Origin of the sequence: Pseudomonas sp. 5P_3.1_Bac2 (genome assembly GCF_025465995.1) — a bacterium.
In the GTDB taxonomy this organism is placed as follows: domain Bacteria; phylum Pseudomonadota; class Gammaproteobacteria; order Pseudomonadales; family Pseudomonadaceae; genus Aquipseudomonas.
Window position 1 is genome coordinate 736869 of sequence record NZ_JANLNY010000006.1, and the last position, 461373, is coordinate 1198241.

The following is a 461373-nucleotide window of genomic DNA, read 5'->3' on the forward strand; positions in this document are numbered from 1 at the left end:
TTCGCTAATCCTGACAACGTGGCGCGGGCGCAAGCTATCGAGGCGCAGCTGCGCGAGTTTGGTATGCACTGGCACAGCGAGCAGCGGGTGGTCAGTGGCTTGCCCTTGATGGGGCAGACTTGGGTGCTGACCGGCACGCTGGAGCAGATGAGTCGCGATCAGGCCAAGGACAAGCTGGAAAGCCTGGGCGCTAAGGTGGCAGGTTCGGTATCGAGTAAAACCACCTGTGTGGTGGCGGGCCCCGGTGCCGGTTCCAAGTTGGCTAAGGCTAGCCAGTTGGGGGTGGCGGTGATGGATGAGGAGCAATTCCTCGCCGCATTGGCCGGTTACGGCCTGAATTAAGGCGCTTGGCTAAGGCCGCCAGCGACTGGCGGCCTTAGCCCGGCAGTTAGTCGCCGCGGTACACACAGCCACTGGTGCAGGTTTCGTGGATGCGGATCTGCGACAGCTCAGGCAACAGAGGCTTGAGCTCCTGCCAAATCCACTTAGCCAGCACTTCGCTGGTGGGGTTTTCCAGCCCTGGAATATCGTTCAGGTAGTTGTGGTCGAGGCGCTCGTAGATCGGCTTAAAGATGGCCTTGATCTCGGAGAAGTCACGAATCCAGCCTGTGTACGGATCGACCTGGCCTTCGATATGGATCGCGACCTTAAACGAGTGGCCATGCAGGCGGCCGCATTTGTGCCCGTCCGGCACGTGGGGCAGGCGGTGGGCCGCCTCGAACATAAACTCTTTAAACAATTCCACAACAATTCTCTCTGCTGCTACCCGGCGCCAGCGCCGTTAAAGGCGCGAATGGTAGCAGTTCAGCGCCGGCTTACCGAGTACCACAGAGCAATGTTGCTGGCTTTAGGGCTGATTGCGCTCCAGTCGATAGCTGCTCACGGCCTCATAGACGGCTTTACGCAGGCGATTGATGCCACCGATAGGGCGGTGCTCGGGCAGCGCATGCCAGGGGTTAAACGACAGGTTATCGCACATCAGGTTTTGCTCGCGGCTGTCGAAGTCCTGACCCGGGACAAAGATGCTCGCCACGGTTTGAAACGGCGCCTGGCTCTCTTGCCACTGCACGCTGGTGTCTTCGATTGGCATGTACAGCTGCGGGTTTTGCACCTGCACTTGCAGGGCGAAGCAGGCCGGTGCGCGGTCTAGGGACAGTTGCTGATACAGGGCGGCGCGGAGGAAGTTCGGCAGTTGCTGATTTTGCTCGGGCACTTGGTAATCCGGGCATGCCTGTGGCTCTGGGGTCACCCGATACTTGATGTTGTGCTCGCCGAGTTTAAACGGTGCGATGGAGTTGTAGGTGGTGGCAAGCGGGCTCTGCGGCGCGGCAGACAGCGTCTGCAAGGCGATGATCAAGTGGCGGACTTCCCAGGTGCGCGGATCCCAACTGGGAAAGAACGCCAAGACCTTCTGGCCATTGGCCTGGGCAGCGAAATTGCTTTTGTACTCGGCCACATCGCGCACGAAAAACGTCGTGTTATTGAACATCACGAAGTCTTGTTCCGTGCTGTGCGCCGCGCCACCGCTGAGTTTGGCTCCAGGCACGTCGAGCAGCTTGAGGGCCATGCCACGGGCGTCGCGCACACGGTCAAATTGCGGGTAAGCATTGCCGTTGGACAGACGCATCCAGGCTTGCCAGGTCTTGCCTGGCTCGGCGAATACACCACGTTGCAGACTGGCCGGCAACTGCGGGCTGACGGTGACTTGCGCGCGCACGCAGCCATGGGCCTTGGCATGGGCATCGCGCAGCACGCGGGTGTTGTCGCGGTGTTGTTCAACCACACGGATGGCGTCTTCGATGATGCTTTGGGTGAGTGCGGCTTCTGCCGGTGGAATGTGTTCCTCAGTGGACACCGGGCCGGAGAATTTCCACCCGTAGTAGAGGCTACCGATTAACCAACCACCAAGGCCGAGCAGCAGCACCAGCAGCAACAACTTGCCGAGAACACGGCCCAACCACAGCCAGAGTGACTTAAACATGCGAGGCTCCTTTAAAGCTGCGTGGCGGGTTGGCAAACCGGACCCGGATTCCAGGGTTTGGCGCTAACTGGGGTGAGTTGTTGCTCAAGCTCAGCATTGCCGAGCACCTTGAGATACTCGACCAAGGCCCAACGCTCAGCGGGGGCTAAGGCGCGGCCAATCACGCCATTGCCGCGGCAGCCGGCGCGGAATTCATGGCCGAAATTGCTGTTGCCGGTTTGGCGGGTATCAAACAGAAAGCCGCCTTTAAAGGGCTGGCTGTGAAAGCCCACCTGCTTGGGATCAAACTCAAAGTCGCCGAGCCAAAACTGGCTTTGCCGCTCAGCGACCGGCGACAACAGTTGGAAGAGAGTCGGCACCGAGCCGTTATGCAAGAACGGCGGAGTCGCCCAAATGCCGTCCAGCGGGCGGGCCTTGTAGCCGCGAATCTCCTGCACCGCGATCGGCAGATCGTAGCCATTCATTTGCCCTTGCTGAGCCGGGCTAATACCTGCATCCGCGTAAGCGCGCTTCTCCACGTAAGCGGTGATGTAAGCCAGGCCTTTGGCGCTGGAGATCGATCTGAGATCCAGGCTGTTGACGTCCGCATCCTTGAGCTGGACGTTCAACTGCTTAAGCTCATCGAGGTTCCAGCCCAGCTTGCTCAGATCAAAGCGATGGTCGGCGATGTTATCGGCAGCAGTCGAGTCAGTGCCGATCACGCTGGTGGGCACGATCTTCATCAGCCATTGCGGATCACGACCGCTGGCCGCGCTCTGCTGCGGATCAGCCACATGGGGCGCGTGGCAGTAAGCGCAGTTTTCCGTAAACAGGGCGCGGCCTTGGCTGGCCAGGGGCAGATCGATTGGCGCAAACAGCTGCTGCGGCCAGGTCGGCGGCTTGAGCTGTTGCAGGGTGTTTTCCAGCTTATGCAGCTCTTGCACGCGCACGCTGGAGGCGTAGCGGTCATCTTCGTTTACGGGCTTACCGTCATCTTCAAACAGGTGCACGGTGGCGCCCACACCCAACGCCTCGCCGATGTTACGGGCCATCGGCTGCATGGCCGAGCCGTTCCACTGTACCCAATCGAATTTCCAGATGTCCCACAGATGCGGGTAGCTCACCGGTGCGTTGGCGACATGGTAGTTACTGGGGTCGATACCATCACCAAACACCGTGTTGGCGATGCGGCCAAAGGCATCGGTGCGGCCCAAGCCTTCCTGGGTGGGATAGAGGCCGCGCCACCAATCGTTGCGGGCGGTACCGAGTAGGCGCGAGAGCACGGCTTGGAAGTCGTTCCGCAGCTGTTTCTTTTGCTTCGCGCTGTAGTTCTCGCCGAGCACGCTATGGGCGAAGCGATTGAACTTAAGCGGGTTGACGTAGGTGAAGAGCATGCTCATGCCCAGCGCTTGGCCGAAGCTGCCGCCGCGCACAGTTGGCACCGTACTGGCTAAGGAGTGCATGGCCGCGCCACCGTCGATACGCACGGCTTGGCCTTTATAGCGCAGCTCGCCGGTGTGGCAAGCGGCGCAGGTGATATCTAGATAGTGTTTGCCGCTTTCCGGGTCTTTGTGTTGGGAGAAGCCCAGCGGTAAGTTGCCGGGATTGAGCGCGCTGGCTTGTTGCTTGGGATCGACCAGAAAGCCAAAGCGCGCCAAGTATTCCGGGCGGGCGAATTTGTCTTGGCTGAAGGGCAATTCCAGGGCGGTGAACCAGTTATAGCGCAGGCCTTTTACTTGCACGCCTTGGGGCGTGTAGTAATAGGTTTGGCGCTGTTCGTCTGTCCACTGCTCAGGGTAATGGACTTGGCTGGGCGGCTGATACTCGGCCAGGTTTGGGTTGGCGACGTAGTACAGCAGCACGGCCAGAACAATGAGAACGAGTACAAGGAGGGTTTTACAAACACGGCGGACGATGCCCATGGGTTGGTCCTGTTGGCGTTTTTATTATTCTTTCGCTTATGCCAACAACTGGTTTTAATGGCAAGTCGCTATTGCAGTGCCTGCTAGCCAGTACCGGTAGTTATAAAGTGTGTGTGATTTTTTTGTGCGGCACTTCGCGTTTTGCTCGTCGTTAGCCCTTAACGGCCAGCTCGCACGGCTCCGCCAGCCACTGCTCAACACAAGCCAGTGCCTGCTGGCTGCGCTGTGCCCAGTCGCCATTAATGCCAATAAAATGCTGCTGATGGCGGATCAGCCAGCTTTGGCACTGCTGGTAAAAATCCCAACGCTGGGCCAGCTCCGGTTGACAGCGTTGCCCGTCATCCAGCCAAGGCACATCGCGCGGATCAAGCAGCAGGTGCAGGTGATAGTCGCGCGCCAAGAGCGCCGGCTCCATCCAGCTCGGGCAGGCGTTGAACAGAACCTGGCTCCAGAGGATGTTGCTTAACAGGTGGGTGTCGAGAATTAGCAGCTCGGGTCGCTGCGCGCGGGCCGCATCTTCCCAGGCCAGCTGACCGCGGGCGATGGCCTCGATATCGGCATAGCAGGTGTCGCGCTGTTCTTGCTCAATAAAGTGACGCACGTACTCGCCGACGATCAAACCGCCAAAGCGCGCTTGGAGCTGCTGGCTTAACCAGCTTTTACCGGTGGACTCTGGCCCGGTCAGCACCAGGACCTTCATGCCGGCACCAGCGCGCGGTCGCGTTGCCAGCTGCGCCAACCATGTATCGCTAATAAGGTGAACAGGCCATAGAGCGCGGCGGTTAAGTACAACTCTTGTTGCACGAACAGGGCGACAAAGAGGCTGTCGAGTACGATCCACAGCAGCCAGCACTGCACGCGTTTCTGCGCCATCCATACCTGCGCCACGAGGCTGAAGGCGCTTAAGCTGGCGTCCTGCCAAGGAGCGGCCGCATCGGTAAAGGTCGCCATCAGATAACCGAGGATAAGCGCACCGAGTCCGCCGCAGAGGAGTCCCGCGCCAAGGCCGCTAAGGCTTAAGCGACTGACCACTACACCGGCTTGCTGGGCGCCGCCGCGAGTCCACTGCCACCAGCCATAGGCCTGCAGCAAGGCGTAAACGCCCTGCAACAACATGTTGGAATAGAGCTTGCCGTCAAAGAAGATCCAGCCGTACATGATTACCATGACTAAGCCGATGGGCCAGCACCATGGATTCTGCCTTACGGTTAGGTAAACCGAGATGACGCCGATGGCTGCTGCGATGATTTCTAGGGGAGACATAGGTAAAGCCTGATGGAGTTGTAAACAGTGTAAGGCTTAACGCTTATGCCCGGGAAATGCGCTTGCTGAGTGGCTTTATGCTATTGGAATGCCGATATACTGCGCGCCTACTTAGGAGAGTCCTTGTGCTTTGCTCCATTTCCAGACTGCTGATGGCAGCGATTTTTGCCTTGTGGGCGCAGATTAGTTTTGCTTCGCCCCAGAGTCATGTGGTCACGCCGAAGCCAGCCGCTAAGGTGGTATTCCTCAGTCCTGGGTACTCGGATGAGGAGTTCTGGCTCAGCTATATCGATTTTATGCAGGCCGCTGCTGATGATCTGGATATGCAGCTCGAGGTGGTCCACGGTGAGCGCAGCAGCGAGCTCCTGCTCAGTGAAGCGCGCAAAATACTGACCTCTAAGGAACAGCCAGATTACCTGTTGTTCGTCAATGAACTGAGCGTGGCGCCGGAGCTTTTGCGTATTTATGCCGACAGCTCCATCAAGCTGTTCTCCTTGCACAGCACCCTCACCGATGATCAGCAAGATATTATTGGCGGCACCCGTGGCCGCTACAGCAATTGGATCGGCAGCTTAGTCGCCAATGATGAGCAAGCCGGCTACATCGCAGCCAAGGCGCTGATCAGTGAGTTGCAGGGCCAGCCAGCCTCGTTGTTGGCATTTGCCGGGGTGCGTAATACGCCTAACTCCAGTTTGCGGGCTAAAGGCCTTAAGCGAGCTTTACACGAACACCCTGAGATCAAGTTGCAGCAGATGGTGTATGGCGAATGGAGCCGGCAGCGCGCCTATGAACAGGCGAAGTTATTGCTGCCGCGCTATCCCAATGTGCGCTTGGTCTGGTCGGCCAATGATCAGATGGCCTTCGGGGTGATGGATGCGGCGCAAGAGCAGGGTAAGGTCCCAGGTAAGGACTTACTGCTGTCGGGCATCAATAACTCACAGGAAGTATTTCAGGCTCGTCTCGATGGACGCTTGAGTGTGCTGGTGGGCGGTCACTTCACCTTAGGTGGCTGGGCCATGGTGATGTTGCACGATTACCACAAAGGTAAGGATTTTGAACTGCGCGGCGGTAAGGATCGGCTCGACCCGCTATTTACTGTGCTCAACCCTGAGCAGGTGCGGCGCCTGCAACAGCGCTTAAATAGGCCGGGCTATGGCCTTGATTTTCGCCAGTTCAGCTCGGTCTACCATGAAGACATGCAGAACTATAATTTCTCGCTGCAACCCTTGCTGGATTGACTCAGACCCCAGCTAAGTGCAGCACGATTTGCACCACGGTAAAGATCACTAAGACAAACACCGTGGTGAACAGCACGCCCAGAATAATAAAGTGGCTGGGCTTGCCCCGGGAAAAATCGCGCGCACGGTTTTTCCCGCTCTGCACGCCCAGGGCTGCGCTGAACACGCTTTGCAGCATTTCTTTGAGGGTTAAGGGCTTTTCGTCTTCGTCGTGCATAGCCACCTCCTGCTAACAGCGTAGCTGGATTGTCGACCTGTGCGCCGCGAATACGGCCCAGCACTGGACTATGGCTGGGTAGAAGGCACCGTGATCACGGCAAACCTTAGCCGGGCAGGGCAATAACCTGCCTAGGAATTAGGGCTCAGCTGATATACAGCAGTACTTGTACAGCCAGAGCCCTTAATGCAGCCGAATTTACTCCGGCATGCTCCAAGCTTCCAGGGCAAAACCTTGCTGGCTCAGTTGCTCACGGGACTGCTGGAGCAAGTCAGCCAGTTGCGCTGGATCGCTGTAGGTGCTGCACGACAGTTGGGTGCGGCCGAGCAGGCGGGTGCTGGTGCGATCAATCACGCTCAGGCTCAGGGTGCCGCTGCCATCTTGCGGCGTCCAGGCCACGCACTGGAACGGTTGGAAAGCACGATCAGCAATTAACAGGGCTTCGTTAACGCGCAGGGGTGCGTTCATGGGGTCATTTTCTCCGTAGTGATCCCAAATACACAAAGGCATGTGGCGCATCCAGCATGCCGGTCTTGAATGTTGATGATCTGAGCTGCCTACGAAGTCACAAGTCTGTTTAAGAAAACTGCAGAAATGTCGGAAAAGGCTAGCTTTTGTCCATTTACGACAGCATAGACGCTTATTCCAAAATTGCAGGGTTAGCCGTATTTAGGGTTTTAGAGCGGCTGCAGATGCTGGCCGATGCGGTCTTTTTCCACCAGTTCAAGAAACTCATCGCCTAGGCGCTGACTCTCGCTGATGGCCTGGCGCCAATACTGCTCGCGCTGGCTGTCGTTGCCGACAAAACGGTGGAAGTCCTTGCGATCCGGCAGCTTGCCGTAGGGCAGACGTGCCAGATATTCAGGAGCAGGCGCCAGCAGCACTACATTGCGCAGGCGTTGGCCATCGCCACGGCGCCATGGCGTGGATTTATCGAACCAGCCAGGAATCACCTTATCGGTGAAGTGCGGGTAGAGCACGATGTCCTCGCCTTGATAGGGCAAGTCCAAGTGATAGTCGAGCAGGCCGCCGTCACGATAAGTACCCGGGCCTGCGCCAGGAATATCGCGCACGCCCTGCATGATCATGGGAATCGAGCCCGAGGCGAGCAGGGCATGGCGCAGGTTGTTGGGTGCGAGGGGTAAGCTGCGCGAGGGGAAGTCGGTTAACTCGGCCAGTGGCGGGGCTTGTCGCTGATCATGGAAGATCACCCGTTGAAAATGCTTGCCCAGGCGTTTGCGCCCTAGCCAGTTATTGCCAATCACCCCGGCTAAGCCAAGGCCGAGGCTGCCCTTATGGTCGTGGCTGAGTAAGCCGTGACTCTTTACCGTCAGGATGTTTAGGCGGTAGTGGGGATTGCTCAGCAGGCTATTGCCGTGCTCGCCCAGCAACTGATCGAGCATGCGCTCACAACTCTCTGACACCTGCTGCATGCTCACGCCCTTGGCAAAGCGCTGCGCGGTGTACAACTGCGCCAAGCGGCGCAAACCCTCGGCTGCATCGGGCAGACAGGCGCTGGCAAAGCGCCAGGCACCAATCGAGGCGCCGATCAACGCGCGCTGCCGTGGCGCACGCGGGAACCAGTCGGCGAACAGGGCTAAGTCCAAGCCCTGAATGCCTAAGGGTTTGGGGCCACCCGCCGCGCCGGGGATAATCCCCACGTCTTGCGGCTGCAAACCGTCGCGATGAATACGTTGAAGCGCGCTGTGGCCGGCTTTAATGGTCAGGGCAGGGGACTTGATGTGGATTGCACTCATGCGGGGCTCCATCGGCGAGGCGCAGATTATAAAGCGCTACTGGCGCAGGCCAAGCCTGTGCCTGCAGTCCGGCGGCTGAAGTCGTGTGGCTGGCAAATTCAGCTTGAATTAAGTGTGACGACTTAGGCTTGTCTCTGTCGCTAGACCCCTTCACAAGGAGCTTGATCATGAAAATATTGACTGCTGTGTCTGCCGCCGCTGCCATGAGCCTCATTGCTGGTTTGGCTCAAGCCCGCGATATTAGCCCTGATGAGGCGCAAAAACTGGTGCAAGCAGGTACCATCAAGTCGGTAGAGCAGCTCAATGCCGCGGCCCTCGCCAAGTACCCCGGCGCCCAGGTCGAAGACAGTGACCTGGAGCAAAAGCTCGGGCGCTATGTCTACGAAGTTGAAGTGCGTGACGCCCAAGGTGTGCAGTGGGACTTGGACTTAGATGCCGCCACTGCTGAAATCATCAAAACCGAACGAGACGATTAATGACGGCAGTGTCCCTGCTTTCGCGCTGGTTGATCAGTGCCGTGTTGCTGGTAGTTAGCAGCAGTGGCAGCGCGCGCGATCTTAATCAGGATGAAGCGCTGAAACTGCGCCAAGAGGGGCGTATTTTGCCCCTCGAACAACTGCTGCAAACCGCCTTGCAACGCTATCCCGGCGCCGTATTGCTGGAGGCCGAATTAGAAGACGAAGATGGCCGGCTGGTTTATGAAGTGGAGCTGGTCACCAGCCAAGGCGTAGTGCGCGAGATCGAGCTGAATGCCGGCAGCGGTGAAGTGATCAAGGATGAGGTAGACGACTGATGCGGCTGTTGTTGGTAGAAGATCACGTACCCTTGGCCGATGAGTTACTGGCTAACCTTAAAACGCAGGGCTATGCCGTGGATTGGCTGGCCGATGGCCGCGATGCGGCGGTGCAGGGCGCTACTGAGCCCTATGACCTGATCATTCTCGATCTCGGCTTGCCAGGCTTGCCTGGGCTTGAGGTGTTGCAACAGTGGCGCCAGCAGCAGATCGCCACCCCTGTGTTGATCCTTACCGCGCGTGGCTCTTGGTCCGAACGGATTGAGGGACTTAAGGCCGGCGCGGATGATTACCTGACTAAACCCTTTCACCCTGAAGAGCTGCTGCTGCGCATTCAGGGCTTGTTGCGCCGTGCCCGTGGCTTGGCTAACCAGCCGCAATTGCTGGCGGCCGGTCTTGAGCTGGATGAAAGTCAGCAGCAGGTCACGCGTGGCGATGAAACGGTGCAACTCACCGCCGCAGAGTTTCGGTTGCTGCGTTACTTCATGCTGCATCCGGGGCAATTGCTGTCGAAAAGTCACTTGGCCGAGCATCTGTACGACGGTGAAAGCGAGCGTGACTCCAATGTGCTGGAAGTCCACGTCAATCACCTTCGGCGCAAGCTCGGCCGCGAAATCATCGAAACTCGTCGCGGCCAAGGCTATCGCTTTGCTGGGGACAGTCATTGAGGTCGATCCAGCAGCGCATGAGCTTGGGGCTGATCAGCATTCTGCTGATCGTTGGGCTGCTTTTGGCCCAAGGCAGCCTGTGGCTGTTTGATCGCAGTCTGCGTAACTACCTGCAAGCCAGCCTGCAAGACGAAGCCCAAGGCCTGCTCGGCGCCATGGAGCGCGGCAAAAGCGGTATTGAGCTGGATGACCGGCGCATGAGCGCGGCTTATAAGCGGCCTTATTCGGGGCTGTATTTTCGGATCGAATTTGCCGACCAACATTGGCGCTCGCGCTCGCTCTGGGATCACGAACTGCCTATGGCCAAGCAGCTGGGCTTACAAGAACACCTCGGTGACGGCCCGCAAGGCCAACAGTGGCTGGTGTATCGGGCCGATTACCAGCGTTTTGGCCAGCAGATCGTCATCGTTGTCGCCCGTGACTATAAGCCGGTGCTGGATAGCTTTCGCCAGGTGCAGCGCCTGATCTTGGGCTTGGGCATCGGCGCGCTGCTGCTGATCCTGGTGTTCCAGCGCCTGTTGATTGCCCGCGCATTACGCCCGTTGGAGCGTACCCGGCAGCAGATCTTGCAGTTGCAAGAGGGCCAGCGTAATCAGCTGGATCAGGCGGTGCCGCAAGAGCTGGAGCCACTGGTGGCGCAGATCAACCATCTGCTGGTGCAAACCGAGGACACCCTTAAGCGCTCGCGCAATGCCTTGGGCAACCTAGGTCATGCGCTAAAGACGCCTTTGGCCGTGTTAGTCAGCTTGAGTAGCCGTGAAGAGTTGCGCGCCGTACCTGAGCTGCAAAGCAGCCTACAGGCGCAGTTAGAGCAGATTCAGCAGCGTATATCCCGTGAGTTGGGGCGTGCCCGCCTGGCTGGCGAAGCATTGCCCGGTGCGCATTTTGACTGTGCCAAGGAGCTGCCGGAGCTGTTTAATACCCTGGGCATGATCCATGGCGGCCACTTGCAGCTGGACTGGCAAGCCGAAGAGCGGCTGCGTTTACCTTGGGATCGCGAAGACTTACTGGAGCTGCTCGGCAACCTGCTGGACAACGCCTGTAAATGGGCCGACAGCCGCGTGCAGCTGACGATCCAGCGCAGTGCGACAGGTTATGAGCTGATTATCGATGACGACGGCCCCGGTATTGCCCCCGCGCAGCGTGAGGCGGTTCTCAACCGTGGCAGTCGCTTGGATGAGCAGGTGACCGGGCATGGTCTAGGGTTGGGCATCGTGCGCGACATCGTCGATGCCTGGGGCGGTCAGCTGATTATGAGCGACAGCCCCTGGCAGGGGCTGCGCGTGCAGATCAGTCTGCCGGCTAAGCGTGCCTAAGCAACACGCTTGGCAACGGCTTACATGCCGTTGGTAAAGGCCGGGTTATTCATGTCGATGCTGGCGCGTACCGGGCGCAGGGCATAACCGTATTTAGCGAATATATCCAGTGCGTAATCGATACGCGGGAACAGGCGTTCATCGTCGGCATTGGCCGGTTGGGCGCTGTTCAGCACATTGCTGACACCGCGAATAATCAGGTGCTCAGGCAGGTAGCTGAGGCGGCAGTTTTTGTAGCCCGAAGCGCGCAGCTCGCTGATGGGGTAAGAACCGCCCACCGAAGCTGATACGCCGACCAGCAGGCCAGGCTTGTGCGCTAGCTCGGTTTTGCTGGCATAGATAAAGAAGTTTTTGATCGCCGGGCTGGCCATACCATTCCACTCAGGGGAAATAATCACCACCGCATCGGCAGCGCTCAGCTGCGCGCTGTACTGCGCCCATGGACCGCTATCGTCCGCTGGCCACAGGGGCAGGGGGCCAGTGCCTAAATCAATAACTGTGCTCAGCTCGCTGCTGGTGTGGCCTAACTCGATCAAGCGGGCGCGCAAAAAATTCGCCACTTTGGCCGACTGGCTATTAACGCGGCTGGAGCCAGCCACCAAGGCAATATTGAGCATCGTGAATCTCCTGAAAATAAAAAAGCAGGCTAGCGATAACCAGCCTGCATCACAAGACAGCGTCCCAAGGTGTCAGTTGCACCAGGGCGCAGGATTAAACGCGGAACTGATCCATCAGGCCTTGCTGGTGATTGGCCAATTGGTTCAGACCCTGGCTGATTTTCGCCGACTCCGAGGCTTGGCCGGTGATCGACTCGGTCACATCGCGGATCGAGGCGACGTTGCGGTTGATCTCCTCGGCCACTGAACTTTGCTCTTCCGCCGCGCTGGCGATTTGCAGGTTCATGTCGGTGATTACGCTGACTGCTTGGTTGATGTGTTGCAGTGCCACCACCGCTTGCTCAACCTGGGTCACACTGCCTTGGGCTTGGCGGTGGCTGCTGTGCATGCTGTTAACCACTTCCTTGGTGCCTTGCTGCAAGCCTTCGATCACCTGACGAATTTCTTCTACGGAGTCTTGGGTGCGTTTGGCCAGGTTACGTACTTCATCGGCGACTACGGCAAAGCCTCGGCCGGCCTCACCAGCGCGCGCGGCTTCGATCGCGGCGTTGAGTGCGAGCAGGTTGGTTTGCTCGGCGATAGCGCGGATGACTTCCAGCACCGAGCCGATTTTTTCACTGCTGATGGCTAAGCCTTCGACTTCTTCCATGGCCACATTCATTTCGCTGGCCAGCAGCTCAATGGCGGTGGTGGTTTTGCTAATGACGCTGAGGCCCTCGTTACTTGCCTGATCGGCCGTACGCGCGGCATCGGCAGCTTGCGCAGCGTTATGCGCGACGTCTTGGGCGGTGGCGCTCATTTCTTGGAAGGCGGTGGCCAACTGGTCGACTTCGCGATACTGCTGTTGCATGCCGGCGCTGGTTTGGTTGGCTATCAGCGAAGACTGATCCGCGGTATTGCGCGCGTCCTGCACACTGCGTTTGACGTCGGCAATGATCGGCTGCAATTTATCGAGGAAACGGTTGAACCAACTGGTCAGCTCGCCCAGCTCGTCCTGTTTTTCGTATTGCAGACGGCGGGTCAGGTCGCCTTCGCCGCTGGCGATGTTTTTCAGCATGGCGGCTACATGCAGGATCGGCTTGGTCACGCCCAAGGCCATCAACCACATCAGCAGCAAGCCCAGTACCACGGCAGCCAAGCCCATGGCGATGGAGATGAGACTGCTCTGGGTGCTGATGCTGTCCATTTTCGCCTCCAGCTTAGCCACAGGGCTTAGCAGAGTGGCTTGTGGCACTTGCATCAGCACGCCCCAAGGTTGTGCCTCTGGCGTCGGCAGCAAGGGTTGTAGCACCTGCAGCATGCCGTCCTGGATGACTGTCAGGGGTTGGTTGTCGGCTAATTGCTTGAGCATCTGTGTCTGCTGACCGCTGAAGGCGGTTTGCAAGGGTTTGCCGAGCAGTGTGCTGTCTTCGCTGTGCCCAGCCAGCAGGCCCTTGGCGCTGATGATGCTGACATGCCCGGCGCCGTCGAATAGCTCCTTATGGGCCGCGTTGCTCAGCTCCTGCAAGCTACTGAGGCTGATATCAACACCCAGCACGCCGATGACATTGCCGTTCTCGAAAAGCGGGAAGGCAATACTGGTCATCAGCACTTGATGGCCCGCAGTGTCGTCTAGGTAGGGCTCAAGCAAACACACTTTTTTGGTCTGTTTCGGGCAGGTATACCAGGCGTTGTAAGCCATGCCGCTGGCACCTGGAGTGGCATCGCTAAGTATTTTCTCACCCATGCTTTCCGCGACCAGTTCCTGTTTCTCGTTGTGCGCCCAGTAGATCGAGAAACGGCCGATTTCATTACTGCCTAGCTCAGGCTGATCGACGAACAGCTCGTCTTTGCCATCCAGCGCGTTCACCTCGAAAGTGGCATAAATACCGATCAGGCTGGGGTTGTTTTCGAGGGCGCTGTGCAGGTGGTGGGTGAGGTCTTCGCGCAGATCAAAGGGGTCGACGAAGCGCTTTTGCGCTTGTTCGCGCATTAACGTGACTTGCGCAGCCGTGCCACGGCCGTATTGGTAAGCATCCATAAAGTAGCGCTGCATCTTCAGCGCCTCAGACTCTCCGCGGGCCTGCATGCGCTGTTGCGCGGATTCTTCAAGGATATCGGAGCTGAATTGCTTAACCAGGCGGGCGCTGCGGGTGCTTTGAATAACCGAGGCGATTTCTAGCACCACAACTATGGCGAGCAAGCACAGGCCAGCCAATAAGGTAATTTTCAGTTGGATCGACATTCGGTTGAACAGCATGCAGACGTCCTAATTTTTATCAACGATCTAAAGCATCATCGGCACTTAGCGCTATTTCTTTAAGTGACAGGTGAGTGGGCCAAGTTATTTTGCGCAGAAATGCCAACTGCGTGGCGCGACGTGCTTGGCAAGATCGCCGCCTCAGGCTCTACGGCAGTCGTCAGGGCATTTTGACAGCCCGGTCAGCATTAGGCAGAGTAGCCGCCCTTCGCCCTAAGCGCGCAGCCAACACAGACGGCTCAGGCGAATCCTATTCATGGCGGGAGTAAATTGATGAACGCAGTTGTTGCGGCGGTGGGGATCATGCTGGTTCTCAGCTTGTGCCGCGTCCACGTAGTAGTGGCACTGATTGTCGGCGCGTTGGCCGGCGGGATGATGGGGGGGCTGGGCATCCAGGGCTCACTGGAAGCTTTCAATAAAGGCTTGGGCGGCGGTGCGACTGTGGCGCTGTCCTATGCCTTGCTCGGCGCCTTTGCCGTGGCCATTGCCAAATCCGGCTTGGCCCATGCTTTGGCCGATAAGGTCCTGCGCATGGTCGATAAACAGCACGCCAGCGGCGCAGGCTTACTAAAGTGGCTGCTGATCTCCTTGCTGCTGGTGGTGGCGATTTCCTCGCAAAACGTCCTGCCGATTCATATCGCCTTTATTCCGCTGCTGGTACCGCCGCTGTTGTACGTGTTGAGCAAGTTGCAGATGGACCGGCGCTTGATCGCCTGCGTACTGACTTTTGGTTTGATCACACCTTATATGTTCTTGCCAGTGGGCTTCGGTGCGATCTTCCTCAACGATATTCTGGTGGCTAACGTGACGCGCAGCGGCGTGGACGTGACCGGCTTGGACGTCACCCATGCCATGACCATTCCGGCTATTGGCATGGTGGTGGGGCTGCTCATTGCGCTGATCAGCTATCGCAAAAAACGCGTGTATGACCTCGAAAAAATCCAGCAGGTTGAGCGCGGTGAAATCAACTACAACCCGCGTACCTTGCTAGTAGCGCTGGTTGCCATTGCCGCCGCCTTTATGATTCAGCTGTGGCTGGACTCGATGATCATCGGCGCGCTGGTGGGCTTCATTATCTTCTCGGTATCCGGCGTGGTGCGCTGGCGTGAAGCGGATGATCTGTTCACCGAAGGCATGAAGATGATGGCCATGATCGGCTTCATCATGATAGCGGCCGCCGGTTTCGCTGAGGTGATGAAGGCCACGGGCGAAGTTAAAAGCCTGGTCGACAGCTCCGCTACTCTGATTGGCCACGACAAATCCCTCGGCGCGCTGCTGATGCTGCTGGTGGGCTTGCTGGTGACGATGGGGATCGGCTCGTCGTTCTCCACGGTGCCAATCATTGCGGCGATCTTTGTGCCGCTGGGCGTTCAGCTGGGCTTTAGCCCAATGGCCATTCTGAGCATCGTCGGCACGGCCGGTGCCTTGGGCGATGCGGGCTCGCCGGCATCGGACTCGACCTTGGGGCCAACGGCTGGTCTTAACGTCGACGGTCAGCACAACCACATCTGGGACAGCGTGGTGCCGACCTTCCTGCACTACAACATCCCACTGCTGGTATTCGGTTGGATCGCGGCTATGGTGCTATAGCCGCTAACACCGATTGTAGAGCGGTTAAACAGCAAAAAAGTATTAAATTTGACAGCGGGGCTGGCGATAACATCGTTAGCCCCGTTTTTTTTGTACTCCACGCACAGCAAGGATTAGCTCATGCGCATTTCATTGAAGGGAAAAGTACTGCTGTTAGCCTTACTGCCCGTGCTGTTGTTCTCACTGCTGGTCAGTGGTATGGCGTCCATCGTGCTGCACAGCTTGGCGGTGGCCGAGGTCGATGAATATCGCCAGCGCTTAGAAGAAAGCGCCCGGCGAGACTTAGAGAGCCAGATTCAAATCGCCGTAGGCGCGATTAAGCCACTCTACGATGCGGCCGCCCCCGGTGATGTGCAGAGTCGTGCTCAAGCCATCGCGCTGCTGGCGACCATCAAGTACGGCCAAGACGGTTACTTCTTCGGCTATGACGGTCAGGTTAACCGCCTGTTTCGTGGCGACAGCCCAGTCGATGTAGGCGTCAATATGGCGCAGCGGCGTGACGCCAATGGTGTTTACGTCAACCGTGAGTTGGTCAACGTGGCCAAGAACAACAGTCATTACCTCAACTACAGCACGCCCTTGCCCGGCAATGAGGCGGTGCAGGTGCCAAAGCTGGCCTACAGCTACTTCTTACCTAAGTGGGATATGGCCTTGGGCACGGCGGTGAATATGGATGACGTCGCTGCCCAAGTGCAGAAGATGCAGTCCGCCATAGACCACCGGATCAGCACCATCATCACTTGGATATTGGTCTTAACCGCGATTGCGCTGCTGATCTTCGCCGTGGTCGGTCTGTTGCTAAGTCGGGCGGTGCTGCGGCCATTGCAGCAGATTAAAGATAATCTGGATGACATCGCGGCCGGCGATGGTGATCTGACCCGCCGCCTGCCGGTTACCGGTAAGGATGAGTTGGCCGAGGTGGCGCAGTCGTTCAACCGCTTTGTCGAGAAGATCCATCATTTGGTCGGCCAAGTGGTGAGCATGACAGGCCAGCTCAGCACGTTGGTGGCGCAGATTTCCGCGCAAGCCCAGCGCTCAGAGCAGGCCACGGAGCGTCAGCGGCATGAGACCGACTTGGTCGCCACGGCAATTAACCAGATGTCTGCCGCTGCCCATGAGGTCGCTAACAGCGCCCAGGGTGCAGCCCAGGCCGCGCAGCAAACCAATAGCGAAGGGCAGGCGGCCAAGCAGGTGGTGGCGGGCAGCATTGCGCGCATCCATACCTTGGTTCAGGACATACGTGAAAGCGGTGTTTCCCTGGATAACCTGCGTAAAGACGTCAGCTCCATCGTCAGCGTGCTGGATGTCATTCGCTCGATTGCCGAGCAAACCAATCTGCTCGCCTTAAACGCCGCCATCGAAGCTGCCAGGGCAGGGGATGCCGGTCGGGGTTTTGCTGTGGTGGCGGATGAAGTTCGCGCGCTGGCCAGTCGCACGCAGCAAAGCACACAGGAGATCCAGGGCATGATCGAGCGCTTACAGCAGGGCGCGCAGAATGCCGTGGGCGCCATGCAGCGCTCCAGCGCAGCGGGGGAAGTGACCAGCGAGCAGGCCAACCATGCTGGAACCTCGCTGGACAGCATTGCTGAGCTGATCGCCACCATCAGTTCTATGAGCGCGCAGATCGCCAGCGCCGCCGAGGAGCAAACGGCGGTGGCCGAAGAAATTAACCGCAGCGTGCATCAAATTGTGCTGGGTGTGGATGCGGTTGCCACTGAGGCGCAGCAAGGAAGCCTGACAGTCAAACAGTTAAATCAGGTGGGGGCGGACTTGAGTCAATTAGTTGGTAAATTTCGCATATAGTCGGACAAAAGTCGTCGAACGTGCCGAGAAACTTGCCTGCAACGCAACTGGTCTACACTGAGCAAGGAAATTCTGAAACGGATTTTTAGCGTCCTTGGATGCCTTGTTGAACTGTTGTTTTGTACTCATCTATCACCGATCACCTGCCCCGGTGGCAGCCTTAAAAATCTGTGCCGGGTGATCGCGTGTGGGCTTTTAGCGCAAAGTTCTGGAGGCTGTATGCAAAAACTTACCCGACTGCTCATCACTGCTTTGGCTGCTCTGCCATTGCAACTGGCCGTAGCCGCTGACAACGGTCAGAGCATTGATGTGAGCCCCTATAAAAATCGAATCAAGTTGCCTGATTTTACTGCCACGGCGTGCCCGAACACGCCACGGGACTTAGTCCAGGTAAAGGGCAACCTTTACCGCCATACCACCGGCGCAGGGCTGGCGGTGCACAGCGGGCTGGTGCTGATTACCAAGGAGGGTGCTTTGGTGATTGATCCGGCCATGGCTTGTACCTCGACCTGGCTATACAACGAAATCACCGAGCGCTTTAAGGTACCGGTTAAGTATGTGGTCTATACCCACGCCCATGCCGACCATATCAGCGGCGCCAATGTGTTTGCCGAGCACGGCGCAACCATCGTCGCTAACCGTCGGGCGGTTGAACCCATAGTCGGGGAGAAGATCGACACAGCGTTGCCCACCCGAGTGTTCGATGAGGACATGAAGATCACCCTGGGTGGCGAAACCGTGTTGCTGCATCACGTCTCGCCCAGTCACTCGGATAGCATGAGCATGGTGCTGTTCCCTGACTACAAGGTATTGCAATGCACCGATGTGTGTGAAAGCAAAACCATGCCGTACAACGACCTGCTCGACTTCTACTACACCGGCTGGATCGACACCTTGGATTGGGTCGCCAAGCAGGATGTCGAGTTTATCGATGTCGGCCACTACACCCCGGCGACCAAGGCCGATCAACTGGCGCTGCGCACCTATATGGTCGATTTGCACCAGCAGGTGTTGGATTTGGTTCGCGCAGGGCAGTCGTGGGACCAGCTCTATCGCAACGTTAAATTCAGCCCTGAAGTGCAGCAGTGGACGGGTTTTAACAATATGAAGATGGCTAACATCCAGGGCATGTACCGCTGGGTTGAAAACCATCGTCGCGGTGTCTGGTAACCCCTTGCTAGGCCAATACAAGCGATAAAAAAAACCCCAGCCTAGGCTGGGGTTTTTTCATTCAACACACTCAACTTTGATCGTGGTCTGGGTTGAGTGAACCGGTTCTTAGTGGAACTGGTTCATGGTGTTGTCTTTACCGCTGGCTTTCAGAGCTGCTTCACCAGCGAAGTACTCTTTATGGTTGTCGCCGATGTCGGAGCCAGCCATGTTTTGGTGCTTAACGCAGGCGATGCCTTGGCGCAGTTCTTCACGCTGTACGCCTTTAACGTAGGCCAGCATGCCTTGATCAGCGAAGTACCCTTTAGCCAGGTTGTCGGTGGACAGCGCGGCAGTGTGGTAAGTCGGCAGGGTGATCAGGTGGTGGAAGATACCGGCGTGGGCCGAGCCGTCACGTTGGAAGGTACGGATCTTCTCGTCAGCAACCTGAGCCAGTTCGGTGGCATCGTAGTCGATGCTCATCAGTTTGGCGCGGTCGTAGGCGGAGACGTCCTTACCTTCAGCAACGAAGGCATCGTATACCTGTTGACGGAAGTTCAGGGTCCAGTTGAACGATGGGCTGTTGTTGTAAACCAGCTTGGCGTTCGGGATGACCTTGCGGATTTCGTCAACCATGGCTGCGATCTGGCCAACGTGTGGCTTCTCGGTTTCGATCCACAGCAGGTCAGCACCGTTTTGCAGGCTGGTGATGCAGTCCAGAACGCAGCGTGCTTCGCCGGTGCCAGCGCGGAACTGGAACAGGTTGGAAGGCAGGCGCTTCGGACGCAGCAGTTTGCCGCCACGGTTGATCACGACGTCGCCGTTGCCCAGGTCGGCAGCGGACACTTCTTCGCAATCCAGGAAGCTGTTGTATTGGTCGCCCAGGTCGCCAGGCGCGTTGGTCACAGCGATTTGCTTGGTCAGGCCAGCACCCAGGGAGTCGGTACGAGCAACGATCACGCCGTTGTCGATGCCCAGCTCGAGGAATGCGTAGCGAACTGCAGCGATCTTCGCCAGGAAGTCAGCATGTGGAACAGTTACTTTGCCGTCTTGGTGACCGCACTGTTTCTCATCCGATACTTGGTTTTCGATCTGGATGCAGCAAGCGCCTGCTTCGATCATGCGCTTAGCCAGCAGGTAAGTGGCTTCTGGGTTACCGAAACCAGCATCGATGTCAGCGATGATTGGCACGATGTGCGTTTCAAAGTTGTCGATTTGCTTTTGGATTTCTGCGGCTTTGGCGTTGTCGCCAGCAGCGCGGGCAGCATCCAGAGCGGTGAACAGCAGGTCCAGTTCACGGCTGTCGGCTTGACGCAGGAAGGTGTACAGCTCTTCGATCAGGTCGGAGACGGCAGTCTTCTCGTGCATCGATTGGTCAGGCAGCGGGCCGAAGTCCGAACGCAGAGCAGCAACCATCCAGCCGGACAGGTAGAGGTAGCGCTTGTTGGTGGTCTTCAGGTGCTTTTTGATCGAGATCAGCTTTTGCTGACCGATAAAGCCATGCCAGCAGCCCAGGGATTGGGTGTAGACGGAGGAGTCGGCATCGTACTCGGCCATGTCTTTACGCATGATATCGGCGGTGTATTGCGCGATTTCCAGGCCAGTTTTGAAGCGGTTCTGGGCGCGCATGCGAGCCACGGATTCCGGGTTGATAGCGCTCCAGCTGCTGCCGTTAGTCTCTTTCAGAGCGGCGACTGCCTTGATGTCGTTTTGATAAGCTGACATGGTCAATCCTTCAAAGAATGTGTTTGGTTGAGCACCGGCTTCCCCACTGCATCTGTGTTGCCGGAGGTTGTTGCTGCACACTGCGGATCGCCGAGAAATCGACTTGGGGCGGAGTGAATCCGGGAGGAGGGTGACGAGCTAAACAGTGCGTGAGCGGCAGTGGTTGCAAATGACGGGGTCATTTGGCGACCTGCGGTGCATGGTGACCGGAGGACGACTCAACCTGCTGTGGCATAAAACGTACTGCTGTAAAGCGCTTCCCCGTCCCTCAGGACAACTTCGTTCCAGTCGCAATCTCATTGAACAGCCTTGTGGGCTTCACAACACGAATCGCCTCGGACGGTAAGTTAGAGTGCGACTCGGAGGGCCTTTCGGCGCCTCTGATTAGCGGGAGCGAGGCCATCATGCCTATGGCAAACGGGTTCGTCAATTATTTTGTAGTGCTTTTTTTTCGCTACTACATAATCCGTTTAGCGACCGCATGGTCATCTTTTGCCCCTAGCTAGAGGGGTTGAGGAGGGGATGGCAGGCGCCAATGAGCGTGATCTCGGGCATTAGCGCGGCCAGCAAGGGCGCAGGGTTATTCGACCAGGTCGACCTTGACCCGCACGTTCATATCGTCGCGGCCTTGGGTGCTGCGATGCTGCAGCACGTCGCTGCGATCATTGGCACTTTGTTGGCTGACGCCACTGAGGCTGATCCATTGGCCGAGGCGGCCGCTGACCCGCGTGTCAGTGTTTTGCACATCAATCACGCCGGGCTGGCTTTGGCTCAGGCGATCGTTGTTGCTGCTGATGCTTAAGTGGACCAGCTCGCCACTGACGTTGGCCGTGACATAAAAGCCCCGGGTAACGTCGCGATATTGCGTGTTGCTATAGGGTTGGCCGTAGGCATCGAGGCCGCGGTTGCGCAGCGGCACGCTTTGCCCGACTTGCACCAGTGCTGGGTAGCCTTCGGTGGCTTGTACCTGTTGGCTGCCGCCGCTGCGACTGTTGGTGCTGCGGCGGATGATGCGCACCTGATCGCGGCCGTTGACTTCGCCCTGGCCTATGCTGATCTGGCCATTACCGCCGCTGAGCGTGCCGTCCACCCGGTAGCCTTGATCGTTGCCGGTACTCGATTCATTGCTGTCGACGGTGATCAGCAAGCGCCGGGGTGCGGTATCAAGTTGCTGTAAAAGCTGGCGAACTTCGTCGATCTTGGCAGGTGAGGCGTTGACGATCAGCTGATTACCGTAAGAGTTGGCTTTGCCCTCGTTACCCAAGGTCGACTGCACGATGGCCAGTACGTCATCGGCAGTGCGGTAATTGAGTGGGATCACCTCAGTTGCAGCGCGCAGCGGCAGGCTGCAGCTCAGTAGGGCTAAAGCAAGCAGGGCAGAACGTTTCATAGCGCAAGGCTCACAGTGGAAGTCTTAAAGTAAAAAACTGCGCAGATTGCTGTCGCTCAGGCTGGTCTCCCAGGCACGATCAAACTGTTCCTGGCGCTGCCGGTTGCGCACGCCGTCTTGGTACAGAGCATAGCCTTCGGCACGGCTGGGCTGGGGCAGGACCAGTAAACCGCTGCGGTCGGCTAAGAGAAAACTGATCTCTTCGCTAGGGTAGTCGGGGTGCAGTTTACGAATATGGAAGTTACTGGATAGGCGCTTATTCAGCTGCAGCAGGCGGTGGCCATCGTGCACCGCACGGCTGGAATCACGCAGCAAAATACGCAGCTGATTGCGCGGATGGGCACGTAAAAAGTCGCTGCAAGCCTGCTCCACGCTGCTGTGATTGAGCAGCCACGGTTCCAGCTCGTGGCTGTACAGGCACAGCGTGCGCCGTGCTTGTTGCAGCAAGGCCAGGCAGTGGGCGCGGACCAGCTCGAGGTTGCTGAAGCGCTCCATAGGCAGATGTTGGCCTAGGGTGAAGGGCGCGGGTTCAGCCTGGGCTGGGTCGTTGCTGAAGCTCTCGGGGTTATGCACGGCAAAACGCCCCGGCGACTGAAACTCGATACTGTTTAACTCAGCTGGAGCAGGCGGCGGGGCGTTTTCGTCGTGCATGGAGGCCTCTATGTGCTGCTGCGCACCATATCGACATGGGGCAGACCCGCTTCTAGGTATTCACCGCTAACAATGGTAAAGCCGAGCTTTTCATAGAAACCACAAGCGTGCACCTGGGCGCTGAGCATTTGTTGATTGAGGCCGCGTTTTTCCGCTTCGGCAATCACCGCTTTGATCAGTGCCACGCCGACGTTAAGACCACGCCAGTCCTTGAGGACGGATACCCGGCCGATATGGCCGTCAGCCAGCAAACGTGCCGTACCAATCGGGTATTCGCCTTCCAAGGCCAGAAAGTGTACGGCGTCAACGTCTTCAGCATCCCATTCCAACTCTGCGGGCACCGCTTGTTCACCGATAAACACGGTTTCGCGGATGCGGCGCAGATCAGCATTGTCCTTGTGCCAGTCGGCTAGCCGTACACGGATCTCATTCATCGGCAAACTCCAGGCTGCCTTGTTTCACCAGCTCGACCAGCAGGCAGCTGGCTTCTTCGTTACCCAGCCACTGGCCAAGGTTGTCGATATGCAGGGCGTCAGCCGAGCAGACCAGCTTCAGCAGTTCGCGCAGATCGGCCGAGAGCAGACGGCTCTGGCCGCTGGCGAACAGCACTAGATCCTCGCCGACTTCCGACCAGGCCATGCGCGCGCTGGGGTTGCGAATCAGCACGGCGCCATCTTCGAGGTTGCTCAGCAGGTCTTGCAGCTCGATTTCGGTGCCGCTGATGCGTTCGGGGTAGCGCGGCTCGGTCATATATTGGCCAAACCAGGTCATCAGCAGGCGCTCGTCACCCATGTGCTCATTGAGCAGGGCTTTGAGGCGTTCCAGAGCATCGCGCTGGATTTGCGTCGGGTCTTCGCTGGGGGCAGCATCAGCATCGCTGTAGCGCTCTTCTTCGGGCAGAAACTGGCCGAGGAAGTCAGTGAAATGGGTCAGGACTTCAGCGGCGCTTGGCGCCCGGAAGCCTACGGAGTACGTCATACAATCATCCTCAGCGGTGCCACAGTGGGCCAGGAGTGGCGGCAGATACAGCATGTCGCCGGGCTCGAGCACCCATTCTTCAGTTTTAACAAATTCAGCCAGGATCTTAAGATCCGCGTGTTGCAGCATCGGGCTTTCGGAGTCGCAGACCTGGCCGATTTGCCAGCGGCGCTTGCCTAAGCCTTGCAGCAGAAACACGTCGTAATTATCGAAGTGCGGACCCACGCCGCCGCCAGGCACGGCGAAGCTGATCATCACGTCGTCGATGCGCCACTTGGGCAGAAACTTAAATTGCTCGATGACTTCGGCCACTTCCGGAACGAATTGGTCGACCGCCTGCACCAGCAAGGTCCAGTCGCGCTCCGGCAGTTCGCTAAATGCGTCCTCGGCGAACGGGCCACGGCGCAGCTCCCACGGCTGGCTGCCGTGCTCAAGGACAAGGCGCGATTCAACTTCTTCTTCCAGGGCCAGGCCAGCCAGCTCATCCGGCGAGATAGGACTCTCAAAGCCAGGAATCGCTTGGCGCACCAGCAACGGTTTTTTCTGCCAGTAGTCACGCATGAACTCGCGCGGGGTCAGGCCGCCCAGTAGTTGTAGCGGAGTATCAGGATTCATCGCTAAGCCTTTGATCTAATTCAATAGCCGTAAATAAAAACGCCCGGCTCAGCCGGGCGTCGGAGTGGCTGACGCCATTTAGATGCGTTTTGCCTGGGCAATTGCATTGCCGATGTAATTGGCTGGAGTCAGCAGCTTGAGCTCAGCTTTGGCTTGTGCAGGCATATCCAGGCCATCGATAAAGCTCAGCAGTGCTTCTGGGCTGATGCCTTTGCCACGGGTCAGCTCTTTGAGCTTCTCGTAAGGGTTTTCGATGGCGTAACGGCGCATGACGGTTTGGATCGGCTCAGCTAAGACTTCCCAGCAGGCGTCCAAGTCTTCAGCAATGCGTTGAGCATTGAGCTCTAACTTACTGATACCTTTGAGACTTGCCTCATAAGCCATGATGCTGTGAGCGAAGCCCACGCCCAGGTTACGCAGCACGGTGGAGTCGGTCAGGTCACGCTGCCAGCGCGAGATCGGCAGCTTGCTGGCCAGGTGTTGCAGCAGAGCGTTGGCGATGCCCAGGTTGCCTTCGGAGTTCTCGAAGTCAATCGGGTTGACCTTGTGCGGCATGGTCGAGGAGCCGATTTCGCCAGCGATGGTCTTCTGCTTGAAGTAGCCCAGGGAGATATAGCCCCACACATCGCGATCGAAGTCGATCAGGATGGTGTTGAAGCGGGCGATGGCATCAAACAGCTCGGCAATGTAGTCGTGCGGCTCGATCTGGGTGGTGTAGGGGTTCCACTGCAGGCCCAGGTCTTGCTCGATAAATTCGCGGGCGTTGGCTTCCCAGTCTACTTGCGGGTAAGCCGACAGGTGCGCGTTGTAGTTACCGACGGCGCCGTTGATCTTGCCCAGCAGGGGTACGGCCGCTACCTGCGCGATCTGCCGCTCTAGGCGGTAAACCACGTTAGCCAGCTCTTTGCCCAGAGTGGTCGGCGAGGCCGGCTGGCCGTGGGTGCGCGAGAGCATCGGCACTTCGGCAAACTTGATCGCCAGTTCGCGGATCGCTTGTGCTGTTTGACGCATCAGCGGCAGCAGCACTTCGTCGCGACCAGCGCGCAGCATCAGGGCGTGGGACAGGTTGTTGATGTCCTCACTGGTGCAGGCGAAGTGAATGAATTCGCTGACCTTATCCAGCTCAGGCAGCTTAGCCGCTTGCTCCTTGAGCAGGTATTCCACGGCTTTAACGTCGTGGTTGGTGGTGCGTTCGATCTCTTTAACGCGCTCGGCGTGCTCAATGGCGAAGTTATCTGCCAATTGGTTGAGCACAGCTTGGGCGTCGGCCGAAAAAGGCGCTACTTCGTTGACGCCAGCGTGGGCGGCGAGGCGTTGTAACCAACGCACTTCAACGAGGACGCGAAAACGGATCAGGCCGTATTCGCTGAAAATGGGGCGCAGGGCGCTAGTTTTGCTGGCGTAACGGCCATCAACAGGGGAAACCGCGGTGAGCGAGGAAAGCAGCATGGGAGGCGTTCTCGGACAATCGGCCATTGAAAAGGGCGCACATCATACATGAAAACCGCTGCTTAACCGCGTTTGCCTGCAGCCGTTTAGCAGCGATAACCGCCCCAAAGTTGTCGGCGCCTGCTGCGCAGGTGCGCCTGAGCCTCTATTAGGCGGCTTTAGCGGTTGTCATGTTTCGCTGCGCAGCAACGGATACAGCTCTTTGAGCAGCTTGCGCCGGCTAAACACCAACTGCCAACGATGGCCACCTAATTGCCGCCAGAGGCGGGCACTGCGGATGCCAGCGAGCAGGAGGGCACGGATTTTCGCCGCATTGTTGGCTTGCTGCAGGTGACGGGCATCACCTTGCACCTGAATACGCTGACGGAAGGTGCTGATGGTGTCCTGATACAGGCTGCCGCAATTGGCAATGACGTTGTCGTGGCCCGGGCCGAAGAGCTCAACCTGTTGCTGTACCTGAGCCAGGCGACTGCCCATCAGGTCTAACAAGTCATTGCGCTTATCCAGCTTGCGTTCCAGGGTCAGCAGCGCCAAGGCGTAGCGCAGCGGCATGCGTTGCAGGCTGGCAGGGTCGCGTTCTAAGGCGCCAACCAAGGCGCGGTAACCGTCGCGCAGGTTAAGGTCGTCCCCGCCGTACACGTCCAGGGTGTCCTTGGGATCGCGCACCAACAGGCTGTTGATCAGGCAAGTCACGGCCGGTTCATGGACTTGCCCGGTGCGGGCCAGCTTGTCGACTAAAAAGGCCGCTTGAAAGACGCCGGCGAGGGCGATCAGTTGATCGCGGGTGTTACTCATACGGTCTGCTCGCGGCTGGTCCAAGGTTCGGCGGTTTCGATCACGCCGCCGCCTAAGCATACTTCGCCGTCGTAAAAGACTACCGACTGGCCGGGAGTGACGGCGCGCTGCGGCTCGCTAAACACGGCGCGGTAGCCGTTGTCAGTGCGCTCCAGCGTGCAGGCCTGGTCGCCTTGGCGATAACGCACCTTGGCGGTCAGTTGGCGCGGGCTGCTCAGGTCAATCGGGTTCACCCAGTAAATCTCTGAAGCGAGCAGGGCGCGGCTGAACAGCCAGGGATGTTCATTACCTTGGCCGACCACCAGCACATTGCGGCTCAGGTCTTTATGCAGGACGTACCACGGCTCATCACCGGCGCCCTTCAGGCCGCCAATACCCAAGCCTTGGCGCTGGCCAATGGTGTGGTACATCAGGCCGTGGTGGCGGCCAATGACCTCACCGCTGGTGGTTTCAATATTGCCGGGTTGGGCGGGCAAGTACTGCTTGAGGAAATCGCTAAAACGCCGCTCGCCGATAAAGCAGATACCCGTGGAGTCTTTCTTTTTGGCCGTGGCCAGTTGGTATTTCTCGGCGATGGCGCGTACTGCCGGCTTTTCCAGCTCACCCACCGGGAACAGGGTCTTGGCGATCTGCTCGCCGCCTACGGCATGCAGGAAGTAACTCTGATCCTTATTCGGATCGAGGCCTTTAAGCAGCTCGGTGCGTCCCTCGATATCGCGACGGCGCACGTAATGGCCGGTGGCGATCAGGTCTGCGCCGAGCATCAGGGCGTAGTCGAGGAAGGCTTTAAACTTGATTTCGCGGTTGCATAGAATGTCTGGGTTAGGCGTGCGCCCGGCTTTGTATTCGGCCAAAAAGTGCTCGAATACGTTGTCCCAGTACTCCGCCGCGAAGTTAGCGGTGTGTAGCTTGATACCGATCTTGTCGCACACGGCTTGGGCATCCGCCAGATCGTCCATGGCGGTGCAGTATTCAGTACCATCGTCCTCATCCCAGTTTTTCATAAACAGGCCTTCGACCTGATAACCCTGCTCAAGCAGCAGTAGGGCTGAAACGGAAGAGTCGACGCCGCCGGACATGCCGACGATCACGCGTTGGGAGCTAGGTGCTTGCATGGGAGTCTGCGAGTAAAGCCTGAAAAGCCGCTGATTCTAACAGAAAGGCGGCGGGCTACGGCTAGCCGAGCAGGGCGGCTAGTCGCGCACTACGTCAAGGCTGACTGCGGTACCAGCCAGATAATCATCCACGCAGCGCGGGATCAATTCACTGCGCCAGCGGCTTGGATCGCTGAGCAGCTCGTCGCGGCTGAGCCAGATGGCGCGGCTGATGCCTTCATCTAGGGCGCGCTCGGGGTGGTGGGCAATGGTTTTGGCGGTAAAACAGACGCGCTGGTAAGTGACGCCATTGCTCGGTGCGGTATACAGATAAATGCCCAGCAGCCCGGTAAGTTCGACGTCCCAACCGGTTTCTTCGAGGGTCTCGCGGATGGCAGCTTGGCGCAGGGTTTCGTTGGGCTCAAGGTGGCCGGCGGGCTGGTTCAGCACCAGGCGGCCGCCTTTGAGTTCCTCAACCAAGAGAAAGCGACCGTTGTCTTCAATCACGGTGGCTACGGTGATATGGGGGTTCCAGTCCATCTGGGGTTCTCTTTGTGCGTGCTTTAGAAAGCAGAAACCCCGGTGCGTGGCCGGGGTTTCTGGGTCTTGCTCTACAGCGTTACGCTAAAGAAGCCAGCGCAGCGTTGAAGGTGGCGCTTGGGCGCATCACCTGGCTGGTTTTCTCCGGGCTGGAGCGGTAGTAGCCACCGATGTCGACCGGTTTGCCTTGGACGGCAGCCAGTTCGGCAACGATAGTGGCTTCTTGCTCAGTCAGGGTTTTCGCCAGCGGGGCGAATTGCGCTTTCAGCTCAGCATTTTCATCTTGTGCAGCCAGCGCCTGGGCCCAGTACAGGGCCAGGTAGAAGTGGCTGCCACGGTTGTCCAGCTCGCCGACCTTACGGGCTGGCGACTTGTTGTTATCCAACAGTTTGCCAGTGGCTTGGTCGAGGGTTTTACCCAGTACTTTGGCCTTGGCGTTGTTGGTTTTGATCCCGGTGTCTTCCAGGGAAACCGCCAGAGCCAGGAACTCGCCGAGGGAGTCCCAACGCAGGTAGTTTTCTTCGACCAGCTGCTGCACGTGCTTAGGCGCAGAACCACCCGCACCGGTTTCGTACATGCCGCCGCCAGCCATCAACGGTACGATGGAGAGCATTTTCGCCGACGTACCCAGTTCCATGATTGGGAACAGGTCAGTCAGGTAGTCGCGCAGCACGTTGCCGGTGACCGAGATAGTATCCAGACCGCGGATCAGGCGCTCCATGGACACGCGAATGGCTTGGTTGTAATCCATCATGCGGATATCCAGGCCAGTCAGGTCATAATCCTTCAGGTACAGCTCAACTTTCTTTTGCAGCTCGCGGTCGTGGGCGCGTTCTGGGTCGAGCCAGAAGATTGCTGGAGTGTCGGACTGGCGAGCGCGAGTGACGGCCAGTTTGACCCAGTCGCGGATCGGCGCGTCTTTGGTCTGGCAGGCGCGCCAGATGTCGCCAGCTTCCACTTCGTGCTGCATCAGTACGGAGCCATCGGCCAGCACTACGCGCATGCTGCCGTCGGCAGTCATCTCGAAGGTTTTGTCGTGGGAACCGTACTCTTCGGCTTTCTGCGCCATCAGGCCAACGTTCGGTACGCTGCCCATGGTGGTTGGGTCGAATGCACCGTTGGTTTTGCAGAAGTTGATCATCTCTTGGTAGATGCGCGCGTAAGTGCTTTCTGGCATTACCGCTTTGGTGTCTTTCTGCTTACCGTCTTTGCCCCACATCTGCCCGGAGTTACGGATCATCGCCGGCATCGAGGCGTCAACGATCACGTCGCTTGGGATGTGCAGGTTGGTGATGCCTTTAACCGAGTCCACCATGGCCATTTCTGGGCGCTCGCTGTAGCAAGCGTGCAGGTCGTGGAGGATCTCTTCTTGCTGGGAGATCGGCAGCACTTTGATCTTGTCGTAGACGCTGCTGATACCGTTGTTCGGGTTTACGCCCAGCTCTTCAAACAGCTTGCCGTGCTTCTCGAACGCGCCTTTGTAGTAAACGCTGACGGCGTGGCCGAAGACGATTGGGTGGGAGACCTTCATCATGGTGGCTTTGACGTGCAGGGACCACATCACGCCGGTCTCTTTACAGTCTTGCAGGGTGCGCTCGAAGAAGTTGCGCAGCTGGCGGCAGCTCATGAACATGCTGTCCAGCACTTCGCCTTCTTGCAGGGCCAGTTGCTTCTTAACTTCTACCTTGCCGTCTTTGCCGACGAACTCGATGCGGACATCACCGGCCTTGGCCATGGTGATCGACTGCTCGCTGGAGAAGAAGTCGCCGCCGCGCATGTAATCCGCGTGGGACTGCGAAGCCATGCTCCACTTGCCCATCGAGTGCGGGTGTTTGCGGGCATAGGCTTTTACCGCAGCAGGGGCGCGGCGGTCGGAGTTGCCTTCACGCAGAACCGGGTTTACTGCGCTGCCGAGAATTTTGGCGTAACGCGCGCGGGTTTCTTTTTCCGCGTCAGTTTGTGGGTCTTCTGGGAAATCAGGGATGCTGTAGCCTTGGGCTTGCAACTCGGCGATGGCGCCTTTGAGTTGTGGAACCGAGGCACTGATGTTTGGCAGCTTGATGATGTTGGCATCAGGCTCAGTAGCCAGGATCGCCAGCTTGGCGAGATCGTCGTCAATGCGCTTATCGGCGGCCAGCTGGTCGGCGAATGTCGCAAGTATGCGTCCTGCAAGAGAGATGTCGCGTGTTTCTACAGAGATGTCAGCCGATGCAGCGAAAGCTTCAACGATGGGCAGAAGCGAGTAGGTAGCAAGGGCGGGGGCTTCGTCGGTGAAGGTGTAAATAATCTTCGAAGGGGTGGACATTGGTAGTTAACTCTCTTCTTTGCTGTGCGTGCACAGAAACTCGACATGCGCAGATAGACGCAGAAGCCAGTGTTTGACCGGCTCAAAAGTCGAGGACTCGCCGCGGTGATGATGAATGCACCAGTAGAGGGCCGAGCGGTTCGAGCTGGAAGGCCGTGGTGACGACCACCAGTATCAAGAGGTGTGAGTCTCGTGCGAGACACTGACCCCTTATGACTTGTTAGCCACCTAAGTAGTATACCACTGCGACAGCGCGTCGCAGAATGCTTATCTACATAAGACTATTGCATATGGTTGCCACTGCTCGATTTGCGCTACCCTCGGCAAGCGAGCTGCTGTATCAACGTCAATGACAACGGAGTCCAGCATGGGATACCAAAAGATCCAAGTGCCAACTACCGGTGACAAAATCACCGTCAATGCCGATACATCCCTGAACGTCCCCAACCATCCGATCATTCCTTATATAGAAGGAGACGGCATCGGCGTGGATATCAGCCCGGTGATGATCAAAGTGGTGGATGCTGCCGTACAAAAAGCCTATGGCGGCAAGCGCCAGATCTCGTGGATGGAAGTCTACGCCGGCGAGAAGGCCACCCAGGTTTACGATCAAGACACTTGGTTGCCGCAGGAAACCCTCGATGCAGTCAAAGACTACGTCGTCTCTATTAAAGGCCCGCTGACCACTCCGGTGGGCGGCGGTATTCGCTCCCTCAACGTAGCCCTGCGCCAGCAGCTCGATCTCTACGTTTGCTTGCGCCCGGTGCGCTGGTTCGAGGGTGTGCCTAGCCCGGTGAAAAAACCGGGTGATGTCGATATGACCATCTTCCGTGAAAACTCCGAAGATATTTACGCCGGTATCGAGTGGAAAGCCGGTTCGCCTGAGGCGAACAAGGTGATCAAGTTTCTTAAAGAAGAAATGGGCGTCACCAAGATCCGCTTCGATGAAGACTGCGGCATTGGCGTGAAGCCAGTGTCCAGGGCGGGTACCCAGCGTTTGGTGCGCAAAGCCCTGCAGTATGTGGTCGACAATGATCGCGACTCGCTGACCATCGTGCACAAAGGCAACATCATGAAGTTCACCGAGGGTGCCTTCAAAGAGTGGGGCTATGAGATCGCAGCCAAAGAATTTGGTGCGACCTTGCTCGACGGCGGCCCTTGGATGCAGTTTAAAAACCCCAAGACTGGCAAAAATGTCATCGTCAAAGACGCTATCGCCGACGCCATGCTGCAACAGATTTTGCTGCGCCCGGCGGAGTACGATGTCATCGCCACGCTCAACCTCAATGGCGACTATCTATCGGATGCCCTGGCGGCAGAAGTGGGTGGGATTGGCATCGCTCCGGGTGCCAACTTGTCCGACACCGTCGCCATGTTCGAGGCGACCCACGGCACGGCACCTAAGTACGCCGGCAAGGATCAGGTCAACCCAGGTTCGCTGATTCTTTCCGCCGAAATGATGCTGCGCCATATGGGCTGGACTGAGGCCGCTGATCTGATTATCAAGGGCACCAACGGCGCCATTGGTGCCAAGACAGTGACCTATGACTTCGAGCGCCTGATGGACGGGGCAAAGTTGCTGTCGTGCTCAGCCTTTGGTGATGCCTTAATCGCTCATATGTAAGGCGGCAGCCAGAAAAAAAGGCCGGTCAATTGACCGGCCTTTTTAATGGGCGCAGGTTTTGCGCTAGTTCAAGCCTCAGTGGCTGAGGTAGTGGGCTGGCTAGGGCTATCACTGGCCGCGTTAGGCGCACTGATATTAACCGCGTGCAGCCCTTTAGGTCCTTGGATAATATCGAAGCTTACCGGCTGTCCGGCCTTGAGTGTTTTATAGCCGTCCATCTGGATAGCCGAGTAGTGGGCGAACAGGTCCTCATCTCGACCATCAGCTAGGATAAACCCGTAACCTTTGGCGTTGTTGAACCACTTGACCTTACCGCTGACCATGCTGATATCCCTCTGCAAAGGACTCCATCACTGGAGTATCATCCACTTCCACTCCACAAGCTGTTTGGCATTACCAGGCAGCTTTGTGAAACCTTTTTTTAATACCCAAATGGGTGTCCTTTGTTTGTAACACCGTTTTGCCGATAGTCAAGGCAATGCTGCATCTGGCTGAGAAGCCGTTCAAACTCTGTCAAGTACAGAATATTCGCTCACCAAAGAAGCAATTGCGCATGCATGCACATAGCCACATTCGACTAACCTTCAATCAGGATCAGCCTGACGGGCATGACGAAGACTCAGCGGGCGTCGCTATCCAAGAGTCAAAGCCTGCGCTGCAGACTCCTCCGATGTACAAGGTTATTTTGTTTAACGATGACTACACCCCCATGGATTTCGTCGTCGAGGTGCTTGAAGTTTTCTTCAATCTCAATCGTGAAACGGCGACTAAAGTGATGCTGGCCGTTCACACTGAGGGACGAGCGGTATGTGGTGTATTTACTCGTGATGTCGCTGAAACCAAAGCGATGCAAGTGAATCAATATGCAAGAGAGAGCCAGCATCCGCTACTCTGTGAAATAGAGAAGGACGGTTAATTCCGGCCGCCTGGGCATGAGGTGAAGCTATGTTAAATCGGGAGCTCGAAGTCACCCTCAATCTGGCTTTCAAGGAGGCTCGAATCAAGCGTCATGAATTCATGACGGTTGAACATCTGTTGTTGGCACTGCTCGACAACGAAGCCGCTGCCAGCGTTTTGCGTGCTTGCGGGGCTAATCTAGACAAGCTGCGCCAGGAGTTGCAGGAATTTATCGACTCCACCACGCCACTTATTCCTCAGCACGATGACGAGCGCGAAACCCAACCTACCTTGGGCTTCCAGCGGGTTCTGCAACGTGCCGTATTCCATGTGCAAAGCTCGGGTAAGCGTGAAGTCACCGGTGCTAACGTGCTGGTCGCGATCTTTAGCGAGCAAGAAAGCCAAGCGGTGTTCCTGCTCAAGCAGCAAAGCGTGGCCCGTATCGACGTGGTCAACTTTATTGCCCACGGCATCTCCAAGGTGCCTGGCCATGGTGGTCAGCCAGAAGCTGATCAAGACAGCCAGGATGAGGAGGGCGGCGAACCTACTGCCTCCGGCAACCCGCTGGATGCCTACGCGAGTAATCTCAACGAGCTGGCTCGCCAAGGGCGAATTGATCCACTGGTCGGTCGCGAGCAGGAAGTGGAGCGTGTCGCGCAGATTCTCGCGCGTCGGCGCAAAAACAACCCGCTGCTAGTCGGTGAGGCAGGGGTGGGTAAAACCGCCATCGCAGAAGGCCTGGCTAAGCGTATCGTCGATAACCAGGTCCCTGACCTGCTGGCTGAAAGCGTGGTGTATTCCTTGGATCTCGGCGCATTGCTGGCCGGGACTAAGTACCGTGGCGACTTTGAGAAGCGCTTGAAAGCCCTGTTGGGTGAGCTGCGCAAACGTCCCCATGCGATTCTGTTTATTGACGAGATTCACACCATTATTGGTGCGGGCGCCGCTTCGGGCGGGGTGATGGATGCCTCTAACCTGCTTAAGCCCATGCTGTCTTCCGGTGAAATCCGTTGCATCGGCTCGACGACTTTCCAAGAATTCCGTGGGATTTTTGAGAAAGATCGCGCCTTGGCGCGGCGTTTCCAGAAAGTCGACGTGGTCGAGCCTTCGGTGGAGGACACCATCGGCATCCTGCGTGGCCTTAAGGGGCGTTTCGAGCAGCATCACGGCATTGAGTACAGTGATGAGGCGCTGCGCGCGGCTTCCGAACTGGCTTCGCGCTATATCAATGACCGCCACATGCCCGACAAGGCTATCGACGTGATTGACGAGGCCGGCGCCTATCAGCGCCTGCTGCCACAAGATCAGCGCGTGAGTCGCATTGATGTGGCTCAGGTTGAGGATATCGTCGCCAAGATCGCGCGGATTCCGCCTAAGCACGTCAGCAGCTCCGATAAGGAACTGCTGCGTAACCTTGAGCGCGATCTCAAGCTGACCGTTTTTGGTCAGGATGCGGCAATCGATTCGTTGTCTACCGCGATCAAGCTGTCCCGTGCCGGCCTTAAAGCGCCGGACAAGCCAGTGGGCTCGTTCCTCTTTGCCGGCCCTACTGGGGTGGGTAAAACCGAGGCAGCGCGGCAATTGGCTAAAGCCCTTGGGGTTGAGCTGATTCGCTTCGATATGTCTGAGTACATGGAGCGTCACACTGTGTCGCGCCTGATCGGTGCGCCACCGGGCTATGTCGGTTTTGATCAGGGTGGTCTGCTGACCGAGGCGATTACTAAGACGCCACATTGCGTACTGTTGTTGGATGAGATCGAAAAGGCCCACCCGGAAGTCTTTAACCTGTTACTGCAGGTGATGGATCACGGCACCTTGACTGACAATAACGGGCGCAAGGCGGACTTCCGCAACGTGATTCTGATCATGACCACCAACGCCGGTGCTGAGACTGCATCGCGGGCATCGATTGGTTTCACCTTCCAGGATCATTCAACCGATGCCATGGAAGTGATCAAGAAGAGCTTCACCCCTGAGTTCCGCAACCGTCTGGACACCATTATTCAGTTCGGCCGCCTGAGTCACGAAGTGATCAAAAGCATCGTCGACAAGTTTCTCACCGAGCTGCAAGCGCAGCTTGAGGATAAGCGCGTCACGCTTGAGGTCAGTGGTGCGGCGCGGGATTGGCTGGCCGAGCATGGTTATGACGTGCAGATGGGGGCTCGCCCAATGGCACGCTTGATCCAAGATAAGATCAAGCGTCCGCTGGCGGAAGAAATTCTCTTCGGCGAGTTGGCTGAGCATGGTGGTGTGGTGCATGTCGATATGGACGGCGATGAGCTGACCTTCGAGTTCGAGACCACGGCTGAAATGGCTTAAAGCATTTCAGTGCAAACAAAAACGCCCGGCTATGCCGGGCGTTTTTACTTAAGCTGCTTAAGTCAGAGGCGATTTGTACTCGCCAATCGCACTTAGCGGGCGCGGTAGGTGATGCGGCCCTTGCTCAAGTCGTAAGGGGTAAGCTCAACGCGAACTTTGTCCCCGGTCAGAATGCGGATGTAATTCTTGCGCATCTTCCCAGAGATGTGCGCGGTAACGACGTGCCCGTTTTCCAACTCCACACGAAACATGGTGTTGGGCAGGGTGTCGACGACAGTACCTTCCATTTCGAAGCTGTCTTCTTTCGACATGCAGTAAAGCCCTCGATATTCAAAGAATGGCCCAGCGCAATTGGCGCTCGGCAAAAGCGGCGTGCATTGTGCCCGAAAACAGTCGTCGGCGCCAAGAAATTCAGTTAAGCACTACCCAGCGCTGATTTACGAACAGCTCAATAGGGCGGTATTGGGTCTTGTAGTTCATCTTGCGGCAGTTCTTGATCCAGTAGCCGAGGTAGAGCGCATGCAGGTTCAGGCGTGCGGCCTCAGCTATTTGCCAGAGGATGGCGAAGCGCCCAAGGCTGCGCCGTTCTTCGTCTGGATCATAGAAGGTGTACACCGCCGAAAGTCCATTGGGCAGGACGTCGGTGACGGCGATAGCGAGCAAACGTCCGTCAAGACGGAACTCATAGAAGCGCGAAAAGGCCAGATCGCGGACTAAAAAAGTACTGAACTGCTCGCGATTAGGTGGGTACATATCGCCGTCAGCATGGCGTAGCTCTATATAGCGGGCATACAAGGCGTAATATTCCTCGCTGAACGCCGGGCGCACCATGTTGATCTGTAAGTCTTGATTGCGATTAAGGATTTTGCGCTGTTGCCGATTGGCAATAAATTGCGCGGCGGGGATTCGCGCCGGCACGCATGCGGTGCAGCGCTGGCAATGCGGGCGATAGAGGTGGTCGCCGCTGCGCCGAAAGCCCATTTCCGAAAGGTCAGCGTAAACCCCCACGTCCATCGGCTGGCTGGGATCGAGGAATAAAGTAGTGGCCTCTTCCTCGGGCAGGTAGCTGCAGGCGTGGGGCTGAGTGGCATAGAACTTAAGGCGGGCCAGCTCGGTCATGGTCGACTCTCGAAATCAGTCTTCTAGCAAGTGTATGCCAGCCTGGCGTACTCGCCTAGGCGAGCCAGTTAGCTTGTGAGGGCTGATCAAGGTACTCGCTTAAATAGCGGCTGAACTGCTCGCGGCTAATGCTCTTGGCGCCCAAACTGTACAAATGTTCGGTAGGCATCTGGCAGTCGATCAGAACAAAGCCCCAGGTCTGCAGGTGCTGGACTAAGGTGATAAAGCCCACCTTGGAGGCATTGTCCGCGCGGCTGAACATGGATTCACCAAAGAATAATTGGCCCATGGCCAGGCCGTAGAGGCCGCCAACCAGTTCATCGTCCCGCCAGACCTCGACTGAATGGGCGATACCGCGCAGATGCAGCTCAAGGTATGCGCGTTGCATCTGCTCAGTGATCCACGTCTCGTTAGCGTAGCTGCGCGGTGCGGCGCAGGCGGCAATGACTTGCGCGAAGGCCTGATCGAAGGTGACGCGATAACGTTGCTGGCGCAGCAGTTTGGCCATGCTGCGCGAGACGTGCAGCTCTTGGGGCAAAAGCACTGTGCGCGGATCGGGTGACCACCACAGGATCGGCTGGCCATCCTGAAACCACGGAAAGCAGCCGTGTCGGTAAGCCGCGATCAAGCGTTCAGGGCTAAGGTCGCCACCTGCAGCGAGCAAACCATTGGGTTCGCGCAGCGCTTTTGTCAGGGGTGGGAATTGATGGAAGTCACGTTGTAGCCAAGTCAGCATGCAGAAGGCCAAAGTGAGTCGAGCGGGAGTGGGGGAGGGCGGATGGTGAGTCCGCCCTGGTGTGAGGTTTAGTCCTCAAGGAATTTCTCAACGTCCAGCGCTGCCATGCAGCCCGCGCCTGCCGAGGTGATCGCTTGGCGATAGACGTTATCGGCGACGTCGCCGGCGGCGAACACGCCTTCAATGCTGGTGGCGGTGGCATTGCCTTGATTGCCGCCTTTAACGGTCAGGTAACCGTCGTGCATGTCCAGTTGGCCGACAAACAAGTCGGTGTTCGGCTTGTGGCCGATGGCGATAAACACGCCAGCCAGCGGCAGATCAGTGGTTGCGCCGGATTGGGTGTTTTTCAGGCGTGCACCGGTAACGCCGCTGGCGTCGCCCAAGACCTCATCCAGGCTGTGGTTCCAATGCAGCACCACGTTGCCGTTGGCCGCCTTGTCGAACAGCTTGTCTTGGAGGATTTTCTCCGAGCGCAGCTTGTCGCGGCGATGCACCAAGTGCACTTCTTTCGCGATGTTAGACAGATACAGTGCCTCTTCCACCGCGGTGTTACCGCCGCCGATGACCGCGACCACTTGGTTGCGATAGAAGAAACCGTCGCAGGTGGCGCAAGCCGATACGCCCTTGCCGGCAAAGCTTTCTTCCGAAGGCAGGCCGAGGTACTGGGCCGAGGCGCCAGTGGCAATGATCAGCGCGTCGCAGGTGTAAGTGCCGCTGTCACCTTTGAGGGTAAAAGGGCGCGATTGCAACTCAGCGGTGTGGATATGGTCGTAGATGATCTCGGTATCGAAGCGCTCGGCGTGCTTCTGCATACGCTCCATCAGGCTAGGGCCGGTAAGACCTTCAACATCACCTGGCCAGTTATCAACCTCAGTGGTGGTGGTCAACTGACCGCCAGGCTGCATACCGGTAATGATCACCGGCTTGAGGTTGGCGCGGGCGGCGTATACAGCAGCGCTATAACCAGCAGGCCCGGAACCCAGGATGATCAAGCGCGAATGCTTGACTTCACTCATAAAAACACCTCATAAGCCTTTGTCACAAAAGAGAATGCATGCTCCAATTGAGCCGCACGGAAGATGTTGGCAAATATGCTACACCGAAGCGGGCGTGGAACGGGAGTCGACCCGGTCTGTTCACCCGAGGTTATCTGGGTGCCTGTTATACGCTGGCTAAACCCGTAGAATCACTGCATATTTTGCCATTAACTAAATAGTCGGCGCCTATGGCGCAGGAACAGATGCGTTTTGAAGAAATCTAGCCCAACTGCACAACTTCCCCTCTGGCGTCAGCAACTGCCTTCTAGATTGAAGGAGGGCGCTTTGATTGGCCTGGGCGCGTTGTGCCTGTATCTATGGATGGCTCTGCTGAGTTACGACGCCGGTGATCCCGGTTGGACTCATACCAGTACTAACTTAGGCCAAGTGCACAACGCGGCCGGGCGCGCCGGTGCGTGGTTTGCCGACGTGTTGTTTATGGCGCTGGGCTATTTCGCTTATTTATTCCCGCTGCTGCTGGTAGCTAAAACCTGGCAGATGTTCCGTCATCGCCATCAGCCGTGGCTGTGGAGCGGCTGGTTGTTCGCCTGGCGCTTTACCGGCTTGGTCTTCCTCGTGTTGTCCGGCGCCGCGCTGGCTTATATCCATTTCCATCCGAGTACCGGCATGCCTGCCTCCGCCGGCGGCGCGGTAGGCGAGAGCCTGGGCCAGTTCGGCATCGAAGCCCTGAATGTGCAGGGCAGTACGCTGCTGTTTATTGCTCTGTTCCTCTTCGGCTTGACCGTATTCACGGATTTGTCGTGGTTTAAGGTCATGGACCTGACCGGCAAAATCACTTTGGATTTGGTTGAGCTGATCCAAGGCCTGGCCAATCGCTGGTGGAGTTCACGCCTGGAGCGTAAGCAACTGGTCGCGCAATTGCGTGAAGTGGATGCGCGCGTGAGCGAGGTCGCCGCCCCGGCGGCTATGGATCGTCGTGAGCAAGCCAAGGTTAAAGAACGCCTGATTGAGCGTGAAGAGTCCCTTAACAAGCACATGGTGGAGCGTGAGAAACAGGCACCACCCGTGATTACCCCAGCTCCGGCCAAGGCGCCCGAGCCGAGCAAGCGCGTACTGAAAGAGAAGCAGGTGCCGTTGTTCGTCGACAGCGCTGTAGAAGGCACCTTGCCGCCGATCTCGCTGCTGGACGTGGCTGAAAAGAAAGCCCTGAATTATTCGCCAGAATCCTTGGCCGCAGTTGGTCACTTGCTGGAGATCAAACTCAAAGAGTTTGGCGTGGAAGTAGCCGTGGACTCGATTCACCCAGGTCCGGTGATTACCCGTTACGAGATTCAGCCTGCGGCCGGGGTTAAGGTCAGCCGTATCGCTAACCTAGCCAAGGACTTGGCCCGCTCTCTGGCCGTGACCAGCGTACGGGTGGTGGAGGTTATCCCTGGCAAGACTACCGTCGGTATCGAGATTCCTAACGAAGACCGGCAGATCGTGCGTTTCTCGGAAGTGCTGTCGACGCCGGAATACGACAATTTCAAATCCCCAGTGACCCTGGCCTTGGGCCACGACATTGGTGGCAAGCCGGTGATCACCGATCTGGCCAAGATGCCGCACTTGCTGGTGGCGGGTACTACCGGTTCCGGTAAGTCGGTGGGGGTCAACGCGATGATCCTGTCGATCCTGTTCAAGTCTGGCCCCGATGACGCCAAGATGATCATGATCGACCCGAAAATGCTTGAACTGTCGATCTACGAAGGCATTCCCCATCTGCTCTGCCCAGTTGTCACCGACATGAAAGACGCCGCTAACGCCTTGCGTTGGAGCGTGGCGGAAATGGAGCGGCGCTACAAACTGATGGCAAAAATGGGCGTGCGTAACCTGGCGGGTTTTAACGCCAAGGTGAAGGAGGCTCAGGAAGCCGGCGAGCCGCTCAGCGATCCGCTGTATAAGCGCGAAAGCATCCACGACGAAGCGCCGCTGCTGCAGAAGCTGCCGACCATCGTGGTGGTGGTCGATGAATTTGCCGACATGATGATGATCGTCGGTAAGAAGGTTGAAGAGCTGATCGCGCGTATCGCCCAGAAAGCCCGGGCGGCAGGGATTCACCTGATCCTGGCGACACAGCGGCCATCGGTAGACGTGATTACCGGTCTGATCAAGGCCAACATCCCGACCCGTATGGCCTTCCAGGTTTCCAGCAAAATTGACTCGCGCACCATCATCGACCAAGGCGGCGCCGAACAACTGCTTGGCCACGGTGACATGCTCTATATGCCGCCGGGCACCAGCTTGCCGATCCGTGTGCACGGTGCTTTCGTTTCCGATGATGAGGTCCACCGTGTAGTGGAGGCTTGGAAACTGCGCGGCGCGCCGGAGTACAACGACGACATTCTCAACGGTGTGGAAGAGGCCGGCAGTGGCTTTGAAGGCAGCAGTGGTGGTGATGGCGATGATGCTGAAACCGACGCGCTGTATGACGAAGCCGTGCAGTTTGTGCTGGAAAGCCGCCGCGCTTCGATTTCTGCGGTACAGCGCAAGCTTAAGATTGGCTACAACCGCGCTGCGCGGATGATTGAAGCGATGGAAATGGCCGGTGTGGTCACCGCCATGAACACCAACGGCTCCCGCGAGGTGCTTGCACCTGGCCCGGTCCGCGATTAACTCAAAGCAAGGATTGTCATGCGCCTAGTACGCCTGTTGTTACTCACTGTATTGAGCTTTACCAGCGTTGCCGCCCTGGCTGACGACGCCGTGGCGGTCAAGCGCCTGACTGAGCTGCTGAATCAAGCGCAAACCATCACCGCCCGTTTCTCCCAGCTGACCTTGGATGCCGGTGGCACCCAGCTGCAAGAAAGCGCCGGGCAGATGGTGCTCAAGCGTCCGGGGCTGTTCCGCTGGCACACCGACGCGCCGATGGAGCAACTGCTGGTGTCTAACGGCAAGCAGGTTTGGCTGTACGACCCGGATCTGCAGCAGGTGACGATTCAGAAGCTCGATCAGCGCCTGACTCATACCCCGGCGTTGTTGTTGTCCGGTGATGTGTCGAAGATCCAAGAGAACTTCGAAATCACCCACAACGAAGGCGGCAATGTGGTCGATTTCATCCTCAAGCCCAAGGCCAAAGACAGCCTGTTCGATAGCCTGCGCCTGTCGTTTCGCAACAACACGCTTAACGATATGCAGTTGATTGACAGCATCGGTCAACGCACCAATATCCTGTTTCTCAACGTCAAAATGAATCAGCCGCAAGCCGACTCGCAGTTCACCTTCGAGATCCCAGCCGGCGCCGACGTGATTCAGGAATAACGGCATCACCATGGACCTGTTTGGCAAGGCCCCCGTTGCGCAACCTCTGGCCGCTCGTTTACGCGCGACCAGCTTGGATGAGTATGTGGGCCAGGAGCACCTGCTGGCTCGCGGCAAGCCGCTGCGGGAAGCCTTGGAGCAGGGCGCTCTACACTCGATGATCTTCTGGGGCCCGCCGGGCGTGGGTAAAACCACCTTGGCGCGGCTACTGGCGCAGGTCACCGATGCGCACTTTGAGACCATCTCCGCGGTGCTCTCTGGGGTTAAAGAAATTCGCCAAGCCGTAGAAGTGGCGCAGCAACATGCCGCCCAATACGGCCGGCGCACCATCTTGTTTGTCGATGAAGTGCACCGCTTCAATAAGTCCCAACAGGATGCGTTTTTGCCTTACGTGGAAGACGGTACGCTGATCTTTATCGGCGCCACCACGGAAAACCCCTCGTTTGAACTGAACAACGCCTTGCTCTCTAGGGCGCGGGTTTATGTGCTCAAGAGTTTGGACGAGGCAGCGCTGCGCAAGTTGGTAGAGCGCGCTTTGGCAGACCCCAAGGGGCTGGGTGAGCGGCACCTGCGCTTGCCGGATGAGAGCTTTAAGATTTTGCAGTCGGCCGCTGATGGCGATGGCCGGCGCTTGCTCAACTTTCTTGAAAACGCTGCTGACTTGGCCGAGGACGGTGGTGAGATTGGCACTGAGCTGCTGCTCGATTTGCTCGGTGACAGCCGCCGGCGTTTCGATAAAGGCGGTGAGGCGTTTTACGACCAGATCTCCGCGCTGCACAAGTCTGTGCGTGGTTCCAGCCCTAATGGTGCGTTGTACTGGTTTGCCCGGATGCTCGATGGCGGTTGCGACCCTTTGTATATCGCCCGCCGGGTGGTGCGTATGGCCAGCGAGGATATAGGCAATGCCGACCCGCGCGCCCTGACCCTGTGCCTCAATGCTTGGGATGTGCAGGAACGCTTAGGCAGCCCGGAAGGCGAGCTGGCGGTGGCTCAGGCCATTGTTTATTTGGCTTGCGCGCCGAAAAGCAACGCGGTGTACAACGCCTTTAATCAGGCTAAGCGCGACGCCGCCGAGTTCGGCTCGCAAGAGGTACCACTGCACCTGCGCAATGCTCCGACCAAGTTGATGAAAGAGCTGGGTTATGGCGATGAGTATCGCTATGCCCACGATGAGCCAGATGCCTTTGCCGCGGGTGAAGATTACTTCCCTGAAGACTTCGCCCCCCGCGATTACTATCAACCGGTACCGCGTGGCCTGGAGCTGAAAATTCGCGACAAGCTGGCCCACTTGCGCAATCTCGACCAGGCCAGTCCGCGGCAACGGAGAAAGCCATGACTCGCCTTATTCTCGCCGTGGCTGCAGGCGGCGCGCTAGGCTCGGTGCTGCGCTTGCTCACCGGGCAGTGGGTGGTGGCGCAGTTCCCCCGGCAATTTTATCTGGGCACCTTCACCGTCAATATCCTTGGCTGCCTGCTGATCGGGCTGTTGTCGGCACTGTTCTTGGTGCGCAGCGATTTACCCATTGAGCTACGCAGTGGCTTGATCGTCGGCGTGCTCGGCGGCTTCACCACCTTCTCATCTTTCAGCCTGGAGCTGTTTAAGTTGTTTGAAGGCGGGCGCATCGGCGAGGCCTTGGCTTATCTGTTGTGCAGCGTCTTGGGTGGAGTGCTGGCGGTGTGGGCCGGTTTTGTCCTGGCGCGGATTTGGCAATAAATCGCGGCCCAAGCCCATTGCAAGTGGCAACAACGCCTGTTTAACCCTTAAACTGCCAGCTATTGCGCGTATGGCCGCACGCCATGCAAATCTTTTTGATGTATTGAGATAAAACCATGCTCGATTCCAAACTCGTTCGTTCCCAACTCCACGAAATCGCCGAGCGCTTAGCCACTCGCGGTTTCGTTTTGGATGTCGCGCGCATCGACGCGCTGGAAGCCCAACGCAAAACGGTGCAGACCCGCACTGAGCAGCTGCAGGCCGAACGTAACAGTCGCTCCAAGTCCATTGGCCAGGCCAAGCAACGCGGTGAAGACATCGCGCCGCTGCTGGCTGAAGTGGACAAAATGGGCAGTGATCTGGAAGAGGGCAAGCGTCAGCTGGACAGCATCCAGGCTGAGCTGGACCAAATACTGCTGAGCATTCCTAACTTGCCGGACGCCTCGGTGCCGGTCGGCGCCGATGAGGACGATAACGTCGAAGTGTCCCGCTGGGGCACGCCGCGCAGCTTTGATTTCCCCATTCAGGATCACGTGGCGCTGGGTGAGAAGTTCGGCTGGCTGGATTTTGAAACCGCCGCCAAACTCTCTGGCGCGCGCTTTGCCTTGTTGCGTGGGCCGATCGCCCGCCTGCACCGCGCTCTGGCGCAGTTTATGATCAACCTGCACACCGCTGAGCATGGTTATGAAGAGGCCTACACGCCTTATCTGGTGCAAGCACCGGCCTTGCAAGGGACTGGCCAGCTGCCTAAGTTCGAGGAAGATCTATTCAAGATCAGCCGCGAAGGCGAGGCCGATCTGTACTTGATCCCGACCGCCGAGGTGTCGCTGACCAATATCGTGGCCGGCGAGATTCTCGATGCCAAGCAACTGCCGATTAAGTTCGTGGCGCACACGCCGTGTTTCCGCAGCGAAGCTGGTGCTTCGGGCCGTGATACCCGCGGCATGATTCGCCAGCATCAGTTCGACAAAGTCGAGATGGTCCAAGTGGTCGATCCGGCTACCTCTATGGAAGCCTTGGAAGGTCTGACTGCCAACGCCGAGCGCGTACTGCAATTGCTGGAGCTGCCGTATCGCAAACTGGCGCTGTGCACTGGTGACATGGGTTTTAGCGCGGTGAAAACCTATGACTTGGAAGTGTGGATTCCAAGCCAAGACAAGTACCGCGAAATTTCCTCGTGCTCCAACTGTGGAGACTTCCAGGCGCGGCGCATGCAGGCCCGTTACCGCAACCCAGAAACTGGCAAACCTGAGCTGGTGCACACCCTTAATGGTTCGGGTCTGGCGGTAGGTCGCACGCTGGTAGCGGTACTGGAGAACTATCAACAAGCCGACGGCAGCATCCTGGTACCTGAGGTGCTCAAACCGTACATGGCGGGCATTGACGTCATCGGCTAAGGCGTAGCAAGCGCGTCGATAACGGGGTGGCTTGGGCTGCCCCGTTTTTGTTTTTACTGATTGAGAGTGGCTGTCATGGATTTCCTTCCGCTGTTTCATAATCTGCGTCAGCGCTGGGTGTTGCTGGTGGGCGGGGGCGAGGTGGCGCTGCGCAAGGGCCGTTTGCTGGCGGATGCCGGAGCGCGTCTGCGCGTGGTGGCACCTCAGATTCAGCCAGAGCTGCTGGAGCTAGCAAGCCAAAGTGGCGAGGTGCGGTTGCGCGATTATCAGCCAGAGGATTTAGCTGGCGTGGTGCTGGTTATCGCCGCCACAGATGACGCGCTGCTCAATGCCCAAGTCTCGGCGCAAGCCCAGGCATTGGGCGTACCGGTTAATGTGGTGGATGCTCCGGCGCTGTGTTCGGTGATCTTCCCGGCCATTGTCGATCGCTCACCACTGATTGTGGCCGTCACCAGTGGCGGCGATGCGCCGGTGTTGGCTCGTCTGCTGCGGGCCAAACTGGAAAGCTGGCTGCCGGCAAGCTACGGACAACTGGCGGGCTTGGCGAAGAAGTTCCGCGCCAAGGTCAAAGACTTGCTGCCGGATGTACAGCAGCGCCGGGTATTCTGGGAGGACGTATTCCAAGGCCAAATCGCCGAGCAGGTATTTGCCGGCAAGCCGCAGGAGGCGCAGCGACTGCTGGCGGCCAAGATTGACGGCACCCACAGTCAATCTTTGGGTGAGGTGTATTTGGTGGGCGCCGGGCCGGGTGATCCTGATCTGCTGACGTTCCGGGCGCTGCGCCTGATGCAGCAAGCGGATGTGGTGCTCTACGATCGCTTAGTGGCTCCGGCGATCATCGAGATGTGCCGCCGCGATGCACAGCGCATTTACGTGGGCAAGCAGCGCGCCGAGCATGCGTTGCCGCAGGAGCAGATCAATCAGCGTTTGGTCAGCTTGGCCAAAGAGGGTAAGCGGGTACTGCGTTTAAAAGGTGGCGATCCCTTTATCTTCGGACGTGGTGGCGAAGAGATCGAGGAACTGGCCGCCCATGGCATACCGTTCCAGGTGGTGCCGGGTATTACCGCCGCGTCGGGTTGCGCGGCCTACGCGGGGATTCCCCTGACTCATCGCGACTATGCGCAGTCCGTGCGCTTTGTCACAGGCCACCTCAAGGACGGCAGCAGCAACCTGCCTTGGGCTGAGCTCAGCGCTGGCAGCCAGACCTTGGTGTTTTATATGGGCTTGGTCGGCTTGCCGCAGATCTGTCAGCAGCTGATTGCCCATGGCCGCGCCGCCAGCACGCCCGCGGCGTTAATTCAGCAGGGCACTACGGTCAATCAGCGGGTGTTTACCGGCACCTTGGCCAACTTGGCCGACCTGGTGGCGCAGCACGAGGTGCATGCGCCGACCTTGGTGATAGTCGGCGAAGTGGTGCAGCTACGGGACAAGCTGGCTTGGTTTGAAGGCGCTCAAAGCGCCCTGTGATCCCGCGCAGCCCATAGCTGTTCGGCCCGCGCCAAGGCAGCCTCACGGGGTTCGCCTAAGGCGCGCAGAGCCAGCGCCATGGTGCTGATCACGGCCAGTTGACCGTAGCCGTCCTGACTCTCGCCGCGCCATAGGGCGACAAGCTGCGCGGGGTCGAGGGATTCAGGCTTAACGTGGCGCTGAGCGGCGAGGGCAGGCCACTCTTCATCCCAGTTTGCGCCTTGCGTCGTGCCGTACAGCTGGCTGTTGACGTCCGGATTAATCTCGATCTCGCCGCCTTCGCCTTTGATGACTAAAGCCGTATCGCCCAACAGCTGGCTAGCCTCACGGTGCACAGCCTGATAGCCGGGGTGAAAGATACTTTGCAGGCCGCAGCGCGCACCCAATGGGTTGATCACCCGGGTCAGGGAGTGAATCGGCGAGCGTAGGCCGAGGATATTGCGCAGGTCGATCATTGCTTGCAGGCGCGGCATCCAACTGGCCAGCGGGATAAACGCCAGCTGTTGCTGCTCTAGCGTTTGCGCGACTTCAGTCCAGCTGTGGCAGGGACTGATCTTTAACCGCGCCAGTAACTGCTCGCTGTACAGGCGCCCCGCGGTATGTGCGCCGCCACCATGCATGACGATCCGTACGCCGCTGGCGGCCAAGGCCTTAGCGGCCAGCAGATACCAAGGCAGGTGGCGTTTTTTCCCGGCGTAGCTTGGCCAGTCCAAATCCACGGGGATGGCCGGAGCCTTGATCCGCTCACGCACCGCGTCGACAAAACCGGCCATTTCCTCGGCGCTTTCTTCTTTATGGCGCAGCAGCATCAAAAAAGCGCCGAGCTGCGTTTCGGTCACTTCACCATCGAGCAGCATGGCCATGGCCGCCTGGGCTTCGGCTCGGGTAAGGTTGCGCGCGCCGCGCTTGCCCTTACCCAGGATGCGCACAAACTGAGCGAAGGGGTGTTCAGCGGGAGTGGTGAGGTTCATAAGCAATTAGTCGGTTTGGGTAGGCCGGCGAGTTTGGCTGCCAACTTGGCCGGCGTGCCGCTGAACAGGCGATTAAGGTGCAGGCTGTTGCCTTTGTCGACGCCGAGATTCAGTGCCACGTATTTGATCAGCGGACGATTAGCCGGCGATAACTGAAACTCGTCGTAGAAGCGCCGCAGCAGATGCAGGACTTCCCAATGCTCGGCGCTAAGCTGGATGCCTTCGGCTTGAGCCAGGGCCTCAGCGGCCGCCTCTGACCAGTCGGTTAGCTGCTGCAGGTAACCGTCCTTATCTAAGGGCAACGCTTGGCCATCGACAATAAGCGCTTCTACAGCCATGTGTTGACCTTGTCGTATTGGCAGCTCAGGGCGACAAAGCCCGAGTAGTCCACCTGGGTGGCGCGCTCGGGGAGCGCTATGGCGCGGGCTTGGACATCCTCATCCAGGGTGTACAGGCTGATGCTGTCTGGCATGAGCTGCAAAGCCTGTAGTTGCGCGGTGCCGGCTTGCAGGGCGTATACCGCATCACCGCAGAGCAACAGTGCATCTTGGCTACCCAGCAGACGCAGGCAACTGCTTAAGCGACTGTCGGTGAAGGGGGAATGGGATAAGACGTGCAAAGTAGCCATCAGAGGGTGATCACCTGGTCAAAACGGTCCAGCAAGCCGGATAGTTGCGCGTCATCTAAACGCTCGACTTGCATTGTCCATTGCTGCTCCGTCAGGCCGCGCTCCGCCAAACTGCGCTGGCAGGCGTATAGCTGCTCCACGCCAAACATGGGTAAGGCTTGCAGATTGGCACTCAGGTTTTTCTGTTGCAGGCTGGTGGGTTGTTGAGCGTTGCTCAGCTGTAGCACGCCGTCGTCGAGAAATAGCAGGGCAATGGGTAAATCAAAGGCGCCACCCGCTAAGGCAATATCCAACGCTTCGCGAGCGCTAGGTCCGGCCCACGGCGCTTGGCGGCTGATAATCAGTAAAGACTTAGCCATCTTACGGCCCCCCAAAGCAGATCAAACGATCGGCCAGTTGCGCCGCTTCATGCAGTTGGCCCAAGCCGGATAAATCCCACGGGGCCTCCAGATTCACCGCGTTGCGGTTGTAGCGCTGCGCTTCTTGCTCATTTAGCACACCACGGCGCAGGCCGGCGGCAATACACACCACGGCATCCAGCTTGGCGCTTTGCACGAACTCGCGCCACTCTTTGGGCAGGTCCAGCTCATCTTGGGCGCTGACCAGGTTGTTGGCGGCGCTGTAAACACCGTCCTGATAAAAAAACAGGCGCACGATCTCATGTCCGTCAGCTAGCGCGGTTTGCGCAAAGCGCAGAGCACGGCGCGAGGAGGGCGCGGAGGGGGCGGCGAAGAGCGCGATGGCAAACTTCATGATTAACCTGAGCAGCGAATGTGCGGCAAATGATAAAGCCTGTATCGCAAATATGCTCGGCGCAGGCACAAAAAAGCCCGCCGAAGCGGGCTTTTGCCGAGCCAGAGCGATTAGTCGTCGCTCATGATGCCGAAGATTTGCAGCAGGCTGATAAACAGGTTGTAGATGGACACGTACAGGCTGATGGTAGCCATGATGTAGTTGCGCTCACCACCGTGAATGATGGCGCTGGTCTGATACAGGATGCCGGCCGAGGAAAACAGCACAAAGCCTGCGCTAATCGCCAGTTGCAGGCCGCTAATTTGGAAGAAGAAGCTCGCGATCACTGCGGCCAGCAGCACAAAGAAGCCGACGGTGATAAAGCCGCTTAGGAAGCTCATGTCCTTGCGCGTGGTCAGCACATAGGCTGACAGCCCGGCGAAGACCACGGCGGTCATGGTAAAGGCACTGCTGATGATCTCTGCGCCGTTGGCGGTGCCCATATAGCGGTTGAGAATCGGGCCCAGGGTGTAACCCATAAAGCCGGTCAGAGCCAAAGTCGACAGTAAGCCCCAAGCAGAATTGCGCAGCTTGGCGGTGAGGAAAAACAGACCGTAGAAGCCCACCAGTACGACGAAGATATTCGGGTAGCCAACGTGGGCACGCTGTGCCAAGTAAGCCACTAGGCCGCTGAAGGCGAGGGTGATTGCCAGCAGGCCATAGGTGTTGCGCAGTACCCGACTGACTTCTTGCTGTTCGACCTGGCTATGGTCTAAGGCGTAGTTGCGTTCGTTCATCGTGATACTCCGGTTTGAGTGGTGAATCTTTGGACAATACTGCGCCGATACTAGCAGAGCAATTGCAGTAAGCTAAACGTAGAGTTTGACAGCTTATTTCGTTCGGGTAAGATTGCCGCCCGCAAACGCCGGAAGCGTGGCAGAGCGGTTGAATGCAACGGTCTTGAAAACCGTCGAAGGGGAAACTCTTCCGTGAGTTCGAATCTCACCGCTTCCGCCATATTAATTGCCCTTTTCAAAGTATTTCTTCCTGGGTTTATGCTCGAGTCGGAGCGATTTGGGAACACTTTGGGGATGGTAGTGAATGAGGAGGCCCATTGCAGGCCTCCCGTTTACCTCTCTAGCTCGCTCTGAGCTGTCGCTGAAGGCCTTGGTACTGAGGCTCATTTCTTTATTTTAGGCTTAACGCCTTGTTGATCAGGCCCACTATGTCCGGGCCGTCTTCGCTTATCCACGTCGCGCAGTGTTTGAAGATCATTGCCGTTGACGTGTGGCCCATTTGTTCTGCAATCCATTCTGGTGATGCCAGGCCGCTGGTTAGCCGTTGGCTGGCAAGCGTGTGCCTGCATTGGTTGGGGCCGCGTGGGCGTAGACCAGCGTTTTTGATTTGGATACGCCTGCGCACAGTTTTGTTGTGCAGCTTGGTCATCAATTAGGGTTAGGTGGCCGCAACAGTGTGAAGTACCAAGTTGCTGCGCCATTTGCTTGGCGTCAGCTTCCCTTTTGTGCAATTTTAAGTCGCCCTAGCTGAATTTTCTATGCTCAAAACGTCCGACAATCATCCTTAGGCGATGGAGTAGCCGCCTTCCATATGATTAATATTCAAGGATGAGACCATGTCTTACTGCATTGATAGGATTCGTGTTGCCCATAAATACCTAAGTTACTCAGTTCTGGCTTTAGCGCTCACGCAGGCCCAGGCTCTGGCCGCTGAGCAGATCGAACTACCACAAAAAGTCACCACCACTTACGGTCAGTTTATTGTTGAACCCCATTCACGCAGCCAGATCAGCAAGCACTATATTGAGCACAAAGGTGCCATCAGTCTTACCCTGAAATTTGATTCAGTCGAGTTACCAGACGGCGCCTATGTCGAGATTATTGATGACTCGGGAACCAGCCAGATTTTTTCCTCAGTACAAGACTTGGAGTATGGCGTCACAATCAGGGGCGAGAATGCCACTATCCAAGTGTTATCCAATGGCTTGCAGAGCGCATCACTGCGCCTGAGTAATGTCACGTATCAGCCAGGTCCAGCACGGAGGCAGTCACGTACGATCCTCGGCACAGACAATCGCCGTGATCTGGAGTGCTACGCCAATACACCGTTTTACACTCCCGCATTGGCGGCAGTTATGGTAATCAACAATGGCTCAGGCTCACTGGTCGGTAACGGACGTTATGCATTGACCAATGCGCATGTGACACCAAGTTTAGGGGCCGATGGCGGGCCAACACCGCTTGACAATGAAGTGCGCCTGGGTTGGTTCAACAGTACGTGCGATGCACCTGTTGCCCTCAATAGGCAGAGTACTATTAGCTTGCGTACGACCAGGCTATTAGTCCGCGGCAATCCCGCTTCCTCAACCGACTACGCGTTATTGGAGCTTGATACATTCGACGTCGAACACTCTCACGCGCTCGATGTATTTGGCAGCCTAAAAATATCCGAAAAAACGCCTCAGCAACCCGGTACAGCGATTTACATACCCCAGTACGGCAACGGCGGACTTCGCCCTATGATGATCGCAGCCGAGAATGATGCAGGGCTGAAAACCACCATCGTCGCAATCAATGCCCAAAATTTCCAACTCAGTCATGATGCCGATACCCAGTCAGGCAGCTCTGGTTCACCTGTTATCGAGCAAGAGAGCTCGCAAATAGTTGGCCTTCACTGGGGGAGCTCCATCCCCAACGTAGCAGTCGGTTTACCCGTATTGCAGCAGCAGATCACTCCACTGCTTGGCTCCAATAACATCAGCGTCCCCGGGGAAGGCAAGTTCAAAGGCTATAACTTAGCGTCCGCACCTTATCTTCAGCCGATCACGCAGGTAGACATTCCATCAGGCGGGCGCATTGAAGCCTATACAGACTTGGATCTCGAGCACCTGAGCAACTACTCAAACGTTCGAATTGCCGTAAAAAACCCGGTCAGCAAGTCAATCGATCATCAGCTGCTACAGCTCTCGATTAAGGATGACAGCGGCATCCATGATCTGAGTACGCCAGCAGCTGATAACGCCAAATTACTGGTCAATTTTCCGGAGCCTATTCAGAGCTCCGCTCCGCAAACCCATAGAGGCTGGCTGCCATTAAGGATTAACGATGAGCTGGGGCGCAGGGTACAAAACCTCATCGTTGCGCTGAGCGTCACAAGTTATAACCCATTCCAGTCCCCGTTCGATGGCGTGAATACAATCACGGTTAATCTGGATATCCCGGATGCAGGCAAGAAGGCCTCTGTGTCCAAACTCATGACAGGTCAGCAATACGGTTATGTGGCGACCTACCTCCTACAAGGCCCCAATACAACAGGATCGCCCGCCATTGGCAGCTCAGCATTGATCACTGTTCCACTGCGCGACAGTTTAGGTAATGTCCAAGTGGTTAAGCTCAGAGGTTATCGCCGCACCGCATGCAATACACGTGCGATGAACGCCAGTGTTGGCTGCGCCAGCACCCCGCTGCAGAGCACCCTGGTTGTTGAATATCTGCCGGAAGATAACACCGATCTGCCTCCAGAGACCTACAGCGGCATCCTGCCGGTGAACGCCATCGCCGAAACAGAAAGCCGCGAGATACTGGTCAACATCACGCTGGTAAAACCCTGACCTTCCCCCTCGCTTCTAATCAACAACTCCTACTAGGTTAAGCCGGTCCTTACCGGTTTAACCTAGCGAGTCGGATGGATGAGGCCTTATCCATCCACCATTGCCCGGCATCAGCGGCCAAACCACCCAATCCAGCATTGAGGGTGTCTTCGGCTTTGCAGCGTTTGCCTATTAGGGATTGGAGCAGGTAGGGGAGTGTACAGGCCATATGTCCGCACCCACTCAGCCCGTCGCCTAGGCGCTGCGCCGGGAGCTGGTGATTAGCTATACGATGCGGTTGGGTCAGTTGTGGACGATGCGGGCGAAGGGCGTGCGTGCAACGCCTGATGAAGAGGCCGGCCATGAGGCGGATTTTCTATTGCCCACAATCATCTCGCCAGAAGGTTCAGTACCGGGGCGCCGTCGTCCCCGCTACGCCTGCGGGCTAAATGGGTGGCATTTGCTGCACCGATGCAGAGCTAGGACGCTGAGGTATTGCCGGCGCCGTTAGGGCAAATGTATGCAAGCTTTTACCTTCGGATACCTGCACCTGCGGGTGTTTTGAGAGTCGTTCGGCAATCACCTGGTGGCCATTTTCTGGATGGCTGCGAGGACAAGGTAAGCAGGCAAAATAGTGCTGGAAAAACGGCTGTAGCCTTAATTCTGCGTGGGTTTTGACAAATCACAAGTAGGCTAATGCTGGGTGGCAGCTAAGGTGGGGCTTTAATAACTATATGATTTATATGGAATTATTTTTAAATCTCACACGGGGCATTGGGTCATGCTCATTACGCCAATATTCCCTAAAAATTCCCCGATCGCCGCATGCTCAAGATGCTGATTTAGAAGGGTTTACCGGCTGCCTAGAGAAATATCTCAGCCGTATTACCTTTTTCCCACGTCTGAATGAAAAAAGGTAGAATGCCGGCCGCAGAGCGTTCCTGGTCGACCATCTAGAGTCTGCTGGGAACAATTATTCTTGGTTTTTGCAGTAGTTTGAGCGTGTTTACTGGGCTGCAGCCTAGGTCTTGGTGTTGGCCATGAGTTCGAATCTCACGGCTTCCGCCATTTCTCTCTAGCCGTTAATATCACTGCCATTATTGCGCTTGATCTTTAACGGTTATGCGCCAAGCTGGTGTATACCAGTCAACCTCGTCGCCGACTTCGGTGGCTCATTCAAAACGGGGTGTCGCTTGATCAGGGTGCTAGTCGTTGACGATCATGACTTGGTGCGTACGGGTATTACTCGCATGCTGGCCGATATCGATGGCCTGCAAGTAGTGGGTCAGGCCGACTCTGGCGAGGAGTCACTGAAAAAAGCTCGTGAACTTAAGCCTGATGTGGTCTTGATGGATATCAAGATGCCTGGCATCGGCGGCCTTGAAGCCACGCGTAAGCTGATTCGCAGCCATCCGGACTTGAAGGTTATAGCTGTGACCGTGTGTGAGGAAGATCCGTTCCCTACGCGTTTGTTACAGGCCGGCGCTGCCGGTTACCTGACCAAGGGCGCCGCGCTGGAAGAGATGATTCAAGCGATCCGTTTGGTGTTTAGCGGGCAGCGTTATATCAGCCCGCAAATCGCTCAGCAGCTCGCGCTGAAGTCCTTCCAGCCGCAGAGTAGCAACTCGCCGTTCGATCTGCTTTCTGAGCGTGAGATTCAAATTGCGCTCATGATTGCCGGCTGTCAGAAGGTGCAAAGCATCTCTGACAAGCTGTGCCTGTCACCGAAAACGGTAAACACCTATCGCTATCGCATCTTTGAAAAGATGTCGATTACCAGCGATGTGGAGCTGGCATTGCTCGCCGTGCGTCACGGCATGATTGATGCCAGCAACTGAGGCGCCGCGCGCCGTCTTTGATCACAGCGCGTTTCTGGCAACTTGCAGCGGTCACCCTGGGGTGTACCGCATGTTCGACGAGCAGGCCAAACTGCTCTATGTCGGCAAAGCCAAGAATCTTAAAAAACGTCTAGCCAGCTACTTTCGTCAAAGTGGTTTAGCGCCGAAGACTGCTGCGTTAGTCAGCCGTATTGCGCAGATCGAAACCACCATCACCGCCAACGAAACCGAGGCGCTGCTGCTTGAGCAGACGCTGATCAAAGAGTGGCGGCCGCCTTATAACATCCTGCTGCGCGATGATAAGTCCTACCCTTACGTGCTGTTGTCCGATGGTGAGTTCCCGCGCCTCAGCTTGCATCGTGGGGCGAAAAAGGCGAAGGGCCGTTACTTCGGGCCATATCCCAGCGCTGGGGCGATTCGTGAAAGTCTCGGTCTGCTGCAAAAGACTTTCTTTGTCCGGCAGTGTGAGGACAGCTTCTATAAGAACCGTACCCGGCCTTGTCTGCAGTACCAGATCAAGCGTTGTAAGGCGCCCTGTGTCGGCCTGGTTGAGCCCGCTGAGTACGCTGAGGATGTGCGCCATTCGGTGATGTTCCTCGAAGGGCGTAGCAACGCCTTGACCGAAGAGCTGGGGAGCGCCATGCAAGCTGCGGCGATGCAGTTGGACTTTGAGCACGCGGCGCAACTGCGTGACCAGATCTCCTTGCTGCGTCGCGTGCAGGATCAGCAGAGCATGGAGGGCGGTAGTGGCGATGTCGATGTGGTGGCGGCCATGGTCAACCCAGGTGGCGCCTGCGTGCATTTGATTAGCGTGCGTGGCGGGCGGGTGCTGGGCAGTAAGAATTTCTATCCGCAAGTGGCGATTGAGGAAGAGGGCAGCAGCGTGCTGTTGGCGTTTCTGGAGCAGTACTACCTCAATAATCAAGAGCGTGATTTGCCCGGTGAATTAATCGTTAACGCTCAGCACGAGGATTTCCCGGTATTGATCGCGGCAATTGATGAGCTGCGCGGCCGTGAGCTCAGTATCAGCTATCGTGTGCGCGGCACCCGAGCGCGCTGGCAGCAGTTAGCGGTGACCAATGCGGAGCAGGCTCTGGCGGCGCGCTTAGCCAACCGTCAGCACGTAGCGGCGCGTTTTGAGGCCTTGGCCGAGGCGCTGGATATGGATGAACTGCCGCAGCGTCTGGAGTGTTTCGATATCAGTCACTCCAGTGGCGAAGCGACGGTTGCCTCCTGTGTCGTGTTTGGTCCCGAGGGGCCGCTGAAGTCCGATTACCGCCGCTACAACATTGAAGGCGTCACCGCTGGCGATGACTATGCAGCGATGCGCCAGGCCCTGACCCGGCGCTTTAGCAAGGTTAAAGACGGCGAGGGCAAGCTGCCGGATATTCTCTTAGTCGACGGCGGCAAGGGCCAGTTAGCCATGGCCCGTGAAGTACTGGAGGAGTTGGCTGTGCCCGAGCTGATCCTGCTCGGGGTGGCCAAAGGCACTACACGCAAGCCAGGCTTGGAGACGTTGTATCTAAATGATGCCGCCCATGAATTTACCTTGCCGGGCAACTCGCCAGCGCTGCATTTGATTCAGCAAATTCGCGATGAGTCCCATCGCTTTGCTATTACCGGGCACCGTGCGCGGCGGGGTAAAGCCCGGCGGACTTCGAGTTTGCAAGAGATTGAGGGCGTAGGTCCAAAGCGCCGGCGTGAGCTGCTTAACTACTTTGGCGGCCTGCAAGAATTGTCCCGTGCCAGTAGCGAAGAAATAGCCAAAGCCCCGGGAATTAGTAAAAAACTAGCTGAGTTGATTTATGCTGCCTTACACAGTGAGTAGAATGCCGCCTCTCTTTATCGCCAAGTTGCGCCCATGAATATCCCTAATCTACTCACCGTTATCCGCGTGTTGCTGATTCCGGTCTTTATCCTGCTGTTCTATTTACCCTTTAGCTGGAGCTATGGCGCCGCTAGCTTGGTGTTCGCCATTGCCGCGGCCACCGACTGGCTGGACGGTTATCTGGCTCGGCGCTGGGAGCAGAGCACGCCATTTGGGGCGTTCCTCGATCCGGTGGCAGATAAGCTTATGGTGGCCGTGGCGTTGGTGCTGCTGGTCGATGAGCACTCGAATCTGTGGCTGACTTTACCGGCGGTCATCATTATCGGGCGTGAGATTGTGGTGTCGGCTCTGCGTGAGTGGATGGCCGAGCTGGGGGCACGGGCCCACGTTGCGGTGTCTAAGTTGGGTAAGTGGAAGACTGCTGCGCAGATGCTTGCCCTGGTGATTTTGCTGGGTAACCCGGCGGACTTCACGGTTTGGGTGTTGTTAGGTTATGCGCTGCTGATGATTGCTGCGGTACTGACACTGTGGTCCATGGTGCAGTACCTGTACGCCGCATGGCCCCATCTGCAAACCACCGCAAAAAAGAAATAAAGTTTTTTGAATCAAGGGGTTGACGTACGCTGCTGAAGATATAGAATGGCGCCCGTCAACACGACAAGCGGGAATAGCTCAGTTGGTAGAGCACGACCTTGCCAAGGTCGGGGTCGCGAGTTCGAGTCTCGTTTCCCGCTCCAGTTTTCCACGGGCCGTTATTAACGGTCCGTTTAGTTTCAAGGCTGAGTAGCAGAGTGGTTATGCACCGGATTGCAAATCCGTGAACGCCGGTTCGATTCCGACCTCAGCCTCCATTTAGAAAAGCCCTGTAGATCACTGATCTTCAGGGCTTTTTCATTCAGATAAAGTCTTGCTTGGGCCGATTGGGCTGTATATAGTCCTCAACCAGCAGACAGCGCTACCGCCCGAATGGCGAAATCGGTAGACGCAAGGGACTTAAAATCCCTCGAGGGTAACCTCGTGCCGGTTCGATTCCGGCTTCGGGCACCATACATATCAAGGGCTTGCATGAGACTTCTCAGGCAGGCCCTTTTTGTTTGGGCTTATGTATTGAGATGGCCGCAACGCCTGCGGTTGCGCTATTTGCAGCCTGCCTTCAGGCCGTTTCTTGGTGGTTCTGGCCATGCGCAAAACTGAACAATCCGCTTTGACCTTTGTCCTTTATCACGAATAAGTGATTTGGCATTGATGTAACCCATTGTAAGGGCCATACAGGCTGATAAACTTCCCGCGCATTTCCCCATTCTTCCAAGGTCAATCATGATCAAAAAATGCTTGTTTCCCGCAGCCGGTTACGGCACTCGCTTCCTGCCTGCGACTAAAGCCATGCCCAAAGAAATGCTGCCCATCGTTAACAAGCCGTTAATTCAATACGGTGTTGAAGAAGCGCTGGAAGCCGGTCTGACTGAAATCGCCATGATCACCGGGCGGGGCAAGCGGGCGTTGGAAGACCATTTCGATATCAGCTACGAGCTGGAAACCCAGATTCGCAACACCGATAAAGAAAAGTATCTGGTCGGCATTCGTCGCCTGATCGACGAGTGCAGCTTTTCTTACACCCGTCAGGTGGAGATGAAGGGTTTAGGTCACGCAATTCTGTGCGGCCGCCCTTTGATTGGTGACGAGCCCTTTGCCGTGGTGCTGGCGGACGACCTGTGCCTGAACCTGGACGGCGACGCGGTGCTGACCCAGATGGTCAAGCTGTACAAACAGTTCCGTTGCTCCATCGTCGCGATCCAGGAAGTCGACCCACAGGAAACCCATAAATATGGGGTGATCGCTGGCGAGATGATCCGTGACGATATCTACCGTGTGCACAGCATGGTGGAGAAACCTAAGCCGGAAGATGCTCCGTCGAACTTGGCGATCATTGGCCGCTATATCCTCACTCCGGATATTTTCGATCTGATCGAAGAGACCGAGCCGGGCAAAGGCGGTGAAATTCAAATCACTGACGCGTTGATGAAGCAGGCGCAAAACGGTTGCGTGATGGCCTATAAGTTTAAAGGTCGCCGTTTCGACTGCGGTGGTGCTGAAGGCTATATCGATGCCACCAACTTCTGCTTTGAGAACCTGTATAAGACCGGTAAAGCCTACTAATAAGGCTCTGCCCGTGTCGTCTACACAGCCACCTTCGGGTGGCTGTGTGCGTTTGGGGATGGCACATTAGGCGCTCATGCATAAACCATGGGTTATGCTTGCAAGCTGCTTTGGAGGCTGAAATGACTGAAGACTTTGACCTGTTAGTAATTGGCGCCGGTTCCGGCGGAGTACGCGCAGCACGATTCGCGGCGGGCTTTGGCGCACGCGTGGCAGTGGTGGAAAGTCGCTACTTGGGCGGCACCTGCGTCAACGTCGGCTGTGTGCCGAAAAAGTTGATGGTTTACGGTGCACATTACGCCGATGACTTCGAGCAGGCCCAAGGTTATGGCTGGAGTTTAGGTGCGGCTAGTTTTGACTGGGCCACGCTAATGGCCAATAAGAACCGCGAAATTGCACGGCTTAATGACATCTATCGCAACCTGCTGCTTAACAGTGGCGTTACCTTGCTTGAAGGCCATGGCCGCATTGTTGGCGAGCATGCAGTAGAGGTCAGTGGTAAGACTTACCGTGCCAAACATATTCTGATTGCCACCGGTTGCTGGCCACAAACGCCGGATGTACCTGGCAGCGAGCATGCCATCAGTTCCAATGAAGTGTTTTACCTTAAGCAACTGCCCAAGCGCGTATTGATAGTCGGTGGTGGATATATCGCCGTGGAGTTTTCCTCGGTGTTCCATGGCTTGGGGGCCAAGACCTCGTTGCTGTACCGCGGGGATTTATTTCTGCGGGACTTCGATGGTGCTTTGCGGCAGCACCTTAAAGAGGAAATGCTTAAGCGCGGCATGGACTTACAGTTCAATACCGACATCTCGAGGATCGACAAACAAGCCGATGGCAGCCTGCTAGCCACCCTTAATGACGGACGCAGTTTGGAAGCCGACTGCATCTTCTACGCCACGGGTCGGCGCCCGATGTTGGATAATTTGGGCCTAGAAAATGTCGACGTGCAGCTAGATAAGAACGGCTTTGTGGCGGTCGACGAGCACTACCAAAGCAGCACACCCTCGATCCTGGCCATCGGCGATGTGATTGGCCGGGAGCAGCTTACGCCCGTGGCCTTAGCGCAAGGCATGGCCGTGGCCCGTCGGCTATTCAAGCCCGAGCAATACCGTAAGGTGGATTACCGGATGATCCCCACGGCGGTATTTTGCCTGCCTAACGTCGCCACCGTCGGCTTGAGCGAAGAGCAGGCACGTGAAGAGGGCTACGCCGTCAGCATCTTTGAGAGCCGCTTCCGGGCGATGAAACTGAGCATGACTGACAGCCAAGAGCGCATGCTGATGAAACTGGTGGTCGATAGCCACACCGATAAGGTGCTGGGTTGCCATATAGTGGGGCCGGATGCGGGAGAGATCATCCAAGGTTTGACTGTGGCGATTAAAGCCGGGGCAACCAAACAGATCTTCGATGAAACCATCGGTGTGCACCCAACCGCCGCAGAAGAGTTCGTCACCATGCGCAGCCCGGTCGAGAGTTAATTGAGCGTGGAGCAGCTGTTTTACCTGTCGGATCTGTTCGGTGTGGCGGTGTTTGCCGTCACCGGTGCACTGATGGCGGGACGCAAGTCGATGGATCTGTTTGGCGTGATGGTGATTGCCACTGTCACCGCCTTGGGTGGCGGCACCTTGCGTGATCTGATTCTGGATAACCATCCGGTCAGTTGGATCCGTAACGACCTGTACATCGTCGTTGCGGCGTTAGCCTCCATTGGTACCGTGTTGTGGGTGCGCATGACCCGGCCCATCCCCGAGACCGGCTTGCTGGTGGCGGATGCCTTTGGCCTCGCGGTGTTTACCGTGATTGGCTGCGAAGTCGCTCTGCAACATCAGGTGCCTGTCAGCACGGCGGTGATTATGGGTGTGATGACCGGCGTGGCCGGCGGGGTGATGCGCGATGTGCTGTGTAATGACATCCCGCTGATCTTCCACAAAGAGATCTATGCCACCGCCTGTTTGGTCGGGGCCTTGGTGTTTATCGGCTTGCGCGAGCTGTCCACGCCACATTGGCTCGATACCAGTGTGGCAATGCTGACCGTGCTGCTGATTCGTTTAGCGGCCATCCGTTGGCATATCGCCTTGCCGCGCTTTCATTTGCTGAACCGCAATGAGTGAGCGCGCGCAATGCGTGCAGCATGAGCTGTTGCAGACCTTCTTAGGGACAAGCCTCTGCCTATGCTGAAGCACTAAAAAAGGCGCCGTTTGGCGCCTTTTTTGGCTGAAGCAGATTAACGTGTTTGCTTAACGGCAGGGGCGCTCCAGCTGCCGTCGAGCACTTCTGGTTTGGGCAGATAAAGGCGCAGGGTGAGTTGGAAGTTACCCTCTGGGGTAGGCAGCCAGTTATTTTCTTTGTCTTTAGCCGGGGCTTTGTTTTGCAGATACAGCTCTAACGAGCCGTCTTCGCCGTACTTAAATTTGTCGTAGCTGCCTAGGGCAAAACGATTGATGGGGTTAGAGACTTGGAAGCCTTCATGGTCGTACAGCGTAAGTGACCAGAACGCGCCAGCGGGAGGCAGTTGGCCGGGTTCAAAGCGCAGAACATAGTCGTTCTTGCCTGAGTAGGGTTTGCCGTTGGCGTCGCGGAAGTTATTGGGGTAGATGGCATCTTCAGGTGGGTTAGCCCCAAGTCCAGCTAAGGCTACGAGGGCCCGCAGGCGGTAGTTGGTGCCGTAAGTGCCTAAGTTGTCAGCCCAGTTCCAGCCATTTTTATATTTGCCCATAGAGGCGCTGCTGATCGCGTCAAAGATCTCTTGTTGGCTGGCCTTCGCGGCATCACGCAGCACCTGTAATTGTTCCGGGCTAAAGCGGCTGGTATCGAAGTCTTTCCCTGGCTCCAAGCCCAATGCGCGCATGCGGTGCAGGATGGGGTAGTCATTGGCATGGGGCTGATGCGTTTTCAGCAACTGGGCAAAGCGAGTCAACACCTGCACCCCGTCCATGGCATTAATTTGATGCTGCGGCGGGGTCTTATTATCGATAGTGGCGTCTACGGGCTGCTTAACCGGCGGCGTGTAGTCGGTGCCCCACAGGCTCAGTGGGGTGATTTTCAGGTGATCTTGAAATTGGTGCACATTGGCGTAGTCGGCGGGGCCGTTGGTCAAGATACGTGTGATCAGCCAGGTCAGGCTGGTGGGTGATTTGATCTCTTCGACGCCAGCCGGTAGTTCGCCTTTCCATCCTGGAGCGGTAATCGCGTAATTACCGGCCTTGTTGCCGGTGGTGCGTGTGCCGGGGACGGCATAAACATCTGTCCACATATCCAGCAGAGGTGCCAAGTAGTAACGCCCTTGGCTGTCTGGCAAGCTCAGAATCATTGGCTCTTTAGACACATCAAGCCAGGCTAGGGAATAGAGTGTGTCGAAGTTAAAACGCACAACTTCCTTGGCTTCGGCGCTTGGGTACTCACGGTAGTGGGCAAATTGGTTGATGGGTGCCCGTCGTGCAGTGGTGTTGGCGTCGGGAACGTTGGTTGATTGGCGCATCGTCAGGTCCATGACGACCAGCGGATAGGCGTACATATAAACGTCGCGGGCCAAAGTTTTAAATTGTTCCTGGTCGTAGGCCGCTGCTTGTGCAGTCGGTGCGACTGAGTTGGCAGCGTAAGCCGCGAGCGGCAAAGCGCTACCGGCAGCAAGGCTGATGGCGAGGCTCAAGGGCAGGGATAGCTTGCGCAGTGGCATAGACGAGTCTCCAGTTGGTTTTGTTATTGTGCTAGGACGAGTTAAGACGATACGTCGAAGTGCTGCTCAAGCCCCAGGCCCAACGACAGGTCGGGGCAGGGGGCAATGAGGCTTAGCAGCGAGCGCCGCTCAGCTGGCATTGGCTGACTGCGTAGCGCTTTGAGGCCACTGAATCTCTTGATACTGCTCGCGCAGATCTTTCTTGCTGACCTTGCCGGTAGCGGTATGCGGCAATCCCTCCGCCAAGATGCACAGATCGGGCAGCCACCATTTCGCCACACGATCTTTCAAGAACTCAAGCAGCTCGCTGGGCTCGACCGAATGGGTTGGGCGTGGCACCACGACCAGCAGCGGGCGCTCACTCCACGTTGGGTGTGGCAGACCGATGACTGCTGCTTCCAGTACGGCAGGGTGTGCCATAACCGCGTTTTCTATGTCGATGGAACTGATCCACTCGCCGCCGGACTTGATCACGTCTTTAGTGCGATCGACGATGCACACGTAGCCTTGTGGGTTGATGGTGGCGACATCGCCAGTATCAAACCAACCTTTGCTGGGTGTGCCGCCATAGTAGCCGCAGGCTACCCAAGGCCCACGCGCCTGCAGAATGCCCGAGGCTTTCCCATCGCGGGGCAGGCTTTGGCCATCGGGGCTGACAATGCGCAGGCGAATACCAAAGACCTGCCGTCCAGCCAAGGTGACCTGGCGTTGATATTGCTCGCTAGGCAGTTCGTCATACCAAGGTTGTCGGCGGTTATAGCTGCCCAGCGGGCTGGTTTCAGTCATGCCCCAGCCGACCTCCAAGTCGATACCTTGGGCGCGCATCCGCTCGATTAAGGCTAATGGGCAAGCGGCGCCACCGGACACAGCGCGACGCAGGCTGGATACTTGCTGACCGCTGCTCTCTAAATGATTCACCAAGGCCAGCCAAACGGTCGGTACGCCCATGGCGTAGGTGACCTGTTCTTGGTTGATCAGGGCGGTCAGCGTCGCGCCATCTCCGGCCTTGTTGCCCGGTAGAACCAGTTTGCAACCGGTGATGGCGGCACTGTATGGCACGCCCCAGGCGTTGACATGGAACATCGGCACAATCGGCAACACCACATCTGCGCCAGACAAGTTAGTGGCATTGGGCAGGCACCCGGCCAGCGTGTGCAGTAAGGTGCTGCGGTGGCTGTAGAGCACGCCTTTGGGGTTGCCAGTGGTGCCGGAGGTGTAGCACAGCCCGCTTGGCGTGCGCTCATCCAATTCAGGCCACATGTAGCTATCAGGGTGAGTGGCGATCAGTGCTTCATAGCTGATGAGGTTCGGCAGGCTGGACTGGGGTAACTCATCGGCCGCGCATAACACCACGATGTGCTGCAGCAGTGGCAGCTCGGAGTGAATCTTCTCCAGCAGCGGGACGAACTGCGGATCTAAGAAAACAATGCGGTTTTTCGCATGCTTAATGATGTAAACAATCTGCTCGGGAAACAGGCGTGGATTGATGGTGTGGCAGATACGCCCAGAACAAGGCACGGCGTAATACAGCTCAAAATGTCGGTAGTCATTCCATGCCAGGGTGGCGACGGGCTCTTGTGCGGCTATTTGCAGCTGGTCTAAGGCATTGGCTAGCTTGCGCGCGCGCTGAAAGGCATCCGCATAGGTATAGCGGTGCTGTTGGCCGTTGCTAAGTACAGAGACGATTTCGACATGCGCCGCGGTTTGCTCGGCATATTCCATGACCATGCTGATATTCAGTTGGTCATCCATCATTAGATTGAGCATTCAAACCTCGCAGGCAATCGCACAGAGCGGGGCTGCGCGTTGCGATTTTGTTATTGGACTTAGGCTGAGGGTGACCTTCGCGGGCGGTACTTTTTTGACATACGGCGCCAATCATTTGATTAAAGCCGCCGTGCAGGACTGGCTATAGGCAGTTATAGACATTGCTGATAGTACAGAGCGAGGCAAATTGGGTTTTCGTCGCGAAGGCTTGAGATAGCGCGGTGAGGGCGCGGGTTTGCTGTTATCAGCTCAGCCGAAATTGGCTGCTTGATCTCAGAATGCCGCCACCGAATGGCAAATTAGTGGCGGCACATGTCAAGTTTGTCTATGGGTAGCAGCGCAGCATGGGGGCACCTGACGTTCGGGGACCTAATGAGGAGAATAACAATGCCCATGCCAAACATCGTCTATGACCACAAGTCGCTGCTGTCGCTGAACATGAACGAGCTGCCAATCTACAAGGACGCCATGCCTGGTGTACCGGGTATCGACTCGCAGCCGCTGTTCATGGACCCGCATAATGGTACGTGGGTGATGCGTATTTTCTTCCACCCCGGCGTGATCATGCCGGTGCATTTCCACACGGGTACCGTGCATCTGTGGACGCTGTCCGGGCGTTGGATGTATGTCGAATACCCTGATCAGCCGCAAACAGCAGGTTGCTACTTATATGAGCCGGGTGGATCGATCCACCAGTTCATGACCCCCGCCGATAACACCGAAATCACCGAAACCATCATGGTGGTGAGCGGCGCCAATATCAATTTCGATCAGGACGGTAACTACCTGGGTTTGTTGGACGCTAGCGAAGTGATGAAGCTGGTCGATCACCTGATCCGTGATCGCGGCTTGGAGCCGGCCAAATACATCTTGGGTGGTGCGGGTCGCTACAGCACCGATCAAGCATAACCCCCTAAATACCCTGAAACGCCTCTGGACTGAGCCTTTGCTGCGGTGTGAGGCATGGGTAAGTGGGCGCGTCGTGTAACGGCAAAATATTGGTACTAATGATCTAAAATCCCAAGTGTTCAGTTGTAAGATTGCTGGACTAGTGCTCGGGGTGCAACGCGCGCTGCATTGCCTTGATGCAGCGCGAGTTGAGGCACAGCTGCGCTCATAGATGCCTGTATCTATTGGCCTTTGTGCTCGCTGGGCGCCTTGTCTGAGTGGTCGATGATATGGGGTAAAGCCCCTCTACTTATTCACGGAGAGCCTTATGACAAAAATAAAATGGCCCGTAAAAGTTCTGCCAAACCCATTGGCTATCGCTGTTGCTTTGGGCTTTTCAGCCCCAATGGCACAGGCAGTGAACTTCAATATTGGTCCGATTGAAGCTCAGCTGGATTCATCCCTCTCGGTGGGGGCTAGCTGGTCGATGCGTGGGGCTGATCCTGATCTGGTTGGCCAGACCAATGGCGGCAAAACAGCCGCAACCGCCAACGACGATGGCCGTTTAAATTTCAAGAAGGGCGAAACCTTCTCGAAAATCTTTAAAGGCTTGCATGACCTCGAATTGAAATACGGTGACACCGGCATCTTCCTGCGCGGCAAGTACTGGTATGACTTTGAGCTGAAAGACGAAAACCGTCCGCACAAAGACATCAGCGACAGCAACCGCAAAATTGGCGCCCAGTCTTCAGGGGCTGAGTTGATGGACGCGTTCATCTACCACAACTACAGCATCGACGATCTGCCAGGCAGTGTGCGCTTGGGACGGCAGGTGGTTAGTTGGGGGGAAAGTACCTTCATCGGCAACAGCATCAACGCGATCAACCCTATGGACGTCGCCGCATTCCGCCGTCCAGGGGCCGAGATTAAAGAAGGTCTGATCCCCGTGCAGATGCTGTTTGTTTCCCAGGGTATTACCGATCAGCTGTCGGCTGAGGCGTTTTATCAGTTGGACTGGGAGCAGACCGTTGTCGATAACTGCGGCACCTTCTTTGGCAGTGACACCATTGCTGACGGCTGTACCGATGGGTTCACCGTAGGCCCAGCGCGCAACGTGGGTTTCGCCCGGCCTTTTGCGGGTGACATGGGGGTCAATATCACCCAAGAAGGTCTGGTTATTCCTCGTGGCGGTGATCGTGATGCACGCGACAGCGGGCAGTGGGGCTTAGCCCTGCGCTGGATGGGCGAGAACACCGAATATGCCGCCTACGCCATGAACTACCACAGCCGCCTGCCGTATCTGGGCTTCACGACGCCCAACGCGGCCGATATCGGGCTGGGTTTGAGCATGATGCAGCACACGCCACTGCCGAACCTCAATAGCCTGTTGATGCAGACGTCGTTACTGGGCAACAGCCAGTACTTCTTTGAATACCCAGAAGACATCCGTCTTTACGGACTGAGTTTTTCTACCACCCTGGAGAACGGTACGGCGTGGTCGGGTGAGATCAGCTACCGGCCGAATATGCCGCTGGCCATTAACGCCCACGACGCAACCAACAGCCCAGTCTTGGAAGTGGTGAATGGCTTCCTGACGGGAGGCCTGAACGGGGCGTTCGGCACCGCCAATCAGGACCTGCAGGCGTACTCGCGCAAAGAAGTGACACAGGCGCAAACCACGCTCACGCACTTCATTGAGCGTGTGGCCGGTTCTGATCGTTTGATTTTGGTGGGTGAACTGGGTGTGACTCAGATCGGTGCGTTGGAGCCACGCAGTGAGCGGCGCTACGGCCGAATCGCCGAAGTCGGTGATTACGCGGCAGGGGATGAAAACGGCTTCTTCACCAAAACCTCTTGGGGCTATCGCGCTCGCGCCATCATGGAATACAGCAACGTTTTCGCTGGGGTCAACCTCAAGCCGAACGTCGCCTGGTCGCATGATGTTGACGGTTACGGACCGACGTTCAACGAAGGCTCTAAAGCTGTCAGCGTGGGTATTGAAGCGGACTACCGCAGCATTTACACCGCGAGCCTGTCTTACACCGACTTTTTCGGTGGCGACTATAACAACCAAATTGATCGCGATTTCTTAGCTTTCAGTGCTGGTATGAGCTTCTAAATTTAATTTAGAGAGAGTCCATAGCGATGAACACAACAAGAAAACTCATAACCGGACTGGCCCTGTCAGCACTCAGTGTGACTGTCCTCGCCGCGGCCTCGCCTGAAGACATAGCCAAACTTGGCAACACGCTGACACCTCTAGGCGCGGAAAAAGCCGGTAACGCCGACGGCACTATTCCTGAGTGGACTGGCGGCCTGGGCAAAAACGCGGCGCCAGTGGATAGCAAGGGGTTCTTAGGCAACCCGTTTGCTTCCGAGCAGCCGCTGTTTGAAATCACCAAGCAGAATGCTCAGGAGTACAAAGACAAGCTCTCCGAAGGTCAGTTGGCGATGTTTGCGCGCTATCCGGCCACCTACAAAATGAAGGTCTATCCCAGTCATCGCACCACCAGCATGCCTGAGTCTGTGTATGCCGCTACGCGCGTGAGTGCAGAGAAAGTCAAACTGCTCGATAGCGGTACGGGCTTGAGTGGTTTTACCGAATCGCGGGTCAATGCCTTCCCGATTCCATCCAATGGATTGGAAGTGGTGTGGAACCACATCACCCGTTACAAGGGCGGCAACATCTACCGCGAGTCGACCAACGCCTCTCCACAGAAAAACGGCGATTACACGCTGGTGCGCATGTATGACTCCGTGGCTTATCCGTCGAGCATGACGGACTTGTCGGAGAAAGATGCGCAGAACCTGCTGCTGGTGTTCAAGATGAACACCATCTCTCCAGCCCGCTTGGCGGGTACTGTGCAGCTGGTCCACGACACCCTTGATCAAGTCCGCGAGCCGCGCATGGCCTGGGCCTATAACCCCGGTCAGCGGCGTGTGCGGCGGGCGCCGCAAGTGGCTTACGACAGCCCGCTGGCAAACTCCGATGGCACCCGCACATCCGATGACTTCGATATGTATAACGGCGCTCCTGACCGCTACGACTGGACGCTGGTGGGTAAGAAGGAGATGTACATCCCTTACAACAACTACCAGTTGGCCTCACCCTCGGTGAAGTACCAGGACATCTTGCAACCCGGCCACACCAACCAAGAGTTGGCGCGCTATGAGCTGCATCGGGTGTGGGTTGTCGAGGGCAATTTGAAAGAGGGCAAGCGCCATGTCTATGCCAAGCGCCGCTTCTACATTGATGAGGACTCTTGGACCATTGTCGCCTCTGAGCACTACGACGGCCGCGGCCAACTATGGCGTGTGGGGCAGTTGATGCACTTGCAGGAGTACAACGCACAGGCGCCTTGGTATGCCTTTGAAGCGCTCTACGACGTGCTCTCGGGACGTTACGGGGTGTACGGCATGATCAACGAAGAGAAGCATTGGCTGCGTTTCGGCGTACCCGCTTCGGCTAAGGAGTACACGCCAGCGGCACTGCGTGCCACCAGTGTGCGCTAACTAGGCTCGCCTGACATGAATGCCGCATCCTCTGTGGTTGCGGTATTGGTGTCACGGGGAAAATTAAAAAAAATAGCTACTTAGAACTGTCTAGACTCTTGGCTGCACATGCCTGGAACCTAGGGTTATCGAGTCAAACTGAGGGTAAAACCATGAAAAAGCTTATCTGGGCGATGGCGTGCTGGGGCGGGTTAGCCGCTCCGGTTCTGGCCGCGACAACGATCTCCAAAGAAGATGCCCAAGAGCTTGCCCGTGACGCCTACATCTACGCCTATCCGCTGGTGCTGATGCAGGTGACCCGCGAAACTGCAACCAACGTTCTTGAGCCGCGTGGTTTAACCGCCCCGGTTAACCAACTGGCCCATGCCCGGGCGTTCCCGGATCACAACTTCACCGTTGTGGTTCGTCCCAATGCGGACACCCTCTATTCGGCCATCACCTATGACGTCAGCAAAGAACCCCTGGTGGTTGAGCTGCCGGACTCCCAAGGCCGCTACTACCTGATGCCGTTGCTGGATTATTGGACCGATGTGTTCAGCGTGCCGGGCACGCGCACCACAGGTAATCAGGCACAGCGTTTCGCCATCGTCAGTCAAGACTGGCAAGGGACCTTGCCCGAAGGCGTGCGTGAGTATCGAACGCCGACTAAGTCGGGCCTGATGATTGGACGTATTCAAACCAACGGCAAAGCCGACTATGCCGCTGTGCATGCTTTCCAGGACGGTATGCGCGTTTATCCTTTGAGTGCTTATGGCAAGGATTACACCGCGCCTAAAGGCGTTATCCGCGAGCACCAGGATATGACGGCGCCGCCGCTGCAAGTTAAGGCCATGAGTGGCGAGCAATTCTTCAATAAATTTGCCGCGCTGCTTAAAGACAACCCGCCCCATAACAACGACTACCCGATGGTGGATCGGCTCAAGCGCTTGGGGATTGAACCTGGTCAGGCGTTTGACTTCAGCCAAGCCTCTCCCGAAGTTCAAGCAGCGATGCGTGATGCCCCTGCTGCTGCGTTGGGTTTGATTGAGCAATCGTTCAAGCAGTCGGGAGTGTTCGTAAACGGCTGGCGCACCAACTTAACGGCAATTGGCACCTATGGCGCCGATTATCTGCGCCGTGCGGGGGTGGCCTATGCAGGCCTTGGCGCCAATCCGATCGAGGATGCGATTTACCCAAGCGCCTTCAATGACTCAGAGGGCAAGCCGCTGCAAAGTGATCAGCGTTATGTGCTGCACTTTAAAAAGCTGGAGCTGCCACCGGCGCGTGCTTTCTGGTCGCTGGCCATGTATGACGAGCGCCAGTTGTTCACTGATAACCCCATTGGCCGTTATTCCATTGGCGATCGTGACGAGCTGAAATACAACGCAGACGGTTCGTTGGATATTTACATCCAACGCCAATCACCGGGCGCCGAGCGTGAGGCCAACTGGCTGCCGACTCCAGCCAGCGGAGGTTTCAGCATGAATTTGCGCCTGTATTGGCCGCATACCAGTGCCCTGACTGGTGGCTGGACGCCTCCGCAGGTCAAACGCATCCCCTAACACAGCGCTGCGCGCCAAGAGCTTTAAACGGCTCTTGGCGGTTAGCGGCGAGTGGCTATCAGGCGGCGCTTACTGAGATGGCTGCCTTGGTTCTTTTGCCATTGTCGTGGACTCATGCCATACCAGCGCTGGAAGGCTCGCGAAAAAGCGCTGAGCTCGGCATAGCCCAGCAGCTCCGAGAGCTGCGTGAAGCTCATATTGGAATCGGTCATGTAACGGGTGGCTATCGCCCGTCTGGTTTGATCGACGAGCTGGTTAAACGAGGTGCCTTCTTCGGCCAGATAGCGCTGCAGGGTGCGGGTACTGAGGGCAAGATAATCCGCCACATGCTCAATTGAGGCGCGGCCCTGGGGTAAAAAACTGCGCACGACCTGCTGCACGTGGGAGGGCAGGTCCTCAACCGTGATTTGCCCGAGGTTGTCCAAGTGCTGACGAATCAAGCTTTGCAGCTCATGGTCTGCAGAGATCAACGGAGTCTCCAGCAGTTTCGCGTCGAAAACCCACGCATTGGCTGGGGCGTTAAAGGTCGGCGTAATGCCCAGTAACCGGTGATAAGCGCTCAAGTCTTTAGCTGGAGCGTGTTGCAGCATTAAGGCTTGGGGTTGCCAGCGGTTGCCCAGCAGCATGCGCATCACTTGTAAGCCACCGCCTAAAACCAGCTCGGTGATCGGCTGCATGCGGCTTAAGTCCAGCGTAGCGGCGGGGGAGTAATAAAAAAACGCATGGCCTTCTTCGATTTCAATATGCACCCGCGCAGAGCTGGCATGCACTTGGTAATAGCGGCTGAGTTCTTGCAGCGCCTCGCCACAGGTGCCGGCATTACGCATCACATACAGCAGCGGCCGAATGCTGGCGGCCAGGTTTTGTTGCATACCAAACTGCAAAGCAAATAACGGATTGTTTGAGCTCAAGGCACCTTGCTCAAGAATCTTAAGCAGGCTTTGGTAGGTGATCAGGTTTTCTGGGTAATCCAAGATATCCGGTGATAAGCCGGCACGTTTAAACAGATCATCGACACTGACCTGCTGGGAGCTGGCGAACTCTGCAATCCCATGGAGGCTAGAGGCTCGGGCATAGTCGGTCATGGCTGAAGCTAAGCTCCGTCTTATTGTTTTGTCCTCGATCAGACCTGTTTTGGCGCTTAGTGTCAAATTTGTAGGACGCTCTGCATTGCCGGATATTCGTAAGCGGCCGGCAAACACACCTTGCGATGGAAGCACATAGCTTGATTGTTGGCTCACTCACTCGCCTTTGATTGCTGATGAGTCAAATCTGAAATCGCGGCGACGACATTTATCACCATTTCTGCGACCGCGATTTCTCCGTTTAATCTAAGGGTTGGTTTAGTCAGTTGCTTGAGCCACAGCTCATGCCTAGGCCTACTACGACCCGCTCTGGTGCCTGCTTCATAGCTTTCAGCCCATGTGAGAAATTTTTGGTGGTTCGCATACATGTCGCCGCCTAGCAGAATTCGGTGGCCGTACAGTTGTGATTCACGTGATCTCAAGCGTTCCATTCGCAGGGCTGTTGGAGTGTCAATGAACACCACCAGATCAGCGCTTTGAATCACCTCAGATCCCCAGTCATCTAATGATCCGGACAGTGCCCAGGGGAAGTCAGCCAGCGCCTGTTTTAACAGAGCAAGTCTTTCTTCAGGCGGGCGTGATTTCTCAAAGGGTGGATCAGTCGGGTACCAATAGTAATCATCAACATCAAAATGAGGCACTCGAAGCCTGTCAGCCAATGCTGCTCCTAACGTGCTTACTCCAGCCCCCGAAGCGCCGCTGATATAAATCCGTTTACTCACCGCTTGATCTCCTGTGTTGCGAAATAATCAGCTGGAAGGCATCCGCCAATTATGCGGCAGTAACTGAGCAACACCATTCGCCCGATGCGTTGCCAAGGTAAACCGAGCACCAAGGCTTGAAGTTGCTCTGCATCCAGCTCGACTTCAGAGCCGTGCCGCACGCCTGGCCAAAAGAAGCGCCCTTGATTCAAGCGCCGGGCTGCAAGCCAAATTCCCACGCCGTCATGCACCAGTACTTTCATACGATTGGCGCGGCGGTTGGCGAACAGATAAGCACAGTGCGGCTTCGCCGCACCGAACACCGCGACAACTCGCGCCAGCGCGGTTTCAGTGCCGGCGCGCATGTCCATGGGCTCGATGGCGAGCCAGATGGTGTCGATGCGAATCATCGCAGCAGGTCTCGCAGGAAAGCGGAGCACGCCGCTGCATGTTCTACCGGCCAATTCACAACGACTACGCCTTTTGAATGAGGCACTTCGATTCGGATCGTGGACGGAAGAACTTGAGGTGCCGCTGCCGACGACAATGCCTTGACCGGAATAAACGCGGTTTGCCGTGCAAGGTTTTTCTGCGCATGCACCCGAATCCATTTATGGACGAGGTTGGCGTTAAGGTTGTGGGTCAATGCGACATGGGCAATTGAGGTGTCAGGCTGCGCACATTCGGCAATGACTTGGGCCTTGAAGGATTTGGAATAGGAACGGCGTTCTTGTGGCATGGGCGTCCGCTTAAAAAGGTTAAAGATGGTGTCCACTTAGATTTAGGTGGACACCATCGCCTCAAGCGACGGTGTCAGGAAGGTGTGTTGCCCGGACGCTTACGGATATTCAGCGGGAGTCGAGCGCCGTCCACGATCCCATTGCTATGCGCCGATGATCAGCCAGGCCCTCTAAACCCGTTGTTGCGCCGAGCGGCGGCGATTGAGAGGAGGGACCTGCTCTTAGTCGATTGGCAGCACACCAGCGCCTCAGTGTGCCTGCTTAGCCAGAAGGACTCTGTGCTGCTCGCTGACGCCGGTAGACAGGGCGTAGCGGCGCTTCAGCAGGCCACGGCCAGCCATGGCACTGGCTTAAGGTTGGGCAGCTCGACACGGCGCCCGGGAATAGCACCGAGCAGTTCGCGGGTGTAGGGGTGCTGGGGGTGGTGCAGCACCTGGGTGGCGCTGCCATGCTCCAGTACTTGACCGTTACGCAGCACCAGCACCTGGTGGGCGAGGCGAGCCACTACGGCTAAGTCGTGGGAGACCAGCACATAGGCGATACCCAGTTGCTCTTGCAGGTGCGCCAACAGGTCGAGGATTTGCCCTTGCACCGTCACATCCAACGCCGACACCGGTTCATCCAGCAGCAGTACATCGGGTTTTAGCGCCAGGGCGCGGGCGATGGCCACCCGTTGTCGCTGGCCGCCGGAAAGCTCGTGGGGCAGGCGGTCGAGGAAGCTGACCGGCAGTTGCACCTGCTCCATCAGCTCTTGGGCTGCCTGCTCTAAGGCGCGGCCTTTCAGGCGAGCGAACGACACCAGCGGCTCGATCACGCTCTCATAGATGCTTAAGCGTGGGTCCAGCGCGGCAAAGGGGTTTTGCTGCACCAGTTGGATACGTTGGCGTAGCGGGCGGAAGGCTTTCCAGCTCAAGCCGTTCAGGCGTTGCCCGGCAAAAGCCACCTCGCCACTGCTGGGTTGCTCCAGGCCTAAAGCGATACGCAGGCTGGTGCTTTTACCCGAGCCGGACTCACCGACAATGGCCAGGGTCTGCCCGGCATAGAGCTCAAGATTAAGCCCTTGCAGCGCCTGAAAGCTTTGCGCTGGACCGGAGTGCCGGGGTAGGGCAAAGCTTTTGCTGACATCGACAAAACGCAGCAGCGGCTGGCCGTTAGGCGCGATAGGCGCTTTGACCTGAGTACCAGAGAAGGCCGGCGCAGCCGCCAGCAGCGCCTGGGTGTAGGGATGTTGCGGGGCTTGCAGGACCTCTGCCGCCGGGCCTTGCTCGACCAGCTCGCCACTTTTCATCACCAACACGCGATCGGCCCGGTCGGCGGCTACGCCCAGGTCATGGGTAATGATCAACAGGGAAATGCCGCGTGCTTTAACCAACTGCTCCAGGTGATCAAGGATGCGTTTTTGCACGGTTACATCCAGGGCGCTGGTGGGCTCGTCAGCAATGATCAACTGCGGATTGCCAGCCAAGGCGATGGCGATCAGCACCCGTTGGCGCATGCCGCCGGACAACTCGTGGGGGTACTGACGAGCGCGCAGCAAAGGGTTGTCCAGGCCAACTTGACCGAGCAGTTCCAGCACATCGGCATCCAGCGCCGGATAGCGACTGCCGTGGGCCAGCGCCAGGCTTTCGCCAATTTGCTTGCCGATGCTCAGGGTCGGGTTAAGGCTGACCATCGGGTCTTGCGGAACCAAACCGATCACCCGGCCGCGCAACTGGCGTTTGCTCTTCTCGCTGGCGTGGGTGACGTCCTGCCCGGCTACATGCAACTGACCGCTGCTGATCTTGGCGCTAGCCGGGAGCAGCCCCAGCAGTGAGCTGGCCACAGTGGTTTTACCCGAGCCAGACTCGCCGACAATGGCCAGAATCTCCCCGCGCTCAAGGGTAAAACTCACCCCACGCACTGCCTCGGTGATGCGTCCGGCGCTGTGGTAACTGATGCTCAGATCGCGCACGTCGAGTAACAGGCTCATCGTTGGATTTCCTCAAAAGTGCGGGCGATATGATTGAGACTAAACACCACCAAGGCCAGATACAGACCCGGCAGCAGCGAAACCCACGGCGCGGTGATCAAAAAATGCCGGCCGTTGGCGATCAAGGTGCCCCATTCGGCAGAGGGCGGCGCGGCGCCGAAGCCTAAAAAGCTCAGGGCGGCGGTGGCCATAATGGCTACGCCAATATCCAGCGTCGCCAGCACAGCTACCGGGCCCCAGGCGTTGGGCAGCACATGGCGCAGCAAGGTACGTGGCCAACTGGCCCCGCCTAAGCGCGCGGCCTCGACATAAGGCAGGGTTTTGATCCGTAGTACTTGGGCACGGATGGTGCGGGCAAAACCGGGAATGATGCCAACCCCCACGGCGATGGCTACCGGCACTGTGCCAAAACCAATGGCGGCGACGATGGCCAAGGCCAGCAGCAGGCCGGGCAGTGCCAGCAGCACATCGATCAGGCGCATCAACAATGCATCCAAGCGCCCGCCAATAAAGCCGGCGAGCACGCCGATGGCCGAGCCGCAAATCAAGGCCAGGCCCACCGCAATCAAGGCGGCGCTCACCGACAGCCGCGCGCCGTAAAGTACGCGGGTGTAGAGGTCGCGACCCAACTCATCGGTGCCAAACCAGTGCTGGGCGTTGGGCGCGATGAGCTTGGCCGCAGGCAGGGTGGCATAGGGATCGAAGTGGCTGAGCAGGCTCGGCAACAAGGCGGCGAGCAAGGTAAACAGCAACAGCGCGGCCGCTAAAACAAAGCCTGGACGGCGCAGCAGCGGCTTGAGCTGATCCGCCACGCGCTGGTAGCGGCCGCGCGGTCGCCATGGCGCGCTAGGTTTCGCTGGGGCGAGTTTGCTTTCAAAAGCCGTCATCTCAGCTCACCTCGGGTGTGTGGGTGATGCGCGGGTCAAGCACTGGGTAAAGCAAGTCGACCAGCAGATTGATCAGAACAAAGGCCGCTGCCGACACCGCGACCACCGCCAGTACCACGGGGAAGTCCTGACGCAGCACCGCCTCTTGCACCAAGCGGCCGACGCCGTTACGGGCGAAGATGGTTTCGACTATTACTGCGCCGGATACTGTGTTGCCAATTTGCAAACCGACCAGTGTCAGCAGGGGCAGGGCGGCGTTGCGCAGACCATGGCGAGCTTGCACTTGGGCGCGACTTAAGCCCTTGGCAAAGGCGGTGACGATATAGGGTTCGTGCCACACCTCCTGAAAGCCACGCAGTAGCACTTGCGCATATACCGCGGCACTGGGGATGGCCAGGGTCACGGCGGGCAATACCAGGCTGCTAAAGCCCTGGCTGCCGGTGGCGGGGAACCAGCCGAGGCTAAAGGCAAAGATTTGGATCAGCAGCAGCCCGGTCCAAAACACCGGCACTGCCACACCAAAGCTCGGCAGACGTGCAAGCAAGGTTTTTAACGGAAGCCAGCGCACATAGGCCACCACATAGGCCAGGCCAATGCCGCCCAGCAGTGACAGCAGGATCGCTGAACCGGCCAGCGCCAAGGTTTGGGGCAGGCGCTCGGCAAGGATGGCCGTGACTGGCCTATTCAGGCTCATTGACTGGCCCAAATCCCCGTGCAGCACGCCCCACAGCAAACTCAGGTAACGCTGCAGCACGCCTTGATCGAGGCCGTAGTAATGCCGGGCCTGGGCCAGTTGCTCGGGGCTGAGTGATGCGATCTCCTGGCCGGCGCCGCTGAGCATGATCGACAGCGGATCACCCGGCAGCAGGTACAAAATAAAGTAGGTGATGCTGTAGGCGCCCCACAGCACCAAAGCGGCCTGGCCAATGCGGCTGAGCAGGTAGCGCTTCATGGTTTGAGCTCAATATCACTGAGGAAGGCAAAGCCCTCGGCGCTCCAACGGAAGTTGCTCACCCGAGACGAAGTGGCGGCTTGCCACAGCCGTTCGTAGATGGGGAAGGCCAGGGCTTGATCGATCAGCAAATCTTGCACTTGGCCGTAGGCGTCGGCCCGCTGCGCATCGTTGGTAGCGGTCAGGCCGGCGTCAAACAGCGTTTGCGCTTGGCTGAGTGTTTCGGGGCTGTAAATATTGCGCGCCACCGTGGGGGTGTTGGCCGTGCGTGGGTCGATGATGTTTTGCAGCACGATCGGATCAGCGCGGGTCATGTAGGTGGAGGTCAGGTCGTATTGGCCGGCGGCATTGGCGGCGGACCAATCGCCATAGGTGCGCACCTTGAGTTTGAGCTCGATGCCGACTTGGCGCAGTTGATCTTGCAGCAACACGTCGCCGGGGGTTTCGCGCAGTACGACGTTGTCCTCCAGGCTCAGTCGTTTACCCGCTTTGCTGCGATAACCATCGGCACCTAACTGCCAGCCTGCTTGGTCGAGCAAGCGTCCAGCCTCTTGCGGGTCAAAGGCGAGTTTGGCGCCTTGGCTGCGGAAAAACGGCGTGGTCACATCCAGCACGCTTTGCACCACCGGGAACTCGGGGCTGTAGCTGGTGCTGGCGTAGGTTTTGCGGTCGATGGCTTTTTGCAGGGCGTGACGCACCTGAGGGTCGGCCAAAATTCGTCCGTCAGTGGTGTTGGGGTATAGGCCCCAAGCTGGGCCAGGCAGGGAGCGACTTTGAATAGTGGCGTCATGCTGTTTAAACAGCGCGATATCTACTTCCGAGAACGGTATGCGCGGCCACACGATGTCAACCTTGCCTTGCACAAACAGGCCGTTGCGTACGCTTTCCTCGGGGATATAGCTGGCCTCGATGGCATCCACCAGTGCTTCGCCCTGGTTTTTCAGATTGGCCGAGGCCCAGGCGTAACCTTGGCGCTTGACTAAGCGCACACCGGTTTCCGGGGTGTAGTTTGCCAGCACAAAAGGGCCGGTGCCGATAATCGCGCCCAAGGAGCGCTCTTTGGCAGTTTTGCCGTAGGACTCAGGCGCCAGAATCGCCAGGTTAGTGGTCGAGGTGGCCTGTAAAAAGCCGGCATTGGGCTTGGCCAGCACCAGCTTGATGGTCTGTGCGTCGATGATCTCAGCGTGGTCGTAACCGGCTAAATAGGTCGCACCAAACACACTGGGTAGCTCGGCGGCCAAAGCCTTGTTGCTATCGAAGGCGGTTTTCACGGCTTGGGCGTCAAACACTTGGCCGTTGCTGAACGTCACCCCGGAGCGCAGGTAGAAGGTGTATTCGCGGGCGTCGTCGCTGATGCTCCAGCGCTGCGCCAGCCAAGGGATGATTTTACCGCTGGCCGGGTCTTGATCGGTGAGGGACTCCACCACATTGCGCAGCACCACGCGGTGCTCGATCCAGTACACCTGAAACGGGTCGAGGCTGACCAGTTGGGTGTTGTCGCCAGCGAAGGCGATTTTCAGCACGCGACTGGCGTTGGCAGCGGGCTCCGACGGCGAGCAAGCGCTGAGTAATAGGCTTAATGCCAATAGGCCGGCGCTGTAGATACGGGGCAGGGACATGGGCAATTCCTTGTGCTTAGGCAGGCCGCGTGGCGACGAAGATTTTTGAACAGGCGCCGGCTAACCACTGAGCGGTTGCCCAGGGCGTGGTGGCGGTAATACATGGGCGGCATTGATTCATGGTGCGCAGATTCCGTTGCGGCAGCACTGGCCCGGTGCGGGGGTACAGCTGTAAGCCTGTAATGGTGGGCTTGAGGGCGTGTTTAAGGTCCGTTGAATCGATAGTATTTTTATAAGAACGGTGAAGGAAATTCTTTTTGGGTATATAAATATTATTCTTTTTATCTATTTACTAAATTTATGGATATGCGGATTTTTAATAGATAGGCCTGTTAGGGCGGCATTGCGCCGCCCCGCTGCAATTAAAGGTCGTAGCGCAGGCTGAGGGTGATGGTGCGCGGGTCGTTGACTGAGTAGTAATTAGTCCGGCTGGCCGCGGAGTAGGTAATGCTTTGTGGGTAGGCGCGGTTCAGCAGGTTCTTCACCGCCAGGGTGGTGGTCCAATGCCCGTCGCCGCTGCTGTAGCTGGTTACGGCGTTCCAGAAGCTTTGCTGCGGCACCTCGTAAATCTCACCATTGACCGCATTGGCATAGGATTTGGTCTGGAACTGCCAATCGGTGCCCGCTACCCAGGCGCCCGGCAGGTTCACCGGCACCACCCAGTTCAGGCCCAGCGCCAGATTCCAGCGCGGTGCAAACACCATCCAGTTGCCGTCGGCATCCACACCGGGGCCGGCGGCATTGGCGAAGTCGTCGTACTGGGCTTTGAGGTAACCCAGGTTGGCGGTCAGGGTCAGGTCCTTAAGCAGCAGGGCGGTGTTTTCCAACTCGATGCCATAACTGTGGGCGCTGCCGACGTTGGTACGCAGGTTGGCACTGATGGCCGGGTCCCAGGCGTTGGTTTGCAGGTCGCGGTAGTCGTTATAGAACACGGCGATATTGCTGCGCAGGCGGCCCTTAAGAAACTCGCCTTTGAGGCCGCTTTCATAGGTGATCACGTTCTCCGGATCAAAGCCTTGCAGGGCCGCAGCGCGAGTCGGGGCGCGGTTATCAAAACCGCCGGCCTTGAAGCCCTTGGCCACATAGGCGTATTGGGTCAGTTGCGGCGTCCAGTTGTATTCAATGCCGAGCTTAGGGCTAAACGAGGCCCAGCTTTCGCTGGTTTGTGCAGCAAAATTAAGCCCGGTAATGTCCCGCTCAGGGGTGATGCGGTAATTGTCGTAATCGAAATTTTTATGTTCCTTGGTGTAGCGCAGGCCGGCGGTCAGCGACAGGCGCTCGGTCAGCTTGTAATTGCCTTGGCCATACAGCGCGTAGCTTTCGGTGTCGGTGGTGCTGTATTGGCCACTGGCATTAACCCGGTCGGCCGCCACGGAATAGGTGAGGCTGTCGCGCTCGGCGCGAAAGCGCTCTTTGTAGAGAAACACGCCAAGGGTGTAATTGAAGCGCTCATAGTCGCCGTTGAGCTGGAATTCCTGGGTGGCGTAGCGCTGCTTGTAGTGGATCAGGTTGTTCTGGATTGGCGCGGCGTTGCCGCTGTTGGCTGCACCGGAGTTGTCGTAGTCCACTGGCTGATCGAAGGCCGACCACGCGGTGACGGCCTTAACGCTGAGCTGATCATCAATGTGATAGATCGTGCGCAGCACCGCGCTGCCTTGGTCGAGACGGTTTTTCGGGTCGAGGCTGCTGTAGGTTTTGAATTTATCGAAGTGTCCGGTTTGCGGATCAAATGGCGTATAGCTGGTGGTGTCCCCCCGGTCGAAGGTGCCGGCCAGAGTCAGCTGGGTGTCCCAGGCGGAGTCCACTGGCGCCAGGCGCAATTTGCCGCGATAGGACTGGATATCAATGTTGTTCACGTCCTTGTCGCGGGTGCGGTTGCGCACCGTGCCGTCGCGGCTCAACCGCAGCGCCGAGAAGCTGCCAAACAGGCTGTTATCGATCAGCGGGCCGCTAATCAACAGGCGCCCGTTCTGCGCGTTGTAATTACCTGCACCAAGCTCGACAAAGCCACGGGTTTCCTGCGTCGGGTCGCGGGTGATTACACGGATCGCCCCGGCGGCGCTGTTACGTCCATAGAGGGTGCCTTGGGGGCCGCGCAGTACTTCCACGCGCTCGACATCGTTGAAGTCGAGCATCGAGGAAATCGCCCGGGGGATATACAGGTCATCGGCATACACCGCCACGGCGGCTTCCTGAATCGGGTCGGTTTCGCCGATGCCACGGATGCCATAAGTCTGCGCGCTATAGGAAATCGATTGGCGATTGAGGGTGAGGTTAGGCACCCGTCCGGCCAGATCGCGGATGTTATTGATTTGCTGATCGCGCAGGGTGGTTTCGTCGAATGCGCTGATCGCCAGCGGCGCTTTTTGCAGGTTTTCCTGGCGGTGCTCGGCGGTCACGGTGACGTTGGGCAGGCGTGTATCGCTGCTATCGACGGCGCTGTCGGCCAAGGCAGTGAGGGGCAGCGACAACATCAGGCAGAGGCGGTGGGGCAGATAACTTAAGGCCATGGTCAGTCTTCCTAAGGGCTATACATGCTCGGTTGTGGTTAAACCTGCACGCCCTTAGGGCCGCCATAGCCGGTGAGGGGATGCAGGAATCCTGTACCTCCGCCGGATGGGGTCGGTGTTTCGGGTTGGCGTGTTTCTAATTAGGGCTTATGCAAGGCGCCAGGCGTAGCTGGCGCTTGATCGCACGTTATTGGCTTAGTGCTTGTACGCCTCGGTATGGCGGTCGAGCTGGCGAATCAGCGCATCCCAATGGCGCTGGACCCCCGGGTGGTTGGGGTCGGTAACTGCGGCGCTTTGCTGGGCGACTTTGGCGATGGCGTCGTCCGGGGCAAAGAGTAAGTCGGCATTGCCACCCGCCTGAGCGGCGATCTGAATATTGCAGGCGCGCTCCAACCCATGCAGCTCACGGAAGGCATGCTCGACGCTGCGCCCGGCGGTGAGTAGGCCGTGGTTGCGCAAAATCAGGATATTGCTTGCGCCGAGGTCCGCAACCAGCCGTTCCTGCTCGTCGAGATCCAGCGCCACGCCTTCGTAGCTGTGATAGACCACGCGGCTGTAGTAGGCCAGCGCATGCTGCGACAGCGGCAACAGGCCGCCGCGCTGCGCGGAAACCGCTGCGCCATCGCGGGTGTGGGTGTGCAGCACGGCATGCAGGTCGGGGCGGGCGCGGTGAATGGCGCTGTGAATCACATAGCCGGCCTGGTTGATGCCAAGGCCCAATGGGTCATCGATGATAGTGCCGTCGACATCCACCTTGACCAAGTTGGAGGCAGTGATTTCATCAAACAGCAGACCAAAACCATTGATCAAAAAATGCTCATCAGGGCCGGGCACACGGGCCGAGAAGTGGGTATAGATATGATCGGTCCAGCGAAACAGCGCAGCCAGTTGATAAGCCGCAGCCAGTTTCACCCGCACCTCCCACTCGGCTTCCGACACCCGTTGGCGCAGTGTAGTGGTGCTGGCCGGGACGGCCGATAACGCGGAAAGTGCAGTCATTGCAGGTATCTCCTTATTGGCTGGGGCGTTAATAGCCGCGTTGAAAGTCGACCAGATTGTGTAAGGGCAGACCGTCACTGAAGCGCTGGAAGTTCTCACTGAAGCTGGAAATAAACTCGGCTGGGCCTTCACTGGACAGGGCACAGGTGTGAGGCGAGATAAATACCTGCGGATGCTGGTAAAGCGGATGGCCGGCGGGCAGCGGCTCCGGCTCAGTGACATCGAGGGTGGCGCGACCGACCCAGCCAGCCTCCAGTGCCTCCAGCAGTGCCTGCTGATCGAGCAAACCACCTCGGGCGATATTGATCAGATGCAGCCCTGGCTTGGCGTTGGCCAGCACTTGGCGATTGATCAGGCCGCGGGTTTGCGCGGTGAGTGGGACGGCCAGTACCAGATGGTCGGACTCGGCAAACAGCTGTTCCAAAGACGTGGCCACCTGCACATGGGTTTGGCCAGGCTGGCTGCTGCCTGAGCGATTTAGGACCAGTACTCGCATATCCAGTGCGCTGGCTTTTTGGGCAAGGGCCTGACCAATACTGCCAAAACCAAGGATGCCTAAGGTACGGCCGCGCACGGGTTGCAGCTGGCTAAACTGCCAGCGCTCATCTTTGACCCAAAGATCGGGAAGCTTTTTGGCAGCTGCCAGAATCGCGGCTAGGGCGAACTCGGCGATCAGGTGAGCGCTGACCCCTCTAGCTGTTGTGACTGGGGGGCCGTTGAACAGCCAGTCCGGGTAAAAATCGATCCCTGAGGACAGCAGTTGCACCCAACGTACCGACCAGGGCCAGCCAGGCGGCGGTTGATCGACTCGGCGACCACGCACATTGATCGGCCGTAGGATCAGCACATCAGCGTCTTCGGCCTGTAACTGTTCAATACTTAAGTCCTGTACCTGCTGACCGGGCAGATGTTGGCGCAGCAGTTCGTTACCTGCGGCATCCAACTGACTGGCAATCACCTTCACGTTGCTCATCATCACGCGTCCTTGCTTAGGGCCGCACGGCCTTTATTGATAAACACCACATCGTCCTGTGGGGTATGGATACGGCTGCACAACACATTACGCAAGTGCCGCTCCAGTGCATTACGTCGTGATAATCCTGGGTTGCCACTGGCTTCAATGGCCAGTTGCACAGCGTTAATCGCATTACTGGTGACCAGTTGCTTAAGCTGGCCGGCGCCTTGGCCGTCGATCTGCCCGGCTGCGGCGGCATCGAGCAGGTTGCGGTTGGCAAACAACAACGTTTCGATCTGCCCGACCAACTCTTGAAACCGTGGCAGGCTGGCCAAAGGCTGACCGAGGTTAGACGGCACCCGCTCACGCAGGAATTGCACCAGCCAATCCCGCCCAGCTTGGGCCACGGCGTCATAAATGCTGGACAGCAGCACAGACATCCACACCAACGCCTCGCCATCGAGTTCGGCTTGCGGTGCGCTTAAGGGGCTAACGCTGACAGCATGCTCCAGCGGCAATAACACGTTGCTGAATTCCACCTTATGGCTGCAGGTGGCGCGCATGCCGAGGTGATCCCAGTCTTCAATGATGCGAATGCCGGGGCTGTCCTTGTGCACCAAAAAGCCACCGACCAGCGGGTCGGCATCGTCGCTGCGTGCCCACACCACATACCAGGTCAGGCCGTAGCTGCCGGTGGAGTACAGCTTGCTGCCCGACAGCCGCCAGCCCTCAGGCGTACGCCGGGCGATAGTGGCAGGCAGACCGCCGCGGGCCGGGGTGCCCAGCTCGGGCTCAACGCGAAAGGCGTTAATCAGCGCGCCATGCTCCACCGCCTCTTGAGCCAGACGCAGGCGCAAATGGCTGGGCCAGCGTGGGTCGTCCTGCAAGCGAAAGTGCTGCAGATACTGCATGACCAGAATCAGCGCGGTGGAGGGCTCGCCCTTGGCCACAGCGCTGATCACCTGACGTGCGGTGGCTAGATCCGCGCCACCACCGCCCAATGCACGGGGCACCGTCAGGCTGAGCAGGCCATGTTGATGCAGCAGGGCAAAGTTGGCCGCAGGAAATTCGCCACTGCGATCGTAATCCGCCGCAGTGGCGGCCAGCTGCACGGTGATCTGCGCCAATAAGGCAGTGAAATCCTCAGGTGTGGCCGCAGCAGTGGGGCGGGGCTCGGCTTGCAGTGGTTGGGCGAGGGCGGCGAATTGGGTCATCAGATACTCGGAATCAGCAGCATAGGAAGCCAATAAAGGCGGTTTGAATACGCAACTCCTTATGACCGTATTATTGAGAAACCTTTAAGTAAAAGTCTTTTTATGCATAAGCTAATGGCGAATTAGAAAATTAATACGCATATTAGGATATGAATAAAATGAATTTAAATTATTAGAACTGTCGCGCTAAAGTCACTGCCAGAGCGTGCGAGCCCCTGCTAAATAAGGCCGTACGCTTAAACCAAAAACTATTCAGGGATGATGCCCATGCTGCGCAAAACCGTATTCGCCTTAACCAGTCTGCTACTCGCTGTGCCGCTTTGGGCGGCTGAACCGGTGGAGCTGCGTCTGGGCGATCAGAAGGGCAATATGCGCGCGCAGTTAGAAGCCGCCGATGCACTGCAAAATTTGCCTTATCGCATTCATTGGGCCGAGTTCCCAGCCGCCGCCCCCTTGGCTGAGGCGCTGAATGCCGGGGCTATCGATGCCGGGGTGATTGGTGATGCGCCGCTGTTGTTTGCCCTGGCCTCCGGCGCGCAGGTCAAAGCCATTGCGGTAAACAAGAACGATCCTTACGGCACCGCCTTGCTGGTGCCTAAACAGTCGAGCTTGCAGTCGGCCGCGGACCTTAAAGGCAAGCGCATCGCTACCGGGCGCGGCTCCATTGGCCATTACGTGGCCCTTAAGGCTTTGGATAGCGTGGGCTTGACGGCTAAGGACGTGGACTTCCGCTTTCTCGGCCCGGTGGATGCCAAGATGGCTTTAGCCAATGGTTCGGTGGATGCCTGGGCGACCTGGGAGCCCTATACCGCCCTGGCGGAGGTCAACGGTGAGGCACGGGTGCTGGTCAACGGGCGCGGTCTTTCCAGCGGCAATAGCTTTATCGCCGCCACTGACCAGGCGCTGGCAGACCCGGCTAAGCGCGCCGCGCTGCAGGATTATCTGCAACGCTTAAGCCAAGCGCAGGTTTGGGCTTACGAGCATCTCGACAGCTTTAGCCAAACCCTGGCCAAGATCATCGGCTTTCCGGTTGCGGCTGCACGCTTGCAATTTGAGCGCCGCCAACTGCGCTGGCAGGCCGTCGATAGCCAGGTGATCACAGAGCAGCAGGAAACCGCTGACTTCTATCAAGCCCAAGGCCTGATCAGCCGCAAGCTGGATGTGGCGCCGACGTTTGATCGCAGCTTTAGCGTGAACGCCCCGGCGCCCGCAGCGTTGGCCAAACAGCCCTGAAGCTTAGCCTGGGGCCTGTAGGCCAAACCAATCCTTAGGTTTTTTATGCCCTTGAAGCCAATCGTTTGGTTGTCTTGGGCTGCCCCTTGCTGCCCGCATAGAGATTTAAGCCGCACTCATGCTCCCGGCGCGCAGGCTTGAAACGCTCTGCGCGTGAGAGCCTCGCTTGTTCACCTGTTTATTACACCTGCACAGCAGGACTTGGAGACACGATGGGATTGCTCGCCAAAAGCTTTACCGGTGCCTTATTGGGTTTGACGTTGGCCTTTAGCGTCGAGGCCAGCAGTTTGATTGTCGGCGACCAAAGCTATAACACCCGGGCGGTCATGGAGGCGGCCGGAGTCCTCAAGGATCTGCCCTACGAGCTGGAGTGGCGGCAATTTACCGCCGGCTCGCCAGTGGCCGAAGCGTTAAATGTCGGTAGTCTCGACTTGGGCTTACTCGGTGATGCGCCACCGCTGTTTCTTGGCGCGCTGGGGGCACCGATTAAAGTCGTCGCCATCAGCCAGCAAAGCCTTGCCGGGGTCGCGATCTTGGTACGCCAGGATTCCCCGATCAAAACCTTGCAGGATCTGCCCGGCAAACGGGCGGCGATCTGGAAGGGCTCCTGGAGCCAGCAGTTATTGCTTTCAGCCCTAGATAAGGCCGCTGTGCCGCGGGACAGCGTGGAGATTCGCTACTTAAGCGCCTTGGATGCCTCCCATGCCCTGGATAGCGGTGCGGTGGATGTGATTGCCACTTGGGAGCCCTACGTTACCCAGCAGGAGCGTCAAGGTGCACGGGTGCTGGCCACCGCCGAGGGGTTGATGGCCGGGCAAAGCTTTGTCGTGGCTAATAGCGCAGTGATCGAGCCAAAACGTGCCGAGATCAGTGACTTTTTAACTCGACTGAAACAAGCGCGAGCGTGGGCAACCCAGAGTTCTGAGCACAATGCGCGCTACGCCCAGGTATGGAGTGGTTATAGCCGCGCCGATCAGGCGATTGCCCAAGCCTGGTTTGCCCGCGCGCAGACGGTGTTGCAACCGGTTAGCGAACAGGGGATTCAGGCGGCGCAGCAGACCATCGACTTCTTTAGCGGCTTGGGACTGATCAAGGCCTATCCCGCAGCAAGCTTGTTCGATAACAGCTTTAACCCGGTGTTTGTGCCTTAAGCAGGGGCTGGCGGGTAAAAAACGCTGAGCTGGGCTTGTAGGTGAGTCCAGGCAGGGAGGATTAGCATCACACAGCGCTCGCTGCATCTCTGCGCCAAGGTTGTTATCGCCTTGGCGCAGGTTGCCCTAAGCCTGTTTACGCTGGCCTTGCTCGTAGTTGGCCACTTGTGCGCGAATCTGCGGCAGCAGGTGCTGGCCGTAATCGATGGCGTCGCGCAGTTGGTCAAAGCCACGGAACAAGAAGGTCGTGACGCCCAGCTTGTAATACTCCAGCGCTGCCTCAGCCACTTGTGCGGCGGTGCCCACCAGTGAGGTGGAGTTGCCGGCGGCGCCGGTCAGGGCGGCAATGGCGGTCCACAAGCGCACGTCGTGTACGGTCTTTTGGCTGGCGATATCGACCAGGCGCTGTGAACCACTATTGCTCTTGCCCACATTGCGGTCGCGGCGCTTGCTCTGGCGTTGCTCGATCAAGGTTTTCGCGTCGGCCAGAATCTGCTCAGCGCGGGCCCAGGCTTGTTCTTCCGTGGCACCCAAGATGGGGCGTAACGACAGGCTAAAGCGGATATGGTTTTCCCGCCCGTAACGGGCGGCAGCCTTACGCACTTGGGCGATGCGCTGGCGGATATTGTCCAGTGGCTCGCCCCACATCATGTACACGTCGGCATGCTTGGCGGCGACTTCCACAGCGGCGTCGGAAGCGCCGGAAAAGTAGATCGGCACATGGGGCTTTTGCAGCGGTTTAACCAATGTCAGGTTGTCTTCCACCTGGTAGTGCTGGCCATGATGGGAGAAGGGTTGGCTTTGCGTCCAGGTTTGCTTGAGCACGTCTAAGTACTCATCGGTACGGGCGTAGCGGGCGTCCTTATCGATAAAGTCGCCATCGCGCTGCAAGTCGCCACTGTCCCCGCCGGTGATCACGTTGATCGCCGCGCGGCCACGGCTCAGTTGATCCAAGGTGGCGAATTGGCGGGCGGCAAAGGTCGGCGCCTGAAAGCCCGGCCGGTGCGCCACCAACAAGCCTAAACGCTCGGTATGGGCCGCGACATAACTGGCCAGCACCAAGGAATCAGCCGCGCTGGTGTTAACAGCCAGCAGGGCTTGGTCAAAACCGCCATATTCCTGGGCCTGGGCAAAGGCCTTGATAAACTCCAAATCGACATTGGGCCCACGGGGGGCTTGGGATTCGCTGCCTTCCTGCGGGCCGATCAGACCAATAAATTCGAGACTCATAGCTTGTGCTCCTGTCGCTGGCAAAGGGGGTTAGGCCACGGCGCTGTGTTCGCGCCGCTGGCTGTAGCGATTACGCGGTACGGCAAGGTCGAAATGCTCGCGCAGGGTCTTGCCGCTGTACTCCTCGCGGAACAACCCACGCTGTTGCAGCACCGGCACCACTAATTCGGTGAACCGTTGCAAGCCGTCAGGCAGCAGCGTATTGACGATAAAACCGTCGGCGGCCTGATGATCAAACCAGTGCTGCAAAGCATCGGCGACTTGCTCGGGGGTGCCGACAAAATCCCGCCTTGGCGCGGCAAAGCGCAGGGCCACTTGGCGCAGGGTCAGGCCTTGGTCGCGGGCCAGTTGTTTGAGTTGATCCGAGGTGCCTTTGTGGCTGTTGCTGCCCAAGTCGCCCAGATCAGGGAAGGGCGCATCCAGCTCATGACGGCTGAAGTCGTAATCATTGAAGGGCCGGCCCAGGGCGACCAGCGCGTCGTCAATGCTGGTGAGCGCCAGAGCTTGTTGATAGCGCTCTTCTGCATCGGCCGCATCACGCCCGACTATGGGCCGGATGCCCGGCAGAATCGCTAAGTCATCGGGGTTGCGCCCGGCCTGTTTGGCGCGCAACTTGAGGTCCAGATAATAGGCTTGGGCATCGTTAAAGCCTTCGGGGCTGACGAAGATCGCATCGGCCGTACGGGCGGCGAAATTGCGTCCATCTTCAGAGGTGCCAGCCTGGAAGATCAGCGGCTGGCCTTGGGCTGAGCGCGCGATATTTAACGGGCCTTTGACCTTAAAAAACTCGCCTTGATGATTGAGTGTGTGCAGTTTTTCCGGGTCAAAGAACTGGCCGCTGGCTTTGTCACGGACAAACGCATCGTCTTCCCAGGAGTCCCACAAGCCTTGCACCACGGCCACATGCTCATGGGCGATGCGATAGCGTTCGGCATGGGGCGGGTGGCCGGCCTTGCCGAAGTTATCGGCGGTACCGGACAGCCAAGAGGTGACCACATTCCAACCTGCGCGACCGCCGCTGATGTGATCCAGCGAGGCCAGTTGCCGCGCCACTTGGAAGGGCTCGGTGTAGCTCACGGTAACGGTGGCTACCAGGCCAATATGCTCGGTGACGGCGGCCAAGGCGCTGAGTATGGTCAGCGGCTCGAAGCGGTTGAGGTAATGCGGGCTGGATTTAGCGTGGATATGCAGGCTGTCGGCGATAAAGGCGAAGTCGAATTTAGCGGCCTCCGCCAGCTGTGCCTGTTGCTTGTAGAAACTGAAATTGACACTGGCATCGCTTAAGGCATCCGGGTGACGCCATTCACCCCAGCCATGGCCCACGCCATGGATCATGGTGCCCAGTTTTAATTGTTTGTGGCTCATGCTGCGCTCCTGGAACGGCCCGTGCAGTCGACAACAGCTAAAGGCCGCAACAGGCAATGGAATAGGGGGTATCTCAGTGCGGCTGCTGCTGTGGTTCAGTCGGTGCTTTCGCGTGATAGCTGAACCTTGAGCAACCGGCCTCCGCCAGGAAAGGGGTCGGTCCGGTTAGACCTTATGCTTGCGCGTACAGGCTGTGAAAGTATTTATTCTTCTATGCTAATTATTTATTTAAAGCATTTACTATTATCATCTTTATAAGTACTTAGCATTTTAATTGGTATAACAGTTAGGCGTTTTGGCCGGCTGCTAGAAGTTATAGGTCAGCCGGGTGAAGTAGTAGCCACCGGTAAAGCCATAGGGTGAATAGGCGCCGTAGCCCTTGCTGTTACTTTTACTGGCCGGCTGATTACGCTCAGGGTAAATATCAAACAGGTTGCGTCCGCCGATGGCGATATTCAGCTGTTTGTTCAGCTGATAGGCCAGGTCTAAGTCGGTAATCCAGCGCGCGCCATATTCGCGATCCAGCGAGCGGTTGGCGCTGTCATTGACCTCCCGGTGCGAGCCGTAGCGGGTGAGGCCCAGGTTGACGCTATAGCGGTCGATTTGCCAATTGGCCCCTAGCAGTAACTTGGTGTGCGGCTGCACTTCGGTGATGTTGTTGCGGGCCTGGCGATTCATCAGCTCATAGTCGCGACCCAGAATATTCACGCCTTGTTGATAGTCGAGGATCTCGGTTTGGTTCCAGTTCCACGCGGCGGTCCACAGCACGCTGCCGAATTTACCTAAGTCCTGCTGATAGCTGCTGACCAGATCAATACCCTTGGTGCGAGTGTCGGCGCCGTTGGTGAAGTACTGGCCGCCCGAGGTGGAGTTGATGCCGTTGTCCAGCAGGGTCTGGGTCACCTCTGGGCCGAGCAGGGTGCCGGTGAGAGTGATGCGATCACGCACGTTGATCAGGTAGGCGTCGGCGGTAAAGCTCAGGCGCTCACTGGGTTGGTAGGTCAGGCCCAGGCTGTAGTTGGTCGACTTCTCTGGTTTTAAGCTCTGCGCGCCCAGGGCTTTGGCCGTGGCAGAGTCCACCGGCAACACGCCGTAGTTGATCGACTGGTACACGCCATCGACTACGCCAAAGGTGGTGGAGCGGGCACTGAACAGGCTGTTGGCCAGTGACGGTGCGCGAAAGCCGTTACTCACCGTCGCGCGTACAGCCAACTCTGGGGTGAACTCATAGCGGGTGCTGAGCTTGCCGCTGCGGGTGGCGCCAATGCCTTCGTTGTAATGCTCGTAGCGCAGGGCGGTGTCCACGTACCACTGTGGCAGCGGGTTAAAGCCGACATCGACATAACCGGCGACGCTGTTACGGTGGGCACTGCTGGTTTCCTGCGGCGAGATACCATTGGTGACCTGTGCACCTGAGGCGGCGCAATTGCCCGGAGCCACGCAATAGCCGCCATTAGCCCAACTGGCCCAGTCGCCATCCTGTACCTCATAGCCGTCACGGCGATGTTCCAAGCCAAAAGAGAAATCCAAGGGCTTGCTCAGGCCGATCTCATAGCTGCGGTGCACATCGAGGTTGCTGGTCAGTTGGGTGGAAATCCAGGTGCCGGACTTAAACGAATTGGGCGTGGCTTCGCCCAGCGACGGGTTCTGGTTGTGCCACGTGCCTTGTTCGGCCTCGTTGCGCCCGTAGGTGCTGGACAGGTCCCAATCCCAGTCACCGGCCAGGCCCTTGGCGCCGAAAGCGGCTTGGAAGTCGCGCTCCTCGATATACCAGGTGGGTGTGTAACCCGCTGGATAGCCATTGGGGCCGGTAGTGATGGTGTTGGTGATAGTCGGCAAACGGAAGTTTTGCCCTTGCTCGGCCTTGCGATAAGCCCAAGTGCCGAAGGAGTACAGGCTGAGGTTGTCGTGCACTGGCAGCTCGGCGTTATAGCCCAGGCTGGCCAAGTTGATTTTCGGCGTGCCGTAGCCGCCGTAGGTGACTTTGCCGGCTTTTTCGTAGGCCTCGGCATAGCTGTAGCCGTTGCCACTGGCCTTGTTATCGTCATTTTGGCTGCGGGCATCCAAGGCCAATTGCACGATGCCGCCGTCGCCGATCTCAAAGCCTTTGTTCAAACTTTGCTGCACGGTTTGTTTTTTACCGTCGTAGCCTTGGCCGATGTTAGAAACTGCGGTGCCGCTGCTGTCGGCCTTGAGAATCACGTTGATCACCCCGGCAATGGCATCCGAGCCGTACTGGGCCGCAGCGCCATCGCGTAGCACTTCGACATGATCAATTGCGGCGATGGGGATCAGATCCAAGTCCACCGGCGCCGCGCCGGCGTTAATCCCGCTGATATTTAAGGTGGCGCTGCTGTGCCGGCGTTTGCCGTTGACCAACACCAGCACCTGCGCCGCGTTTAGGCCGCGTAAGCTGGGGGAGCGGGCCATGCCGCTGGCATCCCAGCCGGTTTTTTCCGGCAGGGTGAACGACGGAATCGTCGCGCTTAGGGCCTCCATCAGTCCAGGTTTGCCGGTGTTTTGCAGCTGCTTGGCGCTGATCACATCAATCGGCGCCGGGCTGCTGGTCACCGTCCGTTTTTGGCTGCCACGGTTGCCGGTGACCACCACAGTATCCAGCCGTGGATTGCTGGCGGCGGTTGTGCTGTCGGCATAGCTGTCGACTGGGTTAAAGGCGAGCAAAGTCGCCGGCAAGAGGGCGAGGTAATGGCGGTGGGGGCGTTGGTTAAGGTTCAAGGCAGACATCCTTTTCTGTCCAATGATTAACGCTAGGTTTGTGGCCAGTGCCCGTGTGAGCTCAGTGCGCAGCTGATGGCTTAAGTGCGTGCCACCCGGCTCAGGCTGGCGAAGCTAGCTCTAGGCCTTACGGCGCTTTCGCGGCCACCGCTTCAATTTCCACCAGCGCGCCAGGCAAGGGCAGGGCCACCACTTGTATGGCGGTGCGCGTGGGTTTATTCGGCTGCGCGGCGGTGGCGAAGAAGGTGGTGTAGGCGGCTTGTAAACCGGCGAAGTCGAGCTGGCCGCCTTTGGCCGGATCACCGACTAAAAACACCCGGAGCTGGACGATGTCGCCCAAGTCCAAACCTTGGCTGTTCAAGGCACTTTTCAATTTGCCGAGCACTGAGCGGGTCTGGGTTTCGGTATCGCCATAGGCGGCAACACTGCCCTTGGGAGCCTTGGTATCAGCCACATCGGGCAAGGTGCCGCTGACAAAAGTCAGTTGGGCGCTGGCCGGGACCGTGACCAGTTGCGAGATAGGGAAATTACTGCCCGGCGGGTCAACCCGCTTGATGCTGTCGGCAAAGGCCGTGGGTAGGGTCAGGCTCATAAGGGCTCCGATCAGTAAGGCGCTGCGTGTGCTCATGGTGGTCTTCCTTGCTTGGGTTAAGGGCTTAAGCGGCTACACCGCGGCGGTTTTGCTCGGCATGGGCGCTGATCAAACCGACCACACGCCGGGCTGACTCGGCTGCGCTGTTTTGCCAAATACCAACACCGGTGTGCGCCAAGGCATCGCTGGCCAGCCAGGTGCGCCCTTGGGGTTGATTGAGGGTGTCGTAGGCCGGCTGGGCGACTTCGTCATGGACGATCCAGGGGCTTTCGCTGAAGGGGATTTTTGACCAGTTAACCGCTACGCCGCGGCCCAGCTTGCTGGAGTGGCTAGGGTGCAGTGACTCCACCGCCGCGCGGGATGAAGCCAGTTGCGCAGCCCAGGGTTTGGCCGCGAACTGCTCAGCCACATTGCTGGTGTTATAGGTCGCCACCAAGATGCCTTGGGCGCTATTCAGACGGTCGCTGGGGTACCAGAGGTTGCGGGCTTCGTGGTTGATATAGGAAAGACCGCCGTAAATCTGGTAGTCGGTCTCCCAAAAACGCGGCGATTGCCAGGCCACCTTATTCGCCTTATCGCCTTGTACCGTGCTCAGGGCCTGTTGGAACTCGCTGGTGAAGTTGGTCTGCAGCCGTTTAAGCAGCGGCAGGGGCAGGGCGACCACGGCGTAATCAGCCGTCTCGGTGTGCACAACCCCGGTTTTACGATCACGCCAACGCACGCTGCTGCCGCTGTCGGTGGTCTGCAGGCTGAGTACTTCAGCGCCCAGTTGCACCTGATCTTTAACCTGGCGATAGAACGCCTTGGGGATTTGATCCATGCCGCCCACCGGCTGGAACATGGTCGCGGAAAACTCGGGGATTTCATCAAACACTAAGGGCAGCAACAGGTTGCTATCGAGCAAGCGATCCAGGTCAAGCGGTTCACGAATAATCGCGGTTTGCTCACCCCCTCCGGCAAAGCGTGAATAGCCCGAACGCACGGAGCCGGCGTAGTGCTGCTTGGCATCGAGGTCGCCATAGACCTTAAGGAATTCGAGTAAAGCCTTACGCTGTTCGGTGCTTAACGCTTGATCAAGCCCCTTGTTGTTAAGGCTTTGCACCAGCAGTTCGCTGAGGTGGCCGCGGGTGTCGTTCACCGCCTGGCGCAACAGAATGGGCGGTTTAGATAGATCTGGCTGCGCCAGGGCGTTGCGACTGCTGTTAACCAAAACTTGCAGCTCTACGCCCAGCTCGCGGCAGTAACCCAAGATGGTCAGATGATGGCTCGGCAGGCGCGCGGCGCCGGCGTTAAAGAACAGGCCGTCGTCAAACTCTACCGTCTGTTTGCTGCCATCGTTATGCTCGATTTTGTCGCCGTTGCGTAAGGTCCACACGCGTCCGCCAATGCGTTCGCGGGCCTCCAATAAACGCACGCTGAAGCCGGCTTTGCGCAGCTCGTAAGCCGATACTAAGCCGCTAATCCCACCACCGATAATCAGCACCCGTTTGCCGTTACCAGCCCCCGTGGGCAATTTAAGCGGGCTAAAGCTGGTCGCTTGGGCAGTCTGTGCGGCCAAACCTAAACCGCCCAAACTGCTGGCCAGCGCGGAGTAGCCGCCCACAGCGGCAATACGATTGATCAAATCTCTACGGGTAAGCCCCATAAACGCCATCTCCATATGGCTGCTGCAGGGCGCGTTGAATTTGGCCACAGCCACGCGCAACCTGTCAGTCAAGCCTGAGGTTTGCTGGTCGGCGTTCTGCTGACTACCAGGAGTTGGCTGCGCTTAAGGCAGCTCGCAGGAGGGCACGCGAGCCCACTGGCAGAGGCAGAAATCCATTTTTGCCTCCACCTGGTTGGGGTCGGTGAAGAGAACATAAGCGTCTAGAACGCGCTTGTGAAAGGCTATTTTGATCTAAGATAATAATCAGCAATTAGCATAGTTGATAACTATAAAAATGCAGTTAAAGCATTTTGTGCTGGCTTAGCTGCTGAACTGAAACCTCGCCAAATAACTCCACCGGTCCTTGTAAGTTACCCAGATAGGCCGGATGGAACAGCCATAGATCGACCTGCGGTTTGAAGTCACTTACGTTCAGCACTTCCAGCTGATCACGGTGACGGCTGGCCGCCAGCAGTGGCTCCGGCACCAAGCCCAGACCATGGCCATTGGCGACCAAACCCAGCTGCAGCTCGGTGCCAAAGGTTTCCAAGTTGATATTCAGCGATAGCCCTTGTTCGCTTAAAGCCCGCTGCAGGCCCGCGCGAAAGCCACAACCCTCAGGGTTCAGCACCCAGCCTTGGGTGTAGCAGTCTTTGAGCTTGTAACTGCGTTTAGTCGCCGTGCCTTTGGCGGTTACCACACGCAATTGCATGCGGCCAATGGAACGGCTGCTGATGCCCTCGGGGAAGATTTTGCCGGTGGGGAACAGCGCCGCCGCTGCGTCCAGCTCGCCATTTTCCATTTTGCCAATCAAGGCACTACCCCAGCCGCTCACCACCTGAGTGCGCAGCTCCGGGAATACCTCACGGATATTTTCCAGCGCCGCCAACAGCACCACATCACCAATGGTTTGCGGTACGCCTAAACGCAGAGTACCGCTGGGGGCCCCTTCATTACCGACTAACTCACGCAGGGTGTCGATCTCGCGCAAGATGGCTTTGCACTGCTCATACACCCGCCAGCCCATGGGCGTTGGTTTAAGCGGTTTGGTGTTGCGATCGAGCAGGGTGGTGCCCAGGTCTTCTTCAAAATTCTGCAGGCGGCGGGTTACAGCCGGTTGCGTTAATTGCAAAGCCTCAGCCGCCAGATTGGTCGACTGGCAGCGAATGACGGCGACGAAGGCGTCCATGTCATCGATTTTCATATTCCGTTCTCGCATATTGGGCATGAGGGAAATGTAAACTGAGAATAATACCAATGCACACTGTTTGCTGCTTATGAATGCACAAATTTATCCACGGCAGAGGCTGAGCGCCTATCTCGGCGGGGCAAATTCGGCAACTCTGATGTGCCGCTTTTACAGTCATGCGGCGTTGAGCCTGCGCAGCGTCTATAGCGCTGCAAACAATGGCGCTCTGCTTGTTCACAGTGTTTTTGCATCACGCGGGGTTGGCCTGCATAGGGTGTAAAAATCAGCCGTTACCGGACGCTGCTGCAAGTGTTTAACGCGATAGCGACTGGACTTGATCACGCGATGATTAAGCTTGGAGGAGGGAAGGGCGCATGCGTTCGGGGAGCACACAATACTTGGATAACTCTAGTCAGGAACGAACCAGGCCATAGTGATATCGGCAATAAAAGTGCCGTCTGGCAGCCGGATGCGCTTTTGTAGGCGTCCCTCCTCAACAAAGCCAAATTTTTCGTACAGGCGCCGGGCACGCAAATTGGTTTCACGTACGCGTAGCTCGATCTTAAGTAGGCCGGGCCGGGCTTGGGCCCATTGCAGAAGCGCGCTCATCAGTGCTTGTCCACACCTTGTTCGAGGTTGTTGGGATGCACAACGATAGTCAAGCTATATACGTGGGCGAGCGCCTCAAGCCTATCGGGCTCCAGTAGAGCATGACCGACCACCAAGCGGTTTCGCGCTCAGCGTTGCATAGCACAACTGCGTCAGTGATCAGCGCATTTCGAATGGCTAAGGCGTCCAAGCCGCACCTCCTGATACGTTTAGTCTGCGCGTCATTCAAACGGTAATAGCTGCGTAAGCTTACTAGCTCTTTGCGGCGGCAGACGAGTTAGAAGGGCCTTCATATAAGCCTAGGGATCTGTCCATTTGTCCGTGCCGACTCGATCAGGCTTGAGCGCGGCGCCATCCCTAATAGATGGCACCGCTTGAGGCTTACAGCTTAGGCAGCTGGCCGATACGGCCGACCATTTCCGTAACGATCTGCAAATCCAGCTGGAATTGTTCCAGAGTCTTAAACTCGTTATCGGTATGGCCGGTGTACTTCTCATCAGGCCTGGCTAATCCGAACTGCACACCATTAGGCAGCTCATGCACGGAGGTCGCACCGGCGGAGGTGCCGAACTTGGAAGGCAGACCTAAGTTTTCGCTGGCTACGCTAAGCAGTGCCTTGACCCATTCCCCGCTAGGATCGCGGTACATCGGCGCGGCAATTTTGTAATCCAGGGCCAACTTAACGCCGCTTTGTTGTAGCCACAGTTCCAACTTGCCAGCGATTTTTTCTTGCAGTTGCTCAGGCGTTTGGCCTTTTGGCACGCGCAAGTTGACGGCCAGTTTCAGGCTCTTGTCGTCCAGCGCCACATAGGTCAGGGAGGTGGTCAGCGGGCCCATAAAGTCGTCGCTAAAGCCGATGCCCAGCTTGCCACCAAAATAGTCCAGCCCCCAGTTGTCAGCGGCGTAACGGGCCGCGTCGGTGATGTGGTTGTGCTTCAGGGCAATACTCGGCTCAAGGCCCGCTACAAAATCCAACAGCCGCGCCACCGGGTTGACCCCAGACTGCGGGCTGGAGGAGTGGGCTGATACGCCGGTGACGGTGAGCAGCACCTGCTTATCGACAACCTTGGCGTTGACCGAGAAATCACCGCCATGGCTCTGCACATAAGCATCGCCGGCTTTTTGCAGCGCACTGAGCAACGATTCAGGCTCGTCACTGATAAAGGTCGCGATGGATTTGGAAGGGATCTGGTTAGTCGCCAAACCACCAGTCAGGTTGATGATTTCCGCACCCTTGCCTGTGCCTGCACGGCGCGGGAAGTCAGCCATTACGGTGCCGTAGCCTTTCTCGGCGATCACCACCGGGTAGCCGCCATCCAGCGCCAGGTTGTAGGCCGGGGTAGGGTTGCGGGCAAAGTAGTAGGGGATAGCGTCACTGGTGGTTTCTTCAGTGGTGTCGATCAGCAGCTTGAAGCTACGGGCCAGCGGCAAGTGCTCATCTTTAATCACTTTCAAGGCATACAGCGACACCACAATGCCGTTCTTGTCATCCTCAGTACCACGGCCATATAGGCGATCACCGACCTTAGTCACCTTGTAAGGATCAAGTTTGGTGCCATCTTCCAGCACCCAATTGGCCGGGTTCGCCGGCACCACATCGGCGTGCACATGCAGGCCAACTACCTCATCGCCACTACCGGGCAGCGACACCTCGAACACACGGTTATCGATATTGCGAAAGCTCAAGCCTAACGATTTGGACAGCTGCTCAATATGCTTGCCAATGCGGATAAATTCCGGGTTTTCATGTTGCGCGACGCCATCTACTCGAGCAGTCGGAATGGCCACCAACTCAGTCAGTTTCTCCAGCGCTACCTGACCGTACTTAACCCGGGCATATAAACCGAGCAGCCGGTAAAGCTCTTGTTGCTGCTCGCCGGTAAGCGTTTGTTTGTTTAGATACGCCGTGATGGTCTTGGCCAGCGGCTTGCCCTTAGCCACATCTAAATGGCGAACGCTGCCGAGGAAGGCTTTGAAATCGACCACTGAATCGTTCTTGAAACTCTTGAGGATCTCAGCGTTTTGCGTAGGGCTGAGATTGGCCTGGGCAACGCCGGTGAAACTCGCCAAGCCAGCGCTCAGCATCACAGCCATGGCCAAGGGTTTGAAGCGAAGTTGCATAGATGCATTCCTTTGCAAGGGGTTGGTTTTAACTTAAACGACCCGAGCAAATTAACATCCGTGAATAGCAAACGGCGAACTTTCCCACTGAGTTTTTAGGCATAGGCTTAGCAGTGTTTTGTTGGCGGTGGAGATATATTGGGTGCGGCTGGGGCTCGCCATGTTTGTTGACCATCCACCGCTGAACCGTCAGTAATCCATCTTTGCTCGGGTGAGCTCAATCAGTTATTGCCACATAAGTGGGGCCCGCCGGCAGGTTTATGCGAGGGTCATTTGAAGAAAGCGTAAAGCATCCTTGAAAACCTGATGCCAGCTTGAAGAAGGCTCACTAATCAGCGGGTGCCAAAAAAATCTGAATTCATGACCTCCATCATCTTTTGCAAAATGTACCCATGTATCGGGAAGGTCTTGGGCAACATGACATTCATGAAATGCCCATGTGTGCCCAGTTACGGAGGAATACCACTGCCCCAAATCTCGCCTTACCGTGGATTGAATTCCTGCCTCTTCTAACAGCTCTCGCACAGCAGCCAACTCGGTTGACTCACCTAGTTCGACACTGCCTTTGACCAGTTGTACACCTGCCAATGGATGCTCAAACGCCAATATCTCCAACGTCTCGCGGGCTCGCAGAACCACCGGGCAAGCTTTATCTGCTGTCATATCGCCACACCTTATTCAGTCATCCTTATGTGAGTCTAGAAGCATAAGGGACGCGAGCTACCCTGCGCTGTTTTAGTTTGAAACAGAGGTCCTTAAGACTTTGGGAGCGGCATCAACCTAAACCTGCATCTAGTGGAGCATGCCAGGTCATTTATGTTCCAACGCCGTAGTGTCTTTTGCCTCTTTTTAACATCCTGCAGCACAGCGTTTTGTTGTCGCTACGAAACCTTGAACTCAGCTCCTAACCGATTGCTCCAAACTAATGAGCTAGCCTGCGAGTGGCTCAAAACTATTCAACAAGGAGGTGTGTTCTATGTATGCGATTGACTACAACTCATATCGCACCGTTGGCCCATACGGTAAGCGTGTGCGCTTTTTGGTGTTGCATTACACGGCACTGGATTTTGCCCAGTCGGTGCAGATTCTGACTACCGGAGCGGCGAGCGCGCATTATCTGATTCCTGATGCGTCTGATCCGACTTATCTGGCAGCGGGGTTTAGTTATCAGAGAGTATTTAATTTGGTGGATGAGAATGATCGGGCTTGGCATGCAGGGGTTAGTGAGTGGGCAGGGCGAGTAGGGTTGAATGACACGTCCATTGGTATCGAAATCGTCAATCAGGCGACCGATGTTGAGGGCGTTTTCAGCTTTCCCGATTACCAGCCTTCGCAGATTGCAGCGCTCAAACAGTTGGCGAAGAATATTTTGCAGCGCTACCCGGATATGTCGCCGAAGAATGTAGTGGGGCACTCTGACATTGCGGTTGGCCGCAAGTCTGATCCGGGACCCAAGCTTCCGTGGAAAGAGCTGGCTGAAGAGGGTATCGGCGCTTGGTATGAGAAGTCAGTGAAAGATAAATACCTGTTGCAGTTCAGTTCCGGCGTGCCAGGGCAAGCGGATGTTATTCAGGCATTTGCCCGTTATGGCTATGGCATTGAAAGGCCGGTAACCGATACGTTTTTCAGCTCATTGGTGCGGGCTTTTCAGTTGCATTTCCGCGCGGATAACTATGACGGTGTGTTGGATGCTGAAACGTGCGCGATCTTGTATGCGCTGAATGAAAAGTACGCTTGAGCGATGCTGGGTGAACGGTTTAAACGCAAAAGTCCCTGAGAACTTTATGCATCAGTGGCTTTTGCGTTTAGGGGCGTTCAGACTTGACCTGTGTAGCGTTATCGACCCTTGTTTACGAGCAAGGTCAGTCCCCCTGAGGGGCCATCAGGGTGTTCAGCTCGCCGTAGGTATGGGCCTTCAAAGTATGGATGTCGAGTTGCCCACTCTCCAGGAAACTGCGGGCCAATCCGTCCATAACGCCATACAAGAACTCGGCGATGCTCGAGCCGGCACTCAGACGCCTGACACCAAGACGTTGTAGCTCGCTGGGAGCGGCCAGCCCCGCGCGCCAGAGTAGGTTGACCGGCAAACTCGACTCCCGGCACACCGCGGCGATTTCATCAGGTTCGACCACGCCTGCGGCGAACAATCCATTCGCGCCCCCATTGGCATACCGAGCCGCGCGCTTGACGAGCTCTTCCAGGCGTTGCTCGGTGGGCACCAGGTTTTTCAGGTAGACGTCGCAGCGCACATTCACGAACAGGTTGACCCCGTGCTGATCGCCAACCCTCTTGGCGGCGTCGATCTTGTGCACAAGCAGCTCGGGGGAGGCCGCACCGTCTTCGATATTGATTCCTACCGCGCCCGTGGCGATGACGGCCTCGACGACTTTGGCGACCTGTTCGGAGTCGTCCGAATAGCCCCCTTCGATATCCACCGTCAGTGGTACGCCGAGAACCCGCGTCATCGAGCCGATGGTGGAACTTAGCAGCTGCAGCGGAGTTTGTTGCCGTCCTGATAGCCGTGGGACCAGGCCATCGCCGCGCTGCTGGTGGCTACTGCCTGGCTGCCCAGACGCTCGACCAGACGCGCGCCGCCAGCATCGGCCACGTTGGCCAGGATCAGCAAACCTTGCTGGTGGAGGCCATGAAAAACGTTATCCAGTGCTGCCATTTAAGACTCCTAAGCAGGGTGTTCAGATGTGTATCAACACCCAAGATGACTTCGTTATCGTCCACGGGATCGTTACGAGAACGTATTACCAACCCCATGCGCAGGACAAGACATTCAAGATGCAGTGCAAGGCTCCTATCGGCTAACAGACACTGAGCCCAGCAATACATCGTCCAATGATTGCGTGCTACGCGGGAGTGTACTGTGACCGCTTGTGGGATGACGCTGGGGTTGCTCGGTCCTAACTGGATTCAACTGTTATAACCCAGTGTGTTGTGGGCAAAAACAGTGCGTTTTGGGATCCGAGAAGAAACTACGACATCATCCTCCTTACGCATATATAGGGTTAGCAAAGTTTCTAGAAAACTGGCATGTCTATTTATGCTGACTGCTAATTATTATCTTAGATCGAAATAGCCTTTCACAAGCGTGGTCTAGACGCTTATATCCTGTTCACCGACACGCCCCCGTCATCCCGAAGCAAGCAGAACTTTCATCATGGACGACCGCGAATGATTAATGACCATCGTACTCGGTTGACGAATTTTTCTTACGACGACGTAAATGAAATAATATATGCAGCCGACGATAAAAGTGCCATAGAAATGCTGCTCGCCTATGTTGCTGGCTTGGCAGCTGTAAGAAGTGCAAAATTGATCGAGTTTGAAAACTTTTCTGTATGGCATATGAAATGCGCAGCCTGAGATTAGGAAGCCGAGGTGTTGCCATATTGGGAGGTATCGCTAGTTCTATAGTAGCGAGTTTGGTTTATCCTTACATTGTCTACTTTCTCACCAAGGAGGAGGGGTTTTCACTTACAGCGGCTGGTTCACTAGTGGGCTTTGCGACAGCTATCAATGTAATCATCCGCATTGTTGCCGGTCGTTTGATTGACAGCGTTCAGCTTTACAAACTAGCGTCAATCGGACTCATCCTCGTACTGGCACTGCCTGTATCCCTTGTTTTTTATCCGATATGGGTAGCAGTACTTGTTGGCCTCGTTGCATACACCGCCGGTGCATTGCTATTTGGTGCATCGATGACTCTGGTAATTTACTCAACTGACGAGCCTGAAACGGAACAAAAGATCAATTTCAGCTATTACTACGCCTCAACCAATCTATTGCTGGGGCTTGCGCCAGTGGCGATATTCTTTTTCGCTGTTGATAATTATAAAGCGGTTTTTATCACTGCGATAATTTTTCAGGTAGCCTCGATTATAGTCGTATTACTGATGCTGGCTCGGACAGGGTCTAGGGAAAGCTCTCGAAAAACGTCTTCAGCTGGCTTGTTAAAATCGTATTCAAGTCTCTTTACAAAAGGGTTTGCGATAATATTTTTAATCGGCTGTTCCTACTCATGTGTATATCAACAATTCACCAGCAACATAAGTGTACTAGTTAAAGGCACTCAAGTGCTGGGCCGAGATCTATACCCCTTGCTAGTAGCCATCAACGGGCTATTTATAGTAGCTATTCAGCCGTTTTACGTAAAAGTACTCAAAAAGTATCAGGCTCAGGATGTACTGCTTCCGGGGGTGGTAATACTGCTTATCTCGTCCGTATTCTTGATACTTCCACTACCTGTAGTTATTTCATTTCTTTTGTTTGCTTTATTTTTTACAATCGCGGAATTCATCATAAATCTTGGGTTAACCGACAATATTATTTCCATTGCTCCCTATGAGGCACGCGGAACTTGGATCAGCTGTTTCGCACTTTCTCGAATGGCTGGTGCGGTCGGTGTGCCTTTGGGGGCTATTTTAATCGAAGACTATGGTGTTAATTTTTATATGTGGTCATTGGTATTGATTTGCTTTGTAGTTCTTATATTGTCTGTTTTGAGTAACAAGATACGAAACGGTAACCGTGATGCTGCAGTCACTGTTGGACCGTAAGGACCGTATGAGCATGGCAGTGGGGCTCGAGTTGCGGGTGCCTTTCTGTGATCATCGTCTGGTGGAATATGCATTCAATATTCCCTGGGAAATGAAAACCTTCGATGGCCGAGAAAAGAGTATCTTGCGAGCGGCGGCACGGGACTTGTTGCCTGATTCCATCGTGCAACGGATCAAGAACCCTTATCCGGCGACCCAGGATCCGGCCTACGAAAAAGAGCTGCGTTCAGCCGTTTCCACTATCGTGGCAGACTCGAATGCACCGGTACGTCAATTGCTGGATCTAGGGAGAGTCAAGGACACCCTGGGCAGAGAGGCGGGGAAAGTCTCGCCGTTGCACGAACGTATGGGCATGGAGCGGGTGGTGGGCATGAACAGTTGGCTCGCCGAGTATAACGTCTCCGTGGATATCTAGCGTAAGTGTAGAACCCACTCACCCAGCGCAGGGTGTACGGGTGGATTCATGATGACTCAGCAGTGAGCTGGAGTGGATATTACTGATGGTCAACTCAGCCTTGCGGATATGGTGTGCGGTCAGTGTGCTGTGTGTGGCCTCGTTCACGATGGTGACGTCCGAATTTGCCCCCATTGGTTTGTTGTCGCAGATATCAGTTGACCTGGATCAAACCCCATCCACGACCGGGCTGACAGTGACGCTGTACGCATGGATCGGCGCGGTCAGCGGCTTGCTGTCCAACTGGTTGAACAACTGGATACCGCGTAAGGCGCTACTGATTGGATTGATGCTGATACTGGCCGTCTCAAACGGCCTGGTGGCGTTATCCTCCGAATTTTCGACGCTGCTCGGCGTCCGCGCCGTCGGCGCATTGGCCCATGGTGTGTTCTGGGCAATCGTGGCGACCACTGCCGCACACATTGTGCCGGCGCAACGCATAGGGTTGGCCACCTCGATCGTGTTGGGCGGCATCACGATCGCTACAGTCATGGGCGTTCCACTGATCAATCTTATTGGGCAGTACGATGGCTGGCGCACGGCCTTTGTGTGCCTGGCCTTGATGTGTGTTACCAGCGCCGGTGTGATAGCCCTCGTGTTGCCCTCCATGCAGATTCATTCACTCGCCCAAGGTGTCGGGTTCGCAGCGGTGCTGCGACGCAAGGATCTTTTGATCACTTACGTCATCACCGGGCTGACAGCGCCTGCGCATTTTGGCGCCTACACCTTTGTCGAACCGTTTATTGGCCAGGTGCCAGGCATCACGTCGTACTTGATTGCTGTCCTGTTGTTTGCCTTCGGCGCAGCCGGGTTTCTAGGCAACCTGTTGAGTGCGTTGATTGTTGATCGCTACTTGAAGATATTCATTCTGGTAGCGTTGATAGCGATGGCATTGGCCCTGATGACCTTGGGCATCTACGGCCCCTTACTGGGTATCGCGCCCGTGGTGTTCTTACTGGTGGTCTGGGGCGTCGCTATTTCTTCCTTATTTACCGGCCTGCAAACCTGGGTCTTGAGAATTGCCGGTGATCATATGCTGCCTGCAACCGCGATCCATACCGCTGTGTTGAACAGTGCAATCGGGCTGGGGGTGATTATCGGTGGGGGAGCATTGAATGTGGCCGGGATCGAGGGCGCAATGCTCGTGGCCAGTGTGGTTATTTTCCCTGCCATCATTCTAATGTTTTCTGAAAGAGTTCGGGCTCGGACAGAACCTGTCTTCTTGTGAAGCAAGAGGCTCTGGATTTCTTTGGCTAAGATCGCAGATGTTAAAGCTTAGGCGGGCAGATTGACACACCAAAGCGGATGCCAGCCTGCAAGGGCAACCGGAAGACCTCGCTCAGGAGCCTGTCTGACTGCTTCGATTTTAAATTATTAGGGATTGTTTATGGCACCTCCTAATGAACCGTATTATGCGGCCTCGAGATGTCTATTGGTGCGGGGGTAGTCCAGACGTACATGGCCCGTTGAGAGAGTAGGCGTCAAAAACGAATTAGTCGAATCAGTGGCTTAGACAGTTCATGAACATCTATGTCATGACCTATAATTTAACATAATATACATTATACGTAGTTTTGTGCTTGGCTACATGGGTGAGGCCTCTGTGCTTTTCACACGCAAACTAGCCTCCAGTTTGGCTTGAGCCAAATCGCTTCAGCTCGCTCGGTCCTCTGGTGTATCTGCATATCTTCGCGATTATTCCTGAGCGCTCGCGAGCAATTGCTCCTTGTGTTTTTATCTGTGGCTTCATGCTGCAAATATCACACGCGCGAAACCTGCAGCTCGCGCCCACTCCGCTAAGGCCCTTAAACTCAAGCGCTAAGGACCGGGTCAGGTTTAGCGTAGTTTTTTTGACTGCTCCGGCAAGGCGCTGAGTTTGGTATCTGCAGCTGCGAAATTTTGCCCAACCAATTCTAAGTCGCGCTCACTGAGCACTCCGGCGAAAAAGCGCAGACGCGTCCAAGCGTTTAGATAGTCGTACTTGGCTTTGCTCAGCTCATTGCTGGCGTTAAACAGTTGTTGTTCGGCATTGAGCAAATCCAGGTTAACCCGTACCCCTGCGGCAATGCTTTTTCGTGTCGCCATTACCAGGGTTTGTGCGGATTCAACGCCCAACTCATAGGCTTTGATCTTGGCGGCACTACTGCTGCTCAAATTAAACATCTTACGCACTTGGTTAAGAGTTTCTGCCACTTTGTCATCCAGCTCATAGCTGCTTTGCTGCATCCGGTGGCTGGCTTGGCGTGTGGCGGCTAAGGTCTCTCCGCCGCTGAACAGTGGAATACTCAGTTGGATACCGACGCTATCGGTGTCGTAGCGCTGGTTATAGGTGTTTTCCGAACCCGATTTGGATTTGCCGCTACTGGCGTACAGACCCAAGCGAGGTAAAAAACCTGCGCGGTTTTGCTCCACCTCGTACTGCGCCACATCGACTGCATGGCGCATTGAAGCCAATTCCGGATTCTCGGCCATGGCCAGATCCCGCCAAGCTTCATAATGGCTGGGTACCAGTGGGTTTACGGTGAAGTGTTCAGTCAGCGGCTCTAGATCGCCTATCTCCAGAGGCACACCGACCAGCCGCTCCAATTCTCGAAGAGCACTGTCCTGGTTGTCTTGTGCTTCGATTTCTTGAGCTTGGGCCAGATTAAATCGGGCTTGGGTTTCCAGAGTGTCGGTCTTGGTGCCGTTACCACGCTCAAACTGGCGTTGATTAAGTTTGAACTGCTCGTTGTAGGAGCGTTTCTGTGAGCGCGCTAAATCTATCTGCTCTTTGGCCAGCAAAGCACCGCTGTAGGCCTCTAATACGCGCAGCAGCAGTTGCTGACTTTGACTCCGAAAACGTTCATCGGCCAGCAATGCCTGGGACAGGCCTTTGCGATAGCGACTGTAGGCCTCGTAGTCGAACAACGGCTGTTGCAGGCTGAAGGTTGAAACGTAGCTGTCGTAGTCACGTTGCTCACTGATGTCGCCGCGGGTAGTGGACTGAGTGACATCCGACCAACTGCGGCCACGGTTATAGCTATATACCAAGCGTGGTAGCAGAGCGGCGCGCCCGAGTGCGCGAAACTGCTTACCGGCCTCATGTTCTTGAATGGCGCCTTGAAATTGCGGATCACTATCCAAGGCCAGGTAGTAACTATCGAGTAGTCCCAGAGCTTGTGCCGGTTGCTGCCACTGCAGCAGTAATGTGGAGATTAAGACCACGGAAAACACACGCAGCATGCTCAACTCTCCGTCAACGCGACGTGAGCGCGATCGAGCAAGGGTTTAAACAGATAGCTCAGCAGCGAGCGTTCGCCGGTGCGCACAAACACCTCAACGCTCATGCCCGGGCGGATCTGCAGACCGGCCAGCTTAGCCATGCCGGCTTCGTCTACCTGGGCGCGCAGGCCGTAATAAGGTTGGCGGTTTTGTTCATCCACCAGCCGATCTGCGGTAACCATACTGACTTGGCCGCTTATGCGAGGTGTTTTGCTTTGGTTGAAAGCGGTAAAGAGCATTTCGACCGGTAAGCCGTCGTGGACTTTATCGATCAAATTAACCGGGAGCTGCCCTTCGACTTCCAAGCTATTGCTGCTGGGTACGATATACATCAGCAGCTCAGCCGGGCTAATCACCCCGCCCTCAGTAAATACTTTAAGTCCTGCGACATAACCGCTGACTGGCGCCTTGACCTCAGTTTGTTGCAGCTCGAAACGAGCGCCGGATAACTGTTGCCATAGGCTGCGAGCATTGACTTGGGTTTCGGCCAATTGACTGCTGACTTCCTTACGGTACTCATCGAGCCGCTGACTAATGCGCAGTTGGTTTTGCGCAATACTTTGCCGCACTTGCCCTGCTCGCCCACCGCTTTCGGCAAGCTGGGCGCTGATGCTGGCCAGTAGGCGCTGCTGCTCTAGCAACTGATTGCGCGGCATATAGCCTTCTTCGGCAAGGTCCTCAGCGCCTTCTAACTGACTGTTGATCAGACTTTGTTGGCGCCGTTGGTCTCGGCCGCTGGCTTGTAGACCTGACAACTCAGACTTGAGGCCCGCGACATTGGCGCCGAGGGCTGCGAGTTCATTAGCTAGTGCTGCCTGGCGGCTCAATAACAGTTGTTTTTGCAGTTCAAAACGCTCAGCGAGGCTTTGTGCATCCAACAGCTGGGGTAGGTCTTCGGGCATCACTAAACTGTGTTTGCCCTCGTATTCAGCCTGTAAACGAGCTTGGTTGAGGCGTGCGCCTACATATTGGTTGAGCAACGCATCCGCATTGGCTTGCGCCAAGGTCGGTTCCATTAAGAGTAAGGTATCCCCCTCACTGACTTGCTGGCCTTCATGGACCAAGATCCGCTTGATGACCCCACCTAGTGGCTGCTGCACCGATTTACGTTGACCACTGATAATGACTGTCGCCGGCACAGAAACGCCTTGATCCAATGGCGCAAAGGCTGCCCACAGCAACGCCCCGGCAAAGCCAACCAGCACAAGCAACCAGCCAATGCGGGCATAGGCATTTTCGTCATATTTGGCACTCTGACTCATTCTGCACCTCCTTTGGCGGCACGTACTTGCGTGGTGCTATAGCCCGTGGTGCGGTAGTCCTTCGCCGGTTCTGCAGGGCTCACCCCGCGCGGATTGTTGAGGGCGTTGAGCACTTGATCGCGTTCGCCGTAGAGATAGAGTTGACCGGCGTTGAGTGCCAGCAGGCGATCGGTAATGGCCAAAATGCCGGGGCGGTGACTGATCAGCAGTACCGTGCAGCCCCGCTCTTTGAGCCCATTAATGGCCGCCATTAAGGCTCTTTCGCCACTGTCGTCGAGGTTAGCATTAGGCTCATCCAAGACCACCAAGGTGGGCGTGCCATACAGCGCGCGAGCCAGGCCGATGCGCTGCCGCTGCCCCCCGGACAACCCCGCCCCGCCCTCGCCTAACTGGGTGTCATAGCCATTGGGCAGACGCAACACCAGCTCATGCACACCCGCCGCGCGAGCTGCTTGCACAACTTGATCAGAATCTGGCTGGCCAAAGCGGGCGATGTTCTCAGCCACGCTGCCAGCGAATAATTCGACGTCTTGCGGTAGATAGCCAATGCGCGGGCCGAGCAGCTCCCGTTGATACTGGCTGATCTGCGCGCCGTCTAGGCGTACGGTGCCGGCGGCTACTGGCCAAATTCCTAAAATCACCCGGGCCAAAGTGGATTTACCCGAGCCAGACGGCCCAACCACACCCACCACATTACCTGCGCCAATCTGTACTGTAAGGCCACGCAAGGTTCTGGCTTTGCTGGTCGGTGGAGAGGCATCAACAGACTCCAGCAATACATGACCTTGAGCATCGGGTAATTGCATCGGAGGCTGGTTTAATGGGTGCTGTACCAGCAGTTGTTGTAAGCGTTGATAGGCTTCTCGAGTGGCGCCCCACTGCTTCCAAACACCGATTAATTGATCAATCGGGCCTAGAGCTCTGCCCATCAAAATCGAACCGGCGATCATCATGCCGGGGCTGATCCGGCCTTCCACTGCCAGCCATGCGCCGAGCCCTAAGACCAAGGACTGCAGGGCGATACGCAGGTATTTACTTAAGGCGTTAATTCGCGCTGCACGCTCACTGGCAATACTTTGCTGTTCGATAAATTCGCTATGCAACTGCTGCCAACGCTTACGCATATTGCTGAGCATGCCCATCGCTTCAATCACTTCGGCATTGCGCAAATTACTGCTGGCCAGATGGGCTGAGCGCATGGACGCGGCACTGGCCTTACTTAAAGGCTCATGGGTCGCATATTGGTTATACCAAGCCAGGCCACTCAGGGAGAGCGCGCCGACTAAAGACAACAGACCTAACCAAGGATCAAAGAGAAAAATCACCAACAGATACAATGGAAACCAAGGGGCATCGAAGAAGGCGAATAAGGTTTGTCCAGTGAGGAATTGGCGAATGGTGGTTAGGTCATACAACGCCTGAGATGCCTCTTGGGCACCACCGGCTAAATTACGCGCATAGGCGGCGTCATACACTCGGGAATGTAGTTTGCGGTCAAAGGACTCGCTGACACGTACAAGGACAAAGCTGCGAATCGCCTCGAGGATGCCCATAAATATGAAAACCCCGAGCACCATCAGGGTCAACATCAGTAGGGTCATTTGGTTACCTGAGGACAGCACCCGGTCATACACCTGCAGCATGTACAACGAAGGCACTAACATTAGTAAGTTAATGACCCCGGAAAACAAACCCACACTGCGTAAGGCCCGACGACTTTGCTGGAGAGCCTGTTTGATTTCGTTGCTGTTAATTGAGTCAGGCTTGCTCATGAGTTCCCGTTCTATCCTTGTCCGGTGACACTGATCAGTACAATCCAGTACTGACTTAATGAGATCGGGCCTGGGTGACCCGATCTCAATTACCTCTATTTAAGCCGCTAAAGCTTGGTCAGACCCAGGGCCACTGCCAATAGTTTGGATGGATGGATCTGTTTCTGCGCCATGGAACAGTACGTTAAACACATTGTCGGCACCGTGTAAACCGGCGTCGAATGCGCTGTCGGCGATTTTGGCCAGCAGATTCAGGTTGTTGTCCAAATCATGCACAAGTTCGAGCTGCGCTTGAGGGCCAGTCCCGGCAACATTCAGACTACCGTTGGCTTGTGCGTAGAGCTTGCTGTCGAAGTGCAGGTCAAGGCTCGGTAAGGTGAAGCTCAGGTCTTTGATAAATGGCAGTTTCCCCAGCACACTGCCCAACAATGGCAATTCGGTGACGCTATGGGTGTTCCAGCTAACCAACTGAACGTTGGTGTAGCTGCCCAATTCCACAGTGGTTTTCGCACTGGCTACACCGGCGTTGTAGCTTGGCCCGGCGATGCCATAGAACTTGGCTGAGAAGCCTTCGGCAGTCACCGAACCCACTACGCCGATACCGCCCAGATTCAACGGTGTAATCAGCGGCACTAACGGCGCAGTAATCGGAACCAGCGACAAGGCGGCAATAATCAGTGGCGTCAGTGTCGCCTCACCGCCGAAGGAAATACCCTCGCCAGAGAAAGATACGTTGATCGGTAGCGCGCCGATGCTGCCACGGGTGTCCGGGATCACGCCTTGATCGGTGTTGCCACCTAAGAGCGAACCGATCAAATTGATACCGAGCACGCCATTGCTATCACCCAAACTGAGAGAGCCTCCTTTATTGGCGAAGTTGTACAGACTGTTAGCGAACTGCAGGCTATCGCTGGAAAACTGGTAGGCATTGCTGACAGTGCTGTATGCGCCCTGACCTAAATCGCCGATCAGTTTTAGATAGTCTTGGGGTTCGATGCGGCCATGCAGCAGATCGTCAACGATTTCCTGGCTGTTATGGAAAGTGTCATCAATGGTGTGCAGCAACGAGCTTGCGGTATCGTCAACGATCTTCTCGACACTGTCGATCGCTGAATGAACCTTTTTATCTACACTGCTGAGGGCGTCTTTAACGGAGTCGACCACGGTTTCTACCTGATCTTTAGCCAGTTCAGTAGTGGTGGTGACTACGGCTTTTGCCACATCTTTCACCGTATCAACGGTGGCTTCTAAGACTTGGCCTGCACGTTCCACTGAGTTACTGAGAAACTTAGTTACGGCCTTAAAAAATCCCATTTTCATTCCCTCGATAAACTTATCAAAAATCTCTAAACAGCCTGATTATTTTACGGGCGTGCCGCTACAGCGGGACCGTAGGACACGCTGCGTGCCGAGAATAACTGAATCTTATTAAATGGGTATCTACTTGTACTTCATATAGATATGAATTTTTTAGTTATTACAAAGAAAAACCTAAAAGTTGTCAGTTTGACTGACAATAAATTAGAGCTTAATAAACACGGCAAATAACTTGATTGATACTGTTAATCAGCAGTCTTTATAACGACACACTAACCTGTGCAGAAGGTAGTTCTGTAAATATTAAACTGTGTTTGAGGCGCAGCTTAAGCAGGAGGGGCTGGGACACCAGCTCGGCACGATAAACCGAGCTGGTAGGCGGTGTTATTGAAAGATATTGCTCTCAATACAGAAGGTCAGCAGGGCTTGATCGTTGGCCACGTCAAGCTTGCGCATGCTGGAGATTTTTTGCGCACTCACTGTTTTGACACTGCGATTGAGCACGCGGGCGATGTCATTGACGGATAAGCCGCCGACTACAAAGTGACGCAGTACTTCATATTCCTTTAGTGACAAGCTAGCAATGCGGCTTTGCGTATCGTCCTGCATGCCTACGCTAGTCGCCGCTTGCACGGCCGCGCCGCGATAGGTGCGCTTGCGCAAGATGGTGTTAAGGGCCACTAGCAGCTCGTTTAAATCACCGGTTTTCAACAGCACCCCTGCTACGCCCAAGTCATACAGACTGGAGAGTAAGGGGCTGTTGTTCATCATGGTGAGGATGAGGATTTTGCTTTGCGGATAGCGCCTCAGCAGGTACTCAATAAGCTTTAACCCATCGCCGTAAGTGGTGTCTCCGGGCATGTTGTAGTCAGTGATGACGATATGTGGCTGATGCTGCTCGTAGAGCTGCACTAACTCACTGGAGTTATGTGCCTCGCCGACTAGCTCGAAGCGTGAGTCACGCTCGATTATCTCCCTGACCCCCATTAAGACGATGGGGTGATCATCTGCTACGACAACTTTGACCTTTTCCATAAAACCGTATCCCGCTACCGAATCCGGCCTAGGGCCAGAACTAATCCATGCGCCGCAGCCTGATGGCTTCGCGCGTTTGTCAGAGGTGCCTAGAGGCTGGCTAGGGCAGCCTCAATCTGCTCCAGCAAGGCGCTGACCCTGTGCAGTCGTGCTTCGCCTTGCAAACTACTGAGTTGGTTCTCGACTTCGCCGCAAGCGGCTTCTAAGTGACGGGCCTGTACCACGGCCAAGGAGCCGCGCATCCGATGTATGCGTTGCCTGACCTGAGTAAAATCCGCTTGGCTCAGAGCTTCGCGAGTCATGCGTAAGTCTTCGCGCATGGTCTGCATAAAGAGCTTATGCATGCGCTGCGGCACTTCCAGGGGCGTTTTCGCGCTGGGTGCCGGTGCCTCTGCCAATGGGCGCTGGCCGACCGCGCGGTGTAAACATTCGTACAGCGCTTGCAGGCTCATCGGTTTAACCAACCAAGCGTTCATTCCTGCATCGCGGCCGCGCTGCACCTCCTCACGCAGGGCATTGGCGGTCACACCGATGATGGGCAGCCCCACTCCGCGGGCGCGTAACGTACGAGTCAGTTCATAACCATTGAGGTTGGGCATGTTGAGGTCGGTCAACACCACATCAAACTCCTCTTCCTCGAAGCGGCCTAGGGCTTCGCGACCATCGGCGCAGATTGTTGCGCTGCAGCCGAGGGCTTGCAGTTGCTCGGCGATCAGCGCTTGGTTGACCGGGTTGTCCTCGGCGACCAAAACCCGCAGCGGCAATTTCTCCAGTGTCGGCTTGGTTTCAGATTGTTGTTCTGGCCAGTATTCGCCACGGATCGTGGCTTGCACCGCTTGGGCTATGCCGCGCAGGCTGTGCAGGCTGACTTGCCAAGCGCCATTGACGTACTGCGGTTTGATGCTGCCATCCGCCAGCAACAGGACTTGCGCAGCCGCTTGCTGTGGGTTGGTCTGAGGCTCTGGTAGCAGCTCAATGATCAGATCCGCTTCGCTGGCATCACGCCCACGCTCATTGCAATCGACCACCAGCCCCCAACGAATTAGCCAGAGGCTGATGCTCTCGCTGAGTTCCCGCAGTGGTGCGCGCAGAAGGATATGGGCGCTGTCGAGATGGATATCATGCAGGGCCGGCATCGCTGGCCGCGCCTCTTGCAGCGGCAGGGTCAGGGTAAAGCTGCTGCCTAAACCCAGCTCACTGACCACCTGTAAATCGCCTTCCATCAAGCTGCACAGCCGCGAGCAAATCGCCAGCCCCAAGCCGGTGCCACTGGTGGTGTGGCTATCGCTGACCTGATAAAAACTTTCGAATAGGCGCACCTGTTGCTCTTGGCCAATGCCAATCCCGGTGTCGGTGATTTGCCACTGCAGTTGGATGCCCTTGGCACTGCGCCCTGCCACTTTTAGGCGCAGCACTACGCGGCCCAGCTCGGTGAACTTGATGGCATTACTCAGCAGGTTGTTGAGGATTTGGCGGATCCGTACCGCATCGCCTAAAAGCCGCTCAGGGACTTCCGGATCTATGCAGCTATACAGCAGCAACCCTTTGTTCGCAGCGGTGCCCGCATAGCTGCGTATGACCTCCTCGAGCATCTGCAATGGGCTGAATTCCAAGTGCTCCAAGACCATCTGCCCAGCTTCGATTTTTGATACATCGAGGATGTCGCTGATCAGCTGTAACAAGGTCACCGAAGAACCTTGAATGGTTTCCAGATAGGTCCGTTGGCGGGCGTTTAAGTCGGTTAAGCCGAGCAGTTCAAGGGTGCCCAGAGCACCATACAGCGGGGTGCGGATCTCATGGCTCATGGTGGCCAGGAACACGCTCTTGGCCTCGCTGGCCGCATCGGCGGCGCGCTTGGCTTGGGCTAAGGTTTGCTCCACTTCCTTATGGGCGCTGACGTCATTGAACACGCAGAGGATAGCTTGCTGGCCTTGGAAACGAGTCTGGGCAAAGTTGCCATGCAGATATCGCTCACCGACCCTGGCGGTGACGGCGTTGAGCGGATCAATCAGCTGATCGGCCTGATCGAAACGGCACAACTCACGGATCAATGTGCTGATCTGTTCAGGGTTGCCCAGCCAGGTCTGGGCCAGGGTGTTATGCACCATCACCCGTTGATCGCTGCGCTGCACCACACACAGGGCCACGGGTGCGGTTTGGATGATGGTGCGACTGAAACTTTCGCTTTCCTGCAGATGTTGGTGCGCAGCACTGGCCGGCTGGATCACTCTGCGCGCATACCAGCGCTTGACCAGCCACCCGCCGAGCACGGCCAGCATCGCCAGCAGCACTGCGCCGAGTAGCTGCCATTTGGCGTATTGAAAAAACACCCGGTAACCCAGGTGATACTGGGCTACCCAGGGTTGGTTGTCATCGCTGATGACTTTGATCACGACACCTTGGGTCGTGAAGTTAAGCCCCGGGTTAAAGCGCTCGTTCGTACTACCCTGCCCCATCAACAACTGCCCTTCGGGACTCAGCAGATCCAAGCTATCGAACACTTGGCGCTCCAGCACTTGTTCGTAATCGTTGATGCGCTGCATATCGAGCAGGGTCACTGCGATAATTTGCCGGCCAGGGTCTTGCTGCCACCATAGGGCGTCAGGCAGCTTGGCCCGCACGTAGCCCATCAACGCTGGATGGCCATTGATAAAGTCTTGGGTGGGCGCCCAATGCACTTGGTCAAGGTCGTGGCGAGTCACCGCTCTCGCCAACAGCTTGCGCATCACCCCCAATGAGCGCGGATAGGTCTGCCAGGTGAGATTCTCATGCAGCGGCATGTGGCCGAATGCAGGCACTGCCAGGCTGGTATGCCCGTGCAAGTCGATGATGGCGGTCTGCGGCGAGGGATAGGCCGATAAACTCCAAAACCTTGAGTAAAAGTTCGCCAGCATCACGCCTAGGGCGAACACGCCTTTGTCATGTTCGACATCGATTGGCGTGTCAGTGCGTGCCAAAGAGAACGGCATGGCGAAGGAGAACTCACGGCCTTCGTAAAACGCCAGGCCCTCGCGCACGCCGACCAGCAGCTGTTGCAGCGGCACTACCTGCCGATCCCGGGCTTGGGTGACCGCGTCACTTTGATGGGCGATGGTGGCTAAGAAACGTTCATGCTCTTGGATATCACCCATGAGCCGGGTGAAGTGGAAATGGATCTTATCTTCGGCTTCTTGCACCACCCTGCTCATCGCCCAATAAGAAGTGGCTAAGAGCAAAAAGGCCAATGCAAATAAGGCAATTAATAAGCGGTTAAGCCGATGTGAAATAGTCGTCAGCTTGGGTACGGACGAATCATCGTATTCCATATAAAAAGTCCCATCCCACAGCACTTCATGTGCGCCTAGCTCCTAATCACTAAAAGCGGGCCTATCCTTAGAAAACCGCCCTTTAGTACTTGCTGCTCGTAGCCATTGGCATTGTTTAATTGCTACCAAAGCCCCGAGCTAGAGCGAATTATGGCCTGTCAGCGGAGAAAATAGCGACCAAGCCGTGAACATTTGTAAGGCTAACTCCCCAGCAACAGCTCAAAGCAGTTACCAGTTAAAACTTAAGCATTAAAAAATCGCTCTGTGCTGGGTCACTCGTTCTTTCAGGCTTGGGCCAGGGCAAAAGTTTGGCCAAAAGCTTGGGTGTTTAATGCTTCTCCAATTAAAAAGCCCTGTATATGGTCACAACCCAGCTGGTTGAGTAAGTCCAGCTCGGCTTGGGTCTCTACCCCTTCGGCAATGACGGTTAGGCCCAGTTGGTGGCCCAATTGGATAATGCTTTGCAAGGCCGAGGTTTTGTGGGCGTCGTCGATGCAGCCTTGCAATAACGTACGGTCGATTTTCAGCTCACTGAATGGCGTTGACAGCAGCTGATACAGGGAACTGTAGCCTTGGCCAAAATCATCCTGAGCCAGACCAAAACCCATCATGCGCAGTCGACAGGTACCAGCATAGTAGTTGACCGGATTGCGCGCGGTGCTGTTTTCCGTTAATTCAAAGCAAATAGCCGCAGGATCACCGCGTAATTCCTGAACAAGCTGAAGCAGGCGATCAGGCAGGCCGGCGTCGTCGAGTAAATGGGTCGGTAAATTAATCGACACCGGAATCGCCAAGCCCATCTCTGTTTGCCACAGCTGTTGGGCGAGCAGGACCTGGCGGGTCACGCTGAGCAACAACAGCTCATCTAGGCCCGCGTGTTCGATGACGCTAAGAAACATGCCGGGTAGCAACACCTCCCCCGAAGGTTTGACCCAACGCAGCAACGCCTCTGCCGCGACGATGCGATTGTGTTGCAGGGATTTTTTGGGTTGAAACCAAGCGGTCAGCTGGCCGCTGGCGATCGCTTGGCGCAGCTCTTCCTCCGTCACGGAGGTTAGCGCTGGGGCTGGCGGCCTAGGCGGCAGATCGATTTGTTTGAGTAAGTCGGCCAAGTCTTTGGCCTGCACGGGTTTAGGCAGCTTGCCTAGCAGCGGCAACCCGAGAGAGCGCGCCACGATACTGGCACTGGTCAAAACCTGTTGAGTGGAAGAACTCATCAGCACAAGCTGCGGCCTTTGTTCCAACTGAGCCAAATGCTGGATCAGTTGTACGCCATCGACCTGCGGCAACATCAAATCACTGAACACCAGGTCAAACACTTCGCGCTCTAAATGACAGATGGCCTGCAACCCATCTTCAGCCCAGGTTAGTTGCATCAGCCCTTGCTCACGCAATAGGTGCAGCAGATGCTCACGCTGAAACGGTTGATCCTCGACGACCAACACCCGATAACCCAATTTGTTCATGCAGGCGCCTGAATAGTGGCCAAGCAGTTGGCCAGAGCGTTTAAGTCAATAGGTTTCACTAGGCACAGATTCATGCCGGCCTGCAGGCAGCGGTCATTTTCGTCCTGCATGGCATTCGCCGTGGCGCCAATGATCGGCGCACTGCAGCCGCGCCGGCGCAGCTCGGTCGCCAGCTCGTAACCGTTCATGCCTGGCATGTTGATATCGGTCAGCACCGCGTCATATTCGGCGGCTTGCCAACTTTCTAAGGCGTGCAAACCGTCGCTGACGAGCTCGACGCAACAGCCCAGAGCTTCCAACTGTTCGCGGATGATCAGTTGGTTGATGATGCTGTCTTCGGCCACTAGCAAACGCAGCCCGAGCATGGGCAGGCGTTCGTTGCACTCGTCCGCTATGGGCTCATCTTTTTGCTCGCCCAAGGCCATGGTGATCGCCCGGCGTAAGATGCCGAGGTCATAGGGTCCGACCAGCCATTCACGGCCTTGGCCGCCTGGGTTTTGCGCGCCCTCATCGCAAATCACCACGCGCCTGCCCTGCCACTCCGGCAAGCATGGCTCGGCGCCTGCGTCGAGGCGCATTTCCAGCAATAACGCATCCTTGGTTTGGTTGTAGCGGCCATCAATCACCTGGCTCTTTGCCCCCCAGCGGTTGAGCCAGCTGCAGATGTTGTCGGAGAGCTCACGCACCGGGGTGTGCACATGGATGAGCGCGCCGCTTAATGACGGCCCCGAACTGCTATTGGAGATGACTTCCAGGGGCACCCTGAGATTAAAACTACTGCCTAAACCCAGCTCACTGATCACACTGAGCTGACCTTGCATCAGCTCGGCTAAACGCATGCAAATGGATAAGCCCAGCCCCGTGCCACCGGCGCGCTGCGGCTGGCTGGCAACTTGGTAAAAAGGTTTGAACAGACGTGGCTGCTCGGCAGCGCTGATGCCCATACCGGTGTCGGTGACTTGCCAGATCAAGGTGAGTTGGTTGGCACTGCGGCTTTCCATGCGCACACGCAGTACCACGCGCCCGCTGTCGGTGAACTTAACCGCGTTACTGAGCAAGTTATTCAGCACCTGACGCAGACAGTTGACGTCACCACGTACCCGCTCGGGGATCTGCGCGTCGGCGCAAAAGTAAAACTGCAAGCCCTTGCTGCGCGCCGATGCGGCATAGCCCTGCATGACTTCCTGGAGCAATTCCAAGGGCGAAAACTCGACTATCCGCAGCACCAGCTTGCCGGCTTCAATCTTGGCCACATCCAGCACATCGCTGATCAACTGCTGCAGCGCGGTGGACGAACGCTGAATGGCATACAGATAGCTTTGCTGCTGGTTATCCAAGGTTGTGCGACCGAGTAACTCCAGGGTGCCCAATACGCCATACAGGGGCGTACGAATTTCATGGCTCATGGTGGCCAGAAATTGGGTTTTAGCCTCGTTAGCTGAATCGGCCAGTTGCTTGGCGCGGGCCAGTTGCGCCTCCACTTCTTTGCGCACACTGATATCGCTGAAGGCGCAGAACAAGACTTCTTCGCGCTGGTAACGGGTGGGCATGTAACTCAGGTAGAGATGGCGGTCATCGATCAGACCAACCTCTTCAAAGCCATTGCTGTTATGGCTGGAAAATGAGCTGACAACCCAGTCGTAGAGGGATTGCCGTGCCTCGACATCACCTAACCATTTTTGCGCCAAGCGGTTTTCCAGAGCCACTTTGCCATCGGCGCGGCGTAATACGCAGAGCGCCACAGGAGAGGCGTCGATGACCGCGCGCAGAAAATTTTCGTTTTCTGCCAAGGCCTCTAAGCGGCGCTGGGCGGGATTGATTAAACGGGTTTCGATGCGTCGACATAAACGCCAGATGACAATCCAGGCGCCGCAGCCGAGCATCCACGCGAGGGTCACCGGCCACCATAACGGCGCCATTAAAGTGCGTAACTCGACGTAATAAATCAGGCCCCAACCGCTGCTGCCCAAGTGCTTGAGCAGTTCAAGGCGAGCCGGCAGCGGACCTAAACCGGCAAAGGCAAAACTATCGCCCTTCCACACATCACCTAAGGTTTTGCCCGGTTTGATTAACTGGCTACCCACCACCTGATGCTGATCTTGATCAAGCAATTGAAAGTTGCCAGCCACCGGAACGTTCAAGGCTTTTTTGACATCACTGCCGCGCGCTTCAATGCCCAGCCAGCCAGCATCCAAGCTGTCGGAAATGCGCGTGAACAAATACACCCGCACCACTGCGCCACTGTCGTCGCTCAGCCAACGCACACCGCCCGGCTGACCTTCGGCGTCCCAGTTGGCTAAGCGCTCCAGTACTGAGCTGGGCACGTCTTGGCCGCCGGCAAAAGATTCATGGAGGCGATACACCGGCTGGCCAAGGCTGGAGTCGACGTACAGCAAGTTGAGTCGCTTATCATCCAACTCCCGTACATCGCGGCCGGATAACAACAGACTCCAGCGTTTGGCCGGATCGCCCAAGGGCTGGTTGATATACGAATGGGCTGAGAGCGGATGATCCAATCGCCCCATCGACTGCAAGGGTTCCACCGCTTGGTAGAGCACGCCACGGTTCAGGTGGGTGAGCAGCGCTTCGCGCTTATACAGGTACAACTGGGCATCGTACATGGCCCCGTTCATGACCCGGCGATGCTGGGAAATTTGCTGGTTGAACAGTGTGGAAAGATAAAAAAATAAGGCTAACGCCAGGCACGCCAAGACCACCCCAGCCAATAGCCGAAGTAATTTACGGGCTGCTCGTGGGGTGGAAAAAATGGAGTCGTTGAATAGCAGAAAGTTTCTGAGTTGCATCTGTTCATGCTGGCTGTATGCCGCTCCAGTCACCATCAGAAAAATCTAATAGTGGCCGAGGGTTATACCTCCAGCTGCTGCGGCCAAAATGTCTCGAAGCCGCAGCGACAGGTAGATGACGCCTATTCGGCGGTTTGCAGAATCACCCGCCCACGGGTTGGGCAGGAATGGATGTAGTTGTGAGCCGCGACGACATCCGTCAACGGGTAGACCCGATCAATCAGAGGACGCAGCAAGCCATCACCGGTCAGCTGATTAATAGCCGTAATGGCTTTGTTCACCGCCACCTCATCTTGGGGGATCGCCAGCTCTTCTTTGCCGGTGAAATTGCCAATGCAGTGGACGAAGAACTGGATGTTTTTCTGGAAGGCGGCGCAGGCCGGAAATGGCGTTTCATTGCCGCCTTGCAGATCAAACAACACCAAGCGCCCACGCGGTGCCAAGGCATCGCCCAGCAGCGACATTTGCGCCCCGCCGAGGGAGTCCATGACCACATCAACGCCGCGGCCGGAAGTGAGTTTTTCCACCCGGGTGACCAGATCTTGTTCCTCGGTGAGGATGATATCGTCAGCCCCCTGCTCTTTCAGGAAGTCCACATCTTCACTGAACGACGTGGCCGCAATCACACGGGCGCCCAAGGCTTTGGCCATCTGCACAATGTTTGGCCCCCAACAGCGACTGGCCGCGGTGACTAACACGCTTTCACCGGCGCGCAATCGGGCTAACTCGGTAAAGCCAAACCAACCGATCATCGATGGAAAGTAATGGCCGGCTGCTTGCACAGCGGTCAGGTTGGCCGGATAACGGGCCAGCGAGCTGCGTGGCAAAAGCACATGATCGGCATAGCAGGGATAGCGGTTGGTGCTTTGCGCAGGGAAGCTGGCGACTTTGTCGCCGATGGCTAAATCATCTACGCCCTCCCCAACAGCCAGCACCACCCCGGCCACTTCGTTGCCCAAACCAGCAGGCAACTGGGCACGGGTGTGGGCCAAATTTTGCCGCCACAGCACATCGGTCCAGCTCACGCCGATGGCCTCCACAGCGATTAATACTTCGCCCGCGGCCGGTGCTGGCGTTGGACGTTCTTCGAGCGTGAGGACTGAAGCGTCGCCAAACTCATGGAAACGTACGATGCGAGACATGACAAACCTCTTCGGGTGACTGGCAGTTAGGGGACATACGCGATACTTTGCTACAAAATAGTGATGCCCCCTCATAAGCATGAACTTTATCCGGGCACAGTCAGCATTTCCACAGGACATGACTGATACTTACCATGCTTGACGCTGATGATCTGCGCTGAGAGCTGTAATAGCCGGCATCTTGCTCCACAACCTGATTCAGCATTAGCCTTAACAAACCTGCCCCCACCGTGCCTTTCCAGGATGGATAGCGGATGAACCGTAACGATCTTCGTCGTGTCGATCTGAACTTGCTGATTGTGTTTGAAACACTGATGTACGAGCGCAGCGTCACACGGGCGGCAGAAAAACTCTTTCTCGGCCAGCCGGCGATCAGTGCCGCTTTGTCACGCTTGCGCACGTTGTTTGACGATCCTCTATTTGTGCGTACCGGGCGCAGTATGGAACCCACTGCGCGGGCCATGGAAATCACCGCCCTGCTCTCGCCAGCGCTGGATTCGATTTCCACGGCGGTCAGTCGCGCAGCTGATTTTCACCCAGAAAGCAGCAATGCGGTGTTTCGTATTGGCCTGTCCGATGACGTTGAATTTGGTCTGCTGCCGCCCTTGATCAAACGCTTGCGCGCGGAGGCACCTGGAGTGGTGCTGGTGATTCGGCGCACCAATTATTTGCTCATGCCCGCGTTGTTAGCCTCGGGGGAAATCTCCGTAGGCGTCAGTTACACCGAGGACTTACCGGCGAATGCCAAACGCAAAGTATTGCGGCGTAGCAAAGCACAATTACTGCGCGCCGATTCGACACCGGGAAATATAAGTTTGGATGACTTCTGCACAAGGCCCCATGCCTTAGTGTCGTTCTCGGGCGACTTAAATGGCTTTATCGATGAGGAATTGGAGAAGGTTGGGCGCACGCGCCGAGTCGTGCTTGCACTACCGCAATTCCAGGGATTAGCCACGCTACTAACCGGCACGAATATCCTCGCGACAGTGCCGGATTACACCGCCGCGGCCCTCACTGCCGCCGGTGGCGTGCGAGCGGAAGACTTACCCATTCCCAGTCGTAGTTTTGAACTGCATATGGTTTGGCGTGGTGCCCAAGATAATGATCCGGCTGAGCGATGGTTACGCTCGCGGATTCAGATGTTTTGCGGCGATCCCGATAGCCTGAATTAGCTCACAGGAGAAACACCTGCGTTTTCATGAAATCACGCGATATCACACCTGATATCGCGAAATCATTAAAAATAATAGTCACTTTTGTAGCGTTCGATTCGTGACATTTCGTTACTGACAGCAGACTCCCGCCTCATAAATCACCTCAGGCGGAAGCTCTACCATGAATCGAAGTCTCGTAAGAACTTGGCCCTTATCCGTAACCTTCGCAGCGCTGTTAGCCCTTAGTGGTTGTGGCAAAAGTGCAGAGTCAGCACAAGCCTCAGCAGCAACCAAAGTGACAGTCGCCGAGGTCATTCAACAGCCCATTATCGAGTGGGATGAGTTTACCGGTCGCTTGGAAGCGCCGGAGTCGGTGGTGATCCGGCCTCGTGTGGCAGGTTACATCGACAAGGTGGCTTTCCGCGAAGGTGATTTGGTTAAAAAAGGCGACCTGTTGTTCCAAATTGACCCGCGCCCTTTCGTTGCTGAGGTCAATCGCCTAGAAGCTCTGCTGCAACAATCCAAAGCCACCCAAGCTCGCGCACAAAGCGAGGCCAGTCGTGGCGAGCGGCTACTAAACAGCAATGCCATGTCGACTGAGCTGGCTCAGGCGCGCACTACGGCCGCCGCTGAGGCTAAAGCGGCGACAGCATCGGTGCAGGCGCAGTTAGATACGGCCCGGCTGAACCTCGAATTCACCCACATCACCGCGCCCATCAATGGTCGTGTCAGCCGCGCCTTGATCACTGAAGGCAATTTGGTTGTCGCTGGCGACACCAGTCTGACCAGTGTGGTCAGCACCGACAAGGTATATGCCTATTTCGATGCCGATGAACAGGTGTTCCTCAAGTACAGCCAACTGGCTCGCCAAGCCGGTGGCCAAGTGCGCAATCCCAGTCCGGTGTACTTGGGCCTAACCACAGAGCAAGGCTTCCCCCATTTGGGCAAGCTGGATTTCATCGACAACCAAGTCAACACCCAGACCGGCACGATCAATGGCCGTGCCGTCTTCGATAACAGCGAAGGCCTGTATACCCCAGGTTTGTATGCGCGCATCCGGCTGGTCGGCAGTCAGCAATATGAGGCCATCCTGGTGAAGGACGAGGCCATCGGCACTGACCTCGGCAAGAAGTACGTGATGGTCCTGAGCAAGGACAGCACCGTGCAGTACCGCGGTGTCGAGATTGGCCCGCGTTTGCTGGGCCTGCGCATCATCCGTAGCGGTCTGCAGCAAGGTGATCGGATTGTCATCAATGGCCTGATGCGCATTCGCTCAGGCAATACCGTGGACGCTGAAGTACAGACGATGGCCGATGCCTCCACCCTGGCGGAGCTCAGCAAACAACGGCAGTTGCTCGAACGCCAGGCTACCGCCCAGACCAACTCTGACAGCACTGCACCGCGCGGTTGATAGGTAGATAGCCATGAATTTTTCTCAGTTCTTCATTCACCGACCGAGATTTGCAGCAGTGCTATCACTGCTCATCCTGCTCGCCGGACTGATCTCGGTGTTTCAACTGCCGATCAGTGAATACCCGCAAGTTGTCCCCCCTACTGTGGTGGTTCGTGCGTCCTATCCAGGTGCTAACCCCACGGTGATTGGCGAAACAGTGGCCGCGCCACTGGAGCAGGCCATCACTGGCGTCGAGAAGATGCTCTACATGTCGTCCCAAGCCAACAGTGACGGGCGCCTTACCCTGACCGTGACCTTTGCCCAAGGTACCAACTTGGACATTGCCCAAGTCCAGGTGCAGAACCGGGTGACTCGCACCATGCCGGTACTACCGGTAGAAGTGCAGCGCCTCGGGGTGACCGTGGATAAAGCCTCGCCGGACCTGACCATGGCCGTGCACTTGATCTCCCCAGATAAGCGCTACGACATGCTGTATCTGTCCAGCTATGCCACGGTCAACATCCGTGATGAGATTGCCCGCTTGGATGGCGTCGGTGATGTGCGCGTGCTGGGCCTAGGCGACTATTCCCTGCGCGTGTGGCTCGATCCGAACAAAGTAGCTTCGCGCAACCTGACTGCCAATGATGTAGTGACCGCGATCCAGGAGCAAAACCGTCAGGTTGCGGCCGGCTCGCTCGGTGCACCGCCAGCCCCTGGCAGTAGCTTCCAACTGTCGATCAACACCCAGGGCCGCTTGGTCACTGAAGAAGAGTTTGAAAACATCATTATTCGCTCCGGGGCTAATGGTGAGATCACCCGCTTGAAAGACATTGGCCGGGTCGAATTAGGCTCAAACCAGTACGCCCTGCGCTCCTTGCTCAACAACGAGGAAGCCGTGTCCTTGGCGGTGTTCCAACTGCCTGGTGCCAACGCTTTGGATGTGTCCTCAGCCGTGCGCAAGCGCATGGAAGAGCTGAAGAAGAGCTTCCCAGAAGGCATGGACTACACCATCGTCTATGACCCCACCGTGTTCGTCCGTGGCTCTATTGAGGCAGTGGTGCATACGCTGTTTGAAGCCATGGTGCTGGTGGTGCTGGTGGTCATCGTGTTCCTGCAAACCTGGCGCGCCTCGCTGATTCCGCTGTTGGCCGTGCCGGTGTCGTTGGTCGGTACCTTTGCCGCCATGCATATGCTCGGCTTCTCGCTCAACGCACTGTCTTTATTCGGCTTGGTGCTAGCGATCGGGATTGTGGTGGACGATGCCATCGTGGTGGTGGAAAACGTCGAGCGAAACATCGCCTTAGGACTGTCTCCGGTCGAGGCGACGATCAAGGCGATGAAGGAAGTGACCGGGCCGATCATCGCGACGGCTCTGGTGCTCTGTGCAGTGTTCGTGCCCACGGCGTTTATTACCGGTTTAACCGGCGAGTTTTATCAGCAGTTCGCTTTGACCATTGCCATCTCTACCGTGATCTCGGCGTTTAACTCACTGACCTTGTCGCCAGCGCTGGCCGCCGTGTTACTTAAGGGCCATGACCAACCTAAAGATCGCTTCTCGCGCTTCTTGGATAAAATCCTCGGGGGCTGGTTCTTCACCCCCTTCAACCGCCTGTTTAGCCGCGCCAGTAACGGTTATGTTGGCGTGGTGCGCCGAGTGCTACGCGGCAGCACGGTGGCGCTGATTGTCTATGCCGGGTTAATGGGGCTGACCTATCTGGGCTTTGCCACAACGCCGACTGGTTTCGTGCCGCAGCAAGACAAACAATATCTGGTCGGCTTCGTGCAACTACCGGATGCCGCGAGCCTGGACCGCACCCAAGCAGTGACTGAGCGCATGAGCGCCATCGCCAAAGCGCACCCAGGTGTGCAGAACGCGGTGGCCTATCCGGGGCTGTCGATTAACGGCTTCACCAATAGCCCGAACAGTGCGGTGGTGTTTACCCCGCTCAAGCCCTTTGACGAACGTAAGGACCCATCCCTCAGTGGGCCAGCCATTGCAGCGGATCTGAACCGTCAATTTGCCGAGATTCAAGATGGCAACGTGGTGCTATTCGGGCCACCGGCAGTACTGGGCTTGGGCACCCTGGGCGGCTTCCGTTTGCAACTGCAAGACCGTGGCAGCTTGGGCTATAACGAGATGTACAAAGTCACCCAAGAAGTCATCGCCAAAGCACGGACCCTGCCGGAGTTAAACCCTAACTCGGTGTTCACCAGCTACCAAGTCAACGTGCCGCAGTTGTACGCCAACATTGACCGGGAAAAGGCCAAGAGCCACGGTATCGACTTAAACGAGGTGTTCACCACCTTGCAGGTTTATCTGGGCTCGCTGTACACCAACGACTTCAACCGTTTTGGCCGTACCTATCAGGTCAACGTGCAAGCCGATCAACAGTTCCGTATGGATGCCGAACAGATCGGGCAACTGAAAGTGCGCAATAACCTTGGGGAAATGGTGCCGCTGGCGTCCATCCTTAAGGTCGAAGAAACCGCAGGCCCGGATCGGGTGATGCACTACAACGGTTTCCTCACTGCTGAAATCAACGGCGCCGCGGCCCAAGGCTACAGCTCCGGGCAAGCTGAAGAGGCCATGGCCAAACTGCTCGATCAGGAACTGCCTAACGGCATGACCTACGAGTGGACCGACATGACCTTCCAGAAGATCCTCGCCGGTAACACCGCGATCATCGTCTTCCCCATCTGTGTGCTGCTGGCCTTCTTGGTACTGGCTGCACAGTACGAAAGCTGGAGCCTGCCACTGGCGGTGATTCTGATCGTGCCTATGACGTTGCTCTCGGCCATTACCGGGGTGATCTTAAGTGGTGGCGACAACAACGTGTTCACCCAAATTGGCTTGATCGTATTGGTCGGGCTTGCCTGCAAGAACGCCATTCTGATTGTCGAGTTTGCCAAGGAGCAGCAAGAGGAAGGCAAGGATCGTATGAGTGCTGTGCTGGAGGCCTGTCGTCTGCGCCTGCGGCCGATTCTGATGACCAGTATCGCCTTCATCATGGGGGTCGTGCCGCTGGTGCTGTCTACCGGCGCCGGTGCCGAGATGCGCCATGCCATGGGTGTCGCAGTATTTAGCGGCATGCTCGGGGTGACCTTCTTTGGTCTGCTACTGACCCCGGTGTTCTACGTGTTGATCCGCGCCTATGTCGAGAAGAAACAAGCGCAAAAAGCAGCCTTGGCTCAAGCCAGTGGAGTCGCAAAATGAGAGCAATTATCCCTGTTCTGATTCCCAGCCTGTTAAGCCTGGCCCTGGCTGCCTGTGTGGTGGGGCCTGATTACAAGGCCCCAAAATCAAGTGCTACTGCGCCGGTTGAGTCAACCGGCCAAGGCTACGACCACTCGCGTTTCGAGGCGAAATGGTGGCAGCAGTTCGATGACCCGACGTTGAATCAGCTGGTTGAGTTAGCGTTGGATAACAACCGTGATCTGGCAGTGGCGTTCTCCCGCCTCAAAGCCGCCCGGGCGATCCGCGATGATGTGGCGAATGACCGTTTCCCTACGGTCACTAGCCGCACTTCGGGCAGCTTCGGCCGCTCGTTAGTGCCAGGCTCAGACAGCGAACGGCAAAAGACCGAGAGCTATGACCTGGGGCTGGACATGATCTGGGAGGTCGATCTGTTCGGCCGCATCCAGCGCCAATTGGAGTCCAGTGAGGCACAAATCCAGGTCGCGGAAGCGGACCTGCAACAGCTGCAAGTCAGCATGATCGCCGAGCTGGTCAACGCCTATGGCACCCTGCGCGGCGATCAACAACGGGAAAAGATCGCCCGCGACAACTTGGCGTACCAGAAGCAGACCTACGACCTCACCGTGCAACTGCGTGACAACGGTGTGGGCGATGAGCTCGACGTGCTGCGCAGTGAAGCCACCTTGGCTGCTACCGAAGCCAGCGTGCCGCAACTGCAGGCCGCTGAAGCGGTATCCAGCAATCGCATCGCCACCCTGCTCGGCCAGCAAGCTGAGCATATGACGGTCGATTTAGCGCCGAAACAACTGCCGGCCATCAGCAAGGCACTGCCGATTGGTGATCCAACGGCGCTACTGCGGCGGCGCCCGGATATCCGCTCGGCTGAGCGGCAATTGGCAGCGGCCACCGCCGATGTTGGCGTGGCAACCGCCGATTTGTTCCCGCAGGTGAGCTTGGGCGGCTTCCTGGGTTTTACCGCCGGGCGTGGTTCGCAGTTGGGTTCATCAGTAGCTCGGGCTTGGAGTTTGACACCATCGATTACCTGGTCGGCGTTTGATCTGGGCAGCGTTAAGGCGCGTTTGCGCGGTGCCAAAGCCACCGCTGAAGGCGCCGTGGCAACCTACGAGCAGCAGGTGTTGTTGGCTCTGGAGGAATCCGCTAATGCCTTTAGCAGCTACAGCAAAAGTCAACAGCGTCTGCTCTCTCTGGTGCGCCAGTCCGAGGCCAGTCGTGCGGCGGCTGATCAAGCCACACTACGCTATCGCGAAGGCCAGACCGACTACTTGACTCTGCTTGATGCGCAGCGCCAGCGCTTAACGGCTGAAGATGCCCAAGCACAGGCCGAGGTTGATTTGTACAGCGGTATCGTTGCCATTTACCGCGCGTTGGGTGGTGGCCTAGCTCCCGACGCTTAACCGACTCTCCCCGAGGTTGGCTTAGCCAGCCCTTTGCACCCCACGACTGTTTGTCTAGTTGTGGGGTTTTTTAATGCCAAGAATTTTTCCTTTCCAGCACTTAGATGTGGAATTTGCGCTGCGCCAGGCAAATCCGCCGCAGCGGTTTTTTGCCTCACTTAGATCGCCGGTATTTGCGCGCATCAGTCTTGCGGGGTTGAGCACGTCAGAGTGCGATTGCTGCGAACAAGAAAAACCCCACAACGGCAGAGCCGCTGTGGGGTGAGAAGTAAGTCTGTGACTTAGAGCGCGGTGTTTTTTCTCAGCACATAGGTCCGCCACATGGCATAGCCGGGCAGGAAATCTTTGTGCCCGATAATGCTAAAACCGGCTTGGCGGAACTCTTGCTCAATGACATCACGGGTGACTAAAAAGCGGTTTTCTCCACCACGCCCCGCGTCTTTGCGGCTCTGTTCCAGACGTTTGCGTTTCCACGCTTTGAAGTTGCCATCTACCCACAGCGAGACGATCACGGTGTCGCGGCTAACCCGGTGAAACTCACGCAGGATGGTTAGGCGGTTATCACTGGATTCGATGTGATGCAGCAGGCGGATACAGAAAATGCTATCCACTGCGTTGTCGGCCAGATCAATCGCAAAGGCAGAGGTTCTCAGGGTTCTGACCCGTTTCACCACCTCCGCTGGCTGTGCGGCCTGAGCCACACTGAGCATGGCGGCAGAGTTATCGGCGGCGATAATCACGCGGCTTTTATGCTCGGCCAACATCGGCCAAAAGCGCCCGGCACCGCAGGGCAAATCGAGTACCAAGTCAGGTTCGCCGGCCATTTTCAGCGCCTGACGGCCAACCTGTACATCGCGCCAATGGGACAAGCGCCGGGCGAAGTTGGCCCGGTGTTTACGCAAATAATGCTGGGAATGTTGCTTGTCGTATTTACGCGAAAATTCCAGTTCAATGGGCGGCGTTTTGTTCATCACACGGTGTCCTTGAATGAATGCGCCGCCAGACTATCCAGCGGCGTATCAACAACGCGTCAAGGTCATGTGAAAAATGCGTTAAATGAATAAATTTAATAACTTACGGCTTATGCAGGGACTGCCGCTGACTCTGTTTGATCGTCAAACAAGATCACATTAAAGCAACTGCCGCCACTAGCCGAGCTATTCAAATTTATCTGCCAGCCTTGGGCCTGGCAGATGCGTTTGACCAACGACAAGCCCAGCCCCAAGCCCTCCCCTCGGTTGTGCTGACCGCGGACAAATGGCTGGAACATATACTCTTGCTGCTCGGTGGGAATGCCGATGCCGGTGTCTTCCACGCTAAAACCCTGTTCGGTGACGATCAAGTTGACGTGGCCGCTCTCGGTGTAATGCAAGGCATTACGCAACAAGTTACTCAGCACCGTGGCCAACAGCGTGGGGTTAAACAGCCCCGGTGGTTGACCCTCATAGCGCAGGTTGAAAGACAGGCCCTTCTGTTCGATCAAGGGGGCCCAATGGCTGACCTGCGCCTCAATGATATTTTGAACCCCGCATTTAATGTCGACACTGGCATTGCGTTTGTCACGGGCCAACTGCAAGAAGGTCTGCACCAAATGCTGCATATCGTCACAGGCACGATTAATGCGCGCTAATTGTTCCTGTTCACGGGGGCTCAACTGGCCTTCGGCGAGCAACTCGCAGGAAGTGGCGATGATCATCAACGGAGTGCGCAGCTCATGGCTGACGTCACTGGTAAACAGGCGCTCGCGCTCCAAGGATTGGCGGACCTGGCCCAGGGTGCTGTCGAACGCTGAGGCCAGTTGCCCGACTTCGTCATCCGGGTATTGCGGGGCCAAGGGCGGCGCTAAGGAGTGCAACTGATCACGGTGGCGAACTTGCCCAGCTAAGCGGCTGATGGGCGCCATCACCTTGCGCGCCATGATCACGCCTAACCCCCAGGAAGCCAGCACGGCAAACAGGAAGCCGGCTAACACCACGTTAAACAGAGCCTGCTCACGGGATTCAAATTCGTGCTGTTCTTGCACTAACAGATAAGTGCGCCCGTTAATTTCCTGGCCATACAAGTAATAAGCCTGGTCGCCCTCGACCATCTCATTGAAGCCTTCTTTAACTTTGCCGTACTGCGGCGGTATGGGGTACTGGTCACTGTCGGAGGCAAAAAAACGGGTGCTGGCATCCAAGCGCGGCGCGCGGCCATGCTTAAGGTCTTCGTGGAGGATCTGACTCAGCTCGCGGCCCAGTTCCTGAGAAACCAAATGGCCCTCGATGAAATGCACCACGGCGACAATGCCTAAGGAAAACAGACCGCTGACGATGGCGGTCATCAGCACAAACGCCACCAAGATGCGCTGCGCAAATGGTTGCTTAGTGTTCATGATCAAGCTCCGCTAAGCGAAAACCGACACCGTGTAGCGTGTGCAGTAAGGGCTTGGCAAAGGGTTTATCGAGGACTTGCCGCAGTTGATGGATATGACTGCGCAGGCTGTCGCTGTCGGGCGTGTCATCGCCCCAGATGGCCTCTTCGAGCACCTCGCGGCGCACCACGGCCGGGCTTTTTTGCATGAGCAAGGCGAGGATTTTCAAGCCCAGCGGGTTGAGCTTGAGGCTTTGCCCGGCGCGGCTGACATGCAAGGTGTCAAGGTCATAAACCAGATCGGCCACCTTTAACTGGCGCTTACGGCTGCCCTGGCTGCGGCGCAAAATCGCCTCGATACGGGCGACCAGTTCGGACAGGGCAAAGGGTTTGATCAGATAGTCGTCAGCACCGGAACGCAAGCCTTGCAGTCGGTCATCGAGGGCATCACGGGCGGTCAGCATCAGGATCGGCACTTCGTTATTGCCGTCTTCGCGTAAGCGTTGGCAAACCTGAAAGCCATCGATGCCCGGCAGCATGATGTCCAACACAATAAGGTCGTAGTGGCCACTGCTGGCCAGGTGTAGTCCACCCAAGCCATCTTGCGCGCAATCCACGGTGAAACCCTTGAGCTGCAAGTAGTCGAGCACGTTGGCGAGGATGTCGCGGTTGTCTTCAATGACCAGAATGCGCATGCATTAACTCTCTTAAATAGTCCCTAAGTAACGAATTTTTCACGGCGTATTGACGCGCCACTCACATGCACTTGGCAAAAATCTGCCGGACTCATCTCACAAGGATTTCATGATGTCCCGGCTTTATTACGCTCAGCTACGGTATCTGTCCATTATCGGACTGTCATGGTTGCTGGTGTTTTTTCTGACCCGCAGCGTCTTACTGCTCACCCACTTAGGCGATGCCCAGGCAAGTGTTAGCCAATTGCTCGGCATCTACGGCATTGGCCTGATCTACGATCTGAGTTTCCTGCTGTACGCCTTACTGCCGTTGGCCATCTATTTGCTGCTGTGCCCTAACCGCCTGTGGCGGCAACGCTGGCATCAACGCCTGATGCTCGGCGTGATGGCGCTCAGTGTGTTCGTTATGCTGTTTACCGCCGTAGCTGAGTGGCTGTTCTGGGATGAGTTTGGCGTGCGCTTTAACTTTATCGCCGTGGACTATCTGGTTTATTCCAAGGAGGTGGTGAACAACATCCTTGAGTCTTATCCCATCTATCCGCTGCTCGCCGCTTTGGCAGTGGTCGCCGTATTAACCGCAGTGCTGCTGTACAAACCGCTGATGGCCGCACTTAAGGCCCCAACTCTGCCCCGCGGGAGCAGCTTTGCGACCCTGGCAGGACTGGCGGTACTGGCCGGCGTCTGTAGCTTGGTGATTGGTCAGGGTGCTCCCCGTGGCATTGGCGGTAACACCTATCAACACGAATTGGCCAGTAATGGGCCTTATCAATTCTTTGCTGCCTTTCGTAATAACGAGCTCGATTATCAGCAGTTTTACAGCACCCTGCCTAATCAGGCGGTAGCCAGCCTGCTGCGCAATGAAGTCAGCGAACCCAACGCGACCTTTGTCAATGACGATCCTATAGATATACGGCGCAAGATCGACAATGGTGGACAACCCAAGAAACTCAACGTGGTGTTGGTCACCATTGAAAGCCTGAGCGCCAAGTACCTCGGCAGCTTTGGCGATCCGCGCGGTCTGACGCCTAACTTAGATGAGCTGCGTAAACAGAGCCTGAGCTTCAACAACTTCTACGCAACCGGCACCCGTACTGACCGCGGTTTAGAAGCTATTACCCTGTCGATTCCGCCCACACCGGGACGCTCTATCGTTAAACGCATTGGCCGTGAAAGTGGCTACAGCAGCCTCGGCCAGCAACTCGATGCGGCCGGTTACGACAGCGTGTTCATCTATGGTGGACGCGGTTATTTCGACAACATGAACGCCTTCTTCAGCGGTAACGGTTACCGCGTGGTAGACCAAAGCAGTATCGATGAAACCAACATCAGCTTTAAAAACGCTTGGGGCATGGCCGACGAGGATCTCTACAAGGAAACCTTGAAGGTTGCTGATAGCGATTTTGCCGCAGGTAAGCCGTTCCTCTTGCAACTGATGACCACCTCCAATCACCGCCCTTACACCTACCCTGATGGCCGTATTGATATCCCTTCAGGCGAAGGTCGTGAAGGCGCGGTGAAGTACACCGACTACGCCATTGGTGAGTTCCTTAAGCAAGCCAAAACCAAGCCCTGGTTCAAAGACACTATCTTTGTGTTCGTCGCCGACCACACTGCAGGCAGTGCCGGGAATGAAGACTTGCCAGTGGCGAACTACCACATCCCGCTGTTTATTTACTCGCCGGGCAATATCGCGCCGCGTGATTTCACTGATGTGGCCAGCCAAATTGATATCGCCCCGACCCTACTCGGTTTGCTCAACCTCGATTACACCTCGACCTTCTTTGGGCGCAACGTGTTACGCGATGACCGCGCCCCAGGCCGGGCAGTGATCGGCAACTACCAGCACCTGGGGCTGTTTGACGGGCAAAGTCTGGCCATTCTGAGCCCACGCCAAGGTATGCGCCGGCATGACGATGCCTTGGGTCTTAGTCATGAGTTGAAGAGCAACAACAGCGATCCTCTGCTACGCCGCGACATTGCCTACTACCAAGGGGCCAGCATGGCCTTCAAGAAACAGCTACTGACTTGGCACCCCCAGGAAGTAAACACACAGCAATTCAGCAAACGTTAACCCCGCCTTGATGTCTGGCACCGCTTGCGGTGCCAGTACGGAGTCGCTTGATGACCGATTTAGCCAATGATTTTCGTTACAGCCCCCAGGCCGTAGCGCAACACTCCTCACGGCCGTTTAATTTTCGCTTATGGCTGAGCATTCCCCTGCTCTGCATGGTGCTACTACTGATCGTCGAGCCCGCGCCCTTGGACTTCGCCCTCGCCCACTGGTTTTACCAACCCGGGGTAGGTTTTATTGGGGCGAAAAGTTTCGTGCTGGAGGACTTCCTCCACGACCGCGCCAAGCAAGCGGTGATCCTCTTTGGCGTACTTGTGATAGTGGGTTTTATCGCCAGCCTCTTTGTTCAACGCCTCAAACCACAGCGCCTCACCTTGGGTTATTTGGTTCTGTCGCTGACCTTGTCCACCAGCATGGTGGCACCACTTAAAGTCCTCACCGCCGTGCAGTGCCCGTGGAACTTAAGTGAGTTTGGCGCAACGGAAACCTACAGCAACTTGCTCGATCAGCGCCCAGTTACCGATAAACCTGGGCGCTGCTGGCCAGGTGGACATGCCTCGTCAGGTTTTGCCTTGCTCGCCTTATTTTTTGCCCTACGTGATCGCCGCCCGCGCTTGGCCCGTGGCGCCTTGGTGTTTGCCTTAGCCTTGGGTACGGTGTTTTCCGTGGGTCGCATGTTGCAGGGCGCGCACTTCCTCTCGCATAACGTCTGGACGTTGTTGATTGACTGGACGATTTGCGCGCTGTGCTATCGCTGGTTGCTCTATCGACCCAAGGGCATCCACCTAGCAACACTGGGTAAACAGTGATGATCACCGCGCGCCTGATTCGCCAAGTTTGTGCCGCTGTGCTGCTGGCGGCTCTGTCCCTCAGTGCGACGCTCAGCCAGGCCAGTGCCGGCAATACACCGCTGCCAACGCGCCCGGCTAGCTGGGCCAGTGCTGTGCAGCCGTCATTCAACTTGTATCGTATGGATGACGGGCTCTATCGCAGTGCCTTACCTGACGCCACTGATCTCCCGACCCTTGAGCAATTGCAGATTAAAACCGTCATCAACTTCTATCAGCACAGTGATAGCGACTGGCTGAACGACCCCAACATAAAGCAAGTGCAACTGCCGCTTCGTACCGATCGCATTAATGACGCTGATGTGCTCAAGGTGCTGCGCAGTATTCGCTTGGCCCAGAGCAATGGCCCGGTATTGATCCACTGTAAGCATGGGCAGAACCGCACCGGCTTAATCGCGGCGATATACCGCGTTGTCTACCAAGGCTGGAGCAAGGAGCAGGCGTTAGCCGAGATGCAACAAGGCGGATTTGGAGGGGAGGAACGTATGGCTGATGCCGAGAACTATCTAACACGCCTGGACATCAATGCTCTGCAGCTCGCTCTGCAAGATGGCTCCTGCAGCACCTCGCCGTGGGCCCTGTGCCAATGGCTAGGAGCACTGACCCGTCACTAAACATGCATGCCAGCCAGCGGTTGCTGGCTGGCACTGGTTTTAGCTGGTTTGTACGCAACTGGGCTTGCCAGCCGAGTACTTAAGACCAGGGCTCACCGCCGCATTAAGTACCTTCAGCGCACGCGAGCCAATCAGCATAGGAAACTGGAAGTCGCTACGGTCAGTGAGGTTGACCTCGATGGTGTTGAGGTCATCACCGACACACACGTCCATCGCGACCACTGGCCGCTCGGTGAACTGCTGGGCATCATTATGTTGCCGATCACCGGCACGGCGTTTGATATAGCTCATGCGCACCAGCGGCTTTTCAATGACTTGTTCGCCCTGCTCATCATCCAAACCCAACTGAAAGCGTACCCACTCGCCTCCGTCGCGTTTAAAGACGTGAATATTCTTCGCGCTCAGTGAAGCTGTCTCGGCGCCAGTATCCAACTTGGCTGGTAATTGCAGCTGCAGCTCAGGCAGGTGCACATACTCGTGCAAACCGAGAATCTGCGGATCGTTGTTCTCTGCGTCGGCCGCTAATGCACTGATGGGCAAAAGCGCGGTAATAGCGCTCAGCCACAGAACCTTCATTGAGCCACCGAAAAAATTGACTGGACCGGGTAGAGCAAACACAGGCAAAACTCCTATTAATCACCAGGGAGAAAGGCTAACCCTCTGGGCTTAAAACAAACTTAAAAGAGCTAAAAGCACAAAGCCCGACAACTGCTTGTCAGGCTTTGTGTGAACACAACCCTAAGGCTGTGAGTGGGGTATGACCTAGTCGAAGCGGCCGAGGTTCATCACTTTGTCCCATGCTGCGACAAAATCACGCACAAACTTGGCCTGATTGTCGTTCTGCGCATAGACCTCAGCGATGGCACGCAGTTGCGAGTTGGAGCCAAACACCAGGTCGGCCACAGTGGCCGTCCACTGCAACTCGCCACTTGCGCGGTTACGCCCTTCCAACACACCTTGCTTGGCCGATTGCTGCCAGGCCGTGCGCATATCCAGCAAGTTGACGAAGAAGTCATTGCTCAGCACGCCTGGACGCTGGGTCAGTACCCCGTAGCTGCTCTGTGCAAAGTTAGTTCCCAGTACACGCAGGCCGCCAACCAACACGGTCATTTGCGGTGCGCTTAGGGTCAGCAGTTGGGCTTTATCGATCAGCAATTCGCCCTGATACCCTGCCACATCGGCGCGGTAGTAGTTGCGGAAGCCATCGGCCAGCGGCTCCATCGCGGCAAACGACTCAACATCGGTTTGCTCTTGGCTGGCATCGGTGCGCCCTGCGCGGAACGGCACGCTGACCGATTGGCCGGCTTGCTGGGCCGCTTGCTCGATGGCGGCGTTACCGGCCAGCACGATGAGGTCAGCCAGGGACACGCGCTTAGCGCTGCTTTGGGCGCTGTTAAAAGCATCCGCAATACCCTGCAGCTTGCTCAGCACAACGACCAGTTGCTCAGGCTGGTTTACACTCCAGTCCTTCTGCGGCGCTAAGCGCACACGGGCGCCGTTGCTGCCACCACGTTTGTCACCACCGCGGAAAGTCGAGGCCGAAGCCCAGGCGGTGCTGACCAGTTGCGCCACGCTCAAGCCTGAAGCCAGAACCTGGGCCTTCAGCGCTGCTTGGTCTTGCGCATCGATCAGTGGGTGATCCACCGCTGGCACAGGGTCTTGCCAAACTTGCACTTCGCTGGGCACTAACGGGCCGAGGTAGCGGGCAATCGGGCCCATGTCGCGGTGAGTGAGCTTGAACCAGGCGCGGGAGAAAGCATCAGCAAAGGCGTTTTGATCCTTGTGGAAACGCAGGGCGATTTCCTTGTAAATCGGATCAAACAGCAAGCCCAGATCCGCTGTGGTCATCATCGGTGGGAATTGTTTGGCCGGGTTGTGGGCATCCGGGATCATTTGCTCAGGCTTAGGATTTTTCGGCGTCCACTGCTTGGCCCCGGCCGGGCTCTTGGTCAGCACCCACTCGTTACCGAACAGCACGGCAAAAAAGCCGTCATCCCAAGTAGTCGGGTTAGGCTTCCAGGCGCCTTCAATACCGCTGGTGGTGGTGTGCTCACCTTTGCCACTGGCGTATTGGTTGATCCAACCCAGGCCTTGGCTCTCGATCCCAGCGGCTTCTGGCTCACGCCCAACCAGCGCGGCATCGCCAGCACCGTGGGCTTTACCGAAGGTATGACCGCCGGCGATCAGGGCCACGGTTTCTTCATCGTTCATGCCCATGCGGGCAAAGGTTTCGCGGATGTCGCGTGCCGAAGCCAGCGGATCGGGGTTACCGTCCGGACCTTCCGGGTTCACATAAATCAAGCCCATCTGCACCGCTGCCAGCGGGTTTTCCAGATCACGCTCGCCGCTGTAACGGCTATTAGGCTTGTCACTGGTGGCCAGCCACTCGTGCTCAGCGCCCCAATAGATGTCTTGCTCAGGCTCCCAGATATCCACGCGCCCGCCGGCAAAGCCGAAGGTTTTCAAGCCCATGGATTCCAGTGCGACGTTGCCAGCCAGGACGATCAGGTCAGCCCAGGAGATGTTGTTGCCGTATTTCTGTTTGATCGGCCACAGCAGGCGCCGGGCTTTGTCCAGGTTGGCGTTATCCGGCCAGCTGTTGAGCGGGGCGAAACGTTGGTTGCCGGTGCCGGCACCGCCGCGACCGTCTTGAATCCGATAAGTCCCCGCCGCGTGCCAGGCCATACGGATCATCAAGCCGCCATAGTGGCCCCAGTCAGCCGGCCACCAATCTTGCGAGTCGGTCATCAGGGCATGCAGGTCCGCGATAACGGCCTGCAGGTCGAGGCTTTTAAACGCCTCGGCATAATCAAAGTCAGGGTCCAGCGGGTTGCTGCTAGCGCCATGCTGATGAAGGATCTCCAGCTTCAGTTGGTTCGGCCACCAGTCTTTGTTGGTGGGCGCCAAGGCAGTCGGGGCTGGTTTTTGGCCGCCTGAGAAGGGGCATTTAGATTCATTAGACATGATGATCTCCTATTAATGACCGCTGACAGATTGACTGAGAATGACGAGCAAGCATTGATTCAGCCAATAGGATTTACGTATCCCATCAATACATCAGGAAAATCTGACTATAACGAGTCAGCTGGCGGGGGCTTGGGCTTTATTGACTTTCATTGACCGAAATCAGTTTCTGTAGAATTGTTTTACATGTTGTTTTGCGCCTTGCTGGCAGTCAATTTAATCCGTTGTCTGGGTGTTACAGACTTGCTTGGCCTGCCCCAGAGGATCATCCTAAGCCGCCCTTGTTACGGTGAAACCCGTCTCGTTTTGCCCCCTGCCTTTCTATTCTTTTGGAGCTTCGGATGTCTCGACCTCAGTCCATCACCCGGCTGTTAAGCCTGATCAGCTTCGCCTGTTTTGCCATGCTCGCCGCAGCGCTGCTGTTGCAACATGTTGCCGGTTGGGAACCTTGCACGCTGTGTGTACAGATTCGTCTTTGGCTGTTGTGTGCAGGGGTGAGTAGTTTGCTTATCGTGCTACTGGAGACGGCTAAGCTGCGCCTGTTAAGCCTGCCGTTTTGGCTGATTCTGGTCGTCGCTAGCGGCTGGGCGGTCTACGACAATACTCATCTGGTGCTGATCGAGACTGGCCTGATCCCCAGCACCAGCTGCTCGCCCTTCCCCTTCTATGCCTTCACCTTACCGCTGCATGAGTGGTTCCCCGACGTCTTTATGAGTGCCGGTGTGTGCGGCGAAAACGATTACGCCATTCTGGGCATTTCCTTTACCTACTGGACTTTGCTCAGTGTCAGCGTGCTCTTGCTGACCGTGCTGTACAGCGCAGTCCGGGCGCTGCGCCGCTAGCTGCGTTTTTTAGGGCGCGGGTGGGGTGGTCGGTTCGAGCAAGTTAGCCTGCTGCCAACCACCCCCCAAAGCGGCAATCAATTGCACGCTGGACGTAAGGCGGCTACCCAACAGGTTTAAGGCCGTGCGTTCGTTGTTCAAAGCCGTGGCTTGGACATTAACCACCGAGTTGTAATCCACAGTCCCGGCTCGGTATTGGTTTTCCATCAACCTCAAAGCCTCGCGCGAGGCTTGCAGTGCCTGGTCCTGGACTACCGCCTCCTCGGCTAGCACCTGCAACTGCACCAGGTTGTCTTCTACCTCACGCAAACCGTCGAGCACCGACTGGCGATACTGCGCCACGGTCTGGTCATAGATCGCTTCCACTTGCTCCAAACGGGCACTGCGGGCGCCGCCATCAAACAGCGTCAGAGCCAGTTGCGGGCCGACCGACCAGAAACGGTTGGGCAGATCGATCCAATCGGCAAAACTGCTACCGCGATAACCCCCGCTGGCCGACAACGTCAAATCAGGAAACCAGGCGGCTTCGGCCACACCGATGTCGGCATTGGCGGCCATTACGCGGCGCTCAGCGGCGGCGATATCCGGCCTACGCTCTAGCCACTGTGACGGTACATCGAGAGGGATTTGCGGCAGTTCAGGTAAGGCTTCACGCGCAGCAATGTTCAACTCAATCGGGGCCAGGCCCACCAGCACGGCAATGGCGTGCTCCAACTGTGCGCGCTGCCACTTAAGGTCGATAGCCTGGGCTTGAGTGCTTTTGAGTTGGGTCAGCGCCTGGCTGACATCCGACTTGGGCACCACGCCTGCGTTGTATTGGTTTTCGGTGAGGGTCAATGAGCGTTGATAGGCCACCACGGTGGCGTCGAGCAACCGCTGTTGATCATCCAGCACGCGCAGTTGCAGATAGTTCTGCACCAGTTCCGATTGCAGGCTGAGCTTCAGCGCCGCCAGCTCGGCAGCACTGGCCTCATAACTGGCGCGGCTGGACTCCAGCGAGCGGCGCAGCTTGCCCCAGATATCCAGCTCCCACGCCGCATTCAGGCTCAGGTCGTAGTTCTTGCTCGGCGAGGCGCGGCCTTCGCCGCTGCGGCTCACGCCCGTGCTGCTCGACAGGGTCGGATAAAACGCCGCCCGCGCACCACGCACTAGGGCTCGCGCTTGGCGGTACTGGGCTTCGTTAGCGGCGAGGTTTTGGTTGGAGATATTCAGGCGCTCAACCAAAGCATTCAGCTCGGCGTCCTGATACAACTGCCACCACTGCCCGCGCTCTAGCACATCGCTGGGTTTGGCCGGCGTCCAGCCCTCGGCCTGTTTAAAGGCCTCTACGGGCGCATGGCTGGGGCGCTGGTAGTCCGGGCCCAAGGCACAAGCGCTCAAAGACAGGCACAGCGCCAATAAGGTTGGCAGATGGGGCAAACGCATCAGAGTCATAGCGGAGTGTCCAAAGCAGCGTCAGTGCGCACGCCACGCCAGCGATTAACTCGGCGGCGCAGGCGTTCGAAATACAGGTAGATCACCGGTGTGGTGTACAGGGTCAGCAGTTGGCTCAGGACCAGCCCGCCGACGATGGTAATGCCCAAAGGTTGGCGCATCTCGGCGCCTTCAGCGCTGCCGAGCATCATCGGCAGCGCCCCGAGAATGGCCGCCAGGGTGGTCATCATAATCGGCCGAAAACGCAGCAGGCAGGCCTCGCGGATCGACTCCGCTGGGCCCATATGCTGTTGCCGTTCCAGATGCAGCGCCATGTCGATCATCATGATCGCGTTCTTCTTGACGATGCCGATCAGCAAGAACAACCCCAGCAGCGAGATCAGGCTGAATTCGATCTTCATCAATTGCAGCGCCAACAAGGCGCCGACCCCCGCCGAGGGCAACGTGGAAAGAATCGTCAGCGGGTGCACATAGCTCTCGTAGAGCACGCCTAGGACGATATAGACCACCACCAAGGCCAGCAGAATCATCAGCGGTTGGTTGTCCTGGGTTTGCTGGAACGCTCCCCCCGTGCCGCCCATGGAGCCTTGTACCTCAGTCGGCAAGCCTAAGTGCGCGACGGCTTTATTAATCGCCGCCGTGGCCTGATCCAGGCTCACGCCTTCAGCCAAGGCAAAGCCGATATTCTCGGCAGCAAACTGGCCTTGGTGGCTGACCCGATCCTCCTCAATGCTGCGTTCCCAATGGGCAAAGCTGGACAGCGCAACACGCTGGCCATCGGCAGTGATCAACTGAACTTGGTCGAGGGTTTCCGGGTATTCGGCAAACTTCGGATTGATCTCCATCACCACGCGGTACTGGTTGAGGCTGTCGTAGATGGTGGAAATCTGCCGCTGGCTGAAGGCGTTGTTGAGCACGGCAGTGATCATGTTCATGTCGATGCCTAGACGCTTGGCCACATCGCGCTCGACCACTAAGCGAATCTGCTGCGCGCCGTCGACCTCCTTGGCATCGATATCGGTCAGTTCCGGCAGCCCTCGCAGAGCTTCGCGCACCGGCGGCAGCCACTTCTTCAGCAGATCCAGATCGCCGGACATCAGCAGGTATTCGTTTTCCGAGCTGCGCCCTTCCCGTCCGCCAATTTGCAGGTCTTGGTCGGGCATCAGGAACATACGTCCCCCCGGCACTTTCGGCATGCTTTTGCGCAAGCGGTTGATCACATCTTGCGAGCTGTCTTGACGCTGCTTGATCGGTTTTAAACGGACGATGACAAAGGCATTGCCGACACCGCCGCTACCGCCAATAAAGCCGGCCACGCTTTCCACTGCCGGGTCGCTCAGAATGGCGCGGCGGTAGATTTCCATCTTCGGCTGCATGACTTGGAACGACAGGCCGTTGTCGCCACGAATCATGCCGATCAGCTGGCCGGTATCCTGCTGCGGCATAAAGGTTTTCGGCACGCTGACAAACAAAAACACGTTGAGCGCGATGGTCGCCAGAAAGGTAAACAGCATCAGCAACGAATGGCGCAGTGCCCAGTCGAGGGTACGCCGATAAAAGCCCAGCATGCGCTCGTGAATACGATTGCCCAGTTGCTCGATACGCCCAGGTCGATGCCCCTCATGCTCGGCCTTAAGCCAGCGGGCGCAGAGCATCGGCGTCAGGGTCAGCGATACCAGCAGCGAGATCACAATGGCCACCGCCAAGGTGATGGAAAACTCGCGGAACAGCCGCTCGATAATGCCGCCCATAAACAGGATCGAGATAAACACCGCGACCAGCGACAGGTTCATCGCCAGCAAGGTAAAGCCCACTTCGCGGGCGCCCTTAAGGGCCGCATCCATGGGTTTCTCACCGGCCTCGATATGCCGTGAGATGTTCTCCAGCACCACAATGGCGTCGTCCACCACCAAACCGGTGGCAATGATCAGGGCCATCAACGAGATGTTGTTAAGGGAGAAATCCAGCAGGTACATGGCGGCAAAGCTGCCCACCAACGATACCGGTACCGCCAGCGCCGGGATCAACGCGGCGCGCCAGCGGCCGAGGAATGCGAATACCACCAAAATCACCAGCGCCACGGCCAGCAGCAGGGTCTGCTCAGCCTCATGCAAGGTGGCGCGAATCACCGGCGAGCGGTCCATGGCCACTTGCAGGTCGACACTGGCCGGAATCACCGCGCGCAGGCTGGGCATCTGCTCGCGAATTTGCGCGATGGTTTCCAGAATATTGGCCCCGGTCTGCCGGTTGATCACCACCAGCACCGCTTCCTGATCGTTATAGAAACCGCTGTTGTAGCGGTCTTCAACACCATCGGTGACTTTTGCCACATCGCCGAGGCGCACCGCTGCGCCGTCTTGGTAACGGATGATCAGCGGGATGTAATCGGCGGCGGTTTCCAGTTGATCGCTGGCCTGCACCTGCCAATGCTGGGTGCTGTCTTCTACCGCGCCCTTGGGCCGTTTGGCGTTGGCATTGCTGATGGTCTGGCGGACTTCATCGAGGGCCACGTTGTAATGATCGAGCAGGCGCGGCTCTAGGCTCACCCGCACCGCGGGTAAGGAGCTGCCACCGACCTGTACCTCGCCGACGCCACTGATTTGCGACAGCTTCTGGCCGACGATGGTCGAGGCCACGTCATACAGCTGGCCTTTATTGAGCACCGGGCTGGTCAGCGACAGCACCATGATCGGCGCTTGCGACGGGTTGACCTTGGCGTAGGTCGGCATGCTGCGCATGCCGCTGGGCAACAGTTGCCTTGAGGCGTTGATCGCGGCCTGGACTTCGCGGGCGGCGGCGTTGATGTCCTTGTCCAGATCAAACTGCACCATGATCCGCGTGCTGCCTTGGCTGCTGCGGCTGTTCATCTGGCTGACCCCGGCGATGGTGCCGAGCGCCCGCTCCAGCGGCGTGGCCACGCTGGAGGCCATGATCTGCGGACTGGCCCCCGGCAAGCTGGCCTGCACGGTGATGGTGGGGAAATCCATCTGCGGCAGCGGCGACACGGGCAGCAAGCCAAAGCTCACCGAGCCCAGCAGGATAATCGCCAGACTCAGCAGCAGCGTCGCCACGGGCCGGCGAATAAAGGGTGCCGACAAATTCATCGCGACACCACCAGCCCTGCTGCGCTACGGCCAGTTAGGCGCCGCGAGAAACGATCGAAATACAGATAAATAACCGGCGTGGTGAACAGGGTCAGCACCTGGCTCACCAGCAAGCCACCGACCATGACCAAGCCCAGCGGCTGACGCAGTTCGGCGCCGGAACCGCTGGCGAACATCAGCGGGATGGCGCCAAACAGCGCGGCCAGGGTAGTCATCAGAATCGGCCGGAAACGCAGCAGCGCCGCCTGATGAATCGCCGCCTCCGGAGCCATGCCTTGGTTACGTTCGGCATCGAGGGCGAAGTCGATCATCATGATCGCGTTCTTCTTCACGATACCGATCAGCAAGATGATCCCGATGATCGCAATCAGCCCCAGCTCAGTGCCGCTTAACAGCAGGCCGAGCAAGGCGCCGACCCCGGCCGAAGGCAAGGTGGAGAGAATGGTGATCGGGTGGATATAGCTCTCATAGAGCACGCCGAGCACGATATACATGGTCACTATCGCCGCCAGAATCAGCAGCAAGGTGCTCGACAGCGAGGCGCGGAAGGCTTCGGCGGCGCCCTGGAAGCGGCTTTGGATCGCCTCCGGCAGACCAATTTGCTGTTCCACCTGCTCAATCACTGCCACGGCTTCGCCCAGGGACACATTGGGGGCCAGATTGAAGGACAGCGTGGCCGCCGGGAATTGGCCGATATGGTTGATCAAAAGGCTCGCGGCGCGCTGTTCCACATGGGCCAGACTGGACAGCTTGACCTGGGTGCCATCGGCAGCTTTTACATAAATCTGCTCCAGCGCCTCTGGGCCGAGCACGCCCGCGCCACGGCTTTCCAGCACCACGCGGTATTGGCTGGCCTGGGTGTAGATGGTGGAAATCTGCCGCTGGCCGAAGGCGTCGTACAGCGCGTTGTCGATATCCGCCACGCTGATGCCCAAGCGCCCGGCCAAATCTCGGTCGATTTGCAGGAACACTTGCAGGCCACGGTTTTGCAGGTCGCTGGCGACATCGGTCAGGGCCGGCTGCTCACGCAGGGCACTGACCAACTTCGGCACCCACTCCTCGAGCAGGCTGATGTCCGGTGACTCCATGCTGAACTGGTACTGGGTGCGGCTGACGCGGTCTTCGATGCTCAAGTCCTGCACCGGCTGCATAAACAGCTCGATCCCGGAGACTTTCGCCAGTTCTGGGCGCAGCCGTTCGATCACTTGACTTGCGGTCAGATCGCGCTCGGCGCGGGGCGTCAGGTTAATCAGCAGACGGCCGCTGTTGAGCGTCGGGTTATCGCCATCAACGCCGATATAGGACGACAGGCTGGCCACCGCCGGATCTTGCAGAATCACTTCGGCCAGGCGCTGCTGCCGCTCACTCATGGCGCGGAAGGAAATCGACTGCGGCGCTTCAGAAATGCCCTGAATCACCCCAGTGTCCTGCACCGGGAAGAAGCCCTTAGGCACCGCCAGATACAGCACTACAGTCAGGGCCAAGGTCGCCACCGCCACCAGCATGGTCAGCGGTTGATGCTCCAGCACCCAGTTCAGGCCACGGCCGTAAAAGCGCACCATTTTCTCCAGCACCTCACCGGAGGCGCGGTAGAAACGGCTCTCGTTTTCTGCTTTATCGGCCTTGAGCAAGCGCGCGCACATCATTGGCGTCAGGGTCAGGGAGATCACCAGCGAGATCAGAATTGCCACCGCCAGGGTGATGGCGAACTCGCGGAACAGGCGCCCGACCACATCTTCCATAAACAGCAGCGGGATCAGCACGGCAATCAGCGAGATGGTCAGCGAGACCAGGGTAAAGCCGATCTGCTTGGCGCCTTTAAGCGCGGCCTCAAGCGGTGTGGCGCCCTCCTCCAAATGGCGGGCGATGTTTTCCAGCATGACGATGGCATCGTCCACCACAAAGCCGGTGGCCACGGTGAGGGCCATCAAGGTCAGGTTGTTAATGGTGAAGCCGGCCATATACATGATGCCGAAGGTGCCGATCAGCGACAGCGGCACCACCACCGAAGGAATAATGGTGGCGGCTAATTTGCGCAGGAACAGAAAGGTCACCAGCACCACTAGGGCAATCGCCAGCAGCAACTCATGCTGCACGCCCTTGACCGCCGCGCGGATGGTTTCGGTACGGTCGGTGAGCACCACCACATCGACACTGCCGGGCAAGCTCTGGGTGAGGCTGGGCAGCATGGCTTGGATCTGATCGACCACTTCGATCACGTTGGCCCCGGGCTGGCGTTGCACGTTGACCAGCACGGCCGCGTTGGCGTTAGCCCAGGCCGCCAAGCGCTGGTTCTCGGCACCATCGGCGATTTGCGCAACGTCTTTTAAACGCAGCGCCGCACCGTTCTGATACCCCAGAATCAGCTCGCGGTATTCCTCGGGGGTTTTCAGCTGGTCGTTGGCATCCAGTTGCGAGACCTTGGTCGGCCCGTCGAAGTTACCCTTGGGTTGGTTGACGTTGCTGGCGGTGATCAGGTTGCGTACATCACTGAGGTTCAAGCCGTAAGCAGCCAGGGCTTCCGGGTTGACCCGCAGGCGCATGGCCGGCCGTTGCCCGCCCGCCAAGCTGACCAAACCGACGCCACTGGTTTGCGCGAGCTTTTGCGCCAGGCGAGTGTCGACTAAATCGTAAACCTTGGGCAGCGGCATGCTTTGCGATGTCACGGCCAGGGTCAGCACCGGAGTGTCGGCCGGGTTGACCTTGTTGTACACCGGCGGCGCCGGCAAATCGTTGGGCAGCAAATTACTCGCGGCGTTGATGGCCGCCTGTACTTCCTGCTCGGCCACATCGATGCGCTCTTCCAAGTTAAAGCGCAGGGTGATCACCGAGGCGCCCCCGGAGCTGGTCGAGGACATCTGCTTCAGCCCGGGCATCTGCCCCAGCTCACGCTCCAGCGGCGCGGTGACGGCGCTGGTCATCACATCCGGGCTGGCCCCTGGATAGAGGGTCATCACGCGGATGGTCGGATAATCCACTTCCGGCAAGGCCGATACCGGCAACAAGCGGTAAGCGATCAGGCCACTGATAAAGATCGCCACCATGATCAAGGTGGTGGCGACCGGGCGCAGGATAAACAGGCGGGAGACGTTCATTATGGACGCGAACCCGGTTTTTGCTGTGGCTCAGTTGGCTTGGGCGTAGCGGCCGCGTTGGGGGTATTGCTGACCACTTCAACCTTATTGCCGGAACGCAGCCGGTCGGTGCCTTCCATCACCACTCGCTCACCGACCTTGAGGCCCTGCTCCACCACGGTCATTTCACCATTGCTGGTGCCGATGGTGACTGGGGTTTGCTGGACTTTATCCTCGCCATCGACAACGTAAGCAAAGGTGCCGTTGGCGCCATATTGCAAGGCTGCCGCAGGCATCAGCACGGCATTGTTCAGGGTTTTAACGCGCAAGCGCACGTTGACAAATTGGTTGGGAAACAGGCTTTGCTCGGCGTTGGCAAAACGCGCCTTGAGCTTAACCGTGCCGGTGGCAGTGTCGATCAGGTTGTCTAGGCTTTCCAGCTCGCCCTCGGCCAGCTTGTTGCGCTCGCTGCGATCCCAGGCTTCGACCACCAGCTTGTGTTTATCGCGTAATTGCTCAAGCACCGCCGGCAGTTCCAGTTCCGGCAAGGTGAAGATCACCGAAATCGGTAAGGTCTGGGTCAGCACCACCAACGGAGTGGCATCGCTGGAGTTAACCAAGTTGCCCACGTCGGCCTGACGAATACCCAGACGCCCGGCGATCGGCGCGCGTACTTGGGTAAAGTCGAGGTTGAGCTGCGCGCTGGCGACATTCGCCTGCAAGCTTTGCAGGCTGCCACGCAGTTGATTGACCTGGGCCTGTTGGGTGTCGAGGGTTTGCTTGGCGATCGAGTCTTGCGCAAACAATCCTTGATAGCGCTGCAGATCCAGCTCGGCGTTGCGCAGCTGCGCTTGGCTTTCGGCTAATGCGCCCTGGGCTTGCTGCAAGGCGATCTCAAACGGACGTGGATCAATTACCGCGAGCAAATCACCGGCTTTCACTTGCTGTCCATCATTGAACAACAGCTTGACCAGTTGCCCATCCACCCGTGGCCGTACGTTGACGGTGTTATAGGCCGTCACCGTGCCCAAGGCTTTCAGCTCGACAGCGAAGTCCGCTTGACTGACCGGGGCTACCCGCACGGGTACCGGACCGCCGTCGCCAAAGGGGCTCGGGCGCTTGCCGCCTGGCCCAGCTGGCACTCCACCTTGTGGTTGGGCTGGCCAGAACCACCAGAGTAAAAGGGCCAAAATGATCAACGCCGCAGAGCCTAAGAGCCATTGACGGGACTGACTGCGCGAGCGGCTGGAAACGTGTGTATCAGACATAGAAGTGATCGCTTCATTTAGGTGCGTGCACGATATGCACAAACAGGCCGTCTGCAAAGCCTGTTTACCCAATCCTTACCTAACTAAAGTAACCATCCTTCAATAAAAACGGCCTGCAGAGCAGGCCGTTGGAATATCTGGCAACACTTAAGCTAAAACGGCCAGCGCGGCGGCGTAATCCGGCTCGTTAGCAATCTCGCTGACCAGCTCGCTGTGCAGCACCTTATCGTGCTCATCCAAAACCACTACGGCGCGAGCCGCCAGACCGGCCAGCGGGCCGCTGCTGATGGCGACACCATAGTTAGCGAGGAACTCGGCGCCGCGCAGGGTCGACAGGTTAACCACGTTGTCCAGACCTTCGGCGCCGCAGAAGCGCGCTTGGGCAAATGGCAGATCCGCCGAGATGCACAGCACCACGGTGTTGTTCAGCGCATTGGCCTTAGCATTGAAGGTGCGTACCGAGGTGGCGCAGGTCGGCGTGTCGACGCTAGGGAAGATATTCAGCACTTTGCGCTTGCCGGCGTAGTTGCTCAGGCTGACATCGCTGAGGTTAGCCGCGACCAAGCTAAATGCCGGAGCTTGTGCGCCGACTTTCGGCAGTTGGCCGTTGATACTGACAGGGGAGCCTTTAAGCGTAACTTGGGACATGACAGCGTTCCTTGTGGCGGATAGAGAATGCGTAAGGGCTGCCAGCTTACCCGGCTTGGCAGCCCCTGCGCAGTTATTGTGAAGACTTAGCAAAATAGTCTTTCGTCAGCTTGATCACCACTGGGCACAGCAACAGCAGCGAGAGCAAGTTAGGCAGCGCCATCAACCCGTTCAGGGTGTCGGCCACCAGCCAGGCAAAATCCAGCTGGGAGATTGCACCAAACGGCACGGCCACCACCCAAATCAAACGAAACGGCAAAATCGCCTTGGTGCCCACCAGGTATTCCCAGCAGCGCTCGCCGTAATAACTCCAGCCGAGGATGGTGGTAAAAGCAAACACCACCAGTGCCACGGTAAGGATATAGGCTCCGACACCGGGCATGGCCGACTCGAAAGCCGCCGCCGACAGCACCGCACCGCTAGCGCCGCTGGTCCAGACCCCCGAGCAGATAATCGCCAGGCCGGTCATGGAGCAGATGATGATGGTGTCGATAAAAGTCCCGATCATGCCGATCAATCCCGAACGCACCGGGCTGCTGGTCGTCCCTGCGGCCTGAGCGATACCGGCAGTACCCAGGCCGGCTTCGTTGGAGAAAATCCCCCGCGCCACGCCAAAGCGAATCGCCGCCAACACCGCTGCACCGGCAAAGCCACCCGTGGCCGCAGCCGGGGTAAAGGCATAGGTAAAGATGGTGCTGAAGGCTTCTGGGATGCGCTCGGCGTGCACGATCAGTACGGTCAGCGAGGCGATGATATAGCCCACGCACATCAGTGGCACCAGGGCGGCTGCCACCGTGCCAATGCGTTTAATCCCGCCAAGAATCACCAGGCCGACTACCGCCATGGTCACCACGCCCGTGAGCCACAACGGGATCTGGAAGGTGTCGTGCAGCGCCGCCGCCATGCTGTTCACCTGGACCATGTTGCCGATGCCAAAACCGGCAAAGCCGCCGAAGATGGCGAACAACGTCCCCAGCCAAATCCACTTGGGGCCTAGGCCATTTTTGATCGCATACATCGGCCCGCCGACGAACTCACCACGCGCGTCCTTCTCGCGGTAATGCACGGCCAGCACCACTTCACAGTACTTGGTGGCCATGCCGACCAAGGCGGTGCACCACATCCAGAACAACGCACCCGGGCCGCCTAAGAAGATCGCCGTGGCCACGCCGGCAATATTGCCAGTGCCGACGGTGGCGGCCAGACAGGTCATCAGCGCTTGGAAGGGGCTGATTTCGCCGCTGTCACTGTCGCCCTTCTGCCGCCCCTGCCAAGTCAGCTTAAAACCCGCGCCGATTTTGCGCAGCGGCATAAAGCCCAGGCGCAGCATGAGATAGAACCCGGTACCGAGGATCGCCACCAACATCGGTGGGCCCCATACCAGTGAGTTGATTGAATTGACCAGACTGGAAATAACATCCATACGCATATCCTTATTCTTGTAGTGAATGCGAGGGCTCTCGCGCGTCCATTGCCCGCAGCGGCCATCGTGCTCTGTGTAAACACGACGGCGGGCCCGCACCCGAGGTGCACGGCCCAGGCAGCGCTGGGGCGCTCAGTATAGGAAGACTGGAATAGACGATTTCACTAATTAGAAGTATTCGCCCGGTGGATTTGAGCGATTGATGCGATTAAAACGCGACTTAGTTAATGAAATCCACCGAATTGACTGTTGTTTACCCGGTCAGAAATCGCGCCGGTAGAACAAATCCAGAGAGCTGGCCAGGCCGCTGGCCGCTTCCAAAAACAGCTTGCGGGTCAGCTCGTAGCGCAAGGCGATGGTGTTGGCGGGCTCAAACACACCCACGCCGTAGCGCAAGCTCAAGCGCTCCGAGAGTTGCCCGCTGGCCACCACGCTGGTGGTCGCCCCCGAGCCTTGGGTATCCAGGCTGAAATCACTGATGCCCAAGTCTTGGGCGACGTTATTAATCAGTGGCGCACCCCCTGCCATGCCCAGAGCCAGGGCGGCCTGGGCGAGCATATTGTTGTCACCACTGCTTTGGTTCAGTGGCCGGCCCAGCACCAGATAGGACAGCGCTTGTTCCTGACTCATGGCCGGCTCGGAGAACACTTCCGAGCTGGGCGCCGTGGCGCTGCCGGTCAAACGCAAACCAGCGGTCACGTCATCGACCTTGCGCACTGCCTCCACATCAATAAAGGGCTCATCAATCGGCCCGGTGAAGAGAATCCGCGCCCGGCGGATATTCAAGCGCTGCCCGTAAGCGCGAAAGCGCCCCTTGTTCAGCGCCAGTTCACCGCGGGCGTCCAGGTCATTGCCGATATGCAGGCGTCCGGCCACCTCAGCGGTTAAGCCAAAGCCTTTAAAGCTCAGGCGCTCCTGACCGACCTGCACGTCAATGTCCATGGCGATAGCCGGGCCTGCGCTGCTGGCTGTGCTCTGCCCGACCACCTTGGCATCCTTAGACAGTTGCACGGTGGACGGCGGCAACTCCCGCACTTCAATGGCACCTTTGGGGATCAGCACGCTACCGCTGACCGCCAATTGCTGCTGGGCCAAGGTCAGGCGCAAATCTGGGCTCACTTCCAGGTTGGCGTAAGGTTCAACACTGACCGGTAGCTGACTGCCCTTGAGGCTAAGCTCGGCGTTTAAGCCTGCGGCCCAGCTCATCTGCCCTTGCAGCTTGGCCTGGCCGACTGCGCCGCTGCGCCATCCGCCATCCAGTTGTAATTGCTGCCCCTGGATCTGCGCCAACAGCTGCACATCCTGCAGATTCATGGGTAATTCACCACCGGCCACGGTGCCGTCAACCAAGCGCAACGAGCCGTTGATTTGTGGCGCAAGCAACGAGCCGCTGATCTCACCATTGCCGCGCAACTGCCCGCTGAGTTGTTCAACCATGGGCACAAAGGGCCGGGCAATGGCCAGATCCAAGCCGCTCAAGTTAAAGCTGCCGCGAATCGGTTTGCTCGCCGGGCGCGGATCAATCTGGCTAGTCACCTGCAACTGGCCGATTCTCGGGCCGCGCAGTTCTAGATTGGCATCGATCCGCTGGGGCTTCAGTTGCACCTTGAGGTTGAGCGCCTCATAGGCGAAGTCCAGCCAGTTCTGCTGCTCTTTGACCCGCCACAGACCGCTGCCGGCATCCACGTTGATGGTGCCGCTCGGCCCAGCCTGAGTGACTTGCAACTGCAGCGTGCCGTTTAGCTCTCCTTGCCAGGCGAAATCAGGCGGCAACCAAGGCTGCAAGCTGGCCATGGAGAGGTTGCGCAGCTGCATATCCAGCTTGGGTTGCGGCAGGATTTGCTGACGTTGACCACAGAGGCTAGCCGCGCCGGAGCGCCAACAGTGGGCACCCACACTCAGGCTGCCGTCGGCTAGGCGCTCGATACTGGCGGGCTGCTGCAAGCGCCAGTCCTGCGGCCCGCTGCGCAGTTGGGCGCGCGCCAAATTACCGCGCCAGTTGCCTTGGCTTAGGCCGCCACTGAGCGCCGCCTCGGCCTGTAGCAGCGGGCCTGTTAAATCTAGTTGCAGCTCCTGGCGAGCCAGATCACCACTGCCTTTAACGTGCAGCTGGCCGATTTGCTGGTCAGCACTGACAATGCCCGCTGCGAGTAAATCCACCTGCGCTTGCTGCTGGCTATTTAAACGCCCGGCGAGGGTCAAGGTGCTGATGCGCTGCTGCTCAAAACCGAGGTTGGCACCTTTTAGATCCAGGCTGCCCTGTGGCGCGTTAAGGCTGCCAGCCAGTGCCAGTTGGCCATTTAACGTCCCTTGCAGGCCCGGCCACAGTTGGCCCAGACGCGGCATGGCGATCTCCAGCTGGCCCTCAAGCTGCTTGGCCCATTGGCCTTGGCCACTGATGCGGTTATCACCCAAGCGCAGCTCTAGCTGGCGTAAAGCACCCGCCGCCAGGCTGCCGCTGTACTGGCCCTGCAACAGGGTCGGCTGGTTACGCAAGCGACCTTGAATCGCCAGCGCCGCGTCGAACTGCTGCAAATCCCCCTTACTGTTGATCGAACCAGCAAGGTTACCGGGCAGCTCCGCCAGCCAATAAGACGGATCAAACTGGCTCAGTTGCAACTGCACCTGCCACTTCAGCGCATCGGCAAAACCTAAGCTCACCTGCCCCTCAGCCTTGCCTTGGCCGGCTTGCAACTGCACTTCGGGCAGATGGACATTGCTTAAGTCGCCACTGACCGGACTTTGCAGGCTAAAGGCGCCGGCGGGGCCATCGAGGTCCGCGCTAAAGTTGCCGAGGTAATTGCCATTGGCATAGGACAACTCGGCGTTTAGCTGTTTGAGTGCGACCTGCGGCGGCTGCTCCAGCGGATAGAGGCGCTGCCAAGGGAAGTCGGTCCAGTGCAGCTTGGCTTCAGCGCTCAGCCCTTCAGCCCAGTTCAACTGGCCAGTAAGCGCCAGTTGTTGCTGCTCATTGGCGCTGAGGTCGAGCGCTTGTAAGTCCAGACCATCGGCCTTGAGCAGGCCTTTTAGGGTTAACGGGATTGGCCCCTGCTCGGCCGCGACCAAGGCACTGCCATTGAGCGCGTAGCCTTTGCGCAAATCACCGATGGCTTCAAGCTTGGTGTGCTCAAGCGTCAGCGAATCCGGCAGCTGTGGGCTGGCTTTAAACTGTGCGACGGCGATCTGTACCTGCGCGGGCAAGTGCTGCAACAGCGGCTCGACCCAACCGCTGACGCTCCCTTGCAGATAACCGCTGCTGCGCGCCGCAACCTGCAAGCGCTGCTGCAAGTCGCCGGCCACTTCGATGGCCAGCTGCCAGGGTTGTTGTTGCACCTCGGGCAAGCTGAGCTGGCCACTGACCTTAAGCGGCCAGTTACCACTGGGGTCTAACTGCCCAGTGGCGTCGAGCTTAAGCCCTGCCGCGCTGAGCTTAAGGCTGTCGATTTGCATGCCTTGGCTATTCCAGTGCGCCACCAACTGCGCGCTTTGCAATTGCTCGCTGGCGTTGTAGCTGAGACTGGCCAGTTGCACGTCACCCAGTTGTATCGCCAAGGGCAAACGCAGCGCCGGCAAACTGATGGGCGCGTCATCCGGGCTGGACTCACTAGGCGCGAAATTCAGGCTGATCGGCCCACTGTGCAGGCGCTCAACACATAGGGTCAGGTGTAACAGGCAAGCCGGTGACCAGCTCATCTGTGGCCCTTGCAGCTCAACGCTGTCGTCACCTTGCTGCCAGCGCACGCGCTCAGCCTGCCAAGTGCCGCCTAACTGACCGCTAAAGCCGTGCACGCTGAGCCCTGGGATTTGCCCTAGCAGCCAGCGGCTCCCCGCCTCACTCGCCAGGGCTAGGTAAACACTGATCACCAGCAACAGCACCAGGCTCAGCAGTAACAGCCCGGCGCGTTTTAACCAGCGCGTCATAGCTCAGGCCCCATGGAGAAGTGCAGACGGATGCCGCCGTCAGCATCCAGCGCGTGGGCTAGGTCCAGGCGCAGCGGGCCTAATGGCGAGACCCAGCGCACGCCAACGCCTACCGCGCTTTTTAGCGAGGGCAAATCGAGGGAGTCGAAGCTGTTACCCGTGTCGTAAAAGCTCGCCAGACGCCATTTTTCGGTGAGGCTGTATTGATACTCGGCACTGGCGGCGAGCATATAGCGTCCGCCGACCTTGTCGCCGTCGCGGTTTTCCGGAGACAGGCTTTGGTAGTCATAACCGCGCACACTTTGGTCGCCGCCGGCAAAGAAGCGCAGCGACGGCGGCACCTTGCTAAAGCCGCCGGACTCAGTGCCGCCCACGGCGACCCGGGCGAGGAAACGATGGTTATCAAATACGGTGGTAAGGCCCTTAAGCTGCACATTGGCGTGCAACACATTGGCATCCGACAGCAGCCCTTGGGCCGCAGCGGCCATTTCAAACTGCACGCGATAGCCGTTGTGCGGGTCGATATTGTTGTCGCTGCGCAGCAATGAGTAGCTTAAGCCCGGCATCAACAGCGTGCTTAAGCCGGAGTCGCCGCCTAAGTTGTATTCCTCACGCTGCCACTTGAGCGAGATCACCCGCTGCCAGCCGTTGGCCTGCTGGCTGTGCCACTCGGGGCCGACCTTTAACAAACGGCTGCGGCTGTCGGTGTTGGCGATTTCCTCTGCTTGGTAGCCACCGGCGATGCGCAACTTATCGGTGAGCGGCGCCTGCAGCGGGATGTCGTACCACAGGCCGACGTTTTGCCGGGGGGCCGACAGCTCCAGCTCGGCGCCGTAGCTGTGGCCTTGCGGGTTGGCCCAGTGCCGCGTCCAATCCGCCCTGCCCCGTGGCCCGACGTCGGTCGAAAAGCCCAGGCCCAAGCCCATGCTGCGTGGTTTGCGGGCCTGTAGCTGGACTTCAACAGGGATGACTTCAGCGGCGGCCTGAGTAGGATTGGCATCCACCTGCACGCTGTCGAAATAGCCGCTGGAACGCAGGGCCTGATACAGCTCGGCGATTAGCGCGGAGTCGTACTCGGTGGGCGTCTTAAACGGCAACATGCGCCGCAGCAGGTCTTCATCGAACGGCGCATCGCCACTAAAGCTCACGGCGCCGAGCTGATAGCGCGGGCCGCTGACGTACACCAGCTCAATATCGGCAAAGCCACCTTCAGGGTCGATCAAGAAATTTTGCTGGGCAAAATGTCCGGCAAAAAAACCGTAACGGGAGGCTTGGTTCTGGATCAGGCGCTTGGCGTCTTCGTAATGGCCGTGGTTGAGCACCGCGCCAGGGCGTAGCTGCTCGCTGTCTGGCAGTTGGAAAGCCTTCAGGCTGCTGGCCGGGCCTTCGACACGCAGGGTCACGTTACGCAGACGCAAGGGCTCGCCGGGCTCAACACGCAGGGTCAGACGTTTGGTTTTGTTGCCGTCCACTTCACTGCTGATTTGCGCATGGTAGTAACCCAGCGCCTGCGCGGCTTTGTTGGCCTGAACTTCGGCGACCCGGCGATAACGCTGCAAGTCTTCCTCATTGCGCTCACCGAGATTGCCGATATGGCCCTCGATATTCTTCTTCAGTGCGCTGTTGCTGGGCTTAACCTCCACGCGCAGCTGAGCCTCGGCCCACGCCGCATCGCATAACAGAATGGCCACCAACCCTAGCGTAAAACGCCAAACACTAATAAAAACAAGCATTAAACGATGCTAGCACAGCTCATGAGTGGCAGGTTTGAGCGACCGATTAACAGATAGTTGCGGGACAGCAGGACAAATAGCCCGCTGCCCTGAACTTTAAGCGGTGGCCGCCTGCAAGTGCGTATCGATCGGATGATAAAACACATGCTCGATGATGGGGCCAATCGCCACTTCGCCCAGCAACTGGTAACCCTGGCGCCGGTAGAAATCCAGGTAATGCGGGTTGCCGGTATCGACCACCACCCCGGACGAGCTGGCATCCTCGGCGCACCAGCCGTACAGCGCCTCTAGCAGTTGCTCACCGTAGCCCTGGCCCTGAAATTCCGGGTGTACACACAGCAGTGGCAGCATGTGATAGCTGCCAACCGGCAGGCAGTTGCGCACGGCCGCTTGATAATCCAAGTAGCGCTTGGTGCAACGAAAGCCGATGGTCAGCAGCATGCGCATCCGCCAAGCCCAGCTTTCATACAAAGCAAAGCGTTGCTGCGGCGGCTGGATCATGGCCATGCCGATCAGGCGGTCGTCGTGGAGCAAACCAATGGCCGGCAAATCCTCGCCAAAGTGCTGTTGCACCAGCTCACGCACCACCGCGCGCACGCGTTGGTCATAGCCGCCGCGCTCGCTCTCAAACAGGTAAGCAAAGGTGGGATCGTGACGATAGGCGTGATACAGCAACGAACGGGCTTCACGACTGAAGGTGCCATCTAACAGACGGACTTCGGCTAGGCAGGTGGGCATCGGGTTGACCTCTGTTCTTGTAGAATTTTGTGGGCCTTGGGCCAACTTAGCACCGACACCGCCCGGCTGCCACAGACTGGCAGGCCCAAGTGCATATGGGCTAGGATCGACGGTTTCCCCACGCAAGCTGCAGGACTGCCGCCCATGAAGATCGTTTCCTTCAATATCAATGGCCTACGTGCACGGCCAGAGCAATTGGCAGCACTGATCGAAAAACATCAGCCGGATGTCATTGGCCTACAAGAAACCAAAGTGGCCGACGAACAGTTTCCCGAGGAATCGATCCGCGCCCTCGGTTATCACGTGCACTACCACGGACAAAAAGGCCACTACGGCGTGGCCCTGCTCTCGCGCCAAGAACCCATCAGCGTGCATAAAGGCTTCCCCGGCGATGAAGAAGACGCCCAGCGACGTTTTATCTACGCCACTTTCAAAGACGCACAAGGTCAGCCGATCACCATCATGAACGGCTACTTCCCCCAGGGCGAAAGCCGCGATCATGCGACCAAGTTCCCGGCTAAGCGGCGTTTCTACGCCGATCTGCAAAGTTTGCTGGAGAGTCAGTTCGATCCGCAGCAAGCGCTGGTAGTCATGGGCGACATTAATATCTCCCCCGAAGACTGCGATATCGGCATTGGTGAGCCGAATCGCCTGCGCTGGCTGAAAACCGGCAAATGCAGCTTCCTCCCGGAAGAGCGCGAATGGCTGGCGACCTTGAAAAACTGGGGGCTGGTCGACAGCTTCCGCACCCTGCATCCGCAAGTTAATGACCGCTTTAGTTGGTTCGACTACCGCAGCCGCGGCTTTGAGGACGAGCCTAAGCGCGGCCTGCGCATTGACGTCATCCTTGCCTCGCAGGCCTTACAAAATCGTCTGCAAGACGCCGGGGTCGACTACGAGCTGCGCGGTATGGAGAAGCCCTCGGATCACGCGCCGATCTGGCTGACGCTGAGCTAAGCCACTGATTACTTTCGCTTAAAAGCCTATAGCGGACAAATGGCTGTCATCTGACAGTCATTTGTCTGTCTTATCTTCCCGGCTGCCCTTTCCTCTAGGTAGCCCGTCAATGCTGCACTTCGCCTCTGCTTGTGAGCGCAATCCCTGGCCACGTTTGATTAGCTGGCTGCTGCTAGCCAGTTGTTGTTATGCCCTGCCCTTGGCGGCCAGGGCTGCAAGCCAAGACACCGATTCAGCGCGCAGCGATCTGCGCATTGAAGGTTCTAACACCTTAGGCGCCGAGCTGATTCCGGCGTTGCTCAAAGGCATGTTGCAACAGCAAGGCATCCGCCAAATCCAGCTTGAGCCGGGGGCTCAGGCCAACGAACAAATCCTGCTGGCCTTAGGCCGCGACGGTCGCCATTTGCGTTTTGATATCGCCGCCCACGGCTCCAGTACGGGATTTACCGCTCTTGCCCAAGGCCGAGCGGATCTCGCCGCCTCCTCACGGCTGATTAAAGCCGCAGAAAGCCAAGCTCTCGCCCACCTCGGCGATATGCGCAGCGCCGCTTCGGAACACATCATCGGCCTCGATGGCTTGGCCATTATTGTGCATCCCGACAACCCGCTTAAGGCCCTCAGCAGCACGCAACTGGCCCAAGTGTTTGCCGGTCAGGTGCGTGATTGGTCCGAGCTGGGCGGGCCCCAGGGCAGCATCGTGCTGTATGCCCGCGATGAGCAATCCGGCACCTTCGACAGCTTTAATGAGCTGCTGCTCAAACCCAATGCCGTGCAGCTCAGCGCAACCGCTAAACGCTTTGAAGACAGCAGCACCCTAAGCGCTGGGGTCAGTCAGGATCGTCAAGCCATCGGCTTTATCGGTCTGCCCTATGTGCGCCACAGCAAACCCCTGGCCGTCAGCGCGCCAGATGCGCAGGCCATGCTGCCCAGTCCTTCGTTGATCGCCACTGAGGACTACCCCCTCGCCCGCCGCTTGTATCTCTACAGCCCGGCACCCTCGAACAATCCGTGGTTGCAGCAGCTAGTGGCATTTGCCCACAGCGATGCAGGCCAGGCCATCGTCAAACAAGCAGGCTTTGTTGGGCAAAATATCCAGGCGATGACGGTCGAAGTCCAGGCCGACATGCCTTCGGCTTACCAACAACTAGCCGCCACGGCGCTGCGCTTATCGGTGAACTTTCGTTTCGCAGAAGGCAGTGCCAGTCTCGACAACAAAGCGCAACAGGACCTCAAGCGCTTACTGAGCTACTTACAGGCCGAACACAAGCTCAGCGGCAAAGTAGTGCTGGTGGGTTTTGCCGATAGCAAATCTGCTGCGCAACGGGCTGAGTTGCTCTCACGCCTGCGTGCCATGGCCGTGCGCCGTGAATTGCAGCGCGCCGGTGCGCAAGTGCAGAACATGCTGGGCATGGGCGCCGCAATGCCGGTAGCGAGTAATACAGGCGATGAAGGCCGGGTGAAAAATCGCCGAGTAGAGGTATGGGTTTACCCCTGACGAAAAGCCCTGCAAATTCTGGCAAAAGGCCATTCTAGAGGCATAAATACAAAGAAAATCAACCTAAAAGCTTGCCAATCCGCACCTGAACTACAAAAATTACCACTGCGTGACGCCGGGCCCCTCTGGCGGTGATTTATCACCGTGATGTCGGAGTCACTGAGTTGCCTCCCAACTTAGTCCGACTTTCAAGGTGGTACTATGGACAGCCTATTAGGCGTGCTCAACACATCCCTTTGGGGAACCCCCAGCTGGCTTTGGCTCAGCTTCCTCCTGGTCGTCGTTGTGCTGATGGTGCTGGACCTCGGCGTCCTGCACCGCGACCAACACGTCATTGAAATGCGCGAAAGCTTGCTGCTGTATGCCGGCTACTTCTCTGTCGGTGTGGCCTTTGGCGGCTGGATCTGGTTTGAGCTGGGCGCCACCAAAGCCATGGAGTTCTACACCGGCTTTTTGGTCGAGCAATCGCTCTCCATGGATAACGTGTTCGTCATGGCGTTGATCCTGGGCTTCTTCGCCATACCCCGGCAATTCCAGCACCGCGTGTTGTTCTGGGGCATTCTTGGGGTGATCGTGCTGCGCGCGATCATGATCGGCGTGGGCACGGCACTGGTGCAAAACGTCGAGTGGGTACTGTACATCTTCGGTGCCTTTCTCCTGTTCAGTGGCATCAAGATGCTGTTTAGCGATGAGCAAGAGAACCCCGACTTTGACCAAAGCCGCTTGCTGCGCTTTCTCCGCCGCCATGTGCGCATGACCAATGACATGCACAACGGCCAGTTTCTGGTACGTCTGCCGTCAGGCAAAAACGGCAAAATGCTCTTGCACGCCACCCCACTGCTGATGGCGCTGATGCTGATCGAACTGGCGGACATCGTCTTTGCCGTAGATAGCGTGCCGGCGGTGCTGGCCATCTCCCAAGACCCCTTCATCGTCTACAGCTCGAACATCTTCGCTATCTTGGGCTTACGCTCGCTGTACTTCGCCCTGGCTGCGTTGATGAGCCGCTTTATTTACCTGAAGTACGCGCTGGCCGTGGTGCTGATGTTTATCGGTGGCAAAATCTTCCTGCACAGCTACATCCACATACCGGCCATACTCTCACTGGGCGTAACCCTCGGAGTGCTGGCCAGTGGCGTGTTACTGTCGCTGCTGAAAACTCGCCCTCACCAAGACCCATAAGCCCATGCAAGCGCCCATCGTCACCATTGAACCTGTGATTAAACAAGGCCAGCCCTTTTGGCAGGTAAGCATGGGCAAGCGGCGCTTGACCTTTAACAACGAACTGGCCGCACGCACCTTTGCGGCCCAGTTGCATTTACGTGTGAAGAGCTTAGCGGCGCCTGCGCACTGATCACTTGCGCGGCTGTACCGCGCTACACGGCACCTTGCCGTACAAACCAATCCAGCCCAGCGCGCGCCTGCACTCAGCTGCTGACTTTGTGCATTTTCTCGAGAATCTGCTTACGCCGGCTTTCAATCTCCGCTGAATAATCCAAGGCTAATGCCTGATCAAAAGACTCAAGGGCAGACGGCAAATCGCCAAGTTCCTCGTAAGCAAAGCCTTTGAGTTTTAGACATTTGGACTTCCACAGGTCGATGCCATCGCTGCCGGTCGCAAATAAACGGTCAATGGCGCTCAGCGTGCTTTGAGCCATGGCGGGGTTTAAATCTGGCGACAGGAGGATTTTTTCCGCGGCAGGCACGCAAATCTCATATTTATTCGATGCCAGCTTGGCGCGAGCTAAAGCGCCCGCGTCGAGGAAATGCCCCGAGGGGCCATAGCGAAACGAGCCCAAGCCTTTAAATTGCGCGACGACCTCGCCGGAGGTTTCGTCAATATCATAGCGATCAGCCCAGCCAGCATCTGGTGCTACGGCGTAAACCAGTTTTTTGCGCACGAGGTCGATTAAAAACAACTTGTTGCCGTCTTCAGTAAAACCATTAAGGGTTTGGAAGACGGCGAACATGCCATTGCGAGATATGGCGCTCTTGGTCAGGGTTGAGCGAACTTTATTTTCGATAATCTGTACACCGCTGGAATCAAACACACGAAAAGTGTCGATCTGATCATTGCCATCGTGCCAGTCTTCGAAACAGAAGTAGCCATTATTAGCGACCTGTCCTGCATTGGGTCGATCTAACTCACCTTTAGCCACAACACTTTGAGTGCGACTATCGACTAGCTGATAGTGACTTTTGCTAGGCGCCTGAGCATTGCTATTGGCAGTTGTAGACTCTAACCATTTCCAAGAAAGCACCCATCTTCCATCCGGTGATTGCGCGCGCGAACCGAAACTATCGTTGTCAGTAGAAAGTGGGTCAATTTGATAGGCGGCATGCGCCACAGGAGAAACAGCAACAGGTGACTTAATCGCCTGCGCCTGAATATCTTCAGGTGGGCTAAGAACTGCCGGCGGTTGTAACGCTGTCGCTATGTGCTTACTTGGCTGCGCAATAGCCAGTAAGTTTTTTATTTTAGCAATCCACTGCATAAACTTATCCTTCATCCTGAAGAACGAAACCACAGTTCTGCACAAGAAACTGTGGTTTTAACTAATTTAGTTGGCTGCAAAGTTGGTACTCAGCAGAATTGTCGGACATTCTAGAGATGACTAAGGCTAAGTGCTAGTACCCCACACTTTTGTGGACCGTTAGCTCTCTTGACTCGTCTCCTCGGATCGATGGTCAACGCCTAGCCCACCTAAAGACCAGTGAAGCCCCGGGAAATCCTCAGAGAAATAGATATTTTTATCTTTAATAACAATTGCTTATGAAAAAATTATAGGCCGTGACTAGGGTCTTAACGAGGCCGCCCATGCTGGAAAATAAGCGCAAAATCTGGCCATAATAACAAGACTAAAGTGCCAAATTTCTGTTAGCACCTTAGTATCTAAATCGCCCCAGCAGCACGCGCCAGCCAAGCTATGGCTCGCCTCTTTTTTGACGTCAAAATAGCCTCGAAACCCTGATCGCAGACGGCTATGCGCCTGAAGACCCCGTAATTACTGAGGTTTACCGCCTGTCGGACAAGTTATATTGTTAGACAAATTATGTTGATCCATGTCGCAAAGTGCTTAATCTGGTATGCATAAAGCCATCACCTTCTACCTTGATCGATCAAGCACGCAGTGATGAGCTTTAAGTTGGCATGGACTAGATCTACCCCCCGAAGGAGTGGGGCTGCCAATCTCCCCTATTAATGACTTTCTACGTTTGATAACGGATGTTGATCATGAAAGCCAAGCCTACTGGGCAACCTGTTTGCGGCCTGAAGCTTTGTTCAGATGAAATGAACGCCTTCTTAGGAGTCACTGCATACACATTAGATGTTATGGGTGTTATTTCTCAGCCTGAAATCTAACCTGCCCTACTCATCTGCAGACTTATATTCGAGTCCGAACTCTGCGCTTTATAAGCTGGCAGAAACTTACTCTGGAAAATTCCGGCATGCCGCCGCAGCTCATCACTGCCGATGCGACTAGCTGTCTATAAGTTCATCTCTAAAATGGATTTTACGATGCACAACCTATTCAAAGCATTCTGTGCGGGTTCGCTAATGACAGCCACTGGCGCTGTATTGGCCGCCAGTACTGCTGATCTAAAAGTAGCCGGTACTATTATTCCCGCCGCCTGCACGCCAGTTTTCTCGGGCGGCGGGACAGTTGATTTTGGGAAAATTTCCGCGAAAGATCTGAGCCCAACTAAGCTTACCGCGCTGCCTAGAAAATTTTTTACCTGGACGATTAGCTGTAGTGCTCCAACACGAATCGCATTGAGCTTCAAGGATAATCGACCGCTATTGATATCCTCATTTGATTTCAACCCAACCAACAAGCCATTAGGTCAGAATATAGGGATTTATTACTTGTACCAAGAACGTCAAGAAACGCTAGCCGACGGCGTCGCTGTCGATACTATTGCGAGTAGTGACTCGGGTGCAGTATGGAACAAACCAACTTCGGCCCTCATACATCGAGACGCCAACTGGCTTTTTTCTTTTGCCAACAAGGACACTCTTACACCTACAGCCTTTAAAAATTTATCGGGTAAAATTAGACTAGACATGGAAGTTCGCAAAACTAACGACCTCGATATAACTAAAGAAATCCCCATTGATGGTTTAGCGACAATGACCGTAACTTATCTTTGATAGTTAACTTGTAGGCTCGCCAGCTTAAGCTTTCACCCTGCATGCCAGACGCCCCTAATCAATGACTGCCAACGCACCATTGATTTTAGATAGCAAGACAGGCAGCCGGCTCGTCAACCCTGTTGAAGTTAAATTTAGCTCCAAAACTCTACCTATCAGTAGATGTGACTGCACCACCACTAAAATGGAATTTAGACATGCAAACTTTATTTAAAACCCTTATCGCCTGCTCTTTGATCAGCGCTACCGGTCTCGCACTGGCCGCCAGTACTGCTGAGTTAAAAGTAATCGGCACTATTATTCCCGGATCTTGCACGCCTACTTTTGCCGGTGGCGGCACGGTAGATTACGGCAAGATTTCGGTTGGCGACTTAAGCCCAACGACCCCGACCACCTTGGCGAAGAAAACGATTGGTTACACCATCGCTTGCGATGCGGCTATTAAAATTGGCACCGTCTGGGTCGATGGTCGTAATACTTCAGCCTTTGACATTCCCAGCATTGCCGCCGTGCAGGAGTTCGGCTTAGGTCTGCAAGGGGCCAATAAGATCGGCGCTTATCAATTAAGCCAAGCACCTGGCTCGGCGACAGCCGATGGCGCAGCAGTTGCACTTATTTCGTCGACGGACAAAGGTGTAACGTGGAAAGCGGCGACTGGCGAGATTGAACATTCCGATGCACTGCAATCCTATGCGGCAACCGGCACCACTGTACCTAAGGCTTACCAAAACTATACCGGCAGCATTAGCGTACAAGCCACTATTGCGCCCACCAGTTCGTTTACCACCAGTGCCGATGTCAAATTAGATGGTTTAGCCACTTTAGAAGTGCGCTACCTCTAGTCCAGATAGGCCCCAAAAAACCTATTAAATCTTCCATTAAATGGCAGCTGTCACCGCAGCTGCCAAGTTTTGGCAGTACCCCAGTGATTTATAGTTGATAAAAAGTGTTCAGTACGAAGGATCGTACGATGAAAATATAAAGCCATTGCTACTTGCTTTGCTGGACCTCGGCAACTGCTTTTTTGCCACCGCTAACGCTGATTTAAAGTGGTAGGGGAAATTATATCTGTTGCTTGCACAGCGAGTTTCGGCGACGGTGGTTTTTTTGATTATGGCAAGACCACAGCTAAAGATCTAAGTGCTGGGTAAAATACTCTGCTGGTAATAAATTGTTGAATGATGGTATCGCGCCCATGCCTGCCAGGCAGCGCTGAAATCTATCAGTATTTTAGGCAGCTTGTACCAGCTCCCTCATGCCTGTACATGCATTTATACAAACTCTGATTTAAAGGATTAAACAGTGAAACGCTTCATGCCAGTGGTTAGTTTTTCAGTAGCGGTAAGTCTGCCAATTTTAGGCTTATCACAAAGCTTCGCTACCGGTATGGTTCCGGAAACCTCTGTAGTAATGGTCAATGTCGAAGATGGCGAGGGCACCATCGATGTGACTAACACCGATAGCCAAGCCGCTCTTTTATACTCTTCGCTGGAGAACCTCCCCGAAGACACCGAAACATTGCTGATTATTACCCCACCGGTGACTCGGCTTGAGGCTGGGGAAAAACAACAAGTGCGTTTTATTGTCCAGTCATCCCAACCTATTACCACTCAGCGACTAAAACGTGTGTCGTTTGAGGGAATTCCGCAAAAAAACCTCAATGCCGGCGCTACAGTGGGAGTGACAGTGCGGCAAAACTTGCCAGTCATTATTAACCCTGCGCGATTAGCCAAAAACAGCGAGCCTTGGAAATTACTCAAGTGGCACTTAAACAGCGACGGGTTAACGGTTAAGAATGACTCGCCTTATGTTATTCGCTTGAGTCAGCAAGTGAGTCTGTTGCCGGGCGATGCCGTGGTCAGTCTGCCTAGGACCTATATCTTGGCAGGCGAATCACTGTCTATTGCCCTGCCCCGATCAAATCAGCCGGTTAAATCGCTGCGTATTTACCCCGCCAGTGCCTACGGCTTTCAAGTTGAATCTTACGAAACGCCATTAGCTAACTAATTGCATATTCAATCATCAAGACGAGCTTCTCAATAAGCTCGTCTTGGCTTTCATTTGCCTGTTTTAATTAGCGCGCTTATTTATGTCGCGATACCCACATTTAATTTTAGCTTGCCTCGGGCTACATACGGGCTTTGTCGGCCAATGCCTGGCGGCTAATAAAAGTCCTGAATTAAGTAGTCCAGGCCAAGATGCGTTGTTTGATCGCGAGGTCATGAAACAACGTGGTCTGGACCCAAGCATCGCTGAGTATTTTCGTAAGTCCGCACGCTTTACGGCGGGTGTTCGGCGGGTGGATCTTGTAGTCAATGGCGCAGCCAGCGGCAAAGTCGATGCGACTTTCAATCACGAAGGGCAACTGTGTTTCGATCGCAAGCTGTTAGATCAGGCCAATTTGAAAATTCCCGCTGAGCATTTCCTCCTTAAGAAACCTAGCGCTGTTGAAAACACTGCGCACTCAGCCAGTTGTTATGACTATCAACAGGCCTTTCCCCAGACTGAAGTAACCCTCAATCCGGCGCGCGAACAAGTTGCTTTGGTCGTTTCTGCGGATACTCTTCGGCCGCCAAACCATGACTACAGCCACTATGCCCGTGGCGGCGTGGCTGGGCTGATTAACTACGATCTGACTGGGCTGCAAAACGACTATGCCAGCGGGAGCAGTTATTACTACGCCAGCAACACTGAAGTCGGTTTTAACGCGGATAACTGGCTGGTGCGCAGCCGTCAGGTGTTTACTGCGCAAAACCAAGCCAACAAATTTCAGTCGCTGTACACCTATGCTCAGACCTCCTTTGAGTCATCGCAGTCGACCCTGCAAATCGGCGAGATCAACCTAAGCAGCGTGGTATTTCCCGGTGCAGCCATCACCGGGTTGCAGCTGGCACCCGAGCAAAGCCTGCGTAAGAACAGTGCCAGCGGCGCCACCGTAACCGGGATTGCACAAAGCCAAGCGCGGGTCGAGGTGCGCCAATTGGGCGCCTTGGTACACACCACGCTGGTGCCGGCCGGGCCGTTTCGCTTAAGCAATATTCAACTGTTAAACGGTAATGCTGATCTAGATGTGCGGGTCATCGAAGCCAATGGCGAGCAGCGCAGTTTCGTGGTTCCGGCCGCCTCCCTGGGCTTGGTTACGCTGTCGGCGCCGGGGTTTTCCTGGGGCGTGGGTAAGGTCCGCACGTTTGAGGCGGATGACATGCAAGCGCCTCTGGTGGCCACCGGCAGCGGTGGTTGGCTGCTGAGCCCAACGACGCTGATGTCTGCCGGACTCATGACCAGCGATAACGACTATTACGCAGGCGGCGTCATGCTCGACGCCGTCCTCGGTAGCGCCACGATGTTCCGGCTGCGGCACAACCTTTCGAGCGACCAGGAGGAAGGTGTCAGCGGCATGCAGGTCGCGGCGAGCCTGAGCACTAAGCTGTCGCAGAATTTGACGCTCAGCACTAACCTGACCCGGCAAACCGCCGGCCATCGCGACCTGTTGGATACCACCCGTACGCAGGCTGCTGACTTTGAAGACAGCCTTAATAAAAGTCAGTACGGCTTTGCCGTGAACTGGACCCATGAGGTATTGGGCGGCTTTAGCAGCAGCTATACCTCATCGGGCAATTTTTCCGGGCGCACCGTGAAAACCTGGACGGCAGCGTGGAGCCGCTCTTTTCGCTACGCCATCATCAGCGCCACCATCGAGCGCAGCCAAGGCAGCTCATACAGCTCGGACGAAAACGCTATGGGCAGCACTTACGACGGCAATGCCTCGTACGTCACCATCAGTATTCCTTTGGGCAGTAACCGTAGTCTCAGAGCCTATTCAAACAAGCGCGACGGCACCACGCGCTTAGGCACCACCTACAACGAAACGCTGAGCGATGTGCTGAATTATCGGCTGTCCGCCGAGAACAACAGCCAAACCCGCGAACGGGATTACTCCGGCAATGTTGATCTGATCTCAAGCGTTGCCCAAATCAACTTGGGTTACGCCAAAAATGGCGAGGACAGCACTAGCTACAACGGCCAAGTCCGAGGTGGCATTGCCCTGCATGGCGAAGGCCTGACCCTCTCGCCCTATCAAATCGCCGATACCTTTGCCATCGCTAAGCTGGCGGACGTCTCCGGGGTGCAGATCGCCACCGGGGCGGGACCGGTGTGGACGGACCATTGGGGGCGTGCCGTGATCCCGCAATTGAGCCCGTATCAAACCACGCGCATTGATGTGGCCGGCAAGAGCCTGCCGCGCAATATCGATATCCAGAACGGCCATAAAACCTTGACCGTCAGTCGCGGCTCAGTCTCAGCCATCGAGTTTCCCGTGGTGGTTACCCGCCGAGTGCTGCTGCACGTGACTGATGGCCAAGGCCAGGCCCTGCAGCGTGGCGCATCGGTAGTCGATAAAGAAGGTGGATTCGTCACCATGGTGGTGGAAGACGGCCAGGTATTCCTCAACAACGCCCAGCCTGAGCAGGGCTTGAGGGTGCAACTGAACGAGCAGCACAGCTGCAACCTGACATACCACTTGCCTGAAGAAGCTAATCTTGAGGCGCACTTTGAAACGACTGAGGCGGTATGCCACTAACGCCTTACCCTTATCTCAGACACGGAGTGTCGCAGAACATGAAGCTATCCCTCGTTTCCAGGTGCATTTTAGGCCTCATTGGCTTGCTGGCCCTGATGCACCCCGCGCGTGCCGAAGAATGCACGGTGCGCCTGAGCAATGCCTTGGTGGAGATCGGCCGCATCATGCCCGACGCAGCCGGGGCCACCCGCCTGCCACCGCGTACCGTCACGTTAACCGCCCACTGTGCGCAGGCTTCGCGATTGCTGCTGATGGTGCAAGGGGCCAACTTAGGCGAGCAGTTTAAGTTTGCGCAAAACGCCCAGTTAAGCTTACGCCTCAGCAACGCCGTGCTCGATGGCCAAGCGGTTGAGCTGGCGCTAGCGTCCCCCTCCGGTGAGCTGAGCCAGGCGGTTCACTCAGTACAGACGGTCAAACCCGGCGATAGCCTCAGTCCAACGCGCAATGGCCAAGCGGTGCAAGGCAGTAATCTCGCCGTACAAATTGAAATCAGCGGGACGGTGCCTGCTGACGAATTTAATGCCCGTGACAGCAAAACCCTTGAGGGGCTGATCAGCTTTTTGCTGCGCGCCTATTAACCGGCGTAGGTGCTGGCAGGCTAGTCAGCGGAATTTCTTCTACGCCAGCCGATAACAACGGAACTTGCCTAAGCCGCCCAGCTCATAGCTAGCGCACCGCTCTCTGCTTATGTCTAGCAATCGATGCGCAGACAACTTGTTTATTAAACAATCCTCTGCTGCTCAAGGATGTTTAGCTGATGAGCCACCCCGATTCCCTCAAGCAATTCACCTCAAGCCAGGCCCGGCAAAGTTTTCGCAGCGGCTGTATCGACTCGCTTCCCATTTGCTTCACTTTTGTCTTCTTGTTTTTCTCGATTGGCGCTGCCAGTCAGAGCGCCGGCTTTACAGCCGTGCAAAGCGTTCTGATGACCCTCGCCGTGCATGCATCGCCGCTGCAGGTGTTGATCACGCAAAACGCGGAAAGCCTGAGCTTTCTCAGCTTGCTGTTCGCCACGCTGGTGATCAATTTTCGCTTTTTGATTATGTCGTCATTGCTGACTAAGGAATTTGGCAACACCGCGCTAAGCAAACAGTTGCTATCGGTGCAGCTGCTGTCCATCTCGACCTTCACCTTGGCCAACAGCCAGAAAGAGCATATCGCCGATCTGTATCACTACTATTTAGGCTGCGGCATCATCACCCTAGTCGCTGCTACTTTGGCGACCCTGGCTGGTTTTTGGGTGGGTGCCGAGCAACATTTCGCCGATGAGCAACTGATCAATATGATTTTGCCCATTCACTTCACCGCGCTCGCCGCCTTGGCCTGGCCAAAACTGCGGCCCCTGTTGGTCACGGGCATGGGCTTTGTGGTCACGCCCTTTGCCGAGCGCTGGCTGGGCGAATACCAGATCCTCATCACCCCGCTGTTATTAGCGGGACTTTGGCTGCTATGGGAAGTTATCAGACAGGGAAAAGCACATGACTAACTGGCAAATTATTGTGGTGGCAGGCGCGACGTCTTATCTCATCCGCAGCCTGCCAATTGTGCTTTTTAACAAGCTGCCCATGGCCCCTGATGGGCTGGTTTATCGCTACCTGAACTACGCCGCGCTAAGCGTGATGGGCGGGATTATCTATACCGCCCTCTATGGCCAAGCGCTTAACGAGCTAACGCTGTTTAGCCCCCATAACTTGCTGAGACTGGCCACGGTGATCCTAGCCGTCGTGCTCACGGCCTGGAAACGTAAGGTGTTTTTGACCTTAGTGTGCTGTCTGGCTTTTTATTATTTTTCGCGCCTGCTCATCGAACGCTAGCGCCCACCGGACACCGGCACAATGGCCCCGGTGATATAAGCCGCCGCAGGCGAAGCTAGCCAACACACGCATTGAGCGACTTCCTCAGGCAAACCTGCGCGGCCCAAGGGGATATGCGGCGCCATGTGCTGCACGCGCTCGGGTAAACCTGCCAGGGCATGCAGAGGCGTATCGATCAAACCGGGAGCTACGCCATTGACGCGAATGCCTTCGCGCGCCACTTCGTTGGCCAGGCCAGTGGTCATCGTATCGATGGCGCCTTTAGTGGCCGCGTAGTGAATCCATTCACCGCCACTGCCCAGTTGCGCGGCGCGGGAAGAGATATTGATGATGCTGCCGCCCTGCCCGCCATGGCGCGTGGACATGCGCCGCACGGCCTGCGCCGCGCAGTAAAAACTGCCCAGCACATTGACGGCAAAGACCTGCTGTAAGCGCTCGCTGCTGAGTTGATCAAGCCGCGCGGTGCCGCCGGTGATGCCGGCGTTATTGACTAGCAGGCTAAGCGGGCCATAGCGCCGGTCAGTGAAGCTAAATAACTCGGCCACCTCCGCCTCTTGGGCGACATCGAGCGCAAAAGCCGCGGCCTGCCCACCGCTTTTGCGGATATCGCTCAGGACTTGCTGCGCGCCTTGCTGATCGCGCTGATACGTGACAACCACGGCATAACCTGCGGCGGCTAAGGCCTTAGCGGTGGCGGCGCCAATTCCGCTGCTGGCTCCGGTGACGATGGCGATTGGCTGCATAAGGTTAGGTTCCGGCTTATTCGGTAACGACCTTTAGTAGGTCAATCAGCCTTAGGCAGAGTTCAGCGGCCAATCCACTTTAGGTATAAGCCGCCAGTTTTTTCGCCGTGGCTAACATAGGCTGCAGAGCCCTCGGCTTAGCCATCCGCACAAGTAGTTGCGCGCTACTGCACCGCCGTTCTGGGCTGGCCAATGTGGCTCCAGGTTCTGTACGAAAGTGCCTGCGCTCGATCAGGCTACGTTAAAAATCGGTTCGTAATGCTCAATTACCACTCTTAAATGAGCATGCGAGCCCAGCCAGTTCCCCACCGATGTTTGCCTTGCCTGATCTTCGCCCGGAGACTTTTCGTAAAGCACCTAGCTAAGCGTTAGTTAAGCCTAGCGTTGCAACCAACGGCCCTGAAAACACACTAAGTATTTCTCCCTGTTCCCGCCCGCCGCTGTCGATAGTCAACTCTGGATTTATCGAGGTCAGCAATGACAAGTGTAAAACCGTCTGCCCACGCTTCAGGTTATCGCTGGGTGGTTCTCTTTATCGCCACCTTGGCCCAGGCCAGCGCCTGCTTTTTTGTCCAGGGCATCGGCGCCATCGCCCTCTTCGTGCAGCAGGATTTACAGCTGTCCAATTTGCAAATCGGCTTGCTGATGTCTGCCGCGCAGTTACTGCCGATCTTAGGTTTGCTGGTGGCTGGTGAACTGCTCGATCGTTACCAGGAACGCTGGGTGGTTGGCATCGGCACCCTGCTGGTGGGCTTTGCCCTGTGTTTGTCGATGCTCGCCAACAGCTACTGGGCATTGCTTAGCTGCTTACTGGTCGTGGGGGCTGCCTATTCCACTGCGCAACCCGGCGGCAGTAAGTCGGTGGCCAGTTGGTTCGGTCCCAAGCAACGTGGCTTTGCCATGGGCATTCGACAGGCCGGCCTGCCTTTGGGCGGTGCCTTAGCGGCGGCCGCGTTGCCAGCCATTGCCCTGCATTGGGGATGGCGCTGGGGCTTTCTAGCCGGTGGCTTGATTGCCTTGCTGGGGGGGCTGCTGTTTATCGCCCTGTACCGGGCGGCCACCCCGGATAAGCCTGCCGGCGCTGCGCCAAGCCTGGGGATTAACGCTTTGCTGCGCGCAAGGCTGGCAATGCTGGGCGAACCGGCCATGGGCAAAATCATGCTGTCGGGCATCAGCCTGGTGTCGGTGCAGTACGGAATTTTGATTTTTACCGCGCTGTATCTGTATGAGCGCCTGGGTCTGAGTATCAGCGCCGCTACGACCTTACTGGTGATTGCCCAAGGCGCTGGGGTGGTTGGACGCATCGTGCTGGCGGCCTGGGGGGATCACAGCAAAGCCGGGCGCTACTTCCCGGTGCTGACCTGCCTGCTCGCCGTGATTATCGGTCTAAGCCTGTTGCTCTTGGCTCCCTTGCAGCAATTTTGGGCCTTGGCGCTGTTATTGGCTTGGCTGGGTTTCTTTGGTTTTGGCTGGTACGGCCCCTGGGTCGCCTATGTGGCTGATTCGGCCCCCGCCGATAAAACCGGTTTTGCCTTGGGCCTTGCCATGGCCGTCAACCAAGTGGCGATTGTCTTGGTGCCGCCGGCCCTGGGCTGGTTACGTGACCTTAGCCACAGCTACGTGCCGGGCTGGCTGATTCTGATCGCGCTAAGCCTGCTGGCGTTGCTGCTGAGCGGGGGTAAAACCACTAAGCCATAACGCATCAGGCCCGCAATGGCGGGCCTGATGTCGATGAGCTAAAGCGCTTAGCGGGCGCTTTTCAGCAGATCTTTGGGCACGTATTTACCGATCTCGAACTTGCCGATGGCGGCGCGGTGCACTTCATCCGGGCCGTCAGCCAGGCGCAGGGTACGCTGCATGGCGTACCAATACGCCAGCGGGAAGTCATTGGATACGCCGCCGCCGCCGTGGATTTGGATCGCCCGGTCAATCACTTTCAGGGCCACGTTAGGCGCCACGACTTTGATCTGCGCGATCTCGCTGGCGGCGACCTTATTGCCGACGGTGTCCATCATATAGGCGGCGTTCAGGGTCAGCAGACGCGCCATGTTGATCTCCATCCGCGAGTCAGCGATCAGATCGATGTTGCCGCCCAAGCGGGCCAACGGCTTGCCAAAGGCAGTCCGGTTGATCGAGCGTTCACACATCAGTTTCAGCGCGCGCTCAGCCATACCAATGGAGCGCATGCAGTGGTGAATCCGCCCTGGGCCAAGGCGCCCTTGAGCAATTTCAAAGCCCCGGCCCTCGCCAAGCAGGACGTTCTCGTAAGGTACGCGAACGTTTTCAAACAGCACTTCGGCGTGGCCGTGAGGAGCGTCGTCGTAACCAAACACCGGCAATGGCCGAATGATTTTCACCCCGGGGGTGTCCATCGGCACCAGAATCATCGAGTGCTGGCTGTGACGCGGCGCATCAGGGTTGGTCAGGCCCATAAAGATCATGATTTTGCAGCGCGGATCACAGGCGCCGGAAGTCCACCATTTGCGCCCGTTGATCACCCACTCATCGCCCTCACGCACGGCGCGGGCTTGCATATTGGTGGCGTCACTGGAAGCCACACCCGGCTCCGTCATGGCGAAAGCGGAACGAATGGTGCCGTCCAGCAGCGGCAGCAGCCATTGCTGCTTTTGCGCTTCAGTGGCGTAGCGCACCAACACTTCCATATTGCCGGTGTCAGGCGCGGCGCAGTTAAACGGCTCCGGACCGATCAGGGAGCTGCCCATGATCTCAGCCAGCGGCGCATATTCGGTATTGGTCAGGCCAGCACCCAGCTCCGAGTCGGGCAGAAACAGGTTCCACAATCCTTGAGCTTTGGCCTTGGCCTTAAGCTCTTCCATGATCGCGGTGGGTTGCCAGCGGTCACCCTCACTCACTTGTTGCTCGAATACCGCTTCGGCTGGGTACACGTGCTCCTGCATAAACGCGCTGACGCGTTCGCGCAATTGCTGGACTTTGGGGGAATAGGCGAAATCCATGGAAGGCTACCTTCTGACTCAAATGGGAAAGGACAGTGGTAAAGAGACTTGAACAGGGCTTAAGATTTACCCAGCCTATTTAATGCGTCCATGATCATTCATCACGGATATATACCTTATTCACGTCGTCACACTGCGGAGCGCACCGGTTATGAATTTAAACAAGGTCGATCTCAACCTGTTCGTGGTGTTTGATGCTATCTACAGCGAGGCCAACCTGACCCGCGCCGGGCAAATTGTCGGCATCACCCAGCCGGCTGTGTCTAACGCCTTGGCCCGTTTGCGCGAGACGTTCAACGACCCGTTGTTCGTACGCACCGCTCAAGGCATGGTGCCTACGCCGATGGCGCAAAACATCATCGGTCCGGTGCGCAACGCCTTGCAGCAGCTGCGTATCTCGGTGCAAGAAAGCCGGGTGTTCAACCCCAGCCAAGCGAATAAAACCTTCCGCATCAGCATGATTGACCTCACCGAAGCGGTGATTTTCCCGCCGTTATTCCAGCGTCTGCGCCGCTCGGCGCCGAATGTGAAGATCGAGAGCCTGCTGGCACGCCGCCGCGAAACCACCAAAGAGCTGGCTGCCGGGCGCTTGGACTTTGCCGTGGATGCGCCGCTCAACACCGATCCGCAAGTGCGTCACGTCAAACTGATGGAAGACCGCTATGTGTGCGCCATGCGCAAAGGCAATCCGCACGCCAAGGAAAAACTGACCCTAGACGATTATATGGCCCTGACCCATATCCATATTTCCAGCCGCCGCAGCGGTCTCGGGCATGTCGATTTGGCCTTGGGTCGTTTGGGCCTGCAGCGCAAGATCGCCCTGCGCTCGCAGCATTACCTGATGGCCACCACCGTGCTGCAAACCACCGATATGGCCATGACCGTGCCGGTGCGTTTTGCCCAGCGCAACGACCTGCACTATATGGACTTGCCCATTAAGGACATGACCGCGCTTGAGACTCACCTGTACTGGCATGAAAGCACTGATCAAGACCCGGCCAACCGGTGGATGCGCGAGCAGATTATTGAGATCGCCCAGCAAGTGGCCGCCAGCTGACGGCCTTTGGCGGCTCGCGCTTAGCGGTGGGTTTCGCGCCAATGCTGGATTTGCTGCTGGATGTTCCAGTTAATAATTAAGCTGTACAGCTGCTCGATAAAGGCGCTGTCGAAGCCTGCGGCATGGGCCCACTGGCGTCTTTCGGTGAGCATGGCAGCCACCCGCTCAGGCGCCGGAATCTCTTGTTCATTGCCTTTAAACTGCGCCGCCGCCTTCACATAGCGCAGGCGTTTTTGCAGGGCATGGAAAATCTCCCGGTCGTAATAGTCGATGCCTTGGCGAATATCGTTAAGACTGGTGCATTCTTGCGCTGTTTTCAGATCCGACATCTGTTACTCCTTAGCAGCAGAGTGCACGCGGTACGCCCACCCTGCCCTGGCTGATTACTGCGCCCCTTATGGGAGCGCAGTCGTTTGCATTAACCGCTTAGAAATCCACGCTGGCGGAGAACATATAAGTCCGCGGAGCGCCTAGACCACCGGACAAGCCGCTGCCGTCGCCGCCATTCCAGGAGCCGATCCAGTAGGCCTTATCCGCCACGTTCTGCACCATGGCCCGCAGGGTCACCGGCTTGCTTTCGATCTTGGTGCTGTAACGCACGCCCACATCGAAGATGGTGTACGACGGCAGCGACAGGCGATGGTCGTTGGTCACGGCGCGTCCATCGGTGTAGTTCACATCGCCAGTCAGGGTCAGCCCGGGCAACGCACTTAAGTCATATTCCGCGCCAAGCTTGGCCATGACCTTAGGCACCCCGGTGACTTGCTTGTCTTTGTCTTTTTCCAGCAGCGCTTTGGTCAGCTCGGCTTTGGTATAGGAGATACCGCCGAGCAAGCGTGCCGCTGGCGTCACCTCGCCAAAGAAACTCAGCTCCACGCCGCGGTTGCGCTGCTCGCCGTATTCGCCATAGATATTGGTTTCGTTGTCCACGTAAGCACTGGGTTTTTCGATCTGGAACAGGCTCAAGGTGGTGGCGAACGTGCCCAGATCGAGCTTGGCGCCGACTTCATACTGCTTGGTTTTGAACGGGCTGGTCATGGTCCCGGAATTCAACGCAGTTTGTGGCGCGGTGCCGCCCTGGCTCAGGCCCTCGATGTAGTTGGCATACAGCGACACATCGTCAGTGACCTTAACCAGCAAGGCCGTGGCCGGCGACACTTTGCTTTTGTCGTATTTGGTCGGCGCCGAGGTTTTCGGGTAATACATGTTTTTCGATTCCACCGACTGGTTCCGCGTGCCGATGGTCCACTGCACCCGGTCATCAAAGAACGACAACGTATCGACCATGGCGAAGCTGGTCAGCTCGGCCTCGGTGCGCTGGGTTTTAGCGCCGTAGCCGCTGGTGTCGGGCTTATTGCCGTAGTCCAGATTCCAATAATTGACCCGCGCCCGACCGCCGTAGCGGGCGTCCTTAAAGCTCCAGGTCGATTGGAAGTTATTCGCCGCCAGCGACCAGGCATGGTTGACCGGGCCAGTGCTGAAGGTGCCGCGCAGACCGATCTCACCGGACTTCTGCCGGCCTTCACGGATCGAGCGAATCGCATTCACCGACATATCACCGTCGTTATTGAGCAGAGTGTTCTGCACCATCTGGCCGTTATAGCCGCCCTCGCGCTGGCCCCAGGCGCCGTACACGGTGACCCAGTCGGTCAGGTCATATTCACCACGCAGGACCAAAGTCTGGGTTTCGTTGAGGGTGTAGCCCCATTTCGGCGCCAGGCTGTGGTCGCCTTTTTTCGGTTTGGGAATGTGGGTCACGGCCTTGTCGATATTGGAGATACCGAAGTAGTTGACCCCATCCATGCGCTCGCGCTGGTTGTACATATCCGCCGAGATACGCCCACGCTCGCCGCGCCAGTCGAGCCCTAAGGACTGCAACTGCATCTTGTGCTGCTGGTCATCCACGGCAGTGTCGCCATCGCGATACACGCCGTTAAAGCGCACGCCGAACTGCTTGTCCTCACCGAAACGGCGGCCAATATCGGCATGCAAGCCACCCAAGCCGTCGGACTCATAGGTGGTGGTCAGGCGGGTCAGCGGTTCATCGGCGGCATGCTTAGGCACCATGTTGATGCTGCCGGCCACGCTGCCATCTGGCGGCATGCCGTTAAGCAATGCCGACGGTCCTTTGAGCACCTCGACCCGCTCCGCCAGCTCGGTGGAGCCACGCATGTTGGGGGCCATGCCGACTAAACCGTTGTAGGTGATGTCGTTGGCGGTGGTGTTAAAACCGCGCATAAAGAAGGTTTCATAGTTGCTGCGTTTGCTGGGGATAAACACCGAGGGGTCAGTGGCGCCGATCACTGAACCGATGTCTTGGGCTTGGCGATTCTCGATAAATTCGTCGGTGTAACTGATGGTGTTGAACGGGGTTTCCATAAAGTCTTTATTGCCCAAGATCCCCACCCGACTGCCGCTGGCCACCTGGCCGCCGGCATAAGCTTCAGGGATGCCCTGCTCGGCACTGCCGCGCACCGTTGCCGCAGCCAGCGACAAATCGCCAGCGGCCGTGGCGGCTTGGGCTGAATCAGCGCCTGCGGCACTGTCCGCTGCTATCACTCTAAAGCTGTTACCACTGCCGCTGGCCTGCAAACCCTGACCGCGCAGAATTTGGGCAAAGCCGGCTTCAACACTATAAATACCCGTTAAGCCGAGGCTGCTTTTACCGGCCAGCAAGCTGTCATCAACCTGTATCTGCACCCCGGCCGCTGTAGCAAAATCTTTCAGCACTTGGCTCAACGAGCCCGCCGCCACATTGAAGGTCTTATCCATGTGCCCGGCAGCACCTGCTGGTTCAGCTTGAATCTGCGGTGCCCACACCGTTAACGAGGCGCCAACCAGCCCGAGCAGCATGGCCATTTGTACGGCGGCGAGGGTTTTATTCAGGGTAAAACGTGGGGCAGCCCGCTGTAGCTCAGGCATGACAGGGAGGTGACGACGGTATTGCGACATGCTGGGTTCCTTTTCCGTTGGCAGAAGCGAGCTCATGCTCACTAAGTCTTCCGTATGAAAAAGCCCAATCCTCAATCTAAATGATAATTATTTTGTAATATTTTTAATAAGGCCTAACTAAACCTGACAACCAAGCGTAAATAGCGCCTTCGCTAGGCCATGGCGCCCGCTCTCGGCGCCGCAGTGGGCGCCGAGAATGGCTAAACGCTTACTGCTTGTAGCCCTGCAGCACTTCGGCGGTGATCCGTTTAATGCAGGTTGGGCTCGCGGTGCACAGGTACCAGGTGTCTGAGTCGACAAAGATCACTTTGTTGTTGGCCCAGGCTTTGGTCTGGCGCAACAGCGGGTTATCCAGGCTTTCGCGGTTCAGTGGCGCGCGGCGCTCCATCACGGCGGTGCGGTCGATGACATAGATGATGTCCGGGTCGGCCTGCTGGATAAACTCATTGGAGATCGGCTGGCCGTGCACACCTGTTTCAATGTCCGCGCTGGCCGACTTCACCCCCAAGGTGTCGAAGACAAAGCCATAGCGCGATTTGACTCCGTAGGAAGCAAAGGCGCCGTTGTTATGCAGCACTAGCAGGGCTTTTTCCGGGCGGCCTTCGGTCACCTTACGGGCTTGGGCAATCTCAGCATCGATCTCGGCGTTTTTCTCCTGAGCCAGCTGCTCTTTGTTGAAGATCCGCCCCAAGGTCAGCAAGTGCTCCTTGGCCACAGCGATCACATCGCCCTGCTTATTGGTCATGTCGATATCAAAGTGCAGGGTTGGCGCGATTTCACTGAGTTCGGCATAGCTTTGCGCTTGCAGCGGCGAGATCAGAATCAGGTCCGGCTTCAGCTTGTGCAGGCTCTCCAGGTTGGGCTGCACGGTGGCGCCGACATCCGCCACCTTGGGGTCATCCTTGTACTTGCTTAAAAAACCGACCACGTAGTCTTTCGCCACGCCCACCACCGGTGCGCCGAGCTGATCGAGGCTGTCCAGCTCGCCCATATCAAAGGCCACCACGCGTTGCGGCAGCTTGGTAATGGTGGTGGTGCCCAGCTGGTGAACGATGCTGATCGCGGGATAGCCCGTGGCACTAGTTTGTTCGGCCGGTGCGGGTTTGCCCGGCTCATTGGCTTTATCGCAGCCGGCCAAAGCCAGGGCTAAGGCGGTGCCGAGGAGCAAAGTGGCAGATCCTTTGAACTTAAGCGTGCGCATAACAATTCCCTTTAACTAGATGGATTGAAGTAGTTGCAAACAAAACCGCGCGAACTTTGCAGAATCTCGAATTGCAGGCCGTAAAGGTCTTGCAGCTGATCAGGGTTAATCACTTGTTGCACGCTGCCACAACAGTGCAGCGCGCCTTGTTTGATGGCGACGATATGGTCGGAATAATTGGCCGCGAAGTTGATGTCATGCACCACCATGATCACCGTGCGCCCCTGCTCATCACACAGGCGCCGCAGCGCACGCATGATCTGCACGGCGTGGGGCATGTCGAGGTTATTCAGCGGCTCATCGAGCAAGATGTACGGCGTTTGCTGGGCGATGGTCATGGCCAAAAACGCCATCTGTCGCTGCCCACCACTAAGCTCATCGATATAGGCCGAACGCAGTGGAATCAGCGACAAAAACTCCAGGGCCTGTTCGATGATCTGCTCATCTTCCGCCGTCAGGTTGCCCCGGCTGTAGGGGAAGCGGCCAAAGGCGACCAGCTCTTGCACGGTCAGGCGCAGGTTGAAGTCCGGCGATTGGCGCAAGGTCGCCACCTGCTTGGCGTAGTCGCGCTGCGACCATTGCTGGATGTCGCGGCCATTGATGCTCAGCGTGCCACGGCTGGGCTTATGCAAGCGCGCCAAGAGCATTAGCAAGGTGCTTTTGCCAGCGCCGTTGGGGCCGATCAATGAGGTGATCTGGCCGCCGGGGAACGCCACGCTCACCTCGCCCAGCACCTGTTTCTGGCCGTAGTCTTTGCCGACCTTGTCAAAGCGAATCATGCGGTACCTCGCGAGCGCACCATCAGGGCTAAAAAGTATGCGCCGCACACCAAGTTAATCAGGATGGTGACAGTGGTGGAGTAGTTGAACACCTGCTCCACCAGAAACTGCGCCAGGATAAAAATACAGATCGCCACCGCGCAGCTCATCGGCAGCGTGATGCGGTGCTGGCTGCTGCCGGCCAAGGCATAGGTGATGTTGGCGACAAACACGCCCATAAAGGCCGTGGGCCCGACCAAACTGGTCGACACCGCCACCAGCACGGCAATCAGCGCCAGTTGCAGGCGCACGCTGGGCCGGTAATCCACGCCCAAGGAGCTGGCCTGATCGCGGCCCAAGGCCAACACGTCCAGCACCGCCAGGGTGCGCCACAGCACCAAGCCGACAGCCGCGACCAACACGCCGCAGTACAGCAGTTGCAGCGGCTGGGCTTTATTGAACGAGGCGTAGTTAAAGCCCTGCAGGATGGAGAACTCGCCGGGGCTGATCTTCAGCTGGATAAACTGGCTAAAGGTGCCCAGCACCATGCTCAACACCAACCCCAGCAGCAACAACAGATAGACGTTGTGCTGATCGCCGCGAAACAGCCAGCGGTGCATCGCCCAGCTGTAGCCGAGCATCAACAGAATCGACAAGCCGGCGTTGGCATCGCGGCCCAGCAGCACCAAGCTGTGAGTCCCTAACAGGAGAATCAGCAAGGCCTGGAACAGCAGGTAGACCGCCTCATACCCCATGATCGCCGGGGTCAGAATGCGGTTGCCGGCGATGGTTTGAAACACCACCGACGACCAGCCGATACAGACCCCGGCGGCGACCATGGCGGCTAAGCGCTGCAAGCGTTTGGGAATCACATAGGCGAAGTCCCAATCGGCGCCGAGCAAGACAAAGCCCACGGCCAAGACCAGCGCCAACAGCCACACGACATAACGGCTGTGGTTACGCATTATTTGTACTTCCACAGGATAAGCAGCAGAAACAGCACGCCACCAACGCTGCCTGCGGTCATGCCAATCGGCACTTCAAAAGGATAGATCAGCAGACGGCCGATGATGTCGCATAACAGCAGCAACGCCGCCCCGGCCAAGGCCACGATGGGCAAGGTCCGGCGCAGGTTTTCGCCGTAACGCAGGGCCACCAGATTGGGAATGACCAACCCGACAAAGGGAATCGCGCCGACGGTGATCACCGTGGCCGCTACCGTCACCGCCACCAGCAGCAAACCCAAGGCCGCCGTGGCTGCATAGTTAAGCCCCAGGCTGCTGGCCATGCCCTCGCCCATGCCCAGCACGGTGAAACGCTGGGCATACAGATAGGTGAGCAGCACGATGGGCAAAATCAGGTAGATGATTTCGTAGTTGCCTTGGACGATCTTGGAGAAGTCGCCGAGCATCCAGCCCTGCATGCTTTGCAGGATGTTATGCCGATACGCATAAAACTCGGCGATGGCGCTGAGCATGCTGCCGTACATCAAGCCCACCACCGGCACCAGCACGGTGTTTTTGAACTTGATGCGGCGGATGATCGCCACATACAGCAAGCTTGCGGCAAAACAAAACAACAAGGCGAACAGCATGCGCACGCCCGTGCCTGCCGCCGGCAAGGCAATCAGCGAAACCAGAATACCCAGCTTGGCCGCATCCAAACCGCCTGAGGTAGCCGGTTCGACAAAGCGGTTACGCACGATCTGTTGCAGGATCACCCCGCACACGGCCAAACCCACACCGGTTAGCACCAGCGCCGCCAAACGCGGCAAGCGACTGGCGCTGAGCGTCAGCCAGGCATCATCGGAGAAGCTGAGCAGGTCCGCCGCGCTCAGCTCCTTCACCCCCACCAGCAACGACAGCAAACACAACAGGGCAAAGCCGCCCAGCAGCCACAATGACTTCAACCCGCACTCCCTACGGCCGCGATTTGCCAGCCCTTACTGGCCTGACGCTGAGCCAGAAAGTGCGCGTACAGGCCATTATTCGCGGCCAACTGTTGCGGTGTGCCCTGCTCCGCCACCCGGCCCTGATCAAGCACGATGATCTGATCGGCCATGGCCACGGTGGACAGTTGGTGGGCGATCACGATTAACGTGCAGCGTCCCTTAAGGCGCGCCAGGGTTTGCGCGATCAGCGCTTGGTTTTCCGCATCCAGCGCTGCGGTGGCTTCATCGACCAGCAGAATCGGCGCCTGTTTGATCAAGGCGCGGGCAATGGCGATACGCTGGCGTTCGCCGCCAGAGAGCTTGGCTCCGCCAGCGCCGACTGGGCTGTCGAGGCCCTCTGGCAAGTTAGCCAGCATGCTGGCTAAGCCAGCGGCCTCGGCCGCTTCCTGCACCTGCTCAAGGCTGGCATCCGGCCGGCCCAAACGGATGTTGTCGGCGATGCTGCCCTGGAACAGGTAGGTGTCTTGGAAAATCTGGCTGATCTGGCTGGCCAGCTGCGCACTGTCCATCTGCCGCACATCCACCGCGCCGATTTTCACACTGCCGCCACTGACCTCAAAGAACCGCGCGATCAGCTTCAGCAGCGTGCTTTTGCCTGAGCCAGAGGCACCGACTAAAGCCGTCATACTGTCCGCCTCGATCCGCAGGCTGAGGCCCTTGAGCACCGGGGCTTGCTCGGCCGCGTAGGCGAAGCTGACATCCTGCAACTGCACCGAGGCATCCGCCGGGTGCTGGCTAACGGCAGGCTCGGGCAGCGGCTGCACGGCAAAAATATCCGCCACCGCTTGCAGTTGATTGCGACTGCCGCGCAATACATCGGCGTAGCCCGCCACCTCCAACAGTGGATCAACCAAACGGCTGACCAGCAGCAGCGCGACGATGGCCGAACTCACGGCTGGCAGGTCCAAATCAGTAGCCAGCAGTTGATTGATGGCGCTGAACAACACCAGCAGCAACAAGGCAAACAAGCCTTGCACGGCCCAGGCGTTAAGCAGCACCGACATAGCGGAAATACGGATTAACTGCTTAGCCGACTGCTCTTGCTCAGCCAGTGCATCGTTGAGCAACCCGGTGCTGCTGCCGGCGCCATTGAAAGCCCGCAGCACCGACTGCGCCTGGGCAAACTCGACCATACGCTGGCTGCTGTTGGCCGCCGCGAGGTGATAGCGCTGGTCGGCGCGCTGGCCCAATGCGGCGGTCAGTACAAACAGCCCCGCGAGCAGCGGCAGCCCCATCAGCGCCAGCAACCCGGCCTGCCAATTCAAGGCAAACAGGCCCACGAGCATCACCAACGGGCTGATGATGCCGGTCAGCACCGGGGTAAAGACGTGGGCTGGTAGCTGGGCGATTTCCATCATGCCCTGGCTGCTGACGTGGCTTAAGCGCGCGGTATTGGCCGGGTTAAACCAGCCGATCGGCAACTGCGCCACATGCTCGCCTAACTGGTTGCGACCACTGCTGAGCACGGCGATGCCTACGGCAATCCCGGCCTTCTCGACCCGCACGCGCAAGCGCCAGCACAACAACGAAGCCAGCAGCAAGGCCAACAGCCAAGACAGGCTGGCGATCAGCTTGCTTTGTAGCAAGGCGTTCAGCATTGGCAGCACCAGCAAGATGCTCACGCCGCAGAGCAGCCCGTAAAGCAGGGCCAGGCTCAGGTATCGGCGCAGCGCACTGACCTCACTGCCGAGTAAACGCTTAAAGGTACTCAGCATGCGCCCGCCTCCTGGCCATAGCCGCCCTGCTGCCATAAGGCGGCATAACGACCGTGCCGAGCCAACAGCTGGTGATGACTGCCCTGCTCGATTAGCTGGCCCTGTTCGAGCAGTAAAATCTGCCCGGCATGCTTGATGGTGTCCAGACGGTGGGCAATCACCAACACCGTGCGCCCTTGGGCAAAGCGCGACAGCGCCTGCTGGATTTGCAATTCGTTGTCGGCATCGGCTGCCGCGGTAGCTTCGTCCAGCACCAGAATCGGCGGATCGAGCAATACCGCGCGGGCGATGCTGACACGCTGCAGCTCGCCGCCAGAAAGTTGCACATCCTCACCCAGTACGGAGTCATAGCCTTTGGGCAGGCTGACGATCAGCTCATGGATATTAGCCAGGCGCGCGGCGGCTTCGATCTCCTCCTGCGTCGCGGCGGGCCGTCCCAAAGCAATGTTGTCGCGCAGGCTGGTGTGCAGCAAACGCACCTCCTGCAAGACAAAGCCAATGCGCTGATACAGCTGACTGCTGTCGATCTGCTTCAGATCGACACCGCCCAAGCTAATGCGCCCCTGCTGCGGATCAAAGAAACGCAGCAGCAAGCGCGCCAGGGTCGATTTCCCCGAGCCGGAGCTGCCCACCACCGCCGTGATGCTGCCGGGTTTCAACTCGAAACTGAGATCCTTCAGCACCCATTGCTGGTCCTGATAGGCATAACTGACCTGCTCAAAACGCACGCGGTTATCCGCCGGCAGTTGCCCGGCGCCGGGCGCGACCTGGGCCAGCAACGGCGTGTGCAGCAAGCGCTGCACGCGTTCGGCGGCAGCGCGGGCACTGCCTAAGTCATGGCTGATATAGCTGAGCAGTAACAGCGGTGCACACAGCCCCGGCGCCACCAGCACAAAGGGCAACACGTCGACCGGGCTTAGCCAATTGAGCAGAACCATCAGCGTACCGCCCGCCAACACCACACTCAGTACGGCCACCGGGGTGATCAGCGCGTGGGCATTGGCCATGGCGCTGACCAGCGGCCGGGTAAAGTCTTTAAAGGCTGCGGCAAAAGCATTCACCGCAGTGCGGTAACTGCTGCTGGCTTGGCCTTGCACGGCAAAGGCTTTGACCTCGGGGATGCCGTTGACGAACTCAACCACGGCGTTGTTGATGCGCGTCATGCCGGCGCCAAACGAGGCCATATTGGCTGCGCTGGCCTTGGTCGCCCGGGCGTAAAACAGGAAGAACAGTGGAAATGGCAGCAACGCCACGATGGCCAGGCGCCAATCCATAGCGAACAGATAAAGCACCGAAATCCCCACCGCGCCAACGCAACGGCCCAAGGTGGTGAAATAGTGTGCGCTAAGGCTATGCAGGGTGCCGATATCGTCCTGCAGCGCTTGCTTGACTTCCCCTGCCGCGCGCTCGGTAAACCAACCTAAAGCCACCTGGCCCAGACGCTGGCTGATGCGTCGGCGCAGGTCCGCGGTGAGTTGGTTATCAGCCAGATGGGCCTGACTTTCGCCCAAGGTTTGCAGGCCCATGCCTAGGAACAGACTGACTAAGCTGACGCTCAGCAATGGCCACAGTTGCTGTGCCTGCCAAGGCCCCGCGCCTGCTTGCCAATGGGTTAAAGCCTGTTGCGCCAGCTGAGTGATGGCAGCCAGCGGCACCAAGGTCAACATCGCGCCCAGTGCCGCCAGCGCGGCGGCCAAGCCTAAACGCTGACGGATTGGCCGTAAAACCTGCTTCAGGCTGCTGGCCGTAGCCGCAACTTGTTCATCCTTGCTCATCCCCACTCCCTGTTGATTAACGCTGATCGGCGTCAATAGCTAATGGCTAGTTAAGCCATGGCACCGCTTGTGACCTGCTGGCAGGCCTTAAGCGCGGCCGCGATGTATTTCTCCACCGATGACACCGAGACCTGTAATTGCTCGGCGATAGCCCGGTGGCCCAAGCCGTCTAAACGGCTGAGCAGCAAGGCATCGCGAGTGTTGGCGGGCTTGTTGTGAAGCAGCGTGTCGATCTCCACCAGCGCTTCGCCGACCAAGGCCCGGGCCTCTTCTGAGGGAGCTTGGGCTTCGGGCACTTCGCCCAGGCCTTGCAGGTAGCAGGTTTCGACGCGGCGCCGGCGATACAGATCAATCACCAAACCTTTGGCGATTTGACTCAAATGGCAGCGGCACAACTCAGCCGTGGGCAGTTGGCCACGGCGCAGCAGGAGTAGGTAGACGTCTTGGGCGAGGTCCGCCGCATCCACGGCGTTACCCAATTTGCGCCGCAGTAAGCGGCACAGCCAGCTGTGATGTTCAACATAGAGTTTTTGTAGTTGTTGCTGAAACGCGAACGATCCGCTGTCCACCTTGGCTCTCCTTTGCCAACCCTGCATCTGCTGACTTTGACTGATCCTAATAGAAATGATAATTACTATCAATTAGTTATTGTCTAGTCGTTCTACACACAGTTAGCACTCATGTGCACGCAGAGGCTCTGGAATAGTGTTCTACAAGATTACAACACTTCAGCATTACCCAGGCAAACCATGCCCGGCATCGCGTCTTAAGCCTAAGGAGTTCAGTTACCTCGCAGTCAGCTAGCACCAACGAGCCTATACATCGGGCGCATGCGCCCATTTTCAGTACCCTAGGTGGAACCTATCCATGATGGAAAACATCCCAAACGCCGCCCCCCATCTGCCCGTCAGCCTGTATCAGGAACAACTCTGGCTGATCCAGCAACAACAGCCCCAGCAGTGCTTTCAGCAACTACGTGCGTGGCGTTTAGCCGCAGCGGTAGATATCAATCGCCTGACTGCTGCCATCCACAGCGTGGTCACGGCCACCCCTGCCCTCAGCAGCCGCTTGGTATTCAGCGACGATGGGGATTTGCAGCATCTGGCGTCGCCCCAGAGGTCCAGTGGCTGGAAGCTGTTGCAAGCGCCCTCCACGGCTGCCGCGCAGCAATTGCTGCTGAGTCAACAAGCGGCGCCCTGGGATGCCGAACAGCAGCCACCCTTTCAAGCGCTGCTGGTGATCACCCCTGAGCAATGTGTGCTGGGCCTGTTAGTGCACCGACTGCTGGATGAGCAGTTCAGTCCTGAGCAAGTGCTGCGCGCCATCGACAATACCTACCACGGCCAAGCGCTGAACCTGGCGCCACAAACCACGCCTTTGCTCGTGCCACAGTCCACCGACAATGCGCCTATTCACTGGCTGCGCAGCGAGCCAAGCGCGGTGCTTATCCGCAGCTCTTACGCCGCGCCCTATAGCCAACCCCTGACTCAGCACTGGCACAGCCGTATCAGCGGGCTTACAGCGACCCAGCTCGCCGTGCTTTTTGCGCTGTTTATCGCCAAGCAAGGCCAGCAACCGGCCCTTGGTTTGCAGGTCCGCCAGCACAGCGGTCTTAGCCGCTTGGTGCTGGGGCCGTTATGCAGCGAACAAAGCATTGGCAAAGCCATCAGCGAGCAGACCGACAGTGATCAACGCCTGCTGAACAACGCACAATTGCCCTGGCTTTATGTTCAGCTTTGCCCGGCAGCCGAGCGGCTACACAGTGAGTTGTTTGATGAAGAACTGCTGCTGCCCAGCGCCGAACAGCGCCCGGATTTAGAGCTGAGTATTACGCCGAACGGCGATCAGCTAGCGCTGCGCTTAAGCACCGGTGCAGCGGTTAACCCGGCCCTTGCGGAACAATTGCTGCGCAGCTTCTTAAGCCAGCTGGCCGGTCATAGCGGCGTGGCACTGCCACCACTTATTGCCCCACCTAGCCAGCCAGCCGGGGCGCTAAGTCCTGAGCAGACCGCGCAAATTATTCTGCAGCAATTTCGCAGCGCGCTGGATGAACCGACGATGCAAGTGGGCGACGACTTTTTTGATTTCGGCGGCCATTCCCTGCTGGCCACGCGCATCATCGGCAAACTGCAAAACCAACACGGCATCGAGCTGCAATTCAATGACTTCTTCAGCGCGCCGACCGCCCAGCAGTTGGCCGCTTGTGCGCAGTTTAGCCAGCCCAAATCCAGCCACGCGCAAACCCCCACCAGCCTTGAGCTAAAAAGCCCGCTGGCCTTGGCTCAGGCGACGTTATGGCGGGCGTATAAGGCCTTTGATTTCGGTAAGATTTTTAACTTGCCCTTTGCCGTGCACTTTCTCGAGCCCGTGGATGAAGAGGTGTTCAAGCAAGCCTTCAGCGATCTGCTGATTCGTCATGCCAGCCTGCGCACCCTGTACAACGAGGCCGACGGTGTGGCCTATCAGCAGTTAGTGCCGGTCGCCGAGCTGGATCAATACCAATGGTTTTGGTCGAGCGCCGAAAGTGTCGGCTTAAGCGTCAAGGACGAAGCTCAGCATCAGTTCGATCTGACCCGCGAGCTGCCGCTGCGCGTGCGTTTCTTTACCGATGCGCAGAGCCAGCAGCAGAGCTTGTCGTTGCTGGTGCAGCATATGGCGATTGATGAATGGTCGCTTAACGTCATGCTCGATGAGCTGGCCCACGCCTATCTCGCCCGCGCCAAAGGTCAAACACCGGTGTGGTCAACGGAGGCGGCGTCCTTCCATGATTTCGCCCGCGAACAAGTGCGTCAGGGTCTGGACCTGCAGCATCTGAAGTACTGGACCAGCATGCTGCGCGATGCCACCCGTGGTCTAAACCTGCCACTTACACCTGAAGAAGCCCAAGCCGGCCAATCTTCCGGGGTGGCCGCCGATTGGTTGGCAATCACACCCAGCCAAGCCACCATCGACAAGCTGTACAGCGTCGCCCGCGAACAGCAGTCGTCGCTGTTTAGTCTGGTCTACAGCGCCATCGCCATTGCCCTGCATAAGTTGGGACAGCTGCCAGACCTGATCATCGGCACCTCCGCCTCCGGGCGCAGTGAGGCGCAGTACCACCAGAGCGTCGGCTACTTCACCACCATGGTTGCCCACCGCGTGCAGTTCAGCGGCCAACACAGCGTGGCGCAGTTGATCAAACAGGTGACCCAGACCATCAATACCTCCATGCCCTACGCCGACGTGCCGCTGGAGCATATCCAGCAGGCCCTGGGCATGACCGCCGCCGATGGCTTGCTGTTTGATGTCTATGTGCAGATCCACGCCGACAACGCCCTAAACGGCGAGCTGCGCAGCCCCGAAGGCAAAGCGATCCGCTACCGGCAAATTGACCCGGATAAAACCGAATCGATGTTCGGCCTGCAGTTCGAGATTATGGAGAACTTCCTCGACGGCCAGCGTTGCCTGCGCTTGCTGCTTACCCATCGTCTGGAACGTTATCCCCATGCCCTGGCGCAGCGCATCAGCCGCAGCATTGAGCAGTTGCTGGAGCGCTTTACCCAGGACGATCTTAACCACCTGAGTCTGGCCCAGATCGAGCTGTAATAAGCACCATACTCCGACCATTAAAAAGCCCTTGCTGAGTTCAATCGGCAAGGGCTTTGACTTCCCCCAAGTTTTGCGCCACTCAAAACTTGGGTTTATCCATAAACTGCATTGAGTTCGGCTGTTGCACAAAATCGACTAGTGTACCCTCCATGACCAAATAATTAAACGCATGTTAACCTGATGTGTTTTTTGCCGGCACGCTTCTATGCAAAATTTCCTAACCGATGTTTTCGTAAAATTAGAAAAGACAAAGCGGTTATGGAGCACGAAATGAGTGCAATTAAACAAAAAACCCTATTTAATGAATAATACTCAAGCAATAACCCAGCAATTAGCGCCCCAAAACCAGACCCAACATTAAAAGCCATGCCTATTAAGGCATTAGCTTCATTAAAAAATTCAGGCTTAAATAAATTCGGAACACTGACAAAGGCAGTAATAAACATTGGCGTCATTGCAAGACCAATAAAGAAGGCGATTACAATAGCAAATATAGAAGAGGCTACAAAACCCATAAAAATCGTGATCAAACCTACAATCGCCGGCATAATCAAATATGCGAAATTAGAAAATTTTTCAGGAATTTTAGCCTTTCCATATAGCAACCCTCCAACAATCCCCGCCAGCGAAATAACAGCAACTAAAATCCCTGTAAAAGAAGCTGTCACATGGCTGCTGGACCAAGCGGCAAATGATATGGTGCAAAATCCTATTACTAATGAAAATCCAAACATAGGTATCGTTAGCGCCAACCCTCCAGTAGATATCAAGAGTGATTTTTTCAGAGTATTTTGAGTTTCAGATTTAGTTGCCTTTTTTCCAAAAACACCCCACACATCTCGTCCTGCTCTAAACGCAAAAAAGAACAGAGAAACTGTGCTCATAGCAACAGCTAAGCCGCCCAATGCGATGGCCCATTGCGGACCTACCGTACTCCAAACCAGAGCAACCAATAGAGGGGTACATACAAATACACATTCCTCTAGAGTCGAGTCTAATGTATGTAGCAACTTTCTCTCGGTCTCATTCTTAGATATTATCGACCATACCGAACGCAACACCACACCATTTAGCGGCGCAATTAAAGACGCAACCATGACAAGAAAAAACCCCAACAAAGAACCTGTAACATCATTAAAAAAGAATGCCGCCGAAACTATCAATATAGTCGTTAATAGCGCCATAACAGGAAGAGTATTCCTGGGGCTATACTTGTCAATAATCCTCCCTCTCCATGGTGAAGTAAGAGATGAAAAAATCATAAAGCAGACTGAAACGATACCAGCCGACAAAAACTTATCATTTTGTAAATAGATTGCACTTAATCCAAACGGAATGAGTCCTGCAGCAAGTCTTCCTAAGCTTACTGATAGCAATAACCCAGCAAACCCCGGCCTCATAAACAACTCTCTATATGAAATTCGACTTTCAATCATCGAAACTTCAACTCTATTATCATTTAAGCCTGCTCCAAATTTTCAAAATATCTACACCTTCATCTATAAACGAATCATCCTCGGGTCCATTCGACTCGCTTGACTCTATCAACAACTACCCCTTCATACGCCTTGGCGCAACTCTAGCAATGATATTATCGCCAGCCAAAATAGGACAAAATAATATTCAAAAACCCTCTTGGCAGCTGGCTTATATGCTTTAAGCAAGTACCGCTTACCAAAAGTTCTTTCTAGTCGCGGCCGATACCATAATAATGAATCGAATGAAGATAAAGGGACTAGTTTATTTTCCCTTAATCCCACATATGAATGAGCACGACTGGAAATACAAGCAGGACACTCCCAACCATCAACAGTAATCGACTTTAAATCCAGTTCACTTACTGCGCCACGGGGTTAGACCGCGTGCTATACGAAATTACTGGGGGGCACACTAAACCTTAGCGCAGCACCCAAGGCAGCCTGCATTTGACCCTCAGTTGCATCCCCACGCTGCGCGTCAGAACCACGACGAAGTACATCGCAACTAGCGTGGCAATACGCAGCCTGGCCACCAAGCTTCGGCAAATAATGGTGGATGGGTAAGGCGCCATCCACCCTACTCGCTGCTTTTTAAGCAGACCTTATCGAGAGCAGGTCTTGCGGGACAAAACCTAGCCCGGCGGTAAGCCGTAGTGTTGGAAGGCACTGCGCGCCAACAGGCGGTAATGCTTGCGGCCCAGTAGCTGGTTGATGATATGGGCGTTACGCCCGGCACCGATGCCCAGGTCCGGCGAGCCGACGCCGTGCTGGAAGATCTCGGCGTTGTGTACAAAGATCTGTCCGGCGCCGCCATCGATGCGCTGGGCGCGGAAGTCGCTATCGACAATGCAGTCGCCCTGCTCATCGATGGCCAGCACGCTGTCTTTAAGACGCTCAAACCACTGCGGCCAGGCATGGGCATAACCGGTGGCAGCCACCACCGCATCGGTGGCCAGACTGCCGGCTTGGTTAAGCTGCTGATGCTGGAACTGCACCTGGGCCCAACCCGTTTGCGTGCCTGCGACTATGTCCTCCACCGCGCAGTTGGAATACAGCGCCAGGCCCGGATCACGGCCGCCGATGGAGCGTTCATAGAGCAGATCGAAGATATCCGCGATGGTCGAGAAGCTGATGCCCTTGTACAGCAGGCCCTGCTTGGCCACCACCTCACGACGGGTATCCCGCGGCAGGCTATGAAAGTAATCCATGTAGGCCGGGGTAAAGCACTCCTGGCCGAGTTTGGAATACTCCATGGGATGAAATCCCGGCGCCCGGGTTAGCCACTGAATCGACGCACCAGCCGCCACTCGCTCAGGTGTGAGCGCACTGAACAGGGCCAGCACGCACTCCGCCGCGCTCTGCCCCGAGCCGATCACCGTAACTCGTTGGCAGCCCTGCAACAGCTGCTGATGCTGAGCAAATTCAGCCGAATGCACCAGCGGCACTTGGTTAACGCTACGCGCCCACTTAGGCAGGTGCGGCACGGTGCCGATACCTAGGGCCAGATGCTGGCTGCTGTACTCACGCTTAAGCCCCGACACGGATTGGCTGTGCAGGACAAAGCGCTGGCGGCCAGCGTCGTACTGCACATCAGCAACCTCCTCGCCAAAGCGGCAACTGGGCAACTGTTGCGAGGCCCAGCGACAGTAATGGTCGTACTCCAAGCGCGGCACATGGAAGTTCTCGTGGTAGTAAAACTGGAACAGCCGGTCGTGCTCGTGCAGGTAATTCAAATAGCTTAAGGGATGAGTCGGCTTGGCCATGGTCACCAAGTCGGCGAGAAACGGCACCTGTAAGGTGGTGCCCGGCAGCAACATGCCTGCATGCCAGCGAAACTCCGCTTTGCGCTCCAGAAACACCGCGCTTAGGTCGCTGTGTTCGGCCAGCAGCGCCGCCAAACCCAGGTTAAACGGGCCAATGCCAATCCCGGCAATATCGATATGAGTCATACTTCCTTTCCTCGATGCGAATCATGAGCACGCAAGGCGGTTAGTCCTTGCCCGCAGGTCGTCTGCCTGCGGTGTTATGGCTTAGGCGACGCCTAGTAATTGTTCAACTTCATGGGCATTGCGGCACGGCAGCAGTTGCCCCGGCGTAAGCGCCACGGCAAAGGCCTCCTGCAAACGGGCAGCAATGGTTTTTAAATGCTGTGGGCGCAGGCCCAAGCTGATGAAGTCCTGAGCGGTGTCGTCACTGCTGGCCCCCAGCACTTGCAGATAGATCGCCAACACTTGTTGCGCCTTAGCGTTACGAGCCGTTGGCGTTGATGTGGGCGCTGCACTGACGGGCTGGGTTGGCTGCGACTGGGTCAATAAGCTGCGCGCGCGGTGGCGATCAGGCTTGCCGTTTTGCGACAGCGGCAACTCTGCCACCTCAATAAAGCGCGCCGGCACATGGGATTGCGGCAGTTGGCTACGGGCCATCTGGCGCAGTTGCGCTTGGCTTAGGCTCTGGCCTGGCTGGGGCACATACAAGACGCCCAACAGGTTGTCGCCGCTAGTGGCCTCGGGGTAATCCACCACCAGCACCTGCTTAAGATCGGGCTGTGTGCTCAGGGCCATTTCAATATCCGGTAGCGATACCCGCACGCCGCGCACCTTCACATAACCATTGACCCGGCTATCGAACAGCAGCGTGCCATCGGCGCGATAACGGCCGCAGTCGCCCGTGCGAAAAGCCCGTACCGGCTCGCCGCGCTCAGTCTTAATCGTGACGAAATCGGTCTGCGAAAGCGCCCCGTCCTGCAAGTAACCCAGGGCTAGATTCACCCCAGCGGTATGGATACGCCCCACCACGCCGACGGGACAATGCGCGCCATGCTCATTGAGCAGGTAGTAGCTGTTGCCCGGCAGCGGCCGGCCATAGGGCACGTTGCCCGGCTCACTGGGATCGATCTCATGCCAGATACTCCAGATGGTGGTTTCTGTCGGCCCCCCCAGAGAAATCAAGCGCGCCTGCGGGCACAGCTGATGCAACTGACTGATCAGCGCCGGCTTGATGTAGTCGCCGCCCTGGGCGAACAAACGCAGACTCTGCCAGCTGTGTTGATTGCGACAGGCCAGGAGCATCTCGAGGATCGCCGGCACCGAGCACCAGAGGCTGACCTGATGCTCGCTGATCAGCTGATTCCAGCGCTGCGCGTCTTTGTCTTCACCCGGTCCCGGCAACACCAGCTTGGCACCGGCGACAAAACTGCCGAGCACATCAAACACCGACATGTCGTGGTGCAGCGGCGTAACCGAAATCAGCACGTCCTCGGCGCTCACCTGCCACTGCGCCAGGGTGCTGCCGAGCACATTGGCGGTGGCGCGGTTATTCAGCACAACGCACTTAGGTTTACCGGTGGTGCCCGAGGTATACAGGTAGTAGGCCGGCGCTTCGCTGCGCGACAAAGCGCTGAAGTCGGTTGCTAACTCCGTGCGAGGCGCGTGGGCCAATAACGCCGCGGGCGTGCTGTGGCGATGGTTAAAGGCCGGCGCCTGCGCACTGACCACCAAGGCCGGTTGGCAGTTATCCAGCAGGTAATGCAAGCGCTCGCTGGGCGACGCCGCATCAATCGGCACCCAGACCAAACCACCCAAGGCGCAGGCCAAGGTCAGCATGCTGTGCTCAGGACTGCGCGGCAGACAAATCGCCACTACTTCGCCGGCCTGCAAGCCTAATGCCTGCAAGCCACCGAGCATGCGCTTAACGCTGTCACCCAGCGCGGCGTAGGTCAGTTGCCGTGAGCCCTGCACCAGGGCGATACGCTGATTGTTTGGGTCGAAAATATGCCCGGCGATACGCCCCAGAAAGTCCTCCTGACTGGCCGCCTGTGCCTGGCTGTTAAAGCGGTAGTGCTCGTTAGTCAGCGCCGGCTGCGCGGCCAGGGCCAAGTCGGCATGGCTCGTGATCGCCGCCACGCTGGCGGCGAAGCTCTGCAAGATAGCGCTGACGATTTGCCCATCGAGCGCTTCACGGGCGTAATCGATCTCCACCCGCAGATCGCCCTGGGCGGTTGCCGAAAAGCGCAGATCCAGTGCCACCTGCGGCGTCTGGGTGAGGCCGTCGACCCACTGCATGGGGCTGCTGGCAGATGCCGCAGGCCACGACAGGCCATTGGTGATCACCACCGGGAATACCGGCCCAGGGTTTTGCCCGTCATACAGCAAGCGGGCCAGATCCACGCCGCTGAAGGCCAGATGTTCCAGCCCTTGCATGACATCCACCTGCAAAGCGGCGGCGCGCTGGATAAACTCAGCATCGCTGCGCGCCCAGTTAAGCGCGATAAAACTCGAATGATTAGCCAGCGCGGCACTGGGCGGTGGCGCCACAGGTACGGCCACCAGCAAGTCGCCTTCACTGAGCCAGTGACTCAGCACCTCCAGCGCCAAAGCCATGACCACGCTGTTTTTAAACAATTGCTGACGCGCGCCCAGCTTGGTTAGCGCGACAAACTGCGCGCGGGGCACCACTTGGCTTAGGCGCGCGTAACGCGATTGCTGAATCTGCTCAAGCGCCACGCGCCACGGCAACCGTGGCCCCGGCCTAAGCCCTTGAAGTTTGCTGCGCCAATAGCGGCTGGCGCTTTTGCGCTGCTCGGCCAACTGCTCCGGCACTGCTGCCTCTACTGGCGGTAATTCGGGTTCCACCACGCCATCGAGCAATTCCAGAAGCAAAGCGCCGATGGAGCGGCCATCGACGATCAGTGCATCGAAGCGGGCAAACACCCGCACAGAGTCATCGGGCAAGCTAAAGCAGCTGATATTCCACGGCGAGCGGCTGAAATCGAACAGCGCGTGGGCATAGTCATCGCGGCGGCGCTGCAATTCAGCTAATGCCTCGGGCAAAGAAAGATGGTTCAGGTCAATCTGCTCGAAGTTAACCTCTGCCTCGTCACTGACCCACTGCACCAAACGTTCAGGATCAATCCGGCGGCGCAGACTTGGGTGGCGCTTGACCATGGTCTGTAAGCGCGCTTGCAGCAGTGCAGGCTCAATCTGCCCGTGATACTCGCGAAACTCCTGCATGGCCACACCGCCGAGCACATGGTCGCTGCGCCGGCCGAGCAGATAAGCCTGCTGCAGGGCATTGAGGGGCTGCTCTACGCGCCGGGGTTTGCCGGCAGATGCCGGCAGCGGCTGATTAAGCGGCTGGCCATCCTGCGCGACCGCCACCAGCAGGTCGCGGTAACGCGCAAACAACTCACTGAGCCATGGCAGTGGCAAGGCATCCAGCCGGGTATCCCAATTGAGCAAAATACCACCGTCACTCAGCGCAGATTGGGCATCGATGGCCACCTGCGGGCCTTGGGACATCAACCAGTTGAGCTGACCAAAAGCCTCTGTGACGTGCCCGCTAAACAGCTCACCGCCGGGTAAATCCAGGGCGGCGGTAAACACCACAGGCGCAAGCTGTGGGGTGCCGTGCCAGCGCGATAAATCGCGCATCAGGCTGACCCCGGAGTAACTGCTGTGGGCCAGCAGATCGACCATCTGTCGTGCCAGTTGTTGGCACAGCTCAGCCACAGTGTTGGCGTGTTCGAGATCGACACTCAGGATCAGCACATTGGCAAATTCCCCGACTGTGCGCTCAATCCCCGGCAGCAGCGGCGCGCGCCAGAAAGTCGGTACGTTCAAGCGAAACTGACGCTGCCCGCATTGCTCGGCCAAGGCCAGAGCAAATACACCCAACAGCAAATTGGACAAACTCACCCGCTGTTGCCGCGCCTGCAGTTGCAAGGCTTGGCGTTGCGCGGCGTTCAACCAGTGACTGAAACGGTGGCTCTGCGCCTGCTCAGCCGGCGTGGGCTGAAACGGCAACTTGGGCGCCTCGGCCACCTGCTCCAAACGCTCGCGCCACCAGCGCCGGTCATGCTCGCGGCGACTGCGCAGCTCGGGGTCAGCGCGCCACTTATCCAGCCAGCTGAGGTAATCGGCCGGTGCCGGCAGGGTCACATCTGGCTGCAGATACAAACGGGCTAGATCTTCGATCAGGATGCGCAGACTGGAAGGGTCAATGGCCACCATGTCGGTGTCCAGGTGCAGGCGAAAACGCTCATCACTGAGCAAGCTGAGGGAAAACCGAGCGCCCTGCCCGTTGGCTAAGTCCAGCTGCTGGTGGCTCCAACGCTCGCGCTTGTGCTGCAACTCACGCTCGCTGGCTAACTGCCCCAGCGTTTGCCAATCGTCCACCTCTAAAACCGCCGCAGGCGTAGCGAGCTGTTGCTGGCCATCGCCGGTGATGCGTACGGCGAGCATCGGGTGTAATTCATACAGTCGCTGTAAAGCTTGTTCCAGTCTGGCCACATCCAGCTTGTGACCAGCAAATTCGGCGTACAAATGGGCCGAAACTCCACCTAACTGCGCATGGGCATCACGCCCAAACCAGCAGGCGGCCTGCATCGCTGTTAACTCTCTCATGGCTCACTCGCGCGGTTGACAAATCCCTGTGTTTGGCGCCTTTTATTTAGGAACGATTATCATTATATTTCAAGACAAAATTTATTCGGACAATTCAGCCAAGGAGGCTTTAGATGAGAACTGGCACGCTGCCATCGACTCCTCGTGATGCAGCACAACCTATTGATAAATATCGTAGTTTCTCGTTTACATCAGGAGATCGCGAACTCATCACCCAAGGCATACTGGAACGCCTGGACACCCCGGCTGCCGGCGGTTTCGACCCACAAAGCGGCTTGCAACAACAACTTAAAATTGCCTTCGAAAACGCCCGACAAAAGGGTCATAAAAACCCCGTGGTGGTCGGCGCCATTCCCTTCGATCCCAGCCAGTCTTCTGCCCTCTTCATCCCCGAACACAGTGAATGGCTCGAGCGTGCCAGCAGCACTCCTGACAGCCTGCAAGGCACCCAGCCGCCGCTAATCAGTCAGCGCAATATTCCCGAAGAAAGCGGGTTTAAACGGTCGGTCAAACACGCCATCGTCAACTTCCAACACAGCGATGTGCGCAAGGCCGTGTTGTCGGTACAACGCGAGTTAGAGTTCGCTCAGGATGTGGATCTGCGTTTGATGCAAAACACCCTGCGGGTACAGAACCCGCACGGTTATCACTTCTGCGTGCCGCTGGCCGACGGCGCGACCTTGATTGGCGTGAGCCCGGAACTGCTGATACGCAAACGTGGCCGGCATTTTATTTCCAACCCCTTGGCCGGCTCGGCCAAACGCATGGCTGACCCGCAAGCCGATCAGCTCAGCGCGCAAAACCTCGCCAACTCGGCCAAAGACCATTACGAGCACAGCTTCGTCACTGAGGACATCGCCGCGCAATTGGCCGGTTTGTGCCAAACCCTGGAAGTCCCGGCACAGCCGTCGCTGCTGAGCACCGCCGCGCTGTGGCATCTCTCGAGCAAGATCGAGGGGCAGTTGCTCGATGAGCAGACCAATGCCCTGCAACTGGCTTGCCGCCTGCACCCAACGCCAGCCGTGTGCGGCTATCCGACGGAGCTGGCGCGTCGCTTGATTCGCTTTGTCGAGCCATTTGAGCGAGGCCTGTTTAGCGGCATGGTCGGCTGGTGTGACGCCGAGGGTAATGGCGAATGGGTGGTGACCATCCGCTGTGGCTTGGTCAAGCGCAATCAAGTGCGCTTGTTTGCCGGCGCCGGCATCGTCGAGGCATCCGTTGCGGACGCCGAGTGGGCCGAGGTGCAGACCAAGCTCGGCACCATGTTGCGCGGCTGCGGCTTAAGCCAATAAGCCCTTCTGACATTCACCCTTTTGAAGTGACGGCAATGACTATCGAATTTACTCCCTGGCCGGCCACCCGCGCCGAGCTGTACCGTCAGCGCGGTTACTGGCTTGCGCAACCGCTGACGCAGATCCTCCAGCAAAACGCTCAGCCGGATGACATCGCCATCCTCTGTGGTGAGCGCCAATTCAGCTACGCCGAGCTCGATCAACGTTCCACTAACCTGGCCGCACGCTTAGCCGAAAGCGGCCTCGGCCATGGCGACAGCGCCCTGGTGCAACTGCCTAATAGCGCCGAATTTTATCTGGTCCTGTTTGCCTTGCTTAAGTGCGGCGTGGTGCCGGTACTGGCGCTGTACAACCACCGGCAGATGGAGCTGCGCAGCTATGCCGAGCAGATCAAACCCAGGCTGTTGATCGGCTGCCGCGAGCATGAAGTGTTCCGCGACGACGCCTTTATCCACGCCCTGAGTGAGCAAGGCATTCGCCCACCGCTGAAGCTGTTTTTGCATGACCGCGATTCTGCTTGCGACCTGACCCGCTGGCTGAACGAGCCCCCCAGCACGCTGTGCCCATACGCCCCTACTCCGGCGGACCAAGTGGCACTGTTTCAGCTGTCCGGCGGCAGCACCGGCACGCCGAAACTGATCCCGCGCACCCACGATGACTACCTCTACAACGTGCGCGCCTGTGCCGAGATTTGCGGCCTGTCGCGACGTACCCGCTTTCTTTGCGCGCTACCTGCCGGGCATAACTTCCCGCTCAGTTCCTCCGGCGCCTTAGGCGTGTTTTATGCCGGCGGCAGCGTGGTGATGGCGAGCAGTCCCGAGCCCAGCAGTTGCTTTGCCCTGATTGCGCGGCACCAGATTAATACCGCCGCCTTGGTGCCCAGTGCCGTGGCCTTGTGGCTGCAAGCGGCGCCCAGCCATGCCGAGCAAATTGCCTCTCTTGAACTGCTGCAAGTCGGCGGCGCCAGCTTTGCCGAAGCGTTGGCGCGGCAAGTTCCGAGCGTCTTGGGCTGCCAGCTGCAGCAGGTGTTTGGCATGGCCGAAGGGTTGATCAACTACACCCGTTTGGACGATCCCCAGGAGTTGGTGTTTACCAGTCAGGGCCGGCCGATTTGTCCGGACGATGAAATCAAAATCGTCGATGAACAGGGCCAGCCCGTGGCTGCGGGTCAGCCGGGGATCTTAGCGACCCGTGGCCCCTACACCTTTTGCGGCTATTACCTGAGCCCTAAACACAACGCCCAGGCCTTTGATAACGAGGGCTTTTACTACTCCGGCGATATCGTTCAGCAGTTGCCAGACGGCTATTTGCAGGTGGTCGGCCGGGTGAAGGATCAGATCAACCGGGGCGGCGAGAAGATCGCCTCGGAGGAGATCGAAAACCTCCTGCTTGGCCACGCCGATATCACCCACGCCGCATTGGTCGCCCTGCCCGATACGTTGCTTGGGGAAAAAAGCTGCGCCTTTATCGTCAGCCGCAATCCTGCCCTCAAGGCCGTGGCGCTACGGCGTTACCTGATGGCGCAAGGCATTGCTGAATACAAGCTGCCGGATCGGGTGCGCCTGCTCGAACAGATGCCTCTCACCGCCGTCGGCAAGATCGACAAGAAACAATTGCGCGAACAGCTCAACCAAGAGCTGGATGCCGCCGCACAAGGATAACTGCCCCATGTCGCAAGCCATTGATTACCCCCTGCCAGGCCGCGCCGAGCTGCCGCCAAACCTGCGCAGCAGCCAGCTGGATGCCAGCCGCGCATTATTGTTGATCCACAATATGCAAGAGGACTTACTCAGCCATTACGCTGCCGATGGCGCCCTGTTGCATGGCGTTTTGCACAACCTGGAGGGGCTGCGGCAATGGGCCGAGCAGCATCAGGTGCCGGTGCTGTATACCCGCCAGATTGATACGGGCGAAGCCGTACCCTCGCCCCTACTCAGCCAACTGCAGCCCAGCGACAGCGGCCAAGTGCTGAATAAGTCCAGCCTCAGCAGCCTGGCGGACGGCCAAGTGCTGGCCAAGCTCAACGCCGCCAACCGCGATCAACTGCTGTTAGCCGGTGCTGATGCGTACGGCGCAGGGCTGGCCACGGCCCTCGCTGGCGTTGATCAGCAACTTGAGCTGTTCGTCGTGGCCGATGCGCTGCTGGCGGACAGTCGTGAACAGCATCAACTGGCGCTTAACTACCTGAGTCAGCGCTGCGCCCAGCTACTGCTCAGCAGCCAGCTCGACGCGACTGCCAATGACCAAGCGCAGCAAGCCCTGTGCACCTGGCTCGGGGAACGGGTGCTGCAACTGATCGAGGATGAAGATCAGCTTGATCCGCAGGAGAACCTGATTTTCTACGGCCTTGATTCGCTACAGGTCATGAAAATCGCTGCGGAGCTGAAAGAGCGTGGCGTGCTCATCAGTTTTGATGAGTTGGCTCGCACGCCAACGTTAGCCCATTGGTATGGCCTGATCGGCCAGCGCTTAAGCGCCAGCTAAGAGCCGCCGCGGGGCAAGCACCAGGCCCCGCGGCAGGCGTTTAAACCTCAGGAATTTATTGGCCGCGCCTGCGCGCCACGATTTAACAGGGAGTGTCTCATGCAGCTGTCCAGCGCCGATCAAGGCAAACTCGAAGACTTTTGGCAGCACTGTTTGACCCATCAATATTTCAATGTGGGCTACCCTGAAGCGGCGGATTTCGACTACCGACCGCTGCACCGCTTTATGCATTTTTCGCTGAACAACTGCGGCGATTGGGATGCCCCGAGCAACTACATCCTCAATTCCTTTAGTTTTGAAAAGGAAGTGATGGCCTACTTCGCCGAGCTGTTTGAAATCCCCTTGCAGGACAGCTGGGGCTATGTCACCAACGGCGGCACCGAGGGCAATATGTTTGCCTGCTACCTGGCCCGGGAGCTGTTCCCCGATGGCGTGCTGTATTACTCGCGGGATACTCACTACTCAGTGGCGAAAATCGTCAAACTGCTGCGCATGCCGGCCCGTGCCGTGGCCACCCTGAGCAATGGCGAGATCGACCACAACGACCTGATCAGCAAGATCGCCATCGATGACTGCGCCAATCCGCTGATCTTTGCCAATATCGGCACCACCATGCATGGGGCCACCGACAATATCAGCCTGATCCAGCAACGCTTGGCGGATCTTGGCATCGCCCGCAACGACTACTACCTGCATGCCGACGCCGCCCTAAGCGGCATGATCCTGCCCTTTGTCGAAGCTCCCCAACCCTATAACTTTGCCCATGGCATCGACTCCATCAGCGTGTCGGGGCACAAGATGATCGGCTCGCCAATCCCCTGCGGCATCGTCCTAGCCAAGCGTCATCATGTCGAGCGCATCTCGGTGGATATCGACTACATCAGCGCTCAGGACAAAACCATCAGCGGCTCGCGCAATGGTCATACACCGTTGATTATGTGGGCCGCGCTGCGCAGTCACAGCCACGAGCAATGGCGGCAGCGCACCTTGCGCTGTTTGGAGCTGGCGCAATATGCGGTGGAACGGTTTAAGGCCGCTGGGGTTGCAGCCTGGCGTAACCACAACTCGATCACGGTGATTTTCCCCCGCCCCTCAGAGCACCTGTGCAAACAACACGGTCTCGCCACCTCAGGCGCCTGCGCACACCTGATCGCCACGCCCCATCATCGCGATCACAGCCGCATCAGTCGCTTGATCGATGACATTACGGCTGATCTCAAACTCAATAGCAGGCGCAACGCGCCGGCGAACCAGCCCTGTGCCGTGCATACCCTGCCAAGCGTTGCACGGCCACGCTCCATGGCCGCGGACTGATACGCAGCTACATGCCCTTGCAGCCCGGCAACAGGCCACTTCTATGGCGGGTTAGTGGCCTCGACGCTACATCATGCTGCTCACGCAGCCGCGCGCAGTCCGGGCAAGTGCACCAGCGACCAACCGGCGTCGGGCGCGCCCAACGGCCGGCGCTCAGCGAGTTCAGGGGCTAACTGCAACAGGCTCTGAGCCAGGTCGCCAATCATCCAGTTCGGGGTATTGGACGCGATGACGCGGCCATCAGCGGCTAGCAACAGCGCTTCGTTCTCCAAGCGCATCAGGCTTTGGATCAGCAGACGCTCGACGTTGTGCAATGACAGATCCAGGCCCGCCACGCCAATAAAACGCCCTTGCACGTACATCGGCACGGTGAAGGTCAGCACATACATATTGGTGCCGTAGAGGTCGATGTAGGGACCTTCCACCACGCTTTTGCCTAAGTCACGCGGGCGGCTGTACCAGAGCATTTCGGTGTAGTCGTAAAAGTTTTCCCGGTTGCGGTCGAAGTTGGGTCGCAGCGGCAGGGTCTTACCGCCGTCCACAAGGTGCCACCACTCCAGATGCATCTTGCGGTCGCCCAAACATCCGGGTTCGACCACCACCCCGCCGCCACAGCCAAAGGTGCCGCAAGCTTGGAGCATCTGTTCGATAGCGGGTCGTAACAGGGCCAAATCGCGGGCATCCGGTTGACGGCCCTCGGCGATAACTCGCTCCCAGAGTTGCAGATTTTCCTCTACTAGGTGCCGAACCTGGCTGAAGATAGCTCCTAAGGTGCTATCGAGCTGCGCCACGCAGATCGATAGAGGGTCATTGTCGCTCTGGGCAAACATGGCATTACCTCACGCAGGTTTTTTACTTTTTTTTATGTGTTGCAACCAAGGGCAGATCGCTTGGGTTCGGGCGCGGGACTGGGTATGTCGAGCGAACACTGCTCGCCCGCTCATACAAATCTCACGCACGTTGGTACTGAGCTCGCATGCTGGTAGATACATCGTACAGCTGCACATAATTTGCACGCTTGTACAGAATCTAAAGCCTTGCGGCGCTCGTGGAAACTCAACTTTGGTCTTTTGTAATACTCCCCCGCTCAACCATCAGCTCACCGGGCACTTCAGTGGCGGGCGACAGAGCGGCGCCTGCTGGCTGCGCAGTGCTCGCCAATAACTCCAGGCGCAACCCGATCAGGCGCTTGATCCCGCGGCTCACATGGGCCTCTGCCAGTGCGCCGGCCAACACGCCATCGCCGCCGACCAGCGCTTGCAAAATAGCCCGATGTTCTTGCTCCACGACGCCGACATCGCCGCCCACGGCCTCCAGCCAGAGCATTTCGCCGACCTCCGATTGCAAGCGCATCTCGGCATGGGTCAGGCGCAATGACTGCGCGGCAGCAGCTACCTCAATATGAAAACGGGCGTCGGCGCGGTGCCGGGCCAAGCGCGTACTGGCTTGGCTCAGGGCATCTATATGTTGGGCGATGCGCGCCTGTTGCTCGGGCGAGCTGCGCTTAGCCGCCAGCCGCGCGGCCGTGCCGGAAATAGCGATGTGCTCATCGCCCAAGTCACGCAAATCCGGCCCGCTCATCTCGCACAAACGCCGTAATAGCAGTGCCTCTGGCACTTCCACCGGCGCGCAGACAAAGCTGCCGCCGTTGCGCCCGCGCCGTGTCTCGATCAGCCCGCGTTGGCGCAACACCACCAGGGCCTCGCGCAAGGTCACGGTGGCGACGCCCAGTTGCAGCGCCAACTCACTCTCGCTAGGCAGTTGCTGACCTTCGGTAAAGATGCCCAGGTCAATGGCTTCCATGAGCCGACGTGCCACCTCATCGGTACGACCTTCCTGGCGTAACCGAATAAAGGCTGTGCTACGCGCAGTATTCAAGGAACTCATGAGTACTCCAGATTGAAGGTAAAAAATTCAGCAGCCGCGACACAAACTGGCCATCCATTCAAGCCAGTCCACTCGCGGGTGTTCCGCACAGGATGAAGCCCCCTGCACAGGCCGGCGCAGTGGCGCTGCTAAACGTACATTTCCACATCTTATAGCGATCACTTGCCGGGGGGTACCGCTTATGCGTGGGCTCACGTCTTCATTCCCTTCATCAATATCGTGCACAAGGCCCTGTAGTTGTCATCTAACATTAAGATATGTTTTTATATGTTTAAGCCCGAGATGGCAAGCGCCTAGTCCTAGGCCACCCCGTTCACTTGCCATCTGTTCCACTTAATAAGACCGACTAAGGGATATGCCATGCAAACCAAACTTCTGATCAACGGCCAACTGATTGATGGCGCAGGCAGTCCTTATGCCGTCTACAACCCGTCTCTGGGTACGGTGCTGGTGAACATTGCCGAAGCCAGCAGCGCGCAGGTCGATGCCGCTGTTGAAGCTGCGGATCAAGCCTTTGCCGCCTGGTCGCAAACCCCGCCCAAGGATCGCGCCAACCTGCTGCTGAAACTGGCCGAGCGCATCGAAGCTGAGGCCGAAACCCTCGCGCGGCTGGAGTCGCAAAACTGCGGCAAGCCCTACTTGGCGGCACTTAACGACGAGATTCCGGCCATCGCGGATGTGTTCCGCTACTTCGCCGGTGCCAGCCGTTGCATGAGCGGTAGCGCCGGTGGTGAATACCTGCCTGGCCACACTTCGATGATTCGTCGCGACCCGCTGGGCGTGGTTGCCTCGATCGCGCCGTGGAACTACCCACTGATGATGGTCGCGTGGAAACTGGCACCGGCCCTGGCTGCCGGCAACTGCGTGGTGCTCAAGCCGTCGGAGCAGACGCCGCTCAGCGCCCTGAAACTGGCCGAGTTCATCGCCGAGCTGTTCCCCGCGGGCGTGGTTAACATCCTCTTCGGGCGCGGTCCGAACGTCGGTGAGCCACTGGTGACCCATCCCAAAGTGCGCATGGTGTCGCTGACCGGCTCGGTCGCCACCGGCAGCCGGATCATCAGCAGCACAGCCAGCAGCGTCAAGCGCACCCACATGGAGCTGGGGGGTAAGGCTCCCGTGCTGATCTTCGACGACGCCGACATCGACGCCGCCGTGGAAGGCATCCGTGCTTTTGCTTTCTACAATGCCGGTCAAGACTGCACCGCCGCCTGCCGCCTGTACGTGCAGCAAGGGGTGTACGAGCGTTTCGTGGAACAACTCGGTGCCGCCGTCGCCACCATTCGCTATGGCCTGCAGGACGATCCGGAGACTGAGCTGGGCCCGCTGATCACCCGCGAACACCTGGAACGCGTCGAAGGTTTTGTTGAACGCGCCAAGGCCCAGCCGCACATTCGTGTCATCACTGGCGGCAAACGCGTCGAGGGGCCTGGCTTCTTCTTCGAGCCTACGGTGCTGGCCGACGCACGCCAGGACGACGAAATCGTCCAGCGCGAAGTCTTTGGCCCGGTGCTGAGCATCACCCCCTTCACCGACGAAGCCCAAGCCCTGGCCTTCGCCAATGACTCGGACTACGGCCTGGCCTCGTCGGTCTGGACCGCTGATGTCGGCCGCGCGAACCGCCTTGCCGCCCGCCTGCAATACGGCTGCACCTGGGTCAACACGCACTTCATGCTGGTTAGCGAAATGCCCCACGGCGGCATGAAGCACTCGGGCTACGGCAAAGACATGTCGATGTACGGCCTGGAAGACTACACCTGCGTACGTCACGTCATGTTCAAGCATTAACAGCGCCAAAAGCGCCCACTGATAGTCCGCATTGCACCCTGGTGGTGCTCTGCGGGCAGCCTTAAGCCCGTGATCCGGGCCTATCGCTACAGCGCAATGCAGGCCAAGGCAGGCCAATACTGAAATACATATAAAATAATATGTTATGGCATGAGTCGTGCTTTCGCTCCGGCCAACGTATTAATACAGCCTTCATTGTTACCTCGCGGCAGCGCCGCGGTAACGCCTTACGAGGTGTGCACCATGCTTATCACCGGCATCAAGAGCCGACCCATCTACGACCGCCTGCAACCCATGGCTGGCGGTTTGCGCCACCTGATCGCAGGTCAGGGCAGCGGCGGTACGGCGATGTTTCGTCTGATCCAGGAAATGACTGCGCAACAACGCGCCAACACCACCCTGCTCTATTCCACCGAGACATTCTCCGGGCATAACCACCTGGCAACACTGCAACAGGCCGATGTCGCGGGCTTGCAGGTATTCGCCAGCAACCAAGCGCTGATCGACGCCCTCGCGCAGCTGTTGCGGGATGCGCACATGGGCACGCGCCTGTATCTCAGCGGCTCGGAAAGCTTTATCGGCACGGCCATGCAGGCCGCCAACGCGGTCGACCTCAATCGCGACGAAGTGCTGCGCGAACACAGCGGCACCTTGGTGCGCCGGGTCTGGTGTGCGCACTGCGACACCTACACCGAGAACGTCACCCAGCGCCTGTTTGTCTGCCCTGGCTGCAAACTCAACTTGGTCGTGCGTGACCACTATTCCCGGCGCCTGGCGGCCTTCCAGGGCATCAAAGCCGATGGTGAAGTCCCGGGCGAACTACCACCTGCCGAGGAGCTGGACACATGAGTAGCCATAACGGAATTCTCAAAGTGCGGGTTGCCCGCATCGAAACCCTCACCCCCGAAATCAAGCGCTTCACCTTGGTCGACCTAGAAGGCAAGCATTTGCCCGCGTTCTCCGGCGGCAGCCATGTGGTGGTGGTGATCGACGACGCGGACAGCACCTATCGCAATGCCTATTCGTTGATGAACTCGCCGTACGACTCCAGCGCCTATCAGATCGCGGTCCGCCGCGTCAGCGAAGGCCGTGGCGGTTCGCGCTTCCTGCACAGCCAAGTCAAGGAAGGCGACTTGCTGCAAATCATGCAGCCAGCCAACCTCTTCCCCTTGGCCAAGCATGCGCGCCAGCACATTTTTATCGCCGGCGGCGTGGGCATCACCCCGGTCTACTCGCAACTGGATGAGCTGCATCTCAAACAGGTCGATTTCGAGCTGCACCTAGCCGTTCGTGGCCCGGAACACGCCACCCTGGGCCTGGAGCTGCAAGCCAAGTACGGCAAACACGTACACCTCTATGTAGATGGCCAAGGCCCACGCATGGATATCCGCCAAGTGCTCGCGCAGCGGCCGCTGGGCAGTCACGTTTACGTGTGCGGCCCGGACAGCATGATCGACGACACCATCGACAGCGCCCATGCACTGGGCTGGACCGACAGCCACATCCATTACGAGCGTTTTGTCGAGCAAGGCTCGCTGGGCGAACCCTTCAGCGTGACGCTGGCGCGTCAGGGCGTGACCCTCGAAGTGGCACCCGATCAGTCCCTGCTCGAAGCCGCCGAAAAAGCCGGCTACGCAGTGCCGTACCTGTGCCGTGGCGGCGCGTGTGGCTACTGCGAAACCACCGTGTTGGAAATCGAAGGCGAGCTGGACCATCGCGATGACTGGCTCAGCGAAGAAGACAAACTGAGCAAACGCAAATTTATGCCGTGTGTTTCACGCGCCAACTGCAGCCGTTTGGTCGTAGACCTCTAAGATAGGAAGTAAAATAATGACCGTATTCAAGCCAATTGAAACCTACTCTGACGACTACACCTACAGCAACTCGCGCGAGGCCGTGACCCGCCTGCCCTTCCCGTACCCGGAAGATCAGTACATGTATTCGATGAACGTCGAACCCCATGTACCTTTTGGCGAAGGCGCACTGCGTGCGCAGTTCGATATCGACGAGCATTACATCTCCGAGTGCCACCACCGCGCCCATATCCTCGATACTCAGCCAGGCGTGCATTACCTGGCCCTGCCGCACATGATGGAAGCCCAGTGGGACTTGCTGGAATTGCTGATGGAGTCGTACTCGCGCGACTTCCCTGAGCACTTCACCTTGAACAAAAACGGCAGCCAATGGCACTGGATCAACCGCCCGCTGCAGATCGATCAGACCTTCACCTTCGGTGACACCAGCACCCTGCCGATGGAGCCGATGGAATACATCACCCGTCAGGCTCAGGGTGAGTTCATCCTGCTTGAAGAGCGTGACGAAACCCTCTACATGGGCGCCGGCATGGCCACTCAGCGTGCCGACTACTCCCTGCGTTTCAACCTTGGCATGAGCTTCATGGAGTTCCATGGTCCGGTGCCCAAGCTTGAAGAAATGGGCATCCTCAGCCGTGCGCTGAAGTTCCTCCTGCGCCTGCGTCCAGGCCACCCAGTGCGCCGTACCAACTGGTCGATCACCGTCAACCCGCGCCTCGAAACTTCGGCTGAAACGCTGCCGGACTGGGCACCGGACCGCACTATCGTCACCCCGGAAAACGCCGGTGAGCTGGTCAACCTGCGCATCGAGTTGCAACCCCTGCACCGTATGCCGCGTAGCAACGCCGTATTATTCCCGGTGCGCACTTACCTAGTCAGCCTCAAAGAGCTGGCCGAGTACGCGCCACAGTGGGCCAAGCGCATGCACCGCGTGATCCGTGATTTGGATCAGGAGCTGGTGGACTACAAGGGCTTTACCCGCTACCGCGATGCAATGGTCGCCTGGCTGTCGCAATACGATGACGGCACGCCGGTCGACGAAAGCAAACAATAAATTTACCCCCCTTGAGCGCGCCCTATTGGCGCGCTTTTTCTTCCCTATGTTTGCCAAAAATTAGGACCCACCCATGAAAACAATACGCAACCTACTGCCAGAGAGTTGGGCTCTGGTGTTCTCCGCCGCAGGCTCTGCCTACGGCGTAGGTTTACTCGGTCTGTGGGCGCTGCCATTTTTGATCAGCGCCATCATCAACGACCTCAAGCTGAACGAGGTCGAAGCAGGCCTGCTGATGTCCGCCGAGTTTGGTTTCACCATGCTCGCCTCGTTGCTGATCGCGCCCTTCATGGGCCGTGCACCGCGGCGCACCCTAGCGCTGCTGGGCACCTTGCTGGCCATCGTAGCCAACCTGATCAGCGCCAACATTGACCACATTTATACGCTGGCGGCAGTGCGCTGCATCGCCGGTATCGGTGCCGGCCTGGCCCTGGCCTGCGGCAATGCCAGCGTCTCCAGCGCCAAGCAACCCGATCGCATTGCCGGGCACATGAACGTGCTCTCGGTAGTGCTGATGATCGTGGTGATGCTCGGCTACGCCAAAGTCATGGCCTTGTACGGGCTGTCCGGTCTCTACTACGCCATGGCCGCCACTATGGCGGTGATGCTGCTGGCCATTCCGGCCATGCAACAACGCAGCACAAGCATCGCGCCAAGCCCGCTGTCGCCCACCGCCAAGAGCGGTTCGGGCAATATCCTGCTGAGCTTGCCGGCCATCTGCATGATGCTCGCCATGTTTGTGTTCCAGGCGCGCGACACCATGGGCTGGGCCTTTGTCGAGCGTATCGGGACCATGGTTGGCTACAGCGGCGCCGAGTTGGGCATGCTGCTGTCGCTGCAGTCGGTGGTCGGCCTGATTGGCCCGCTGCTGGCCGCGATCATCGGCAAGCGCTTTGGCCTGAGCACCCCGGTGATTCTGGCCATCCTGCTCAGCGGTGGGACCAGCCTGGCCTACGTACTGGGCGAACACTCCAAGTTCCTCTACACCGCCGGGGTGATGACCATCTGCGTGACCTACTTCTACGCCTTGAGTTACCTCACCGGGCTCGCCGCCGCGCTGGACCGCGAAGGTCGTGTCGTAGCAGCCGCCAGTGGTTTCCTCAGCCTGGGTCTGGCCGTGGGTCCGGCGATTTCCGGTGGCCTGATCTCCATGGGTGGTTTCACCCTGGCAGCGTGGGGCATTGGTGTGACGGTGGTGCTGACCTTGCTGCTGGTCATCGTGCCGCTGGCGAGCATTCGTCGCGAGCACTCCACAGCCAGCCCTGTGCTGCCTGAGGCCGCTGCCGCCTAAACCGCAGAGGGCTGCGCTGCAGCCTTAGCGCGTTTAATAGACACCTTCTGGGCGCATACCATGCAGCATCAGAAGGTGTCATTAACCCACCCTATCCCACTGTCCCATTGGTTGATCAGCAATAGTCTGACGCTAAGTCGACAAAAGCACTCTGATCAAACTTAAGTTGGCACGCTTTTTTCTTATTAAATCCCACTATGGCGTTTTGACTTGGAAACAGGTTAAAGCCCATGGGCACAATGCACCAGCAATGAGCAACAGACGTTATCAGCGTCTTTTAATGGAGCGAGTAAGAGCCAAAAGCTTATTACTCGTGGTGTCATTAGCAAATAGGGATATTAACCATGCCCACTACTCAGTTACGCCAACAGCACTTAATCCTGTTCGCCGCTCATTTATCTCCCGCCTCTACAGCAGCGCTACTGCTAGTGCCTAACAATCATGCCCCCGGACATAGCGCGAGCGGCTAACTCGCTCTAGCGCAGCACCTACAGCACAACCCCAAGCAGATGCGCAGTCACTGCTGAGGCCTGATCGCGTGCTTATAAGTCATGTGCCAATAAATCCATCGGCGTATTCAATAGCCGTGGCCGAGTGCGCGCTAAATATTCCTAACACTAACTTCTTGTTATTTGCCCAGTGCATATTCCCTTACGCAGGAAGGATCATTCGCAATGAATAACGCACTGCTAAAAAGTGCTCTACCCAGTTATTTAACTGAGCCATTAGCGCCTGCTCAATCCAATACCCGCCTGACTAAGGGCAGGTATAAAGTCAGCCCTTTAACGGTTGCGACCCTGAGCCTCTGGCAGATACTTGGCTTAATCAGTGTTTCTATCTTGCTGCATGTTTGCCTCTGGTATTTTTTCCATAGCCGCGAAGCGCTGCCAGTGCCAACACCGGCGCAAATTCCCGAGATCAGCGTTGAGTTATCGAGCGCGCAACCGCTACCTACGCCGCCCGAGCCCCAGCCCGTCACTTCCGCACCAGCAGAACCGATCCTGGCGCCGCCCATTGAAGATGAAAACGCCTTAAAACCGCCGCCACCCAAGCTCGTTAAACTCAAACCTGTGGCGCCAGCCAAACCCCGGGGAAAACCCAAACCGGCCAAACCCGTCGCGCCGCTCAAATCGCCTGCAGCACCAGCACCAGCGCCGGCACCTGCTGCAGCAGCGCCACAAGCATCAGCAGCCAGCGCGCCTGCGCCAGCCAGCACGGCATCGGCGGGCAGCGCCAACGTTAAAGAAACCGCCGCGATTTCAGGTTTAGCCAGCCTCGGCAATCCACCACCGGACTACCCGCCTCTGGCGCTGCGCCGAAACTGGGAGGGCCGGGTCGTGTTGCGCATCCAAGTGCTTAGCAACGGGCGCGCCGGCAGCGTCGAGGTCAGCCGCTCCAGTGGCAAGCCGCAGCTCGATCAAGCGGCGGTCGAGGCAGTGAAAAACTGGAAATTCATTCCCGCCAAACGGGGTGACACCGCCATTGATGGCTTCGCCACCCAAACCATTGATTTTAAGTTGCCGCAATAACTGTGGCCGCTACTACTTGCCTGCGAGAGGTGTTGTCATGAACGAGTCAATGTCATCCCTAATTGTCCCGGCTGTACTGTGGGCCTTGGTGCTGTTTTCGGTGGTGAGCTGGGCCTTGCTGTTAATCAAGTCCAGCCAATATCTGCAACGCAAACGTCAAGATAAGCGGTTTAGCCAAGCGTTCTGGAATGCCTCTGATCTGCTGAGCGCGGCCGAACATGCCCATCAATACCCTGGTGCATTGGCGCGCATCGCAAGCAGTGGTTTCGAGGCCATTCACGTGACCGAAGCGCCGCGCACCACCCACCAGCTGGCCAGCACGATTAATCGGGCAGATCGTCTCGAACGTAATCTGCGCCAGCAAATTCAAAAAGAACGCCGTGCACTAGAAAGTGGTTTGGCGGTGCTGGCCAGCATCGGCAGCACCGCGCCCTTTATCGGCCTGTTTGGCACGGTCTGGGGGATCATGGAAGCCCTGCAAAGCATTGGTGCCAGTGGCTCGGCCAGTCTTGAAACCGTCGCCGGGCCGATTGGTCACGCCCTGATCGCGACCGGGGTCGGGATTGCCGTCGCCGTACCGGCGGTGCTGATCTACAACTTTTTCCTGCGCAGGCAAAAGCTGGCCTTGGCCAACATGGACGACTTCGCCCATGACTTCGATGCGCTGGCGCAGCGCAGTGCGTTCAACATCACCCGCCAACCGATCAGCGCCAGCAGCACTGCGGCCGTAAGGGAGGCTAGCTAATGTCATTCTCCACTCAAGACAGCGATGAAGTGCTTAGCGAAATGAATGTCACGCCGCTGGTCGACGTGATGTTGGTGTTATTGGTGGTATTCATCGTCACCGCCCCGCTGATGACCAATGCGATCAAGGTCAACCTGCCGAAAACGGACGCCGTGGCCCCGGCCGAGAAGAAAGATCCGCTGGTGGTTAGCGTGGATCAGGACGGCAAGTTCTATCTGGCGAAAAACCAGCTTGAACCAGAGTTATTGGAAGCCAGCCTCAAGCAAGCCAAGGCCGCAGACAGCGAAGTGCGGGTACAGCTGCAGGCCGACACTGCCGTCAACTATGGGCAAGTAGCCAAAGCCATGGCGGCTATCGAGCGCTCCGGCATCACCAAGATTGCGGTGATGACCAGCCGTTAAACAAAGCGCCAGGCAAAGACGCTTAACCACTCGTTAGCGACCCTATTGCCCTCCATAGGAGGGCATTGGCCAAGTTTTATTCACCCATGCCTTAACGCATCTGCAGCGCCAAGGCATGGCCGTTGTTCTTAGCAACAGCACCGCTCCACTCGGACCAAGGAAGGCCCACAAGGCCATGTAGCTCAATGTCTTGATAACTCTGGAGTCACTTTGATGATCAGTCGCTCAGTTATTACACGCCAAGCCCTTGTGTGCAGGCTGCCAAAGGGCAGCGCCGTTGCACGGTTGATCCACACACCGCTGTACCTGATGGCCATGACGCTGGGTACGGCAACGGTTAACGCCGCAGAAACGGATCCGGACAGTAGCGCCGCTGAAGTGGTGCCGAACACCGTCTTGCAACGAGTTGAAGTCACCGGTTCCGCCATTCGCCGGGTGGATGCCGAAACCGCAGTGCCTATCACCATTCTGCGTGCCGATGAGTTACGTAAGCAGGGCGTTAATACCACCGCAGAAATTGTCCAGCGCATAACCGGCAGCCAGTCCCTAACCAACAGTGCCAGCTCTGTTGGCCAGTTGACCGGGGGAGCGTCTTTCGCCGACATGCGCGGTATAGGCTCGAACAAAACCCTCGTTCTGCTCAATGGACGGCGCCTGGCCAACAACGCCATCAGTAGCACGAGCGTGGACCTGAATATGATTCCGTTTGCCGCTATTGATCGAGTTGAAGTACTGCGCGATGGAGCTTCAGCGCTGTACGGCACCGACGCCATTGGCGGAGTAATCAATTTCATCACTAAGAAAACTATGACTGACGGTCAACTCACACTAGGGGGTGAATCCCCCACCCACAGTGGTGGTGGGGCCAGCAAGGAACTCAATGCCAACTGGGGATTGGGTGATCTTGAGGAGGATCGCTTCAACTTATTGGGAGTTTTTAACTACAACAAACAGCAAAACCTGGACGCCAATGATCGTAAATTCGCGCAAAACTACGTGCCTGCTCGCGGCATAGACCAGACCTCAGGCACCTCATTTCCCAGTAACTATTCTCAAGGTGACAACGCCTCCAACCCATTGGCCGCCAGCAACTGTAACGGGCCAAACCTGGTCGCCAGTCAAGGCCTGTGCCGGTTCAATACCCGCGAATATATCGACCTAATCCCCCAGACTGAAAAGACTTCGTTCTTTGGTAAAGCCACAGCCAAGCTGGCTGACCAACACAACGTCAACCTCGAGTATTTCTGGGCCCGTAATAACAATGCCACCACCCTGGGGCCTGCCACACTAACCGGCTTGAGTCTGGACTCATCTTCGCCCTACTACCCCGGCAATGGCGTCACGCCAGCACCGACTAACTTTAGCCTTGACCCCAGCCAACCTGTCGACCTCAATTGGCGCGAAACTGCCGCAGGCCCCCGGGAACTTAAGGATCAGAACACCAGCCAGCGCTTTATCCTGAGCTTTGATGGACTGGTGGCGGGTTGGGACTACAACGTCGGCGCCTCATACAACCAAAACAAAGTGGTGTCCTCACTGAGCAACGGCTTTGTCAGTGACACCGCTATGCGGGACGGTTTATCCAGTGGTCTACTCAATCCCTTTGGGGCGCAGACCGCTGCCGGGCAGTCCTTTATCGATGCTGCGGCCTACCGTGGCCCCTACAGCACAGCGGTTGGCCGGGTTAGCGGCGTTGATGGTCGGGTCAGTCGAGAAATAGGCGACTGGTTTGGTGCAGGGCCAACTGGCCTGGCTTTAGGCGGTGAGTACCGTAAAGAGCAGTTCCATCAAAACCTTGAAGCATTCGCTGGTGATATTCAAAGCGTGGGGGTGGACCCAACGGGCAGTGTCGACGGAGAGCGTAATGTCAAAGCGGCCTACGCCGAGCTTAATGTGCCAGTACTAGACAGCCTGGAGCTTTCGGCTGCAGTGCGTTACGACAAGTACAGTGACTTCGGTAATACCACCAACCCCAAGTACTCGTTCCGCTACCAACCCATCAAAGAGTTAGTGATACGTGGTGCTTACAGTGAGGGTTTCCGTGCCCCCTCGCTGTATGAACTATATGCCCCAAGCAGCATCACGTTTACCCAAGGCACCTTCAACGATCCGGTTCTCTGCCCAGGTGGGGTTGCCCAGGCAGGTGCAAGCGCTGGGCGCGATTGTAATCAACAGTTTCTTCGGCAGATCGGTGGCAATACTGACCTAGCGCCTGAAACGGCACGAAACGTGACGCTTGGTTTTGTCTACCAGCCAATCACCAATCTGTCAGTGGGTCTGGATTTTTGGTGGATCCATATTGCCAACCAAATTAGCGCCTTCCCTGACACTACCGTCTTCGCTGAGCCAAACCTGTACGCAGAGCGCTTTATACGAAACCCCGATGGCAGCTTGAATTACATATCTACCCTCAACGCCAATATGGGTAATGTCAAAACTAACGGCATTGATGCCTCGCTGGACTACCGCTTCCCCAATACGCCCTATGGCCAGTTCGCGCTTACTTTGCAAGGAACCCTGGTCAATCGTTATGACTACCAGAGCACGATCAAAGGGCCTTACACCGATAATGTCGGCGACTTCAGAGATGCTGGCATGATCGCGCGCTGGAAGCACAACCTCACCGGCAGCTGGACCTTAGGCGCGGCCAGGGCCTCGTTAAGCAATCGGTTTACCACCGGCTATAACGACTACGACCCCAGCACCAATAGCCGGGTCGCGTCTTATATGCTGTGGGATGCGGCGGCGGGCTACACCTTCGCCGAGGTATTGGATATTGATGCCGGGATCAAAAACCTGTTCGACCGCGACCCACCCTTCTCCAATCAAGCCTACAACTTCCAGGCAGGCTATGACCCCCGCTACACCGACCCGCTAGGGCGCACCTTGTTCACCCGTATGACCTACCACTTCTAAGCCCGCATTGGGCAGCCGAAGCGTCTAGCCTGCGCCAAAGCGATTGCGCAGGCTAATCGCTAAGCGTTATGTTCGCGGTGACTTTTACTCCTTTCTTGCTTTATCACCGAGACCAAGAGGAAAGCGCAGCTATGCCCATCAGCACCCGCCCCCTGCTGCACCTGTGCTTTTGCCTATGCCTCGGACTGATTGCTGCAGCGCAGGCCGTTGCCGCACCAGGCACTTATGCACTGACGGTGTATGGCGAGGCGCCTAAGTATCCGGCAGATTTTAAGCACTTTGATTTTGTTAACCCGGCGGCCCCCAAGGGCGGTTCCCTGAGCCGGGCCTCGATGGAAATCGGCCAATTCAACTACATCCTCCCCTATCTTGACCAAGGCACCGGCGTCGCGCAGGTGGATCAATGGCTGTACTCGCCCTTGGCTTTTCGCTCACTGGATGAGCCCTACACGGTTTATGGCCTGATTGCCCAGACCATGGAACGTGACCCGAACGGCCTCTGGGTACGCTTCCATCTGAACCCCGCAGCCCGCTTTGCCGACGACACACCGATTACTGCCGACGATGTCGCCTTCACCTACAACACCCTGATGAGCAAAGGCAGCCTGAGTTTTCGCATGCTCTATGGCGATGTGAAAGAGGTCCTGGTAGAGAATCCACAGCAAATTCTTTTTACCTTCAAAACCAACCAAAACCGCACCCTGGCCCTGGATTTGGCCAGCATGCGCATCCTCCCGCAGCACTGGTGGCAAACCCGCAACTTCGCCAATGGCGGTGGCTTTGAAGCGCCGCTGGGCAGTGGTCCCTATAGCGTTGCGCAGGTCGTGCCGGGGCGCAGCATCACCTTTGCGCGCAACCCCAATTGGTGGGCGAAGGACCTACCGGTGAGCAAGGGGCTGTACAACTTCGACCGTCTGACGGTGAATTTTTACATTGATATCGACGTTACTCGCGAGTTGCTCAAGGCCGCTGCGTTTGATTACAACCGCGAATTCTCCGCCACCGGTTTCACTATCGGCTATGAAAGTCCGGCTCTGAGTGACGGGCGCCTGCAACGCGCGGTGTTGGCCAAGCATAAACCGGGGGCGGCGCAAGGCTTTGCCTTCAACTTGCAAAATCCATTTTTTCAAGACCGCCGGGTGCGCCAGGCCATCAGCCTGCTGTGGGACTTTGAATGGACCAACAAGCAGATGATGCGCAATTTCTATGTGCGCCTGCAGAGCTACTTCCCTAAAAGCACCATGGCCGCTACCGAGTTGCCCGATGCCCGCGAGCTGGAGATCCTCGAACCTTTGCGCGGCCAAGTGCCTGAGGAGGTATTCACCCAGGTTTACCAAGCCCCCAAAACCGATGGCAGCGGCAATATCCGCGACAAACAACTACAGGCCCTGGCGCTGCTTAAACAGGCCGGCTGGACGCCTAAAGACAACAAACTGGTGAATGCCCAAGGCGAGCAACTGAGTTTTACCTTCCTCGACGGCCAAGGTGGTTTTGACCGGATGCTTCTGCCGTTCATGCGTAATCTGGCGCAGATCGGCATCAAGATGGAGCTGCGCAAAATAGACGCCGCGCAGTACATCAACCGTTTCAACAGCCGTGACTACGACATGATCGCCGCGCAGTTTCCCCGCAGCGGCCAACCTATCGTCTCGCCCGGTCGCGAGATGTATGACATGTATGGTTCGCGCAGTGCCACCCAGCCCGGTTCCTCCAATAGCATGGTGCTGCGCGACCCCGCCGTCGACCTCTTGCTCGACGGCCTGGTGCAGGCCAACAGCCGTGATGAGATGGTGCACTACGCCCGCGCCCTCGATCGGGTGCTGCTGTGGGGCTACTACATGATCCCCAACTACTACTCGATAGGTACGCCTACGGTGTACCAAAACCGTTTCGGCCGCCCGGCTAAAGAGCCCCTGTATGACGAAGGGCTGGACAGTTGGTGGGAAGTGAGCAAAACCGCGCAGCCCGCTGCACCGTCCACCCAGGAGGGCCAATGACATGCTGCACTACATCAGCCGGCGCCTACTGCTCATCATCCCCACCCTCCTGTGCATCTTGGTGGTCAATTTTCTTATCGTGCAGGCAGCCCCCGGCGGCCCGGTAGAGCAAGCCATCGCGCGCTTGCAGGGCTTTAGTGGCGCGGCAATGGGTGGCGGCGGTGGCGACATGGCGGCCCACAGCAGCGGCAGCAGTCGCGGTAGCCGTGGACTGGACCCGGCGCTCATTGAAGAAATAACTAAGCACTATGGTTTCGACAAACCCATGCATGAGCGCTTGTGGCTGATGCTGAAGAACTACGCCCAGCTGGATTTCGGCGATAGTTTTTTCCGCGGCGCGGCGGTCACTGATCTGATCCTGGAAAAGTTACCGGTATCGCTGTCACTGGGCTTCTGGGCGACGCTGATCACCTACCTGATCTCCATACCACTGGGCATCCGCAAGGCGATTCACAACGGCAGCGCATTTGATCTATGGACCAGTACGGCCATTGTGATCGGCTATGCGCTGCCGGCCTTTCTGTTGGCCATCTTGTTGATCGTGGTGTTCGCCGGTGGCAGTTATCTCAGCTGGTTCCCGGTGCAGGGCCTGCTTTCGGACAACTTCAACGAACTGAGTTTGTTCGCCAAGATCATCGATTACCTCTGGCACTTGGTGCTGCCGGTCAGCGCGTTGGTCGCCGGTGGCTTTGCCACACTGACCATCCTCACCAAAAACAGCTTCCTTAACGAAATCAGCCGGCAGTATGTGGTCACGGCCCGCGCCAAGGGTCTTACTGAGCAACGGGTGCTCTACGGACACGTGCTGCGTAACGCCATGCTGCTGGTGGTGGCAGGGATTCCGCAGGCACTGATCGAAGTATTCTTCGCCGGTTCGTTGTTGATCGAGACCATTTTCAACCTCGATGGCATCGGCCGCATGAGCTACGAAGCGGCCGTGCAGCGGGACTACCCCGTGGTGTTCGGCACCCTGTTTCTGTTCACCCTGTTCGGCCTGCTGATCAAGCTGATCGGTGACATTGGCTACACCCTGCTTGACCCCCGGATTGATTTCACGGCAAGGACTGCCTGATGCTCACACTATCGCCACTCAACCAGCGCCGCCTCGCCCGTTTTAAAGGCCATCGCCGGGGGCTCATATCACTGTGGGTGTTTGCGGCCCTGTGCGTGATCTGCCTCTGTGGTGAGTTGATCGCCAACGACAAACCACTGCTGGTCCACTATCACGACAGTTGGTATTTCCCATCGTTAGTCGATTATGACGAAACCGAATTTGGCGGACAGCTGCCCTTCCAGCCAGATTACCGCAGCACCTATGTACGCGAGCTAATCGAAGGGCAAGGCGGCTGGATGCTGTTTGCGCCGATCCCGTTCAGTGCCGATACGATCAATTATGACCTCACCCAGCCATCACCCAGCCCGCCATCAAGGCAGAACTGGCTAGGTACCGATGAGCAGGCCCGCGACGTGTTGGCCCGGGTTATTTTCGGCATACGCATTTCACTCTTGTTCGCCCTACTGCTGACGGCCATCAGTGCTTTGATTGGGATTACTGCCGGTGCGCTGCAGGGCTACTATGGCGGCTGGATCGACTTGCTCGGTCAGCGCATGCAGGAAATCTGGACTGGCCTGCCGGTGCTGTATTTGCTGATCATTCTGTCGGGTTTTGTTGCGCCGAGTTTTTGGTGGCTGCTGGGCATCATGGCGCTGTTCAGTTGGCTGGCGCTGGTCGATGTGGTGCGCGCGGAGTTCCTTCGCGGACGCAACCTGGAATACGTCAAGGCGGCGCGCGCACTGGGCTTGAGCGACGGTGAGCTGATGCGCAGGCACATCCTGCCCAACGCCATGACCTCAACCCTGACCTTCCTGCCGTTCATTTTGACCGGGGCGATCACCACTCTCACCGCCCTCGACTTTTTAGGCTTTGGTCTGCCGCCGGGCACGGCGTCCATAGGTGAGCTGATCGGTCAGGCCAAACGCAACCTGCAAGCACCCTGGCTGGCCCTGACCGCGTTCTGCACCCTGGCGCTGGTGTTGTCGCTGCTGGTGTTTATCGGCGAGGCCTGCCGCGATGCATTCGATCCCCAAGGTTGACCCAGGAGCACGCCGATGAACGACGTATTAGTGGAGATTCGCGACCTGCGCGTCAGTTTTGCCGATAAGCCGGTGCTGCGCGGGATCAATCTGGATATCCGCCGTGGCGAGTGCCTGGCCTTGGTGGGTGAATCGGGCTCAGGAAAATCGGTAACGGCCCATTCAATCCTGCGCCTGCTGCCGGGCCAGAATGTGCAGACGCAAGGCAGCATCCACTACGCCGGCCTCGATCTGGTCAGCGCCAGCGCCAGCCAGCTGCGCAGCCTGCGCGGCAACCGCATCGCGATGATCTTTCAAGAGCCGATGACCTCGCTCAACCCGCTGCACAGCGTGGAGAAGCAAATCAGCGAAGTGCTGATCACCCACAAGGGCCTGAAAAAACGCGAGGCCCGCGAACGCACTCTGGAATTGCTCGATCTGGTCGGCATTCGCAACCCGCAGCAACGCCTTGCGGCTTACCCGCACCAGCTCTCCGGCGGCCAGCGGCAGCGGGTCATGATTGCCATGGCGCTGGCTAACGAGCCGGAGTTACTCATCGCCGATGAGCCCACCACGGCGCTGGACGTGACCGTGCAGAAACAGATCCTCGAATTGCTGATTAAGCTGCAACAGCGCCTGAATATGTCGCTGCTGCTGATCAGTCACGACCTCAACCTGGTGCGAAAAATCGCTCAGCAGGTGTGTGTGATGCGCGACGGTGAGATCGTCGAGCAAGCCAGCTGCACCGATCTGTTTAGTCAGCCGCAACACCCCTATAGCCGGATGTTGATCGACGCCGAACCCAGCGGTGCGCCGGTGGGCGTCACAACCCAAACTAATTTGCTGGAGGTCAATGACCTTAAAGTCTGGTTTGCCCTGCCCAAGCCCCTGTTGCGCCGCGAGCGCTCCTATATCAAGGCGGTGGATGGCGTCAGTCTCAACCTGCACAAAGGCAAGACGCTAGGCATCGTGGGCGAGTCGGGCTCAGGCAAGTCCACGCTGGGCCAAGCCATCCTGCGCCTACTGCCCTCTGACGGCAGCATTCGCTTTGCCAACAAAGAGCTGAGCATCCTCAGCCAACAATTGATGCGCCCTTTGCGGCGGCAGATGCAGGTGGTGTTTCAAGACCCCTTTGGCAGCCTGAGTCCACGTATGTCGGTGGCGCAGATCATCGCTGAAGGCCTGCTTACCCATGGCATCGGCAACGCCGCGGAGCAGGAAGCGGCAGTGATTCGGGTGTTAGGTGAAGTAGGTCTGGACCCACAGATTCGCCATCGCTACCCCCACGAGTTTTCCGGCGGGCAACGCCAGCGTATCTCCATCGCCCGCGCCTTGGTGTTGGAGCCAGCCTTGATTTTGCTCGATGAACCCACCTCCGCGCTTGACCGCACGGTGCAGAAGCAAATCATCGAGTTACTGCGAGAATTGCAGGCCAGGCGCGGCCTGAGCTACCTGTTTATCAGCCACGATTTGGCCGTGGTGCACGCCCTGGCCCACGACCTGATGGTGATCAAGGACGGCAAAGTGGTCGAACACGGCCCCGCCGGGCAGATCTTTGCCGCCCCACAACATCCCTACACCCGCGAGCTGTTACAGGCCTCCCACTTATCATCCCCCAGCCTTTAACTGATATGCCCGGCAGTCATAGCGCGGGCGCCTGGCTTGCGGCTGTTCGGGCCTAGGCCATAGCAAGCGCGCGGAGCGTCTTACCGGCATAGCGCGCATCGGTGGATTGACTAAAAGGCCTGGCAGGTTTACGTTAACGTAAAGGTTAAGCAAGAGTCTGTTATGTCAGCGCCCACCTACTCCATTTCCGAACTGGCCCGCGAGCTGGATATCACCACCCGCGCCATTCGCTTCTACGAAGAGCAGCACATGCTCAGCCCTGAGCGACGTGGTCAGGAGCGCATCTACAGCGCCAAAGACAAAGTCACCCTCAAGCTGATTCTGCGCGGCAAGCGCATTGGTTTTTCCCTGGCCGAATGCAAAGAGCTGATCGAGTTGTACGACCCCGTACACGGCAACCAAAAACAGCTCGACACCTTTATGGCCAAAATCGCCGAACGCCGTGCGCAGTTGCAACAACAACTGCTGGATATCGAGCAAATGCAGCTGGAACTGGATACCGCCGAGGAACGCTGCCTAGCGGCCCTGGCTGAAATCAAAAAACGCTAACGCTACTCCCCTCTCCAACAACAATTACTGCAGGTGGAATCATGAGTTATCCGTCCCTCAACTTCGGTCTTGGCGAAACCATCGACATGCTGCGCGACTCGGTGCGCCAATTCGCCCAAGCGGAGCTGGCCCCGCGCGCGGCGCAAATCGACCGTGACAACGAATTTCCCATGGATATGTGGCGCAAATTCGGCGATATGGGCCTGCTCGGCATGACCGTCAAGGAAGAGTACGGCGGCACTGACATGGGCTATCTGGCCCACGTGGTGGCCATGGAAGAAATCAGCCGCGCCTCGGCCTCGGTGGGTTTGTCCTATGGCGCGCACTCCAACCTGTGCGTCAACCAGATCCACAAGAACGGCACTGAAGCGCAGAAGCAAAAGTACCTGCCCAAGCTCTGCTCCGGCGAGCATATCGGCGCGCTGGCCATGAGCGAGCCGAATGCCGGCTCCGACGTGGTGTCGATGAAGCTGCGCGCCGAGAAAAAAGGCGACCGCTATGTGCTCAACGGCAACAAGATGTGGATCACCAACGGCCCCGACGCCCACACCTATGTGATCTACGCCAAAACCGATATCAACGCCGGCTCCAAAGGCATGACCGCCTTCATTGTTGAGCGCGATTTCAAAGGTTTCTCCCGTCATCAGAAGCTCGACAAGCTCGGCATGCGCGGCTCCAATACCTGTGAGCTGGTGTTTGAAGACTGTGAAGTGCCCGCTGAAAACATCCTCGGCGCCGAAGGCCGTGGCGTGGCCGTGTTGATGAGCGGCCTGGACTACGAGCGCACCGTATTGTCAGGTGGCCCCACCGGGATCATGACCGCCTGTATGGATGTGGTGGTGCCCTATGTGCATGAACGCCGCCAGTTCAATCAGGCCATCGGCGAGTTCCAGCTGATTCAGGGCAAGATCGCCGATATGTACGCCGGCATGAACGCCTCCAAGTCCTACCTGTACAACGTCGCCAAGGCCTGTGATCGCGGCGAAGAGTCGCGTAAAGACGCCGCGGCGGTGATCCTCTACACCGCTGAAATGGCCACCAAGATGGCCCTGGACACCATCCAGATTTTGGGCGGCAACGGCTACACCAACGAATACCCGGCCGGTCGCCTGCTGCGCGACGCCAAACTGTATGAGATCGGCGCCGGCACCAGCGAAATTCGCCGCATGCTGATTGGCCGCGAGCTGTTTAACGAAACCAAGTAAGTCACTGTTTCGAAGTCTGCAAACGCAGAAGAACGCTAAAAAGCTGGTGGATGGATAAAGCGCGACTACGCGCCCCGATCCACCCTACGAAAAGACGGATCAACGGAGCCGCTCTATGGCCACCCTGCACTCCCAGATCAACACCCGCTCGCCGGACTTTATCGCCAACACGGCGGCGATGCAGGCTCAGGTCAACGACCTGCGCACCCTGCTCGCGCGCATCCACGAAGGCGGCGGCGAGAAAGCCCAGTTGCGCCACACCTCACGGGGCAAGTTGCTGCCCCGTGAGCGCATCAACCTACTGCTCGACCCAGGTTCGCCGTTCCTCGAAATCGGCCAACTGGTCGCCCATGAGGTGTATGGCGAAGATGTCCCCGCGGCCGGGGTCGTCGCCGGTATCGGCCGTGTCGAAGGGGTGGAATGCATGATCGTGGCCAACGACGCCACGGTCAAAGGCGGCAGCTACTACCCACTGACGGTGAAGAAACACCTGCGCGCCCAGACCATCGCCCAGCAGAACCGCCTGCCCTGTATCTATCTGGTGGATTCCGGCGGCGCCAACCTGCCGCGTCAGGATGAGGTGTTCCCTGACCGCGAGCACTTCGGGCGGATCTTCTTTAACCAAGCCAATATGAGCGCCATGGGCATCCCGCAGATCGCCGTGGTGATGGGCTCCTGCACCGCTGGCGGCGCCTATGTGCCGGCCATGGCCGATGAAGCCATCATGGTCCGCGAGCAAGCGACCATCTTCCTCGCCGGTCCGCCACTGGTTAAGGCCGCCACCGGTGAGGTGGTCAGCGCAGAGGATTTAGGCGGCGCCGATGTGCACTGCAAAACCTCAGGCGTGGCCGACCATTACGCCGAAAACGATGAACACGCCCTGGCCATCGCCCGGCGCTGCATCGCCAACCTCAACTGGCGCAAGCTCGGCCAACTCAACACACACACGCCCATCGCCCCGCTGTATGCCAGCGACGAGCTGTATGGGGTGATCCCGGCGGACGCCAAGCAGCCCTTCGATGTACGCGAAGTGATCGCGCGCATCGTCGATGGCAGCGTGCTGGATGAATTCAAGGCACTGTTCGGCACCACCCTGGTGTGCGGCTTTGCGCATATCCATGGTTATCCGGTAGCGATCCTTGCCAATAACGGGATTTTGTTTGCTGAGTCCGCGCAAAAAGGCGCGCACTTTATCGAGCTGGCCTGCCAGCGCGGCATCCCCCTGCTGTTCTTGCAGAACATCACCGGCTTTATGGTCGGGCAAAAATACGAAGCCGGCGGCATCGCCAAGCACGGCGCGAAACTGGTCAATGCGGTGGCCTGCGCCAAGGTGCCGAAGTTCACCGTGATCATCGGCGGCAGCTTTGGCGCCGGCAACTACGGCATGTGTGGCCGTGCCTACGACCCGCGTTTTTTATGGATGTGGCCCAACGCCCGGATCTCCGTGATGGGCGCCGAACAGGCCGCCGGTGTGCTGGTGCAGGTCAAGCACGAGCAAGCCGCCCGCGCCGGCCAAACCTTCAGCGCCGAAGAGGAAGCCAGCCTCAAGCAACCGATCCTCGAGCAGTACGAACGTCAGGGCCACAGCTACTACAGCAGCGCACGGCTGTGGGATGACGGTGTCATCGATCCGGCGCAAACCCGCGACATACTGGCCCTGGCCCTCTCCGCCAGCCTCAACGCGCCCATTGAGCCCACCACCTTTGGTGTGTTCCGCATGTAGCCAAGCGCCGGAAGGTGGGTGCAACCCACCATTGCCACCCCATGAACTGAATACCCCGCTGGAGTTCCGATGAGCGACTTCACCACCGTACAACTGGCCAAAGACCCACGCGGCTTTGCCACCCTGTGGCTTAACCGCCCTGAGAAGAACAACGCCTTCAACGCCGAGATGATCCGCGAGCTGATCCTCGCCCTCGACGCCGTGGCCAGCGATAAGAGCCTGCGTTTCTTGCTGCTGCGCGGCCACGGCAAGCACTTTAGCGCCGGCGCCGACTTGGCTTGGATGCAACACGCGGCCACTCTCGACTACAACGCCAACCTGAATGACTCCCGCGAGCTGGCCGAGCTGATGTACAACCTCTACCAGCTGAAGATCCCGACCCTGGCCGTGGTGCAAGGCGCGGCTTTTGGTGGCGCGCTGGGCCTGATCAGTTGCTGCGACATGGCCATCGCCAGTGAAGACGCCCAGCTGTGTCTGTCCGAGGTGCGCATTGGTTTGGCTCCCGCAGTGATCAGTCCCTTTGTGGTCAAGGCCATGGGCGAGCGCGCGGCGCGCCGTTACGCCATCACCGCCGAACGCTTTAACGGCGTACGCGCCTATGAGCTGGGTCTGGTCGATGAGTGCTATGCCGCCGAGCAACTGGATCAGGCCGCCAACGATTGGATCGCCAATCTGCTGCTCAACAGCCCGCAAGGCATGCAGGTGACCAAGGATCTGATCCGTGAAGTCACCAGCAGCAGCCTGCCACCGGCCCTGCGCCGTTACACCGAGAACGCCATTGCCCGCATCCGCGTAAGCGCCGAAGGTCAGGAAGGCTTGCGCTCGTTCTTGGAAAAACGCCAACCCAACTGGCAGGAGCCGTCCGTATGAGCCTTAAGCCTATCGATACCCTGCTGGTGGCCAACCGGGGCGAAATCGCCTGCCGGGTAATGCGCACGGCAGCGGCCATGGGCATTAAAACCGTGGCCGTGCACAGTGCCATCGACCAACACGCCCGGCATGTGCGCGCAGCGGATGTGGCAATCAACTTAGGCGGCGCCAAACCCGCCGACAGCTACCTGCTGGTCGACAAGTTGATCGCCGCCGCCAAGGCCAGCGGCGCCCAGGCGATCCATCCCGGTTATGGCTTTCTTTCGGAAAACGCCGGCTTTGCCCGCGCCATTGAACAGGCCGGGCTGATCTTCCTCGGTCCACCGGCCACGGCCATCGACGCCATGGGCAGCAAGTCGGCCGCCAAAGCGCTGATGGAGGCCGCCGGCGTGCCCTTGGTGCCCGGCTACCACGGCGCAGAACAAGACGTCGAAACCTTCCGCGCCGCCGCCAGCCGTATCGGCTACCCGGTGCTGCTCAAAGCCGCGGCCGGTGGCGGTGGCAAAGGCATGAAGGTGGTCGAACAGGAAAGCGAGCTGGCCGAAGCCTTGGCCAGCGCCCAGCGCGAAGCGCAGTCCTCGTTCGGCGACTCGCGCATGCTGGTTGAAAAATACGTGCTCAAGCCGCGCCATGTGGAGATTCAGGTGTTCGCCGACAGCCACGGCCATTGCCTGTACCTCAACGAGCGCGATTGCTCGATCCAGCGCCGCCATCAAAAGGTCGTCGAGGAAGCCCCGGCACCGGGCCTCGCGCCCGAACTGCGGCGCGCCATGGGCGAAGCGGCGGTGAAGGCCGCCCAGGCGATCGGCTATGTCGGCGCCGGCACCGTGGAGTTTTTGCTGGATGAGCGCGGCGAGTTCTTCTTTATGGAGATGAACACCCGCTTGCAGGTGGAACACCCGGTCACCGAGCTGATCACCGGGCTGGACCTAGTCGCCTGGCAAATCCGCGTGGCCCGTGGCGAAGCGCTGCCGATCACGCAGGAACAGGTGCCGCTCAATGGCCACGCCATTGAAGTGCGCCTGTATGCCGAAGACCCGGATAACGACTTCCTCCCCGCCACCGGCACCCTCGCCCTTTATCGTGAAGCCAAGGCCGGCCCGGGCCGGCGCATCGACAGCGGCGTCAGCGAAGGCGATGCCGTCTCGCCGTTCTACGACCCCATGCTCGGCAAGTTGATTGCCTGGGGCGAGAACCGTGAAGAAGCGCGCCTGCGCTTGCTGGCCATGCTGCGCGAAACTTATGTGGGCGGGGTGAAAACCAACTTGGCTTTCCTTGAACGCGTGCTGGCCCATCCGGCCTTTGCCGCGGCCGAGCTGGACACCGGCTTTATCCCCCGCCATCAGGCGCAACTGCTGCCACCGGTGAATGAGCTGCCAGCTGAGTTCTGGCAACTGGCCGCCGAAGCCTGGCGACAAAGCAGCCCCGGCGCGACGCGCAGTGACGACCCGCATTCGCCTTGGCCGCAGGTCAGCGGTTTGCGCCTGGGCCTGCCGGCGCAGAGCGATTTACACCTGAGCTGCCAAGGCCAGCGCCAGCTGGTGCGCCTGCGCCATGCGGCGCCCAGTACGTTGACGCTTAACGGCGAAGTGCTGAGCGATCACAGCAGCGAACAGCGTCAGCAATACAGTGTGCTACGCCGTGGCGCCGACCTGTACCTGCACTATGCCGGCGAGCTGCGCCTAGTACAGTTGGTTGACCCCATCGCCGAAGCTCAGGCCGGCCATCAGCAACAAGGCGGCCTCAGCGCACCCATGAACGGCAGCATCGTGCGTCTGCTGGTCGAGCCCGGTCAGCAGGTGGAAGCCGGTACGGCCTTGGTAGTGCTGGAAGCCATGAAAATGGAACACAGCATCCGCGCGCCGCACTCAGGCACGGTCAAGGCCCTGTACTGCCGCGAAGGGGAAATGGTCAGCGAAGGTGCCGTGCTCGTAGAATTAGCCGCAACCGAGGCTGAATGACAGGGTGGGTTACGCCGCTTCGCGGCTAACCCACCCGGTTAGCTCGTAGGGTGGTTAGCTCGTAGGGTGGTCAACGCGAAGCTTGGCCACCGCTACACCGCGATTACGCAGCACACGCCCGATGTGGCCAGCGCTTAACCGGTGGATGGCGCAACCCCATCCACCTAACGGAGAACTCAGATGTCCCTACCCAAACAAGTCCGCCTGGTCGAAGTCGGCCCACGCGACGGCCTGCAAAACGAGAAGCAACCGATCAGCGTCGCCGACAAAGTGCGCTTGGTCGATGACCTCAGCGCCGCGGGCCTGAGCTATGTCGAAGTCGGCAGCTTTGTCTCGCCCAAATGGGTGCCGCAAATGGCCGGCTCGGCCGAGGTGTTCGCGCAGATCAAGCAACAACCTGGCGTCACCTATGCCGCATTAGCGCCGAACCTCAAAGGCTTTGAAGACGCGTTGGCCACCGGCGTGAAAGAAGTTGCGGTGTTCGCTGCGGCCTCCGAAGCCTTCTCGCAAAAGAACATCAACTGCTCGATCAGCGAAAGCCTGCAACGCTTTGTACCAGTGCTGGAAGCCGCTAAACAACAGGGCATCCGCGTGCGCGGGTACGTGTCCTGCGTGCTTGGCTGTCCTTATGACGGTGAAGTCGATCCGCTGCAAGTCGCCGCCGTGTCCCGCGAGCTGTATGCCATGGGCTGCTATGAAGTGTCGTTGGGCGACACCATTGGCACCGGCAACGCCGCCTCCACCCGCCGCTTGATCGAAGCCGTGGGCCGTGAACTGCCACGGGAGAAAATCGCCGGGCACTTCCACGACACCTACGGCCAGGCGCTGGCCAATATCTACGCCAGCTTGCTCGAAGGCATTAACGTCTTCGACAGTTCGGTCGCAGGCTTAGGTGGCTGCCCCTACGCCAAGGGCGCCAGTGGTAATGTCGCCTCGGAAGACGTGGTCTACCTGCTCAATGGCTTAGGCATCCACAGTGGTATCGACCTGAATGCGCTGGTCGCCGCTGGCCAGCGCATCTGTGAGGTGTTGGGTAAAGCCAACGGCTCGCGAGTGGCCAAGGCCTTGCTGAGTCAAAGCATGGCTTAGGTAAAGCATGGCTTAGTTAAAGCAATGTTTGGTCAAAGCATGGTTTGGTCAAAGCTCCCCCTGACTAAACCCGATAACCCATCTCCCAACTGATGGCCTGGGAGGTCTGGCGCAACTGCGCCGCCGCACTGCCCTGCTGCTCGGCCTTAAAGATGCCCGCGGTGCCCACAACGGTGAGCACTGCGGCAATCTCGCCACGGGCATCGAAGATCGGCGCGGCCAGCGCCTCCACACCCGGCATCAACAATCCATGCACGGCATGCACGCCTTGCTCACGGATGCTCGCCATCAACGCTTCATAGGCCTTGGCATCGGCCAGGGGATGAGCGACTTGCTGCGCCAGCTCCGCCTCCCGGAGCGCCTGCACTTCGGCTGCAGGCAAATGCGCGGCAAACACCAAGCCGCTGGCCGAACCTAAAAGCGGCAAGACCGAGCCCACCTGAGTGACCACCGTAATCGCCCGCACGGCTTGCTCGACCTGCACCACGGTCGGCCCGTGATTGCCCCACACCGCTAAAAAGCAACTCTCGTTGAGCGTATCGCGCAGTGTCACCAGCGCCTGCGCCGAAAGCTTCAGCACATCCACCGCATCCAGCGCCGCCAAGCCCACCAACAGCGCCTCACGGCCCAAGGAGTAATGGCTGCTGGCGCTGTCTTGGCGGGCAAAGCCGCTGGCCAGCAAAGCTTGCAGATAGCGATGGACCTTACTCGCCGGCATGCCCACATGCTCTGCCAAACGCGACAGCGACGTCGCCGGTGAGAGTTGCGCCAAGGCTTTAAGAATGTCGGTGCCGACCTCCGCCGACTGCACCTTTTGCTTATTGCTGGGCGGCGGGGCAGATTTTTCTGACTGGCGGCCATGTGCCTTGCCAGCCTTGGTTTGGCGCGGGGTTGCTGGGGTATCGGACGGGGCCATGCACTGAGCTTCCTGAAAACGAGTGGGTCTTTATAGCTTGACGCGGCTTTTTGGCCAAATTACGTTATTCGTAACTAGATTACGAATAATTATAACCCTATACGCAAAGTGTTATAGGTTCGCGCCAAGGAGGACTCGATGCATACCGCTGCCCCTGCCTATCAAAGTGGCTTTGCCAATCACTTCAGCTCTGAGGCACTGCCCGGCGCCTTACCCCAAGGGCAAAACTCGCCGCAACAGGTGCCCTACGCCCTCTATACCGAACTGTTCTCCAGCACCGCCTTCACCATGTCGCGCAGCGAAGTGCGGCGCAGCTGGTTGTACCGGATCAATCCTTCGGCCAAGCATCCGGCTTTTACCCGCCTGCCCAAGCAGATTAATGGCCAAGCCCTCGATCGGCCCAATCCCAATCGCCTGCGCTGGGACCCACTGCCGCTGCCGACGAGCCCCACGGACTTCCTCGACGGTTTGGTCTGTATGGCCGCCAACAGCCCTGCCGATAAAGTCGCCGGCGTCACCCTCTACCAATACCTGGCCAACCGTTCCATGCAGCGAGTGCTGTTCAATGCCGATGGCGAGTTGCTGCTGGTGCCGCAGCAAGGTCGTCTGCGTCTGTATACCGAGATGGGCTTGCTTGAGCTTGAGCCGCTGGAAATTGCGGTCATTCCTAGAGGCATTAAATTCCGCGTTGAGCTGCTCGACGGCGAAGCTCGCGGCTATCTCACCGAGAACCATGGCGCACCGCTGCGCCTGCCCGAGTTAGGGCCACTGGGCAGCAATGGCCTGGCCAACCCGCGCGACTTTCAAAGCCCTGTGGCCTGGTATGAAGACCGCCGTGAGCCGGTGCAACTGGTGCAGAAGTTCCTCGGTGAGCTATGGGCCTGCGAACTCGATCACTCGCCATTGGATGTAGTGGCTTGGCATGGCAACAGCGCGCCGTACAAATACGACCTGCGTAAGTTCAACACCATCGGCTCCATCAGCTTTGATCATCCGGACCCATCGATCTTCACCGTATTGACCTCGCCCACCAGCGTGCCCGGCCTGGCCAACATGGATTTGGTGATCTTCCCGCCGCGCTGGCTGGTGGCAGAAAACACCTTCCGTCCGCCGTGGTTCCATCGCAACCTGATGAACGAATTTATGGGCCTGATCCAGGGCGTGTACGACGCCAAGGAAGGCGGCGGCTTTATCCCCGGCGGCAGCTCGCTGCATAGCTGCATGAGCGCCCACGGCCCCGACGCCGCCAGTTGCAACAAAGCGATTAACGCCGATCTGCAACCGCAAAAAGTCGACCAGACCATGGCCTTTATGGTCGAGACCAGCCAAGTGCTGCGCCCCAGCCAGTTCGCCATGCACAGCCGCGCCTTGCAGAACGATTACGACGCCTGCTGGGCAGACCTCACCCCTACTTTTACTGGCCCTCGGAGCTAGCACCTATGAGCGTAAACCACAGCTGGGTCACCTCGGCCAATGGCCATGCGGACTTCCCCCTGCACAACTTGCCGCTGGGTATCTTTAGTCACGGCCAACAAGCACCACGCAGCGGCGTGGCCATCGGCGAGCAGATTTTCGACCTGCAAGCCGCCCGGCAAGCCGGCCTGTTCCACGGCCTGGCCCTGGAAGCAGTCGAAGCCAGCCTGGATGGCAGCTTGAACGGCCTGTTTGCCCTCGGTAAAGCTCACCGTGTCGCGCTGCGTGAGCGCTTGCTGGAACTGCTCAGCGCCGCCGCGACGCCGCGTCCTGAGCTGCTGCACCTGGCCAGTGATTGCCAGCTGCACGTGCCGGCCAAGATCGGCGATTACACCGACTTTTATGTCGGCATTAACCACGCTGAAAACGTCGGCAAGCTGTTCCGTCCGGATAACCCGCTGCTGCCCAACTACAAACACGTGCCCATCGGCTACCACGGCCGCGCCTCGACCATCCGCGCCTCGGGTGCGCCAGTACGCCGCCCTAATGGCCAAACCCTGGCGGCCGGCGCCACTGAACCAACCTTTGGCCCCAGCCAGCGCCTGGACTATGAGCTGGAACTAGGCATTTGGATGGGCCCAGGTAATCCACTCGGCGAGGCCATTGCCATAGGCCAAGCGGGCGAACATATCGCCGGTTACTGCCTGCTTAACGACTGGTCGGCGCGGGATATCCAAGCCTGGGAATACCAGCCACTGGGGCCGTTTTTAGCCAAAAACTTTATCACCACGATCTCACCGTGGGTGGTGACCGCAGAAGCCCTGGAGCCGTTTCGCTGCGCCCAGGCGCCGCGCCCAGCCGGTGACCCGCAACCCCTGGCGTATTTGCTGGATGCCGCCGACCAAGCCCACGGCGCACTGGATATCGAGCTGGAGGTTCTGCTGCTGACCCCAGGACTGCGCGAGCAGGGCCTGCCCCCTGAGCGTCTGACGCTAAGCAACAGCCAAAGCATGTACTGGACTCCCGCGCAGCTGATCGCCCACCACAGCGTTAACGGCTGCCAGCTACAGCCCGGCGACCTGTTCGGCACCGGCACCCTGTCTGGCGCCCAGCCTGGTCAGTTCGGCTCACTCTTGGAAATCAGCCAAGGTGGTAAACACCCGCTCAGCTTGGCCAGCGGCGAGACCCGACGCTTTTTAGAAGATGGCGACGAAATCATCCTGCGGGCCCGTTGCTCGCGCCCAGGTTTTGCCAGCATCGGTTTTGGTGAATGTCGCGGGCAAATCTTGCCGGCGCCTGCGGGGCTATAACGATGCGCCTCTATGGCTACTACCGCTCCACTTCGTCCTATCGCCTGCGCATTGCGCTAGCGCTTAAGGGTCTGGATTACCAAAGCCTGGCGATCAACCTAAAAGATGGCGAGCAACTGCAAGCGCCCTACCGCGCCATCAACCCCCAGTGCCGGGTGCCGACCCTAGAGCTGGACTCAGGGGCGCGTCTATACCAGTCGCCGGCGCTGCTTGAATATCTGGAGGAGTGTTATCCCACGCCACCGCTGCTCAGCACCGAGCCGCTGCAGCGGGCCCGCGCGCGCGCAGTGGCGGCGCTGATCAGTTGCGACATCCACCCGCTGCATAACGTCAGCGTGCTGAATCAACTGCGCCAGCTCGGCCATGACGAAGAGCAGTTGCAGCACTGGAATAAACACTGGATCAGTCTGGGTCTGGACAGCATTGAGCAATGGATCGGCGATTCAGGCTGGTGCTTCGGCCCCCAGCCGGGGCTGGCTGACGTGTATCTGATTCCCCAACTCTATGCCGCCGCACGCTTTAGCGTGGACCTCGCCCCCTACCCGCGCCTGCGTCGAGTGGCGGCGCTGGCCGAACAACACCCGGCATTTCAGCAGGCCCATCCGGCCAACCAGCCTGATTGCCCACCCAGTTAGTCCTAAACCACCCGACCAATAAAAAGAAAGGACTCTTGCGATGCACAACCAGATAGCCAGCTTTCGTGCGGCCATAGATCAACGGCCGGTGTCGCGCTACCAATGGCGCCTGCTGCTGCTATTGGCCCTGTTACTGATCACCGATGGCTACGACGCCCAGCTCCTAGGCTATGTGGTGCCGACCTTGGCCCAGCAATGGGGCTTAGAGAAAGCCGCCTTTGGCCCGGTGTTTAGCGCCAACCTGTTTGGCCTGACGTTAGGTTCACTGCTGATCACGCCTTTGGCCGATCGCTTTGGTATCCGCCGCGTGCTGCTCAGTTGTGTGCTGCTCTACGCCAGCCTGAGCCTGCTGATGCTGCTCAGCACTAATCTTGAGAGCCTGATGCTGGTGCGCTTTCTCTGCGGTATCGGCATGGGCGGCGCCATGCCCAGTGCCATTGCCCTGATGGCCGACTACGCACCGCCGCGCCTGCGCACACTGATGGTGACCTTGGCCACCTGCGGCTTCTCCTTTGGGGGCGCCGCCGGTGGCTTTGTCGCGGCCGGCTTTATGGACAGCTTTGGCTGGCAGGCAGTGATTCTGGCGGGCGGGTTAGCGCCCTTGCTGCTGTGGCCCTGGCTGTTTTTCTACCTGCCGGAGTCGCTGTCGCGCTTGCTGCGTGATGCGCCGCCCTATGTACGCTTACAGCGCCTCAGCCAACGCATCGTGCCGGCTTGGCAAGTGCCTGCGGCTGAGCAGGTGCAGCCAGCGCAGGCCGCCCCCAAGCTAAGCATGCTGGCATTGCTGCGCGATGGTTTCGCCCGGCCGACCTTGCTGCTGTGGGCCACCTTCTTCGTCAGCCTGATGCTGCTGTACTTTATGGTCAGCTGGCTGCCTTCACTGCTGCAAGACAGCGGTCTGAGCCGTAACAGCGCCAACCTGGCCACCTCCATGTTCCTCTTTGCCGGTACCTTGGGCGCGGTATTGGTGGCGTGGCTGGCGGATCGGGTGGGCAGCAAAACCCGGTTGCTGGCGAGCATTTTAGGCGGTGCGGCGCTGTGTATGGTGTTGATCGGTTTGTTCCATGCCGAGCCGTTATGGCTGCTAGTGGCGGTGTTTGCCGGCGGCTTTTGCGTGATCGGCGGGCAACTGACCCTGAATGCCTTTGCCAGTAACTTTTACCCCGCCGAGGTGCGCGCCACCGGCACCGGCTGGGCCTTGGGCATTGGCCGTTTTGGCTCGATCCTAGGCCCGCTGTTTGGCAGTCTGCTGCTGGCCATGCACTTGCCGGTGCAATACATCTTTATGCTCGCGGCCATCCCTGCGGCACTGGCGGCGCTGCTGATTCTTCAGGTCAAAGCACCGCAAGCCTAACCGGCACAAAAAAACCGCCAAGGCCGTAAAACCTTGGCGGTTTTGCATCTAAGTCGACGCAGAGTGCCTGCTGTTCGTGGCAACAGGCTGCGCCGCAACGACTTAGAAACTCATTTCCAGCACATCCTTCGGCACGATCAGCTTGCCGGCGGTTTTGCTGACGATCTCTTCCACACTCACCCCAGGTGCGCGCTCACGCAGAATAAACGCGCCATCGACGATTTCCAGATAGGCCAAATCAGTGAGCACCTTGCGGATGCAGCCCGCGCCAGTCAGCGGCAAGCTGCAGCGCTCGAGCAATTTCGATTCACCATCCTTGGACGCATGGGTCATGGTGACGACGATGTTGTCGGCACCGGCCACCAGGTCCATGGCGCCGCCCATGCCCTTGATCAACTTGCCGGGGATCATCCACGAGGCGATGTTGCCCTGCACGTCCACCTCAAAGGCACCGAGCACGGTGAGGTCGACATGGCCACCACGGATCATGGCAAAGGATTCCGCCGAGTTGAAAATCGACGCGCCCTTCACTGCCGTGACGGTTTGCTTGCCGGCGTTGATCATATCGGCGTCCACTTGCGCTTCGGTGGGGAACGGGCCCATGCCGAGCAAGCCGTTTTCCGATTGCAGCATTACTTCAATGTCGTCCGGCACGTAGTTGGCCACCAGGGTCGGGATGCCAATGCCGAGGTTGACGTAGTAACCGTCTTTAAGCTCACGCGCCACGCGCTGGGCCATTTGTTCGCGGGTTAATGCCATGGTCTGCTCTCTCGTGTGCGTGGGTTCAGGAACGAACGGTGCGCTTCTCGATGCGCTTCTCGAAGGTGCTCTGAATGATGCGGTTCACGTAGATACCGGGGGTGTGGATCTGACTCGGATCAAGCTCCCCGGGGGCGACGATTTCTTCCACTTCGACCACGGTGATGCGCCCGGCAGTGGCCACCAGCGGGTTGAAGTTCTGGGCGGTGTGGCGATAGATCACATTGCCATAGTGGTCGGCTTTCCAGCCGCGAACGATGGCGAAGTCGCCGGTAATCGCCGGCTCAAGGATGTATTGGCGGCCATTAAATTCGCGCACCTCTTTACCTTCAGCCACCGGCGTACCGTAGCCAGTGGCGGTAAAGAAAGCGGGGATGCCAGCACCGCCAGCGCGCAGTTTCTCCGCCAAGCTGCCCTGCGGAGTCAGCTCCACTTCCAGCTCTCCAGAGAGCAACTGCCGCTCAAACAGATCATTTTCGCCAACATAAGAGGCGATCACCTTGCGAATTTGCCGATCTTCCAGCAGCACGCCCAAACCAAAGCCATCCACCCCGCAGTTATTCGACACCACGGTCAGATCGCGTACCGCGCGGCGGCGAATCTCAGCGATCAGGTTCTCCGGAATACCACACAGACCAAAACCACCGGAGAGGACGGTCATGCCGTCAGTCAAGCCGTCCAAGGCTTCTTCATAACTGCTTACTCGCTTGTCGAGTCCGCTCATGCTGTCAGGCCTCTTGCTGATGTTATTGATTGTTAGATGGGCACTTGTCGCCACCGAGCTTGCCACAGCTTCTCTGTTAGGCAGTGATTTGTTAAGTTTGTTTTACAAAACTATTAATTAGAAAACCTTATCAATGACGCTCAAACAGTTACGCGCCTTTGTCGCCGTGGCGCAGACCCTAAGCTTCGCCCAAGCCAGCGAACGCCTGCACCTGTCGCAGCCAGCCTTAAGTCTCGCGCTGAAGAGTCTGGAAGATGGCCTGGGTGGTGCCCTGCTGCTGCGCAACACCCGCAGCGTCAGCCTGACGCCCGAAGGGGAAACCTTGCTGCCAATTGCCCGCCGCCTGCTGGCCGATTGGGACAATGCCGAAGAGCTGATGCATCAGCACTTCACCTTGCAGCTGGGCAAAGTGGCCATCGCCGCCATGCCGTCCTTTGCCAGCAATCTGTTACCCAAGGCGCTGAAACGCTTTCGCCAGCAACACCCCAAGGTCAATGTGGCGGTGTTTGATGTGATCAACGAACAGGTGTTGGAGATGGTGCGCAACGGCCGGGTTGAGTTGGGTATCGCCTTCGAGCCGGACGCTCTGGAACAGTTGTATTTCACGCCTTTTTATAACGACCAGTTTGTCGCCTTAGTGCCGCAGCACAGCCCGCTGCTGGCCCATAGTGCAGTCAGTTGGCAGCAACTGCTGAGCCAGCCCTTTATCACCTTGCAGCGCCCCTCTGCTGTGCGCCTGCTGCTGGAGCAAAGCATCGAGGCCGAACACGGGCGGCTCGCCGTAGCTTTTGAAAGCCATCAGTTGGTCACCGTGGGCAGAATGGTCGCCGAAGGTCTGGGCGTTAGCGCCGTCCCCGCGCTGTGCCAGCAACAGATGCAAGCGCTGGGGGTCTGTTGTGTGCCCCTGCACAGCCCACGGGTGCAGCGGCGCATTGGCTTGCTGCACCGCCGTGACCATCACCTGTCCAGCGCCGCCCAAGCTATGGCGGAGATATTGCAAGGCTGCGACTGGCCGACCCTGCTGGCTTAGCGGGCAAGCCACGGGGTAATCCTGCGCTGCTTGCTATGCCTAAGCATGCGCTAGCCGTGTGCCAAACCACCTAGGTCCACTGCAACAAATCAGGCCTAGCGGCCTGATTATGGAGCGCTCAGATGCCGCTGCGGCCTGGGTCATCCGCCTGATCTTCGTCGATCTCCTCAAGCTTAAGCTCAAGACCCCACTGCGCCTTAGCGGCCACCGGCGGTTGTGCCGGCGCGCCAGCCTCTGCAACGCTAGTTGGCTGGGCTGCCGGCGCGGGGCTGGTGTCTCGGTGCAGTTTCAGTTGCAGGCGCACGTTGTTCGCCGAGTCGGCGTTTTTAACCGCCTCATCCTCGGTAATCGCGGCCTCGTGTACCAACGAGATCAGCGCCTGATCGAAGGTCTGCATGCCGATGTTGCGCGACTTCTCCATGATTTCCTTAATCTCCGACAGCTCGCTGCGCTTGATCAAATCGCGCACCGTGGGCGTGCCCAGCAATACCTCGACGGCGGCGCGGCGCTTGCCATCCACGGTCTTGACCAGACGCTGGGAGATAAAGGCCTTGAGGTTGTTACCCAAGTCATTGAGCAGTTGTGGGCGCCGATCCTCGGGGAAGAAGTTGATGATGCGGTCCAGTGCCTGGTTGGCATTGTTCGCGTGCAAGGTGGAAATCGCCAAGTGGCCGGTATCGGCAAAGGCCAGAGCATGCTCCATGGTCTCGCGGTCGCGGATCTCACCGATCAAAATCACATCTGGGGCCTGGCGCAGGGTGTTCTTCAAGGCGGCGTGGAAACTGCGGGTATCCACCCCGACTTCGCGCTGATTGATGATCGATTTCTTGTGCCGGTGCACGTACTCCACCGGGTCTTCGATGGTGATGATATGGCCGCCGCTGTTGCGGTTACGGTAGTCGATCAGTGCCGCCAAAGACGTAGATTTACCCGAACCGGTGCCGCCGACAAACAACACCAGGCCGCGCTTTTCCATCACGGTTTTGAGCAACACCTCCGGCAGCTTGAGGTCTTCGAACTTGGGGATTTCCATTTTGATATTGCGCGCCACAATCGACACTTCGTTGCGCTGTTTAAAGATGTTGATGCGAAAGCGCCCCACCCCGCTAATGGAAATCGCTAGGTTCATTTCCAACTCACGCTCAAACTCTTCGCGCTGGGCACTGTCCATCACCGAATTAGCGATATCGGCCACCTCACCGGCTTTCAGTGACTCTGCGGCCAAAGCCTTGAGTACACCGTTGAACTTGGCGCACGGCGGCGCTCCAGTGGACAGGTACAGGTCGGAACCGTCCTGACTGGAGAGGATTTTGAGCATCGCATTGAGGTCCATAGGGAGCATCCGGCAGAGTGGCTTTATTATCTGTTGCCCAAGAGTGAACAGCCGTGCGAATAACCAAGCTAGCGGCCTACAACTGTCACTTGGGAATGATCAAAGGCGCTGAATTTTGCCGGACAAATACTGGCACAATGGCCGCCTGAAAAACGAGGAACCTGTCATGCCCAAAGCAATGGCCCGGCACATTCTGGTGAAAACCGAAGCAGAAGCCGCGGCCCTGAAAAAACGGATTGCCGCCGGCGAAGCTTTCGACGTGCTGGCCCGCAAACATTCCACCTGCCCTTCGGGGAAAAAAGGTGGCGATCTGGGCGAAGTGCGCCCCGGCCAGATGGTCCGTTCGATCGACCAAGTGATTTTTAAGAAACCGCTGCGCGAAGTGCATGGCCCGGTGAAGAGCCAATTCGGCTATCACCTGGTGCAAGTGTTCTATCGCGAGTAAGCCGCGCAGTTCAGTTAATAAGGAAGTGGTAATGAGCGCCAAGATTCGTGTGGTCCTGCTGTTTGGTGGACGCTCCAGTGAGCACAGCATCAGTTGCGTGACCGCCAAAAACGTCTACGACGCCCTCGACAAACAGCGCTATGACGTACTGCCCGTGGGCATCCGCGCTAACGGTCAGATGCAACTGGTTGCACCTGAGGCCATGGACTATCGCCTGGATGCGCCGCAACTGCCGCACGTGATCGATAACGGCAGTCAATTCCACTGGCCGCAAAGCAGCGCGTCACGGCAGATCAGCGTAACCCAGGCCGATGGCTCCCTGCGCCTACTCGGCGAAGTGGACTTAGTCTTCCCGGTGCTGCACGGCCCCTACGGCGAAGACGGTACCGTGCAAGGCATGCTTGAGCTGATCTCCCTGCCCTATGTGGGCAATGGCGTACTGGCCTCAGCGCTGTGCATGGACAAGCACTTCACCAAGCTGGTGTTGGCCGCAGCGGGGATTCAAGTGGCACCCGGGCGCTCGCTGAGCCGCAATCAGTGGCAACGTGAACCTGAATTACTCGACAGCCTAGATGCCGGTCTCAACTACCCGCTGTTCGTTAAACCAGCGCGAGCTGGCTCGAGCATGGGCGTAAGCCGCGTGACCAGCAAGCAAGCCTTGCCCGCCGCTCTAGAGACTGCTTTTGCCCATGATGCGGCGCTGCTAATCGAGTCCAGCGTCAGTGGCCGCGAAGTGGAGATCGCCGTGCTGGGCGGACGCAATGGCACACGCCCACGAACCTCCAGTGTGATCGGTGAAATTGTCTGCCAACAAGGCACCTTTTACGACTTTGACGCTAAGTACCTAGGGGCCGACAGTGTCACCCTGCACTTACCTGCCGTAGTCACCGAGACCGAGTTAAAGCAGCTACAAGACACTGCCGTGCGCGCCTTTGAGGCCACTGGCTGCACAGGTTTGGCACGGGTGGACTTCTTCCTGACTGAGCACGGCCCAGTCGTTAATGAGCTCAATACCCTGCCTGGCTTTACTCCGATCTCGATGTACCCTCAACTGTGGCAAGCCAGCGGCTTGAGCTACAGCGAACTGCTTAATGAGCTGATCGCCTTAGCCCTCGATCCGGCATCACGGGCCCGCTAACGCCACCAGTCATTGCGCGCTGGCGTAATCGCCGCGCGCCATGCTCAGCATGGAGTGCCCGCGAATGCCAAGCCCTAACTCTAAGCTTAACCCTGAGCAAGTGGCGGCCTTCTGCCTGAGCCTGCCAGGGGCGCAAGAAGACTACAAATGGGGCGGTGTTCGGGTATTTTCGGTGGCACAGAACAAGATGTTCGCGGTGATGCATATCGCTGGCCAAGAGAGCCTGGGCTTTAAGGTCGACACAGATCTGTTTTTAGGTCACTGCGACCGTCCCGGCATCCGCCCCGCGCCGTACTTAGCACGAGCCCACTGGATCAACATGGATGCGCCCTATCCGCTGGGCCGCGCTGAGCTTGAACAACTGCTGCAGCGTTCACACCAGTTGGTGGTGAGTAAACTGCCGAAATGGCAGCGTGTCAGCCTATTGCTCTAGTTCACGGTACTGTCTCAGGCCCTCATACAAAAGTTTTAGATGACTCAGCGTGTTAGAGACATTTGTTCTTACTAATCAGCGCCCCCCCACGAACTCTTTGTCCTATTGTCCATCACATTCTTAGCCCTTGAATGGAGTGATAAGAATGATGATTGAGACCGGTATTTACGTACGCATCCAAGAGCTTGAAGGTGGCCCCAAGCCCCTGCCCAGTTGCAGCGGCTTCAATACGCAAACGGCTTACCGCGCCATTGGTATGTTCAATCCTTCAGAAACATCCGATGCTTACTTCATCCTCAGCAACGACCGCGACGAAACTTGGTTTATCTGTAATCGTCATGTGCGCATCGTCGGTGTATTCCCCACTATATGCGCGCTGCGCATTGAGCTCTGCCAGTTCACCACGCGCCTAGCCGCCTCCTCATAACCTGGTGCTGCAGAGTCGTGGCAGCATATCGGCTCAAAGTATCGAAATAGGGGCTGCGCCGCGTAATCGTCAATTGTTATACGTCCTCTCGTCGACTGCAAAGAACTCTCTGCTTAACTATTACTCATACTGAGCAGGTAGCCGAGGGAATAATGGTAATAAGAATCAATAACATACAGTGATTTAACAGTCTGAACATGACCGGCCTATTCTCTGCATTTGCAACGGGTTTAATCCCCCTCGCACGATTACTGCCAGACATCTTGGCGTGCCTATCCAGGTTCGGCCACACGGGCTCAGCTTTAAGCTACGCTGACTGTGCAGTAACCCCATGGCTAAACCGCTAACTAAATAGTACGAGCCTGTCGGCGCAGGCTTTTAATTTGAAAAATTGCTTTTAATTCATAGAGATGTGGTGTTGTGCAGATGTTATGCCCTGAGCTTGGAGGGTCCATTGCCTATCAAAGGACAAACCCCGGTTTTGCCACACATCATTTACACACACGCAAGTTTTAGTACATCAGCATGCTGTTGGGTTAGGTTCTAGAAGAGCCCTAACTACCTCATGCGTGACATGGCATTTGTTCACTGCAAATGCCAATGCTAAGGAGAAGGCATGGACATCGGTAGAAGGCAGTTCTTCAAGTTGTGCACCGTAGGGGCCGCCGTGGCAACAGCGACCTCTTTGGGGTTCGCCCCTGGGGTCGTCATGGCCAGTCAGTCGCGACACTATAAATTGTTGCGCGCCACGGAAACCCGAAACAACTGCACCTATTGCTCGGTAGGTTGCGGGATTTTGATGTACAGCCTTGGCGATGGCGCGAAGAACGCCAAAGCGCGCATTTTTCATATCGAAGGTGATCCGGATCATCCGGTCAGCCGCGGCTCGCTCTGTCCCAAAGGCGCCGGCCTGGTTGACTACATCCACAGCGACCAGCGCCTGAAATATCCCGAATACCGTGCACCCGGCTCAGACAAGTGGCAGCGCATCAGTTGGGATGAAGCCATAGGCCGCATTGCCCGCCTGCTCAAAGATGACCGCGATGCCAATTTCATCGAGCGCAACGACAAAGGCACAGTGGTTAACCGCTGGCTTAGTACCGGTATGCTCTGCTCTTCTGCGGCCAGCAGCGAAACCGGCTCCCTCGATCAACGCTTTACCCGTGCCATGGGCATGCTCGGCATCGACAGCCAAGCTCGTCTTTGCCATGCCCCCACAGTGGCGGCGCTGGCGCCGACCTTTGGCCGCGGCGCGATGACCAACAACTGGGTCGACATCAAAAACGCCAACGTCATCCTTATTATGGGTGGCAATCCGGCAGAAGCTCACCCAGTCGGGTTCAAATGGGTGATCGAAGCGAAAATCCACAATGGCGCCAAAGTCATCGTGGTCGACCCGCGCTTCAACCGTAGCGCGTCAGTAGCAGACATCTATTCACCGATCCGCGCGGGCTCTGATGTGGCCTTCCTGATGGGCATGATCAACTACCTGATCTCTCACGACAAAATTCAGCATGAATACGTGCGCGCTTACACCAACGCCAGCCTGATCGTAAAAGAAGGCTTCAAGTTTGATGAAGGCCTATTCAACGGTTATGACGCCGGTAGCCGCACCTATGACCGCAGCTCGTGGGCCTATGAGGTTGATGAGCAGGGCTTCGCCAAGCGTGATCTGAGCCTCGACCACCCACGCTGTGTGTGGAACTTGCTCAAGCAACACGTCAGCCGCTACACCCCAGAAGTGGTCACGCGTATCTGCGGTACGCCGACCAAAGATTTCCTCAACATCTGCGCCATTATCGGCGAAACCAGCGCGCCAGATAAAACCACGACCTTCCTCTATGCCCTTGGCTGGACACACCACACCAATGGCACGCAAATGATCCGCGGCGCGGGCATGATCCAACTGTTACTTGGCAATATTGGTATGGCAGGCGGTGGCGTCAATGCGCTGCGCGGGCACTCCAATATTCAAGGCTACACCGACCTCGGCCTACTCTCCCTGCGCCTGCCTGGGTATATGGACCTGCCTTCGGAAGAACAGACGGACATTGATACCTACCTCAAACAGGTCACGCCCGCTGCGCAGTTGGACGAACAGGTCAACTACTACAAGAACACGCCCAAGTTCTTTATCAGCCTGATGAAAAGCCTCTGGGGTGAGCACGCCACCGCAGACAATGACTGGGGCTTCGATTGGTTGCCCAAGTGGGATCAAAGCTACGACGTGCTGCACTTCGGCAATCGCATGTATGAAGGCAAGGTCAATGGCTATATCGCCCAAGGCTTCAATCCCATTGCCGCCTTTCCAGACAAGAACAAAGCCAGCGAAGCTCTGGCCAAGCTCAAGTTTCTGGTCATCATCGACCCACTGGCCACAGAAAGCGGCAGCTTCTGGGAAAACCACGGCGAGCATAACGATGTAGATACTGCGTCTATCCAGACCGAAGTATTCCGCCTGCCCTCTTCCTGCTTCGCGGAAGAAAACGGCTCCATCGTCAACTCCGGTCGTTGGTTGCAATGGCACTGGGCTGGCGCAGCACCACCGGGTGAAAGCTGGCACGACACGAAGATTCTTGGCGAGCTGTTCATGAAGCTGCGTGAGCTGTACCAACAAGAAGGCGGTGCCAATCCCGCGCCCATCCTCAATATGGCGTGGGATTATGCCGACCCGAAAGAACCGCAACCGGAAGAAATTGCCAAGCAAGCCAATGGCTACGCCCTGGTCGATGTGCATGACGAACAAGGCAAACTAATCCTACGCAAGGGCCAGTTGCTCGACGACTTTTCGCAGTTGCGTGACGATGGCACCACAGCCAGTTTCAACTGGGTGTTCTGTGGTTCTTGGACCGAACAAGGCAACCAAATGGCCCGCCGCGACAACACCGATTCGGGCTTAGGCTGCACGCCTGCCTGGGCCTGGGCCTGGCCGCAGAACCGGCGCATTCTGTACAACCGCGCCTCCGCCGATCCTCAAGGCAAGCCTTGGGACCCGCAACGTAAAATCATTGGCTGGAACGGCAAACGCTGGAGCGGAGCCGATATTCCGGACTTTCCTGCTGATGTGGCCCCAGGGGGCAACACTAACCCCTTCATCATGCTGCCCGACGGCTTGGGCCACCTGTTCTCGCTGGCGAAGCTCAACGATGGACCTTTCCCCGAGCACTACGAGCCGTTTGAAAGTCCGTTGGCGGCCAACCCGCTGCACCCACAGGTCAGCCATAACCCAACCGCCCGCCTGTTTAAAAGTGACGAGGCGCGCATGGGCAACCGGGACGAATTCCCGTACGTGGCCACCACCTATTCGATTACCGAGCTGTTCCGCCACTGGACCAAGCATTCGCGCTTAAACGCGATCCTTCAACCTGAGCAATTCATTGAAATTGGCGAAAAGCTGGCCAATGAGAAAGGCATTGGCCACGGCGACATGGTCAAAGTCTCCAGCAAGCGCGGCTTTATCAAAGCCAAGGCCGTGGTGACTAAGCGCATCCGCCGGCTGCCGATTGATGGGCAGGAAGTCGACACCATCGGCATTCCTTGCCATTGGGGTTATGAGGGCACTACGCGTAAAGGCTTCTTGGCCAACACGCTGACCCCTGGTATCGGTGACTCCAACTCGCAAACGCCGGAATACAAGGCATTCCTCGTCAACGTTGAAAAGGCCTAGCGGAGCGCTCTCATGTCCCTACAATCGCAAGATATTATTTGGCGTTCGGCCACCAACTCGCTAACACCCGCACCACACTCGCGCGATCATCAAGCCCAAGTGGCCAAACTGATTGACGTCAGCATCTGCATCGGCTGTAAAGCCTGCCAGGTGGCTTGTAGCGAATGGAACGATCTGCGCGACGAGGTCGGCCATAACGTTGGCGTATACGACAACCCGGCGGATTTGTCCGCGGAAACCTGGACGCTGATGCGCTTCGACGAAGTCGCAGGTGAAGATGACAAGCTCGAATGGCTGATCCGCAAAGACGGCTGCATGCACTGCGCCGAGCCGGGTTGCCTGACTGCCTGCCCGGAGCCGGGGGCGATTGTGCAGTACGCCAACGGCATCGTCGACTTCCAGTCCGAGTACTGCATCGGCTGTGGTTACTGCGTGGCGGGCTGCCCGTTTGATGTGCCGCGCATCAGTAAGAAGGACAACAAAGCCTATAAATGCACCCTGTGTGTCGATCGTGTCAGCGTGGGCCAAGAGCCGGCCTGCGTAAAAACCTGCCCCACTGGAGCCATCAGCTTCGGCAGCAAAGAAGACATGCTGCACCAAGCCGACGAACGTGTTGTCGAGTTGCAAGGACGCGGCTTCGCCGGCGCGGGTGTGTACGACCCACAAGGCGTTGGCGGCACCCACGTGATGTATGTGTTGCAGCATGCGGACAAACCTAACCTGTACCACAAGCTGCCGACCGACCCGCATATCAGCACAACCGTTTACGCGTGGAAAGGTTGGCTCAAGCCCGTGGCGGCGGTGGCATTTTTCGCCACCCTGGCCGGGACGATGTTCCACTATATCGGCGTAGGTCCACTGACCACCGACGATGCAGAGGCGGAACCCGTTGGCGATCATCAAGACGATCAGGAGGTACCGAAATGAGCAAGGACAAAGAAATTCTGCGCACCCATTTCGTCGACCGTGCTTGTCACTGGTTTATGGTGATTTGCTTCTTCCTGGTAGCCCTCTCGGGACTGTCGTGGTTTTTCCCCACCATGAGTTGGCTTAGTGGCGTGCTCGGCACGCCACAAATGGCCAGGATTCTCCACCCGATGCTCGGCGTCGTGATATTTCTGGCGCTGATGTTCCTGTTTATCCGCTTGGTCAAACACAACCTTCCCGTGCGTGAAGATCTAATCTGGGTGCGCAACATCATGAGTGTGCTCCAGGGTAAACACGTCAAAGGCCTGCAAGTCGGCAAATACAATGCCGGTCAAAAACTGCTGTTCTGGGGCATCATGGGTTTGATCTCAACGCTATTGATCAGCGGTATCGTGATCTGGCGCGCCTACTTTGCCGAGTACTTTCCCATTCCAGTCATCCGCATCGGCCTGCTAGTGCACTCCCTGGCCGGTATCTGCCTGATTCTCTTGGTCATTGGCCATGCCTATATGGGCTTCTGGGTTAAAGGCTCGATCAACGGCATGATCACCGGTTATGTCAGCCGCCTCTGGGCGAAGACACACCACGACCGTTGGTATCGGCAGATCAGCCCTAAACAGCCCAAGTCCTCGGGTGATAAATGAACAGCATTCAACTGACACCGCCGCAAGAGCGCTCCCCCGGCATAGCGGAAATCCCTCCCGTAATCCTGCCTAATCTGCAGCATCTCTATAGCCGGCGCGCGGCGCGTCTGCGCCAGTTGGCCGTGGCCCATGACATGGCTGACTACCTGCTGTTCGCTGCCAACCTAGTGGACGTGCAGCAGGCACTGCTCAGCATCGCGCCCCTGCCCGAGCAATTGAGCGCGGGCTTAGCCCAGCGCGTCGGCACCGGGCAGGCGCCACTGGCAGATCGCAGGCTATTGGCTGAGCCCTACTGGAAAGACCTGCTGCGGCGCATCAGCGACCGTCTTTATCCCAGCGCCAACCCAAGCACCCAAGCGGTTCTGGATCAGTTGCGCGACTTGGACGAGGCAACCCTTGAGACCCTTGCCCATGCGCTGATCAGTGGCGAATACGACCATAGCGGTGGTGGCCAAGCCGTGTTTATCTGGGCCGCGCTGTCGCTGTATTTCACTCAGCTGGCCGCCAAATTGCCCGCTGCAGGCAAGGCAGGCTTGGGTGAACAACGGCAACGCTGCCCGGTCTGCTCCGGCATCCCCGTGGCCAGCGTGATCATGACCGGCTCTCAAGCGGGCTTGCGTTACCTGCACTGCAGCCTGTGCGCCAGTCAGTGGCATATGGTCAGGGTCAAGTGCAGCAACTGTGAGCAAACCGGGCAAATCGACTATTGGTCACTCAACGAGCTGAAGACTGCGATAAAGGCCGAAAGCTGTGGTGACTGCCACACCTACCTCAAAGTCCTCTATCCGGAGCACGACCATGAGGCCGAAACTTTAGCCGATGACCTCGCTTCGCTGCCTCTGGATGCGCACATGCAGCAGGAAGGTTTTGCCCGCAGCGGACTCAATCCATTTTTGCTGCCGGGTTAACCTCAGCCAGCCGTAGTTCACTAACGCCTCAGTATCGCGCCAGCCACCTTGGCGCGAGACTGAGGCGTTAGCCTTCTTCTAAGTGCTGCCACAAACCTCACCTATTGCAGATGTTATGGCGCAGTTAAGCCCTGGCTTAATCCATTGTGTTATCTGCACTAAGCCCCCCACATATCAGTGACAACTTGAACCAATTCAAGGCACCGCGTACCAATTAAACGTGGAGCTAACGAAGGATCTTTCTATGTTTTATACAAAGCCCGTCGCGATTATTGGTTTAACTGCACTTATAAGCGGCCTGTATGGCTGCAGCAGTTCATCCACGCAACCGGCAGAAACTGCAGAGTTGAATGTCTGGAACGAACCGATGAATTGCGTCACCGGCGCCAACTACATCGACGGCAAACAAGTCGCCGGCACTCTCTGCGCCACACGGGACTTCGGCGCCTACAGTGGCAAAACCACTGAACCGCAGATCTACTTCAGCCCTAACAACGAGCAAGCCATCCAAAAATCCGCCAGCGATGCCGCCGATGGCACGTTGTCCCAGTGGAAAGGCAACCAGGTGCTGCTCAAATGTGATGAAACCTTGGGCGCCGACTACAAAACCGTGGTCAATCGCCTGTGCCGGGTCAGCATCAATAATCAACCGCTGGTCTCAGCCCATATCAACTATGTGCGTGGTAACGAGGATCTGGAGCCGTAGTTTGCTCGCCCCACCCTCCTATCTCTGTGCCTTAGCTAAGCCAGGCACACTACGCCAATCCGTCGATTAGCCAGCGCAGCGATGCGCCCACACGGCGCACGCTGAACAATTTGCCTGGCATCAGTGATCGGCCCACGTACAACTGGGCTGCCAGCTATGCGACAATCCGCGTTTTCCAGCGTAAATCCCGCATTTATCGCCCCGTGACTTGGCCCTTAGGCGTCTAAGTTGCTGGCAACTTATGGGTGCTGGCTGGTCTTCCAATGGCGACTGGGGAGAAATGGAAACGCTCTAAAAGGCCCTCAAACAGGTCTTGAGTGGCTCTACCCAGCGCTGTAACCCCCTAGGAATAAGCACTTTGATCTCCACCGCGAACATCACCATGCAGTTTGGCGCTAAGCCGCTGTTCGAGAACGTTTCCGTTAAATTCAATAACGGTAACCGCTACGGCTTAATCGGCGCCAACGGCTGCGGCAAGTCGACCTTTATGAAGATTCTCGGTGGTGACCTTGAGCCTTCCGCCGGCCAGGTGATGCTGGAGCCCAACGTGCGTCTGGGTAAGCTGCGCCAAGACCAGTTCGCCTACGAGAACTTCAGCGTGATCGACACCGTGATCATGGGCCACGAAGAGCTGTGGAAGGTCAAAGCTGAGCGCGACCGCATCTATTCGCTGCCAGAAATGAGTGAAGAAGAAGGCATGAAGGTCGGTGAACTTGAAGGTGAGTTCGCTGAAATGGACGGCTACACCGCCGAATCCCGTGCAGGCGAACTGCTCTTAGGTCTGGGGATTCCGTTGGAACAGCACTTCGGCCCGATGACTGAGGTGGCACCAGGCTGGAAACTGCGGGTACTGCTGGCTCAGGCCCTGTTCTCCGATCCAGAAGTGCTGCTGCTCGATGAGCCGACCAACCACCTGGATATCAACACCATTCGCTGGTTGGAAAACATCCTCACGGCGCGTAATAGCACCATGATCATCATCTCCCACGACCGCCACTTCCTTAACTCGGTCTGCACCCACATGGCCGACCTAGATTACGGCGAGCTGCGCCTGTTCCCGGGTAACTACGACGAGTACATGATTGCCGCCACCCAGTCGCGCGAGCAGCTGCTGTCGGATAACGCCAAGAAGAAAGCGCAGATTTCCGAACTGCAAAGCTTCGTTAGCCGCTTCTCGGCCAACGCCTCGAAAGCCAAGCAGGCCACTTCCCGCGCCAAACAAATCGACAAGATCCAACTGGCCGAAGTTAAGCCATCCAGCCGCGTCAGCCCGTTTATCCGCTTTGAACAAACCAAGAAGCTGCACCGTCAAGCCGTGACCATCGAGAAGTTGTCAAAGTCCTTCGACGACAAAGTGCTGTTTAAAAACTTCAGCTTCACCGTCGAAGCCGGCGAACGCGTCGCTATCATCGGCCCCAACGGCATCGGTAAAACCACCCTACTGCGCACCTTAGTTAATGAACTGCAACCCGACAGCGGCAGTGTTAAGTGGACCGAAAGTGCTGAGGTGGGCTACTACGCACAGGATCACGCCCACGACTTTGAAGACGACGTTAGCCTGTTCGACTGGATGGGCCAGTGGACCCAGGGTGAGCAAATGATTCGCGGCACCTTAGGCCGCATGTTGTTCTCCAACGATGAGATTCTTAAGTCGGTAAAAGTGATCTCCGGTGGTGAGCAAGGCCGCATGCTGTTCGGCAAGCTGATCCTGCAGAAGCCCAACGTGCTGATCATGGACGAGCCGACCAACCACTTGGACATGGAATCCATTGAGGCCCTTAACCTGGCCCTAGAAAACTACCCAGGCACGTTGGTGTTCGTCAGCCACGACCGTGAATTCGTCGGCTCGCTGGCCACCCGCATCATCGAGTTGTCGGATAACGGCGTCACTGACTTCAGCGGCACCTATGACGACTACCTGCGCAGCCAAGGCATTATTGTTTAACCCTCCTTAATTGCGCACAGCAAAAAGCCCGCCAAATGGCGGGCTTTTTGTATTGTGTGAAGCTTAGACCACTTGGCTGATTTGCTTCAGCGCGCCATCGATGGCAGCGGCGTGTGCTTCTGGGCCATAGGCCAAAGTTTCCGCACGCACGGTTTTAATGTCGGTGATACCGAGGAAGCCTAGTACAAAGCGCACGTAGTCTTCATGGGCGTAGCCCGATGGCTGGCCAGCGTGTTGACCACCAGCGGTGCTGGCGAGGATGACTTTCTTACCACCGGCAAGACCTTCTGGGCCTTTTTCGGTGTATTTGAAGGTCACACCGGCAACCGAAATGCGGTCGATCCAGGATTTCAGTTGGCTGGAGATGCTGAAGTTGTACATCGGCACGCCAATCACGATGGTATCAGCCGCGAGGAATTCGCTGATCAGGCTGCTGGACAGCGCCGCCTCTGCTTTCAGTACGTCGTTCTGTTGCTCAGCAGGAGTACCACCGGCGGCCAAGGTCAGGCCAGTCACGTGATTGGTCAATTGTGCTAGGTCACGGTAGGTCACTTTGGTGCCAGGATGTTTGGCAGTCCAGGCATCAACAATGGCGCGGCTGAGTTGGCGCGAAGCCGAAGCGTCGCCGAGAATGCTTGAGTCGATATGCAGTAAGGACATGGTGTTCTCCAGAGTAAACGGTGATTGGGTTATGGCGACAGATCATACCTATCGATTAGTGCGCAGATTAGTCCGAAAAAATGCGATAGTTCGTCCCACATATAGGACAATCCCATGCACGACCTTAATGACCTTCTCTACTTCGCCAAAGTCGTTGAACACGGTGGGTTTGCCGCTGCTGGGCGCGCCATGGGTATTCCCAAATCGCGCTTATCACGACGTATCGCAGATTTGGAGGAGCGTCTAAACGCCCGACTGTTGCAGCGTACGACACGTAAACTGGCACTTACGACTATCGGCGAGCGCTATCTGCGGCACTGCCAGTCCATGCTGCAGGAGGCCGAATTAGCTGAAGAGGCCGTCGCCAGCTTGACCAGTGAGCCCCGGGGGCGCTTACGCATCAGCTCGCCCAGCGCTCTCGTATTGAACGAGCAAATTGCCAGCTTTCTAGCAGCTTATCCCAAGGTCCAGCTTGAGCTCCTACAGACCAACCGCCGTGTCGATCTATTCAATGAGGGCATCGACGTAGCGCTACGTATCCGCAGCGCCAAGGATGAAGACCTAGGTCTGATCACCCGCCGTTTGCAACCTGAGCAAGCCTATGTAGTCGCTACACCGGCCCTGGCCAGCCAGGCCACAGTCATTACCCCCGATGACTTAGCGCTGCTGCCCGCCTTAGGCGCCATATCTAGCGATCGCATGATCCATCTGCAGTTCCAGCACGACAGCGGGCGCCTGCATCAGGCCGTGTTGGAGCCGCGCTTGGCCAGTGAGGACTTCAGCCTGCGTAAATACGCCGCATTGGCTGATCTCGGCTTCACCATGCTACCGGCGGCTTATTGCCAGGAAGAGTTGGAGGATGGCCGTTTAGTGCGCCTACTGCCCGACTGGCTGCTGCCAGCCGGCAATCTGCAGGCCGTGTACACCCACAGGCGCGGCATGCTGCCTGCGGTACGCGCGTGGATCGATCACCTAAGCGCGTGCTACAGCCGGCAACAACCCATTACCCGCCGCTAGCCACCCAAGTGGACGCTCAGCAGGCGACCGTCCAGCACCAAGCGGTCCAGCCAAAGTAATTGATGCAGTAGCACAATTAGCCAATAGACCCACTGGTAGGACAATTTACGCGTCTTGTGCCGCAGCCACTGTTGCGCGATTAGCGCTCCGGGCCAACCACCGATTAACTCGCTGGCATGCAGAATTTTCTCTGGGGTACGCCAGCCGCCTCGCTGCGCTTGGACCTTATCGCGCCAGTACAGGCCAACACTAATCAAACTGGCCAGCGGGTAAATCCACAGCCACAACAGCTGCCCCGTGTGTGCATACAGCTGCCATACCCCACAAGCCGGTAGCACACACAATAAAAACCCCAGCAGCAGCTTTAGGCGCAGATGCTGGATAGCCCCACTGGATGTATCTGAATTGGCCCGGCCCCGGCCTTGTTTGGGCTTAACCCGAATACTGGGATCATCCAATGCCAGCTCTGCAGCCAGGCGAATATGGCTGGCCCGGGGCCGGCCTTGCGCATCTTTGCCTGCCACATACAACACCGCATCGCCCTTTTGAGGCCGACGTTGGCCATGCATTACCGAGATATGGGCGAAGAGCTCGGCGCCGCCATCAGCAGGCTGGATAAAACCGAAGCCTTTATGATCATCCCAACTGCGCAAAATACCGCGCCGTTCCATACTCTCTCCTGACTCTTGCAAAGTTGTTCTACAGCTACGCTATAAGCCTGTACCGCGAAGTTGCAGAAGCACTATTTATCCCACCGCAGAAAAAAGGCGCAACTCTGTAGAGTGCGCCTTCTGTTCACTGACTGCGGGGCTTATGGCTGAGCCGTACTCCAATCAATCCACTGTAACTGCCAAGTGGCCAATATCAGCAGGCCAAACGCAATCCGATACCACGCGAATACCGCGTAACTGTGTTTGGCAATAAAGCGCAACAAGGCTTTAACTGCCAACATGGCGAAAATAAACGAAGTAATAAAACCGACCGCGAATACCGGCAGATCACTGGCCTGGAACAAGTCGCGGTACTTATAGCCAGAGTAAACCGCCGCACCGACCATGGTCGGCATCGCCAAGAAGAACGAAAACTCGGTGGCCGCCTTGCGTGACAAGCCAAATAACAGGCCGCCAATAATCGTCGCGCCGGAACGTGAAGTCCCGGGAATCATGGCCAGGCACTGAGCAAAGCCAACTTTGAGGGCATCCTTCCAAGTCATGTCATCGACACTGTCAGCCCGCACCTGATGCTGGCGGCGCTCCGCCCAGAGCATGATCAAGCCGCCCACCACTAAGGCTAGCGCTACGGTGATCGGGTTAAACAGGTATTCGTGAATCAAGTCGGAGAACACTACGCCCAAGACCAGCGCTGGAATAAAGGCAATCAGCAAGTTAGTCGTAAACTTCTGCGCTTGAGGTTCCTTGGGCAAGCCAACAACAATGCCGAGAATCTTCTGCCGGTACTCCCAAACCACCGCCAAGATGGCTGCAAGCTGGATGATGATATTAAAGGCCATCGACCTCTCGCCGCCGAAACCGAGCAAGTCGGCGACCACGATCTGATGCCCAGTGCTAGAAATAGGTAAGAACTCGGTTAAGCCCTCGACTACGCCTAATATAAAAGCCTGAGTTGCAACCCAAAGATCCATTCCACTCCCCATACGCGGTTTATCGCGCGCACTACACTAAATTGACTGGTCTGTGACAGCGACCTGCGCGGTGCATTCACCGGACCTTGGTGATAATTAAAAAATGTTACAAATCATTCATTTGTAATCTTAGAGTTGCCCAGCTAATGCCTAACAAACTATTAACGGCAGAAACAGGCTGATAACAGCCAGGCAATTTTCGCCGGCAAAACTTGTTCCACCAGACCTAAGGCGCGAGGCGTAACCATGCAGCATCAGGAGGTCGATCTGAGCCAGGAACAGAATCAGGACTTGGTCTGGGATCTACAAAGCATTACCCATGGCGACTTAGCCCAACGCTTTATCAAGCTGTTTGAAAACCGCCTGTGCGTCTACGCCGAATCGACACGCCAGCTCTACACCAACTATGACTTGCTGTTTCCCAGTGACACCACGCGCAAAATGGTGGTCCTGCCCAACCCCTATGCTTTTCACGACACCTTGCACGGCATTGAGCCACAGGCAGTGCGCCAAACAGGGCTGTGCATTCTACCCGGAGTGGTACTTAACCAACCGGGTTTATTACTCACTAGCATGATTAAAGAAGGTGCTCCCGCGCCAAAAACCATGCCGTTTAAGCCAGCGCTGGCACAAATTATTAACAATCAGAAGAAATCGGGCGATGCATTCTTGCCGATCATGGTTAAGGGCGACTTGCGCGAGTTCGATCGGCGCCTGCCCTATATCCATCTGCACCGCTTGCAAATCAGTCGTTTGCCCCGTCTATCGAGCTTTGAACGGGAAGACATTCAGAAAACCATCACGCGCAAACTGTTGCTGCTCTATCGCCAAGCCGACAGCCTCAATTGCTGAGGCGCCGACTGAGACCTGCACAAGGCCAGCCTTAGCCCTGTGCAGACGTGAACTCATGCTTACTGGTGGCTGACCCAAAACACCGCTGTGGCCACGACCAACAGGATTAATACGAAAATTGCTTTGGCATCGACACGGCTGTCTTGCTCGGCAAGCTCAATGGGATCATGCATGGCTATCACCTCGTGATTGTCGTTATCAGTGAGAACGCCCTAGCAGTTAAGTCCACTTACAGCGGTTACTCAAGCGCTGGCGGCATGATGGGCCGGCTTCTTATGCTTTTAAGTTCTCTACATATACTCAAACATCGCTTTTGCGCATAACCCTGAACTGGTATCTTCCACCGGCTCCGCCAGGAGTGCGCTGCCGTGCGCGCTGATTAGCAGTAGAAAGCCTGATAACAGGACACCCCATGTACGTCTACGACCAATACGATCAACACATCGTCGAGAGCCGCGTTAAGCAGTTTCGCGATCAAACCCGCCGTTATTTGGCTGGTGAATTAAGCGGTGAGGAATTCCGCCCGCTGCGCTTGCAAAATGGCCTGTATATCCAACGCTTCGCGCCGATGTTGCGCGTGGCCGTGCCGTACGGGCTGATGTCCTCTGCGCAAGTGCGCATGATGGCTAAGATTGCCCGTGACTACGACAAGGGCTATGCCCATATCAGCACCCGGCAGAACGTGCAGTTCAACTGGCCTGACCTGGAAGATGTACCAGACATCCTCGCACTGCTGGCCACCGTGCAGATGCACGCAATCCAGACCAGCGGTAACTGCATCCGCAACACCACCACCGACCAGTTCGCTGGCGTGGCAAAGGACGAGCTGATCGACCCGCGCCCATGGTGTGAAATCATCCGTCAGTGGTCGACCTTCCACCCTGAGTTCGCCCACCTGCCGCGTAAGTTCAAAATTGCTGTCAACGGCGCGGTAAGCGACCGTGCCGCGATTGAAGTGCACGACGTGGGCCTCGAAACGGTGCGCAACGAAGCCGGCGAGCTGGGCTTTCGCGTATCCGTCGGTGGCGGTCTGGGCCGTACGCCGATCGTCGGCAGCTTTATCAATGAGTTCCTGCCTTGGCAGCACCTGCTGAGCTATCTCGACGCCATCCTGCGGGTGTACAACCGCTATGGCCGCCGCGATAACAAGTACAAAGCACGGATCAAGATCCTGGTTAAGGCCCTGACCCCGGAAGTGTTTGCCGAGCGCGTCAATGCCGAGTGGTCGTTCCTCAAAGATGGCCCGACCACCCTGACCGAAGCTGAAGTGCAGCGTGTGGCGCAATACTTCGTCGACCCAGCCTATAAAGAGCTGCAAGACCAAGAATCCGCCCTCGCCGCGCTGGACGCTGAGCACCCAGGCTTTGCCCGCTGGCGTCAACGCAACACCGTGGCGCACAAGAAGCCTGGTTATGTGGCCGTGACCCTGTCGCTCAAGCCTACCGGCGTAGCGCCTGGCGACATCACCGACAAGCAGCTGGATGCCGTTGCCGATCTGGCCGACCGCTACAGCTTTGGTGAAGTGCGTAACAGCCATAACCAAAACATCATTCTGGCGGATGTCGAGCAAGCCCAGTTGTTCACCCTCTGGGGCGAGCTGCGCGAGCAAGGCTTTGCCACGCCGAACGTGGGCCTGCTGACGGACATTATCTGCTGCCCAGGCGGCGACTACTGCTCGCTGGCCAACGCCAAGTCGATCCCGATTGCCGAAGCCATCCAGCGTCGTTTCGATGACCTGGACTACCTGTTCGATATCGGCGCCATCGACCTCAATATCTCTGGCTGCATGAACGCCTGTGGTCACCACCACGTTGGCCACATCGGCATTCTCGGCGTGGATAAAAAAGGCCAAGAGTTCTACCAAGTGTCCTTGGGGGGCAGCGCCGGTCGCGACGCCAGCCTGGCACAGATCCTCGGCCCATCCTTTGCTGAAGCTGACATGGCCGACGTGATCGACAAGATCATCAAGGTCTACGTTGAGCGCCGTACTGAAGAAGAAAGCTTCCTCGACACCTTCCGCCGCATTGGTGTTGATCCGTTCAAGGAGCGCGTATATGCAGCGAATCATTAAGAACGGCCAGCTGGTTGATGAAACCTGGCACCTGCTGCCCAAGGACGCAACCCTGGATAACATCTCCAACAGCGACGACCTGATCGTGCCGTTGGCCCTTTGGGTTGAGCACAGCAGCGCCCTGAAAGCCCGCGATGGCGGCCTGGGCGTATGGCTGGACGCCGGTGAAGAAATCGAAGAGATCGCCGATCAACTGGATAACTTCCAAGTGATCGCCCTGAACTTCCCCGCCTTCACCGATGGCCGCCACTGCTCCACCGCGTACCTGCTGCGCAACCGTTACAACTACCAAGGTGAAGTGCGCGCCATTGGTGACGTACTGCGTGATCAGCTGTTCTCGTATCTGCGCGTGGGCTTCGATGCTTTCGCCCTGCGTGAAGATAAAGACCCGGTGGATGCCCTTAAGGCGTTCACCGAGTTCGACGAGGTCTATCAAGCCTCGACCGATCAGCCCATCCCGCTGTTCCGCCGCCGCGGCTAAGGCTTCAGCTGCAAACAAAACGCCCGATCAGTAGATCGGGCGTTTTGCTTTGCGCCGCCTCATTCAGCCCTTGCGCTACCAACTCTCACTCAAGCCCAGCAACTCCATAATCTGCCGGCGCATTTGCACCAGATAAGGATCATCACGATGCCTTGGATAAGGGCGCTCGATCAACATCTGGGCCTTGATCGTCGCCGGTCGCTGACTGAAGACAATCACCCGATTGGCTAACAGCAGTGCCTCCTCGACATCATGGGTCACCAACAGCGCGGTATAACCTTGGCGCTGCCAAAGCTCGATTAGCTCCTGCTGCATGCTGATACGCGTGAGCGAGTCCAACTTGCCTAAGGGTTCATCCAGTATCAGCAAGCGCGGTTCATTGACCAGCGCGCGCGCCAAGGCTACACGCTGGGCCATACCACCGGATAACTGTCGTGGATAGGCTTGGGCAAAGGCACTAAGGCCTACCTTAGCCAACGCTGCATCAACCTTGCTACGCTGGTTTTTAAGCAAGCCCTGGGCTTCAAGACCTAGGGCGACGTTGTCCCATACCCGGCGCCAGGGATATAGGGTGGGATCTTGGAATACCACCACCCGGCTTGGATCTGGACTGCGAATAGGGACTTGATCAGCCAATATGCTGCCGCTGTGCGCAGGCTCCAGCCCAGCCACCAAGCGCAGCAGCGTCGACTTACCGCAACCAGAGGGCCCCAGTAAGGCGACGAACTCACCCGGCGCGACCGACAAACTCACCTGCTCAAGTACAGGCAGATACTCGCCATTAAGCGTGAAACCATGACTGAGGCTATCGATGTCCAGCGCCAGGCCTTGGTTAACGTCTGGCTGATCGTGCTGCACCGGCGTTACCATTTCATCGCCCCTTGCTGCCACGCCAATAAGCGATCGCGCAGCATAAACAAGGCCGAGATCAGCCCGGAGCACGCCAGCGCCATTAGCAATAGCGCCGCGTACATATTGGCGTAAGCGGCCCAGCCTTGGGCCCATTGCAGATACCAGCCAATACCGGCTTTAACGCCCATCATTTCCGCCACCACCAAGGTCGAGAATGATGCGCCAAGGCCCATAAACAGACCGACAAACACATGGGGCAGCGCCGCCGGGATCGCCACCTGGACAATCAAGAATCGCGGTTTGGCGCCCATGGTGCGGGCTACGTCGTAATAGGCCTGATCCACACTGGCGACACCCGACCAGGTCAGCACTGTCACGGGAAACCAAGTGGCCAGGGCAATGAGGAAGACACTGGCGCTCCAGCTGGTGGGAAAGATGAAGAAGCACAGCGGCAGCAATGCGGTGGACGGTACCGGGCCGAGAATCCGCAGCAAAGGATGTAGCCAGTAACCAATACTGCTTGACCAGCCCAAGGCCACGCCGGCGATAAAGCCCGTGACGGCGCCTAGCACCACCCCGCTAGCCAAGAGCAGAGCCGAATGCCATAAGCTTTGCGCCAGCCTCGGCCAATCGCCTACATAGACTGCCAACAGTGCCTGCGGCGGGGCAAAAAACGGCAATGGCAGCAGCGCAAGCTTAGCGGTGAGTAATTCCCACAGAGCTAGCAACAGCGGCAGAGCAATCAGCCAAGGAGTCGCCCGCCGCAGGGGCTTGGCTACCCGCGCGAAGCGATACCCAGCAATACTCAATAAAGTAATAGCCAAGGCCACGGCCAAACACAGATTGGCCAGTCCTTGTGTCATCGGCCATTGCCGAGTGGCGTTGGGCCAATAAATAATCAGCAGCGCCACTGCAACCCATGCCAGCACAGCCAGCGCTGTTTGCCGCCAGCGCCAGTTAATCCGCGGTGCTAGCGCATGGCCGCGGACGGCTAGTTCAACTGAAGACATCGGCGGTTATCTCCCTAGCAAATGCTTGCGCATCGGTGCTTGGGCTAATCACTTCGACGCCTTGCAGATCCGTAACGTAGGTGCTGATCTCTGTTGTCAGCGCCGCGCCAACGGCGTGATGGGCGTGGGTGTGATCGTGAAGAATCGCCACCACCTCTTCGACGCTGGTGTTCAGCGCATAAGCCTGGAAGCCTTCAGCCACAGCCTCAGGGTGCTGCGCGGCATAATCGTGCGCCTCCAAAATAGCCTGGGTCAGGGCCGCCACCACGCGCTTGTCTTCACGCACCAACTGGCCAGTGACCCCGACCACACAGCAACTTAAATTGGCGTACTCCTCGACCAAGTTGGTGGCGAGCTCCTGCGCCTTACCGCCGGCGATCAGGCGATACATGAAGGGGTCACTGCCGCTGACTGCTTGCACTTCGCCACGCTCCAGCGCAGTACCTAGCAAGTCGGCTGGATAAAGCCGCCAATCCACGTCACGCACCGGATCAACGCCATGTTTTTTAAGCAAGATGGAAAAGAAGTTGCGATCCGGACTGGCCATATCGGTAACGCCGATAGTCTTACCTTTGAGGTCTTCCAGACGCTGAATCGAACCGTTGGCAGCGCTGAGCAACCGCAGGCAACCGCCATGGGTGCCGGCGGTAAGTTTGACGTCAAACCCCTGCTCCAGCGCCTTGAGCCAACGCAAGGCCATCCCTACCCCAGCATCAGCCTTACCGGTGGCAATGGCCTCCAAGAGCACCTCAGTGGAGTTGCCGAAGTTAACCAGTTCCACATCCAAGTTGTGTTGCTTAAAAAAGCCTTGGCCGTGAGCGATCACTACAGGGGCGAGACATACCGCATTGAGGTTGACCGCCAGCTTTAGTGCGCGTGGCTGCGGCAACTTAATGAACTCACCAGTATCGGCAGGTTCATTGGCCACTTGCGGGCTATGGCCACTGTGGGCGCTATGCTCGTCGGCGCCGGCAAAGCGCGGCAACGCCGCCAGCAGCGGGCTGGCGATAACCACACCGGCAAGAGTCAACAGGCGCCGGCGGGTAAAACGGTCAAACTCACTCATGCCACTTCCCTATGCATAACGATGTTCAATCAGGCCTTAGCGGCGCTGGCAAGTTACCTGACCAGCTTGCGCAGTGGACTGATAGTTCCAAACAGAGCTTATATTGAGCATTCACAGTTATGAAAGAATCATATAATTCTATGGTTATGACGGGTTTTCCCTGCAGCGTCTCGACCCTGATCCGGTATGCCCATGCCCTTGGCTTAATTCCCAGTTATTGCGCCGCTGCGGGAATTTAAACTGAGGACAACCCTGGCTATTCGCTCGGCTATGTTCCTTGGCTGCTGAAGATTTATTGCCCAGCGGCAAGCTGGGCTCCTTAAATCCGTTAAACCTCAGTAATAAACTGAAACATTTGCCTTTCTGGAGCGTCAACAGTTACCCAGCCCAGAGCACTCGTTATGACTCCGCCTCGCCCCGCCGATCGCCTGCCCTATCTGACCCAATTACGTAACTTGAAAATGGCCCGCAGTGCCCACGCCTATGTGCGCGGCAGTACGGTGCAGTTTTATGACTGGCTGCACAGCCAGCCCGGGCGACGCCTGCCGCAAGGGCCGGCGATCTGGATTTGTGGCGATTGCCATGCCGGTAATCTTGGCCCCACGGCCAACAGCAAGGGCAAGACAGACGTCTATATCCGCGACCTGGACCAAACCGTAATCGGCAACCCGGTGCACGACCTGGTGCGCTTGGCCCTGTCGCTGGCCACCGCATCACGGGGTTCGGATTTGCCTGGGGTGACCACCGCACGGGTACTGGAAGAAATGATCCGCGGCTACGAGAGCGCCTTTGAGGACCGCCCCGACGAGCCGCCAACGCGTCCACCGCAGGTTAAATCGAGCATGCGCAGTGCGGTTAAACGCACCTGGAAGCACCTCGCCCACGAACGTATTGAGAACGCCAAACCGACCATTCCACTGGGCAAAAAGTTTTGGCCGCTGTCGCGCAAGGAAAGCAGCGCGATTAAAACCCTATGCGCCTCAGATGATGTACATAAGCTGGTCACTTCACTGAAGGGCCGACCCACTGATGCGCGGGTTGAACTGCTCGATAGCGCTTACTGGGTGAAGGGCTGTAGCTCCTTGGGGCTGCTCCGCTACGCCGTGCTGTTAGGCGTGGGCGATGAGGATGATCAAGAGTACTGCCTGATCGATATCAAGCAGGCCGTGGGCGCCGCCGCGCCGCGCTTTAACCGGGCGAAAATGCCCCGTGATAACGGCAAACGCATTCTTGAAGGTGCGCGCAATCTGTCACCAGCCTTGGGCGAACGGATGCTCAGCACGCGTTTTCTCGACAACGGTTTCTTTGTCCGCGAGCTGTTGCCGCAGGATATGAAGTTGGAGCTTGATCAACTTAGTCAAAACGATGCCGTGCAAGCTGCCGGCTATCTGGCCCGAGTAGTAGGTGTGGCCCACGCCCGGCAGATGGACCGCGCCACCCGCTTAAGCTGGCTGGCGGACTTGCAGGTCAATCGCGCCAAAGACCTCGACGCGCCGTCGTGGCTGTGGACCAGTGTGGTGCAGTTAGTCGGCAAGCATGAGGAAGGCTATCTTAACCACTGTCGGCGCTATGCCTTACAGCAGTAGGCTCGATGGCCCGTGGCGTAGGCCGGCAAGAATGGCCTACGCCACGCGATGCAAACTATAGCGACTGGCATGGGCTCAAGCGCACAGTCCGGACCTAAGTGCGACGCTCCTCGCTGACAGACCACCGCAGCGAATACGCGCACTGGTCCGGGCTAGTGCCGGTTTAACCATCTACTGCTGATAAATATCCGGCCGATGCAGTTGCCAGATAAAGTCTGGTTGATTCACGGCAGTGAACCCCAGCTTCTCGTACAACCACCCTGCTGTGCTGGTGGCCAGCAGAATACGTCGCAACTGCTGCACATCAGGCTCGGCCAACAGTGCCGCACATAGCCAACGACCAAGCCCTTGGCCCTGATGGGCAGATGCAATGATCACATCACACAGATAGCCAAACGTCGCGTAATCGGTTACCAGCCGGGCGAAACCGACCTGACGCTGCTCATGATAAAGGCCCACGCACAGGCTGTGATCGATACTGCGCTGCACTCGCTCACGGCTGATGCCAGCAGCCCATCTCGACTCACTGAGCAGTGCATGGATAACATCCAAATCCAGGCTGGTTTTATCCAGGCTTAAGCGATAACCCGCCTTGGCAAACTTCTCATCCCTATTACTCATCTGCGCATCCTGCGTAATGATTGAACCCCCTAAATAAATCAGGCCCGCGCAAACGGGCCTGATTCTGTAGTGCTAGCTTAGCGAATGAGCGGCAATAAGTCAGAGGATATAGTCCGTGCTGATAAACACCGACTCGCGGTTAAGGATGATGTCGTTAAGCAGCGCCTTGCTTTGCGGCGTGCTGCGACTGGCGACCAGAGTGCGGATGGAGAACACCCGCAGGGCGTCATCCACCGACAGCGTGCCTTCAGCCGAGTTTTTACGCCCGTTAAACGGATAACTGTCCGGGCCACGCTGGCACTGGGCGTTGATATTGATGCGGCCCACTTGGTTAACAAAGGCATCGACCAAACGCCCCACCTCGGCTGAATCGTTGCCGAAGATGCTTAGCTGCTGACCGTAGTCAGACTGCTGCACGTAGTCGATGACTTCCTTGACGTCTTTAAACGGCACCACCGGCACCAGCGGACCGAACTGCTCCTCGTGATACAGGCGCATATCGGTGGACACGGGGCTGAGCAGCGCCGGGTAGAAGAAGCTCTGGCGATGCTCGCCGCCGCCTTCGTTTATGATTTTTGCACCTTTGTTCAAGGCATCATCGAGCAACTGCGTGAGGTAAGCGACCTTGCCGGATTCAGGCAAAGGTGTGAGCGCCACACCCTCTTCCCATGGCATGCCGGGCTTGAGCGCCGCCAGTTTGGCACTGAACTTGGTCAGGAACGGCTCCAGTACATCCTCATGCACAAACAGGATTTTCAGCGCGGTGCAGCGCTGCCCGTTAAAGGACAACGCGCCAGTAACCGCCTCTTCCACGGCGTTATCCAGATCAACCTTGGGCAACACGATGCCGGGGTTTTTCGCATCCAAGCCCAGCGCCGCACGCAGGCGATGGGGCCGTGGGTGCAGACGCTTAAGATCACTGGCGCCTTTGTGCGTGCCGATAAAGGCAAACACGTCGATCTTGCCGGTGGCCATCAGCGCGCTGACAGTGTCACGACCACGGCCGTAAATCACGTTGATCACCCCTGGCGGGAAGCTGGAGCGGAAGGCTTCCAGCAGCGGGCGAATCAGCAGCACGCCGAACTTAGCTGGTTTGAACACCACGGTATTGCCCATGATCAACGCCGGAATCAGGGTGGTGAAGGTTTCATTCAGCGGATAGTTGTAGGGGCCCATGCACAGCGCGACGCCTAACGGCACCCGGCGAATCTGGCCGATGGTGCCCTGGACCATCTCAAAGCGGCTGGATTGGCGATCCAATTGCTTCAACGACTCGATGGTGTCGACGATGTAGTCGCAGGTGCGGTCGAATTCTTTCTCGGCGTCTTTAAGGTTTTTGCCGATCTCCCACATCAGCAAGCGCACTACGGCCTCGCGCTGTTCACGCATACGCGCGAGGAAGGTTTCGACGTGGCCGATCCGCTCACTCACCCGCAGGTTGGGCCACACCCCCTGCCCATGGTCGTAGGCCTGTACCGCGGCATCCAACGCCGCTAAGGCCGCGTCGGCATCCATCAGCGGCGTGCTGCCTAAAATCACTTGTTGCTCGCCCTGCTCGCTGCTCAGGTAAACCGGGCTGTAAACAGTCGCCAGCGGGCCTTGCCAGGTTTTCATCTGACCATTGAGGAGGTACTCGCGCTGCTCCTGCGGCTCGCCCAAACGGTAGCGCTCAGGGATGTCTTCTGCACGGGGAAATAAGGTATCCAGTTGCTTGGCAATGCTCATGATTACACCTGCTTCAAAGCTGACTCGGATGACGGGCCGCTTAGTTAAATAACTCCAGCGCCTCAGCGGTGGCTTGCTCGATGCGTGCCCATTGGCCCTGATGAATCCACTCGCGGTTAAGCATCCAACTGCCGCCGACACACATCACATTGGCTTGAGCCATGTATTGCTTGAGGTTGGCCGGACCGACGCCGCCGGTTGGGCAAAAGCGCACACTGTTAAATGGACCACTCAAAGCCTTGAGCGCTGCCACGCCACCGGCAACTTCAGCGGGGAATAACTTAAAGCGACGATAGCCTAGGGCATGACCCAGCATCACTTCTGAAGCGCTGCTGACACCGGGTAACAAAGGCAGCGGGCTGTAGACGCCAGCACGCAATAGCTCAGAAGTGGAGCCGGGGCTGACAATAAACTGCGCGCCAACAGCTTCGGCCTCGGCCAGCATGCGCTCATCCAGCACCGTGCCGGCACCGACACACAACTCCGGGCGTTGCTCGCGCAGGATACGAATGGCTTCTAAGCCAAACTCGGAGCGCAGGGTCACCTCCAAAGTGTCCAGGCCGCCTGCCGCCAGAGCGTCGGCCATGGGCAAGACATCCTCCAGGCGCTCAATAGTAATCACCGGCAGAATTCGGGCGCGCTCACATATCGCGTCGATCAGTGCCACCTTGTGTTCCATGCTCGGTACAGCGTCGTGCAGTTTTTGTGTTTGTTTTGCAAGACTCATTGCGGGCTCCTCAGCGCTCAAGGGCACCAATAAATGTTTAGTGGAGAGTTAAAAAAGGCTCGGATGGGCATCAGGGGTACATCACCAGCAGCCACGGCTTCACGCAAAGTGCTGAGCTTGGAGCTGCCTTGCAACAACAGGAAGGTGCTGCGTGCCTTGCCCAGCACCGCCAGGGTCAGGCTCAGCCGTTGATGTGGCACAGTCGGCGCACGCAGGGCCAGACAACGCCGCTGTGCGTCTGGCAGCAATGCTTCAGCGAGATTTGGGCTGGCGGGGAATAACGAAGCCGTGTGGCCGTCCTCCCCCATCCCCAGGACCAAGGCGTCGATCGGCTGTGGCAGTTGCGCCAAAGCTTGATCAGCCGCGAGCGCGCATTCATCGACAGTGGCTGCCGAGTGATACAGGCCAATAAAACGCGCCTTGGCCGCCGGACCCTGGAGCAGATGACGACGCACCAAACCCTCATTGCTATCGGCATGGCCGACCGGCACCCAGCGCTCATCGGCCAGGCTGACCACCACCTGCGCCCAGTTCAATTCGTGCTGCGCCAGTTGCTTGAAGAAGTTCAGCGGCGTACGCCCGCCCGACACCACTAAGCTTGCCGTGCCCCGCTCAGCGATGGCCTGCTGTAACACCTCAGCCACACTTGCGGCTAACTGCTTGGCGAGCTTCTGCTCATTTGCCAATTCAATTAGTTGCAGTGCCTGCGGCAGCTGCAAACTAGAAATCGCCATACCAATCCCTACCATCGCGTGAAATTAACCCCACCGCCGCCTGCGGCCCCCAACTCCCAGCCGGATACGGCTTGGGCGCACTGCCCTGGCGCTGCCAGCCGGCTATTAACTGATCACACCACTGCCAGGCGAAATCAATTTCATCCTCACGGACAAACAGGTTCTGATTGCCCTTCATCACCTCTAACAGCAAACGCTCGTAAGCATCTGGGATGCGCCGGCTGCGATAGGTGTCGTTAAAACTTAATTGCAGCGGACAGCTGCGCAGCTGCATGCCCTTATCCAGACCCTGCTCTTTGGTCATGACCTGCAGCGAAATGCCTTCATCGGGCTGCAAGCGAATGACCAAGCGATTGCTGATGAGCGGCCGCTGCTCTGGGGCGAAGATATAGTGCGGCGGGTCTTTAAACTGCACGACGATCTGCGACACCTTTTGCGGCATACGTTTGCCCGTACGCAGATAAAACGGCACACCGGCCCAGCGCCAGTTACGCACTTCAGCGCGTAGCGCGACGAAGGTTTCGGTATCGCTGTTGGCGTTGCTGTTGTCTTCTTGCAGATAGCCCGGCACCGCTTTGCCATTGATACTGCCGGCCACGTATTGGCCACGCACCACTTGCTGGCTGATGTTTTCCGCGCTGATCGGGGCCAAGGCTTGCAGAACCTTGACCTTCTCATTGCGGATGCTATTGGCCGAGAGGTCCGACGGTGGGTCCATGGCGATCAAGCACAACAGCTGCAACAGATGGTTTTGGATCATGTCGCGCAGTTGCCCGGCCTGATCGAAATAGCCCCAACGGCCTTCGATACCCACCTGCTCCGCCACGGTAATCTCTACGTGGGAGATATGATTCTGGTTCCACTGCGACTCAAACAGGCTGTTGGCGAAGCGCAGGGCAATCAGGTTTTGTACGGTTTCTTTGCCGAGATAGTGATCGATGCGGTAGATCCGCTCTTCGGGGAAGTAACGCGCGACCTCTTGGTTCACCCGGCGCGCCGATTCGCGATCATGGCCAATGGGTTTTTCCAGTACCACCCGGGTACGCTCAGCCAGACCGGCGCTGGCCAAGCCGGCGCAAATGGCCCCGTAAACCCGAGCGGCGGTGGCGAAATAAGCAATGATCGGGGCCTTAGCATCGAGCAGCTCGGCGAGCGCCGCGTAGGCCGCGCTGTCTTGGAAGTCGATGTTTAACCAACCAATACGCGCCAGGAAGCTGTTGAGCTGCGCAGCATCCAGCTCATCTTCCGGCACATGCCGCCGCAAGGCTTGTTCAATGACCGCCAGCGGCTGCTCGCCTGCCACCTCGCGGCCTAGGGCTAAGATTTTACTGTCACTGGCGAACAAGCCCGCGGCATGCAGGTGATACAAAGCGGGAAACAACTTACGCAGAGCCAGATCACCAAAGGCGCCAAATAAGGCCAAGGTGCACGGCTCAATATTTTCTTGGATCATTTGTGGTCTTCCATAACATTGCGCCGTAGATTTACACCCTTCACTGGGCTTGTTCAAGAGCTATGTAGTAATAAAACAACATTTAACCACTGCTTAGAATTTCCTGCCGGCGCCACAATGCCGGTAGTCGGGGCACCGAAGTGCCTTGTAGGATAGGCGCCTGATTGCCGTCCTCTCTGGGAGCCCAAATGGACCGTCTGAATAACCTGCTGGAAGAGATTCAGAATCGTCTGAGCGAACTGAATAAAGCTGAACGCAAAGTGGCGGAAGTCATCTTGCAAGCGCCCCAGCAGGCCACGCGTTTTAGCATTGCCGCACTGGCTCAGGCCGCGAAGGTCAGCGAGCCCACGGTCAACCGCTTCTGTCGCTCCTTCGGCGTCAATGGCTACCCCGAACTGAAGATGCAGCTGGCGCAGAGCCTGGCCAGCGGCGCAGCTTATGTCAGCCGCGCAGTAGCCGCGGATGACGGACCTGAGGCCTACACCCAGAAGATTTTCGGCAGCACCATCAACTCCCTCGACAGCGCCCTTAAGCAGCTCGACCCGCAGCTGATTAGCCGCGCCGTCGATTTGCTCATTCAAGCACGGCAGATTCACTTCTTTGGCCTCGGCGCCTCGGCCTCGGTGGCCCAGGACGCGCAACATAAGTTCTTCCGCTTTAACCTCGCCGTCAGCGCCCACAGCGATGTGATGATGCAGCGCATGCTGGCTTCGGTGGCCCATACCGGCGACTTGTTTGTGATCATTTCCTATACCGGCCGCACCCGTGAATTGGTGGAAATTGCCCGCCTGGCCCGTCACAACGGTGCCTCAGTGCTGGGCCTGACCGCCGCCAATTCGGCCCTAGCGCAAACCAGCACCTTAAGCCTGAATATCCCGCTGCCCGAGGACACCGACATTTATATGCCGATGACCTCACGCATCGTCCAACTGACCGTCCTCGATGTGCTGGCCACCGGCGTGACCCTGCGCCGTGGCGCGGACTTTCAGCCGCACCTGCGGCGCATCAAGGAGAGTCTCAACGTCAGTCGCTACCCTCTTGATGATGAACCTAACTAAGGCCAGCGCCGCTTAGAACGACGACTGGATCTTCAACCCGGCGACCAAGGCGTTATCCACCTGATCGACCCCGCCTGGGCTCTTGATGTATTGCAGGTTAGGACGCACCGTCAGCCAGTTGGTGACGTGCACTCCGTAGTACAGCTCGGCGTTGTACTCACTGCGCTGCACCGGCACAAAGCCCGGGTTGTCGTAGTCATCGATGCCACTTTGGCTGTTGAACTGCTCGGCGCGGCGCTTCACATCATCGTTAACGTGGATACGCGCCACGGCAAAGCCGATATCGTCTTTCGGCCGCGCATCAAAGGCACCTTTGTAGACCATGCCGGCTTGCTGGTAGTTATCGATCACGTTGGTGGCCTGATCGTGCACGGTAAAGTTGGCGAACAGGCTAAGCCCGCGGCTGCTATCGCCATCATGGGCGGTGACTTGCTGCAAGCCGCCGAGCCACCAGCCATGTTTGCTGGAGCGCGATTTAGCCGGCTCACCAGTCAAGCCCTGAGGCTGGCCATTGACATCGTCGTACACGTCATCGGCCTTGGCACTGCTGTAGTAATAGCCGACCCGGTATTCACCCGGCAGGCCCTGCCACTTCGGCGACCAGACCAGCTCCACGGGGATAATCGCGCCCTTAGTGCCACTGCCGCTGAGCTTAAAGCCGTTGCCGGTTTCCAGGTTGGAAGGGTTTTGCTCAAACGCGCCGACCTGCACAAACAGTTCGGGCGTCAGGTTGTACTTAACCCGCATGGCCCACTGGCTAACAGGCCAGTTGTACCAAATACCACCCGCCCAGTTGCCCACTTGCGAGCCGCAGAAGGCCAAGTTCTGGAAGTCGCAGGCGAAGCTGTTGAAGTCCTCACCTTCGCCAAAGCGACCGACTTTAATATCCAGCGCGCCATCGAAATACTTTTGCTTGAACCACATTTGCGTGAGCCGCCAGGTTTGCCCACGGCCCCAGACTTCTTGCACAGAGCTCAACTGGCCGGCGCGCGGATCACTGATGCGGTCATTGGACAGGTTGCGCCCGCTACGCTCGCTGATGGTCAGCTTAAATTCGGCGTCGTGCCAGCCAAGAATCTTCTGTAAGTCCAGGTGAGCGCCTAAACCAAATTGGTCGGTGTAACGCGCCGTGTTGCTGTGGTCATAACCACCTTGCAGATTGGACGCCACCTCACCGACGTAATCCACACTGAAGTCATAACCCTTGTCTAATAACTCGGTGCGCGTGCCGCCCCAATCTCCGCTCATCCACTTTGATTCACTGGAGAAAGCCTCGGCCCCGATGGCCATACTGCTGGCAAGCAACGTCAGCAAGGCTAGCGTGCCTTGCGTGGTGCGCTGACGACGGTCCATATCTCTACACCCTCTATTGTTGTTGTGGTAAAGGTCTATGCAAGAAACAGCGGTAAAACACTTAACAGGCGCGGCTTTGTTTCACCGCACTGGGGTTACTGACCGCATTGGCCAGATACACCCGCTCGCCGCTGCTGGCGTTAAACAGCAGCAGACGACTCGGATCGAATTGCACACTGAGGCTGGCGCCCACCGCCGGGGCCTGATCGGGCGCCACGCGTACGCACACTTGGCGCTGATTGAGCGTGATCAGCACCAAGGTGTCCGGGCCTGTCGGCTCGGTGACCGCGACGCTGGCGCGCAAGGATTGCAGCGCCGGCTCGCTGGCCAGTTGAATCTGCTCCGGGCGCACCCCCAGCAGCAGTGGCTGCTGACACTCGGTACTCCACTGGCCCAGCGGCAGCTCACAGCTGCCGAGGTCCGACTCCAGCACAGCCCAAGCCTGGCCATCGTGCTGACGCAGGGTCAGCGGAATAAAGTTCATCGGCGGCGAGCCAATAAAGCTGGCGACAAACTGGTTGGCGGGGTCGTTATAAATCTGCTGCGGAGTGCCGAACTGCTGGATGATGCCGTCCTTCATCACCGCCACTTTATCGCCCAGGGTCATGGCTTCGATCTGATCATGGGTGACGTACACCGTGGTGGTCTTCAGACGCTGGTGCATCAGTTTGATTTCGGTGCGCATCTCCACCCGCAGCTTGGCGTCGAGGTTGGATAAAGGCTCATCGAACAAATAGATTTTCGGGCGCCGTGCCAAGGCCCGGCCCATGGCCACCCGTTGCTGTTGACCACCGGAGAGTTGCCCGGGTTTGCGCTTGAGCAAATGCTCGATTTGCAGCAGCTTGGCCACCCGCTCCACCTCCGCATCAATCTGCTGCTGCGGCAGTTTGCGGATCTTCAGGCCAAAGGCGATGTTGTCGCGCACGCTCATAGTCGGGTACAGCGCATAGGACTGAAACACCATGGCGATATCACGCTGCTTGGGGCTCTGCTCGGTGATGTCGACACCATCGAGCAAAATCGCCCCGCCGCTGATGGTTTCAAGCCCCGCGATGCAATTCATCAAGGTCGATTTGCCGCAGCCCGACGGCCCGACCAAAATCAGAAACTCACCGGACTCAATCGCCAGTTCGATGTTCTTCAGGGTGTCAGGCAGCCCCGGTGCGTAGCTCTTATTGACCTGTTGCAGGCGTAAAGTCGCCATTGTCACTCTCCACTGTTAGCCACCAATAGGCAGCGCTTTAACCTTTCACTGCGCCGGCACTCAGGCCACGCACGAAGTACTTGCCGGCCACCACATAGACCAACAAGGTGGGTAAGCCGGCAATCATCGCCGCCGCCATATCGACGTTGTATTCCTTAACCCCGGTGCTGGTGTTGACCAGGTTATTCAGGGCCACGGTGATCGGCTGGCTGTCGCCACTGGCGAACACCACGCCGAACAGAAAGTCATTCCAGATTTGGGTGAACTGCCAGATCAGGCAGACCATGATGGTCGGCAGCGACATCGGCAGCAGAATGCGCCCGAAGATGGTGAAGAACCCGGCACCATCCAAGCGTGCGGCATGGATCAGCGCCTGCGGCACGCCGACGTAAAAGTTGCGGAAGAACAAGGTGGTAAAGGCCAAGCCATAGACCACGTGGACCAGCACCAAGCCCGCAGTGGTATTGGCCAAACCCAGCTTACCCAAGGTGAAGGATGCCGGCAGCAACACCACCTGAAACGGCAGAAAGCAGCCAAACAGCAGTAAACCGAAGAACAGCTGCGAGCCCCTGAAACGCCACAACGACAGGACATAGCCGTTGAGTGCCCCGAGCAAGGTCGAGAGCAGCACCGCAGGCACGGTGATCTTCACCGAGTTCCAGAAATAGCCACCTACGCCATCCCACGCCTTGCTCCAGCCGATCAGGCTAAAGGCATCGGGCAGCGACAACAGGTTGCCGGTGCGGATGGCCTCCGGGGTTTTCAGGCTGGTCAGCAGCATCACCACCAGCGGCAGCAAATACACGGCACAGGCCAGCAATAAGATGGCGTAGATAAAGCTGCGATTGAGGCTCTTAAGCATGACGCTTACCTCGCAGCTCGCTGTACAGATACGGCACGATAATCGCCAGCACCGCGCCCAACATCAGCATCGCACTGGCCGCCCCCAGGCCCATCTGGCCGCGGCTAAAGGTATGGGCGTACATAAACATCGCCGGCAAGTCCGAGGAATAACCGGGGCCGCCAGCTGTCATGGCCGCCACCAAGTCAAAACTCTTGATCGCAATGTGGGCCAGAATCATCAGCGCGCTGAAAAACACCGGGCGCAGGCTCGGCAACACGATACGCAGGTAGATGGTCGGAGTGCTGGCACCGTCCACTTGGGCGGCGCGGATAATCGACTGATCGACGCCCCGCAGGCCGGCCAAAAACAGCGCCATCACAAAGCCTGAAGCCTGCCACACGGCGGCGATCACCAAGCAGTACACCACGCGATCAGGGTCGACCAGCCAGTCCAGGCGAAAGCCCTCCCAGCCCCAGTCACGCAGCAGCTTGTCGAGGCCAAGACCGGGGTTAAGCAGCCACTTCCAGGCCGTACCGGTGACGATCATCGACAGCGCCATGGGGTACAGGTAGATGGTGCGGATAAAGCCTTCGCGGCGGATGCGCTGATCCAGCAGCACTGCCAGCACCACGCCGATGACCAGGCTGATGGCGATAAACAGGCTGCCGAACTGCAGCAGGTTTTTACTCGCCACCCACCAGCGCTCGTTCTCCCACAGCCGCTGATACTGCTGCAGACCAACCCAGCTGTAGCTGGGCATAAAGCGCGAGTTGGTAAAACTTAAGATAAAGGTCCAGAGAATGTAGCCATAGAAGCCGACCAAGACGATCAACATGCTGGGCGCCAAAACTATTTTGGGCAGCCACTGCTGCAGTCGATCGAGCCATGGCTGGCCAGTAGCTTGGGCAGTTGTTGCGGGAGCTGACATGCAGTCCTCCTGAAACCGAACAAAGAAACCGAACACAACAGCGGAGCAAAACCTCCAGGCAGCAGCCGACTGCGATGCCCATGTCCATGGGCATCCAGTGCAGCAGTCGCTGAAGTTAGGCGGTGCTTAGCAGCGCTAGGCTATTGCACGGCCTTGATCGCCGCCGCCAGTTGCTCGGCGGCTTTTTCCGGTGGCATATCCGGGCTATTGAAGAAGTTGGTCACCACATCGAATACCGCGCCCTGCACGTAGCTGGAGGCCGCCATGTCGTGCGCCAGACTGGGTTCTAAGCCGCCATTGCTGGCCGCTTGTTTGAAGTCCTGCATGGACTTCTGAGCGCAGCTGTCGAAGCTCGACATATCCTGATCCAGACGCACCGGAATCGAGCCTTTGTTCTGGTTAAAGAACTCTTGGAACTTGGGCTCCAGCACCGTACGGGCTAAGTCGTCCTGAGCTTGGCGATTGGCCTCGTTACTCAGCTTGAACATCACCAGAGAGTCCATGTTGTAGATAAAGCGACCTTGGGTGCCGGGGAACACCACGCACTGGTAATCCTTACCGGCGACTTTACCGGCGGCCGTCCATTCGCTTTTTGCCCAGTCGCCCATGATCTGCATGCCAGCCTTGCCATCGATCAGCAGCCCCGTGGCGGCGTTCCAATCGCGGCCAGCGGCGTCGGCATCGATATAGCTGCGCAGTTTGCGCAAGGTGGCAAAAGCCTCAGCCATCTTGGCGCTGGTCAGCGTGGCTGGGTCTTGCTCTACAAACGCCTTGTGATACCCCTCTGGGCCGAGGATCGCCAGCACCAGATTTTCAAACAGAGTGCCGTCCTGCCATGGCTGGCCGCCGTGGGCGATGGCGATATAGCCGGCTGCCTTGAGTTTATCGGCAGCGCTGAATAGCTCGTCGAGGGTGGTCGGCGGCTGCAAGCCGACTTTGGCGAACACTGTTGGGTTGATCCACAGCCAGTTAACCCGGTGGATATTCAGCGGCACCGCCACATAGTGGCCATCGTATTTCACCACTTCGGCGAGCTGCTCAGGCAGCAGTTTGTCCCACTGGCCTTGGTTGGCCACCGCAGTGAGATCGGCCAGTAAGCCTAACTGACCCCACTCTTGGATATTCGGCCCTTTGATTTGCGCGGCGGCAGGCGGATTGCCCGATACGGCGCGGGTTTTCAGCACCGTCATGGCGGCTTCACCACCGCCACCGGCGACGGCGAAATCTTTCCAGACGTGGCCTTTTTCTTCGAGGAGTTTTTGCAGGGTATCGGCTGCGCGCTTTTCGCCACCGGAAGTCCACCAGTGCAGCACTTCAACCTCACCGGCATGGGTAGTCAGGGGTAACAGGCAGGCCATGGACAGACCCAGGGCCAGGCGGGAAATAGTTTTCATGTCGATACCATCGTTGTTGTTATGGTGTAGCAAGTCAGTTGCTTGCCTTGCCTCAGTCTATCCAGCGCCTGGCGTTGGCAAGTAACGAACGGAGGTGTAAAGGTCACCACTTGGTTACAAACCTTAAGCCTTTGTACGCGGCAGCCACAGGGTCACGCGCAAGCCGCCCTGAGGCAGGTTCTGCAAGCTCACTTCGCCGTCATGGCTGTGGGCCAAACTGCGTGCAATGCCCAGCCCCAAGCCATAGCCCTGCTGCTTGCTGCTTAAGCGAAAATGCGGCTCAAACACCTGGGCCAGACGCTGCTCTGGCACGCCGGGGCCTTCATCATCGACATGCAGTACAAAGGCCTCGGGCGTGTCGAAGACTTGCAAATGGGCGCGTTGGCCGTACTTCAGGGCGTTATCCACCAGGTTGCCGATACACCGGCGCAAGGCTAAAGGTTTGCCCGGATAGTGCCTGTGCGCGTGGCCCTGCAGCGTGACTTGGGCGCTGGCCAGATAGGGTTCGATCAGCCCATGGAGCAAGGCGTTGAGATCGACCTGCTCGATGTTCTCGTGGATATCGGTGTCTTTTACGCACTGCAAAGCGCCTTTGACCAGCAACTCCAGCTCATCCAGATCGCGGCTGAACTGGCCTTGCAGTTTTTCCTCCTCCAGCAACTCCACGCGCAGACGCAGGCGCGTGATCGGCGTGCGCAGGTCGTGGGAAATGGCGCTAAACAGCTGGCTGCGCTCGCTCAGATAGCGGCTGATGCGTTCGCGCATGCTGTTGAACGCCCGCCCGACTTCCACCACTTCGCTGCCGCCCTCCTCGCGCAGCGGCTCGACACTGGCGCCCAAGGACATCTCCCGGGCAGCGGCGGCCAAACGCTTGAGTGGCTGGCTTTGCCAATGCACCAGCAGGCCGATAAACAGCAGCAGAAAACCGCTGGTAAACAGTACAAACAGCAGCTGCTGCGTGGGCAAGGCTGGCGCCTCCAAACTGGCATAGGGCTCAGGCAGCAAGGTGGCCAGATACAGCCACTCGCTGGGGGCGATTTGGATTTGCGTGACCAGCACCGGTGGATTCACCGGCTCCAGGCTTAAGGCGTAATGGGCCCAGGAACGCGGCAGTTGATCGAGCTTGAGTTCGCCATTGAAGATGCGCAGATCCTCCGGGCGGACAAACTCCAAAGAAATCGACGCAGTCTTACCCAGGCGCTCCTGCAACACCTCGGCCACTGCCGCGAGCACTGCCTGCTTGCGTGGCGTGGCGGGCAGCTCGGGCATCTGCAAAGGCTTGTTGTTGAGCGAAACAAAAAACCGCGTGCCGCCCATGCTGCGCAGTTGGTCCAGCACCATGGGCCGATAGCCCACTGGCAAGGAGCGGAAGTAACTGGCGCTGGCCGCCATGGAATGGGCCAGACTGCGTGCGACCAAAAGCATGCCCTCGGTCTGGCTGGCCCGCAGTTGGGTGACCCAGATCCAGCTCGACAGCCCCTGGGCGAGCAGCACCACCAGTAAAGTCAGGGCCAGCATGCGCCCCAGCAAGGAGCGTGGCAGCACCAGCCAAGCCTTACAGCGGCGCATGTTTAAGGCTACTGACCTGGGCCGCCAGCATATAGCCTGCGCCACGCACGGTACGAATCAACTGCGGCGCCTTGCCGGTATCACGCAGGCGCTGACGCAGGCGGCTGACGCCCATATCGACGATGCGTTCCAGTGGCATCACCTCGCGGCCACGGGTGGCGTTGGCGATGGTGTCGCGGTCAAGAATTTGCTGAGGGTGTTCGAGAAAGAGCTTGAGCAAGGCGAAGTCGGCGCCGGATAGCAGCACCTCCTCACCGTCCTGATGAAACAAGCGGTGGCTGACCATATCCAGGCGCCACTGGGCAAACGCCAGCACCTCGGAGCCGCCACGCTCCTGGGCAAAGCCGACGCGGCGCAGCAATGCCTTGATCCGTGCCTGTAATTCGCGGGGACTAAAGGGTTTACCGAGGTAATCATCGGCGCCCAATTCCAGGCCAATCACCCGATCCACTTCATCGGAGCTAGCGGTCAGGATAATCACCGGCACCTGGGCGAAGCGCGGATGCTCGCGCAGCCAGCGACACAGGCTAAAGCCGTCTTCATCCGGCAGCATCACATCGAGGATGATCAGATCCGCGCCAGCACTGGCCAGCGCCTCGCGCATGGCCGCGCCATCGGCCACGGTCTGCACGTTAAAGCCGGCGCGCTGCAGGTAGGTTTGCAGCAACTCACGGATCTCGGCGTCGTCATCCACCAGCAGGATCGATTTTGCACTTGGGTTCATTAGGCAATCCTTGCTCTTGTTATATGCAGTGTTTAACGCAGTTGCTGCAACGCCACCCCGGCGCCCTCAAGCCCTGGATATGGCGCGGTGACCAGATACACCGGCAGCCCAGCAAAATAACGACTCATCACGCCCTTATCGCGCAGCGCCTGGGCAAAGCCGCTGCGGCGAAAAAACTCGGCAAAACGCGGCACTACACCGCCGACGATATAAACGCCGCCGCGCGCACCTAAGGTCAGCACATTGTTGCCGGCAACCCGACCCAACCACACACAGAACTGCTCCAGCACCTGTTGCGCCACGGGCTCTTCGGCTAAGGCGGCCTCGGTAATGGCGGCTGGACTGGTCAACGGCGCAGGCAACTCATGCAGCGCACAGTAGGCCTGATACAGCTGCAACAGGCCATTGCCGCTGAGCACGTCCTCAGCCCGGACATGGCCCAACTGACGCTGCAACTGCAACCACAGCTGCGCCTCGGCAGGGCTGGCCACCGGCAAATCGACGTGGCCACCCTCGCCCGGTAACGCATGCCAACTGCCATCGGCCAGCGCCAGCAGAGTACCGACGCCTAAACCCGTGCCGGGGCCGATGACCACTGCCGGGCTATCAACCTCAGCCACACCTGAACAGACTTCGATGCGCTGCTCAGGCGTCACGCGAGTCATGCCTAAGGCCATGGCGGTAAAGTCGTTGATCAACAGCAACTGGGCAATGCCGAGACTGTTACAGAAGTCGCGCCGATTCAGGCGCCAGTGGTTATTGGTAAAGCGAAACTCTTCACCACGCACCGGCCCAGCCACGGCGAGGCACACGGCCTCAATATCCGCCACCGGCACCTGCTGCTGGGCTAAGTACTCGGCCACGGCCAGCTCCAAACTGGCATAGGCTGCCGTTGCCAGCACCTGCACGGCACTTAATTCGCCATCACGCCACAAAGCCAGGCGCGCATTGGTGCCGCCTATGTCACCCACTAAAGCCAGTTTCAACGCAGCTCTCCTTAAATGCGTAAAGGCCTCTGGCATAGGTACTGAGCTGTCGCCACAGAACCCAAGCTGTTAGCCATTTGAGCAAGCCAGACGCCAAAACAGCAGCAGGCGGCGCCAGGCTCAGCAAGCGAGACAAGGCTTGGAATCTATAGCTTTGTAGTAATTCAAACAACATTGAGCGATTTATGCCCAGCTCAATGGCGCCCAGGCGAGTCCTGGCCAGGTAAAGCCTGCACACCGGCGCTAAAGCGCAGCAGGCCTTTAGTTAAATGCTGAGAAATTGGCAGGAAAACAGAGGTGAATTCTCTCAACGTGCAGGCTTGTGCTTTAAAGAGCAAGGCTGAGACAAATCAGCGCTAAGGGCTCACCCTGCTCCTCAAACACGCGTGAACTGCTGCTATCGGCTGTAAAGCCCAGGCTACGGTAAAATCCCAAAGCCTCGGTGTTCGCCTCCAACACCCAGACAAATACCCGCTTAAATTCCTGCGGCAGCAACGCTTGCCGTACCTGCTGCCACAGCGCTCGGCCGAGCCCTTGGCGTTGATGCGTAGCCAGCAAATAGATCGCCATTAACTCCGCATCGGTGGTGATGGCACCCTCCTCACGCGCGCCACCAAAGTTACAAAATCCAACGATCTGCCCGTCCTGTTCGACGACTAAAACTCTCGGCTGACCGGCCTCAATCGTTTGAGCAAACCAAGCAATACGCCGAGCCCTGGTCTGCTCAAGACCGTTCAGATACTGCGCAGACAACAATCCTTGGTAAGTTTGCTGCCAGCACTGCAAGTGCACCGTGACGATGGACGAACAGTCGTCCAAGTGCGCCGCACGTATAAGGGGATGGCTTCGATGTTCCGTCATCGCAACTGCTCCTTTAAAGTTATCTCTAGCGATTATAAGCACGGGTTCCAAAGCAATAGTTCTCGAGTACACCCGTGCTGCCATTCAAATAAAAACCCCACAAAAACCAGCCAAGGCATTTAGCTTCAGCCAAATAAAAACCCTACAAAACCCAACTTAAGAACACAGCACATGAAATATATTATTAACTTTCCCGCAGCCAAATAAACGATATGGCGCATTCAGAAACCAGCACGCCCAGAATACACAAGAAACAATTAGTTACTAATTGTTTTGACTCAGCACAATCCAGGCAAGTAGTGGCTAAATAACATCAATCATCAAGTGAGACGTTTATCACAACCTAAACATAAGAACATCAAATTATAACTTCAGCGCATTGCCCTACAATCGATAATTTGTATAGTCGGAATTTATCCAGCCGAATCGGTCGGTATGGGCCGCATTGGAAAATAACTAATGAAACCTAATCTTTTCGCAGCCATTTTAGTTCTCTCCTCAGTAGGCTTGGCAGGTTGTGCAAGTCTGCAACAACCCGCTCAGCCGGCGCCGCAGCCAGCAAGTGCAGACGCCATCAGCGCACCAGCCCAAGTGACCACCCAACAGCAAGCGCCAGCCAACTCCTTCCTGGGTGACATCATCAAAACCGCAACAGAAACACTCAGCACCGAAGCCCAGAAAACAGTAAAAAGCAGTATTCAAGAAGCGGGCAGTGCTGCGCGAAATTGATAGGCCTAAAGCCGCCCAGGTTTAACCTTTAACCAAGGCGGCTTCTTTAAGACGTGCCGTGTGATCCATTCAGTTTTTTAGCCTATGGCACTTAAATAAGGCACGAGAAGTCTGCCTAGAGCCCCCGCCCCCTCTCATAGCCTTCACCTGCTTCAGCACAGCGCACCTGAGCGCTCAAGCATGCTGACACCAGTCGACTAACACAATCGGCACATTTAAGTTATATCGCACTATAAAGAGCTACTCAGCCAGCCACTTAAACTCATAAAAACAATTACGACAAATAAACATAACCAGAAATCAATAACTTTCAAACTACATATAACCACCGATAACCAGCCCAATCCTGCATACAGATAGTTTTAAATAGTTAACTGTCAGTAGTTACGTAAACACTCTGATAATTCCCGCTTAGGCGTATTTATCCAGCGTCGCGCTACACAGCCAGTGCGCGTATCGCGAGGCACGCTTAGTTCGCAATGGCGTTCAACCGTACGCCACGATCTTGATGGATATACAGAAAGGGAATGGCGGCCAGCAGGCTTTGGCTATAGGCATGTTGCGGGCGGGTAAACACCTCGCTGACGGTGCCGCGCTCGACGACTTCACCGTCTTTCATGACCAGCACCCTGTCGCTGATTTGCTGGACCACTCCCAGGTCATGGGAAACAAACAGGCAAGCCAAGCCCAGGCGCTGCTTCAATTGCACCAGCAACTGGAGGATTTGCGCCTGCACGGACACATCCAGCGCACTGACCGGTTCATCACACACCAGTACCTCAGGCTCTGCCGCCAGCGCCCGGGCGATGGCGATACGCTGGCGTTGCCCACCGGACAGTTCGATGGGACGCCGTGCCAGCACGCTGCGTTGCAATTGCACAAGGTTCAGTAATTCAATCGTGCGCTCATGGCGCTGAGTAGCAGTGGCCAGCCCGGCCACCCGTAAGGCTTCATCCAACACCCGTTGCACGGTGTAGCGCGGATCGAAAGAACTGAGCGGGTCTTGGAACACCACCTGAATACGCCGGCGCTCATGGCGTTGCTCGCGAGCATTGAGGTGTTGCCAATCCTGGCCACGAACAAACAGCTGGCCTTGGTCGGGTGTTTCCAGCGCCAACAGCATGCGCATCAAGGTGGTTTTACCAGAGCCGGACTCGCCGACGATGCCTAGGGTTTCCCCTGCTTTAAGGCTGAACGAAATGGGCTTAACCGCCGTGCGTTTAACGCCGTCAGGCCCCACAAAAGCTTTGCTCAGGCCGCGGGCCTCCAACACGCTGGCGCGGCTATCGTCAGCAGCCGCAGGCGAGGCAGTGCCGGCATTACGCCGCACATGCACCGCCGCAGCGGCGCGCAACAACGACTTGGTATAGGCCTGCTGCGGGTCGTAAAGCACCTGCTCGACCGGGCCTTGCTCGATGATGCGACCGTTGTGCATCACTGCCACTCGGTCGGCCAAACGCGCCACCACCGCCATATCGTGGCTGACCACCAGCATGGCCCGCTCAGGGCTGCGCAAGGAGTCGAGCAGGTCCATAAGCTGCGCCTGCACCGCCGCGTCCAAGGCGGTAGTCGGTTCATCAGCAATCAACAGTTGCGACTCACAGGCGATGGCCGTGGCGATCAAGGCTCGTTGCCGCAGGCCGCCGGATAGTTGATGGGGGTACTGCCGCGCGCGCAGCTGCGGCTGGTTAACCCCGACTGCGCGTAATAGCTCTATCACCCGCTCCTCACGCTCTTGGCGATTGAGCTGAGTATGCAGGCGCAGGGCCTCGTCGATTTCTTGCCCCACGGGCCGTAATGGGTCCAATGAGCCGAGGGCGTCTTGCATCACAAAGCCTATCCGTGCGCCGCGTAGCTGCCGCCAATCACGTGCGCTGCGTAGGCTGAGCAGATCCTCACCGGCAAAGCGCAACTGCTGCGCGGTAATCTGCGCGCCCTGCCCGGCCAAGCCCACCAAACTGCGCGAGGTGACGCTTTTACCGGAGCCGGACTCACCGACCAGAGCCAAGCACTCGCCGCGATCAAGCTGAAATGACACCCCCTTGACCACCTCGATGTCATCGGCAAAAGCAACCCGCAGCTCACTGACCTCCACTAGCGGCTGTGACGCAGAAACTAATGGCTTCATAGTCCTTTACCCTCGCTGTAACGCAGCAACGTGCGGCCCAGGGCGGTGATAGCAAGCACGGTCAGCATCACCAGCACGCTAGGCGCTACCACCAGCCACCAAGCGTTGGCCATATACCCGTAGCCCACGGCCAACATGGCCCCCCACTCGGGAGTTGGCGGCGGCGCGCCAAAGCCAAGAAAGCTCAAGAGCGAGCCGATAACGATATTGCCACCGACGCTGATGGTGGCCAGGATCAGAACGGGCCGAATGGCGTTGGGCAAGACATGCCGCACCACCACGGTAAAGCGTGGCAGGCCCAGGGTTAGCGCAGCTTCCACATAGGGTGCGCGGCGCACCAGTTGGGTCTGCGCGCGGACTATCCGGGCAAAACGCGGAATCCCAGCGACGCCCAAGGCTAATACGGTATTGACCAACCCGCCGCCCCAGAACGTGATGATCAGCAAGACCAGAAGTAAGTCCGGAAACGCCGACAGCACATCAATCAAACGCATCAACAGCGTATCCAGCCAGCGCTTGCCTAACCCCGCCAGCAGCCCCAGGAAACTGCCACCGAGCAAGGCAATCAAGCTCGCGCTGATGCCCAGCAACAGCGAATTGCGTACGCCATAGATCAGCCGGGCTAACACATCGCGACCGTTCTCATCGGTGCCGAGCCAATGCGCAGCGCTGGGCCCACGAAAAGCGTCACGGGCACTGACCGCAAAAGGATCGGTATGCACTAACCAGCTGGGCACAATGCTGGCAATCAGCAGAAACAGAACAAATAAACCGGCCAACAGCAGGCCTGGACGCCGCAGCGCCAGCAGCGTCCATGGCGACAATTGCCAGGCTCTGGCTGAACTTGCCCGGCTCAGAGTGGGAGAAATGCTTGGCATCGGATTCGCTCCACTGACTTATGGCGATGGGTTGGGGACGCGGTCGTGGATCGCCTGCACGGCGGCCAGCAATTCCTCATCCAGACTCAGCTGCAAACTGCCGAGGTTCTCTTGCAGTTGGCTCAGGCTGGTGGCACCGGTTAAGGCGCTGGTCACGAACGGCCGGCTGAGGACAAACGCCAAAGCCAGTTGCACCGGCGATAAACCACGGCTGTGGGCCAGCTCCACATAAGCGCGCACGGCAACCGCCGCCTCAGCGCTGGCATAGCGGTTAAAGCGCGCATAGGGGCCACCGGGAGTCAGACGTGCCCCGGCCGGCTGGGCACCATCCAAGTACTTACCGCTGAGCACGCCAAAGGCCAGCGGCGAATAAGCCAGCAGGCCCACGCCTTCGTGGTGGCTAAACTCAGCCAAGCCCACTTCATACAGGCGATTGAGCAAGCTATAGGGATTTTGGATGCTGACGATGCGCGGCAGAGCCAAGCGCTCACTGGCCTTGAGAAACTGTGCCACGCCCCAGGGCGTTTCATTGGACACGCCGATATGCCGCACCAGCCCCTCTTTGACCAGGTCTGCCAGCACCGCCAGAGTCTCCTCGATGGCGACACCTTCCTCGTGCTCTTGCCAGGGGTAATCACGTACACCGAAGAAGTTAGTGCTGCGATCCGGCCAGTGCAGTTGGTACAGATCGAGATAATCCGTTTGCAAACGCTGCAGGCTGCCCTGAATGGCTTCGCGCAGATTCTTGCCGTCGTGATGACTCTGGCCGTGGCGGATATGCGCCTGCGCACCGTTACGCGACGGGCCCACGGCCTTGCTCGCGAGGACGATGTCCGCACGCCGGCCTCGCTTGGCCAGCCAGCTGCCGATAAAACGCTCAGTGCTGCCCCACGTCTCGGCGCGACTTGGCGTGGGATACATTTCTGCCGTGTCGATAAAGTTAATGCCCTGCTCCAGGGCGTAATCCAACTGCTGGTGGGCATCGGCCTCGCTGTTCTGATGACCGAAGGTCATGCTGCCCAAACCAATGGCACTGACCTGAATATCGCTGTGACCCAAGGGGCGGTAGTTCATCGAGCTGACTCATGTAATTAAGGGATTAGGCGCCGCGCTTAGCCGCGCCGTGATTAAGCGTCACGCCGAGGCTGCGCTGCGGCTCGGCGTGAACTGATTCGCGGGATACGCCAGGCCGAGGTGCCCGCGCAGGGTGCTAGCGCTGTATTCATGACGGAACAAGCCGCGCTTGCGCAGCAGCGGCACCACCTCATCGACAAAAACCTGCACGCCGCTGGGAAACACGTCCGGCATGATGTTAAAGCCGTCCGCCGCGCCGCTTAAAAACCACTCGGCGAGGCTGTCCGCCACCTGTTCCGGGGTGCCCACCAACAAGCGATGGCCGACCAAAATGCGCCGCGCCAACTGCCGCACGCTGAGCTTTTCCTGCCGCGCGAGATTCAGCTGCGCCTCAAGAAAACCGTGGGAGCTTTTCAACTCGCTGACAGCGCTGATGCGCTGCCACGGCAGCTCAGCGTCCAGATCCAACTCGGCCAAGGGAATGCCGATGCGCCAGGCAATCTGCTGGGCCAGACTGCTTTCACCTAAATAATCATTGAGCCGGGTAAAACGCGCCTGCGCCTCGGCCTCCGTGCTGGCAATCACGGTGGCGAGCCCCGGCATGATTTTTAACTGTTGAGGATCGCGCCCCCACTGGCGCGCACGCTGTTTCATGTCCTGATAAAAGCCCTGGCCGCCGGCCAAGGTGGTTTGCGTGGTAAAGATCGCATCGGCATAGCGCGAGCCAAGCGCTTTGCCCTGCTCGGAAGAGCCGGCCTGCACCAACACCGGCCGCCCTTGGGGAGAACGCGGCAGGTTCAGCGGGCCACGCACGGCAAAGTGCTCGCCGACATGCTCAATGCTGTGCACCTTGTCGCGTTCGGCAAACAAGCCCTGCACCGGGTCGCCGATAATCGCGTCGTCCTCCCAGCTGTCCCAGAGTTTTTGCACCACCTCAATAAACTCCGCCGCCCGGCCATAGCGCTCGGCATGCGGGGCCGAAGCGCTTTGGCCAAAGTTCTGCGCCGCTGCATCGTTATAAGTGGTGACCACATTCCAAGCGGCGCGCCCGCCACTGATGTGATCCACCGACGCCAAGCGCCGGGCCAGGTTATAGGGCTCGTTAAAGGTGCTCGATGCGGTGGCAATCACGCCAATATGTTGGGTGGCCAAGGCAATGGCCGTCAGCAACACCGTGGGCTCCAAGCGCCCAGCCGGCTGCGTGGCCAGATCCCCGGCCAGTGCCGGGCCATCAGCCAGAAAGATCGCATCGAGGGTGCCGCGCTCTGAGATTTTGGCGATGTTGATGAAGTACTGCACATCGGTCATGGCTGTGGCCGGGGCCTCGGCCTCGCGCCAGGCGGCAGCATGGGCGCCAAAGCCTAAGATGTTCATGCCAATGCTCATTTGCCGGCTTGCCGTGCTCATGCCAGATCCCCCTCATTAAGCCCAGGTGCGCTGGCTTGTGCAGCATCGGTTTGGCTGCCTTGGGCCTGGGCAAAACGCTGCGCCCAAGCGGCACTGGGTACGGTGCCATTGAGGAAAAAATCGCCCAGATAAGCCTCACGCAGGATCGCCGGATTGTGTGAAGCCAGGGTGCGTGCATTGCGCCAGTGCCGATCCAAACCACGCGCAGTACTGGCCGCCGAAGCCCCGCCCACTTCAAACAGCAAGGTGCTGGCCTCCAGCACTAACTGGATCACCACCTGCTGCGCCTGAAATGTCTGGATATCCGCAGCGGCGTATTGCTCGGCAGTGGCACTACTGAGCAGATAGGCCTGATGCAACTCATCGAAGCTGCGCGCGACCTTTTCCACCATGGCTTGGCTGGCAAACTGCAAACTGGATAGACGCCCGATAACCCGCTGCACCAAGGGATCATCTTTCGGGCTGGACTGGCCGGGAATGCCAAAAGCACGGGTACGTCCCTGCACAAAGGCGATGCCGTCACGCAGGATCGCCCGGGCGATGCCGGCCAAGGTGGCTAGATGAATTTGCTGATAAAACGCGGTGATATAGGTGTCTGTGCGCACCTCACCCACTTTGAAACGCCGATAAATCTGCTCATCCTGTACCGCCACTTGCTCGAACTTGGTGGTGCCACTGGCCGTCAGGCGCTGACCAAAACCGTCCCAGTCATCCACCAAGGTCACCCCCTGAGCCTGGGTAGGCACGGCTATGGCCACTTGCTCAGCGCCATCCACGGCAGACACGGCAATCCAGTCGGCATACAGGGTGCCGGTGCAGTAGTACTTCTCGCCGCTGAGTAACCAGCCCTGCCCGGCCCGGCTCAGCTCGACACTGTTGCCGGTGCTGTCGGTGCGCTCGGCCATCGCCGCGCCAAACAAATCACCCGCCACGATGCGCTGATACCACTGGGCGTTGTTGGGCGCGTCCTGATCATTCAGGCGGCTCTCAACAAAACCGAAATGCGCGCGGAATATCTGCGGCAAGTTGGAGTCAGCTGCCGCCAGCTGGCTAAGCAGCTCAAACAGCTGGCTCAGGCTGGCGCCAAAACCGCCATAGCGCTGCGGCACCCGTAGGCGGCCAAAGCCGGCCTCGCGCAGCCAGCCAACGGCGTCATAGGGCAATTCACGGCGTTGTTCGCGGGCGATAGCGCCTTGGCTAATGCGTTCAAACAGCGGCTGGAAGATACTCAACAACTGCGCGTCAGTCACCGCCTGCGGTTCGATTGGTGAGGTTTCGGTGGAGGCCTGCGATTCAGTGAAAATCATCTGCAAATCCTTGACTGTGGTTGCGCTGTTGCTGCTTTGCAGCGCGCAGAAGTTGATCATTGGCCTTGCACTCGCGGATCAATCCACGGCAGTAACAAATCCACCAACAGGTTGATCAGCACATAACTCAGCGCGGCCAGCAGAGTGATGCCCAAAACCATGGGCACGTCTTTGTTAGTCACTGCATCGAGCAGCAAACGGCCGATGCCTTGACGGGAGAACAGGGTTTCCACGACCACCGAGCCGGCGAGCAAACTGGCGAAGATAAAACCCGCCAAGGTGAGCAAAGGAATCAACGCATGACGCAAGGCATGGCCAACACGCACCCCTGCCTCAGACAGGCCGCGAGCACGGGCCATGGTGATAAAAGGCTGCTCCAAAATATCGTCCAGCTCTTGCCGTAACACTTGGATCAACAGCGCCGCCACCGGTAGCGCCAGGGTCAGGCTGGGCAAGATCAGATTGCGCCAACCCCCAGAGCCAGTGGGCGGTAGCCAGTGCAAGGTGAAGGAAAACAGCAGCAACAAGAGCATGCTCAAGACGAAAATGGGCGTGGATGACAGCACCAGCTCCACCCCCGAAACACTGGCCGACAGCCAGCGTCCGCGACGCGCGGTCAGCAACGCCACACTGATCGCCAGCAGCAATGCCAGAACGGCTGCCGCCAGGGCCAATTGCAAGGTGGCGCCCAGTTGTGTGGCGATGGCCTGAGTCACCGGAATCTGCAAGCGGTAAGACTCACCCAAGTCCCCCACCAGCAAGCGGCTTAGGTAGTGGCCGTACTGCACCCACAGGGGCTGATCCAAACCATATTGTTCGCGTACCCGGGCTAGCACCTCAGGCGTTGGCAACGCTTCCGGCCCGCCTAAAATCACCAAAGCCGGATCGCCGCTGGCGAAATGCAGGCCAATAAAGCTCAGGCTGACAGCGCCCCACAGCACCACAATCCCGGCCAGTAAACGCCAGCCTATACGCTGATAAATACTCATGGTTGCTCCTTATCCAGCCAAACGCTGGTGAATAAGGGCGTGTTATGCGAGGTGTCGAACACCAAGCCTTTGACGTAGCGGTGGTAGGCAATCAGGTGCTGGCTTTCATAGACCGGCGCAGCCGGCACCAGCTCCGTCAGGCGCTGCTGGGCTTGGGCGTAGAGCTGTTTCAATTGCTCTGGGGATTGGCTGCGGCGGGCGTCACTCAGTAACTGATCCAGCTTGGCGTCACGTAGGCGACCCACGTTCTGGCCGATTAAACGGGCTCCGGGAATCGAGTCGCTGTGATACAGCATAAACAAGCCATCCGGCGTGTTGCTGTGCCAGTAGCCACCGCCGAACAGGTCAAAATCGCTGCGGTAACGCGCCTCCATGGCTTGCAGCAATGGCAACACCTTGAGCTGCAGGTCGATGCCCACTTTGCGCGCATCGGCTTGAATCGCCACGCCGGCGGAGCCGGGAAATGTCGCGTTGTCAGTGAACGACAAGCTCACCTGAAAACGCTTGCCCTGTTTAACCCGAAAACCCTCCGCATCGCGTTCGCTCCAACCGGCTTCATCGAGCAGTTTGGCCGCCGCGACGGGGTCATATTGCAGGGCATGGCTAAACGCCGAATCGTAGTAAGGGGTGTTCACCGCAAGGAAATCGCTGGTTAGCTGGTACTCACCAAAGCCGATGATCCACGCCAAGCCTTCGCGATCAATCGCTTGGGTAAAGGCTTTACGCACCCGCACATCATCGAACGGATAACGCTCGACGTTGAAGGTCACACTTCGATTCGGATTGCCCTTGCGAATACTGCTGGAGAACTCAAGTTCTGGATTAGCCCGGATCGCCACGGCATTTTGCGGCGGAGCATCTAGGGTGAAATCGTCCTGCCCAGAGACCAAGGTGCCGTAGCGAATGATGGCCTCCGGCACGATATTCAACTCAATGCGCTGCAGATAGGCCGGGCCTTGATGGCGGGTCACAGGCGGTGCCCAGTGGTAATCGTCGCGGCGAACAAAGATGGCGTTCTGCGCACGGTTGTAGTGCTGCAACAAAAATGGCCCGGAGCCAATGGGATGCTCGGCAATGCTTTTAGGCGCCTCAAGGATTTGCTTGGGCGAGATCATGCTCAGCCAAGACTGCGCCAACACACTCAAGAAGGCCGAATAAGGCTCCTTGAGCGTGGCCTCGAAGGTGTAGTCATCCACCACCCGGCCACTGGCATAAGGCGCGATATAAGCGGCCGTTAAAGGCGACTTGGTGTCGGGGTCACGCATATGTTCTAAGTTGACGCGCACCGCTTCGGCATTAAACGGCGTGCCGTCGCTAAAGGTGACGTCATCACGCAGGTGGAAGGTGTAGCGGGTGCCGTCTGGGGAAATATCCCAGGACTTAGCCAGCCAAGGGGAAATCCCGCCCTGCTCGTCCTGATAGACCAAAGCATCGAACAACAGACGCCCTAGCCACTGCACATTGCCATGGGCGAGTGCGTGAATATCGAAGGTGCCGGTATCCAGCGCCACTGAGACCTTCAGCGTGCCGCCAGGCTTGCCCGGCGCCCGCTGGTAATAATCACTGGCCGGATAGCTCAGCACCCCATCCAGCACTTGAGCGCGTTGCTCGTTGGCTTGGGGTGGTGCGTCACTGTCGTTTGCTGAACAACCGCTAAGCAGTATCGCTGCGGCCATCAACGCGCCCTGCCAGAGCTTGCCTAAGGTTAAATCCATGCTGGTTCTCGCTGCACAGGCTCGGCAGGCGACAGCTCGGCCGCCTGCCTTTGAAAAACGCTGGGTTAGAAGTGAAACGACACGCCGGTAAAGGCGCCAAAGCCGTCACCGGGATACAAGCCGGCAGCGTCCTGACCACGGCTGTTGTAGAGCGGGCTGATGGCGGTGACGTAGTCTTTGTCGGTGAGGTTTTTCAGATCGAGGAACACTTGCCAGCGCTGAGTCGGATGCTCATACCCCAGCTTGGCGCCCCATACCGTGTAGGACGGCGCGTAAAAGCTGTTGGCGTAATCCACCGCCGCCTTGGAAGCCACCTGCACATCGACGCCGGCGTAGAAGCCGTTAGGGTTCTGATACTTCAGCTCGGCTTGGTACATGTGCTTGGGCAAGCCCGGCAGCTCATTGGCGTGGAACTCATTGTCGTGGCGGTAGTAGAAGTCATTGAGGGTGTACATCTGCCGCAACAACAAGCTATCGCCACGCGTGCCCTGCCATACCTGCGTATCCAAGCCCGCTTCAATGCCCTGGTGAATGGTCGAGCTGGCATTGGACGTGGCAGTACGTGCCGGGGTCAGTCCCGACGCCGGAACAAGCTCCACGGTCAGCAGCTCGTTTTGCACCCAAGAGCGATACAGCGCCAGACTGCCAGAGAAGATGCCCTGGGAGCCGCGCAAGCCCACCTCAACGGTATTGGCCTTTTGCTCGACTAGCGGTTTGATGAAGTTATTGCTGGGGCCTGAAGGTGAAATCGACCAGGCGCTGGGCGGATCGATGGAGCGGCTGACGTTACCGAAGATTTGAAAGTGTGGCGTCAGGTCATAACGCAGGCCCAAGCGTGGCGCCAGGCTCCAGTTGTCGTACTTGTAATGCTGGGGAAACTGCGTGGTATTGGGCCGATCGCTGAAATCTACATCCACATCACGGCGGATATTGACTGCCGACAGACCGCTGGACAGCCACAGGCCTTCGACCAGCTCCAGTTCGTTGCCAAGCGCAAACACCGTGTCAAAGGAGCCGCTGTAATTGGTGTCCTTCAGCAACGCTTTGCTGATGCCGTCGTAGGTTTGCACCTCAGCCCGGTCGTGGATGCTGTTGCTGAAACTGAAGGTGGTGTTGCTTTGATGGCCAAACAGCTGGTCGAAACGCAGATAGCGCAGCGAGGTGTTGATATCGCGCCATTGCCAGTGGTTGGGGGTAGACGGGCTTTTGCTGCCGAGAATTTGCCGATAGTTGTGATAAACCAGTCCCAGCTCAAGCTGAGAGTCATCATCAAAGGTGTAAGTGGTTTTACTGCCGACCCAGATTGAGCCGTTCTTCTTCGAATCATCGCGCTGCGCCACACTGGTGGCATTGGCTTGCGAAGAGTTGTGCTTGAACTCGTCAAGGGTCAGCTCACCCGGATCTTCGTGGTACTCCTCGCGGTAGCGCACGATCAGGCGGGTATCCAGTTTGGGACTAAAGCGATAGCCAAAGTTACCCACCACGCCTTTGGCCTTGGTAAAGCTGTAGTCCTGATAGCCATCCCGCTCAGAGTTGCTCAAGCTGATGTAATAGTCGGCGTTGCCCTCCACGCCGCCGGTGCTGAGTTGCTGCTTACGCCAGCCAAAGCTGCCTATTTCAAAGCGCGCATAATTGCCCGGGGCGGTATAGCCGGTATGGGTGACCATATTGATCGCCCCACCCAAGGACAACGCCGTGTAATCGAAAGCGTTGGCGCCGCGCAGCACTTCGGTGTAATTGACCCCGGCCATATCCAGCAGCTCATAGGGCGTGCCACCTGGCCCCGTCAGGGCTAGGCCATCAAAGAGGAACTTCACCCCTTCGCGAAAATAGCCTGGGGAGGCATTCGCCCCAGAGCCACGAATAGAGATTTTGATGGCATCAGTACCGCCGGCAGACTGCGCAATGACCCCCGGTTGAAACGCCAACACGTCTGCCAAGGTAGCCGCCCGGCCCTGCTCTATTTCCGCGTTGTCGACCACGCTGGCGGCGCCGGCGATCTCATCCAAACGTGACTCAGCCTGCTGTGCGGGAGTGGCTTTAGCCGCACTGATTACGACCCGATCCAACTTGGGTTCAGCTTTCTCGGCAGCACTCGCATAGTGGGCGCCGCATAAAATCAAACTGCCAGTACTTACAGAAATTATCAGCGGTTTAAACCTGCCGGGCACACTCCCGGCCGCCATCCTTAGATTGACCCCAAACACCATAGTCCCCTTTACCCAAATAAGTGTCTGACGAGCTATTTGTAATGCGCAGCGTCATACTTAATATTGGTTAGCAAGGACCATTCCAATATATTTAGTTTTTATATTTCAACAAGATAAATAAATTTACAACAAATCCATCTGCGCCATAAAACTCAATTTGTTTAATCACTGTTGGAGCAACAACAACTATTCGAGTTATATGCTTATAAATTGTTAACAATAATAAATACTAAAAACCTTATTATAAAATCAGCAATAAGCTTATTACCTGATGCGGACACAGGCACTGAACAATAACGATAACCCGGTCGTTATTGTTCAGTGCCTATTGCTGTGCGGTTGAATCGAGCAGCTGGTACTTGGGCAACAGTTAGGCGCTATTGCGCTGGCAGCAGCAAATCATCGACAAACGCCGGCTGCAGATCACGCTCGGGGATTTCCCAGATCAGCAATTGTGGCGGGGTTTGTTGGAAGGCCGGGCTGGCGAAATAATCTTTGGCTGCGCCTGCAAATTCGCCGCCGTCTTTGGCGAAGTTGCCCAGGCTGGCACCGAGGGCTTGTTCAAGGAAAGCAACGAAGTTGGAGTTGCGCGAGAACGAGGTACCGATCAGGGCCACGTTCGGCAACTGACTGTCACCGAACAGATCCTCTTCGCTTAGCGCTTCGCCTTGGCTGCTTTGGCTAAAGCTGGAGGCCTGGACATAGTCGGCGGCCGGCTGCAGAGTTTGCGGCAGCCAATCGAGACCGGCTAAACGCACTAAGTCGCCGGGGCGCAGCGCCTGCGGCAACAGGCTGCGCGCAAGGCTTTGACTCGGCGTGGCAGTCACGCCGGTGCGCTTAACCTGCTCCGCCAAGGCCAGGGCTGCGGCCTGGGCACCCGCCTCGCTCCAGTGGCTGTCGCTGCGCAAAAAGGCACTGCCGCCCAGCGGCTTAAGGCTTGGGGCTAAGTCCAGGACTGCCACGCCATGGTTTTTAAGCAGCGCCTGCCACTGCTCGGCGCGGGCCTGCAACTGGGCGGGACGCAACAGCGTACAGAGTTGCTGCGCAGCAATGCGGCTCTTATCCGGCACCAGCACCACCTGCAAGGCGATCTGGCGTTGCGCCAGCCAGTCGCGCACCGCCACCACCTTGTCGGCACGGGCTTGGGCATTGCTTTGGGCGTGACGATGGATACGATTCTCGTCGGCCAGAAACAACCAACCCGGGCAGCCTTGGCGCACCCGTGGCCCGGTGTCACCGAGCAACAGCCAGCTGCCGGCGCGTTCCAAGTCGGCGGCTTTGCGCGCCAGCTCGACGTGGGACAGTTCCTTGGCGATGTGATGGGTAATGTCGCCATCGCGCAGCACCTGCCAATTCACTTGTTTGGGCAGCCAGTCGACACTGTGGCTGACCAGCATCGCCCACAGGCATGCGCACAAACCGCTCAGGAGAAACAGCGCCATTACGATGCCAGCCAAAGGGCTTAGGCGGATGGTCATGGCGCTGGGCGGTACCGGAGCCAGAGAGGCGTCTTTTTTCGTCATGCTCACCTCCCGTTAAAATTGGAAATACAGAAAAGGCACGGTTTCACGGCTGGCGATCAGAGCGAACGACAGCAAGAACCCCAGAATCGGCCACAACGCACCGACCGCGCGAAACAGCCACAGCTGGCCAAAACGTTGTTCGGCCCGGCCCTGATACAGCGGCAGCAGCAAACACAGCACACCTAAGCCAGCTGCTATGCCGTGGCTAAGGCGCAGCGTGGTGGCCAGGGCATCGCCCAAGGCCCAGCCTTGCAGGCCGAACTGGCCGGCGTACATGGCCAAGGCCGAGGCGAAGTCCGGGGCGCGAAACAGCGTCCAGGCCAGGCACACAAACAACAGCGTGATCAGGTGGGCCAAGGGCGCCGGTAAATCTGGCAAGCCGTTACGGCTCCAGGCCCGATCAATGCCCAGGGCAATGCCGTGGGCGGCGCCCCACAGCACGTAGTTCCAGCTATCGCCGCCGTGCCACAGACCACCGATGGCCATGATCAAAAACAGATTGCGATAGGTCTTCCAGGTGCCGAAGCGGTTGCCGCCCAAGCCGATATACAGATAGTCGCGCAGCCAGCTCGACAGCGAGATATGCCAGCGGCGCCAAAAGTCCTGAATATTGCGCGCCCAGTACGGGTGGTTGAAGTTTTCCGGGAAGTGAAAGCCGAGCATCAGCCCCAGGCCGATGGCCATGGCGCTGTACCCTGCAAAGTCGAAAAACAGCTGCAGCGAATAGGCCAGACAGCCAATCCAGGCATCCATAAAGGACGGCTGGTCAACGCCGAAGGCCACCGTCACCAAAGGCGACAAGCTGTCCGCCACCAGCACCTTCATGCTCAGGCCGATCATAAAACGCCGGGCGCCGAGGGCGAAATTCAGGGCGTTGAAGTAACGTTGGCGCAGCTCCGCACGAACCCAGTCATAGCGGATGATCGGCCCGGCGATGGAGTGGCCGAACATCGCCAAGTAGGTGGCGAAGTTACTGAAGCTGCGCTCCACCGGCACCACTTTGCGGTGCACGTCGACCAGATAGCTGATCACCTGCAGCACGATAAACGACAGCCCCGCCGGCAATGCCACCTTCTGCCAGTCATAGGGCAAGGCGCCGTAGGACGTGAGCAACTCATTGAAGGTGGCGGCGAGGATATTGGCGTACTTGTACCAGCACAACACCAGCACATTGATCGTGATCAGCGCGGCCAACAGGTGCAAACGCTGGCGTGACTGCTGCTGCGTGCGCACCACCAGTAAGCCGCCAACCCAGCCTAGCGCGGTGAGGACAATATGCAGGAGCAAGAACGCCGGGCTCAGCCAGCCGTAAAACAGCCAGCTGCCAATCAGCAGAACAGGGTTACGCCCCCGGTTGGGCACCAGCGCGTAAACCAGCATAAACGCCGGCAAAAACAGCAGGAGGAACTCAAGGGAGGCAAAGACCATATCAGTTCGCTAAGTTGTCTTGGGTCGGTAACAACCGTGGGCCTTGCGCCGTGGGCACGAGAAACAGGCTGTAGCGCTGCCCCGCGGCCAGTTGTCCAAGTTCCACGACCGGGCCTTGCGCCGCGCCGGCGCAAGTCAGTTGCACAGCCAGCGCCAAGGGGTTGATGGAGCGGCGCTGTACGCTGCCCTCAGGCACATCCTTAAAAATATCGACCTTGCGCCCCGCCGCCTGGATGCCGGCAGCGGCACAACTGCCCGCCAGGTTGTAGATCGCCAAGGAAGCTTTGAGCCCATTGAAGTCATCCGGCTGCTCGCGCAGGGTCACATAGCGCAGACCTTGCTCATCGGCGAGCGCCACCACGGTGGCGAACTCGCCCGGCGCCACGCTGATCGCCAAGGCTTGCTGCTGACCGTTTTGCTTGAGGCTGCCGGTGATCGGCTTAGCGGCTGGCACGGTGAGAAAATCCGACGCCCGTTGCTCGCCGGCTAAGCTCAAGCTGGCGCCATTGGCCGCACTCAGCTGCAGTGGCGTATCGGTGCTGTTAAAAAAGCGCAGGAAAGCCGAATCCTCACTGGGCCCAGTGGGGTACAGGGCAATCTCCTCGGCATGCAGGCAGGCTGCACTGAACATGCCGATTACTAGCGCCAGGCCCCGGCGCTTCATTGGGCTTGCCCCTTCCAGCTTTCCAAGGCACTGGCGATACCGACGCCCCACTGCTTGTAGCCGGTGGCGGTCAGGTGCTGGCCATCAACGGTGGCCCATTGGCCCTTCTTCGCCAGCTTCAGCGAGTCGATATAACCGCACGGCGCCACGTTACTGCTTAACAACGTGGAGATTTGCTCAACCCGCGCATAGGTTTTGCCGTACTTACCGCCTTCGCTGCCCCAGCTCGGGCCAATCCAGGCGCACTGAGTACCCGTACCGGCAATCGATTTGACCAACTTGGTGGTCTGCTGCCAGACCCAGGCCCGCTGGAAGTTAGCCTGGGTGTAGCCGGCCATGGTGTCGCCCAATACCACCAGTACCAGGTCTGGCTTCTCACTGGCGATTAACTGGGCAATGGGCTGAGTGGCGGCCTTGCCACGCAGCACCACGGCTTTGCCGTTGCCCTTGCGCTCCGCGCCGCCGCAAGTGCCAGCGGGCGAGACTTTCAACCAATCACCGGCCTGCGCGCCACAGATACCGATGCTATGCACCTTGGCGCCCTTGGCTAACAGTTCGTTGTGCAGACTGCCGATCAGGTAATCAGGGGTCGCTAGGTGGCTGTCGCCGATCATCAAAATGGACAAGCCGGCTAGCAGCGAAGATGCCATAACAAAACTTCCTATTTCACGTATGGGGATTGATAAGGGGAAACCGGCAGCTCCAATGGACTGGTCATGCTCTCAACCATGTAGCGCAGGTACAGGCCGCCATTCCATTGTTGGTAGTCCTGGGCGTTATCCACGCCGAGATGGCCGCCCAGGAAGAAGTGTTTACCCAGCTGATACTCGCCCGCAGCGGCCAGGCTGTAGCCAATGCCGGTCTTGCTTGAGCCGTCATAGCGCGTCGGCAAGTACAGGCCAGAACCTGCGGCTTGCGCCGAGAGGTTTTCCAAGGCCCGCTGAGCATCGCTGTCATTGATCAAGTAAGGCGTGGACTCCTGCGAGAAATGCTGCACACCGACCGCACCGTTGACCTTGTAGGTCCAGCGGTCGCCGCGCTGCGCCCACTGCACCGGTACGGCAAGGGAGAAGAACTTCTGCGGGCTGAAATAACCGCCGCTGCCATAGTTGAAGCTGCTTTGGTTGTTCTCATAGCCAATCGCCGTGAGACTCAGACCAGCAGTGAGCAGATGCTCCTCGGCATTGAGCAGGTACCAGTACACGCCGCTGCCCAGCTCGGCGCGGGTGTTGTCTTTAACGTTATGCCCGCGCAGCGCGTGGGCCGAGGCATAGCCGTAGACACCAAAACGGCTGTTGTCATAGCCCAATTGGCCACGCACGCCGTTGGCAGTCACGCCGCCCCACTCCTCGTCTATGCGCGCATCGTGAGCACCGGCAAAGGACGTCAGACTGTCAGTAACAGCGCGGCGCGAGGCCGACACGCTATAGCGCAGATTAGGATGGCCGCGGAAGTCACCCTCCTTGCTCACCCCGCCCACGGCGGTGCTGTACAAAAAGCCCAGCGGACTCACCCCGATATCGGCCTTAAGGCCAGTCGGCTCATGCTCCCAAGCCACGGCCAGACCCACGCCACTATCGCGCTGTTTACCGGGCGAAGACGCCAGCAGCTCATTAGCTTTGGCGTAGGCCTGCGCGGTGCTGGGCCCGCCGGCCAAATAGCCGCTCAGCTCATCGCCGACACTCAGCACGCCGCCACCGAAGCGCTGCTTGGCATCGCTACCGACACTGCCGGCATCCAGATGCACCGGCGTCACCCGCACGGCCAACCGGCTGTCCCCGGCAGGGAAGTTAATTTCCAGCGGAGCCTGCACATCGGTGAGCTTGCTCAAGCCCTTTTCGCTGTCATTGGTGCGCACCTGCAAGCCCTGCACCACATAGGCGCTGCGCTCTTGGATGAGATCATCGAGCAAGCGCTGGTTGTCACTCATGCCGGCCCGAGGGTCAGGACTGCCCTCGGCAGCGCCATTGGCAAACGGATTGTTTGTGCTGCCAGGTGCCAAGCCTGGTGCGGCTGGGGTTTTGGCAAAGCTGGGGATGGCCGTCTGCGGGGCGGCGCTCAGGCTCGACACAGGCTCTGGAATGCTGGCAGCCGGTAACGGCGCGGACGCACTGCCGCTGCCGGTTTTTTTCGCAAAGGGATTACTCGGCGCACTGCTCGGGCTGCTGGCCGCGTAGGCCACCTGCTGCTGGCGCTGCTCTTGCGCCACGACTTTTTGCAGCAGCTCCTTGGCTTTAGCGCTGCGGCCTTGCTGGCGATACACCCGCGCGGCGCCGCTGAGCACATCCGGGTCCTGCGGGGCGACTTTCAGCGCTTGTTCCAGCCACGCGTCGGCTTGGCTGTCGTAGCCCTGTTGCGCGGCCATATCGGCGGCGCCAATGAGCAACAAGGGGTTGTCGGTGTGCCGCTGGGCCAGCGATTTATACAGCTCCAACGCCTTTTGCTTGTCGCCATCGTGGGCATACATGCGCGCTAACACGGCCATCGCGGTCGGGTCTTGTGGTCGCTGCAATAAGGCCGGCGACAAGGTTTCATAGGCCTCGGCCAACTGATCGCGCTCCACCAGTTGCTCGGCCTGGCGCACGCGATAGAGGAACAGCACATCGTCGTACTGCGCTCGCTCACTGGTATTGAGGGGGCGGCTTTGCAAGTCGCGCAAGATCGCTGCCACTTCGGCATCATGCTCAGTCTGCAACAACACGTTGGCATAGCTCAGGGTCAGCCCGGCATCAAAGCGCGGGCTGCGCGCCAGTTGCTCGCGCAACATAGTCAGGGCCCGCTGTGGGTCCTTGGCTGCGGCATAGGCGCTGGCCATCATGGCCTCACGTTGTGGATGACCGGCGGCCAGTGGCGCTACGCGGGAGAGGAACACGCGCGCTTCCTGATAACGCCCGGCTTTGTTCAGGCCATTGATTTCCTGCATGCGCTGCTGGAAGTCGACCTCACTGACCAGACGATTGAGTTGCGCGTCGCGGCCCTCAAGGGGCAGACGGGCCAGCAGCTCTTTAGCCCGGGGCCAATCGCCCAGTTCTACAGCCGACAGGGCGGCGGCATACAGGGCATCGGCGTCGTTCGGCTTGGCCTGCAGCAACCCTTCCATCAGGCTGCGCGCTTCATCCCTGGCGCCCAGGGCGACATACACCCGGGCTAAGTCATAGCGCGCCCAGATATGCTCCGGGTCATGCTGCAAGGCTTCCTCCAAGGCCGCGCGCTGTCCGGCGGGATCGCCACGCTGCTGCGCCAAACGGGCCCGCTGAAAGGCCTGCTCGCCGCGAATCCGGCTTAAGTCGCCGACTGTTTCCCGGGCGCTATTGGGCAGGCTGTCGACCAAACGCTGCGCCTCGGCATGCTTGCCTTGCTGGGACAACACGCCAATCAGCCCGCGCTTAGCGGACAGGCTGCCAGGCGCTTGCTTCAGCGCTGCGCGATAGCCACTTTCGGCGGCGCCATAGCGGCCCTCCGCGCTTTGCAGATCAGCCTTGGCCACCAGCGCATCGGTCCCTGCGGGCTTAAGCAGCAGGGCTTGCTCGACCTGCTTGCGCGCCTCGCTAAGCTGGCCGGCCTCGCGGTTATCGTTGGCTTGGCGCAGCAACGTCCAATAACGCACTTCGTTGTAGTTTTTGCGCCAGTGCTGTCCGCCCTTTTGCTTGATCGCCCGCCCCAACAGCAGCTCGGCGTCTTCCAAACGGTTTTGCTTTTGCCGAATCAGGCCCAGGCCGCCCAACGCGTCGGCGTCATTGGGGTATTTGTTTAGGCGCTGCTCAAACTGCTGCTCGGCCTTGCTCACCTGGCCGCCTTCCAGGGCTTTAAACGCCCCGGCCAAAGGCGATACCACAGGTTTGGCTGCCACTGGCTGGGCCTTGGCGGCATTCAGCTGTTTGCGAATCTCCTGATCATCCGGCACGCGCTTGAGGTAGCTATGGAACAGCGGCATGGCATCGGCACGCGGCGGGCCCATCCAGGTCAGCACATCGCGCCAGGTTTCCAGCGCCTCGGTGCCGACTTGCGGGTGATCCGCCAACACCGATAACTGCTTAAGCCCCTCCACCCGAGTGGCCTGATTGCGGGTCAGCAACTTGGCCTGGGCCAAAGCAATATCGCTGCGCTGCGGGAACTGCTTATGCACCCGCGCCAGACCCTCTTTGGCCTCATTCCAGCCTTCGTCGGTGTAACCCAAGTAGTTATAAAACTCGAAGGCCAGGTCACCCTGCGCGGTACGCGTGCCGAGCAGTTTGCGATAGGCCGCCACGGCGCTGTCGAGTTCCCCCGACTCGGCCAGCACCCGCGCCTGTTCCAGTTGCTCAGGCCGGCCACTTTGCTGCAAGTAAATTTCCTGATCGAGCTGCAACGCCTGGCTTTGCGCAGCCGGGTTTTGCTTGAGCAGCGCAAGGTACTCAGCGGCTTTGTCCAGCTCTGCGCCGCGAGCGGCCAGTACGCCTTGCCAATAGATGGCCTGGACGTTGCCCGGCTCTAATTGTTGCAAGCGTGCCCAGGCCTCGCGACTGCGTTCGTTATTGCCTTTTTCGTACCAAAACTGGGCCTGTTTAACCAGCGCCTGAGCAGCTTCAGAAGCCATGGCTGGCTGCAGCGCAAGTGCACCCTGCAGCATTAGCGAGCAGGCACTTACGGCGAAGAGGTGGCGCCTTGAGAACATTTTTTCTCCCATTTAAGGTCAATGCCGCCGTCAGGGCGGAAGGAAAATTGCTGCTCGCTCCAGCCCAAGGCAAACAAGCTGAGGACGAAGTCGTAATAAGGTGGCTGGGCTTTTTTCACCCGCTCTGGGGTCACGCTGGCCTTGAGCTCAGAGAGCACCCGGCGCTGTTGGATCTCGGCCAGCCACGGCTTACCCGAGGCTTGCAGATAGGGTAAAAGCGCGGCGGAAAAACCAAAGGGGCCAATGCCTTCAGTGCTGCCTTGGGCGATGTTGACTTTCTCCGGCGGCATGCCAGTTACCGCCACGGCCCGGACCATGCCATTGAGGCTACGCAGGATGTCCGCCGCGGCCGGGTCGGCGGCCGCTGTCAGGCCGGCCCATAAATAGGTGCGGATGGCGTCGTAACTGCCCTGCCCGCCGCGCAAGTTGGACTCGACGAACATGCCTTGCTGTGGCGCCACCGCGCGGTAACCCAGCCAGTCCGGAGCAAAGCCGTGCGGGCTGCCCTCACGCAGCAGGCGCGGCAGTGCGCCAGTGACCTCAGCCCAAGGGCCATGGGGGGCCGCGCGCTGGATACGGCGCAGCACCGGGAGCGGCAAATAACTGGGGTTAAGCACCCACAGCTGATCCGCCTGGACAAAGCCGTTGACCCCGGGCAACAGCATGCGCCCCAGCCCCGGCATCTGCGCGAACTCACGTTGCTCCATGTTATCCAGCAGACGCTTGGCGTCATCCAGGTAGTCTTGGCGCTGCCAGCGTTGGCCGGCCTCAAGCAAGCTGTAAACGAACCACAGATCGGCATCGGCCGCTGAGTTGCTGTCCAGCACTACCCAGCTGCCGTCGCTGTGCTTGCCCCAGAACCAGGCAGGCAAGTTCTGGCTGATATCGCCACCGGCCAGGTTGCTCACGGTCCAGCGCCAGAGCCGCTCAAAGGTGGCCGGATCATTGGCCAGCAAGGCGAAGAACATGGCGTACGACTGCCCTTCGGATGAGCTGTGCAACTGCGGCGTGCTGGCGTCGACCACCCGGCCGTCGTCCTGAATAAAGTGCTCAGTGAACAGCGACCACAACCACCATGGCTCGGTCGCGCAACTCTGCGCTTGCGCCTGCACACTGCCACTAGCGAGCAACAGCAGACTCAGCAAGACGTTGCGCAGACTATTCATCACTGAGCCCCCTCTTAACCGTTGAGACGTTGGCGTGCCCGAGCCCGCAGGCTAAGGAACAGTACCAGGGTAATCAGGCCCACGCCCAAGGCCGTCAGCAGCAACATGCCCGTCAGGTTGCGCGCCAACAGCCATTGCAGGTAACGGAACCAGCCCAGATCACCGACGAAATACTGCTCCTCGGCCACCAGCGAGCTGATGCGCTTGCCGTTGATTACCGCCAGGCTGCCCTGAATGTTTTGCTCGTAGTCCTCACCGCCGCGCAGCGCGGCACTGATTTCACCGAGTTTTTCCGCGCTGTTGGCGGCCACGACCACCACACTGCGGCCACTGCTCAGTGGCGACTCAAAGCCGGCCAGATAAGCCCCGGCCCCGCCGCTGGTGAGCGACACATTGCTGTGGGCTTGGCGCGCGTTAATTTGGCTATCGGTGGTCAACCAGTTGCGCACGTGGTGGACCAAGTCGGAGAGTTCAAAGCGCGCGCTGCCATCGACACTCGCCGGCAGGTACTGCGCCCAGCGCTGCAACAACTCAGGCTGACTGCCCAGAGCCAGGACCAGCAAGTCTTTGTCGCTGAGCAACGCCGGGTCTTCGCCATCGGTGACGGTGACGGCACTGGCTGGCAAGCCGGTGGACTGGCCAAAGCGCCCCAGCAGTTCGAGGTACAGCGACAGCTCAGCCGCAGCGGCATTGGCTGGCAGCACCACGCTGGTTTGCGACAAGTCCGCTAGGCGGGTAAAAGGGAAACCGCTGTTATGGAACACGCCCAGGTTGGGCATGGCGATAAAGTGCTGGTAGCCACTGAGGTCGATCGTCGAATCCGGCTCCACGGTGCCGCGCATGTTGTCGACAATCACGTCACGGCATTGGCCTTCTTTGATGTAGTCGTACATAAAGCGCAGCTGCAAATTCGCCTGCAGCGGGATGCTCTCCAGCGGCATATACAGGTCCAGCTCACGCAGCAAGGTGTCGTCTTGACGGATCTTGGCCAGCAGCGACTGCTGGTCTTTTAACTGCTCGCGCGACGGCAGCGGCTCGGACTTAATAAATTTGCCGCTGACACTCACCAGCAGCGACGAGTCATTGGCCACCGGCTGCGGCGTGTAGCGATAGCGCAGGTGCAGCGGCACGCCCTTCTCACGCCAGCTGAACAGATCCGGCGGCAAACGCAGCGGCACGCTGATAATGCCGGAGCTGAAGCCCGAGACATTAAGGTCACGCAAGCGCGTCAGCTCACCCAACTGCACCGGGCGATCACTGGGCAGCCAGTTAGGCGCGTCGTAGGGTTTACGCGGCGCCAGGCTGGCGACTTTATCGATCCGCGCTTGCGCGCCGGACAACACCTGGCTGCCACTGACCAACGCCTGCGCGGCCAGCTTAAGCTGGGCGGCGTCTTTGCCGGCGATCAGGAGAATCTTGCCCTGCGGGTCGTTGGGGTTATCGGCGATGGTCAGGCTCGGCACATCCTTAGGCACATCAGTAAAGCCCGCCAAGGCGGCGCTACCGTTGAGCAGCACGATGGCGTTGCCCTTCTGCGGCAACTCACCGAGGCTGACCGGGAACTTCGCGCCGCGATAGCTGGCCAACGCGCCCAACCACGACGAAACGGTGCCGGCGGCTTCTAAAGTTTGGCTGTCGGGGCTGCCGACAAACACAAAAGGCAGTTGCAGCAGGCGCGAGTCACGCTGATCAAAGAACGGCAGCGGCAGGCGCGCCAGCTCATTACCCAGTCCCACGTACTCGGTAAACAGCTGCAGTTCTGTACTGTTGCCGACCTTAGCCCACAGGCTCGAATGCAACGGGTCCTCACACTCCATGGTGTAGTGACCAATGAGCTGGAAGCTCAGGCGGTTGTACTCGGTGATCAACTGCGGCGGCAGCTCCACCTGCTGCTTGAGCAAGGTGCCAGCGGTTTCTTTAGGCAGGGCCAGGCTCGCGGCAAGCTGATCGTTGACCAGCACGTTAATCTGCGACAAGTCCGGCAGCAGCGCGGGCGAATAGCTGTATTCGAGGTTGACCTTGGCCTGCGTCACCACCTGATCAGCCCGCACATCGAAGCTCACGCTGTCGCTGCCTTCAACACCGCGCAGTTGCATGGTGTAGTCAGTGCCCAACTGTTTGAGGGTGGCGCTAAAGCTCGGCTCTACGATACTCACCGGCTGCGCGGGCTCAGCGCTCACCTCAGTTACGTCCTCAGCAGCCGATGCTGGCATGCTCAACAACAACGGCAACGCCATCGCTAATAAGCCGGGAGATGTACGACTCATGTATTCCTCGAACGAGTAAGAGTGGTGAAAGATTGGCCTAGGCGCCGCAGGACTTCGTTAGCGCTGGCAATGCTCAGCAGGCGTATGCCGCGCCAACCAATGCCACTGACCTCAGCTAAGGCGCGCAAAGGGGTATCGACGGAGCTGCGCCCCCAGTTGACCGCCCAGGTGTCGGCGCGGCTAAAGGTCATACGCACCAGCTCGCGTTGTTGCTCGATGGCCAAGTGCTCGTAGTGCAGGCCCAGGCTGTCGCCCTGGCTGAACACCACCTTGGCGGGGAATTGCGCTTCGTGCTGATCGCGATACAGCGACACCTCGACCAGCTCGCCACGGGGCACCTGCACCCCTTCCGGCAGTTCGAGGCCCACTCCGCGCTGGGAGAAATCCTTGGTCATGCAAGCGATGCGCTGGCCGTCGGCCAAGGTCACAGTGGCCGGCAGATGGGCGAATACCCGGGGCTCACTGCGGACCTGGCGACTCTCGGCCGCCACCGCTACCGCCGCCGAGCAGATGATGATGTTGTAGAAGGTCCAGGCCAGGTTGATCAGCAAGGTGGTGATGCTGACCTCCAGGCCCAACAGCAACTTGCCTATACCCACCGCCGCGCCGCACAGGTTGATCAGCAGCACGACGATATAGGGCGTGGCCATTTTCCAGTCGAAGTAGCTGCGGTCGATCACCCCGCCCTTAGCCGTGACGTTGAACTTGCCCAGCTTGGGGTTAATCATCGACACCAGCACCGGCGGCATGATGTACCAGGCCAATACCGTCTCGTAGACCTCGTTCCAGAACGAGTGACGGAAGCGCCCCTGGGTGGTCGAGGTAGTGATACTGGCCAGCAGGATATGCGGCAGCGCATAGGCCAGAATCATCATGGCCGAGGCCTGGAACACATGGGCACCAAAGAACAGGTAAGCCAGCGGTGCGGTGAGAAACACCAAACGCGGCAAGCCATAGAAGAAGTGCAACATGGCGTTGAAGTAGCACAGGCGCTGGCCCAGGGCTAAGCCCTTGCCCATTAACGGATTGTCGATGCGGAAGATCTGCGCCATGCCGCGCGCCCAGCGCATGCGCTGGCCGATATGCCCAGACAAACTCTCGGTGGCCAGGCCTGCCGCTTGTGGCAACGCCAGATAAGCGGTGTTGTAGCCGACGCGGTTGAGCTTGAGCGCGGTGTGGGCGTCTTCGGTCACGGTTTCCACGGCAATCCCACCCACTTCTTCCAACGGCGCGCGCTTGATGATGGCGCACGAGCCGCAAAAGAATGTGGCATTCCACAGGTCATTGCCGTCCTGTACTAAGCCGTAAAACAGCTCGCCTTCGTTGGGTACCGTGCGGAAAGTATCCAGGTTCTTTTCGAAGGGGTCCGGCGAGAAGAAATAGTGCGGCGTCTGCAACAGCGCCAACTTGGGATCTTTAAGGAACCAGCCCATGCCGACCTGCAAAAACGAGCGCGTCGGCACGTGGTCGGCATCGAAGGTGGCGATGTATTCGCCACTGGTTTGCGTCAGGGCGTGATTAAGATTGCCGGCTTTGGCATGGAAGTTATTGTCGCGCACGATATAGCCTAGGCCTGCGCGCTCGCAAAACTCGCGAAACTCCGGACGGCGCCCATCATCGAGCACGTAAATCTTTAGCTTGTCCTGCGGCCAATCCATCATCTGCGCGGCAAAGGCCGTCAACTTCACGATGTCCAGCGGCTCGTTATAGGTCGGGATCAGTACATCCACGGTCGGCCATTCGCTGCTGTCACGCGGCAGCAACAGCGGCTTGCGTTTGAGCGGCCAGGCGGTTTGCACATACCCCAGCAACAGCACCAACAACGCGTACAGCTCGGCCAGCACCAAACCGTAACCCAGAACGAACTCCAAGGTGGTTTCAAAGCCCAGCGAGTCAGTCACCCGCCAGTACATGTAGCGCAGCGAAGCAATGGTCGACAGCACCATCATCGCCAAGATCGTCGCCCGGTTGGCATAGCGCCGCAGCACCAGGGTCACGGCCAGACAGATCGCGGAAAACACCGCCTGCTGCTCCAGATCCAGCGGTACTGCGACGATCACCACCAGCAGCAGCAAGGTCAGCAGGTTACGCGCGGTGCGCAGCGCCGAACGCAAATGAGTGTCAGGCTTCCATGTAGAGGCCGGGCCCAGTAAGAACTTACCGAGCCGGTTAAACCGATTAATCATGCTGTTTGCTCGCCGTGGGAGTTGGCCGCTAAGCGTTCAACCAAGGTCTGCGCACAGCACACAATGTCTTGGCAGGCGCTGCTGTTGGGGGCGTATTCGAACACGTTGCGGTTGTACGCCAAGGCCTCGCCAATGGCTGGATCGGCATGCACCATGCCAGCCAGGCGGCTGCCCAACAGACCTTGCATGATCTGGGTAATGTCTTGATTAAGCTTGCGCGAGGGATCGACCTGATTGATCAGATAGCTGCTGCCAACAAAGTCCGCCGCCTCTTGACTGTAAGTGGCGATGAGGCTGTCGATAAACGGCAAGGCGGTGTAGGACGCCGCGTCCGCCAAACTCACCACCAGGGCCAAGTTGGCCACGCTCAAGGCTTGCTGCAAGTACACCGACGGCCCCGGTGGTGTATCGAGCAATACCACGGTGCCCTTGCTCAGGTGCAAATCCGCCAACTGTTGCGCCAGCCAATGCGGATCGTTAGCCAGGCTTTGCTCAAACTCACGACGCCGTGGCTCATCGATCACGCCATAGGGCAACAACGTCACCCCATCGCTGCTGTGCAAGCACTGCTCGGCTATCTGCGCAGCGCTCACCGCCAGCCCCGCCGCAGCGGCCCAAGCGGACGGTTCAGCGGCACGAAAGTGCTGGCGTAAGGCATTTTGTGGATCTAACTCCAACACCAGCACGGCACTGCCCGCTTTAGCGAAAGTCACGGCCAAATTGGCAGCCATGGTGCTCTTGCCCACCCCACCTTTACCTGACACGACGGCAATCACGCGGATGTGCTGTAAGTCAGGACGCTGGCTGCTGAGTTGTGGCGCCAGGACTTCGGGACTGGCTGGCGAGTCTTGCTGGGCCAGACCGGCCAACAGACCTTGCAAGCCCTGGGAGGTCCACACCTGCTCGTCCTTTTGCCCGCGTACCGGCACAGCTGGCGCGGCAACAGCGCAGCAACCCGCCTCGGCTTGCTGCACCACAACAGGCTCAGACTCCGGCTCTGCCGACTCAGGCACTATGGCCGCAGGCTCAATCCTGCTTGGCGTTGACCAACCAGACTGAGATGACTGGACTGGCCCAGAAGCGAGTTCCTGATAACCGTCAGCGCTATCGCCGAACAGTTTGAATAGGTTCGATATGTCGCTCGGAACGCTCATAGTTGCCCCTAGCTGTGCTGCAGCAGACGAGCGAAAAGCCATTTCCTTGACGCCTAAATGAACTTTCGCAATTATTTTTTTAATTGCGTCAATTCTACAGCGACATGAAACCATAGTGTCAATTGCATTTTGGTTTTTTGTGCGACTGTTGGGCTATAAGTCAGCTTTTTTTACCCGAAGCCCTTCATCACAAGCCTCCTAGCGGCTCCGGTCGAGCGCGACGGCTGGCGGCAAGCACGGCTCAATTCGCCCTGCTCGCACCGAAGCAAATTGGCCTGGGTCTGGGCACTTTAATGTGCGCCCTGAAGGCCTCAGTAAAATCAAGCTAAACAATTGATTTAATTTGATTTAAAGCTGAATAAACAGGCAAAACAAAGGTTATTTCAGGGGCCATTAAATAGAGCCCGCCGTGACCGAGTGGCTCTGAGTTGAGCGTTTAAAAGCCTACATATTCATAGTACTGATGTACCACTTATGCTAAAAAGCGCAGCTATCACTACCTTCATAAGAATAAGACATGAGCCAAACTGACTGGGTCGTATCAGTAAGTGTCGAGACCCTCACCACCCTCCTCCAAGATGCCGGCTTTCGCGTTAATCACCACGAACAAAACGGTTTAGTCCAACTCCTGAGCGCCAGTCAGGGCCTGGCTTTTAGTGTGCGTTTGGGCAATCCAGGGGCCGCCCCCGGTGAGTTTTTAGATTTCACCTACAGCTGTGCGCTACGCATCCAAGGCGAGCTTGCACCCAACCTAGTCAATCAGTGGAATGCCAGCCGGCGCTTCTGTCGTCTCTCAGTGCAAGCTGATTTCTTGGTATTGGAACAAGACGTCATCGTCGCCGACGGTATCAGTCAGCAGCATCTGTTAGGCAGCGTGGTGGTATGGGATCGCCTGCTGCAGGCACTCACGGTTTATCTGCGGGACTTCACCGCCACCGCTGAGCCTACACAGCAGGTCAGCGCATAATGGCCCGTACGACTCTTTGGTTGGGTGCAGGCGCCTTGACGGCAGTGGCGCTTGCCGTGGCTTTGTGGTTACGCCCGACAGACGCCCCCGTCACCGCCGTTGCTCAAACTGCACCGCCAGTTAAAGACAGCAGCGCCGTAGTCGCCCGCCTGGGCGATCAGCAGGTCAGTGCCGATGAGCTACACAGCCTGCTCGCGCAACTACCGGCGGCCACCCGTGACGCGCTCAAAGGCGAGCGCGTAGCACTGGAAAACTGGCTGCGCGCGCGTTTGGCGGAAAAGTCCCTGTACCAGCAAGCCGAAGCGCAGCAGTGGGCTGCTCGTCCCGAGGTGCAGGCGCAAATCCGTGCCGCGATTGAACAAATTGTTCTGCGCAACTACCTCAACTCAGTCACCCAAGTACCTGAAGACTTTCCCTCTGAAGAGGCCCTACAGCAAGCCTATGAGGCCAACAAAGGCGCCTTGCAAGTGGCTGCCAGCTACCGCTTAAGCCAGATATTCCTGACGGTGCCAGCCCCTCAGGCGGCGGAGAGTGTGTACAGCCAGGCCCTCGCATTGAGCCAAAAAGCCCAGGCCAAAGATGCTGATTTTGCCGAGCTGGCTCGACGCTACTCGCAAGAGCAGGTCAGTGCCGAACGTGGCGGCGATATTGGCCTACAGCCATTGAGACAACTGATCCCGGAAATCCGCAGCAGCGTTAGCCAACTTGAGGTGGGCCAAGTCAGCGCGCCGATTAAAACGCCGCTGGGCTTTCACATCATCCAACTCACCGAGCTGCAACCTGCACGTCAAGCCGGCTTAGCAGAAGTGCGCGGGCAATTGCGCGAAACACTGCGCGCCAGCCAACAAGAGCAGGCCGCACAAAAATACCTCCGTGACATGTTTAACAACGCCACCCTAAGCCTTGATGGCGCGGCGCTGAGCAAGGTGCTGCAACAACCTGACTGACTGACGGCCCTGTGCGCGGCGCCAGAGCAACGGCGCCCAGCATTGCCCGGGCAGGAGCAAAACCCAGTGTGGCCAGGTGTGGGTGCCTGGGGTTGAGCGCCGCCTCAACGACAAAAATTAATAAGAATTGGTCAGGTCGTTTCACGGGGCACAGCTCCCCGCTCAAAGCCCTTGTTCAGGGCTCGAACGGCCTGATCCACATTGAGGAGTAATGTGTGGGTACAGGTTCAGCTCTTAGCTTGACGAGCAAGCGCACCCGCTTATCTACAGCGGTCAGCTTGGCCATACTGGGCCTCTGTACGGTTATGCCCGCGCCTAGCGCCATGGCTGCTTGTACCCCTAACATTCCGATACTTGGCGAAACTGTCAACTGTAATGGGACGGACCAGCAGAACTTCGCCAGTTCTGCCAGCAACCTGACGGTCAACGTCATCGGCAGCGCTATTGTCAGTTCCGACGGTAGCGGCGACCCGGTGCTCCAGCTCACCGGCAGCAACAACATCGTCGTCAACAGCGGCCAGATCTACCCGTCCTACAGCGGGCAACAGAGCCTGCCGACCACCGGTCTGAAAGTCGGCAACAGCAGCACGCAGAACATCACCATCTCCAATAACCCCACCGGCTCGATTTCCGGCACCGGCGCCAACCCTGGCGCCTCCATCGTCGACCTCAAGGGCATGGCCCTGGATGTGGAGGCTGGTGCTGGCGGCAAGGTGACCATCGTCAACCACGGCACCATTTTCACCAACGTGATCGTCGGGGGGACGCTGGAAGTGGCCAACATGCCGACCGTGGCGGTCTACGGCGGTGCCCAGGTCGAGATGTTCAACACCAACACGGCTTATGGCCGGATTGCTTTCCAGGCCTCGGCCGAGGGCAACACCTTCACTAACAGCGGCTCATTGGGGGGCAGCCTGTCCATGGGGGCCGGGGGCGGTAACAACCGTTTCAACGCGATCACCGGCTCGGGAGTGCAGGCATCGGGTGTGTCCGGCGCCAGTAGCGTGACCGTCGCTTCTAACCCGAACCTGGTGTTCCTCGCCCCCGGAATCGTCGATGGCGGTGCCGGCGGCTCCAACACCCTGGCGCTGCAGAACGCTATCGGTGGTGGCTCTGGAAGCGGGGGCAGCGGCACCATCTTTGCGGCGAACTTCCTCAACTTCAGCAACCTGTTGGTGCAAAGCGGTAGCTGGACCGTGAGCGGCGCGTTGCTGACCGGCGCCACCACCAGTACCAGACTGAGCGGAGGGGCGCTGTGGGTGAACAACAGCGGGGTGTTTGGTACCGGCATCGTCAACGCCAACGGCGCGACGCTCTCGTCCTTCGCGGCCTCCACGCTGATCCTGGCCAATGACATCAACCTGGAAGTGAACGCCCTCTCGGGCATCAACGGTCTGACGGTGAGCGGCAGCAATAACATCACCCTCAGCGGGGTGATCTCGGGCGACGGCACCTCCCCCCTGACCAAGACCGGCACGGGTGTCCTGCGCCTGGACGGCACCAATACCTACAGCGGTGGCACCGCCCTCAACGCCGGCTCGCTCATCATCGGCAGCAGTCAGGCCCTGGGCACCGGCGCCGTCAGCGCCGCAACCGGCACCCGGATCGATTCCGGCGCCACCGCGACCCTGAGCAACATCATCAACCTCACCGGCACCGTGAACTTTGGTGGCACCGGCAACCTGACGCTGAGTGGGGCGCTGCTGGGCAACGCCAGTGCCGTGCTCAACAAAGATGGCGCCGGCACGCTGGTGTTGTCCAACGCCAGCACCTACGGCGGCGGCACCACGCTCGCCGGCGGGACCCTGCTGGTCGGCAACAACACGTCACTGGGTGGCGGCGCGCTGACCGTGTCCGGCCCATCCAGCCTGGGCGCCACCCAGTCGGTGATGCTGAACAACGCCGTGGCGCTGAACAGCAACCTGACGGTCAGCGGCGACTTCGCGCTGCGCCTCAACGGCAACATCACCGGCGGCGCGGCCAACAAACTGATCAAGAGCGGATTGGGCAACCTGACCCTGACCGGCACCAGCAACTTCCAGGGCGGCGTCGAGCTCAATGGCGGCACCCTGACGGTGGCCACCAACTCCGGCGCCCTGGGCAGCGGCGCCCTGACTGCCACCGGTGACAGCCGTCTGGCGTACACCACGGCGCAGGTGTCGAGCACGTCGATTGCCATCAACAGCGACGTGACCCTCGAGTTCGCCAACGATGTGCAGATCATTCACATGGGCCAGATCACCGGCACCGCCACCAGCACCTTGGTGAAGAGCGGGACCGAAGAGCTCATGCTGTTCAATGCCAACGCTTTCAGCGGTTTGCTGGACGTGCGCCAGGGCACCGTCACCGCAGCGGTCGCCAACGCGCTGGGCAACAACCCGAACCTGCTGGTCGGCAGCGGTGCAACCGTCGCGCTGACGGCCAGCAACAGCATCAACAGCCTGAGCGGCGCCGGTCAGGTGACCGTCATCGCCGGCAGCACCTTCACGGTGGGCGCCGGCAACGCCAGTTCGACCTTCTCCGGGGCACTCAGCGGCTTGGGAGCCCTGACCAAGTCTGGTACTGGCACCTTGACCCTGAGCGGTATCAGCGGCCTCAGCGGTAACACCACGGTCAGCGCCGGTCGCCTGAACATCGCCTCCAGCGGCTCGCTGGCCAGCAACCTGGTCACCGTGGCCAACGGCGCGACCCTCGGCGGCAGCGGTACGCTCACCGGTGGCGTGACCATCAATAGCGGCGGCCATCTGGCCGTCACCAGCGGCAGCACGCTCAATACCGGTACGCTGACGCTGGCCAGTGGCAGCAACCTGGATATCGGGCTGGGCACGCCGACCATCGCCACGCCGATGCTCAACGTCACCGGCAACGTGGCGATCAACAACAGCACCTTCAACTTCAGCGATGCCGGTGGCCTGGCCAACGGCACTTACCGCCTGATCAACTACACCGGCACCCTGAACTACGGCGGTGCCAACCCGGGCATCTTCCCGGCGGATGTGGTGCTCGGGCAGATCACCCTGTCGATGGACAACGTGGCCAAGACGGCCAACATCGTCGTCAACTCGTCGGCCCTGGCGATCCAGTACTGGGATGGCATCTCCTTGGCCGGCAACGGCGCCGTCGAGGGTGGCAGCGGCGTCTGGAACGCGACCAATACCAACTGGACCAAGTCCAGCGGGGCCATCAACGGTGTCTGGACAGGTGTCTCGGCAGTGTTCCAGGCAGCCTCGGGCACGGTGGTCATCGAAGGTTCGCAGAGCGTCAGCGCCCTGCAATTCAAGACCGACGGCTACGCGTTGACCGCAGGGACGGCAGGCAGCCTAAACCTGATCAACGGCACGGGCGGTTCGGCGCTGGTCATCGTCGACAGCGGCCTCACGGCGCTGATCGAAGCGCCTGTCGGCGGCACCGGCAAACTGCAGAAAAGCGGTGCAGGCAGCCTGGTCCTCGCCGGTAGCAACAGCTACACCGGTGGCACCTCCCTCAGCGCCGGCACCCTGGTGCTGCGCAATAACAGCGCGCTGGGTAGCAGCGCCCTGAGCCTTGCCTCCGGCACTTACCTGCGCACCGACATCAGCGATGTGCAATTGAGCAATGGCATGGTGTTCTCCGGCGTGTCCAACATTCAGGTCGACGCTGGCACCACCCTGACCCTGAACGGCGCCGTCAGCGGCGCCGGCGGCCTGTTCAAGATCGGGACCGGCACCCTGGCGCTCAATGGCAACAACTCTCAACTGGGCAATATCTGGCTCAACGCCGGTGGCCTGGTACTGGGCAACAGCGGCGCGCTGGGCGCGGGCGAGCTGTATACGTCCGGCGGCACCACGCTCGACAGCAGCCTGCCGGGCGCGGGCGCGCTGGTTGGCAACAACGTGGCGCTCAACAGCGACCTGACCGTTCTCGGCACCCGCGACATGTCCCTGAGCGGCATCGTCTCCGGCTCCGGCAACCTGATCAAAAACGGCGCCAGTACGCTGAGCCTGACTGGCTCCAATACCCTGAACGGCACGGTCACCCTGAACCAGGGCACCTTGCGCCTGGGCCAGAACACCTCGCTGGGCAACACCACGCTGACGGTCGGCGGCGCGTCCACTTTGCAGGCCGCGGCGAATATCGCGCTCAGCAATGCCGTCACGCTTAACAGTGAACTCACCGTAGCCGGCAGCAGCGATCTGACCCTTAACGGCGTGGTGTCCGGCGCCGGCGGGCTGGTCAAGGACGGCAGCGGCATGCTGACCTTGAGCGGCAACAACCTGTTCCAGGGCAATACCACCTTGAACGCCGGCACCCTGGTGCTGGGCAATGCCAACGCACTGGGCGCTGGCCGGCTGGATGTCGCCGGGACCGCCGCGCTGGAAAGCAGCAGCGCCTTGACCGTCGGCAACGACGTCGCCATCAGCGGCAACCTGACCGTACAGGGCAGCAACAACCTGACCCTGGACGGTTCCGTTACCGGCATGGGCAGCCTGACCAAGGCCGGCACCGGTACCCTGACTCTCAACGGTGGCAACGGGTTCTACGGCATCTACAACATCAATGGCGGGCGCCTGATCAGCAACACCAACGTCACGCTGGGCGAGCCGAACGCGATCAATGTCGCGGCTGGCGCCACCCTGCAACTGATCGCGGGAGCCGCTACAGACCAGCTCAACGGCGCCGGCAATGTGCAGCTCGATGCGGGCGAATTCCGGGTTGACGAGGGTACTTTCAGTGGCGCCCTGAGCGGAAACGGCACGCTCTACAAGAATGGCAGCGGCACGCTGCTGCTCAGTGGCAACAGCAACCTGACCGGGGCGACCACCGTGGCCGGCGGCACCTTGCGGGTCAATGGCAATCTGGGCAGCGCCAGTGTCTCGGTCGAGAACGGCGCAACCCTGGCCGGCAGTGGTGCAGTGGGCGGTGCCGTGACCGTCGCCAACGGCGGCCACCTCGGCCTGGCCGGTGGTTCAGTGCTGACCCTTGGCAATCTGGGGCTCAATAGCACCGCCAACCTCGACGTCGCCCTAGGCACCGCCACCCCGGGCGCAGCGGGCCTGGCCAATGTCATCGGCAACCTCACCCTCGACGGCAAGCTCAATATCACCAATACCGGCGGCTTTGGCATCGGTGTGTACCGCCTGTTCGATTACGGCGGTTTGCTGATTGATAACGGCTTGCAACTCAACGGGCTGCCGATAGGCATTCCGGCCAACGAACTGAAACTACAGAGCAGCGTCGCCAACCAGATCAACCTGGTGGTGGGTGGCTCGGCCGATATCCGTTTCTGGGACGGCAGCCAACTGACCGGCAATGGCACCGTCGAAGGCGGAAGCGGCACCTGGAACAGCACCAACAGCAACTGGACCACCAGCAACGCTATCCTCAACGGCGCCTGGAACAACACTTTTGCGGTGTTCCAAGGTGCGGCGGGCACCGTCAGCGTTGACGGCAACCAAAGCGTCAACGGGTTGCAGTTCAGTAACGACTACACCCTTACCGGCGGCAGTGCCGGTGAGTTGCAACTGGTCAATGGTATCGGTGGTTACACCGCCGTACGCGTCGACAGCGGCAAGATCGCCAGCCTCGACGTCAACCTCTCCGGCGCTGGCATGCTCAACAAGCTGGACAGCGGCACCCTGGTGCTCAACAACGCCAATACCTACAGCGGCGGCACCCAACTGAACGCGGGCACCCTGGTGTTGGGCAACGCCGGCGCCCTGGGTTCCGGCAGCTTGACCACTTTCGCTGGCGCCACCCTGGACAGCAACACGGCGCTCAGCCTGAGCAACACCCTCAATCTCAATGGTGCCCTGACGCTGGGCGGCAGCCATGACCTCGTACTGAATGGTCTGGTGCTTGGCAATGGCGCTTTGGTGAAAAACGGCAGCGCCACGCTGACCCTGAACCAGGGCAACAACTACGCGGGCACCACGCTCAACGCCGGCACCCTGCTGCTGGGCCACAACGCCGCCCTGGGCACCGGCCAACTGACTGTCGCCGGCGTGAGCAAGCTCGCTAGCAGCGCGGCCATGAGCGTGGGCAACGCTATTCACCTCGACTCCCGCCTGACCTTAGCCAGCCAGCATGACCTGACCCTCAGTGGCGCGCTAAGCGGCAACGGCACCCTGCTCAAGCAAGGGGTCAACAACCTCAACCTGACAGGCAGCAGCAACTTCAACGGCACGTACCAGATCGACGCGGGTCGCCTTAACCTACAAGGCAGCAATACCTCGTCCGCCGCCCAGGTATTGCTCAACGCGGCAGGGACACTGGGCGTAGACAGCCACAACAGCGTGGCGCGACTCGATGGCCTGGGCACTGTCGCCCTGGCCAACAACAGCCTGTTCAGCGTCGCGGCCGGCAATTTTGCCGGTGCCTTAGGTGGCAACGGCAGCCTCGTTAAAACCGGCAGCGGCACGCTGAACTTGTCCGGTAGCAGCCAATTTAGCGGCAGCACTGAAGTGGCCGCTGGCACCCTCGCACTGGCCAGCAGCGCGACGCTCAACACCTCTGCGCTGAGCGTTGCCAGCGGCGCGACCCTGAGCGGTACAGGCAACATTGGCAGCGCAGTGACTGTCGCCGATAACGCGCACTTGCTGATCAGCAGTGGCAACACCCTGACAACCGGCAACCTCAGCCTGGGCGCCAACGCCAATCTGGACGCCCTACTCGGCGCGCCAATTACCGGCGCGCCGGGGATGCTCAAGGTCAACGGTGATCTAGCACTGGACGGCATCCTCAACATCCGCGATGCCGGAGGCTTCGGCTTGGGGGTATATCGCCTGGCCGACTACAGCGGCACCCTCACTGACAATGGCCTGAGCCTAGGTAACCTGCCAGGCAGCACTGCGGCTAACCAACTGCAAGTGCAAACCAGCATCGCCAACCAGATCAATCTAGTGGTCGAGGCTTCTTCCGGCAGTGCTTTGCAGTTCTGGAACGGTAACAACAACCAATCCACCGGTATTATTCACGGTGGCGACGGCGTCTGGGGAGACGCGAGTAACTGGAGCAATGCCAACGGCAGTCAGAACAGTACCTGGGACAGCCAGTTTGCTGTCTTCGGCGGCATCGGCGGTACGGTGACGGTGCTTGGACAGCAGGCCTTCAGCGGCCTGCAGTTCCTCAGCAACGGTTATCAGCTGATTGGCGCACAGGGCAATGGTTTGAACCCGATCAATAGCAGCGCCGGCAGTGCGGCGGTGATTCGGGTCGATAACGCCGTCTCGGTGTTGATCAGTGCCGCCATGGGCGGTCAGGGTGGCATCGAGAAACTCGACAGCGGCACGCTGATTCTCACCGGCAGCAACAGCTACAGCGGTGGCACCACGGTCTCCGGCGGCACCCTGCAAGGCAACAGCAACAGTCTGCAAGGCTCGATCCTCAACAACGCCGACCTGATCTTCCAACAGAATGTGAACGGCACTTTCAGCGGCACCCTGAACGGTACCGGTACGGCCTTCAAGCGCGGCGCCGGCACCTTGTTGTTCACCGGTGATCACAGCTTCAGTGGCACCTTCATTATCCAGGAGGGCGTGTTGCAAGTGGGTCAAATGCTCGCCAGCGCGCCACCGGTGGCTGCCCGCACGCGCATGGCGCTGTTCGCCGCGCCGCTCAGCACGACCCTGGCGGCCGACGTGGTCGTCGCCAACGGCGCCGGACTCACCGGTACCGGCACCGTCAACAGCGTGATCAACAAAGGCACCGTACAGCCTGGTCCGAACGGCAACCTGAGCGTCACCGGCAACTTCACAAACGAAAGTAACGGCACCCTGAGCATCGCCCTGACGCCACTGCCCACCAGCTACCTGGCCGTGGGCGGCAGCGCCAACCTGGCCGGTACGCTGAACCTGCTCGCGCCGGCGGCGTATACCGGCGACACCACCTACACCCTGCTGAGCGCTGCCGGTGGCATCAACGGCAAATTCGCCAGCAACAACCTCGACAGCCTCGGCGGGGCATCGAACCTGGCCTTCATCGACACCACGCTCACCTATGGCAGCCACGACGTCAGCCTGTCGGTAGCACGCAACGACGTGGCCTTTGCCGATGTTGCCCGCAATGACAATCAACGCAGCACCGCCGCCGCCCTGGACTCGGCTGCCGCACCGGCCACTCTGCGCAGCACCATCACCAGCATGGACCGCGCCTCGGCACAGGCGGCGTTCGCCAGCCTCTCCGGCGAGATCCATGCCAGCACCGCCAGCGCCTTGGTGGAGGACAGCCGCTACCTGCGCAACAGCGTTAACGACCGCATGCGCCAGGGCGACTGCAGCAACCTGGCCCTACGTAACGCCCTCGCCCCGGCCAGCGCCCAGTCCAGCAGCAGCGGCTGCCAAGGCCAGGGGGTCGGCTGGTTCAGCGCGCTGGGCGGCCGCAGTCAAGACGACGGCAGCGCGGCTAACGCCAGCACCGAACGTGACCTGTCTGGTTTCATGCTCGGCTACGACAACAATCTGAACGAGCAATGGCGCGCCGGTATCGCCGCCGGGCAAACCAACACCAGCCTTAAGGCCAGCACGCTCAACAGCGACAGCAAAATCGACAGCTATCACCTCAGCAGCTATCTCAGCTACCAGTTGGATGCCTTCGCGGCACGCTTAGGCATTGGCTATACGTGGCACAACATCGACAGCAAACGCCAGGTCGCAGCCGGCGCTTACAGCGAACAACACAAGGGCAAATACAAGGCTGAAACGGCCCAAGTCTTTAGTGAGCTGGCCTACACCACGCAGGTGGCAGGTGTAGCCCTTGAGCCTTTCGCAGCCCTGGCTTATGTCGATCAGCGCAGTGCTAAGGGTAAAGAACATGGGGGGGCCGCACGCTTAGAAGCACAGGTGCAACATGAGCAGTTATTCAGCACCTTAGGCTTGCGTGTTGCTAAACCACTGACTTTGGCCAATGGCACCGAGCTGACTCCGCGCGCCAGCATTGGCTGGCGCCACGCTTATGGCGACACCACGCCGGACGCAGACCTGCGCTTCGTCGACGGCGGCGCCGCGTTCAGCAACCAAGGCGTACCAATCGCCAAGGATGCCGCCGTGCTCGAGGCCGGGCTGGATGTCAGCGTCGGTGTGGCGGGCAAGCTGGGCCTGGGCTATTCGGGGCAGTTGTCCAGCGATAACCGCGACCATGCGCTGACCCTGAGCTTCAGCCTGGGCTTCTAAGGCCCATAAAAAACTCCGCCAGACTCATCTGGCGGAGTTTCTCAATGCCTGCCCTGCACTTCTGCCCGTAAAGCTGCTAAGTGAAATCACCGCGCCACAGACTGGCTTGAGTCTCGTGGCGCTTGCGCATGCGGGTTACTGTCCCCAACTCTGCTCGGTCTGCTGCAAGGCGCTGGCGATGGTTTGCAGGTTGTTGTCGGCCAAGGTGTCAGGTAGCGGATCGCTGCCAGAACTGACGTAAAGCTGCGCGTAGGCATTGCGCAGTTCGGCGTATGCCAGATCGCGCTTGAGCTGTGCTTGCAGGCTGTTCAGCTCGCCCTGAATCAGCTCCAGCTCGCCGATGTTCTGCGTTTTGTAGCGGTTACGCAGTTGCTCGGCGATCTGGCTGTCGAGGCTGGCCAGCTCTTCGCTGGTGCGGAATTGGCGCACGGCCTCGTTGTAGTTCGCATTGGCCACATACAGCTGTGCCAGAACCGCCATGGACAGCGCCTGACGCCGGGCCGCTGCGACATCCTCCCCCGCCTCGGCGACTTTGATGGCTGCCGGTGCAGACAATAGGTGGAGCAAATTCCAGGTGATTTTCACCCCGTAATCGGCCCAGCTCTGGTTGGTCAGGTAGGAGTTGCTGTCGTAATGACCGCCTAGAGAGAACTCCAGCCCCGGCAGCATGCGCAGCATGGCCTTACGGGTTTCTGCGGCGCTGATACGGGCTTGGTAATCCTGCTCACGCAGTTCTGGGCGGCTGGCCAGTGCTTGCTGTTCAAGCGCCGCGAAATCGGCCTTGAACTCCGGCACCTCGTAGCGTTCGCCAACCACCAGACTGTAATCCGTATTCAACGGCAGGTTGACCAACGCGGCCAGCTCAGTTTTCGCCAGCGCCAATGTCCGGCGTTGCTCTTCCAGCTGGCGGGTGGCTTCGATCAGGGCGCGTTGATAGCTCAGCACCTGCACCGGGTCGCCAAGACGCTGTGCGGCCATATTCTGGCTATTGTCGCGGGCCGTGTGGATGCGTCCCACCAGCCCGTCGATCTGCTTCAGCAGGCGCTCAGCCGCCACTGCGCGCCAGTAGGCTGAACGCACATCCTGAGTGATGGTGTGAATCACTTTACGCCGGCGTTCTTCGACAATCAGACGCTGATCGGCTTGCTGCTTGGCGCTGACGTAGCTGACCCCAAAATCGAGCACGTTCCAGACCATGGTCAGGTCTGCCACACCACGATCACGGTCTTGCGAGGTGGACGGCTCAAGGGACTGAGTGCCAGTGCGGATGCTTTCACTGCTGGAGGCGCTGACATTGTCACGCCCGGCGTAACCCGCGGCCAACGCCATGCGCGGCAACATATCGAAGCGGGTCAGATCAAGCTGACGCTGTGCCAGCGCCTCTTCCATGATCTTCAGGCGTGCTTCAAGGTTGTACTTAACCGCACGAGCCATGGCCTGATGCAGGGTCAGCGGGCCACTCAGTGGCTCTTGATCCTTGAACATAGTGGCCAGATCAGCACGGGCGCGCTCTTCGCTGACGCTGCGCTCAATGGGCTGACTGGTGACAGCACAACCGCTGATAGCCAAAGCCAGCAGACTGGTAGCGAATAGTTGATAGGTCTTATTCATGAATAGGCCGCCCCCTGGTACGGCCTTGTTGTGTCAGTGTGTGCTGTCGTTTATGCCCGGTTACCGATCTGTGCCGGTTGAGCTAATGCCATAGCCAATTCGCGTACTTGACGCTGGTCAGCCTCGTTAAAGTCGTGCAATTGTTGGCCCAACGTCGGTGCCCCAAACACCCCGCGCAGCCCTTGGTTGATGTCCACCGGACGCCACTGGCTACCGTTGAACACACTCATTTCGCCGACACCCGGCACGTCGCTGCTAAAGATGCTGGCGAAGGTGCTAGTGCCGAACACTCCACCGTCCCCACCGCCAAAGCCCAGCAATCCAGCTGAGTCGCCCAGGCCCGAATGACTGCCGCCAAATACCTGGGCGATGAAGCTCGGCGCGCTGCTGCCGTTGCCGAGGAAGATGATGCCCAGCGGCTGCAAGTCGCCGCCTACCGTACGCACTTCAAACAGCGAAGCTGGAGTCAGAGGCGACGTCCCCCCCACAAACAGCCCTGCTACAACCGGTGGTGTCACGGGCGCAGCAGGCGTTGCGGAGGTAGCCGCAGGAGTAAGCCGGTAATTCAGATCCCCCACATCCTGATCGCGTGTGACTTGCTCAGGCCCTTTCAGGGAGTTCTGCAGGGTGTTGCCGAGCGCATCGCGCACACCACTGCCCGGCGCATTCAGGCTCAGGCTGAGGCTGCCTGAGCCGCGAATATCAGCCACCACGATGCGGTAGGTTTTCCCGTCGATCTGTTGTACTGACTGCACGGTACCGCTGGCATTGCCGGTGGCAGACAGGGAGAAGTCAGGCACATCCACACCGCTGACGGTTTCATCGAAACTGAGGATAAAACTCATGCTGCGCTCAGCCGCTGTAGGGGCTTTCTCCAGCACGAGAGCGGTGGCCAAAGGTGCTTTGGCATCCAGCACAATGCCGCTGGTATCGGCAATTTGGCTCAGGTGCAGATTGGCCTCATTGCCCAGCGCATCACGCAGTGTGCCGCCGTTAACGTCAATCGCCGGGCTCAAGGCAAAGCTTGGCTGCCCCGACATTCCGCTGCTGACAGTAAGGCGGAACACCAACGCAGTACTGCCTGAACCTGACACATAGTCGGCGTAGGCAACTTGGCCGTTGTCCAAGGTAATCGCCAGGCGCGGGGTACCGTTGCCACTGGACACCAGCACGGCTTCGTTGGTATTGACGGTAAAGTCCAGGGTCTGCCCGGCTACATATGTGCCATTGGCCGGTACGCTGACGCTGCTGACCGATGGCGCAACCCGATCAATGCTGTAGCTGCTGCCCGCCAAGCCGCCCACCAGCGGGTTGCCCGCCGCGTCGGTGATACCCGTTGCGCTGGTGTTCAGATCGAGGCGCACCTCACCCTGTCCGCTCAGGCTGTCGACCACGACACGGTAGGTGTAAGCGTTGACCCGCTCCACCGAGGCGATGCGGCCACTGGCCGAGCCGCTGAAGGCCAGCGAGAAGTCGGCGCTGTCGACGCCGGACACACTCTCGTCGAAGGTCACGGTGTAGCGCACCGAAGCACTGTTGGTCGGGCTGAGGTCGACGCAGACGATGTCGCCGACCTGCGGTGCCACGGTGTCGATGACCACGCCGGACGCCACGCCCTGAGTGTTAAGCGCCAGGTTCAAGGCGTTGCCGGCAGCGTCGCGCACGGTCGCGCCGTCGAGGTCGAGCGTACCGCCCAGGCCTATGCCGCCACTGGCGTTGTTGCTCGGCGCGACGGTGTACTCGAACACCAGCGCATTGCTGCCGCTGCCGGACACATAGGTGGCGTAGCGAGTCACGCCGCCGATGTTCAGCGCGATACGCGGAGTGCCGCTGCTGGTGTCGACACTGACCGTTTCGCTGACGTTGATGGTGAAGCGCAGCACGTCGCCGGCGTTGTAGACGCCCGGCGCCGGCAGGCCAACGGTGGTGACGGTCGGGACCACGGCATCGACCAGCACGCCGTCGGTTGCCGAAACACCGTTGAGGGCCAACTGCGCATCGTTGCCGACAGCGTCACGCAAGGTCGCGCCGTTGAGATCGATAGTGCTGCCTAGGGTGATGCCATTTCTGTCCACTTGCCCGCTAGCCACGGTCAGACGGAACACCAGGGCGCTGGTGCTGCTGCCGGAGACGTACTCGGCGTAGGCGATGCCGCCGGTGTCTAGGGTCACGGCAATACGCGGAGTGCCACCGGCGGCGTTGACGCTCACTGCTTCAGTGAAGTTCACGGTGAAGTCCAGGTTCTGGCCGAGGCTGTAGGTGCCATTGGCCGGAATGGCGACGTTGCTGATGGTCGGCACTACGCCATCGATGACAATGTTCTGCTGGCCGGCCAGGGAGCTGGCACTGCCCACGCTCGGCAGGGTCAGGATCGCCCCGAAGCCCTGGGCGCTTTGCAGCACCGCGCCGTTCAGCGACAGCGCCGTGGTGCTGGCGTAATCGAGGTCGGCACTGAGGTCGCCGGCCTGCACGGTATAGCGGAAGGTCAACTGGTTGCTGCCCGAGCCGCTGATATAGACAGCCTGACGGTCGATCACGCCGGTTTCCAGCAACAGCGTCGGGCTGCCGGACGTCAGATCGAGCAGCACGTTGCTGTCGAAGTTGAGCACGATGTCGATCTGGTCGCCGACCTTGTGCGCGCCGTCGCTGCCCGGTGCCGCCACCACGCCGGTGATCTTCGGGTTGAGCGGCGAGATGGTGATCGACAGGGTATCGGTGTCGCTCTGGTTGCCACCGCTGCCGCTGGAGCCTTGGTCGTTGCTCCCGAAGGTGATCGAGCCGGTACCGTTGAAGCCGGCCTGCGGCGTGAAGGTCAGGCCGTTCAGGGCGGCGTTGATGGCCGCCAGGGTGCCGGTGAAGACCATCGCCGTGTCGTTGGTGCCATCGCCGGTGGTGAAGCTCAGACCGACGATCGAGCCCAGGGTCATCTGCCCGTTCACCGAGGTCAGGGACACGAACATGGTATTGCCACCGGCATCCACGTCGCTGATGGTGATCAGGTTGCCGTTGCCGCTGTTGAACACCAGCGAACCGTCTTGCAGCACGGTCTGGGCCGCCGGGATGCTGATGACCGGCGCGTCGTTCACGGCGTTCACGACCAGGCTGACGGTCTTGCTGTCGGTCTGCGCGGAACCGCCGGTGTTGCCGTTGTCGCTGATGGACACGGTCAAGGTGACGGTGCTGGTGCTGTTGAGCGCGGTCTGGAATTTGACGGCGGAGGCGGCGATGAAGGCGTTGATATCGCTCAGCGAACCGGACAGCGACAGCGATCCGGTGCCCGAGCCCAGCACCGTGACCCCGCTGCCGGACGTCGCAGTCAACGTACCGCTGGGCACCGAGAACGTCGCGGTGACCGAGGCGCTGCCAGCATCGACATCGCTGAAGCTGATGGCTGTCAGTGCACCTGGGACATCCTCGACCACGCCGATCGATGCCGGCACTGTCGCCACCGGTGCATCGTTCACCGGGTTGACGGTGAGGGTCATGGTGGTACTGGTGATGCTGACGCTGCCGGTATCGACACTGATGGTCAGGGTCACGTTGGCGGTGGCGTTGGCCGCCGTGGTGTAGCTCAGCTTGTTGCTGGCGATGAAGCTGTTGATGTCAGTGATGGTGCCGGTCAGGATCAGCGCGCTGGACGTACCGCCCACGGTCACGCCGCTGCCGCTGTTGGCCTTGAGCGTGCCCGAGGCGACACTCAGGGTCACGGTGGCATTGCTGGAATCGACATCGCTGATGCTGATCAGGTTGATGACCGAGGCAATGTCCTCGACCACCTGGGTGTTCGACGGCGCCGTGATGATCGGCGAGTCGTTGACCGCGACGATGGTCACGTTGCGGGTCACGGCGTTGGAGTCCAGGCTGCCGTCATTGACCAGGAACGTCACGGTGCGGGTCGCAACGACCGGGGTATCCGAGGTATTGGTAAAGGTCACGGCGCGCAGCGCCGCCTGGAACTGCGCCTGGGTCGCGGTACCACTGGCGGAGGTCAGGGTCAGGGTGCCCAACCCGCTGTCCCAGGAGCCGGTGATATCGCCGTACAGCGCCGCGTCGTTGTTGTTGAAGCCGAGCAAGTCCTGGCCGGTGGCATAGTTGGAAGTCAGCTGCGCCGTGGCATAGGCGATGCCCGGGCCGTCCGTGTCGGTCATGACGAGGGCGCTGTCGACCACCACTGGGGTAGAGGTGACGTTGTTGCCTTCGGTCCAGGTCACGGTACTGCCGGTGCTGCCCAGGCTCGGCGCATCGTTGACCGCGGTCACGGTCACGCTGGCCGTGTCCAGGGCCGTGGAGAACGCGGTGGTGCCGCCGGCAATGGAGGCATCGGCCTTGGTGCCCTGTTGTCCGGCGCTGGCGCCGCTCTGGTCCCAGGCGCGGAAGGTGACGCTGGCACTGGTGCCGTTGCTGCCGTCCGGCACGAAGCGCACGTGATCGCTGGCACGCAGCAGCAGCGCACTGCTCGCCGACACGCTGCCGACGTTGCTCCAGGTGCTGCCGTCGAGGCTGTACTGCCAGGTGCCGTTGCCGCTGTTCAGGCTGGTGATGGCGATGCCTTTCAGGGCGCCGGTATCGACGTCGGTGTAGTTGGCGCCATACAGCGAACCGACTAGGACGCCGATGTTGTTGATCGAGCCGTCGGTCAGGCCTGGCAGGGTCGGCGCGGCAGGGGTGAGCACCGGCGCGTCATTGACAGAAGTGACGGTGAGCGAGGCCGAGGCGGTGCCTGCGGAGAACGCGGTGCTGCCGCCGGAGACACGGGTGTCGGCGGTACGCGGCACGCCACTGGAGGACGCCAGACCACTGGTCTGGTCCCAGGCGCGGAACGTCAGGGTCGCGGTTTCGCCGTTGGCACCGTTGGGGACAAAGCGCACGTACGTGGTTTGCGCCAGCAGCAACGCGGCTCCGTTGGACACCGTGCCGAAGTTGCTCCAGCCGGTGACCCCATTGGTGGAGTACTGCCAAGAGCCGCTGCCGCTGACCGCGGTCACCGCGATACCCTTCTGGGCGCCGGTGTCCAGATCGCCGTAGGTGAGGCCAGCCAGTATCGTGGCTATCGAGGTTCCAGTGGAGATGGTGTCTTCGTCCGTGCCCGTCAGAACGTAAGGCCCACCGCTCAGGGTCGGAGCATCGTTCACCGACACCAGGGTCACCACGCTGGCGATCGACAGCACGCCGATTTCAGTCCCGCCGCTGTCGTGAACGGCCGTCAGGGTGGCGGTGCGTGAAACGCCCTGCGGGCTGTCGCTGTCGTTGCGGTAGGCGATGTTGTTGACGATGGTCTGCGCCAGCGCCGTGGATAGCCCGGCATGGGTGACGGTCACGGTGGCGGTACTGCCGGAGACGGCAACCGACACGCTCAGGCCGTTGGTACCCGTGGTCACCGACGTCAGGTTGGTGAGGTTGACAGTGGTGCCGTCGATGACCAGCTTTTCCAGGCTGCCATCGGCCAGGTTGCTGACCTGCACGATCAGCCCGGTGATGGTCTGCCCCGCTTCGATGGTACTGATGGCGGTGCCGTTGAAGAGCACCGTCGCCGCACCGTTCTCGGTGAAGGTAGGGTTGACGCCGGTGGCGGTCAGGGTCGGTGCGTCGTTGACCGGGGTGATGCCTACGGTGACCGAGGCCGCAGCGCTGGTGGCGCCGATGCCATCGCTGATGATGACCTGCACGGTGCGCGCCGGCGTGGCAATGTCGGCATCGTTGCTGTTGCGGTAGCTCAGGTTGCGCACCAGCGCAGTGACGGCAGTGGCGTCCGCGGCGCCGTTGAGGGTGATCACCAGCGGGCTGCCCGCTGTGCCACCGGTGAAGGTGCCGATCTGGACGCCGCCATAAGAGATGTTGCTGCCAGAGACGCTGATCTGCGTGGGGCCGGTGCCCTCGTTGACAACAAACAGGACGTCTTCAGCGGACACACCGTTGCTGGTAATCGACGCAGTAACGGTGCCCCCGCTGAACAGAGTGGTGTCGGCATCGGTGACGATGGCGTTGCCGCTGGCATCGAGCCGCGTGCCAATGCCGCCTTCGGTATAGCTGACGGTGTCGTCGTTGAGGTTGGCGATTACCGGCGCGGCGTTGGCCGCGGTGGCGAAGTTCAGCGTGGTGTTGTTCTGGATACCCTTGAAGACAATGCCGTCGGTATCGACGAAGGTCTTGGCGTCGGCACGGAGGGTATAGGAAGTGCCAGCGGCCAGGGTGATCGACGGATCGATGGTCCAGGTGGTGCCGGAACCCACGATCTGCGTACTGCCGACCGGGATGGTTTCGACTATCACGTTGTCGGAGGTCCGCACGATGTAGAGATTGCCCGTGCCCTTGGTGACCGACTCGCTGAAGGTCAGCACGATATTGGCGGTCCGGCTGACACCGGTGGCATTGTCGCTCGGGGTGGACGCCGTGACCTCGGGCGGCGAGCCGTTCTGCACATAAAAATTGCCCGAGCTGTAGGTGGTGGCCGAGAAGATATCGAGGTCACCATCGCCGTCGAAGTCGCCGACGCGGTAGTTCGCGCCGGTGTGGTCGACCAGGGGCACGCCCGCCAGGGGCGAGTTCTCGAGGGTCAGGATGGTGAAGGTGCCATCACCATTGCTGCGTGCATATTGGAAGGCAGTACCGTTGGCACCGGTCTGGTAGAGAATGTCGGCGTCGCCATCGCCGTCGAAGTCGCCGACCAGCAGGCGTCCGTTGGCGACGGCCGCGGGGAAGGTGGCAGTGGAGCCGGTACTGAAGCTGCTGCCATTGTTGCGCAGGAAGGTGCCGGTGGCTCCGCTGACCGCGGCCAGGATGTCCAGGTCACCATCGCCGTCGAAATCGGCAACGTAATAGTTGTTGCCCCCGTGGTCCGGGAGTGTCAGCCCGGCGAAAGGCGAAGTCCCCTGAGTCAGAAACGTGAAGTTGCCACCGCCTTCGCTGCGGGCGTAGGCCCAGACGCTGCCATTGGCACCCGTCTGATAAAGGATGTCGGTATCACCATCGTGGTCGAAATCACCCACCGCCATGCGGCCGCCGGCAGCGGGCTGCGGAAAGCTCGCACTGGACTGGCTGCTGAAAACACCATTGTCGTTGCGCAGGAACACCCCGGTGGTGTCGTTCACCCCGACCAGCACATCGATATCACCATCGCCATCGAAATCACCAGCAAAGTAGTTGGAGTTGGTATGGTCCGGCAGCGCTAACCCGGCAAACGGCGATTGCGCCAATGCCAGTTGGGTAAAGGTGCCATTGCCGTCGCTGCGCGAATAAGCCCAGGGGCTGCCATTAGCGCCGGTCTGATAAAGAATGTCGGTATCGCCGTCGCCATCGAAATCGCCAACCGCCACACGACCGGCCGCGCCAATGGTCGAGGAGCCCAGCGGAGCATTTCCGGTACTCCAGGTGGTCACCAGCAGAGCGTCGTAGGCCTCCACCGTCAGGGTGGCCGTTTCGATCACCCCGCTGCTGCGCTCCAGCGTCCAGTTGCCGCCCAGCACCGCGGCCCCGGTATCGTCCGAGGAGGCCGCCACATCGGCGCCGGTGATGCTTGCCAGGTCATCGATAAACCCCTGTCCCTTGCTGCTGTCGCCGACGCGGCAGCCGTAGAGCATCAGGTCGCCGTCAGCCTTGAGCGCGGCACCGACGCTTTCCAGCGCCGCCTGATGCTGGGCCAGGTTGCTTTGCGCCAGCCAGACATTGCCCACCTGCACGGTGCCGTCCGCGCCATGGGACAGCAGGTGGATAGCGTCCAAACCTTCGCGGCCCTTGAGATAGTCGGCCATCTGCTGCAGGCCGTCCTTGCTCGGGTCGAGCACCACGACCTCAGCGTTGCCCGGCAGGCCGGCGATCAGCCCGGCGGCGTTGCCGACCTGGCCGTCGACGAACACCACTTCGTTACGCTGACTGCCATCGGCCCCGGCCTGAGTGGTGTTAGCGGAGCTGCTGTGCTTGGCCGGTTCGGCGCTGGCCTGGATGGCCTCCTGCGCCACCACCGCCACGGACGCATCGAACATGATTCGCGGTTCAAGGGCCATCAGCAGTGGCGCGGCACCAGGGTCGACGGTATGCGGCTGAGCAGCGGACTTACGCGAGAATCGTTCGATGAATTTCATGTTGCAACTCCTGGAGTGCCACCGCCCTGCCCCATGCAGGCAAGGCGGCAAAAAAGTAGCGGCAGCCCATGGGCGCCGCCAGTTGTTGCATGAGGCTTGGGGTGGGTACTCGCCCGGCCACGCAATGACGAGGAGCCCAACATCGGCGTACTGGGCTTGGTAATACCTGTGCGGGTAATGGAGTGGCTGGCTGAAAAAGGCCGCGACTGGCTAAGCGGCTCAGCCACTACGGGAGCGTCCAATGTTCTTGAATTGGCGTACAGGCGTTCGATAAGCGCCATGGCCCCGACACCTAACACCCTCAGTGTGATTAAGGCATTGGGCATAACTGCTCTCATTGAATGATTGTTGTTGGCCGTGGCGTCCAGCTCGCCATAGCAATTATTGTCCGATAATCACTTGTAAAACCATAGTGCCAATTAATATTTAAAACCCACTCTCTCTCACCCCAATCGCCGCCATCCGCCGCCACGCCGCGGCCCACAGTGATTCAGCTTTCCCCCTGAGCACCACCAGGCCACGAACAGGCTGGCTAAGGGGCTGCCCGCTATCGTCGTCAACCACGAACTGCGCGCCGTATTGCGCTTGCAAGGGTTGCGCCCTCTTGTCCACGTCACGGCGAATGGCAATGGGGCCTTGGTTATCCGAAATCAGCGCTTCCTGATCAATAAAGGCCACGCCATTGACGTCCAGGCTGCGCAAGGTAACGGCCAGGGACTGACGCAGCACATCGTCGGCCACAAAGTGCCCTGTGCTGCCAGCTTCGACCCGCCACAAATCTGCCTCAGCCAGATAGCCGTGCAGACGCACGCCAGATTCGGCCACCTGCGCCAGGGCCAGCTCACTGCCCACCCAGCGTCCCGGCCACAGACTGTTCGCCAGGTCGCGCACCACACCGGCGTGGGGCGCACGCAGGGTCAGGCGCTCACGCTGCTGCGCCAGCCCACGGTATTCGGCCACAGCCTCGGCCAGACGCTGTTCGAGAATGCCGCTGTCGGCAGCCGTCTCAGTGCGCCCAGACTGACGCCGTAATTGCAGTTGCAGAATTTCAATCTCGCGCCGACTGATGCTCAGCCGCGCCTCAAGGTCGGGCGACTGCAAATGCAGCAGCACCTGCCCGGCGGCAACCTGCTGGCCGTCACTGACCAGCACTTCGCGCACCCTCGCCGCAGTGGGTGCATGCACGGCGCTGACTTGCGCCGCTTCCAGCAGCGCAGGGACTTCTACGCTGCTGCGCCACGGCACAATCAGCAGTAACAGCAACAACACCAGGCTGCTGCCGAGCGCCAGCACTTTGCCGGGCTGGGCCTGACTACGGTGCTGCCACCAATGCTGCATCTCGCGCCACACCGGCAACCCCAGAAACCACACCAGTTCGACCATCATCAAGAAGATGCCCAGCACCTTGAAGAACAGGTGATAGACCGCCAGCGCGATACCCAGAAACAGCACTGCACGCCACAGCCATGCGGCGTAACTCCACAGCAACAGGCGACGGCGCAACTGGGGTGACCAACGCTCGGGCATCGGCTCGCCATAGCCAAATAGTTTTTCCCGCAGATACCAGCGCCCCAAGGCAAACCCACGGCCTTGCAGATTGTCGACGCCCCACAGGTCACTGAGCAGGAAGTACCCGTCGAAGCGCATCAGGGGATTGACGTTAATTAACAGCGTGGTAATCCACGTGGCACTGGCCAGCATAAAAGCCGCCGTGCGCCCTGCTCCGTCCGGCAACAACGACCAGGCCAGCAAGGCCATGCAGGCCAGCACCAGTTCGGCGAGCATGCCACCGGCGCCAATCAGTAACCGTGTGCGCCGGTCTTGCACCCGCCAGGCATCGCTCACATCGGTGTACAGCATCGGCAGCAGCACCATAAACGCCACTCCCATGCTCGGCACCCGACACCCCGCACGCTTGGCCATATAGGCATGGCCAAATTCATGGGCCAGCTTGGCAAAGCCTAAGGCGATGGCAAAAGCGACGGCCCCACCGAGACTCAGCAGATGCGGGAAGGTAGCGAGAAAGCGCGGCCAGTCGCGCATGACCAGAAACATGCCGAGCAGCAAGACCGTCGGCAAACCAAAGCGCAGCAGATTCAGGCCATAACGTTCCAGCCACGGCCAGGTGCGATTAAGGAAGGCATCCGGTCGCCATAGCGGAATACGAAAGAACAGGTATTTGTGCAGAATCTGAGTCCACAGCCCTTGTCGCTGCGCAGCGGCCTTAGTGGCGTAACTGGCGCGCTGCTCGCTGTCCACCGCACTGACCAGATCGTGGCCCCGTAAAAAGCGCAGCAGTTCCTCTAACGCCTGCTCCTGCACCGGCAAGCCCGGTTCGCCATTGGCCGCTTGCAGCACTCGCTGGGCGTCGCCCAATGCCCAGTGGCGCAGCAGACGCATGGCCGGCGCACCCAGTTTGAAATAGCGTCCGCGCAACGGGTCCGCCAGGGTCCACTGCGGCGCACCATCGAGCCCCGGTGCACCCGGCGACAGTTGCAGATCAGGCCGCAGCGCCGGCAGCGTCACAGGCCCACCGCCTGCCGCAGTGCTGCCAGTGGACGGCGCAGCAGATACAGGGCCACGGGCGCGCGCTCACCAAAGACTTTAGCCGTACCGCGTAAACCAATGCGCGGCGGCGCCTGCGCGAAAGTCGCATCCAAACGATAAGCCAGTTGCCCGGCTGCGCTGCTGTGGGCCTGATAGGCCGCGCGCTCAAGGATGGCGTCATGCCGGTTAAGCGGGTCACTGTCGAGGAACAGCGCCACCTCGGCGCCCTTCTCCAGGCTGATGGCATCGGCCACTGGCAGCTCGATATGTAACTCAGCCTGGAGCGGATCGGCGATCTCCATCAACCGCTCACCGGTGCGCATGGGTTTGCCTACCAAGCGTTGAGCGTCACTGAATACGGCAATACCGTCACGCTCAGCGCGCACTTCACTGCGTGCCAGCAGGTCACGGGCGTAGTCGCGCTCACTGCGTTTTTGCTCAACGCGAGCGGCCAGCAAGTCCAAGCGTGCGCTGGAGTCAGCATCGGAAAATGCCCGCTGCGTATTGGCTTTCAGTTCGGCCTCGGCCACCCCCAGGCTGCGCTGCGCCACATCGGCTTGGGCCTTCAAGGTGGTGGCGTCAAAGCGCACCAAGACTTCACCGGCCTTGACGGTTTGGTTGGGCTTGACCAAAAACTCAGCCACCACACCCTCCAGTGGCGCCGCGACCACCTGGCCGTTGCGCGGCACCACCTCTGCCGGTGCCAGCACCGATTGGCGCACCGGAATCAGCAACAGTAGCGCCAGAGCAGCAGCAAGGGCCCAACGCCGGCGCGCCGACCAGCGCAGCCGCCACGGCTTGCCCGGCTGCAAGGCACGCCAGGCATGGCTATAACAGTCACCCAGCTGCGCCAGTAAGGCCTGCTCGGGCTCCGTCCAGGGGTTGTCGCGGGCCAGCCACAGACCACCGAACACTTCACCTTGCCGGTCTTTCAGCGGCAGCCAAAAGGCATAGGGCGCCGACAGTGCCTGCCAGTCATCGCGACAGGCCTGATCCAGCGTCTCAGGCGCCACCGCTCCCGGCAGGGCAAAACGCTCAGTGTTGGCCAAGCGCGCACAAACGCGCTCAATAAACACCACAAAGGGCGCATTCGGCTCGACCATGCTGATGCCGGTGAGCGCCCGCACCTTACCGGTAATCAGCAGGACTGCGTGGCGATAGCCAAATAGCGCTTGGCTGTCGTTGACCATGCTGAATGCCAACTCCGCCAAAGACGGCGCGCCACGGGCCTGGCGCTCCAGTTTCAGGTAGTGGGCTAGCAGTTGCTCGAGGACCCCGGGCGCCTGAGCGTTCATGGCTGCGCCGCGAATTTAGCTGTGCCGCTCATACCGGCCAACAAGCCCTGGGTATTAGCCGGCACACTGGCGATCAGGAGTAAGGTCTGGCTGCCTTCGTCGATCCGCGCGCCGAGACGCTTGATCACCGCCTCAAAGGGCTGGCCGGTTTCATCTGGGATAAAACTGAAAGTCTGTTCCGGCTGGAGCTTGCCAACCCAGCGCGAGGGCACCAGCAGATGGACTTCCAGTGAGCGGTTATCGACGATCTCCAGCAGCGGCGCGCCGCTGGCCACGCTTTCGTGGGCCTGCACGCGCTTGCTCACCACCTGACCGTCGTACGGCGCCTTGATTTGACAGCGCTGCACCTGCACCTGATACACCTGCGACTCGGCCTGGGCCTGGGCCTGGCGTGCTTGCGCCAGCGCCACTTCAAAGCGCCCCACTGAGTTCAACGCGGCCAATTGCTGCTTGTTTTGCAGCTCTTCGCGGGCCGCCCGCACGGCGGCTGCGGAGGCATTGGCTTGCGCCTGATAGGCCGTGCAATCAAAGCGCACCAGCACCGCATTCTTTTTGAAGGACTCCCCTTCGGCGTAGGCTATCTCGACCACCCGACCGGGCAATTCACTGGCTAATACGGCTTGGGAGCGCGCCCGCAATACGCCGCGAATTTCACTGCTGGGGCTCGCGCCAGCACTGCTCTGCATGTCCCCATCCAGCAGTGGATCGCCCTCATTCGCCGCCAACACCGCACAACTACACAAGGCTAACGCCGCCCACCACACTCGCTGCTTCATCACGCTATGCCTTATGCAGATTGCAATTGTTGTTTTTCGCTAGTGCGGGCCCGCGCTCATCGCGCCGGCTGGCACTCAAGGCAGAGCGCCGCCAAGGCTTGCGCCTAAAACTGCGGGTGCACTCGATGCAGACGCCAGAGCCGCAGAGGGCCCAGGTCAGCACCGCCCTAGAAATTGGCACGATGCTACCAATAAAGCCCTGTAGGCGAAAGCACGCCTAGCCAGCCCATGGCCGGCACAGGCTTGAACAGCTAAGTGCTGGCTTGGCCGTTGCCAGGCTGTGCTAGATGGCTGAGGGATATGCAGCGCGTTTACCGCCGGGGCGAACAAGCGGCATCGCTGAGTGCTGATCGGCCACAGGCTGTGGCCGTAGCCTTTCGCCCCGCATAACGCTAAGTGCCGCTGAGCCCTGTCTGCGGGCATTGAGGCATTGAGACGGTGCATAGGGGCTGGCGGTCTACCTTGCCGCCTCATAGCCTGTCAGCCAGCCCACACCAGCCGCCACGCCCAGGACACAGAAGCTGTTACGCAGGAGCGCGCGGCGACTGCTGGGCTGCTCCAGGCTACGCAATAACGGCTCGCTGGGGCGCCCACGCCATGGCGAGGCTTTGAACTGCTCAAGGCTCGCGAGCAATTGTTCATAGACTTGCCGATGACGGGCCGAGGTGCCCCGCCACTGTTCCAGCGCTGCCTGTTGTGTGGGGCTGAAGTCACCCGATTGAAGCTGCACCAGCCAGGCAATGGCTTGCTCGACGACGGGATCTTGCAATGGCTGCTGACTCACTCGCTCAACCCCAGATAGCAGGCGCGTAAGGCCTGGGTCATCAATTGGTGGATACGCCCCAGCGAGAGGCCCAGGCGTGCACTGATCTGGCTGTAGGTCATGCCGTCTAACTGGCTATGCACGAATACCGCCTTGGCTTGACCGGATAAGCCATCGAGCATGCGGTCGATGCTCAGCAGACTTTCGATCAGAATCAACTGCTCATGGGGCGATGGCTGCACCTGTTCCGGGGCTTCGGCCAATATCTGCAGGTAGGCCCTTTCCAGATCACGGCGGCGCCAGCTTTCGTACATCAGGCGCTGTGCAATGGTCGTCAGTAATGCCCGCGGTTCGCGGATGGCGCTGGGGTCTGGCAACATCCAGACTTTGAGGAAGGTCTCGGCGGCGATGTCCTCGGCACTGTGACTGCAACCGGTGCGATAACACAAACGAGCGCATAGCCATCGGTAGTGCTGCTGAAATATCTGGCCGATAAGGCGGCTCTTAAGCAAAGCATTCGGGTCCATAAGTCCATAATCTCCATGGACTGCACACGCCAACTGATAATTGGTGGTGGGCCTGTAGGTTTGAAGTAGACCTGCATCCAGGCAGGTCCGGCCAGTTTGCCCGAGCGGACAACTTCAAATAAAATAATAAAAAGAATAATTAAACTGCAAATTTTGCATAACACACCACAACTCTTCAGGTGTGCAAGACACCCTGCGGCCCCTACATAGGCGTTGTGCATGGCGTAGCCAGACTGCAAGTGCCGCGTATTTTGGCGGCCTGGAGCAATCTGCAAAGGCTCAGCAAATACCTCTGGGGCGCGGTTGGCGGCAAAGGCCTCGGCGTAGATGAGGCAGCCCAAGGCAATCAGCCTACGGCCCCGATAGATCACAACGGAGTCAGCGCGAAAAGCTTGCGACGGTGCGCCGCGCAATCGACTGCCACAGCGCTTCAAGGGCATTGGGAAATACAGTGCGGTGCTCTTTTATTGCCCCAGGCCAACTTAGCGCTCTGCTTATGCAAGCCCCAGCACGCGCCGCTCAGGGATTGCACCCTAGCCTGTAGCACTGGCGATTCAGATAGGGGCGTCTATCTCCTGAAAACGTTGCTAGATACGCGCACACGAGCGCTGCTGGTCGCCCCCTTATGCAGAGAGTTCTTTGTATCTTCAGCGCTGATTTAGGGCGCGTTGAGCGAAGCTTATAAGTGCAAACAAATCGTCTAGGCACTCAACTAATTGTTCTAACTGAGCAGTGAAAATCCGCCGGCGAAGTTGCTCAAGGTCGTAAACAACATAACGACCCGGAGCAAACTTCCATGCTGGTAAGCACATTCACGCTGGCAACGTTGGCCTGCGCGTTGGCCTTGGTTAGTCAGCAGCGCGCCGCCGAACTGTTGACCCAGATCGCCTTGGCGGCACACGAGCAATTTCTGCGCCGCGTCAGCGCCGTGCTGGATTTCTTCGCGCCACTGCCCGCCCCCAATCTCGCCGCCTCGCAGCTGAAACAGGACGTTCTTCTGCAGCGCGGCTTGCGCACTCAGCCCGAGTTCCTCGCCGAAGCCCGCGCCGGGCTTTAACGCCACACTTTGCCAAGGACCGCCCATGCTTGCTCAGTACCGTACAACCTTACTCGCCAGCCTGCTGCTGGCCGATTCCAGCTGGGCTGCCCAGGCTGCCACTTCCAGCGAACCGCAACTGAGCAAAGTCGTGGTGGTCGGCGCCCGGGTTAACGAGGCCAGCAGCGCCATTGGCGAAGACAAAATCAGCAACACCCTGACCATCTCACACCAAGCCTTGCTCTCAGCACCAGCCGGCACCTCCGGCTTGAAAATGCTCGAAGCACTGCCGGGCTTTAACGTGCAGGTCAACGATGCGCTGGGCTTGTACGAGTTTGGCAACTCGGTGTTCGTGCGCGCCTTCAACTTGCAGCAGATCGGTTTCTCCATCGACGGCGTGCCCTTGGGCCGCACCGACCAGTTTGGCGGCAGCCCGATCTATCGCTACGTCGACAACGAAAACACCGAGCGCGTGACCGCCTCCACCGGCGCCGGCGATGTGACCCAAGACGGCTATGCCTCGCTGGGCCCCTATGTGGACTACCAGACCAGCAACCCTTCGGCCGAGCCCGGTGCCAGCCTGTCCTATACCCTGGGCAGCGACAGCCTGCGGCGCAGCTTCGTGAAGCTGCAAAGCGGCGAGCATCAAGGCCTGTCGGCCTATTTCAGCCGCTCGAAAATCGACGGTGACCTGTGGCGCGGGCCCGGCACCATCGACCGTGAACACTTAGAGGCCAAGGTCCGCTATCGCTTCGGCGAGCGCGATGAAATCTGGCTGCGTGCGGTGCACAACTCGTTCTACGACTACGACTCGCCCTCCGTCAGCCTCGCCCAGTATCACGGCAGCAGCAACGACCCGTTCGGTCGCTCCGGCCGCGACTTCGCTTACCTGGGCAGCCTGCCCGCCTTGCCAGAGAGCGTGCCCGGCGTGCGCTATAGCAACAGCAACTACAACCAATACTACAAACAGGCGGTCAACCAACGGCGTGACACTCTGTACAGCCTGGGCGGCCAGTTTCAGCTTCGCCCTGATCTGCTCAACTACACCACCCTCTACTACGAGGCCAAGAAAGGTTTTGGCGTATCTCCCGAGGCCTACTCCACCTCCCTGAGCCTGCATAACGCCGAAAGCAATGTGCCCGGCCTGTACGACCCCAAAGGCTTGCAGTACGGCCTTTCCGCCCTCAGTGGCCATCGCTTTGGTGGGCGTACCGGGCTGCAATGGCTAGTTGGCGCACATCAGATCGATAGCGGTTTGTGGGCTGAAACCGATGTGTTCAATCGCCAGCAAGGGCGCTACAACCTGAGCGATGGCAGCCCCACCGGCGAACGCTTACTGAATGAGCCAGTGCACCTGCAAGGCGACTTCAGCTCAACGCGCAACTCCCTGCAATACCACCTCAAAGACACTTGGTCGCTGCTGGATGATCGTCTGCTTCTGCAAGCCGGCTTTAAGAGCCTGCACTTGGAATACCGCATCGAGGGCTATCGCAATGCCGGTGACTACATCAACAACCGCCAGCCGCGCCTCTCTACGCAGTGGAACGATGCCTTCCTGCCCCAGGCGGGGCTGGTCTACAACCTCACCGATGACACCCAGGTATTTGCCTCCTACTCGGAGAACATGGCCCTGCCCCGTGGCGCCGACGATATCTTCCGCACCGCCAGCCCCAGCGCGCCACCACCTAAAGCTGAGCGCGCCAAAAACTACGAAGTGGGCTATCGCATCAACCGCCCGAGCTTTAACGCTTCGTGGGCGCTGTACCGCACCGATTTCGACAACCGTCTGCAGTCCTTCGCCTCACCGGTGCCGGGCAGCAGTCAAGTGGAAACCTACTACCAGAACGTCGGTAAGGTGCAGGCCTATGGCACCGAGTTAAGCGGGCAATGGAAGCTGCCGATCCTGGCCGAAAAAGTGGTGCTGAACGGCAACCTCACCTACAACAAATCCACCTTCCGCAACGATGCCGGCGGCCTGTCGATCAGCGGCAATGATGTGCCCGACAGCCCACGCTGGCTGGCCCAGGCCGGGCTCACCTATGAGGTGACACCATGGGCCGTGGTGAATTTCTCCGGGCGCTATATCGGCGAGCGTTACAGCAACTTCACCAACAGCGAATCCGTCCCCGGTTACACCCTGTACAACGCCTACCTGGACCTCAGTGGTGAGCGCCTGCCTTACACGGCGCTACGAAAATTCAAACTGCGCTTCAACGTCGACAACCTCTTCGACAAAGACTACCTCGGCTACATCCTCACCAGCACCAGCGGCCCCGCCGTGTTCCGTCCGGGCTCGCCGCGCACCTTTCAAACCACTCTGAGCATGGACTTATAAATATGCATAAGTACCTGATGCTGCTGGCCGTTCTGCCGCTATTAGCCAGCGCCGAGAGCAGTGTTAGCCCAGCCGCTTTGGCCTTGCACCAGCGCCTGTTGGTGCTCGACAGCCACCTCGATACGCCACTGAGCCTGACCCGCCCCGGCTGGGATATTCTTGAGCGTCATGACTATCGCCAGGATGGCAGCCAGGTCGACTTGCCCCGCATGCGTGAAGGCGGCCTGGACGGTGGCTTCTTCGCCATCTACACACCGCAAGGGCCACGCACCGAAGAAGGCCGCGCTTACGCCAGCGCTTATGGCTTAGCCACCCTCACCCGCATCCGCGACGTGATTGAACGCAACCCGGAAAGCTTCGCCCTGGCCCTGAACGCCGACGACGCCCGGCGTATCGCCGCTCAAGGTAAACGCGTGGTGTTTATCAGCATGGAAAACGCCGAGCCACTTAGCTCCGCCCCCGAGCTGCTCAATACCTACTATCGCCAAGGTCTGCGCATGCTCGGCCTGGTGCACTTTATGAATAACGAGTTGGCCGACTCCGCCACGGCACTCCCCGAGTGGCATGGTCTGAGCCCCAAAGGTCGTGAGCTGGTGCAGCAGGCCAATCGCCTGGGGATACTGCTCGACGTGTCCCACGCCAGCGATGCGGTATTCGACCAAGTGCTGGCGTTATCCAGCGCGCCCATTATTGCCTCGCACTCCAGCAGCCGCGCCGTCAACAACCATCCACGCAACCTCGACGATGCCCGCGTGCGTCAATTGGCGGCCAAAGGCGGTGTCATTCAGGTCAACGCCTACAGCGATTACCTGATCCCCCTCAGCACCAATCTGGAACGCAACAAAGCCATGGCCCAACTCGGCGCGCGCTTCCACAACCTCGCGGCCTTAAGCCCCGAGCAGACCCAGCAGCTTTACCAGGAGCGCGACAGCATCAACCAACGCTTCGCCCAACCGCAGGCCAGCCTCGATGTGTTTATGCAGCATCTGCTGCACCTGTTAGAAGTGGCCGGTACTGAACATGTCGGCATCGGCGCCGACTGGGATGGCGGTGGCGGCGTCAGCGGCCTGGAGGATGTCAGCCGACTCCCCGTGATAACCCAACGCCTGCTGGACGCCGGCTATAGCGAAGAGCAGATAGGTAATATCTGGAGCGGCAACTTGCTGCGGGTGTTGCAAGAAGCACAAGCGGCGGCCCGCTAAACATGATCAAGCAACCACAAGCTTGCGCCGATGATTTAATGCACAAAACAGCCTTGCTAGTGGGCTCAAGCGGCATACTCTGGCCCATCCGTTACAAGACAGATTCGCAACTTTTACACTGAGTTTTATACGTCAGCAGCAACTATCAACGCGGCATTCAGCGATTAATAGATGCAAACCCACAGGTGATCCCAAAGAGGAAATCACAGGGCAAAATAACAGGCATATTAATTATTATTTAAGAATATTTATAAAAATATCAGACAGCCAAGCCTCACAAAGCCAAAGCACAGCATAAAATTATATTTACAGGCCCTAAACAGCGTACTACTGCAAAATACTCCACAGCCTTACCAGCAATACCACTTACCAATCCTGCCAATCAATCAAATCGTGAAGGCGAATTAAAGAACAAGACGAAAAATCCAGCATCTATAAATACAAAAGTGGTCACAAACAAACAATCAAGCGGAACAGCCGTACAAAAACAACACACTCATTCAACCAATAAGTTCCAAATAACTATCTGACTAAAAGTTTGTTTCCCCAAGCAATAAACCAGTAAAAAACAAAGTTCACAAACATGAGGCCAAGCAATTTAAACAAATCAACCACTATTGTATCTGTAAAATCTTCGTAAAATTTTTCGAGTAAAGAAAATCCCTAGCCAGTCACAAGCGAACCTATCGCCACAATCCCACGCCCCTCTTTCGTGGTCGCCACGAACATAAATCAATTAGGCCCCAACTGTAACGGCCACTATTTTGATTGTACTTTTGAACATCAATAATATGTAAATCAATTACTCAGTCAGACAATAATGGCGCTATAAGATCAAGCAACCCTCAAAGAAATACAGCCATGCTGGCAGTGGCAATTTGGCGCCACTGTCATTCCAGCCGCTCAACTGAACTCTTCCATAATGAAGCCAATAAAGGCTTTGAGCTTGAATGGCATATGCGAACTTTTGCGGTACACCAGATGCATTGCCCGCGACGGTACCTGATAACCCGGCAACAACTCCACCAAGCGCCCGTCGGCCAGGTGATCGCTGACCATCAGCTCTGGAAGCAAGGCGATCCCATACCCACTCAGCACCATGATGCAAACCCCCTGGGCATCATTGACCTGCATCCTAGCCGGGACCGAAACCTTAGTGAACTCGGCGTCTATACGTAAAAACTCCCAGGTGTTCTGCAAGCTGTTCCAGGTCGTTTTGTGCTCGTCAAAATACGTCGCAATGCATTCGTGGATGACCAAATCCTCCGGTTTTTCCGGTACGCCATTTTTCTCCAGGTAGGCTGGGGCCGCGCATAAAACCAACTTGTAAGGCCGCAGTGGGCGGGCCACCAAACATGAATCAGTCAGTGCCCCCAAACGCACAGCGGCATCGAAGCGGTTATCAGAGAAATCGACCAGCTCATCACTGATCGAGACATCGACTCTGATCTTTGGCAGAGCCTGATAAAACTTATCGAGCAGTGGCAGAAAGGCAAATATGCCAAAGGTCCGCGGCATGGAGATGTTCAAAACCCCTTCGGGGTTCTCAACAACATGAGAGGCAGCCTCTTCACTCTCACGCAACAGATCAAAAATATTGCGACAGGTTTTGTAGTAACAAGCGCCAAAGTCGGTAATGGATATCTTCCGTGTTGTGCGCAACAGCAGTACCGCACCGAGCTCCCCTTCTAAATACTTGATGTAATTACTGACCATCGCGACCGACATGTTGAGTTTCTGAGCAGCTCTGGTGAGGCTAGCACTATCAACAACCTGCACAAATACCTGCAGCGCCCTAAGTTTATCCATAACCTCAAACACTCCGTATTACACTGAACTCAACACAGCAATTTGCAGATGCGTTCCGTGTTCACCGGGCAAGATTTTCTATCCCCGACAGATCGCACATCTGCTCGATGCTGAGGGATTTTTCTTGCACAATGACTACTCTGAGCAACACCACGCCTCACTAATACCACTCTTCAGCCGATGTAAAAAGTGTTTTCAATCATTAGTGCTTTATCTGGCGCGCCGAAGGTAAGACGCTCTACTCCCATGTTGCGGACTAATCGACGGGGATAATGCATGAAGGTTGTCTATGAAAACTGGAAAGGCATAGTACGCGAGCGAAACATCGAGGTGGACTTCCTTCACTTCGGCAGTACCGAACACCACACCACACCACAGTGGCTTTTGCGATGCAAAGACCTTGAAACTAACCAAGTACATGACTTTTCTTTGATAAAGATTAAAGAAATGGATGCTGCACAACTTAGCTTCAGGAGTAAGACATGAAACTTGTAAAACTCGGCTCACAAGGTCTGAAGGTTTCCAGGCTCGGTTTAGGTTGTATGGGGATGAGCCAATGGTATGGCGAACCCGATGATGTGGAATCCACCCGCACCCTGCTGCAGGCCATCGACCTTGGGGTGAATTTCTTCGACAGCGCCGAGGCCTACGGCCCCTTCACCAATGAAACGCTGATTGGCAAGGCGCTCAAAGGGGTTCGCGACAAAGCGGTGATTGCCACCAAGTTCGGATTTGACCTGCGCGATGGCAAGATCGTTGGGGTCAATAGCCGTCCCGAGCACATTGTTGATGTGGTCAACGCGAGCTTGAAGCGGCTGGACACCGATTACCTTGACGTTCTCTATCAGCACCGGATCGACCCAAGCATCCCGATCGAAGAAGTGGTGGGCGTCATGGGCCAACTGGTCCAGGCCGGCAAAGTCAAATACCTGGGCCTGTGCGAAGTCGGGGTCAACACCATCGAGCGCGCGCACAAGGTTCATCCGCTGTCGGTGGTGCAAAGCGAGTACTCGTTGTGGGAGCGCAACATCGAGCAGGATGTACTGCCAACCTTGCGCCAACTCGGTATCGGCCTGGTCTCCTTCTGCCCGCTCGGGCGAGGCTTTCTCACCGGCACGGTGGAGCGAGCGGAACATTATCCCGACACCGATTTCCGCGCCCAGGACCCGCGCCTGCAAGGCCAGAATTATGACAACAACATGTCGATCACTAAACAGATTCTCGCTCTGGCCAATAAAATTGGCATCAGCCCATCACAACTGGCCATCGGTTGGATCTTGGCCCAGGGCGACGACATAGTGCCCATCCCTGGCACCAAACGGCGCAAGTACCTTGAGCAAAACTGCGCCGCGACCGGCATTGAGCTCTCGCCAGAAACGCTCCGCGAACTCGTGCAAATCACCAGTGACCTCCCCGCCTCTGGGCCTCGCTACAACGAAAGAATGATGGCCTTCGTCGATCGTTGAGCACACCCATGCCTGAAAACCAACGCCTGCAGTGAGAAAGAATTCCAGTGCTTGAGTAAAACTTGTCATTACGAAATAAGGAAATTTCGATGTCTCGTAAAAAACTTTCACTCGACTGGCATGGACGCAAAGATGAGTTCTTGCACGAATGCATGATGGCCTACGAGCACTACATGACTTCGTTGAGGCAGCCCAAACAAGCGCAGTTGGAAGTCCTGCAAGACATCATATCGATTAGCCGTAATGCCCTGCATTGGCGCGAAAGTGGTTACAGCGAGTCGGTCACCGATGAGCAATCGTTTCGCGACCATTTACCCATTATGCGCTACGAAGATTTCGAGCCCTACATTGAGCGCGAGTCGCAATCCAAGGGTGGCGTGCTCACCTGCAGCCCGGTCATGCGCTGGTTAAAAACCAGTGGCACGACCGGCGTTCCCAAGAAGATCCCCTACACCCTGCACTGGCTCCAGAGCTATCGCATACCGGCGATGAAAGTCCTGTGGGCCACTTATATCCGCGCCTACCCGGAAATCCTCGACCATCCCTACGCTGTCCTCGACACCCAGACCGTTCGTGAAGATGTGCAGGAGCATCTGCAAGGTGTTTGCCATCAGGCGATCAGCAATCGCCACCCACGCATCAATGCCAACGACTGGTGCCCTCCGTGGTACGAGGAGCCGTGGTTCGTCCCGGAGATGCCGATTGCCCATGATCAGAAAATGTATCACCGCATCCGTCACTTCATCGGTAAACGACTGCACTGTATCTCGGCGATCAACCCCAGCACGCTGATATCGATCAAGGACTATTTTTCCAAATTCCGCGAGATCCTGATCAAGGATGTGCGCAACGGTACATTGGAAGGTGCGCCATTCTGTGCGCCTGACGAGCCCTTGGCGCAGGAGCTGGAGTCAATCCTGGCACGGCCCGACTTCACCCTGGTCGACATCTGGCCACAGCTGAAATTCATCAGCTGCTGGCTAACCGCCTCGGCAGGTTTGTACGGCGCCAAGCTCAACACCATCTTCCCGGGTGTGAGCAAACTACCCTTTATGAGTTGTGGCTCGGAGGGCGTCACCACCATCCCGGTCGACAACACCGCACACAGCCAGCCGCTGGCTATCAACCAAGCCTACTTCGAGTTCGTACCCCACAACGTAGCACTGCGGGAACTTGTTGAACGGCGCGAGCAGGTCGAAACCCTGACCTTCGACCAGCTGCAAGTGGGCCAGGACTATCACCTGATCATGAGCCAGGGCAATGGCTTCTACAGGCTCTGGACCGGGGACATTTATCGCATCGACCAGATTGTCGACGGCATACCTTGGCTTCATTTCATTCGCCGCGATGGCGTATTTCATTCCTTCACCGGCGAGAAGCTGACCGAAACGCAAATCTGCGAAGCGCTGGACAGAAGCCTCGAACTGCATGGCCTGAGCAAAGGCTTGTTCATGTGCGGGCCGTCTTGGGGAGAACCGCCGCATTACGTGGTGATGGTCGAAGTCCCCGCCGCCGACGGCCAAAACGCGGCAAAGCTAGCCGCCACCCTCGACGACCAGTTGAAGATCGAAAACATCGAATACGCGTCGAAGCGCGAATCGAATCGGCTGGCCCCCATTGAAGTGCGGGCCGTGGACTCGAATGCGATCACTCACTACGTCGAGAGCAAGCGCGCCGGGCCCAACGCCAATCAGTACAAGTACAAGCCCTTTCAGCAAAACCTGGATTTTATCTCTGCCGTAACAACTCGTTAACAGAGGCTGACATGCGCACAGTAAATGCCAAAGAAGTAGAACGCTGCATTGAATATCTCCCCATGGGCGACTGTAACCTCGCGCTGCACTCCTGGACACCGGAGGCACCTAAGGCTGCGGTTTTCTATTTCCATGGCCTGCAAAGCCACGCGGGCTGGCTCTGGGAAGCAGGCTGTCAGTTCGCTGAAAACGACGTGGCGTTCTATGCCCTGGACCGCCGTGGCTGCGGCATTAGCGATGGGCCACGGGGGGAGCTGGCCCCGGTCGAGCAGATGCTGGCCGACTATCGCTCGGCCATCCGCAGCGTAAGGGAGAAAGTCGGCGATAACATTCCACTGGGCTTGTTCGGGCACTGCTTAGGCGGCTCGTTTCTCGCCGCCCTGCTGGCAGATCCGGCATTCGAGACTGAATTTGAATCGCTGGTGTTCTGCTCCGCCTGGCTGGGGAAAATCCACCACACCCTGCCCCCACACAAGATCCAGGCGCTCCTTCGCGATCAGTCAGACGAGCTGTGGGATGCCGGCCTCAAGGCCGAAGATTTTTCCGATCAAAGCCGCTACGTGGATTTCATCAGCACTGACGTGCTCGCCACTCGCCAGCTCAAAGCCTCCTCGCGAGCCCGCCTGGTCGAGATGGAAATGATGTACCTGTATCAAAAAGAACTCAGCCGCAATACGCCGAGCATTTATATCAGCGGCTATAAAGACCCGGTCATCAACCTAGATAGCGCGAAAAAACAGTACTTAGCGCTGTTCGGCAACCAAGGGGAAACCCTCGAGCTTGCGGCGAACAAACACTACTTGCTGTACACCAACGTTCGCCAACGCTTGATCAACCAGGTGTCCGCTTATGTCTCGTCACATGGTCACAGCAACCATGTGTGAGCTGAGCGCCTACGCCGTCGACATGCCCATGGCTAGAAGCTTCGGCCATGCGGCGAAACAGCGAAACAACGCTGAATCGATGGTGCTCACCTATCAAAGCGCGGGCATAACGGCGAATGGCGAGTGCGCCCCCAGGTCCTATGTCACGGGGGAAACACTGGATACGGTGGCCACGGAACTGGCCCAGGTCGACTGGCGCCGCTACCGCGCAGGCCTTGAATCCAAGGACCCGGCCGATGTCATGCAACAGGTGCTCGACAACGGCATCGGTGTTCTGCTCGGCGAACCGGCGCAGAACAACACCTGCTGCGCGCTGGAGCTGCTGGCACTCGATGTGTTGGGGAAGCGGCTGCAGACCTCGGTATTGGCACACCTCGCCGAGGGCCAAGGTCCGCACCCACCGCGACCGTTCTCGCAAGTGAAGGACAGCAGCTTGGCGGTGGAGGATTTCCTCGCCAATCGCGGCCCCTTCCATGTGGTCAAGGTCAAAGCCAGCTCGAACTTTTGCGCAGATCTGCAGGTGCTACAAACATTGCGCGCGCAGCTCGGCGAGCACATACCGATCATCTTCGACGTGAATATGGCTTGGACGCTTGAGCAAGCGCTGGATCGCTGCCCAAAGCTGCGTGAGCAACAGGTGGATATCGTTGAAGAACCATTGCCTGCGCGCAATTACTGCGCACTCGCCACCTTGCAACGCGTCACCGGCATCGAGGTCATGCTGGATGAGTCGTTGTGCAGCTTGGCCGACGCCGAGCAAGCGTTGCAGCACCACAGCTGCACGCACTTCAATTTACGCGTGGCCAAGCTGGGCGGCATCAGCCCTGCCCTGCGCCTGGCGCGCTTCGCCGACGCACACGGCATTGGCTATCAAGTCGGCGTGCAAGTCGCCGAGTGCGCCACCTTGATCGATGCCGGACGCACCTTGAGCTTCCTGCTGCCCAAGGCATTCACCACCGAGGCGGGGCAATCCGACCTGTTTTTCCAAGTCCCCGTTGCTCAGCCCTCATCCACCGTCAACCGCCTGACCAACCGAATCAACGCGCCTGCCCATGCAGGTTTCGGCACCACCGTGACCCCGGTCATCTCGCAATTCAAACAGACGCGTTTGATCTGAGCGCAAGGATGCAAATCATGGCTAGCCTCCCAGAGACGACTTACTTTTCCGATTACATCGTCAAGTTCCTCAGTGTGCACGGTTTTGACAAAGTGGTTTTCAACCCCGGGGCCTCCTTCCGTGGGATTCACGATTCGCTCGTCTTCGAGCACAACCAAGACTTTGCCCCCGAGATTGTCATGGCTTGCCACGAAGAAATCGCGGTGGCGATCGCCCACGGTTACTACAAAGCCTCTGGCAAACACATGGCCGTGCTTATCCATGCCAATGTCGGGCTGCTGCACGCCTCCATGGCGATCTTCAATGCCTGGTGCGACCGCGTACCGCTGTTCATGATTGCCGGCAACGGCCCCATCGATGCGGCCAAGCGCCGTCCGTGGATCGACTGGATCCATACCTCGGCGCACCTGCCGACAGCGGTCAATGAGTTCGTCAAATGGAGCGATCAACCCACCAGCCAGGTAGCCACGGTCGAAGCCCTGTTCAGGGCGCGAAAAATCATGGAGGTCGGCGTGCCGGCCCCGGTGTTGGTCGCCGTGGACTTCGACGTGCAGGAGCAACCGCTCCAGGCCGAGTTGCAGGCCAGCCTCCCCGTACCCGAACCGTTGCCACTGTTAGGCGGCCTCGACGCGGCCACCAGCGACAAGATTGCCCAGCAACTGCTGGCGGCCCGCGCGCCCGTCATCGTGCTGGATTTCTCAGGCCGGGCACCGGCCACCATCCAGTCCTTGATCGCCATCGCTGAGCTGACCCAAGCCGTGATCATTGACCGGGGCAACCGCTTCAACTTCCCCAGCCGCCATCTGCGTAACGGCACCCAGTACGAGCGCAGCCACTTCGTCCACGCGGACCTTGTTCTCGCCATAGAGGTGCAGGACTTGGAAGGCGCCCTGCTGGATCTCTTCCCCGGTCAGTCATTACCCACCATCACTCGCGAGGTGACGGTGACCGCGCTCGACTGCAACGACTTGCTCAGCAGCAAATGGGCCGCCGACTACCAACGCCACGTGCCCCACTGCACTAAGTACATCGGCGCCACCCAGGCCTCACTCGAGTCGCTGCTCAATGCACTGCAGACACGCCACGCGCAGCCTCAGTCAGCCTCGCTACAGGTGCAAAAGAGCTTCACCGACAAGGCTCTGCTGCCGGCACAACACGCCGCCCGAGCGCTGATCCAAAGCCAGCTCGAGGCACACCACACAGATGACATCCCCCACGTCAGCGTCGCCGTCCAGCAAATCGGCGCGGCACTGGCGGACACTCCCTGGGTGCTGACCAATAGCGGCAGCCTCACGGTCGATGGCTGGGTGAAAAAGCTTTGGCACCTCGAGCGGCCCAACTGCTACTTGGGCCTCAATGGCGGCGGTGGCCTGGGCTATGGCCTGGGGGCGTCGATCGGCGCCGCCCTGGCGCTCAAAGATGAGCAGCAGCTGTGCGTCAACTTGCAGTCCGACGGCGATTTTCTCTACACCCCCAGCGGTTTATGGACGCTGTCTGCCTACAACATCCCGCTGCTGATCATCGTCATGAACAACCAGCTGTACTTCAACTCCACCCAACACGCCGCGCGGGTGGCCGGCGCGCGCAACCGGGATATCGACAAAGCCCATATCGCCACCAGCTTTTACGAGAACCCCGTCGATTTCGTCCAGCTTGCTCAGTCTTTCAATATCAAAGCCTATCCCGTGGTGAACACAGCCGCCGACATCATTGCCACGGTGCATGAGGCGGTGGCGTACATCAGCCAGCACGGAAAACCCGCAGTGGTAGAACTGCTCATTCAATAGGAATGCCGATGAATACTTTCTTTGAGTTCACTTACCGCAATCAAACCTATGTTTCCTTCGCCACGCAGCGCGGCGGGGAATTGTTGGCCTACCCCTACGTGCCCGGCGCACTGCATGAATTCCTGCTCCAGGCAGACTACGACGTTGAGCGGTTCAAGCAGTTGCTGATCGACTCCAGTGTCGAGCAGCGCCTGCCCGCCGCTACGGCCCACGAGCGCCAGCCAATCCCGCCCTTACTGCCGGCGCATAAGTCTGCGGCAGTGATCAGTGGTTTTGGCCTGACCAATAAGAAAAAGGTGCTGTCCACCGGCAATACCGTCAACCCTCTGCCGGTTTGGTTCTACAAAGGGCCGGGACATGTGCTCAAGGCCGACGGCGACACACTGATGATCGAAAGCGGCATTACCGCGATCTGTGAAGAGGCCGAAATCGTCCTGATCTACATCATCGACGCCCAGCGTAAGCCACGCTACATCGGCTTTACCGTCGGCAATGACATCACCGACATTGGCGCCATCAAGGCCTCTGCCACGGCTTTTTCCTACGCCAAACTAAAGGAGTGCTCCGTCAGCGAGCGGGTCTTCCTTGGCCCGCCACCGTTGGTACTGACAGGCACCTGCCAGGTTTACCGCAACCAGCAGTCGGTGTTCAGCAGCGTCTTTGAAACCGGTCTGGACCAGCTCTATTACCAGCGCGAGCACCTAACCGACAGCCTGTTCAGCTCACCCTCGCTTAGACAACCCGGCCTGGTCCACTACCTCTATATCGGTGCCGACCGCAACAGCTATGACCATGGTCACGCCCTCATTGATGGCGACACGATTTCGCTGCGCTTCAACGAACTCGATCTAGGACTGTCCAACCCACTGATGCTGCAGAGTGCCTAAACGCTTGTTCCAGGGATGAACCTAGTGCGTGGCCAAGAGGGATCTATGAAGACACTCAGAGTACTGAGCGATGTGGAGGCGACGTTCCATTACCTGCACGCCATGGCTAATGGCTCGACCCAAGTGGTGACCGCCTTACGCGTGCGCGGCAATTTCGACAGCAATACGCTGTCAGCCAGACTGACCGATTGGGCGGCCAGGCATGCAGTGCTGAACATAGCTGTGCAGAGCAGCCATACGGATACCGAACAAGAGCAGCTGCACTTCACGGCGCAGCCATACCAGGCCAAACAACTGAGTGTTCGCCATGAACACCAATGGTTCGATCATCCAGCCTGCTTTAGCGAAGAACTCAATACGCCATTGCACAGCGCCTGGCAGTGGCGGCTATCGGCGGTCATACAAGCAGGCGCGCTGTACCTGTATTTCACCCGCAGCCATGTGATCTCGGATGCTTTCAGTACGCGGCAACTGCTGCAGTCGCTGCTGGAAATCCTGTTATGGAATGTCACCACGGCGCCACTGACCCCGTTAATCCCTAATCGCGTGGGCAGCCCGCTGAACACGCCGAGTACAGCCCCTGAGAGTCTGCCTACAGCCGCTCCCGGCCCCGCGCCTGAAGCGCTGCGCCACTGCACGCGCACGGCCATCAGCGAGCGGCAAACCCGCATTCACCGGCGCCTGTTCGACCGCACGCTCTCGGCATCCATCATGACCGCGTGCAAACGCCGGGGGCTCAGCCTCAATGAGTGTTTCGCCACGGCCCTCGCCCTGTCCTATGCCAGCTGCCTGGGTAGCGACCAAGTCGAGCTGTACACCGCCATCAGCTCCCGGCGGTATTTCACCGAGGAGTTGGCCGATGGGCTGGGCTGCAATATTCACGTGCTGGCGTGTCAGATGCCGCTCACAGCGCTAACGCTGGACTCACAGGCAGTGCGCTACCGCAGTGCGATGTCGAAGGCCGGTACTGGCTGGGCGCCCAGTACGCTGGCGCACCCGGCGATAAAAGCCCAAGTCGAGCAGCTGTGTGCGGCGGAACACTTTCGCGGCCCGTGCATCACCAATAGCGGCAATACGGACTTCACCTCAGCCATCTGCCAGCACGTGGATTTCGTCGAAACAGCCGTCAACCGCAACGTGGCCAACTACAGCGTCGTGCTGCACCTGAGCTCTTTCCGCGGACGCCTGCAAATTCTGTATTCGTACGCCACCCCAGCTATGTCCGACGCCTTGGTCAAAGAAATTGACTACGCGCTTATGACCCACCTAGGACTGCTGGACACATCACTACCCGCTCCTATCACTGCAATGGGCATCGCATTATGAATAGTTCTTTGAGAAAGAAGCTGAGCCTGGCCTCTGCCTGCCTGGCTTTTGTAATCGTCATTCTCGACGTCAGCGTGGTCAATGTGGCCCTGCAACAGATTTATGGCGAGTTCGACGGCAGCCTCGCGCATCTGGAGTGGGTGGTGAACGGCTACACGCTCACCTTCGCCTCGTTTCTGCTCACCACCGGTTCCTTGGGTGACCGCTTCGGCCCCAAGCGGGTATTTTTGATCGGCTTCGCCCTGTTTGCCCTAGCCTCTTGGCTGTGCGGCAATGCCGATAGTCTCACCAGCTTGATCGTGTTTCGCTTGCTGCAAGGCTTGGGAGCGGCATTGGTGGTTCCCGCCTCGCTGGCGATCCTCAACCAGACGTTCCCGGATACCAACGAACGCAGTCGGGCCATCAGCTTGTGGGCGGCCGCAGGCGGTATGGCCCTTGCGTTTGGCCCGGTGTTCGGCGGCACGTTGATTTCCATGTTCGGCTGGCGCTCGATCTTCTACGTCAACATTCCCATAGCGGCGCTTGGCATTACCCTGGCCTATGTGTTCGTGCTTGAGAAAAGCTCCTTCGCTGACCGGCGGATCGATATCGCCGGGCAAGTGTTGGCAGTCGCGGCACTGAGCTGCCTGACCTATGCACTTATTCAGGTCAACGCCTACGGCCTGCACTCCCCTGAAGTGCTGTTCAGCGCCGCCGGGTTCGTCGTCGCCACGGCCTTGTTCATCTTGGTCGAACAGCGCGTCAACGCGCCAATGCTGCCGCTGTCCCTGTTTGCCAACAAACAATTCACGGCGGCGGCGCTCATCGGCGTGATGATCAACTTTGCTTTCTACGGCCTGGTGTTTCTGTTCAGCCTGTACTTCCAATACAGCTGGCATTACTCACCGCTGGAGACTGGCCTGGCCTTCCTGCCAATGACCGGCGCGATCATGTTAGCCAACCTCTATTCCGCCAAACTGATGGTGCGCCGTGGCTTCCGCCAGACCTTGCTGCTCGGCACCGGACTGGCCGCGCTGGGTTACGCCACCATCGTGCCCTTCCTCAACGGCCAATCGTACGGCGCAATGCTGGTTCAGTTTATCGTCGCCGGTTTTGGCATTGGCCTGGCTGTGCCAGCCGTTACCAACGCCATGGTGTCGAGCGCTGACAGCAAGCATATCGGCGTCGCCTCCGGTGTGCTCAATGCCTCGCGGCAGATCGGCGGGCTGATTGGCGTGGCGTCCATGGGACTGCTACTCGGTGACTTTGCCGGTGAGTCGTTCAACCAGGGCATCACACCCGCGCTGATCGTTGCTTCCGGCGCGCTGGTGGTGTGCATTGCCCTCGTGCTGAGCGGTTTTAGCAAGCCGCAAGTCATCGCCTGCAAATCAACTTCCTGAGCAAGGACTCTCAAGATGCCACATATGACCCTCGAGTATTCCGCCAACGTCGGCGCCGGCCTCGACACTGAAACGCTGTTTAACCAGTTGCATGGACAACTGGCCGAGGCCGGTGATTTGCGCAGCCAAGACTTCAAGTCGCGAATTTTCCCGGTTGAGAACTTCCATATTGGCCTGGGCCATGACAACGCCTCGTTCGTGCGACTGAACATTGAAACCTTTTTCGGCAAAACCGCAGAACAGAAACAGAACCTTAGCCAGGTGGCCCTGCAGGTCCTCTCAGAGCACTTTCACCAGGCGCTGAGCAACGGCAACTGCGACATAGCCGTACAGATCAGCGAGCTTGAAAGAGCCTCCTACGCGCGCGTGCGCTCCTCTGACTTGGCGGGGAAAGTCTGATGTCCAATTTTCAGGATTCAACCGTGCTGGTTATCGGCGGCTCATCTGGCGTTGGTCTGGCAACCGCGCAACTGCTTGAGCGCCTGGGCGCAAAGGTGACCATCGCCTCACGCAGCCTTGAAAAACTCAAGGCTGCCAAACGCCAGCTCAGCGATGCCACCCAACTTTTGCCCCTCGACATCACCGACAGCGCCCAACTGCAAGCGCTGCGTGATGGTCCGGCGTGGCAGCACTTAGTCATTAGCGCTGCTGAAACGCCCATGGGCAGCCTCGCCGCCTTGGCCGATGACGACGCCCGGAGGGCCATGGACAGCAAGTTCTGGGGCGCCTACAACGCGGCCAAGTACATCCCCATAGCGGATCAGGGCTCCATAACCTTCGTGGCCGGTTACCTGTCGCTGCGCCCGGGTAAGGCCAGCGCGTTACAGTCCGCGATTAACGCGGCTCTTGAAGCGCTGGGTCGAGCACTGGCGCTCGAACTTGCCCCCGTGCGCGTCAATACGGTTTCCCCCGGCTTACTCAATACCGAACTCTGGGCCGGCCTAGCCGAGGATAAACGCGAGGCGATGTTCGATACGGTGGCCAAACGCTTGCCGGTGGGCCGCGTCGGGCTGGCGGAGGATGTCGCTAAAGCCATCAGCTTCTTGATAGATAACGGCTACACCAGCGGCTCAACGGTATTTGTCGATGGCGGCGGACGAATTGCCTAATCAAGCCTGACCAGCGCCGAGCCTGGTAACCATCCGGGAACAGGCTCCGGCGCTGTCTTGACCATATCCACCGTGCAAAACAACACAGGTTTTTCTGCCTTATCGGGCAATCGGGTAAGGACCGCCAGCGCGCTTGCCGCGCAGGGCCAATCCTTACCAATACAGACTGCCAAGACACTACAGCCAGACTGGGCTTAGCGCCCCAGGCAAACAGAGCTGCCCCTCAGCACTATGGGCCACCGCTCAAGCGCTGTTGCTCACAAAAGCGCGCGTTCTTTTTTAGCGCTCAGGTGAAGCATCGCCGGTTCCGGGCAAACATCTAGGCAGAGCGCACTTTGCTCGCTTTCCAATAACTCACCGTTTGTTCAACCACACTCTGTAGAGGTGTGGCCGTCAATCCAGTAAGACGAGTGAAGTGCTCACCACTGGCCTGCCAGGGCATGTTGAACTGATAAAGCATTTCTTCACGGGCCTTTATCACCGGGTTAAACCAGCCAAACACCTTCAACAGCCATGCCGGCACGGCGACCGCTTTACGCGGCGCATGCGCCGGCCGCACACCTTGACGCTCCAACTCAGCAAACAACTCATCCGCCAGGTCGAACGCAGACAAGTGCGTGGCATGCGGCAATATCCAAGAGTGGTTGAGCAGCTCCGCGCGCTCAGTGATGGCCATCAAGGCCAACGCTTTGCCAAAGTCCGGGGCAAATGCCCAAGCGTGGGCAAGTCTCGGATCACCAACAAAGCGCACCGGCTTATTGGCTAACACCGGCTCAATAAACCAGTCGCCAAAAACGCTCTGCGCGCCGGCCCCCGGGCCAAAGTACTGCGACCCCTGCACGGTGCCCCACACCAGGCCACGCTCGCGCTGCGCGCGGCGCATTTGCTCGAGCACCTCTTTGCGCAATTGCCCCTTCTTGCTTGGCGGCAGCTCTGCCTGCTCCTCGGTCAGCGGGCCATTGACTGGTGCGGCGTAGGCATACAGGTTATCGGCGCAAATCAACCGCGCCCGGTGAGCCACGGCGGCATCGATGACATTGCGCTGAATGATCGGCAACTTGCTTAGCCACTCGTGGTAGCCGGGGATGGCGCTGTGCACGATGGCGGCAGCGCCTGCGGTGAAGTCCAGCACGCTGGCCGAATCGAGAGCATCAAAGGCATGCCAACTCAAACGGCCCTGCTCAAACGCAGTCTGTACGGCAGGTGGAACCCAGGCCGGCGCCTGACCACGGGTGTTGCCCATACGCAGATGCAGTGATTCAGCCGCTGGCGAGCTGGCCAGTGCGGCGGCGGTCCACAACCCCAACGGGCCAGCGCCCAACAGGGCAATAACGGAAGTGCTCATTGAGTGACTCCATCAGTAACAAGATGTCACCATGCTATTGAAGCCTTGCCATGGGATAAATCGTGCGCGAGCATTGGCTATCGAAACCCACAGTTTCTAATCGAGGTGGCAATGGACCGCTTGCAAGGCATGGCTGTGTTTGTCAAAGCGGCCGATCTCGGCTCGTTTGCTGCTGCCGGCGCGGCGTTGGACATGTCAGCGCAAATGGTTGGCAAACACGTCAGCGCCATCGAGGAGCGACTGGGCACTCGCTTGCTCAACCGCACAACCCGGCGCCAGAGCCTCACCGACCTTGGTCGGCAGTACTACGAGCGCTGTAAAACGGTATTGGCCGAGGTCGAGGCCGCCGAAACCATCGCGCACACTCAATCCAGCGCGCCGCGGGGACGTCTACGGGTCAACGCACCAGTCACCTTCGGCACCTACTGCCTGATGCCGGTGATTGCCCAATACCTCAAAACCTACCCGGATGTGCAAGTAGACCTGACGCTCAGCGACCGGGTCGTTGATCTCATCGAAGAAGGCTACGAGGCGGTTATCCGCATCGGCACGCTGGCCGATTCTAGTTTGATGGCCCGCACCTTGAAGCCCTATCGCCTGATCGTGTGTGCCGCACCTGAGTATTTACAACGGCGTGGCACCCCCACTACACCGGCCCAATTGGCCAACCATGACTGCTTAGGATTCGCCTATACGGCGCGCCCACCGGCCAAGCAGTGGCCATTTATGGCCGGCGAAAACCTGCTCCTGGCCCAGGTCCACAACCGCTTGCAAGTTAACGACAGCCGCGCCCAGCTCGCCGCAGCACGGGAAGGCATCGGCATCATCCTCGGCGCCGAAATGATGCTCGCCGAGGACCTACGCAGCGGCCGCCTACAGCGCTTACTGAGCGACTACGAAACCCCGGCACAACCCGTGCACATTTTGTTCCCCAGCGCCCGCAGCCAGACGCCCAAACTGCGCAGCTTTATCGACTGCGTGGTACAGCAGTTAGGAGGGTAAACACTGGGCAGCCGAACACGAAACAACGCGGCCATGCTCCTCCCACGCATCCAAACAACATCCTCTGCGGGGCTGTTTTAGCAATATTTAGCAGGAGGGCTGGTTAATGGAACTTATCGAGGTCACTCGAAAAGTCACTAAGCCAGAAACAACAAAGCCACCCGAAGGTGGCTGAGCTGGATACGTTGATTGCTTCGGCCAACCGTGTAACTGCAGCTGATAACCGGGCACCAGTCCTAACGATAGGGACGAGAAAGCTCGGATAAATGATTCAATCCCCGCAACTTCCCCGCACCTTTTATTTATGTGCAGGCATAAAAAAATCCAGTCACCGCTAAGTGACTGGACTTTTTAGGAATTAATGGTCGGGACGGAGTGATTCGAACACTCGACCCCTAGCACCCCATGCTAGTGCGCTACCGGACTGCGCTACGCCCCGACTAGGCGTGAATCTATTCTCGGCGGGCCGAAAACGTTGCGAACTATACAATAAGCTTCTGAAATATGGAAACTTTTTTGAAAATCGCAGTTATTTTTTCAGGACCAACAACACGTCTTCAAGCTCGGCAATCATTTGCTTGATCAGCTGCTTGTATTGAGTGTTGTCATCCTTGGCTTCATCACCGGACAGACGCTGACGCGCACCACCAATGGTGAAACCTTGGTCATAAAGTAAGGCGCGAATTTGCCGGATCATCAGCACATCTTGGCGCTGATAATAGCGGCGGTTGCCGCGCCTCTTGACCGGGTTGAGCTGGGTAAACTCCTGCTCCCAGTAGCGCAATACGTGCGGTTTAACCGCGCATAATTCGCTTACCTCACCGATGGTGAAGTAACGCTTACCAGGAATCGCAGGTAGTTCGTCGTTATGACTTGGTTCCAGCATACGCCTCAACCCTGGCTTTAAGTTTCTGGCCGGGGCGGAAAGTCACGACACGGCGAGCCGTGATCGGTATTTCCTCCCCTGTTTTCGGATTACGACCGGGGCGCTGACGCTTGTCGCGCAAATCAAAATTACCGAACCCCGAGAGTTTGACCTGTTCGTTGAGCTCCAGCGCTTGGCGGATCTCTTCAAAGAACAGCTCCACCAATTCCTTGGCTTCCCGTTTATTCAGGCCCAGCTCTTCATACAGACGTTCCGCCATCTCAGCTTTCGTCAGAGCCCCCATACGCTACTTCCTTAACGTGGCGTTGAACCTTTGTTCCAGACTGGTGAGGATATTTTGCATTGTGGTACTCACCTCATCGTCATTAAGAGTGCGCGATGGATGCTGCCAGGTCAAGCCAACTGCTAGACTTTTTCTATCAGGATCAATGCCTTTACCGTGATATACGTCAAATAGCTTGAGGTCAGTTAGCCATTCACCTGCTGCAGCACGGATTACTTCCAGCAATTGCTGGGCTGGAACATCCCTTTCGACCAAGACAGCAATATCGCGCCGCACTTCCGGGAACTTAGAAAGCTCTTGGAATTTAGGCATAGTGCCACGACTGATTTCAGCCAAAACCAACTCGAACATAAACACAGCCTGGTCCAAGCCCAAGACTTTTGCCAATTCGGGATGGATCGCACCGACAAAACCAACCAGCTTGCCGTCACGCTCAATACGCGCAGTCTGCCCCGGGTGCAAAGCCACATGCTCGCCCGGTACAAACACGAAGTCATCCGCCGCACCGGCACTGGCCAACAACGCTTCAACATCAGCCTTGATGTCATAGAAGTCGACGCTGTCACGCCCGTGCGCCCAGGCTTCAGGCAGGCGTGGGCCGCTGATCAAGCCGGCCAACATCGGCTCTTGCTGCAGACCTTCAAGCTGGCCGACAAAACGCAAGCCGCTTTCGAACAGGCGCACACGGCCCTGCTGACGGTTGAGGTTGTGCTGCAAGGCTTTGACCAAACCCGGCCATAACGAAGAACGCATCGCCGACATATCCGCCGAGATCGGGTTAGCCAGCAGCAGCGGCGCTACACCTGGGCTGAACAGCTCGAACAGTTTCGGATCGATAAAGCTGTAGGTGATTGCTTCTTGATAACCACGAGCCACCAGCAGGCGACGCAGTTGCGGCAAACCACTTTCAGCTTCGGCCTTGGCCTGCGGCGCCAGACGCGCCTGCGGGTAACGCACCGGCAACAGGTTATAGCCGTAGAGACGGCCCAGCTCTTCGATCAAGTCCACTTCCAGACTGATGTCGAAGCGGTGGCTTGGCACGCTGACTTGCCACTGCCCTGCCCCTTGCGCTTCAACCTGCAGACCCAAAGCACTGAGCAGTCGCTCAACTTGAGAGTCTTCAAAGGCCAGACCGAGCATTTGTTCAACGCGCTCGGCACGCAGCGTAACAGGCGCGATATTCGGCAGATGAGCCTGACTCACCACCTCAGTGATCGGGCCGGCTTCACCACCTACGATATCCAGCAGCAGGCCAGTGGCGCGCTCCATGGCTTCGCGAGCCAGTTGCCAGTCCACGCCACGCTCGTAGCGGTGCGAAGCATCGGTATGCAGACCATAAGAGCGGGCCTTGCCAGCGATGGCGATGGTGTCGAAGAAGGCGCTCTCGAGGAACAGATCACGCGTCATCGCGCTGACGCCGCTGTGCTCGCCGCCCATGACACCAGCAATCGCCAGAGCACGGTTATGGTCAGCGATGACCAGGGTGTCGGCACGCAGGCTAACTTCCTGGCCATCCAGCAGCACCAGCTTCTCGCCTTCTTCGGCCAGACGCACACGGATGCCGCCATTGATTTGTGCCAAGTCGAAAGCGTGCAGCGGCTGACCCAGTTCGATCATCACGTAGTTAGTGACATCGACCACAGCGTCGATGCTACGGATATCCGCGCGGCGCAGGCGCTCGACCATCCACAGCGGCGTCGGCTTGGACAGGTCGACGTTACGCACCACACGGCCCAAATAACGCGGGCAGGCTTGCGGCGCGAGCACTTCAACGCTGCGCTCATCGCTATGCGTAACAGCAACTGCCGGCACAGCGACACGGGTCACCGGCGCGTCATACAGCGCACCGACTTCGCGGGCCAGGCCGGCCAGGGACAAGCAGTCACCACGGTTCGGCGTCAGGTCCACTTCGATGCTGGCGTCATCCAGTTGCAGGTAGCTGCGAATGTCTTCGCCCACCGGCGCATCAGCCGGCAGTTCCAGCAGGCCATCGTGGTCTTCGCTGATTTTCAGCTCAGCAGCCGAGCACAGCATGCCGTTGGACTCAACGCCACGCAGCTTGGCTTTTTTGATTTTGAAGTCGCCCGGCAACTCAGCACCGATCATAGCGAACGGAATCTTCAGGCCCGGACGCACATTCGGCGCACCGCACACGACCTGGAAGGTTTCCGCGCCACTGCTCACTTGGCACACGCGCAACTTATCGGCGTCAGGGTGTTGCTCGGTGCTCAGCACCTCGCCGACCACCACGCCACTGAACTCACCGGCGGCCAGGGTCACGCTGTCGACCTCTAGACCGGCCATGGACAGGCGCGCCACCAGCTCATCACGGGAAACTTGCGGGTTTACCCAGGTGCGCAGCCATTGTTCACTGAATTTCATTCTGCTCTCCTCAACAATTCGGTTCGGTCATGCGGCTCTAGCGAAATTGCGCCAGGAATCGCAGGTCGTTTTCGAAGAACAGACGTAAGTCGTTAACGCCATAACGCAGCATGGCCAGACGCTCCACACCCATACCGAAGGCAAAACCGGAGTACTTCTCTGGATCGATGCCAGACATGCGCAGCACGTTTGGATGAACCATGCCGCAGCCCATGACTTCCAGCCAGCCAGTTTGCTTGCAAACGCGGCAGCCTTTACCGCTGCACATCACGCATTGCATATCGACTTCAGCCGAAGGCTCAGTGAAGGGGAAGAACGATGGACGGAAACGCACGCCCAGCGGCTTCTCGAAGAACACCCGCAGGAACTCTTCGATGGTGCCTTTAAGGTCGGCAAAACTCACACCCTCATCGACCAGCAGGCCTTCGACCTGGTGGAACATCGGCGAGTGGGTGATATCCGAATCGCAGCGATAGACGCGGCCGGGGCAAACGATGCGGATCGGCGGCTGCTGCGACTCCATGGTGCGTACCTGTACCGGTGAGGTATGGGTGCGCAGCAACATGTTGGCGTTGAAATAGAAGGTGTCGTGCATCGCCCGTGCCGGGTGATGCCCTGGAATATTGAGTGCCTCGAAGTTGTGGTAGTCGTTCTCCACTTCCGGGCCTTCGGCGATGCCGTAGCCAATACGGGTAAAGAATTGCTCCACGCGCTCCAGAGTGCGGGTCACCGGATGCAAGCCACCGGAAGTCTGGCCACGGCCAGGCAAGGTGACGTCAATTTTTTCAGCCGCCAATTTAGCGCTGAGGGCAGCCTGTTCCAGATCAGCTTTACGCGCATTAAGTGCGTCCTGAACTTGATCCTTGGCGGCGTTGATCAACGCGCCGGCTTGCGGACGTTCTTCGGCCGAAAGATTGCCCAGGGTCTTCATCACCTGAGTCAATTCGCCTTTTTTACCCAGATACTGAACGCGCAGTTGTTCAAGGGCGTTCACATCGTCGGTGTGGCTAACGGCCTCAAGCGCTTGCGAGACCAGCACATCCAGATTTTCCATTTACAGACTCCAGATACGAAATAGGGGAAGAGCTTGAAGGCTCTTCCCCTATCGGTGACGTTTAGCTCCGGGCGAACCCGGAGATTGTCGGGGACTTAAGCCAGTACGGCTTTCGCTTTCTCGACAATCGCAGCAAACGCCGCTTTTTCGTTCACTGCCAGATCAGCCAGAACCTTACGGTCGATCTCGATGGACGCTTTTTTCAGGCCAGCAATGAAACGGCTGTAGGACAGACCGTTAACACGAGCACCAGCGTTGATACGAGCGATCCACAGAGCGCGGAACTGGCGCTTCCGCTGACGGCGGTCGCGGTAGGCGTATTGGCCTGCCTTGATCACAGCCTGCTTGGCAACGCGGAATACGCGCGAACGCGCACCGTAGTAGCCTTTAGCGAGTTTCAGAATTTTTTTGTGACGCTTACGAGCGATAACGCCGCGCTTAACACGAGCCATGAGTAATTTCCTCTAAATCTTGACCGATTAACGAACGCGCAGCATGCGCGCCACTTTTGCTACGTCAGACGGGTGAATCAGGCTGCTGCCCCGCAGTTGACGTTTACGCTTAGTGGACATCTTGGTCAGGATGTGGCTCTTGAAAGCGTGCTTGTGCTTGAAGCCAGTAGCAGTTTTAAGAAAACGCTTGGCTGCACCACTCTTAGTTTTCATCTTTGGCATGTTCGGATACTCCGCATTCAGTTGATAAACATAACCGCAAGGCCTGCCGTGCCCTGGTGGTTACTTCTTCTTTTTGGGGGCGATGACCATAATCAGCTGGCGTCCTTCCATCTTCGGGTGCTGTTCAACGGTGCCGTATTCAGCCAGGTCAGCTTCAACCCGCTTCAACAACTCCATGCCCAGCTCCTGATGCGCCATCTCACGGCCGCGGAATCGAAGCGATACCTTGGCCCTGTCCCCATCACTTAGGAAACGTACCAGGTTGCGTAGTTTTACCTGGTAATCCCCTTCCTCCGTCCCTGGACGAAACTTAATTTCTTTAACCTGAATCTGCTTCTGGTTCTTCTTAGCTGCCGCAATTTGCTTCTTCTTTTCGAAGAGCGATTTGCCGTAGTCCATGACTCGGCAAACCGGAGGAACTGCGTCGGCAGAGATTTCTACCAGATCCAGCTTGGCCTCTTCAGCAATCCTAAGCGCTTCATCAATCGAGACGATGCCAATTTGCTCGCCGTCAGCGCCAATTAACCGAACCTCGCGTGCCGAGATATTCTCGTTGATCGGGGCCTTCGGTGCAGCTCGTTTATCTTGTCTCATATCACGCTTAATAATGATTACTCCAAAACTTGGCGACCACGCCGGGAAACCGCCTGCGCGAGAAGTTCAGCGAATTGAGTGACGGGCATGGAGCCCAGATCAGCACCTTCACGGGTACGCACGGCGACAGTTTGCGTCTCGACTTCGCGATCCCCAATAACCAAAAGATAGGGGACCTTGAGCAAAGTATGCTCGCGGATTTTAAAGCCTATCTTCTCGTTCCTCAAGTCAGACTTGGCACGAAAACCGCTTTGGTTAAGGGTTTTTTCCACTTCTTGGGCGAAATCGGCTTGTTTATCAGTGATATTCAGCACCACAGCCTGAGTTGGCGCGAGCCAAGCCGGGAATGCACCTTCGTAGTGCTCGATCAAAATTCCGATGAAACGCTCGAAGGAACCCAGGATCGCCCGGTGCAACATGACCGGCACTTTACGGCTGTTGTCTTCGGAGACGTAGCTGGCTTCCAAACGCTGCGGCATGTTCGGATCATATTGCAGAGTGCCGCACTGCCAATTACGACCTAAACAGTCGAGCAAGGTGAATTCGATCTTCGGACCGTAGAACGCGCCCTCGCCCGGCAGGTATTCCCACGGCAGACCAGCTTCGTTCAGGGCGTCAGCCAGAGCGGTTTCGGCGCGATCCCAGAAGGCATCATCACCCACGCGCTTAGGCGGACGAGTGGAAAGCTTCATCTTGATGTCGCTGAAGCCGAAGTCGGAGTAAACCTGCAGGGTCAGCTTGATGAAATCAGCCGCTTCCTTCTTCACCTGCTCTTCAGTACAGAAGATATGGGCGTCGTCCTGGGTGAAGCCACGCACACGCATGATGCCGTGCAGTGCGCCGGATGCTTCGTTACGGTGGCACGAGCCAAACTCGGCCAAGCGCAGCGGCAGCTCACGGTAGCTCTTCAGGCCTTGGTTGAAGATCTGCACGTGGCACGGGCAGTTCATCGGCTTGATCGCGTAGTCGCGGCTTTCCGACTCAGTGGTGAACATGTTGTCGGCGTAGTTGCCCCAGTGCCCGGATTTCTCCCACAGGATACGGTCGACCACTTGCGGAGTGCGCACTTCCTGGTAGCCGTTCTCGCGCTGGATGCCGCGCATGTACTGCTCTAGCACCTGATAGATGGTCCAGCCATTGGGGTGCCAGAACACCATGCCTGGCGCTTCTTCCTGGGTGTGGAAGAGGTCGAGGCGCTTACCGATCTTACGGTGATCGCGCTTTTCGGCTTCTTCGATGCGCTGGATATAAGCAGCCAGTTGCTTCTTATCCGCCCACGCGGTGCCGTAGATGCGCTGCAGCTGCTCGTTCTTCGCATCGCCACGCCAGTAGGCGCCGGACATCTTGGTCAGCTTGAACGCTTTAAGGAAACGAGTGTTGGGCACGTGCGGGCCACGGCACATGTCGACGTATTCTTCGTGGAAGTACAGGCCCATGGCCTGCTCGTCCGGCATGTCGTCGATCAGGCGCAGCTTGTAATCTTCACCACGGGCCTGGAAAAGCTCGATGACTTCCGCGCGCGGGGTCATCTTCTTGATCACATCGTATTCGGTGTCGATCAGCTCACGCATGCGCTGCTCGATCGCCGCCATATCCTCAGGGGTAAAGGGGCGCTCGGCGGCGATGTCGTAATAGAAACCTTCATCAATCACCGGGCCGATCACCATCTTGGCGCTGGGGAACAGCTGCTTGACCGCATGGCCAACCAAGTGGGCGCAGGAGTGGCGGATAATCTCAACGCCGTCCTGATCTTTCGGGGTGATGATTTGCAGACTGGCGTCCTGGGTAATCAGGTCGCTTGCATCCACCAGTTTGCCGTCGACCTTACCGGCCACGGTGGCCTTAGCTAAGCCTGCGCCAATGGACTGGGCGACTTCCAGCACGGATACCGGGTGGTCGAATGGACGTTTACTGCCGTCGGGAAGAGTAATAACGGGCATGGCGCCTCCTCTCCTAGTGGTGACCTCTACCAAAGGCCACATGGGTTGGGATGAGCCAGTAAGTGATCCGGCGCTATACCTGCCATACAGGGGCAGGAGCCTTGCGGCCAAGCTCACCGAACCAGAATCACTGGTGATGGTTAATACACACATAGCTAGCCGCGCTGGGCGATGCCAAACAATCCTCGGACACAGATTGCGCGACGAAAAGCTTACAACCGGACACTTTTGCTGCCAGTTCAAGACTTAAATCAAGTCAGGAGTTCGAGCTAAGTGGATGATTTCTAATGAAACAGGTTGTTTCAGCCTTGGCTAGGAGCGGCATTCTAGCATAACTAAATCAATAACTTAGTCTGTCCAGTAAGTCACAAGCGCCCTAGCCTGCCTTGGCCTGCGTACGCGTGGCGTACCAGCAAATCAGCGAGCCGAAGGTAACCAGCAGCGCGCCGTGCCAAAACTGTAACGACAAACTGGCACCCAGCCAGAGGGCCGAAAAAGCGGCCGACAGAACTGGGGAGAAATACGACAGCGTCGCCAGCAGAGTCAGATTGCCGCGCAAGATGCCCACGTTCCACAGCGCATAACCACCGGCCATAGACAGCACCAAACAGGCCAACTCCAGCGAAGGTTGCAGGGTAAAAGCCGGCAGCGCTTCACTGCTCAGGGCATATTTCACCCACAGCAAAATGGCCGTGACGGCAAAGAAAAAGCCCACATGATTCTCGCCCCGGGCGTAACGGCGAGTGATGTTGCAATACAGAGCAAAGGTGATCGCGCAGGTGGCGGCCATGCCGTAGCTGAGTGGGTTGGATTTGATGTTGCTGACAAAGCTGGCCAGCGACAGACCGTCGGTGCTGACCACCCATGTCGTGCCCCATAACGCCAGAGCCGTGCCCGGCAAGATAAACCAGCGGGCTGATTGCTGATTCATCGGCACCGCCAGCAGCACCGTCAAACAGGGCCACAGGCTGTTTACCACACTGACTTGAATCGCCTGCTCGCTGGAGTTGGCGTAGCCCAAGGCCAGGGACAGGCAAATTTCATAGGTGACGAACAACGCCGTGCCCAACACTAGATACAGGCGCGAACTGTGGCGCAGGCGCGGACGACCTAACAGCACGAACAGCAACACTGCGCCAAAGCTGTAGATCAACGCAGCGCCGCCGATGGGGCCAAAGTATTGGCTGGTACTGCGGATCAGTCCTGAGGCCGTGCTCCAAACCAGCAGGGCCACCACGCCACATAGAGTCGCCGCCCGCCCACTGCTATTCAACATCGCTGCCTCAGCGCAAAAAGATGGCGATTCTAGCGCCTGCTACGGCGCCTGTCTGTTTCTCACTGCAGGCAACGACGCCGCTCTACGACAGGCCTGAGCTATGCCGGCGTGGCGATATAGGGAAACTCACTTTCAGGCAGGGTCTGGCCATGACTTAACTGGCCAATCAGGTGGGTATAGGGCGGTGAGGTTTCGCCGTGGCGATCCACATAACAGGCGTTATCGCCCAACCAGCGCGTCGACAGCACCCGCCGTGCATCCGTTAGCGAGCGATTGCCTGGGGCGCCATGCACGGTGCGAAAGTCAAAGGCAATGGCATCGCCCAGGGCAAGATCCCAACCCAGAATCTGATACTGCTGACGATTGCCCTCGATATCCGGCATCGCCTCAAGCCCGGCGACATCCTGCTCATAATCGGCGCCGGTAAATTTACGCGGACGGAACTGCTTACCCCACAAGTGCGAGCCGGCGACAAACTCGACACTGGAGCTACGCGCCACTGGGTCCAGCGGCAACCAGATACTCACTGTTTGCTCGGCGCTGGCGCAGTAATACGGCTCATCGTGATGCCAAGGCGTGGCACTGGGGTTACCCGCCTCCTTGACCAGCATATGCTCATGAAAGATGCGCACCTGCCGCGAGCCCATCAATTGCTTGGCCAACTGAGCGGCCGGGCTGTGCTGGATAAACTCACGGTAGCCGGCAATGTTGGGCCAGTTGCAGTAATCGCCGATAAAGCGCCCCGCCGCCGTATTCGGCGTGTAGTTACGCTGCAAGGGGCCGGGATGGGCCAGATTATCCGCCACCGCCGCGCGCAGCGGTTCAATCCAATCCGCAAACAACCCACGCACCACGACCACACCGTCACGGTTAAACGCTTCCCGCCATTGTGCATCCATCCACCAACCCTCCCCGACGATAAGACTCACTCGGCCTCAGCCGACCCCGCTTGGTTACGCTTGCTCAACCAACTGGTGCAGGCATACAGAGCCAGTACCACCAGGATCAATAAGGTGGCCACGGCCAGAATCGACGGATCGATCTGATCACGGATGCCGTTCCACATCTGTCGCGGCACGGTGCGTTGCTCGGAGCCACCGATAAACAGCACGACGATCACCTCATCAAAGGATGTGGCAAAGGCGAACACCGCGCCGGTGGCTACGGCCGGGGTAATCAGCGGCAACGTCACCCGGCGAAAGTTAGTCCAGGGCCGTGCGCCCAGACCGCTGGCCGCACGGGTCAGGCTATGGTCGAAGGATTGCAGCGCAGCGCACACAGTGATCAGCACAAAGGGCGTGCCGAGCACGGTGTGGGCGAGGATCACGCCTAAGTAGGAATCGACCAAGCCCAGCGGCGCGAACACGTAATAAAAGCCTGCGGCGACCACCACAATCGGCGTGATCATCGGTGAGATCAGCAGTGGCATCACCACCGTACGCCAGGGGAAGCTGGCGCGGCTCAAGCCCAGCGCCGCCAAGGTGCCCAAGGCGGTGGCCAGCAGCGTCGAGGCAAACCCAATGCCCAGGCTATTCAGCAGCGCGCGCTGCCATTGGCTGTTGTTCAATACGGTGTCGTACCAGCGCAGCGACACGCCGGTCATGGGGTAGGAGAAGTACGAGCTGCTGTTAAACGACAGCGGCATGATGATCACAATCGGCGCCACCAAAAACAGCAGCACCAACGCCGTATGCCAGCGCACCCAACGCGCGCTCCAACGCTCAAGACGGGACCAGTAATGGGTTTTCATAGGCGCTCCCGATTAACCGAAACGCAGGCGGTCAATGCCCACCAAGCGGTTAAACACAAAGTAGAAAAACGCGGTAAACAGCACCAGATACACCGACAACGCGCCGGCCAGGCCCCAGTTCAATTGCTGGTTGGTTTGCAGTGAAATCAGTTGGCTGATCATTTCATCCCCTGCTCCGCCCAGCAGCGCCGGAGTGATGTAGTAGCCCAGGGACAAGACGAAGACCAAGAAGCACCCGGCGCCCACCCCGGCCAATGTCTGCGGAATATAGGTGCGCACGAAGGCGGTCAGCGGCTTAGCGCCTAAGGATTGCGCGGCGCGTAGATAAATCGGCGAGATGCCCTTCATCACCGAGTAAATGGCCAGAATCATGAACGGCAGCATGATATGGGTCATGCCGATCAATACCCCGGTGCGGTTAAACATCAACTGCAGCGGCTCGCTGACCAAGCCCAAACCGCTGAGCAAACTGTTGACCACGCCATTGGGTTGCAGCAGCACATACCAAGCGGTGGTGCGTACCAACAAGGACGTCCAAAACGGTACGATCACCAGCAGCATCAGGCGCTTGCTCTGCTGCGCCGGCAAGTTGGCCAGCAACCATGCCACCGGGTAGGCCAGCAGCAGGCAGATTAGGGTGATGCTGGTACTGATGCCGATGGTGCGGGCAAAAGCTTGCAGGTAGATGGATTCCTCAGCAGGCATGCTGACCACTGCCCCGCTGCTGTCGATCTTGCTGTCCAGCGCGCCTAACAGATAGTCCACCGTAGGCGACTGCGCCGCACGCTTGAGCACGCGCCAGGTATCCAGATCCGCCCAGCGGGCATCGATTTGCGGCAACGTCACCGCCCAATCGGTGGACTCGCGCTGCTTAAGGTTACGCGCGGTTTTCATCAACAAACTGCGCATGGCCGGATCGTAAAAATTCAGACGCCGCGCGGCGCTGCCCAGCTCATCGCTGGCACTGGCGCTGACCAGCTCCTTGGCCAAAGCGGCATAGATTTCAGCCTCCGGCAAGGCAGATTCGTCCCAGTCATTGAGCGCCGCACTGAGCAGCGGCATGGCACTGGGTAACTCGGGGTTCTGCACGCTACGCAAAAGCAAAATGCCGATGGGAGCAACAAAGGTCAGCAACAAAAACACCATTAATGGCGCCGCCAGCAGCAAGGCCTTGCGCGACTCTTTGCGCCGCGCCTGACGGTAGGCTCGGGCCTGCTCGGCATTCTCTTGCGCGGCGCCCTGGGCCAGGGCCTGCGCAGCAACGGGGATGGTCACATTCATGGGCAACTCCAAACAGGCACGCTCAGCAACAGGTCGCCGCCGTACGGGCGGCGACCTTGGGGTGGATCAAGGCTGGCTAAGCCACACTTGGAAGCGTTTGTTGATCACGTCGAAGTTATCGGTCCAGAAATTCACATCGATCTGCACGGCATTACCAAAGTTAGCCGGCGCGGTGGGCAGCCCTTTCAGGGTTTGCGCGTCGATATGCTCCAGCGCTTTGCTGCGCGGCGGCGCATAGGCGATGTAGCGCGACAGTTGGGAGATCACCTCGGGTTGGGAGGCGTAGGCGATAAAGTCGGCAGCGGCCTTAGCGTTCTTCGCGCCTTTAGGCACGCCCCACCACTCGAAGTCGTAAATCTGTCCGTCCCACACGATAGCGAATGGCTTGTGATCGGTGTCCACGGCGCTTTGGATGCGCCCGTTGTACGCCTGCACCATCACCACCGCGCCATCGGCCAAGAGTTGCGGAGCCTGGGCACCGGACTCCCACCAGATGATGTCGTTCTTGATGCTGCTCAGTTTGCTAAAGGCGCGCTCCAGCCCTTCAGGCGTCCCCAGTACGCTGTAAACCTGGTCCTTGCTCACGCCATCAGCCATTAGCGCCCATTCCAAAGTGCCTTTAGGGCTCTTACGCAGGCCGCGTTTACCGGGGAATTTCGCGGTATCGAAGAAGTCGCCGACCTGGCTGGGGCCTGTTTTCAGCTTACTGCTGTCGTAAGCGAAGATGGTCGACCAGACCATGCTGGCCACCGCGCACTCACTGATCGAGCCGTCGATAAAGTCGCTGCTGTCGCCCAGCAGAGCTTTATCAAACTTCATCAGCAAGCCTTCATCACAGGCAGCGATGGCGTCGTTGGACTCCAAATCCACCACGTCCCAGGTGGTGTTGTTGGCCTGAACCATGGCCGACAACTTGGCCAGGCCACCGTCATAGGCCTCAAGGCCAAAGGTGGTGCCGCTGGCTTGGGTATACGGCTCCAGATAGGCTTGTTTAACCGCACTTTCATAGGCGCCACCGAAGGTCACGATGGACAGTTTGGTGGCCGCATGCAGGGGGCTGACAGCAACCGCAGCGGCGAGCAACGAGGCACTGGCGAGCAGATTGGTAATAGGCTTCATTGGCATATCATTCCTTCTATCTCTGTTAAGTGGCGGCAGTTCAAAGAAGCCTCAGGTGGCACTGGCCGAGGGCGCCAGAACCTTGCAGTCCGCCACCCGCCAAGTCAGTTCAACCTCGCTGCCGGTCTGCGGCAATCGGTGGCTCCAGGTATTGGGCAGCTTGCAAATCAGCTGCTCGGATGCGCTTACACGCAAGTGCACGCGGTGGTGATCGCCGCAATAGATGGTCTCTTGCACCAAGCCGCGCAGGCTGTTGCCCAGACTTACCCCAGGCGTGGCCAAACTGACCTGCTCGGGGCGTAAAAACAGGGTGCCCGGCGTATCCACACTGAGGTCTTGGCTGGTGTGGCCACGCACCTCGGCGCCATTGGCCAGCTGCAAGGTGGCGAGGCCGTTTTCGATACGACTGATGCGGCCACTGAGGCCATTGTTCTCACCGACAAAATTGGCGACGAAGGCGTTGTGCGGCTGCTCGTACAACTCATGGGGCGGCGCGATTTGCTGGATACGTCCGTCGAAGAACACCGCCACCCGATCTGACATGGTCAGGGCTTCGGACTGATCATGGGTCACATACACCGTGGTCAGGCCCAGCTCGCGATGCAGGCGCATGATTTCGTACTGCATATGCTCGCGCAGACGTTTATCCAAGGCCCCTAAGGGCTCGTCCATCAGAATCAAGCTGGGCTCAAACACCAGCGCCCGGGCCAACGCCACGCGCTGCTGCTGACCGCCGGACAACTGCGCCGGGCGGCGCTTAGCGACATGGGACAGCTCGACCATGTCCAGCGCACGACTCACCCGCTGCTTGATTTCACTGCGTGGCACAGCCCGTACCGACAGTGGAAAACCGACGTTCTCGGCGATGCTCATATGGGGGAACAAGGCGTAATTCTGAAACACCATGCCGATGTCGCGTTCATAGGGTGGGCGATCGTCCAGGCGTTTGCCGGCCATGCAGATCTCACCTTTGCTCGGCGTTTCAAAGCCGGCCAGCATCATCAAGGTGGTGGTTTTGCCAGAGCCCGAAGGCCCCAGCAGCGCGACAAATTCACCTTTATTGATGGCCAGGTTGAGGCCGTACACCACATAGTCCGTGCCGTCATAGGATTTGCTGACGTTACTGAAACTGATAAAGGGCTCCGCCGCCCCAGGCGCAGTGGCCGCGTTCATCACAGGCTGACCCGGCTGGCGATATAACGGGCGAAGTCATAGTTGGGCCGTTCCAGATGGCTCAGGTGGCCTGGCTGCGCCAGCGGCGCACGCACGCCACGCATCACCGCCTCGACGCCCTGCCGGTCTTCGGCGTTGACCTCATCGAGCAACGCTTTAAGCGTGCTCAGGTACTCAGTAGCTTTGGGGTCGTTAATAAACTCCGGAGCCAGGCCACCGCCGAAGCGGATATGCACCTTGTCGACGCCACACGGCTGCACGATCAAGTACCAAAAATAGCCCGGTGTCAGGGTGATCAGGTGACTCGGATAGATACTCAGCAGCGCCGTGGTTTTGCGCCAATGCCCTTCTAGATGCTGGTTATCTGGGTGGGCGTTGCCGATGGCCAGCGTCGCCTCTTTGGTAATCCAGTGATAGTTAAAGGCGGGCAAACCCGCTGGGCATTCCATTTCTTCCAAGCGCGAATGCGGGCCCACAGTCGCCCGGTGCAGCATGGGCAGGTGGTAACTCTCCATAAAGTTTTCGGCGAGGATCTTCCAGTTGCAGTCCCACACATGATCTTCCTGGAAGGTCTCGATATAGCCCTCCATGCGGTACTGGCTGATCAGCTCCTCCAGCTCTTTAAGCTGCTCACTGACTGGCGGCAGATCGTTGTCCAGGGTCAGGTAAATCCAGCCCTGCCAGATTTCGCAACGCACGCTGGGCAGTTGGTAGTCGCTTTTGCAGAAGCCGCTCTGCCGATCCATCTGTGCCGCGCCACGCAGCTTGCCTTGCAAGTCATAACCCCAGGCGTGGTAGGGACAGACGATGGCGCGCACATTGCCGCTGCCCTGCAACAGCACCGACATGCGATGCAGGCACACGTTGGAAAACGCGCGGATCTCGCCTTGGTTATCCCGCAGCACCACCACCGGCTGCCCGGCGATGTCGTAGGTCAGGTAATCCCCGGGGATTTGCAACTTGCTGGCGCGGCCCACACACAGCCACTGCGCCTTAAAGATGTGCTGCTGCTCCAGCTCGACGAAGGCCTTGGAGGTGTACACCTCGGGCGGCATAGCCCGCGCATCGACAAAGTCACGATCACAGTTTGCTTGTAAAGCAGTGATCAATTGGGCAACCGGGGTGGGCGTAATGAGCTGTGCCATAAAGCTTCCTCGATAAGACGTTACTGCAAGGTCTGAGCGGCCTTTATTCGCCAGTTTTCGAAGTACTGATCAGGCTGCACGCGAAGTGGATATGGCCGGATGGTGGCCGAGGGCTAGGCATAAATAAAGTAAGGAAAAACTGCCTTAGGCCTATGAAAAACGTGGCTAGGCCGGGCGTTTTTGGTGCGCTCCACCGCCTTATTGGTGCAGCAGCGCAATCCACTGATGGCTCATCCTGCAATGCAGCACAGGCTGACTTTGCCGCCCCCTGAAGCGGAGCGTTTAGCGCAGGCGTTTAGTCCTTGGGGCCGTCATAACCGCAAGCGCTGGGCGTAAGGTTTGAATCGACTCGCAGCGCCCCAGTTTGGGTCGCCATAGATGCGCACCAGCCGCTTGGAATAAGGCTCAATCAGGATTTTTTAAGCGCTGCGCTGAGACACAGGCTCATAGCCCACTGACTGAAACAGGTTTGCCCAGCCCTAAGGCGTTGTGCTGAAACCCAGCCTGAGTTGCAGAGAAACAGCAGGCGCACACTGCATTGGCACAGCCTGCGTATGGCAAGGGTTACGCACCTACCATAGGCCTTAAAACACAACGCCCGGCGTAATCAGAGGATCAACGCCGGGCGTTTTAATCAGCCTAAAGGCTTGCGTGCCGTTAAAGCTCAGTCACCGCAATATGCGAGCTTAGGCTGCGCGATAAATAGCGGTAAAAGTCACAAATGGTGCCTTCAAAATCCGCCGGCGAAAGCTGCCCGGAAGGTGCATGCCGCGAGGCCAAACCACGCTGCATGCGCTCCAGCTTCTCGCGGTCTTCACGGTTGACTTCATTCCACAGCGCGAGGCGCTCATCCAGCTCGGCGGCGCTGAGTTCCTCGCCATAAGTGGCAACCGTCCAGCGCACGCGAATCTGATCCACCGCCAAGGGCTGGATCGACAGTGACACCAATAGGGTCGCTGCCTGGCTGACGAGCTGAGTGGGGAACAGACAAAACAGCGTGGAGCGCCGCCGCTCCTCAGCGGACAAACCTGGCGCACCTAAGCCACGGGAGGCGGCGGAGTCCGGATAGTTGGCGCAATAGCTGGTAAAGGCCTCATCAGCCATGGACTTACGACTTAAGCCCGTCGGCGTATAGGGGTGCAGCGTTTTGGGGTGCACCACCGAGAGGTGGTAAGCCTCCATAAAGTTTTCCACCAAACACTTCCAGTTGGTGTTCCAGATCTCCTCCTGGCTGTGCACATGGCGCATTTCGGCGGTTTGGTAATTGGCCAGCAGTGCTTCTAGATTGCCCAAGCGAGTGGCCAAGGGCGCGGCGTTATCGTCCAGGTTGACGTAAATAAAGCCGTTCCACAGTTCAGTTTTAAACTCCGGCAGGCTGCAACTGTGCGGCGTCACGCCTTTTTCTTGCATGCGCGGGGCATGGGCCAAGCGCCCGTCACGCTCATAACTCCAAGCGTGGTAGGAGCAGACAAAACGCCGCGTATGGCCCTTGCCTTCAGCCAGCGGCATACCACGATGGCGGCAGAGATTGGACAGCGCGCGAATCGTGCCCTCATCTCCTTTAATGAGGATCAGCGGCTCTTCGAACAGTTGCGTGGTAAAGAAATCCCCGGCCTCCGCCAGCTCATCGACTCGCCCCACGCAGTGCCATTCCTTTTTCAGGAAGCTTTCCACCTCGAACTGATAGAAATCCGGGCAGCTGTAAAACTGCCCAGGCAGGCACTGCGCCTGCGCTTCAGGCAACCCCGCCACGCCATGCAGACGGGTCACCATGGCGGCAACCTTATTGTGATTAATCCCCATCCGATTCACTCCACAGCTAATAGGCGGGCGCATACAGCCCATGGCCAGATTGATAGCAGCTGACACCGTTGCACTTCTCGCCAAAGCACAGACCGCGCCATAACGAGCAAGCAGCACCTAGGTGCCAAGAAAGATTCAAGGAGAAGTTAATACGCCTGCAAACGCGGAGAAAGTTCGAAAAAACTGCGCTGAAGCAAGGAAAAATATGCCTCGGCCTAGGCTGTGGATTGGCTTCGGGGCAATGGTGGATAGATAAAGCGCCATCCACTCCAGCAACACCCGTAGGGTGGGCAACGCGAAGCTTGGCCGCCTCAATCCAAGTTCACCACCTGCGGCAACTACATAAAAACTGCTTGCCTCACAGCCTTTATTCGCCAGCAAATCTACGTTGCCAGCATTTCACGGTGGATGGGTGAAGCGTCATCCACCCTACGTTCCAGCAACACCAACACCCGTAGGGTGGACAACGCGAAGCTTGGCCACCTTTACCCAAGCTCATCACCTGTGGCAACTACATAAAGGCTGCCTGCCTCACAGCCTTTATTCGCCAGTAAATCTGCGTTGGCCAGCATTTCACGGTGGATGGGTGAAGCGTCATCCACCCTACGCTCCAGCAACACCAACACCCGTAGGGTGGGCAACGCGAAGCTTGGCCGCCTCAATCCAAGTTCACCACCTGCGGCAACTACATAAAGACTGCTTGCCTCACAGCCTTTATTCGCCAGCAAATCTACGTTGCCAGCATTTCACGGTGGATGGGTGAAGCGTCATCCACCCTACGCTCCTGCAACACCAACACCAACACCCGTAGGGTGGACAACGCGAAGCTTGGCCGCCTCAATCCAAGTTCACCACCTGCGGCAACTACATAAAAACTGCTTGCCTCACAGCCTTTATTCGCCAGCAAATCTACGTTGCCAGCATTTCACGGTGGATGGGTGAAGCGTCATCCACCCTACGTTCCAGTAACACCAACACCCGTAGGGTGGACAACGCGAAGCTTGGCCACCGGCATTAAATTTATTCGGGCGTAATCCGTCGACAGCCCTAACGCAGGGCCGCCGTTTTCTCTTTAAGCCAATCCAACAGATGCCGCACGGCCGGACGCATACCGCGCTGGCCCAGATGCACTGCGTGAACCAAGCTGATCGGCGGGTGCAGGTCCAGCTCAACCCTCAACAGGCGTCCCTCGGCAAGGTCCTCAGCGACATAGAGCTCGGGGATCATAATCATGCCCAAACCACTCAGCGCAGCACTGCGCAAAGTAGCCATATCGTCCACCACCAAACGCGGCTCCAAGCGCACATCGACAACCTGCTCATCGCCATCCAACAACTGCCAATGGCACTGCCCTCCCGCCCCGCTCCAGGCAATTGCCGGCACCCGCTGCAAGGTCTCATTCAAGCTGAGCTTAAGCTCGCTCTGCCACTGCGGATGCACCACTAAAACCAAGGGGATGCGCGCCAGCAACACCGGCACATAGCCCAGCGGATAATCCAATTGGCTGCGCGCACGGATAACAAAGTCGACGTTCTCGTTATGCACATCAACTGGCCGGTTAGACGCCTCGATATGCACCCGCACCCTTGAGTAGGTTTGCAGATAACGCAGAATCTCATCGGCAAAATACAGATTAAGCAGCGACGGCGGCAGCACGATGCGCACCGCGCCGCTCGGCTCGCGCTGCATTACCTCAACGGAGGCCAGCGCCTCATCAACCTGCTCAAAAATATCCAGGCAGCGCTGATAGAGCGTTTCGCCCTGCTCCGTCAGGCGAAAGCTGCGCGTGCTGCGCTCAATCAAACGGGCGCCAAGTTCACGTTCAAGCGCGCTGATGCCGCGACTCAAGGTCGCTCGGGAGATCCCCGTTTGCCGGTGACAGGCAGAAAACCCGCCCGCGCTGACCACCTGCTTAAACAGCTTTAAGCCATTGAGATCCGTCATGGATCGCCCTCAACTCGCACATTGCGGTACCACTTGTATCACCTTTGCAAAAGTGAAAGCCATATACAGGGCTTCCCGTGATTTTTCTCATACATAAACTTGCCATCTGAATAGTTACTGCACCAATCCCTCTCGATTAAGTGGTTACCCCTATGCACAGCACAGTATTGATGGCACACACCTACGGCCCCGCCGAAGTCCTGCAATTCGCCGAGTTAGAACTACCTAAACTGGCGGCTGAAACCGCGCGCATCCAAGTCATGGCCGCCGGCATCAACCCCATCGATGCCCGACGCATGAGCGGCGAATTTCGCCACGGCACTCTGCCGCAAACCTTCGGTACTGAATTTGCCGGGGTGATCGTTGAGGTCAATGACCCTCAGAGCAAGTGGAAGGTCGGTGATGAAGTGCTCGGCTCCGGCGCCGGCTTTACCCATGCCACAGTGATTGATGTGCCCGTGAGCAATCTGGTCGCCCGCCCGGCTAATCTGGACTGGCTTGTCGCCGGCTCTCTGGCCGGAGCAGCACAAACCGCGATGACTATCCTGCAAGAGCTGCAAGAAAAGGGGCCGGTGAAGTCACTGCTGATTCATGGTGCATCAGGCGGCGTAGGCTCGATCACCGTACAACTGGCCCGCGAATTAGGTATCGACGTGGTGGCCACCGCCTCACAGCGTAACCACGAGTACCTTGAAAATCTCGGCGCCACCCCAGTGCTATACGGCGCTGGCCTGACGGAACGCCTGCAAGCCATACACCCAGAGAAATTCGACGCGTCTCTCGATATGGCCGGCACCGAAGACGCAACCCAAGCCTCCTTGGCTACCGTGAAAAATGACGGGTTTCTCGGCACCATCGCCGGCCGGCCACTGTCCTCATCGCGCATCCAACCGATGTGGGTTAAACGCAATAAAGCCAACTTGCAGCACGTGGTCGACGGCGTCGCTGAGGGACGCCTGAGCTGGCTGGTCAGCAACAGCTACCCGTTTGCCCAAGCGGCGGAGGCCTATAGCGCGATTTTACAGGGGCATACTTGGGGCAAGAGTGTGCTGAGCTTCTAAGCCAGTACTAGGCCACCCAATTGCTCTTGCGACGCGGCAGTGCCCCAGTGTTAAAGCCCACGCATTGCCGCTTTGCCGCGCAGGACATGCACAGCCACCTCGACGATTAGCCAGCGCCTATCACAGCACGAGCTAAGACAATCTGTACTTACCGGTCCAAGCTGCAAATCGCTATTCTCCATACTACGCAAGCCCGCTGAACTGAGCAGGAGAGAAAGTCATCCATTGCCTCTGCATCGAGCCTATCTATTTCACCCTCGCAACACGCCCCCCATCTAAAAAAACAGCTCAAATATCTTGATGCACAACTAATCAGAGCCCGGATGACCCACACGGTCGCCTGCACTTGATGCAGATTCGCATCAAGCCCTGATAGAGCACATGACAGAACAATACCAGCGACCTTTGCCAATACTCGCGAGCCGTGCCCCTCCAGAAGCAGCCCCTGCAATAGATATTTGGTCTACAGCAACACCTCTATGCGGCACACCAGATCTAGAACCTTTACGGATAATTTCCTGTGTCTGCTAATAGGCGCTTTAGACAGGCGCTTGCGTCTTTACGCAAGTGAAACCTGCGCAAATCCTAGCTATCAAATCGCCTTATTTCATACGCAGATATAAAAGTTAGTGCCACATACCCCGGGCCTCAGCAAACATCAAAACTGTCATGCTGATCTCAAACAGCCATAACACATAAATCATCTACCCCGCTGAATAGCGCGATGCTTTCATAGCCCTCATTGAGGTCAGGGCCTGGCAGATAACATGAATGCAGATTTGAGCTATGCGCCCTTAGACCGCACGCCAGTTCAGGAACTTTTAGAGCTAATCCACCTCAAAAAATTTCTACGCTGTGAAAAATCAATACTAATATAAAATTTCACAAGCACCGATCACGCACACGAATAACGGTCACGGGGTGAGCATGCTTTAATACAGAATACAGATGCACTCAAGCAATTACATAATCTCACTAGATATTACCAACCCATATAGACGGATGGACCCATGAACAATACAAATGAGCTACTAGAACTTGCAAAAAACATGCGCAGTAGCTACAGAAGTTTAATACCTAGTGCTGGCAGCCCTGATGAAGTATACAAGCTTGAAGATATTTCCATCCCCTCTAGAGATACCGGGCGAGCCATTGAGGGCAAGCTTTACTACCCGCGTGGCAATGCTGCCGAGTCCATCACCGTATTCGCCCATGGCGGATGGTGGGTTTCTGGTGATTTGGAAACCCATGATGTACTCCTACGTTACTTGGCTAACAACCTTAATACACTGGTACTGTCTGTCGGTTATCGACTGGCGCCTGAACACTGCGCCCCCGCAGCGACCAACGATGTGACGGATGCATTTCATTGGTTACATAAGCGCTTTAGCAGCATCAAAAAGACCTTCCTGGTCGGCGATAGTGCAGGCGGTAATATTATGGCCAGCCTTAGCACTCAACTAAATGCTGAGCATAAGGTCTCGGGTGTATGGCTGATCTACCCAGTTTTGGACGTCAACATGAACCCAGAGTCGTTAAAACGCCTGGCCACTGAGGACTTCCCTACCCTAGACATCCTTAATATGTTCAAGCAAAGCTACACCGCAGGTCAGGTAGGTGAGCAAGATCCGCTGGTCTCGCCAGTATTTGCTGATAACAGCAATATACCGCCGACTCTCATAAGCGTCGGTGAGGCTGACCCGCTAATTGAACGCTCCCGTGACTACCATAATGCGGCACCAAACAGCAAACTTCTTACCTACGCCAAGCAAAGGCACGGCTTTATTCAGTTCTTTAAGAACAAACAATACAACGCCCTCGGACAACAGGCCTTAGATGACGGCATTGAATTCCTGAAAAGCGTTGATTAATTAGTATTAAATATACCCGGTCAATCACTGACATACAGATCAATGGTTGACTGGTTTTACAGGGGTATAGTGTAGAGTTTAGTGGAAATATTTGATTTAAAAATACTAATGAAATCACTGATGCGTGCAACTAAAATTTAATTTTCGACAGCTACAGGCCAACATAGTATCTGCATCACAGGCTAAACCCCCCCCAATTACACTACCACTGACCCGCTATGTATACATTAATGGCAAGCGCTTTTATTTAGCTTATTTAAAGACGCTTATGCTGTCGATAAAACAAAATTTACCAGTACACATGAACACTACCATAGAGAAAACTTAAGGTGATTGCAGCTAGTGCAATCACCTTAAGTACTGCGCTTAAATGTTCATGCAAACCCTAATGAATAGGATAGCGGGAACGCTACTTAATGTAAGCAAAGGCTTGCACTTCTATTAGGTAACCGCCGCTGACCAAGTCGCTACCTACACAAGCTCGAACCGGTTTGGGACAATTCGCAAGCCAGGCCTCATAGGCAACATTCATTTCAGCAAAGTCATCAATATCCGCGAGCCATATCTGCACTCTTGTTAGATCCTGTTTAGAGGCGCCTACCTGACTGAGCAACTGATCAATCTGTGCCAAAACTTGGTGGGTCTGCCCTTGGATATCCAGCGATGTATCGGCGCAGACTTGCCCTGCCGTTTCGATGAAATGGTCATAACGAACGACTTGGGACATCAAGTGGTTTTCTTTAATGCGAGTAATCGATGTCATTATTTTAGTGTCCCTGGACAGGCTTTAAGCCAGTTTCTGGAGCCCAAAGCTGGCAAACAATAGCGCCCACCAGTAGTGCCAATACGCAACCGCCAAGCGCCGCGGGCGTGCCGTAACTTTCCATTAGCACGGGCAGAATAAAGGTACCGCCTGCACCACCTAATCGACTTGCAGCCACTACAAAACCTACGCCGGAGGCGCGCAATTCGGTGGGGAAAAGCTCAGGCGTATAGGCAAACTCCAAGACGCCGGCACCAGCCAATACGCAAGCGAATACCGCGAACAGCGTGACCACTAGTAACGCAGGCATGCCGGACCAAAGAGCCAGCACGGCCAGACTGGCGGCAGTGATATAGAAGCTACCGACCAAAAATGCCCGGCGCGAAATCTTGTTAATAATTAACAAGCCAATGATCGATCCCAAGAGCAGAAACACGTTGTACACGATGCCACTGGCGTAGCCATCTTCAACATTAAGCGTTTCCAGAATGCGCGGTATGAACGTGCTCATAGCGAAGTACGGAATGACTTGGCAGGTATAGAACATCGCACCTACAAAGGTGTTGCGTCGCCACTTTTTACTAAACAATTGCGTCCAGGAAGCCGACTGCGTCTTTGCATCTGCCTGAGGTAGCTGGATATCGCTGCCAAGGCGCTTACTGACGATCTCGCGCGCTTCAGCTTCACGCCCTCTATTGATTAACCACAGAGGGGATTCAGGTGTATTAAACCTTACCAGCAGCACCACAAAGGCCGGCACAGCGCTGCTGAAAAGAATCCAGCGCCAAGCATCATCGCCGAGACTCTGGAGCATATAACCGATCCCGTAAGCGCAGCTAAAACCTGCGACCCAAGCGACCATCATCATGCTCATCAAGCGCCCTCGCAGGCGTTTGGGCACCAGCTCACTGACTAATGAAATCCCCACGACGTAATCTGCGCCCAAAGCAAAACCTAGGATCAGGCGCAGTACTAAGAGCTGCGTAGGATCAGTGACAAAGAACTGCGCGACTGAGGCGATGAAAAAAACGCCCATCGTCCAAGTGTAAATATTTTTACGGCCAATACGGTCGGCAAGCGGTCCAGTCAGCAAGCTGCCAAACAAAATGCCAATCAAAGATGCCGAGCCGATTAACCCCAACCAATAGGTGGTCAGCCCGAGCGGTGTGGTCGCTAGGCTCATGGCAATGCCAATCAAGCCTAGAATGTAGCCATCGCTGAACTGGCCACCCATACCGCCGGCAGCAGCTTTGATATGCAATGAACGTAATGGCGCATCTTCGAAAACATGCGCTGAGGTTTGGGAAATTGTTGTCATTATTTTTTTCCTTGGGACGGTTATAGCTATTTACTGCAGTTCCTCGACGTTGACTTAAATGTCACCGCCTGCGGTTTTCGATTCGCTTTTAAGGCGCATACGCGCACCTAGGGTGCGCAACGGGTCAGGAGGCACCCAGCTTGGATTACTGTGGTTAAGGATGAACTCCAGGTCAGGGCTTTTAACGTTATTGATGTAGTCCGCCATGTAGTAGCCGAGGTAAGTTCCCTTAGCGACACCCACACCATTGCACCCCCCAATGACGTAGACGTTATCCGCCGCTTTTTTGAAGATGGACTCATGGTTGAGCGTCATGCACAGCATGCCGCCCCAGGTGTAGTCAAAAATCATCTTCTTTAACTGCGGGAAGCGCACCTCAAACGACTTACGATGCTGTGCCCAAGCGCTGTGCAGGCCTTCTTGAGTGCTCTGCAATGTTGGCTCAAAGTCCAAGACGTTACGGATAAAAATGCGCCGGTCATTAGTTAGGCGCACCGTTGTACCCGCAGGATGCGCAGAGGTCAGCCCCCAAGCAGCAACGTCTTTGAAATGGCGTTGATAGTCGTCATCGGACAGTTGCTCAGTCAGGCTTGCATAGGTGAACACCGGGGCCAAGCGGTTAGCCACCTGACCAAACTCCTCACTGTAAGCATTGGCGCTCAGTACCAAGGTGTGGGCACGCAATGTTCCACCGACCACCTTGATGACATTAGGTGCACCGTACTCGCAGGATACAACCGGGCTTTGCTCAAAAAGGCTGACATTGCTAGGCAAGGCTGCGGCAACCCCGCGGACCAAGGAGGCCGGATTCATCAGGATGTTGCCAGGCGTATAAATAGCCGACTGGTAGTAAGACGTACCCAGGCGCTTTGCCAACGCTTGGCCTTGAACCCGCTCATAGTCGAAGTGGCAGGCTTCAAGCGTTGCCGCAAAGCTGTCAAGGCCGGACAGGTTACTGCTTTCGTGAGCGGCCATATACTTGCCAGCCAAGTGCCAGTTGCAATCGATGTTGAACTTGTCTTTGAAATACTTCAGCCGTTCGATGGCAAAGGTATTGAGCCGATAAAGTTGGTGATCATGGGCAATATCGGGCTTGCCTGCATCTAAGTTATGCGGCAAATCAATGATAAATCCGGCGTTACGCCCTGAGGTTCCCTGCCCTACACGCATAGCCTCAATCAAAGCAATTTTTGCAGTTGGATTTAATTCAGCGAGCCTGTGAGCAAGTGAAAGCCCAGTGTAACCGGCACCAATGATCGCAATATCGAAGCTTTGTTCGCCTTTGAGGCGTTTGCCTAAATGCTGATCTCGATTTGGCGAAGTTTCAAACCAACCCAGATCACCGTCGACGCGCGGGAATTTTTTTATTTTTTGCATAAATGCTCTCCTCGTAAACGCCGCTAAAGTCGTTCACAGAGGCCCCATCAACAAGCGATATAATTTCATCCTGGCATTCCGTTTCGGAATGCTAAGAACAGGCCTAATGCGTTAGGCTAGCGCTTGCTAAAACCCACAGTCCTTAACCACAGAACTCACGAGTGCGCGGTATGAGTTATCAAGGCAACAAAAATATGCCACCCATATACACCTTGGCTTATTTTGAAGCAGTCGCCCGACTCGGAAGCTTCACCCTGGCGGCAGACGAGTTATGTGTTACCCAAAGCGCTGTCAGTAAACAAATAAAAAGCCTTGAGCAAAACTTGCAATTTCCGCTGTTCGACCGACAGCAACGAGGCGTGGCTTTAACCAAAGCGGGGCAAGAGCTTTACGAGAGTACGCAACCGCTTTTAAACGCTCTAAGCGATACCGTAGCGCGCATAAAACGCTGGCAAGTGAGCAATGTGGTGAGCGTGATTTGCACTCAGGCAGTATCACACTATTGGCTATTTCCACGTCTGGTACTGTTCAATCAGGTTCGCCCGGACATTACAGTCAACATTGTGTCGACCAATGACATCAGTGCGGAGGCATGCTTAGGGCACGACTTTGGAATTCTTTACGGGAATGCAGCATGGCCGGGATTGCATGCTTGCAAACTGTTCGATGAGGTTATATTTCCAATATGCAGCAGTAGCTTCCAGGCGCCGGAAATTATCAGCCCCGAACAAATACTGGCGCTGCGTTTAGTACAGCTTGATCCAAGAGCATGGAACTGGATGAACTGGAGCGACTGGTTTAAACACTTCAATGTTGCCTATCAGCCACCTGAAAACATATTGATTTACAACCAAGTGACCTTGGCCCTAAGCGCAAGCGCACAAGGTCTGGGGGTTGCGCTAGGTTGGGAGTTTATGGCGCGAGATTCTATTAGCAGCGGAATCATTAAGCAGCTAGGGCCCTTCGCTTATCACACGGGCAAAGCCGATTATCTCGTCTGCAATGCCTCAAAACCTCTTTCACCCGCTGCCGAAGTATTCAAAAATTGGGTGTTAAGTACGCTTCAGTAACTCTGAAGGCTTATGCGTTACTCAATTCGATCTGTAACGGGAAGGGCTTTTGTAGAAGCTTTGCACAACAAAAAAGGGTGACCCTTTCGGATCACCCTTCTAGACCGCCAGCAGAGCGGATTTTGTTTGGTAGGCACGATTGGACTCGAACCAACGACCCCCACCATGTCAAGATGGCAGCCAAATACCCATATCTAGTTGATTTTAAAGAAATTAGTTAGTTATTTATGCTTTACAAAAAGCCTTAAAACACCACGTAAAATCAATAACTTAGGCACTGTATTTTCCTACAGCTAACGGGCTTTTCCCAAGCCTGCTGATACTGCGGCGGTACAACAATCCTGTAGCAGTAGCGTAGAGGTTGCGGCTCAAACATTGTCGATCCTGGCCCTTCTCGAGCACCGCTCCTTTTAGTGAAGCTCAGGTATATCAGTGCTACTGAGCCTTCACTTCCCACAGTTCATCCCACCTCGTTGTGTAGCTTTGGCTCATGAGTTCACGCCGCATCATCCAGTCAGCGGACGGTTTGATTCGCCCAGGGCGTAGCGTGCCGCGCCCGTACTTAGCGTTGATCTGATCGAGCACACCCATTACTCGATCAGTAGTTGCCGGCTGCTCAACAGCAAACAGGTCACCGGTAAACTCGCCGCGCTGACGCAGATCGAGCAGCAGCACCTCGGCTTTGCTGTAGGCATAGCCCTCTTTGAATATTCGGTCCAAGCCTTGCATTGCGGCGGCGGTAATAACTCGCGTGTCATCGCTCGGGTAAGGCAGTTCGATCAGTGCGCCCTTGGAGTACTTGGCTTCGTCCGGATTGAACATGCCAGTGCGAATCGACACCCGTACACGCCGGCACAATGAGCCCTGCGTGCGGAGTTTCTCGCACGCTCGAGCAGCGTAGGTTGCCGCGGCCTCCCTTATTGGCGGCAATTCATGCAGGCGTTTTCCGAACATCCTGCTGCAGCAGATTTCCTGCTTTGCAGGGACAGCCTCCTCAATGTCTAAGCAGGGCGTGCCGCGCAACTCCCGCGCCGTCTTCTCCACCAGAACCGAAAACTGCTTACGCAGCGTCCACGCATCCGCCTGCGCCAAATCCCAGGCCGTCTTAATATTCATAGCCTCAAGATGAGCCGTCATCCGCCGGCCGATGCCCCACACCTCAGCCACCTCAATCGCCCGCAACAACTTATTGCGGCGCACCGGATCGCGGATATCTACCACCCCGCCCGTCTGCCGCTGCCAACGCTTCGCCGCATGATTGGCCAACTTAGCCAGCGTCTTAGTGCCCGCAATCCCAACCCCTGTCGGGATACCCGTACACCGCAACACCTTCGCCCTAATGTCCCGGCCCAAGCGTTCGATAGAGCCCTCAGGCAAGCCCGACAACTCAGCAAAGGCCTCATCGATCGAATACACCTCAAGCGCCGGCACCATCGACTCAATCACCGACATCACCCGCTGACTCATATCCCCGTACAGCGCGTAATTGCTCGAAAACGCCAAAATGCCATGGCGCTTCAAATCCACCTTAATCTGAAAATACGGCACCCCCATCTTCACAAACGGCTTCGCGTCCGCCGAGCGCGCAATCACACACCCATCATTGTTAGATAGCACCACAATCGGCACCCGCGCCAAGTCCGGGCGAAACACCCGCTCACAGCTCGCGTAAAACGAATTGCAATCCACCAGAGCAAAAACCCGCTCACCCTGCGTCATGGCAACGCACACTAAACCGCACCACTCCCCACACACACAGCTCATCCCCTTCCAACACATAACGCGGCGGATAAACCGGATTCTCCGAGCGCAACACCACCTGCGCCCCGTCCCTGCACAATCGCTTCACCAACGGCTCATTATTCAGCGCCGCAATCACCACATCGCCCTGGCGCGCCTCCCGCGAGCGATCCACCACCAACAAATCCCCATCAAAAATCCCAGCCCCAACCATGCTGTCGCCCGCCACCTTCACCACATACGAATGCGGCGCCCGCAGATCGAACAACTCATCCAGGGAAATCTCATGCTCCAAATGATCCTGAGCAGGGCTCGGGAAACCCGCAGGCACCCGAAACAAAAAAAACGGCAAGCGCACCCCTCCATTGGTTGGCCGCCCTAAAAGCTTAAAAGTCATAAGCATACCGAATACTGTACATGCGTACAGTAGACCACGCCCCGTCGTAGAAATGAAGCCACCAGCCGACCAAACAGCACACCGCAAACGCCCGTGAACCGGGGCCATCCGGCACAAAAAATGCCCGCCAAGGCTCTAGCGCGCGGCAAAATCTGACCTACAACATTGCCCACCCACACAAAGCCCGGGCAGAATCAAAGACTAAGGAGACCCCAACAGGGCATTCAATAAAAGACATGGAAAGCAGCTATGGAAAAGCGCACCGCGCCAACCTATGAATTCGACGGAGCTTGGCAGGCAGACTCAGACTGGAAGGTCGATAGCCTCAGCAACTTCGAAACCAGGGCCCGAAACACGACCCAAGACACCCTAACCCATCTAAAGTCCAACAACGGCGGAGCATCATTTGCGGCCTGGAACCAAGCCTCCGCCACAGCTGAAAAAACTGCCCCCCAAACAGACCTGCTCAAAAGCCCAGCGCCCCAATCGCCCGGCTTCTATGTCATACAACAAAGCATGAGCGGCGATCAGGTCATCGCCAAACTGTTTACCGACCCACCAACCCCAAACATCCTCACCCGCATCAAATCGCTGAACCCCACATTCAGCCAAGGCTACAAAGCAGGGGAAATACTCGTACTAGGCAACCTCATCAACCCCACCGCGTGCTTGCGCGAAGAGGCGGACCTCATGGCTGCCGCCGCCCAGGTACGCACCGCCCTAGCCCCCCTTAGCGAAACTGAAGCCAACTTCATGGTGCAACACCAGGCAGAAATAAGCCTCATGATCGATGGCGCTAGCCAATCGCTTGGCATCACAAAAGACGTCCTAGATAAAGGGCTCCAACAGATACAAAGCACATTGCGCGACATTGAATACCTGCATCAGCGCGAATTCACCGCCCACGGTCACCTACAAAGCCAACAATTCTTTGCCACACGCCAACAACTACTGCGCCAACTCGACAGCCAACTCAAAGCTACATTTCTCGGCAAACAGCTGGGCCTAGGTAGCTACCACACCCTCCGCCAAGACCTAGGCATATCCACCAAAAGCCTAGTGCACCACTGGAGCCGCAGCGGCGCACCAGGGCAAATCCCCGGCTACGCCACCCACATGACCGAAGTCTCAAAAGCAGCAAAATTCCTCAAAGCCGGTGGTTATATCGGCCTTGCTCTCGGTGGAACTGCTTCTAGCCTAAAGGTTCAGGAGGTGTGCCAAGCAGGAGATGCCCAGGCTTGCCAGAAAATCCGTTTTACAGAGACCGGGAGTTTTGCCGGTGGCATAGCGCTTGGAACGGCCGCTGTGCCGCTCGCATCCCGGTTTTTAGCTGGGCCAATCTGTGTGGCGATCGGGGTCGGATCGGCAGGCGTCGGGGGTGTGGCCTGCGCCTTACTGGTAATTGGCGCTGCCTCTTATGGAGCGGGCCGACTGGGCGGCGATGGCGGAGAGGTAGCTGGCGAACTTTTGTATGAGGGTACACGATGAGCTGGTTCTGGAATTCGTGGTGGCCATTCACCCTGCTGGTCACCCCTTTTTTCATTGCAATTTCCGGTCAGGCGCTGACTGTGTACATGGTTTATCACGACCTTGAGCGTGTAAGGGATACGTTCCCGAATAGCCAGCTCATACGAAACCAGATGAAAATGTGGTCCGGCGCTGGGTTCACAGCCAGGTACATGCAGCTGAACGTAATCTGCGGGGCAATCTGCCTACAACGATATTACGTTAAGCGCGGCCAAGTTAACCTTTCCGAGATGGCCAAGGTCCCAGCCGGGGTACGCGCGCGCGCGCGATGGTCTTCTACCCTGCTGGCCGTGGCAATTGTCTGGTTTGCCATTGCTGTCCTGGCAATAAAGCATTTCAAACCCTAGCCGGTTCATTTCGCGCTTGAGTGCCCTAGCATTAGTTGATCTATACCGAGCGCTGAGGGGCGCATGGGCCTATATCCGCTCATTTATGATCGGCTGGGCGATCAGAATTTTTACCTGAGAGAGCTTGACTAATAGGACAACGATACCCAAAATTCACATTGCAACCGTGAACGGTTGAAAGCTACGTCGGTTAAGTCCGACGTTAAATACTGCGAAAGCAGACCACAGCCACCTTAGGTGGCTGTTTTTGTTTTAGGGGTTACGATGCACATTTGCTACATAGACGAATCTGGAGATTCGCAGCAGGTAAACAGCGCCACCCACAATCAACAACCAATGCTCGTGATTGCAGGACTATTTGTAGATGCGGGCTGCATTAATCGACTGACCGAAGACTTCATTCGGCTCAAGAGAAAATACTACCCGAAGCGTTTTGCAACCGTCCATCATGCGCTTGACGTGCTCTTAACAGAAATCAAAGGCTCCGATATTCGGACAGATATCCGGAAAAACCCTGTAAACAGTCCAATAACCCAGCATCACTTCCGTTTTCTGGATGAAGTACTTGCGATCTGCAAAGCCCAGAACGTGAAACTAGTATCTCGTATTTGGGTTAAATCCTACGGTCAACATCTGAATGACAAATCCGTTTATTCGATTTCAGCCCAAAACATAGCGAAGCGCTTTCAACACTACCTCATAGAACAAAGCTCCCGTGGAATGATCATTGCCGACTTTCGTGATCCCGTCCGGAACCGCTATGTAGCTCATTCAGTTTTCACGCAGAAGCACAAACTCGGTAACGGCGGAGATGCCTATCCTTCAATTGAGGAGACAGCTGTATTCGGCATTAGCGACAACCACGCCTGCCTACAGATCACCGACCTAATCTGCTCTAGCCTGCTTGCTCCAATCGCTGGGCGAGCGGTATGCAACGGCCCTTTTAATAATGTCCATACGCATGCGCATTACGACGCCATTGCACAGCGGTACACAAAGCGTATTCGTGCAATGCAATTCAACTGCTCCTATGACGGCCAGCGTTTATGGGGCGTAACTGTTAAAGACCCACACCAACGTAAAACTACGATTTTCTGAAACTAACTGACTGACGTCGGGTACACAAAAAAGGCCCGGTACCGCGAAATGCCTGCGATAACGGTCCTCCTTACTGCCAATATCAAACCTAAACTGCCTTCACCTTCCAAAGCTGATCCCACCTAGTGGTATAGCTCGGACTCAACATCTCGCGCCTCATCCCCCAGGCCGGCGCCAGTGGCACCCCAGCCTGGCGCAACGTGCCGCGCCCCCCGCTTAGCGTTAATCTGATCGAGCACGTCCATCACCTGCTCAGCCACCACAGGCTGGGTCTCGGCAAACATGTAGTCGGTGAACTCGCCGCGCTGGCGTAGATCCATCAGCAGGTTCTCAGCCTTGGCGTAAGCGGCTACTAGTGAACTTGTCATAGACATACAAACCAGCACAATTTAATGTCGAACTTGGTCGTGAGAAGTATAAATTTCACACCACACAGTGGGATTAGAAGTTAAATTTTCTAAGGATTTAGACATGCCGGCACAGCTCGACGAAGCCGAGAAGCAAATTCTCGCAGCTTTACTCGCAGACTTTTCAGAGCGCGGACTCGCTGCTAACGACCTGAAAAAAAAATATGAAGGCCCCCGAGTTGCTGACCTGAGTGCAGTGATCTGCGCTTCAGGAGACATATCGACAGTTGATTTTGATTTGGCTTTCTCCGATCTTGAAAAACGGGAATTCATAAGAACAGGGCCGTTTGCACCTTACCAGGATAAGCCTTCTAGCGGCTTTGTAATGATGGGAGGCTATAGTAAAAGAGAGTATTGCAGCCTGTCTGAACTAGGGTACAAAGCGGCTAGACAACCCCCTAACCGCCCGGCCAGAACACCGAGTATCACAAATCACCTCACTATCTCAGGAGGCCAATTCTCTAACGTACAGCTAGCAGCTGGTAATAATATCTCTCAAAATCTTGATATTTCCACTGACCATGAAATCGTTAGCCAGCTAATTGAGCTACTCGAGAACAATGGACATTCAGTCTCTGCCGAACAACGTATTAATTTGGTATTAGCAGTAGAAGAGGCAAAAGATGGTAATGGTAAACAAGCGAAGAACGTACTTGAAAAAGTTTGTGGTCCAGCATGGGGAGCAATGCAACCGATTATCTGGCCGATATTTGGCGAGCTTCTAAAGAAAAGTCTTGGTATATAAGTAGAGTCATCGGTTAATTATGTTGAATAGTGGTTTAAGGTCAACACCACCGTGGGCAATGTGCGAAACAAAGGACCAGAACTGATTAAACCTGTGATACCCGCCAGCAAATGAAGCCCCATAGGGGGCTCCATTTTTATCGCATTTAAAACAAGGTCAATTGACCAGGATGAGAACGCCAGTGCTGGCATACATTTTCCCACCGACCAAGCCGGTAACGAAAATAGCGATGCACAAAAACGCTCTTCATAGTCGAGTAAGCCATGGCAGGCCCTCCCCTAGAAGGGTTAGAAGGTTTTCGCTTGCCCTGATCTGAGACCACAACTACACTGCTGACGTCTTCCCCAAGACATCTGTATAGGAATCAGGGTGGTTAGGTAGACCCTCATTCACCTCACCAAGGCTCAAGAAGTGTTAGAAGCACTTCTTGAGCTTTTTTGCTTCTGCATCCTCGCTAGTCTAGGAATTGCAGTGTGCATGGTTTAGCAACGGACCAAGAAGCACCAGGCTTCATGACCGTATTCCCATGCGTCGAGTACGCGCTGCGAGTTCTTCACCCGACGGTATCGGCAGAAAACCCAACGGAACCCTTTAGGGGCTGGTTTTTTAGGCATCTTCCATAGTCACCTCCTTAGCAGAAGGAAATTTTTTCTTGCCATCCGCTAGGAAACGACTAACATTCCTTTCGCAGCTACCCTGCAAGGGCGAGCCCCTTCTCTAAAGCTCACCGAATTGATTGGAGCGCCAACTCCAATCAGTTCAAAATTATCATCTTGCCTTTCTTAGCCAAAACTCTATTTTGATATGATGCTGCGTCATAGCTAACGCCAAATCTTCGCATCACATCAAACAACGTATTGCACTCCCTCATCAGACTCTCAGGCATCAGTATCGCGCCTGCGAATCTATTTGCCTGCCACTCACTATCTAGATAGGCAGGAAGCCTACCTTGCTCAGCACGGTGAAACTTAATTGGGGCATTCCGGTGCATCAGGTAGTGACCAAGCTCATGCGCAGCTGTAAACCTATCCCTTCCTTGGCCATCACAACAACGCTCGTAAACATCCTCTCTCAATCGGATCACGTTTTCCGAGGGAATCGTGAGGCCATGATTACTCCCCATCTGCGCCATTGTTCCAACCTCAAGGGCGAACCCGTCGAAGAACTGGGGCATACCGAGCTCTAAAAACTCGATGATGGGGAACGCATCGGCGGTTATCTTCAAGTCAGACCGCACGGTAGCTGCAAGCTTGAAAATTTCCGCCTCACTTCGGGCAGGTACTTCACATGATGGGCCACTCATCTCATCTACCTTTCTTTTGAGCAGAATTGAGAACCTGAAGAATCCTATCCAGGTCATTCGAATTCATCTCATTGAACTGCCGAGAGAAAGCTAATGCCGTCTCTTGGTGCTTTGCAGACATCCCTTTCGTTCCGATCTCAACCTGCCCACGACTGAGCAGCGCAGCCTTTTCCAAGGTTGCGTATTCTTGTGTACCTGCCCTCAATCCGAGAAAGGCTCCCAGCCTGCTCACCAGATCCTGCGTGATCTGGCGCTTACCGGTTTCGATCGTAGAAAGGTGGGCCGCGGAGATTCCGACGCCTTCAGCCATATCTTTCAAAAGCCACCCATGGTCGATGCGAGCTTTTCGAAGGAATTTACCGATTTCAGTCAACATATATGCCTCCAAGCGAACTAACATAGCTCACTGAAAAATAGATTAGCACATTTTGCTAATTCATCAAGCTATAAATGAAAAATATATACAGGTTCGAGTATGAAAATCTGCACAACCTGACGGTTCGCTTTGCGACGCTGCATATGCACTATAAGTAACATTTACCGAAAGCCTCGATAAGACGGTCCAGCTTTCGGCTGGTCATTTCTGAAATTCTTAGCGTTTGCCCGCCCATCGTGGGCGCCTATCACCAATGGTCACACGTCGCGCATAAATCAAACGTGGTTCATTCGCTACTTGGTTAGAGCAGCTTCGCCCGCCTCGCCCTCTACGCGCCGTCCCTCTTCCTGACGATGAGCTTCAGCCTGCTTTTGAACCTGTCGCCAGCGGGATATCTGCCGGTCAATGGCCAGATCGTACTCAGCAGCTGTCAGCTTATGCTGGGGGAAATCTTGGATTCCATCCCACGCCACGGGGTCGAGCCGGAGTACATCGCGGTGCATGGTATAGCGAAGTTGGTCGAGCAGGATGGACTGAACAAATCCTGGGAACACATCAGTCGGAGTATCCACCGGCAGGCCGATCAGCTTAATTGAGGCTTCGAATGCCGCCGCCTTTGCTGTGAGTGGATTCTGGACGTCCTGCAGCGTTCGGCAATTCTGAACCGACTGATCCACCATTGCGCGCAGCGATATACAGTCAATCTGAGCGCTCTTAAGTAGCTCACCGGTGTTGCTCAGCAACTTGGCCATGGCCTCGTAAACGTGTAGCACAGCCTTGCTCGCAGCCTTCGCTACGCTTGATCCGCACGCAGGGCACGCGCCCTCCTGGCGTTGTCCCACGGGACCGAACCACCCGCAACTGCATGAGCAAAGCGCCTGGCCGTCCAACGGCAGCGGATTCAGCGCGCGTATTGGCTCTCGCTCACCCGGCTTCAAGCGGTCTGGATCAGTGAAAAGTGCCGAGTCTGTAGATTGTCCAGGCATCTGGAGTACCTATTGGGTGAGGGCTCACGGCCGGATAAAGTTGAGAGCGGCCCCTATACCGCCAGGCCGCGGTGAGTCAGCCGGCGAGCTTTTCCCGTTCTTGGGCCAGCCTGGCCAACTCCTGCTGTTTGCGCTCGGCGCTCATGCCACTTAACCGCACCGCTGACATTTGGGCATTAATGGCCTTCAAGGTAGGCTTGGAAGCGCCGGCCGCCAGAGACTTTGCCATGTCACCTGTCTTGAGCCATGCCTTGAACTCCGGCATTTTCATCTCAGTGACGTCACCCACGCTCCAGTCTTTGTCGAAGTTGGATTTATAGGCTTTGAGCGCCGCGGCCTGGCTGGTATAGCCCAGCATGACCTTGTGCTCATCGAACTTACCGCTGCCCTGATCTTTCTGGTCTACGACGAACACACGCTGGCTGAACGGCTCAGGCCCAACGTAGACATCCACCTGGTCACCGTCAGCGCCGGTGGTGCGTTTGATGTAGCCGTAATGGTCCGACATGGAATGCGACCACTCCTTACCGCTCCCATCCACCCCCCTGCGCTCAGAACCGCGCGGGTTCTCGATGGCGATGTCCAACCCCTGTAATTTGATATGCCCCTTGCGATAGTTGCCCGCTTCCTTCTGGGCACGGGTCGGTTCGGGCAGATCGTTGTCTGGAGAGGTAGCAGCGCTGCGAGCAGCCAGATCCAGCGCTTGAGCAGGCGGTAACGCGGTCTGATCATCACCAACCTCCGGCAGAACGGCACCGGGCTTGGCGCCATCCTTGTCGCCATATTGCTCCGCCTGGTTCTCCTGGAGCCTTTCAGCGTATGCGCTCGCGCTCTCGGGATCTTCAATATCATCGTCCCCGCCACTGGCTTGCAATGCCTGTAAGTAAGGTGAAAAGCGCAATGCCAATGCCTGGGCAGCAGCAGACGAAGCGCCGGTACTCGGGTTTTCCGACAGACGAATCAAGGCGTTTCTGACGGGTGCGCTCTCGTATAGACGAGCGAAGCCACCGATCGCGCCTGCGATAGGTATGGCCTTCAGCCCTGCCGCAGTTGCGGCAGCGAAACCGCCAATACTGTAGTTTTGCTGACCAGTATTCGTCATAACACCAACCTGACCTGCGCGTCGCGTCGCATCCAACACCTGCCGCAACCCTTCAAGCTGTCTACGGTCTGCATCCCTGAAGAAAATATTGGCCTGGGCCGGCATTTTGTTCATGTTGTTGATAAATCGATCAGGAGATAGCCCATCAGCGCCATTTGAGTCTCTGAGGAGCTTTTGAATGATCGTTGCTCGTGCTGCCTGCCTGCCTTCAGTGTCGAGACTCTGGTATAGGCTCCGCACCTCACTCGGTTTTCGACTGAAAAGCAAACTTTCGGCCAGTTCAGGGGTGACATCCCCGCGATCAAGAACCGACTTCATGCGAGATTTGCTTACCTTGGCAGCTTCCTCACCGTAGATGGCATTCGCTTGACGGAGCTTCAGCACGTCCTGAACTGGCAGGTTCGCCTGCGCAACATCGTTCATGTCGTCATAAAGCGCTGATTGGAGACGAGTCAGTAGGGCTTTCGCCCGTGTGGGAAGCTGGCTTCGCGCGGCGCCGTCGAAGGACTTCACGATGTCTCGCAAAGCAGTGCGGTTCTCACGGAGAGAGGAGTATGTTTGTGGTGCTGCGTTTAGCGTTTGCATGAACTGCTGGATTTCGTTCGCCGCCTCAGGGCTCCCAACAATCCCCGGCCGGTTAAGCTCGGCAAGGGCTTCTTCTGCGGCTTGGGTAGTTCTGGCGTACGGTACAACCCCTACCTGATCCAACTGGGCCTCGTACCTGCCAATCCTGTTGCCAGCAGCTTGACGGCGCCGACCTACCCTTGCCTCAAGGCTTTCCATGATCTGATCAGCTTGGGGTGTCGGGTACTGAGTATTTAGATCCTCAACCGCGGCTATCCGGGCTTCATGCTGTGTTTGACGTGTTCCCCCCGTGCCAGCGAACGGAATTCGCTCACCGGCTACCTGCGCGCTACGCGACATGAACGTTTCAGGCGGAAATACATCGGAGGTCATCAATGGGATGTTGGCCTGCTTGGCGGCTCGAACGAGCTGCACATTTTCACCTTGGGCAGGATTTCGCATTGCGCCGCGTATTCGCCTGCCGGCGTCGACAACACCGCCCGCCGCGCTCGCGACGACAGGGGCCGCCGCACCAAGCGCACCAGCTATCGCGATTTCACTACCATCCACATCGCCGCCAGCATTTGCTTGTAAGCCTTCAAGACCCGCCTGAGTAGCGGCAGAACCAGCCCCTAGCACTGCCCCCCGCCGCACAAGACCGCCGCCTGCCGCTGTAGCTACACGGCCCGCAGGTGCAAATGCAGCGCCGATTCCCGCGGCCTGCGCCACATCAAAACCGCTCAGGCCAGGCTTGTTAATTACCGTCTGAACACCGGTCTTGTTGTTGGCAGCAATCAGGTTGCCCTTCTCATCTTGAGAAACTCCAATATAGGGAGAGCTAGAACGCAACATTTGGGCAATTTCACCAGTATCCGTTGTGGTAGGCAGAGCCGCGAATAACGCAGCTTGCTGACCGGCTGGAATATCGAGCCCTTTGAAAAGCCCCGAGTGTTGCAACTCTGGAAGCTCTTTGGTCGCGCGGGTTTGCCGGTCCTCGCCTGTGAACAAGTTCTTCACGGACTGGAAAAAACCACCTTCTTTGGAGGCTTCTTTCTCGGCAAGTGGCGCAGATTCCCAGGCGGGTCTGGCAGAGCGGTTTTCTGGTTTCGCAACAGCGCTCGCATCATGAAGCGGAGCATCTTCCCAAGCGGCCATTATGGTTTCACCCTTTGCTTTCCATTCGGGTCGATGAACACCGTGCCGGAGGACAGGCGGTTATAGTCATCGTCGTTTGCGATCCGAGGCGATGTAGGCTGTTCTTGCCGAGGCGCTGACTGCGACTGTGCCGAAGGAATTTGTAAGCCTCGCTGCTGATCAACCTGCGGAATGACCGTGCCGATGTCCAACGGCTCCGCACGCGCATTATTTCGGCGCTGCTGGATCATGTTGGTTTTCAGCTCCATCGCCTTTTCGTTCAGGTCACGGATTTCGCTCAGGCGCTGCTGGACCAGTGCTGGGTCATTGATGTTGGTAATGAGCTCATTCCAGGCGCGCTGGGCATCACCATCAGTCTGAACACCAGCGTTGAGCCGAAGACTCGCGTTGCGCAATTGTTCAAGCGTCGAGTTGAGCGAGCCGTAGTTCCTCGACTCCTCGGTACTCATGCCCATCGCATTGCGAGCCGCTGCGAGCTTGTTATTGACCGGACCGAGATTGAGCTTCCCGGAGGTGATTTGCTCGCCAATGCGCGATAGCTGATCGTTCATGGTCGAAGCGGCTGCAATCGCCTCAAGATCCTTGTCCTCAGCTTTTTGAACCGGAGCCGCAAGGGGCTTGCTCAATTGGTCTTTAGGCGCCAACCCCATTTGCTGACCGTATCGCAGAGCGGCCTGGCGATTCTCAGGAGTATTGAAGACGCCGCTCAGGAGCTTGTAACCGGACACGCGATCAACCAACTTCTCGATGGGCACCTCAAGCACTTCGTCGTCGGCGTCGTTGGCAGTGCCGCGGTTCTTGGTCATCGGTGCGGTGTATTTCTTTCCATCATCCCCCGTCACCTCCAGTTCAAACACCACGGTCCCATCCGTGCGGCCGGGCATTACCTGAACGATGCGCTTTTGACCGCCACCGCCCTTCTGTATGTTCGGCGCAAACATACGATTTACCGCGTCTAAAGCTTCAGGTGAGTTTGAGTTGAGTTCACCAGTGAATACTTTGCCGGCAGTCGCTACATCGCCCTGCATGGTCGGAGAAAGGACGTGGCGGGGGTCCATCCAAGGGTTGCGCTTGAACACCTCAAGGTCGTTGTCGTCCAGATCCCCACCAGCGGCTATCTTGGCGTAGGCGGATTTCGCAGTGAGCGCATCCTGTTGCTGCATCTCGGCCTTGTCCTGCCTGCTGATCTGGCGCGTCAGCTGCTGTTGCTGAAGATCAAAGCGCTGATCCTCACGCTGCATCCGCGCTGCTGCCTGCCGCTGACCGGAGACCTGAAGGCCATAGGTTGCCTGGAATTGGCGATCCTGGCGCGCAGCGTTGTCGGCATCGCGCTGTTGGAGGTACTGACGCTGGGCCTGGGTGTCAGTGTAGTTTCGCTGATCAGTTTCCCGGCGATACGCCAAGTCGTCCCTACGCAGTCCCATTTCTTGCTGCTGGATCTCGCGACTATATTGGCGATCCTCTGCCTGTTGGGCGAGCTGGGCCTGTTGCAACACGCGCCGATCCTTCTGCGCAAGCAAATTACTGACTAGGCCGAAGCCTTGGGTAAAGCCATCCATACCACCACGGGTATCTAATCCGCCTGCCATTTGTTGTCTCCCGACAATAAGAAACAGCTCCACCTATTGGTCTGCTGTTGCTAACTTTTGGTAAATTTTACATCCCTAGCTACTCACTGTAATTCACATGAAACAGTCGCTTTACCAGCCAAGACGAATACCCCATTTACCTTTCTTGATGCCCTCATCCATAAAAGGGAAGACAGAGTGTTCATCGAAAAACTTACTCGATTTTGTGGGCCCGAGTTCGTCTATAAGCGCTTCCATTACCTTGTTGTATTCCCGCGCTCGCCGCTGACACTCTTTAGAGGCTATGTGGAAGTTGTAAATATAACTCCCTAAGAACCATAGAATTACCAGCCCGGTGAACAACTTGATATACATAACAGGCATCCTTCCCGAACAGAGGGCGATTACATCGCGACAGTTCGACTATACCTGTCACATAAATGACCCTGCAATGAAGCCAACCCCCGCGCCAATGGCCGTACCGACTGGTCCAAAGGCGGAGCCCACCATGGCGCCAGTGGTGGCCATGCCAACCTGACTCGATTGGGTGTTAGCCTTTGCTTGCTGATTCATCTGGTCCTCGGCCAGCTTGGCCTGTTGCTGCTGTTGTGACAGTTGGGAAAGGCCTTGCATGGCCTCACCCTGCATTTCTTGCTTCAGCCCAACTAATCCGTATGCCATAGCCTTACCCTCCCTGCTTCAGGCCACTGAGGCCCATCCCGCCGGCCATGATTTGCTCCTGCAGATCGCGTGCTGAGACGCGGGCGTTGTTACTCGCATCTACCGTTGCAGATGCTCGACCCAACTGCAGTTTTCTGTCCTGCGCCGCCTGCTGGGCAGGTGACAGCATCAAACCCATGCCCTGTTGCTGCATCTGGAGACCCTGGGTCGCGCTATCAAAGGATTTGTTGACCGACTCTGAGGCGGTTGCCGCCTGCTCACCGGCAAAAGACTCGCTGGTGGCGATGTTGGCCAGCTTGTCGACGTAGGGTTGAAAACGAGCTTTCCAATCGTCCCATTGGGAGCGACTGAGCTGTCCCAGCACGGTGGAAGCGCCCTGTTTACCGGCAAAAGCCGCATTCGGATCGACGTAGTAAGGCATTAGGCATACCCCCCGAAATTAGCGGCGCCGTTGGCGCTGTCGTAGATATTTCCGCTCAGTCCTTTCGGATTGAGGACACTAGAGTTGGCCAAATTTGTCTTGGCCGGGGCCATGTTGTTAAGCCCGTAGGCTGCTCCGCCAGCAACAGCTCCCATAGCAGCACCTGCGAGTTGCAGGTTTGCAGACTTGCGATTGAAATTCGTAAACGCAGCAGACTGGGCGTCTTGAGCTGCTTGGTTGGCGACGGTGTTTAAGCCCGCCTGGGCCTGTGACGACTGACCCTGGCCGATAGCGGCCACGCTATTGAGCCCGGCAATCTTCTGCCCTTTCTGCTCAAACTGCGCCCGGGCCATTGTGTCACCACCCGCGGTCCCGACACTGGCGGCCAAGTCGCCCTGGGCGCCAATAAAGCGTCCACTGTTAGGGTTCAGCCCATATTGCTGGGTCATGCCCTGGCTGACCTGTTTCATGCCTGAGGTGAGCGCTTGTTGAGTTCCCGCATTCGCCTTGCCGCGGACGTAGGCCATGCTCCCGGCCGAATCCATGTCATCTACGCGCTTCATATACGCGTTTTCAACCGGTGCCAGCCTTTCCTGGGCGTAGTTCCACTTTTCCGCGGCCACTTGAGCGGCATACTTCTGTTCAGGCGTGTCCTGTATCGAATTATCGGTTTTGCCCCCACCGCCACTCATTGCGCACCTCCCTTGATTAATTCCTGGTTGTAGTCGTAAAAGCTCTCGTCGTGGAAAAACCGCCGTATGCCGGCGGAAACCTCAGCCATCCATGCGCTCCCGCCGATGAGGTAGGCGCATTGCACCACCAGACCGGTGAGTTGATCCCGCAAGACAAAGGCCAGGCTACGACCGTGGTGGTCACCCTCTCGCTCAAGGGTGACGCTGTCGCGCCAATCTTGAAGGGCTGCGGCCATGAGCGGGCGAACGAAATGTTCAAAGTGGCGGTAGAACGGGTTGATGGGCAACTCGATCAGCGCGAGCCAGAACGCCTGGTAAACGTCGTTGGGGGTGAGCGGCTTATCACCGTCCACGATGTCATCCAGGGTCTGCGAGATAGAGAACAGCGTCTCGCAGAATAAGATTGCATCAGGGTTGCCCTTGAGTACCCGGGCGAGCAATTGCTCTTGTGTTTCGCTCATGGATAAGTCCTCACGCGAAAATTCGTGTCAAATCCGCCTGACGCAGTTTGATCGTTGCATCCTGGCCGGTACCGGATTTGAAAATGATGGATAGCCGAAGCTTAAGGCTGGTGGGCACCTCCGCCAGGGTCAGCGTCTGCGTGACGAGCGTGCCGGCAATGGTCCCTATTGGCATTGCGTGATTCAGCTCCTGGTTCTGCCCGATCTGGGCAATGGTGGTGCCGCTCGCTCCCACAGCCACGATTTGTAGGGCCACCTGCAGCACACTGGCATTCACGCTGATGAACTCCCATCCCGCAACAGCTCGCAAACGATGGCCCACGGCGACCTTTGACACATCCACCGACTGCTCCAGGGTCAAGGTTGGCGTGTTACCGCTCGGCATGCCCGTGATGCGCAGCACCTGTTTGAACCCCGCATCTGCGGTCTCCTTGGAAGCTGCCACTGTCAAGCCGTTGAGGTTGGAGCCCAGCAGGGTGCAAGACGTGGCCACTTGTCCCGAGGCATTGCTGCCGGCGCCCAGCGTGCCATTGGTACCGGTGAGCAGCGAGTTGGGAATCAAGCTGCCGCCGGGTACCAGCGCCGCGTCGTAAGCAACATTCGCGGTTGGGAGAACTGCCGGAAAGGTGAACAGGCGTTTCAAAGCCTCAGCGACCTTTCGGCCGATGATTCGCGCGCCTGCCGCAGTTGGGTGGAGACCGTCACCTGTCAGTCCGCCCAAAGGCCAAAAATTCGAACCGGACGCTGGGTCAACCATTTCGTCCCAGGGGTTCACCACCACCACGCCCAAGCTGGGTGCAACGTTCAAATACCAGTTGTGGACAGCGAAGTGGTTCGCGGTCTGCTGCGCAGGGAGCCCAACGTTAACGCCCATCACTGGCGTCTCAGCAATGGCAATGACTATCTTGCCCCGCTTGATCAATGCCGAATACATGTACTCAAGATTTCGAATCGTCTGTTCCAGCGTCATGCCTTTGATTCGGTCGTTTCCGGTACCAAAATGCACCATCACGTCAAAGGCATTGCTGTTGGCGATTACATCGGCTTGCAGACGGGCTAGCATTTGCGACGTGGTGTTGCCATCGATCCCTTTGTTCAGAGCCAGGGGAAACGCGGCAAGGCCGCCCGTTTCTGAAACAGCCCAATCAGCAAAGCCTACGTTGCCCTTGGTGCACTGAAACGCGCGGCTGTCACCCAGCACCAGTACATCGGTGAGCAAGGGCTTGTAGAGGCGGGCCAGCACCTTCTGCACGGCACCGTCCGCCAAAAGACCCTGCTCCGCTGTTGCCGCACCGACATCGCCGGGGGTAACGGTAAGTTTACCGCTCTCATCCGGAACAACGTCATTGAGCTGCTTGACCGTTCCGTCACCGCCACCACCGCCACCACCGCCCTCACCAGAGCCTGCGATAACTGCAAGTCTGGCCGGGCATGCGGCCATGATGACCGTGCCATATCGGTCAGTAAGTGGGTAGTTACCGTCTTTATTCGGCCCACCGGCAGCAGAACCCGCGGCCCAATCGGCGAATTGCGCCAGGCTGATCTGCCGGTCTTTCAGAAACTCCTCGATCTTCTCCAGGAGATCACGAACGTTCTGCGCTGTGGCCAGCCGGAGCAGGACGTATGGCGCGCCATTGACGGCCGCCGCCGCAGGCGCATCGAGCGTCAAGCGGTTGTCTGCCTCAACCGTCACCACCTCGAAGCATTGGCCGCTGGTCAATACCAGAACGTCGCCACGCACGGCATTGGACAACCATAAGGTGCCAGTCCCGGTTGCCATTGTTGCGCCCGCGGCGATGCTGACCGTGCCCGCGCGGTAAATGTGGTTAGACATACTGTGTCCTGAGAAGTGTTAAGCGGGGCCGGAACCGGCGGGTAGGATGATGCCTTGATCAACAGGCCTTCTGGTTTCAATGAACAGAAACGGCATGTGAATTAATGTTCCTGAACGACCTGTCAGGATGATTCGCTGGATGGACTCGCCGATCAGACCCGGTACGTAAAGTCGGCTTCCTGCAACCTCTCCGTTGTAACGCTTGAAGTAGCCAGTGCCAATGGAGCTAACGAGCATCCACTCATTACGCGCGCCATAGGTGTCCGATCCAAGCCAGAACTCCACATACTGATCACGCAACACCTGATCGCGATTGCTGTATCTCCAAACACCGCTCGAGCGCTTGTAACTGACCGCGTTGTTGCCAGAGTCAAAGACAACCACCGAGCCCGGCGCCCAAACGCGAATACCATGGGTTTCACCGCTTATGTATCCACCGGAAGCAATGACCATGAACTCGCACATATAGTCCCGCAAAAGCGCATAACGCTGCGCATTGTTCTGCGCCCTACCCGGTAAGTTGATGACCGAGAACGCAACCACAACCCCCGTCCATGCTCCCGGAGCGCCCTTGGGTGCGATATATCCAATAACGGTGGCCACTTGCGAGGCGATGTTGCGCGGTCTGGCGAACACCAGTGGCGGTGTCACACTGGTTGAGACGCCATAAAAGGTGTACTCAAAAAAGATGGCTTCAGAGCCTATGGCACCATAATCCTCATACAGCTGCACATTGGTCCATCCGCCGTTATCAATGTGTCCCGCATCTTCACCGGTCGCAATGAAAATTGGGTTATTTTCATCGACAGCGAGGTTGCCCCAATCGTTAGTGACCCTGAAGCCGATACTCACGAGGAAATACCTAGGATCAGGAAGCACGACACGGGCGCCGAGGACCACGTCAACGTGTTGCCGTTGATCACCACAAGAGGAACCGGTGACAGCCCTACGTTCTCCGCAGGCATCAGGCTTATATCCAGCTTGAGGCCTTCATAAGCGCTCAGGTCAAGACTTCCACTCGTATTGCTTTGCGTTCGCACTGATTCCATTTTCCTTATGGTTCGAACCGTGCTGTCGAACGTGACTTGTTGATTCGCATCTCGGCAGCGAATAATCGATGTCATCCCATCATCTCTCCGATTTCAATGCGCAGATCGCCGGCGGCGTCATACCAGTGTTGGTACTGATCCGTCATGACCATACGCGTACCTCCCACCAGGCCATTCATGAAAATCCCGGCCTGGGGGTCGATGACGAAACGCGGCAGTCCGCCCGCGCCAATTTGGGAACTGACCAGTTGCCCGTATACCTGGCCGAAGCCAATGGTGATGTTCGCCACGTCAATGGCTTCGGCACGCAACAGTCCGCCCAAAGTGGTGATGGGGGTAAAACCATCATTCGCCGTCAACTTACCAATGCTGATTGGCCCGATCTGCGCCTGCTGAATAGACGCCTCTTTGACAAGCAGCGTGTTGATATAGACCTTCTCACCATCAATGGTGAATGGGTTGACATAGTTCGGCCCGTGAGCGCCCGGCGTGGCGACCCAGAAACGATTGGCGAGGATGGCGAAGTCGGCCACCGTGCCGTTGTTGTAGGCCCCAAAGCCACTGATCAGTCCATTTACATCCAGCCTGAGCGTATATTGCGCTGACAGCCCCTCAAGCGCCGATGAATGCGTGCTAAGGGTCTGCTCAATGGCTGCTGACTGGTCGTTCAAATTGCTTTGCAACGTCGTGATCGCGCGGGCGGTCGCTTCGAACTCGTTGACAATGGCTTGCTGATCGCTCACGTATATCGCGTCGGTGTTATCCATCCTCGCGACCAGGCTTTGCATATTGCGAACCTGGGTTTCCAAGGCGCTGGCAAAGGTCTCGCTGTACCCGGTCAGTACCGCCTCTGCCGTTTCAAGGCGAGACGACATGCCGTTCAGTGCTTGAGTTGCGGCGTCCTGCAACGTGATACGCGCCGAACGCTCGCCGACGATATCGGCCTGAGCCTGGCCGACACTGACCGCCATCAGGTCGATTTGATGGGCGATTGCCTGCTGATCAGAACTGATCACCTCCTGCAACTGCGTGATAGACGCTTTCACGTCTTCGCCGGTCTGCACCCGGATATCGGTGATTTGCCGGCGAATCTGGACGTTGTCGTCGTCGCGCAGGAACCGCTCAGCGGATGTCAGAAGCCTCGCTGACTGCGCGGCCGCATCCAGCATTGCTATCGTCTGATTCAGCCCTTCCAGGTCAATGGCTTTCGCCAGTGCCTTCGCAAGTTCGCTCTGACTGGTCTGGTTCGTGATCAGTTTGAGCAGATACTCGATATCGAGCTGTGCCTCAATGGCGGTACCCGCAGGGCTATTAGGAGGCCCCTCGATACCGGAGGTGGAAACCCAGGTGATCCAGTAGAAATACACTTTCCCTTTCTTGGGGTCGTTTGGGTCAACCGCATCGCCTCGAATTGGGTCGCTGTACATCATGCCAGTGGCGCGACTGATCTGCGTCGCCTGAGCGAAGTTATCGGTTTCACTGCGGTAAATATTGGTCAGCGCGTGGTTTCGATAGAGCTTGTAGGGGTTATCCCAAGTCAGCGTGTTCATGCCGAATACACCAACACCTTGGAACCCCAAAGGGGCAGGCGGTATTGCCCGGTCTGGCACGCCGGGGCTTGGAACCAGTCCACCGTTACCACCTGGCTTCCAGCCTGGCCGGAGCGTAAACGCACCGCTTTCCAGTAAATCCCGGTAAGTCAGCTTCTTGTCGAGGCCATTCCCGCGATTGCCCTCGCCCGTCTCAATGATCTCTGTCAGAGCACTGAAAAACGGGCGCAACTCCGCCGAAACCTTGCTGCTGGGTGCAGGAAGGCTTGAGCGCTTTGTCGTCATTAGGTCAACTCAGAGGGTGTGTTCGCAATTTGGATAGAGAAAACTTCGCTCGAGCCTGACGCTTCCACCTGCCACTCGCGCGCTCCCGCGTAGCCTGGCGGCAGTCTGAACATCTGGTTACTGCCAACTTCCGCGTCGAGCGCGGTGGCGCCATCGGCAATAACCCGCAACCGGACCGGAAACGCTGCCGCCACCACTTTCCCGCAGCTGAAATTTGCTGATCCTGGTGGAAACTCAAATACCTTCGAGCGCCAACGGTAAGTCATCGCTGCCCCGCCTCGCCACTTAGCTATGGTGCTGCCCTGGATCAGATACAGCGTGGAAGCCGCAATGTCGTAGTAGGAGTTGGCCGCCTGTGCGTCAATGAACTCTATGCCCTCCCCCGGGGCCAGGGCAAAACACCCGCCGTCGTAAAACGCCAGGTAGCGTCCTTCATACCGGCAAGCGTGGATAGACGCAGGATTGAGCGCCTGCCACTGCTCCGGGGTCAGCACCCCGTCAGTAATCAACTGTGGTTCGCCGCCAGATATCGCCACCAGCCCTTCGGTCGAGGCATAAACGACGTACTCCCCCATGTCGACTACAGAGCCCCTGGAGGCGCACACACGATCCGCGTCAGGGTCAGCGGCCGTCATGGCCGACGGCGTAGTGCCGGTGACCAATCTCGGCCGCCCAGTGGTAGCAACTACCAGGCCGGCTGTGGTGACACCGATCCCTACAATTTTGTCAGGGAAAGAAATTTGGTAATCAATTGGCCAGGCGTGAGGGTAATAGGGCTCGCAGAAGCACAGCGTATTATCGAAGAAACCGGCAAAAATGCCGTTTGGCATCTCGACCAGACCGACCATGGCGGGGTCAGGCATATCCCAAGTGAGCGATGGGCAGGCGATGCCCAGTTCGTCACTGTTCACCGCGTCCACCCAGCTCCCCTGAGCCACTGGAAAGTCCGCCAGATACAAGAACTCCCCCCCGCTTTCCGAACGGTAAAGCCGTTTGGATACAATGTTGTACGGGCCATTCGGCGCCGGCGGTAGTTGAACGTTCACCTTTCCGGGTAATTGGTCTTCGGTACCATCCCAGCGATTTATAATGTTGGACGCCGAGCTGGGCGGCCCTTCCTCGCCGTAGGCAGAGACATAAGTCACCACATACGTTGCGCCCACAGTTGTGGCGGGAGGGGCTTCGCTGCCGGCTGGCTCCTTTACCAAGGGCGCACTGGCCGGCGCCGGTATCCCCAATCGATAAAAACCTGATGGATAAGGCCCTGCCCCCTGGGTGGCAACTCCGATGGGCGCCATTTTGGGGAACGAGTCACCGGTCCAGTAAACTCGCGACCAAGCGTCCTTAGCCAGCGGGCTTTTCGCTGCATCGACCTGTTGACCATCGCCCCATGCAAACCAGAACCCGGCGCCGTTGTTACCGAATGGGTAACGGTAAATCGACGACGGATTGATCACGCCGCCAATGCCAAGCACAGGCAGGGGCGCGTTTTCTGCCCGTAGCGAACCCTTGCGCAGATTTACGTTGCGGGCCGCCTGGGCGTTGCTCGGCTGCAAAAGACGCGGAGTCAGTGCTGGCAACTCGCCCTTGAAAGACGTGATCGCAATCGATGTCATGGAAACCTCGGTGTTTTCATCCTTGTGCTGCCGTACTGATGGCCGGCAAGCGCCTCAGATCGGGCATTGGTGCAGAGGGCATAGAACGCGGCCTGATCCATCAGGGCGCGCGACATGTCGGACCACGGCTTTTCGGGCATCTTGCGCAGCCAGCACTGGGCGCCGAGCGTCAGCGCTTCGCAGTAACGGTCTAACAGCCAATCCGGCGGCATCGCTACGGTGGAGCCAAATTCGGGCCGCACCACCACATCAGCGGTCAGCCCCGAAGGGCCACCGCTGACAATGACTGTGTCAGGCGACGGCTGAAAAACTTGGCAATGTGCAGGCCGACCATCCTGATACAGCGCCTGGATTCGGATAGGCTCCAAGCCTGGCCCGGCGGTGATCTGCTGCACACCATCGGCCAGTTGGATTCTGACCTTCCAGGCCGGCACCTCGGTGCACAGCTCGCGAAGCGCCCATGCCACACCGTCACGTATTGAGGCGATAACCGCACCGGGTACGTTCGGCAGAATCTGATCAACCAACTGGCTCATGTTCATTGCTGTGTCACCTGCTGCTGGGAAGCAGCCGCGACCGGCACAGGGCCTAGCATGCGATCCGTTTGCACCTTCATGCCCAGGGCAGCTTGGAACATCTGGAAGTGCATCGTCGCGCGGTTGAGATTGGCTGCATGCTCGGCATCTTTCGCGTAGGCCCTGGAGAGGATGTAATCCACCAGCACCGGCGCAAACGAGTCGTCTAAGCGGATTTTCTCAGAGGCTGAATCGGTAGCTGTCGCTTGGACATGCGGATCGGGTACCGACGAGTAAATGATCTCCAGCTTGCTGGAGGCCATTGCCGGCGGGTAGACGTAGAACTGACGCGGCGCTGCCTCGTCGAAGACGTACTGCTCGATTTCCTCCACCGGTTGCTCGGCGTGCCACCGCCGCCTGGTTGAATCGATGGCACCCCGGGTCGTGAGAATCACGCTCAGTCCACCGCCCGCGGGGGTGATGTTTCGCACCACCTCAAGCAGGCGCAGACCGCCCTCGGGAATGGATTGCCTGGTGCCCGGGACGCAAGTAATTTCGGCCGTGACAGAACTGGCATTGGGCTTGATGTTGCAAATTGCCGCATACCCTTCATTCAGCCAATCCAGCAGTTCGGTGTTTGCCCACCGGGTGCCGTTGGAAGTGACTTCCTGCAGGATCTTTTTGGCGCGGGTCAGGATGTTGCCTACAGTCGTCACGGCCACGGATTACACCTCATGCATGTAGGAAAGTTTCGCCAGCTCGGTGGTCCATACGAACTCGCAGCCGGTTCTGGTATTGCGCAGCAAGCGGTTTACCGCGATAGGCACTAAACGCTCCTGCTCATCTTCAGCGTCATCGAGATCTGGCGCCTGGGCTTCGCGCAGAACAGAGGTTTTCGCCGGGTCGGCCACCACCGACTTAATGTTGCTGCCCGGGATGGATGCTTCGGCTACCAGCGCTTGAGGGATGTTCAACTGGTCGTCTTCACCATCTTGAGTAACCGGCCCGATGTGCCGGCCAAGGTCTTGGCCAGCAATACCCGAATTACCTGGGACTGGGTCAGGATCAAGCTCTTTTACGTCATCGGCCTCATCGGCTAGAGCCTTTTCAAGCCCTGTAATCAACTCAGCGCGCAGCGTGTCCTCGCCTTTGCGGTTGTCTGCCTTCAATCCCAGATCGGAGAGCATCTCGATCAAGCCTGGCTTGTCGGCTGTGCTCGCCTTTTCAATCAATTCGCGAATCATGGTTTTCTCCGAGAAAAGCAAAAAGCGGCCCAGCGGCCGCTTATGATGTGGAGATGAGGCTGATCAGCGGCTGCAGTACAGGTTGCCGATCGCTTTGGGGTCGATGACACCTGAACCGAACACGTTCAAACCGCGAACGAGTTTGCCGAAGTCGTTAGGGTTCGGCAGGGTTTCCATCTGAGTCATCTGGCTTGCAAAGGTGAGCCCCTTCTTGTGACCGAACATCACGTTGCTCGCCTTTTTGGCGGCAGTGGCGTCATCCACGGCGGTGGTGTTGTTGCTGATGTACACGGTGAAACGGTCGAGCATGCCGACCTTGCCGTTGCGGAATACCGAAGTGGCATCACCCATGATGCTGGCGTCGCGCAAATCGGACTTTTTCAGCATGCCGTTCATCCAGGCTGGCAAAACGACCCAACGGCCCTGCTCAGGTACGTTTTGCTCGTCGAGGACGGTACCGCAGTCCACTAGCACATCCAGGATGTTTTCCTTGGTGATCTGCACGGGTGCGCCGGCCTTACCCAGGTTGATACCACCCGACTTAGCGCCGGCGTCGTCACCGCGGTTGGCCGCAGCAGCATCGGCGTAGTGGCGGTTAAGCAGTTGGGTGTCGATGGCAACCTTCATCTGCTCACCGCCGTCAGTGCTGAACTCATCCATGAGTTTGATATCCGCTTGGTAAGCATCGACGTCGTTCACTTCAAACGCGAAGTACTTGCCCTGGTCGATCTGCAGTTGCACCTTGTCGCTGACCGGTTTTTCATAGGTCAAACCACCGCCGATCTTGTAGTCACGGATGACAATCGACGGCACGGTGCGAATATTGATGGTGTCGCCTTGGTTCTTGATTTCGCCCTCGTAGTCGGTGTTGGCGATCTCACCGAAAACCGTTGCGGCGTACAGCTTCTGTACCAGCTTGCCCGACCATAGCGCCGGGATGAAACCCGATGCGCTGGTGGAGCTGTAGTCTGGTTGCCCTGCGGCGCGTACTGGACCTGCCATGGTGTAGCTCCTATTTCTTGACGCCTCGCGGCGTTACAGAGCGCGTGCTATCGCGTAATGCGACCGTTGGCTACCGCGTCTGATATGTCTTGTTCAATCGCAGCCACTTCGGCTTTCGTGTACCGCTTACCCAGCGCGACATCCTTATAGAACTCGTTGATTTCAACGTTGCTCCACCACTTGCCCTCCGCCGGCGGCGTAGGATCGGTGCGAGTGGAGCGTGGCTGAACGTTTTCCGGTGGAATGGTGCGATCTGGGTTCGGTGCCGCCGGAGTCGGCTGCGCGTCTTTGAAGGCCTGGAACAGCGCAGCGGCGCGCAATGCGTCGTTGGCTGTCTGAGCCTCAACCAAAAGCTGCTGCCGCTCTTTGCCACTGAACGTGTCCATGTGGCTGAGCCACTCATGGAACGCTGGCAATCCGTTGATCTCAACTGCGTCAGGAACGCGCTGAATCAGTTGCCGGAAGAATTCTTCCTGCGCCTGCACGGCTTTTACCTGCTCGCTTTGCTGGTTTTTTTGCTTCAGCCCCTCAAGTTCGGTTTTGATCGTTTCCAGCTCGGCGGGATTGGCGGCAGATGCATGCCCACCAGCCACTCGCTGGATCAGCGCTACGAGATCAGGCCCGTAGCTCTCGATCTCCTCAGGGGTCAGATCCGACACTGCGCGCTGCACGGCATTGTTTGCGGGCTTTTGCGCCTTTGTCAGCTCTGTGGTCAGCCGAGACACTTCCTGTTGCAACGCCGGCACTTCAGCGTTGTATTTCCCTTGCATGACTTTGAAGCGTTGCTCCCAGTAATCAGCACCGTTGTCGCGGGCGGCCGGGGCCGTTTGGGCGGGTGCTTGTTGCTCTGAGACCGCTGGCGCTTCGGGATTAGCTACCGGAGCCGCATCTGATGCGGGGTTCTCAGCCGGCTTATTCAGCGCTTCCTGAATAGCCGTTGCTTCGTCGATTTGCGCCTGTACGTTGCGGGGTAGCGTGCTCATTGATCGTATTCTCCTTGGGTAGAGCCGGCAGGTCCGGGCTTCTGGGTGTGCGACTGGTTCCGGGCATTTGGCCGAATGACCGGAGAGTGGCCACAAAAAAACGGCCTCAAGTTAGGCCGCTTTTTCTGTAGCTACTGGGTGGACCGCGAGGTGCTTGCCTTAACTCGATCAAGCATCTCGCGGGATTCTTCAAACGACTTGATCAGCTCCCTGGCTAGGCTCGCCCGGCCCTGGGCTCTGAATAAAGCCTCCAGGTTGTTCAACCCCTCCAAGCTCTGCTGCGCCTCCGTCAGATGGCTGCTCAGTAGATCCTTGAGGTGCTTCCAGTCCGGGCTGTTGGTCAGGTTGACCAAGGCTTGCCACTGTTGGTTGCTGGGTTTCATTGGCTCCGCCACCTGCATGTTGAAGTTGGGCGACCACGGCACCATTGCTCATCCCGAGACGCTGGGCCTCGGCACGGGTTTTCTCGGCTTTCGCGATCAGTTCAGCTGTTTGGGCAGCGGTTTTCTCGGTTTCTGCTTCGACTTGCTGCTCAACTGCAGCGGCTTGCTGTTGCTGCTGTTGGGCCTGCTGCACCTGCTGTTGCTCCTCACGGGCCTTCATTTCGGCTTTCGTCGGGATCAGGCCCGACATATCTAGACTTTCGGCAACTTTGCGCAGGATCGCGGCCCTACCTTCAAGGCCGAGAATCTGCATGTCGGTCGGGTTGTTGGTGAAACTCAGGAACTGCGTGCGCGCGTTCAGCGTTTGCTCACGCTGCAGCATCGCGTTTGCGCCGCGGGCCACAACTTTGCAATCGCCCTTGATGGCGTTGTCATCGGAATAGCGCATGTTGAACAACCACAGCGCTTCAATGACGCGACGAACCACTCCACGGTCGATATGACGGATCGCATCCTTGATCCCCTTGTTGGCCGACTCCATCAACATCGACAGGCCACTGGCCGTGTTGCCTGCGCCACCGACCTTTTCGGCACCGTAGATGTACCGTGGAATATTTGTCGCGTCGTCCGCGCGCTTTTCCCAAGAGTCGTAAACTGCCTGCAGTTCTCCAGCCATGCTGACCGGCTGGTAAAAGCGAATCACCGGTGATGCCGCCCCTCCCTGCATTCCCGGCGTCTGACCGCTTTTCACCCGCCAGCGCTTCAGCGGGTACATCTCGTTCGGGTTTTCACCTGGCTGCAAGCGGTCTTCGTCGACTTCCACCTGAGGGCCGCTGGCGAATGCCATATTGTTGGCCTGTGCACGGGCTGTTGAACCGCAGAAGTCCTGCACGTCACTCATCAACTCGGGAATCGACATACCCCAGAACGAGCCAGGCGTGATCTGGAACGACGCTTTGTGATATGGCCGACCACCCAACGGGTTGCGGTTAATCACACAGCGAATGACGTGGTTTCCGATCAGGATTGCATCGACTTGGTACTCATCAAGCACGTCCGGCACCTGGGCGGGGTTAACCCCCCACTGAAGTAGCATCAACCCCTGTGCACCGCCCCAATAGTGCAGACCTTCGATGGTTTCCCCATTGTTGATCATCCAGTCGCCGGCCTTGTCTTCAAGTCGGGCACGCTGCGAATCCGTTGCAAGCCATTCACGCAGACCGCCCTGGCCATGCTCAGTAAGCACGGCGCGAATCGCCTCGTCGCTGTACCCTGGCACCCCTGTCAGTGCATTGAGACGAGAACGGGTGTAGCGTTCGCGCTCGATGATAAACGCACCGTCGTCGGTATTCGTGGAATCTGGCGACGGATAAATGTCGAAGGGCGAAACCCGATGAAACAAGGGCTGAATTTCCTCTGTTTCAATCATCTGCCAGTTTTGCCCCCAGGCAATCTGCGGCACACGTTGTAGCAATGGCCCTTTAACGAATGCAGCCGGATAGATGGTGAAGTCGTCGATAAATTCCTCGAGTGCGGTCTCCCATCCGCCTTCGGCCAACTGGTCAGCTATAAGCGTTTCATGTGCCTCGCTTGCCTCCCTGGCCTTCTCCTGGATCAACTCACGCAACTTCACTTCCAGTTCGTTCGGGTCAGGCATCGCCTGTGGCGGCGCATCTTGCCCCTGCTGGGCCTGCATCATCTGCTGGGCGAGCTTCTGCTGAAACGCAGCAAGAAACTCGGGCGGGATGTCCGCCACCGGCGTTGGATCTAACCCCCACGGGTGGCCGTTGACAGGGATCAGGATGTCACGAATCCATGAAGCGCCTGCGCGGCACTTGGTTGTGGTCAGCTTGGGGAAGATCTCGCTGCCACCAGCCTCGCGGATCGCTTGGAGCTTCGTCTCCTCGTGTTTGCCTTTCTGGCGCCGCGCGCAGTCCAGCAGCCTGTCGTCGATTTCACGTTTGGCGTTTTTGGCAGAATCGAAACACCGACGGATGTGCGACGCTAGTGAGGATTGGACCTGCTGAGCGCGCCGACTTTGCTGCGCCTGCTCCTCAGCGGCCAGATCATCAGCATGCAGATCGGCCGCGCTCCTGACTTGAAGCAAACCGAATTCAGCCGCCATAGATCATTGCCTCGTGAACGTTGTTGATTTCAGCCTGCCGGCCGCAGCGGCGCAGCTTCGCGCCGTGCTCCAGCTTCCGCAGGTTAGCCATTAGATCCTGCATGTAGTTGACGGGGTCGTTCGCGAACTCCGCCAATTTTACGTTGAGTGTCACGCCCATCTCGTGAGCCATCTCGAACTGCACCCGAACGGCTGGGTGTGCACCATCCGGCTCCTTGATCTCTACCGCGTCGACTTGGACCAAGCCAATGTCTCGGCGCAGCTGAAAGCACTGGACGGCCAGCGGGGCAACCAAGCGGGCGATGACGCCGGCGACCTGTTTCCATTCAATAAACATCGTGGTCATGTGTGCGCGCTCCAGTTGCGTCGGGCTCGGTCTGTGTTTGATGTAGTTGCCGGCGCGGGGATTGCCCCTGCCGTAGCCTCGAAGACTCCACAGCGGGCCAGCGTTTCGAATGCCTTTGCCCCATGGCTTGCCCAGTCGTGACGCGGCTGTTCCTTGTACACGCCCAGCCTCAGATCCCACTCTTTGCGGTAGTTGTCGATGCAGTCGATCAGCCTAGACACACCAGCGGTCCTTGGCTTGCCAGTATCGGCATCGCCAGTCGACGCGCGGGTGTCCTGCTCATCCTCGGCGAACCAGCACAGCGGCAGGAAGTTACGCACCGCCTGCACGCCCTCGCTATTTCGAGAGACACGCGGAACGATCTGGAACGTGATCCCGTACTGCTTTGCCACATCGATACGGGATTTCCCTGTTCCGATCTCGCGAACCACAATGTCGTGCGGGGCGTAGTGGGCGCCGTAGGAATACCCCAGCTTTTTGAGTAGGTCGCCGTAGTACTCCATGCCCTCACCGGAATGCTCGATGTAATCAATGATGTGCACCTGGCGGCCCACCACCTGGAACAGCACGATGGACATAGCGTCCCCCATGCCCAAGTCCCAGGCAGTAAACACTGGCAAGGTTGGGTTGCGAGTCACCGTCTTGGTGATCCGGCCCTGTTGCCGCAGGAATCGCATTTGCGTGAGGTAGTAAGCGCCTTTAATGCCTTGGTCGAACGCTTCGTCCGGCGTGGCCGGATACTCACGCTTCATATCGTCGTGCAGCGTCTCGGCTTTTTTGGCGTACCAGGCTTGCTGTGCACGATCCAAGCGAATGCCGTGTTTGGCTGCCAGCTCGGCGAAGTACTCCTGCAACCACTGCGGCACCACCACCTGATCGAATGCCTCCAGGCGATACGTGGGGTCTTTGAACCAGGGGAAGAAGTGAAACTGCCAATCCATCACCGTCGGCGTGCGGCCGGCGTCTTTGATGGCCCTGGCCAACTCGCAGTAGGTGAAGAAGTAGCCTTCACGTCCCTCGGCGGTGCTTTCAATGGTGACCCGGTTGCCTAGGCCGACGGCTTCAAATGCACCGGTGACGATCTCTTGGGCCTTGTCCGGGCTTAGCTTGCAGATTTTGCCGAACTCCGACACATGCAGGCGCTGCAGCGTGCCACCCCGGAACGAGGTCGACACCTGAATGCTGGAACCGTTGTCGAAGATGTAGCCTTGGTCTTTGTCGCTGCGCGGCACCGGCAGACGCATGCCGATCAGCTTGAAGATCGCCGACCACGCCGGGTCGCCTGACAGCTTTTCGAAGGCAAACCTGATTTTGTTGCGATAGATCTCTTTGGCGTCCGGCAACGTGTGGCAGATGCAGCCGGCGCTGTAGTTCTTGATGAACAGGCAATCGTCAAGCGCGTCGATCATCTCGAACGTGGTGAAACCAAGCTGGCGGGCCTTGAGGATAATGTCGCGGTTATGCTCGTCGAGGAACCGCTCGCGCTGCTGCTGATTCGGTTTGAAGCGCTGAACCTTGCCGTTCTTGTCTTTGATCTTGTACAGGGCGTTCAGCCTGTACCACTTGTTGCTCAGGGCTTTCAGCAGTAAGGCGTTGCCCTTGAGCTGCTTGGCGCGGTGCCTGGCGATGAATTCGTCACCCTCGCGCACCAAGCGCTGGCGGTCCGTTTCATTCCCCATCACCAGCTGCCTCAGCCAGCAGATCCTCAAGAGACTTGCCTGTGCTATGCCGTTCCTTATCGGTGTCCAGACCGTGGGCCTGACGCTCCAGCTTGATCAGCCGCTCTAGGGACTGCGTCGCGTGGCCGATGCTCTTGCCCACATAGTCCAGCGGAATGTCGATCTCGACCGGTTCACCCTTCTGGGTCATGACGGTGATCTTCCCGACGGCGACCTGATCGTGAATGCGTTCGACATACTGTTGAGTGATATCGCGGGTTCTGGCAATAACCACCTGGTGGCCACGTACCAGTTGCGCACCGGCCTCGGCGGCTTGCTCGACGATCTCGGCGTCATTGGTCGCCTCTGCGACAGCAGCAGCGGCGGCGCGCCCGGTCTTCTCCCTGACGCGCTGACGGATCATCTCGGACAGGTCTTTCTGCCACTCGTGCTTATCGGCACGGTTGCGGATCGAGCTTTCCGAAATACTGTGCCGGCGGCCCAACTCGCGGTTCGTAAAGCAGCCCGTCCGGTAATCCCTTTCGACGGCTGCCCAATCACATTTAGCAGCCATGAAAGCGCTTCCTTTGCGTGAGAATCGGTGTGTGCTGTGCTACTGCCTTGGTGCCTGGCAGAAGGTGTTGATGTAGTCCTGGGCAGCGCGCAGCGCTATCAATCCTTCGTCACCGTCGTTGGCAATGGCGACAATTCTTTCTCCAGCCGCTGGGTCAAGTTCGGCTCGCGCTTTTTCATGACCCACGCCGGAGGTGGCGGTGGCGGCTCCCACTGCGGGACAGGTGGCTTCGACTGACAACCGCCGAGCGCCATTACCAACAGCAGTGCGAAGACGCTGATTATCGGCTTGGGCATTCTCCAATTCCTTTGTGTGGTCTCTGTCGAGCTGCGCGAGCAGCCGCTGGGTTGTGCGGCGCGACTGCGCGGCCTTGCCCATCATCTCCACCAAATTGCTGGCCTTCTTTAGGGCCTGAGCTTGAGACTCGATGCGCTGATAGCCGCCATAGATGATGATCAGGCATCCAATCAGCACTGCGACCAGGTAGCGGATCACGACAACGCTCGACGGAGCCCTTCCGCTAACACAGCTTGCGGATAAGCGAAGCCCGCGTTTTCATGCGCGATGATGCTGGACACCATTAACTCCAGCGTTGCCGGGTTCCGAATGTCGATCACGTCATTGGCCTTCACGCCCAACCGGCGGGCCACGGCCGCGATGTAGGCCTCGGTATTGTTCTCGTTGCCCGGCGCCCACCTGGTAATTGTTTCGCGCACCGTGTCGATGCCAGGCCCACCCACGCCAGGCATGCCGTCTTTGCCGCTGTAGTTGATTAGCAGCTTGCCCAAGGCGCGTATACCGTTCTCGGGAGTGTCGAATCGAGCAAATCGTGGGGATGGTACGCCGACCTCCAGGCCCAGCTGCCCTTGCCAGGCATTGCGCGGGTTGTAGTCAATGTTCCCGGGGTTGTTGTTGCGTACACCACGTGTAGTTGATGGCATGATCCTTACCTGGTTTTGAGATGAATTCGGGGAAGTGCATGCCACTTGGAAGTGCCAATCATCTGACCTAGCTCGAACTCTGCGAAGGGTGAGCTTTGAACTCAAAACGTGACAGATCCTCGCAAACCTGAGAGCTATGATCGGAGGTGTTGACCAACGCTTTATTCGCACTTGATAGGATGGCGATTCGATCTATTCCATAGTGGAGGCTTCATGGCTTTCAATGTCTCAAGCGCAGTCAAAACGATCATCCAAGTGATGCTAGGCGGCGCGGGCGTCGCTGCGCTCCTAACCATCGCTTACACCATGTGGCACGACTCGACCGAGAGATCGGCCGAATACGGTGAGAACAGAGCTGCACTCGCATTCACAAAAGGCCAGCTTGTCGAGAGCAAGTCTGAGAATGAAAAGCTCAAAGTAGAAAAGGGAAATCTTCAACTGCAAATTGACGATCTGCGAAAACAACTCCTGACGGAGCAGAACGACAACAAATATGACAAGAAGCTGCTTGATGAAAGTGAGCTAAAAACTAAACAGCTTGAGGACCGTGTGGCGCAATTGAGCGCATCACTAAAAAACTCAGACCCTTGCGCGCCAATTCGCAAAGAAATCACGGAGCTGGAAGAGGAACTGCAGCGTCCCACCTACGTCATTCCGCAACTCACTGAAACTCAACGTGAGCAGGGGAAATCGAGTCTCGAGAAAAAATACAGATCTCTGGATGTATGTCAGTCCTACCGTAGGTAGCATTCTGAGGTTGAGCTCTCGCATATCCAAGCCACGATTTGGCGTATTCGAAAACGTGGCGCGGATTTCAGCTCGACGCCTTGGTTTGCTGACGTTGAACTGGGCGGTTTCCCTAGCCTGAGTCTCGCGACCGTCAAGAGTGAGGACGACGGTATGGATATCTCGGTATTTGAAGCTGGTTGAGGTCTCTGCCCAGGGGAATCGCTTTGTCGCCGTCCTGCACACATCGAGGATGGAGCAGCTGGAAAACGCCTTGGCCGCACTCGGCAAACGCATGTCGGTATCTGTCGAGGCAACCTGAATAGGTGCCAGGGCGAACCCTGGCGGTTTGTGCTTGAGTGTCGTCATCTCGACGATACGGCACGTCGCTGCAACGCCTCACGGCGTGGCAGTGCAATCACCCCTGTTCGGGATTCAGTGGCTGAGCGACTGCCGCCGCAGTGGTGACGGTCACTGTGCCTTGGTACATCGTTTTCAGCTCCGCAACGTACACGGGCTGTTTGGGCGCCTGCTGCACCATCTGCTCAGCCCGGGCGTTTGCCTGATCCTCAGTCGCGAACTGCGTTTGCAGTGGGGAATTGGGAAAAGGCTGAGGGATCACTACAAAAGGCATGGGCTCACCTATCTGGTTGGCGGCCGGCAATCATCCGGCAGTTGATGTGGCATGTATCGGCCTGAAGCACGAATGGTGGGCCTCTTGAATGGGTGCAGGTGGCTGGTGCAACTGTCCAGCTCTGGTGGGGCAGATCGCCGGGTCACGTACCCTGCCCTCTCATCGCGTAGCCGCCCATTGTCCGCACGGGATTAGACGGCGCCTCTACCGACTTAGCCCAGCTGCCTGGGCGATAACCTGCATAAAGCAATGGGGTATTAGCTGCGCAATATGCGCGACTCCAGCCCCCTTCAACATTCACGCACCCCGCGCAACGTCTGCTTTTGCGCAAACTGCGCAGGCGCGCAATGTAAGCAGATCGCCTCACCGGCGCTGTAAGCTCGTGGTTATTAGTGCTGCCTGTGTCGGAGAATATCTCGGCGCTGATCCAGTCCCACACTCCAGCAGCAGGCTCAAGCGTGATGCTGAGGTTTTCCTGCTCCAGCAGCCAGGCGGATGGCATGGGTCTTTTCATACCCGCGGCTGAAATTGAAATAATGGCCGTTTGCCTGTATTGGTGAGCCTCACTTCCAGCGGAGCGACACTATGAGGATTCAAATTAATGTGGATAGCGAATCTTGCGCGGCTGACATTCCGGAGATGAGAGCAATGCCGCTTGACGGCTACGCTTCATATATCGCAAACGACTTGTTCTTCATTGATCACCACGACATCCTTCGCGCTGTAATTGGCGAATACCCTATCGCTACAACTGCAGATCAGACCGAGCAGTTAATCTGCTATTTACAGGGCATCGCTCTACGCATGCGTGCAGCTGAGTAAATTAGGGGCGCCGCACTCACCTGCGGCGCTTCACTCAAGCTCTATCACAGACCCGCTTTGTTCTTGGCATTGATGGCCATATCAATAATCTCGGTGATTTCTCGGTTCTTCTTGCCTTCGCTCCAGGCGAACAATGCGCGAACCAGCACCCAGCCCGGCAAGCCACACACGAACACGACTCCGGCCAGCCCTACCATGCCAACGTCATCCTGAGCCCAGTGCCCAATCTCCAGCCAGCGCACAATGAACGCGCCCCCACCGGTGCTGAATGCCAGCGTACTGATCAGGGCCACAACAAACTCGCGAACCGTTTTCGGGATGGTCATCGCCATAACAACGATTGACACCAGGACAATGGCAATAACCGCGAAGAAACCGAACGCGCCCAGCTTGTAGAGCGCAATACCGCCCGCAGCGGTCAATGGGCCCGGTTCTGACATGAGGTTGATACCTTGCTGTTTCATTGATCACTCCCGGCGAACGCCTGGTGGTGTCGTGCATTCAGAATGCCACGCAAATAAATAACTCTAGAGTTATCTTTTAACTTGCATATTTATGCACCTAGGGTTATAAATATTCCATCTACTAAACAAGGAGACGGAGGTGCAAAGCAGAGAGTTGATCAAGGAGCTTGAAAATGATGGATGGGTTCTAGATCGAGTTACCGGAAGCCACCACATGTTCAAACATCCAACCAAACCCCAAACAGTTCCAGTACCACACCCGAAGAAGGACTTACCACAAGGAACCGTAAGGGCGATCAGAAAACTAGCCGGGTTGTTATGACCCGGTTTCACCCTTTGCACCTTTGCACCTTTGCAGGAGACTCAAATGAAATACCCAATTTGCATTGAGTGGGGCGACGACAACACCGCAACCGGCATTCAGATTCCCGATATTCCGGGCGCCATCACTGCAGGCGATACGTTCGAGGAGGCTTACAGCGCTGCTGTCGAAATCGCCAACATCATGCTTCAGGAAATTGCAGCAAACGACGGCGCCATTCCAATGCCTTCCTCCGCCGCCGCCCATAGAGAAAACCCTGACTTTGCCGGCATGGGCTGGGGCATGCTTGAAATCGACATTACGCCTTACCTGGGTAAGACCGAAAAGGTAAACGTCACCCTGCCAGGCCATGTAATCCAGCAGATCGACCGCTTTGTACGGGATCACAACATCAAGAGCCGTTCATCCTTTCTCGCTGATGCGGCACTTGAGAAACTGGGCCGGTAGCAAAAGACCCGCACGATTTGTGCTTACCCGAAGGCAGAGGCATGGCGGGCAAAGCCACTGGGAGCGGCGGAGCAGAAAAGAAAAAGCCCCTGCATAAATGCTGGGGCGTTGATTCATGTGTCACTCGCTGACGAGCCGAACACGCTGCCATAAAAACAGGTGTTTATCCGCCCGGAAAGAACTTTTTAAGCCACCTCTTGCATTCCTTCCAATACCCCGTCAATCCAAGCTACGCCCGCCTTAATGATCTCCCTAGCTTTACGCTCACACATTCCGTTCGCATTACCAACACGCAGCGCTGGCCACTTCGCGCCAAAGTACAGCCATACAAAGTCCCCCATCTGCTTGTCACGCGCCGCAAGACGAGCAACAGCACGATCCACAACCAAGGCTACGCCATCAGTCAAGACATACGCCTTAATGCCGCCAACACAATTGGTGTTATCCCGAATCAGAACGAAGCTAGGAGAGACATACCGTGGCACACCCATACCATCCATCCGCCACCACCCCCACTGCTCCAATAGCCATTCAGTGTCACCCAGCGGCTTGTTCGTGTATTCACGCTTCTTCATCCAGTAACCCTCTGTAGGTCCCGCACCAGCGCCCGGTAATGGGCTTTGATGGCCTTGATCTCGTCGATGGTGTATTTCTTCGGTTCGTGCGGGCCTTCCAGCCACTCGACAGCATCCGCGCCGATCTTGCGCACCAGGCTGACTCGGTACCCGACGATGTTTCCCGACTTCTCTTTATTGCAGTTCTTATTGCACTGCTTGTGCACATTCAGCGGCTCAAACCGAAGCTCAGGCGCGGCAGCCACAGTTCGATAATGGCCAGCGGCGTACTGCACATTTGCGAAAGTTCCACAGCTGATGCAAGGCTGATCGGCGTCACGCAGGCGCACCCACTCGTTGAACGCTGCCTGAGCCTCTTTCAAGTGCTCGCCACGGGACTTGATCCGCTCCTTTGCCGCCTTGAGCTCTTTGCGCTCTAGCTGGGCCAGCGACTTGCGCTCTTTCTCGCCGGCGGCCTTGGCAAGAGCTACAGCGCAAGGCACCCCGCATGCGACCTGCAGAGGCTTTGCCGGCACGAAAGCCCCTTTGCAGTGACGGCACTTTTTGGGTTTGCCGCTGGCTGGCTTTAGTGGCTTGCGGGATAGGGTCATGCCGCCACCCAATCCAGTTTCGCTGGCATTGGTGGGATTGACTCCAGGGTGCTCAGGTTCAGTAGCGTGAAGTAGCCGCGCATGTGCGGCAACCAGCCAGCCGTATCGATGTGGAACACGTTGCCGAGCACAACCGGCGCATTGACAGGTGTATGGCCACAAACGACTGCGCGCACACCCTTTACCCCGGCGTGATCGTCGTCCGTAATCCGGCTGCGCGACCACATACAGGTGTTCTTAACCAGCTTCAGCCGCTTGGCTTCGGCCAGCTCGGACAGCTCAATTTGCAACTGGCCCCAATCATGGAATGGGCAGTCAGCGTGAACGATGCCAACCAGACCACCTTCGGTTTCAACCTCAATAGCGATTGGCAGCTCGCGGAACTGGGCGGCAAACTCTCTTTGCTCGTCCCAGGCCAAACTAGCGAACCATGCCCCGCCGTTGTAAAACCAGTTTTCTGTGTCGCAGGTGTTGAAGCGGCAAACGTAGTCGTCGTGATTTCCGCGCACCGGGTGGAACCAAGGTTTGCCCAACCACTCCAGTACATCGCGACACTCAGGCCCGCGATCGACAAGATCACCGACAGAGAACAGGCGATCTACCGCAGAATCAAAGCCTGCACGATCAAGGGCGGCCTGCAGTAAAGTGAAGCATCCGTGAATGTCGCCCACCGCGAAGTCACGGCCATCTGTGTTGCGCGTAAAGCGCTTAATTAGGCTCATGCAAAGCTCCCCATCTGCTCAGCAGCCGCCACTGCGTCAGCCTCAGTCTCGAAGTGAGCCGACAGCACAAGACGCCAGCAGGCGTTGAACACGTCCCGGTATAGGGCCTCAAATGCCAGATCATCCATGGCAGACCAGCTGATCGACTTGGCCTCTTTGCGGATGCCATCCGGCGACTGCACCAGCTTGAAGTGCCCGGCCTCTATCGTGATCCACTCGCGGAATGCTTCGCGGCTTTTGCCTACGGCCGGGAATCGCTCGGAACGCTCAGCTTCGAGCTGGGCCAGATACACGTCCACCGCCGTCTTAAGCTGGCCCGGCCGCTCGTTCAATTGCTCGAAGTACCGCTGCAGGCCGCGAATACCACGCAGTTCTTGGCGCGGGATCAGACCGCCTTTGGGCTCCCAATATTCCCAGGCCAAGTCGAGCATCGCGAAGAATTTGCCGTGGAACTTGGCGTTGCGCATCTTGCGAAAGTCACCATGGATCATCTGGCCGTGCTTGATCTTGCTGATCAGCTCACGGTCTGCCTCAGTTGCGGGGATTAGGCCGGCGCCGGAGCGCACCAAGGCTATATCAGCCATTGACCACCGCCTGCGCATCCGGCCAGTCATAAGCCCGATTGAAGTCGAGCCGATCCATCCGCTGATACTCCGAGCCCACCTCGCTAACAGGCTCAATGCGCCCGCGAATGTCGTAAAAATCGGCGCCGATTTTGGTGATCACGTGATTGCCGTCATACCAGGGCTCAGCGTCCGGGAAGGCCTGTTTCAGCAGCAGATAGACAGGGAAGCAGGCGCCATTCAGCCCGTGGCTCGGCATGGCGGGATGGACTTCACGCAGCGCGGCCAGGAATGCGATTGGATTAGGCATGTGCCCCCCGGGCGGATTCCCACTCAAAGGCGACACCAATGCAGCCGTTTTCGCGAATGCGATCAACGCAGCGGGCACCGAGAGCGTCATCCAGCTCTGCAGGCGACAGGTTGCTGACGATTACCATTGGACGGCATTGCTCGTAGCGACCATTGATGATGCTGAACAAGGTTGCTAGCTCAAACTCGCTTTGCTTGGTGGCGCCCACTTCATCCAGCACTAGCAGATCGGCCTCGATCAGCTCACGCATAATGCGAGCTTCTGAATCGCCAGACTTATCGCGAAAGGTTGCCTTGATGTCACTGATAACGTTGCCAACCGTGCGATAAATCGCCCGGACCATGCACTGGTTGATCAGGAAGCTAGTCGCCGCCGCGGCCAGGTGGGTTTTGCCGGTACCAACCCTACCCAGGAGCAACATGCAGCGCCCTTCACGCCGATGCTTTGAGAAGTTATCGACGTACTCAGCTACGGCCTCGTATGCAACCTTTTGCCCAAGGCTAGACGCCTCGAAATTGTCAAATGTCTTGTCGATGAAGCGCTTAGGAATTCGAGCCAGCTCATGCTGTCGAGCTCTGAACTGGGAGCGCTTGCGCTCAAGCTCTTCCATGTCTCGTTTGTCAGCCGCGCACACTGGGCATCCTGACAGACCGCCGGCCTTGATCAGTACAGCCAAATACTCGCCATGCGTTTCGCAATGAGCAGCCTGGCGACCAATCACGCCTAGCTTGCGATCCATGGCAATACCCAAGTTAGATACGGAATGTGCCATTGGCGTTCTCCTTGGTACCGGCTCGGTAATCGCGCTGGCTGGTAAGCGTGTGACGGCTGATCGGGAGCTGGTGAACATTGCCTGCCGGCTTAATCTCGTCTTCCCAACGCTTACCGTTGAGCCACGTAGCGGGGTGTGGAATGTACTGACCGCCATCCTTGGTCCACTCCGGGCAACCAACCTGGCTGGCCAGCGCACCAGTGATCAGAGTGAAAAGGCCATCAGTGACCTTGAGTTTCTTCCAAGCCTTTTCCGCAGCCGCCTTGCCCTTCCTGTTCGGGTACAGCCTCCAGAACTTCGGGAATAGGTCGGCTTCCGGTGCGCTCGACAATGCCGCAGGCGTTGATGGGATAAGGGGATCAGGAATCAGGTTAAGGGAATCAGGAATCAGAGAATCAGCCGGAGCGCTTCCGAGAATGGCAGAACCAGTACCGCCAAAATCGGAAGACGTACAACCCTCTGACGCGCAAGGGATAATCGACTCGGGTTCGTTGCGGTGCGGGTTCTGATGTTTGTCGAAGTTCTCTACCTGGATGTAGCGCTTCCCGATAACGGTGTATCGAGTGATAAATCCTTCATTAGCCAGCCACTGCAAAAGGCCGTCGGTGTCGAGGTTGTCGCGATACGGAAAAAGCTCGCCTTTAATGCGTAGCGGTCGATCCTCTAGACGACCAGCTTTATCAGCTAGCAGCCATAGCCCCTCAAACAGCAGGGTAAGCATTGGATCTGCCACGCCCAAAACTTCGTTCTTGAATAGTGCTGGTTTGATGTTGCGTGCGCGGGCCATTACATAACCTCCAAATCTATGTTGTACTCAGCCACCCGTACGGTCTTTCCGTCACGATTCACGACCTTGATCGACTTGCTAATGATCGGCCATCCCTCTGCTCGCAGGTTTTCGATTCGTGCCGCCAAGCGTGCGCAGCCGAACAAGGAAAGCGCACTAATGGCGGTCAGTCGGTTACCAGCCAATAAATGGGCAAGCACCTTTGCGCAATGACTGTTCGAGGTGTGGGTGTTCGGGTTTGCGTTCTGCGCCACAGAATTGAACGGGGCCGAAACGTGGCGTGCCACCCCTGCCCCCTGTAACCTATTGCCGCCTGCGCTTGTGTTGTTCATAACCGCCTCACTTGTTGTAGGTAAAGCCCCGGTCTGATTGCCGTCATTCGGGGCTTTTTTGTGCCCGAAGATAAAGAGCACTTTCTATCTTCCACATATTTCTAAAACTGCAACCCCGCGAAACAGGGCTGTTACAGGGCTTTTTTATTCAGGGGGTTTTATCTCTTGCTATCGCCGCTGTATGAATCATCAGCCCCACCGCAGGCCTGTTTTGGCTTGCTACCTGCCGCTAATATTTGAAGCGTGATCAGGCGGTTCACAGATCCTGCGACTGATGCGGGAATGGCCTGATTTCCACGGCTGTTAGTGAGCCATCCGCATGCTCAGTGACCGAAATGTCCCGCTCGGCCTTTAATGCCTTTGAGATAGCTGGTGCGCTGACTCCCAATGCCTTTGCAACAACTGATTGGCTGAGCCGCTCCACCAGCTCAGGCAGTGGCGTCTTCTTCATTTCAATGCCTCTGTTAGTGGTTTCACGAATCAAATATTAACCGGCGGTTAGAATCATTACAACACCGCCGGTTGAGGAATAGATGTTAACCTCCGGTTAAATTCAGCAGATGAGCAAAAAGAAAGATCTATCCCCAGACCTCAAAGCCGAGTGCGATGCCGCGAAGGCCCTTTTTACGTCGCGTAAAAATGCGCTCGGACTCACTCAGGCCAAAATTGCTGAAGCAGCTGATATTTCACCTGCCGCAGTAGCCATGTATCTGAACGGACAAAACCCACTGAATGCGAAGTTTGCTGCGGTTCTGTCCAGGCTGATTGAGGTGCCTGTAGAAAAGTTCAGCCCTCGGCTGGCTGCTGAAATACGCCAGATGCAGGCAGCGCCAAGCTCCGGAGACAACTCTGGGGCGGCAGAGAAAGTTCTAGAAATGCTGCGCAAGCATGCCGGAAAGAGTCTGGACGACACGGCTCAAGGGAAAATAGCCAAGGCGGTTGCTGATAGCCTTGTTGGTAGCAGCAACGTCATTACAGGCGACTTCTCTCGCCGCCCAACGGCTGGCGATGAAATCAGGATTGCGCATTACGACGTGCGTGGTTCACTTGGTGGTGGCCAGCAGGTTCAGGACTACCCTGAAGTTGTGCAAGACCTGACAGTCAGCCAGAGCCACCTCAGGGAGTTGGGCGTCACGTATAAAGATGCCTCTCACCTCAAGATGATTACAGGGTTTGGCCAGTCAATGGAGCCGACAATCCATCATCTTGACCCGATGATCGTGGACGTGAGCATTCGCGATTTCAACGGTGACGGCATCTATGCCTTGATCTGGCAAGGGCATTTCTACGTTAAGCGCCTGCAGATAGCGGATGAAGAGCACTTCGAAATGATTTCTGATAATCCGATGCATCCGCCTCGGAAAATAAGGATGGACGACACCTACATACAGGCCAGGGTCCTGTTGGTGTGGAATGCTAAAAAACTATAATAATGCAGCTGCTGACTAGCGCTCTGCAGGACTTACAAATCCCGAAAGGAATTTATGTAGATGGCAAAGCCTGACTTCCCCGCGCTTCTGACGCCAGGGATTCACCAAATGTCTTTGCAACAGCTACTTGCGTTAGCAGTAACACCGTTTCCTAACGACGCAAGAAGGACAGACCTCTCCCTAAAATTGACAACCTGGGTGAATGCATTACAAGCGGCAGGGGTGACTGGGCAACTCTGGATTGACGGTTCATTCCTGACCGAGAAGCCAAATCCTGGCGATATTGACTGCGTTCTTTGGTCTCCGGCGTGGGTTAGTCCGGCTTTAGTTACCCCTAATATTTTGAATCAAGTCCAGCAGCTTCTTGATCACGCTCACGCCGAAGCGGTGTATAACCTCGATTTCTACCTCGAAACTCCGGCACCTGATCAGATTTTTCATCGAGAAGCTTACTGGCGGGGTATCCTTGGTTACTGCCATGATCGCGTAACTGCAAAAGGCTTCGCGGAGATAACATTATGAGCAGCACCTTTCTTCGTGACCATGCGAACTCACTTGTAGTGTTCGCGGACGAAACAGCTCGCCGTGCCAAAGACAGTCCAGGCGACTTCTTTCTTCAGATGGCGGCGAAAAATCAAAGAGCGGCCGCCCTTTCAGTGTCTAAAAGAGCCTCATTACTTGAAGCTGATGATATGGGCGAGCTACTTGATGTGCGCCTAATTGGCCCTCGTGCAAATGGCAGCATACCTCTTGATAGCTTTCTTGAAACGATAGGGCCTTTATCAAAATCGTGGAAGTATGCCGCTCACAGGCTCCGGTACGGACATGATGCTGTTCGCGGGGCGGCATCAGACGTTATTGGTGCCTTAAACTTCAAATTAGCGGGACTGGCGCACGGATCAACGCATATCTACATTACCGGCAATGCAGCTCCAGATTTAACGGGTGAAAGCTTACTCCAAGCGACCCTGACCCAGACCTTTCGCCTGTTAAATGCAGGCCAGGAAGAGTTTTACGATGCAGTAGACGCTATTGGGGGAAAGGCAGCTCATCAGCTTGGGGAGTTCATGAAAGGCCTCGACAAGGCGGGCCTTGCTGTTCAATTTTCATGGAATGCAACTCGTGGAGCTCAGCGCTGGGAGGGTCGTCCCGATGAAATTACCCGGGTACGAGCCTTGCTTGATACTGTAAATGAGCCGGAACGATACAACGAAACAATTGAGGGAAGCGTTGCAGGGATCACGGATACGGGCCGCCTAGCGCTCAGAACAGCAGAAGGCAAGCTGTTAATCCGCTTTCCACTAAAGCTCACCGAAGAGGTGCAAAAGCTGAAGATTGCATCTCATGCCAGGGTGAAAGTTGAAACCCTGAAATACTGGGATTCAGTAGGCAAGAGAGATGTCTTTAAAAGACACCTTTTAAACGTAGAGTAATAGCCACACGCATAATGGCCCGGCATTTGGCCGGGCTATTTGTTTGAGTTTAAAAAGGCGCAAATTCCCCTGCCTCCTCATCTATCTCCGCCTCATCACCCTGCCCGCCCCATCCCAACGACACACCTCCATCATCGTTGAACACCATATCAATGCCGTCCGTCTCGGCTAACAACTCCATAACCCCATCCCAAGCCTGATCTGAATCTGTATCGAGCCGGTGAATCCTCACCTTGCGCTCTAGCTGCGCTTTGGGCGAGTTGATCATTGCCGATACGCGCAGACCTAGACGATCTGTGTCGCCCAGCTGTGGCTGAGCCTGCCCTGCGTTTGTTTTTGTTCTCTTTCCCATAACGCCCTCAGTACTGGATATACATACAGCAAGGAAAAAGACTATCGCATTGCGCTGGAAAAATAATTAACCGGCGGTATTGACCAACATATAAACCGGCGGTTAATCTTTGCTTCATCGAGACGCCAAACAGCGACTCACCGCTCTTTAAAAAACTAGACCGCCGAGCCTTCAGGCATAGAAGGCCAGCAACCCAACAGGGCAATGCTGCGAATCAGGAGCCAAGGGTTAAGCCCAAGGCAGCAAGTGCGGCGCACGCCCAAAAAGAGGTGGGAAGCGCCAAGGCCGGATAAGCGACCGGTGCTTGATTCGAGAACAGTTTTCACTGATGCACCTTCTCTGAGGGTGCATTGGGAAGACAACAAGGGAGGTGCGGCATGAGCGAGCTGCCCATTCACTATCGCTACATCGATGAGATTGGCCCTGCTGGAGTGACCATATCCTGCAAGAAGTTCGTTGCAGTTCGTGAGTCTGAGCACTTCTTCTGGATAGTGCAGCCATCTTACGAACTGGTTGCCAGGCACTCCATTGAGCGCGGACGGATACCTAGGTACGCAAAGCGCGTTCCAAAGGTTTCCACCAAGCGCTTTGCATATCCAGACAAGGCGGCGGCGTTGGAGTCGTATAAGGCACGCAAACGCTGGCAGATGAGTCACGCAACTCTCGCCCTAGAGAGGGCAAAGACAGCGCTTGAAGCAATTTCAGAAAGCAAAGAAATCACAGATGAGCACACCTGTCCGGGCGGTGACTACATAAAGCAGCTCGGATGGGGGTCGTATTGAGTTTTCACTTCTGCCCATTCCCTGAGTGGGCAGCGGGAAGGATTGACAGAGCGAGGCTCAAGATATGGAGCAAGCAGAACTGGTCTGCAAGAAGCACTACAGCTTCAAAGATGCCAGCAGCTGTGATCGCTGCCCTCTCTCACGCGAATGCCGGAGTGGGTGCGGAGCTGGTCAAGAAGCGCTGGAAGCCTGGCGCAAGAAGGTTGAAGACAAGGCTGCATCACTTAGCTAGACAGTGCAGCCCGGAGGTAATCATGCAATACATCGAACACGCAGGCTTCCGAGTTCAACTCGACGGCCTGACAGCTAAAGAGGGTCAGCTGATCGCCGCATCTGCCGCCGAGCAGTCTTACAAAGAAATGGCCCGCGACATGAAGGTCGCGCCGGACACGATCAAGAAGCGGGCTGACAGGGTGCGCTTCAAGATGGGCATGGCCAACACGATGCGCGGCGTAATCGTCGAGGCATTCAAGCGCGGCATCATCGCCCCGCTTGCCTTAGCCCTGATGTTCGGCTGCGGCTACATGCAGCAGGGTCAGCCACTGCGCCGGCCAGAGCGCCCACGTACACAGGTTCAATTCCGCATCGTTCGGCCAAGGGTCGAGCTAACGGTTTAATGAATCCAGCTAACACGACACGGGACGCCGCCTTGGGCAGCAGGACGCTTAACGGGGCAATAAGCAGGCTGGCCACCTGGGCGGTTCGGCCAAAACTATTCAGGCACTTTTACCCGGTTCGCCGGTTTTTTTCCCCTTCCATAAATCGCACCGGCAGGCGCCAGCACGGCTATTCGCAGGCGGCTGGTTACCCCTGCGCTGGCGTCTGACCAGTGCGATTCAGCGAGGATCACATCATGAGCGCATTACATTCAGCTCAGCTGGCTTACGACTATCAAGAACCACCTGTACCGTGGATCGAAACCAGGCAAGGTCTGGAGTATTTACAAGACGGAATACGACACCTGCTTCTTGGAATTGACGCGTCAACCATTAAGGGTGCCGACTTCATTAGCGAGTTCTCTCAACGACGCACGGAGCTGGAACAGCAAGACGCAAGCTTTGCCCTGGACTGGGCCTTGGCCAAGGGTGGCTTGGCGCCGATTAAGTACGCCGAGCTGGCCCGCGACGTTGCCCGCAGCATGCTCTATGACGCTCGCGACAAAGCAGAGGCCAGCGTTTCTTGGCTAGGAGGTCAGCTGTGAAAACGATCTATCCAAGCATTCAGGCCGCAATCGAAGCCCTGCAGTCGCGGGGCTTTTTGTTGGTCGCTGATCTGCCCAAGTCAGTGAAACTGGAGCGCCGTGGCGGGCGTTGCGTGGTGACGCTATGAACCGACTGCATGCCGCAAAACTAAAGCGCGCCCGGCGCCAAGAGCGTAACGCCCGCATTGAGGCGAGGCTAGGTAATGGGCCGGATGGGCTTGAATTGATCGATGGCGAATGGATAGCCCGTTGCAAATCATGCAGCAATCGCTATGTGCATGACGCTGATGCATCTTTGTTTGACTCGGACGCTAGTTATTGCGGCGGCAATCCTTGGTGCTTGCCATGACCGGCCACCAGCGCGCCCTGCGCCGCGCTTACTGGAAAGGCGCATTCGGCCTTATCGCCCTGTTCCTGATCGTCACGATCATTGGCCCAACGCTGGCCTAACCCCTTCCCTATCAAACTCTACTGCTGCGCATGGCGCGGCAAAGGACTCGCTATGTCTGCTGCAACTGATTTGGTGGTCCTGCCGCCCAAAGAAACGGCCCTGCAGGTGTTCCAGGCCGTTAACGGTCTTGACCCTTTCTTGGCTCAAATTCGCAAGGAAATTGACGACTTTGTGCCGGACGTTTCGACCCGTAAAGGGCGTGAGGCCATTGCCTCGATTGCACACAAAGTCGCTCGCTCCAAGACGGCGCTGGATAACGTCGGCAAAGACTTGGTTGCTGAGCTGAAGGAAATCCCGAAGAAGATCGACGCCGAACGCAAGCGCGTGCGGGATCTACTCGATAACTGGAAGGACGAAGTTCGCAAGCCGCTGGATGACTGGCAGGCAGCTGAAGATGCCCGTATTGACCGCCATCAGGCGGTAATCGATGGCATTAAAGAGCGCGGCGCCGAAGCCGGGGCCTACGACGCAGAATATCTGCGCGGTTCCATTGCGGCCTTGGAACAAACCCCGGTTAACGAAGACCTCGAAGAGTTCGAGGCTGAGGCAGCGCGGGAAAAGGACAAGGCTCTGTCGGCGCTTCGCGATGCCCTGTTGGCCCGCGAGAAGCAAGATGCTGAAAGAGCCGAACTTGAGCGATTACGCCGCCTGCAGGCTGAACGCGATCAGCAAGAAGAGCGCGACCGCATTGCCCGTGAGGCAGCGGAAAAAGCCACGCGGGATGCTGAAGCCAGAGCACAGTCTGAGCGTGATGCAGCTGCTCAGCGTGAGCGCGATCTTGAATTGGAGGCTGAGCGCGCCCGCAACGCAGAGCTTGAGGCAACCCGCCGAGCCGAGCAGGCCGAGCGCGATGCAACCGCCCGCGCCGAGCAAGCGGCGGCAGACGAGCGCAAGCGTCAAGCAGACCTTATCGCTGATGAAGAGCTGCAGGCAAAGCGTCGTGAGGCTGATATTGAGCACAGAAAGCGCATCAACAACGCCGCCCTCGCCGCCTTCATCGCCGGCGGCATGCCTGAAGAGTGCGCCAAGCAGGCAATTACGCTGATCGTCAAGCGGCAAATCCCGAACATCCAGATCACTTACTGAGGTCGCCATGGCTAACGCAATAGTTCAGCGGCAAGAGCCCGCACCGGTTGCAGTAATTGGGGAGTCGGCAACGATTCTCCAGATCATCCAGCAAGTTGCCGTCAACCCAAACGCAGACATCGACAAGATGGAGCGCTTAATGGCCATGCATGAGCGCCTGCAGGCCAATCAGGCCAAGCAGCAGTTTGACGATGCCATGTCCCGTATGCAGGAAGAACTTCCTGTGATCGGCGAGCGCGGCGGCATCAAAGACAAAAGCGGCCGCGTTCAAAGCACATACGCTCTATGGGAGGACATCAATGAAATGATCAAGCCTGTGCTGGCAAAGCACGGATTTGCCCTCTCCTTCCGTACTCCGCGCAATGATAAAGGCATCGAGGTTGAAGGCGTCCTAAGCCACAGCGCGGGCCACCGCGAAACCACCTCACTGGTGCTACCAGCGGACACGACAGGCAGCAAGAACGGCGTTCAGGCCGTTGCGTCCAGCGTTAGCTACGGCAAGCGTTACACGGCGGGCGCGCTGCTTAACTTTACGACCACTGGCGAGGATGACGATGGCAATGGCGCCGTTGTAACCCCTCGCGTTACGTCGGTGCAAGCCGCTCAGCTCGCCGAACTGCTCGACAAGTGCAGCGAGAAGGCCAAGACCGCTTTTGCCGGTATTCACGGCACCCCGGCCAGCGTTGAAAAAGCAGCCTTTGATCAGGTCCTGGGCATGCTTTCCAAGTCCGCCAAGCAGAACGCGCAGGAGCATTAATATGCAGATCATTACCGACATCGAGCAAGGCTCTCCCGAGTGGCTGGCCATGCGGCTAGGCATTGTCACTTGCTCAGAGCTGGACGCTCTGCTGGTGGCTGGCAAGGGTGAAGCTGGCTTTGGGGTCGCAGCCTTCACCTACATGGATCAGCTGATCGGTGAGCGCATCACTGGCGAGGCGGCCGAGCTTCCATTCCAAACCAAGGCCACGATCCGAGGTCATGAGCTTGAGGCTGTGGCGCGCGGACTCTACGAGGCGCGCGAAGAGGTAGTCACCCAGGCCGCAGGAATTATCCTCAACCACGGGATCGGCTATTCGCCAGACGCCCTGGTCGGCGCGGACGGCTTGACCGAAATCAAAACCAAGCTGCCAAAGTTTCAGGTTGGCGTGATTCTGGCGGGCGAGGTGCCGAAAGAACACGTCGCGCAGTGCCAGGGCGGCCTTTGGGTTTCGGAGCGAGAGTGGATCGACTTCATCAGCTACTGGCCCGGCATGCCGATGTTCGTCAAACGCACCTACCGGGACGAGGTTCTGATTCGCAAGATCGCTGAGCGAGTCAAAACCTTCCATGAATTGCTTGAAGAGCGCATGCATCGCGTTCTAGGCATTGCAGCTTAATCACGATAACAGGAGGCCGCATGGCCCAGATGTTCGGTGTCGCCCGGATCGGCCGGGACGCAGAAGTTCGCTATACGGCTAGCGGTGATGCGGTTGTCTCGCTTTCGCTGGCCTTTGAGTACGGTAAGAAGACCGACGGCAAGAAGCCGGTTCAGTGGGTTGACGCAGCCCTCTGGGGCAAGCGCGGCGAGGCCATGGCTCCGCATCTTCTGAAGGGCCAGAAAGTGGGCGTCACCCTGGATGATGTTCATATCGAAACCTTCACCAAGGCAGACCATTCGCAAGGGCACAAGCTGGTTGGTCGAGTTAGCAATATCGAATTTGCCGGCGGCCCTCCCCAGCAGCAACCACAGCAGGCTCGACAACCAGCACCACGCCCTGCAGCGCAACCGGCAGCCCGGCAGGCGCCGGACTACGACAGTTTCGACGACGATATTCCGTTCTAGATCAACAACATCACCACTGCGCCTGAGATTGAGCAAGCGGCGGCGCGGGCCGGGCTGATTATGCCGTGGCCCAAGGGCGAGACGGGGCCATGAGGCGCCCATTGATCCCCGCCCTACGCTCCAATTAACTCCGCACTCCCCGGCATTGCGCCAGGGTTGACCACTATCTAACAACCTCCCGGCAGCCAGCCGGCAAGGGAGAGCTCATATGGCTAAAGTCATATCTCAGGTAACTATAAGCCTACCGCGACTTATGGAAGTTGGCGAATACCGCAAGCTGCGTTATGCCGGCGACAAGCCTAGCCTGCAACAGCTAAAGCGCTGGATCGAGGAAGGCGAAATGATTGGCGAAGTAAAAGGTGGTATGTACTTCGTTGATATCAACTCCGAGCTGACCGGGTCTAATGACCCGCTTCTGCGCAAGATGATGGCGGTAAGCTGACATGAGCCCTCCACGCCCCCGCACCAGCCGCAATCGTAATCTACCGGAAAACCTGTACCCAAACGGGAAGTACTGGCAGTACCGCAATCCGATTACCGGCAAGAAGGTCAGCATTAACAAACCGCTGAACGAGGCTATTAAGCTGGCACGGCAGGCCAATGCCAGGCTCGCACCACTGCTGGTCGATGATTGTGAGCTGCTGCAGCTACTTACCGGCGAGCAGGCGCCTAAGATCAATCTACTGCTTGAGCGCTTTGCAGAAGAATATCTGCCAGGCCGCAAGCTAGCTGAATCAACACTGAAGGAGACCCGGATCAAGCTGGAGCGATACCGCGCTGACTTGGGCGGGAGGATGATTGGCCAGATGGATGTTTTGGCCATGGCTGAGTACCTCGACCAGTTCACAAACAACGCGTACACGAAGCACCGCGCGCTCTGGGTGCAGATTTATGCGTTCGCCGTCGCCAAGGGGATGGCTGAGCGCAACTGCGCAGCACTTACTCTGCTGAAGAAAGAACAAGAGAAAGTGCGCCAACGTCACACACTGGAAGGCGTGCAGAGGATTCTGGACGCCTGTACCACCCCGGCCTGGCTCAAGCGCTCCATTCGTCTAGCTCTGCTGAGCCTGCAGCGGCGTGAGGATCTTGTGAACTGGGAGCGCGCGGCTGTCGATATGAAGCGGAATGTGATCCGGGTAAGCCCGGGCAAGACGGAGAGCTACGACACCCCTATTCATCTTGAGATTGAAATGGGGGCAGACCTGCGCGGCGTGGTGCAGGAGTGCCTGTCGGAGCCAATAGCCAGCCCTTTCCTGCTTTGCTATCGACCCAAGGCGCGCAAGCGTGAGCAGATCGAAGCCAAGCTGCACTGGTCAGCAATCACTGATGACTACCTGACCAAAGAGTTTCGCAAGGCAAGGGATCTATCAGGGGCATACGACCACATCGAGAACCCCAAAGCGCGTCCTACCATTCATGAGCTGCGAGCACTCGGTGCGTGGCTGTATGAACAGCAGGGGTTTCCGACTGAGTACGTCCAGGTTTTGATGGGACACGCTACGCCAGAAATGACAGCTTACTACCAGGACGGTCACGAACAGAAAGGGGTTATCTATCAGCATGTGAAAGCGGGTTTAAAGCTTTGATTGGGTTTTCGTTTTCCCAAAATATTCCCAAAGTTTTCCCAAAACAAAAAAGGCGACCCTCTCGGATCGCCTTCTAGACCGCCAGCAGAGCGGATTTTGTTTGGTAGGCACGATTGGACTCGAACCAACGACCCCCACCATGTCAAGGTGGTGCTCTAACCAACTGAGCTACGTGCCTGCTGTGGGTGCGCATTCTATAGATCCGCCAAACAGAGTCAACACTTTTTTTCGCTAACTAACTGAATAAGTTCTATTTTTACGATTTTGCGGGATTTCCGACATTTGCCAACGGCACTAGCCGGGCATTTTTATCTAAGGTAGCATCGAGAAATTCGTAAAAAATAAAGAACAGGGGTTTGAAAAATGGCACACAGCGATTATCCGCAATCTTTCTACGCAGCATCAGCTAATCCGGCACCGGCGCGGCCTGAGTTGCAAGGTGAGATTGAAACCGATGTGTGTGTGGTCGGTGCCGGTTATACCGGACTGTCGACAGCCATTGCCCTGCTCGAGAACGGCTTTAAGGTGGTAATCGTCGAGGCGGCGAAGGTTGGCTTTGGTGCATCGGGGCGTAACGGCGGGCAAATCGTTAACAGCTATAGCCGCGACATTGATGTCATCGAGCGCAGCGTCGGCGCCCAGCAAGCCAAACTGCTCGGCGATATGGCCTTTGAAGGTGGCCGCATCATTCGTGAGCGCGTGGCCAAGTACAACATTCAATGCGACCTTAAAGACGGTGGCGTGTTTGCCGCCAACACGCCTAAGCACATGAAGCATCTTGAGTCGCAGAAGAAGCTGTGGGAGCGCTACGGTCATACCCAGCTTGAACTGCTGGACAGCAAAGGCATCCGCAATGTGGTGGGCACCGACAACTATGTCGGCGGCATGCTCGACATGAGCGGCGGCCATATCCATCCACTCAATCTGGCCTTGGGTGAAGCCGATGCAGTGGAGTCCCTGGGCGGCACCATCTATGAGCAAACCCCGGCTACGCGTATTGATCGTGGCGCCAACCCGGTGGTGCAAACGCCTAAAGGGCGAGTTAAAGCTAAGTTCGTGGTGGTTGCTGGTAACGCCTACCTGGGCAACTTGATCCCAGAGTTGGCGGCTAAGTCGATGCCGTGCGGCACTCAGGTAATCACCACTGAGCCGCTGTCGGATGAAGTGGCAAAGAGCTTGCTGCCGCAGGATTACTGCGTGGAAGACTGTAACTACCTGCTCGACTATTACCGCCTCTCGGCGGACAAGCGCCTGATCTTCGGCGGCGGCGTGGTGTATGGCGCCCGCGATCCGGCCAACATCGAGGCGATCATCCGGCCGAAGATGCTCAAGGCCTTCCCGCAATTGAAGAACGTCAAGATTGATTACGCCTGGACCGGTAACTTCCTGCTGACCCTGTCGCGCTTGCCGCAAGTCGGCCGCCTCGGCGACAACGTCTACTACTCGCAAGGTTGCAGCGGCCACGGCGTGACCTACACCCACTTGGCCGGCAAGGTGCTGGCTGAGGCGCTACGCGGCCAGGCTGAGCGTTTTGATGCCTTCGCCACGCTACCGCACTACCCCTTCCCTGGCGGCCAGTTGCTGCGCGTGCCCTTCACGGCCTTGGGCGCTTGGTACTACTCGCTGCGTGACAAGCTGGGGATCTGATCCCGCTTAACAGGCAAAGCCAAACGGCACCCTCGGGTGCCGTTTTTTATGCGGGCGCAATCAGCCTCAGAGCTGGGCATCCGGCCAGACTTTATGGGCTGTGCGTAAGGCACGCTGGGCGGCATCGGTGCGGCCTTGGGCTTGTAGATCGCGGGCGCCTTGCAGCCACAGGGCCTGATCGGGCTGCGCAGGCAAGGTGTTGGCTGGCAACACCAGCACAGCCCAACGCCCGGCCTCGGCCCAGGCCTTATCGAAGTCCTTAAACGGCAGATGCATACGGCGGTTATTGCCGGCGCGCAGCAGCATGATTTGCTGACGCTGATCGAAACCCACTAGGTTGGCGTATTCGGTGTCACCACCGGCAAAGCCCTCATCGAGTTTCAGCAGCACCGGCTGGCCAGCGGCCACTTGCGTCAGCAGTGCTTCGAGGTTGGCTGGCAGTGAGTAGACCAGCATGTCGTAGGAGCGCGCCGCTGCGCTTAGGGCACTGGGGCTGTTGGCACCAGCGGCAGATTTAGGCAGTTGCTCTATACGGGTACTGACCAAGCCAGGACTGACGATCACTTCGTGGTGGTTAAGCTGCGCGGCCAGCGCCGAGGCGCCCCCCACTTCGTCACTCAAGCGAAAGAATGGCACATCAGCCAGCTCCACCCGCTCGGGCAAGCCACTGCGGTTGAGCAGCATGGGCGCATCGGAGGAACAGGCACTGCTGAGCAGGCAGACAAATACCAGTGGCAGCCAGCCACCAGCGCAAATCAATTGCAACATGGATCACCCGCAGATTAGTTGGTGCGCAGAGCATAACCATGTCGGGCAGCAAGCCCAAGCAGCAAGCAGCAAGCAGCAGATCCCCTAATGCAGCTTACAGCTCGTCTAAACAAGCCCACGGCGCGCCCATGGAGCATGAGACCAGTAAATATGGAATAAATATATAAATATCAATTCCTTCCAGATATATGCCTTGGGACTTATAACAGCAGCCAGTTCTGCAAAACGCACATGTTGCTCCAGCAACAGCCAAAAACTGTTGCTGGAGCAACAGCTGAGCAACAAATGCACTGATGAGCAACAGCCAGCCATTCACTATTAAATATAACTAGCTGATTTTTAAAGGCTAATTATTGGCACAAAGATTGTTATGGACTGTTCAGTCCCTAACCATCACAGGAACATCTTCATGAGCAAGGCACTAAAAGTTGTAGCGTTCAGCGCGGGCACTGCGCGTCCCTCCAAGACTCTGGCGCTTACTGAGGCGCTGCTGGGCCAACTCGGTGAGCAGCTGAATATCAGCAGCGAGGTGATCGAGTTGAGTGAAATCGGCCGCGCCCTCGGTGCCTCTCTTTATCGCGCCGAAGCGCCGAGCGAAGTCGAAGCCGCATTAGCGGCGGTGGAAGCGGCGGATCTGCTGATCGTCGCCACCCCGGTGTATCGCGGCAGCTATACCGGGCACTTCAAGCACTTCTTTGATTTGATCGAGCTAAACGCCCTGGTCGATAAGCCGGTGCTGCTCGCGGCCACCGGCGGTAGTGATCGCCATGCGTTGATTCTCGATCACCAACTGCGCCCGCTGTTTAGCTTCCTGCAAGCGCTGACGCTACCCATCGGCGTATACGCCTCAGCGGCGGATTTCGACGGTTATCAGATCACCAGTGACGCCCTCAACAACCGCATCGACCTGGCCGTAGAACGTGCGGCGGGCTGGTTTGGCGCAGCCTACAGCAAGCGTAAAACGGCCTAAAGCCCACAGCCAGGAATTCACCATGAATGCCGAAGAGAAAATCTCAGCTGTGAGCCCGCAAGTCATCGCGCAACAGCTGGCTGAGCAATTTGCCGAGTCGGCAGTGGAGCGGGATGTCAGCGGCGGCACGCCCAAAGCCGAGCGCGACGCCCTGCGCAATAGTGGCTTGCTGACCCTGATCATCCCCAAACAATACGGTGGCCTCGGCGCTAACTGGAGCGAGACCTTGACCGCGGTGCGCAGCATCGCCCGGGTCGATAGCTCCGTGGCCCATGTGTTTGGTTTCCAACACCTGATGCTGGCCACCGTACGCCTGTTCTCGCGCCCAGAGCAGTGGCAACCCTGGTTTGAACAAACCGCGCGCAAGAACTGGTTTTGGGGCAATGCCTTAAACCCGCTGGACACCCGTACGGTGGTGAAGAAGTTTGATGGCTGGTACGAGTTCTCCGGGAAAAAGAGCTTTTGCTCCGGCGCCAGTGATTCGGAAATGCTCATCGCCTCAGCGGTGGATGAACAAGCCGGCGGCAAGCTGCTGATCGCGGCGATCCCCAGTGGCCGCACCGGCATCAGCCTGCATGGCGACTGGGACAATATCGGCCAACGGCAGACCGACAGCGGCAGCGCCACCTTTGAACGGGTGCGGGTTGAGCATAACGAGCTGCTGCTCGATCCCGGCCCGCTAAGCACGCCATTCGCCAGCCTGCGTCCGCTGATTGCCCAGTTGCACTTTGCCAATCTGTTTCTCGGCATCAGCGAAGGTGCCTTTGAAGAAGCGCGAAACTACACCACGAAGGAAAGCCGGCCGTGGTTTCGCGCCAATGTCAGCGAGGCTAATCAAGACCCCTACACCCTGCGCCACTACGGCGAGTTTTGGGTGGGATTGGAAAGCGTGCGCTTACTGATCGAACGGGCCAGCGCCCAACTGGACGCGGCGTGGGCCAAACAGGAGCAGCTCAGCGCCGAGGAACGTGGCCGGCTGGCGGTATCGATCGCCACCGCGAAGGTCGCCGCTACCCGCGTCGGCTTGGACTTGTGCAGCCGCGTCTTTGAAGTCACCGGCGCCCGCGCCACCCATGCCTCGCTGCGTTTTGATCGCTTCTGGCGCAACTTGCGCACCCAAACCCTGCACGACCCGGTGGAATACAAACTCCATGAGCTGGGCGACTGGGCGCTGAATCACACGCTCCCGACACCGACCTTCTACTCATAAGGGACGACCATGCAACTGTTGACGTTACCGCCCTCGCCCACACTGGCTACCTCGATTCGGGCCACCGCTCAGGTGTTTGAAGACCCAAAATCGCAGGCGCTGCTCGCCCACTTGCAACAGGTCGCCCCCAGTGAGGCCAGCGTCCTGATCATTGGCGAAACCGGGACGGGTAAGGAGCTGGTGGCGCGACATATCCATAACCTCAGCGGGCGCTGCAATGGCCCGTTTGTGGCAGTCAACTGCGGCGCGTTCTCGGAGAACCTGGTCGAGGCCGAGCTGTTCGGCCATGAAAAAGGGGCTTTTACCGGCGCCCTAGCGGCCAAGGCCGGTTGGTTTGAAGAAGCCAACGGCGGCACCCTGTTCCTCGATGAAATCGGTGATTTGCCCCTGGCGATTCAGGTCAAGCTGCTGCGCGTTTTGCAGGAGCGTGAGGTGGTGCGTTTGGGCTCGCGCAAGAGCATCCCGATCAATGTGCGCGTGCTCGCGGCCACCAACGTGCAACTGGAGCGGGCGATCAATGCCGGGCACTTCCGCGAGGATCTGTACTACCGCCTCAATGTAGTCAGCCTGCAGCTGTATCCGCTGCGTGAACGCCCGGGCGATATCCTGCCGCTGACCCGCCACTTTATCCGCACCTACAGCGCCCGCTTGGGCTACGGTGAAGTGCGCTTAAGCGGCGATGCCGAACGCAAGCTGAGCAGCTACGACTGGCCGGGGAATATCCGCGAGCTGGAAAACGTTATCCATCACACCTTGCTGATCTGCCAGGACGGTTTGATCCGCGAGCAGGACTTGCGCCTGACCAACCTGCGCATCGAACGCCCGGAAGCGAGCCCGAGCCAGGATGAAAGCGCTGATGCCTTGTTGCAGCGCGCCTTCCATAAGCTGTTTGAAGAACAGAGCGGCGCCCTCCATGAAAAGGTCGAAGAAGCCCTGCTGCGCAGCGCCTATCACTTCTGCCATTACAACCAAGTCCACACCGCCAGCCTGCTGGGCTTAAGCCGCAATGTGACGCGCTCGTTGCTGATTAACATTGGCGAGCTGGTGGTCAACAAACGCCGTCCCGCGCAAAGCTCGCAGGGAGGGAAAGTACTCAACCTGTCGATTTAAGTTTCACCTAAACCCAGACTTGCCCAAGCAAGCGCCCACGCCAACTTAGCTGCCTGCGTTGCCCGTACTGCCAAACCAGTCGGCAGCCCTTTGACCTGCATCGAGTAGAGATTATGAGTTTGGATATTTTTTGGTTTCTCCCCACCTCTGGCGACACCCGTTACCTGGGCCATAGCGCCAGTGGCCGCCCCGCCACCAACGCCTATATGCGTCAGATCGCCGTGGCCGCGGAGAACCTCGGTTACGACGGTTTGCTGATTCCCACCGGCAGCAGTTGCCTGGACCCTTGGGTCACAGCGGCGAGCCTGGTGCCGGTCACGCACAAGATCAAACTGCTGGTGGCCCTGCGCACGTCCTTGGGTAACCCCACCGCCTCGGCACGTCAGGCCGCGACCTTGGATCAAGCCAGTGAAGGCCGCTTGCTGCTGAACGTGGTCCCCGGTGGCGATGCCACTGAGCTGGCCGCCGATGGCGTGTTCTTGAAACACGATGAACGCTACAGCGCCGCCGATGAATTCCTCACCGTGTGGAAGCAATTGCTGGGCGGTGAAACCGTCGACTTTGAAGGCAAGCACCTCAACGTCAAAGGCGCACAAAATTTCTTCGCCCCGGTGCAGAAGCCTTATCCGCCGCTGTATTTCGGTGGCTCTTCGCCGGCCGCCCACGAGCTGGCGGCCAAGCATGTGGACGGCTACCTGACCTGGGGCGAGCCGCCGGCTGCCGTGGCCGAGAAGATCGCCGACGTGCGCGCCCGGGCGGCCAAATATGGCCGCAGCGTGACCTTCGGCGTGCGCCTGCATGTGATCGTCCGGGAAACCAACGAACAAGCCTGGGCCGCCGCCGATGAGCTGATCAGCTATCTGGATGACGACACCATCGCCGCCGCCCAGCAGAACTACGCCAAGATGGACTCCGTGGGCCAACAACGCATGGCGGCCCTGCACGGTGGCGACCGTAACAAACTGGAAGTGGCGCCCAATCTCTGGGCCGGTGTCGGCCTGGTGCGTGGTGGCGCCGGTACCGCGCTGGTCGGTGATGCTCAAACCGTGGCGGCGCGTTTGCAGGAGTACGCAGACTTAGGCGTCGACCACTTTGTGCTGTCCGGTTACCCGCACTTGGAAGAGGCCTACCGCTTTGCTGAGCTGGTGTTCCCGCTGCTGCCAGGTAAGCAAAAAGTCACCGTGGATGGCAGCTTTACCGGCGGCGCTTTTGACGTGCGTGCCGGTAAAAAAGCCTAATCCTTAGCGACACACTAAAACGGCCCGGGGCAATCGCCTCGGGCCGTTTTTTCTGCGCGGTGAAAACCTCTCGATTGCCCTGGCCTAAAAAACACAAGGCCGGGATTGTACGTCCCGGCCTTGATTTGAGCAGTTGCCAGCGCGTCAGGCTTAGGCCACGGCGCGTTTGCCCTCGCGCTGCTGCTCCAACTCACGCACCAGCGGCAGCACGTGCTGGCCGAAGTATTCGACTTCTTCCTGGAAGTGCAGATAGCCGGTGAGAATCAAATCCACCCCTACGTCCTTCAGCGCGACGATGCGCTCGGCGATTTGCTGCGGGGTGCCGATCAGGTTGGTTTTAAAGCCGTCGTTGTACTGCACCAAGTCCTCAAAGGTGGACTTAGCCCAGTTGCCCTCGCCCTCTGGGCTCGCGGCGCCGGCGTTTTTCACTTCGCTGCCAAAGGCGTTGACCGCCTCGGGGTTGGCCTTGGCGATGATTTCATCCAGCACCGCACGGGCTTCGGCTTCAGTCTCGCGGGCGATGACGAAGGCGTTGACGCCGATCTTCACGCTATGCCCGTTGGCCGCAGCTTTGGCGCGGATGTCTTCAACCTGGGCCTTGATGCCCTCCACGGTGTTGCCGTTGGTGAAGTACCAGTCCGACACCCGCGCCGCCATATCCCGCGCCGCGCGCGAGCTGCCGCCCTGGAAGATTTCCGGGTGCGGCTGCTGCAACGGCTTGGGCTTCAAGCTGTAATCGCGAAAGCGATAGAAGTCGCCGTTAAAGGTGAAGTTATCAGTGGTCCAGATGCCTTTTAAGGCCTGAATAAACTCCTCGCTGCGGCGGTAGCGTTCATCGTGCTCCAGCCATGGCTCGCCGATGGCATGGAACTCGCCTTTAAACCAACCGGACACCACGTTGATGGCGATGCGGCCACCGGTGAAGTGGTCGATAGTGGCCAGCTGTTTCGCCGCCAACGCCGGGTTCCAAGGGCCCGGCAGAATCGCCGCGATAACCTTGAGCTTTTCCGTCGCGGCCAGCAGCGCGTGGCTGATGGTCACTGACTCGTGCTGGAACTCGGCGCCGTAGCCTGCGGTAAAACGAATCTGCGACAGCGCGTAGTCAAAGCCGGCTGTTTCAGCGATTTGCGCCAGCTTACGGTTGTAGTCGATATCCCAGCTGGTGCGCTGTTCGATATTGCTCACCACCAAGCCGCCGCTGACATTGGGCACCCAGTAGGCAAATTTGATCGGTTGCTGACTCATGCTAAACACTCCTTATTTAGGCGGCGCGCAGGCGGCCTTGAAAAAACGCCACGGCCGGGTCCAGCGCCCGCTCGATACGCTCAAGCAAGGCCGTGTCCGTCGGCGCATAGTCGGTAAAGGCTTCCACGCTGGCGTAGAGGCCGTAGGGCAAGGTATGGGCTTGGAAAAAACCAAACAGCGGGCGCAGTTGATGGTCGATCATCAGCGCGTGGCGCTCACTGCCGCCGGTGGCCGCAAGCAGCACCGGTACGCCTTTAAGCGCTTGGTAATCGACCAGATCAAACAGGTGCTTAAACAGGCCGGTGTAGCTCGCCCGGTAAACAGGGCTGCCGACGATCAGCAAGTCCGCCTGTTCGATCGCTTGCAGCGCCGGCAACAGCGCCGGGCTGGCCGTATCACGCTCCAAAGAGCCGGCCAGGCTGCCGGCCAGTTCAGCGATACGCAGCCACTGCACATCGATGGCTAAACGAGCAGCCAGGCGTTGGCTAATGGCGCTTAACAGGCCTTCCGTGCGGGACGGTTGGCGCAAGCTGCCGGATACCACCACCACATTAATCTTCTGACTCATTGGCTGACCTCAGCACGATACTTACAGCTGTTTCAGCAGCATCCATGCCAAGTCATTTAATCTTTATTTATCAATAGGTTAATCAAAACGCATGTGAGGTCCGCTGCTTGCGCGACAACAAGCTGCTGATCAAGTGTTGGACAAGCAACAGTTGCCCAAACAACAGCACAAAGCCTTATGGCTATTGGCTGTTGAAATGCCAACAGCTATTCAGCAAGTTGCCTACACGAGGACAATCAGGCCTTCGCGATAAAAACCTATCTATATGTTTTTATTGATATTTATAAGAGGCACAAAGATTGCTCTAGGGCTAGGACACGGCTAATAAGGAGATCGCCATGAGTGCCCAGCAGCATCTACTCGCAGCAAGACAAGAAACGGAATATCAAGCACTAGCCAGCCGCTTTCGGCCCATCTTCGAGCGCATCGCCGCCGGGGCGCTGGAGCGTGAACGCAGCCGCAGCCTGCCCCATGAGCCCATCCAGTGGCTGAAACAAGCCGGCTTTGGCGCGGTACGGGTGCCGGTGGAGTACGGCGGCCTAGGCGCCAGCTTGCCGCAGCTGGTGCAGTTATTGATCGAGCTGGCCGAGGCCGACTCGAATATCCCGCAAGCCCTACGCGGCCACTTTGCCTTCGTTGAAGACCGACTCAATGCCCACGCTTCAGACACCCAGGAAGTGTGGTTTGAGCGTTTTGCGCACGGTGACTTAGTCGGCTGCGCCTGGACAGAAGTGGGTGCAGTGCAGATCGGCGATGTGATCACCCGGGTCAGCCGCCAAGGGGATAAATGGCTGGTCAACGGCAGCAAGTACTACAGCACCGGCAGTATTTTCTCCGACTGGATCGACCTTTACGCCCGCCGTGATGACACTGGCGGCGATGTGATCGCAGCGGTGCGCACCCAGCAGCCGGGCATCACCCTGAGTGACGACTGGGATGGCTTCGGCCAACGCACCACGGGCAGCGGCACCACGGTGTTGGTCAATGCTGAAGTGGCGGAGGAAAACCTCATCGACTTCGCCACCCGTTTTAAATACCAAACCGCGTTTTACCAATTGGTGTTGCTGGCGGTGATCACCGGCTCAGGCCACGCGGCGCTGCGTGACTTCAGCGAACAGGTACGCAGCCGCACGCGAATTTTTAGCACCGGCAACGCCGGCCACGTCCGCCACGATGCGCAAATCCAGCAGGTCGTCGGCAAGGCCTCTGGCCAGGTTTATGCCGCTGAGGCCGCCACCCTGCGCGCCGCCGAAGCGGCCCAAGGCGCGTACCTGCAACGCTATCGGCGCAATGGCAGCGCCGCGCAGGATGAAGCTGAACGGCAGGCCAACATCGCCGCCGAATTGCAGTCGGCGCAGGCCCAAGTCGCCGTAATTGAATTGGTGTTAAGCGCCACCAGCAACCTGTTCAACGCCTTAGGCGCCTCCGGCACCAGCATTAACCAACAACTCGACCGCCATTGGCGCAATGCCCGCACAGCCGCCTCTCACAACCCGGTTATCTACAAAGAAAAGATTATCGGCGACTGGCAAATCAACCAAACCGAGCCGCCTTATGTGTGGCAAATCGGAGCGGGTAAACCGGCGGCTTAACGACCACCGTCTGCGTCCTATACCAGCCAGCGCTTGCGCTGGCTTTTTTCTGCCTGGCTGTTACTGCGCAGTCAGTGTTGGTCGCTCAACAGGCTGCCAGCTTGCTGTTGCAAAACCAACAGCCCCGCCCTATTCGATAGAAAATAATCCTTTAAAAACAGATAGATAAGAATGGCACAGAAACTGCTCTAGTGATCAGTGCCTGTACCAAGGATGTGCCCCATAGGGCTTTATTAAAAATCAAGGAAGATGCCATGAGCGTGCAATGGATTTACCGCAGCGCCCTGGCCAGCAGTTTGTTGCTGGCCAGCAACCTTGCCTTCTGCGCCGACAGCCCCTGGCTGGTGCGCGCAGGTGTGAGCAAAGTAGTGCCCACCTCCGATCCTGGGCATATCCAGCCCGGGCGGATCGACATCGGCAACGACGTCGGCCCGACCTTCAACGTGGCTTACTTCTTTGCCCCCAACTGGGCAGTGGACGTGCTCGGCGGCCTGCCGCTTAAGCACGACATCAAGCTCAACGGCAGCAAAGTCGGCAACACCAAACAGCTGCCACCGATTGTCACCTTGCAATACCACTTCGCCCCTGATGCCAAGGTTCGGCCCTTTGTCGGGGTGGGCCTGAATTACACCTACTTCTATGACGAGCACCTTTCCGACGGCAACAAGCTGGAGCTGTCGGACTCCTGGGGCATCGCCTACCAAGCAGGACTGGACGTCGCCCTGGATAGCCACTGGAGCATTGGCGGCGATGTGCGTTACGCCAAGATCGACAGCAGCGTGAAGATCAATGGCAACAAGGTCGGCAGCATCGATGTCGACCCCTTCGTTTACAGCCTCAACCTTGCCTACCGTTTTTAAGGAGTTAGCCATGAGCCAAGCAGAACAGATCATTCGCCCACAACCCTCACAACCAGCGCAACGCCTGAGCAGTGAGGCGCAAGCCATCAGCGTGGCCCGCGAGCTGGCCGCGCAATTTGCCAAGGACGCCATCGCCCGCGACCGCGAGCGGCGCCTGCCGCTGGAGGAACTGGACGCCTATTCGCAAAGCGGCCTCTGGAGCATCCTCGTGCCCAAAGCCTATGGCGGGCTGGGCGCCAGTTACCGCACAGTGGGCGAAGTGTTTCGCCTGATCAGCGCAGCCGACGGCTCCCTCGGTCAGTTGCCGCAAAACCACTTCGTCATCCTCGCTCACCTGGCCTTTGATGCCAGCGAGGAGCAGAAGCGCTTTTTCTTCGACTTGGTGCTGAGCGGCGTGCGCTTTGGTAATGCCTTCTCCGAGCGCGGCGGAAAAAACGTCGCCGACTTTCAGACGCGCATCGAGCCGGCTGGCGATGGCTTTGTGGTCAACGGGCAGAAGTTTTTCTCCACCGGCGCCCTGCTCGCCCACTGGATTCCTATCGTTGGTCTGGATGCTGAAGGACGGCCCAACCTGGCCATAGTGCCGCGGCAAACCCCAGGGGTTAAGGTCAGTAACGACTGGTCCAGCTTCGGCCAACGCACCACCGCCAGCGGCACCGTGAACTTGGATAACGTACAGGTGCCGGCCAGTCAGGTAATCCCCATTTGGCAAGCCTTTGAACGGCCCACCGCCGGCGGCCCGATCTCGCAGTTTATCCAAGCCGCGATTGATGCTGGCTTAGCCCGTGGCGCCCTGGATGACACCCTGGCCTATGTCCGCCAACACACCCGCGCCTGGGTCGACTCGGGGCAGGAAAAGGCCACTGACGATCCATTTATCCTGCAACAGGTTGGCGATATTCAGCTGCGTTTGCATGCCGCCGAAGCCCTGCTGGAGCGGGCCGCCGACGCCATTGATCAGGCTCTGCTTGAACCCAGCGACGCCAGCGTGGCCTTGGCCTCGATCCGCACCGCTGAGGCGAAAATCCTCACCACCGAGGTGGCGCTGCAAGCCAGTAATAAGCTGTTTGAACTGGCCGGCACCCGCTCCACGTTGGAAGAGCTGGGGCTGGACCGGCACTGGCGTAACGCCCGGGTGCACACCCTGCACGACCCGGTGCGCTGGAAGTACCACATTCTCGGCAACTACTACCTAAACGGCATCGACCCAGCCCGCCATCCCTGGCTGTAAGCCAATCAATCACGGGGCCTTAGGGCCCCGTTCTCGTTACTGCGTCTAACTCACCCCATGCGCTTTAAGCCATTGCGGCAAATCGCGGTACTGCGCCGCCGGATGGCTGGCCGGTAAGCGCGGCCCGGCGCCAAACAACTTCTCGCGCAGGGTGCCAGGGGTGTATTCGGTTTTGTACACGCCACGCTTTTGCAGCTCCGGCACCAACAGTTCGACCACATCATGGAAGGTGTCGTGGGCCAAGGCATAGGTGAAGTTAAAACCGTCGACGTCAGTCTCCTCGACCCAAGCCTGCAGCTCATCTGCCACGGTTTGCGCGCTGCCGACTAGTAACGGACCAAAGCCACCAATGCCCACCCAATCGGCCAGTTCCTGCACCGTCCATTGCTTGTTCGGGTCCGCCGTGGAGAACGCCTCCACCGCCGATTGAATGGCGTTGGTGTGCAGATGCTTAAGCACCTGCTCGGGCTGATATTGGCCAAAGTCGATGCCGGTCCAGCCGCTGATCAGCGCCAGCGCGCCGTCGTAACTGGCATAGGATTTCAGCTCACGCCATTTGGCCTGCGCCTTCACATCGGTCTCATCGACTATCACCGTCTGCATATTGAAGATCAGCACCTTGCGCGGATCACGCCCGGCCAAAGCGGCGCGGCGGCGGATCTCGGCCACGGTTTTTTTCAGCACAACCTTCGACGGCGCGGCGACAAATACGCACTCGGCGTGACCGGCCGCAAAGTCCTTGCCGCGACTCGATGCCCCGGCCTGATACAGCACCGGCGTGCGCTGCGGCGAGGGCTCGCACAGATGGATACCCGGCACCTGAAAATGTTGGCCCTGATGACGAATCTCATGGACCTTGCTCGGTTCGGTAAACAGCCCCGTGGCGCGATTGCGCACCACCGCGTCATCCTGCCAACTGCCCTCGAATAGCTTGTACAGCACCTCCAGATATTCATCGGCGTAGTCGTAGCGCGCATCGTGATCGCTCAGGGCTTTCTGACCCAAGTTGCGCGCACCGCTGTCCAGATAGGAGGTGACGATATTCCAGCCAATCCGTCCCTTGGTCAGGTGATCCAGGGTCGACAGGCGCCGGGCGAAGGGATACGGATGCTCGAAGGTCAGTGAGGCCGTCAAGCCGAACCCCAGATGCTCAGTGACCAAGGCCATGGGCGTGATCAGCGCCAGCGGATCATTCACCGGCACTTGGGTGGCATGACGCAGCGCCGCATCGGCATTGCCGTTAAACACGTCGTACAGGCCGATTACATCGGCGATAAACACACCGTCGAACTTGCCGCGCTCCAGCAACTTGGCCAGATCGGTCCAGTACTCCAGATCCTTGTATTGCCACGAGCGATCACGGGGGTGACGCCACAGGCCTGGGGACTGGTGGCCGACGCAGTTCATTTCAAAGGCATTAAAACGGATTTCACGGGACATGGCAGCTTCCTGAACAGCGACTGAGGCTTAGGGTAAGAGCCTGCAAACACAATCCATGCCATTAATTTTTTTCTTGTTAATCAAATACCTATAAAAATAAAAAGGGTTGCTCCTGCGTCGCCTTGGACACAGTGTTGGCCTGCTGTTGGTGAATCAACAGCAAGGCGACCCCGGCCTGAGGTCACCTTGCAGCGCTTTAGGCTTCGCGGCGATAGACCCAGCGATACAGCGCCGGCAGCACCAGCAACGTCAGGGTGGTGGACGACAGAATGCCGCCAATCACCACCGTCGCCAGTGGCCGCTGTACCTCGGCGCCGGTGCCGGTGGCCAGGGCCATGGGCACAAAGCCCAAGGACGCCACCATGGCCGTCATCAGCACCGGGCGCAGGCGTTGCAACGCCCCTTGGTTAACCGCCTCGTGCAGCGCCATGCCGCCTTCGCGCAGGTTGCGGATAAACGAGATCATCACCAAGCCGTTGAGCACCGCCACCCCAGACAAGGCGATAAAGCCCACCCCAGCCGAGATCGACAAGGGAATATCGCGTAGCCACAAGGCCAGCACGCCGCCGGTTAAGGCGAAGGGAATCCCGGTGAACACCAGCAGGCCATCGCGCAGGTTGTTAAACATCATAAACAGCAGCACAAAAACCATCAGCAAAGCTGCGGGCACCACGATTTGCAGGCGCTTGGCCGCCGATTGCAGCTGCTCAAACTGACCGCCCCACACGGTCCAGTAACCGGGCTCCAGCTTGATCTCACGGCTCAGCTTGGCTTCGGCCTCTTCAACAAAAGAGCCGATATCACGACCGCGCACGTTGGCGCTGACCACCACCAAGCGCTTGCCGTTTTCCCGACTCACTTGGTTAGGCCCCGGCGCCACGTCCAGGCTGGCCACATCGCTTAGGTTGATAAAGCCGATCTGGTTGGTCGTGGCGTTAGCCGGCACCGGAATCAACAGTCGGGCCAGGCCATCGACATCGCTGCGCACCTCATCGGCCAGGCGCACCACCATGTCAAAACGCCGATCCCCCTCAAACAAGGTACCGGCACTGCGCCCGCCAACGGCCACGGCGATGGTGTCCTGAATATCGGCGACGTTAAGGCCATAACGGGCAGCCACATCACGCTTGATATTGATCGCCAGTACCGGCAACCCGGTGGTTTGCTCGACCTTCACTTCCGAGGCGCCGGCAATGCCCTTAAGCATCTGGGCGATTTGCCCGGCGCTGCGGTTCAGCACAGCCATGTCGTCACCAAACACCTTGACCGCCACGTCGCTACGCACCCCGGAAATCAGCTCGTTAAAGCGCAGCTGAATCGGCTGGGATATTTCATAGCTGCTGCCCGGCACAAGCTCGGCGGCCTTCTGAATATCCGCCACTAACTGCTCGCGGGTTTTCTGCGGATCGGGCCACTGTGCACGCGGTTTCAGCATCACATAGCTGTCGGAGATGTTCGGGGGCATCGGGTCGGAGGCAATCTCGGCGGTGCCGGTGCGGCCAAACATACGCAGCACCTCCGGCACCTGGGCCAGAATGGTGTGCTCAAGACGCTGTTGCAGCTCGACCGACTGGCTCAGGCTGGTGCCCGGCACGCGCAGAGCCTGCAAGGCAAAGTCGCCTTCACTTAAGCTCGGCACAAACTCGCTGCCCATGCGTGACGCCAACACCCCGCAGAGCAGCACCATGGTCGCCGCGCCAACAAACACCCACTTGCTGCGCTGCATGATCCACGTAAGCGTCGGCGCATAGACACGGCCGGCCCAGCGCATCAAGAAGTTCTCTTCTTCCTTGACCTTGCCGGATACAAACAGGGCGATGGCCGCCGGCACGAAGGTCACCGACAACAGCATGGCGCCCAGCAAGGCGATCACCACGGTAAAGGCCATAGGGTGGAACATTTTGCCCTCCACGCCGGTGAGGGCGAAGATGGGCAGGTACACCACCATGATGATCAACTGCCCGAAAATCAGTGCGCGGCGGGCTTCCTTAGAGGCGGCAAACACCTCATGCAAGCGCTCGCTGCGGGTCAGTTCGCGGCCATGCCTGGCTTGGGCGTGGGCCAGGCGGCGAATGGCGTTTTCGACGATCACCACGGCGCCGTCGACGATAATGCCGAAGTCCAGTGCGCCCAAGCTCATCAGGTTGGCACTGACCTTATTGCTGAACATGCCGGTAAAGGTAAACAGCATGGCCAAGGGAATCACCGCGGCGGTAATCAGCGCGGCGCGGATATTGCCCAAGAATAAAAACAGAATAACGATCACCAGGATCGCGCCTTCAATCAGATTCCTTTTCACCGTGGCGATGGCTTTGTCGACCAGGTTCGTGCGGTCATACACGGTCACTGCCTTGACCCCCTCTGGCAGCGAGCGGTTGATCTGCTCCAGGCGCGCGGCCACTGCTTGCGACACCGTGCGGCTGTTTTCGCCGATCAGCATAAACACCGTACCGAGCACCACTTCACGGCCATTTTCAGTGGCGGCGCCGGAGCGAATCTCGCGGCCAAATTGCACCTTGGCCACCTGACTGATGCGGATCGGCGCGCCATCGACATTGCTCACCACGATGTCGGCGATGTCCTGCAATGAGCTGACCTGCCCCGGCGCACGAATCAACAACTGCTCGCCGTTGCGCTCGATGTAGCCGGCGCCGACGTTGGCGTTGTTGCGCTGCAAGGCGTTGAGCAAATCGCTCAGGGTCAGCTTGTAGGCCGCCAGCAGCTTAGGCTCAGGCGCGACCTGAAACTCCTTGGCAAAACCGCCAATGCTATTGATCTCCGCCACCCCCGGCACGGTGCGCAATTGCGGTTTGATCACCCAGTCCTGAATCACCCGCAAGTCGGTGGGCGTATAGGCGCTGCCATCTTCCTTACGCGCGCCCTCCTCGGCCTCCACGGTCCACAGGAAGATTTCCCCCAGACCGGTGGAAATCGGCCCCATGGCGCTCTCCACTCCCTCGGGCAACTGCTCCTTGGCGCTTTGCAGGCGCTCGCTCACCAGTTGGCGGGCGAAGAACAGATCGGTGCCGTCTTTAAAAATCACCGTCACCTGGGACAGTCCCGAACGCGACAGCGAGCGGGTTTGCTGCAAATCAGGCAAGCCGGCCATGGCGGTTTCAATGGGAAAGGTCACCCGCTGCTCGGTTTCCAGCGGGGTGAAGCCCTTGGCGGCGGTGTTGATCTGCACCTGCACGTTGGTGATATCGGGCACCGCATCAATGGGCAGTTGCTGGTAGCTGGCCACGCCGACACCGGCCATCGCCAGTACCGCCAACAGCACTAGGAAACGCTGCTCAATGGCGAATTGGATAATGCGCTCAAACATGGGAGTTACTCGCTAGATTCGGTCAATGGGCGTGTTCAGCGCTGCCTTTGCCCAACTCGGACTTGAGGATAAAGCTGCCGCTGCTGGCCACCTGCTCGCCGGCTTTAAGCCCGCTGCTGACTTCCACCAGGCCCTCGCTGCTCTGCCCGATGGTCACGGGACGCAGCACAAAGCCTGTGGCACTGCGGACAAACACGCTGGGTTTGTCCTCGATGGTCTGGATCGCGCTGCCCGGCACGCTGACCACGGCTTGGCGGCTGTCGGTGAGCAAGCCGGCGCTGACAAATAAGCCGGGGCGCCACAGCCCCTGGGGGTTGTCGATGCTGACGCGGGCGATGGCACTGCGGGTCTGCTCACCGAGCAGGTTGCTCAGGTAGCTCACCTGGCCTTCGACCTGGGCCTTTAACTCTGGCGCGCTGATGCGTACCCGCTGGCCGATGCGCGCCTTGAGCAAGTCTTGCGGGGCCAAGTTAAAAGTCACCCACACGCGGCGCATGTCGGCCACGGTAAAGGCCGCGCTGGCTTCGCTCACCACTTCGCCAGGGACCAGATGCTTCTCCACCACGATGCCATCCAAGGGCGCGCGCAAGCTGTAGAGGTTGCCGCCCTTGCCGTCTTCAGCGGGGGAAATGGCCTGGCCTTTTTGCCGCGCATTAGCCAAGGCAATCTGCGCTTCCTGCAAGGTTTGCTGGGCGAGCAAGTAATCCTGCTCGGCGGAAATTCCCTCCTGCCACAGCTGCTTCTCTCGCACGAAGGTGGTCCGCGCCAGCTCAACCCGGCGGCCGGCGGCGGCCAGCTCACTGCGCAACTCGGAAACTTGCTGGCTGGCCACGGTGGCCAGCACTTGTCCGGCTTTAACCGGCTGGCCCAACTCCACCTGCACCTGCGCCACAACCCCCGCGCTGGGTGGCAACACATGGGCCGTACGTTCTTCATCAAAGCGCACCTCACCGGGCAACGTGAGATAGCTATTGAGCTGCGCGCTTTGCGCCGTGGCGATGACAATACCGGCGCTGCGGATTTGCTCCTCGCTCAGCTCAATAACGCCCTCCTGCTCTGCCTCCTCAGCGGCTTCGGCTGCCCCTGCCAGAGCTGGCGCACCGTCGCGGTTGGCCAGTTGATGGCCTAACTCGGCCGCCGCCTGCTGGCTGAAATAAAACATCGCGCCGGCGGCAAACCCCACCAGCAGCGTCAGCAAAATGGTCAGGCTGTATTTCTTTTGCATGTAAACCCCGAGACGAATAAGTAAGCGGCCCAACGGGCCATGCACAGCAGTTGCCTAGCCCGCACTCAGATCGCCGTAAATGCGCGCCAAGCGCACCCAGGCATCCAGCGCATCGGCCAGGGCTTGCAGGTAGCGGGTGCGGATGTCGATCAGGCTGCGCTGGGCATCCAGCACCTCGATAAAACCGAACTTGCCCAGCTGGAAGCCACGCGTGGTGTTGTCCAGCGCGGCGCTGGCGTTGTTCAGCATCTGCCGCTCAAAACTGGCAATCGAGGCTTGCGCTACGCGCCACTGACTGCTGGCTTGCAGCACATCGGCGCGCAGGCGTTGCTCGGTGGCGTTACGCAGATCGCGGGCTTGATCAGCGCGATAACTGGCGGCGAGAACATTGCCTTGGTTACGGTCAAACAACGGCAAAGGCATCGACAGACCCAGCAGGTTGACGCGCTGGCGATCAACTTGGCTGTACTGACTGCCGATGCTGACGGTCAGGTTGGGAATGCGCTCGCTGCGTTGCACGGCCAGGGACGCGTCCTGCTGCTGGATTTGCATCTCGGCCAGACGCATCTGCGTGGCGCCGGGTAAACGGCGCAGTAAGTCGTTCTCCAGGGGCAGGCGCGGCAAGCTGGTCACATTGCCCTCCAGCTGCAGCTGCTGTAGGTCATAGGCGCTGCCCATGCTCACCTGCAACTCGCGCTTGGCATCGAGCAACGCGCTACTGGCGCGCTGCTGTTCGATCAGCACTTCATCGAGCTGCAACTGCGCGCGCTTGGCTTGCAAGGTGGAGATTTTCCCGGCTTGCACTTGGCCCTCGACCACCTCGACGGCACGGCGGCTGACGGTTAGGGTTTGCTCGGCCAGTTGCAAGCGCATGGCTGCCTGCAACGCCCCGTGAAAAGCCTGCACCACCTGTGCGCGCAGGTTGTTACGCGCTTGCTCTTGCTGCAAAGCCGCGCTGTCGAGGCCGCGCTCAGCCAGCTCGACCCGCGCGCCCCGCTTGCCGCCCAACTCAATCGGTTGACTGACTTGCACGGCGGTAATGCGTGAGTTGCTGCGGGTGTCTTCCACCGACCAGGACAATTCCGGGTTGGCGATCACCCCGGCTTGCTGCCGCTCACCTTGGGCCATGCCCAGTTCGCGGTCGTTGGCGCGCAGCGCCGGGTTGTGCTCCAGCGCTTGGGCAAGCGCCTGTTGCAAACTCAGGCTCTGGGCCCACGCAGGGCTACTCAGGGCCGCGAGGGCCATGGCCACAGCCAAGCCCAGGGACTGATACAGACCTCTTGCCGATCTAGGGTTACGTCTAACCACGAGTCACTCCTGCGCGAAAATATCTACCGGCCAGTGCTATTGGCCGGTTGTTCTGTGGCTGCCAAATCTAATCAGCGCAGCTATCGCGGAGGTGACCTCAACATTACAAAAGCGTAATGCAGCGGCTAATTAACCCTATATAACGTCCTACAAAAAAACTAATTAAGAAGTTTCTTATCAAGTTCAGCTTTTAGTACCGAATTGCAAATCAGACCAACTGACAGCACGCAGATTGACCGATCAGTCAGATCAAGACTACTGTTGAAAAGCTCCTTGGTTAGTTACAACCGCTAACAAGTTAGTATCAAACTAAAAGGAATTAGCACAATGACCACATTTAATAAATACAACAAAGCACTTAAAACAATTATCGCTTTTAGCCTTATAAGCCTTAGTCAAATAAGCAGTGCCGAGCCATTCGGTGAAACTCCCGGCACTTACACTAACTATCGATTCGCCAGTAATAACGGACAGAACATAAATCCCATCCAAGGCTTTACTGCCGTTAACTTCGCCATCACCGTGGATAAAGACCCTGGCTATTCATCCAATGTCTACTGGTCCAATCAGTTCAATTTAGTCGGCACCAGCTCAGGGGCCTATGCCGGTATGCAGAGTAATGGCGGCAAAGCACGGACCTTTTTGTTTTCCGCCTGGGATACCACTGAATCAAAACCCGGCAGCCCTGAAAGTTACTGCCTGACGTTCTCTGGTGAAGGTGAAGGGCGCAGTTGCCGTCTGCATTTAGATTGGCAAGAAGGCCACACCTACCAGTTCATCTTGGCTTACAGCCAAGATAATTGGCTCACCGCGACCGTGACTGACCTAACCACCAAGCAAGCATTTGTGCTGGGCAGTATTAAAACCGCAGCCAAGCGTATCTCCGCCAGTGGCATGGTCAACTGGGCCGAATACTTCGAATGGAACAACCCTGCCACCACTTGCCGCAGCCAGCCCTATAGCAAGGCCAGCATGGCTTTGCCGGTGGGTTTCCAGGGCAACCAGCAGCTCAGCGCACAAATCAGCAGCGTGAGTACTTCCAGCACCTGCAGCGATATATCCAAGGTCAGCCAGGTGACAACAGGCAGCATCCAAGAGAACGGCATCGGTCAATCCGTGCGTGGTCCGCTGACTAATGCGGGGCTGTGTCTGGACGTGAAGTCCGGCTTAGGTGCAGGCAATCCGGCCATCAGCTACCGCTGCACCAATGGCGAAAACCAAGGCTGGGTGCGCAGCACGAAGGACAACAACCTAGTTACCGCGCGCAACCTGTGCTTGGACGGTGCCAGCGGGGTCAAGGTGATTCAGTGTGGCGACGGGCAAAATACATTCACCCAATGGTCCCTAGCCGATGGCTTGCTGAAGAACTTGGGCAACAACAAATGCGTGACGGCAGTAGGCGACGGCTATGAAGTGACCTTGGAAAGCTGCGTTGGCTCCGCCAATCAAAAATGGTCAGCAGCGCCCCTATAAGTCATACCACCGGGCAACCAAGTCTTGGCTGCCCGGCTTATATAAACAAAAAGTAAATAACTACTCGCTCAATAATTATTCACGTGAAGATTTACAGCCAATAGCCAGCCTCCCAGCAAAAGACTGGCACCGCTCAAACACATACAGTTACATAAACCCCTACCACTTAGTTTAAACCCTCGCCATCTGAGTCAGCCTCAGGCTTGACCCTAAACCCGCTACAAGGTGTAGCGTGGCGCACCATTAATTAATTTAAACACCCCTAACTAATATCGGGGCAAGTTAATGATTGCCGGACAAAATCTTAAAGGTTAATTCTGTATGCGTATTCTTATTGTCGAGGATGAAGTTAAAACCGCCGACTACTTGCAACAGGGGCTAGGCGAAAGCGGCTATATCGTCGATATCACCTACAACGGCGTCGATGGCCTGCACCTGGCCAGCCAAGGCAACTACGAACTGATTATTCTCGATGTCGACCTGCCGCTGATCGACGGCTGGGGGGTGCTCGCCAGCATTCGCCGGCAAGCTCAGACTCCGGTGATCATGCTGACTGCCCGTGGCCGTTTGGCCGATAAGCTGCGTGGTTTTGACAGCGGTGCTGATGATTATCTGGTTAAGCCCTTTGAGTTTCCGGAGCTGCTGGCGCGGGTGCGTTCGCTGATCCGCCGTGGCGAGCAAGTCAGCACGCCGGATGTGCTGAAAATTGCCGACCTGGAATTGGACCCAGCCCGTCACCGCGCCTATCGCAGCGGCCAGCGCATAGACCTGACCAGCAAGGAGTTCGCCCTGCTCCATCTGCTGTTGCGGCGCAGCCCGGAGGTGTTGTCGCGCACGCAAATCATCTCGTTGGTGTGGGATATGAATTTCGATTGCGACACCAACGTGGTCGAAGTGTCGATCCGGCGCCTGCGGGCCAAGATCGACGACCCCTTCCCCACTAAGCTGATCCACACCCTGCGCGGCGTCGGTTATGTGCTGGAGCTACGCGAATGAGCGCCCTGCGTTTATCCACCCGCATCGGCCTCAGCGTAGCGCTGCTAAGCACCGGCCTGCTGCTGTTACTGAGTCTGCTGGCCTATGCCGTGCTGCATCAGGAGTTGGATGCGGCGGCGCGTAAAAGCTTGGGGGAGAAACTCGGCCAGGTCCGCCACAGCTTGCTCGAACAACAGGTCAAACCTTGGCGCCCGCGCCAAGGCCACCAACTGCAAGACCTGATTCGCGGGCATGACAGCTTATCGCTCAACATCACCTTGCCCGGTACGCCCCAGCAGACGTTGCTGCGCGCAGGGCCTCTGGCCGGTGAAGTAGCGGCGGCCAGTGCGGCGTTAGGCGCCAGTGTCACTTATCAAGCCTGGCAGAACGCTGCTCAGCAGCCGGTGTTGACCGCCAGCCAACGCATCCTCAGCAAAGATGGCCACGCCATCGACATCCAACTGACGCTTAATCGCAGCAGCGATCACCATCTGCTCAATGGCCTGTTTAAATCCACCCTGCTGATTCTGCCCTTGGTGCTGTTGGTGATTGCCGCCGGCTCCTGGTGGGTGGCGCACCGTGGCCTGGCGCCGCTGCGGCGCTTTCGCCGAGTGGCGGCGCAAGTCAGCACCGACAACCTCAGCCACCGGCTGGAACAAGACAACCTGCCGCAAGAGCTGGCGGAGCTGGCCAGCAGCATCAATTTTATGCTGCAGCGCCTGGACGATGGCGTGCAGCAGCTCAGTCAGTTTTCCGATGATTTGGCCCACGAGCTGCGCTCGCCAATCTCCAACCTGATCGGCAAGGCGCAAGTGACCTTAGCGCGCCCGCGCAGCAGTGAGGAATACAAAAACGTGCTGGAAAGCTGCACCGAAGAACTCAGCCGCACCATGGGCATCGTCGCTGACATGCTGTTTTTGGCCAATGTCAGCCACCCGGCAGCGCTGATTCCCTTTCGTCCTCTGGATCTGGCGCGAGAAACGGAGCGTGTACTTGAACTGTTTAGCCTGAGCGCTGAAGACCAACAGGTGCAGCTGAAACTCAGCGGCCAAGGCCAGATTCTGGGTGATCGTTTAATGCTGCAGCGGGCGATCTCCAACTTGCTGTCCAATGCGATCCGCCACAGCCCTGCCGGTAGCCTGGTGCAGTTGCAGATCAGCCAGAGCGCCGCGCACCTGAGCCTAAGCGTGAGCAACCCCGGGCCGGGGATTGCCGGCGAACATTTGCCCAAGGTGTTTGAGCGTTTCTACCGGGTGGATCGCGCCCGTGCTCGCGCCGATGGTGGCACCGGCCTCGGCCTGGCAATTGTGCGCTCGATTATGACGGCCCATGGCGGTCAGGTTAGCGTCAGCAGCGAACCTGGTCTTAACACCTGTTTCACCCTGCATTTCCCGGTGGCGCAAAGCCCTGAAGCAGTCCCCGTCGGCAGCGCTAAGGCGTAACCGCAAGGCATAAAAAAAGCGCCCTGTCAGGCGCTTATAAAAACCTTTCTGGCAAAGGAGCTGGATGCCAAAAAGGCTCACGCTCGCTTACTGCCCCGCTGCCTCGGTTTGCCCAGCCGCAGTCTGCGGCTGGCTTGGGCCATGGATGCGCTGTTGCTCAGCGCGGAACTTGGCCACGGCTTGCTGCGAGCGCTGCGCACCGTCCTCAGCCAGAGCGCTCAGACTGCTGCTGGCTAACAGAGTGGCAAGGATCAATCGGGTAACGACTTGCATGGCATCAACCTCGTAGGTAACGGCTATCTAAAGCGACCGTTACAGGCTACGCAGCAGCGCCTAACAGCAGCATGAGGGCTAAATTACATTCCTGATAACTACTTGATGCAGCCCTTAACGCCGGACTTAGTGGCGGTGACGCGCCCAGCCCCCCTGCGTGTAACCCCGTCTACAGCCGGTTTGCCGAGCCTTACGGCATACAGCAAGTAGCAACCATCAGGCAGAAAAAAGCCCCGGCCACTGCTTACGCACTAGACGGGGCGGCTAACGGCTTGCAGCTATTGGCGCAGCAGACGCAAACCGTTAAATACCACCAGCAAGCTCACCCCCATGTCGGCAAAGACCGCCATCCACATGCTGGTATCACCGATCATGGTCAGGAGCAAAAACAGCGCTTTGATCCCCAGCGCCAATACGATGTTTTGCTTGAGCACACGGGCGGTTTGCCGCGACAGGCGAATAAACACCGGGATCTTGCGCAGATCGTCATCCATCAGCGCCACGTCGGCGGTTTCAATGGCCGTGTCAGTGCCCGCCGCGCCCATGGCAAAGCCAATCTGCGCCTTAGCCAAAGCCGGCGCGTCATTGATGCCATCGCCGACCATCGCCACCACCTGGCCCTGCTCTTGTTGGGCGCTGACCCACGCCAGCTTGTCAGCCGGGAGTAAATCGCCACGGGCCTCATCCACCCCCACCTGGCTGGCAATTGCGGCGGCGGTATGACGGTTGTCACCGGTCAGCATGGTGCTGCGCACCCCTAACTGCTGCAACTCGGCGATGGCCTCGCGGCTGCTCTGGCGCACCGTGTCAGCCACGGCAAAGAGCATCAACGGCCGGCTGCTGTCGCACAGCACCACCACACTTTTGCCCTGCTGCTCCAGCGCTTGCAGCTGGCTTTCCAAGTCCGGGGAGCAGATCCCCAACTCTTCGACCAGGCGGTGGTTGCCCAAATACAGCTGAGTGCCATTGATCGAGCCTTGGGTGCCACGACCGAGCAGCGCGCTGAAATCATCTACCGCCAGCAGCTTTTGCCCTGCTTGCTCGGCGTGCACGGCCAAGGCTTTGGACACCGGGTGATCCGAGCGCGCGGCCAAACTTGCCGCCCACAGCGCATGCTCAGGTTGTGCTTCAGCCAGCAGACTGAGGCTGTCGGTTTGCACCGGTTTGCCATGGGTAATGGTGCCGGTTTTATCCAGCGCCAAGGCCGTTATATGGCGGCCGTTTTCCAGATACACCCCGCCCTTGATCAAAATCCCTTTACGCGCGGCGGCTGCCAAGCCGCTGACGATGGTGACCGGCGTGGAGATCACCAAGGCACACGGACAGGCCACCACCAACAACACCAGCGCGCGATAGACCCAATCAAACCAAGCGCCGCCGAGCAACAACGGGGGCAACAGCGCCACCAGCAAGGCCAGGACAAACACCACGGGGGTATAGATCCGCGCAAACTGGTCGACAAAGCGCTGGGTCGGCGCCCGTGAGCCCTGGGCCTCCTCCACGGCATGAATGATCCGCGCCAAGGTGCTGTCGCCGGCCAGGGCTTTAACCTGATACTCCATGGCCCCGGCTTGGTTGATGGTGCCCGCGAACAAAGCATCGCCCGGGGCTTTCTCCACCGGCAGGCTCTCGCCAGTGATCGGCGCCTGATCGACTGTGGAGTGACCGCTGCGCACCTCACCATCCAGAGCAATGCGCTCGCCGGGACGTACGCGCAGCACATCACCCACGGCCACCGCCTGCACATCGACCTCCTGCCAACTGCCATCGGCTTGCTGGCGGGTGGCGCGTTGCGGGGCCATGTCGAGCAGGCCCCGAATCGCATTACGGGCACGATCCAACGAGCGCGCCTCGATCAACTCGGCAATGGTGAACAACACCATGACCATCGCCGCCTCAGGCCACTGGCCAATCAGCAACGCCCCCGTAACCGCAATGCTCATCAGCGCATTGATATTGAGGTTGAGGTTTTTCAGGGCAATCCAGCCCTTTTTGTAAGTGTTGAAACCGCACAGCGCAACCGCCAGCACGGCAAAGGCCGCACTGAGCCACTGCGGGCCTAGTTGGGTGAACTCGACCACCTCCGAGCCAACCGCCGCCACTGCCGCCAACAGCAGTGGCCACCACGCTTTGCGCTCGGGCTCGGGCGGTGTGCTGCGGGCTGCGGCGCGGCTGTCGGTGACCAGTTCGGCGTGCATGCCTAAGGCGCTGATGGCCTGTTCAATCGGCGCTGTGCTAGCCAGGCTGTGGCTGACCAACAGCTCGCGGTTGATCAGGTTAAATTCCAGCTTCTGCACCCCGGGCATACCCTGCAACTTGCTCTCGAGCAGGTTTTGCTCGGTCGGGCAGTCCATCGCTTCGATGCGCAGACGGCTCTGTTGCAGCGTGCCCTGCCTGGCTTGTGCTTGAGCCGCAGCCATGGCTTGCGCCTGCGCCGCGGCATCCGTCACCCGCTCATGGCTGTGGCCAGGCTCGTGATCGTGATCGTGATCGTGATCAGCATGTGCAGTTGGGTGGTTGTGCTCAGTCATGTTCAGGTTCCTCATGATCCCTGTTGCCCACTACACACCCTGAAGTCACTATAGGGTCAAGCACTATAAGGAGATCGGCAATGAAGATTGGTGAGCTAGCGCGCAAAGTGGGTTGTCCGGTGGAAACCATCCGTTATTACGAGCGCGAAGGGCTGATCAGCGCCCCTGGCCGCACTGAGGGCAACTATCGCAGTTATGGCCCGGAGCATATCGAGCCGTTGGTGTTTATCCGTAACTGCCGCAGCCTCGACATGACCCTCGAGGAAATCAAACGCTTACTGGCCCTGCGCGCCCTGCCGCAACAAAGTTGTGCCGGCATCAACAGCCTAGTCGACGAGCATATCGAGCATGTGCAGGCGCGCATCGACAGCTTGCGCGCCCTGCATCAACAACTCAGCGAACTCCGTGAGCGCTGCGCCAACCCACAAGGCGCTGAAGATTGCGGCATTCTCCAGCAGCTCAATGTGAATGGCGGCATCAGCCTGCCGGAAGAAGGCCAGGACAGCCATGTGGGCAAAAGCCACTCCCACTGATGGCTAACAGCGCCTAAGCGCGCATTGCAATTTTGTAATGCCCGCGCCACTGCTGAGTAATCCGCAGCCGCCTAGCCTAGACCGCGAATCCACTCATCGATAGGTCATGCCATGCGAGCTTTGCGACTATTACCCAGCGCGCTGCTGTTTGTGATTGCCGCCGTCAGCGCCAGCCCGAGTACCAGTGCCACCCTGCAGGACTTTCCCAGCGCACAGGCCGCGCAAATTGAAAAGGAAGCCCAAGCTGCCGCGCAGCGCTACGCCGATAAAGTCGGCAAAGCCACGCCGCAGACTGAGGACTATCGCTACGGCATGCCGCTGAATATTGCCAAGGTGGTGTTTATCACGCCCAAACCGCAGTTCTGCGGCGTGGTGCCAAAGATCATGGTCTTTGAAGACACCAGCGACACCCTGCGCAGTGTGCGCTATCGCAGTCAGGGGCTGTGCCGCAACCAACGTTAAGGGCCGCGTGGCTATGTGTGCCGTGCGCGCTGGCTAACCCGCGCAAGTTCAACCCAGGGGTGAATGCCTTGCTAGGTCTAGCAATGATGCCCTGGCTCTGCCGCGATTGGCGGTGCCAACGGCTTGAGCGCCCCCATCAGCGGCTGTGCTTGAAGGCTTAGGCGCGCACTAATAGCCCTTCGCGTCCTCTGGGAGCAAATAGTCTTGGCTGCGGATACGGGCATTGCGCTGATCACGCTGCAAGCGCCTGCCGGCGATCCAGCGCACCCACCAGGGCAAACGCTTGACTGGGCGTCCAGTAGCGGCGGCCAACACATAGGCTTGGGCGCATTTCTCAAATAGCTCGGCGTTAAACAGCAGGCGTTGCCCGGTCATGCCCAGCACCAGCAGTTGCGAGCCGACGAGCAAGACATTGGTGCCGCTTTGCAGTTGTTGACGCAGCGCCAGCGGCCCTTCACGCACCTCGATTAAGGCCCCCAGATGGCGTGCCTGCTCATCGAACAGCACCGGCAAATCACCGCACAACTCCAACAGATATCTGGTGTAATCACCGGTGCCACAAGCAATGGCGCACACATCCCGCCGCGCCTGATAGATCTGCCCGTGCAGGCACTCCTCAGGGCCCTGGGCTGGACGTTGGCCGAGATCCACCAACCAAGGCGAGGCGGAATACTGGTAACCAAACCAGAACTTCTGCGTACCGGGGATGGCCATCGACAAACAGGCGCAGCCATCGGTGCTGAGCTGTTTATCGCTCAGACGCTTACGTACGCTAAACCACATCTGCCGTTGCAGCTGCTCGACGCTGATATTGGCCTGTATGGTCATTGGCCAGCCTCATGCAGGCGACTCAGCAGCTGCTGATAGATTTGCGCGTTACGCGGCCGACGCTGGGCTTGGCGCTCGATTAACGCGGCCAGATGCAGTTGGGTCAAACGCTCAAGGTCATCCAAGGCTTGTAGCGCCTGCTGGCTGTCTTGACCGACACAAAGCACGCCGTGGTTGCGCAATAAGTAACCATTAATCCCTGGCCGCACTTGGCGTGCCAGCTTGCAAGTGAGCAACAACGTACCGGATGGCCCATAGCCCACCATGGGCACTTTACGGCCTAAGCTGCCTTGCAACTGCGGCGGCACCGCTAACGACACGCCGAGCAATGCGCAAGCACTGGCAATCGGCTGATGGGTGTGGATGCTGCATCGCACATCGCTGCGCTTACGCAGCACGCTGGCGTGCAGTGCGCTCTCGACGCTGGGCGCGCGCTTGCCACAGATTTTTTCTAGGTTTTTAAGACGCAGTACCGCGATATCGGCGGCGCCCATGCTGAGGTAGTCCGTGGCAGAAGGCGTTACCAATACATGCACGTCGTCCAAGCGCTGCATGATGTTGCCACCGGTGCCGGCGAAATAACCCTTACTGGATAAGTGATGGCAAAGCTCGACCATCTGCTGTCGTTGCTGGGCAAAAATCATCTGCTGGCCTCGTCCACGGCTGCGTCAGGCACGCTGTAATGCGTGCGCCAAAGTTGGCAATAGCGCTCCACTTCTAGCTGCCAGTGTGCGTCGCTCCAGCCAAGGATTTCTTGTACTAAGGTCCTAATATTCGCCAGCAAGCTTAGTCCACCCTGTTCAAGTAACAAGCCAATGCGCGTACGCCGCAGCAACAAGTCATCCAAGTGCTGAACATCTTCATGGGCCGCACACCAGGCCAGTTCGCACCACAGGGTTTGCGTGCCCGCAATCTGCTGCAGGCTCGCGCTACTGGCCTGAGCTAACATCGGCGCCACAGCCGCACCATAACGGCCCAGTAACTGTTGGCCCTGCTGCACATCCAACTGCGCAGGCAAAACCACGGCCGGTGGCGCGGTCGCCAACAGCGGCTGTCCAGGGTCAAAACTGACACCCGGGAACTTGTGCTGGGCCAAACGCAGGGCAGCGATAGCAATGTGCTGGAAAGTGGTCAGCTTGCCGCCGCCGATGCTGATCAACTCATCCTCATGCCACAGCACATGCTCGCGGGACTCCTTCGACGGGTCAGCCTGACCGCTGTCCACCACCGGGCGCACGCCGGCAAAGCTGCTCAACACATCGGTCCGAGTGATATTCAGCGCCGGAAAGTGATGACGGATATTCTCCAGCAGATAATCCACTTCCTCAGGGCTGATGGCCGCTTCGCCTTGCAAATCAGCGCGGTGATCAATATCGGTGTTGCCCAGCATGACCCGCCCCTGAAACAGGGTGATAAAGCCAGGGCGCCGATCCCGTGGATGTTCCAGCACCAAGGTGCTGTGGATCGGCAAACGCTCGGCGCTAAATAACAAATGGCTGCCCCGCAGCGGCCGCAAGTGCTCATGGGGGTTATGCCGCACCTGCTGGCGCAAGCGATCAGCCCACGCGCCGGTGGCCGCAATCACTTGCCGTGCGTGGATCTCATGCAGCTCAGCGCTGCCCTGGCGCTGCACCTTCACGCCGCACACGGCGCCGCTGTGCGGCTGCTTCAGCAGTTGCGTGACCTCGGCATAGTTCAGCGCTTGCGCGCCGCACTGGCGGGCCTCCTGCAACACGCGCAAGGTCAGGCGCGCATCATCGGTCTGGCCTTCGTAAAAACACACTGCGCCCTTAAGGCCAACAGCCTGCAAATAGGGAAAGTCGAGCGCCATTTGCTTGAGATCTGCCGCATGCCGGCGGCGTGTGCCGGCCATCCACTCATACAGCCGCAGGCCCGCATGAATCAGTGCGCTGGCTTGCCACTTGCCCTTAAACAAGGGCCACTGCATCGCTTTGAGCTGGATTAAGCCAGGCAACTCCCGACAGAGCTTTTCCCGCTCCTGCACCGAGTGCCAGGTAACCTTGAACTGACCTTGCTTGATATAGCGCAGGCCGCCATGCACCCATTTGCCCGAGCGACTGGACGCGCCCCAGGCAAAGTCGCGCTGCTCCAGCAATAAGCACTTAAGCCCTACCCGCGCGGCCTCGCGCAGCACCGCCGCGCCGGTGATGCCGCCGCCAATGACGATCAGATCCCACTGCTGCCCGGCACATTCAGCCAGGCTTAGACGAGGACTGGCGTTCATCACCCAGCCACCTCTGGCAACCGGGCAATGCCGTCACGAATTTGCTGCTGCAAGCGCGCCACCTCAGTGGGCGCCTGCCACAGGGCCAAGCGGTAGATCAGCATGGGCAGATACCAACGCTGGATATGCGCGGCGAGTTGCTCCTGGCTCATGCCCATCAGGCGCAGGTAGTGCTTGCGGTAACTGCGGTAGATAAAACTGCGCAGGCTGCCGTAAAGCAGCTCCTGGGCCTTATTAATGCCAGGAAACAGCTCAGCTTCATTGAACAAAAAATAACTCATGGCGATATCCGCACCGATATCTCCGGTGGCCGCCGTAGCCCAGTCGATCACCGTCGCCCCGTGGCGGTCGAGCAGAATATTGTCGGTATGAAAATCCAGGTGCAGCAGGCGGTTATCCTCCGGCAAGCGCTGCACATAAGCGGCCATCTTGGCCTGCTCGGCGCCGGTTAAAAACGCCAAGGCGCTGCCGGCCAAATGCTGGTTAAGCAGGCTTTTAATGCTTTGCAGTTGCTCACTGCGGGCCTGATGCACTTGCCAATGCTGCTGTGCGAGCAGTTGGCCCATGCGCAGAATAGTCAGCGGATTACGCTCACCGCTGGCGGTCAAGGTCGTGCCCTCGATGCGGCTGAGGATGATCCCGTAGCGCCCGTCGAGTTCTACCTCGCCCTGGCACTCAATACGCGTCGCGCCCTGGGCATGGGCTTGTTCGGCATTGATCCGCTCCCAGCGCGCGCTGCTGGGGGCTATATGTTCATAGAACAGCTTAAGCACCTGCCCTGCGGCCCAAGGGTAGATTTGCGCGGAACGTGCACTGACTAAGGGTGGGCCCAGCGGCGCAAGGCTGACCGGTGATTCGCTCATTATTATTCCTTTACTGGCGACTTCACTTGCGCGGCTATCATGGCAGCGCGGCAAACCTTAGTATTGTCATTTGATGACAATCACTGGCCGCCCCTATGTCGACCCATCAACTCTCACAGATGATTCAAGCCCGCGCGCTCATGGGCTTTGCCGAGCTGCTCACCAGTCAAGGCTTGAGTCTTGAGCAGCTGCTGAGTGAATGCGAGATCAGTTTGGCCGCCATAGAAAACCCGGATCTGCCTATCCCTCTGGATCATCTGGCCAAGCTGTATGAGCGCTGCGCGCAGGTGCTCAACTGGGCGGATTTAGGCCTGCGCATCGTGCAGTTTCAGGACATATCGATGTACGGCCCGCTGGCGCAGATCATGCTCAACGCCAGCAGCGTGGGCGCCGCGCTGGAGGGGCTGACCAAGCACTTTGCCTACCACACCCCCGGCGCCGCCATCAGCATTGTGCCGGCCAGTGACCCACGCTATATCGAGGTGCAATACGTCTTGCTACTGAGCCCCGGCATTGCTCACCGGCAGATTACCGAGCAGTCCTTCGGCATGGCCTGCAAGCTGTGGCGCATGTTGGTGGCGCTCGATAGCACGCCGCCGCAAGTACGTATGCGCCATGCGCAGGCCTTGCCTCTGGCGCAGTATCAGGCGCACTTCGCCTGTCCAGTGCAGTTTGAGCAGAGTGTCGACGCCATCTGGTTGCCGCTGGAGCAGTTCGATCAGCCCATCGACCAAGCCGACCCGCAGTTGCGCCAAGCCAGCGAGGCTTACATCGCCGGGATTATCCGGCGCTTCCCGCTGGATTTAGGCAAACAGGTCGAAACCCTGATCATTCAGCAACTGGCGCTCGGCGGTGCCAGCATTGCCGCCATCGCCAAGCAGTTAGGCCTGCAACAACGCACCTTGCAGCGACGCTTAGCACAGCAGGGGATTGTCTTCGCTGACCTGCTCGACAGCCTGCGCCGCAGCCAGGCGCGGCTGTATCTAGCCAATGCCGGTTTACCGCTGGCGGCGGTCAGCGCCCTGCTCGGTTACAACGAACAAAGCTCGTTTATCCGCGCCTGCAAACGCTGGTTTGGCCAGACGCCGCAGCAGTTGCGCAGCGCTGAGGTAAGCCATGCAAACTAAGCGCGCCGCGGCTCGGCACTGCGCTCCTGTCGTCAGCTGCGCTTGCCCGGCTTGGGCGCAATCAGCACAATACTGTATATGAATACAGCCACCACTCCAGCGCGCAGCGATCCGCTGCCTGAGTTTTATTACCTAGCGAACTTCCGTACGGCTTTGGCCTGGCTTAGCCAACGCTATGCCGATTTGCTGAGTATCGAAGAACAGGCCTTTATCGATCATTTCGCCCTGCTTGCCCAGCCCAGCCAGGCCCTGCTGGTGCGGATGATCATGCGCCGCGGCAGTCATTTTCGCTTAAGCAAACTCAGCTACGCGGAAATTGGCGATTGCCTGCAAGCAGCCCAGCCGTTACTGGCCCACAACTGGCTCAGTACTGAGGCCCTGCTGACGGCTGAAGAGCTGGCCGAGCTGCTGCGCAAGGATGAGATGCTCAGCCACCTCACGCTGCCCGATCAACGCAAAAGCCAAAGCAAAGCGGCGCTGAGCGAGCAACTTGTAGCCCTTGCCCAGCAGCCGCAGAGTTTTAGGCAGTGGTGTCCCGCGCTGGATGATCAGTTGCTGAGCCTGCAAATCAGCGAGCTGTGCGACCGCCTGCGGCTGATGTTCTTTGGCAACCTGGGCCAGGACTGGAGCGAGTTTGTCCTCGCCGACTTGGGTATTTACCGTTACGAGGCCGTGGACATCAGCCCGCAGTCGCGGGGGTTTCAGTCGCGCCAAGATATCGAGGATTACCTGCTGCTGCGCGATCTGCGCCAACAGGCCGAGCAAGGCGCGGAACTGACAGCCATCGTGGCGCCGCTGTTGGCTTTTAGTTCCAACAATCCCTACCTGGCTCAGCGCCAGTCGCGCCTGCTGTTTCAACTGGGCCAGCAGCTGGAGAAAGCCGGCGAGCTGGAGCAGGCCCTGGCCCTCTATCAACGCAGCCAACATGGTCAGGCACGCTGGCGCCAAGTGCGCGTGCTGGAGCTATTAGGCCGCGATAACCAAGCCTTAGAACAAGCAGAGGCGTTTGCCCAGAAGCCTGGCAGCGATGAAGAAAGTCAGCGCCTGGCCCGAGCCCTAACCCGTCTGCGCCGCCGCTTAGGATTAAGCCAGAGCAAGCCGGCCAAGGCCTTTGCCGAAGTGCGCATGGATTTAGTCCTCGATCAGCCCGAGCACGGCAGTGTCGAGTGGGCGGTGCTTGAGCACTTGCACAGCGAATCAGCGCCGGTGTTTTACCTAGAAAACACCCTGCTCTGTAGCCTGTTTGGCCTGCTCTGTTGGGAGGCGATTTTTGCCCCATTGCCGGGGGCCTTCTTTCATCCGTTTCATAGCGCCCCGGTCGACCTGTACAGTGACGACTTTGTGCCACGCCGCCAGCAGTTGTTTAGCGACTGTCTAGCCCGCCTCGACCAGCCGGATTACCCATACCTGATGCTTGCCCGCTACCAGGAAAAATACGCCACCCAGTCACCCTTTGTGTTCTGGCAGATGCTCGATGAACCGCTGCTCAAGCTGGCCTTAGCGTGCATCCCGGCGGCCCATCTGCGTGTTTGTTTTAGCCGTTTGCTGCGCGACCTCAAGGCCAACCGCGCCGGTATGCCGGACTTGATCCAGTTTTACCCCGAGCGCAACAGCTACCGCATGATTGAAGTCAAAGGCCCCGGCGACCGCCTGCAAGACAACCAAAAACGCTGGCTCAACTTCGCTGCCGAACAGGGCATTGCGGTTGAGGTGTGTTACGTGAGCTGGCGTGCATGAGCTATCGCGTCGCCGTGCGGGCGCTGTGTGAATTCACCGCCAAACAGGGCGACCTGGACCTGCGCTTTACCCCCTCGCCTACGGCCCAGGAAGGCATGGCCGGCCATCAAACCGTGGTCAGCCGTCGTGGCCCCGACTATCAAGCAGAAGTACTGCTGGCCGGCCTCTACCCCGGCCTGCTGGTCAGTGGCCGCGCCGATGGTTACGACCCAGAAGCCAAGCGCCTGGAAGAAATCAAAACCCATCGTGGCGATATCAGCCGCATTCCGGCTAATCACCGCCTGCTGCACTGGGCTCAGGCCAAGGTCTATGGCTGGCTGCTGTGTGCCGAGCGCGGTTTAAGTGAAATCGAGCTGGCGGTGGTGTATTTCGATGTCATGAGCCACGCCGAACATGCCTTCAGCGAGCATTACAGCGCCGCCAGCCTTGAGCAGTTCTTTAATCAGCAGTGCCAGATTTTCTTGCGCTGGGCCGAGCACGAACAGGCTCACCGCGTGCGCCGTGATGCCTATCTGGAGCAGTTGCAGTTCCCTTACCCAAGCTTTCGTCACGGCCAACGCCAGCTCGCCGAAGCGGTGTTTCGCAGCGCCCGCGACGGCACCAGTCTGCTGGCCCAAGCCACCACCGGCATTGGCAAGACCCTCGGCACCTTATTTCCGCAGCTTAAAGCCATGCCCGGGCAAGAGCTGGATCGCCTGTTTTTCCTCACCGCGAAAACCCCAGGCCGGCGCCTAGCGCTGGATGCCTTGCACAGCCTGCGCCGCGGCGAGTCCAACGTACCGCTGCGGGTGCTGGAGCATGTGGCGCGGGACAAAGCCTGCGAATACCCGGACAACAGTTGCCACGGCCAATCCTGTCCGCTAGCCAAAGGCTTTTATGATCGCCTCCCCGAGGCCCGCGCTGCCGCCCTTGAGCACGCCTGGCTAAGCCACGAACAGGTCAAACGCATTGCCCTGGCACACAAGGTTTGCCCCTATTACTTAAGCCAAGAGCTGTGCCGCTGGGCCGATGTGGTGGTGGGTGACTACAACTATTACTTCGATCTGGGCGCCCTGCTCTATAGCCTGACCCTGCTCAACGAATGGCGTATCGCCGTGCTGGTGGACGAGGCCCATAACCTGGTTGATCGCGCCCGAAGCATGTACAGCGCCGAGCTGGATCAAACGGTGCTGCACAACCTCTGCGGCACCGCCCCCAAGTCGGTGCGCAGCGCCCTGCAAAGAGTTGGCCGGCACTGGGAGCAGCTCAACCGCCTGCAAGAGCGCGACTATCAGATCTACCCGCAAATCCCTGAGCTGCTGGTGGCGGCCCTGCAAAAAGCCGTCACCGCCATCACCGATCATTTAAGTGAACAACCCGATGGCAATCCACGCAACCTGTTGCAGTTTTATCTGGATGCCATGCTGTTTTGCCGCCTGAGCGAGTCCTATGGCCCCCATTCGTTATTCGATGCTACGCGCCAGACTGAGCAAGGCCTGAGTAACGACAGCAACCTGTGCCTGCGCAATGTGTTGCCCGCGCCGTTTCTGGCTGATCGCTTTAGCAGCGCCCACAGCACCACGCTGTTCTCCGCTACTTTGCGCCCGGCCGAGTACTACCGCGACTTGCTCGGGCTGCCAGCGCAAACCCAGTGGCTCGACGTGGCCTCGCCGTTTAGCGCGCAGCAGCTAAGCGTGCGCATCGTGCGTAACCTCTCCACCCGCTATCAGCACCGCGACAGCAGCCTCGCGCCGATCTGCCAGCTCATGGCCCAGCAGTACCAGCGCCAGCCGGGTAACTATCTGGCCTTCTTCAGCAGCTATGCCTATCTGGAACAGGTACGCACAGCTTTCACCCAGCGCTATCCGCAGATCCCCAGCAGTGCGCAAACCCGGCACATGCACGAAGGCGAACGCCAGGCCTTTCTCGATGGCTTTACCCTGCACTCCGAAGGCATTGGTTTTGCCGTACTCGGCGGCGCCTTTGGCGAAGGTATCGACCTGCCGGGCAAGCGCCTGATTGGCGCCTTTATCGCTACTTTGGGCCTGCCACAAATCAATGAAGTGAATGAAGAAATCAAAGACCGGGTGGAACAGATGTTCCCCGAGGCCAACGGCTATGACTACGCCTACCTCTACCCAGGTTTACAAAAGGTGGTGCAAGCCGCCGGCCGGGTGATTCGCACCACCGATGATCAAGGCGTGGTGTATCTGCTCGATGATCGCTTCGCCCAAGCCAAAGTGCGCGAGCTGCTGCCCAGTTGGTGGCAGCTGGAGTTGCTGCGCCTTTGAGCACCCCGGAGAGGCAAGAGTGCGGACAGCCACTCAAGCCACCAATGCCCCTCATCTAGCGGAGGGGGCAATAGTGCTTTGAAAGTATTTGAAATAAGCGATATTGACCAAAGCCATAAGAGCGATTGAACAACGCTCAAAAACAATAATCGCCTCACCCGACAGACCAAGCGCATCGAGCAGAAATACACCTGGAATCACCAACAGCCATGTACTCATCACAGAAGAAATGAGTAAAAACCTCGTCTGCCGCTCGACGACTAAAAACTGCGAGAACAAGTGCTGCAGCACATAAAACAAGGCGAACAGCATATGGACTTTAATAATAAACCCAGCAACCATTTGTAACTCAGGCTTAGCGCCAGGCGTCATATAGCGCACAACATCATTCGCACAGAACAAAACAACAAAACCCAATATAACTACAGGCAACACACTGTAAATCACAGTGCTTTTGTTTATGCGTCTACGCTCACCCAAGGTTCTATTCAACGCATAACTATAAAAAATAAAGGCCGACTCAGTCAGGGCCTGCGGTACACGATAGAACAAACTGGTGAGTTTTGATGCCAAGTTAGCCGCTGCCAGAAAATCTGTACCTATGCGACCAAACACAAACACTACAACAGCGCTTGAAGCAAAATCGTTCAGATTCCAAACCGCAATTTTAGGCGCATGACTTATTAGATCCCGGCAAGACGCGGCAAAAACATTCAGGTCGAATCTAAATTTTCTCAGTTCATTAGTCGATGACAACA

At 57.9% G+C, this 461373-nt stretch carries 377 protein-coding genes, 6 tRNA genes and 5 pseudogenes (2 of these 388 running past the window's edge); 166 read left to right on the top strand and 222 right to left on the bottom strand.

All coding sequences use genetic code 11. The annotated features are described in order from the left end of the window. On the top strand, positions 1-342 hold the 3' end of the coding sequence (gene ligA / locus NTD81_RS07720) for an NAD-dependent DNA ligase LigA (protein ID WP_262181220.1). 2034 nt of this gene lie to the left of the window's left edge; only the last 342 of its 2376 coding nucleotides appear in the window; the start codon falls outside the window, past its left edge; the stop codon is at positions 340-342. Positions 343-388: 46 nt separating this feature from the next. On the opposite strand, the gene queD is transcribed toward ligA, so the two are convergent. The 5 genes from queD to pnuC form a co-directional block, all read right to left on the bottom strand. Next, positions 389-745, bottom strand: coding sequence for a 6-carboxytetrahydropterin synthase QueD (gene queD, locus NTD81_RS07725; protein ID WP_262181223.1), 357 nt, complete (start codon positions 743-745; stop codon positions 389-391). A 102-nt stretch (positions 746-847) separates the two neighbouring features. Next, positions 848-1981, bottom strand: coding sequence for a catalase family protein (locus NTD81_RS07730; protein ID WP_262181226.1), 1134 nt, complete (start codon positions 1979-1981; stop codon positions 848-850). An 11-nt stretch (positions 1982-1992) separates the two neighbouring features. Then, positions 1993-3882, bottom strand: a complete 1890-nt coding sequence (locus NTD81_RS07735; protein WP_262181229.1) for a c-type cytochrome — start codon at positions 3880-3882, stop codon at positions 1993-1995. Positions 3883-4033: 151 nt separating this feature from the next. Further along, positions 4034-4582 (bottom strand): AAA family ATPase, encoded by a 549-nt coding sequence (locus NTD81_RS07740; protein ID WP_262181232.1) that lies wholly within the window; start codon positions 4580-4582, stop codon positions 4034-4036. Then, positions 4579-5145, bottom strand: a complete 567-nt coding sequence (gene pnuC, locus NTD81_RS07745) for a nicotinamide riboside transporter PnuC (RefSeq protein WP_262181235.1) — start codon at positions 5143-5145, stop codon at positions 4579-4581. The genes NTD81_RS07740 and pnuC overlap by 4 nt, the downstream gene beginning before the upstream one ends. Positions 5146-5297: 152 nt before the next feature. Between pnuC and NTD81_RS07750 the strand changes: the two genes are divergently transcribed. Beyond that, the gene (locus NTD81_RS07750) at positions 5298-6383 is read left to right on the top strand and encodes an ABC transporter substrate-binding protein (RefSeq protein WP_262181237.1); all 1086 of its coding nucleotides are present in this window, start codon (positions 5298-5300) and stop codon (positions 6381-6383) included. 1 nt (position 6384) lies between these two features. Here NTD81_RS07750 and NTD81_RS07755 read toward each other — a convergent pair whose 3' ends face one another. The 3 genes from NTD81_RS07755 to NTD81_RS07765 all read right to left on the bottom strand — a co-directional run bounded on the left by NTD81_RS07755 (position 6385) and on the right by NTD81_RS07765 (position 8357). Then, entirely contained in the window at positions 6385-6600 is a 216-nt protein-coding gene (locus NTD81_RS07755; protein WP_262181240.1) for a DUF2970 domain-containing protein, read from the bottom strand. Between the two features lie 198 nt (positions 6601-6798). Beyond that, entirely contained in the window at positions 6799-7068 is a 270-nt protein-coding gene (locus NTD81_RS07760; RefSeq protein ID WP_262181243.1) for a hypothetical protein, read from the bottom strand. A gap of 209 nt (positions 7069-7277) precedes the next feature. Then, positions 7278-8357 (bottom strand): patatin-like phospholipase family protein, encoded by a 1080-nt coding sequence (locus NTD81_RS07765; protein WP_262181245.1) that lies wholly within the window; start codon positions 8355-8357, stop codon positions 7278-7280. Positions 8358-8524: 167 nt separating this feature from the next. On the opposite strand from NTD81_RS07765, the gene NTD81_RS07770 reads away from it, so the two are divergent. The 4 genes from NTD81_RS07770 to NTD81_RS07785 are packed head-to-tail and all read left to right on the top strand — an operon-like array spanning position 8525 to position 11134. Further along, positions 8525-8833, top strand: a complete 309-nt coding sequence (locus NTD81_RS07770) for a PepSY domain-containing protein (protein ID WP_262181248.1) — start codon at positions 8525-8527, stop codon at positions 8831-8833. Beyond that, complete coding sequence (locus NTD81_RS07775; protein WP_262181250.1) at positions 8833-9150, top strand: PepSY domain-containing protein; 318 nt, start codon at positions 8833-8835, stop codon at positions 9148-9150. Before NTD81_RS07770 ends, NTD81_RS07775 begins: the two co-directional genes overlap by 1 nt. After that, positions 9150-9818, top strand: a complete 669-nt coding sequence (locus NTD81_RS07780; protein WP_262181252.1) for a response regulator transcription factor — start codon at positions 9150-9152, stop codon at positions 9816-9818. The genes NTD81_RS07775 and NTD81_RS07780 overlap by 1 nt, the downstream gene beginning before the upstream one ends. Further along, positions 9815-11134, top strand: a complete 1320-nt coding sequence (locus tag NTD81_RS07785) for a sensor histidine kinase (RefSeq protein WP_262181255.1) — start codon at positions 9815-9817, stop codon at positions 11132-11134. The genes NTD81_RS07780 and NTD81_RS07785 overlap by 4 nt, the downstream gene beginning before the upstream one ends. 20 nt (positions 11135-11154) lie before the next feature. Here the strand turns inward: NTD81_RS07785 and NTD81_RS07790 are convergent, their stop codons facing one another. Together NTD81_RS07790 and NTD81_RS07795 are read right to left on the bottom strand one after the other, a co-directional pair. Further along, positions 11155-11751 (bottom strand): NADPH-dependent FMN reductase, encoded by a 597-nt coding sequence (locus NTD81_RS07790; protein WP_262181258.1) that lies wholly within the window; start codon positions 11749-11751, stop codon positions 11155-11157. Between the two features lie 94 nt (positions 11752-11845). After that, positions 11846-13990 carry a methyl-accepting chemotaxis protein gene (locus tag NTD81_RS07795; RefSeq protein WP_262181261.1) on the bottom strand — a complete coding sequence of 715 codons (2145 nt, stop codon included), beginning with the start codon at positions 13988-13990 and terminating at the stop codon, positions 11846-11848. Between the two features lie 273 nt (positions 13991-14263). On the opposite strand from NTD81_RS07795, the gene NTD81_RS07800 reads away from it, so the two are divergent. The 4 genes and pseudogenes from NTD81_RS07800 (at position 14264) to NTD81_RS07810 (ending at position 18553) form a co-directional block, all read left to right on the top strand. Further along, on the top strand, positions 14264-15580 hold the full coding sequence (locus tag NTD81_RS07800; protein ID WP_262181264.1) for a Na+/H+ antiporter family protein: 1317 nt from the start codon (positions 14264-14266) through the stop codon (positions 15578-15580). A 198-nt stretch (positions 15581-15778) separates the two neighbouring features. Further along, positions 15779-16525: pseudogene (locus NTD81_RS21415) on the top strand (cache domain-containing protein); the annotation flags it as partial. A 36-nt stretch (positions 16526-16561) separates the two neighbouring features. Beyond that, positions 16562-17383 carry a methyl-accepting chemotaxis protein gene (locus NTD81_RS21420; RefSeq protein WP_410017136.1) on the top strand — a complete coding sequence of 274 codons (822 nt, stop codon included), beginning with the start codon at positions 16562-16564 and terminating at the stop codon, positions 17381-17383. A gap of 219 nt (positions 17384-17602) precedes the next feature. After that, positions 17603-18553, top strand: a complete 951-nt coding sequence (locus NTD81_RS07810) for an MBL fold metallo-hydrolase (protein ID WP_262181268.1) — start codon at positions 17603-17605, stop codon at positions 18551-18553. A 108-nt stretch (positions 18554-18661) separates the two neighbouring features. Here the strand turns inward: NTD81_RS07810 and NTD81_RS07815 are convergent, their stop codons facing one another. From NTD81_RS07815 to NTD81_RS07860, 10 genes are all read right to left on the bottom strand, one after another. Beyond that, positions 18662-20257 (bottom strand): isocitrate lyase, encoded by a 1596-nt coding sequence (locus NTD81_RS07815; RefSeq protein ID WP_262181271.1) that lies wholly within the window; start codon positions 20255-20257, stop codon positions 18662-18664. 580 nt (positions 20258-20837) lie between these two features. Next, positions 20838-21647 carry a secretin N-terminal domain-containing protein gene (locus tag NTD81_RS07820; RefSeq protein WP_262181273.1) on the bottom strand — a complete coding sequence of 270 codons (810 nt, stop codon included), beginning with the start codon at positions 21645-21647 and terminating at the stop codon, positions 20838-20840. Between the two features lie 24 nt (positions 21648-21671). After that, positions 21672-22298 (bottom strand): histone acetyltransferase HPA2, encoded by a 627-nt coding sequence (locus NTD81_RS07825; protein WP_262181275.1) that lies wholly within the window; start codon positions 22296-22298, stop codon positions 21672-21674. Between the two features lie 8 nt (positions 22299-22306). Then, entirely contained in the window at positions 22307-22732 is a 426-nt protein-coding gene (locus tag NTD81_RS07830; RefSeq protein WP_262181278.1) for a GNAT family N-acetyltransferase, read from the bottom strand. Beyond that, positions 22725-23891: a cupin domain-containing protein gene (locus NTD81_RS07835; RefSeq protein ID WP_262181281.1), complete on the bottom strand. Its 1167-nt coding sequence runs from the start codon at positions 23889-23891 to the stop codon at positions 22725-22727. The genes NTD81_RS07830 and NTD81_RS07835 overlap by 8 nt, the downstream gene beginning before the upstream one ends. 78 nt (positions 23892-23969) lie before the next feature. Then, entirely contained in the window at positions 23970-25340 is a 1371-nt protein-coding gene (gene purB, locus NTD81_RS07840; protein WP_262181283.1) for an adenylosuccinate lyase, read from the bottom strand. A 168-nt stretch (positions 25341-25508) separates the two neighbouring features. Then, positions 25509-26135, bottom strand: coding sequence for a high frequency lysogenization protein HflD (gene hflD, locus NTD81_RS07845; protein WP_262181286.1), 627 nt, complete (start codon positions 26133-26135; stop codon positions 25509-25511). Further along, complete coding sequence (gene mnmA / locus NTD81_RS07850) at positions 26132-27250, bottom strand: tRNA 2-thiouridine(34) synthase MnmA (protein ID WP_262181289.1); 1119 nt, start codon at positions 27248-27250, stop codon at positions 26132-26134. The genes hflD and mnmA overlap by 4 nt, the downstream gene beginning before the upstream one ends. A gap of 78 nt (positions 27251-27328) precedes the next feature. Beyond that, positions 27329-27769: an NUDIX hydrolase gene (locus NTD81_RS07855; protein WP_262181293.1), complete on the bottom strand. Its 441-nt coding sequence runs from the start codon at positions 27767-27769 to the stop codon at positions 27329-27331. Between the two features lie 79 nt (positions 27770-27848). Then, entirely contained in the window at positions 27849-30074 is a 2226-nt protein-coding gene (locus tag NTD81_RS07860) for an NADP-dependent isocitrate dehydrogenase (RefSeq protein ID WP_262181296.1), read from the bottom strand. Positions 30075-30441: 367 nt separating this feature from the next. On the opposite strand from NTD81_RS07860, the gene icd reads away from it, so the two are divergent. Further along, positions 30442-31698: an NADP-dependent isocitrate dehydrogenase gene (icd, locus tag NTD81_RS07865; protein WP_262181298.1), complete on the top strand. Its 1257-nt coding sequence runs from the start codon at positions 30442-30444 to the stop codon at positions 31696-31698. A 68-nt stretch (positions 31699-31766) separates the two neighbouring features. Here the strand turns inward: icd and cspD are convergent, their stop codons facing one another. Then, entirely contained in the window at positions 31767-32021 is a 255-nt protein-coding gene (gene cspD / locus NTD81_RS07870; protein ID WP_262181301.1) for a cold shock domain-containing protein CspD, read from the bottom strand. A gap of 230 nt (positions 32022-32251) precedes the next feature. Here cspD and clpS point away from each other — a divergent pair, with 230 nt between their 5' ends. Beyond that, positions 32252-32614: an ATP-dependent Clp protease adapter ClpS gene (gene clpS, locus NTD81_RS07875; RefSeq protein ID WP_262182071.1), complete on the top strand. Its 363-nt coding sequence runs from the start codon at positions 32252-32254 to the stop codon at positions 32612-32614. Positions 32615-32643: 29 nt separating this feature from the next. After that, a complete protein-coding gene (gene clpA, locus NTD81_RS07880) occupies positions 32644-34914 on the top strand; it encodes an ATP-dependent Clp protease ATP-binding subunit ClpA (protein ID WP_262181302.1) in 2271 nt (756 codons plus the stop codon). A gap of 92 nt (positions 34915-35006) precedes the next feature. Here clpA and infA read toward each other — a convergent pair whose 3' ends face one another. From infA to trxB, 4 genes are all read right to left on the bottom strand, one after another. Further along, positions 35007-35225, bottom strand: a complete 219-nt coding sequence (gene infA, locus NTD81_RS07885) for a translation initiation factor IF-1 (protein WP_002553999.1) — start codon at positions 35223-35225, stop codon at positions 35007-35009. Positions 35226-35325: 100 nt separating this feature from the next. After that, positions 35326-36033 carry an arginyltransferase gene (locus tag NTD81_RS07890; RefSeq protein WP_262181304.1) on the bottom strand — a complete coding sequence of 236 codons (708 nt, stop codon included), beginning with the start codon at positions 36031-36033 and terminating at the stop codon, positions 35326-35328. Between the two features lie 55 nt (positions 36034-36088). Then, positions 36089-36769 (bottom strand): leucyl/phenylalanyl-tRNA--protein transferase, encoded by a 681-nt coding sequence (gene aat, locus NTD81_RS07895; protein WP_262181305.1) that lies wholly within the window; start codon positions 36767-36769, stop codon positions 36089-36091. Between the two features lie 68 nt (positions 36770-36837). Continuing rightward, a complete protein-coding gene (gene trxB, locus NTD81_RS07900) occupies positions 36838-37785 on the bottom strand; it encodes a thioredoxin-disulfide reductase (RefSeq protein WP_262181306.1) in 948 nt (315 codons plus the stop codon). A 231-nt stretch (positions 37786-38016) separates the two neighbouring features. On the opposite strand from trxB, the gene NTD81_RS07905 reads away from it, so the two are divergent. The 6 genes from NTD81_RS07905 to cysG all read left to right on the top strand — a co-directional run bounded on the left by NTD81_RS07905 (position 38017) and on the right by cysG (position 45641). After that, a complete protein-coding gene (locus tag NTD81_RS07905; protein WP_262181309.1) occupies positions 38017-40419 on the top strand; it encodes a DNA translocase FtsK 4TM domain-containing protein in 2403 nt (800 codons plus the stop codon). A gap of 18 nt (positions 40420-40437) precedes the next feature. Next, the gene (lolA, locus tag NTD81_RS07910; RefSeq protein WP_262181311.1) at positions 40438-41064 is read left to right on the top strand and encodes an outer membrane lipoprotein chaperone LolA; all 627 of its coding nucleotides are present in this window, start codon (positions 40438-40440) and stop codon (positions 41062-41064) included. 10 nt (positions 41065-41074) lie between these two features. Then, a complete protein-coding gene (locus NTD81_RS07915) occupies positions 41075-42400 on the top strand; it encodes a replication-associated recombination protein A (RefSeq protein WP_262181313.1) in 1326 nt (441 codons plus the stop codon). Then, positions 42397-42777 carry a fluoride efflux transporter CrcB gene (gene crcB / locus NTD81_RS07920; protein WP_262181314.1) on the top strand — a complete coding sequence of 127 codons (381 nt, stop codon included), beginning with the start codon at positions 42397-42399 and terminating at the stop codon, positions 42775-42777. Before NTD81_RS07915 ends, crcB begins: the two co-directional genes overlap by 4 nt. Before the next feature lie 116 nt (positions 42778-42893). Beyond that, the gene (serS, locus tag NTD81_RS07925; protein ID WP_262181316.1) at positions 42894-44174 is read left to right on the top strand and encodes a serine--tRNA ligase; all 1281 of its coding nucleotides are present in this window, start codon (positions 42894-42896) and stop codon (positions 44172-44174) included. Between the two features lie 75 nt (positions 44175-44249). Beyond that, entirely contained in the window at positions 44250-45641 is a 1392-nt protein-coding gene (cysG, locus tag NTD81_RS07930; RefSeq protein WP_262181317.1) for a siroheme synthase CysG, read from the top strand. Here the strand turns inward: cysG and NTD81_RS07935 are convergent. The 6 genes from NTD81_RS07935 to NTD81_RS07960 all read right to left on the bottom strand — a co-directional run bounded on the left by NTD81_RS07935 (position 45626) and on the right by NTD81_RS07960 (position 48769). Continuing rightward, the gene (locus NTD81_RS07935) at positions 45626-46612 is read right to left on the bottom strand and encodes a glycosyl transferase family protein (protein ID WP_262181319.1); all 987 of its coding nucleotides are present in this window, start codon (positions 46610-46612) and stop codon (positions 45626-45628) included. The genes cysG and NTD81_RS07935 overlap by 16 nt on opposite strands. Next, on the bottom strand, positions 46609-46950 hold the full coding sequence (locus NTD81_RS07940; protein ID WP_262181322.1) for a TusE/DsrC/DsvC family sulfur relay protein: 342 nt from the start codon (positions 46948-46950) through the stop codon (positions 46609-46611). Before NTD81_RS07940 ends, NTD81_RS07935 begins: the two co-directional genes overlap by 4 nt. Next, positions 46941-47240 (bottom strand): sulfurtransferase complex subunit TusB, encoded by a 300-nt coding sequence (gene tusB / locus NTD81_RS07945; RefSeq protein WP_262181324.1) that lies wholly within the window; start codon positions 47238-47240, stop codon positions 46941-46943. Before tusB ends, NTD81_RS07940 begins: the two co-directional genes overlap by 10 nt. Further along, on the bottom strand, positions 47240-47599 hold the full coding sequence (gene tusC / locus NTD81_RS07950; RefSeq protein ID WP_262181326.1) for a sulfurtransferase complex subunit TusC: 360 nt from the start codon (positions 47597-47599) through the stop codon (positions 47240-47242). Before tusC ends, tusB begins: the two co-directional genes overlap by 1 nt. A 1-nt stretch (position 47600) precedes the next feature. Next, complete coding sequence (gene tusD / locus NTD81_RS07955) at positions 47601-47993, bottom strand: sulfurtransferase complex subunit TusD (RefSeq protein WP_262181328.1); 393 nt, start codon at positions 47991-47993, stop codon at positions 47601-47603. Between the two features lie 110 nt (positions 47994-48103). Next, positions 48104-48769 (bottom strand): Bax inhibitor-1/YccA family protein, encoded by a 666-nt coding sequence (locus tag NTD81_RS07960; RefSeq protein WP_262181330.1) that lies wholly within the window; start codon positions 48767-48769, stop codon positions 48104-48106. Between the two features lie 130 nt (positions 48770-48899). Between NTD81_RS07960 and NTD81_RS07965 the strand changes: the two genes are divergently transcribed. Then, positions 48900-48989: transfer RNA gene (locus NTD81_RS07965), tRNA-Ser, on the top strand. 171 nt (positions 48990-49160) lie between these two features. On the opposite strand, the pseudogene NTD81_RS07970 reads toward NTD81_RS07965, so the two are convergent. After that, positions 49161-49397, bottom strand: a pseudogene (locus tag NTD81_RS07970) (site-specific integrase); the annotation flags it as partial. A gap of 208 nt (positions 49398-49605) precedes the next feature. Here NTD81_RS07970 and NTD81_RS07975 point away from each other — a divergent pair. From NTD81_RS07975 to NTD81_RS08020, 10 genes are all read left to right on the top strand, one after another. Further along, complete coding sequence (locus NTD81_RS07975) at positions 49606-51600, top strand: trypsin-like serine peptidase (protein ID WP_262181333.1); 1995 nt, start codon at positions 49606-49608, stop codon at positions 51598-51600. A 1172-nt stretch (positions 51601-52772) separates the two neighbouring features. Further along, complete coding sequence (uvrY, locus tag NTD81_RS07980) at positions 52773-53417, top strand: UvrY/SirA/GacA family response regulator transcription factor (protein ID WP_262181335.1); 645 nt, start codon at positions 52773-52775, stop codon at positions 53415-53417. Continuing rightward, positions 53404-55245, top strand: a complete 1842-nt coding sequence (gene uvrC, locus NTD81_RS07985; protein WP_262181336.1) for an excinuclease ABC subunit UvrC — start codon at positions 53404-53406, stop codon at positions 55243-55245. Before uvrY ends, uvrC begins: the two co-directional genes overlap by 14 nt. 33 nt (positions 55246-55278) lie before the next feature. Then, positions 55279-55839: a CDP-diacylglycerol--glycerol-3-phosphate 3-phosphatidyltransferase gene (pgsA, locus tag NTD81_RS07990; RefSeq protein ID WP_262181339.1), complete on the top strand. Its 561-nt coding sequence runs from the start codon at positions 55279-55281 to the stop codon at positions 55837-55839. 67 nt (positions 55840-55906) lie between these two features. Further along, a tRNA-Gly gene (locus tag NTD81_RS07995) sits at positions 55907-55982 on the top strand. 40 nt (positions 55983-56022) lie between these two features. Next, positions 56023-56096 (top strand) — tRNA-Cys (locus NTD81_RS08000). A gap of 109 nt (positions 56097-56205) precedes the next feature. Then, a tRNA-Leu gene (locus tag NTD81_RS08005) sits at positions 56206-56292 on the top strand. Positions 56293-56562: 270 nt separating this feature from the next. Continuing rightward, the gene (galU, locus tag NTD81_RS08010) at positions 56563-57402 is read left to right on the top strand and encodes a UTP--glucose-1-phosphate uridylyltransferase GalU (RefSeq protein ID WP_262181342.1); all 840 of its coding nucleotides are present in this window, start codon (positions 56563-56565) and stop codon (positions 57400-57402) included. A gap of 122 nt (positions 57403-57524) precedes the next feature. After that, positions 57525-58883: a glutathione-disulfide reductase gene (gene gorA, locus NTD81_RS08015; RefSeq protein WP_262181344.1), complete on the top strand. Its 1359-nt coding sequence runs from the start codon at positions 57525-57527 to the stop codon at positions 58881-58883. A gap of 6 nt (positions 58884-58889) precedes the next feature. Continuing rightward, the gene (locus NTD81_RS08020; RefSeq protein ID WP_262182072.1) at positions 58890-59516 is read left to right on the top strand and encodes a trimeric intracellular cation channel family protein; all 627 of its coding nucleotides are present in this window, start codon (positions 58890-58892) and stop codon (positions 59514-59516) included. Between the two features lie 113 nt (positions 59517-59629). On the opposite strand, the gene NTD81_RS08025 is transcribed toward NTD81_RS08020, so the two are convergent. Both NTD81_RS08025 and NTD81_RS08030 read right to left on the bottom strand, forming a co-directional pair. Further along, entirely contained in the window at positions 59630-61081 is a 1452-nt protein-coding gene (locus tag NTD81_RS08025; protein WP_262181347.1) for a DUF1254 domain-containing protein, read from the bottom strand. A gap of 129 nt (positions 61082-61210) precedes the next feature. Further along, the gene (locus NTD81_RS08030; protein WP_262181349.1) at positions 61211-62848 is read right to left on the bottom strand and encodes a long-chain fatty acid--CoA ligase; all 1638 of its coding nucleotides are present in this window, start codon (positions 62846-62848) and stop codon (positions 61211-61213) included. A 387-nt stretch (positions 62849-63235) separates the two neighbouring features. Here NTD81_RS08030 and NTD81_RS08035 point away from each other — a divergent pair, with 387 nt between their 5' ends. The 4 genes from NTD81_RS08035 to NTD81_RS08050 all read left to right on the top strand — a co-directional run bounded on the left by NTD81_RS08035 (position 63236) and on the right by NTD81_RS08050 (position 68790). Beyond that, a complete protein-coding gene (locus NTD81_RS08035) occupies positions 63236-63757 on the top strand; it encodes a 2,4'-dihydroxyacetophenone dioxygenase family protein (RefSeq protein ID WP_262181351.1) in 522 nt (173 codons plus the stop codon). Positions 63758-64064: 307 nt separating this feature from the next. After that, positions 64065-65855, top strand: a complete 1791-nt coding sequence (locus NTD81_RS08040) for a DUF1302 domain-containing protein (protein WP_262181353.1) — start codon at positions 64065-64067, stop codon at positions 65853-65855. Between the two features lie 26 nt (positions 65856-65881). After that, on the top strand, positions 65882-67249 hold the full coding sequence (locus tag NTD81_RS08045; RefSeq protein WP_262181356.1) for a DUF1329 domain-containing protein: 1368 nt from the start codon (positions 65882-65884) through the stop codon (positions 67247-67249). A 152-nt stretch (positions 67250-67401) separates the two neighbouring features. Next, complete coding sequence (locus tag NTD81_RS08050; RefSeq protein ID WP_262181359.1) at positions 67402-68790, top strand: DUF1254 domain-containing protein; 1389 nt, start codon at positions 67402-67404, stop codon at positions 68788-68790. Positions 68791-68831: 41 nt separating this feature from the next. Here NTD81_RS08050 and NTD81_RS08055 read toward each other — a convergent pair whose 3' ends face one another. From NTD81_RS08055 to NTD81_RS08110, 12 genes are all read right to left on the bottom strand, one after another. Then, entirely contained in the window at positions 68832-69875 is a 1044-nt protein-coding gene (locus NTD81_RS08055) for an AraC family transcriptional regulator (protein WP_262181362.1), read from the bottom strand. Between the two features lie 152 nt (positions 69876-70027). Further along, positions 70028-70597, bottom strand: a complete 570-nt coding sequence (locus tag NTD81_RS08060; RefSeq protein WP_262181364.1) for an adenylate kinase — start codon at positions 70595-70597, stop codon at positions 70028-70030. Continuing rightward, complete coding sequence (gene tnpB, locus NTD81_RS08065) at positions 70594-70986, bottom strand: IS66 family insertion sequence element accessory protein TnpB (RefSeq protein WP_262181366.1); 393 nt, start codon at positions 70984-70986, stop codon at positions 70594-70596. The genes NTD81_RS08060 and tnpB overlap by 4 nt, the downstream gene beginning before the upstream one ends. Next, entirely contained in the window at positions 70983-71315 is a 333-nt protein-coding gene (gene tnpA / locus NTD81_RS08070) for an IS66-like element accessory protein TnpA (protein ID WP_262181369.1), read from the bottom strand. The genes tnpB and tnpA overlap by 4 nt, the downstream gene beginning before the upstream one ends. Before the next feature lie 320 nt (positions 71316-71635). Next, a complete protein-coding gene (locus NTD81_RS08075; protein WP_262181373.1) occupies positions 71636-73285 on the bottom strand; it encodes a dipeptide ABC transporter ATP-binding protein in 1650 nt (549 codons plus the stop codon). After that, on the bottom strand, positions 73282-74172 hold the full coding sequence (locus NTD81_RS08080) for an ABC transporter permease (protein ID WP_262181377.1): 891 nt from the start codon (positions 74170-74172) through the stop codon (positions 73282-73284). Before NTD81_RS08080 ends, NTD81_RS08075 begins: the two co-directional genes overlap by 4 nt. Position 74173: 1 nt before the next feature. Beyond that, a complete protein-coding gene (locus NTD81_RS08085; protein ID WP_262181380.1) occupies positions 74174-75124 on the bottom strand; it encodes an ABC transporter permease in 951 nt (316 codons plus the stop codon). Next, entirely contained in the window at positions 75121-76743 is a 1623-nt protein-coding gene (locus NTD81_RS08090) for an ABC transporter substrate-binding protein (RefSeq protein WP_262181381.1), read from the bottom strand. Before NTD81_RS08090 ends, NTD81_RS08085 begins: the two co-directional genes overlap by 4 nt. 362 nt (positions 76744-77105) lie before the next feature. Further along, positions 77106-79217, bottom strand: coding sequence for a TonB-dependent receptor (locus NTD81_RS08095; protein WP_410017137.1), 2112 nt, complete (start codon positions 79215-79217; stop codon positions 77106-77108). Between the two features lie 231 nt (positions 79218-79448). Continuing rightward, the gene (locus NTD81_RS08100) at positions 79449-80252 is read right to left on the bottom strand and encodes a class II aldolase/adducin family protein (protein ID WP_262181385.1); all 804 of its coding nucleotides are present in this window, start codon (positions 80250-80252) and stop codon (positions 79449-79451) included. 28 nt (positions 80253-80280) lie between these two features. Next, positions 80281-81225: a D-isomer specific 2-hydroxyacid dehydrogenase family protein gene (locus NTD81_RS08105; protein ID WP_262181388.1), complete on the bottom strand. Its 945-nt coding sequence runs from the start codon at positions 81223-81225 to the stop codon at positions 80281-80283. Positions 81226-81227: 2 nt separating this feature from the next. Then, the gene (locus tag NTD81_RS08110) at positions 81228-82421 is read right to left on the bottom strand and encodes an acyl-CoA dehydrogenase family protein (protein ID WP_262181391.1); all 1194 of its coding nucleotides are present in this window, start codon (positions 82419-82421) and stop codon (positions 81228-81230) included. A gap of 267 nt (positions 82422-82688) precedes the next feature. Here NTD81_RS08110 and NTD81_RS08115 point away from each other — a divergent pair, with 267 nt between their 5' ends. Both NTD81_RS08115 and NTD81_RS08120 read left to right on the top strand, forming a co-directional pair. Then, a complete protein-coding gene (locus NTD81_RS08115; protein ID WP_262181399.1) occupies positions 82689-83654 on the top strand; it encodes an ABC transporter substrate-binding protein in 966 nt (321 codons plus the stop codon). A 212-nt stretch (positions 83655-83866) separates the two neighbouring features. Beyond that, positions 83867-84805, top strand: a complete 939-nt coding sequence (locus tag NTD81_RS08120; protein ID WP_262181401.1) for an ABC transporter substrate-binding protein — start codon at positions 83867-83869, stop codon at positions 84803-84805. 126 nt (positions 84806-84931) lie between these two features. On the opposite strand, the gene NTD81_RS08125 is transcribed toward NTD81_RS08120, so the two are convergent. The 9 genes from NTD81_RS08125 to NTD81_RS08165 all read right to left on the bottom strand — a co-directional run bounded on the left by NTD81_RS08125 (position 84932) and on the right by NTD81_RS08165 (position 96955). Further along, the gene (locus tag NTD81_RS08125) at positions 84932-86035 is read right to left on the bottom strand and encodes an LLM class flavin-dependent oxidoreductase (RefSeq protein WP_262181405.1); all 1104 of its coding nucleotides are present in this window, start codon (positions 86033-86035) and stop codon (positions 84932-84934) included. A 30-nt stretch (positions 86036-86065) separates the two neighbouring features. Continuing rightward, positions 86066-87400, bottom strand: coding sequence for an LLM class flavin-dependent oxidoreductase (locus tag NTD81_RS08130; protein WP_262181408.1), 1335 nt, complete (start codon positions 87398-87400; stop codon positions 86066-86068). A gap of 306 nt (positions 87401-87706) precedes the next feature. Beyond that, positions 87707-90145, bottom strand: coding sequence for a TonB-dependent receptor plug domain-containing protein (locus NTD81_RS08135; RefSeq protein WP_262181411.1), 2439 nt, complete (start codon positions 90143-90145; stop codon positions 87707-87709). A gap of 118 nt (positions 90146-90263) precedes the next feature. After that, the gene (locus NTD81_RS08140) at positions 90264-90764 is read right to left on the bottom strand and encodes a RidA family protein (RefSeq protein WP_262181413.1); all 501 of its coding nucleotides are present in this window, start codon (positions 90762-90764) and stop codon (positions 90264-90266) included. A 28-nt stretch (positions 90765-90792) separates the two neighbouring features. After that, complete coding sequence (locus tag NTD81_RS08145) at positions 90793-92373, bottom strand: flavin monoamine oxidase family protein (protein ID WP_262181415.1); 1581 nt, start codon at positions 92371-92373, stop codon at positions 90793-90795. Between the two features lie 301 nt (positions 92374-92674). Continuing rightward, positions 92675-93577, bottom strand: a complete 903-nt coding sequence (locus NTD81_RS08150; RefSeq protein ID WP_262181418.1) for a LysR family transcriptional regulator — start codon at positions 93575-93577, stop codon at positions 92675-92677. A gap of 393 nt (positions 93578-93970) precedes the next feature. Then, complete coding sequence (locus tag NTD81_RS08155; protein WP_262181420.1) at positions 93971-94171, bottom strand: GNAT family N-acetyltransferase; 201 nt, start codon at positions 94169-94171, stop codon at positions 93971-93973. 381 nt (positions 94172-94552) lie between these two features. Next, complete coding sequence (locus tag NTD81_RS08160; RefSeq protein WP_262181423.1) at positions 94553-96292, bottom strand: dipeptidase; 1740 nt, start codon at positions 96290-96292, stop codon at positions 94553-94555. Positions 96293-96550: 258 nt separating this feature from the next. Further along, a complete protein-coding gene (locus NTD81_RS08165) occupies positions 96551-96955 on the bottom strand; it encodes an NUDIX hydrolase (protein WP_262181424.1) in 405 nt (134 codons plus the stop codon). Positions 96956-97268: 313 nt separating this feature from the next. On the opposite strand from NTD81_RS08165, the gene NTD81_RS08170 reads away from it, so the two are divergent. Then, positions 97269-98030, top strand: coding sequence for an N-acetylmuramoyl-L-alanine amidase (locus NTD81_RS08170; protein WP_262181428.1), 762 nt, complete (start codon positions 97269-97271; stop codon positions 98028-98030). A 124-nt stretch (positions 98031-98154) separates the two neighbouring features. Here the strand turns inward: NTD81_RS08170 and NTD81_RS08175 are convergent. Continuing rightward, positions 98155-98963: pseudogene (locus tag NTD81_RS08175) on the bottom strand (isocitrate lyase/phosphoenolpyruvate mutase family protein). Between the two features lie 691 nt (positions 98964-99654). Here NTD81_RS08175 and NTD81_RS08180 point away from each other — a divergent pair. The 3 genes and pseudogenes from NTD81_RS08180 (at position 99655) to NTD81_RS08190 (ending at position 102542) form a co-directional block, all read left to right on the top strand. Next, a complete protein-coding gene (locus tag NTD81_RS08180) occupies positions 99655-100860 on the top strand; it encodes an MFS transporter (protein ID WP_262181430.1) in 1206 nt (401 codons plus the stop codon). Beyond that, positions 100838-101275: pseudogene (locus tag NTD81_RS08185) on the top strand (asparagine synthase-related protein); the annotation flags it as partial. The gene NTD81_RS08180 and the pseudogene NTD81_RS08185, both read left to right, overlap by 23 nt. Positions 101276-101360: 85 nt before the next feature. Next, positions 101361-102542, top strand: a complete 1182-nt coding sequence (locus NTD81_RS08190) for an MFS transporter (protein WP_262181434.1) — start codon at positions 101361-101363, stop codon at positions 102540-102542. Between the two features lie 608 nt (positions 102543-103150). On the opposite strand, the gene NTD81_RS08195 is transcribed toward NTD81_RS08190, so the two are convergent. From NTD81_RS08195 to NTD81_RS08235, 9 genes are all read right to left on the bottom strand, one after another. Beyond that, on the bottom strand, positions 103151-104536 hold the full coding sequence (locus NTD81_RS08195) for a TolC family outer membrane protein (RefSeq protein WP_262181437.1): 1386 nt from the start codon (positions 104534-104536) through the stop codon (positions 103151-103153). A gap of 2 nt (positions 104537-104538) precedes the next feature. Beyond that, on the bottom strand, positions 104539-105837 hold the full coding sequence (locus tag NTD81_RS08200; RefSeq protein WP_262181439.1) for an HlyD family type I secretion periplasmic adaptor subunit: 1299 nt from the start codon (positions 105835-105837) through the stop codon (positions 104539-104541). Further along, positions 105834-107609, bottom strand: coding sequence for a type I secretion system permease/ATPase (locus NTD81_RS08205; RefSeq protein ID WP_262181441.1), 1776 nt, complete (start codon positions 107607-107609; stop codon positions 105834-105836). Before NTD81_RS08205 ends, NTD81_RS08200 begins: the two co-directional genes overlap by 4 nt. A gap of 99 nt (positions 107610-107708) precedes the next feature. Further along, positions 107709-108923 (bottom strand): phasin family protein, encoded by a 1215-nt coding sequence (locus NTD81_RS08210; RefSeq protein ID WP_262181444.1) that lies wholly within the window; start codon positions 108921-108923, stop codon positions 107709-107711. Positions 108924-109310: 387 nt separating this feature from the next. Continuing rightward, positions 109311-109961, bottom strand: a complete 651-nt coding sequence (locus tag NTD81_RS08215) for a response regulator (RefSeq protein WP_262181447.1) — start codon at positions 109959-109961, stop codon at positions 109311-109313. An 89-nt stretch (positions 109962-110050) separates the two neighbouring features. Continuing rightward, complete coding sequence (locus tag NTD81_RS08220) at positions 110051-113137, bottom strand: hybrid sensor histidine kinase/response regulator (protein ID WP_262181449.1); 3087 nt, start codon at positions 113135-113137, stop codon at positions 110051-110053. A 413-nt stretch (positions 113138-113550) separates the two neighbouring features. Then, entirely contained in the window at positions 113551-114732 is a 1182-nt protein-coding gene (locus NTD81_RS08225) for an EAL domain-containing response regulator (protein WP_262181451.1), read from the bottom strand. Beyond that, positions 114729-117353 carry an ATP-binding protein gene (locus tag NTD81_RS08230; protein WP_262181452.1) on the bottom strand — a complete coding sequence of 875 codons (2625 nt, stop codon included), beginning with the start codon at positions 117351-117353 and terminating at the stop codon, positions 114729-114731. The genes NTD81_RS08225 and NTD81_RS08230 overlap by 4 nt, the downstream gene beginning before the upstream one ends. A gap of 305 nt (positions 117354-117658) precedes the next feature. Further along, on the bottom strand, positions 117659-118678 hold the full coding sequence (locus NTD81_RS08235) for a zinc-dependent alcohol dehydrogenase family protein (protein ID WP_262181454.1): 1020 nt from the start codon (positions 118676-118678) through the stop codon (positions 117659-117661). A 254-nt stretch (positions 118679-118932) separates the two neighbouring features. Here NTD81_RS08235 and NTD81_RS08240 point away from each other — a divergent pair, with 254 nt between their 5' ends. From NTD81_RS08240 to NTD81_RS08255, 4 genes are all read left to right on the top strand, one after another. Then, positions 118933-119850, top strand: coding sequence for a LysR family transcriptional regulator (locus NTD81_RS08240; RefSeq protein ID WP_262181457.1), 918 nt, complete (start codon positions 118933-118935; stop codon positions 119848-119850). A 163-nt stretch (positions 119851-120013) separates the two neighbouring features. After that, positions 120014-121243 carry an efflux RND transporter periplasmic adaptor subunit gene (locus tag NTD81_RS08245; RefSeq protein WP_262181459.1) on the top strand — a complete coding sequence of 410 codons (1230 nt, stop codon included), beginning with the start codon at positions 120014-120016 and terminating at the stop codon, positions 121241-121243. Positions 121244-121256: 13 nt separating this feature from the next. Then, positions 121257-124439, top strand: coding sequence for an efflux RND transporter permease subunit (locus NTD81_RS08250; protein ID WP_262181462.1), 3183 nt, complete (start codon positions 121257-121259; stop codon positions 124437-124439). Next, complete coding sequence (locus NTD81_RS08255) at positions 124436-125836, top strand: efflux transporter outer membrane subunit (protein ID WP_262181465.1); 1401 nt, start codon at positions 124436-124438, stop codon at positions 125834-125836. Before NTD81_RS08250 ends, NTD81_RS08255 begins: the two co-directional genes overlap by 4 nt. Before the next feature lie 281 nt (positions 125837-126117). Here NTD81_RS08255 and NTD81_RS08260 read toward each other — a convergent pair whose 3' ends face one another. From NTD81_RS08260 to NTD81_RS08270, 3 genes are all read right to left on the bottom strand, one after another. Continuing rightward, positions 126118-126807: a class I SAM-dependent methyltransferase gene (locus NTD81_RS08260; RefSeq protein ID WP_262181467.1), complete on the bottom strand. Its 690-nt coding sequence runs from the start codon at positions 126805-126807 to the stop codon at positions 126118-126120. A gap of 110 nt (positions 126808-126917) precedes the next feature. After that, positions 126918-128210, bottom strand: a complete 1293-nt coding sequence (locus NTD81_RS08265; protein WP_262181471.1) for a sensor histidine kinase — start codon at positions 128208-128210, stop codon at positions 126918-126920. Then, positions 128200-128883, bottom strand: coding sequence for a response regulator transcription factor (locus NTD81_RS08270; protein WP_262181475.1), 684 nt, complete (start codon positions 128881-128883; stop codon positions 128200-128202). The genes NTD81_RS08265 and NTD81_RS08270 overlap by 11 nt, the downstream gene beginning before the upstream one ends. Before the next feature lie 112 nt (positions 128884-128995). Here NTD81_RS08270 and NTD81_RS08275 point away from each other — a divergent pair, with 112 nt between their 5' ends. The 3 genes from NTD81_RS08275 to NTD81_RS08285 are packed head-to-tail and all read left to right on the top strand — an operon-like array spanning position 128996 to position 132416. Then, positions 128996-130954: an LTA synthase family protein gene (locus tag NTD81_RS08275; RefSeq protein ID WP_262181477.1), complete on the top strand. Its 1959-nt coding sequence runs from the start codon at positions 128996-128998 to the stop codon at positions 130952-130954. Between the two features lie 50 nt (positions 130955-131004). After that, entirely contained in the window at positions 131005-131763 is a 759-nt protein-coding gene (locus NTD81_RS08280) for a phosphatase PAP2 family protein (RefSeq protein WP_262181480.1), read from the top strand. Next, positions 131763-132416: a dual specificity protein phosphatase family protein gene (locus NTD81_RS08285; RefSeq protein ID WP_262181484.1), complete on the top strand. Its 654-nt coding sequence runs from the start codon at positions 131763-131765 to the stop codon at positions 132414-132416. Before NTD81_RS08280 ends, NTD81_RS08285 begins: the two co-directional genes overlap by 1 nt. Before the next feature lie 39 nt (positions 132417-132455). Here the strand turns inward: NTD81_RS08285 and NTD81_RS08290 are convergent, their stop codons facing one another. Together NTD81_RS08290 and katG are read right to left on the bottom strand one after the other, a co-directional pair. Beyond that, a complete protein-coding gene (locus NTD81_RS08290) occupies positions 132456-132992 on the bottom strand; it encodes an ATP-dependent zinc protease (protein WP_262181485.1) in 537 nt (178 codons plus the stop codon). Positions 132993-133178: 186 nt separating this feature from the next. Next, positions 133179-135380, bottom strand: coding sequence for a catalase/peroxidase HPI (gene katG, locus NTD81_RS08295; RefSeq protein ID WP_262181486.1), 2202 nt, complete (start codon positions 135378-135380; stop codon positions 133179-133181). A gap of 341 nt (positions 135381-135721) precedes the next feature. Here katG and NTD81_RS08300 point away from each other — a divergent pair, with 341 nt between their 5' ends. Beyond that, positions 135722-136222 carry a disulfide bond formation protein B gene (locus NTD81_RS08300; RefSeq protein ID WP_262181488.1) on the top strand — a complete coding sequence of 167 codons (501 nt, stop codon included), beginning with the start codon at positions 135722-135724 and terminating at the stop codon, positions 136220-136222. A 9-nt stretch (positions 136223-136231) separates the two neighbouring features. Here NTD81_RS08300 and NTD81_RS08305 read toward each other — a convergent pair whose 3' ends face one another. The 9 genes from NTD81_RS08305 to NTD81_RS08345 form a co-directional block, all read right to left on the bottom strand. Then, positions 136232-137656 (bottom strand): efflux transporter outer membrane subunit, encoded by a 1425-nt coding sequence (locus NTD81_RS08305; RefSeq protein ID WP_410017123.1) that lies wholly within the window; start codon positions 137654-137656, stop codon positions 136232-136234. Then, positions 137653-140760: an efflux RND transporter permease subunit gene (locus NTD81_RS08310; RefSeq protein ID WP_262181491.1), complete on the bottom strand. Its 3108-nt coding sequence runs from the start codon at positions 140758-140760 to the stop codon at positions 137653-137655. Before NTD81_RS08310 ends, NTD81_RS08305 begins: the two co-directional genes overlap by 4 nt. Next, a complete protein-coding gene (locus NTD81_RS08315; protein ID WP_262181494.1) occupies positions 140757-143855 on the bottom strand; it encodes an MdtB/MuxB family multidrug efflux RND transporter permease subunit in 3099 nt (1032 codons plus the stop codon). Before NTD81_RS08315 ends, NTD81_RS08310 begins: the two co-directional genes overlap by 4 nt. Further along, positions 143855-145102, bottom strand: coding sequence for an MdtA/MuxA family multidrug efflux RND transporter periplasmic adaptor subunit (locus tag NTD81_RS08320; RefSeq protein WP_262181496.1), 1248 nt, complete (start codon positions 145100-145102; stop codon positions 143855-143857). Before NTD81_RS08320 ends, NTD81_RS08315 begins: the two co-directional genes overlap by 1 nt. A gap of 147 nt (positions 145103-145249) precedes the next feature. Beyond that, the gene (gene tpx, locus NTD81_RS08325) at positions 145250-145750 is read right to left on the bottom strand and encodes a thiol peroxidase (RefSeq protein WP_262181498.1); all 501 of its coding nucleotides are present in this window, start codon (positions 145748-145750) and stop codon (positions 145250-145252) included. A gap of 73 nt (positions 145751-145823) precedes the next feature. Then, complete coding sequence (locus NTD81_RS08330; RefSeq protein WP_262181501.1) at positions 145824-147173, bottom strand: alanine/glycine:cation symporter family protein; 1350 nt, start codon at positions 147171-147173, stop codon at positions 145824-145826. A gap of 261 nt (positions 147174-147434) precedes the next feature. Next, positions 147435-151094, bottom strand: a complete 3660-nt coding sequence (locus NTD81_RS08335; RefSeq protein ID WP_262181503.1) for a translocation/assembly module TamB domain-containing protein — start codon at positions 151092-151094, stop codon at positions 147435-147437. Then, the gene (locus NTD81_RS08340) at positions 151091-152827 is read right to left on the bottom strand and encodes an autotransporter assembly complex protein TamA (protein ID WP_262181506.1); all 1737 of its coding nucleotides are present in this window, start codon (positions 152825-152827) and stop codon (positions 151091-151093) included. Before NTD81_RS08340 ends, NTD81_RS08335 begins: the two co-directional genes overlap by 4 nt. A 96-nt stretch (positions 152828-152923) precedes the next feature. Then, positions 152924-153565, bottom strand: coding sequence for a GNAT family N-acetyltransferase (locus tag NTD81_RS08345; RefSeq protein ID WP_262181508.1), 642 nt, complete (start codon positions 153563-153565; stop codon positions 152924-152926). Between the two features lie 144 nt (positions 153566-153709). Between NTD81_RS08345 and xthA the strand changes: the two genes are divergently transcribed. The 4 genes from xthA (at position 153710) to NTD81_RS08365 (ending at position 157371) form a co-directional block, all read left to right on the top strand. Beyond that, entirely contained in the window at positions 153710-154522 is an 813-nt protein-coding gene (xthA, locus tag NTD81_RS08350) for an exodeoxyribonuclease III (protein ID WP_262181512.1), read from the top strand. A 109-nt stretch (positions 154523-154631) separates the two neighbouring features. Further along, entirely contained in the window at positions 154632-156017 is a 1386-nt protein-coding gene (locus tag NTD81_RS08355) for a phosphate ABC transporter substrate-binding/OmpA family protein (protein WP_262181516.1), read from the top strand. Positions 156018-156218: 201 nt separating this feature from the next. Continuing rightward, complete coding sequence (locus NTD81_RS08360) at positions 156219-157199, top strand: TerC family protein (protein WP_262181521.1); 981 nt, start codon at positions 156219-156221, stop codon at positions 157197-157199. A gap of 4 nt (positions 157200-157203) precedes the next feature. Continuing rightward, positions 157204-157371 (top strand): hypothetical protein, encoded by a 168-nt coding sequence (locus tag NTD81_RS08365; RefSeq protein WP_262181525.1) that lies wholly within the window; start codon positions 157204-157206, stop codon positions 157369-157371. Between the two features lie 73 nt (positions 157372-157444). Here the strand turns inward: NTD81_RS08365 and NTD81_RS08370 are convergent, their stop codons facing one another. Further along, positions 157445-158512 carry a tetratricopeptide repeat protein gene (locus NTD81_RS08370; RefSeq protein ID WP_262181527.1) on the bottom strand — a complete coding sequence of 356 codons (1068 nt, stop codon included), beginning with the start codon at positions 158510-158512 and terminating at the stop codon, positions 157445-157447. Positions 158513-159252: 740 nt separating this feature from the next. On the opposite strand from NTD81_RS08370, the gene NTD81_RS08375 reads away from it, so the two are divergent. The 9 genes from NTD81_RS08375 to NTD81_RS08410 all read left to right on the top strand — a co-directional run bounded on the left by NTD81_RS08375 (position 159253) and on the right by NTD81_RS08410 (position 166566). After that, a complete protein-coding gene (locus NTD81_RS08375) occupies positions 159253-159381 on the top strand; it encodes a hypothetical protein (protein ID WP_262181529.1) in 129 nt (42 codons plus the stop codon). Positions 159382-159537: 156 nt separating this feature from the next. Further along, positions 159538-160170: a DUF1120 domain-containing protein gene (locus NTD81_RS08380; RefSeq protein ID WP_262181533.1), complete on the top strand. Its 633-nt coding sequence runs from the start codon at positions 159538-159540 to the stop codon at positions 160168-160170. 197 nt (positions 160171-160367) lie between these two features. Next, positions 160368-161012 (top strand): DUF1120 domain-containing protein, encoded by a 645-nt coding sequence (locus NTD81_RS08385; protein WP_262181535.1) that lies wholly within the window; start codon positions 160368-160370, stop codon positions 161010-161012. A gap of 207 nt (positions 161013-161219) precedes the next feature. After that, positions 161220-161321, top strand: coding sequence for a hypothetical protein (locus NTD81_RS21425; protein WP_410017124.1), 102 nt, complete (start codon positions 161220-161222; stop codon positions 161319-161321). 151 nt (positions 161322-161472) lie between these two features. Next, on the top strand, positions 161473-162177 hold the full coding sequence (locus NTD81_RS08390) for a fimbria/pilus chaperone family protein (RefSeq protein ID WP_262181539.1): 705 nt from the start codon (positions 161473-161475) through the stop codon (positions 162175-162177). Between the two features lie 82 nt (positions 162178-162259). After that, a complete protein-coding gene (locus NTD81_RS08395; protein WP_262181541.1) occupies positions 162260-164752 on the top strand; it encodes a fimbria/pilus outer membrane usher protein in 2493 nt (830 codons plus the stop codon). Between the two features lie 95 nt (positions 164753-164847). After that, complete coding sequence (locus NTD81_RS08400) at positions 164848-165330, top strand: hypothetical protein (protein WP_262181544.1); 483 nt, start codon at positions 164848-164850, stop codon at positions 165328-165330. Positions 165331-165509: 179 nt separating this feature from the next. Continuing rightward, positions 165510-166238 carry an AzlC family ABC transporter permease gene (locus tag NTD81_RS08405; RefSeq protein ID WP_262181547.1) on the top strand — a complete coding sequence of 243 codons (729 nt, stop codon included), beginning with the start codon at positions 165510-165512 and terminating at the stop codon, positions 166236-166238. Next, positions 166231-166566 (top strand): AzlD domain-containing protein, encoded by a 336-nt coding sequence (locus NTD81_RS08410; protein WP_262181549.1) that lies wholly within the window; start codon positions 166231-166233, stop codon positions 166564-166566. Before NTD81_RS08405 ends, NTD81_RS08410 begins: the two co-directional genes overlap by 8 nt. Here NTD81_RS08410 and NTD81_RS08415 read toward each other — a convergent pair. After that, on the bottom strand, positions 166563-167309 hold the full coding sequence (locus NTD81_RS08415; protein WP_262181553.1) for an SDR family oxidoreductase: 747 nt from the start codon (positions 167307-167309) through the stop codon (positions 166563-166565). The genes NTD81_RS08410 and NTD81_RS08415 overlap by 4 nt on opposite strands. A 477-nt stretch (positions 167310-167786) precedes the next feature. Here NTD81_RS08415 and NTD81_RS08420 point away from each other — a divergent pair, with 477 nt between their 5' ends. Continuing rightward, positions 167787-169007, top strand: coding sequence for an MFS transporter (locus NTD81_RS08420; protein WP_262181555.1), 1221 nt, complete (start codon positions 167787-167789; stop codon positions 169005-169007). Positions 169008-169054: 47 nt separating this feature from the next. Here the strand turns inward: NTD81_RS08420 and NTD81_RS08425 are convergent, their stop codons facing one another. Continuing rightward, positions 169055-170284 (bottom strand): acyl-CoA dehydrogenase, encoded by a 1230-nt coding sequence (locus NTD81_RS08425; RefSeq protein ID WP_262181558.1) that lies wholly within the window; start codon positions 170282-170284, stop codon positions 169055-169057. A 151-nt stretch (positions 170285-170435) separates the two neighbouring features. On the opposite strand from NTD81_RS08425, the gene NTD81_RS08430 reads away from it, so the two are divergent. After that, on the top strand, positions 170436-171341 hold the full coding sequence (locus tag NTD81_RS08430) for a LysR family transcriptional regulator (protein WP_262181560.1): 906 nt from the start codon (positions 170436-170438) through the stop codon (positions 171339-171341). A 20-nt stretch (positions 171342-171361) separates the two neighbouring features. On the opposite strand, the gene NTD81_RS08435 is transcribed toward NTD81_RS08430, so the two are convergent. The 9 genes from NTD81_RS08435 to NTD81_RS08475 all read right to left on the bottom strand — a co-directional run bounded on the left by NTD81_RS08435 (position 171362) and on the right by NTD81_RS08475 (position 182262). Next, the gene (locus NTD81_RS08435; RefSeq protein ID WP_315974681.1) at positions 171362-171670 is read right to left on the bottom strand and encodes an isochorismate lyase; all 309 of its coding nucleotides are present in this window, start codon (positions 171668-171670) and stop codon (positions 171362-171364) included. Between the two features lie 97 nt (positions 171671-171767). Further along, the gene (locus NTD81_RS08440; protein ID WP_262181562.1) at positions 171768-174293 is read right to left on the bottom strand and encodes a TonB-dependent receptor; all 2526 of its coding nucleotides are present in this window, start codon (positions 174291-174293) and stop codon (positions 171768-171770) included. A gap of 208 nt (positions 174294-174501) precedes the next feature. Then, a complete protein-coding gene (locus NTD81_RS08445; protein ID WP_262181564.1) occupies positions 174502-175494 on the bottom strand; it encodes a siderophore ABC transporter substrate-binding protein in 993 nt (330 codons plus the stop codon). Positions 175495-175505: 11 nt separating this feature from the next. Next, on the bottom strand, positions 175506-176273 hold the full coding sequence (locus NTD81_RS08450) for an ABC transporter ATP-binding protein (protein ID WP_262181570.1): 768 nt from the start codon (positions 176271-176273) through the stop codon (positions 175506-175508). Further along, complete coding sequence (locus NTD81_RS08455) at positions 176270-177217, bottom strand: iron chelate uptake ABC transporter family permease subunit (RefSeq protein ID WP_262181571.1); 948 nt, start codon at positions 177215-177217, stop codon at positions 176270-176272. Before NTD81_RS08455 ends, NTD81_RS08450 begins: the two co-directional genes overlap by 4 nt. Continuing rightward, positions 177217-178161, bottom strand: coding sequence for an ABC transporter permease (locus tag NTD81_RS08460; RefSeq protein WP_315974682.1), 945 nt, complete (start codon positions 178159-178161; stop codon positions 177217-177219). Before NTD81_RS08460 ends, NTD81_RS08455 begins: the two co-directional genes overlap by 1 nt. Beyond that, complete coding sequence (locus tag NTD81_RS08465) at positions 178158-179918, bottom strand: ABC transporter ATP-binding protein (protein ID WP_262181572.1); 1761 nt, start codon at positions 179916-179918, stop codon at positions 178158-178160. The genes NTD81_RS08460 and NTD81_RS08465 overlap by 4 nt, the downstream gene beginning before the upstream one ends. Continuing rightward, positions 179912-181693, bottom strand: a complete 1782-nt coding sequence (locus NTD81_RS08470; protein ID WP_262181573.1) for an ABC transporter ATP-binding protein — start codon at positions 181691-181693, stop codon at positions 179912-179914. The genes NTD81_RS08465 and NTD81_RS08470 overlap by 7 nt, the downstream gene beginning before the upstream one ends. Positions 181694-181743: 50 nt before the next feature. Beyond that, positions 181744-182262 (bottom strand): sigma-70 family RNA polymerase sigma factor, encoded by a 519-nt coding sequence (locus NTD81_RS08475; protein ID WP_262181575.1) that lies wholly within the window; start codon positions 182260-182262, stop codon positions 181744-181746. Positions 182263-182560: 298 nt separating this feature from the next. Between NTD81_RS08475 and NTD81_RS08480 the strand changes: the two genes are divergently transcribed. Then, on the top strand, positions 182561-185278 hold the full coding sequence (locus NTD81_RS08480; RefSeq protein ID WP_262181577.1) for a condensation domain-containing protein: 2718 nt from the start codon (positions 182561-182563) through the stop codon (positions 185276-185278). 206 nt (positions 185279-185484) lie between these two features. Here the strand turns inward: NTD81_RS08480 and NTD81_RS08485 are convergent, their stop codons facing one another. The 3 genes from NTD81_RS08485 to NTD81_RS08495 all read right to left on the bottom strand — a co-directional run bounded on the left by NTD81_RS08485 (position 185485) and on the right by NTD81_RS08495 (position 193160). After that, positions 185485-186717: an MFS transporter gene (locus NTD81_RS08485; RefSeq protein WP_262181579.1), complete on the bottom strand. Its 1233-nt coding sequence runs from the start codon at positions 186715-186717 to the stop codon at positions 185485-185487. Positions 186718-187391: 674 nt separating this feature from the next. Further along, positions 187392-188708, bottom strand: coding sequence for a putative histamine N-monooxygenase (basC, locus tag NTD81_RS08490; protein WP_262181581.1), 1317 nt, complete (start codon positions 188706-188708; stop codon positions 187392-187394). A gap of 81 nt (positions 188709-188789) precedes the next feature. Next, complete coding sequence (locus NTD81_RS08495) at positions 188790-193160, bottom strand: amino acid adenylation domain-containing protein (protein ID WP_262181584.1); 4371 nt, start codon at positions 193158-193160, stop codon at positions 188790-188792. A gap of 113 nt (positions 193161-193273) precedes the next feature. Here NTD81_RS08495 and NTD81_RS08500 point away from each other — a divergent pair, with 113 nt between their 5' ends. From NTD81_RS08500 to NTD81_RS08515, 4 genes are all read left to right on the top strand, one after another. Next, positions 193274-194452: an isochorismate synthase MenF gene (locus NTD81_RS08500; protein ID WP_262181587.1), complete on the top strand. Its 1179-nt coding sequence runs from the start codon at positions 193274-193276 to the stop codon at positions 194450-194452. 35 nt (positions 194453-194487) lie between these two features. Continuing rightward, complete coding sequence (locus tag NTD81_RS08505) at positions 194488-196113, top strand: (2,3-dihydroxybenzoyl)adenylate synthase (protein ID WP_262181589.1); 1626 nt, start codon at positions 194488-194490, stop codon at positions 196111-196113. A 7-nt stretch (positions 196114-196120) separates the two neighbouring features. After that, positions 196121-196936: an isochorismatase family protein gene (locus NTD81_RS08510; RefSeq protein ID WP_262181592.1), complete on the top strand. Its 816-nt coding sequence runs from the start codon at positions 196121-196123 to the stop codon at positions 196934-196936. Positions 196937-197035: 99 nt separating this feature from the next. Beyond that, a complete protein-coding gene (locus NTD81_RS08515) occupies positions 197036-198250 on the top strand; it encodes a histidine decarboxylase (protein ID WP_262181594.1) in 1215 nt (404 codons plus the stop codon). A gap of 80 nt (positions 198251-198330) precedes the next feature. Here the strand turns inward: NTD81_RS08515 and NTD81_RS08520 are convergent, their stop codons facing one another. Both NTD81_RS08520 and NTD81_RS08525 read right to left on the bottom strand, forming a co-directional pair. Then, entirely contained in the window at positions 198331-199080 is a 750-nt protein-coding gene (locus NTD81_RS08520) for a cache domain-containing protein (protein ID WP_262181596.1), read from the bottom strand. 226 nt (positions 199081-199306) lie between these two features. Further along, positions 199307-200137 carry a FadR/GntR family transcriptional regulator gene (locus NTD81_RS08525; protein WP_262181599.1) on the bottom strand — a complete coding sequence of 277 codons (831 nt, stop codon included), beginning with the start codon at positions 200135-200137 and terminating at the stop codon, positions 199307-199309. Between the two features lie 360 nt (positions 200138-200497). On the opposite strand from NTD81_RS08525, the gene NTD81_RS08530 reads away from it, so the two are divergent. The 19 genes from NTD81_RS08530 to NTD81_RS08620 all read left to right on the top strand — a co-directional run bounded on the left by NTD81_RS08530 (position 200498) and on the right by NTD81_RS08620 (position 224765). Then, positions 200498-201922 (top strand): gamma-aminobutyraldehyde dehydrogenase, encoded by a 1425-nt coding sequence (locus NTD81_RS08530; protein ID WP_262181601.1) that lies wholly within the window; start codon positions 200498-200500, stop codon positions 201920-201922. A gap of 243 nt (positions 201923-202165) precedes the next feature. Then, entirely contained in the window at positions 202166-202771 is a 606-nt protein-coding gene (locus NTD81_RS08535; protein WP_262181604.1) for a dimethylamine monooxygenase subunit DmmA family protein, read from the top strand. Then, positions 202768-203736, top strand: a complete 969-nt coding sequence (locus tag NTD81_RS08540) for a PDR/VanB family oxidoreductase (RefSeq protein WP_262181607.1) — start codon at positions 202768-202770, stop codon at positions 203734-203736. Before NTD81_RS08535 ends, NTD81_RS08540 begins: the two co-directional genes overlap by 4 nt. Before the next feature lie 16 nt (positions 203737-203752). Continuing rightward, positions 203753-204790, top strand: coding sequence for a heme-dependent oxidative N-demethylase family protein (locus tag NTD81_RS08545; protein WP_262181610.1), 1038 nt, complete (start codon positions 203753-203755; stop codon positions 204788-204790). A 73-nt stretch (positions 204791-204863) separates the two neighbouring features. Next, the gene (locus NTD81_RS08550) at positions 204864-206081 is read left to right on the top strand and encodes an MFS transporter (RefSeq protein ID WP_262181614.1); all 1218 of its coding nucleotides are present in this window, start codon (positions 204864-204866) and stop codon (positions 206079-206081) included. A gap of 674 nt (positions 206082-206755) precedes the next feature. Continuing rightward, positions 206756-207610 (top strand): energy transducer TonB, encoded by an 855-nt coding sequence (locus NTD81_RS08555; protein ID WP_262181616.1) that lies wholly within the window; start codon positions 206756-206758, stop codon positions 207608-207610. 37 nt (positions 207611-207647) lie between these two features. Continuing rightward, positions 207648-208355, top strand: coding sequence for a MotA/TolQ/ExbB proton channel family protein (locus tag NTD81_RS08560; protein WP_262181618.1), 708 nt, complete (start codon positions 207648-207650; stop codon positions 208353-208355). Next, positions 208355-208756, top strand: coding sequence for an ExbD/TolR family protein (locus NTD81_RS08565; RefSeq protein WP_262181621.1), 402 nt, complete (start codon positions 208355-208357; stop codon positions 208754-208756). Before NTD81_RS08560 ends, NTD81_RS08565 begins: the two co-directional genes overlap by 1 nt. A gap of 309 nt (positions 208757-209065) precedes the next feature. Beyond that, on the top strand, positions 209066-211672 hold the full coding sequence (locus tag NTD81_RS08570; protein ID WP_410017138.1) for a TonB-dependent receptor: 2607 nt from the start codon (positions 209066-209068) through the stop codon (positions 211670-211672). A gap of 131 nt (positions 211673-211803) precedes the next feature. Then, entirely contained in the window at positions 211804-213669 is a 1866-nt protein-coding gene (locus tag NTD81_RS08575; RefSeq protein ID WP_262181623.1) for an extracellular solute-binding protein, read from the top strand. Between the two features lies 1 nt (position 213670). Further along, the gene (locus NTD81_RS08580) at positions 213671-214741 is read left to right on the top strand and encodes a microcin C ABC transporter permease YejB (protein ID WP_262181625.1); all 1071 of its coding nucleotides are present in this window, start codon (positions 213671-213673) and stop codon (positions 214739-214741) included. Then, positions 214741-215763 carry an ABC transporter permease gene (locus tag NTD81_RS08585; protein ID WP_262181627.1) on the top strand — a complete coding sequence of 341 codons (1023 nt, stop codon included), beginning with the start codon at positions 214741-214743 and terminating at the stop codon, positions 215761-215763. The genes NTD81_RS08580 and NTD81_RS08585 overlap by 1 nt, the downstream gene beginning before the upstream one ends. Positions 215764-215778: 15 nt before the next feature. Next, positions 215779-217368, top strand: coding sequence for an ABC transporter ATP-binding protein (locus NTD81_RS08590; RefSeq protein WP_262181630.1), 1590 nt, complete (start codon positions 215779-215781; stop codon positions 217366-217368). A gap of 162 nt (positions 217369-217530) precedes the next feature. Continuing rightward, entirely contained in the window at positions 217531-217917 is a 387-nt protein-coding gene (locus NTD81_RS08595; protein ID WP_262181633.1) for a MerR family transcriptional regulator, read from the top strand. A gap of 41 nt (positions 217918-217958) precedes the next feature. After that, entirely contained in the window at positions 217959-219122 is a 1164-nt protein-coding gene (locus NTD81_RS08600; RefSeq protein ID WP_262181636.1) for an isovaleryl-CoA dehydrogenase, read from the top strand. 115 nt (positions 219123-219237) lie between these two features. Next, positions 219238-220845, top strand: a complete 1608-nt coding sequence (locus NTD81_RS08605) for a carboxyl transferase domain-containing protein (RefSeq protein WP_262181639.1) — start codon at positions 219238-219240, stop codon at positions 220843-220845. A gap of 69 nt (positions 220846-220914) precedes the next feature. After that, complete coding sequence (locus NTD81_RS08610) at positions 220915-221715, top strand: gamma-carboxygeranoyl-CoA hydratase (RefSeq protein WP_262181642.1); 801 nt, start codon at positions 220915-220917, stop codon at positions 221713-221715. Then, on the top strand, positions 221712-223676 hold the full coding sequence (locus NTD81_RS08615; RefSeq protein ID WP_262181645.1) for an acetyl/propionyl/methylcrotonyl-CoA carboxylase subunit alpha: 1965 nt from the start codon (positions 221712-221714) through the stop codon (positions 223674-223676). Before NTD81_RS08610 ends, NTD81_RS08615 begins: the two co-directional genes overlap by 4 nt. A 180-nt stretch (positions 223677-223856) precedes the next feature. After that, positions 223857-224765 (top strand): hydroxymethylglutaryl-CoA lyase, encoded by a 909-nt coding sequence (locus tag NTD81_RS08620; protein WP_262181647.1) that lies wholly within the window; start codon positions 223857-223859, stop codon positions 224763-224765. A gap of 64 nt (positions 224766-224829) precedes the next feature. Here NTD81_RS08620 and NTD81_RS08625 read toward each other — a convergent pair whose 3' ends face one another. After that, a complete protein-coding gene (locus tag NTD81_RS08625; RefSeq protein WP_262181650.1) occupies positions 224830-225681 on the bottom strand; it encodes an IclR family transcriptional regulator in 852 nt (283 codons plus the stop codon). Positions 225682-225819: 138 nt separating this feature from the next. Between NTD81_RS08625 and hmgA the strand changes: the two genes are divergently transcribed. The 4 genes from hmgA to NTD81_RS08645 are packed head-to-tail and all read left to right on the top strand — an operon-like array spanning position 225820 to position 230393. Continuing rightward, positions 225820-227115 carry a homogentisate 1,2-dioxygenase gene (gene hmgA, locus NTD81_RS08630; protein WP_262181652.1) on the top strand — a complete coding sequence of 432 codons (1296 nt, stop codon included), beginning with the start codon at positions 225820-225822 and terminating at the stop codon, positions 227113-227115. Between the two features lie 5 nt (positions 227116-227120). Further along, on the top strand, positions 227121-228404 hold the full coding sequence (fahA, locus tag NTD81_RS08635; RefSeq protein WP_262181654.1) for a fumarylacetoacetase: 1284 nt from the start codon (positions 227121-227123) through the stop codon (positions 228402-228404). Positions 228405-228406: 2 nt separating this feature from the next. After that, complete coding sequence (gene maiA / locus NTD81_RS08640; RefSeq protein WP_262181657.1) at positions 228407-229039, top strand: maleylacetoacetate isomerase; 633 nt, start codon at positions 228407-228409, stop codon at positions 229037-229039. A 40-nt stretch (positions 229040-229079) separates the two neighbouring features. Then, complete coding sequence (locus NTD81_RS08645) at positions 229080-230393, top strand: MFS transporter (RefSeq protein ID WP_262181660.1); 1314 nt, start codon at positions 229080-229082, stop codon at positions 230391-230393. Positions 230394-230495: 102 nt separating this feature from the next. Here NTD81_RS08645 and NTD81_RS08650 read toward each other — a convergent pair whose 3' ends face one another. Both NTD81_RS08650 and NTD81_RS08655 read right to left on the bottom strand, forming a co-directional pair. Then, a complete protein-coding gene (locus NTD81_RS08650) occupies positions 230496-231152 on the bottom strand; it encodes a CoA transferase subunit B (protein ID WP_262181662.1) in 657 nt (218 codons plus the stop codon). Between the two features lie 25 nt (positions 231153-231177). Continuing rightward, the gene (locus NTD81_RS08655) at positions 231178-231876 is read right to left on the bottom strand and encodes a CoA transferase subunit A (RefSeq protein ID WP_262181666.1); all 699 of its coding nucleotides are present in this window, start codon (positions 231874-231876) and stop codon (positions 231178-231180) included. A gap of 133 nt (positions 231877-232009) precedes the next feature. On the opposite strand from NTD81_RS08655, the gene NTD81_RS08660 reads away from it, so the two are divergent. After that, positions 232010-232906: a LysR family transcriptional regulator gene (locus NTD81_RS08660; protein ID WP_262181670.1), complete on the top strand. Its 897-nt coding sequence runs from the start codon at positions 232010-232012 to the stop codon at positions 232904-232906. A 118-nt stretch (positions 232907-233024) separates the two neighbouring features. On the opposite strand, the gene NTD81_RS08665 is transcribed toward NTD81_RS08660, so the two are convergent. Continuing rightward, a complete protein-coding gene (locus NTD81_RS08665; RefSeq protein WP_262181673.1) occupies positions 233025-234239 on the bottom strand; it encodes a PilT/PilU family type 4a pilus ATPase in 1215 nt (404 codons plus the stop codon). A 166-nt stretch (positions 234240-234405) separates the two neighbouring features. Between NTD81_RS08665 and NTD81_RS08670 the strand changes: the two genes are divergently transcribed. The 10 genes from NTD81_RS08670 to NTD81_RS08715 all read left to right on the top strand — a co-directional run bounded on the left by NTD81_RS08670 (position 234406) and on the right by NTD81_RS08715 (position 245479). Next, entirely contained in the window at positions 234406-234684 is a 279-nt protein-coding gene (locus tag NTD81_RS08670; protein ID WP_262181677.1) for a peptidylprolyl isomerase, read from the top strand. A gap of 31 nt (positions 234685-234715) precedes the next feature. Next, the gene (locus NTD81_RS08675) at positions 234716-235822 is read left to right on the top strand and encodes a D-alanine--D-alanine ligase family protein (RefSeq protein ID WP_262181680.1); all 1107 of its coding nucleotides are present in this window, start codon (positions 234716-234718) and stop codon (positions 235820-235822) included. Positions 235823-235886: 64 nt separating this feature from the next. Next, a complete protein-coding gene (locus tag NTD81_RS08680; RefSeq protein ID WP_262181683.1) occupies positions 235887-236255 on the top strand; it encodes an MmcQ/YjbR family DNA-binding protein in 369 nt (122 codons plus the stop codon). 145 nt (positions 236256-236400) lie between these two features. Beyond that, positions 236401-236682, top strand: a complete 282-nt coding sequence (locus tag NTD81_RS08685; RefSeq protein WP_262181686.1) for a hypothetical protein — start codon at positions 236401-236403, stop codon at positions 236680-236682. Positions 236683-237298: 616 nt separating this feature from the next. Further along, complete coding sequence (gene fdnG / locus NTD81_RS08690; protein WP_262181687.1) at positions 237299-240349, top strand: formate dehydrogenase-N subunit alpha; 3051 nt, start codon at positions 237299-237301, stop codon at positions 240347-240349. A 12-nt stretch (positions 240350-240361) separates the two neighbouring features. Next, a complete protein-coding gene (fdxH, locus tag NTD81_RS08695; RefSeq protein ID WP_262181691.1) occupies positions 240362-241276 on the top strand; it encodes a formate dehydrogenase subunit beta in 915 nt (304 codons plus the stop codon). Continuing rightward, positions 241273-241920, top strand: coding sequence for a formate dehydrogenase subunit gamma (locus NTD81_RS08700; protein WP_262181693.1), 648 nt, complete (start codon positions 241273-241275; stop codon positions 241918-241920). The genes fdxH and NTD81_RS08700 overlap by 4 nt, the downstream gene beginning before the upstream one ends. Beyond that, positions 241917-242828 carry a formate dehydrogenase accessory protein FdhE gene (gene fdhE / locus NTD81_RS08705; RefSeq protein ID WP_262181695.1) on the top strand — a complete coding sequence of 304 codons (912 nt, stop codon included), beginning with the start codon at positions 241917-241919 and terminating at the stop codon, positions 242826-242828. Before NTD81_RS08700 ends, fdhE begins: the two co-directional genes overlap by 4 nt. Positions 242829-243072: 244 nt before the next feature. Continuing rightward, positions 243073-243534, top strand: coding sequence for a hypothetical protein (locus NTD81_RS08710; RefSeq protein ID WP_262181698.1), 462 nt, complete (start codon positions 243073-243075; stop codon positions 243532-243534). Between the two features lie 358 nt (positions 243535-243892). Then, positions 243893-245479 carry an ABC-F family ATPase gene (locus NTD81_RS08715; protein WP_262181700.1) on the top strand — a complete coding sequence of 529 codons (1587 nt, stop codon included), beginning with the start codon at positions 243893-243895 and terminating at the stop codon, positions 245477-245479. A 63-nt stretch (positions 245480-245542) separates the two neighbouring features. On the opposite strand, the gene NTD81_RS08720 is transcribed toward NTD81_RS08715, so the two are convergent. Continuing rightward, positions 245543-246139, bottom strand: coding sequence for an FMN-dependent NADH-azoreductase (locus tag NTD81_RS08720; RefSeq protein WP_262181703.1), 597 nt, complete (start codon positions 246137-246139; stop codon positions 245543-245545). A gap of 114 nt (positions 246140-246253) precedes the next feature. Between NTD81_RS08720 and NTD81_RS08725 the strand changes: the two genes are divergently transcribed. Beyond that, positions 246254-247156, top strand: a complete 903-nt coding sequence (locus NTD81_RS08725) for a LysR substrate-binding domain-containing protein (RefSeq protein WP_262181706.1) — start codon at positions 246254-246256, stop codon at positions 247154-247156. On the opposite strand, the gene NTD81_RS08730 is transcribed toward NTD81_RS08725, so the two are convergent. Then, positions 247153-247827, bottom strand: a complete 675-nt coding sequence (locus NTD81_RS08730; protein ID WP_262181709.1) for a DUF1294 domain-containing protein — start codon at positions 247825-247827, stop codon at positions 247153-247155. The two genes, NTD81_RS08725 and NTD81_RS08730, sit on opposite strands and share 4 nt — an antisense overlap. A 140-nt stretch (positions 247828-247967) precedes the next feature. Beyond that, positions 247968-248798, bottom strand: coding sequence for an undecaprenyl-diphosphate phosphatase (locus NTD81_RS08735; RefSeq protein WP_262181711.1), 831 nt, complete (start codon positions 248796-248798; stop codon positions 247968-247970). A 246-nt stretch (positions 248799-249044) separates the two neighbouring features. Here NTD81_RS08735 and NTD81_RS08740 point away from each other — a divergent pair, with 246 nt between their 5' ends. The 3 genes from NTD81_RS08740 (at position 249045) to NTD81_RS08750 (ending at position 252202) form a co-directional block, all read left to right on the top strand. Further along, the gene (locus NTD81_RS08740; RefSeq protein ID WP_262181713.1) at positions 249045-249650 is read left to right on the top strand and encodes a hypothetical protein; all 606 of its coding nucleotides are present in this window, start codon (positions 249045-249047) and stop codon (positions 249648-249650) included. 412 nt (positions 249651-250062) lie between these two features. Then, entirely contained in the window at positions 250063-251721 is a 1659-nt protein-coding gene (locus tag NTD81_RS08745) for a nitrite/sulfite reductase (RefSeq protein ID WP_262181716.1), read from the top strand. Continuing rightward, entirely contained in the window at positions 251705-252202 is a 498-nt protein-coding gene (locus tag NTD81_RS08750) for a DUF934 domain-containing protein (RefSeq protein ID WP_262181719.1), read from the top strand. Before NTD81_RS08745 ends, NTD81_RS08750 begins: the two co-directional genes overlap by 17 nt. 75 nt (positions 252203-252277) lie before the next feature. Here the strand turns inward: NTD81_RS08750 and NTD81_RS08755 are convergent, their stop codons facing one another. Genes NTD81_RS08755 through NTD81_RS08765 form a run of 3 tightly spaced genes read right to left on the bottom strand, consistent with a single transcriptional unit; the run spans position 252278 to position 255130 of the window. After that, on the bottom strand, positions 252278-253072 hold the full coding sequence (locus NTD81_RS08755) for an ABC transporter ATP-binding protein (RefSeq protein WP_262181721.1): 795 nt from the start codon (positions 253070-253072) through the stop codon (positions 252278-252280). Next, positions 253066-254064, bottom strand: coding sequence for an ABC transporter permease (locus NTD81_RS08760; RefSeq protein WP_262181724.1), 999 nt, complete (start codon positions 254062-254064; stop codon positions 253066-253068). The genes NTD81_RS08755 and NTD81_RS08760 overlap by 7 nt, the downstream gene beginning before the upstream one ends. Then, the gene (locus NTD81_RS08765) at positions 254051-255130 is read right to left on the bottom strand and encodes an ABC transporter substrate-binding protein (RefSeq protein ID WP_262181726.1); all 1080 of its coding nucleotides are present in this window, start codon (positions 255128-255130) and stop codon (positions 254051-254053) included. Before NTD81_RS08765 ends, NTD81_RS08760 begins: the two co-directional genes overlap by 14 nt. Before the next feature lie 401 nt (positions 255131-255531). On the opposite strand from NTD81_RS08765, the gene NTD81_RS08770 reads away from it, so the two are divergent. Beyond that, complete coding sequence (locus tag NTD81_RS08770) at positions 255532-256716, top strand: DUF2252 domain-containing protein (protein ID WP_262181729.1); 1185 nt, start codon at positions 255532-255534, stop codon at positions 256714-256716. A 171-nt stretch (positions 256717-256887) separates the two neighbouring features. On the opposite strand, the gene NTD81_RS08775 is transcribed toward NTD81_RS08770, so the two are convergent. The 5 genes from NTD81_RS08775 to zwf form a co-directional block, all read right to left on the bottom strand. Then, on the bottom strand, positions 256888-257337 hold the full coding sequence (locus NTD81_RS08775; protein ID WP_262181730.1) for a GNAT family N-acetyltransferase: 450 nt from the start codon (positions 257335-257337) through the stop codon (positions 256888-256890). 99 nt (positions 257338-257436) lie between these two features. After that, positions 257437-259062 carry an NADP-dependent glyceraldehyde-3-phosphate dehydrogenase gene (locus tag NTD81_RS08780; protein ID WP_262181731.1) on the bottom strand — a complete coding sequence of 542 codons (1626 nt, stop codon included), beginning with the start codon at positions 259060-259062 and terminating at the stop codon, positions 257437-257439. Between the two features lie 40 nt (positions 259063-259102). Then, positions 259103-259789: a bifunctional 4-hydroxy-2-oxoglutarate aldolase/2-dehydro-3-deoxy-phosphogluconate aldolase gene (locus NTD81_RS08785; protein WP_315974684.1), complete on the bottom strand. Its 687-nt coding sequence runs from the start codon at positions 259787-259789 to the stop codon at positions 259103-259105. A 17-nt stretch (positions 259790-259806) separates the two neighbouring features. Next, a complete protein-coding gene (pgl, locus tag NTD81_RS08790) occupies positions 259807-260523 on the bottom strand; it encodes a 6-phosphogluconolactonase (protein WP_262181733.1) in 717 nt (238 codons plus the stop codon). Continuing rightward, positions 260510-261976: a glucose-6-phosphate dehydrogenase gene (zwf, locus tag NTD81_RS08795; protein WP_262181735.1), complete on the bottom strand. Its 1467-nt coding sequence runs from the start codon at positions 261974-261976 to the stop codon at positions 260510-260512. Before zwf ends, pgl begins: the two co-directional genes overlap by 14 nt. Positions 261977-262173: 197 nt before the next feature. Between zwf and NTD81_RS08800 the strand changes: the two genes are divergently transcribed. Beyond that, positions 262174-263034 carry a MurR/RpiR family transcriptional regulator gene (locus tag NTD81_RS08800; RefSeq protein WP_262182078.1) on the top strand — a complete coding sequence of 287 codons (861 nt, stop codon included), beginning with the start codon at positions 262174-262176 and terminating at the stop codon, positions 263032-263034. Between the two features lie 12 nt (positions 263035-263046). Here NTD81_RS08800 and NTD81_RS08805 read toward each other — a convergent pair whose 3' ends face one another. The 9 genes from NTD81_RS08805 to NTD81_RS08845 form a co-directional block, all read right to left on the bottom strand. Beyond that, on the bottom strand, positions 263047-264324 hold the full coding sequence (locus NTD81_RS08805; protein ID WP_262182079.1) for a carbohydrate porin: 1278 nt from the start codon (positions 264322-264324) through the stop codon (positions 263047-263049). 124 nt (positions 264325-264448) lie between these two features. Next, on the bottom strand, positions 264449-265591 hold the full coding sequence (locus NTD81_RS08810) for an ABC transporter ATP-binding protein (RefSeq protein ID WP_262181736.1): 1143 nt from the start codon (positions 265589-265591) through the stop codon (positions 264449-264451). A gap of 37 nt (positions 265592-265628) precedes the next feature. After that, positions 265629-266453, bottom strand: a complete 825-nt coding sequence (locus NTD81_RS08815) for a carbohydrate ABC transporter permease (protein ID WP_262181738.1) — start codon at positions 266451-266453, stop codon at positions 265629-265631. Then, positions 266446-267363, bottom strand: coding sequence for a carbohydrate ABC transporter permease (locus NTD81_RS08820; protein WP_262181739.1), 918 nt, complete (start codon positions 267361-267363; stop codon positions 266446-266448). The genes NTD81_RS08815 and NTD81_RS08820 overlap by 8 nt, the downstream gene beginning before the upstream one ends. A gap of 140 nt (positions 267364-267503) precedes the next feature. Continuing rightward, positions 267504-268757, bottom strand: coding sequence for an ABC transporter substrate-binding protein (locus NTD81_RS08825; protein ID WP_262181740.1), 1254 nt, complete (start codon positions 268755-268757; stop codon positions 267504-267506). A 123-nt stretch (positions 268758-268880) separates the two neighbouring features. After that, positions 268881-270326, bottom strand: a complete 1446-nt coding sequence (locus tag NTD81_RS08830; protein WP_315974685.1) for an ATP-binding protein — start codon at positions 270324-270326, stop codon at positions 268881-268883. Further along, positions 270313-271050, bottom strand: coding sequence for a response regulator (locus NTD81_RS08835; protein WP_262181741.1), 738 nt, complete (start codon positions 271048-271050; stop codon positions 270313-270315). Before NTD81_RS08835 ends, NTD81_RS08830 begins: the two co-directional genes overlap by 14 nt. Positions 271051-271082: 32 nt before the next feature. Beyond that, the gene (locus tag NTD81_RS08840) at positions 271083-272036 is read right to left on the bottom strand and encodes a glucokinase (RefSeq protein ID WP_262181742.1); all 954 of its coding nucleotides are present in this window, start codon (positions 272034-272036) and stop codon (positions 271083-271085) included. Positions 272037-272363: 327 nt separating this feature from the next. Continuing rightward, positions 272364-272939, bottom strand: a complete 576-nt coding sequence (locus NTD81_RS08845) for a GNAT family N-acetyltransferase (RefSeq protein WP_262182081.1) — start codon at positions 272937-272939, stop codon at positions 272364-272366. A 417-nt stretch (positions 272940-273356) separates the two neighbouring features. Between NTD81_RS08845 and NTD81_RS08850 the strand changes: the two genes are divergently transcribed. After that, positions 273357-273626: a hypothetical protein gene (locus tag NTD81_RS08850; RefSeq protein ID WP_262181743.1), complete on the top strand. Its 270-nt coding sequence runs from the start codon at positions 273357-273359 to the stop codon at positions 273624-273626. A 469-nt stretch (positions 273627-274095) separates the two neighbouring features. Here NTD81_RS08850 and NTD81_RS08855 read toward each other — a convergent pair whose 3' ends face one another. The 17 genes from NTD81_RS08855 to bcsQ all read right to left on the bottom strand — a co-directional run bounded on the left by NTD81_RS08855 (position 274096) and on the right by bcsQ (position 300235). Then, positions 274096-275754: a dipeptide ABC transporter ATP-binding protein gene (locus NTD81_RS08855; protein ID WP_262181744.1), complete on the bottom strand. Its 1659-nt coding sequence runs from the start codon at positions 275752-275754 to the stop codon at positions 274096-274098. Beyond that, the gene (locus NTD81_RS08860) at positions 275751-276632 is read right to left on the bottom strand and encodes an ABC transporter permease (protein ID WP_262181745.1); all 882 of its coding nucleotides are present in this window, start codon (positions 276630-276632) and stop codon (positions 275751-275753) included. The genes NTD81_RS08855 and NTD81_RS08860 overlap by 4 nt, the downstream gene beginning before the upstream one ends. An 18-nt stretch (positions 276633-276650) precedes the next feature. Further along, positions 276651-277706: an NADP(H)-dependent aldo-keto reductase gene (locus NTD81_RS08865; RefSeq protein WP_262181746.1), complete on the bottom strand. Its 1056-nt coding sequence runs from the start codon at positions 277704-277706 to the stop codon at positions 276651-276653. A gap of 60 nt (positions 277707-277766) precedes the next feature. Next, positions 277767-279113, bottom strand: coding sequence for an LLM class flavin-dependent oxidoreductase (locus NTD81_RS08870; protein WP_262181747.1), 1347 nt, complete (start codon positions 279111-279113; stop codon positions 277767-277769). After that, complete coding sequence (locus NTD81_RS08875; RefSeq protein WP_262181748.1) at positions 279110-280420, bottom strand: acyl-CoA dehydrogenase family protein; 1311 nt, start codon at positions 280418-280420, stop codon at positions 279110-279112. Before NTD81_RS08875 ends, NTD81_RS08870 begins: the two co-directional genes overlap by 4 nt. Before the next feature lie 56 nt (positions 280421-280476). After that, entirely contained in the window at positions 280477-281409 is a 933-nt protein-coding gene (locus NTD81_RS08880) for an ABC transporter permease (RefSeq protein ID WP_262181749.1), read from the bottom strand. Continuing rightward, on the bottom strand, positions 281406-283124 hold the full coding sequence (locus NTD81_RS08885) for an ABC transporter substrate-binding protein (RefSeq protein ID WP_262181750.1): 1719 nt from the start codon (positions 283122-283124) through the stop codon (positions 281406-281408). Before NTD81_RS08885 ends, NTD81_RS08880 begins: the two co-directional genes overlap by 4 nt. A 65-nt stretch (positions 283125-283189) precedes the next feature. Next, entirely contained in the window at positions 283190-285193 is a 2004-nt protein-coding gene (locus NTD81_RS08890; RefSeq protein WP_262181751.1) for a TonB-dependent receptor family protein, read from the bottom strand. A gap of 518 nt (positions 285194-285711) precedes the next feature. Further along, entirely contained in the window at positions 285712-286857 is a 1146-nt protein-coding gene (locus NTD81_RS08895; RefSeq protein WP_262181752.1) for an alginate O-acetyltransferase AlgX-related protein, read from the bottom strand. A gap of 12 nt (positions 286858-286869) precedes the next feature. After that, positions 286870-288285, bottom strand: a complete 1416-nt coding sequence (locus tag NTD81_RS08900) for an MBOAT family O-acyltransferase (protein WP_262181753.1) — start codon at positions 288283-288285, stop codon at positions 286870-286872. A 1-nt stretch (position 288286) separates the two neighbouring features. Then, positions 288287-288949, bottom strand: a complete 663-nt coding sequence (locus NTD81_RS08905) for an alginate O-acetyltransferase AlgF (protein ID WP_262181754.1) — start codon at positions 288947-288949, stop codon at positions 288287-288289. Then, complete coding sequence (locus NTD81_RS08910) at positions 288946-289599, bottom strand: SGNH/GDSL hydrolase family protein (protein ID WP_262181755.1); 654 nt, start codon at positions 289597-289599, stop codon at positions 288946-288948. The genes NTD81_RS08905 and NTD81_RS08910 overlap by 4 nt, the downstream gene beginning before the upstream one ends. 11 nt (positions 289600-289610) lie before the next feature. Continuing rightward, entirely contained in the window at positions 289611-293525 is a 3915-nt protein-coding gene (locus tag NTD81_RS08915) for a cellulose biosynthesis protein BcsC (protein WP_262181756.1), read from the bottom strand. A gap of 47 nt (positions 293526-293572) precedes the next feature. After that, complete coding sequence (bcsZ, locus tag NTD81_RS08920; protein WP_262181757.1) at positions 293573-294769, bottom strand: cellulose synthase complex periplasmic endoglucanase BcsZ; 1197 nt, start codon at positions 294767-294769, stop codon at positions 293573-293575. Positions 294770-294783: 14 nt separating this feature from the next. Further along, on the bottom strand, positions 294784-297036 hold the full coding sequence (gene bcsB, locus NTD81_RS08925; RefSeq protein ID WP_262181758.1) for a cellulose biosynthesis cyclic di-GMP-binding regulatory protein BcsB: 2253 nt from the start codon (positions 297034-297036) through the stop codon (positions 294784-294786). Then, positions 297033-299222 (bottom strand): UDP-forming cellulose synthase catalytic subunit, encoded by a 2190-nt coding sequence (bcsA, locus tag NTD81_RS08930; RefSeq protein ID WP_262181760.1) that lies wholly within the window; start codon positions 299220-299222, stop codon positions 297033-297035. Before bcsA ends, bcsB begins: the two co-directional genes overlap by 4 nt. Further along, positions 299219-300235 (bottom strand): cellulose biosynthesis protein BcsQ, encoded by a 1017-nt coding sequence (gene bcsQ / locus NTD81_RS08935; protein WP_262181762.1) that lies wholly within the window; start codon positions 300233-300235, stop codon positions 299219-299221. Before bcsQ ends, bcsA begins: the two co-directional genes overlap by 4 nt. Positions 300236-300893: 658 nt before the next feature. Here bcsQ and NTD81_RS08940 point away from each other — a divergent pair. The 3 genes from NTD81_RS08940 (at position 300894) to NTD81_RS08950 (ending at position 311436) form a co-directional block, all read left to right on the top strand. Next, complete coding sequence (locus tag NTD81_RS08940; protein ID WP_262181764.1) at positions 300894-301343, top strand: YbjN domain-containing protein; 450 nt, start codon at positions 300894-300896, stop codon at positions 301341-301343. Continuing rightward, entirely contained in the window at positions 301343-302290 is a 948-nt protein-coding gene (locus NTD81_RS08945) for a peptidylprolyl isomerase (RefSeq protein WP_262181767.1), read from the top strand. The genes NTD81_RS08940 and NTD81_RS08945 overlap by 1 nt, the downstream gene beginning before the upstream one ends. Positions 302291-302613: 323 nt before the next feature. Beyond that, positions 302614-311436 carry an autotransporter-associated beta strand repeat-containing protein gene (locus NTD81_RS08950; protein ID WP_262181769.1) on the top strand — a complete coding sequence of 2941 codons (8823 nt, stop codon included), beginning with the start codon at positions 302614-302616 and terminating at the stop codon, positions 311434-311436. 135 nt (positions 311437-311571) lie between these two features. On the opposite strand, the gene NTD81_RS08955 is transcribed toward NTD81_RS08950, so the two are convergent. From NTD81_RS08955 to NTD81_RS08985, 7 genes are all read right to left on the bottom strand, one after another. Then, positions 311572-313047, bottom strand: coding sequence for a TolC family protein (locus NTD81_RS08955; protein ID WP_262181771.1), 1476 nt, complete (start codon positions 313045-313047; stop codon positions 311572-311574). Positions 313048-313097: 50 nt separating this feature from the next. Next, complete coding sequence (locus NTD81_RS08960; RefSeq protein WP_262181772.1) at positions 313098-321125, bottom strand: DUF4347 domain-containing protein; 8028 nt, start codon at positions 321123-321125, stop codon at positions 313098-313100. 426 nt (positions 321126-321551) lie between these two features. Continuing rightward, positions 321552-323651, bottom strand: a complete 2100-nt coding sequence (locus tag NTD81_RS08965) for an HlyD family efflux transporter periplasmic adaptor subunit (RefSeq protein WP_262181773.1) — start codon at positions 323649-323651, stop codon at positions 321552-321554. Beyond that, the gene (locus tag NTD81_RS08970) at positions 323648-324967 is read right to left on the bottom strand and encodes an efflux RND transporter periplasmic adaptor subunit (RefSeq protein WP_262181774.1); all 1320 of its coding nucleotides are present in this window, start codon (positions 324965-324967) and stop codon (positions 323648-323650) included. The genes NTD81_RS08965 and NTD81_RS08970 overlap by 4 nt, the downstream gene beginning before the upstream one ends. Then, positions 324964-325743, bottom strand: coding sequence for an efflux RND transporter periplasmic adaptor subunit (locus NTD81_RS08975; RefSeq protein ID WP_262181775.1), 780 nt, complete (start codon positions 325741-325743; stop codon positions 324964-324966). Before NTD81_RS08975 ends, NTD81_RS08970 begins: the two co-directional genes overlap by 4 nt. 457 nt (positions 325744-326200) lie before the next feature. After that, the gene (locus NTD81_RS08980) at positions 326201-326527 is read right to left on the bottom strand and encodes a DUF4880 domain-containing protein (RefSeq protein WP_262181776.1); all 327 of its coding nucleotides are present in this window, start codon (positions 326525-326527) and stop codon (positions 326201-326203) included. Continuing rightward, the gene (locus NTD81_RS08985; RefSeq protein ID WP_262181777.1) at positions 326524-327033 is read right to left on the bottom strand and encodes a sigma-70 family RNA polymerase sigma factor; all 510 of its coding nucleotides are present in this window, start codon (positions 327031-327033) and stop codon (positions 326524-326526) included. The genes NTD81_RS08980 and NTD81_RS08985 overlap by 4 nt, the downstream gene beginning before the upstream one ends. A gap of 796 nt (positions 327034-327829) precedes the next feature. Between NTD81_RS08985 and NTD81_RS08990 the strand changes: the two genes are divergently transcribed. Genes NTD81_RS08990 through NTD81_RS09000 form a run of 3 tightly spaced genes read left to right on the top strand, consistent with a single transcriptional unit; the run spans position 327830 to position 331606 of the window. Continuing rightward, on the top strand, positions 327830-328090 hold the full coding sequence (locus NTD81_RS08990) for a hypothetical protein (RefSeq protein ID WP_262181779.1): 261 nt from the start codon (positions 327830-327832) through the stop codon (positions 328088-328090). A 25-nt stretch (positions 328091-328115) separates the two neighbouring features. Beyond that, positions 328116-330404 (top strand): TonB-dependent receptor, encoded by a 2289-nt coding sequence (locus NTD81_RS08995; RefSeq protein ID WP_262181780.1) that lies wholly within the window; start codon positions 328116-328118, stop codon positions 330402-330404. Between the two features lie 2 nt (positions 330405-330406). Continuing rightward, entirely contained in the window at positions 330407-331606 is a 1200-nt protein-coding gene (locus tag NTD81_RS09000; RefSeq protein WP_262181782.1) for a dipeptidase, read from the top strand. 903 nt (positions 331607-332509) lie between these two features. Here the strand turns inward: NTD81_RS09000 and NTD81_RS09005 are convergent. Further along, positions 332510-333415 carry a LysR family transcriptional regulator gene (locus NTD81_RS09005; protein WP_262181783.1) on the bottom strand — a complete coding sequence of 302 codons (906 nt, stop codon included), beginning with the start codon at positions 333413-333415 and terminating at the stop codon, positions 332510-332512. Between the two features lie 482 nt (positions 333416-333897). Here NTD81_RS09005 and NTD81_RS09010 point away from each other — a divergent pair, with 482 nt between their 5' ends. From NTD81_RS09010 to NTD81_RS09055, 10 genes are all read left to right on the top strand, one after another. Further along, a complete protein-coding gene (locus tag NTD81_RS09010; RefSeq protein WP_262181784.1) occupies positions 333898-334881 on the top strand; it encodes an aldo/keto reductase in 984 nt (327 codons plus the stop codon). 89 nt (positions 334882-334970) lie between these two features. Next, positions 334971-336635 (top strand): GH3 auxin-responsive promoter family protein, encoded by a 1665-nt coding sequence (locus NTD81_RS09015; RefSeq protein WP_262181785.1) that lies wholly within the window; start codon positions 334971-334973, stop codon positions 336633-336635. Positions 336636-336646: 11 nt separating this feature from the next. Continuing rightward, positions 336647-337519 carry a lysophospholipase gene (locus tag NTD81_RS09020; protein ID WP_262181786.1) on the top strand — a complete coding sequence of 291 codons (873 nt, stop codon included), beginning with the start codon at positions 336647-336649 and terminating at the stop codon, positions 337517-337519. Next, positions 337485-338636: an enolase C-terminal domain-like protein gene (locus tag NTD81_RS09025; protein ID WP_262181787.1), complete on the top strand. Its 1152-nt coding sequence runs from the start codon at positions 337485-337487 to the stop codon at positions 338634-338636. The genes NTD81_RS09020 and NTD81_RS09025 overlap by 35 nt, the downstream gene beginning before the upstream one ends. Before the next feature lie 17 nt (positions 338637-338653). After that, on the top strand, positions 338654-340423 hold the full coding sequence (locus NTD81_RS09030; RefSeq protein WP_262181788.1) for a thiamine pyrophosphate-dependent enzyme: 1770 nt from the start codon (positions 338654-338656) through the stop codon (positions 340421-340423). A gap of 8 nt (positions 340424-340431) precedes the next feature. Next, positions 340432-341310 carry a hypothetical protein gene (locus NTD81_RS09035; RefSeq protein WP_262181789.1) on the top strand — a complete coding sequence of 293 codons (879 nt, stop codon included), beginning with the start codon at positions 340432-340434 and terminating at the stop codon, positions 341308-341310. A gap of 45 nt (positions 341311-341355) precedes the next feature. Continuing rightward, positions 341356-342636, top strand: a complete 1281-nt coding sequence (locus NTD81_RS09040; protein ID WP_262181790.1) for a hypothetical protein — start codon at positions 341356-341358, stop codon at positions 342634-342636. Continuing rightward, positions 342633-344015, top strand: coding sequence for an MFS transporter (locus NTD81_RS09045; RefSeq protein ID WP_262181791.1), 1383 nt, complete (start codon positions 342633-342635; stop codon positions 344013-344015). The genes NTD81_RS09040 and NTD81_RS09045 overlap by 4 nt, the downstream gene beginning before the upstream one ends. 15 nt (positions 344016-344030) lie before the next feature. Then, positions 344031-344414, top strand: a complete 384-nt coding sequence (locus NTD81_RS09050) for a 5-carboxymethyl-2-hydroxymuconate Delta-isomerase (RefSeq protein ID WP_262181792.1) — start codon at positions 344031-344033, stop codon at positions 344412-344414. After that, positions 344414-345124: an SDR family oxidoreductase gene (locus tag NTD81_RS09055; RefSeq protein ID WP_262181793.1), complete on the top strand. Its 711-nt coding sequence runs from the start codon at positions 344414-344416 to the stop codon at positions 345122-345124. Before NTD81_RS09050 ends, NTD81_RS09055 begins: the two co-directional genes overlap by 1 nt. Before the next feature lie 319 nt (positions 345125-345443). On the opposite strand, the gene NTD81_RS09060 is transcribed toward NTD81_RS09055, so the two are convergent. Next, positions 345444-346469, bottom strand: coding sequence for a hypothetical protein (locus tag NTD81_RS09060; RefSeq protein WP_262181795.1), 1026 nt, complete (start codon positions 346467-346469; stop codon positions 345444-345446). Positions 346470-346580: 111 nt separating this feature from the next. Here NTD81_RS09060 and NTD81_RS09065 point away from each other — a divergent pair, with 111 nt between their 5' ends. Beyond that, complete coding sequence (locus NTD81_RS09065; protein WP_262181797.1) at positions 346581-347471, top strand: LysR family transcriptional regulator; 891 nt, start codon at positions 346581-346583, stop codon at positions 347469-347471. A 362-nt stretch (positions 347472-347833) separates the two neighbouring features. Here NTD81_RS09065 and NTD81_RS09070 read toward each other — a convergent pair. The 18 genes from NTD81_RS09070 to NTD81_RS09155 all read right to left on the bottom strand — a co-directional run bounded on the left by NTD81_RS09070 (position 347834) and on the right by NTD81_RS09155 (position 366775). Beyond that, positions 347834-347910 (bottom strand) — tRNA-Pro (locus tag NTD81_RS09070). A 90-nt stretch (positions 347911-348000) separates the two neighbouring features. Continuing rightward, the gene (locus NTD81_RS09075; RefSeq protein WP_262181798.1) at positions 348001-348357 is read right to left on the bottom strand and encodes a MerR family transcriptional regulator; all 357 of its coding nucleotides are present in this window, start codon (positions 348355-348357) and stop codon (positions 348001-348003) included. Next, on the bottom strand, positions 348338-348640 hold the full coding sequence (ihfA, locus tag NTD81_RS09080) for an integration host factor subunit alpha (RefSeq protein WP_003243414.1): 303 nt from the start codon (positions 348638-348640) through the stop codon (positions 348338-348340). The genes NTD81_RS09075 and ihfA overlap by 20 nt, the downstream gene beginning before the upstream one ends. A gap of 3 nt (positions 348641-348643) precedes the next feature. Further along, complete coding sequence (gene pheT, locus NTD81_RS09085; protein ID WP_262181799.1) at positions 348644-351022, bottom strand: phenylalanine--tRNA ligase subunit beta; 2379 nt, start codon at positions 351020-351022, stop codon at positions 348644-348646. 37 nt (positions 351023-351059) lie between these two features. Next, on the bottom strand, positions 351060-352076 hold the full coding sequence (gene pheS / locus NTD81_RS09090; RefSeq protein ID WP_262181801.1) for a phenylalanine--tRNA ligase subunit alpha: 1017 nt from the start codon (positions 352074-352076) through the stop codon (positions 351060-351062). A gap of 95 nt (positions 352077-352171) precedes the next feature. Continuing rightward, positions 352172-352528: a 50S ribosomal protein L20 gene (gene rplT / locus NTD81_RS09095; RefSeq protein WP_090505586.1), complete on the bottom strand. Its 357-nt coding sequence runs from the start codon at positions 352526-352528 to the stop codon at positions 352172-352174. A 27-nt stretch (positions 352529-352555) separates the two neighbouring features. Continuing rightward, positions 352556-352750, bottom strand: coding sequence for a 50S ribosomal protein L35 (gene rpmI / locus NTD81_RS09100; protein WP_058069469.1), 195 nt, complete (start codon positions 352748-352750; stop codon positions 352556-352558). A 60-nt stretch (positions 352751-352810) separates the two neighbouring features. Then, entirely contained in the window at positions 352811-353362 is a 552-nt protein-coding gene (gene infC, locus NTD81_RS09105) for a translation initiation factor IF-3 (protein ID WP_262182083.1), read from the bottom strand. Further along, positions 353362-355284 carry a threonine--tRNA ligase gene (gene thrS / locus NTD81_RS09110; protein ID WP_262181803.1) on the bottom strand — a complete coding sequence of 641 codons (1923 nt, stop codon included), beginning with the start codon at positions 355282-355284 and terminating at the stop codon, positions 353362-353364. Before thrS ends, infC begins: the two co-directional genes overlap by 1 nt. 376 nt (positions 355285-355660) lie before the next feature. Further along, positions 355661-356560, bottom strand: a complete 900-nt coding sequence (yddG, locus tag NTD81_RS09115) for an aromatic amino acid DMT transporter YddG (RefSeq protein ID WP_262181805.1) — start codon at positions 356558-356560, stop codon at positions 355661-355663. A 98-nt stretch (positions 356561-356658) separates the two neighbouring features. Further along, complete coding sequence (locus NTD81_RS09120; RefSeq protein ID WP_262181806.1) at positions 356659-357459, bottom strand: phytanoyl-CoA dioxygenase family protein; 801 nt, start codon at positions 357457-357459, stop codon at positions 356659-356661. Positions 357460-357485: 26 nt separating this feature from the next. After that, positions 357486-358310 (bottom strand): ABC transporter permease, encoded by an 825-nt coding sequence (locus NTD81_RS09125; RefSeq protein ID WP_262181808.1) that lies wholly within the window; start codon positions 358308-358310, stop codon positions 357486-357488. A gap of 12 nt (positions 358311-358322) precedes the next feature. Next, positions 358323-359579 (bottom strand): ABC transporter permease, encoded by a 1257-nt coding sequence (locus tag NTD81_RS09130; protein ID WP_410017139.1) that lies wholly within the window; start codon positions 359577-359579, stop codon positions 358323-358325. 78 nt (positions 359580-359657) lie between these two features. Continuing rightward, positions 359658-360710, bottom strand: coding sequence for an ABC transporter substrate-binding protein (locus NTD81_RS09135; RefSeq protein ID WP_262181811.1), 1053 nt, complete (start codon positions 360708-360710; stop codon positions 359658-359660). Positions 360711-360761: 51 nt separating this feature from the next. Then, on the bottom strand, positions 360762-361886 hold the full coding sequence (locus NTD81_RS09140) for an ABC transporter ATP-binding protein (RefSeq protein ID WP_410017125.1): 1125 nt from the start codon (positions 361884-361886) through the stop codon (positions 360762-360764). Next, complete coding sequence (locus NTD81_RS09145; protein WP_262181814.1) at positions 361883-363028, bottom strand: aromatic ring-hydroxylating oxygenase subunit alpha; 1146 nt, start codon at positions 363026-363028, stop codon at positions 361883-361885. Before NTD81_RS09145 ends, NTD81_RS09140 begins: the two co-directional genes overlap by 4 nt. Positions 363029-363685: 657 nt before the next feature. After that, on the bottom strand, positions 363686-364831 hold the full coding sequence (locus NTD81_RS09150; RefSeq protein WP_262181816.1) for an aromatic ring-hydroxylating oxygenase subunit alpha: 1146 nt from the start codon (positions 364829-364831) through the stop codon (positions 363686-363688). Between the two features lie 1047 nt (positions 364832-365878). Beyond that, entirely contained in the window at positions 365879-366775 is an 897-nt protein-coding gene (locus tag NTD81_RS09155) for a LysR substrate-binding domain-containing protein (protein ID WP_262181819.1), read from the bottom strand. A gap of 152 nt (positions 366776-366927) precedes the next feature. Between NTD81_RS09155 and NTD81_RS09160 the strand changes: the two genes are divergently transcribed. Both NTD81_RS09160 and NTD81_RS09165 read left to right on the top strand, forming a co-directional pair. After that, positions 366928-367836 (top strand): NADP-dependent oxidoreductase, encoded by a 909-nt coding sequence (locus NTD81_RS09160; RefSeq protein WP_262181821.1) that lies wholly within the window; start codon positions 366928-366930, stop codon positions 367834-367836. Between the two features lie 1010 nt (positions 367837-368846). Next, the gene (locus NTD81_RS09165) at positions 368847-369707 is read left to right on the top strand and encodes an alpha/beta hydrolase (RefSeq protein ID WP_262181823.1); all 861 of its coding nucleotides are present in this window, start codon (positions 368847-368849) and stop codon (positions 369705-369707) included. 409 nt (positions 369708-370116) lie between these two features. Here the strand turns inward: NTD81_RS09165 and NTD81_RS09170 are convergent, their stop codons facing one another. The 3 genes from NTD81_RS09170 to NTD81_RS09180 are packed head-to-tail and all read right to left on the bottom strand — an operon-like array spanning position 370117 to position 373165. Next, entirely contained in the window at positions 370117-370470 is a 354-nt protein-coding gene (locus tag NTD81_RS09170) for a RidA family protein (RefSeq protein WP_262181825.1), read from the bottom strand. Positions 370471-370474: 4 nt separating this feature from the next. Beyond that, entirely contained in the window at positions 370475-371788 is a 1314-nt protein-coding gene (locus NTD81_RS09175) for an MFS transporter (protein WP_262181827.1), read from the bottom strand. A 54-nt stretch (positions 371789-371842) separates the two neighbouring features. Then, entirely contained in the window at positions 371843-373165 is a 1323-nt protein-coding gene (locus tag NTD81_RS09180; RefSeq protein ID WP_262181828.1) for an NAD(P)/FAD-dependent oxidoreductase, read from the bottom strand. Between the two features lie 170 nt (positions 373166-373335). Here NTD81_RS09180 and NTD81_RS09185 point away from each other — a divergent pair, with 170 nt between their 5' ends. Then, positions 373336-374235, top strand: coding sequence for a LysR substrate-binding domain-containing protein (locus tag NTD81_RS09185; protein ID WP_262181829.1), 900 nt, complete (start codon positions 373336-373338; stop codon positions 374233-374235). 435 nt (positions 374236-374670) lie between these two features. Here NTD81_RS09185 and umuC read toward each other — a convergent pair whose 3' ends face one another. Both umuC and NTD81_RS09195 read right to left on the bottom strand, forming a co-directional pair. Continuing rightward, positions 374671-375954, bottom strand: a complete 1284-nt coding sequence (umuC, locus tag NTD81_RS09190; RefSeq protein ID WP_262181831.1) for a translesion error-prone DNA polymerase V subunit UmuC — start codon at positions 375952-375954, stop codon at positions 374671-374673. Then, a complete protein-coding gene (locus tag NTD81_RS09195; RefSeq protein ID WP_262181833.1) occupies positions 375941-376372 on the bottom strand; it encodes a LexA family protein in 432 nt (143 codons plus the stop codon). The genes umuC and NTD81_RS09195 overlap by 14 nt, the downstream gene beginning before the upstream one ends. A 249-nt stretch (positions 376373-376621) precedes the next feature. On the opposite strand from NTD81_RS09195, the gene NTD81_RS09200 reads away from it, so the two are divergent. The 3 genes from NTD81_RS09200 to NTD81_RS09210 all read left to right on the top strand — a co-directional run bounded on the left by NTD81_RS09200 (position 376622) and on the right by NTD81_RS09210 (position 379344). Further along, positions 376622-377860, top strand: a complete 1239-nt coding sequence (locus NTD81_RS09200; RefSeq protein WP_262181835.1) for a hypothetical protein — start codon at positions 376622-376624, stop codon at positions 377858-377860. Continuing rightward, positions 377857-378246 carry a hypothetical protein gene (locus NTD81_RS09205; protein ID WP_262181836.1) on the top strand — a complete coding sequence of 130 codons (390 nt, stop codon included), beginning with the start codon at positions 377857-377859 and terminating at the stop codon, positions 378244-378246. Before NTD81_RS09200 ends, NTD81_RS09205 begins: the two co-directional genes overlap by 4 nt. A gap of 264 nt (positions 378247-378510) precedes the next feature. Continuing rightward, positions 378511-379344, top strand: a complete 834-nt coding sequence (locus tag NTD81_RS09210; protein WP_262181838.1) for a DUF3800 domain-containing protein — start codon at positions 378511-378513, stop codon at positions 379342-379344. An 88-nt stretch (positions 379345-379432) separates the two neighbouring features. Here the strand turns inward: NTD81_RS09210 and NTD81_RS09215 are convergent. Continuing rightward, a pseudogene (locus tag NTD81_RS09215) lies at positions 379433-379688 on the bottom strand (DUF4113 domain-containing protein); the annotation flags it as partial. A gap of 127 nt (positions 379689-379815) precedes the next feature. On the opposite strand from NTD81_RS09215, the gene NTD81_RS09220 reads away from it, so the two are divergent. After that, positions 379816-380496 carry a hypothetical protein gene (locus tag NTD81_RS09220; protein WP_262181840.1) on the top strand — a complete coding sequence of 227 codons (681 nt, stop codon included), beginning with the start codon at positions 379816-379818 and terminating at the stop codon, positions 380494-380496. 754 nt (positions 380497-381250) lie between these two features. Here the strand turns inward: NTD81_RS09220 and NTD81_RS09225 are convergent. The 25 genes from NTD81_RS09225 to NTD81_RS09345 form a co-directional block, all read right to left on the bottom strand. Then, a complete protein-coding gene (locus NTD81_RS09225; RefSeq protein ID WP_262181842.1) occupies positions 381251-381856 on the bottom strand; it encodes an ImmA/IrrE family metallo-endopeptidase in 606 nt (201 codons plus the stop codon). Continuing rightward, a complete protein-coding gene (locus NTD81_RS09230; protein WP_262181843.1) occupies positions 381801-382175 on the bottom strand; it encodes a helix-turn-helix domain-containing protein in 375 nt (124 codons plus the stop codon). The genes NTD81_RS09225 and NTD81_RS09230 overlap by 56 nt, the downstream gene beginning before the upstream one ends. Positions 382176-382468: 293 nt before the next feature. Next, positions 382469-382927 carry a hypothetical protein gene (locus tag NTD81_RS09235; protein WP_262181845.1) on the bottom strand — a complete coding sequence of 153 codons (459 nt, stop codon included), beginning with the start codon at positions 382925-382927 and terminating at the stop codon, positions 382469-382471. A 310-nt stretch (positions 382928-383237) separates the two neighbouring features. Continuing rightward, positions 383238-385982 (bottom strand): hypothetical protein, encoded by a 2745-nt coding sequence (locus tag NTD81_RS09240; protein ID WP_262181847.1) that lies wholly within the window; start codon positions 385980-385982, stop codon positions 383238-383240. Beyond that, entirely contained in the window at positions 385982-387571 is a 1590-nt protein-coding gene (locus NTD81_RS09245) for a hypothetical protein (protein ID WP_262181849.1), read from the bottom strand. The genes NTD81_RS09240 and NTD81_RS09245 overlap by 1 nt, the downstream gene beginning before the upstream one ends. A 111-nt stretch (positions 387572-387682) precedes the next feature. Continuing rightward, on the bottom strand, positions 387683-387925 hold the full coding sequence (locus tag NTD81_RS09250; protein ID WP_262181850.1) for a hypothetical protein: 243 nt from the start codon (positions 387923-387925) through the stop codon (positions 387683-387685). A gap of 57 nt (positions 387926-387982) precedes the next feature. Beyond that, positions 387983-388231, bottom strand: a complete 249-nt coding sequence (locus NTD81_RS09255) for a hypothetical protein (RefSeq protein WP_262181851.1) — start codon at positions 388229-388231, stop codon at positions 387983-387985. Positions 388232-388235: 4 nt separating this feature from the next. Beyond that, positions 388236-388652 (bottom strand): hypothetical protein, encoded by a 417-nt coding sequence (locus NTD81_RS09260; protein WP_262181852.1) that lies wholly within the window; start codon positions 388650-388652, stop codon positions 388236-388238. Beyond that, positions 388652-389344: a hypothetical protein gene (locus NTD81_RS09265; RefSeq protein WP_262181854.1), complete on the bottom strand. Its 693-nt coding sequence runs from the start codon at positions 389342-389344 to the stop codon at positions 388652-388654. The genes NTD81_RS09260 and NTD81_RS09265 overlap by 1 nt, the downstream gene beginning before the upstream one ends. Continuing rightward, positions 389341-389805 (bottom strand): hypothetical protein, encoded by a 465-nt coding sequence (locus NTD81_RS09270; RefSeq protein ID WP_262181855.1) that lies wholly within the window; start codon positions 389803-389805, stop codon positions 389341-389343. The genes NTD81_RS09265 and NTD81_RS09270 overlap by 4 nt, the downstream gene beginning before the upstream one ends. Positions 389806-389815: 10 nt before the next feature. Continuing rightward, positions 389816-391639, bottom strand: coding sequence for an SGNH/GDSL hydrolase family protein (locus NTD81_RS09275; RefSeq protein WP_262181856.1), 1824 nt, complete (start codon positions 391637-391639; stop codon positions 389816-389818). A gap of 18 nt (positions 391640-391657) precedes the next feature. After that, positions 391658-392491, bottom strand: coding sequence for a hypothetical protein (locus NTD81_RS09280; protein WP_262181857.1), 834 nt, complete (start codon positions 392489-392491; stop codon positions 391658-391660). 268 nt (positions 392492-392759) lie between these two features. Then, entirely contained in the window at positions 392760-394523 is a 1764-nt protein-coding gene (locus tag NTD81_RS09285; RefSeq protein ID WP_262181858.1) for a DUF1983 domain-containing protein, read from the bottom strand. Continuing rightward, complete coding sequence (locus NTD81_RS09290; protein ID WP_262181859.1) at positions 394523-396139, bottom strand: hypothetical protein; 1617 nt, start codon at positions 396137-396139, stop codon at positions 394523-394525. Before NTD81_RS09290 ends, NTD81_RS09285 begins: the two co-directional genes overlap by 1 nt. After that, positions 396136-396681: a hypothetical protein gene (locus tag NTD81_RS09295; protein WP_262181861.1), complete on the bottom strand. Its 546-nt coding sequence runs from the start codon at positions 396679-396681 to the stop codon at positions 396136-396138. The genes NTD81_RS09290 and NTD81_RS09295 overlap by 4 nt, the downstream gene beginning before the upstream one ends. After that, positions 396678-397376, bottom strand: coding sequence for a DUF6682 family protein (locus tag NTD81_RS09300; protein WP_262181862.1), 699 nt, complete (start codon positions 397374-397376; stop codon positions 396678-396680). Before NTD81_RS09300 ends, NTD81_RS09295 begins: the two co-directional genes overlap by 4 nt. A 3-nt stretch (positions 397377-397379) precedes the next feature. Further along, a complete protein-coding gene (locus tag NTD81_RS09305; protein ID WP_262181863.1) occupies positions 397380-397898 on the bottom strand; it encodes a hypothetical protein in 519 nt (172 codons plus the stop codon). Between the two features lie 63 nt (positions 397899-397961). Further along, positions 397962-398900 (bottom strand): hypothetical protein, encoded by a 939-nt coding sequence (locus NTD81_RS09310; RefSeq protein WP_262181864.1) that lies wholly within the window; start codon positions 398898-398900, stop codon positions 397962-397964. 47 nt (positions 398901-398947) lie between these two features. Next, complete coding sequence (locus tag NTD81_RS09315) at positions 398948-399883, bottom strand: hypothetical protein (protein ID WP_262181865.1); 936 nt, start codon at positions 399881-399883, stop codon at positions 398948-398950. Positions 399884-400072: 189 nt separating this feature from the next. Then, positions 400073-402391 (bottom strand): hypothetical protein, encoded by a 2319-nt coding sequence (locus NTD81_RS09320; protein WP_262181866.1) that lies wholly within the window; start codon positions 402389-402391, stop codon positions 400073-400075. Next, complete coding sequence (locus NTD81_RS09325) at positions 402381-402737, bottom strand: hypothetical protein (RefSeq protein WP_262181868.1); 357 nt, start codon at positions 402735-402737, stop codon at positions 402381-402383. The genes NTD81_RS09320 and NTD81_RS09325 overlap by 11 nt, the downstream gene beginning before the upstream one ends. Next, positions 402734-404416: a terminase gene (locus NTD81_RS09330; RefSeq protein ID WP_262181869.1), complete on the bottom strand. Its 1683-nt coding sequence runs from the start codon at positions 404414-404416 to the stop codon at positions 402734-402736. The genes NTD81_RS09325 and NTD81_RS09330 overlap by 4 nt, the downstream gene beginning before the upstream one ends. After that, the gene (locus tag NTD81_RS09335) at positions 404406-404969 is read right to left on the bottom strand and encodes a hypothetical protein (RefSeq protein WP_262181870.1); all 564 of its coding nucleotides are present in this window, start codon (positions 404967-404969) and stop codon (positions 404406-404408) included. The genes NTD81_RS09330 and NTD81_RS09335 overlap by 11 nt, the downstream gene beginning before the upstream one ends. Before the next feature lie 39 nt (positions 404970-405008). After that, on the bottom strand, positions 405009-405464 hold the full coding sequence (locus tag NTD81_RS09340; RefSeq protein ID WP_262181871.1) for a lysis protein: 456 nt from the start codon (positions 405462-405464) through the stop codon (positions 405009-405011). Then, a complete protein-coding gene (locus tag NTD81_RS09345; RefSeq protein ID WP_262181873.1) occupies positions 405461-405910 on the bottom strand; it encodes a structural protein P5 in 450 nt (149 codons plus the stop codon). The genes NTD81_RS09340 and NTD81_RS09345 overlap by 4 nt, the downstream gene beginning before the upstream one ends. Before the next feature lie 213 nt (positions 405911-406123). Here NTD81_RS09345 and NTD81_RS09350 point away from each other — a divergent pair, with 213 nt between their 5' ends. Next, positions 406124-406657: a hypothetical protein gene (locus tag NTD81_RS09350; protein WP_262181874.1), complete on the top strand. Its 534-nt coding sequence runs from the start codon at positions 406124-406126 to the stop codon at positions 406655-406657. Between the two features lie 397 nt (positions 406658-407054). Here NTD81_RS09350 and NTD81_RS09355 read toward each other — a convergent pair whose 3' ends face one another. Continuing rightward, the gene (locus NTD81_RS09355; protein ID WP_262181875.1) at positions 407055-407270 is read right to left on the bottom strand and encodes a hypothetical protein; all 216 of its coding nucleotides are present in this window, start codon (positions 407268-407270) and stop codon (positions 407055-407057) included. A gap of 585 nt (positions 407271-407855) precedes the next feature. On the opposite strand from NTD81_RS09355, the gene NTD81_RS09360 reads away from it, so the two are divergent. Then, the gene (locus NTD81_RS09360; protein WP_262181876.1) at positions 407856-408092 is read left to right on the top strand and encodes a hypothetical protein; all 237 of its coding nucleotides are present in this window, start codon (positions 407856-407858) and stop codon (positions 408090-408092) included. A gap of 44 nt (positions 408093-408136) precedes the next feature. Here NTD81_RS09360 and NTD81_RS09365 read toward each other — a convergent pair whose 3' ends face one another. Continuing rightward, positions 408137-408556 carry a hypothetical protein gene (locus tag NTD81_RS09365; protein WP_262181878.1) on the bottom strand — a complete coding sequence of 140 codons (420 nt, stop codon included), beginning with the start codon at positions 408554-408556 and terminating at the stop codon, positions 408137-408139. Positions 408557-408695: 139 nt separating this feature from the next. Between NTD81_RS09365 and NTD81_RS09370 the strand changes: the two genes are divergently transcribed. Further along, complete coding sequence (locus NTD81_RS09370; protein ID WP_262181880.1) at positions 408696-408878, top strand: type II toxin-antitoxin system HicA family toxin; 183 nt, start codon at positions 408696-408698, stop codon at positions 408876-408878. A 45-nt stretch (positions 408879-408923) separates the two neighbouring features. Beyond that, complete coding sequence (locus NTD81_RS09375) at positions 408924-409325, top strand: type II toxin-antitoxin system HicB family antitoxin (RefSeq protein WP_262181881.1); 402 nt, start codon at positions 408924-408926, stop codon at positions 409323-409325. Positions 409326-409510: 185 nt separating this feature from the next. Here the strand turns inward: NTD81_RS09375 and NTD81_RS09380 are convergent, their stop codons facing one another. The 9 genes from NTD81_RS09380 to NTD81_RS09420 form a co-directional block, all read right to left on the bottom strand. Continuing rightward, entirely contained in the window at positions 409511-409900 is a 390-nt protein-coding gene (locus tag NTD81_RS09380; protein WP_262181882.1) for an antitermination protein Q, read from the bottom strand. After that, positions 409897-410490: a recombination protein NinG gene (locus NTD81_RS09385; protein ID WP_262181883.1), complete on the bottom strand. Its 594-nt coding sequence runs from the start codon at positions 410488-410490 to the stop codon at positions 409897-409899. The genes NTD81_RS09380 and NTD81_RS09385 overlap by 4 nt, the downstream gene beginning before the upstream one ends. Continuing rightward, complete coding sequence (locus tag NTD81_RS09390; protein ID WP_262181885.1) at positions 410487-411212, bottom strand: metallophosphoesterase; 726 nt, start codon at positions 411210-411212, stop codon at positions 410487-410489. Before NTD81_RS09390 ends, NTD81_RS09385 begins: the two co-directional genes overlap by 4 nt. After that, the gene (locus tag NTD81_RS09395) at positions 411209-411796 is read right to left on the bottom strand and encodes a DUF1367 family protein (protein WP_262181887.1); all 588 of its coding nucleotides are present in this window, start codon (positions 411794-411796) and stop codon (positions 411209-411211) included. The genes NTD81_RS09390 and NTD81_RS09395 overlap by 4 nt, the downstream gene beginning before the upstream one ends. Further along, complete coding sequence (locus NTD81_RS09400; RefSeq protein WP_262181889.1) at positions 411789-412085, bottom strand: hypothetical protein; 297 nt, start codon at positions 412083-412085, stop codon at positions 411789-411791. Before NTD81_RS09400 ends, NTD81_RS09395 begins: the two co-directional genes overlap by 8 nt. Continuing rightward, entirely contained in the window at positions 412078-412857 is a 780-nt protein-coding gene (locus NTD81_RS09405) for an ATP-binding protein (RefSeq protein ID WP_262181891.1), read from the bottom strand. The genes NTD81_RS09400 and NTD81_RS09405 overlap by 8 nt, the downstream gene beginning before the upstream one ends. After that, complete coding sequence (locus tag NTD81_RS09410; protein WP_262181893.1) at positions 412838-413644, bottom strand: phage replication protein; 807 nt, start codon at positions 413642-413644, stop codon at positions 412838-412840. Before NTD81_RS09410 ends, NTD81_RS09405 begins: the two co-directional genes overlap by 20 nt. Next, entirely contained in the window at positions 413644-413976 is a 333-nt protein-coding gene (locus tag NTD81_RS09415) for a helix-turn-helix domain-containing protein (protein ID WP_262181895.1), read from the bottom strand. Before NTD81_RS09415 ends, NTD81_RS09410 begins: the two co-directional genes overlap by 1 nt. A gap of 256 nt (positions 413977-414232) precedes the next feature. Then, positions 414233-414427, bottom strand: a complete 195-nt coding sequence (locus NTD81_RS09420) for a Cro/CI family transcriptional regulator (protein WP_262181896.1) — start codon at positions 414425-414427, stop codon at positions 414233-414235. Between the two features lie 109 nt (positions 414428-414536). On the opposite strand from NTD81_RS09420, the gene NTD81_RS09425 reads away from it, so the two are divergent. The 3 genes from NTD81_RS09425 to NTD81_RS09435 are packed head-to-tail and all read left to right on the top strand — an operon-like array spanning position 414537 to position 416839. Then, positions 414537-415406, top strand: coding sequence for a LexA family transcriptional regulator (locus tag NTD81_RS09425; RefSeq protein ID WP_262181897.1), 870 nt, complete (start codon positions 414537-414539; stop codon positions 415404-415406). 60 nt (positions 415407-415466) lie between these two features. Beyond that, positions 415467-415928, top strand: a complete 462-nt coding sequence (locus tag NTD81_RS09430) for a DUF6932 family protein (RefSeq protein WP_262181898.1) — start codon at positions 415467-415469, stop codon at positions 415926-415928. Further along, a complete protein-coding gene (locus NTD81_RS09435) occupies positions 415925-416839 on the top strand; it encodes a hypothetical protein (protein WP_262181899.1) in 915 nt (304 codons plus the stop codon). The genes NTD81_RS09430 and NTD81_RS09435 overlap by 4 nt, the downstream gene beginning before the upstream one ends. Positions 416840-416888: 49 nt before the next feature. Here NTD81_RS09435 and NTD81_RS09440 read toward each other — a convergent pair whose 3' ends face one another. Further along, positions 416889-417191: a DUF1654 domain-containing protein gene (locus tag NTD81_RS09440; protein ID WP_262181900.1), complete on the bottom strand. Its 303-nt coding sequence runs from the start codon at positions 417189-417191 to the stop codon at positions 416889-416891. 377 nt (positions 417192-417568) lie between these two features. Here NTD81_RS09440 and NTD81_RS09445 point away from each other — a divergent pair, with 377 nt between their 5' ends. From NTD81_RS09445 to NTD81_RS09490, 10 genes are all read left to right on the top strand, one after another. Next, positions 417569-417973 (top strand): hypothetical protein, encoded by a 405-nt coding sequence (locus tag NTD81_RS09445; RefSeq protein WP_262181901.1) that lies wholly within the window; start codon positions 417569-417571, stop codon positions 417971-417973. Positions 417974-418227: 254 nt separating this feature from the next. Then, positions 418228-418590, top strand: coding sequence for a helix-turn-helix transcriptional regulator (locus NTD81_RS09450; RefSeq protein ID WP_262181902.1), 363 nt, complete (start codon positions 418228-418230; stop codon positions 418588-418590). Positions 418591-418826: 236 nt separating this feature from the next. Beyond that, entirely contained in the window at positions 418827-419174 is a 348-nt protein-coding gene (locus NTD81_RS09455; protein WP_262181903.1) for a hypothetical protein, read from the top strand. Beyond that, positions 419171-419302, top strand: coding sequence for a hypothetical protein (locus NTD81_RS09460; protein WP_262181904.1), 132 nt, complete (start codon positions 419171-419173; stop codon positions 419300-419302). Before NTD81_RS09455 ends, NTD81_RS09460 begins: the two co-directional genes overlap by 4 nt. Before the next feature lie 374 nt (positions 419303-419676). Next, positions 419677-420711 carry a hypothetical protein gene (locus tag NTD81_RS09465; protein ID WP_262181905.1) on the top strand — a complete coding sequence of 345 codons (1035 nt, stop codon included), beginning with the start codon at positions 419677-419679 and terminating at the stop codon, positions 420709-420711. Positions 420712-420718: 7 nt separating this feature from the next. Next, positions 420719-421468, top strand: a complete 750-nt coding sequence (locus NTD81_RS09470) for an ERF family protein (RefSeq protein ID WP_262181906.1) — start codon at positions 420719-420721, stop codon at positions 421466-421468. Position 421469: 1 nt separating this feature from the next. Then, positions 421470-422087 (top strand): lambda exonuclease family protein, encoded by a 618-nt coding sequence (locus NTD81_RS09475; RefSeq protein WP_262181907.1) that lies wholly within the window; start codon positions 421470-421472, stop codon positions 422085-422087. Positions 422088-422107: 20 nt separating this feature from the next. Next, positions 422108-422533, top strand: coding sequence for a single-stranded DNA-binding protein (locus tag NTD81_RS09480; RefSeq protein WP_262181908.1), 426 nt, complete (start codon positions 422108-422110; stop codon positions 422531-422533). A gap of 208 nt (positions 422534-422741) precedes the next feature. Next, complete coding sequence (locus NTD81_RS09485; RefSeq protein ID WP_262181909.1) at positions 422742-422975, top strand: hypothetical protein; 234 nt, start codon at positions 422742-422744, stop codon at positions 422973-422975. A 1-nt stretch (position 422976) separates the two neighbouring features. Further along, positions 422977-424119 (top strand): tyrosine-type recombinase/integrase, encoded by a 1143-nt coding sequence (locus NTD81_RS09490; protein WP_262181910.1) that lies wholly within the window; start codon positions 422977-422979, stop codon positions 424117-424119. Between the two features lie 101 nt (positions 424120-424220). On the opposite strand, the gene NTD81_RS09495 is transcribed toward NTD81_RS09490, so the two are convergent. Further along, positions 424221-424297 (bottom strand) — tRNA-Val (locus tag NTD81_RS09495). 185 nt (positions 424298-424482) lie between these two features. On the opposite strand from NTD81_RS09495, the gene NTD81_RS09500 reads away from it, so the two are divergent. Beyond that, entirely contained in the window at positions 424483-425766 is a 1284-nt protein-coding gene (locus tag NTD81_RS09500; RefSeq protein ID WP_262181911.1) for an NAD(P)/FAD-dependent oxidoreductase, read from the top strand. A 66-nt stretch (positions 425767-425832) separates the two neighbouring features. On the opposite strand, the gene NTD81_RS09505 is transcribed toward NTD81_RS09500, so the two are convergent. Continuing rightward, the gene (locus NTD81_RS09505; RefSeq protein ID WP_262181912.1) at positions 425833-426534 is read right to left on the bottom strand and encodes a peptidase C39 family protein; all 702 of its coding nucleotides are present in this window, start codon (positions 426532-426534) and stop codon (positions 425833-425835) included. Positions 426535-426943: 409 nt separating this feature from the next. Between NTD81_RS09505 and msuE (NTD81_RS09510) the strand changes: the two genes are divergently transcribed. The 4 genes from msuE (NTD81_RS09510) to ssuD all read left to right on the top strand — a co-directional run bounded on the left by msuE (NTD81_RS09510) (position 426944) and on the right by ssuD (position 431062). Further along, positions 426944-427504, top strand: coding sequence for an FMN reductase (gene msuE / locus NTD81_RS09510; RefSeq protein ID WP_262181913.1), 561 nt, complete (start codon positions 426944-426946; stop codon positions 427502-427504). 22 nt (positions 427505-427526) lie between these two features. Beyond that, positions 427527-428714, top strand: coding sequence for an acyl-CoA dehydrogenase family protein (locus NTD81_RS09515; RefSeq protein WP_262181914.1), 1188 nt, complete (start codon positions 427527-427529; stop codon positions 428712-428714). Between the two features lie 9 nt (positions 428715-428723). Next, positions 428724-429824: a sigma-54 interaction domain-containing protein gene (locus tag NTD81_RS09520; RefSeq protein ID WP_262181915.1), complete on the top strand. Its 1101-nt coding sequence runs from the start codon at positions 428724-428726 to the stop codon at positions 429822-429824. 113 nt (positions 429825-429937) lie between these two features. Then, complete coding sequence (gene ssuD / locus NTD81_RS09525; protein ID WP_262181916.1) at positions 429938-431062, top strand: FMNH2-dependent alkanesulfonate monooxygenase; 1125 nt, start codon at positions 429938-429940, stop codon at positions 431060-431062. Positions 431063-431212: 150 nt separating this feature from the next. Here ssuD and sfnG read toward each other — a convergent pair whose 3' ends face one another. Continuing rightward, positions 431213-432307 carry a dimethylsulfone monooxygenase SfnG gene (gene sfnG / locus NTD81_RS09530; protein WP_262181917.1) on the bottom strand — a complete coding sequence of 365 codons (1095 nt, stop codon included), beginning with the start codon at positions 432305-432307 and terminating at the stop codon, positions 431213-431215. Between the two features lie 16 nt (positions 432308-432323). Beyond that, on the bottom strand, positions 432324-432875 hold the full coding sequence (gene msuE / locus NTD81_RS09535; RefSeq protein WP_262181918.1) for an FMN reductase: 552 nt from the start codon (positions 432873-432875) through the stop codon (positions 432324-432326). Positions 432876-433213: 338 nt separating this feature from the next. On the opposite strand from msuE (NTD81_RS09535), the gene NTD81_RS09540 reads away from it, so the two are divergent. The 3 genes from NTD81_RS09540 to NTD81_RS09550 all read left to right on the top strand — a co-directional run bounded on the left by NTD81_RS09540 (position 433214) and on the right by NTD81_RS09550 (position 436558). After that, positions 433214-434467: an acyl-CoA dehydrogenase family protein gene (locus NTD81_RS09540; protein ID WP_262181919.1), complete on the top strand. Its 1254-nt coding sequence runs from the start codon at positions 433214-433216 to the stop codon at positions 434465-434467. Between the two features lie 254 nt (positions 434468-434721). Next, positions 434722-435327, top strand: coding sequence for an OmpW/AlkL family protein (locus NTD81_RS09545; protein WP_262181922.1), 606 nt, complete (start codon positions 434722-434724; stop codon positions 435325-435327). A 10-nt stretch (positions 435328-435337) separates the two neighbouring features. Next, on the top strand, positions 435338-436558 hold the full coding sequence (locus NTD81_RS09550) for an SfnB family sulfur acquisition oxidoreductase (protein WP_262181923.1): 1221 nt from the start codon (positions 435338-435340) through the stop codon (positions 436556-436558). Positions 436559-436603: 45 nt separating this feature from the next. Here the strand turns inward: NTD81_RS09550 and NTD81_RS09555 are convergent, their stop codons facing one another. The 4 genes from NTD81_RS09555 to NTD81_RS09570 form a co-directional block, all read right to left on the bottom strand. Beyond that, a complete protein-coding gene (locus tag NTD81_RS09555; RefSeq protein WP_262181924.1) occupies positions 436604-437998 on the bottom strand; it encodes an LLM class flavin-dependent oxidoreductase in 1395 nt (464 codons plus the stop codon). Positions 437999-438194: 196 nt separating this feature from the next. Beyond that, positions 438195-441323 carry an efflux RND transporter permease subunit gene (locus NTD81_RS09560; protein ID WP_262181925.1) on the bottom strand — a complete coding sequence of 1043 codons (3129 nt, stop codon included), beginning with the start codon at positions 441321-441323 and terminating at the stop codon, positions 438195-438197. Between the two features lie 22 nt (positions 441324-441345). Beyond that, positions 441346-442548: an efflux RND transporter periplasmic adaptor subunit gene (locus NTD81_RS09565; RefSeq protein ID WP_262181927.1), complete on the bottom strand. Its 1203-nt coding sequence runs from the start codon at positions 442546-442548 to the stop codon at positions 441346-441348. Between the two features lie 54 nt (positions 442549-442602). Then, on the bottom strand, positions 442603-443856 hold the full coding sequence (locus tag NTD81_RS09570) for a TolC family protein (RefSeq protein ID WP_410017126.1): 1254 nt from the start codon (positions 443854-443856) through the stop codon (positions 442603-442605). A gap of 327 nt (positions 443857-444183) precedes the next feature. Here NTD81_RS09570 and NTD81_RS09575 point away from each other — a divergent pair, with 327 nt between their 5' ends. The 3 genes from NTD81_RS09575 (at position 444184) to NTD81_RS09585 (ending at position 447746) form a co-directional block, all read left to right on the top strand. Further along, entirely contained in the window at positions 444184-445329 is a 1146-nt protein-coding gene (locus tag NTD81_RS09575) for a DUF3472 domain-containing protein (RefSeq protein ID WP_262181930.1), read from the top strand. Positions 445330-445650: 321 nt separating this feature from the next. Then, on the top strand, positions 445651-446325 hold the full coding sequence (locus NTD81_RS09580; protein WP_262181931.1) for a heavy metal response regulator transcription factor: 675 nt from the start codon (positions 445651-445653) through the stop codon (positions 446323-446325). Further along, positions 446322-447746 (top strand): heavy metal sensor histidine kinase, encoded by a 1425-nt coding sequence (locus tag NTD81_RS09585; protein WP_262181932.1) that lies wholly within the window; start codon positions 446322-446324, stop codon positions 447744-447746. The genes NTD81_RS09580 and NTD81_RS09585 overlap by 4 nt, the downstream gene beginning before the upstream one ends. 87 nt (positions 447747-447833) lie before the next feature. Here the strand turns inward: NTD81_RS09585 and NTD81_RS09590 are convergent, their stop codons facing one another. Then, positions 447834-448019: a hypothetical protein gene (locus NTD81_RS09590; RefSeq protein WP_262181934.1), complete on the bottom strand. Its 186-nt coding sequence runs from the start codon at positions 448017-448019 to the stop codon at positions 447834-447836. A gap of 278 nt (positions 448020-448297) precedes the next feature. Then, positions 448298-450550 carry a heavy metal translocating P-type ATPase gene (locus NTD81_RS09595; RefSeq protein WP_262181936.1) on the bottom strand — a complete coding sequence of 751 codons (2253 nt, stop codon included), beginning with the start codon at positions 450548-450550 and terminating at the stop codon, positions 448298-448300. 80 nt (positions 450551-450630) lie between these two features. Between NTD81_RS09595 and cadR the strand changes: the two genes are divergently transcribed. Together cadR and NTD81_RS09605 are read left to right on the top strand one after the other, a co-directional pair. Then, positions 450631-451083, top strand: a complete 453-nt coding sequence (cadR, locus tag NTD81_RS09600) for a Cd(II)/Pb(II)-responsive transcriptional regulator (protein WP_262181939.1) — start codon at positions 450631-450633, stop codon at positions 451081-451083. A 111-nt stretch (positions 451084-451194) separates the two neighbouring features. After that, the gene (locus NTD81_RS09605; protein WP_262181940.1) at positions 451195-451545 is read left to right on the top strand and encodes a DUF2790 domain-containing protein; all 351 of its coding nucleotides are present in this window, start codon (positions 451195-451197) and stop codon (positions 451543-451545) included. A 168-nt stretch (positions 451546-451713) separates the two neighbouring features. Here NTD81_RS09605 and NTD81_RS09610 read toward each other — a convergent pair whose 3' ends face one another. From NTD81_RS09610 to NTD81_RS09625, 4 genes are read right to left on the bottom strand one after another with little or no spacing between them, the layout of a single operon-like run. Continuing rightward, positions 451714-452373 carry a hypothetical protein gene (locus NTD81_RS09610; RefSeq protein ID WP_262181942.1) on the bottom strand — a complete coding sequence of 220 codons (660 nt, stop codon included), beginning with the start codon at positions 452371-452373 and terminating at the stop codon, positions 451714-451716. After that, a complete protein-coding gene (locus tag NTD81_RS09615) occupies positions 452370-453017 on the bottom strand; it encodes a class II aldolase/adducin family protein (protein WP_262181944.1) in 648 nt (215 codons plus the stop codon). The genes NTD81_RS09610 and NTD81_RS09615 overlap by 4 nt, the downstream gene beginning before the upstream one ends. Beyond that, the gene (locus tag NTD81_RS09620; protein WP_262181946.1) at positions 453014-454618 is read right to left on the bottom strand and encodes a glycerol-3-phosphate dehydrogenase/oxidase; all 1605 of its coding nucleotides are present in this window, start codon (positions 454616-454618) and stop codon (positions 453014-453016) included. Before NTD81_RS09620 ends, NTD81_RS09615 begins: the two co-directional genes overlap by 4 nt. Beyond that, on the bottom strand, positions 454618-455481 hold the full coding sequence (locus NTD81_RS09625; RefSeq protein WP_262181947.1) for an aminoglycoside phosphotransferase family protein: 864 nt from the start codon (positions 455479-455481) through the stop codon (positions 454618-454620). The genes NTD81_RS09620 and NTD81_RS09625 overlap by 1 nt, the downstream gene beginning before the upstream one ends. A gap of 95 nt (positions 455482-455576) precedes the next feature. On the opposite strand from NTD81_RS09625, the gene NTD81_RS09630 reads away from it, so the two are divergent. From NTD81_RS09630 to NTD81_RS09640, 3 genes are all read left to right on the top strand, one after another. Further along, a complete protein-coding gene (locus NTD81_RS09630; protein ID WP_262181948.1) occupies positions 455577-456608 on the top strand; it encodes an AraC family transcriptional regulator in 1032 nt (343 codons plus the stop codon). A gap of 78 nt (positions 456609-456686) precedes the next feature. Continuing rightward, positions 456687-458345 carry a VRR-NUC domain-containing protein gene (locus tag NTD81_RS09635; protein WP_262181950.1) on the top strand — a complete coding sequence of 553 codons (1659 nt, stop codon included), beginning with the start codon at positions 456687-456689 and terminating at the stop codon, positions 458343-458345. Beyond that, positions 458342-460615 carry an ATP-dependent DNA helicase gene (locus NTD81_RS09640; protein WP_262181951.1) on the top strand — a complete coding sequence of 758 codons (2274 nt, stop codon included), beginning with the start codon at positions 458342-458344 and terminating at the stop codon, positions 460613-460615. The genes NTD81_RS09635 and NTD81_RS09640 overlap by 4 nt, the downstream gene beginning before the upstream one ends. A 51-nt stretch (positions 460616-460666) precedes the next feature. Here NTD81_RS09640 and NTD81_RS09645 read toward each other — a convergent pair whose 3' ends face one another. Next, positions 460667-461373: the 3' portion of an MATE family efflux transporter gene (locus NTD81_RS09645; protein WP_262181953.1), read on the bottom strand. The gene runs 568 nt beyond the window's last position; 707 of the gene's 1275 nt are visible here — the last part of the coding sequence; the start codon falls outside the window, past its right edge; its stop codon occupies positions 460667-460669.

Excerpts from the sequence above, each read along its gene's own strand:
- NTD81_RS07730 (WP_262181226.1), bottom strand. The coding sequence starts at position 1,981 with ATGTTTAAGTCACTCTGGCTGTGGTTGGGCCGTGTTCTCGGCAAGTTG.
- NTD81_RS07735 (WP_262181229.1), bottom strand. The coding sequence starts at position 3,882 with ATGGGCATCGTCCGCCGTGTTTGTAAAACCCTCCTTGTACTCGTTCTC.
- NTD81_RS07740 (WP_262181232.1), bottom strand. The coding sequence starts at position 4,582 with ATGAAGGTCCTGGTGCTGACCGGGCCAGAGTCCACCGGTAAAAGCTGG.
- pnuC (WP_262181235.1), bottom strand. The coding sequence starts at position 5,145 with ATGTCTCCCCTAGAAATCATCGCAGCAGCCATCGGCGTCATCTCGGTT.
- NTD81_RS07750 (WP_262181237.1), top strand. The coding sequence starts at position 5,298 with ATGGCAGCGATTTTTGCCTTGTGGGCGCAGATTAGTTTTGCTTCGCCC.
- NTD81_RS07755 (WP_262181240.1), bottom strand. The coding sequence starts at position 6,600 with ATGCACGACGAAGACGAAAAGCCCTTAACCCTCAAAGAAATGCTGCAA.
- NTD81_RS07760 (WP_262181243.1), bottom strand. The coding sequence starts at position 7,068 with ATGAACGCACCCCTGCGCGTTAACGAAGCCCTGTTAATTGCTGATCGT.
- NTD81_RS07765 (WP_262181245.1), bottom strand. The coding sequence starts at position 8,357 with ATGAGTGCAATCCACATCAAGTCCCCTGCCCTGACCATTAAAGCCGGC.
- NTD81_RS07770 (WP_262181248.1), top strand. The coding sequence starts at position 8,525 with ATGAAAATATTGACTGCTGTGTCTGCCGCCGCTGCCATGAGCCTCATT.
- NTD81_RS07775 (WP_262181250.1), top strand. The coding sequence starts at position 8,833 with ATGACGGCAGTGTCCCTGCTTTCGCGCTGGTTGATCAGTGCCGTGTTG.
- NTD81_RS07780 (WP_262181252.1), top strand. The coding sequence starts at position 9,150 with ATGCGGCTGTTGTTGGTAGAAGATCACGTACCCTTGGCCGATGAGTTA.
- NTD81_RS07790 (WP_262181258.1), bottom strand. The coding sequence starts at position 11,751 with ATGCTCAATATTGCCTTGGTGGCTGGCTCCAGCCGCGTTAATAGCCAG.
- NTD81_RS07795 (WP_262181261.1), bottom strand. The coding sequence starts at position 13,990 with ATGCTGTTCAACCGAATGTCGATCCAACTGAAAATTACCTTATTGGCT.
- NTD81_RS07800 (WP_262181264.1), top strand. The coding sequence starts at position 14,264 with ATGAACGCAGTTGTTGCGGCGGTGGGGATCATGCTGGTTCTCAGCTTG.
- NTD81_RS21420 (WP_410017136.1), top strand. The coding sequence starts at position 16,562 with ATGACAGGCCAGCTCAGCACGTTGGTGGCGCAGATTTCCGCGCAAGCC.
- NTD81_RS07810 (WP_262181268.1), top strand. The coding sequence starts at position 17,603 with ATGCAAAAACTTACCCGACTGCTCATCACTGCTTTGGCTGCTCTGCCA.
- NTD81_RS07815 (WP_262181271.1), bottom strand. The coding sequence starts at position 20,257 with ATGTCAGCTTATCAAAACGACATCAAGGCAGTCGCCGCTCTGAAAGAG.
- NTD81_RS07820 (WP_262181273.1), bottom strand. The coding sequence starts at position 21,647 with ATGAAACGTTCTGCCCTGCTTGCTTTAGCCCTACTGAGCTGCAGCCTG.
- NTD81_RS07825 (WP_262181275.1), bottom strand. The coding sequence starts at position 22,298 with ATGCACGACGAAAACGCCCCGCCGCCTGCTCCAGCTGAGTTAAACAGT.
- NTD81_RS07830 (WP_262181278.1), bottom strand. The coding sequence starts at position 22,732 with ATGAATGAGATCCGTGTACGGCTAGCCGACTGGCACAAGGACAATGCT.
- NTD81_RS07835 (WP_262181281.1), bottom strand. The coding sequence starts at position 23,891 with ATGAATCCTGATACTCCGCTACAACTACTGGGCGGCCTGACCCCGCGC.
- purB (WP_262181283.1), bottom strand. The coding sequence starts at position 25,340 with ATGCTGCTTTCCTCGCTCACCGCGGTTTCCCCTGTTGATGGCCGTTAC.
- hflD (WP_262181286.1), bottom strand. The coding sequence starts at position 26,135 with ATGAGTAACACCCGCGATCAACTGATCGCCCTCGCCGGCGTCTTTCAA.
- mnmA (WP_262181289.1), bottom strand. The coding sequence starts at position 27,250 with ATGCAAGCACCTAGCTCCCAACGCGTGATCGTCGGCATGTCCGGCGGC.
- NTD81_RS07855 (WP_262181293.1), bottom strand. The coding sequence starts at position 27,769 with ATGGACTGGAACCCCCATATCACCGTAGCCACCGTGATTGAAGACAAC.
- NTD81_RS07860 (WP_262181296.1), bottom strand. The coding sequence starts at position 30,074 with ATGTCCACCCCTTCGAAGATTATTTACACCTTCACCGACGAAGCCCCC.
- icd (WP_262181298.1), top strand. The coding sequence starts at position 30,442 with ATGGGATACCAAAAGATCCAAGTGCCAACTACCGGTGACAAAATCACC.
- cspD (WP_262181301.1), bottom strand. The coding sequence starts at position 32,021 with ATGGTCAGCGGTAAGGTCAAGTGGTTCAACAACGCCAAAGGTTACGGG.
- clpS (WP_262182071.1), top strand. The coding sequence starts at position 32,252 with ATGCATGCACATAGCCACATTCGACTAACCTTCAATCAGGATCAGCCT.
- clpA (WP_262181302.1), top strand. The coding sequence starts at position 32,644 with ATGTTAAATCGGGAGCTCGAAGTCACCCTCAATCTGGCTTTCAAGGAG.
- infA (WP_002553999.1), bottom strand. The coding sequence starts at position 35,225 with ATGTCGAAAGAAGACAGCTTCGAAATGGAAGGTACTGTCGTCGACACC.
- NTD81_RS07890 (WP_262181304.1), bottom strand. The coding sequence starts at position 36,033 with ATGACCGAGCTGGCCCGCCTTAAGTTCTATGCCACTCAGCCCCACGCC.
- aat (WP_262181305.1), bottom strand. The coding sequence starts at position 36,769 with ATGCTGACTTGGCTACAACGTGACTTCCATCAATTCCCACCCCTGACA.
- trxB (WP_262181306.1), bottom strand. The coding sequence starts at position 37,785 with ATGAGTGAAGTCAAGCATTCGCGCTTGATCATCCTGGGTTCCGGGCCT.
- lolA (WP_262181311.1), top strand. The coding sequence starts at position 40,438 with ATGCGCCTAGTACGCCTGTTGTTACTCACTGTATTGAGCTTTACCAGC.
- NTD81_RS07915 (WP_262181313.1), top strand. The coding sequence starts at position 41,075 with ATGGACCTGTTTGGCAAGGCCCCCGTTGCGCAACCTCTGGCCGCTCGT.
- crcB (WP_262181314.1), top strand. The coding sequence starts at position 42,397 with ATGACTCGCCTTATTCTCGCCGTGGCTGCAGGCGGCGCGCTAGGCTCG.
- serS (WP_262181316.1), top strand. The coding sequence starts at position 42,894 with ATGCTCGATTCCAAACTCGTTCGTTCCCAACTCCACGAAATCGCCGAG.
- cysG (WP_262181317.1), top strand. The coding sequence starts at position 44,250 with ATGGATTTCCTTCCGCTGTTTCATAATCTGCGTCAGCGCTGGGTGTTG.
- NTD81_RS07935 (WP_262181319.1), bottom strand. The coding sequence starts at position 46,612 with ATGAACCTCACCACTCCCGCTGAACACCCCTTCGCTCAGTTTGTGCGC.
- NTD81_RS07940 (WP_262181322.1), bottom strand. The coding sequence starts at position 46,950 with ATGGCTGTAGAAGCGCTTATTGTCGATGGCCAAGCGTTGCCCTTAGAT.
- tusB (WP_262181324.1), bottom strand. The coding sequence starts at position 47,240 with ATGGCTACTTTGCACGTCTTATCCCATTCCCCCTTCACCGACAGTCGC.
- tusC (WP_262181326.1), bottom strand. The coding sequence starts at position 47,599 with ATGGCTAAGTCTTTACTGATTATCAGCCGCCAAGCGCCGTGGGCCGGA.
- tusD (WP_262181328.1), bottom strand. The coding sequence starts at position 47,993 with ATGAAGTTTGCCATCGCGCTCTTCGCCGCCCCCTCCGCGCCCTCCTCG.
- NTD81_RS07960 (WP_262181330.1), bottom strand. The coding sequence starts at position 48,769 with ATGAACGAACGCAACTACGCCTTAGACCATAGCCAGGTCGAACAGCAA.
- NTD81_RS07975 (WP_262181333.1), top strand. The coding sequence starts at position 49,606 with ATGTCTTACTGCATTGATAGGATTCGTGTTGCCCATAAATACCTAAGT.
- uvrC (WP_262181336.1), top strand. The coding sequence starts at position 53,404 with ATGCCAGCAACTGAGGCGCCGCGCGCCGTCTTTGATCACAGCGCGTTT.
- pgsA (WP_262181339.1), top strand. The coding sequence starts at position 55,279 with ATGAATATCCCTAATCTACTCACCGTTATCCGCGTGTTGCTGATTCCG.
- galU (WP_262181342.1), top strand. The coding sequence starts at position 56,563 with ATGATCAAAAAATGCTTGTTTCCCGCAGCCGGTTACGGCACTCGCTTC.
- gorA (WP_262181344.1), top strand. The coding sequence starts at position 57,525 with ATGACTGAAGACTTTGACCTGTTAGTAATTGGCGCCGGTTCCGGCGGA.
- NTD81_RS08025 (WP_262181347.1), bottom strand. The coding sequence starts at position 61,081 with ATGCCACTGCGCAAGCTATCCCTGCCCTTGAGCCTCGCCATCAGCCTT.
- NTD81_RS08030 (WP_262181349.1), bottom strand. The coding sequence starts at position 62,848 with ATGCTCAATCTAATGATGGATGACCAACTGAATATCAGCATGGTCATG.
- NTD81_RS08035 (WP_262181351.1), top strand. The coding sequence starts at position 63,236 with ATGCCCATGCCAAACATCGTCTATGACCACAAGTCGCTGCTGTCGCTG.
- NTD81_RS08040 (WP_262181353.1), top strand. The coding sequence starts at position 64,065 with ATGACAAAAATAAAATGGCCCGTAAAAGTTCTGCCAAACCCATTGGCT.
- NTD81_RS08045 (WP_262181356.1), top strand. The coding sequence starts at position 65,882 with ATGAACACAACAAGAAAACTCATAACCGGACTGGCCCTGTCAGCACTC.
- NTD81_RS08050 (WP_262181359.1), top strand. The coding sequence starts at position 67,402 with ATGAAAAAGCTTATCTGGGCGATGGCGTGCTGGGGCGGGTTAGCCGCT.
- NTD81_RS08055 (WP_262181362.1), bottom strand. The coding sequence starts at position 69,875 with ATGACCGACTATGCCCGAGCCTCTAGCCTCCATGGGATTGCAGAGTTC.
- tnpB (WP_262181366.1), bottom strand. The coding sequence starts at position 70,986 with ATGATTCGCATCGACACCATCTGGCTCGCCATCGAGCCCATGGACATG.
- tnpA (WP_262181369.1), bottom strand. The coding sequence starts at position 71,315 with ATGCCACAAGAACGCCGTTCCTATTCCAAATCCTTCAAGGCCCAAGTC.
- NTD81_RS08075 (WP_262181373.1), bottom strand. The coding sequence starts at position 73,285 with ATGAGCCTGTTACTCGACGTGCGCGATCTGAGCATCAGTTACCACAGC.
- NTD81_RS08080 (WP_262181377.1), bottom strand. The coding sequence starts at position 74,172 with ATGACGGCTTTTGAAAGCAAACTCGCCCCAGCGAAACCTAGCGCGCCA.
- NTD81_RS08085 (WP_262181380.1), bottom strand. The coding sequence starts at position 75,124 with ATGAAGCGCTACCTGCTCAGCCGCATTGGCCAGGCCGCTTTGGTGCTG.
- NTD81_RS08090 (WP_262181381.1), bottom strand. The coding sequence starts at position 76,743 with ATGTCCCTGCCCCGTATCTACAGCGCCGGCCTATTGGCATTAAGCCTA.
- NTD81_RS08095 (WP_410017137.1), bottom strand. The coding sequence starts at position 79,217 with ATGTTGTCGCTGCCCCTCACTGCCTTGGCCGACAGCGCCGTCGATAGC.
- NTD81_RS08100 (WP_262181385.1), bottom strand. The coding sequence starts at position 80,252 with ATGACTGCACTTTCCGCGTTATCGGCCGTCCCGGCCAGCACCACTACA.
- NTD81_RS08105 (WP_262181388.1), bottom strand. The coding sequence starts at position 81,225 with ATGAGCAACGTGAAGGTGATTGCCAGTCAGTTGGATGCCGCAGGTAAC.
- NTD81_RS08110 (WP_262181391.1), bottom strand. The coding sequence starts at position 82,421 with ATGACCCAATTCGCCGCCCTCGCCCAACCACTGCAAGCCGAGCCCCGC.
- NTD81_RS08115 (WP_262181399.1), top strand. The coding sequence starts at position 82,689 with ATGCTGCGCAAAACCGTATTCGCCTTAACCAGTCTGCTACTCGCTGTG.
- NTD81_RS08120 (WP_262181401.1), top strand. The coding sequence starts at position 83,867 with ATGGGATTGCTCGCCAAAAGCTTTACCGGTGCCTTATTGGGTTTGACG.
- NTD81_RS08125 (WP_262181405.1), bottom strand. The coding sequence starts at position 86,035 with ATGAGTCTCGAATTTATTGGTCTGATCGGCCCGCAGGAAGGCAGCGAA.
- NTD81_RS08130 (WP_262181408.1), bottom strand. The coding sequence starts at position 87,400 with ATGAGCCACAAACAATTAAAACTGGGCACCATGATCCATGGCGTGGGC.
- NTD81_RS08135 (WP_262181411.1), bottom strand. The coding sequence starts at position 90,145 with ATGTCTGCCTTGAACCTTAACCAACGCCCCCACCGCCATTACCTCGCC.
- NTD81_RS08140 (WP_262181413.1), bottom strand. The coding sequence starts at position 90,764 with ATGAGCACACGCAGCGCCTTACTGATCGGAGCCCTTATGAGCCTGACC.
- NTD81_RS08145 (WP_262181415.1), bottom strand. The coding sequence starts at position 92,373 with ATGGGGCTTACCCGTAGAGATTTGATCAATCGTATTGCCGCTGTGGGC.
- NTD81_RS08150 (WP_262181418.1), bottom strand. The coding sequence starts at position 93,577 with ATGAAAATCGATGACATGGACGCCTTCGTCGCCGTCATTCGCTGCCAG.
- NTD81_RS08155 (WP_262181420.1), bottom strand. The coding sequence starts at position 94,171 with ATGAGCGCGCTTCTGCAATGGGCCCAAGCCCGGCCCGGCCTACTTAAG.
- NTD81_RS08160 (WP_262181423.1), bottom strand. The coding sequence starts at position 96,292 with ATGCAACTTCGCTTCAAACCCTTGGCCATGGCTGTGATGCTGAGCGCT.
- NTD81_RS08165 (WP_262181424.1), bottom strand. The coding sequence starts at position 96,955 with ATGACAGCAGATAAAGCTTGCCCGGTGGTTCTGCGAGCCCGCGAGACG.
- NTD81_RS08170 (WP_262181428.1), top strand. The coding sequence starts at position 97,269 with ATGTATGCGATTGACTACAACTCATATCGCACCGTTGGCCCATACGGT.
- NTD81_RS08180 (WP_262181430.1), top strand. The coding sequence starts at position 99,655 with ATGCGCAGCCTGAGATTAGGAAGCCGAGGTGTTGCCATATTGGGAGGT.
- NTD81_RS08190 (WP_262181434.1), top strand. The coding sequence starts at position 101,361 with ATGGTCAACTCAGCCTTGCGGATATGGTGTGCGGTCAGTGTGCTGTGT.
- NTD81_RS08195 (WP_262181437.1), bottom strand. The coding sequence starts at position 104,536 with ATGCTGCGTGTGTTTTCCGTGGTCTTAATCTCCACATTACTGCTGCAG.
- NTD81_RS08200 (WP_262181439.1), bottom strand. The coding sequence starts at position 105,837 with ATGAGTCAGAGTGCCAAATATGACGAAAATGCCTATGCCCGCATTGGC.
- NTD81_RS08205 (WP_262181441.1), bottom strand. The coding sequence starts at position 107,609 with ATGAGCAAGCCTGACTCAATTAACAGCAACGAAATCAAACAGGCTCTC.
- NTD81_RS08210 (WP_262181444.1), bottom strand. The coding sequence starts at position 108,923 with ATGGGATTTTTTAAGGCCGTAACTAAGTTTCTCAGTAACTCAGTGGAA.
- NTD81_RS08215 (WP_262181447.1), bottom strand. The coding sequence starts at position 109,961 with ATGGAAAAGGTCAAAGTTGTCGTAGCAGATGATCACCCCATCGTCTTA.
- NTD81_RS08225 (WP_262181451.1), bottom strand. The coding sequence starts at position 114,732 with ATGAACAAATTGGGTTATCGGGTGTTGGTCGTCGAGGATCAACCGTTT.
- NTD81_RS08230 (WP_262181452.1), bottom strand. The coding sequence starts at position 117,353 with ATGTACGATGCCCAGTTGTACCTGTATAAGCGCGAAGCGCTGCTCACC.
- NTD81_RS08235 (WP_262181454.1), bottom strand. The coding sequence starts at position 118,678 with ATGTCTCGCATCGTACGTTTCCATGAGTTTGGCGACGCTTCAGTCCTC.
- NTD81_RS08240 (WP_262181457.1), top strand. The coding sequence starts at position 118,933 with ATGAACCGTAACGATCTTCGTCGTGTCGATCTGAACTTGCTGATTGTG.
- NTD81_RS08245 (WP_262181459.1), top strand. The coding sequence starts at position 120,014 with ATGAATCGAAGTCTCGTAAGAACTTGGCCCTTATCCGTAACCTTCGCA.
- NTD81_RS08250 (WP_262181462.1), top strand. The coding sequence starts at position 121,257 with ATGAATTTTTCTCAGTTCTTCATTCACCGACCGAGATTTGCAGCAGTG.
- NTD81_RS08255 (WP_262181465.1), top strand. The coding sequence starts at position 124,436 with ATGAGAGCAATTATCCCTGTTCTGATTCCCAGCCTGTTAAGCCTGGCC.
- NTD81_RS08260 (WP_262181467.1), bottom strand. The coding sequence starts at position 126,807 with ATGAACAAAACGCCGCCCATTGAACTGGAATTTTCGCGTAAATACGAC.
- NTD81_RS08265 (WP_262181471.1), bottom strand. The coding sequence starts at position 128,210 with ATGAACACTAAGCAACCATTTGCGCAGCGCATCTTGGTGGCGTTTGTG.
- NTD81_RS08270 (WP_262181475.1), bottom strand. The coding sequence starts at position 128,883 with ATGCGCATTCTGGTCATTGAAGACAACCGCGACATCCTCGCCAACGTG.
- NTD81_RS08275 (WP_262181477.1), top strand. The coding sequence starts at position 128,996 with ATGTCCCGGCTTTATTACGCTCAGCTACGGTATCTGTCCATTATCGGA.
- NTD81_RS08280 (WP_262181480.1), top strand. The coding sequence starts at position 131,005 with ATGACCGATTTAGCCAATGATTTTCGTTACAGCCCCCAGGCCGTAGCG.
- NTD81_RS08285 (WP_262181484.1), top strand. The coding sequence starts at position 131,763 with ATGATCACCGCGCGCCTGATTCGCCAAGTTTGTGCCGCTGTGCTGCTG.
- NTD81_RS08290 (WP_262181485.1), bottom strand. The coding sequence starts at position 132,992 with ATGAAGGTTCTGTGGCTGAGCGCTATTACCGCGCTTTTGCCCATCAGT.
- katG (WP_262181486.1), bottom strand. The coding sequence starts at position 135,380 with ATGTCTAATGAATCTAAATGCCCCTTCTCAGGCGGCCAAAAACCAGCC.
- NTD81_RS08300 (WP_262181488.1), top strand. The coding sequence starts at position 135,722 with ATGTCTCGACCTCAGTCCATCACCCGGCTGTTAAGCCTGATCAGCTTC.
- NTD81_RS08305 (WP_410017123.1), bottom strand. The coding sequence starts at position 137,656 with ATGACTCTGATGCGTTTGCCCCATCTGCCAACCTTATTGGCGCTGTGC.
- NTD81_RS08310 (WP_262181491.1), bottom strand. The coding sequence starts at position 140,760 with ATGAATTTGTCGGCACCCTTTATTCGCCGGCCCGTGGCGACGCTGCTG.
- NTD81_RS08315 (WP_262181494.1), bottom strand. The coding sequence starts at position 143,855 with ATGAACGTCTCCCGCCTGTTTATCCTGCGCCCGGTCGCCACCACCTTG.
- NTD81_RS08320 (WP_262181496.1), bottom strand. The coding sequence starts at position 145,102 with ATGTCTGATACACACGTTTCCAGCCGCTCGCGCAGTCAGTCCCGTCAA.
- tpx (WP_262181498.1), bottom strand. The coding sequence starts at position 145,750 with ATGTCCCAAGTTACGCTTAAAGGCTCCCCTGTCAGTATCAACGGCCAA.
- NTD81_RS08330 (WP_262181501.1), bottom strand. The coding sequence starts at position 147,173 with ATGGATGTTATTTCCAGTCTGGTCAATTCAATCAACTCACTGGTATGG.
- NTD81_RS08335 (WP_262181503.1), bottom strand. The coding sequence starts at position 151,094 with ATGACGCGCTGGTTAAAACGCGCCGGGCTGTTACTGCTGAGCCTGGTG.
- NTD81_RS08340 (WP_262181506.1), bottom strand. The coding sequence starts at position 152,827 with ATGCTTGTTTTTATTAGTGTTTGGCGTTTTACGCTAGGGTTGGTGGCC.
- NTD81_RS08345 (WP_262181508.1), bottom strand. The coding sequence starts at position 153,565 with ATGCCCACCTGCCTAGCCGAAGTCCGTCTGTTAGATGGCACCTTCAGT.
- xthA (WP_262181512.1), top strand. The coding sequence starts at position 153,710 with ATGAAGATCGTTTCCTTCAATATCAATGGCCTACGTGCACGGCCAGAG.
- NTD81_RS08355 (WP_262181516.1), top strand. The coding sequence starts at position 154,632 with ATGCTGCACTTCGCCTCTGCTTGTGAGCGCAATCCCTGGCCACGTTTG.
- NTD81_RS08360 (WP_262181521.1), top strand. The coding sequence starts at position 156,219 with ATGGACAGCCTATTAGGCGTGCTCAACACATCCCTTTGGGGAACCCCC.
- NTD81_RS08365 (WP_262181525.1), top strand. The coding sequence starts at position 157,204 with ATGCAAGCGCCCATCGTCACCATTGAACCTGTGATTAAACAAGGCCAG.
- NTD81_RS08370 (WP_262181527.1), bottom strand. The coding sequence starts at position 158,512 with ATGCAGTGGATTGCTAAAATAAAAAACTTACTGGCTATTGCGCAGCCA.
- NTD81_RS08375 (WP_262181529.1), top strand. The coding sequence starts at position 159,253 with ATGAAAGCCAAGCCTACTGGGCAACCTGTTTGCGGCCTGAAGCTTTGT.
- NTD81_RS08380 (WP_262181533.1), top strand. The coding sequence starts at position 159,538 with ATGCACAACCTATTCAAAGCATTCTGTGCGGGTTCGCTAATGACAGCC.
- NTD81_RS08385 (WP_262181535.1), top strand. The coding sequence starts at position 160,368 with ATGCAAACTTTATTTAAAACCCTTATCGCCTGCTCTTTGATCAGCGCT.
- NTD81_RS08395 (WP_262181541.1), top strand. The coding sequence starts at position 162,260 with ATGTCGCGATACCCACATTTAATTTTAGCTTGCCTCGGGCTACATACG.
- NTD81_RS08400 (WP_262181544.1), top strand. The coding sequence starts at position 164,848 with ATGCACCCCGCGCGTGCCGAAGAATGCACGGTGCGCCTGAGCAATGCC.
- NTD81_RS08405 (WP_262181547.1), top strand. The coding sequence starts at position 165,510 with ATGAGCCACCCCGATTCCCTCAAGCAATTCACCTCAAGCCAGGCCCGG.
- NTD81_RS08410 (WP_262181549.1), top strand. The coding sequence starts at position 166,231 with ATGACTAACTGGCAAATTATTGTGGTGGCAGGCGCGACGTCTTATCTC.
- NTD81_RS08415 (WP_262181553.1), bottom strand. The coding sequence starts at position 167,309 with ATGCAGCCAATCGCCATCGTCACCGGAGCCAGCAGCGGAATTGGCGCC.
- NTD81_RS08420 (WP_262181555.1), top strand. The coding sequence starts at position 167,787 with ATGACAAGTGTAAAACCGTCTGCCCACGCTTCAGGTTATCGCTGGGTG.
- NTD81_RS08425 (WP_262181558.1), bottom strand. The coding sequence starts at position 170,284 with ATGGATTTCGCCTATTCCCCCAAAGTCCAGCAATTGCGCGAACGCGTC.
- NTD81_RS08430 (WP_262181560.1), top strand. The coding sequence starts at position 170,436 with ATGAATTTAAACAAGGTCGATCTCAACCTGTTCGTGGTGTTTGATGCT.
- NTD81_RS08435 (WP_315974681.1), bottom strand. The coding sequence starts at position 171,670 with ATGTCGGATCTGAAAACAGCGCAAGAATGCACCAGTCTTAACGATATT.
- NTD81_RS08440 (WP_262181562.1), bottom strand. The coding sequence starts at position 174,293 with ATGTCGCAATACCGTCGTCACCTCCCTGTCATGCCTGAGCTACAGCGG.
- NTD81_RS08445 (WP_262181564.1), bottom strand. The coding sequence starts at position 175,494 with ATGCGCACGCTTAAGTTCAAAGGATCTGCCACTTTGCTCCTCGGCACC.
- NTD81_RS08450 (WP_262181570.1), bottom strand. The coding sequence starts at position 176,273 with ATGATTCGCTTTGACAAGGTCGGCAAAGACTACGGCCAGAAACAGGTG.
- NTD81_RS08455 (WP_262181571.1), bottom strand. The coding sequence starts at position 177,217 with ATGCGTAACCACAGCCGTTATGTCGTGTGGCTGTTGGCGCTGGTCTTG.
- NTD81_RS08465 (WP_262181572.1), bottom strand. The coding sequence starts at position 179,918 with ATGCTGAGTACCTTTAAGCGTTTACTCGGCAGTGAGGTCAGTGCGCTG.
- NTD81_RS08470 (WP_262181573.1), bottom strand. The coding sequence starts at position 181,693 with ATGAGCAAGGATGAACAAGTTGCGGCTACGGCCAGCAGCCTGAAGCAG.
- NTD81_RS08480 (WP_262181577.1), top strand. The coding sequence starts at position 182,561 with ATGATGGAAAACATCCCAAACGCCGCCCCCCATCTGCCCGTCAGCCTG.
- NTD81_RS08485 (WP_262181579.1), bottom strand. The coding sequence starts at position 186,717 with ATGATTGAAAGTCGAATTTCATATAGAGAGTTGTTTATGAGGCCGGGG.
- basC (WP_262181581.1), bottom strand. The coding sequence starts at position 188,708 with ATGACTCATATCGATATTGCCGGGATTGGCATTGGCCCGTTTAACCTG.
- NTD81_RS08495 (WP_262181584.1), bottom strand. The coding sequence starts at position 193,160 with ATGAGAGAGTTAACAGCGATGCAGGCCGCCTGCTGGTTTGGGCGTGAT.
- NTD81_RS08500 (WP_262181587.1), top strand. The coding sequence starts at position 193,274 with ATGAGAACTGGCACGCTGCCATCGACTCCTCGTGATGCAGCACAACCT.
- NTD81_RS08505 (WP_262181589.1), top strand. The coding sequence starts at position 194,488 with ATGACTATCGAATTTACTCCCTGGCCGGCCACCCGCGCCGAGCTGTAC.
- NTD81_RS08510 (WP_262181592.1), top strand. The coding sequence starts at position 196,121 with ATGTCGCAAGCCATTGATTACCCCCTGCCAGGCCGCGCCGAGCTGCCG.
- NTD81_RS08515 (WP_262181594.1), top strand. The coding sequence starts at position 197,036 with ATGCAGCTGTCCAGCGCCGATCAAGGCAAACTCGAAGACTTTTGGCAG.
- NTD81_RS08520 (WP_262181596.1), bottom strand. The coding sequence starts at position 199,080 with ATGTTTGCCCAGAGCGACAATGACCCTCTATCGATCTGCGTGGCGCAG.
- NTD81_RS08525 (WP_262181599.1), bottom strand. The coding sequence starts at position 200,137 with ATGAGTTCCTTGAATACTGCGCGTAGCACAGCCTTTATTCGGTTACGC.
- NTD81_RS08530 (WP_262181601.1), top strand. The coding sequence starts at position 200,498 with ATGCAAACCAAACTTCTGATCAACGGCCAACTGATTGATGGCGCAGGC.
- NTD81_RS08535 (WP_262181604.1), top strand. The coding sequence starts at position 202,166 with ATGCTTATCACCGGCATCAAGAGCCGACCCATCTACGACCGCCTGCAA.
- NTD81_RS08540 (WP_262181607.1), top strand. The coding sequence starts at position 202,768 with ATGAGTAGCCATAACGGAATTCTCAAAGTGCGGGTTGCCCGCATCGAA.
- NTD81_RS08545 (WP_262181610.1), top strand. The coding sequence starts at position 203,753 with ATGACCGTATTCAAGCCAATTGAAACCTACTCTGACGACTACACCTAC.
- NTD81_RS08550 (WP_262181614.1), top strand. The coding sequence starts at position 204,864 with ATGAAAACAATACGCAACCTACTGCCAGAGAGTTGGGCTCTGGTGTTC.
- NTD81_RS08555 (WP_262181616.1), top strand. The coding sequence starts at position 206,756 with ATGAATAACGCACTGCTAAAAAGTGCTCTACCCAGTTATTTAACTGAG.
- NTD81_RS08560 (WP_262181618.1), top strand. The coding sequence starts at position 207,648 with ATGAACGAGTCAATGTCATCCCTAATTGTCCCGGCTGTACTGTGGGCC.
- NTD81_RS08565 (WP_262181621.1), top strand. The coding sequence starts at position 208,355 with ATGTCATTCTCCACTCAAGACAGCGATGAAGTGCTTAGCGAAATGAAT.
- NTD81_RS08570 (WP_410017138.1), top strand. The coding sequence starts at position 209,066 with ATGGCCATGACGCTGGGTACGGCAACGGTTAACGCCGCAGAAACGGAT.
- NTD81_RS08575 (WP_262181623.1), top strand. The coding sequence starts at position 211,804 with ATGCCCATCAGCACCCGCCCCCTGCTGCACCTGTGCTTTTGCCTATGC.
- NTD81_RS08580 (WP_262181625.1), top strand. The coding sequence starts at position 213,671 with ATGCTGCACTACATCAGCCGGCGCCTACTGCTCATCATCCCCACCCTC.
- NTD81_RS08585 (WP_262181627.1), top strand. The coding sequence starts at position 214,741 with ATGCTCACACTATCGCCACTCAACCAGCGCCGCCTCGCCCGTTTTAAA.
- NTD81_RS08590 (WP_262181630.1), top strand. The coding sequence starts at position 215,779 with ATGAACGACGTATTAGTGGAGATTCGCGACCTGCGCGTCAGTTTTGCC.
- NTD81_RS08595 (WP_262181633.1), top strand. The coding sequence starts at position 217,531 with ATGTCAGCGCCCACCTACTCCATTTCCGAACTGGCCCGCGAGCTGGAT.
- NTD81_RS08600 (WP_262181636.1), top strand. The coding sequence starts at position 217,959 with ATGAGTTATCCGTCCCTCAACTTCGGTCTTGGCGAAACCATCGACATG.
- NTD81_RS08605 (WP_262181639.1), top strand. The coding sequence starts at position 219,238 with ATGGCCACCCTGCACTCCCAGATCAACACCCGCTCGCCGGACTTTATC.
- NTD81_RS08610 (WP_262181642.1), top strand. The coding sequence starts at position 220,915 with ATGAGCGACTTCACCACCGTACAACTGGCCAAAGACCCACGCGGCTTT.
- NTD81_RS08615 (WP_262181645.1), top strand. The coding sequence starts at position 221,712 with ATGAGCCTTAAGCCTATCGATACCCTGCTGGTGGCCAACCGGGGCGAA.
- NTD81_RS08620 (WP_262181647.1), top strand. The coding sequence starts at position 223,857 with ATGTCCCTACCCAAACAAGTCCGCCTGGTCGAAGTCGGCCCACGCGAC.
- NTD81_RS08625 (WP_262181650.1), bottom strand. The coding sequence starts at position 225,681 with ATGGCCCCGTCCGATACCCCAGCAACCCCGCGCCAAACCAAGGCTGGC.
- hmgA (WP_262181652.1), top strand. The coding sequence starts at position 225,820 with ATGCATACCGCTGCCCCTGCCTATCAAAGTGGCTTTGCCAATCACTTC.
- fahA (WP_262181654.1), top strand. The coding sequence starts at position 227,121 with ATGAGCGTAAACCACAGCTGGGTCACCTCGGCCAATGGCCATGCGGAC.
- maiA (WP_262181657.1), top strand. The coding sequence starts at position 228,407 with ATGCGCCTCTATGGCTACTACCGCTCCACTTCGTCCTATCGCCTGCGC.
- NTD81_RS08645 (WP_262181660.1), top strand. The coding sequence starts at position 229,080 with ATGCACAACCAGATAGCCAGCTTTCGTGCGGCCATAGATCAACGGCCG.
- NTD81_RS08650 (WP_262181662.1), bottom strand. The coding sequence starts at position 231,152 with ATGGCATTAACCCGCGAACAAATGGCCCAGCGCGTGGCGCGTGAGCTT.
- NTD81_RS08655 (WP_262181666.1), bottom strand. The coding sequence starts at position 231,876 with ATGAGCGGACTCGACAAGCGAGTAAGCAGTTATGAAGAAGCCTTGGAC.
- NTD81_RS08660 (WP_262181670.1), top strand. The coding sequence starts at position 232,010 with ATGACGCTCAAACAGTTACGCGCCTTTGTCGCCGTGGCGCAGACCCTA.
- NTD81_RS08665 (WP_262181673.1), bottom strand. The coding sequence starts at position 234,239 with ATGGACCTCAATGCGATGCTCAAAATCCTCTCCAGTCAGGACGGTTCC.
- NTD81_RS08670 (WP_262181677.1), top strand. The coding sequence starts at position 234,406 with ATGCCCAAAGCAATGGCCCGGCACATTCTGGTGAAAACCGAAGCAGAA.
- NTD81_RS08675 (WP_262181680.1), top strand. The coding sequence starts at position 234,716 with ATGAGCGCCAAGATTCGTGTGGTCCTGCTGTTTGGTGGACGCTCCAGT.
- NTD81_RS08680 (WP_262181683.1), top strand. The coding sequence starts at position 235,887 with ATGCCAAGCCCTAACTCTAAGCTTAACCCTGAGCAAGTGGCGGCCTTC.
- NTD81_RS08685 (WP_262181686.1), top strand. The coding sequence starts at position 236,401 with ATGATGATTGAGACCGGTATTTACGTACGCATCCAAGAGCTTGAAGGT.
- fdnG (WP_262181687.1), top strand. The coding sequence starts at position 237,299 with ATGGACATCGGTAGAAGGCAGTTCTTCAAGTTGTGCACCGTAGGGGCC.
- fdxH (WP_262181691.1), top strand. The coding sequence starts at position 240,362 with ATGTCCCTACAATCGCAAGATATTATTTGGCGTTCGGCCACCAACTCG.
- NTD81_RS08700 (WP_262181693.1), top strand. The coding sequence starts at position 241,273 with ATGAGCAAGGACAAAGAAATTCTGCGCACCCATTTCGTCGACCGTGCT.
- fdhE (WP_262181695.1), top strand. The coding sequence starts at position 241,917 with ATGAACAGCATTCAACTGACACCGCCGCAAGAGCGCTCCCCCGGCATA.
- NTD81_RS08710 (WP_262181698.1), top strand. The coding sequence starts at position 243,073 with ATGTTTTATACAAAGCCCGTCGCGATTATTGGTTTAACTGCACTTATA.
- NTD81_RS08720 (WP_262181703.1), bottom strand. The coding sequence starts at position 246,139 with ATGTCCTTACTGCATATCGACTCAAGCATTCTCGGCGACGCTTCGGCT.
- NTD81_RS08725 (WP_262181706.1), top strand. The coding sequence starts at position 246,254 with ATGCACGACCTTAATGACCTTCTCTACTTCGCCAAAGTCGTTGAACAC.
- NTD81_RS08730 (WP_262181709.1), bottom strand. The coding sequence starts at position 247,827 with ATGGAACGGCGCGGTATTTTGCGCAGTTGGGATGATCATAAAGGCTTC.
- NTD81_RS08735 (WP_262181711.1), bottom strand. The coding sequence starts at position 248,798 with ATGGATCTTTGGGTTGCAACTCAGGCTTTTATATTAGGCGTAGTCGAG.
- NTD81_RS08740 (WP_262181713.1), top strand. The coding sequence starts at position 249,045 with ATGCAGCATCAGGAGGTCGATCTGAGCCAGGAACAGAATCAGGACTTG.
- NTD81_RS08745 (WP_262181716.1), top strand. The coding sequence starts at position 250,063 with ATGTACGTCTACGACCAATACGATCAACACATCGTCGAGAGCCGCGTT.
- NTD81_RS08750 (WP_262181719.1), top strand. The coding sequence starts at position 251,705 with ATGCAGCGAATCATTAAGAACGGCCAGCTGGTTGATGAAACCTGGCAC.
- NTD81_RS08755 (WP_262181721.1), bottom strand. The coding sequence starts at position 253,072 with ATGGTAACGCCGGTGCAGCACGATCAGCCAGACGTTAACCAAGGCCTG.
- NTD81_RS08760 (WP_262181724.1), bottom strand. The coding sequence starts at position 254,064 with ATGTCTTCAGTTGAACTAGCCGTCCGCGGCCATGCGCTAGCACCGCGG.
- NTD81_RS08765 (WP_262181726.1), bottom strand. The coding sequence starts at position 255,130 with ATGAGTGAGTTTGACCGTTTTACCCGCCGGCGCCTGTTGACTCTTGCC.
- NTD81_RS08770 (WP_262181729.1), top strand. The coding sequence starts at position 255,532 with ATGACTCCGCCTCGCCCCGCCGATCGCCTGCCCTATCTGACCCAATTA.
- NTD81_RS08775 (WP_262181730.1), bottom strand. The coding sequence starts at position 257,337 with ATGAGTAATAGGGATGAGAAGTTTGCCAAGGCGGGTTATCGCTTAAGC.
- NTD81_RS08780 (WP_262181731.1), bottom strand. The coding sequence starts at position 259,062 with ATGAGCATTGCCAAGCAACTGGATACCTTATTTCCCCGTGCAGAAGAC.
- NTD81_RS08785 (WP_315974684.1), bottom strand. The coding sequence starts at position 259,789 with ATGAGTCTTGCAAAACAAACACAAAAACTGCACGACGCTGTACCGAGC.
- pgl (WP_262181733.1), bottom strand. The coding sequence starts at position 260,523 with ATGGCGATTTCTAGTTTGCAGCTGCCGCAGGCACTGCAACTAATTGAA.
- zwf (WP_262181735.1), bottom strand. The coding sequence starts at position 261,976 with ATGATCCAAGAAAATATTGAGCCGTGCACCTTGGCCTTATTTGGCGCC.
- NTD81_RS08805 (WP_262182079.1), bottom strand. The coding sequence starts at position 264,324 with ATGGCCATCGGGGCCGAGGCTTTCTCCAGTGAATCAAAGTGGATGAGC.
- NTD81_RS08810 (WP_262181736.1), bottom strand. The coding sequence starts at position 265,591 with ATGGCGACTTTACGCCTGCAACAGGTCAATAAGAGCTACGCACCGGGG.
- NTD81_RS08815 (WP_262181738.1), bottom strand. The coding sequence starts at position 266,453 with ATGCTTAAGAGCCTCAATCGCAGCTTTATCTACGCCATCTTATTGCTG.
- NTD81_RS08820 (WP_262181739.1), bottom strand. The coding sequence starts at position 267,363 with ATGTCAGCTCCCGCAACAACTGCCCAAGCTACTGGCCAGCCATGGCTC.
- NTD81_RS08825 (WP_262181740.1), bottom strand. The coding sequence starts at position 268,757 with ATGAAAACTATTTCCCGCCTGGCCCTGGGTCTGTCCATGGCCTGCCTG.
- NTD81_RS08830 (WP_315974685.1), bottom strand. The coding sequence starts at position 270,326 with ATGCGCCGCTGTAAGGCTTGGCTGGTGCTGCCACGCTCCTTGCTGGGG.
- NTD81_RS08835 (WP_262181741.1), bottom strand. The coding sequence starts at position 271,050 with ATGAACCCAAGTGCAAAATCGATCCTGCTGGTGGATGACGACGCCGAG.
- NTD81_RS08850 (WP_262181743.1), top strand. The coding sequence starts at position 273,357 with ATGAAACCTAATCTTTTCGCAGCCATTTTAGTTCTCTCCTCAGTAGGC.
- NTD81_RS08855 (WP_262181744.1), bottom strand. The coding sequence starts at position 275,754 with ATGAAGCCATTAGTTTCTGCGTCACAGCCGCTAGTGGAGGTCAGTGAG.
- NTD81_RS08860 (WP_262181745.1), bottom strand. The coding sequence starts at position 276,632 with ATGCCAAGCATTTCTCCCACTCTGAGCCGGGCAAGTTCAGCCAGAGCC.
- NTD81_RS08865 (WP_262181746.1), bottom strand. The coding sequence starts at position 277,706 with ATGAACTACCGCCCCTTGGGTCACAGCGATATTCAGGTCAGTGCCATT.
- NTD81_RS08870 (WP_262181747.1), bottom strand. The coding sequence starts at position 279,113 with ATGAGCACGGCAAGCCGGCAAATGAGCATTGGCATGAACATCTTAGGC.
- NTD81_RS08875 (WP_262181748.1), bottom strand. The coding sequence starts at position 280,420 with ATGATTTTCACTGAATCGCAGGCCTCCACCGAAACCTCACCAATCGAA.
- NTD81_RS08880 (WP_262181749.1), bottom strand. The coding sequence starts at position 281,409 with ATGAGTATTTATCAGCGTATAGGCTGGCGTTTACTGGCCGGGATTGTG.
- NTD81_RS08885 (WP_262181750.1), bottom strand. The coding sequence starts at position 283,124 with ATGGATTTAACCTTAGGCAAGCTCTGGCAGGGCGCGTTGATGGCCGCA.
- NTD81_RS08895 (WP_262181752.1), bottom strand. The coding sequence starts at position 286,857 with ATGACGAAAAAAGACGCCTCTCTGGCTCCGGTACCGCCCAGCGCCATG.
- NTD81_RS08900 (WP_262181753.1), bottom strand. The coding sequence starts at position 288,285 with ATGGTCTTTGCCTCCCTTGAGTTCCTCCTGCTGTTTTTGCCGGCGTTT.
- NTD81_RS08905 (WP_262181754.1), bottom strand. The coding sequence starts at position 288,949 with ATGAAGCGCCGGGGCCTGGCGCTAGTAATCGGCATGTTCAGTGCAGCC.
- NTD81_RS08910 (WP_262181755.1), bottom strand. The coding sequence starts at position 289,599 with ATGGCATCTTCGCTGCTAGCCGGCTTGTCCATTTTGATGATCGGCGAC.
- NTD81_RS08915 (WP_262181756.1), bottom strand. The coding sequence starts at position 293,525 with ATGGCTTCTGAAGCTGCTCAGGCGCTGGTTAAACAGGCCCAGTTTTGG.
- bcsZ (WP_262181757.1), bottom strand. The coding sequence starts at position 294,769 with ATGAATAGTCTGCGCAACGTCTTGCTGAGTCTGCTGTTGCTCGCTAGT.
- bcsB (WP_262181758.1), bottom strand. The coding sequence starts at position 297,036 with ATGAGTCGTACATCTCCCGGCTTATTAGCGATGGCGTTGCCGTTGTTG.
- bcsA (WP_262181760.1), bottom strand. The coding sequence starts at position 299,222 with ATGATTAATCGGTTTAACCGGCTCGGTAAGTTCTTACTGGGCCCGGCC.
- NTD81_RS08940 (WP_262181764.1), top strand. The coding sequence starts at position 300,894 with ATGAGCCAAACTGACTGGGTCGTATCAGTAAGTGTCGAGACCCTCACC.
- NTD81_RS08945 (WP_262181767.1), top strand. The coding sequence starts at position 301,343 with ATGGCCCGTACGACTCTTTGGTTGGGTGCAGGCGCCTTGACGGCAGTG.
- NTD81_RS08950 (WP_262181769.1), top strand. The coding sequence starts at position 302,614 with ATGGCTGCTTGTACCCCTAACATTCCGATACTTGGCGAAACTGTCAAC.
- NTD81_RS08955 (WP_262181771.1), bottom strand. The coding sequence starts at position 313,047 with ATGAATAAGACCTATCAACTATTCGCTACCAGTCTGCTGGCTTTGGCT.
- NTD81_RS08960 (WP_262181772.1), bottom strand. The coding sequence starts at position 321,125 with ATGAAATTCATCGAACGATTCTCGCGTAAGTCCGCTGCTCAGCCGCAT.
- NTD81_RS08970 (WP_262181774.1), bottom strand. The coding sequence starts at position 324,967 with ATGAACGCTCAGGCGCCCGGGGTCCTCGAGCAACTGCTAGCCCACTAC.
- NTD81_RS08975 (WP_262181775.1), bottom strand. The coding sequence starts at position 325,743 with ATGAAGCAGCGAGTGTGGTGGGCGGCGTTAGCCTTGTGTAGTTGTGCG.
- NTD81_RS08985 (WP_262181777.1), bottom strand. The coding sequence starts at position 327,033 with ATGGACCCGAATGCTTTGCTTAAGAGCCGCCTTATCGGCCAGATATTT.
- NTD81_RS08990 (WP_262181779.1), top strand. The coding sequence starts at position 327,830 with ATGCTGGTAAGCACATTCACGCTGGCAACGTTGGCCTGCGCGTTGGCC.
- NTD81_RS08995 (WP_262181780.1), top strand. The coding sequence starts at position 328,116 with ATGCTTGCTCAGTACCGTACAACCTTACTCGCCAGCCTGCTGCTGGCC.
- NTD81_RS09000 (WP_262181782.1), top strand. The coding sequence starts at position 330,407 with ATGCATAAGTACCTGATGCTGCTGGCCGTTCTGCCGCTATTAGCCAGC.
- NTD81_RS09005 (WP_262181783.1), bottom strand. The coding sequence starts at position 333,415 with ATGGATAAACTTAGGGCGCTGCAGGTATTTGTGCAGGTTGTTGATAGT.
- NTD81_RS09010 (WP_262181784.1), top strand. The coding sequence starts at position 333,898 with ATGAAACTTGTAAAACTCGGCTCACAAGGTCTGAAGGTTTCCAGGCTC.
- NTD81_RS09015 (WP_262181785.1), top strand. The coding sequence starts at position 334,971 with ATGTCTCGTAAAAAACTTTCACTCGACTGGCATGGACGCAAAGATGAG.
- NTD81_RS09020 (WP_262181786.1), top strand. The coding sequence starts at position 336,647 with ATGCGCACAGTAAATGCCAAAGAAGTAGAACGCTGCATTGAATATCTC.
- NTD81_RS09025 (WP_262181787.1), top strand. The coding sequence starts at position 337,485 with ATGTCTCGTCACATGGTCACAGCAACCATGTGTGAGCTGAGCGCCTAC.
- NTD81_RS09030 (WP_262181788.1), top strand. The coding sequence starts at position 338,654 with ATGGCTAGCCTCCCAGAGACGACTTACTTTTCCGATTACATCGTCAAG.
- NTD81_RS09035 (WP_262181789.1), top strand. The coding sequence starts at position 340,432 with ATGAATACTTTCTTTGAGTTCACTTACCGCAATCAAACCTATGTTTCC.
- NTD81_RS09040 (WP_262181790.1), top strand. The coding sequence starts at position 341,356 with ATGAAGACACTCAGAGTACTGAGCGATGTGGAGGCGACGTTCCATTAC.
- NTD81_RS09045 (WP_262181791.1), top strand. The coding sequence starts at position 342,633 with ATGAATAGTTCTTTGAGAAAGAAGCTGAGCCTGGCCTCTGCCTGCCTG.
- NTD81_RS09050 (WP_262181792.1), top strand. The coding sequence starts at position 344,031 with ATGCCACATATGACCCTCGAGTATTCCGCCAACGTCGGCGCCGGCCTC.
- NTD81_RS09055 (WP_262181793.1), top strand. The coding sequence starts at position 344,414 with ATGTCCAATTTTCAGGATTCAACCGTGCTGGTTATCGGCGGCTCATCT.
- NTD81_RS09060 (WP_262181795.1), bottom strand. The coding sequence starts at position 346,469 with ATGAGCACTTCCGTTATTGCCCTGTTGGGCGCTGGCCCGTTGGGGTTG.
- NTD81_RS09065 (WP_262181797.1), top strand. The coding sequence starts at position 346,581 with ATGGACCGCTTGCAAGGCATGGCTGTGTTTGTCAAAGCGGCCGATCTC.
- NTD81_RS09075 (WP_262181798.1), bottom strand. The coding sequence starts at position 348,357 with ATGCTGGAACCAAGTCATAACGACGAACTACCTGCGATTCCTGGTAAG.
- ihfA (WP_003243414.1), bottom strand. The coding sequence starts at position 348,640 with ATGGGGGCTCTGACGAAAGCTGAGATGGCGGAACGTCTGTATGAAGAG.
- pheT (WP_262181799.1), bottom strand. The coding sequence starts at position 351,022 with ATGAAATTCAGTGAACAATGGCTGCGCACCTGGGTAAACCCGCAAGTT.
- pheS (WP_262181801.1), bottom strand. The coding sequence starts at position 352,076 with ATGGAAAATCTGGATGTGCTGGTCTCGCAAGCGCTTGAGGCCGTTAGC.
- rplT (WP_090505586.1), bottom strand. The coding sequence starts at position 352,528 with ATGGCTCGTGTTAAGCGCGGCGTTATCGCTCGTAAGCGTCACAAAAAA.
- rpmI (WP_058069469.1), bottom strand. The coding sequence starts at position 352,750 with ATGCCAAAGATGAAAACTAAGAGTGGTGCAGCCAAGCGTTTTCTTAAA.
- thrS (WP_262181803.1), bottom strand. The coding sequence starts at position 355,284 with ATGCCCGTTATTACTCTTCCCGACGGCAGTAAACGTCCATTCGACCAC.
- yddG (WP_262181805.1), bottom strand. The coding sequence starts at position 356,560 with ATGTTGAATAGCAGTGGGCGGGCGGCGACTCTATGTGGCGTGGTGGCC.
- NTD81_RS09120 (WP_262181806.1), bottom strand. The coding sequence starts at position 357,459 with ATGGATGCACAATGGCGGGAAGCGTTTAACCGTGACGGTGTGGTCGTG.
- NTD81_RS09125 (WP_262181808.1), bottom strand. The coding sequence starts at position 358,310 with ATGAAAACCCATTACTGGTCCCGTCTTGAGCGTTGGAGCGCGCGTTGG.
- NTD81_RS09135 (WP_262181811.1), bottom strand. The coding sequence starts at position 360,710 with ATGAAGCCTATTACCAATCTGCTCGCCAGTGCCTCGTTGCTCGCCGCT.
- NTD81_RS09145 (WP_262181814.1), bottom strand. The coding sequence starts at position 363,028 with ATGGCACAGCTCATTACGCCCACCCCGGTTGCCCAATTGATCACTGCT.
- NTD81_RS09150 (WP_262181816.1), bottom strand. The coding sequence starts at position 364,831 with ATGGGGATTAATCACAATAAGGTTGCCGCCATGGTGACCCGTCTGCAT.
- NTD81_RS09155 (WP_262181819.1), bottom strand. The coding sequence starts at position 366,775 with ATGACGGATCTCAATGGCTTAAAGCTGTTTAAGCAGGTGGTCAGCGCG.
- NTD81_RS09160 (WP_262181821.1), top strand. The coding sequence starts at position 366,928 with ATGCACAGCACAGTATTGATGGCACACACCTACGGCCCCGCCGAAGTC.
- NTD81_RS09165 (WP_262181823.1), top strand. The coding sequence starts at position 368,847 with ATGAACAATACAAATGAGCTACTAGAACTTGCAAAAAACATGCGCAGT.
- NTD81_RS09170 (WP_262181825.1), bottom strand. The coding sequence starts at position 370,470 with ATGACATCGATTACTCGCATTAAAGAAAACCACTTGATGTCCCAAGTC.
- NTD81_RS09175 (WP_262181827.1), bottom strand. The coding sequence starts at position 371,788 with ATGACAACAATTTCCCAAACCTCAGCGCATGTTTTCGAAGATGCGCCA.
- NTD81_RS09180 (WP_262181828.1), bottom strand. The coding sequence starts at position 373,165 with ATGCAAAAAATAAAAAAATTCCCGCGCGTCGACGGTGATCTGGGTTGG.
- NTD81_RS09185 (WP_262181829.1), top strand. The coding sequence starts at position 373,336 with ATGAGTTATCAAGGCAACAAAAATATGCCACCCATATACACCTTGGCT.
- umuC (WP_262181831.1), bottom strand. The coding sequence starts at position 375,954 with ATGACGCAGGGTGAGCGGGTTTTTGCTCTGGTGGATTGCAATTCGTTT.
- NTD81_RS09195 (WP_262181833.1), bottom strand. The coding sequence starts at position 376,372 with ATGACTTTTAAGCTTTTAGGGCGGCCAACCAATGGAGGGGTGCGCTTG.
- NTD81_RS09200 (WP_262181835.1), top strand. The coding sequence starts at position 376,622 with ATGGAAAAGCGCACCGCGCCAACCTATGAATTCGACGGAGCTTGGCAG.
- NTD81_RS09205 (WP_262181836.1), top strand. The coding sequence starts at position 377,857 with ATGAGCTGGTTCTGGAATTCGTGGTGGCCATTCACCCTGCTGGTCACC.
- NTD81_RS09210 (WP_262181838.1), top strand. The coding sequence starts at position 378,511 with ATGCACATTTGCTACATAGACGAATCTGGAGATTCGCAGCAGGTAAAC.
- NTD81_RS09220 (WP_262181840.1), top strand. The coding sequence starts at position 379,816 with ATGCCGGCACAGCTCGACGAAGCCGAGAAGCAAATTCTCGCAGCTTTA.
- NTD81_RS09225 (WP_262181842.1), bottom strand. The coding sequence starts at position 381,856 with ATGACCTGGATAGGATTCTTCAGGTTCTCAATTCTGCTCAAAAGAAAG.
- NTD81_RS09230 (WP_262181843.1), bottom strand. The coding sequence starts at position 382,175 with ATGTTGACTGAAATCGGTAAATTCCTTCGAAAAGCTCGCATCGACCAT.
- NTD81_RS09235 (WP_262181845.1), bottom strand. The coding sequence starts at position 382,927 with ATGGCCAAGTTGCTGAGCAACACCGGTGAGCTACTTAAGAGCGCTCAG.
- NTD81_RS09240 (WP_262181847.1), bottom strand. The coding sequence starts at position 385,982 with ATGGCCGCTTGGGAAGATGCTCCGCTTCATGATGCGAGCGCTGTTGCG.
- NTD81_RS09245 (WP_262181849.1), bottom strand. The coding sequence starts at position 387,571 with ATGGCAGGCGGATTAGATACCCGTGGTGGTATGGATGGCTTTACCCAA.
- NTD81_RS09250 (WP_262181850.1), bottom strand. The coding sequence starts at position 387,925 with ATGTATATCAAGTTGTTCACCGGGCTGGTAATTCTATGGTTCTTAGGG.
- NTD81_RS09255 (WP_262181851.1), bottom strand. The coding sequence starts at position 388,231 with ATGGCATACGGATTAGTTGGGCTGAAGCAAGAAATGCAGGGTGAGGCC.
- NTD81_RS09260 (WP_262181852.1), bottom strand. The coding sequence starts at position 388,652 with ATGCCTTACTACGTCGATCCGAATGCGGCTTTTGCCGGTAAACAGGGC.
- NTD81_RS09265 (WP_262181854.1), bottom strand. The coding sequence starts at position 389,344 with ATGAGTGGCGGTGGGGGCAAAACCGATAATTCGATACAGGACACGCCT.
- NTD81_RS09270 (WP_262181855.1), bottom strand. The coding sequence starts at position 389,805 with ATGAGCGAAACACAAGAGCAATTGCTCGCCCGGGTACTCAAGGGCAAC.
- NTD81_RS09275 (WP_262181856.1), bottom strand. The coding sequence starts at position 391,639 with ATGTCTAACCACATTTACCGCGCGGGCACGGTCAGCATCGCCGCGGGC.
- NTD81_RS09285 (WP_262181858.1), bottom strand. The coding sequence starts at position 394,523 with ATGACGACAAAGCGCTCAAGCCTTCCTGCACCCAGCAGCAAGGTTTCG.
- NTD81_RS09290 (WP_262181859.1), bottom strand. The coding sequence starts at position 396,139 with ATGACATCGATTGCGATCACGTCTTTCAAGGGCGAGTTGCCAGCACTG.
- NTD81_RS09295 (WP_262181861.1), bottom strand. The coding sequence starts at position 396,681 with ATGAACATGAGCCAGTTGGTTGATCAGATTCTGCCGAACGTACCCGGT.
- NTD81_RS09305 (WP_262181863.1), bottom strand. The coding sequence starts at position 397,898 with ATGATTCGCGAATTGATTGAAAAGGCGAGCACAGCCGACAAGCCAGGC.
- NTD81_RS09310 (WP_262181864.1), bottom strand. The coding sequence starts at position 398,900 with ATGGCAGGTCCAGTACGCGCCGCAGGGCAACCAGACTACAGCTCCACC.
- NTD81_RS09315 (WP_262181865.1), bottom strand. The coding sequence starts at position 399,883 with ATGAGCACGCTACCCCGCAACGTACAGGCGCAAATCGACGAAGCAACG.
- NTD81_RS09320 (WP_262181866.1), bottom strand. The coding sequence starts at position 402,391 with ATGGCGGCTGAATTCGGTTTGCTTCAAGTCAGGAGCGCGGCCGATCTG.
- NTD81_RS09325 (WP_262181868.1), bottom strand. The coding sequence starts at position 402,737 with ATGACCACGATGTTTATTGAATGGAAACAGGTCGCCGGCGTCATCGCC.
- NTD81_RS09330 (WP_262181869.1), bottom strand. The coding sequence starts at position 404,416 with ATGGGGAATGAAACGGACCGCCAGCGCTTGGTGCGCGAGGGTGACGAA.
- NTD81_RS09335 (WP_262181870.1), bottom strand. The coding sequence starts at position 404,969 with ATGGCTGCTAAATGTGATTGGGCAGCCGTCGAAAGGGATTACCGGACG.
- NTD81_RS09345 (WP_262181873.1), bottom strand. The coding sequence starts at position 405,910 with ATGCCATCAACTACACGTGGTGTACGCAACAACAACCCCGGGAACATT.
- NTD81_RS09350 (WP_262181874.1), top strand. The coding sequence starts at position 406,124 with ATGGCTTTCAATGTCTCAAGCGCAGTCAAAACGATCATCCAAGTGATG.
- NTD81_RS09355 (WP_262181875.1), bottom strand. The coding sequence starts at position 407,270 with ATGCCTTTTGTAGTGATCCCTCAGCCTTTTCCCAATTCCCCACTGCAA.
- NTD81_RS09360 (WP_262181876.1), top strand. The coding sequence starts at position 407,856 with ATGAGGATTCAAATTAATGTGGATAGCGAATCTTGCGCGGCTGACATT.
- NTD81_RS09365 (WP_262181878.1), bottom strand. The coding sequence starts at position 408,556 with ATGAAACAGCAAGGTATCAACCTCATGTCAGAACCGGGCCCATTGACC.
- NTD81_RS09375 (WP_262181881.1), top strand. The coding sequence starts at position 408,924 with ATGAAATACCCAATTTGCATTGAGTGGGGCGACGACAACACCGCAACC.
- NTD81_RS09380 (WP_262181882.1), bottom strand. The coding sequence starts at position 409,900 with ATGAAGAAGCGTGAATACACGAACAAGCCGCTGGGTGACACTGAATGG.
- NTD81_RS09385 (WP_262181883.1), bottom strand. The coding sequence starts at position 410,490 with ATGACCCTATCCCGCAAGCCACTAAAGCCAGCCAGCGGCAAACCCAAA.
- NTD81_RS09390 (WP_262181885.1), bottom strand. The coding sequence starts at position 411,212 with ATGAGCCTAATTAAGCGCTTTACGCGCAACACAGATGGCCGTGACTTC.
- NTD81_RS09395 (WP_262181887.1), bottom strand. The coding sequence starts at position 411,796 with ATGGCTGATATAGCCTTGGTGCGCTCCGGCGCCGGCCTAATCCCCGCA.
- NTD81_RS09400 (WP_262181889.1), bottom strand. The coding sequence starts at position 412,085 with ATGCCTAATCCAATCGCATTCCTGGCCGCGCTGCGTGAAGTCCATCCC.
- NTD81_RS09405 (WP_262181891.1), bottom strand. The coding sequence starts at position 412,857 with ATGGCACATTCCGTATCTAACTTGGGTATTGCCATGGATCGCAAGCTA.
- NTD81_RS09410 (WP_262181893.1), bottom strand. The coding sequence starts at position 413,644 with ATGGCCCGCGCACGCAACATCAAACCAGCACTATTCAAGAACGAAGTT.
- NTD81_RS09415 (WP_262181895.1), bottom strand. The coding sequence starts at position 413,976 with ATGAACAACACAAGCGCAGGCGGCAATAGGTTACAGGGGGCAGGGGTG.
- NTD81_RS09420 (WP_262181896.1), bottom strand. The coding sequence starts at position 414,427 with ATGAAGAAGACGCCACTGCCTGAGCTGGTGGAGCGGCTCAGCCAATCA.
- NTD81_RS09425 (WP_262181897.1), top strand. The coding sequence starts at position 414,537 with ATGAGCAAAAAGAAAGATCTATCCCCAGACCTCAAAGCCGAGTGCGAT.
- NTD81_RS09430 (WP_262181898.1), top strand. The coding sequence starts at position 415,467 with ATGGCAAAGCCTGACTTCCCCGCGCTTCTGACGCCAGGGATTCACCAA.
- NTD81_RS09435 (WP_262181899.1), top strand. The coding sequence starts at position 415,925 with ATGAGCAGCACCTTTCTTCGTGACCATGCGAACTCACTTGTAGTGTTC.
- NTD81_RS09440 (WP_262181900.1), bottom strand. The coding sequence starts at position 417,191 with ATGGGAAAGAGAACAAAAACAAACGCAGGGCAGGCTCAGCCACAGCTG.
- NTD81_RS09445 (WP_262181901.1), top strand. The coding sequence starts at position 417,569 with ATGAGCGAGCTGCCCATTCACTATCGCTACATCGATGAGATTGGCCCT.
- NTD81_RS09450 (WP_262181902.1), top strand. The coding sequence starts at position 418,228 with ATGCAATACATCGAACACGCAGGCTTCCGAGTTCAACTCGACGGCCTG.
- NTD81_RS09455 (WP_262181903.1), top strand. The coding sequence starts at position 418,827 with ATGAGCGCATTACATTCAGCTCAGCTGGCTTACGACTATCAAGAACCA.
- NTD81_RS09465 (WP_262181905.1), top strand. The coding sequence starts at position 419,677 with ATGTCTGCTGCAACTGATTTGGTGGTCCTGCCGCCCAAAGAAACGGCC.
- NTD81_RS09470 (WP_262181906.1), top strand. The coding sequence starts at position 420,719 with ATGGCTAACGCAATAGTTCAGCGGCAAGAGCCCGCACCGGTTGCAGTA.
- NTD81_RS09475 (WP_262181907.1), top strand. The coding sequence starts at position 421,470 with ATGCAGATCATTACCGACATCGAGCAAGGCTCTCCCGAGTGGCTGGCC.
- NTD81_RS09480 (WP_262181908.1), top strand. The coding sequence starts at position 422,108 with ATGGCCCAGATGTTCGGTGTCGCCCGGATCGGCCGGGACGCAGAAGTT.
- NTD81_RS09485 (WP_262181909.1), top strand. The coding sequence starts at position 422,742 with ATGGCTAAAGTCATATCTCAGGTAACTATAAGCCTACCGCGACTTATG.
- NTD81_RS09490 (WP_262181910.1), top strand. The coding sequence starts at position 422,977 with ATGAGCCCTCCACGCCCCCGCACCAGCCGCAATCGTAATCTACCGGAA.
- NTD81_RS09500 (WP_262181911.1), top strand. The coding sequence starts at position 424,483 with ATGGCACACAGCGATTATCCGCAATCTTTCTACGCAGCATCAGCTAAT.
- NTD81_RS09505 (WP_262181912.1), bottom strand. The coding sequence starts at position 426,534 with ATGTTGCAATTGATTTGCGCTGGTGGCTGGCTGCCACTGGTATTTGTC.
- msuE (WP_262181913.1), top strand. The coding sequence starts at position 426,944 with ATGAGCAAGGCACTAAAAGTTGTAGCGTTCAGCGCGGGCACTGCGCGT.
- NTD81_RS09515 (WP_262181914.1), top strand. The coding sequence starts at position 427,527 with ATGAATGCCGAAGAGAAAATCTCAGCTGTGAGCCCGCAAGTCATCGCG.
- NTD81_RS09520 (WP_262181915.1), top strand. The coding sequence starts at position 428,724 with ATGCAACTGTTGACGTTACCGCCCTCGCCCACACTGGCTACCTCGATT.
- ssuD (WP_262181916.1), top strand. The coding sequence starts at position 429,938 with ATGAGTTTGGATATTTTTTGGTTTCTCCCCACCTCTGGCGACACCCGT.
- sfnG (WP_262181917.1), bottom strand. The coding sequence starts at position 432,307 with ATGAGTCAGCAACCGATCAAATTTGCCTACTGGGTGCCCAATGTCAGC.
- msuE (WP_262181918.1), bottom strand. The coding sequence starts at position 432,875 with ATGAGTCAGAAGATTAATGTGGTGGTGGTATCCGGCAGCTTGCGCCAA.
- NTD81_RS09540 (WP_262181919.1), top strand. The coding sequence starts at position 433,214 with ATGAGTGCCCAGCAGCATCTACTCGCAGCAAGACAAGAAACGGAATAT.
- NTD81_RS09545 (WP_262181922.1), top strand. The coding sequence starts at position 434,722 with ATGAGCGTGCAATGGATTTACCGCAGCGCCCTGGCCAGCAGTTTGTTG.
- NTD81_RS09550 (WP_262181923.1), top strand. The coding sequence starts at position 435,338 with ATGAGCCAAGCAGAACAGATCATTCGCCCACAACCCTCACAACCAGCG.
- NTD81_RS09555 (WP_262181924.1), bottom strand. The coding sequence starts at position 437,998 with ATGTCCCGTGAAATCCGTTTTAATGCCTTTGAAATGAACTGCGTCGGC.
- NTD81_RS09560 (WP_262181925.1), bottom strand. The coding sequence starts at position 441,323 with ATGTTTGAGCGCATTATCCAATTCGCCATTGAGCAGCGTTTCCTAGTG.
- NTD81_RS09565 (WP_262181927.1), bottom strand. The coding sequence starts at position 442,548 with ATGCAAAAGAAATACAGCCTGACCATTTTGCTGACGCTGCTGGTGGGG.
- NTD81_RS09575 (WP_262181930.1), top strand. The coding sequence starts at position 444,184 with ATGACCACATTTAATAAATACAACAAAGCACTTAAAACAATTATCGCT.
- NTD81_RS09580 (WP_262181931.1), top strand. The coding sequence starts at position 445,651 with ATGCGTATTCTTATTGTCGAGGATGAAGTTAAAACCGCCGACTACTTG.
- NTD81_RS09585 (WP_262181932.1), top strand. The coding sequence starts at position 446,322 with ATGAGCGCCCTGCGTTTATCCACCCGCATCGGCCTCAGCGTAGCGCTG.
- NTD81_RS09590 (WP_262181934.1), bottom strand. The coding sequence starts at position 448,019 with ATGCAAGTCGTTACCCGATTGATCCTTGCCACTCTGTTAGCCAGCAGC.
- NTD81_RS09595 (WP_262181936.1), bottom strand. The coding sequence starts at position 450,550 with ATGACTGAGCACAACCACCCAACTGCACATGCTGATCACGATCACGAT.
- cadR (WP_262181939.1), top strand. The coding sequence starts at position 450,631 with ATGAAGATTGGTGAGCTAGCGCGCAAAGTGGGTTGTCCGGTGGAAACC.
- NTD81_RS09605 (WP_262181940.1), top strand. The coding sequence starts at position 451,195 with ATGCGAGCTTTGCGACTATTACCCAGCGCGCTGCTGTTTGTGATTGCC.
- NTD81_RS09610 (WP_262181942.1), bottom strand. The coding sequence starts at position 452,373 with ATGACCATACAGGCCAATATCAGCGTCGAGCAGCTGCAACGGCAGATG.
- NTD81_RS09615 (WP_262181944.1), bottom strand. The coding sequence starts at position 453,017 with ATGATTTTTGCCCAGCAACGACAGCAGATGGTCGAGCTTTGCCATCAC.
- NTD81_RS09620 (WP_262181946.1), bottom strand. The coding sequence starts at position 454,618 with ATGAACGCCAGTCCTCGTCTAAGCCTGGCTGAATGTGCCGGGCAGCAG.
- NTD81_RS09625 (WP_262181947.1), bottom strand. The coding sequence starts at position 455,481 with ATGAGCGAATCACCGGTCAGCCTTGCGCCGCTGGGCCCACCCTTAGTC.
- NTD81_RS09630 (WP_262181948.1), top strand. The coding sequence starts at position 455,577 with ATGTCGACCCATCAACTCTCACAGATGATTCAAGCCCGCGCGCTCATG.
- NTD81_RS09635 (WP_262181950.1), top strand. The coding sequence starts at position 456,687 with ATGAATACAGCCACCACTCCAGCGCGCAGCGATCCGCTGCCTGAGTTT.
- NTD81_RS09640 (WP_262181951.1), top strand. The coding sequence starts at position 458,342 with ATGAGCTATCGCGTCGCCGTGCGGGCGCTGTGTGAATTCACCGCCAAA.